Origin of the sequence: Paenibacillus sp. GYB006, assembly GCF_036577645.1 — a bacterium.
In the GTDB taxonomy this organism is placed as follows: Bacteria; Bacillota; Bacilli; order Paenibacillales; family Paenibacillaceae; genus Paenibacillus.
This window is the reverse complement of record NZ_JARBDA010000001.1, coordinates 57672-519044: the sequence shown is the minus strand read 5'-3', so window position 1 is coordinate 519044 and position 461373 is coordinate 57672. Positions and strand designations below refer to the sequence as shown.

Below are 461373 nucleotides of genomic sequence, written 5' to 3'. Positions count from 1 at the left end.
ATCCAGAAGTTATTATGTATTGTGGCCTTCCTCCTTTTATCCAACCTGTTTGCTTGTTTCGGTCTGTCTTCGGTAACGAATACGAACCATACGCAGCCGCTCATACAATTGATCAAGTGGTCCCGCTCCTGCAGGATCTTCCCCATACACTCGGTGTAATATGGGTTTTAAAAAGCTTGTTCCAAGCTCATCATAAGCATTCCAGATCAGCTCTTGCTCATCATCGGTCATCCATGTCAGTTCTTTTGCGATCAGCATCTCTGTATCATAGCCACTCTTTTCAAGTTCTTCCAGAAAATCAACTAGTTCTCTGCGGTTCAGACCTGTAGAAGCACTGAGATCATCAAGAGACTGACCATCTGCTATACCTGTTAGAACTGATTTCTTCAGATTGAATTTTTCCAGCTCCTGTTTATACTTTTGCTCTTTTTGCCTATAATTCCATGACTCATATTCTTCTTCCGTGAGCTCTGTAACTACCCAATTTAGTGGGAAACCATGTTCTCTCGTTTCTTTTGTGGTGATTTCCAGCAACTCCTGGCCATATTCGGCCAACTTATTCTCGCCTACACCAGGTAATTCCCGCAATTCTTCCAAAGTATGAGGCACAAAGGTGCTAATCATCCGAAGCAATCGATTACTCGCGATAAAATAAGGCGCTTTGCGCTCCGTTGATGCTTTCTTTCTCCGCCAGATACATAAAGCTTGATATAATTCTTCACGACTATAAAGTTCGCTATAACATTGCAGTTTCTGCGTATGCTGATTACGCTGTTTCACCTCTTCGGTTTCATGAAATATACCCTCAATAAGCGGCCTGTAGCCTTCACTCATCTTGATTGCCAGCTGAAAACGATAGATATGCATCATCTCATTCCAAGAACCGCCCTCATACCAAATATCGACCAGTTCTTCCCCCGAATTCATACTGCTCCAGCCAAGCTGCCACAAGTCTTCTTCTTCCCCTATCCATAATTGTGCATACTTTGCCCCGCTTTGCTCTGATGTTACAGATAATTGATTCATAAATACAATGTTCATTTTCTTGCCAGCCTCCTCTCAAAATCAGGCAGTACAAAAGTAACACGCAAAAAAGCACCTCTCTCACATATCCATGTGAGAGAGGTGCTTCCTCATGTAACTCCGCGCTGTTCTGTTACCAAATACTATACCATAAATGTAAATAATTTCAATGTTAATTTTATTGTTCTTCTAAAGCCAGCTTGGCAAGAGCGAGTGAACCGCAAATACCAGCATTGTCTCCGAGTTCCGGATACACGACATACTGATCGATGTGCTCGGTAATACTCGAATGTTGTACATATCCTCCTAAGAGTGTCTTCAATTGGCGTCTGATCTCAGGGAACAATTGCTCCTGCTTCATTACACCGCCGCCCATAATAATCTTTTGCGGTGAAAGAATAAGTACATAATTGACCAAAGCTTGAGCCAAATAATAAGCTTCCATCTCCCAAGCAGGATGATCGGTCGGTAATTCCACACCAGCTTTTCCCCAGCGTTTAAGGATCGCAGGCCCGGCTGCCATCCCTTCAAGACAATCACCATGAAATGGACAGAAGCCTTCAAAGGTATCATTCGGATGGCGTCTTACACTGATATGTCCCATTTCTGGATGAGATAGACCATGAACGAGTTGTCCTCCTACAACCGCTCCTGCTCCGATTCCTGTACCGACAGTGATGTAAATACAGCTGTCTAATCCCTTTGCAGCGCCCCAAGTATACTCACCAAGTGCAGCCCCATTTACATCCGTATCGAAATTCATAGGTACATCAAAATGTTCTTTTAGCTTGCCAATCATGTCATAACCGCCCCAAAACGGTTTAGGTGTTGTTGTAATATGTCCATATGTAGGACTATTCTTAATCGGATCGATTGGCCCGAAGGAGCCTACACCAAGTGCATCGAATTTCTTGCCTTCAAAAAAAGCAATCACTTGGGCCATCGTTTCTTCAGGGGTTGTCGTCGGAAAACTAACTCTTTCAAAAATTTCACCCTGTTCATTACCGATCCCGCATACAAACTTTGTTCCACCAGCTTCAATAGCACCTAATACTCGCACATTAACACCCTTTCGAATCATTCTAGTTGAGTTTTCGCTTTTCCATTCTTTTTGTCAGTGTGGATTTCCAGCTCGCTGATAGAGAATCCACAGAAAGAAGCTTATGTATCGCATGAAAATCATCTTTATTCTGATGCATAATGTAGTTTGCTTCCATTACACTTACACTGTTAGCTGCTCGCGAACACAGAATAAGTTCACTCTCAGCTGATACATATCCTTCTTCTAGTACTCGAAAATAGTACCCTGTAATCCCAGTCGTTTGAAACTTCAATGGAAGTTCCTTAGCATTGTGTTTCACACCTAGTTTAAAACAAGGTTCGCGCGGCTGACTCACTTGTACTGTTGCTTCTCCAAGCTTCCATATATCCCCAATACATGTGTCCTGCTCACTGCAGCCGGATACCGTAATATTCTCGCCAAACGCGCCTGGCTGCAAGTTTTGTCCCAAAAAAGCTTCGTACGAAGGGTAAGCAAGATAGTCGAATACACACACGGCCTTATCTACGCCTCCATGGTGTATCAGATCGGCCTGTTCATCACGAGCAAACCCTGTTTTTGATAAATATATACGATCTGAAACAGGATGTTTATCGATGGCTGAATAAAATTCTTGCCTGCCGCTTTTCATCCGTTTCTTGGTTCCAACGTTTAGAGATACGATCCGATATGAAACTGACTCTATATCATTCAATGGTAACGCCTCCACTTTTTCTAGATACCAAGATGTTCTATCATCGCTTTATAAGGTTAGTATCCGGCTTTATCTAATCATCCCCCGAAATCGGTTTTAGGTCAATGCCTAAATACACAAAAAAAGATACGGAAATCAATCTTCCGTATCTTTTATTCTATCTCTAACTAATCGCAACCCCGATCAGTGAGCACAAACTTTTCATTTCAAGTTCTTCAAATTTCGCAATAACCTGATGATGATCTAAACTTAGAACACAACTTTCAAGAGAACAAGCAACGGGAACTTCCAAATGGATCTCAGCCAGTTTGCGAGATAGATGTAACATCTCCATGTCATTCTCAATCTTCTTGCGAATAGAAGGACTAAGTTCATCCAGATGTTCAAGAATCCCTTCAATGGATTCATACTCTTGAACAAGCTTCATCGCTGTTTTTTCACCAATCCCCCGAACGCCTGGATAATTATCACTTGCATCCCCCATAAGCCCCTTCATATCAATGATTTGACGAGGACGCAGCCCCTTCTCCTCATATAAGGAATCAGGAGTGTATACTTTATAATTACCATGCCCTTTTTTCATTATAATCACACTGGTACGATCGTTCACAAGCTGAAGAAGATCGTGATCTCCAGACAGAATCATCACATTCATACCAAGATCTTCGCTATATAAACGACTTAACGTACCAATACAATCGTCAGCTTCATAACCTGGAGCACTAATGTTTGGAATACCGAGACTTTCCATTACTTCTTGAATCATTGTAAACTGAGGAATTAAATCTTCCGGCGCTTCCGGACGATTTCCCTTATATGCCGCATAATGCTCGCCTCGGAAAGTTCCTCCACCTAAATCCCAGCAACATACCACATGTGTCGGGTTAAACGTCTGAACTGCATCCCAGAAATAACGAATAAAGCCATAAACTGCATTTGTGGCCAGCCCATCCTTCGTACGACGAATATACCCGCCTGCAGCTGTAGCAAAATACGCGCGAAATAAGACGGCCATACCGTCGACGATCAGTACCGATTGTTGTTCTTTTGTTTCATTACTCACTTATGATAACGCTCCTGTTCTATTCCATACCTATATTTATAATACCTGTATTATAGCACAGGCTACACTAGGTTTGGGGATAAAACAATGGAAAGCATACCAAAGTCACGCTTCTAAAAAAGGAAGATCAGGTCAACCCCATGTTTCTTGAAATTGTTCTTCTTTGAAACCAACGGTTACCTTGCTTCCGTCCGTCACAATCGGGCGTTTAATCAGTCTGCCATTAGAGGACAACAGATTGAGTTGCTCTTCTCTACTCATTTCTTTCAACTTGTCCTTAAGATTCATTTCTTTATAAACTTCTCCACTTGTATTGAAAAACTTTTTCAGCTCCAGTCCACTGTTCTCAATAAGTGATGCTAATTCATCTACCGTAGGCGGTTTTTCAAAAATCGGAATTTGTGTTAGCTCATGTCCAGCTGCCTCCAGCCATTTTACTGCTTTACGGCAAGTGCCGCATTTCGCATATTGATATACGGTTAATTGACTCATATACTACGGTCCTCCTGAATTTATAGCTGTTTTGTTATTATCTTTGTTAACCTTGCAATTGTTCAAGTTGTGCTTTTAACTGTGCCATATCTGCTGGTAAAGCCGCAGTAAACGTCACTCTTTCCCCTGAAAGCGGGTGAGTTAAAGAAAGCTTGCTGGCATGTAAAGCCTGTCTATTTATCCATGTATCCGTTAGTATTGCCTGTTCTCGGTTAAATTCCACATGTGTAAGCTGATCGGCACCATAAAAGGTATCTCCGATTAGCGGACAACCGATCGAACTCATATGCACCCTGATTTGATGGGTTCGTCCACTCTCGAGCTTTATGTGCACCATGCTGCCATGTGGATAACGTTCCACTATATGATACAATGTGCGAGCTGGATAACCATCCGGTGTAACGATCCGGCGATGCGGCTCTAGTGGATCTCGGTCAATAGGTCCATCAATAATACCTTCTGCGGGTTCAGGATATCCATGCACAATCGCCGTATAATACTTATCTACCGTTCCCTGTATCATTTGCTCGGAAATATGCTGATGCACGTATGGATTCTTAGCTATACACAAAACTCCTGACGTGTCTTGATCCAGCCTGTGGACAGGTCTAAAACGCACCAGTTCACCTTTTTCCTGCCAGTAATGTACCACTCCATTGGCAAGTGTACCCGTATAGTGACCACTGGTTGGATGTACAATGAGTCCAGCAGGTTTATTCACAATGAGCAGGTGCTCATCTTCATATATGATGTCAAAAGGAATAGGCTCCGGTAAAATATCTTCCGAAGTCTCTTTTTCCATTCGAAGTTCGATTCGGTCTCCGCCCTTTACTTTCTCACTGATATAGACGCGCTGACCATTTAATTGAATTCCACATTCGGTCATTTTCACTCTGGACATTAACTTGCGGGAAACTCCTAATCTTTTTTGCAAAATCGTTTTTAGAAGCATCCCTTCATCTTCTGGAAGAACAACATATACAATTGGATCATAGTAAGACATCATTTGCTACGAAACACCTTTTTGCTGCGAAGATATTCTACATCAGGAACTCCGGAACGAACATTTGCCGTACGGGCGATAACAAAAAAGTAATCCGACAGACGATTCATATACAACCTGACGCTAGGATTAATTTCAGTGTGAGACCCAAGCGTTACGACCCGGCGTTCTGCTCTCCGGCTTACAGTACGGCACACATGAAGTGCGGAAGATAAGGCACATCCTCCCGGAATAATGAAACGTTCAATTTGTGGATTTTCAGCTTGATGAAGATCGATCCACTGCTCTAAACGTTCTGCCATATCACTAGACACTTTATAATTCCCTTCCTCCAATTTGACAAAAGCAAGATCAGATCCGCAATCGAATAACTCCTGCTGGATTATCTCCAGTTCTTCTTTCAAATCCGCAAACTTCTCTTCGTTCGTTATGAAACTAATGGCTTGACCGACAAAACTATTTAGTTCATCAATCGTGCCATAAGCCTCGACCCGGTCATCGTCTTTTGGTACTCTTGCTCCGATTACCGAAGTCTGGCCTTTATCACCTGATTTAGTATATATCTTCATTATTCCCTCCACTTAATATCTAATTTTGTTCCTGCTGATCTCGCTTGCAATGCCTGAAGTGAGCTGAAACACCTGGTCGCTTCTGACTGCAATCATACGATTCATCTCAGCCATTGAAGAAATGAATTGTTTTTCCTCCTCAGAAGGATGAAAACTCCCCTGCATTTCGTTAGTAATAATTAGAAGTAATCCCTGATAAGAAAAAACAACTTCCTTTAATTGCTCCAACCTTGCTATAATACGAGCTTGATCCGCACTATTCCAACAGTTTTTCCATTCACTAATCATCCAGCTGGTCAAACTATCAATAACAACAATTCGACGATCCGCACGGAACAAGTTAGATTCCCTGTTGATGTGATCAAGTGTATCCGGAAGTGACTGGCGAGAAGAGATATGTACTCTGCGCAGTTTGGACGGGGCTCTCATTTTTTCAGGCAAAGGTTTTGCATCTTCATCTGTAATATAAATGCCTTCCCGTGCAAGTGTTGAGGCATAGGATAGTGCAAACTGAGTTTTACCGCTGCTTACTCCCCCTGTTACCATAATGAGCATCCCTCGGCCCCCCTCCTACTGGTATATCACTTTGTCCGTTCATTATAAATTAATTTAATTCCGTCATAAACTTAAGAACTTCTTTTGCTAATGCGATATCAGATGTAGAGACCGGGATGGTTGCGAACAGATTTTTTGCTGGATAATTCAACTCTTGGAATATCTTCATTTCATCAAGTGGAATTCCAAACAAATGATCACCCGTCACCATATCTTTAGACATATCTCCATTTTCGTCAATCTCATATGTACCGCCCTCAAAAAAACCACGACTATAGGTTTCTGGGTTAAATGTATCTTCAAGTTCAATATGTGATCCTTGACTGCCATACGCTTTCATATCATTTTCGGGCATAATCATCAGATCATTCGCTTTTCCAACGTACTCAAGCAGAAGTTTTTGTTGATTATAGATCGGACTCGAAATGACTTCTATCTTTATTCTGTCCCCAAACTTTTCTTGTAACTTAGATTGAAGTTCCTCTTCAATACCGGCAATACTGCCTTGATCATCTGTCATAAAAATCTGGAACGCCGTATCTTCCTCTTTGCCGCATGCCGTAAGTATTACCATGAATAATAATGCAACTAGAGCCCATCTGCTTCTGTTAGCCACTTTAATGATTCCTCCTTTTTCCCTTATTTCACATCATATCACAATACTGCTTCACAAAAAAAGAAGACCCTCAAAAGGGTCTTCTCCTGTAAAATGAGCTCACGCTTTTATGCTTTCTTAGGATAGGTCTTCATATATTCATTGATCTTTAAATCAAGCAAGCTGCTGATTTCGATCACTATGTCTGAAGTAAAAGACTTCTCTTCTAAAAAGATTCTTTCCATCTTGCTGCGCAGGATATGGATTTCATCTTCCAAGGAAAGATTGCGTGATGATGCTTTCTCCGAGTTTATAAGCCAAGAGGTGCTGCTATCGCTATCCACAGCATATTGACCTCGGTATGTCGGCAAATCATAATCGGCACAAAACAAGGTAAATCCCTCCCTAGAAATCTATATCCTTACAGATTATAGCATAAAAACGAATAAACCCAAGTACCAATTGTTACAATTTACGGAAATTGTTGAATTGTTTACATTTTGGTTTTATTTATACCAGCTGCTCAGGAAATGATCGGATTATATTTTTATTTACCCACTTGTTCGAGTTTATAAACAAAATTTCCGATTCTTTCTAAAGCTTCGTTTAATTGAGCAAGAGAAGTCGCATATGAGCACCGTAAATAGCCTTCTCCACCAGAACCAAAAACCCCGCCTGGAACCGTTGCAACTTTGCCTTCCGTTAATAACCTGTGGGCAAACTCTTCTGAAGTAAGACCCGTTTTGCGTATACTTGGAAATGCATAGAATGCACCTTGAGGTTCATGGCAATCCAGTCCAATGTCCCGAAATCCTTGAACAATTAATCGGCGGCGCTGATTGTAGGACTCGACCATCCGATCCTTTTCCTCTATCCCATTACGCAAAGCTTCCAAAGCGGCAACTTGCCCCATAGACGGAGCACACATTACGGTATACTGGTGAATTTTAAGCATTGCTGAAATCAGATCAGAATTTCCGCACATGTAACCAATTCTCCAACCTGTCATTGCAAATGCTTTAGAGAACCCGCTTACCAGGATCGTTCTGTCTCTCATCCCAGGGATCGAAGGAAAACTTACATGCTTTTGATTATATGTAAGTTCCGCATAGATTTCATCCGAAATGACGATAAGATCATGCTTCTCTACAATCTCAGCAATTGGCAGCCAATCTTCGTAAGTCATGGTTGCTCCTGTCGGATTGCTTGGATAACAGAGAATAAGCACTTTGGATTTAGGCGTGATTTTTGCTTCAAGAGCTTCCGGTGTCAGCTTAAAATTATTTTCTGCTACCGTTTCTACACCTACGGGGACGCCGCCGCCAAGTGCAATAATAGGCGAATAGGCTACATAACAAGGCTCAGGAACCAAAATTTCATCGCCCGCCACAATCAGTGCACGTAATGCCAGGTCAATCGCTTCACTTCCGCCTACCGTAACGAGAATTTCATCTTCAGGATCGTATGGAGTATGAAATCCCCGTTCAAGGTAATCACTGATCGCTTCTCGAAGTTCAATCATACCAGCGTTCGACGTATAGCTCGTAAACCCGCGTTCAAGCGAGTAAACAGAAGCTTCACGCATATGCCACGGTGTAATAAAATCAGGCTCCCCTACACCAAGAGAAATAATCCCTTTGTTAGGACCAACGAGGTCAAAAAACTTACGGATCCCTGACGGTGGTATTTGCTGAGCCCCTGGGTTTAGATACGAACTCATTGATTTTGAACCGGGTTTATTATCTTTTTTATCTTGGTTAACTATCATCTCTCATACTTCCTTTTATGGCGAAATAGGGAGCCGTTTATCTTCTTGATGTGGCTCAAAAATGATGCCGTCTTGTTTATATTTTTTAAGAATAAAGTTTGTCTTGGTCGACAATACAGAATCGATCGTTGAAAGTCTTTCAGATACAAAATTAGCGACTTCACGTAAATTGCGTCCTTCAATCTCAACCAGGAGGTCATACGCTCCTGACATGAGGTACACAGATTTTACTTGTGGATACAAATAAATACGCTCTGCAATTCCTTCAAAACCACGACCACGTTCCGGACTAATTTGAACTTCAATTAAGGCAGTTACTTTCTCATCATCGACTTTTTCCCAGTTCACAACTGTCGCGTACTTCACGATAACATTGTCTTTCTCAAGTTCCGATACCGCTTTCTTGATTTCTTCTTCCGAAGTCCCAAGTAAAGTAGCAAGGAGTGCCGGGGTTCTTCTCGCGTCTTCTTTTAACAAATTAAGTACTTTTAATTTCAAATCATTAAGTTCTATCATGCATTTCCCTCCAGAGTACATCTTCAGTAACGGGTCCGTGTTACGGGCCATGCAGTACCTTTTCGTTAAGCAGATTAAATATAATATGACATGAAATGAATATTACTGCAAATAAAAAAAACAACACCTCTTTGTTTGCGAGGTGCTGATTTCTTTTAAACATCGTTCCTATCTTACGTGTGGGTTGGAGGAATATTCACTTGTATTTAATGGCGATCGAAAAGGCTGACCAATTGGTGAGCCGGGTACCGCATTGATATTTTTTTGTTGTACAAATTGATCGCATTCCTGTTTTGTTTGATTCGCTGTCTGTATTTGTTTATCAATATCCGATTGGAGTGCCTTACCTGGAGCTGGGTACATATTGTTTTGTTGCATAACGTTATAAAGTTCGCCCTGCAATTGTAAAGTACTGTTCGTTAAATCAGTAAACATTTGGCGAACGGTTGGGCAATTGGATTCCGTGGTAGCCGTTGTGTATTCACGTACCGTTCTTTTTAAATCGGCTAAGATTGTATACGCCAAATCTGCATCAGGCATAAATGAACCAGTGGAAGATGAATTCATCTTTTTTCTGCCTCCCTCTCAATATTTAAATGGTTTTTATCTGTTAGTTAGATGGTTGTGTGGGTGCGAGCGGCTGATGTTGCTGCAGAGCGCCAATAAGCTGATCCGCATGCTGCTTATGCATTTGAATGTGCTGACTTAAAACTTGCTTCAGTTCTGGATTTTGAATACTTGATGCGGTCGCTGCACACTGTTTGGTCAATAAATCTTCATTCGATAAACAATCGGCAATGTACTCGAGTTCTTTCCCGGTGATCGGCTGCATTGATCCATTTTGCATAAATCTTACCTCCTTTAGGTTATGACTCTTCATTCTCGTTTGATAGCTTGCCCGTATTCAAGACCTTTATGTACAGCTAGATACGAACGAGCTTACGAAGAAACAACCAACTGAGAACCGGAGAAAAACCGAGGATGACCATGAGCCATGTCATTGTTTTGCTTGAATCATGGATAGATAGGACTAAGATAAAGATAAGAACTCCTGCAATTCTCCCTGCGGTTAGACAAATTTCACGCAATACGACAAGTTCGACTCTTTTTGACACCATTTCATCACTTGTGCCCATGAGATCAAATACAGAAGAGATCATCGGCAAAATATAAAACGGCATAAATAATGCTGATCCTATACCAACGATGAGCAAGGTGCTGTAATTAACAGACCATAATAAAGGCAGCGTAAGCAAAGAAAGCAATACAGCCCCTATCAAAGATCCATAGTAACGATGAGATGGTTTGTACCATTTTCCAACAAAATGATAACTGACAAGAGCCACTAAAGATGTATACAGATAGAATTGTCCTAATTTTACTTCTTGAGTTGTAGCGATATATACCAAGAGGTTTACTAAAAATGAAAACACGCCTTCTCTGATCCCTTGGAAAGCAAGAGCAGGAGCTGCATGACGCCACGGACTCGCTGTATTCTTTAGTTGGCGAAAAGGTTCTATCCAGTAGTAAGTCCCTTCTGTCTTTCTTTTTTTCAAAAAGAAGCTGACAATAACGCCTACTCCATAAACAACCATCGAAATCATAAATATGATTCTGTATCCTTGATTCGCCTTTGATAGCGAAATGACAAGACCTGATGCCCAGGGACCCACAATCCCTACTAGTGAGCCGATAAGCCCAACCCATCCATTAAACAAGTCACGGTTATCTCGACTGGTCACTTCAAAATAAACCACATTAAATGAGATCCAGAACAAACCAAGCGAAGTTCCGAGTAATAACCCTAATGGCCAAATATACGATACGGCCTCCTGATCAAGCCAAAGTACAAGAAGATAGAATACAGCAGATAATAAAATGCCGACTCTGATGACATTCATTTTGTTATGTTCTTTCACCCACTTTCCAGCCAGCCAAAAAGTAAGGACAAGCGCTATTTGCTGACTGATGGTGAACCAACCAATCATGGTGAAATCCTGACGGCTTTTCCATAGAAACACATTAATAAAGGTGCCCGATAAGGCACTCGCAAGGACAAACAAACCATTTACAAACAGAAGCAGCTTGGATTGCCCGTCAAGCATTGCCTTTTTCACTTCGTTTCCCTCCTTACGCTCTGCTGCCTTTAGGAAGCAGGACTACCATAAGTATCAAAACTAATATGTCCTCTCTTGACAAAAAACTTGTCTCGGTTTAACAATTTCATAAAATTGGAAACACAAAAAGGAACACACACCTTGAAGCGGTATGTGTTCCCTTATATAAAGTGTTATTTATTTACTTTGACTTAAGCGTTTCACCATACGTAGTCTATCCTCGGAGGCTAGACTTTGTGTCGTATGAAAACATGAAGGACAAACATAAATATTCAAACCAAATGGCGCTTCAAGCGGAGGCATCACGGATTGAATTTTTGTGAAGCTGTCTCTTGTTACCGTCTGTACACCGGTATGAAGCAAAAATTCACGGCAGTTTGGACATTCAGGTGCTTCCTCTTGTAAATCGAGAATAGACTGCACAGCATCAGAATATTTAGCCAAATCAACCCCAGATTCTTCATATTGATCAAGTACTCTGGCAGTAGGAAGAAGCGTATCTGTTTCATCCTCCCATAGTTGATCATAATCTTCTTCGGTTACTTCCGCAGCCGCTCTTTCTTTCAAAAGTTCCTCTTCCTCTGTAAGCGTCACGTTAACCGTACGATATCCTTCAAGATTCACTTTAGGAAGATCTTCTTTTTGGTTGTTGGTTTGTAACTCATCTGCAGTGGTTTCAGGTTCTTCTTGGTCTGGAATGGCTGATAGAGGATTATTGCAATAAGGGCATTCTTCTTCCGGACCCAGCTCCTCATCCCATACGATTTCTGTTTGACACCATGGACATACTGTTGTTTCCATTTCATTCATCCTTTCATACTATCCCATTTCATCTTAGCCCATTACCCGTTCATCATATACACGATTCCTGCTGCAAAAAAAATGATGGCAGCAGCAAACAAAATCCGGGTTAAATTTTTCATGAGATCCTCCTGTACTTATAGAACCTTCTTATTTCAGTTCAACAACGGTCACACCGGAACCGCCTTCTCCATAATTTCCAAGACGATAACTTTTGACATTTTTATGTTTTCTTAAATAATCCTGAATTCCTGTACGGAGTACTCCTGTTCCTTTACCGTGAATTAAGTACACTTGTCCTAAGTTAGATAAAAATGCTTCGTCAATAAAACGATCCGCTTCAATCAGTGCTTCCTCAAGATTCGCTCCTCGCAAATCAAGTTCAGACCGCACATTATCATCACGAGTCCGTTTCACCGCGGTAACATGGCGCTGGACCTGAGTCGATGCTTTTTGCGACGTTTCGATCAGTTCCAGATCGGAGACAGCTATTTTCATTTTCATAATGCCTATTTGAACAAGTGCCTCTTTGCCAGACAATTCAACCACATGGCCTTTTTGATTCAGACTGCTAACCTTCACTTCATCACCAAGGCCAATTTTTTTAGTTCCAGCTGCTTTCTTCACTTTTTTCTTACGTTCTGCCGGTTCTGCTTCTTCCAGCCCTTTACGAGCAGCAATCAACTTGTGCTCTTTGACAGAAGCACCTTCTTCAAGTGCCATTTTTCTAAGGTCTTGAATGATCTTTTCCGATTCTTGACGCGCTTTGGCTACGATCTCACGAGCTTCTTGCTCCGCCTTCGTTAACCATTTTTCACGTTGATCTTCCAGTTTTTTAATTTCATGTTCATGCTGACTTCGAAGCTGTTCAAGTTCTGCACGAATTTGCTGAGCTTTATCATGTTCCTGCTCGGCTTTAAGCCGGTTATCTTCAAGGGATGCGATCATGTTCTCAACACGCTGATCTTCTTCTTTCACTTCACCGCGTGCATAGTCGAGAATGTCAGATTGCAGACCCAAACGTTCAGCAATAGCAAACGCATTACTACGCCCAGGTACACCGATCAATAAGCGGTACGTGGGACTTAGTGACGCGACATCAAACTCCATGCTCGCATTAATAATTCCTTTTCGTTCGTATGCATACGCTTTTAGTTCACTATAGTGAGTCGTTGCAATCATACGACAACCTGTAGAGTGAATATGCTCAAGAATGGAGATCGCAAGCGCAGACCCTTCAGCAGGATCTGTCCCTGCACCCAGCTCATCCAAAAGCACCAAACTTTTCGGTGTCATCTGGGATAGAATGCGAATAATATTCGTCATATGGCTTGAAAACGTACTGAGACTTTGTTCAATACTTTGCTCATCACCAATATCAGCATAGATCGCATCAAAAACACATAGCTGACTTCCATCTTCAGCAGGAACAAATAACCCTGACATCGCCATAAGGCTGAGTAGACCAACCGTTTTAAGGGTAACCGTCTTACCACCTGTATTCGGTCCTGTCACAATGATCGAACTATATGAATTCCCAAGTTCAAGATCCGTTGGTACAACTTTATCCAGTGGGATTAAAGGATGACGCCCTTTTTTGATCTTCATAAACCCACGATCATTCATGATGGGCAGTGTTGCTTTCATTTCGCGGGCAACCCGTGCTTTCGCAAAAATGAAATCAAGGGTCCCCAACAATTCGACATCATCAATGAGCCACTCGGATTGTTCACCTACAAGAGCTGTCAATTTCTGCAAGATCACTTCGATTTCGCGTTCTTCTGCTAAACGTGTCTCTCTCAGCTTGTTGTTCATGGCAACGATGGATTCCGGTTCTATAAACAGAGTAGCCCCCGAACCTGATTGATCATGAACAATACCACCGAAGTGGGCACGATACTCCGCTTTTACAGGGATAACGAACCGATCACCGCGTATCGTGATCAGCTGGTCTTGTAACATTTTGGAAACCGTAGATGAACGAATCATAGAATCCAGTTTTTCTCTAATCCGTGATTCACCTGACCGAAGTTCTCTTCGAATTTGTGATAATGCGGAACTTGCAGAATCCAGCACCTCTGCTGTTTCATTGATACAAGATTTAATGGCATCTTCCAGCGGTTTTTGTTCTGAAAGCTGCTCGCTTAAAAATGACAACTTGCTGATTTCAATCTCATCTTCCATGCTGTGAAGGATTCGTTTAATCCTGCGTGCCGTATGAACGGTATTATGGATAGCAAGCAACTCATGAGGGTTCAGTGTTCCTCCGATCCGAGCTCTTTTCACAGCCGATGTAATATCGGTCACTCCAGTAAAAGAAGGAATCCCTTTTAAACGATCTACAGCCACAGCTTGGTCTGTACCTGTAAGCAATGATTTCACTTCTTCAAGATCAGATACAGGCATCAGATTTTCCGCTTTATGTTTACCTATCTCGGTTTGTGTGTATAGAGATATTGTATTTAAAATTTTACGGTATTCTAACGTATGCAAAATTTTCGAATCCAATGTGACAACTCCTCTCAGGCTCTATATTTCATTATAACGAATGAGCAGGACTTGTGCCATTTGAGAAATCAAATCTACACATAATTTGTGTCGATTTGCTACATAATAGGTTATGCATACCCAAGAATACATCAAATCTAAGGAGGATATATGATATGTCAATTTTAGGGGCAATTGTTCGTTTTATTGTGGCAGCAATTGTATTGTTGCTGGTAAGTTGGATCGTTCCTGGTTTCTCTGTACACGGTTTTGGCAGTGCACTTCTGTTAGCACTGATCATCGCACTACTCGGATGGGTGGTCGAAAGTATTTTCGGCAAGAGAGTATCTCCCTTTGGTCGGGGGATCGTGGGATTCCTAGTTAGTGCGCTTGTCATCTGGTTATCCCAATATATTGTAAGTAACGTATCCGCAAGTATTCTCGGTGCTCTTCTAGCAGCACTTGTGATTGGGATCATTGATATTTTTGTCCCAACTCCATTCGATGCTGCAAAAAAACATAAATAAATGAACATAACAGCAAAAAGATCTTCTTCTTTATGAAGGAGATCTTTTTGCTGTTTTTATTGTTGATATTATTCAAAAATATGACGTATTTGGAATGTACACCCCTAGAAGATCTACGGTATCATAATGATGTATGTACCTAAAATATTTTTATGGGAGGTTCTCACTCTTGAAAAAAGCAATCGTACTACTTCTAAGTGCAATGTTATTATTCGTACTTGCTGCATGCGGTCAAGACTCGAAATCAGGTTCAGACAGCGGAATTACGGAACCAGATGTGGCAGCAAGTGAAGAAATTACTATTAAAGCAACAAATTACGAATTCGATCAACCTGAATATCGTGTAAAAAAAGGAGTTCCCGTTCGTATTGTTTATGAAAACGTTGAAGGAAACCATGGAATTATTGTACCAGGACTCGGCGTGCAACTCGACACCAAACAGAGTTCTACTGTGATTACTCCTGAGGAGGCCGGCGAATTTGAAGTTGCCTGCTCCATTTTTTGCGGAAAAGGTCACTCGACAATGGTATCTAAAATCATTGTAGAAGAATAGCAACACAAAAGACCCTCATCCAAGGCTTAATTAGCCTTGTACGAGGGTCTTTTTACTACCAATTTTTCTAATCAATCGAAGCTTAATTAGTTTTGATCCTGCTCAATCAGTTCTATCCATTCATTATACTCCGTTTGGAGTTTAGCATACTCTTCTTGCAATTTACGGTAGTCATTCGCCAAATCTTCTGATTTATCTTGATGCATTTCACGTTCAACCTCAAGGAGTCTCAACTGGTGAGCCGTTATTTCATAACGCTCCATAATTTCCTGAAGTTCGGTTTCAAGTGCTTTCTTATCGCTTTCGAGCGAAGAAGAACGAGAGATCGCTTCATTTTTCTCATAGGATAATTCAAGCAATCTATCATTACCAGCTGCAATCTGTTTCTGCCAGCTCTTCACTTCCTCCTCTAGATGCTTACGATTTGCTTCCCAATCAGCTTGTTGGTTCATGAGATATTGATATTCGCGCTGAAGCTCCTTATTCTCTTGATCCATTCGCTCCTGCTGATTTGTCCATTCTTGTTCTTTCTCAGCCCAATCTCTAAGTTGACTGCGAAGCTGTTTCTGCTCCTCTTCCAACTGTTTACGTTCCTGCTGAAGCTTGGACTCGGCTTCTGTAAGTTCTTCACATCTTAATTGCCATTCAATCGCTTCTTCTTCTACTTTATCGAGTTGAGACTGTCTGCTATTCACTTCTTCTTTGGCATCTTTCAGTTCAGCTTCAAGAATATTTAGATCTTTGCGAAGCCGCTGCAGCTCTTGTTCGTACTGCTCTGACATTTGAAGATGCTGCTGAGCCTCTTCGACGGAAGATTCAAATTTACCATTCAGTTCAGCATACTTACCGTCAAGAACAGACAACTGTTCTCTGAGATTCTCGGCCTGCTGTTGCGCTTTTTGTGCTTCATCTTGAGCCCTATTAAACTCTTGCTGTAAGTCACGAAGACGCGCTTCTGCAGACTCGAATTGCTCTGCACTTTCTAAGACGTCATTCTCCAGCTGACTAATATCCTTTTGTCTCTGTTCCGCAATTGTTCTCCAATTTTTCTCACTTTCCGTAAGTGTTGCAACTTCACTTTGTAATTTACGGGTTGCCGCATGAGCTTGTTCGAGTACTTTTTGCAATCGGCGCTGTTCCTCTTCTGCTTTGGCTCCCGCTTGTTTCATTTTATTCAATTCCTGCTGACTAGCCGCTTGTTGCTCCTGTAATTTGCGAATCAGCGCAGTACTCGCTGTTTCCCTTTCAGCCGCTTGTTGTACTTTTTGTTTCAGCTCTACTATTCTTTCCTGTGCTTTCAAACGATCTTGTTCTGCTGTATGGAGCTTTCTCTGCAGAGCAACACTGTTTTCTTTGGTTTCAGTAATCTGTTGTTCAAGTTCTTGTACTCGGCGTGTATATTTCGAAATGTTCTCTTCCGCAGCAACATTCAAAGATTCAAGTTTCTGGATTCGAGACTTCTCATCTTCTAATACAGCCGCCAATTGTTTGCGCCCTTCTTCTTCTTCAGATAGCTCCCTCATCGCTTCTTCAAGCTGTAAACTCGCTTCTTTTCGCTCGTTCTCCAAACTCTCCTGCAATTGAGTCAATTCTTGAAGAAGTTTCTGCTCTTTCTTATCATGCTCAGCCATAATTTGCTGTTTCGTGTTATTCAGTTCTGTTTTGTATAGCTCATACGCTTCTGTCTCGGCCTTCTCTGCTTCTTCCAACGCAAGACGCTCAGCCTCTTGTACCTTAGCTTCCATTTCCTTCTTCAATTCTTGAAGCTGTTCTTCCGATCTTTCCCGTTCTGCTTCCAGATCATCATTTGCTTGTTGAAGGCGCTGTTCCAGCTGTTCTGTACGCTCTAACGCATCCGCCTTAATAGATGAAATTATATTTGCATGCTTTTCTTCGGTTTCCGTAAGCATTTCCATAACTTCATTAATACTCTTCTCTGCTTCTGCCTGAGCCTCTGCTTTGATAGATTCGATATCAAGCGCATGCTGTTCTTGCCATTGTTCAAGCTTCGTTTGCAGCTGTGCTTCTGCAAGGCGAATCTGTTCGTCAGCCGCAGTGCGAGCTTCACGAATTTCGGTATCAGCCAGTTCCTGCATGGTTTGTAATTCTTCCGCAGCCTGCTGTTTATAATCCTGCAGTGCTTGATTTGCAGCCGCACGTTCCTGTTCCTTACGCTCCAATTTCTTTTCAAGGTCTTTTTTCAACTGTTGCCAATTATTCTCTAGTTCCTGCTCTTTACGCTGGTGTTGCTCCGTAAGGTTTTTGAGTTTGGTTTGGAGCTCTTTATCCCAGTTTTGTTTATCTGTTTGGAGCTGTTTCTCCCAATTTTCTTTGTTTGCCTTAAGTTGTTTTTCCCAGTTCTGTTGATCGGTCTGGAATTTAGTTTCAAGTGCTTTACGCTCTTGAGCCACTTTATTTAGTTCAGCAGAACGCTGATTCAGGAGTAAATTCAGCTCCTTCAGTTTCGCGTCTGCTTCTTCTTGAAGTTTCTTATGCTTAAGCTCTGCTTCAGCCAGCACTTCCTTACGCCGAGCCTCAAGTGCTACCGTATACTCTTTTTGTTTCTCCGATAACTGTTGCTGCCACTTTTTATCGTTCTGCTGCATACGAGTAGAGAGTTCCGTATTATTTTGCTTCGCCTGTTTTAATTCACCCTCCCGAAGTGAAACCTTCGCAAGAGCTTCTTCAAGCTGAGCTTTGAGTACCTTTTGCTCTTCGGCACGAACACTCTCAAGCTGCGCCAGTGCTTGCTGAGCAGATTGCTTTTCTTTCTCCATCTCTTTCGTAACGGTTTCAAACTGCTCTAATTTTTCTTTTTGTTGTTCATAAGTAATTTTGAGTTTATCCAGCTCACTAACGAGCTGAGTGCGCTCACCAGTGACCATCTTCAGTTCATTCTTTACTTGCTGAACCTGAAGAGACTCTTCTGCCATATGTACTGCAGTGAGTACTGCCAGTCTTGGAGTATCCAGTCTGGAATGATTTTTAGAAATGGTGTTCATTCTTTCATCGACCATACTGGCCACTTGTTTCATATATTCGGCACTGCTGCCGACCAATTTATAAGAAGTTCCGTAGATCTCTACGGTAACGCGTGTACGATCAGGTGTAGTCACAGTTGTGCCCTCCTTCAAGTCTGTATGTTGATTCTTAGATGATGTAACCCTATTTATTAGGTTATAAGTGTAAGTATAAAGATCCCTAAACAAAAAGTCACATCGAAGCCTTTATCTTTAAGGATTCGATGTGACTTAGAGCAATTCCTTCAATTAATTCCTCAAAAAATAAAGGAGAAACATGGAAACTTACACGCCAAGCTCGTCATATCCTTATTTTCGGAGTTCGGCTCCAAAGCGAGTAGAAAGATCTTCTACTACTTTACTATGAACGGCTGTAATTTCTTCTTCTGTCAGTGTATGTTCATGGTGACGGTAAGTCAGGGCAAGAGCAACACTTTTCTTGCCAAGACCTAGTTTTTCTCCGGTAAAGATATCGAATACCTGAACTGATTGTAACAGTTCTCCCGCGGATTCGCGAATAGACGTCAGCATTGCACCTGCTTCAACGCTCTCCTCAACCACAACTGCAATATCACGTTCAACAGCAGGGAAACGAGGAAGTTCACGATATACGAGTGCAGGTCTAGCATATTCATAGATTGCTTCAAGCGACAATTCTGCAACATACGTATCCGCCAGATCATAGCTGTTTTGAATTTCAGGATGAACCTGCCCCATTGTTCCGATCAGGATCGCATCTTTGCCTTCTACATTTAGATAAATGGAAGCAGAACGTCCCGGATGGAAGTCCTTCGGTTCATTTGCGATATAGGACACGTTTTTATCAAGACCGAGATAAGCAAAAATAGACTCAATAGCTCCTTTTAGATCAAAGAAGTCCACTTTTTGTACAGATGTATTCCATTGTTTTTCTACACGATTTCCACTAAGAAGCAGGGATAGCGCAGGAATCTCACGTGGCTGCTTCGTCAAGCTTTCTTCCTCTGTATAAAACACATTACCAATCTCAAAAAGTGCCAAACTGTCCTGTTTACGATTCCGGTTGTATTCAGCTGCGGAAAGCATCTGCGGCAAAATACTCGTTCTCAGCACACTTTGCTCTTCACTCATCGGCATAGCCAGTTTAACAGAGTGACTGCCTTTTGTAAGTTCCGAGAACAATGAACCGCGCACCGGATTTACGAATGAGTAACTGATCACTTCATGATAACCGCCATTCGAAAGAAGAGCGCGAAGCGCACGGCGAATCGTTTGATCCTTCGTGAAGGAACCTGGTGTAGTTGGACCTTCAATCACCGTCGTTGGAATAAGATCGTATCCATATAGTCTTGCTACTTCTTCGATTAGATCTACATCACGAGTAATATCACCACGGCGGGTAGGAACGGTTACTTTAAGTTCATCACTGGATGATACCTCATATGCAAAATGAAGACGATCGAAAATCGCTTTGATCTCTTCTGTTGTGAGTAGGGTTCCCAGATAATTATTCACTTTATCAGTAGATAAAGAAATCACAAACTCTTCTGTTTGAGCCGGTGCAGATTCTACAATCCCCGGATGTACCGTACCTGCTGCATACTGAGCGATCAGGGATGCTGCGCGATTCAGTGCCGGAATAACAGCATTCGGATCTACGTTTTTCTCAAAACGAAGACTGGATTCGGAGCGAAGCCCAAGATCACGAGATGTTTTCCGTACAGTAGTTCCATCAAATCTAGCTGATTCAAGCAAAAGGTTGACCGTATTACTCGTTACTTCGGAGTTTTCTCCGCCCATAACTCCTGCGATCGCAACTGGTTTTTCACCATCGGTAATAAGCAGCATCGTTTCTTTCAACTTGCGCTCTTGTCCGTCAAGTGTCACCATCTTTTCGCCTTCAGCTGCCGTACGTACAACAATGTTGCCGCCAGCAAGGCTATCTGCATCAAATGCATGTAAAGGCTGTCCATATTCAAGCATGACATAGTTCGTAATATCCACAATATTGTTAATTGGACGAATGCCAGCTGCCATAAGACGATTTTGCATCCACTGTGGAGAAGGAGCAATTTGGACACCTGTAATATAGCGAGCAGCATAGTGAGTGCACAATTCAGGGGCGTTCACCGTTACTGAAATATGCTCCGCTGCTGGAGAACCCGATTCTGTTAATTGCTCTTCCGGTTTTGGCAAAGTGATCTCTCTGCCTAAAATCGCGCTCACTTCATAAGCTGCACCGATCATTGATAATGCATCAGAACGGTTTGGTGTCAAATCCAGTTCAAGCACATGATCATTAAGACCGAGTACTTGTTCAATCGGCGTGCCTGGTTCAAGATCGGAAGGCAGAACAAGAATACCTTCTTGTTGTTCTTTTGGTAGCAATTTATCATTAAGGCCCAGCTCTTTCGCAGAACAAATCATCCCTTGGGATAATACGCCGCGCAGTTTTGCTTTTTTGATATCGAGACCGCCGGGAAGCTTGGCTCCGATCATAGCTACCGGTACTTTTTGACCTGCATCTACATTTTTCGCGCCGCATACAATTTGAAGTTCTTCTTCAAGACCTGCATCGACTTTACAGATATTAAGCTTATCCGCATCTGGATGCTTCTCTTTGCTCTTCACGTAGCCAACCACAACTTTCGTTACGCCTTGGTTACGGTTTTCCACTACATCAATTTCAATTCCCGCTCTTGTAATACGCTCAGCCAGATCTTCCGGAGCTACATTTTCAAGAGATATATAATCAGACAACCACTCTGTAGATACTCTCACGGACGTTCACTTCCTTCTATATAAATAGGTTTACCTTGTGATTTGTGATTTGAATATTCTATAATCTTGCAAACTGCTTCAAGAATGACATATCGCTGTTATAAAAATGACGGATATCATCTACACCATATTTCAGCATAGCGATACGCTCGACACCCATACCAAATGCAAAACCGCTGTATTCAGCCGGATCGTATCCGCCCATCTCCAGCACTTTTGGATGTACCATTCCTGCTCCGAGAATCTCAATCCAACCTGTTTGTTTGCAAAGTCTGCATCCTTCACCGCCGCATTTAATGCAAGTAACGTCAACTTCTACACTCGGCTCTGTAAAAGGGAAGAAACTTGGACGGAGTCTGATCTCAGTATGAGCACCAAACATTTCACGAACAAATTGTAAAAGGGTACCTTTCAGGTCACTCATACGGATGTTTTTGCCTACAACGATCCCCTCTACCTGATGGAACTGGAAGGAATGGGTCGCGTCGTCATCATCTCGGCGATATACTTTTCCTGGTACGATAACTTTTACTGGGGTTTCTCCTTGCATGGCTTGCATGGTACGAACCTGCACGGGAGAAGTATGTGTTCTCATGAGGATGTCATCTGTAATATAGAACGAATCCTGCATATCCCGGGCTGGGTGGTTCTTCGGCAGGTTAAGTGCTTCAAAGTTAAAATAATCGGTTTCGACTTCTGGTCCTTCCGCCACTTTGTAACCAAGCCCAACGAAGATATCTTCAAGATCCTGAATTACTTTTGTTAACGGATGAAGACCTCCTTCAGGCATACGGCGTCCTGGCAAGGAAATATCAATTTTCTCTTTAGAAAGGCGTCTCGCAGTCTCTTCTTTTTGGAAAGCCGTTTGTTTTTCCTCAATGACAGACTCAATCGCACCGCGCACTTCATTCGCCACTTGACCGATAACCGGACGTTCCTCTGCACTTAGGGCACCCATACCGCGTAAAATCTCAGTGAGTGCTCCTTTTTTACCTAAATATTTCACACGTATTTCACTTAGCGCCTTATCATCGGCTACGTTTGCAAGCTCAGCGAGAGCTTCAACTTGCAGTGCTTCCAATCTTTCTTTCATGTTGCGGTTACTCCCTTCGTAACTCTTTAGATTTTAATCAATAAAAAAGGCCTTTTCTCCCCCAAAAAAAGGGACGAAAAGACCGTGGTACCACCCTTGTTAGATTCATGTACGACTAAATAAATCTATGGTTTTATAATAAAACCGAGCTAGTCTGTACGAAAACAATCTCACTTTAGCACGTTTGTAACGGTCGTGAACCGGTATCCTCTACTGACCATGAAATAAGGCATTTACATAGGCACCCTATCTGCTGTTCAAGGAACTGCTCCGGAGCGAACTTCGACAGCCTGATTTCGTAGAAACGCTCTCAATCTAAGTGGCGCTTCCTCCCTGTACAAAAGCACTGTGTACTCTTCTCCATCCACGCATTTTGCTCATTAAAATCTCATATATAGATGAAACTAAAGTGTGTAATAATGCTTCGCTTCATTCCTTTAGTTTTCTATATTCATTGCTACATTATTATACGCAAATGACAAGTGCCAATCAAGTCCTCACCTCAAAAATAGGCACTACTTCTTCTCATATGCATCAAGCTGAGCACGTATTTGACGGATTTCCTCAAGAACAGACTCTTCCATATAGTAAGACTCTACATCCGCAGGCTGACCGTTACGATGATTTGAGGTGACTGATCCTGTCAGTAATTCATGCAAACGGTGCTGCAAATGCATACGCCGGTTATCTTCCTCACGCTCTGCTGGAACTTTATTTTTGCGGTCAAGATGGTCTTCATACTCTTCCACATTTCCATCATATATCTGGAGCTGACCTTGTTCATCTCCGCTCAGCTCAATCAGCTGATTAGCAATCTTTCTAACAAGTGTACGGTCATGAGATACAAATACAAGAGATCCTTCGTAGTGAAGCAGAGCTGTCTCGATCACTTCCCGTGTATCAATATCTAAATAGTTAGTCGGTTCATCCAGAACTAGTAAGTTTGCCCCACTAAAATATAGACGAATAAATGCCGCTCTGCATTTTTCTCCCATACTCAGATTCCCTATCTTCTTAAACGCATCATCTCTTGAAAACAAAAAATTACCGAGTACCGTGCGAGCTTCGGTCTGCGTCATGTAGGGATTAACGAGTAAACTGTCCAGTAATGTCATTTCTGTCTGAAGACCTTCCAGCTCCTGAGAAAAATATCCGATCTTTGTCTTCGGATGAAGGACGACATTACCCTTCTGTGGGGTCAAACTTCCCGTGATCAGCTTAAGCAGTGTTGTTTTTCCTGCTCCATTCGGACCCCGAAGGACTAGTCGCTTCCCGCGTTGGACCGAAAAAGTAGTTCCTGTGATGACAGGTTTTCCACTTTCTTCGTATCGATATTCTACATCTTGAAGCTGAACAAAAGTGCGGGCTTCGAACTCACCATCCTTTAGTTCCATACTGACTTTCGGTCCCAAGCGTGGTCGTTCCACACGCTCTCCTTCTAATCGTTCCAGCTGTTTCTGCTTGGCATGATATCTTGATATGTTTTTATTCGCTCTCGCCTTGTAATAGCTTGCAGCTGCTCTCGTTTCAGTCACATTACCTGCATTATTGTGAGATTTCACGAACCATTCTTGATATTTTCGAATGGATTCTTCTAGGGCTTTTTTTGCAAGTTCTTGTTTGCGGTACTTCGTTTCCTGCTCTTTGCGCTCACGCTTCTTCTGTTCCTTATAATCTTCATATCCTCCGGGATATTTACGGACACCGTCTTTGCTGAGTTCACAGATCCCCGTCGCTACATGATCTAGGAAAGTTCGGTCATGCGAGACAAATATAATAGTGCCCGGATAAGATAAAATCCAGTCTTCAAGCCAGATCAAACTTTCTTGATCCAGATGATTGGTTGGCTCATCCAGAATAAGAAGCCGGGGTTTGCTGGCTAATAAAGCGGCTAGACGCAGTCTAGTCTTTTGCCCACCGCTGAGTGATACATAAGGACGGTTCCATAACTCTGCTCCAATCCCCAGGTGAGTCATCATTTTCTCAAGTGCTATTTCTCTAGCATAGCCGCCGTGTGCTTCATATTGTTCCGTAATCTGTCCATACTGCTCCATTAATTCTGAGATCTTATCTTGATCGCCTGAGACAAGGTTTGCCTCGACTTTCTGCAATTTTAATTTCAAATCTCCCCAGGCACCGCTCTCCTTATACGCAACTTCTTGTACTGATTCCACCGCATCTGCTTTGAAATCTTGCCGCATAAATCCAATCTCTTCCGGTTCTAAGTGAATGGTAAGCGTCCCCTTTGATGCCTGTTCGCTTCCCGTCAAAATGTGCAGCAAGGTCGTTTTACCACATCCATTACGGCCAAATATAGCAATTCGCTCATGCTCGTTCACTTCCAGATTTACATGTTCAAACAGCCGTCTACCGTTCCATTCCTTACTGATTTCATGCATATGAATTAGTGTCGTCATATGAATATCTCCCTCTTTCTCTTCGCGCAAGCTAAAACACTGCAAGCAAGCAGCCTGCAGCGAAGACGAGAGCCTATAGAAATGAATGCACCTAAAGATGGGTGGTTGGTAAAATAAATCCAGGTCTTAATGTGCTACCTTACTCTGCCATAGTTAATGAACAGAACTTATTCAAGGTACAAAAAACTTATAAATAGCACAAAAAAACCACACCATTCCCATGACTGAATGTAGGCACACTTATCCTAGGGTCGTCAGCCGCAAACAGCTAACCTGCTTCACCATCGGTTTGCAGTTATCCGTAGGATTTCATGTGCTTTACTTCATGGGACGTGTGGTTACCTCTCATTCATCTTTAATTGTTAGTTAGTATAACACGGTATCATTAGTTTCTAAACCTGTAATTTTCTGTATTTCATAAATTTTGTTCGCGAAACCACTCTAGAAAAGCATCCGCGACTTCTCTTCCCGCAATGCCGTTTGGATGCGGGTCATATTCATTACTCATGAATTTAGGCTGAATCCGGTGTTCCTCTGTTGCCGGGCAGGATAAAACTTTGGCAATATCAAACACAACATCCGTTCCTTCTGGCGGACACGTCCGAATCGTTTCATTGACAGTTCGCCACACTCCTTCTCTTTCCTGTGTAAAATTAAACGGCGGCACCGTAAATAAGATCACCCGCACACCCCTGCGCTCTGGATTTTGCTTTATTTTTCGGATAATAATAGATAAGTCCGCAAGCAATTCATCCGCGCTTCGACTTCCAATATCAATATCATTCACACCGAGGACAATTGCTACTATACTGCCCTGTTTTGATTTAGCAAGCCAAGGGCCATCCGTTGCTGCATCATAGGCTCTTGCCCATCCGGAACCGATATTCCAAATACCATATTCAGGACCAAGACCATCAGCTATGCGAGAAACCCAGTACTCGTAGCCATCTTTTCGCGTTCTTACTCCCTGAGTTATGGAATCTCCCAAGAAAACAATCTCTTCCCTCACCTGTTTTTTATATCCTATAAAAGCTGGCAGAACAAGACGATTCTCGGATGCGGTAAACAAGACTCCTTGTTCTTCATCTGCCTTATTCCCCTCCGCTTCAAAAGCAGATACAAGTAGCCCCTCCGTATTGTATGGGAATGATCTACCTGCAAAAGCTGTAATCGTCCACGAGAATACTAAATCATGTCCTGCCGGAACATCTATATGTACCGAATCACTCCAGAACTTCTCTGCAGGAGTCACTTCTTTGCTTACTTCTCCATCAAAAGTCACCTTTATTGCGCTGCCAGGTATAATGCTGCCATCTCGTTTATGCCCGCTAACCGCTACATAAGCGCTTTCAATAACCCATACACCGCCAGGCATACTTCCTTTCGCATTGTTCCCTACATCCCAAGTCGAGTCTACCGCATTACTGTGCCAAAACTTCAAATCAAGCTGACCCGTTTCTCTCAGTCTTACGTACGTCCGGTAGGTACGTGTAGTTGCTGTTTCCTGCTCCATGATGAAATTAGTTGCCGTGGAGACTGCTGTTGCGGATCCATATTCATCTGCCATTTTCCACCCATCCCCTCCTCATTATGTAAAATCAAACTGTCCTCATCTATTATACTAAAGCTTTGGTTATATTCATTATAAATTAGATTCTCGAGAACAAAAAAAGCCTCTTGCCTAAGGCAAGAGGCTTTACTATGAAGCGGGTGATGGGAATCGAACCCACGCTATCAGCTTGGAAGGCTGAAGTTCTACCATTGAACTACACCCGCACAGTGACGATCGGGACGACACGATTTGAACATGCGACCCCCTGGTCCCAAACCAGGTGCTCTACCAAGCTGAGCTACGTCCCGTCAAATGAATGTGCGTCATTCATTAGTGACAAGAAATAATATATCATAACTCTACTTTCTCTGCAACCTTAAATTTATAACTACAATCCATTTTTCTCAGTCTCAGCACATGCGAATTCACGTAACAAAAGGTAAGTGCATGTGCTGGGTATCCTCTGAGAATAAATTTTAGGCAATAGCTTTTAAAAATCTAGATTCAAAATCAACGGATGCAAGTGGTCTGCTGAAAAAATAACCTTGCGCATCATTACAGTGCTGTTCTTGTAAAAATAAAAGTTGATCTTCGTTCTCTACCCCTTCCGCAGTCACTTTGAGCTGAAGATGCTTTGCCATAGAGGTAATCGTGGATACGATTGCTTTATTGTTACGATCCACCATCAGTTCCCGAACAAAGGACTGATCAATTTTAAGACGGTCGATAGGTAGATTTTTCAGATAATGAAGTGAACTGTATCCCGTACCAAAATCATCGATACTGATCTGCACTCCAAGCTTTTTAATACTTTCGAGTACTTTCATACCTTGTGTCATATCAAACATCGTACTTTCTGTTATTTCAAGTTCTAAGTAAGCAGGATCAAGGCCTGTGTCCTGCAAAACACGTTTAATTCGTTCTGCAAGCTGTACTTCCTGAAATTGTTGAATCGATAAATTTACGGATATCGTCAAAGGTTTGTATCCTTGATTTTGCCACATTCGGTTTTGATGACACGCTTCTCTAAGCACCCATTCTCCGAGCGGTACGATAAGTCCGCATTCTTCAGCAAGAGGAATAAAATCGATTGGTGATATACGTCCTCTCATCGGATGATTCCACCGAACAAGCGCTTCTACTCCAACCACTTCACCGGTAGCAAGATTCATCTGCGGCTGATACTCAAGATAGAATTCTTTACGTTCTAGACCTTTACGTATATCGTGTTCCATCTGTAAGCTCTCTTGAGCTTCTCTCTTCATAGATAAGGTATACCTATTAAAATCTTGTCCTTCATTTTTTGCAAAATATAAAGCCGTATTTGCATTACGAAGAAGTTCGTCCGGCTTAGCACCATCATAAGGATATATACTAACTCCTGCAGAAGGTGTAATGTATAGTTCTCGTTCTTTTATAAAAATAGGATCTTTTACACGCTCTAAAATTTCATAAACCCGATTATGTAACATTTCTACGCTTTCTATTCCGGTCATAACGATTGCATATCGATCTCCTCCAAGAGAAAAGACTTCTTTTCCCCCTTGATAGTCAAGCAAGCGTTCCCCTGTCTGTTTCAAAAGCTGGTCCCCAAGTATATAACCAAGGGAATCATTAATGATCTTAAATCGACTAATATTAATAACAAGCAAACCTAACAGTGCACCATCAGTCTCTGCTTTTTCAAGACATCCGCTCACATAGTGAAGCAAAGATCTCCGGTTACCAAGCCCAGTGGTCTCATCATAATGAGCCATATAGTCTAATTTTTTTCTGGTTACATTTTGCTCTTCTAATGGACTCTTAATATAGACGTTATAATAAATATTTTGAAAAATAATATACGAAATCAATTGAAACAACATCGAAAAAGTAAAGAATAAATCCTGAACATAAGTAACTCGAAGTATAAAACCTTGGCTTATAATACAAAAACAAACGCCTAGGATCAGCCGGAAATTAATTTCCTTACTGCGCTTCTTTCGCGAGAAAATAATACCTGCTAACGCGAACACAAAAAATAAAAGAAGCGATGCATGCACAACATAATGAGTTGAATTGATCGTTTGTGACCACGGATCAGAACTGCTGAAAACATATTCTGTTATACCGTTATTGTAAAGAATCAACATAAGAAAACTGATATACAAGGTCCCCATCGTAAAACTTACCCATCTTGGGAATGGCTTCTGCTTTGCAGGCAGCTTAAATCCGAGAAACAACATACACAGCACACAGATTAAGCGAGCCATAAAAATAATGACAAGTACATCTATGGAATCAACCAACCGTTCATTACCTATCGTAATTTCCCCGTAATAAAGAAATAACAAAAGTTCAAGCAGTCCTCCAGCAAAGAAGACGTAAGAAAAGTATTGTCCATTCCTGGTTTGGTCCCCTTTTGCCTGCATCCTGCTCTGATTATAAGCAGATAAACAAATAATCATAGAAACTAATGAAATTCCAAGACCTAATAGATGAAAAAATTGTTGATTTACAAGTGATGATAATGAACCTGGTATCCATGGAGTCAATAAACATAAGAACAAACCCGCTAACACCAATTTGATGGATTTGTGATATCCATTTATAAAGTTCATAACATTTTCTATGCCTCCATTCATCTATAACTAAAACCATTTTACTTGTTGTCCAAAAATTTAATCTAATATGACACATTTCAACATTATTCTTCCGCTTTATTGGACTATAATACCATTTTTACAAGGAATCGTGTATCTTTTTTTGTGAACAACGATGCATAACAACGTATTTTGTAGTTCTAAAGACATATAAATCAAGGATTGAACACAAAAAAACGCCCTATGTGAATATCACATAGAGCGTCTAATTATCAAGCAAATTTTTTGCTACTTTGTTGTCTATTCAAAATTAACTTCGGGTGTGGTGAGCTTGTCGTAGAATTCTACGACCTGATCTTTACTTTCCGAAGCACGAAGAGCCATTGCTGAACGGGGATGTTCATCAAGATGTCCTGTAACCATGTAAGGCAGGAGATAACCCCATTCTTCCTTTTCTCGCAAAGGCACAAGCCAGTTTTCCAGCACGCTTAGAACAGGACGCAGTTTGTACTTGGTTCCCTTCAAATGAGCAATAAGCAGTTCTGTCGGACAATTGCCGGCCGCACGCCCCATTCCATATACAGATGCATCAAGAAGTTCTACACCAAGTTCTGAAGCAATTAGTGTATTTGAAAAAGCTAGTTGCATATTGTTATGTGTATGTACACCGAGTCGTTTATTAGGAAGATGCTTTTTGAATTTCTCAACGAGATATTTAATGTCGTTATGATCCAAGCTGCCGTATGAGTCTACGATGTATACTACATCTACAACACTCTCATTAATCATTTCAAAAGCTTCTAAAAGTTCATTCTCCATAACGTTAGAAAGAGCCATGATATTCAGTGTTGTCTCGTAACCGCGGTCATGGAAAGTCTGTGCAAGCTCAAGACCTTTGTCCACATCCTTGATATAACAAGCTACACGAATTAAGTCCAGCATACTTTCACTACGAGGTAAAATATCGGCTTCGTCTACTCTGCCAATATCAACCAGAGCAGATAATTTCGTATTTCCTTTTTGCGGGATCACTTTACGCAGAAAATCATCATTCAAAAAGCGCCATGGTCCTGCTTTTTCTGCTCCTTTAAGTAACTTGGGAGAGTTTTTATACCCAATCTCCATGTACTCTACCCCTGCTTCATTCAGCCCTTCATAAAGTCCTTGGACAAACTCAACGCTGAAATCCCAATTGTTTACGAGACCGCCGTCTCGAATCGTGCAATCTACAATTTTGCTTGTGTTCGTCAATGTCTTCATGCATAAGCTCCTTTGGCATCTTTATCTATTTCTACCATGATACTTGAACGTAGAAGGAAAAGTAAAGGGAAGGTTTACCTATTGATTTGTCTTCCATTCCCTATCTATTTGTTGAATCGCTTCTTCACTTACATTTCTCTTTCCATACCTAACTTTGTTATATAAGGGGAATAGGTCATCAGGAGCTGCTCCCAAGTCATCCTTATGTTTTTTATTCGTTCTTTCTGTCTTCGCTGTCGTCTTTATCTTATCCAGCTCTTGTTTCACTTCAAAAGGAGTTAGATGAACTGGGATCTCAAGCCCCTGTCCTTTGACCCGGAGAATGTATTCTCGATAATAATACCGAATACGTTCCTTAGGATCGCTCGGCACGGATTCTCTTTGAAAGAAACGAAGCCAGTTCTTCTTCTTCGGTTTTTCTTCAATCGTTTCAATGATATCTATATATGCCGTTTTAGGCGGGACGCCAGGCATTGGGTTCTTTTTACGATGTTCTAGATACTCAGTGAACTTCAAAAATAATTTCCAAGCCTTATAAAGTATAAAACATAGCACTATGATAGCTGCCAAAAAGACAAATGTTCTCAGCAAAAATTCCCAAATAGGCGATGGTTCTTGCGGAATTTTCTCCTCATTAGGCAGAAAGGGAGGAAGAACCTCCGTAACTCCTGTAGAGTTAGGGATATTCTCCTGCGGAGTCTCACTGCTAAATAGATTTCTCACCCAAGCAGTAAACCAACTCCATACAGAGGCAGCTACTTCTGATAAGCGCTGAAATGCTCCGACAAATAAAACGATAGTGATGAAGATCAAGGTACGCAATTGATTAATCCTTGTAAAACTCCTTACGAGCGGCCTTTGCCCTTTTGGATCAAGAGTAACCTTGCGCATTTCCTGGCTATGACGATTCCAGAGCAGCAATATAAAACTAACCAGTCCGCTTACATAAACCCCCACACTGTATGGCGTAAGCGAAGGATACCTTCCGACAAAAAAACTGAGCACCACCAATGATATGAGACCAAATAACCGATATTTCCCTGATATAAAAATCGAATGCTCGATATGCTTCTGCAAATAAAATCCCCGATAGCCTACAGCTCCGCCAAGAACGACACCTGCTATGATGAAAAGTAGACGACTCTCCGCAGATCCTGCCATTAAAGCCGCAGTGGTAATTAACATTCCACCAAGTACAGCTGCAACAACAGCAAATGTTGAACTCTTCATATATAGCACTCTTCCGCCCAATACCCCGGCACTGATCGCAACAAAACCAATACAGAGCACATATATAGGTGAAATCCCTAGAACATAGACAGATAAAATAACAATAAGAGCATAGCTATAAATTAATTCGGCAGCGCCTTGTAGTATAGCTAGAACAGGAAAAGTATAGGTTTGTTTCTTATTCATTTCCCCCCTCCTTATCCTCTATGAACAGGACGGTGATCCGGTTACCTGCGTTTCGCAGTCTTGCTAACTGGGTTTCCATCGCTTGTGACACATAGGCGGTAATCAGTAAATAATCGAGCTTCCGTTCCTCATCTTCTTGCCGGTCAGCTTCATCCCGCAGCATTTGTTCCATTGGCATAAGACACTTCAATTGAACCTCAGCCATGGTTTGCATAATATATTCTGCATGAACAGAGCCATAATCCGCCTCAATCCGAACACTTGTATCTGCCTTTTCCGAATAAGCATTGTGTGCAAACCCCGCCTTCAGCCCTCTGCCTGCCGCATAACTGACTGCAGTTGCCGCATAAGACAAGCCTCGCTCCACCAGCTCTGGTCTTGTCACTACACTCCACATTTCTTCCGATTCTTGTATATTAAATAGGATCATCGTCTGTGGGTCAGAACTGAAGCCCTGTTTAAATACTTGAAGATCGCCTGTCCTTGCGGTAGCGCTCCAGTGAATACGATTCATTGGATCACTTTCCCCATAAGGACGAACCCCTACGATTAAAAAGGGATCTTCCACGATCCACCTGGATACTTCTAGTTCTCCTTGCCATACTTCGAAGTTCGACGGCATTTCATGATCCGAGAGGATTGCCGGATACACAGTCAATGCAATGGATACGGGCAACTTTTGACTTGTAGAGTAGATATTAAAGAGATCTCCCCCCGTCATCGTGACCGTCTCCATCTGATAAACACCCCGTTTCTGACATACCACAAAGTGTCTTCTTGAGATTTTAGTGAAGGGTCTCATCGTAAACACGCTTTGATGATTTTGATAAATGTTTCCTTTACTGATCCCCATTTCTTCTCCTGTTTGAAAAGAAAAGGAAGCAGGCATCATCGCTTCTAGACGCAGCCAAGGAATAGGCAGTCTTTTTTCATTAGCAATCTTTTCCGTCATAACTAACTGATCACCTGCATAACAGCGTTCTTTTTCAAATTCTCTCGAATACGTAACGCGCCTTAGCACAGGAATTCCAAATATCGCTTGCTCCACCAAAATCAGCAAAAGACCGACGACAATAAACCATAAGAGATCCATAAGCTAGCCTATACTGCTTTCTGAAGCCATGTTTTCACTCGGGACAGGGATTTGTTCAATGATACTTTGAAGCAGGGCAGCAGCCTTCCCTTCCTGTTGTCTTGATCTTTGGTGGAGCACAAGTCTATGAGATAAAACAGGCAGAGCGAGCGCTTTGATATCGTCAGGCAGAACGTAGTCCCTGTTTCTTATCGCAGCCCGAGCTTGGCTAGCTCTAAGCAGCGCCTGTGTTCCTCTCGGGCTTACACCAAGGGCAATATCAGGATGACGTCTTGTAGCCTCTGCGATAGCAATCATATACTGGAGGAGATCTTCCTCGACTTGAACGGACTTAAAGGATTGCTGGGCTGAAATCATATCCTCCTGTGTGATCACGGGGGTTATGGAAGTCTGGAAACCGCCTTCTATCGTCCGTTTCAAGATTTCAATGCCTTCGGCATGGGATGGATACCCCAAATTCATTTTCAACATGAATCGATCCATTTGCGCTTCTGGCAGCGGAAAAGTCCCCTGGTTATCGACTGGATTCTGCGTTGCTATGACAATAAAAGGTTTGGATAGTACATGAGTTTGTCCATCCACACTAATTTGCCTCTCTTCCATACACTCTAGCAAACTGGATTGTGTTCTCGGCGTTGCTCTATTAATCTCGTCCGCTAATACGATATTCGCAAATAATGGGCCTGGCCTAAACTCAAACTGTCCCTCTTTCTGGTTGTAGAAATGGATTCCCGTCAAGTCCGACGGCAATAAATCAGGAGTAAACTGAATCCGCCGAAATGAACATTCCATCGAAGCAGCTACCGTTTTAGCGAGCATCGTCTTACCTGTCCCCGGAACATCTTCCAATAAGATATGGCCCGAAGCGATCAGTGCGGTCAGTAACAAATCTACCGATTCTTCTTTGCCGATCATGTACTTCGCTATACTTGTTCTCAGTTCTTGGGCCATATTCGCAATTGCCTTGATTTCCGCCTCAACCACAGAAAAACCACCTTTGTATTTGTAATTAGGAAACGTTTTCATATATGTGTTTTATTTTATCACAACGCCAGAAAACATGCATTTTATGTAAAAAAAGAAGGTATATCCCCTGGTTTCTCCAAGACATATACCTAATCTATAATTACAAATCCTATTCTTATTCCACGCTTGTGATCCACTCCACAATGGTACGAACCATAACACCGGTGGCTCCTTTCGGATTTACACCTCGCTCTTTCGAAAGAAATGCCGTTCCAGCAATATCAAGATGAATCCAAGGCATCCCGTCAGCAAAGGTCCCTATAAACAAACCAGCGGTACTTGAAGCTGCATTTCGTCCTGTACTGTTTCGTAAGTCTGCTACATCACTTCTCAGCATCTCTTGGAATTCAGGATACGCAGGAAGCGGCCATACTTTTTCACCGGTTCGTCTCGAAGCCGAAATAAACCGACTCAAGAACGTCTCATCATTCGATACCGCACCAGTGGCAACATCTCCAAGAGCCGATAATACAGCTCCGGTTAACGTTGCTACATCGATAAGGCTAGTTGCACCTAATTCCTTCGCGTAGGTCATACCGTCAGCAAGTACAACTCTTCCTTCTGCATCTGTATTTAGAATTTCAACGGTTCTGCCGCTAAGAGTGGTAATGACATCACCTGGTTTGAATGCACTGCCAGAAGGCATATTCTCAGCAGTAGGAATAATTATAAGTGTGTTTAGTTTCGGACGAAGGATACATAATGTCTCAAGTGCGCCGAGCACGGTTGCCGCACCGCCCATATCACTGATCATTTCTTCCATACCGACACGTGGTTTCAAAGAAATGCCGCCTGTGTCAAAGGTAATTCCTTTACCTACAAGTCCTACAATGTCGCCATCCCATGTTTCTTTTCCTTGATACTTAATTACGATCATTTTTGGCGGATGTATGCTACCTTTCCCTACAGCGAGAATTCCGCCCATCCCTTTTTCCTCGAGTTCTCTTTCATCTAAAATGGAATACTCTAGTCCATGTTTCTCAGCTAGTTGTTTGGAGGCTACGGCAAGATCTTCAGGAACGAGCATATTCCCTGGAAGATTGGTTAAATCTCTGGCATAATTGGTCCCTGCCGCAAAAGCTTGCCCCCGCTCGATCCCTTTCTCCCATTCTTTTTGAAAATCAGGGTCTGTGATCTTTTCCTGATGAAAAGTAAGTTTACTTGGGCCTATATAAGCTTTTTGCTTCTGTTTATAGTTTTTTCTCCGATATGCACCTAAAATAAAACCTTCCGTTAAAGCGTGTGCTACTTTGGAAATATCAAGTGTATCGGAATAGGACACCAGCGAGGAAGGCATAGCAAATACCACTTCATCTGCGCTGACCTGCAGCGAAGCTTTGGCTGCTTTTGCAGCGAGATTACGGAGCTCATCCACACTCATGGGATGCTCCCCTGTTCCTACTAAAACAAGTGTAGCAGCGGCACTCCCCTGCTTTACAGGGATGGTGAACAGTTGATTCTCGGATCCATTAAAAAGTCCTCTTTCTTTTACCGAAATAATCGCTTGCTTCCATGATTCCGGAAAATGTCCCGTAATCCACTCGGCTTCTGATACCAAACATATGACGGCATGTGCCTCAAGTGATTCTACAGGAATCGCAGTTTTCCATGTGACTTCTAATGTGTTGTACGTCAATATCTTCATCTCCCAATCGGTATATCGTTCTGATTAAAGCAACTAAAGGTATTATGAAATTGATTCATTTATACACGTGTTCCCTACTACTCCATATATACCCTTCGTCATACCTACAAAAACAAAACAGGCCGGGAGCTGCTCTAGCTCCTGGCCTACTTTAATGAAGAGGATCTAAATCGCAAAAGATAATCTATACGAGAGGCAGGGAGATTTTAAACTCGGTCCCTTCTCCTACTTTACTATGTACAGCTATAGTCCCACCATGATTCTTAATGATACGATAGCTGACAGACAGTCCAAGTCCCGTCCCTGTCTCTTTCGTTGTAAAAAATGGATCAAATAATCGAACCAGTGTGTTGTTGTCCATCCCATGGCCATTATCTTTTATCGAGATGACTACCTGACTTTGCTCCTCATGCGTATCAATCTGAATGATGCCAGAATAGTCTTCTCCTACAGGATCCATAGCGTCCATCGCATTTTTCACTATGTTCAGCATGACTTGTTTAATCTGTTTTACATCAATAGAGACATAAAGGGGAGTCAGATCATTATTCAGCTGTATCTCACAGCCATTCATTAAACCTTCACTCTCTGTAAGCAGGACTATTTCTTTAAGTAAAGACTGGATAGGAATGACCGTTTTCTGAGGCGCTGAAGGTTTTGAAGAATTCAAGAATTCATAAATAATATCGTTAGCCCGGTCAATTTCTGTCAAAATAATTTTCGCATATTCGTCCTTGCCCAGCTGCAGCAAATGAGGACGAAGCAATTGAATAAACCCCCGAATAGCGGTAAGTGGGTTTCGAATTTCATGCGCTATTGAAGCGGATATTTGACCAAGCATTGCAAGTTTGTCATTTTGATAAGCGGTCTGTTCAATTTGTTTGAAATCCGATACGTCTTTAACACTCAGCAGAAAATTCCCATCCATCTGATCACCATAGGTAATCGTAATCAGCCAATGTTTCCCATACTCATCAAGCAGCTCATGATAGCGCTTACGATGAAAAATGGTCTCTCGATATATCCTGAGAATTTTCTTCTTTTTGAACCGGCTGATATAAGGATGTTGAACTAACCGAAGGACGTTACATCCAAGTAACTGATGCCTTGGAAGCTCCAGCAATTTTGCCATCTGCACATTAATAAAAGTTAGAAAACCTTCGCTATCAAACAACATGATTCCACTGTCCAAATGTTCCAAAATGTTCTCATAATTACTATTATCGAGATGCCTTAGTGGAAAAGCCTCATTGGCAGAAATCAAAGTGTCCTGAAACTCACTGATCATACTCAGGTTCCCCCTTTTTACTTAAATGGAACTTGCCGATCGGACTAGCAATGGTCGCAGAACAGTGAGACCGTCTACCTTGAAGTGTGGTGTCTTCCCATCAGAAGGGCATTGGGTTTGCCTTTCTTAAGACTTTCGTAGAGTAAGTATAGAGGTAGTCCAAATATTACGCATTCCTTTGTTTCTAAGTCATGTATCCAATAATGGGAAGATCTATTTTCCGATACGGAATAGTGATTATGTGAGCCAATGTTATTAAATTAGCTGATTCCGCTTTGAAAGAAGTCTATTTTATCATAGACAAGGTTACCAATCCTAGTCAATCAGAGATACTGTCGAATAAACAGAAATAATTGAGATAAACCCTTTTCGTTCAGGTATAAAGAATGACTTCTCAATAAAAAAACCTCTGCCCTAGGGCAAAGGTCGTCATTTACAGACATACTATGGTTGTCTTCCCGGTTGATTGTGCTTAAGTTTTGAGCGTTTTTTACTCATGACAGCAAGCCTGCGCTTTAATTCGCTCTCCCACTTCTCGTCTTTTATATTTTTGGCTATGGACAGCAAGTCAAGAGACGTATCGATTTGTCTTTGGACGACTTCGAGCGGATCTTCATTTTCACGGTTTACACAGTTCTCATAAATCGTATCTTCGTCTTCCATTACATAATCTTGAAAGTCAATCTCAGAAGCACCATCACCATGTGCATATTCAGCTAATATTTCATATTCATTCTCTACTTTGTAATGGACTTCTACCCGATGACATACTGGACAAAAGAGCAGGGGAACATTGTGGACCTGCGTACGGTAATGTTTTAATGTTCCCTTCGTTCCAATCATACTTGCTCCACAACAAAAACTCATTTGTTCACCCTCCTTGTAGAAACGCACCGGATGCATTATTTACATTATGTTCAATAGCGTATTCTTTTACCCTATTCGTTATGACAGTTCGTTTTCCTCTTTATAAGAAAAAAAGATTCCCTACCCCTTATAACACCTTTTTTCCTATTCTTAAACGCAATTTTTTGTAAAAAAAAGGTATCCGCGTTATTTGGTGAAAAAAGCCCTCACAACATAAAAATGCTGTAAGGGCTTGTCTATTATTTTTGAAAAATGCGGAAATTTATAGGTTACTGACCGGCTGAGGAAAAGAAAATGTATTCAAGATCCTTAGCCCACTTTACGAATAATATATAGATCCTATCACTCGTCTAACTCAAAGTCAAATTGGCAACTCATGAAGAGGATCGTGAGCAGCTACTCTCTTCTCCGTAATACATACGGAATCTAAAGAATATCTACTCTCCATCGTTACCTATTTAATAGGAAGAAACTAGTGTCGATTTCTCCATATTTTTCACGATTAAATCTCCCATCGCTGAAGTACTGATTGCTTGGCTCTTGTCTATTGCAATATCGCTTGTACGATGACCTTCATCCAGCACTTTAGCTACTGCTTTTTCGATGGCATCTGCTGCATCTTCATATCCAAAAGTCATCCGGAACATTAAAGCGACAGATAGGATCGTAGCAATAGGGTTCGCTGCTCCTTGTCCTGCAATATCAGGAGCGGAACCATGTACCGGTTCATACAATCCGAAGCTACCTTCTCCCAAAGATGCAGAAGATAGCATCCCAATCGAACCCGTCAACATCGCTGCTTCATCACTTAGAATATCTCCAAACATATTCTCGGTTACAATGACATCAAAGCTAGCAGGCCTGCGAAGAAGCTGCATTGCACAGTTATCAACGAGTACATGTTCTACTTCTACATCAGGATAGTCAGGAGCTACACGGTTTACCACTTCACGCCAAAGTCTCGATGTTTCCAGTACATTAGCCTTGTCTACAGATGCAAGTCTCTTTTTCCGCTTCTGTGCGATTTCAAAAGCCTGTCTAACAATACGTTCCACTTCAGTTACGTTATAAACACAGGTATCAACTGCTTCTTCCCCGTGCTCTCCTTGTCTGCGAAGTTTGTCACCGAAATAGATTCCTCCAGTCAGTTCTCTTACGACCATTAAGTCCGTTCCTTCGAGAACTTCCGGTTTCAAGGTAGACGCATCTTTCAAACAATCAAATACAACAGCCGGGCGTAAATTAGAAAATAAACCAAGTGCCTTGCGGATTCCCAGTAATCCTGTTTCTGGTCTAAGTTCTTTCGGGTTATTATCCCACTTAGGGCCACCCACTGCTCCAAGCAGAACTGCGTCTGCATTCTGACATACTTCGAGCGTTTCTTCCGGAAGCGGTGTTCCTTTTTGATCAATAGCGATCCCGCCGAATAAGGCATGAGTGGTTTCAAAAGTATAACCGAATATTTCCTCCGTCCGTTTCAATACTTTCTCTGCTTCCGCAACAACCTCAGGGCCGATCCCATCTCCTGCGATGACCGCAATCTTCTTCACATCTGACATAAACAACACGCTCCTTTTTTATGTAAAATCATAAACTTCTATTTTCTCGTCGTTGTAAACTTCTTATATACCTTTGTACCATAGATGTGGTGGATTTGACCAAGATATAGAATCTATTGCTTTAATAGGTTTAGACTATAACGGGTAAATCAATTTCGTAATTCATTCAAAGGATTGTAAGTAAATCAGTTGATCGAACTTGAATTAACCGTTTACAATAACATAGAAAGGTAAATTTGGTTCCTATGAGGAAGGGTGAGTGGACTATGCAATACAGTTACCTGGGTAAGTCTGGTTTAAAAGTAAGTAAACTATGTCTTGGTACAATGAACTTTGGTCCCGAAACAGATGAGAAAGAGGCATTCCGAATTATGGATGCAGCTCTTGATGCAGGAATCAATTTTTTTGATACAGCAAATGTATACGGTTGGGGTGAACATTCCGGCTTAACAGAAAAGATTATCGGCAGATGGTTTAAACAAGGCGGAGGCCGCCGTGAAAGAGTGGTACTCGCTACAAAAGTCTATGGTTCCATGCAGGATCAGACGGATGGTCCTAATGATGACGCAGGTTTATCTGCCTATAAAATTCGCCGTCACCTGGAAGGATCATTACAGCGTCTTCAAACGGATCATATTGAACTTTACCAAATGCACCACGTGGATCCCGTCATTTCATGGGAAGAACTTTGGGGAGCGTTTGAAGTCAGCATTGCACAGGGGAAAATCGGCTATGTCGGCTCTAGTAATTTTGCAGGTTGGCAAATTGCGGTTGCCCAAAGTGCTGCCAAACAGCGGCATTTCCTCGGACTCATTTCGGAACAGCATAAATATAGCCTCAATTGCCGGCTTCCGGAACTTGAAGTCCTTCCTGCTGCTCAAAATTTAGGACTTGGGATTATTCCTTGGAGTCCGCTGGATGGTGGATTGCTTGGCCGTAATGCCCTTAAAAAATTAGAAGGTACTCGAACCGGTAATAATGCAGCTTACATCGATCAGCACAGGGAGCAGTTGGAGCAATTTGCTGCACTCTGCCGTGAACTCGGTGAACCTCAGGATAACGTTGCTCTTGCTTGGCTGCTAGCAAATCCTGCAGTAACTGCTCCGATCATCGGACCTCGAACCATGGAGCAATTTGAAAGTACACTGGGTGCACTTGAGGTAAGCCTTGATGAATCTACGATGAAACGTCTAGATGAAATTTTCCCAGGACCTGGCGGACATGCACCTAATGCGTATGCTTGGTAGACCTATATAAACTGTGAATTGAATTAATTTCATAATATAAAAGTTACTCGAAAAGCCCTTTCTAGGAATCTTTACTCAGCTGAGGAAAGTTCCAAAAAGGGCTTTTTTTATCGAATCATCATGATTTTATAAATTTACATTAATACGCTCTGTATATGTTTTACGTTTCTCAACAAGATGATTGAGAGCATCTACATAAGCACGCGCGCTCGCCCCAAGTATGTCGGTACTTACTCCGCGTCCCTGCACCGTCATCTTATCCTGCCTTAGGACGACATGTACTTCACCTAAAGCATCTTTACCGTGAGTAACGGACTTAATGGAATAATCAGCAAGGATAACATCTTCTCCACTTGCTTTATCAATCGCATTATAGATCGCATCTACCGAACCATTTCCCTCTGCTTCTGATGTCACATATTTATCGTCTTCCAAGCAAAGACTGATTCTAGCAGTAGGTACAGAGGCATCTCCATAAGTGACATACATCTCCTGGAGTTTGAACACCTCTGGAATATCGACTAACTTTTCTTCTAAGAGAGCGATTAGATCATCATCCGTCACTTCTTTTTTCTTATCTGCAAGATCTTTAAATTGTGCAAACGCCTGGTTTACTTCATCCTCCTGAAGGATAAATCCAAGCTCAACCAATTTTTCACGGAAAGCATGCCGACCTGAATGTTTACCAAGTACAAGCTTGCTCTCTTTCAGTCCAATAGTTTCTGGTGTCATGATTTCATAGGTTGTTTTTTCTTTGAGCATGCCGTCCTGATGAATACCTGACTCATGAGCAAATGCGTTAGCACCGACGATCGCCTTATTACCAGGGACGACCATACCCGTTAATCTGCTGACGAGCCGGCTGGTCCGAGCAATCTCAGATAATTGAAGTGTTGTTTTAGCACCAAACAATTCTTGTCTTGTCTCTAAAGCCATCGCTATTTCTTCGATAGCTGTATTTCCGGCACGTTCCCCAATTCCGTTAACCGTACCTTCAATTTGATCTGCTCCATTCATAATCGCAGCCAGTGTATTGGCAGTCGCCATACCTAAATCATTATGACAATGAGCGCTGAGTTGCACCTTCTCAATATCCGGTACTTGCGCTTTTAATATTCTGAATAGATTACCGTATTCTTCTGGATACAAATAACCTACCGTATCCGGGATATTTACAACGGCTGCTCCCTCTTGGACTGCCATTGACGTCACTTCAACTAAGAAGTCATGTTCTGTACGACCGGCATCTTCGAGTGAAAATTCAATTTTGGAAAAATAACGTTTCGCATACCGAATTGCAGACCTTGCTGTATCAAGCACCTGTGCTTTGTCCATACGAAGTTTATGCTGACGATGTATTGGCGAAGTAGCTAGAAATAGGTGGATACACGGATCTTGTGCTCCTTGAAGCGCTTCCCGAACAGCTTCAATATCCTGTTCTCTAGAACGCGAAAGTCCAATAACGGTTGAGTTTTTTACCGCTCTAGCAATGGCATTTACTGCAGCAAGGTCGCCCGGGGAGGCTGCCGGAAAACCAGCCTCCATCCGGTCCACTCCCAATTTTTCAAGCTGATAAGCGATCTCCAGTTTCTCTCGCGTGTTCAGATTGACTCCAGGAGATTGCTCTCCGTCACGCAGCGTAGTATCAAAGATATGAATTTTGCGCACACTCAGCACCTCCAAAAAAGTTTGTGTTTAACCTCCTATAGCGGCTCACGCATAATCGCACGGCCGCTTAGGAAGAAATATTTCAATTCATTATTTTTCGGTTATGATGAAATCTTATTTATGAGTCCAGTGCATCATTTCACGCAATTGACTACCAACGACTTCAATCGGGTGATTTGCTTCATTACGGCGAGTAGCTGTCAAGAATGCACGGCCTGATTGGTTCTCAAGGATAAAGTCACGAGCAAATTTACCTTGTTGGATGTCAGTCAGAACGGCTTTCATTGCTGCTTTTGTATCTTCTGTTACAACACGAGGACCTGTAACATAGTCACCATACTCAGCTGTGTTGCTGATGGAATCGCGCATACTTGCAAGTCCGCCTTCATACATCAAATCCACAATTAGTTTCAGTTCGTGCAGACATTCGAAGTATGCCATTTCTGGTGCATAACCTGCTTCTGTCAGCGTTTCAAATCCCGCTTTTACGAGTGCACTTACACCACCGCACAATACAGCTTGTTCACCGAACAAATCTGTTTCGGTTTCTTCACGGAAAGAAGTTTCGATAACTCCAGCACGAGTACAGCCAATTCCTTTTGCATATGCAAGACCAATTTCTTTCGCTTTACCTGTTGCATCTTGTTCGATCGCGATCAAACCAGGTACACCAAAACCTTCTACATATGTACGACGAACCATATGTCCTGGAGATTTAGGAGCCACAAGCAATACATCGCTATCTTTAGGAGCAACGATTTGACCAAAATGAACGTTAAAACCGTGAGAGAACATGATTGTAGCGCCTTTTTTCAAGTTAGGCTCAATTTCATTTTTGTAAACGGAAGCTTGTGTTTCATCCGGCATCAAAATTTGAATGACATCAGCACGGCTTGTTGCCTCTGCTACGGAAAGTACTTCAAAACCATCATTTTGAGCGGTTTGGAATGATTTACCTTCGCGTAGACCGATTACTACATTTAGTCCACTGTCACGTAAGTTTTGTGCCTGAGCATGTCCCTGACTACCATATCCGATTACGGCGATGGTTTTACCTTTCAATACACTAAGTTCTGCATCCTGTTCATAGTACGTTGTAACTGCCATTGTTAAAGTCCTCCTTTGTATTGTAAAGAAACCCTGCATGAATGAGCGGGTGTTTCAAGGGACTATTCTCCCAGACTGCTCATCATCGTCTTTAGTTATGAAGTAGCAGCAATCCCCTCAAACCCCCGCCCATTCTTCAGGACTGTGATTTTCTGTCGCGGTGAATGACTAAACTATTACTTTAAAAAAGAGAATGAATGACAATTCCACGAATTAAATATTCATTCTAATAAGTTTTTATACATTACCTCTAATCATTGCGGTAACTCCGGTTCTGGATAATTCACGGATTCCGTAAGGCTTCAGAAGCTCAATCATTGCATCAATCTTATCTGTATCCCCTACAACCTGTACCATCAATGAGGTATTTCCGATATCCACGACTGAAGCGCGGAAAGTCTCAACGAGTCCCATTACTTCAGGTCGTTCTGAAGGATCTGCTTTTACTTTTATCAACGCAAGTTCGCGTCCTACCATTGGATTTGAACTAAGATTGACTACCTTAATTACATCAATCAATTTGTAGAGTTGCTTCTCAATTTGCTCGAGTAGTTTGTCGTCTCCAAGTGTTACAATGACCATTCGAGATAAACCTGCTTCTTCCGATTGACCTACTGTAATACTTTCGATGTTAAATCCACGGCGACCGAACAGACCTGATACCCGTTGAAGCACTCCTGGCTGATCGTTTACCAGCACGGCAATCGTATGTCTATTCATGATTTATGCATCTCCCATCAGCATTTGATCAATTGTCGAACCCTGCATTACCATCGGATATACATTTTCATCCCTATTAACTACAAATTCGACAAGTACAGGACCATCCGTATTCATTGCTTCTTCCCAAACTTGCTGAGCTTCCTCTTTGTTTGTTGCACGCAGGCCTTTTACTCCGTACGCTTCAGCCAATTTTACAAAATCAGGACTACCTGATAGATCAATATGGCTAAACCGATTATCGTAAATTAATTCCTGCCACTGTCTAACCATTCCAAGTACCTGATTGTTAATGACTACAATCTTAACCGGAATTTTGTTTATCGCGCAGATGGCAAGTTCTTGAGAACACATTTGCATTCCGCCATCTCCATTGATGGAAATAACCAGTCGATCTGGATGAGCCATCTGTGCACCAATCGCAGAAGGGAATCCAAATCCCATTGTACCAAGACCGCCAGAAGTAACCCATGAACGCGGTTGATTAAATTTATAATATTGCGCAGCCCACATCTGATGTTGACCTACATCTGTCGTTACAATTGCACTGCCGTTTGTGGTGTCATTCAACATTTCAATAACCCACTGTGGTTTTAAGACTTCATCTGAATCTTTGTAATGATAGAGACGATCGCCTTTCCATTCCTTGATCTGTCCCCGCCATGCATCTGCCTTATCTGCACGAGCTGCATCTTGATTAAGAATTTCTAGTACGGTTTTCACGTCACCCACAATAGGAATATCGGCAGCGACGTTTTTGCCAATCTCAGCTGGGTCAATATCAATGTGAACAATTTTTGCTTTAGGTGCAAAACCATCCAGCTTTCCCGTAACCCGATCATCAAATCTTGCACCGATACAGATTAGGAGGTCTGCTTGTTGGATGGCATGATTTGCTGTATATGTTCCGTGCATTCCGGGCATCCCCATCCACAATTCATGACCGCTTGGGAAGCCTCCGAGTCCAAGAAGTGTAGTTGTAATCGGAATTTCCGTTTGTTTAACAAATTCGTACAGTGCTTCATGTCCTCCCGAATATACAACCCCGCCTCCAGCTAGAATGACTGGACGTTCTGCTTCTTGAATGGCTTGATGCAGTTTATCAAGCTGAATCCGGTTTGGAATTACTTTTGGATTGTAAGCTCTCATCTGCACCGGTTCGGTATGCGGTTTAAAAAGGGTCTTCGCTGAAGATATATCTTTAGGAATATCAATGAGTACCGGCCCTTTTCTACCAGTGTTCGCAATGTGGAATGCTTCGTGAATCACGCGAGGCAAATCTTCAACATCACGTACCAGATAACTATGTTTCGTGATCGGCATGGTAATTCCCGTAATATCAGCTTCTTGGAATGCATCGGTACCAATCAGGCTTGAAGCGACATTTCCTGTGATGACAACAAGAGGTACTGAATCCATATACGCAGTTGCAATTCCAGTAACGAGGTTCGTAGCACCAGGACCTGAAGTAGCAATACATACCCCTACTTTTCCACTTACTCGTGCATAACCATCAGCTGCATGAATAGCACCTTGTTCATGACGTGTAAGAAGATGATTGAAATCTTCGAATCCATGCATCGCATCATAAATATAAAGTACAGCTCCGCCTGGATAACCAAACACACATTCAACACCTTCAAGGAGTAAGCTTCGTAGCAAGATATCCGAACCGGTAATGACTTCCGGCTTCATCCATTTCTCTCGTAGTTGATCTGTTGACCGCATTTCAGAATTATGTGCATTCACTCTAAGATCTCCCCCTTCTAAAGAACTGCATAGAACTTGCAAACTAGAAAACAAAAAAACCTTTCATCTCAAGCGGACACAATATGTGCCTCGCAAGGGACGAAAGGTTGTTTCTTCCGTGGTACCACCCAGTTTTGTCTGATTCCTCACAGAATCTGACCTTAGCAAGTAGAAGAATAGTAAGGTAAATAACCCCACCCCATCTTCTTACCTAACGTCTGTAACGTAGACTTACGATTTTCCCTAATAAGCAAATTGCCTTTCAGGAAAACAGCTCCGAGGTGAGCTCGTATATAAGGGATTATGGTGGAGCTTGCAGCATATTCCGTCCACTCTCTGAGCATAAGCGCCCTTACAACTTCGTCCTCATCATTGCCGATGAACTATAGCGGTTAAATGTTAGGAACATTATATGATTCATTTATGGAAATAGTCAACACTTTATTTTTCAAGAGTATTACAGTTTTTGGACAAACCTTGCTGTAACAACTGTTTTGCCCTGGAAAATAGCACCTGTCATCCCGACTATACATATACTATTTCAACAAGAACTTGCTCAATAAGGAGGTATTTTCTATGATTCGAAATCGAAGACCTAAACAGGATGACACTGCTATCATGGAACTCATTCAAACCCAATTGGTCCCTCTCTCTCACATGAGCAAACAGGACATCGATCAAGTCATAAAAGAAATCCCCTTCAGATTATCAAGGGGATTTTCTTTGGTATCCTCTTCGACATACGAATCGGATTTATTTGGCTTTATTCACTTTATGATGCATGGGAATCTGCTTTATATTGACATGATGGCAGTCTCACCGAAACAACAGAGAAAGAATCACGGCAGAGAACTGTTACTCAAAGCAGAACAGTTTGGAATCTCACGAGGTTGTAAAAAATCAAAAGTGATGGTGGATGAAGGCAACCATAAAGGAGTGCTTTTTTATAAGAAATCCGGTTATGAATTGATTCGTTATATGGACATTGGCCGTTGTTATGAGATGGGAAAAAATTTAGAAATCTATTGAAATGATACAAAATCAATTTCAAGAAATGGATTCACTAGTAGAAAAATTTATTCTTAAATCCATATCCTCCTCCAAAACCTGGGCCTGGTCCCGGTCCTGGACCTGGTCCAAATCCGTAACCACCACCTGGTTTGCCTCCGTAGCCATAACCGCCGCCAGGATATCCGCCGCCCTGGTAGCCTCCTCCATTATAACCTCCTTGATAACCTCCGCCGCCAAATGGACCGCCAAAGCCGCCGCCTGCAAAAGGTAATGTTCCGATTGCAAGAAGATCAAATAAGACTAAAGGGAGAATCGCCCGTGTACCTGCCTCTTTTCCGCCCACCGGTTCGAGTATAAGTTTATTACCCGTTATAGACACCAGCTTGCCCGCTACCTGTGTTCCATCTTTCCGAACAGCTACAATTTCCTGTCCAATCCATTTTTTCGCTTCATTTGCGCTCACAGATTTACTCATCTTTCTCCCTCCTTCTGAGTAGAATTCACTATTATACTATTCATAGATCAGAGATTTGCCTGTTCCTATGTCCTGCATGTACAAAAAAACCCGAAGGTGTACACATGAATGTGAACACCTTCGGGTTATCTGTCCATTCTCTAATCCCAAATTATCGTTTGCCTGGATCGTATGGTTGACCGAGTGCAGCAGGAGCAGAAGAGCGACCTACGGCAGCGACCAATACGACAATGGTAAGTACATACGGCAACATGAAAATAATTTCCTGGGGAATAGCCTGAGACCATTCGAATATTTGAATATAGTTACGAACGGCTTGAGACAATCCGAAGAACAAGGCAGCGCCAAATGCACCAATCGGATTCCACTTACCAAAGATCATCGCAGCAATTGCAATGTATCCTTGTCCGGAAATGGTATTGTGTGAGAATACTCCCGTTGTAGTAAGAGTCAGTGTTGCACCACCAATCGCTGCTAGTGCTCCACTAATCATAACTGCAACATATCTATATTTCGTTACGTTAATTCCCATTGTATCTGCGGCACTAGGGTGCTCCCCGACTGAACGAAGACGCAGTCCATAAGGTGTTTTATACAGGAAGTAGTAAGCAATAATAACGAACAATATAGCCAAGAACGTAGTCGGATAATGATTAATAAATACACTTCCAAAGAACGGAATTTCAGCTAACTTTATACCGAACAAAGTTGGATCCCATTTTTCAAAACCTAAAATAAGCGGAGTTTCTCCTGAACCATCAAAGAGTAATTTAACCATATACAGGGTACTTCCTGCAGCCAGGAAGTTAATAACGATACCACTGATAATCTGGTCTGCTTTAAATGTAATCGAAGCTACTGCGTGAATAAGAGATACAATCAGTCCGAATACGGCAGCAGCAATAAGACCGATCACCGCTGCGGATTCTCCCGACATGCCTGCATCTTGTGCATAGTGAGCCGTAACACCTGCTGCAAAAGCTCCGAAAATCATAAAACCTTCGATCCCGAGATTCGTTACCCCGGAACGCTCGGAAAAAATACCGCCTAGCGCAGCAAAAACAAGCGCAGTTGCGAAAACGAGTGTAGTATTAATCAGTTGTCCAGAAAGGGTTATGAAGTCCATGTTTACAACACCTTCTCTTTCTTGCGCTTGGAGTTAAAGGGTTTAAGCACCCAGCGCACAATCCCTTGTGCAGCTATAAAGAAGATGATCGAACCGATTACGATTCGGATCAATTCCGGTGGAACATCCGCAGCAAAGCTCATTCCGGAAGAACCATAGGTTAATCCACCAAATAAAATGGCTCCTAGTACAACACCAAGTGGATGATTCATACCAATCAGAGCAACGGCAATTCCGTCAAATCCGATACCTGGAGAACCTTGGAACACCGTTTGATATCCAAATACCCCTAGTACTTGGAACGCACCGCCAAGACCAGCAAATATCCCACTGATAAACATCGCTTTTACTACATTTCGGTTTACTCTCATCCCGGCATATTGTGCGGCATGATGGTTGAAACCAACGGCTCGCAGCTCAAAACCTTGTTTCGTCTTCCACATGAAAATATAGAAAAACAAGGCTGCGACAAGAGCAATTAACGTTCCCCAGTGAACACGTGAATTGTTCATCAGTTCAGACAACCAGCCGATCGCGATCGACGCACTAGGCTGAATTTGCTCTGAGCGATTCTCACCAGGCATAAGTAAGAACTGTCTGACTACAAGATTAGCCATATAAAGAGCAATCCAGTTCATCATAATACTGGTGATAACTTCGTTAACTCCGCGTATCGCTTTAAGAAAACCCGCTACAGAAGCCCAAAGTCCACCTGCAATCGCCCCAGCAATGAGAGCAAGCGGTGCATGAATGATTAAGGGTAAACTAGTAAATTTAATTCCGATAAACGTAGCTGCGGTCATACCTACGATATACTGACCTTCAGCCCCGATATTAAACAAACCTGCTCGTGAAGCAAAAGCGAAAGCGAGACCTGTCATTAGGAGCGGAGTCATCTCACGAATTGCCTCACCAAAGTTATAGGTACTTCCAAAAACTTTATCAATCAGTGCACCATAAGCGGTAATGGGATTATATCCACCAATCAGCATAACGAATGCACCCAAGATTAGACCCATAATAATAGCGACTACAGGATAGATAAATGAGTCCTTCGTAAACCATTTTAATACATTATTCACCCGCTGCACCTCTCTTCTTCATGCTGCCTGCCATCATAAGTCCGAGTTCTTGATCATTTGTTTCCTCTGGCAGGACTTCACCTACGATATGTCCTTCATAGATAACAGCGATCCGGTCTGATACATTCATAATTTCATCTAGTTCAAAAGAAATAAGAAGAACAGCTTTCCCTTGATCGCGCTGAGCAATGAGTTGTTTTTGTACAAATTCAATTGCACCAACGTCAAGTCCGCGTGTCGGCTGTGCAGCGATAAGCAGGTCCGGATTTTTATTCACTTCTCTCGCAATAATCGCTTTCTGCTGATTACCACCAGAGAGTGCACGAGATTTCGTATCAATGCTTGGTGTTCTAACATCAAATGCTTCTACCAATTTCACCGTATGCTTATCGATCTCTTTAAAATCCAAGAAACCTTTCTTTGAAAATGGTTCTTTGTAGTAAGATTCGAGTACCATATTTTCACTTACAGAGAAGTCAAGTACCAAACCATGTTTATGACGATCCTCCGGTATATGGCCTACACCTGACTCTGAAATTTTACGAGGAGTTTGATTCTTAATCTCTTTGCCGTTGAGCTTGATACTTCCTGAATCAACTTTACGCAGTCCAGTAATAGCCTCGATCAGTTCACTTTGACCATTACCGTCTACCCCGGCAATTCCGACAATTTCGCCAGCTCGCACTTTCAGATTCAATTGATCAAGAACAGCGATGTGATCTTGATTCTTGGATGTAAGATTTTGAATATCAAGAACTACTTCTTTAGGCTCGGCCTGTTTCTTATCTACCTTGAAAGTCACTTCACGTCCTACCATTTTAGCTGCTAGATCATTTGGAGAAGTTTCAGAAGTTTTAACCGTATCAATTACTTTCCCGCGGCGGATAATGGTAACCTTATCTGAAATCTCCATAATTTCTTTCAGTTTATGAGTAATCAGAATAATGGACTTTCCTTCAGCAACGAGCTTCTTCATAATCACAAGCAATTCCGTAATTTCCTGTGGTGTTAGCACTGCTGTTGGTTCGTCAAAGATGAGAATCTCTGCTCCTCGATACAGTGTTTTAAGAATTTCAACACGTTGCTGCATACCTACAGATATATCTTCAATCTTGGCGTTTGGATTTACTTGTAACCCATACATTTCTGATAAACGTGTAACCTCTGCTACTGCCTTTTTATAGTTAATACCCAGCCCTTTTCTTGGTTCAGAACCCAGTATAATATTCTCAGCTACAGTAAAAGGTTGCACCAGCTTAAAATGCTGATGGACCATTCCAATTCCCAGTTCAATTGCTTTGTTTGGACTATCAATTAATACAGGCTTGCCGTTCACTTCGATGCTGCCTTCATCAGGCTGATACAATCCAAATACAATATTCATTAACGTTGATTTACCCGCACCATTCTCCCCTAGCAGCGCATGGATTTCACCCTTGTGCAGCTGCAAACTTATGGAATCATTGGCGACAATACCTGGGAAGCGTTTTGTAATTTGCTTTAACTCTACAACAGGAGTTGCTGCACCCATGAGATCACCCTTATATAGAATTTATTAGTAATTATGGCCCTAGACGTGAGAACAAGGCTAGTTCTAATAACCAGCCTTGTCATTATGCTTATTTACATCGTATCTACTTTTACGTAAGAAACAGTAAAACTTGAACTACTCAGTTGCACTACTTAGTTATACTACTCAGTTGGAACAACAATTTCGCCGCTGATAATTTTTTCTTTATACTCGTCAACGAGTTTCAGAACATCTTCAGGAACGTTAGCTGTTGAAGTCTCAGCAATACCTACAGCGTTGTCGGCAAGGTCAAGCTCTTCAATTCCACCCTCGAAAGTACCGTTTACTAACTCAAGTGATACTTTTTTTACTGCTTCGTCTACTTTTTTGATCATGGACGTCAGTGTGATTTCATCACCAAACTCGATAGATTGGTCTTTATCTACACCGATTACCCACACATCTTGGCCGGATTTTTTACGGGAGAGACCTTCGTTAAACACCCCAGTACCTGTAGCACCAGCAGCGTGGAAAATAATATCTACTCCATCGTTGTAAAGTGTTGCTGCTGCCGTTTTTCCTTCGTCCGGTTTATCAAAGTTACCAGTGTACGTAGGAATAAACTTAGCATCAGGATTTACAGCTTTAACACCTTCTCTAAAACCAACTTCGAATCTCTTGATAAGCGGACTATTCATACCGCCGACAAAACCAACTTTATTTGTTTTTGTCATTTTACCAGCGATCACACCTACGAGGAAAGAACCTTGTTCTTCTGCAAAAGTAACAGATTTCACATTTGGTGCATCAACAACGCTGTCAATAATCGCTAGATTTGATTCTGGGTTTTGTTCAGCTACCGTTTTAATTGCATCGGCCAGTTGGAAGCCAATTCCCCAAGTAAGATTATAATTGTTTTGTACGAACTCGTTTAGGTTTGTGTTATAGTCACTATCCGATTTACTCTGCAAATATTTAACTTTTGCGCCTGATTCCGCTTCTACAGCTTGCAGAGCTTCCCAAGCAGATTGGTTAAAGGATTTGTCGTTTACACCGCCGACATCCGTTACCATACCGATTTGTACGTCAGATTTTGCTGCTCCTTCGTTACCATCGCTACCTTGCGAACTGCTACTGTTGTCATTACCGCAACCGGCAAGTGCAACTGATGCTGCAAGGATCATACTTAGAGACAAACTCAATACTTTCTTCATCTTGGAATTGTTCCCCCTTAAAATATTGCCTTCTTGATTCTTTCATTCGCTCTGCTACCTGCCACAATTCATCTTAAACAATCAATCTTAATCGAGGCCTCTTGTAATTCAAGCGAATGCGAAGTTCAAGTAGGACTGTCCTACTAGGTGTGATTATACAATCATCCTTTTTTAAAATCCAGCAGTTTCATCACTTAATTTTAAGTTTTTATAGCAAAAAAGTAATGTAAGCGTTTTTACTTTCGTGATTTAACACGTTAATGTAACTTGCATGTGACTTTCCTTGCCATATAAGTATCTTTATCATCCCTTTCACTTCCTTAAGTCCCAATTATTATTTGCACTATTTTAAGTAATATACAAAGAGAATGATTTAGCACATTATGTCAGAAGACCTAGTTCATTTATGCAAATGAACTTAAAGATGTCCATAAAAAAGCCGCCTATAACGGCGGCAACATATTATTAAATTATGCGTTCACTTTTTCTTTAGCTACAACAGCCAAAGAGTTGAATGCATTGATATCGTTCACTGCAAGATCAGCGAGCATTTTACGGTTCATGTCTACTCCAGCGAGTTTCAAACCGTGCATGAATTTGCTGTAAGACAATCCGTTCATGCGAGCTGCTGCATTGATACGAACGATCCACAATTTACGGAAGTTACGTTTTGTAGTACGACGGTCACGGTATGCATATACCATGGATTTCATTACTTGTTCATTAGCAGTTTTAAAGATACGGTGTTTAGAACCAAAATAACCTTTAGCAAGTTTCAATACTTTTTTATGACGACGACGAACAACGAATCCGCCCTTTACTCTTGCCATATTAGAAGACCTCCCAGAAAATATATATGTTTAGTAGTTATACTGCTTAGATGCAGTTGTTGGCATTACGCGACTATTTAAGGTTAGACAAACCTTGTTTCAAACGTTTAACATCTCCAGGTGCCATTACAGGGCTACCAGCAAGAACGCGTTTTGTACGTTTGGATTTGTGGGAAAGCAAGTGATTTCTGTATGCTTTATAACGTTTCACTTTACCAGTACCTGTAATTTTGAAACGACCCTTCAGACTGCTGTGAGTTTTCATTTTAGGCATTTTGTATTTCCTCCTCCAAGTTTAACTGGCTCAAGCTTTTGGAGCCAAAATCATAATCATGCTTCGACCTTCAAGTTTTGGTTGACGTTCGATGCTGCTGATCTCAGCAACTTCTGCTTTAACGCGCTCCAAAATCTTTTGACCGATATCCGCATGGGCAATCTCACGTCCGCGGAAGCGGACGGAGCACTTCACTTTGTCGCCGTCCTTCAAGAACTTAACTACATTGCGAAGTTTTGTTTGGTAGTCGTGTTCCTCAATGTTAGAACGGAACCATACTTCCTTAATGTCCACAATCTTTTGATTCTTGCGTGCTTCTTTTTCTTTCTTTTGTTGCTCATAACGGAACTTACCGTAGTCCATAATACGACATACCGGCGGTTTAGCCTGCGGCGCTACATTCACCAAGTCTAAGTTGAGATCTGCAGCCATCTGCAATGCTTCGCGAATTGGTGTTATTCCAATTTGCTCCCCTTCAGCTCCAACCAAACGAACTTCCTTCGACCGAATTTCATCGTTAATCATGTGTTCTTTACTAATAACTGTCCACCTCCATGTCGTTATCGATACCCATTCGAAAAAAAATAGGGATGCCGGTAGGCTACCGACATCCCTGAACAATCGACAATTCTTCATGAAAAATCAAGTTTCATAAATCATTGGGATCGTACCCGTCAGCTTCAGCCGATCAGGTGAGAAGTCGTACCTTCTTCTTATGATTCCGTAAACAATCACTTGATTAATATAACATAGCTCATTCAAACCGTCAAGCATAAAATATATATTTTTTTATCCTTGTTTGCTTTGTACTTCTTCCAAGCGAACAACACGAGTATGCTTCGTGTGGCTCCATTGTTTGTTATTCTGTGTAAAGAACGCGTACAGCGTAATTGGATACCAGGATAACAGGTAGATCGGGAACAAGATAAGTGATGTATACACTTTCTTGATTTTAACCTTCTCCAGTGCAAGAGACGCTAGGAACGTCACAACGTTTGCCAAAATAGCAGTAAACCCTACCCATATTGGCAAGTATCCATAAATATTTGTGATATTTGGACCTTTAAACAACGTAATATCGATCAAGCTGACCGCCGTCATCAGAAACGTCAGTAATACTACATACACGTTCGCACTGTAGACAGCAAGGTCAAATTTAACCAAACTGCCCTGCTTGATACTCTTCCATATCAGCGGGAAGAAATATCTTCTCGCTACGGTGAAGTGACCCTGCATCCAGCGTAGACGTTGTCTTGCAGAAGCTTTAAACGTAAGTGGCTTCTCATCAAATACCTTAGCGTCATAGTTGAACACAGGATATACATCACGTTCAACAGCACGCATCGTAAACTCAAGGTCTTCTACCAGGGATGTAGCTCCCCAGCCCATATCTTTAAGGAGTTTACTTTCAAAACACATTCCCGTACCGCCTAAAAAGTTAGCCATATTCAGGTTATGACGGGACAACTGCCACAAACGGTTAATATACCAGTATGAAATACCGTAAGCAGCTGTAATCCAGGAGTCTTCCGGATTCTTAGTATCGATATATCCTTGAATAACGCGAGCTCCGCGATTTAAATCATTATTCATTTCTTGAAGGAAATTCGTAGCTGCCAAATTATCTGCATCAAACATAACGATTGCATCGTATTGTTTTGGCATGCTCCAAAGTTCTTTGAGCATCCATTCAATCGCATATCCTTTACCGCGTTGTTCTGGATTCACTCTGACACAAGCATTCATTCCATGTGCCCTAACAATTTCAGCTGTATTGTCTGTACAGTTGTCACAGATCACAAACACATCATACAACTCTTTTGGATAATCTAACTTTTTCATATTCTCAAGCAAAGCTCCAATAACTTCTGCCTCATTGTGAGCAGCAACCAATACAGCAAATGACTTGTTCGGCGGAAACTGTTGTTTCTTTTTCTTTTTAATCAGACCGAACAGAGAAAAACTAAACTGATACACAGCAAGAAACGCCAAGATCACTTGGAACGTCACAAATATCGCATTAAACATTTGTTCTCTGCTACCCCCTCTTTAATATGAGCTTCTCTTTTTTTACGCACATCTTTTTTTGTAGTACATGACCCGTTCTTTGTTTCTTTTCTATATCTTCACCACTATTCTTAACTGCCTACTCGATTTTGTATGCTTTCTGAAGTTTTGTCAAAATCCTCAAATGACAGCATCTCGGCAATAAAGCGTTCTTTTGGGCTGATTTCGCTATAAGAACTACTTCAAGCCTTCATTCATAGCAGTTAAGTCTTATTTTCATCCGTTTACGCGTTTTTTATTTGATCTTTCCCTCCTCCATTTTTATTTATTTCTAAATGCAGGAATTAGATCTAAATATTAAACGCAAAAAGCAGGAAAAAGGTTTAAACAAACCTCTAAACTTTTTAAACCAGAATTGGTGGCTTGAATCATTTTATATTTTTTTCTTGAGTAAAGTCAAAAGCACTGTTTTTTTAAAGGGTGTAAATGGGTTATTATTGAAAGGGATATCATTTAAAAATGTGATAAACTAGGGTTAATACTCATTGTGGACGCAATTGATGCAGGGGGATGTTATATGAGCCGTTTTTTCGTAAGACTACAAGCATTCGAACAAAAAATTTTTATGTGGATTAACGGACGTCTTCATAACCGTTTCCTGAATTTTTGGCTTTACTACTTAACTCATTTGGGCGGGGCAACATTTACGATTGCAGCTTCTCTTCTCATAGCTACACTCGCACCCGATCCATGGAGACAAGCTGGTTATATGGCTTGTGCCTCCTTAGCGATTAGTCATATCCCTGTTGCAGCAGCAAAGAAGCTGTATCCTAGGATCAGACCTTATCTAGCGCTGCCTGGTACAAATACTTTTCGTAATCCCTTATCTGATCATTCTTTCCCGTCTGGTCATACTACCGCGATTTTTTCTGTCACGGTTCCTTTTATGATGATCGTACCCAGTGTAACATCCGTCCTACTGCCTTTAGCAAGCATTGTTGGTTTCTCAAGAATCTATCTTGGATTACATTATCCTTCTGACGTACTCGCTGGAGCAGTAATTGGGACTTCAGTTGCGCTCGGAACGGTTGCATTTTGGCCATAATGTTTAGTATCTTTGAATGACAGAAAACAAAGAGCAAGGAACAGGTGAGCTGAGAGTGACCAAAAAAAGAGTGTTGTTATTATCTGAAGGTTTCGGAGCCGGACATACTCAAGCAGCATACGCACTCTCGAGCAGTTTAAGGAGACTCTCATCTGATGTGCAGACGAAAGTGCTTGAATTAGGGAGTTTTCTCAACCCGCATGTTGCTCCCCTCATTATAAATGCTTACAAAAGAACGATTACAAAACAACCAAAGCTTGTTGCACTTATGTATCGAAAACAGTATAAAAAACCAATTAATCGTTTCGCAACGCTCGCATTACACAGGCTGTTCTATACCCATACAAGGAGCATTGTAAGACAGCTTAAACCTGATATCATTGTCTGCACTCATCCTATACCAAGTGCTGTCATCGCTCGTCTTAAGCGTCTGGGAGTTGATGTTCCGTTATGCACGGTTATAACGGACTACGACGTTCATGGAACTTGGATCAGCCCAGAAGTCGATCGTTATCTCGTTTCGACCACGGAAGTCCAGCTCAAGCTTATTAACCGTGGTGTTCCCAAAAATAAAATTCAGGTAACCGGCATTCCGGTCCATCCTAATTTTTGGGAACATCCAAGTCGGGAAGAGATCCGCCTCAAATTTGAGCTGAAAGACATGCCTACGGTTCTAGTCATGGATGGCGGCTGGGGACTTATGACTGATGAAATTGTCAATGAGTACCTTGCTCAGTGGCAACAAAAGGTACAATTGATCTATGTGTTGGGGAATAATGACAAAGCCAGGGCCCATATGGAGCAGAATCCGCTTTATCAAAAACCCAATATTCATATCATGGGATTCACCAGAGAAATCGACAAGCTTATGGAAGTAGCCGATGTTCTGGTGACGAAACCTGGCGGAATGACTTGTTCAGAAGGACTCGCTAAAGGGATTCCAATGTTGTTTCATAACCCCTTACCTGGTCAGGAAGAAGAAAATTGTCTATATTTCACAGAACAAGGACTTGGTGAACCCATCACTTCCTTAGAAGTTGTCGAAAAATGGATGAACCGTCTCCTTAGTGAATATGAGACGATTGTCGAAACAAGAGAGCGTCACTTAAAAGAGATTGAAAAGTTTCACCCGATGCAAAGTGCCAAAAGCATCATTGAGATGGTAGAAACAAGAAAGGTGCCTTTCTAAAAGGGCACCTTTCTTATTTTCCACTATTCAAATGTTATGAGGACAAGCAAGGAAACATTCCCATTTTTTAATTTTGTTCTTGTTCTTGTTTGCCTGTACTTTCTGTTAAACGATATTTCTTCAAACGCGTTGCATTATATTCAGCAAGGGCTTGTTCACCAATAATAACCTCTACGCGGTGAATGTTCATTCCTTTGCCCATAAATTTCTGTTCGTATTCTGTCATTACATGCTCTTCATTGATTCCATCACGGTGCAAGTTAAGAGAAATATTAGTCATTTGAAGACCATAATCAGCGAATGAGTTAAGCGAGAACTCAAATAGAGTCTCTGAGTCAGTCTTGAAGTGAATCTGCCCCAAACTGTTCAGCACCTCTTTATACTTATCAAGAAAACGCGGATGAGTCAGTCTTCTTCTTGCATGTTTTGATTTAGGCCACGGATCACTGAAGTTCAAGTAAATTCGTTCCACTTCACCTTTTTCAAAAACATCGAGAATATCTTCAATGTTTGCGAGTGCCAATTTAAGGTTTGGCGGAGTTTCGACACCTTCTGGCTCCCAAGCTGATCTAGCCTTATCACTTGCACGGCGAACAAGCTCATCATACATATCAATTCCGATATAATTGACTTCCTTGTTGCGATAACTCATCTGACTGATAAACTGTCCTTTACCCATACCGAATTCCACGTGAATTGGTCTATCGTTTCCAAACAATTCTGACCATTTCCCTTTATAATCAGCAGGATTCAGAATAACAAGGTCTTTTTGCTCTTCTAAATTTTCACGAATCCCTTTTCTGCCCCTTAAACGCATAATTCTCCTCCGTTATATAAAAAATTCATCGGCATTAATTGTGCCTAAATATCAGTGAAAAGTAAAGATAAAAGAAAAAGGAATCACACACTGTACCCAATAGGCACGGCATATAATTCCTTTTTCATTTATTTGGAATTGGGGTCCAACTACTTTAACAGTTCATAGTCTACCTTATCTTGGGTAGAAAAATCAAATGTCTTTTCGAAGGCTCTACGTATTTTCTTCTTGGCAATTGTTTCTACTTGTGGGTTGTTATTGAATCTTACTCCCGTAAGTGCTAGTGCTTCATCCGCTGTAAGCTCAACCGTTACTTTGTGCTGTCCTGCTTTTATTATCGAATTCATGTTATCACCTCATTATTAGTATGGCCGAGACGAGCAAAATGTATGAATTCTAGCGAAATTTGTAAGCAATAATGTTAAGGTCTGACCTAGTTATAATATAACATTACTGTGTAAGGTTTACAATAGGAAAGCGCTTATTTTTTTAATTTTGTCTGTGATCTTTTTCTGTATTCAATGGAGAAGAATTCCCTTTTTGCAAAGCTTTTTGATACAATGGTAAAGGTTATCGTTAACTCAATTATCAACCTTACTTTTTAATATACAGAAAGAACTTAGTCAAAAGGAGCACTAAAATGAATTTACCAACTTTCTCCCCTCTACTCTGGGGAGACAAACGATTCCACACATGGAACTATGAAATGCGGGAGCAGTTTGACAATAAGGTATTTAAAGTCATGCTCGATGCCGGTTTTACTTGTCCCAACCGAGACGGCTCGATCGCAAAAGGCGGCTGCACGTTCTGCAGCTCGAGAGGCTCTGGCGATTTTGCGGGATCAAGAAGAAACGATTTGGTAACGCAGTTTAATACCATCCGTGATCGCCAGCATCAAAAGTGGCCAAATGCAAAATATATTGGATATTTTCAGGCATACACAAACACTTATGCTCCTGTTGAAGAACTGCGAGAATATTTTGAAGTAATTTTAAAACAGCCTGGAGTAGTTGGATTATCGATCGCAACACGTCCGGACTGTTTACCAGATGACGTGGTTGAATATCTTGCTGAACTCAATGAACGGACCTATCTATGGATCGAAATGGGTCTGCAAACGATTCATGATTCAACTTCACAGTTAATTAATCGGGCACATGATACAAAATGCTATGTAGAAGCTGTTGAAAAGCTAAGAAAACACAATATCCGTGTTTGTACACACATTATTCATGGACTTCCTCAAGAAACTCATGAAATGATGCTTGAGACAACAAGGGCAGTAGCAAACATGGGGGTACAAGGAATCAAAATTCATCTTCTTCATCTTATGCGCAAGACTCCTATGGTAAAACAATACGAAGCAGGTCTTCTGCGTTTTTTGGAGCAAGACGAATATATAAAACTGATTGTAGATTCACTGGAAATTTTGCCGCCGGATATGATTGTTCACCGCCTAACCGGAGATGCTCCAAGAGATCTTTTGATTGGTCCAATGTGGTCCCTTAAAAAGTGGGAAGTATTAAATGGTATTGACGCCGAGCTAAAAGCTCGTAATACTTGGCAAGGGAAATACTGGAGGGGATATTAATTTATGGGTTTTCGATCCATTCTTAGCTGTGCCCACCTTTGGACAGCGGACAGGCTGCATTCTGGAGACACAGCCATTGATGCTACGGTAGGGACAGGAGCAGACACTTTATTTTTGGCACGAACCGTTGGACCAAAGGGGCATGTCTTTGGCTTTGATATCCAAGAACAAGCAATTGACCTTGCAAAAAATAGATTTGCGGGTGCCGCTGATCAAGATAAACTTGCACCCGTCACCTTTTTTAGACAAAGTCATGGGGATATGAGAAATTATATCCCTTCCCATTTCCATGGTCATATCGGAGCCGTCATGTTCAATCTTGGATATCTGCCGGCTGATCAAGCTGATCCTTCTGTAATCACGCTTACTGCAACTACGATCTCTGCTTTGGAAGTATCCCTTGATTTACTTAGACCCAAAGGAATCCTCACTGTCGTATTATATCCTGGACACAAAGGTGGCGATGAAGAAGCACATGCAGTTAGTGAGTGGGCTGCGAAACTTCCTATAGCTATTGGTCAAGCAGTTACATACAGACAGTTGCAGAGAGCCACTTCCCCCTATCTCATCGCTATTGAGAAAAAGTAACAGAATCTAATATGGGTAGAAGAAAGACTAAATTCATATCATAAGGAGAGAATAATCATGCATAAGCCTTACCCGTTGCAATTTCAGCCCGAGTTTAAAGAAAGAGTATGGGGCGGTCGCGCTTTAGAACAATTTGGTCTTACGATACCTGAGGGACATATTGGGGAAGGTTGGATGATTGCTGATCATCCAAATGGAACAACAAAAGTGCTTAACGGGGAATTAGCTGGTATTGGCCTTGACGAAATAAGAGAAACGTACGGACGAGATTGGCTTGGCAACAAAGGGGTTTCCGAACAAGGGGGCCGATTCCCTCTACTCATTAAGTTGCTTGATTGTAATGATGATCTATCCATTCAGGTTCATCCTACCGATGATTATGCTGGACTTCCAAAAGGAGAACTTGGCAAAACAGAAATGTGGTATGTGCTTGATGCAAAACCGGATGCTAAGATTATATATGGATTAAAAGACAATGTTACTCACGATCAGCTTCGTGACGCACTCGAAAATGGTACGGTTATGGATACCCTGCAGGAAGTACCTGTAGAAGCAGGAGACTCCTTCTTTATCCCAGCAGGTACAGTTCATGCCTTATGTGCTGGTGTGTTAGTTGCCGAAATTCAGCAAAACTCAGATACGACCTACCGGATTTTTGATTACAATCGCCCTGGTCTTGACGGCAAACCTCGTGAACTTCATATCGAAGATTCTTTAAACGTAACCGTATTCAAAAATACAGGGGCTACTTCGATGAAAACAAATCAGGCTGTTCCTGGTGAATGGCTTACACTTGCTTCTTGCCCATATTTTGTCGTCGAAAAGGGAATTGTAACGAGTTCTTGGAACCTGTCAACCAATGAAGATAGTTTTACCATTCTCGTTGTCTGTGAAGGCAGCGGCCAATTAATCTGGAATGATACGGAAGAACTTGATCTAAAAGCGGGACAATGTTATTTACTTCCTTCTAGCCTTGGAAGTTACAAACTTGAAGGAAATACAACCGTTTTACGCTCTTATCTCCCCTAATTTTTTTTCATTATTTTAGCGCCATTCACTTTGGAAGGAGGACTCACCATGCAGGAATATACGTTTCAAATGCTGGATAGCGATGAGGTCAATGTCTTTGTGTATCGGTGGGCTCCGGAAGATGAAATACCTATTAAAGGGATTGTTCAGATTGCACACGGGATGTCCGAAACAGCGAAGCGCTATAAAGAACTGGCTGAATGCTTGACTAAACACGGGTTCATCATCTATGCCAATGATCATCGTGGTCATGGTAAGACTGCTGTTGATCAAGGAATGTTAGGAGATGGCGGACCCAATGCCTTTAAGTGGATGGCGAAAGATATGGGCGAACTAGGAAAGTTCATACGCCAAGAGCATCCTCAGTTACCTATTTTTTTACTTGGACACAGTATGGGCTCCTTCCTTACCCAAAAAGTAATGTATGCCGGTCCACATTTATACGAAGGCTATATTTTATCTGGTTCGAATGGGAAAAGAAATTTGCTGAAGTTAGGACAGATTCTCGCTCAACTGCAAAGTCTTATTCAGGGACAACAACGTCGAAGTTTTTTTCTCAATGCAGTCGTATTCGGTGGGTTTAACCGCTCATTCCGCCCTGCTGCTACTCCTTTTGACTGGTTATCAAGGGATGAACAAGAAGTAAGGAAGTTTATAGATGATCCTTTATGCGGCTCGCTATGCACAGCTCGCTTTTACCAAGGTTTTTTCGAACTTCTTATGGAGATCCATCTTCCTCATCATCTGGCTGATATACCTAAAGATAAGCCCATCTACATCTTCTCAGGAGGAAATGATCCTGTGGGTATGCATGGCAAAGGAGTACTGAATCTAGTAGAAATGTATAAAGAACTGGGGATAAGAGATTTGGAATATCGGATTTACCCAGAAGGCAGGCATGAAATGCTGCATGAAATTAACCGCAGAGAAGTAGAAGAACATGTTGCCGATTGGCTCCTTCGTCATGTATCTCCTTCCGTATGATCTATAAATCACACCAAAAACCTTTCTTGAAATTGAACTTATCATTCAATGACAAGAGAGGTTTTTTGTCGTTATCTTTTTTTACCAATTCATACGCCCGCGAAGTGAAGTAATATGGGCAGTATGGTGAAGACTATGCCACGAATAATGACGTGCACACTCTCCAAGCGTTAAGGTCTTCTGGGAACCAGGGTGATAAAATGTACGCTGATAATCTTCAAGAGACAGCGAATGAAGCAGTGCAGTCCAGCGTGCATGAAGCCCTTCTATGATATGTAAGGAAGGTGTTACCGGCATTAAGCTTGCGTCAGGCAGTTCAGCCCATAACGTTTCTTCGTATGGTGTGATCGTGGGATTATTCTCTGTCAAAGCAAGTTTAAACCTAATAAAACTATTCATATGGCTGTCTGCCACATGATGAACAACCTGCCTAACAGACCATCCATCCGGGCGATAAGAAGTATCTAACTGTTCATCGGACAAATCTGCTACCGCCTCTTTTAGCTTCTGAGGTAACTCTTCCAGATTTTTAATCCATTCTTTGATGTTTTCCTCCGTTATGGGCTTATCTTCCTCTTGCCCAATCGGATATTGTAACTCTACAATATTCAGCATTTCCATTTCCTCCTACTAAAAGTGATATAAAAAGAAGAACAAGCCGCCACATAAGATGCGCGCACCTGTTCTTCTTATTTATTCAATATTCCGCCTTCTTATCCTTCAAGCAGCAGTGATTCTGGGTCCTCTAACAATTCCTTCACCGTTACTAGGAAGCGAACTGCTTCGCTGCCGTCAATAATACGGTGATCATAGGATAGAGCAATGTACATCATTGGGCGATTCTCCATACGTTCATCATCAATAGCTACTGGGCGGACCTGAATCTTATGCATACCCAAGATCCCCACTTGCGGAGCATTCAGGATCGGAGTAGATAAGAGTGAGCCAAATACTCCGCCATTTGTGATGGTAAATGTTCCACCTTGCAGTTCATTTAGAGACAATGTATTCGAACGCGCTTTAGATGCAAGTTCTCCAATATTGCGCTCAATCTCAGCAAAGCTCAAACGGTCAGCATCCCGGACAACCGGAACAACAAGTCCTTCTTTAGCAGATACAGCTATACCGATATCGTAATATTTTTTAAGAATAATATCGTCGCCATCAATCTCCGCGTTAACTGTTGGAAATTGTTTCAATGCACCTACAACTGCTTTCGTAAAGAATGACATAAAGCCAAGACCTACATCATGTTTTTCTTTGAATTTATCTTTACGACGTTTACGAACGTCCAAGATTGCAGTCATATCAACTTCGTTAAATGTAGTTAGCATAGCCGCAGTTTGCTGTGCCTCTACAAGACGCTTCGCAATGGTCGCGCGGCGGCGAGACATTCTCTGACGTTCTACTGGTTTGCTGAAGCTTGCTTGCTCTTTTGGAGCAGAAGGAGCACTTGCTGGCTTATTAGGTGTGGCAGCAGGAGCTGCTTGTACCGAACCATGAGTTTTCACATCTTCTTGGTAGATACGTCCAATAGGATCGCGGCTCTGTACTTGATCAAGATCAATACCACGTTCACGGGCAAGCTTGCGTGCAGATGGAGAAGCTTTAGGGCTTTCGCTCTCAGCAGCATCCTCCTTTTGCTTACTTTGTACAGGAGCTGGTTCTGGCGACGCTGCAGGAGCCGGAGCTTCCGGAGTCGGCGCTGAAGCTGCTGCAGATTCCTTGGCGCCTGCGCCTGCTTCAAGCAGCGCAATAGCTTCCCCGATTTGCACCGTATCTCCTTCTTGATGCAAGATACTGGTGATTACACCGCTCTCTTCCGCACTAATTTCGATATTTACCTTATCCGTTTCAACTTCTAGAAGTACATCTCCTTGATTTACAGAGTCTCCTTCTTTAACGACCCATCTGGATATTGTCCCTTCCGTGATGGATTCCCCCATAGCCGGTACTTTAATTTCGCTCACAGCAAGCTACCTCCCCAGTGGTATGTTTTTCTTCGAATTTTGTTTCAATACTTTAGCGAGAATTTGTTGTTGTTCTTGGATATGAACGTGCTGGAATCCCGTAGCTGGGCTCGAATGCTCGGTACGTCCCGCATACTCCACCTTAACACCTTCTGGTGCAAGACCGCGAAGTTTCGGTTCCATATAAGTCCAGGCTCCCATATTTTTAGGTTCTTCCTGAGTCCATACGAGTTCTTTCAGATTGCGGAATCTAGCTAGTATCCGTTTAATCTCCTGTTCAGGGAATGGATATAACTGTTCTACACGGATAATATGAAGCCAGGACCAGTCTTTTTCCTTATCCTTATCAATCGCCTCTTCTAGATCAATAGCTATTTTGCCGCTGCATAACAATACGCGTCCAACTCCCTCAGACTGTATACCAAGGTTAGGTTGTTCGAGTACTGCCTGGAAACTGCCTTCGCTAAGCAGCTTAGCTGGCGATGCTACTCTAGGGTTACGAATGAGGCTCTTCGGTGACATGAGTACGAGCGGCCTTGCATCTTCTGTTTCCGTCAAGGCAGCTTGGCGACGAAGTAAGTGGAAGTATTGCGCACTGCTTGAGAGATTGGCAACGATCCAGTTATCATCCGCACTCATCTGCAAGAAACGCTCTAATCTTGCACTTGTATGTTCAGGCCCCTGTCCTTCACTTGCGTGAGGTAAAAGCATAACCAAACTCGAATTCTGAGACCATTTTGAACGGCCAGAAGATATAAACTGATCAAAGACAACTTGAGCACAGTTCGCAAAGTCACCGAATTGTGCTTCCCAGATGACAAGCGTCTCTGGAGAAAAGACATTATATCCATACTCAAATCCAAGAACAGATTCTTCTGATAAAGGACTGTTATGAAGAGCAAACGACGCTTTAGCTTGCGGCAGACGGTGCAGCATGTTGTACTCTTTGCCTGTCTCCGTATCATGTAGAACCAGGTTACGATGGGCAAAGGTTGCACGCTGTGCATCTTGACCCGTCATTCGAATTGGTTTGCCATCCGCAAGGATGGAAGCAAAGGCCAATGTTTCAGCCAAACTCCAGTCTACCTTTTCTCCCTCATCCAGAGCATTCTGACGACGCTGTAGAATCCTCTGCAGCTTCGGATACACCTTGAATCCTTCCGGCCATTTCAGTAATTCCGAATTGATCTCACGAAGTTTGTCTAACGGTACCCCCGTCGGCATATTGGTCATACGTTCTGGTCGATCCAGACGTTTGCTGCCGGCATCCACTTTACCATGAACTTCTTCATGACTTACCGTTCCTTGTTTTACTTCCTCGTAAGCCTGTTTCAGGACACGCTGCGCTTCTGCGCGATACTCAGCCAGAAGATCGGATGAAATTCCCTTTTGGCTAAGATACTCAGCGTACAATTCAGTTACTAATGCATGTTTTTTAACTTTTGCATACACGGTAGGTTGTGTTGTTTCCGGATCATCGGTCTCGTTATGACCATAACGGCGATAACCAATCAGATCTATTAAAAAGTCTTTCTTATAACGATTACGGTACGCCGATGCAAGTCTCATCGCAGCAACACATGCTTCAGGATGATCCGCATTAACGTGGACAATCGGAATTTCATAACCTTTTGCCAAGTCGCTAGAATAAAGCGTAGACCGTGAGTCATCGCTGTTCGTTGTAAAACCTACTCGATTATTTACGATAACATGAAGTGTTCCGCCATTCTGGTAGCCTTTCAGCGCTTTGAAGTTCAAAGTTTCAGCTACGATACCCTCACCAGGGAAAGCAGCGTCACCATGCATTAGAATCGTTGCGGCTTTGGACACATCCTGTTTAGGATAACCAGACTCACTGCGATCTTCTTGAGCAGCACGAGCGAAACCTTGAACGACAGGGTTCACATACTCCAAGTGACTCGGATTATTCGCAAGAGTGATTTTGGCCTGAATGTTATCCGCTTTTTTAAGCGTGCGTGTGGCACCTAAATGATATTTTACGTCACCCGTCCATCCAAAGTTCACACCAGAAGATGATTCCGAAGGAACAAGATCCTTGTTGATCGCTTGATGGAACTTGGAGAAGATTTTGCCGTAAGGTTTTCCAAGAACATGTGCAAGAACATTGAGTCTTCCCCTATGAGCCATCCCCATTAAGATATGACTTGAACCTGCATCCATCATCGTATCAATAAAAGAGTCAAGCATAGGGACAAGCATGTCATTGCCTTCGATAGAAAACCATTTTTGTCCGACGAATGTCTTGTGCAAGAATTGTTCAAACTGTTCTACTTCTACCAAACGTTTTAAAAGTGCTTTTCGTTCTTCTTCCTTAAGTCCCTCTTGTAATTTGCCCGACTCGATATATTCATTAAGCCACTTTCGTTCTTCTTCGTCCTGAATATGCGTGAACTCAAAAGCGATCGGCCCTGTATACAATTCATTTAGACGTGTAACAGCGTCTAGAGCTGTTTTGGTAGTTTGGTCTGCATTCTCCCAAACAATAGAGGCCGGCAATGATCTTAGATCCTGCTCGCTAAGACCGAAATGCCCAGGAGATAGTAGATCTGTATCTGTATTTTCACTGATTCCAAGAGGATCAATATTCGCTTTTAAATGACCGAATCGTCGTATATTTTGTACTAATTCACCTATTGTAACCGCTTTCCTTAAAAGGTGGATATCAGCTACACCGGAAGCAACTGTACTCCCCGTCTCATTATTACTTGTTATTTCCTCTTCAGGAGGAGGTCCCCATTGCTCAAAAAGTAAACGGTATTCAGCATCTACCGAATCCGGATTAACTGTATAAATTTCGTACTGTTCTTGAACATAACCCATATTAGGTCCGTAATAAGCTTTCCAAGGGCTTTGCATATTGCCATCTTCGTTAGCCATAAATGTTCCCTCCGTCAATTATTTTGGATTGTTCCAGGACGGAATACCATATAAAAATCTAATCAATTAAAAACATATTATAATTCGTTAATATGAAGAGAATATGAATTAACTTCAGTAATGAATCGCTCTTTGGTCATCCTCATCTTTCATTACATTACTACATATTCCATGAATTACGGGCACTCACACTAGAAAGGTGAGTTTCTTTATTTCATATAGTAGATGTAAACTGATGCTCATGTTAGCCCAAGGCGGTCACCTCATTTAATTATTCTACCGATCCCAAGGGATGGTTGTAATTCCTAATTCTATTCTATAAACATTTGAAGCGAAGAGCATTTCCAATTTTAAAGGTAATTGATGCATTAATTAGATGAATCGTTTTTTACGTATCAATACACCAATTATTGATTCTACCAAATAACGAGTAAGAAGACAAAGATCATGAAAATCTTCTCTCATCAAAAGGAAGTTACTATACCTATAGTACCCCACTTTTCACGATTTGAATGGATTTTATACTTTTTAGCCAACTGTTAAAGTTGAGCTAACGTTTTTACGATTCGGAGTTTCTTCCCCCTGCGGAGTAGAATTATATTCTTGTTAACAAGAATAAATATAAAAACATTGGTTTCATTCCGCCACATTGTGGTAACCATAAGGCAAGAGTAATTTCATTAATCGATGGATTTGGTAAAGGAGGAATGATGCTTGGAACGTACAATTAAAATCGGAATCATTGGAAGCGGAGGTATTGCAAGAGCTCATGCAAATGCCTATAAACAACTTGACTATGTAGAGGTTGTAGCCGTTGCGGATATTATTCCAGGCAAAGCATCCTTATTCATAGAACAAACGAATCTGCCTATGGCAAAAGCTTATGATGATCATCTTGATCTGCTGGAACTGGACTTAGATGGTGTCAGCATCTGTACACCGAACTTCTCCCATTACAATATTACCATTGATGCACTGAATGCAGGAAAACATGTCATGGTAGAGAAACCGATGTCTGTAACACTTGATCAAGCTATTGAAATGGTTGAGGCCTCTAAACGCTCGGGAAAGATGCTTACTGTCGGATTTCAACCCAGATACGATCCAAATATGCAGGCCATTCGCAGCCTGATTCAAGATGGACAGCTTGGAAAGGTATACTTTGCCGAAGCAGGCGGTGGCCGAAGACGCGGTATGCCTGGTGGTACATTCATCAGAAAGGATCTTGCCGGAGCTGGGGCTATGGCGGACATTGGCTGCTATTCTCTAGATATGGTTCTCCATGCGCTAGGTTATCCTAAGCCGCTTACGGTATCTGCCTATACCTCCAATTATTTTGGCACAAATCCAAAATATCACCCAGAAGCAAATATGTTTAACGTAGAAGATTTTGGTGCAGCGATGGTGCGATTAGAAGGCGATATTTTGTTAAGCTACAAAATCTCCTGGGCTATGCATATGGATACACTCGGACCCACGATGTTTCTTGGAACCGATGCCGGTTTAAAAGTCACTCCTTCAGGAAGCGGTCCTTGGAGCGGAGGCTGGGAAGGCCGAATCGGCAGTATGACGCTGTATCACGACATTGCTGGTCATCATACAGAAAGTCCCCTTCCCATTCAACATCATCAGATCAATTTATTTCATGCAAAGATTTTTGACTATGCTAATGCAATTCAAAAACGGTTGCCAGCTCCCATACCGGGTGAGCAAATTTTATATAATCAGGCGATCATTGACGGCGTTCTCCGTTCCTCAGCCGCAAAAAAAGAAGTGACGATTGAAATTCCTGATTTATAGCATAGCAATCAAAAAAAACAAAAAGCCATCTATCCTGCAGGAGGATTACGATGGCTTTCTTCTCGCCGCTTCAACTCTTTGACCTGTTCTTCGAGACGTCTTATTCTTTTGATTAAACTATAAATAATAGGAGTATAAGCTGCACAAGTAATGACTAGAATCTCAATAATCATATGCTACACCTCCTTGGATAGACGCAGCATATCTACACAAGGTATACCCTTTTCTATAATAGGGTCAGGATAGTGTTTAATAAAAAAATCACGGTCAATTCCAGTGATTCGGAACCCTTCTCTTTGATAAAATCCCAGCTGATCCAGACTTGAATTGCCAGTACCGATCTCAATAGTCGAGGCTCCCTGATCCTTTGCATGATCAATTGCATAGCGCAGTAATGCTCTTCCTATGCCCTTCCCTTGATATTCCTCTTTCACTGCCAAATTTACAATCTCATAAGTTTGCGGCCTGGTATGCAGCAGCACCACAATTCCTATAATTTCTCCATGAGATACGGCAACGCTTATCTGTCCGCGGTGAATGTATTTGTCTATCACAGCTTTAGACGGATCAGCAAGGAGTAATAGGTCATACGGTACGGGATCTTCCTTCTCAATGGACCGGATTGTGTATTCCACATGTGTTCCCCCTTGATGCGGCAGAATTCAAAATTGTATTTTCCAGGTCACTACTTACAGACTGACCTTCACGAAATGCTCTACTACTGGAAAAGGATCATAGTAGTGATGAAGGATCTCTTTCCACTGCTGATAACCTTCCGAACCTCGAAATCCAATCGTGTGATCCTCCAGTGTTTCCCATTGAACTAACAGCAGATACTGATGATCTGTCTCCATGCATTTATACAATTCGTGATGAATATACCCTGTCATGCTTGATATAATCGTAGATGCCTTCGCAAAATCTTGTTCAAAAGCAGACTCATTCCCTTTTGTTACATACAGCATGGCACTTTCCAGAATCATCGTACATCGTTCCTCGCTATAAAGAATTAGACATATCTTCAAGTTGTTTCATATGATGGCGATCGTGCCAAATAAAATCTTCAACATAACTTTGTACAGTAAAAGGTCCGCCATCAAGTCCCCTATATTCTTTCGTCCAATCCTCAGCAGGTAGTTCATGAAGCGCGCGGATAATCTGCTCCCGGTAATGGAGCGTTTCTTGCACTAGCTCTTCTATACTAATTGTATGTGCATGTTCACGTGCCGCCTCATTAAATATATCAAAATCCAGATGCTGAATTTGCAGCTGTTTCTCTTCTCCAGAAATAATCAAAGATATGGCACCTTCCCAAAAATAACGATCCCAGCGCATCATATGACTAATCAGCTCACGAACCGTCCATTTCTCAGCTGCAACCGGGATATCCCAAAGCGTATTCTTCTCTATACTCCACTTGCGGAACCAGTCATGCCATTCGTGAAAAGACACAATCAAGGAATTTTTTTGCAGTGTATTCACTTCGCCTTCATCCCCTCGCCAGAAATAGATTGGAATAGATATCAATTCTAAATTCATTCGTCAAGATACAAGAAATCCCCTGCTTTTCCACAAAATAAAACTTATTTCAAACGTGAATTTTCAATGATTTTGATGATTTCTGATATCGCATCTTGTCGATTATAATCCAGCATCTTCGCTCTTATCTTTTCTTTATTCTCATCCAGCAAACGAATGGATTCCAGCAAGGTATCTTCAGTAAGATGTTCTTCCCATAAAATTTGAGCATATCCTGATGTTTCAAAGGCTTTTGCATTCAACAGCTGATCTCCGCGGCTTACTTTTTCAGATAATGGGATCAGCAGCATCGGTTTATGTAAGGTTAAGAATTCAAATATTGCATTCGAACCTGCCCTTGAAATCACCATATCCGCTAACGCAAGCACATCTGGGAGCTCATCCTGAAGATATTCAAATGCCTTGTAACCTTGTACCGAATCCATCTCTAGGTCCACTTGACCCTTCCCGCAGAGATGTACAATCTGATATTTCCCAGTAAGTTTGGTCGCTACAGTCCGCAACGTATCATTCATCTTCTTCGCACCGAGGCTGCCACCCATAAATAACAGTACCGGCTTCTCTTGCTCAAAACCAAGCCATCTTCTGGCCCGTTCCTTGTCGCCTTGCCGCAATTCTTCTCTAACAACAGCCCCTACATGAATTGCCTTATTTCCTTTTAGGTGTTTTGCCGCTTCTTCAAAGGTAGTGCATACCTTGGTAGCAAAAGGAAGGGCAATCCGGTTAGCGAGACCTGGGGTAAGATCCGATTCATGAATAACAACGGGGATTTTACGCATCCATGCCGCCATAACAACGGGAACAGATACAAATCCGCCTTTCGAAAATACAATAGAGGGTTTCACATCCCCAAGGTACTGGTAAGCTTCACCCACCCCTTTTAACACTCGAAAAGGATCTTTCAAATTCTTAACACTAAGGTACCGGCGTAGTTTCCCCGTCGCTATTGCTTTATAACTCACCTCTTCTAGAGACTGAACAAGTTCTTTTTCAATACCGTCTCTAGAACCTATATAATGTACCTTTTCACCCTTTTGCAGAAAATAAGGAATCAGTGCCAAATTCACCGTTACATGTCCGGCAGATCCTCCTCCGGTAAAAACAATCGTTCGTTGTTTCATTTATATCCTCCACTCCTGTCTCATTGCGTTCATACCTACTTTATTAGATAATAATAATTATGGATTGTTATGCTATATATTGTGTTGGAGGAAACTAAATAATGGATAAAAATACGACTAATCATGATCATCCGCTTCATCGCATGATTAACCGCAGAGAGACACGTTCTGTGAAATGGGATGGAATGGAATCCCTTTTTGGGGTAAAAGAAGCCATTCCGCTGTGGGTTGCAGATATGGACTTTACTGCACCGGAGCCGGTCCTGCGAGCGGTACGTGACGTAGCAGATCATGGAATACTCGGCTATGCCACACCCAATGCTTCATTTCAGCAATCCATTGCTGACTGGATGAAAAAACGCCATGGCTGGAATGTAAGCCCCGAGTGGCTTGTTTATACACCAGGTATCGTCCCCGCCCTTAATATGGCAGTAGAAGCCTTTACTGAACCTGGAGATCACATTATCATACAGCCTCCTGTTTACGGACCTTTTCACAAGTTAGCATCTAATCATGGACGAGAACTGGTGTTAAACCCTCTCCTTCATGATGAGCTCCATTATAAAATGGATCTCGCTCATTTGGAACAAGTTGCAAAACATGAAAAAGCTAAAATGCTCGTATTATGCAGCCCTCATAATCCGATTGGACGTGTATGGACCAAAGAAGAACTAAAATCCGTAATGGAGATTGCTGCTAGGCATGACCTAATTGTCATCTCCGATGAAATTCATGCAGATCTCGTATTCAAAGAAGGGCTGCATACGCCTTACGCGATGATATCTGAAGAAGCTAAAATGCACTCTATCATCTGTACTGCCGCAAGCAAAACATTCAATATCGCTGGATTACATACGTCAAATGTCGTGATCGCTAATGAAGAACTTCGCGTGAAGTTTAAAAAAATCATTGAAAAAAATGCGCTCTCTTCAATGAATATCTTCGGTATTGCGGCAACGGAAGCAGCATACCGTGAAGGTGAACCTTGGCTTTCAGAGACCCTGGAGTACATTCATGAAAATATGGTATATGTTACAGAATTTATTCATACGCATCTACCGGAATTAAGAGTGAAATTGCCTGACTCAACCTATTTGCTGTGGATTGATTTTCGCAATCTGCAAATACCTCATAAAGAACTCTATCAATTTCTGCTTCATGAAGCCGGTCTCGTCTTCAGCAGCGGCACTGACTTTGGTGAACATGGAGAAGGATTTATGCGCATGAACGTAGCATGTTCAAGACGCTTGCTGGAAGAAGCCATGAATAAGCTAAAGATTGCTTTACAGTCTCGATAAGAGGTCAACATTTACTCCATAATTTAGGGTGGGAATCCGTCTAACGGCGAGTTCCCACTCTTTTTTGTCTGTTTTTCTTTATTTCAGACATTTTGTTTCTTTTTATTTTTGTGCTGAATATATCATTTTTTACGACCATTACTATAACTACCCTCTTAAAACGTTAAGAAATAGCGCTATAAAACACTGTTAATTGAAGATCCTACATTAATAATAAATTAATTTAAATAAACGGCAATCTAAATCAAATAATATACATTAAAAATAAATATTGACAATGAAAGCGCTTATTCGGTAGTATTTTGTTTACAACACAGATGTTCACAGATATTTTGATAGTGTTTATTTCCGATTCATTATATGTACCTGAGGGGGAGGAATCAGAACCATGGGAATGAATAATCCCTTGGCTGTGAAACAGACGGTTCAAAGTAAAGGAGCCATGCATTTTTTCAAGAGAGAATGGCGCCGCAATAAGTACATTTATTTAATGCTTGTTCCCGTTTTAGCTTACTACTTTATTTTTTGTTATGGACCCATGTACGGGATCCTCCTATCATTCCAGAGCAGTTACAGCCCGGCAAAAGGAATTATGGGCGGAAACTGGATTGGTTTTGAGAACTTTACCATGTTCTTCGAAAGCTATAATTTCTGGAGACTGATGAGCAACACCTTAATTCTTAGTTTACTAAGTCTCGTTATCGGGTTTCCCGCACCGATCATTCTTGCTCTTCTGTTAAATGAAGTGCGAAACCGATATTTTAAAAGCGCCGTACAAACGGTCAGCTACCTGCCTCACTTTATTTCGGTAGTCGTTGTTGTAGGTATGTTGAAAACCTTCTCATCGTTAGACGGTGGACTATTTAATATAATCCGAGAATTCTTCGGTTTTGAGGCGATGATGTTTTTTACCGATAAAGACATGTTTCGTCCTATGTATATTCTCTCTAATGTGTGGCAAGGTGCAGGATGGGCCTCCATTCTATTCCTCGCAGCACTCGCTGGCATTAACTCAGAGCAATATGAAGCTGCAAGGATGGACGGCGCAGGCAGATGGAATCAATTATTACATATTACATTGCCGGGTATCATGCCAACGGTTATCATCCTGCTTATTTTGCGGATGGGCAGTATTATGAACGCAGATTTCCAGAAGATTTTACTTATGCAAACCGCTGCTACGTATGAGACATCAGATGTTATTTCTACTTTTGTATATAGGCAAGGGATGCTTCTTGGCGATCAGGCATACTCCACCGCAATTGGTTTGTTCAACTCCGTCATTAATTTCGCCTTACTGCTTGGTGCCAATTACATTAGCAGAAAAGCAAATGAAACCAGTCTGTGGTAGAGAGGTGAACCCAACATGAAAAAATCCTTTGGCGAAAATGTATTTGACGTTATCAATATTTTTCTGCTGCTTCTCGTGATGTTACTTTGTGCTTATCCTATGCTCTACATATTTAACTCTTCTATATCTGATCCGCAGCAGCTCTTGGCAAGCCGATCGCTCATGCTGCTCCCAGAAGGATTTTCCATAGAAGCTTATACAAAAGTATTTCAGAATCCCAAGATTTACAGTGGTTATATGAACACTTTGTTTTATGTTATTGTCGGAACTGCACTTAACCTATTGATGACGACACTCGCTGCGTATGCTCTTTCAAGACCTGATTTATACGGACGCAGCTTCTTCATGAAATTGATTACCTTCACTATGTTTTTTGGCGGCGGGATGATTCCTACCTTCTTACTCATTCAGAATTTGGGTCTCCTGGATACGAGACTTGCTATGATTCTGCCGACAGCCATCAGCACTTTTAACTTTATCATCATGAGAACGAATTTTATGAGTATCCCGCTCCCCTTGATCGAGTCTGCTAAAATCGACGGGGCTCATGACTTCCGAATTCTGTTCCAGATCGTTGTTCCTTTATCCAAGCCGATCATCGCCGTAATGACTCTCTATTACGCTGTTGATCATTGGAACGATTTTATGGGTCCTCTCTTGTACTTGAGATCTCAGGATCTATATCCGATTCAAATCATTCTTCGAGATATTTTGCTTAGTAACAGTACCGAAGCAATGGGTTCTGCTAACGACACCGGATTTGCGATCGGAGAAAACATCAAGTACGCCACCATCATTGTTTCCACACTTCCGATTTTGCTGATATATCCTTTTATCCAACGTTATTTTGTTCAAGGTGCACTGATTGGAGCCATTAAAGAATAGAGCAAAGTACTTGCATCGTCTTTACATGTGAAGTGGTGCAAGTAACAGCTTTATCCTATAGATTGTTAAGGAGGGTTTATATGAAGAGGGTCATGTCTATAATGCTTGGTTTGGTAATGACAACAGGGCTTCTTGCAGGATGTAGTGGAACTAATGAGGCGGAGGAGCCGAAGCCAGCTGAGGGTGAGCAAGCAATTACCGAAATTTCTCTTCCCATTGTAGATGAAGCAATGACAATCAATTATTGGAGAGCGAATGACGGAAAAATCGCTTCAGGCAATGGATTCAGCGATGTAAAAGCGTATCAGGAAAAAGAAAAACGCACCGGGATTAAGGTGAATTTCACACATCCTCCACTCGGTCAACAAAAAGATCAATTCAATCTTTTAGTCACAGGTAACCAGCTTCCTGACATTATTTATTACAACTGGGCTGATGTATCAGGCGGACCGGAGAAACTGCTAGCGGATGGACGAATTATAAAACTTAATGAGTATATCGACCTTTATGCTCCGAACCTAAAGAAAATCATTGCTGAAGATGAAGAAGTTCGTAAACAAATTTCACTCGATGACGGTACGATCTTTATGTTCCCTTATCTACGTACAGATTCTGTAAAGCTTAATGGAACAACAGGCATGATTCTGCGTCAAGATTGGCTTGATAAGCTAAATCTGAAGGCGCCTACAAATATTGACGAGTGGTACACCGTACTAAAAGCATTCAGAGAACAGGATCCTAATGGCAACGGCAAAAAAGATGAACTTCCTTTTACAGCTAACTGGGGTCCAGGTAACATGAGTAAATTGAATGATTTTGCACCTGCCTTTGGCGTCCTTGCAGGTTTTCAGTTGAATGGAGAAACGATTGAATATGGTCCGATTCAACCAGGTTACGAAGAATTCTTAACTACCATGAGAAAGTGGTATGAAGAAGGTCTGATCGATCCAGAAGTCATGACCAATGACGGAAAAGCTTTTGATTACAAAATTACGAATAACCAAGCCGGTTCTTACTATGGCGGTGTATTTAGCGGTATGGCGAAATATCTTAATATGATGGCTGAAAAAGATCCAAACTTTAACCTTGTCGGCGCTCCTTGGGCGAAAGATCAGAATGGTGTATCTAGAAGTACTTTCCGTTTTGATACCAAAGTATTAAGTTATGGTGAAGCCATCACTACTTCTGCGGACAAAGACAAACTGAAAGCCATTGTCCAGTGGATGGATTATAACTACAGTCCGGAAGGACATGATCTCTTTAACTTCGGTATTGAGAATGAAAGTTACACTCGTAATGGCGACGCTATCGAATTTACAGATACGATTCTTAAAAACCCAGATGGACTGACCTATGACCAAGCACTTGCTAGTTATGCACTTTCTATTATGGATGGACCAATGAACCAAGATACGCGTTATCTTGACGCACTGATGACATTTGATCAGCAAAAAGATGCAAATAATGCATGGATGCAAGCAGATTATGCAATGGCTCTTCCTAATCTGCGTAAAACGGAAGATGAAGCAAGAAAAGAAGCCCAAATCATGGGTCAGGTTAACACCTATGTTGATGAAATGGTTACGAAATTTATTCTAGGTGATGAGCCTCTTACAAGTTACGAAACCTTTGTTGAGACCATTAAAGGAATGGGTATTGAAGAAGTAATTAAGATACATCAGGATGCTTACGCACGTTACCAAGCACGTTAATTTCAAATAAAAGAGAGTGCAGCGAAAGGGTAACCCCCTTAGCTCACTCTCTTTTTCTATTTTATGATGAATATGATTCTTCTTCGATTGACGTAAAAAAACGAATATATTCTTCTACTAGCTGTGATGTTAATTCAGCTGATTTTCTAGGATTTGATGTTTCCAGCCCATGACCTGCATCCAGCACTTGATGGACCTTCAGTTCGGAACAAGAAGCGAGCTTTGCTCTGCTCTCTTCACTAAATAAAGAATCCTTAGTCCCGTAAATCACCATACCTTTCGAATGCTGCATATACGTGAGTGTACTATCCAGCGGTGTTAGGTACAGGTGGCGGATCGAGTAATTTGTGAGATGTTTAGCCGTGTACCCAGCAAGCAAGGTCCCCAAACTTTTACTCACAAAGATGAGCTGCTTATACCCCTCACTCGCGCGTCTAACCATCTGTAATATTTCTTCTTCAAGGATGGAACGTTGTTCTCTCTCCAGTGCTACACGAGCACTTTGAAAGCCGTACTCCAAGATCAGGGCATCCATGCCCTGAGAGGTAGCGCTTTGAACAGCGTAGTACAGAACAGGCAGTTCACAAGAATAATTTTGCCCGGGAAAGAAAACCACGAGCGTATTGGAACCTTGTGTAATGTGTCTTAATCGAACATCATGTCCCCAAAAGGATTCTTCATAGATCAAATGATGTTCCAAGAACTGCACCTCTCCTCCTTGTATAATCTATACCATTATATATGATATCAGGAAAATATAGTGATTTAATTGGATAGATAAGAAAGTGCCGGTATTACCAAATCTTCGTAATAGCCCATATTAATCAAGCTGATATCGGACAACGTGATAATTGTATCGCCGTCTTCTGCACCCGAAATATTCCCCATATCAAATGAAATTCTAGTATTAGCATAGCTATCCTCTGTCGCATTAAATGTAAAGGTAAACAGTTGTTCCTCCGCAGTTAGATCAACCTTTTCCCCAAAGAATCCATGCCATTCATAGTTGGCTGATGCATCGACCCATCCGATGCCTAAGTTCATTTTTCTGGGCTTATCAGCTTTCGCCTTAAATGTAAGTTTGTATTTAAAATCTCGCTGGATGCCAAACCCTTCGTTAATGACCTGACGGTCCCAAGGGTTCTGCCCAGCCGTTCCAATTTTGGCTTGAAGCTGATGGTTACTAGCACTTATCTCAAGCTCCTTGGAATCCCCATCCACATGAGTAAACCAACCATCGGTTCCTTTGGAAAAGTCACCGTTTGAAATCAAGTTTACGTTAATAGGCTGTCCACCCTGATCGGCACTCGGATTCACCTCAATAAACGATACGTTATAGATGGATATAGTATGATTTCCGATTGATGACGGATAACCTAACCCAAATGCAAGTACAGCTGCGGGGTCCGAAGCACCATTCATCGTAAATGTATAAGCATATTGTTGCTTACTTTCGGTTAGCTCGATTTTTTCTTCCATATACTTCGTATAATCGCCTTCATTTTGTGAGACGACGGCTTGTACCGATTTCGGACTGGATGCAGATGCTTCGAATGCGAGCCTGTATGTTTTTCCTTCATCAAGCTTTATCTGTCGTTGCTGCAGCAAAACATCCCACCAATCCGTACTTGTGCCGGGTAAATGAATCAATACTCCTCCGCCTTCAACATCAGAAGTTATCAGATCATTAGGAATCTTCTCCCAATGCTCCTGTGATGCTGCAAGTTCTCCATTTTTCACCTTATTTTGTGATATATCTACCCAGCGTGTATTATAATCCTTACCTTCAAAATCTACATAATAATGTTTGCCAGTCGTTAAAGAAACAGATGGAAAGTAGACTGTATTGTATTTCTGCCATCCACCCGTATCCCCAAGAGCGTACACAGACTGTGCAACCGTAGTGCCCTGTTCGTCCTTGATACTGAAACGGACACTCGAATCATCTTCTGCACTAGCCATTCGGGCAGATATTACATAATCGTCGTCAGCAGCTACATCAATCTTGTATTGGAGTAGATCCCCTTCTTCCATATGACTGATATGCTGGCCGCCTTCATCTGAATTCTCAAGTTGTAAGCCCTGCATGGACCAGGCTTCCGTTGCAGGAATATGTGCGTAGCCATTAACGGAAATAGGATTTCCACGTTTTGTTAGACGGACATTGTCCACATAGACGGTACCTGTCGAGCTGCCGAGTAACAGTCTAAACTCAGAATTTGCAGTTGGCTCTCCATCTCCAATACTGATTTCTCCGGTATACGTCTTCATCTCCTGATCAAGCTGGATATTCTGACCTTGATGAATTTGTATGGAATGTCCCTCACCGCTAATCAGATCAATGTCCATACTGCGCGGCGCATCTGCTTTGGCTTCAAATGAAAAACCATAGGTGGTATTCGCCTCCAGCTTCAAATCTCCTTGATTCACCGCAACCTGCTCAGCCTCTCCATTCGTTTGCTTCACATTAACAACCAGTTGACGTTCCATAATCGGGAATTTCAAGAAGTTGTTCACGCTGATATCAGCTAAAGCATGTTCAGCAATCCTGCTTGACCAGAACCCAAGACGGTTCTTGCCTTGATCAAACGTTCCATTAAAGATGTAATTGCCATCAGGCAGCGGCTTCCGCTCTACAGTCAGCGGATCTGCTTCTCCTACCTCGCTCAGCCGAACATTAGAGATCAGAACGGTATGATTATCCAATCCTAAATTAAATTCAAATCTGGCATTATTGTCTGTTCCATCTCGCATGTCAAACGTATATTCGTATTTATTCCACTCTGTAGTAATCGTAAATGAGTGATCTCCCGAGTAATTCGTCCAACTTTTTTCAAATTGAGTCACCTTAGAAGAGATTGTACGGTTTGCTGACGCCTTCGCGTCGAACTCTATCTTGTATTTTTTATTTTTCTTCACATAGATCGGCATTTGTGTGAGCTGAATCGAATAGTTCTCAGTCCCTTTTTTATCAATGCTCACCTTCACTGCTTTTCCTTTTTCTTCATCCTCTACAACCTTGACATCTCCTGCTCCATCCGCATTTGTAATGAACTGCCATTGCTTTGGAACACCGCTCGCTTCCGTGCCTTCCAAGAAACGGTCATTGTATATCTGATTGCCATCCTCCTGCGGTTCACGCTGTGCTTCAGGCTCTATTGGATCTGTTGTCACATCAGGCCATTCGTCTAATTTGTCGTAAGAATATACGCGAACAAAATCAACATTCATCGCTTCTGAAGTAAAGTCATTATTCGGTGATCCCGGCCAATCTCCTCCAACCGCCAAATTCAGAATCAGGTAGAACGGACGATCAAAAGGAGCAGGAAACGTATAGTATTCCGGCTGACCCGAAGCCTTTGTCTGCCAATTGGTCACTTCATGATGCAGCTTGCCATCAACATAAAACCGTATCATTCCCGGCAGCCATTCCACTTGAAAATCATGATAATCATCAGCAAATGATTCTCCATTCGGGAGTGTGACGCTTCCCTGATCGTGTCCATGAGACCCATCAGGCTTCACACTGTCATAATGCAAGGTACTGTATATTTTGTTGTGGCTCTCTTCGCCGCCAATGAGCTCCATAATGTCGATCTCTCCAGAGGCAGGCCACCCTCCGTAATGGGCTTCATCTGTCGGCATCATCCAAAAAGCGGGCCACATGCCTTGTTCTTTAGGGAGCTTCGCACGTACAACGACTTTACCGTATGTAAAGTCGCCTTTACCCATAGAGATGAGTTTACCGGAAGTGAATTTTTGACCGCTTTTCTCTTCGCGTTTTGCTTCAATTTGAAGAACGCTTCGATTCTCATCTTTTACAATGCGGGTATTATCGGGACTGTAGTATTGCAATTCATTGTTATAGACTAGACCCGTGTCCTGGACTATCCACTTGGAAGCATCAATAGCAGGTCCGTTAAATTCGTCATTCCAGACAAGCTTCCAGTCTTCATCAGGAAGCGTCGTTGGTGGAATTGGTTTCTCATTTGACGGGCTTTCTGGTACCGATGGTGTTTGTCCTCCCGGAGAAGATGGAGTGGAAGCACTGGAATCCGTTGTTGAATTACCCAGCTGGGAGGGAACAGGCTGTGCCGATTCTCCTTTCATGGAAGTAAGGAAGCCTGGTTTTACCTTTTCGCCATTAACAACAACATCTGTTGCATCGACTTTCAGTTCGTTAATCTTGCCTTTAGAATTAATCTGTGTCTGATCTGCTTTCGTGAGGACCGTTAATGAATTGATCAAGCTATCTGAGGAGAGTTCCACACTAGCTTTTTGCATAACGATCATCTCTTGTATGTTACTGCCTTCTTTAATATTTACACTTACGGGCTCTCCTCTTTTGTCAATAACGATGCGATTCAGCGTGGAGTCGCTGATGTCTATTGAATGACTGCCGCCGCCTTTAACAATGACACTCCCCGTAACCGTTACCCCTTGAAGCACAATGGACCCATCCCCAATTCCTTCTGTAAGCAGTAAGTTTCCTTTTACGACTGTGTTTTTGAGTGTAATATCGGAAGACCGAACAATCAGATTCCCCTCTACGCTAGATTCATAACTTCCCTGAGAGGTTTTAATATCCGCGATCATCGCAGCTAGGAGACCTGCCGTCTCTGCACGTGAGATTGGAGATTTGGGATACAGCTTACCCTCATATCCTTTCATGATATGGTTACTCGTTAAGTAGGTAAGCGCTTTCTCAGCGTAGCTGGAAACATCCTTTGCATCATGAAACTTCAACAGTTCGCTTTCCTCTTCCATTCCGGTCGAAAGCTGAAAAGCACGATCCACCATTACGGCAGCTTCCTCACGAGTTATCGGTTGTTTAGGAGACAGACGATCCACATCGGTTCCTTGGATAATGCCTGACCCGTTTGCTCTCGTCAACGCATCATAATACCAATCCCCTGCGGTAACGTCTGCAAATGAAGAAGACTCTGTGCCGCCTGTAAATCCAAACACACGATCGAGTATCATAACAAACTCAGCTCTGTTAATCTCATGATTCGGCTTGAATGTACCATCCACATATCCTTGCAATAAATTCATATCTTGCATACGAAGTACTGCAGGCTGAGACCAATGTCCGTTCAGGTCTTTGTAGGGAACAGAGGCTTGCAGGCTTTTCGCCTGCAAGTCCCCCATTTTCACCTGCGCATCTGCACCTTCTGCTCCAGAAAATGTTGGAAAAAAGAGTGAAGCTGTTAAACACCCTGTAACAATACATGCCAATCCTTTTTTCATCCTATATCCTCCATTAGCCTAATTTTCATTGCTTAGCCTTTAACCGCCCCAATGACGATTCCTTTTACAAAAAAGCGTTGCAAAAACGGATATACAAGCAAGATTGGCAGCGCACCGATAAAGATTTGTGCTGCGCGTACGGTTCGCTGTGAGATATTCTCCAGCATGGAAGGGTCTACATTGATTTTACTGAGATCTTGCTGAACAATGATGGTTTGCAGCAAGGAAGCAAGTGGATAATCTTTAATATCAGACATGTAGATCATGCCGTCGAACCAAGAATTCCATTGAGCTACCATTGTGAACAAAGACAGGGTTGCGATAGCTGGAAGCGACAGTGGAACATAAACCAAAACGAGTGTTTTGATATGTCCTGCTCCATCCAAATAAGCGGCTTCCTCCAGTTCTTTTGGTAATCCGCGGAAAAAGTTCATCATGAGGATGACATTCCACACAGACAAGGCTCCTGGCAAAATGAGTGCCCAGATTGTATTCATCAAACCAAGCTTTTGTACAAGAATATAGCTTGGAATAAGTCCGCCGCTGAATAAAATGGTGAACACAAAAAACCAAGTGTACCATGAACGCCCTTTGAAACTGGTATCTTCCTTCGACAAGGGAAAAGCTGTCATCAGCATGATGACGATACCAATGATTGTAGCTAGTATGGTTCGATTGACAGATACCAAAAGGGAATTGATAAAGTTTGAATTTCCGAATGTTTTTACATAAGCGTCCGTCGTAAAACCAATTGGCCAGAATGTGACCATATTGGAGGAAGCCGGCGCCATACTGCTGAATGAAACGGCTAATATGTGAATGATTGGCAGAATACAGAGCAACGATAAAATACCAAGGAACGTGTAGTTGGCTATGCTGAATATTCGATATCCTTTTGTTTTATAATACAAGCTTCGTTTCTCCTCTCTAAAAAACTCTATAGTTGGCTAGTTTGTAAGCTAATCTGTACGATACTACAATCAAAATAGTTGCTACCACAGATTTGAATAATCCTACCGCTGTAGCAAAACTCATCTTCCCGTTCAAGATCCCCAGTCGATAAACAAAAGTATCAATAATATCTCCTTTGTCATACACAAGCGGATTGTACAGGTTGAAAACTTGGTCAAAACCAGCATTTAGAATGTTACCAATGGAAAGCGTCATAAGCACAATTGTGATCGGCATCAATGCTGGAACCGTAATGTGCAGCGTCTGTTTGAACCGGTTAGCCCCGTCCACTTCAGCCGCTTCATAAAGCGCCGGGTTAATCCCTGCGAGAGAGGCAAGAAAGACGATCGTTCCAAAACCAAATTCCTTCCAGACGTCGCTGACGATCAGCGTTACCCGAAACCATGTACCATCTCCAAGGAAAAAGATCGGTTCCCCTCCAAGTGCTACGATAAGCTGATTCACAATCCCTCCTTGCGGGGACAAGATGTCAAGTAAAATCCCGCCGAGTATGACCCACGAGAGGAAATGCGGTAGATAAACCAGCGTTTGGCTCACTCTTTTAAAACCAACCAGTCGTACTTCATTTAATAAAATGGCAAACAACAAAGGGGCAATCAGCCCTGCCACAATCTTAAAAAAGGCAATAAAGAGTGTATTCCAAACGACTTGACCAACGTCAGGATATAAAAACAGGTATCTGAAGTTGTCCCACCCTACCCATTCAGATCCTGAAAATCCAAGGTATGGTTTGTAATCTTGAAAAGCGATGACAATTCCGCCCATCGGTATGTACTGAAACACCAGCGCGAGTAATACGGCTGGAATGAGCATCATATGCAATGGCCAGTTCCGCTGCAAATTCCAGCGCTGTCTCACCCTGGTAGAACGCTGTTTATGCGTTGTTTTTAAAGTATGTTCCTTCACCCCTGCATCCCCCATGTTCTAATTTTTATGTTTTACAAGTTAACCCAAACTTGTATAGTAAAATTATAACAATGGGATTTTGCGATCTATATCCTAATATTGCAAGAATGATATGAATATTTTAACGAGATGAGGAGGCAGAGCTTTGCTGAACCGCTTAAATGTTTTTACTAAAATTGCATTGTTAGTTGTGATCCTGCTTATCCTGGTTTTGTTCCTCTATACCTACTCGAATAGAGAAAGCGTAAGAGTCATTGAACATGAAATTCAGAACAACACGAAGAATCAGCTGTCGACTTTTGCAGAATCCGTGGAGTCCAACATTTATCAGTTGTCCCTTTACGGGATGTCGATTGGGCAGGATTCCAGTATTCAGGAGTATCAACGCCCCGACTACAAAGATATTCCCTATGAGCGTACCAAAGCGGGAAGTGCCATTCTAGAGAAGATGAATCTGTATAATGCAGCAAGCAAATGGCATTCGACCATTACCTTGTACTTCCCCCGTATGGAAAAAGTGATATCAACTGACTATTATGCATACATACCTTACAGAGAAAATGAGTTTACAGAACCACTCTCGCAGTCCTGGACCTACAACGACAATCAATTTATCTGGCATACTACCGATCCGACGACAGCGATGAGCAATCCTAGTAAGGCCAAATTGATTACCAAAATTAGTTTTCCAGTTCACCATCTCAAATTGCTGCTCAATCAGAATAAGTTAAACAACAAAGGCGACCCTTTTATGTTTCATCCTGAATTCGGCTTAATTAGCAACAGCACGGAGAAAAGTACCCTGAAATCCATCCTGCCTTCACTGCAAAATGCACAACTGCAAGCTAGAGGCGGGTTCAGAACTACACTGGATGGAACCGAATACTACGTCTCCTATATTCAATCCAAGAGTCTCGGTTGGTACTATGTGGATTATGTGCCCATGCAGCAAATATTAAAGCCGATTACGATCAGTCGTAACCTGTTCTATGCCTCTATCGCAGTCTTAATCGTGATGAGTATCCTAGTTCTGTATACGCTCTTTCGCAGTGTTCAGGTCCCTCTTCTTCAACTGGTGAGAGGAACAAATCGCTTGTCCACCGGGGACTTTTCCGTGCGACTGAATCACACTGCACATAACGAATTTAGCCTCTTGTTCGCTAGGTTCAACATCATGGCGCAGCGTATTCAGGAGTTAATCGAAAATGTGTACGAGGAGAAACTACGAAGACGTGAAGCAACCCTGAAGCAGCTGCAATCCCAGATCAATCCACATTTTCTCTATAACTGCTTGTTCTATATCAAAAATATGGCGAGAATGAAAAATGAAAAAGCGGTGGTGGCCATGGCACTAAATTTGGGAGAATACTACCGTTACATAACAAGATCGGAAAATGACATGGCAACAATACGAGAAGAATTAGCAATGGTGAAAAATTATCTTGAAATCCAATCGCTTAGACTAGAACGTATGCATTTTACAATCGACGTTTCCCATGCTATTTTAGATAAAAGGGTACCCAGGTTGACCCTCCAGCCTATTATTGAGAACGCTGTCATTCACGGACTCGAGCCTAAAGCAGAGAACGGGGAAATCAGAATTTATGGGGACTGCAAAGATGATGTATATACGCTTACGGTGGAAGACAGTGGACTTGGCATGTCAGACAAACAGCTTGATCAAATGAAATATGATCTCCTTAAACCGCTGGATGAGAATATGGGCTGCGGCACGTGGAATGTTCATCAGCGTTTATCTTTTCTATACGGTGAAGGAGCAGGTCTGACCTATCATCATTCTTCACTCGGCGGGGTTAAAGTTGATATCATATGGCACGACAATACTAACAAGTAGGTGAACTACCCATGCTACAAATATTATTAGTGGATGATGAACGTTCAGTGGTCGAGACGCTGGCGGAGACCATTCCTTGGGAAAGCTGTGGGATTGGCACTGTCCATGAAGCATTATCGGGAAAATTGGCGCTTGAAATGATGGAAAACCATGACATCGATATTGTGATCAGCGATATTCGTATGCCTGAAATATCTGGCATTGCACTGATTACGGAGATTCATAAAAGATGGCCCCATGTACAAACTATTCTGCTGTCAGGTCATGCCGATTTTGAATATGCAAAGCAGGCGATGGCCCAAGAAAGCTTTGATTATCTACTCAAGCCTGTAAGTGACGAAGACCTGATTGAATCCGTCCAACGTCTCGTGAGTAGAATTCAGAATAAATGGGAAACCGCGGCTTCTTATCAAAGAGCACTCAACGCGTTTCAGGATAATCTGCCACTACTGCAATCTACGATGCTCCATGAGCTGCTCACTGGCAAAACCTATGATCAAAAGACACTGACAGATAAACTTGAGCTACTAGAACTTCCCTATACGATAGGAGAAGATTTAGCAATGTTGATTATTCGTATGGAAGAACATTTTTCCGAAATGGGCAGCAGCGATATTGCACTCATGGAATATGCCATCTGTAATATCATTAATGAAGTTGTGCAAGATTATTTTCATATCTGGCATACCCGAGATGTTCATGATTATATCGTTGTCCTGGTAAGTGTGAAGGATCCAAGCAAGATGTTCTCGAATAAACACGAGACTCCTCAGACGATGCTAGAACATTATGCTGCCCAGATTCAAACGAATGTTCAGGCGTACTTAAAGGGAGCGATCTCGATTTCCGTTTCCCATTGGGGAGAGTTTCCGAGTGAGATCGGTGAAATATATGAGAGATTAGTTATATCCATGCGTAAGTGGATGGGACAAGTCCAAGGATTGTTCGTTACCGCTTCCGACGAAAAAAATGTGCCCTCTCTTCATACGATCAGGTCGCTTTATAAACCGCCTACTTTAATAAGTCTGTTAGAAGCTGGACGTTTTCAAGATGCAGAACTGAAGATCGAGCAGATCTTTGAGGAGCTGCTGCATTCAAACGAATATCATGATATCGCAGAGTCAACGATTGAAGTGTATTACGCTTTAGCGGGTGCATTTACTTATATCATACATAAAAATGGGAAACAGCTCTCTTCCATTCTACCAGTGGAGTCCTATCGTTACTTTCAAGCTCCTAGCTATTCGACGACAAAGCAATTAATGGACTGGTCTATCCGAACGCTGCATTACATCCGTGATGACGCAGAACAAGAGCTGAAGGACAATCACAGCACGATTGTTCGCAGTGTACAAAGTTTTGTCGATCTCCATCTGGCTTCCGATGTGTCCCTGCCGGCAATTGCTGACCATGTACACCTGCATCCTGTCTATTTGTCCAAAGTCTATAAAGCAGAGACGGGAGAAGCACTTACAGCCTACGTCTACCGTTTAAGAATGGAGAAGGCAGCGTATTACTTACGAACTTCAACTGCCAAGATTTTTGAAATTTCAGAGCTCGTCGGTTACAACAATACCGCCTACTTTATTCGTGTATTCAAGAAATACTATGACGTTACTCCGCAGGAATATCGCGAAAGTCTGCCCGTTTAAAGATGAATCGAGATTAGATTAGATTCCACCCGTTACTTCTATTTTAACGAAATTGCTAAAAGGCATTGTCGGAGTTTTCCCGACAATGCCTTTTGCGATTTCAATCTTTTGATAAAATATTGCAGTTTATGTGTAGTCTAACTTCCGTGCAGTTCTTACTTTCCGCTCTGAACGGACTGATACCATTCGTTTACTTCTTGCGTCATCTGATCCCCGCCTGAAGACTTCCACTTCTCTACGAAGGAGTCAAAGGCATCAATTGAAGATTTACCATAAATGATTTGTGAGAATGTATCCTTCTCCATCTTGGTCAGAATATCATTATTCATCTGCATCGTCATCGTGGGCGCACCAGTAAACATCTGTTTAAGAGAGATATCCTTTTGATCCAGAACAAGTTTCGCTGCTTCCAGCATCGCTGTTGGAACACTTGCATCTAACTTTTTCTCAAATGGCGTTGATGGCGTCTCACCATTTGCCAGCTTCGCCAGTGTATTCATGCTAAGACTTGGAATCCGTGCCCCATCAAAGGCCACCGTGTATTTCTCAGGAGCATAACCTTCAGTCAGACTTGGATCCGTTGATGGTTTGCCGTCAACCATAACATAATCGTATCCTTCAGCAAATCCATATTCGAATTCACCGCCTGCTTGTGGGTTAGCAAAATTCTCAAACAGATAATTTTGATAGGTGAAAAATGCTTCTGGATTCTCCATGTCTTTATTAATTAGAACAACACCATTCTCATTCGGCGTACCACGTCTGCCCGCTTGGCCATCAGGACCAGAAGGAATAGGATATGCCTTAAATTCAGCATCTGGATCGTTTTTCTTCACGTCCTCCAGTGGCCAAGTTGGCATCCAGTGAGGTCCAACCACAATCCCTGCCTTGCCGGCAGTGAATTCTTCAGCAGCCTTCGTCTCGTCGTATACGCCTACTTCCTCTGGGATATACCCTTTGCTCATCCAACTTTGTAATGTTGCGAGTGCCTGTTTTGCTCCTGGTGTCACTGAACCGTATTCAAGTTTTCCATCCTCTGTAAGATTCCATTGGTTTGGCATCGTGCCATATGCTCCAAAGACCCATCCAGCATCCGACATCCAGGTGTTTACCCAGTTTTTGAATCCAATGGTCAATCCGAATGTATCCTTTTTACCATTCCCATCTGGGTCTTGATTTGTAAACGCATCCATAACAACTTCAAGATCAGCCAATGTCTCCGGACCTTTCAGATTAAGCTTTTTCAGCCAATCCTCCCGAATCCACATCACTGGGTCACCATTATAGGAATAATCGAGAATCGGGATACCAATCCGTTTGCCGTCTTGCATATATGGATACCAAACGGAAGGATCTTCGTTAATAGCATCTTTCCATGTATCGTTGGCATATTTATCAAATAACTCGCCTGCATCAACAAACATCCCGGATTCAATCAACTCACGCACCAAATTAAATTCACCACGATAAGAGATAATATCCGGCATTTGTGCATTAGAAGCAAGGGATAGACGAAGCTTCGTCTCGAATGCATTATTGGTAGATGGAGAAACCCATTCATTTTTCAGCTCAATGCCGAGCTTCTCCTTCGCCCATTTGGTATGAACATTGTTATCCTGATCCTCGCCTGTCTTAAACGTAACGTCTGGACCCCAAGGCCGTAGATAGCTAATTGTCACTGGCGGATCGTATTTCCCGTCTTTAAGCTCCAAAGGTGCAGATGGAGTGCTTGGTTCAGCTTCCTTGTTCCCCCCATTGCCGCATCCACTCAGTACCGCAGTTAGGGCCAGCATCCCTACCATTACCATACTGCCTATTCTTCTTTTTTTATTTGTGTCCAACATTGCTTCCCCCAGTCTATGTAATGTTGCTTACAGAGTTAATCATAATGAATGATAGATACATATGCCCATACTAATATTGCAACATTTATTGCATTAATTTAGGATATTTGAAATTGAATACATATATTGGATAAGTGATACTTGGTTGAACCCGGTTATGATGAAAAATCAAAAGCAGCCAGTGACGGCTGCCTTTATTACTTGCCTCTCTAGTTACTCGTATATCGAACCCAATCATATTCTGCAGACAATGGATTGGCACCGTTATAAGATCCTAACCATTCATCAACCCCTGTTCCGTTCCAAATATTCATCATAATTTTGCCAGGTGTTTTGGGGATATTGCTGGTTGCTGTATGTTTTAATACTCCATCCACATACCATTTGATATGTCCTGGCTGCCAGTCGAAAGCATACGTATGAAATCCTTGTGATGCATCAAACCCTAAATTGATAATCTTCTCATGATTACCAACCCCATTTGTATAATAATTAAACTGTACTTTTGTTGTATCTTTACCTAAGAATTCAATATCAATCTCATCCCATTGTGTTCCATGAGCAGGTCCGGTATAAGTGAAAAAAGAGGAGACGATCCCAGGATTCTTAGCGGGTTTCATACTGACTTCATAAAGCCCGTATCCGTAATTATTGGTGGAACGATACTCACCGCAATCAAACTTATTTTGAGCAGAACTGGTTAAACCAAGCTTGAGTTTACCATCACTTGTAAAATTAACATTGTTTGCTCGCCAAGTGCAGTTGAACATTCCACCGTTAGAGTACCCATCTGCCTTCTGCCATGTGTTTGAGTTGAAATAGCTTAACGGTTCCCAGAAAACATAACCTGCAAATGCGCTTACCGAGGAAAATAAAGAAATCATCATAACCACCACCAACGTGTACCAAGTCTTCCTTTTCATCCACACACACCTCCTGAGAAATTTCAAACACGTGTTAAAAACAACTTATAAAGCGCTTACATGTTTGTTGTTATCATTCTATATGGATTTGGATGAGTTAAAAATAACAAAATCTAAAGAAAAGATATTCATTTCTAAACATAGCGGCCTAAAATATAGCTCTTATCCTTCGCTTACGATAAGGAAATTACATTGCTAAAACAAAAAAAGCCGCGAATTCGCGACTTCTTCTGCCTGTAGGATCATATCCTCCTCTAATCCACACTTTCGATATTCATAATCAATCCTTCATTCTTATGATGATAAGTTATAAGTTCAAATACTCTTTAATGCCATCAACAATGCCCTGGGCAACACGGTTCTGAAAATCTTCTTTAAACATAGCGGCTTCCTCTGTCTTGTTAGAAAGGAAACCAATCTCCAGTAGTGCAGCCGGCATTTTTGTATTTCTTAATACCGATAAATTACCTGATTTCACTTTACGGTCTTTAAAACCCGTTGCACTAACCAAATGTTTATGAACAATCGTAGCTAAAGCTTTATCTTGATTTTTGTAATAAAACGTTTCTGTCCCGCTTGCTGATGAACCGGCAGAGTTGGCATGGATGGAGATGAACACATCCGCTCCGAGGTCATTCGCTACCTTCGCACGACCTGTTAAAGAAACAAATGTATCATCATCTCTGGTAAGAATTACATCAACGCCCGATTCTTTTTTAAGTAATGCCTCTACCTTCAAGATCAGACTGAGGTTTAAGTCTTTCTCTAATTTGCCTGTGACTCCTACTGCACCAGAATCATGATCTCCATGACCTGCATCTAAAACAATGACTTTGTTGCCGTTATTTTCGTCAGGGTTCGTCGTGTTCGGCGGTATGACAGGAGTTGTTCCCGGATTCTCGGTACTTGGTGTAGATGTTGAATCTGAATTTAAGTCGAGTACTAGTAAGCTTGTCCCTTCTTGCGTCACATGGTATCCAGAGGACTGTGTTAAATCGATAACAATACGGACGGTTGAAGGTTTATCACTGAACAGAGAGTATCTGACTTTAGATACAACCGGGTAATCAGTAACTTCTAAAGTACCTGCTCCCTGCTGATTCAGATCTTGTCCATACGTTGAACTAAATTTAGTATCAGGCAGATCAATTACAATTCGATCAGGTCCAGTCATCGTGAATACTTTAGGAGTAACTTTACCGCTTGTTGCGATCAGCAGACGATTCTCGCTGAAGCTGAGCCCGCTTATTTCAGTAAGACCACTGGGATTGGTTACCGTACTGCTCTCCCCTTCACTAGGGGTTGTAGGTGAACCCGCTGGAGGCTGACTACCTGCTCCAGATCCACTCTCATCCTCCAAATATACTGTCTTTGTCGTATTGTTCCATTTTACTTTCATTCCGAACTGCTCGCCTATAAAACGCAGCGGAACCAAAGTCGTTCCCTTTCTAAGGACGGGCGCATTGTCCAGCTTTACGGATTGATTATCAACCGTAGCATTTTTATTATTTACGACCATTTTAATGGTGGAGCCATTTTGTTCTATAGTAACGGTGCCTGTTTTTTGTTCCCACTTTACGCCATAGCCAAGTTCTTCTGCCACCATACGGATTGGAATCATGACAGATTTATTAATAATCTCGACTTTCGTATCCCCCGTCGTTCCAAGCTGTTTATCGTTAAGATAAATCTTAGCTTGTCCACCGTCTGCATGACTGAGCCCAGGAATCACCCATAACCCTACAAACAACAACATGAATAGAACAATTTTCTTCAAACCTTCACACATCCTTTTGGTCGTCTAGTAAACTCGCCGGCATCAACATTTTTTTACATTCACTACTATAATGAACGCAGAAATCTGGTAATAGTTGCGTCTTTAATGACCTTTTCTTTTCCAATCTGTCATAAAAATGAAACCTAAAACCCCTTATATATATCGGTTTCTTTACTCTTTTTCTAAATACTGCATTTCTTCTATGTTTCTGACCAATCATGAGATCCATGTTTCATATCGTTTGTATAACATATATCCAACAGAACCACCGATTACGTTCAATAATAGATCATCAATATCTCCGGTTCCCACTCGTAACAAAGTCTGCATACACTCAAGCAAAATGATAAAAGAACTAAAGAATAGAATGAACCTTCCATAGGACCAAGGACGAGACAGCGATGCAGGAATAAGAAAACCAAGCGGGATAAAAACGGCAATGTTTCCAATCAGGTTTATTGCTGAATCAATTACATGATCTAGACTCAGATTCCTCACATAAGCTGAAATCGTATGTAATGGGATTAGATTATAGCGATAGTTATCATGAACATAGCGATGAAATCCGGCAAACATAAAATATAGGAGCATTACTGAATATAGAAAAAGGATCACCCGAAATAAAGTTTGTTGCTTCAACTCTTACATTCCCTTCTTTCTACATAAGGCCGCTCAGAGGCATAAGACTGCTCCAGGTCGATCTTGTGTAACCAAGCTGCATTCCTGCTCGCTGCATATTCCGAAAACTCGAAGACAGATACGAGGCTTGTCCAACGATAAGATTACAACCCTCCAGAACTGCATCTCTCATTCTCCGCTCAATTAACAAGGTTTGAATCCCTCTATTTCGGTATGCCGGCAAGGTAGTTGCAAAGGTCAATGAAGCAGTACTTCCTTGAATATAAGCTGCCGCAGCGCCCACGGGTTCGTTATTATAATAAGCTACATAATACTTCCAACCTTTTCTTCCATGAAGAATACGGTTGTTATCTGCAACATGCTGTTTCCCTGAAATCGGTAATCCTGTTCCTAGACAATGAACCGTAGCATAATCATCAAATTGATGCGAGTTAATTTCTACAATTTGGATATTTTCCTTGTCGCTTGTCTTTTTCTCTAACGAAGAGCTAGTCTCTTTCTTACATTCTGTATATAACGTGGCATGAAAGGAGGATTGGAAAAATCCATGTGTAGTCAGAGATCTAAACAGTGTTGGCTCTGCTCTGAGAGGAGTAATCTCGATATGCGGATTTCGATTCCTGGAGCGATAAAACATCATTATTTCAGGCAAATATGACTCTTCCTCTGAGCCGATTCCTTTCACTGTATTAAACTGAGGCCAAGGCATCTCCCTGCTATAAAAAGCGACAGCTTCTCCAAAATACTGAGTCTCAATGCCCATTGGATTCCCCGGCCGTTCTTCCATTGCCCTCATACGATCAATCATGTATTCCATTTCAGAACGTTCAAGTCGCTGGGCAGTGCTTACTTCAAGTACTTTACCTTGCATGATCTGACACCTTCCCCGTCTTTTTGCTTTATTCGCCTTTTATCTATCATAGTCCAATACCTATATTTTGCCAATTCATTCCGCCTTTTTTATGCAGGAAATTATTCCAGTATCTTTTTGTCCTTCTTTTCTTATATTACAGAGGTAAATATGACATGAATGAGGTACAGAAAACATGGGCGATAATAACAATAATAAGAAACAAGCATCTGAAACAAAAGGTAATTTATCATGGTGGCAACTTTCTTTGCTTGGCGTTGCCGGTACCATCGGAACGGGGTATTTTTTAGGTTCTGCTCTTGCCATTCAGGTGGGTGGTCCATCCGTTTTATTTACTTTTGTACTGGCTGCTCTTGGTACATATTGTGTATTTAATGCACTCGCCGGTATGACAGCTGCTGCACCAGAGCAAGGGTCATTCCGATCCTATGCGAAGAAAGCTTATGGAAAATGGGCTGGATTCAGCAGTGGATGGGGGTATTTTTCTTCAGAATTACTGATTATGGGAAGTCAGCTCACTGCCTTGTCCCTATTTACGAGATTTTGGTTTCCGGCTATCCCAATGTGGGTATTCGCGTCAGTATATGCACTGCTTGGACTCCTGATCATCGTAATTGGTACGAAGTTGTTTGATCCGCTGCAGACTACAGCAGCCATTATCAAACTTTCAGCTATCCTTATGTTCATTGGTCTTGGAGCTGCTGGTTTATTCGGCTGGTTATCCGGCGGAATCAAACCTAATGCCCCGCTTCGTTTAAGCGAGATATTCCCTAACGGAATTACAGGTACATGGGCAGCGTTGCTCTTTTCTTTTTATGCCTTTGGGGGAGTGGAAGTCATGGGGCTTATGGCAATCCGTTTGAAGCAGCCAAAAGAAGCTCCAAAATCGGGCAGAATTATGATAACGGTACTTGCCGTAATCTATGTAACTTCCTTGTTTCTTGTTCTTACCTTGGCGCCTTGGCAGAGATATGGAACTAAAAAGAGTCCATTTATCCAGGCACTAGCCACTTATGAACTTCCTTTTATTCCTCACTTATTTAATGGCGTGCTGATTATTGCTGGTTTCTCGACAATGGTTGCATCCTTATATGCGGTAACGACGATGCTAGTTACCCTTGCCCAAGACAAAGACGCCCCTTCTCTTTTCGGCAGAAAAGTGAAGGAACGTTTTCCTATTTATGCGTATGGATTCAATGCTGTGCTGCTCGGTATTTCGATCCTCACAGCGTTACTCTTGCCTGATACCATCTATGAATCAATCACAACTGCGGCAGGACTCATGCTCCTGTACAATTGGTCCTTCATTCTAATTACCTCAGGCAAACTGCTTAAGCTGACCATTTTTGGACAAATCAAAAGATACGGAGGACTTACTCTTATTCTACTCGCTGTAACAGGAACACTCTTTCATAAGACGGGGAGACCTGGCTTTTGGATCAGCTTTCTGTTTATCGCATGCATTGGTCTCTTAACCCTGTATATGCAGAAAAAAGTATGGACTGCGGATAGGCCCAAACGAACAAAGCCCGACCGCAAGCTGATCCAAAAGTTAAAATCTAATAAATATCGCTTCCCGGGAAGGGTTAAAAAAATAAAGCCTTGACTGCCTGAACACCAAAATATAATCCAAATCCTAATAAGGATAGACCCGAAATTACAGAGATCGTCTTTAAAAGTGTGGGACTTAAATACCGGCGGAAGAAACTGGACATGGTGGCAACGGCTAGGTCCCACATAAAAATACCAAGTATGATGGCAGAACTAAAAATCACTACATGCATTACGCTTCCAGAGCTTGTCTCTTTCGCAAGAACGGAACCATAAATGCCGAGCCAGAATAGAATGGACATCGGATTAAAAAGCGATAACCAAAATCCTGACATCACTGATTTACCCAGAGGTTCTTTATGATCGATTTCCGTTTCCTTGATCTGACCGGTGCTAAGAATACTTTCTATTCCTGTGTACGAAAGCACAAAAAAACCAAACAACCATAAAAACGTTTGAATAAAGGGAGCATCTAGTAAATGGACGACTCCCAAATACACTAATAGCATGTACAATAGATCAGCAAGCACTGCGCCAAGTCCGAAAAACCAGGAATGAAAGAATCCACGTCTGATTCCAATGTTGAGCTGGGCAGCATTGAGCGGACCAATGGGTGCAGCAATGGAAACCCCAAGCAGTATGTAACCCAAAAAAGCACTTGTAATCATACAGCCTCCTCCTTCCTTGAATAAAAAGACAACCTATTGTTCATCTTATTCAAGAAGGAAGGCATGTACGACAACAAAGTGAATGAGAGAAAAATTAAGAGGGTAACTTAATCACGCACAACTCTATGTTTTAGATAATATTTAAGACCTGCTCTATCTACATTACTAAACTGCAGTGGATTCTGATCGATCATCGTACGAAGACTTTGCAACGTTTTCCATGTAGCTCCCTTTGTCTCGTCCCCTTGTTCTAACAGTTTACCTTCTGCCTTACAGATAAAATACATACCAATGGAATCAACCGGTCCCTTAAGGGTTTGGTATACACAAAAAGGCTCAACACATTCGACCTCGAAGTCTGGATTGATGCCTATCGTATCGATTCTTTTTGAAGCGCCTTCAATCCGAGTAATGGTGAGACCTGTTTCTTCTTGAACTTCTCTAATTAACGCTTTGTGTACGGATTCGAATAGTTCAATTCTTCCACCTGGAAGTTCAAGTGCTTCCTCTCCCGGCTTGTTACGGGTTTGAATGACGAGCTCGGTTCCTTGTTTTCCTTCTCTTTCAATAAAAGCTCTTGCATTAACATAGAACATGAACATCCTCCTCACAGGAAACTCCCAATCCTCTTTCCGATCTTAAGATCAATAATACCATATATATCCTTTTTTACGCATATTGGTTCCCCTATTATGTAATTATCATGTAATTTTTTTGTGTTGAAAATGAAGGCTGCAAGCATAGAAAAAAGGATGGTCCCATGGATCATCCTTTTTCACACCGCTTTGTCCTATATAAACCAAAACCTCACTACAATAACCCGGCATACTCCAAACCTTTACGAATTCCGCTTTCATCAACCGAACTGGTCACATATTTTGCATATGATTTAACCTCATCATTGGCATTCCCCATTGCGATACCCAGCCCTACATAGGACAACATTTCTACATCATTCAGTCCATCGCCAAAAGCAACCACTTCTTCTTTCGATATTCCCAAAACTTTGAGTACCGCCTCAATCCCTTTGGCCTTGGAACCTTCCGCAGGAATTACATCCACAGCATAAGGATGCCATCTAACAAACTGAAGATCCCCAAAACCAGCTTCCTCCGATGTATAGATATGTTCTTCGTGTTCTTGGCAATATAGCAGTGCCTGATAGATCGGCGCTTCTTTCCAATAGGAAGTACGATAACCCGGTACCTCGACACGAAGGGTCTCAAAAGACGTCGCAATAAAATCGTGCTGTTCCGTGTTAGAGAAGCTCGCCTCAGCACCTTGCATTACAATAGGATGATTGTGGCTGAGTGCCGTATTTTCCAGTCTTTCCATTGTTGATTTGGAAATGGGAGTCTTATGAACAGGTTGTCCTTTGTACACCACATATGATCCATTCAGACTGATAAACGAGTCCAGACCAAGCTCTGATAAATATTTTGTAATATAGTAAGGTGCTCTTCCCGTCGCTATAAAAACATCAATTCCACTAGCTTTCAGCTGATTCACCGCTTCAACTGCATCTGCAGGAATAACCTTCTCATCATTCACCAGGGTACCATCTATATCAAAAAACACTGCTTTATAATTAGTCATTCTTATGTTCCCTCCATGATCATCCATATTATGATTTCTCTATTTATTTACGTCCATAATCTGCTTTAATTTCTCCCCACAACTTCGTTTGCCATTTCACGATTTTGTTCTGGTACGTATGTGTTCTGAGCCATTCTTCAGCCCGCTCGACCAAATCCCAAACCTGACGGGTCGAGGCATCTTTTTTCAATGTAGTAGCCGCTTTCTTCTGTCTAACCCATTTCATCGCATTTACTGAGTCGCTATAAATGGTCTTGTTACTTCCTTGTTCTTGAAGATAGGCCAGCGCATGAACAATGGCAAGGAACTCGCCGATATTATTTGTACCATTCGGTATGGGACCTACACTGAACAATACTTCTCCTGTCTTCGTATCCACGCCTTTGTATTCCATAGGGCCTGGGTTTCCCCTAGTTCCTACATCAACCGAGATACTATTGTAGTCAACAGGTTCTATAGGTGCAGCATCAGCAGCTCCATACGTACGCTTGCTAGAACTCCCTGCAGATTTCTGAGCTCCTCCTTGCCCCCAATATCCTTTCCAGCCTGCCGTGTAGGCTTTCTCGGCCTCTGTTTTGGATTCAAATGCCTTGTATTTAGCGCCATTCACTCCGTTAACCTGCTGCTGGCATGCAGGCCAACTTGTATAAATACCCGGGCTTTTCCCTTCCCAAACTACATAATATTTTTGCTTAGCCATGTCCCCTGATTCCCTCCATACTTACCTTTTCACATTACTTTCTACAATACCTTTTCAGAAGAAAAGATGCAAAGTCATCTGTTATTTCAAGACATAAGAAAAGCCTGAGCGTAAGAACCCAGGCTTCATGAGATCAATCCTATTTTTTCATTCGTAAGACTCGGCATATGTACGGCTCCCTGCTCAAACTTATAAGGAACAGAGATGATCTCTACAATAACTAGCTGACGATATGCTTGACACCCTTTCCAACTTCCAACACATGAAGCTCGGGAACGACAAATTCCGGAACAACGTGATGCTGCCTAAGAACATCAAGATCAATCCATTTATATCTATATTCTTTATTTGTACCTGTAAACTCACCATCTTTATTGAAGATCGGATGTGGATATGGAAGTTCCAGAACGAAGAACATTCCCGTCTCATGAACCTGCATATTGGGACCCAGCGGTAAATCGACAATATTCTCAATCATCCATACTTGCTGCTCTTGAATTACAGGTACACCAAGCTGTTCATATATCATCTTAGCGATTGTATACTCAGGTGTATCATCTGCTTCTACACTTCCGCCTGGTAAAAACCAATACGGCTGGTTTTGTTCTCTTTGCAGAAGAACTTTGCCATTCTGAATAATTATTCCTCCTGTAGTTGTGTGATACTCGATGGATTCATGGTTGTAGGATATCATCATCACTATTCCTCCTTAAGTACAGTCCACTTACTCATTTTGGTTTTATTTTGTATACACTAGACTCTTACAATTACTTGTTGATCAGGAATAGCTTTCCCCAATCAGCTCTTACCATGTTCTTAAATGAAGCACAGAATCATAACATACCCGATGTTCGTCTTTTGCTTTTAATGACACAATTTGGTCAAAATATTAACATCGGATTATTTCTGCTTTCTGAGCTGCCGTAAGTCCTATCTGATGGGCATCCGATAGGAAGATATTTTCCATATTTCTCACAGGAAACCTCAGTTCATCCTTCTTATTTCACAGCGGATTTTGTCCGCTTTACTAACTCACACTTTCTATTCAGAATTCAGATAAAACAACGTTCAGTACTATAATAACAAGCTTTAAGAGGAAATAGTTTGATTTTTCGAAAAAATATTTATGAATTTCAATTTTACTGCTGACTTCCTAATTTTTGCTCCTAATTCGTAGTTTATATGGAATAAAAAAGAAGTTATGCGGGCTGCACAACTTCTTAATTCCCTTATATTGTAAACACATATATTTTGTTTATAAATGTCGAAATAGTTCGGTTATTCTGTAATTCTCTTTTATATTGTAAGCGGTTGTAGTTGTATTTCCATGTTTTATTCTAGCTCCTTTAACCTTCTCTCCACCATAACAAATACAAGGAGATGAACGGTCAGAAACACGCCTACCAAAATACCAAGTCCCTGAATACCTTGAACGAATTTGGCAACGATCAATCCAATGATTATAAAAAAGATCCCAACATAAATCATCCACATCGCACTATAACGATTCGCTTCTTCCCACATTCGTTGATTCTGAGTTGACCGATGGGTTCGATATCCAAACAAGCTGTTTATTCGCTTTGGAGGCTTCCATTTCATTACCACACCGATGATAACGGAAATGATCCCTACAAAACTGAACACGACCAGATTATCCAAATCCATGGCTGCCTCCTTCTAATACAACAATACAATCACCTTTCAGACTTCTTGCAGTATAGAACGCCCGCTTGACCGGTCTCCGCTTGTCCATGTCCATTCTTCATGGATGCGTATTTTTCCGCTCTCAAGTAATTCGGGAGTTGAAGTGCATATCCCTGTCATGATCTCATTCTTTTCATTAACATGATGATAACGCATATCCAGAACTCCATCATCCCCCATTGTCGCAATCAGGTGGCCTGCTATAATACCGCCTCCTGCATAATTAGCCCACACGAGGTTCCCGTCCTGAAAATAATGAAAAAGTGTCTCTCGATTGACCTCCCCATTGCCGGAATTCTCCCAAGACGTAAAGATTCGTCCATTGTAATCAATCTTGTTCATCACTGTCAGCCTCCCTATCCTACTTAAGAAATTGTTGACGTCATTCCTTTCCTACAGGATTCATATGAATATCTCGGGAACATATCAAAATATCTCCGCGTCGTGTCCATCCGAGACCCGTCCAGAATGATTGGCCACTCTCATTGGAACCCATCACCATAATATGGGCTCGCTCGATCCCTGCGTCTTGTAATCGGTCCAGACAAGACTGTACAAGGATTTTGGCAATCCCTTGTCCCCGGTATTCCGGCTTGACTGCCAAATGGTATAGATAGCCTCGTCTTCCGTCATGTCCTGCCAGTAGAGTCCCTATGATATCTTCACTCTGAACAGCTACATAACTGAAGCCTTCATTACGTTCCAAATAACTTTCTATGGCTTCCCTGGAATCTGCATTGCTGATACTCATTCCTTCCGTTCTTTTCCATAAAGCAATACACTGCTCATAATCGCGGGCATCCATCTTACGGTATTCCAAGTTCGTTACCTCCTGCCATTCATTTATGTTATGCTCTCTTCTATAACAAAGTTTCTTCCTTATAATGCACCATCTCATTCATTGCTGCCGGGAACAGAGGTTCACTTAAGGAGAGAATTGCTTTCGCATACGCTTGAATCTCCTGTTGGGCATCATGCATAAGCCGCTGATTTAAGAAATGACATACGGATTGCAGCGAAGCTGTCCAATACCAGCGAATATACATCCCGTAAGATGGGAGAAAAAGCCTTGCCTGTTCCGCGCATACCCCTGATTCTAGGGCTGCCTCATATTTTTTTATACCCAGTTCTACATACTCCAGTAACTCTTCACTTAGTTTCGCGCCCTGCTCTATTGGAAGCGCCTCTCCGCTCCCTTGTTTTGAATGTGCGGGTGCTCCTCTCCACTCCTGATGATTTGGAATATAAAACTCGGGTTCTTCTGTTATGTATCTGCGACTCGACTCATTCCACGCATCGAGGCTGTCTCCTGTACCTTCCATATGACTTGAGCCGACTATGTATTTCCACCACTGTCTAGCAACCATCAAGGGTGCGTAGATTTCATATTGCAGTATTACGTGGCGAAAAGGAGAAGTATGTCCTTCTCTTGCTAGAAACCGTATTAGTTTCATATCTCTCTCCGTGAGTTCCACTGACTCTTTGGCATAAGACACTCTTGCCGCATTCGCTATGGTTAGATCAGACCCCATATGATTTACTAGACGAACATAACCTTGATCAAGCACTTTTTCAAAAGACATATCAGCTGCACCCCTTTATTCTAATCCCATTATTTTACTGTATTTCCCAAAAATATGTCTAGCAGTTTCGTATCTTGATCAACTTGATTTTCATGTAAAAAAAGCACCTTCCTCGGAAAGGAAGATGCTTTCATTCTCATTCTTCATTCATATTATCTAAGCCATTTCGGTTCAAAAGGATAGGGACAGGTAGCGCTGGCTACCTTGGCTTTCAAAGGAATGAGACACCCACAGTATTTACAAGTGGTTCCGTATTTAAATCCATCACATGTACGGCAGATCGCTAAACGTTCTTTGTACAGCTCCTGAACAGCCAGTTCTGACATCCCTTGATCAGATGTAACAGTGGACTGTTCCATAACTGCAAGTTGTGATTCGCTGACATGCACACTTGCCGTACAACCTTTGCATTCGTTATCAGCTCTTGATGTCATCCTCTTCCCTTAGCCTCTCTTTGGCACAATCTTAATTACCGCTACGGAAGCAGCAGGCAGTGTGAAACTTACGTTTCCTTGCTCTACTGAGATTCCCTCAAGTTCTTTCGGTGCAACCTGAGTCGGGTTATCAAACGAGTTATGTGCATCCAGCTCATTAGATGAAACCAGCACTTGGCCGCTTACCGCTGCATCTACAATTCCTTGAAGATCAAGTTCTACGTTCAAGGAATCTGCATGGCTAAGATTACAAGCAGATACATGAATATGCCCTTCATGATCTACAGAAGAAGATAGGCTGAGCTGCGGAATTTCCTGATCACCCATTTTATAAGATGGACTTACATATTGAGACTCAAGCAAATGTGCATCCTGGTGAACTTTATACATATCAAAAACATGATATGTCGGTGTGAGTACCATATTAGCACCTTCCGTCAGAATCATTGCTTGCAAGACATTCACGATCTGTGCAATATTCGTCATCGTTACGCGATCGGAGTGTTCATGGAATAAGTTCAGGTTAATTCCCGCTACGAGCGCATCACGTACTGTATTTTGTTGATATAGAAATCCTGGATTTGTTCCTGGCTCTACTTCAAACCAAGTTCCCCATTCATCAATGATCAGTCCTACTTTTTTGTCTGGATCATATTTATCCATAATGGCCGAATGCTTTACAATCAGCTCTTCCATGTATAGAGTAGCTTTCAGTGTTGTGAACCATTCTTCACTTGTGAATCCAGTTGCACTGCCTTTTTTCTCCCATATACCTGTGCCTGTCGTGTAATAATGAAGACTAAGTCCGTTCATGAGATGATGAGCTTCCCGCATGAGGACTTCTGTCCAGTGATAATCCGCTGTATTAGGTCCGCAAGCAATTTTGTATACCGGCTCAGAACTGTAATTACGCACATAAGTGGAATATCTGCGATACAGATCAGCGTAATATTCAGGACGCATGTTCCCGCCGCAGCCCCAGCTCTCATTACCTACACCAAAATACTTCACGTTCCACGGTTCTTCTTGACCGTTCTGTGCACGAAGGCTTGCCATCGGCGACTGTCCGCCGTTATTCATGTACTCTACCCATTGCTGCATCTCATACACTGTACCGCTGCCGACATTACCACAAATATAAGGTTCTGCCCCAATCAGTTCACAGAGTCTCATAAATTCATGCGTACCGAAGTGGTTATTCTCTTCTACTCCGCCCCAGTGGGTGTTGAGCATACGCGGACGGTTCTCACGAGGTCCAATTCCATCTTCCCAGTGGTACTCGTCAGCAAAACAGCCGCCTGGCCAGCGCAGTACAGGTACTTTTAGTTGTTTCAATGCTTCTATTACATCATTTCGGATGCCGTCTGTATTTGGAATGGGTGAATCTTCGCCAACCCATATTCCTTCATAAACACAACGTCCTAAATGTTCAGAAAATTGTCCATAGATATTTTTATTGATTTGGCTTTTTCGTGTCTCCGTATGTACAAGAACTTTTACCATAATAATAACCTCCACCTTATTGAAATGAATGGTTCTTCGCGCGTTCCCTATTGTCATTGAATTAATTAAAATATAAATCCTACTTGCTACTTTTCCTAACAATTACATAATAAACCTAATAGGTTATCTTTGTAAACGCTTTTTTACACAAATAATGAAATAATATTTCAATTAATCCAAATAAAAAACATTGAATCTGAAATACGTATTTTATACATACCGATTCCGGAAGGAATCAATTGACAATATTTCCACCGTGCCTTTAAGTTAAAAACAAGCTTACTTGAATTCATTTCATAATACCTTCAGCCTCTTTAATGAGTAATGAAATTGATTTACATACTAAAATGTCGTCCCTCTATCTCACTTACGAAAGGTGTCCTTATTTTAATGAAGAAACTACTTCCTTTTCTCAAACCCTACTGGGCAGCGAGCTTACTCGCTCCTCTGCTTATGCTGCTCGAAGTTTCCATGGATTTGCTCCAGCCGAGACTCATGGCAAGTATCATAGATGAAGGGATAATGACAAATAATCTTGATCATATTCAGGAAACCGGACTTTTTATGATCGTTGTCGCGCTGATCGGTCTAGTGGGCGGAGCCGGCTGTACGATTTTTTCGAGCATTGCTGCACAGCATTTTGGAAAAGATCTGCGAATTCGATTATTTGAACAGATCCAATCTTTTTCTTTTCGCAATTTGGATGAACGAAAAACCGGCTCGCTCATTACTCGTCTAACGAATGATGTGGTACAGCTGCAAGCTTTTATTCAGATGGTTCTAAGAATCTTTGTCCGTACGCCGCTTCTGCTGATCGGAAGCTTAGCAATGGCAATTATGCTGAGTCCAAATCTAGCGTTCATCTTAGTGGTTTCCGTGCCCGTACTTTTCTTCATCCTCTATCTCTTAACCAAGCGGTCCTTTCCTTTATTTACGAAAATGCAAAGTAAGCTCGATCATGTAAACACCGTTCTTCAAGAAAACTTGTCTGGTGTTCGTGTCATCAAAGCTTTTGTCCGGAGAGATTATGAAGAGCAGCGATTCAACAAAACAAATGACGATTATACCCAGGCAGCGATTCGGGCTAATCGGCTGATGGCACTCAGTATGCCGCTGATGACGCTTGTACTAAATGTAAGTATCGTAGCGGTGCTCTGGTTCGGGGGATTGCAGTATTATCAAGGAAGTCTCGAAATAGGTAAACTGATCGCCTTCATTAACTATGTCACCCAGCTCCTAATGTCGATGCTGATGCTAAGTAACATGCTGGTTTTTGTATCGAGAGCGAAAGTATCTGCAGATCGGGTAAATGAAGTGCTGAGTACATATTCCGAGATTGAGAACCCGATTCATCCAAAACATATGTCCAGTGATAATGAAGGGTCTATCGAGTTCTCTAATGTTAGCTTCTCCTATCATAACCAGGAGGATGACCTCGTCCTCACAGATATCAGTTTCAAAGCAGAAGCGGGTCAAATGGTAGCCATTCTTGGAGCAACAGGTGCTGGAAAAACAACCCTGGTCCATCTCATTCCAAGACTTTACGAAGTATATAGCGGAGAAATATGGGTGGGGGGTGTCCCCATACAGGACTACGATCTGGAGGAGCTAAGAAGCAAGGTTGCCGTAGTGATGCAGCAAGCGATTCTGTTTAGCGGAACGATTCGGGATAATATCCGTTACGGTAATCCTTCAGCCAGTGAGGAACAAATCTTGGCGGCTGCAAAGGCGGCCGAAGCGGCTCCTTTTATCGAACAATTAGAAAAAGGGTATGACACGGTCCTTGGACAAAAAGGGGTGAACCTGTCTGGCGGGCAAAAACAACGGATTTCACTCGCGAGAGCACTCGTTACGGACCCTGCAATACTTATTCTGGACGACAGCACGAGTGCGGTTGATTTAAAGACAGAGGCTAACATACTAAAAGCGATGGAACAACAAAAAAGCAACGTGACCAAGATGATCATCGCACAGCGGATTTCTTCTGTAACAAAAGCAGATCTGATTCTTGTCCTAAACGATGGGATGATTGCAGCTCAAGGAACGCATGAAGAACTTTTGAAGACAAGTTCCGTTTATCAAGACATCTACCGTTCACAGCGCAAGGAGGATATATCCTATGTCTAATCAAATGCGTCCCCGAGTTCCTGTGCATCAAATGCCAAAAGTAAGAGCGAAACATACAGGTCCTACGATAAAACGGCTCTGGAATTACTTAAACAAACAGCGCGCAGCACTGCTCATGGTTTATATTTTCACCGTGCTAAGTTCACTCACTGCTCTACTAGGTCCCTACCTTATTGGGGTAACGATTGATGATTACATTATTCCGAGAGATTATATTGGGCTGATTCAAATCTGCTTGATCATGCTTGCTATTCATTTGTTCGGTGCGGTGGTTACCTGGGTGCAGGCCTATATTATGACCGCCCTCTCCCAGAAAACGGTGCTTCACCTGAGAAAAGATCTGTTTGCAAAATATCAAAAACTGCCGGTTTCATTCTTTGACAAGCGCAGCACTGGAGAACTGATGAGCCGTGCAACGAATGACATAGAGAATGTATCTAATACACTGAATCAGAGTGTTACTCAACTACTGAATAGTATCGTGACACTCATCGGTTCACTTGTAATTATGATTATTTTGGATATACCGCTCACCTTAGTAGCACTGATTAGCATCCCGCTCGCTCTTGTAGTAACCCGGAATATTGCTAAATACACAAAGAGATATTTCAAAGAACAACAGCAACATCTGGGGGATCTCAATGGAATGATTGAAGAAACCATCAGTGGACAAAAAGTGGTGAAACTATACCGTCAGGAAGAAAAAGAAACCCTTCGCTTCAGGGAAATTAGCGAGCGGCTAAATCAGATTGGAATTAAGGCGCAAATTATGTCTGGGATGATGGGACCATTCATGAATGTCATCAACAATCTCAGTTTTGCCCTGATTGCGGCTGTCGGAGGCTGGCTCGTATTCCAAGGTTCAACCCAGGTCGGTATTGTCGTCAGTTTCCTCAGTTACTCTCGTCAATTTGGGCGCCCTATCTCTGAACTAGCAAATCAATATAACCTGATTCAGTCTGCTGTCGCCGGTGCAGAGAGAGTATTTGAGATTATGGATATGAAGACGGAGCACGAAGGCGAACATGGAAAACCGATCACGAATATTCAAGGTGCTGTACGTTTCGATGATGTGTCTTTTCACTATCATGCGGATAAACCTATTTTGCAAAACATAAGCTTTGCTGCACGTCCAGGTGAAAAGATCGCTCTTGTTGGACCCACTGGAGCAGGTAAAACATCGGTCGTAAATCTATTAACCCGTTTCTACGATATTTTGGATGGAGCAATTACGATTGACGATGTAGACATTCGCCAAATCGACAAAGACCATCTTCGCAGGCTGATGGGTATGGTACTTCAGGATGCCCATGTTTTCTCTGGAACGATTCGGGAAAATATCCGCTTTGGCAAACTAGATGCTACGGACCAGGAAATAGAGCAAGCGGCTGTACTCGCGAATGCAGACACATTTATTAAACGACTCCCTCAGGGGTATGACACGATGCTTAGTACGGAAGGCAGCAACCTGAGTCATGGACAGCGGCAATTGTTAACGATCGCGAGAGCCATCCTTGCCGATCCGGCTATTCTTATACTGGATGAGGCGACAAGCAGTGTAGATACAAGAACCGAAATGCATATTCAAGAGGCAATGAAGCTACTTATGCAAGGGAGAACCAGCTTTGTTATCGCCCACCGGCTAAGTACGATTCAGGATGCAGATACCATTCTTTACCTTGAGCATGGACGTCTTGTAGAACAAGGGACACATGAGGAATTACTAGCAGCAAAAGGTTCTTATTATGAGTTGTACCACAGTCAGTTTCAACAAGTTGTATCCTAATAGACGATTGCTGATGCAAGTTTAAACTCCGAGGTCTTGTGGTAAATAGAGTTTTTGACTGAAAACCTATATTTGAATTACCCATGACTAAAGAGGTGCCATATCATTTGGATTTAAACAAGCAATCAATACCCAAAACAAGAACTTACATCGCACAGCATCTAAAAAAAGCTTTTCGTATCAATAAAGTCCCGGTTCCTTGGGGACCGGCTGTTATTGCGGGGCTTAGCACCGGCATTCCTCTGCTAACCGGTATCATCTTACATGAACCGGGGCTTGGAATGCTGGCAACAACGGGTGCTTTTGTGAATGTATATATGAGGGATGAAACCGCAAGACAGCGCTTTGTGAAACTGAGCTGTATTCTGTTAGGGCTTGCTTTAAGTATTATGCTGGGCACCCTTGCGGCTCCTTCTTTACTTGCAAGTGCAGCTGCCATTAGTTTTATTGGTGCGGCAGCTACTTTTTTGTGTGGAATAACAGGCGTCCTGCTTCCCGCAGGATATATGTTTGTTCTCGTATGCGGTATGGCGATCAGCCTTCCCGCAGATCCAGGATTATTCGCCTATCGGGGGCTGATTGTGCTCCTTGGCGGCATTCCTGCACTCCTATTATGTATGATTCCCCTAGTGTTTCATCGTTATGGACCTGAGAAAAGGATGCTGTCTTCCCTGTATCAGAAACTTGCAACTATGCTTGAGTCTTTGAATACGAGCGACTATCCGCTTCTTCGCTTGGAGACGGGGGAACTTCTTCAGCAAACGAAAAAGAAAATTTATAAAAGTATGGTATCCCGAAGAAAAGAGAATCGCTCCCTTCAGCAAATCTACGAGATTACAGAGGCTGCGGATCAGTTATTTTGGGCTATTGTGTCTATAGAAGATCAACAAATATCCGTTCCTGCTGTCTATCCACGTATGCTGAGAACGATATCCCGTACATTACCTAAACGATCTTCAACTTTGACTGTGGATCGGCAAGTTTTCGGCAAAATAAAGAAAGAAGATCATTTTGAATCTGGCTTACAGGAAGCATTTCTATACATGATGGAAGCCATTAAGAACCCTTCTCCCAAACTTGAAGTGTCCAATCGTTCGCTAAAAGAAGCGATTGGTACCAGGTGGAGTATTCGAGGTCTGTATCACTATACAACAATCTTCTCTGCCTCTATGAAAATGGGGGTGCTCGTTCTTGTTTCTTATGGAGTGGCGAGTATGATTCAGGCACCGCATCCTTCCTGGGTTCCGATCGGATGCGCTTCTGTCCTAATCGCCGCTACAGCAACGGCCAGTATATATCGCGGAATTCAGCTTATGATCGGTACATGCTTAGGAGGATTACTCGCATCCCTGCTGTTATTCTTAGAACCCACAAACCTTGTGATTGTACTGAGTGTTGCTCTCATGCAATTCATTATTAAAACGCTGGCTGTCAAAAACTATGCTCTTGCTGCGGTATTCATTACGCCGATCTCTCTTCTGCTCGTATCACTGGCACATCCGGTAGATTCACCGCTTGCCTTTGTAAATGTAAGAATTATAGACATCTTGCTTGGTTGTTCGCTTGGTTTAGCCGGGATGCTTGTACTGTCACCTCATTCTGCTTCAAAACGGCTGGATCGGACTTTTGCTGCCGCTTTGGATGCCCAAGCCAAGCTGCTCAAGACTTATGCAAAAAATCAACATAACCAAGAAATTAAGATCTTATCCAATATCGTACTTCGGTCGTTAAAAAGAACCAGTACCTTATATGATCAAGCTTTTAATGAAATTACACATCGTCCATACCATGTGGAAGAAGACTTTCCTATACTGATTCGCGTTCAAAAAGTGGGTTATCTTACAATTCACATAATTAGGAATGAGCAACTAAAAGAAAATAAAGAGAAACTACTTGCATGCAGCAAACTGCTGACAGACATGTCAGCTTATTTTAAAACAACACCTATTTCCTACAAAGGAAGAATAAAATTGAATCAGAATCTTGGCGTTTCTTCTTTAATAGAGGACAAGTCTATCCCGCTCTTCACTGCAGTCATGGATCTTTATCAGGAGATTCTGTCAGCAGAGACGAATATGAATCCAACCCATTGATGCACAAACCAATTGATGCACAAAAAAAATAATCCCACATCCTCCTTCCAGGATTGTGGGATTATTTACTTGTTAACTTTAGATTTCCACAGCGACACCAAAATGATCTGATACCACAGGACTAATGGTTCCATTCAGTACGACTTTTGAAGAATGGACAGGAACCTCTTGATTCGAAAAGACGTAATCAATTCGCAGCTTCTGCTTATTATCTTCCCATCCCGCAATCGCCTTAACAACCGTGAATCCATCGTCTTTCTGAGCAGCAAGCTCATAACAATCATGCCATCCACTCCCTGTCACCAGGGAATAACCTTCGTCCTCAATGTGAGCCGCATTGTTGAAGTCCCCCATGATAAAGGCAGGCAGAGAACCAACATACTTGTCCATCACAGCAAGAGAGTATTTCCACTGAGGCTCAAATGGTTCCTCTTCATCATGCCACCAATTATAATGACCATTCACGAACCAGGTATCCTTACCGGAGATTTCCGTTTTGATTCCCAGCAGTTTGCGTGTACGGAAATTGGCATAATCCCGCATATCCGACACGTAAGCACCGAACGCTTCCTTAATCGGCGTCTTGGACAGAATAGCCAGTCCTTCGTCGTATTTAGCAAATCCAACATGGATAGGTATATACGTCCAGTAGTATTCGGTGTGAAGCTGTTTACGAAGGACATAAGCATAATTATCTGCTTTGACGATCGTATTCTCTTCCGCTTCATGAAAATAGGTCATTTCCGAAGCAGGAAGTGCTTTTTCCTGCATGGATTGATTGACTTCCTGAAGTGCAATCACATCAAAATCGTGCTCGTTTATAAAATGAGCAAGCTGCTCTATTTTCTCAAGCTGATTTTCTTCGATCCATGCGTGTGTGTTGAGTGTTAATATTTTCAAAATTTCATCACCCTAGTCTGTCTTGAATATCGGATTTGAGTACATCCGCTTTCGGTCCATAGATCGCCTGAATTCCATTATCCTTCTTGATCAGCCCGAGTGCTCCAAGTTTCTTCCATTCCTCTTCATTACCCACGGCATCAACATTATTCACTGTAATCCGCAGACGAGTCATACATGCATCTACATCGACAATATTTTGCGGTCCACCGAGGATGGTAATGATTTTAGAAGGAAGATCTTCTCCTTCGGCATCTGCAGCTGATGTTTCAGAAGCCGATGCAGAACCCGCATCCTCATCTGCTGCTTTATCAGACTCATCATCCGTATAATTCCCAAGTCTGCCCGGTGTAGCCAATTTAAATTTACCAATCATAAAGTAAGAAATAAAATAGGATGCCCCAAAGAATACAGCTGTTGTAATGACAAAGTTAATAATATCTGCGACAAGGCCCGCATTAATCGATAACGGAATCCGTGTTAATAATTCAATCATACCGAAGGAATGCAGCCGCAGATGAATTAAATCTGCCATACCAAAAGCTAGACCCGTAATGACTGCGTACACACCATACAGAAGCGGTGCAGCAAACATGAACATAAACTCAAGCGGCTCTGTTACCCCTGTCAAAAATACAGCCAAGCCTGCGGACAGGAACATGGATTTATATTTGGAACGTTTGTCTTTATCTACACGGCGATACATGGCAAGCGCAATACCCATCAAAATACCGGCTCCTGCGATCATTTGTCCTACTTTAAAACGTGCAGGAGTAACCGTGGAAATAAGCTGTTGGTATGCTGCAGGATCTGTTCCTTGCAAGTTCGCAAGGTCACTTGCCCAAGCAAGCCAGAGTGGATCTTGTCCAGCTACCGTTCCACCCGCATTCGCTCCGGTTAGTACCGTGTAAATGCCTCCAAGCTCTGTGTAGTTTACTGGAATAGTAAGCATATGATGCAGACCGAAAGGTAAAAGTACCCGTTCTAGCGTACCATATAAGAACGGTGCCATAAACGGTGCTGTATCTCCCGAGGCAGCAAGCCATTTACCAAAGCCATTAATTCCCGTTTGTACAAAAGGCCATACGGCAGACATCACAACGGCAATAATAACAGACCATAAAATAACTACGAAAGGTACAAAACGTTTACCGTTAAAGAAAGCTAATGCTTCCGGCAGTTTACGATAATTATAATATTTATTAAAGACTACAGCTCCGAGGAAACCAGAGATGATACCGACAAAAACACCCATGTTCAGTGCTGGTGCTCCCAGTATGGAAGTAAAGTAGCCCGATACTAGAATTTCCTGACCAAATAAAGTCGTTGTCGTTGCTCCCTCTTGTGTGAGCATGTCACTGCTTACGCCAAGAATCGTTCCTGTCGTAATATTAATTAAGATAAAAGCGATTAGTGCAGCAAAAGCTCCACCTGCACGCTCTTTCGCCCAAGAACCACCAATAGCAACTGCAAATAGTATGTGAAGATTGTTGATTATTCCCCAACCGAGATTTTCCATAACCCCGCCTGCGGTCACTAGGAATGAAAGATCTCCCCCGAACATGGCGATTACTTTACCCAGTGAAATCATAATACCGGCTGCTGGCATAACCGCAACAACGACAAGCAGTGCTTTACCAAACTTTTGCCAGAACTCAAAAGACAATAATTTTTTCATAATGAGTACCTCATGTTCTATTATTTCGCAACCTTCGCTTCATCCATTATGATTCCCCATTTAGCATAATTGGAATTGATATCGCATTCAGAAATCCCTTACAAAAAAACGATTCTACAGTTGTAACACATAAGCTAATCCAGTGCGTTTTTCTTAAGCGTTTACACTTTGCTTTCTAGACTTGTTAGGGATTCAAACAGATTCGATTGCAACATTGTGCAATTCAGTGCAATCGGTTGCAAGATCATTATAAATAATATCGCTTTCATTTTGCAACCCTTTTTTAAAAATCTAATTTTGACGACGGGTTTACCGTTGTTCATTTGCCAAGGGGTGTGTATGATATAACAAAAGAATAGATGAAAGGAGCGTTATCGATGGCAGTAACAATAAAAGATATTGCAAAGCGTGCGAATGTGGCTACCTCCACCGTATCTCGCGTTATACAAGATAGTCCCAAAATCAGCGAAGCTACAAAGGCTAGGGTAAGGAAAGAAATGAAAGCGCTTGGATATGAACCTAATTTCTCTGCACAAAGCCTGGCTAACAAGATGACGCAATCGATCGGTATTATCATGCCAGATGCAGAAATTGCTATTTTTCAAAATCCATTCTTTCTGGAAAGTATTCGAGGAATCAGTGAGCTTGCGAATGAGAAAAATTTTACAATGGCCATTGTCACAGCAAGAACCGATGAAGAACTGCTCGATCGCGTTAAAATGATGACAAGAGCCAACCGGGTAGATGGCTTCATTGTCCTCTACTCCAAATCAGAAGACCCGGTAATCGATTATTTTCATAACGAAAAAATTCCTTATACCGTAATAGGTAAACCACAGCAATACGTAAATGAGACTACTCATGTAGATAATGACAATTTCCAAGCAGGCAAAGACGTAACACAATATCTAATAGAACTAGGCCACGAATACATTGCTTATGTGGGGGCTGATGTGAGTCGTACAGTTCATAAAGAAAGGGTCCGCGGGTACCAAAGAGCACTACAAGATTCGGGTCTCTTTACTGATGAGCAGTATATACTCGACCCATGCTTCACTAAGGAAGATTTAGATTTACTTTTTAAACTACCTAACCGGCCAACCGCCCTTATTGTCGGCGACGATATGTATGCTCTCCCACTGCAAACGATGCTGAGTCAGCTGGGATTTTCTCTGCCGGAAGCTTGCTCTCTTGTGAGTTTTAATAACCTGCGTTTTACTGAGATGCTGAATCCCCCGCTCACTTCGGTCGACATCGATATTTTTACTCTGGGATATCAAGCTGCTAAAAGTCTAATTGAGAAAATTTTAGATCCCAAAGAAATGACAAAACATATTATTGTCCCGCACCGAATTGTCGAGCGTGCTTCTTCTCAGCGCAGAACAATGGAAAATACGGCAGTCGAAGGAATTTCATAATTCTCTTGCTTATCACAGAAAAAGAATAATCACGCATTTGATTTTGCATCAAGCTGCTTTTCATAAAGTATCCTGAGAAGTCGAATACGAGATTGTTCTTTTTTGGGTTGACAGGGCAACCGGTTGCACTATATACTGAAAACGCAATCAAATGATAGCACTTTCATGATGCAACATCGTACGTTTTTTAAAGCAAATGATCAGGGTTATTCATACGATAGTGGATATGAATTTTGACAATATAAGAAAAGGCTTTCAAAGTGCGATGAGGTATCAAAGTTTCACCAGTGATTAACTAACACAGGAGCTGTGGAGACTCACACTCCTTCAAGGAGGATTATCATGTCATATAAACGTATTTTTGACACTCATGCATGGAAACTCACTACAAATACACTTCATAAGGAAGATCTGCGCCTTCAGGAAAGTATGACTTCCATTGGTAACGGATACATGGGAATGCGAGGGAATTTTGAAGAGACGTATTCCGGAGATCACCATCAAGGCACCTATATTTCTGGGGTTTGGTATCCTGACAAAACTAAGGTTGGCTGGTGGAAAAATGGCTACCCTGAATATTTTGGTAAGGTCATTAATGCCATGAATTTCATTGGAATACGCGTCCTAGTTAACGATCACGAAATCGACACTTATCAAGATAGAGTCACTGACTTCTATCAAGAACTCGATATGAAAGAAGGGATTCTACGCCGTTCCTTCACCGTAAATGAACAGGTGCGCATTGAAACAGAACGTTTTCTCAGTGCCTCCTTCCTTGAACTATGTCTAATTAAATATAACGTAACGAATCTGACAGATGAGAATATCAAAGTCACTCTGATTCCGTACTTGGACGGAAATACGAAAAATGAGGACGCTAACTATGAAGAAACATTTTGGGTTGAAGCGGATCGTAAAATAGGCGACCCTTACATCAGTCTTTCTGCTATGACAAAAGAAAATGCATTTGACATCGAGCGCTTTACCATTAATGCAACGATGGGCATTGTAACAGAACATGCTTTATCTATGACAACAGAAGAAGCAGGACTTTATGCAGCGGCTCATTATGAATATGAAATTCCTTCCGGCGCTTCTGCGGAAATTCAGAAATATGTTGTGGTTACCACTTCACGGGATATGGAGAAAGAAGATCTGATCCCTACAGCGGAACGTCTGATGGCAGATGCGATGAACAAAGGATACAACTTGCTTCAAGAAGAACATATCCAAGAGTGGGCTCGGCGCTGGGAGAAAGCGGATATTACTATTGAAGGTGATGTAGAAGCACAGCAAGGAATTCGCTTTAATATCTTCCAATTATTCTCGACTTACTATGGACACGATGAACGCCTGAATATTGGTCCTAAGGGCTTTACAGGTGAAAAATATGGCGGTGCAACTTACTGGGATACCGAAGCTTACGCTGTTCCAATGTATCTAGCGCTTGCTGACAAACGTGTAACTGAAAACTTGCTGCGCTATCGCTTCAATCAACTGGAAGGTGCGAAACATAATGCACGTCAGCAAGGTCTAAAAGGTGCACTCTACCCGATGGTTACCTTCACTGGTGTGGAGTGTCATAATGAATGGGAAATTACGTTTGAAGAGATTCACCGTAACGGAGCCATTGCTTACGCCATCTATAATTATACGAATTATACGGGAGACAAAACGTATCTCCAAAATGAAGGTATTGAAGTACTGACCGAAATCAGCAGATTCTGGGCTGACCGGGTTCATTTTTCGAAACGTCACAATAAATATATGATTCATGGGGTAACCGGACCTAATGAATATGAGAACAACGTAAATAACAACTGGTACACCAACACTATGGCAACTTGGGTTCTGAGATATACGATGGAATGTCTAGCAGATATCGATGAACAACGAAAAGAACAACTGAATATTTCTGCTGAGGAACTCGCTCACTGGCAGGATATTGTGGAACGGATGTACTTCCCTTACGACGAAGAACTGGGTGTTCATGTACAGCATGATACCTTCCTTGATAAGGATCTGCGTCCTGTATCCTCCTTGGATAAAGCGGATCTTCCGCTCAATCAGAAATGGTCATGGGATAAAATCTTGCGTTCTCCATTCATCAAACAAGCTGATGTTCTGCAAGGAATTTATTTCTTCAGCGATGAGTTCACAATGGAAGAAAAGAAACGGAATTTTGACTTCTATGAGCCAATGACGGTTCATGAATCTTCCCTCTCCCCTTCCATTCATGCAGTACTTGCTGCTGAACTGAAGATGGAAGAAAAAGCAGTTGAGATGTACAAACGTACGGCAAGACTTGATCTGGATAACTATAATAACGACACGGAAGATGGTCTTCATATTACTTCCATGACAGGCAGCTGGCTTGCTATTGTGCAAGGGTTTGCTGGCATGCGTACGCATGGAGAGACGCTGCGCTTCTCGCCATTCCTGCCAAAAGAATGGTCTAGCTACAGCTTCCACATCAATTATCGTGAGCGCCTGATTAACGTATGTGTAGATCAAAACGAAGTGAAGATCACACTTGTCTCCGGTGCGCCGCTGACGATGGAACTTTATGATAAAGAAGTGCTCATTACTGATGAAGAGCCACTCATTACAAAAACCACTTCCTAAGTGGAAAAGAAAAGGTGGAGAAAAAATGAAAGCCGTTATTTTCGACCTCGACGGGGTCATTACTGATACAGCAGAATATCATTATTTAGCATGGAAGAGTTTAGCTGATGAATTAAACCTTCTTTTCGATAAGGAATTTAACGAGAAATTAAAAGGGGTCAGCCGGATGGAATCCCTGGAACTCATCCTGTCCCTAGGTGACACTGCTTACTCCGATGAAGAGAAAAAAGCACTTGCTGAAAAGAAAAACGATCTCTATAAAGAGATGATCGCAAAAGTGACACCTGCGGACTTGCTTCCAGGAATTGAAGCGCTGCTAAAAGAGTTACAAGAAGCCGGTATAGGTATTGCTCTTGCTTCCGCAAGTAAGAATGCACCGTTCATTCTGGATCGTCTAGGAGTTACCCACTATTTCAATCATGTCGTTGATGTGAATTTAATTAAACAAGGGAAACCTGATCCAGAAATCTTCTTAACGGGTGCTGCTAAACTTGGCGTTCTGCCTGAAGACTGTGTCGGCATTGAAGATGCAGAAGCAGGAATCGAGTCCATTCTTTCCGCTGGTATGTATGCGGTTGGCGTAGGTACACCTGCTCAGATGCAAAAAGCGGATCTTATCGTCTCTTCCACAGCGGAGCTATCACTCTCTTTGTTGAAAGAGAATTTTAAGAAAAAAACAAACTAATTTGTTGTAGATAAAAAAGACGTGAGTGGAGTGATCGTTCATTGCGATCCATTCCCTCACGTCTTTTTATTTTTTATTCTGACTCTCTTCAGCACTATATAATTGGTTCACGTTCACAATTTATTCTTCCAAGTGACGGACAGGGATGCTATAGAGAACATATTGTCTCGTCCACTTTTCACTATCCACGATTGCAGATGTTTCCTCCTGGGAGCTTGCTCCTCCTTCCTTGCCAAAGAAATAACCTGCTCCCTCCTGGGTTTGATACGTCCATCCTTTATCCTTCATGAAAGAGATAACCGCCTCTGCACCATCACCTTGGCTGCCCTTAAATCCGTACCATTGCTTACCTTCCTCTTCTGTCAAATAGATCAGTTCTTTGGAAGAAGGTTCTAATGCTTGAACCGCTTCTTTTTTACTTATTGTAGAGAAAGGGGCAGCGGGATAATATGTTTTACTTGAATAAGCAAAAGGCAGGAGGACGATAATCAAAATAAACGGAAGAAGAAGTAGAATTCTAGTATAAACTTTGCGTTTTTTTACGTTCATCAGCAATCTTCCTCTCTATTATTCATTTAACAAGAAGTCCCATTATGCCTGTACAAATACCTCCTCTCTCTGTCACCAGAAATTCTTAAAGCGATAATATAATTCTTCTTCATAATAAAAGGCTTTAGCGAAGGGCAAGGTTTGTTTCATATAGATCTCTATCGCTTTTATGTCTTTCGCGGGAAAGACAAGCTGATTAAAATATCGAAGCAAAAAAGATTCGATAAAACCAAAAAACTCAGTACCCCACTTCTCAACATCCGAGGTGATATAGGTATTCCACTCAAAGTTCTTCACTTCAATAACCCCATAGGAATCGAAACCATCGAAATATTCATAATGATAATCACTCGAATCTTCGATAATACTTGCCTCCATCTCCTTAAGAATCGGAGATTGTTCCTGAGAAAGATCAAGAATCGTGCATCGACAAGTGAAGTCATGAGCACCTCGAAAAAACAAATGTGCTTCGTTTCGATTTCTCCCCGGTGATACATGTATGGAATGATCTTTATGATATCTTTCAGCAAATAATTCGGACCCTTCCTCCCCTTCTGTATACTCTATATTTTTCGTGTTCAAAGGAAAGTGGTATTTCTTTTTTTCACTAAATTGATATACTCTTGGGAAACTATCTATAAAAGAAAGATACCCAATTGCTTCAATTTTCTCGTCAGCCCATGATTCTACCTCTAACAGGCTCTCATAAGGGTCTCCTTCTAAATCCAACAGCTTAGCAAAAGCAGGTTCTGTTTTGTACCCTTTTCGTTTGAGTGAACGAACTTGCTTCCTAAAATCTTCATTATAAAGACGGAGTATACGGTCTTCGATCACCATATGACGATAGGCGTTCTGCTTAGTGACCGGAATGGACTGTCCAAATATCTCAACCTCAAACTGCTCAAGCCGGAAGTTCGCCTTCATTCTCCTGATGTCGTTCACTATTTTGTCCGTCAAGATAAAATCCTGAAAGTCTCCAAATTCACTTCGTAAAAGTCGTTCAAATGCCGAAAAATCATACACCTCACAAATAATATCGAGATCACTGCCTTCAATATCGATATCTATCGGAATCGTTCCTGTAAGGATAGGAGTGTATGGAGATAAAACCTCCATCACATGGTGTTTCTGCAGTGCCCGGTATGCTGCTTGTTGTACTTCGTTTCCACTAAGTAGATAGATCAAATCTTCGTACTGAATATGATTCACTTTTGTCTTTCTCCCTACAATTTTGTTATGGTTCGCTTTTGTGTTTCGTTACGCTTTTCATCCCATAGAGCATAAATTTCAAAGGTTCCGTCTTCAAAAAAATACGTCAGTCTTTCTCTAAACCAATCTTGCATCGGATAGTGTACCAGTTCATCAAGCGGGATCCACCGAAGTTCTCCTTCAGGAGGATTGTCCAGCAAATCTCCTTCAAATGTATCCGTTATATAGTTAAATACCATATACCGGTATCTCTCGTTTACATCAACAAACTCATCAAGACCTTTATATATTAAATTACTTACCGTAAGACCCGTTTCTTCCTTTACTTCGCGTATGGCCCCTTCGGTTAAACTCTCGGGAAAGTCCACTTTCCCTCCTGCAGCAATCCATCCTGGAAATCCGTTTTCACTTGGACGGTTCATTAATAAGATTCGATCTCCGCCACGTACTACGCACATCGTGTACAGTTTAACTTCGATATCATTTGATCCGCTTGTCATTATGTAGTTCGTCTCCTTGTGTAAAGTAAGTTATATAAGAAACTACCTGTGCTTTACATGTCTTTATACCTTCTCTAAGATTCAAGCATTTTCTTTAATTGCTTATTACGGTACTCAAGAAATTTTTTCATATATAATTGCAAAATAAAACGCTCCGCAAGCCTTCCTACCCATCCATAAGGAGCTTCAAAATAAAGCGTGTCCCTAAGCCGTGTTGAACTTGGACCAAGGACTTCAAACTCGTGAATGTGTGTCATGCTGCGGAACGCGCCTTGCTGCATTTGATCTGTAAACATGTAGGGCGGCTCAAAAGCTACCACTTTAGATGTAAGCTGCTGACGAACTAAAAAGTGAGTTGCCTCAAAGGTTACCATCTCACCGTACCCGATCAGCTGTCCATCTATACCTCCAGGGGATGAAATGACCTTCTCGTGAGTATGTTTCCATACCGTTCGGGTATGCAGATCCAAATCTCTCGCTGCATCAAAACAGCAACGTATCGGCCTATCAATCGTGATCTCGGTCTGAATACTAATCAGAGGTCATTCCCCCTTATTGAATGAATCCACCTGTTTATTTTGTATATCTCTCGTTGTTTTCAAAAAAACTCTTCACGAGATCTGAATCGCCATGTTCCTTATATACTGCTTTCAATGCAGCGGTCCAACTATTTTTAATAGAAGGATAATTTCCACTGATCATGCGCTCTCGATCTAAGTTATTTTCCAACGTCAGAAAAATCTCTTTTAGTTCTTTCACAGCTTCCACTTTAGCCTCATCATTATCCGAAAGAGCAATATATTTCAGTTTATAAGAGATATACGTTAAAAAACCTGTGATATCATTTGCACCAATGGGCTGGTCGTATGTGTAATTCCAATGGGTATTTGCAAGTGTGTATTCAGCGAGCTCAGCTCTATCCAAATCCTTAACAACATCCAGAAGTCCACTCTCAAACTGAGTCATCGAGATACTGCCTCTATCCAGTTCCTTCAACAGCCGATTTAGTTCACTGTAATTACTCATACCATTTGTTACTAATTCGCGATTCATTAATGACAGCACATAGCGATCCGTATTTTGATACTGAGCATACTTTTTCTTCGCTTGCATAGTTCCAAAGATCAGTAAAATGGAGGTAAGAATCAAAATTAGGTTCTTCCATTTATTATTCATGGTTTATTTATGTTCCTCTCTAAGATGTAATGTACTCGAATCTATTTATTCTACATGATTATTAACGTTACCAGTAGGTGCATTGTTTCAAAAAAAGAAAAGCGAATCGTTATCACAAAAAAACAGCCGCACTCAGCACTAGGCTAAACAGCGACTATTTATGTCTTCATTTTACATATGTTAAAGCACTACAACTCTTGGTCTATCCGATTGTTAGGATTGTTAGGATTCCTATGTTTACCGATGTAAATATCAAGCGCAGTAATCCCTCTCCGCGCCAGTTTCACGAATAACACAAAACAATAGATACCTATTCCTAGACAAACGATATACCAAATGACTAAAAATATAGATAAAATACTGAAAACACCTGTTCCTCCATCCATGAGCATGCACTCCTCCTCTATATAAAATAAAAAAGGACTTGCCTCTTTCCCTCAAGCCCTGATTAAACAACTTATTCCTAATTATACCATTATTATGTAATATTTTATATGTTTATGACTAATTAAATCCTCTTAATGGGCAATTACTTCTCTTCTTCATTGATACTTCCTTGATCAATAGCTTCAAACATCTTGGAGTAAGCAGACTGAATGTTTCTTTTACTCCGCCTGTCATTATAGACTCCAAACTGCCAGTATCCCATTTCATTTCCCTGCTGCGGAACGAGTGCAGTTGCATAGCTAAGATCAACCGATGTATCTGGCGCATCTTCATAACTAAGCTCTTCATAGAAGAAAGGGACGTAACTCCGCTCGGATTGTAAAAAGAACACGGGGATCTCTAATTCTTTGTATACTTTTGCAAACTCTGGTGCAGCAGCCTTTGATAAAAATTCTTTACTAATAAAAATAGCATCCAAATGGTTATTTTCTTCCTTCATCTGCTGAAGATTTATTTTATGAAAAGTAACCTGCTTCTCGCGTACCACGGGTGCTTCACCTACCATACCAATGCGGAGTTCCTTCCCATCATAAGGCTTGTTATGGCTTGAATTCGTAGTGTTAAGACTATAAGATACAATCACATACGCGAGTAGAGCAAAAAGGATAAACATTCCTGCTACTTTCATCGTCGATTTCAAGTGTTGTTACCCCCTTGGCTAAAGCTTTCTTATTTCTTGTTGCCACTTCTTTTCTTATCATGGCAAACTGAATCTGGTCCACAAATTCTCCTTTGATCTGAAACTTTTCTCGAAGTATGCCCTCCTGCTGCATCCCGACTTTTTTCATAACCCGTGCTGAACTTAGATTATCTACATTACATCTTCCTTCAATCCGGTTTATATTCATATGACTAATTCCATATTTAATTACTTCTTGTAACCCTTCAGTAGTGATACCCTTCCCCCAATATCTACAAGAAAGAGCATATCCGATTTCTGCACAGCTATGTATCTCGTCCAGATGAATAAATCCAATTCTTCCTATCAATCTTCGTTCCGGCTTATAAATAACAGCCCAACGATAGGCTATCTTTTCTACAAACGATCTCTGTACTTTCTCTAAAAACACTCGAGTGTCCTCGGTAGATTCATGCCGATCCCATAATGTCCGTTCCGATACCAGCGGGTCCGAAGAAAAACTAAAGTATTCTTCCAGGTCATCCATATCTAATCTTCTAAGTATCATTCGTTCCGTTTCAAAAACCGGTTCTTCTGTGAACAGCACCTCTTTATTCATTTTACCGACCCTCCTCTGCCTGTTAATTCCAATGTCACTATTAAACCCTATACTTTTCCTACGCCTGACAACACTATTACTGTCGGGTAACCAATAACCTTACCATCATGGATTTGATAATTAAGTCCCTTGATTCCCTCTTCCATCTCCTCTGCTGTCTGCTCGTTTCCATAATTAAATTTATCTTGCTCTACTTTGGTAATAATCCATTTTTCGTTACGCTTCTCCAATGTATACTTCTTAGTAGTTGCGCTGAATGGTTGATCTTTCAACTCTTTATTTTCAATCGTGTATATATTGACTTGATTAGACTGCTCCCCTTCATACACATCCGATATGCGCACCGTTGCACTAAGTTTTTCCATACCAATTCCATGAATTAAATTAAGCATATGTTCTTTATGTTTGTCGTACTCCTCTTGAGGCATATTCACCAAATCATCTCGGGTGTATGCTCTACTATCATATCCAAATATAATCTCACTACGGATAGATGCCCAGTATTCTTCACTTACAATTTCATCTATAGCTTTATGATATTGTCTATAGGATTTGTTAAAGTAAATAAGATCAAATTCACTCTCTTCAACTGTCTTCACATGTTCCACGATCTGCTGTTTCTCCGAACTTCCCATCGGCGAATTAGAGGTACACGCCACTAAAATGGTAGCAAACAATAGAAGCGACCCACACAAAAAACTTATAGATTTCATTCAAATCCCCTTTTTTTCCTGTACTTTAGTTTAACAAGAATAAGCAGAAAGCCGAAGTTTGGTGTTCGTGTCTGTTACCATAAATAAGCACGAGGTGACTGACATCTTCTTCTTATACGACATTGGTTCTCATATTCCTTGCTATCTAAATAACGGAACCAAGCTAAGTATATTGCGAATACTTCGTTACTACTCCGTTAAAGCGGTTAACCTAGCGTTTCAATCGGCAAAACACGTTCTACTATCCTTTGTTTTCTCTGCTCTTCCATTTAGATTTTCAACCTAAGCAGTCTACCAATATTTTCACTTGTACGTTCGACATTACGAGGGCCATCGGCAAGCAGTTTTTCAATCTCGTGAGCACCAGGAACAATACCAAAAATCGCATCGATCCCTTCTTCATAGAGAACCTCCACGCCTTCTCCAATGTAACCAGCGAGTGCAATAACAGGGATTCCCTTTTCTTTTGCAACTTTGGCCACGCCGTAAGGAGTCTTACCGAATTTGGTCTGAAAGTCCATTCCCCCTTCTCCTGTGAAGCAGTAATCCGCCCCAGCAAGTTTCTCGCGCAGCCCCGTGTATTGAATAATAATATCAATGCCTCTTTGAAGTGTGGATTTTGTGAAAATGAGTAATCCTGCACCCAATCCGCCTGCTGCACCCGCTCCAGGAACATCACCGATATCTTTGTTCAGCACGCTCTTCACTACTTCCGCATAATGGGCTAGATTGTTATCTAACTGAAGGACCATTTCAGGTGTAGCCCCTTTCTGTGGACCAAAGACATGCGACGCACCATTCTCACCGCACAGTGGATTGGTTACATCACAGGCAACGATGATTTCCACCTCCTGAAGTCTGGGATCAAGCTCTGCCACATCAATGGTGCAAAGCCGATCAAGACTACCTCCTCCGCGAGGAAGAGTTTCCCCTTTCTGATCAAGGAATTTGGCTCCGAGCGCTTCCGCCATACCTGTTCCGCCGTCATTGGTTGCACTGCCGCCTATACCGATAATAATTTTCTTTATACCTTGATCAAGGCATTCGCGGATTAGTTCTCCTGTTCCATAGGTGGTCGTAATCAGCGGATTTTTCGTATCTTTCGTTACATAGTGAATCCCGCTTGCTGAAGCCATTTCAATGGCAGCAGTTGTGCCGTCTCCCATAATTCCGAATTGAGCAGTTACTTGGTTCCCTAGAGGACCTGTCACTTCTTTTTCAAACATTCTCCCGCCTGTTGCATCTACCAAAGATTGGACTGTACCTTCGCCTCCATCTGCCATAGGAACATGCAGATAATTCGCTTCTGGAAAGGATTTGCGCAGTCCCTTTTCTATAGCAATACATACTTCTTTAGCTGTCATACTTTCTTTAAATGAATCCGGTGCAAGCACAAATGTTTGTTTTGCCATCTAAATCACCTCAACCTGTATTATAGGAAAAATCCATACATGAGCGTTGGTGCTGTCCCATATTAAGAATTGCTTCTTCATCAGAGACCATAACTCCTCTATTCGTTAACATGGAAGCTGCACAATAAGAAAACTTGATTGCTCAATTAAAAAACCGGTAAGTAATAGGTGAAAAACCTATCACTTACCGGTCACATAATATATAAGGAAGTACATCTCTACCCAATCATTTTAAGCTGCCCTTATATTGAAAGACATAAATTAGAAAGGCGAATATTAAAAATCCATATACAAACAGCATCTTTTTCATTGTGATTTATGCCACCTCCTCATACCCAACCTTATTTTACCACCACCTTTGATTAAACGCTTTCATAAAATAATATAGAGAACTTCATCTCCTAGCAAACACGATTAAGAGGATGACCCCCGATTGTTATCAGAAGCCATCCTCTTACTAGTTAAGCAATACTATTATCTTTCACAAGTAATCTGGTACATTAAACTTAAATAGATCAAGTTTTTGGAAATACATTATTATGAGCGAGAACTTGCTTGTCCACCCTTACGGCCAGCTTCTTCCCGGCTCATTTTACCATCATTATTAGAGTTGCTGCGGGCTTCTCCACCCTTTTCACCAATCTCTTGGTAAAACTCTTTACCATGATTTTTGGATGTAGCTTCTCCACCTTTTTCGCCAATCTCTTGGTAGAATTCCTTATCATGATTTTTTGCTGTTGCTTCTCCACCCATACGTCCTGCTTCCTCGCGGCTCATCTTATCATTTCGATTGTTATTTGCCATTTGAAATCACTCCTTATGTTGGATTTGTTTACAGAAAGTAATCTTACCTCCCGCATGTCTATTAATTAACCGTCTCATAAATTATTAAACTCTCCCGATATAATATTCTCATAGATTTCTATCCTATAACTTCTATTCCGTTCAATGATCTCGCAGTGTTTCTTCGTGGATCTCCTTGTTATGAGGGGCCAGTACGGCTTCAAAAGATTGGTATAGATCCATGAATTCAGGATCTTTGTTAATTAACTTATGACCTATCTCATATAACTCCTCTGAGGCATACGTTTGAACTTCAATGAATTTCCCCGGTTTTTCTTCACTTTCCATATAAAAAAGTTCATAGTTCACATACCGTTTATACAGCTTGTCAGCTCGCTCCATTATTTTTTCATATTCTGCAATTCGGGTAAGGTTCACATGATAGATATACATTTTTACAAACATAATCCTGCCTCCTGAACTTTTTTAGGATCACAGCTAAAAAAGATAAAAACCCGACTTAAGATATTAAAATCTTGAAGACCGGGTTTTTGATTCATTACAGATGCAAAGCGTTATGCATACAGGATATGAGACCATGGATAAAAAAAGAACACATCCGTTATTCATTATTTTATGTATTACTATGAAGAACCCTAAATATCTCGGCTCTCCTTTACTATAAAGTCTGGTTTTGTTACATACTCCATATACCTGACAGTCCCTTTGTATTCAAGGTACACTTCATACCGAGCACGGATCGCTCCCGATGTAATATAATCGAGAACCTTATCTTTCTTTACCCACTTCACTTCCGAAGTTTCATCCGAGGTGCGGAGTTCCCCGCCGACCGGCTTGCATATAAAATCAAACATGACCTTCGTCGGTACGTCTGTTATCCCATCATGCCACTTATTCATCCCTGTATTGGAATATACGCCGATTAGCTGCATGACCTGAGTAGAAATTCCGCTCTCTTCTTCCACTTCTCTTCGTAGACCATCCATGAGATTCTCTCCAACCTCTACTTGTCCACCAGGAAAAACCCAACCGCCATGAAATGTCTTAACCAGTAAGATTTGTTCGTTCTCATCTTCGACAATTCCGCCTGCGGCCACAATATGTGTTGGCATCTGCAATAGAAGTATCCCCCTTATAATGAGATGGTCTTTTCGTTTATGATAAAAACACTCACACGCCTGCTTCCCGCATACGTTCCAGAATACCCACAATTCGCAGCCCTGTAATATCCTCCACCCGGATTCCATACTTCTCCTGAATTTTTGCGATTTTCCGCTGGGCTTTTTCTTTTGTATCACAGAAATCATACAGCGTAGAATCATCCGATATGAACATGCCGTAATAATCCAATCCAAATATCTCTTTGAATAAAATAATACCTTCTGGCTCTAAATAGTTAATCTGATCGACTGAAGTAAACACCATTCCTGATTTACTTCCTGGTCTAGGCAGATCATTCCCTTTTGCCTGATAATCCATAAAATTCTCTTGCAACGCCTTAAATGCTTCTTGCTTCGTATGTCCTTTTCCGCTCATCCAGTACCAGTTCATAATTCGAGCTTCCCAAGGAAACTGTTCCTCTCCCGTGTCTTGTCCAGATATCTGTCTATATTCGGTAGGATAGTCGTGAATGGACCAGCTTTTCTTAAAATAGGACGATACTAACTTGGACGCCGTCTTCCACGAACTCATCAGAAATTGTTGTCTCATTGCACAAGCACTCCCTATCTATAAATATAAACGTAGCTATCACACACGGTTTATCGTGTTCCGTCCTTACTCGCTATTATGCTCCGTTACCCCTATTATAACAAGACAAACCATGTTTACGAACATTTAACCCATCAAAAGATATCTCGTTTTTGTTACAATACGTGAAGGCACACTTCTCTATAGCTATAAACTCAGGTTTATTTACATAAAACATTAAATCGCAGGAGGAATATTATACCATGTCGAATACAGAGAAATCTCCACTCAAAATCATCCGCCCCAAACTGCCTCATCAGCTAAATACACTAGATCTCTCCAGTGCAATGATAGACGACCGAACGGAATGGATCCAGTCGGTATGCGAAGAACAAGAAATATCCTATGTTACGGCTGAAAAGATCCTTTTTGATCAAATGCAGTTTAGCCATGTTACTTTTAGCCAAGTATCCTTTCCAAGTGCCGAACTAACGGATGTGGTATTCACTCACTGTGACTTATCGAATGTTGATTTTAATGAGGCAGTTCTTCACCGGGTACGATTTGAACATTGCAAAATTATCGGGATGGACCTCACAGCTGCCACTCTTCGGAACATCGTATTTCAAGACTGCGCAGGTGATTATGCTACGTTCCGGTTCAGTAACATGAAACAGGTGTCTTTCGAAAACTGTTCTTTACTGAAGTCAGACTTCTATCATTCGGAATTTACAAAGGTAGAATTTGATCGTTGTATGTTAAACGAGTCACAGTTCTCTGGAGCAAGCCTTAAGGGAATTGATCTCAGTAACAATGATTTTTTTAACTTGGGTGCCACGCTTGAAGATCTTCAAGGTTGTATTATTTCTCCAGCGCAGGCTATTCTATTCACTAAGATTTTTGGACTTGTTATTAAAGAATGAGCTTACGTATTAAATGTTTTAAAGTAATTAGTAACTACACTAAGGAAATTATCGGATGATATACTCTTCATTATAATAACGAGAGAATCATAAGGAGAATTTGTATGTTTGAAGCGATCGGAAAGTATAATACAGCTAAAATTTTCACATCACACCTGGAGGAAACGGCCTACGGCCAAGTGCTTGAACTATGTAATCAGAAAGCCTTTGAAGGGGCGAAAGTTCGTATCATGCCGGACTCCCATGCCGGAAAAGGTTGTGTTATCGGCTACACTCAACAATTAAAAGGTAGGGTCGTTCCTAATCTCATCGGCGTCGATATTGGATGTGGTATGGAGGTAACCTATCTTGGAAAAATAGAAATTGATTTTGCTCTACTTGATCATTTTATCAGGCACAAAGTTCCACATGGTCACTCCATCCATCAAAAGGTGATGCATAAACTGGAGAAACCTGCTCTCCAGGAACAGATCAAGCGGATCTCCAAGAAAACAGGTACAGACTATGAGAAACATCAGCGAAGCATTGGTTCTCTTGGCGGAGGCAACCATTTTATAGAGATTAATGTAGATTCGGAAGGTAACAAAATTCTGGTCATTCACTCGGGAAGCCGGAACTTGGGACTTCAAGTGGCAACTTACCATCAGAAAAAGGCAGAACGTTATTGCACAAGCCGGTTACAGGATCTTATGGAGCAGCGCGAAGAAGAAATTCGCTTATTACGTGCTTCTGGGGATACAGATGCTCTCCCAGCTGTTGTTCAAAAGTATGACGCGGAGCTGGAACTCTACAGAGTACCAAAACCGCTGATGTTTCTCGAAGGTGCAGGGGCTGATGAATATCTAGAGGATATGTATGCTGCACAAGAGTTTGCTTTGCTGAATCGTCAGGGCATGTCCAAAGCGATTGCTGAGTTTTTGCAGCTTGACTACAGGAACCTAGACAAATTCACTACCATTCATAACTATATTAATCCAGAAGATAAGATCATTCGAAAGGGTGCCATTTCAGCCAAAAAAGGTGAAAAAGTGATCATTCCAATCAATATGCGTGATGGTTCCATTATTGCGATTGGAAAAGGAAATCCGGATTGGAACTATTCTGCTCCCCATGGGGCCGGAAGACTCATGAGCCGCTCACGTGCGAAAGACCTCATTCATATGAATGATTTTAAGGATACAATGCGTGACGTGTGGACCTCTTCCGTGAGTACCAAAACGCTCGATGAAGCCCCTATGGCTTATAAACCAATTGAGGAGATTTTGGAGAATACGAAGGATGCGCTGGAGATTGTAGAGATTATTAAACCTTTATATAATTTTAAGGCGTAATTAAATGCCGGTAGACTGGACATTCATCAAAAAAATCCTTTGGACTAGAGTCCAAAGGATTTTTATTTATTTTTTTCAAGACCTTATTCAACATCATAATCCTTCACGAAGAAAAAGTCTATATTTTGGCAGGGAATTTATTTACAATGATGTTGCCGGCAAAAACTTAAATTGGAGTGTTGTTTAGTGAACTTTACATGCCATCTCGACCAGACTGATCTACAGGATTATCTGAAAAAAGTTTTTGGTACCGGTTATTTAGCTAGCAGTGTAACGAAAATGCATGGCGGTGCACAGAAAGTGGTCTATAAGATTAAGTGCAGTAATGGATTCATCTGCGTTTTGTATGTATGGGATTTATCCATGAATTATTTTAAAGAAGATATAGAAAACGATGATATTCATCAACATTCTTATGGGAGTCATCTCTTTGAATTAAATAACAAGTATTTGAAACAACATGGAATCAAGACCCCTGCTCTTTATGATCTAAATACAGAAAAAACGCGTTATCCATTTGATTATGCGCTTGTTGAATATGCGGACGGACAAACGGCAGAATCCTATTTTGATCATTCCGATTCACGAGTTCAGGATAAAGTGTTTGAACGGCTGGGGGATATGCTGGCTCGTATGCATGCTAACGAAAGGTATACTTTTGGAAAAGCGGATCAGAGTGAGATGGGTACCGAGAACTGCCATTACGAGCAAATGGAAAATGCCAAAGTACAGTTAACGTATGCTTCACAATATATGAAGGACATTCAGGTCAAACAAAACAAATTACTGGATATTTTGTGTGAACTTGAATCAAGAATCAAACCAAGAACGCAGTATGGATATATTCACGGGGAACTGGGTCCAAACCATGTGCTTGTGAATGACAAGCTGGAACCCTTTTTGATCGACATTGAGGGGGCAATGTTCTTTGATATCGAGCATGAACATAGTTTTTTAGAAATACGATTTGGGGATTTCTACCGATATCTAAAGAACGATAAGCTTGATCCTGATCGGATGTTATTCTACCGTTTCCACCATCATATATCCTTACTATCGGGTGGTTTGAAACTGCTTCATAGAGGATTTCCAGATGAGCAGTTTGCGAAGGATTTGGCTAATTACCATGCCGCGTGTGCATTACAATTTATAGAGGAGTACTATAAATGATAGCGTGACTATAACCATCTTCGTCCTAGCATGACGGCTGAAGAGAAGCTATCATAAGAAAGATTTTTGAGAAAACAGGAGAAACATTCTTAAATGAACAACGCTGATAAAGATAAATATCCTAGGTATTAGCACTAAAGCCTCTCGTCCTTTGAACGAGAGGCTTTTTGATTATAAATGCCAGAAGTCTTTTTTACTCTTGTCTACTAGAAAGAGATAATACCACTCTGGTGAACTTCCCTCTCATTAGGTAAGCTCCACCCGATCTCCGGCTGATCTCGGTGAAGAAATAACGAGAAACTCGGCATCTTCCTCCGTACGATTGAAGATTTGGTGCGGAGTTCCCGCGTGAACTTCCATTCCTTCCTGTTGTGAGAGGCTGTAGGTAACTCCATCCACCTCTAGTTCTACTGCACCAGAGAGAATGAAGAAAAATTGTCTTGCTTGCTCATGGTAATGTCTTGATTCACATGTACTGGGTGGCATCTTTTCATAGATGATGCTTAGACTCGGATCATTCACAAGCTTCCAGCCATCACAGCCTGCTCCCCAAATATAATGTTCCGCTGTTTCTTTATTTCTTATCATGATGTTATCACCTATCATTCCTCCAATAATTCTACAATCATGGATGCTAGATTCTCGTAGATCGGCTCCATTTCATTGGACTCATGATCATAGTAGTAGATCGTTTCGCTCATCTGATTATGATCACCCACAACATAGCACAGAAGATCACCTGTTCCATCTTCAGCGATCGCAATATAACGCTCTGGGAAATCACCCAAATCTATCAATTCGTTATTTCGGATAATATCATCGGATGTTTTAGCGAGCCGCTGGTTGTCTTTTATAGGATAGAGAATCCATTCATCAATTTCAGCTTGATTCACCAGCTGTACGAGCTCTTTATATTGCGCAGGAAATAAAGCTTGAAGTTTTGTCTCTGTGTAAGCAATATCCGAAAGGGACACTCCCGGTTTCCTAGTGAGGATACGTCCACGTAATTCACGCATTGTTTTATCACCTCAATTATTTAAAATAGGACAGGTTACGGATGATATAGTTACATCCTGATAACAGGGTTACGAAGGTAGCTGCAGCTAAAAGTGCCTGATCTACAGGGAAAGTCGTAAACAAACTGAACGGAAAGTTATGTAAAAGTACAGCCGTAATGGCGATTACCTGCAGGACCATTTTTATTTTACCAAACTGATCTGCCGCAAGAGCAATCCCTCTCCCAGAAGCAGCCATTCTTAAAGCGGTAATCGCGAATTCTCGGCCGATAATAATGACAGCCATCCATCCGGGAACCATGCCTGCTTCTGCCATCATAATTAGGGCAGCAGAGATAAGCAACTTATCTGCCAATGGGTCAAGCAGCTTACCCAAGTTCGTAATTTGATTATATTTTCGAGCCACATAACCATCAAGCTTATCTGTCCCCGCAGCAAGAACAAACAAGAATACAGTCAAGACATAGCTCATTGTAGTCCAGATCGGTGCTTGTTCCGAACTTGCGACATTGGAATAAAAATAAAAACAGAGCATAAACAAAGGAATCATTGTGATTCTAGCGATAGTAATCCGATTGGCGAGGTTCATTACTCTTGCCTCCTTTTTCACTGAGAGCTCCTACAAAAATACAAAACAAGACCAATTACCTTAATCAATATCTGCTATCTTCCAAGCTGCTTGCGCATCTTGTTTATCTTTTTTGAATACATATCCTCTAGAACTCTCTGCTTTGTCTATATGAATTTCTCTGATTCTGCACGCAGCTTGATAGATTTGCTTCTGTTCTTGAACAGCGATCTTATCTTCTATCACAAGTTCTTGAATCTGGTAATTTGGAATTTGAGATACCGGACGATCCTCTGTAAATAACGTAAGATATTCTTCTTCGTTACCTTCCCGCAAAAATTGGGCTCTCTGGTTGATTAATCTTACGATCTCAAGTTCATCTCCTGTATATTTACTCTCATCTAAGTACTGAGGAGATAGAGATGTAAGATGTTTGCTCTCTGTTTCCAAAGGATCCTGTACAAACGGTTCTTCCGCTTGCACTTTCGGCTGTGTAATGGACTTATAAAATGTATTCCCACATTCAACTAGAAGGATTATCATTCCTAGAAAAAGTAGATATTTCACCATCGGTACCTCCTTTTCATCAGTTTATCTTACAATTTATGGATAATCCACGTTTTTATTGTTCATTTATGAAAATACAAAAAGGCCCTTGCTAAAAGCAAGGGCTTATCGTATGTAGCTCAATCTACTTTATTTATATAATGTAATTAACCTAACCGCCAGTTACTGTTGTATAGTTACCAAAGTAATTCATTAAGAATGCGGCTATGATAAGAACCACTGCGATTATACCGATAATCGTCATATTTTTCTTGCGATTTGTCGGGCGCTCTCTATTATCTGCCATGTTTGCTCTCTCCCTTTATATTTCGTTGTTGTTAACTAATTAAACGTATAGAGGATTTTATAAACGATAGATTAAAATATCCCAAAATCCGTTTGATTCAGATATAATGGAAAATAATGAAATCTGGCTTTGTTTTCATCTATCTTTTGAAAGGAGTGCTCGGTATCAGAACCATTGTTATCAGTGATTTACATGGGTGTTATGACGAATTTAACGCCTTACTCCACAAAGTAAAATATCAGCCCGAGCAAGATCAGCTTATCCTTTTAGGAGATTACGTCGATCGTGGCCCACGCAGTAAAGAGGTCGTAGACCAAGTCATGACACTTCACCGTGATCATGGGGTCATTGTTCTCAAAGGCAATCATGATCAACTGTTTCTCGATGCTATTCTAAAGAATGAAGATGCACGGTGGATTAGAAATGGTGCTCGTCAAACGTTAGCCAGTTACTGTGATTTATCCTGCTCTCCTGAAGAGCTGAATCAGGAAACTTATGAACAAGCAAAAGCTTTTATTAAAACACATTTTTCCCACCATCTAGAATTCCTTACTTCTTTGCCTTTATATTATGAAAACGCTACCCATCTCTTTGTACACGCAGGCATCAATCCTTTTTATGCCAACTTTAAGGAGCAACCCGAAGATGATTTTATTTGGATTAGAGAGATGTTTCATGATCAGGCTACGAATCTCGACAAAATCGTTGTCTTCGGACATACGCCTACCGTCCATTTACACGAGCGGGCTGATATTTGGTTTCAGAAAGATAAAATCGGTATTGATGGAGCCTGTGCTTATGGAAAACAATTAAATGCATTAGAAATTAGAGAAGATGGCAGCTATCATGCTCATTCAATCCCTGCAGGGACCGTAGCGGTCAGCAGTGAAGCGACTACATAAATAAGGAATTGAAATTAGTATATAAGCTCTTGGAAATGAGTAACATGCGAAAATAGCCCTTCTTCTTCTCACCTTCTGTTATAAAGAATTCATATTCGGGTATTAATCTAATAATACAAGTGTACATAGAATTCAAATTCAGGAGGTGTCATATCAAATGGAAGAAACCAGATCATTTCCAAGAGAAGAAGGATTAGATAATACGCTAAACGTTCTCAAAGAAGGTTACTTATATATCACAAACCGCGCGATTGGATTTCAATCCAACCTGTTTGAGACACGGTTGCTTGGGGAAAAAGCGATCTGCATGCGCGGGGAAGAAGCTGCTCAGCTTTTTTATGACAATGAGAAATTTGTTAGAGAGGGTGCAGCTCCCAAGCGAGTATTGAAAACGCTTTTTGGTGAGAACGGAGTGCAAACCTTAGATGGAGAAGAACACCATCACCGGAAAGCGATGTTTATGTCCCTTATGTCTCGTGAAGGTCTTCAGAAAATAAGAGAGATTACGAGCAAACATTGGGGTCTTGCCGTGGGCCGCTGGGAAACCAAAAAAGAAATCGAAATCTATGAGGAATCACAGGAGCTTCTGTGCCGTATTGCCTGTGAATGGGCAGGTGTCCCTCTAGCAATCGATGAAGTGAAGGAAAAAAGTGAGTGGCTCGGTGCCATGATAGAAGCAACTGCTGCGATAGGCGTAGCGCATATGAAGGGTAAACGAGCACGTTCCAAAGCGGAGAAATGGATAACTAGTCTTGTGGAAGAAGTACGCGAAGGCAAGATACATCCAGCAGAAGATACAGCGCTCTACACCTTCTCTTGGCATCGTGACCTAACGGGAGAGCTGCTTGATCCGGAGACGGCATCCGTTGAAGTTCTTAATATCATTCGGCCCATTGTAGCAGTCTCCATCTATATTACTTTTACGGCCTTAGCTGTTATTCAGCAACCGGAAGAACGTGAAAAACTAGCCTCCGGCGATGAAACTTACTTACAAAACTTTGTTCAGGAAGTCCGACGTTTTTATCCATTCTTCCCTTTTAGCGGAGCAAGAGTGAAGGAAGATTTCACATGGCAAGGCTATGAATTTAAGAAGGGTGAACTTGCACTACTCGATCTGTATGGTACCAATCACCATCCTGATTTGTGGGATCAGCCGGAGCAGTTTAGACCGGATCGTTTTAAAGACTGGAGAGGAACCCCGTTTAATTTCATCCCGCAAGGCGGCGGTGATTACGATACAGGGCATCGCTGTGCTGGGGAGTTTATTACGATTGAGATTATGAAGGAAAGCCTCGACTACCTTGCTAATAAAATGAGTTATGAGATCCCAGAACAAGACTTCAGTTATAGCTTTAACGACATACCGTCACTGCCTCACAGCAACATTGTGCTTAAAAATGTAAGATCGAAGTAAGATTTGTTTAATTTAGCTGCAAGAATAGTGTCATTACAAAGGGGAATCAGAATTCATTCTGACTCCCCTTTTTTTTGATTTTTTACTGTGGTTATTTACTAATTCGAATCAGTGTCTTTTGGCAATAATTCTTCCGTTAAAAATTCTTTTACTCTGCTTAAATAGGGAGTTTCTAATACGATCCCTTCTGCATCCATGACCAAATACTTGGGAAAATCCTTAATACCAAGTACCTTGGCCCATCTCTTATAAGGTTCTATGTCTTGATTCCAAAATTGAATTTTATTAATGGTATCTAGAAAAATAGGATGAGAGTTATGAAAGATATTTAATTCATTTGTTTCCGTCATGGGCAAGCTATCTTGGTAAAAAAAATGGACAGCATACTTTTCTTGTCCGGAAGGTTCTAAATATTTCATAACATCTTGTCTACTTGGGCCCCCACAACCTGAGATAAAGAATATGCAGGTAATCGCGGATAGAATAAAGAAACTACGCTTTGAAAATAAGTTCATACATGTCCTCATTTCTAATACTCTCTAGTTATATGTAAAGCTCTAATTAACATCTCACGAAAGACGAGTTCCTACTTATTTTCAGAAGATGCCTCTTTTTCTGAATAATGATCTACCTTTACTTGTCTACGTATGCTCAGATCCACCACTTCTTTATGAATCTTTCCCATTTCGTCATCCCATATAATTTCAGCAAAAGTAGACTCATAGGTGCCCTCATCCTTATTTAACTCGTCATAAGAATACTCGTGAACGTTAGTACCGAGATTTTTTGCATTTTCTATAATATTAAGAGGGTTATCTACTGTTCTGCTACTGCTGACTAGATGATACTCTCGCGAAAAAACTCCCTCTCTCTTGTCCCTCATTCATTTCGTAAAAACTAATTTCAAAATTACGTGTTTGAGCCAAATCGCTTGGATCTCCTGTGTAAGTAAGCTCTGCATTACCTCTTAGGATTTGTCCATTGCTAATTAGGATCATATAGTCCTGGACTTCCCACCGTTCTCCAACGCCATTCATTAAATACAGTTCTGTCTTTTCTAGGGGAATAGACTGGGCTGAGGTAAGAATCTCTGATTCCTCCTTGTTTCCTGAGTTACCAGATAGGATAAGGAAGACACCGATCACTACAAGCAACACACCAGCGCCTATTTTTAGTTTGCGAGCCGCTTGTATCCTCATTCCTCTTGTTCCTTTCTAGACCTCCATACTGCACCGCCGCAAGGTGTAAACCCACATTCTTTATAAAAGGACTCATGCTGCTTGCTGTAATTGACAGTCACAATCGAAATTCCGCAATCTTCCGCTGCCTGTAGCAATGACTGAACAAGCGATTTCCCTAACCCTTGCCCTGCTCTTCTGGATCAACCATCACATCCTCCATGTATCCATGTTCAAAAGCTTCACCCGGTCCGGTAATATAACCAAAGGCGACCAATCTTCCTTGTTCATTTCGGGCAGTTGCCCATAGCAGGCAATGATCTAGTAGAGCAGGATAATCTTCCTCCCTTCTCCCCCAGCCCACTTTACCTCTGAGTTCAGGAACTTCGTGTCTTTTTAGTACTTCATTAATCTGAATCGGATACAAAACTGTCAACGCTATCACCTCGTCTCTACAGTCACAATTGACATCCCATAATAAATCAAACATAGACACTCTTTTAATATTTGTTATATAATCCCAATAAAATATTTACTAATATTAGCATCGTTGTATTCATGAATAGTAAAGGAGTTTTACCCATGATCATGATCGTCTTGCTTTGTATTGCCCTGTTATTCTGTGTCTTGCTCATTTTCCGAATGGGAAGCCAGAATTATTTGAAGTATTTTTCTTTACTCGTGTTTTTCACTTCTACAATCCTTTCTTTACAAGCCGGTCATTGGAGAGATCCACTTACCATCGTTCAAATCATCTCGATGCTTAGTTATTTCTACGCTGTGGCTGTCCAGAAGGAAAGTGAAAATTAAGAATAGGGGCAGAAGTTAATGAAGTTAACCAGTAAGAAAGAAGGAAGAGAATTACATTATGCGTAGCAGTTCCCCAATCTGATTGATGGTGTGCAGTGGTTTTGCCTTGTTCGCCTCACACCAAGGCTGGTTAACCCTCATCCAGATCGTATGCATTCCCAGCGTGTGCGCCCCCTCCACATCATTAATCGGGTGATCTCCAATAAATAAACATTCCTCAGGTTTTACGTTTAGCCGCTCTAATGCCACTTGGAAAATACGTGGGTCCGGTTTCTTGCATCCCGCCTCCTCGGATACTACAATCACATCAAAATATTCCCTTAACCCGAGATGATCAATTTTGCCATACTGGACCGCATTCCTGCCATTCGTAATGATCCCTGTCTTATACTTTTCTTTCGCGTAGGCAATGACTTCTTCTGCCTGTTCCATAAGGACAGCACTTATTACGTAGTTCTCAGCATAGTATTTCATCAGATCATCTACGAGCGGTTTATTTTGTTCATTGTTCCAAGGGAATTCGCTCAGCAGTTCTGCGAATAGCACAGGCTTATTTTTATATCCATCCTCATCACGCTCAATCATTTGCTCAAGCCATAGATCCGTTGATTCGATATGCGCAAAATATTGCTTCATAAACCCTTCTGCAAACTTTCGAAAGGTCGTCGTTCGATCCAGCAGCGTATTGTCTAGGTCAAAAATAACCGCTTTAATATGTTCCATCTGAGCATTCCCCCTACGAATTTTCACTTATGTATTGAGACCTTTCCTGACGTTACCCTTCCTTACGGTGTACTGAATTCACGCTCGAATAGTAACTGAATTTGACCTGTAAAAAGTTCGTTTGTTTCATAATAAACATCTTCTATGGATTGTGGGCTAAACCAAAGTTTTCTATCTTCACCTTCGTAGAATCCGATTACATACATCCCGCCGACACTTCCCTCCTGATTCTCTTCTGGAATGAGTACCACATCGTTTAAACCTCCAATCCATAGACGGATCTCAACCGGATCATCCAGCCATTTCGTTCTACCCGTTGTTCCATCAAGCAGTTCTACCCTGTCCACCTTTGTTATATCACCTGGGTAAATCTCGGATAATGTTGTCCTCTGAAGAGCAGGACGAGAAGAAGTACAGCCTTGTAAAAACACAGCACATAGGAAACATACGAATAGAAGTAGAAAACCACCTGATCTCCGCATTCTGTCCTTCCTTCTCACGCTCAACCCCCTACCTATTTGTCCTTTTAGCTGGAGACTTGCATTCAGCCATTCAAGGTGATCCTAAGCTTGCTCCTGCTGTTCATTTACCTCATTCTCCGATTTCAAAAATGGCTGATACATCATCAGCGCATGATTCTCTGTAATATACTGATCATCAATCAGTTCCTCCTGCTGATTCCATACTCGCCGGTATAGCAGGTTATGTCTCATATGTCCGCCCCAGTGTTCCTGGGTAATCCGATGCTCCTTCTCATACACTTCATAGGTCAGCTCCTGTGGAACTACGCTATTCCATGAACCGATTAGAAATTCATCTGTGATTTGTAGAGTAAGCTGGTACGGCCGGTCAGTAGGATTGGTAATTCTCAAATCGAGATAGTTATAGGCGCAGGTTGCTCCACTTCCGAATGGCTGACTTCGGCCTGAGTCAGGGAACACATCATAGCTATGTCGATGCCTCTCCGTTATCTGCAGAGGGGTATGTAAGGTAATCCAGTAGAGGAGATTAGACAACTGACACAAGCCGCCCCCAATTCCGGGTTTAAAGCCACCATAGAACAAAACCATTCCTTCCACATATCCCTTTCTGCGGTTAGGATTTCCGATTAGCTTCCAATAAGAAAATGTTTCCCCAGGCTGAATGATAATCCCATTCAAACGTTTCATTGCAATCTTCAAATTGATGATCTTGTTATGTTGCAGCCACATATCTACATCCTTTAACTTTCTCAACAGCGGAGTCTTATGGGATGCAACTTTATATGGCAATACGGTGCTGCTTTGTTTTTGAGCGAACCGAGTTCCTCCAAAATACCACTCTACATATCGTCTACTACGATAATATGCCGTTCCGAGCTTAATACGGAGTTTAGACCTTTTGATCGGCTTCATGGTATCTTCCCCCTATCCTTATTTTCTTTCAAAAAAAGTTCCGAGTAGCCCTACCGTTCTGATCTCATATACTAATTCGTTATGATCCATATCGTAATATTCCATATCTTTTATTGTGAAAAACAAAGCATTTCGGGTATGTCCTGTTTCATACATTCGTTCCCCATCTTTAACAAAAGTCTTTCCATCAAAATAATTGTATTCTTCGAGTGTAATTCCATATTCTCGCTCCAGCCAACTATGATACCTACCCTCAGTCGGGTTGAGCAGCACAAAGACTAACATGATCATACCGAGCGCAAGGAGCCACTTTTTCAGAGTACTCCGCTGGCGATTAGAACCATCTACCAAGTTAAAACTCCTCCCCATCACCTGTTGTTACGAGCTGTTAAGCTTATAAGTAAAGGACGGAGCATAGAACGGTTTTGTTACCTATCTGATAAAAAACCAACTGCTTTTTATAGTAGCAGTCGGTTTTGCAGTGGAATCTTTTGCTGATTATCTTCGTACAACCTCTGTACCGGCAATGAGATCATGAATGGAACGTTTATCTTTACGAAAAATGACAAAACATCCACTGACCATCTGAAGTATCCCTAATGTAACAGCGTATACTAGCGTTCCTACAAAGATTCGCAGAAACATGTTCCATACGGTTGGAGGCAATTCATCCTTTACTCTTCGAATCTTGATGCCACATATATACTTGCCTGCCGTAAAACCATTCCAAAATACAGGTAATAACAAGAAATATAGAATGATTACCACTTCTGTAGCTACATTTTCTACCGATCCAGTAATCAAATTCATTGGAATGGTAAGAAGTAGTGAATCTATGAAGAACGCTCCCAAGCGTCTCCAAAATCCCCCAGGATTACCTGCTGCCACACTCATGACACTCACTCTCCGCTCTATTTTGTTTTCTCTTTTATGATTAGCTCATATGTAATAACAACAATAGAGTGGGCGTAGTTACTTCTTCAATGATAAAAAACGTGATTTTCTCAGAGGCCTTCTCTACTCGCTGCACTTTCCTGCTTTATACGTACGAAGAACTTTGAACTGCTCCCCATCCCAGGAAGCCAGGAGTACATCCGCTGGTGCACCAACCTCAATTCCACGTGCTGAAGATAAGCCCATCATCGAAGAGGGAATTACAGAAGCCATATCCCAGGCACGTTCTAAACGGCAGATCCCGCTTCTAGTAAGATGTTCGATCCCTCTAGTCAGCAGCTGTGCAGAGCCAGCAAGCAGTTCGGGGGACTCGGCTAGATGGAGTCTACCTTCCGGAGTAAGGATCACTTTGCCCCCAACAGGTGTATCGTAATACCCTGGCGGCATTCCGCAAAGGGCAACGGCATCACTTACGAGCAGCGCCTGATCTCCTTTTACCTTCAGGGCTACTTTAAGCACTTCCTCTGGGAGATGAAACCCATCTGCAATGAGACAACATGATAACTCCTCTGCTGCGAGCTGTGCCCATAGGACATTCGGATGACGAGGAAGCTCTGCTTGTATACCATTACCAAAATGGGTTGACATCGATGCTCCAGCAGCAACCGCAGCCTTGATCTGAGAGGATGACGCAGAGGTATGACCAATGGAGACGGTAATTCCTGCAGCTACACATTGACAGATAAAAACCTCTGCATTCTCCCATTCTGGTGAGAGTGTAATTAGCTTAATTCTGCCTTCTGCGGCTTGTTGCCACTGCGTAAATTCCTCAAAGTCTGGCTTTCTGACCCACTTCAAAGCATGCGCTCCCCTTGCACCATCTTTCGGTGAGATATAAGGGCCTTCTACATGAATTCCGGATATCATGCTTGCCACTTCTAGATCTTCCGCGCAGGCTGCAGCTATAGTGCGAAGGGCTCGCTCAATATGTTCTGGACTCTCTGTAATTAGCGTTGGATAATAGGATGTCACGCCTTGCTGCCGCAGTAACCTTGTTACCGACTTTACCGTTTCCGGAGTTAGATGCCGATTATTGAAGTCGTAGCCTTGGAATCCATTGATCTGAAGATCAACGAGTCCCGGACCGATCAGAGGCAGTTCCTCCTTGATCTCACCAAAAGAATGGCTCCTCTCATTACATTTTTCATGTGTTATTGGTAAAACTTTGATTTCACTGATCTTTCCATCTTTACAGATGAGTTTGATTCTCTCCCCTGTCCTGTAGTGAATTCCTTCCACAGCAGCATCGTTATATTCACTCATAGGCCCAGATCAGTCCTTTCCAAGACCCAGCTCAGCATCATATGACGCCTCATCTAGGAACAAAATCGCTCCTTGATGCGTTCGCAGTATAGAAGCGGGGCAACTTGGTTCTATAGGTCCCGTTAAGGTTGCTGTAACGGCTGCCCGTTTGAGCGGGCCTGGAACCATACAGTAGATATATTTTCCGGATAATAACGCTGGAATAGTAAGGGTTAACGCATGGGTTGGAACTTGATCCAGACTCGCAAAACATCCATCATTCACCTGTTGTTCTCGGCATGCCTCATCCAGCTCTACACGTTTCATCCAGACGGGATCAGAAAAATCTGCAACTGGCGGATCGTTGAAAGCGATATGTCCATTTTCTCCAATCCCCATACAGACAATATCTATTGGAGAGGCAGTCAACAGTTTCGTATACCGATTGCACTCTTCCTCTGCATCCTTAGATGGATTAATATAATGAACATTCCCAAGCGGAACACGATCAAACAAACCACGCTTCAAAAATAGACCAAACCGCTGTGAAGCGGACTCTGGCAATCCTACATATTCATCCATATGAAAGGCATCAACCCGTTTCCAGTCGATTCCCTCCGCTTTTCCGAGGGCATCCAAAAACTCATTTTGAGACGGAGCTGCAGCAAAAATCATCCGGATTCGTTCCTGCTTTTGAAGCAGAGTTCTCATCTGATCTGCCACAAGAACAGCTGCAGTAAGTCCCATCTGTTTGCGGTCTGCATACACCTGTACCTTAAGGCTGTCACGAAAAAAAGTCATGCTTGATGTGGTTTGTTCCATCGTTCATTCCTCCTTTGGAATTGTCCCTATCTCAAACTCTGTTTTTATCGATCTATTTACTTTATGACTGCATAATTACGTAAATGACGAGGTTCTTTGTTTTCTCATTCGTGACCGGGATACGACTATCCTGTATAAAATCACAAAAAAAGACCAAAAGCTTTATATCGCTCTTGGCCCTTCTTTATTAAGATATTTTCTTATGAGTATATTGTTCGAGTTGATGTACAAATGCCTGCTCTTGTTCATCATCCGCAAAAGCACGTTTAGGAATATTGATCGCCTGAACACTATTGACGAAAATATAAATATAATCCTTATCTGATTTAATAGCTTCGATCTCTTTCCAGGAATACTCTAGATTATTATATTCGGTGGTTTCGTACATGCCTTCCCCATTAAGTTCAATAGCATGTTTACCGACTGTTCCAGCGTTTGTTTTTACAAGTCTCATGACCTTGCGTTTGATCGAGAAAATCATATAAAACGCAGATAATGCACTCACTAGGATTCCGATAATAATAGAATATGCCCAAGAATAGTCTAGCACGAAACGAAGCATTGCAATGATAATGATCGGCAGGCTGATGAATGTGAGCATCAGCAGGTTTCGGTATTTCGGAATATGGAACATGACAAACTTGTTCATATTCCAGTAATCCTCTTTTGTTAAATCAATCGTAATTTTCATGAATACGGTGTATCCCTCTCTTTTCCTATAAAAATATTCGTCGATCCTGTTCATATCATACGGTACATTGCAGACCTAAACCACCGTTTTATTCTAATTCATTGCTAGAGCATATCTCACAAATAAAAAGATCACCCAAAAGGAACAAAGACTAACGATTACGGTGTAAAGAATAACCCGGTAAGTATCAAGCCTGCCATGCCTCACAGTAAGCCTCAGGTCATCATCCCAACTGGTATAACCCTTTCTAGTTAATCTTCTGTATCCAATCACACCCGCAATCAGCTGCAAGATTCCAATACCCATCCCCATGCCCCGGTACCATACCATACGTGCACGGACAAAAGCTTCATATCTGCCGATTGGACTTCCATCTGCGTGAACAACTTGAATATGAAGCAGTTTCTTGCCTGGTGTTGTTTTAAAAATATTCATATAGCATCCTTCAAGCACAATCCACACGACAAGCATCAAAAAATCGACGGTCGCAGAACTGTATTCCATTAGCCGTATAAGACTTGGTTCATCGATCACTGCCCATAGAGATAAAAAAAGAGCAGCGTGAACCACATAATCAAACATTCTAGCAAAATATCTTCTCCACGGAATCGGTGTTGTTACATCCATCGTGCAAAATCCTCCTGTATGTTTATTCTTGCTGTATGTATCATTCTTGAAGTGTGTATTATCGCGTTGTGACCTGTACTCTACTTTTCTTTACTTTTCTCTTCTTTGCTCAAGTAATTCTTTAATATCCCTAAGCTCTTGCAGCATTTCCTCGTTGTATTTACTTTGTTTTGAATTATCCATTCCGAACTTCACACATAATACGCCGATCAAAAATGAAAGAACTGATGTGATAACAAACAATAATATTTCACTCCTTTTACTTATAATACGGAAGTTTACGCTGCTCATTTACCATAAAGCATCTTCATTAACGAATCGCCTACATCCCTTTTTGAACTTGCTGGACCATAGACATATCCATCATCAAGTTGATAACGGCTATTGAGTTCACTTGAACTCAGCCAAACCTGATCTAATTCTTTGGAAATATGGATTACACCAAGCGTACGCTGATTTCCACTCTCATCATAATAAGGAATCATATACACGTACTGATTTCCGTCCAAATCGGCAGTAAAGTGATATGACAACTCTTCGTCCACTCTAATCTCTCCTGAAATCCGGTGCTTACCCGATAATCTTTTGTATTTTTCCCCATCCAGTATTACCCTTGTCTTTTTCTCAAATGTTGTATCTGGAGAATAGATCACTGCCTCTATATTGTGATGGAAAGGCAAATCCCGATGATAATAAAGTGTAGCAACAATACAACTAATTACAGCTGCACTGATCCATAAATAAATCCTTTTCTTTTTATGACTTATCATTATCACTGCTTCATCTCCGGTTCCAGTTCAAATACTCGCTCTACATAAGCAAGCAAAATCGCCTCATTGGAATGACCATCTTCTGATAAAATCGTGTATAACCAAGAATATAAAACCATAATCGCAGGTAACAGGCTTACACTAAGGAAAAACATTTCAGAAATAAACGGAGGGCCCATGATTAAATTTATACATGAAAAAAGAAACATCGTGTATATAAGAGCAAAAGGATCTGTCCATCCTTTATATAGACGAAAACGAACGTGAGTTTTTCCATCTTTTACAGAAATCCGGCCTACCGCCTTATTACGAACGATTCTTCTCCTATTGTGTTCCCCATCGTTATACGAAATGCTAAAAATGCCGAATTTCGTCCATCCACGAAAGGATTCGTTATAAAAATCAAAGCGAATAAAATCAATATTTTCTTTTATAAAGGACAGGCATTCTTTTCGGGGGAGCTTTGTTATATACCTTCTCTTCTTCATTAATGAATTCTCCCCATTCATTTCAATTGGCGATAGGTTTATTTTCCATTTATTATATCGTTTTATGATTCCACATCTATAATTAATATTCAACCTTTTTATGTATTAACCAGTTATATACTGTAAAATAGAATCTTGTCTTGAATAAGAGTTAATGAAGTCTAGTAGATGGAGCGATGGTAATGTACAACATGATCCTACAAATTTTGTTCTTATTTATCCCGTTTTTGATTTTATTCGCAATGGGAATTGAAGTTTATTTCAAAAATCCTCCCAGTACATTAAATCGCCTAAGTATGTTATTACTGTTTTCACTCAGTTTATTTTTTCTTGGAGGATTCTGGGCAAAAACATTGCCAATTGCATCTGGATTATACGTAACGATGTATGTGAAATACATCAGCGCTTTTGTAACGATGACACTCGGGCTCTATCTCTATAGCTTGGTTAGTAAAATACGAATAAAACCGTTATTCCGACATTTGATTTGTTTAGTCCCATCGATTGGTATCATTCCCATTTTAACGAATCCCCCTGAAGCTATTGTGTTAAGTACACAAAGTGTATTTTGGCGTTCTGAACAGTTGGATTTCTACATGGTGATCATGATCATGGGGATTGCAGGGTATAATTTTTTGATGTTGTTTCTCTTTTTATGGATTGGCAATCGGCAGCGAAGGGATAAGAACTGGTCACAAAAAGAATACCTTCGTATGCATAGAATCAAACGAGGGCTCGTCCTCAGTCTATTGTGGGCTGCCTTTTGGGCAGTGTTTTCCTTATTTAAAAATTCATTTGGCCCTGAGACTCTTTTTAGAGTACTCCCTTATGAAATAATGCCCGCGTATTGTATATTGATCTGGGCTTATTATATTCGTTCTGCCATGATTCACTATGACTTTCTCGCTTCACCTAATCGTCGGTTCGAAGTTCTGTTTTCTTTATCAAGACAAGGGATTGCACTTGTAAACGACTTAGGATTCGCTGTAGAAATAAATGACTCTTTTCGGAAATCGCTTGGAATTTCAAATACAATTCCAGAAGAAGGAATTGATCTAATCTCTCTGATTCCTGAAGAAGAGCAACAAATGATCAAAGAATTATATAAAGAAAAATTTGGCACGATGACACCGATTCATATGGAACAGAAAATCAATACTTTTGTACACGAAACAAAGATCGTGGAAATTGACACCGCCTATTTGGAAATTGATGATCAGATTTTTTGCTATCTGGTTACACGTGACATCACTACAACAAAGAATGCAGAGGCAAAACTGCAAAAACTGGCTTATGAGGATAATTTAACAGGACTCGGAAATCGGCTTCATTTTATAGAAAATTTAGAGCAGGCACTTCAAAATTCTAATTTAGAAGATCAGCAGACAGCTGTCATTATGATAGACCTCGATCAGTTTAAATGGATCAATGATACGCTTGGCCATTCAGCTGGAGATTTTTTATTACAGCATGTTGCAGGCCAAATTCGCGAGAGTATGCCCTCCTCTGCAGTCGTTTCCCGGCTAGGTGGAGATGAGTTCGCTATAACCGTGCCTGTGAGCTATAGTGAGGAGGCCATTCGTTATGCTAATGAACTTTTATCTTCTCTACAGCAGCCCGTTCATATCTTTGGAAAACCATACACCGTTACGGCATCAATTGGAATCAGTATAGCGCCTGAGCATGGCAGAACCATTGAAGCATTGTATAGCAGTGCAGACACTGCTATGTACGCTGCAAAACAAGCAGGACGTAACCAATATTATTCCTATACTCCTAACTTAAAAGCCATGGCCGAACGTAATTTAACAATCGTGAATGGACTCAGCACCGCTCTTGCCAAAAATGAATTCACACTATATTATCAGCCGCAGATCGATACTCGTACAAATCGTATTGTTGGATTAGAGGCTTTAATTCGATGGAATTCACCAGAACTAGGATTCGTGTCCCCCGCTCAATTCATACCGATCGCCGAGGATACAGGAATGATAAAATCCATGGGTGATTGGGTTCTGAATGCCGCCTTTAAACAAACGAAGCAGTTGGTGGATGAGGGGTATGCTGATATCTTGGTTTCTGTTAATTTATCTGCGCATCAGCTCAGAGAACCTTTATTTGCAGAACGAATTGCAGAGCTACTGCAGCAACATGATCTTTCTCCGCGAAATGTATGTCTTGAAATCACGGAAAGAACGGCGATATTCGATTCGAAAAAATCACTAGAAATCTGTCGTGCTCTGGTGGAGCTGGGTGTATCACTGTCCATTGATGATTTCGGTACGGGATTCTCTTCCCTAAGTATGTTGAATCGTTTTCCATTCACGTATATCAAAATTGACCGTTCTCTCATTCAAGACATTGCAATGAACGTGAATGAAGCAAAGGTTGTACAGACAATTATTGAATTAGCAGATCGACTTGGTATGAAAGTTATCGCTGAGGGTGTAGAAACGGAGCAACAATTATTCTTGCTCTGTAAACTAGGATGTCATGAAGTTCAAGGCTATCTTAGAGGGCGCCCTATGCCAACAGAACAACTTAAGGTTTTTTTAGCAGATGATAAGCATTAAAAGAAGGGATCCCATTCATTGGGTATCCCTTTTGTTTTTATGATAAAGATTCCAAATGAACTTCACTTAAATTCGGATATATGTAATCTGGTTTATAGTGATCCGGCAGCTTTCTACCAAGCCTATTGATCCAGATTGCTTTGATGCCAAGGCGCTGGGCTCCCTCAATGTCACTTGTAAGAGAATCCCCTATATGAATCACTTCATCCGCTGTACATCCACTTCTGCGTAGTCCCTCTTCAAATAATTCACTTCTTGGCTTGTAAGATCTCACATCTTCACTCGTAATTACGTCTGTTACCGAAATCCCATGATAGTTCATGGCAGCCGTAATATCATCCCGATCAATATTAGATAGAATGTAAATAGGGGTTCCTACGAGCGATTCCAGAAAAGGAATCGTATCTTCGTATAATGGAGGCTGAATCCAGTTATTAAACTGAGTTTGAATGATATCTTCTGCTATACAAGATGAATTAAAGTTACGAACCGTATCTGCTAAAGACTGAATACCGATCTCCCTTTGCCTGAGAAACGAATCGCCATAACTTTCTCGCGATAGGTGAAAAAACGTAGTAGACCAGTGCTTTCCAATATGATTTACTTCTACATCATCCGAGCTGGAGCGTTTTACTTCATCATAAATAAGAGGCAGAATATCATCGTCTTCATGTACTAATGTGCCATAGAAATCGAGAAATACCGCTTTGAATTTCATCTATTAGCCCCCTGATCGGAAAATTATTTATCGCAAGGCAGAGAAAAATATTCTATAATTGGATAAAAAAGATGAGGTGAAGTTAATGAGGCTTGAGGATTATGCTCCAGTGATCGTTATTGCTGAGTTGTTTTTTCTGCTGGCTGCCTGTATCTGCTTTCCTTTTTGGCTGTATGCAAAGAAAGAAAAGAACGTGAAATTATTTCGTAATTTAATGATCTTATTTGTTGTTCTTCTACTTATCGGCGCTCCTTTGTACTACCAGGTGTACGATCAGATTATATCAATAGAGACAATCTCTGATTAAGCGACCTGTTCGAACTCCTCCGTATCGACTTTTCCTCCCAAGAACCCACCTGTCTTATATTTCATCGTTTTGTATTCCCATTATTCCATCTTCGTTTTCCCTCTCATTTTTGCTGAACTGCAATTAGATTCTTACCTATAACATTAGGAGAAATCGGATTCTTCTGAATTCCTGTTTCTCTTGCCCAAACAGACAGCTGTCCCATGTGGTGTATTTGGTGTGCTATGATATGACGCATTACTTCGCCCCAAGCATCACGGTCAACACTACCATCAGGCCTATGATCGTAAAATGCTCGGGACTCCATTGAATTGTCCCATGCAGCAACGAATGCTTCCACTTCAGGTTTGAATCGCTGATCAAGCTCTCTTACCTTCTGAAGCGAAGCATAATCATCAAAATTCTCCTGATCATCCGGTTTACCTTGCAGTCTTCGAATCCAGCTCCACTCTACATCTACGATATGAAAAAGCGTCTGTAAAATGCTTCCGACTCCTCCGGTTCGTGGTCGCAATAATTCCTCTTCCGGCAGATCCTTACACCACTCGTACCACTGTTCTCTTACAATCCAGTTATATCTGAAAAAAGTTTGCATTCCCTGCCCCTTTCAGATTTCTTTATTGTTTTCTGGCTTCCGTCTCTAAAGCTGTATGTACTCTTTACCAGTTCGTATACCGCGGCTCGGCAGAGGACAATTTATCAGCAACCATATTTCCTTCCTTATCAAAACCTCTTATGTTCCAACTTACGTCGGTGTAATCGTCCATGACAAACAGCGCATAACCATCCTTCACTTCCTCAACTAGATACTGATCTGGATGGGCTTCGATGTCCTTCATACTGAACTCATAGGGCTCATTCAAGTAACTTATCCTCTTGTGATTTCCAAGTGATACGGAGGTAATATTAGAGTCGCGATTTACTTTAACGCCGACAACATAGCTGTCATCTTCTTCTACATCATTTTCAAACCCTACCGCCTGAAAAGGCATGTCTCGATCAGGGGATTCTTTTACTGCATGACCACCAAATTCATAAAATAAACCTAATTTTTTTCTGAGTTTAACAGCTCCGAACGTATTATTCATGGTGTCTTCATAGATTGCGGCTTTACCATAGACTGTATCCTGAGAAATAATAATCTTATGATTCCCAGGAATCGCACCTGATGCAGTTAGGTGCCAGTTCTGTGTGAAGCTGCTCAAAACTTGTAATCCAAGTAAAACACAAATGATAATAGCGATTTTTTTCTTGTTCATATCCTTATGTACGCCCCCTGATGTCATGTTTCGTGAATATAGTAAAGCACGATTATACTATATCCTGTAATATTATACCTTCTGATCCTTTACCAACATGAAGCCTCCTCATAAAAAAGAACATGAATCGAATATCGGTTTCATGTTCTTTATGGTTCTTAAGATCGGATCACAAACGGATAGAATTCTGTTCAAGTTTTAGTATTTTATAATAATCTTCGACACTATCTTCTGCCCCATTCATGATTCTTCTGTAAACTCTGTTCAGTCCCTCTTTGTTGTATCAGAAACATGTTTTCTGTATATCTATCCCAAACTTTACAGTCCCAGTTGATCAAGAATTTTTTTCCATTGTCCTACTTTCGAGAAAATTATTAATTGCTACTGCTAGGCTCCTCTTTCTTCTCTGTGAGATAGTTCCTCCATAAATGAATGAGCTTTCTCTTTACATAATAGTAAGTCTTCCTTAGCTCATCTTTTAAAGCTCCCCATACCATGAGCATAAATCCAAGCCCCATACATCCTATTGCATAAAACATGGGAGTATTTCCTTCGGTTATTTCAAGTGCTGACCCGATTCTTCCTGGGGGAGTCGTAAAACTGCCTAAAGTAAGACCAAGTTCAAGTGCAGGAAGATAAATACCTAGATAAAGAATGATTCCACCAAGAAATAAAATACCTCCTGCTACAATCTTTTTCATTGTGATTCTCCTCCACTCATAGGTAAGATAGACCATAAGCTCACCCTTGAATCGTCCGTTTTTCTAACGCTTCCCAAGCTTTGAGAAGTTCTTTAGCTTCGTCCGCCGTTTTCTTAATAAAGTCACGAACCCTGTCTTCTGTAAAATAAACCAGCTCAATTCCCGGTTCATTCTTCGGATCCTTTAGCCACTCCAGCTTCATATCACGATACTTTTCTACTTCTTCCACACTCACAAAAGGGGCCACCTCAAACCCAGTAGCTGCCTCTAATTGAGTCAGGATGACATCGATCCAGTAGCTGCTCCGTAAAAGATCATACTCCAGCTGACTTACTTCTTCATTGTAAATCTTCCGAATCTCCACCGGGTCCTTCTGAACCTTGCGCTCAAAGTCAGCATAGAGTGTTGCCGTCCATCGTTCATCTGTAAAGATATGTATGAAATACCCTGCTATGTATGCTTTCCACGCCGGATCTTCACTTAGATCGATATACTCCAGGTATTTACTAGTAAGTAGCACGGGATCAGCCAGGCGATCGTTCCTGACAAAGTGAGACCGCATTTTCTCTTTCCGTGTTGCACCTTCCCTTGCGTGAATTGCATCCGGTGCAATACTTCCCAGTAAAAAAGCAGGTGATACTTGACCTTCATACATTCTATTCGCTACTGCAAAATGGATCATTGGCCAAGGCATATCCTTAATTCCCCTCTCAAATAAGAAACTGTTACACCAAAGGTGCGGTCTTTGCTATATACCGCTCGAGTGCCATTTTTACCCCATCCAAATCTAAAACCAGCTTTCTATTTCATAGAATCTGTCCCCTTATTCCTTCTACAAATGGTGTCACTTCCAGTTCATTAAATTCTTCCTTATAGAACCACTTTGCTCCAAGAGAATCATGGCCATCTCCACTTACCTTCAAGATGTAATTCTCATTATTAATACTAACTTTGTAAATGATCCCGATATGATGCATTTCCTCTAGCTGATCTTTTCTAAACGGATGAATAAGAGTATAGGACGGAGCACTATGAATAACCGCATTTATCTCTTCAATCCCTGTCTCTTCTAGAAACTCTCTCTTCAGCGTAAACAGAGGCTCTTCGCCAAACTCAATGGATCCACCAGGAAGATCCCATTTCCCCTTATGCGGACCTCTCGATTTTTGAACGAGCAAGATCCGATTATCTTTGACGAGAATGCCATATACGCCGAGGTGGGTATATTGATCCATCATTTACACCTTCTTCTCTAGGATTAAAAACGAGTCTGATCTCCACAGATTAACGGAGTTTAAGAAGAAAAATTTATAAACTCTGTATCAAAGTTCACAAATTGTTCACTTACTAAGAAATTTTTATGTCACTATACTAGAGCTTATCTGCAAAACGAAAGGAAGAAAAAAATTGCCTAGTAACAAAAAAGAAGGAATTATTTTTGGATTAATGATGTGTTTTGGAATGGTATGTGTCATGTTCTTTTACAACATGTATTTGAATGGTTTGTTAACCACATTACCTTTTTCTGGTATTTTATCACAATTTGCTTTAACATTTGTAATTGCTTTTTTAGTAGAGTCTTTTATTGTTGGACCTATTGCTCGAAAAGCCGCGTTTTCCTTGCCATTTGATAAATCCAAGTCGTTGTATGTCATTCTGGCTACATCTACTTGTATGGTTATAGGTATGGTGCTCTGCATGTCGGTATACGGTCTTATTACATCCATGATTATGAATGGCATCGAAGGTTCGATCCTCGCAAACTATGGACGGACGGTTCTCAAAAACGTCATTGTTGCCTACCCTGTTCAATTACTAGTGATTGGTCCTTTGGTAAGGTTCCTATTTGTGAAATTCGTTAAGGATGAGCCCGTAGTCAACTTAAGTACATCGAACAGCTCATTGTGAATATAGTTCTCTTTCTAGGATTGTAGATTGTAACTTTATTTCTACAGAAATAAACCCGATGAGTATGAGACTCATCGGGTTTATTTTATTTGCTTTATTTTCGTTCGTTGTACCAAGATTAGCGTCTTGGACGGTTAACTGCAGTATCATTTACAGTACCACGGTTAAGTCCATCACGTGCAGTCGTAGCATCAACATCTGCATTCACTGCCGGTTCACCCTCACGGGAAATACGAGCTTCTTCACGTTTTACCGTATCTTGAACTTGTTCCGTATTTTGAACAGTTTCTTTGTGAACTTCAACTTCGCCTGTTACTACGTTACGTTTATTAACTTCTACTTGCTCTTCACTTACGGGAATACGAATACTTTCATCTTTTCCGATAGGTTCGTTTGTTGTGTTGTCATGAACAGCTCTGCGTTCAATTACGACTTCTTCATGACTTACAGGAACATCAATGGTTTTCTGTTCTTCGACAACTTCTTTGTGAACTTCTACTTCGCCAACTTTAGCCTTATTTTTAGATACATCCAGTTGTTCTTCACGAAGACGCATTGTCTTTTCATCTTCACCTGAATCAAAGCGGCCATTGCCCACATTCTCAGGTGTAACTTGGCGGTCAGCTGTTCTACGATCAACATTTGCAGCTGCCGTATTCGGAGTAGATGTTACGGAAGAATTACGTACTCCTTGATTTTTATTAAAAAGGTGTGCATTTGTCGCATTATTATTACGGAAGATATCATGCACACTTGATTTAGTGTCTGCTTTGTCCTCAACGAGCACCAAAATTTGTCCTTCTTTTACGTTAGACTCATATTCTTTCGCTTCGTCTTCTGGAATACCCAGACCAATCAAACCGCCAACCAGTCCGCCGGCACCCGCTCCAACAGCAGTACCTGTCAGTGTTACTGCGATTGGACCTGCTACCATGATTGGACCAAATACAGGAATAGCCATGATTCCAAGTCCTGCTAATAGACCAGCGATACCGCCAACCAGTCCGCCTGCTGTTGCACCTGTTGCAACACCTTCAGGAGCTTTCGTTCCTGTCTCGTCACTAATTGCCTTCATATCTTTTCGATCTTTTGCAATTACTGAAATTTCGTCAGTGCTGTAACCTTTCGCTTTTAGCTGCTCAATAGCTCGGCTTGCTTCTTCTTCTGTTCTAAATGAACCTACGATTCTTTCATTTGCGTGTACCTTGTCCGTTTTCTTTACATCTTCCAAATGGTTTGTGTTTTTGTTTAACATAATAAATTCCTCCTTGAGATTCTCTCATTTTAGTTTTAGTGATTCGTATTTTTTAATTTTTGATTTCTTAGTGATGCTTGCTTGTTCTAGATTTAAACCCCTAAAAATAATTTAAAACATTTTACTTGACATTTATTAAATTACGTTTTGTATGATTTGATGATTTTCGCTCTTTTCCACTTCATACTAAAAGCAAACAAAAAGGTTGATTTCACAGAGAAACTCTCCGCAAAATCAACCTCTATTCAAATCTATTTATATATCCATTCTTTTTCTAATCATTCTAATCTGGCCTCTATGATTGATCTCATCTTCAAATACATGAAACCACATAAAATAATAATTGGCTTGTTGCTGAGCCCAAAACTCTTCTTCTGTATAGAGCCATTCATCTGTTACTGTTTTAAATAATTCATAAGTTCGTTGCCTTACTGCTTGTAGCTGATCGGTATAATAGCTTAGTTCATTCCCTTTAATCTTATTACGCCCTTCTTCACCAAGGCTCAAAGCTGGACCCCAGATCGCGGTTTCTTCCTCATTCAATCCTCTTTTCTCAAATGTCCCCACCTGGTAAGCATATTCCACTGCTGCAAAATGTGATAAGAGCGCACCTATCGAGTTACTTTTGGAGTCCACTAAAAAATCTAATTGTTGTACAGATAAATCTTTTACTTCTTCCAAAGTGGTAAATCTCGCATAGTTCATCATCGATAATAAACGGCTGATTTGAGGGGAGTACCCAGGAATATCGGTAATAAGAAAGATCTGCTTCATGTCTATCATGTTAATGACCTCCATGTATTTAGGTGATGTCATACCAGAAAATTTGATAGTCGAATGAAAGTGACATTCCCATCTTTTTCGCAAGGCGCACCGAACCCATATTCTCTGGCATACAATCCCAATATGGCTTTACTCCCTTACGTTTGCACTCTTCTATGAATGCGTAAGCAACTGCTGTGCCAACATGTTGATTCCTATATTCTGCTAGTGTCTCTATATCTACCGAATGGGTGTCGCCATCTACAAAAGCAGAAAAACATACACTTATCACATTATGATTAAGTTCTGCCATATATCCAAAACCGTGTTGTAAGAAGTCCTCTTTCGATTCCCAGAACCTAGCTATCTTCTGTTCCAGGAATGGTTTATTTTCAAATCCTCTAGATTCAAGTAAATCTCTATCTATTCTATGAATCATCGTATTCTGCACATAATTACTACTTTGTTTTTCATCGTTTTCAGTCATTTCAAACACATATTGATTATCATTTAATAGGCTTCGTTTTCTAAATATCATTTGCAGTGTTTCTGCCCAACGATCATTTTCCACACTTATTTCCACGGCATCAATATTCAGCTTTTTGAGTCTAGGTTCAATTTCATTGATCATGTAAGTTTCTAAATACGTCAAGAAAGATTCACTCTGAGGGTCTCCAACCATATGAAATCCGGACTGACCTTGGATCCAAATCATAGCGGCGGTAACATCCGTCCCATGATCTACGTAAACCGAACCGGGATTCATCCCGTTCACCACTGCCCTAACTTCAATATTTCTACACTGATCCGTGATAGGTTGTACCTTGTAAAACTCTTGTTTATCTAGTTTCGTTATCATATGAGCACCAGCCATTCTAATGAGTACTTTGTTTAAGTAACTTATTTAAGTTTTCAGAAAAGCTGTCCCAATCGCCACTATAACCGATGTTCATTCCCCAGCCTGCTTTGAGGAGATTGCTTGCTAGTACTTCTAGTTTTTTTCTATCTGCAGAACTTAGAACTGTGTTAGGAACACCTGTATAATCGGGATATTTTGATACATAGTTATAAAGAATAGAAAGCTCTCTTTCTTGTTCTTTTGTTAATCTTCCTAAGGTTTGACCTATTTTCATGAACGAATTTAATTCTTCTTTGATATCTTCCATTTTCTCTAAAACAACGTTATCATCTTGCCAATTTTGATCCATTTGATAACGAATTGCGCTCTCTAGTTCCAACAAATCTGTTTGAACTTGAAAAGTATGGCTTGAAATTGCATCGTCGATTCTATTATTATTCGTTATCAACATCATGATTAGTATCATGTTCAACAACAAAGATATCATCACGATGAATGTAATGTATTTAACTTTTTGTGTATTGATTTGATTACTCCTCCCTAGATCGTAGAAGTTCCAGGAGATGTCCAGTAACTTATATTGTTTCTCTTTATATTGGTTCTCGTTATCTTATTCAATCAAATATCACTTCACTATTCGCTTGTAAGCCTTTATCAAACATGAGTTGGACCTGTCCGTATGTATTTCTCTCCTCCGAAAGCTGTGGTAGATTGGACCGATCAAAGAATTTCACTTCACTTGTTTCCATTCCTTCCATCGCACTACCGCCCATGATTTCGCATAATATAAATATTTTGTACACATGGTAAGGAGAAGGTGCATGGTAATGCTTATTTTTATCCAATACAGCAAGTAACCGCCGAGGTACGACATCAAATCCCGATTCTTCTTTTACTTCTTTCACTACAATTTCGCGTGGAGATAACCCGATATCTGCCCATCCCCCAGGAAGTGCCCACGCACCATCCGCCTTTTCTTTAACGAGGAGTATTTTATCGTCCTGAAAAATAACACCCCTGACATCTACCTTTGGAGTGGCATACCCGGTTTCATTAGCGAACAAATCGGTAATCTGATCTGAATCGACTTTCGTATATGTGTTTACTATTTCTACACTTAAGCTTCTCAGCTGCTCGTATCTCTCAATATCATAAATATCTTTACCATATGCGAGACCAATCTGACTGATTGCCTGGATCTGTTTTGCCCATGTAAGCCATTTTACTTCTTCCATTCATTTACACTCCCTGCGTTATCGATTTCTTCTAACATATAAGTAGCAAACTCAAGCAAGATCTCGTCATCCTGCTTAATCGTATCAACTTTACCTTGATATGCAGCAAGACAGTCATGTATGACATCTGCATATTTCATGGGTACAACCTCGGCGGCCCACTCTCCGCCTTCCTTTTTGGAAGATACAATCTCTTCTTTGAGAAAGAATAGTGCTCTGCATAAATTCAAGACATAGTACACCGGATTTTCGGTAATCCCTTCGGTCACATCCTTTACATCGGATTGAATCGATGCTATAAAATACGACTTATCAATCGCTGTAAAAACATCTCTAATGGATTTTCCATAGAGTACGATCCCCCGATGAAAGATAACTACGAAATGAGCTGCTAAATCCGTATCCTCATAGCCGCCGCATAGATAATCCGGATCTGATTTATATTTTTCCTTATGTGCTAATGAATAATGAAATTCAAACGGAGTAGGATATACGAATTCATCTGTATATTTTTTGAGCACTACACTTAACTCTATGCCTTTTGTCAGATGCAGCTCTTCCTCAAACCGAATAAGTCCGGCTGCTATTCTCTTATATGTATCTCTGGATTGTTTCGACTTAACGACCACTAAGATGTCTATATCGCTATGTTCTGGGTGGAAACATCCCATTGCCATTGAACCATGCAAGTATATGCCAGTAAGAGCATCTTGCAATTCTTTCTGAAAAAGATGAACAACGCCGTCTAAATTAATGGGTCTATGCATTTCATTCTCCTTTGTAAGGGGTTATCTCCTGCTACACTTCAGCGTAAGTAACGATCTTTCCAGGCTCTATCTTCTGATCAATCCTATGTAACAAGTGCTCTCCAAGATCCCTGGTTGATATCAATTGTCCCGTTTCGTGAGCTGCATTAAAAAACGGAGCCATCCCAAAATCAGTCTCATTTTTCCCTCTAGCCACCCTTTGTAGTTCGGTGTCGACCATACCTGGATCAACCGCTATAATTTCAATAGGATTTTCTCGTTTATTTTGCTCTGCTCCCACACACCTGGTAAACATGTTTAGTCCTGCTTTTGCTGTACAGTACACACTCATATCGGGTGCTGGATATGTCCCTGAACCTGAAGATATATTGATAATTTTTCTTCTCAACTGTAGACTTTCGGTTTGCTGAATAAAACAAGAAGTCAAAACCATAGGAGCAATTAAACTAATTTGCAGATTTTTATTTATTTCTTCCTGCGTGCATTTTTCAATTGATTTGAGTGGTTCAAGCATAGCCGCATTGTTAATCAGGCATAACATGTCTGTATCGTTCGTATTAATTGACTTCAGAATTCCATCTAGCATATGCTGAGCACCCATTGTATTACTTAAGTCGAACTTAAGATGCGAGTAATTCTTATACTTACATAAGACATCTGAACTTCCTCTAGATATACCATGAACATGACTGCCTCTTTCAAGCAGCATCATAGCCAGTTGCTCGCCGATCCCTCTTGATGTACCCGTAATAATAAAGTGCTTCTCAGCCATAGAACTTGCCCCCTATTTTTCATACAGTACTATTCTCTTGAATATCCTCAGTTTGACTTCTTCCAGGTGTTATTTACCATAATTATACATATTGTGCGCGAGTAGCGATAGGTTTAAGTCATTTTCTCCCGTGAACTGATAAGGAGACTCCAAAATAACTCAAAAAAGAGCAGCTACATTCAGCATGTAACTGCTCTACTTTTATGCTTCTGGAAAAAGATCGGGTACCGATAGATAACGCTCGCCTGTATCTGGGAGTAGTACGACAATTTTTTTGTTTTTATTTTCTGGTCTATTTGCGACTTGTAGTGCGGCGAACGTCGCTGCTCCAGATGAAATACCTATTAGCAACCCTTCGCTTCTCGCTAACTGTCGTGTTGTTTCATAAGCATCTTCGTTTTTCACTTGAATAATCTCATCAACGACCGAATGATGAAAATTACCGGGCACAAATCCAGCACCGATCCCTTGAATTTTGTGTAATCCCTTATTCCCACCGGAGAGAACTGGCGAATCAAATGGCTCAACGGCAATAATCTGCACCTCAGGTTTTCTACCCTTTAGCACCTCGCCTACCCCAGAAATGGTTCCGCCTGTTCCCACACCACTAATAAAAATATCCACTTCCCCATCCGTATCTCTCCAAATTTCTTCTGCTGTTGTCTTTCGGTGGATCTCAGGATTAGCAGGATTCTTAAATTGCTGCGGAATATATGAATTAGGAATGGTATCGGCAATTTCTTCGGCCTTTTTGATTGCTCCAGCCATTCCTTCTTAAGCAGGAGTGAGAACTAATTCTGCACCCAAGGCAGATAACAATTTTCTGCGTTCCATACTGAAACTTTCGGGAAGCGTAATCACTAACTTATATCCTAATGCTGCAGCTGCAAAAGCAAGCCCCACTCCCGTATTTCCACTAGTCGGTTCTATAATCACGGTATCTTTGTTAATATCGCCCTTCTCTTCTGCATCTCGAATCATCGCAAGTCCAATTCGGTCTTTCACACTGCCTGCAGGGTTAAAGTATTCTAATTTAGCAATAAGGTTCGTCTCTAGATGATGATTCAAAGAAAAGTTAGCAAGTTCTAATAACGGTGTATTACCAATTAAATCAGTAAGATTCTTTGCTATTTTTGCCACTGAGGTTCCTCCGTTCAATTTTCAAGTAAACCAAGATAGTTTATTCTGTAAACTCAATAAGAAAAGGATGCTTCTCTTGATCTAACGCAAGATGAACTCTCTCTTTGAAATTCCCCCAGGTGATGAACTGATCTGCTTCTTCTAGTGAAAAATAACCAACTTCGTCACTCTCTATACTTGTCGTAAGTTCTCCACCAATCGGTTTGCCGGTGAAAATATGATTACATACGCCTCGTGTTATATTTTGATAGGTACCACAAAAATTAATCAATTCAATATCAATTCCTGTTTCTTCTTTCACTTCACGAATGGCTGCCTGACGTATAGACTCTCCTTCTTCTACACAACCCTGAGGCATCTCCCAACCTCTGTGACCTTTCATCAGTAAAATCTTATTACTCTCGTTTAATACGATGACACTTGCCGAAACGATGAACTTCATCTGATCATCCTTCCCGTCCTTTTATGATTCTCTATTAACAGTTTCCTTGATCTCTCTTATGTCTTTTATTAATAAATCAAGTCTCGCATTTAATCCTTCGTCTCTTTCCATTTTTCTCTTCATCCTTACTTCCATAGTGACAACACTCGTTGTAATAATAAATAGTAATAGTACAATAAGGATCGTTCCTATCATGCTACCTTCACTTCTTTCCGATTAAACTTGTTGTAGTTTACTTATAAAAATAAGTCATATGCTCTTCATCGTATGCCTCGCCCATATACTCCAAAGCATTCTTTTCAACACCATAGGATTCGAACCCTAATTTCTTATAGAGTTCTACTGCGGATCTATTTACCGTTATCACACTGAGATTGATTTGCTTCAACTCTTCTAAATCTTTTCCCCGGTTCAATACTTCTACCATGAGGCTCTTGCCGATCCCTTTTCCTCGATATTCGGGTGATACATAAACTCCCCATACCATTCCTTTATGTTTAAACTTCATTCCTTGTCCTTTTCTGAAACCTGCGATACCTACAATTTGATTGTCTCCTGTAAAAGTTCCTAAAATATACTCGTCATGTTCATTTTTAATCTTTTTCACAACTTCACTGATTGGCGTACCAACAGAATCTTCGTAAGAAGTTCCGAATGCCTCAGGACTTACTCTTAATGATTCTAGTCTTATTTTCCAAAACTGTTCTGCTTGTTCTTCTGTTATATTCTTGATGCAAATCTCTTGTTTGATCAGTTTTTTAGTTAAATAAAGGGTAAGATCATCATCGATTGTGGCAACATCTCCGTATTCAAGATACCTCTGACCATTATGTATTCCTCTGCCATCGGGGATATAACCCCGTCTTGCATATAGAATTTGAGCATTTCCGTAATCCGTAAATAACCCTACCCCAATTCCGGAAAAATCAGATCGTTCTTTAATGATCTCCTCTGCTCTATCCATCAATTTAGAGCCAATGCCTAATCGGCGATACTTCATTAATACATTAAAATCATTAATTTCAGGAATCCCTATTTCTCGAAATGAAGGATAATACGAATCCCATAACACATTGACATATCCGGCAAAATCACCATCCACTTCAGCAACAATCGATACGCGTTCACTACGTTGCTGTTCGTCCAAATATCTAACATATAAATCTGCAGGCTTTTCCCAGCCTTGTTGTTTAAAAGCATTCGAAATGATCACAGGATCATTTTCATTAAGCTCTCGCAAACAGATATTCATACTCTCTTCCTCCATGCATCAATGTTTACAATGAACTCAGCGGTTTATTAAATATATATAAAATTGAAACTAAGAGGTGTCGTATCATGGCTAAATCAAGCGCAAATAAAGTATCTTCTAAGAAATTGTCTAAGAAAGCATCGCATGTTTTGCAAAGTAACTCTGCTAGTAAAACCTCAAAATCTTTAGCAGGGTCTGTACTCGCTCAATCAGGATCCGACAGTAAATGATTTTCTCTCCTCCAATATAGTTTGGAGGTTTTTTATTGTAGCTAATTTTTCTGAATTTTTGACAGCTCTGAGTAATGAATAAATAAATTTTTAACTGATTAGTTGTTTATTGCTATGGAGGTTAAATCAAAAAAGTTCTCATATGCCGTCAAGTATACATCTGCTCCAGGAGCGCTGTTCTGAAATAGACAGGTCTTTATTCCAATAGACTTCGCCGGGGCGATATCAATCTCGCGATCCCCAATCACTAGATCAATCTTATATTTATGATGTAAATAAATGTACGATGCAGGATCAGGTTTTCTCGGATATCCATCATCTATAGCAACAATTTCGGTAAAGTAATCTTCAAAGTCATAATATTTCAAAATATGTTCCACATCTTTACGAGGTTTATGCGTCATGATTACATTTAGATCAGCAAACTTTACTACGTCCTCCACGAACGGAAATGGTGGAGTATCTGCTGGGTGTACTGCCTTCTCCATGGCAAATAGCCTTTTCACCTGTTCTTCTGATAAATCGTAATACTGAACAGCATGGGTAAATGAAATTTTCAGGTGATTATATATATCTTGCTTAGATACTGTATGGCTGAGAATCTCATAAAGAATTTCAGTATAAGCTGGGTATGTATTAAACAAGGTACCATCAAAATCCCACAGGATATTCATAGTATGAACTCCTTTCTTCACTGTAATTGAAAGCTTTGATATTCAGCTGATTAGTCATATATCGTAAAAGATGACATATCAAAAAAGTGATTCAATACCCCAACTGCTTTTATGTCATACTCCTTATTTGATTGAGAAAAAGTTTCTCTTACCTGCAAATATATCCTCGCATTTTTAATTTCTTTTGTATCACGATTAATCGCTCTAGCTCCCATCTTGCATCCCGATTCCAAACCACTATGATCACAGATAATGCCTTGTTTACTTGAAAGCCATTCATTGTAATCCACTTCATCTGGAGCAGTTATAATTAAGAGGCTAATTATGAATCCAACGAATCCTAGAATCCAATTGAACTTACGATTCACACGATTCATTCTCTTCCTCCCTTCATACAGTTTCAGCGATAACCTCTATACTTCTTGACTCATCTGTAAAAACCCTCTATCTAATCATTAAAATGCAATTTTGCCATTCCATCTACATTAAACAGTAATATAAAAAACCGCCTTCCTATGGAAGACGGCCTCATTGTTAACAAGCTGATAACAGCTTTACTATTATTTTATTAGACAATCCCGTGAGCGAGCATAGCGTCTGCTACTTTAAGGAAACCTGCAATATTCGCTCCAGCAACAAGGTTGCCTGAACATCCATATTGGTCTGCTGCTTCAACGCTGCTGCTATAAATGTTACGCATGATCTCTTGCAGTCTGGTATCCACTTCTTCAAATGACCAGGACAACCGCATGCTGTTCTGTGACATTTCAAGTGCTGATACGGCTACACCGCCTGCATTAGCTGCTTTTGCCGGTCCAAACAAAACACCATGCTCATGGAAAATATCAATCGCAGCCAGCGTAGAAGGCATGTTAGCTCCTTCACCGATTGCTTTCACTCCATTTCTAACTAGCAAAATAGCAGAATGTTCATCAATCTCATTTTGAGTTGCACAAGGAAGTGCGATGTCACAAGGGATAGACCAGATTCCTTCACAGCCTTCTGTATAAGTGGCATGAGGATGCTCTTTTACATACTCGCTGATCCGTAGACGTTCTACTTCTTTTAGATATTTCACTGTCTCTAGATTAATACCTTCTGGATCGTATACATATCCGCCGGAGTCACTGCAAGCAACAACCTTCGCACCAAGTTCTTGAGCTTTTTGAATGGCATAGATCGATACATTACCGGAACCGGATACAACAACCGTACTGTCTTCGAAGCTAAGATCTTTCGATTTCAACATCTCGTCAACAAAGTACACACATCCAAATCCAGTTGCTTCCTTACGTGCAAGACTACCGCCGTACTGTAGTCCTTTACCCGTCAAGACACCGGATTCATGACTACTTGTAAGTCGTTTATATTGTCCGAACATATAACCAATTTCTCTTGCGCCTACGCCGATGTCCCCCGCTGGAACGTCCGCATCTGAACCAATGTACTTATATAGTTCAGTCATAAAGCTTTGTGTAAAGCGCATAACTTCCATATCCGATTTTCCTTTTGGATCAAAATCAGAACCGCCTTTACCGCCGCCGATCGGCAGACCCGTCAATGCATTTTTAAAGATTTGTTCGAAGCCTAGGAACTTCACAATCCCTGCGTACACGGAAGGATGGAACCGCAGTCCACCTTTATAAGGACCGATTGCACTGTTAAACTGTACACGGAATCCGCGGTTTACTTGTACCTTACCTTGATCGTCAACCCAAGGTACTTTGAAAGTAATAACACGTTCAGGTTCAACCAGCTGTTCAAGCAAGCTGTTTTCCCGGTACTTCGGATGAGCAGCGATAACGGGAATAAGAGAATCGAGAATTTCTTTTACCGCTTGATGGAATTCAAACTCCTGTGGATTTCTTGCAACAACCGACTCATAAACGGAATGAACATACTCTGTAGCAATAAGCATGTTTTGTTCTGTATTTTCTCTCGTTATCATGGACACTTTTTCGATGCACTCCTTTGTTGTATTAAAGTCTGTAGGCTTCTCTTTGTCAAAACGCATAAAAGTTTGTAGTTAAATATACAGGATAACAAAATAAAATACGAGATAAAAATCCATAAAATGTTTTTTATAACGCTATTAAAATGTTCTATTGTACTAATAATTTTATGTTTTTACCGCTGAATTACTGCTCATTTACTACTTTTCATACAGATTAGCGCTCCATCCATCTCCATTTATTGTTCTTATATAGTTAAATCCATAATCTTGATAATACACATTAAGTCTGCTGTTGTCTGCCATACAATCCAACCTTACAAAAGTCTTACCCCGGCTTTTAATCTGCTGTTCCGCTTTTTCTAAGAGAATATTTCCGATTCCCATTCCCTTATAATCTCTATTCACTGCAAATCGGTGGATATAACCTGATTGTAGATTATCGAGCTCTTTCCATATAAAAGGGTCTGACCAAGTAATAATATAAGTCCCCACTACCTCCGAATTCAGCTCAGCAATGTAAACGTCAGAACCATTTGTTAGAAATTCTATAACCTGATCCACATTAAAAAACTCCGGACGCCACTGATATATTCCTTTAGAATTAAGCCACTTAGCCGAATTTTGCCACAGGTTTAGAATGATGGGCGCTTCTGATAATGAAGCTGACCTAATAACAATTGATGAGTTTGAAGAATTTGAGGTTTCTGATGTTTCTGATGTTTCCATTGCTTCTCCCCCTCATCACAAATCAGGATTATATTTCAATTCTATTGGAGAGTTTCTTTGTAAAGCGTTCGCTTGCGTATACAGCAGCACCGATCATGCCGGCTTTTCCGCCTAACTGAGCTTCCTGTATCTTACATGCCTCGTTGGATAACTTTAATGCATGCTTAGCAGTTGTCTCCCGAACCACATCTAGCAATCGATCTCCTGCAGCAGACATGCCCCCGCCGACAATGATGATCTCTGGATTATATAGATTAATGACATTGGAAAGGCCAAACCCTAAGATTCTGCCCGTTTCATGCATCACTTCCATTGCTACTTTATCTCCTAAATCATACGCATCAGAAATCATTTTAGCCGTGATTTGGCTTTGATCTTGTTGGACCCATTCTTGAATGATACTTTTATGACCGTCACTGAGCCGTTCAATAAAAGTGTTGACCATCCCGACAGCCGAAACATATCTACCCAAGCAGCCTGAACTGCCACACTTGCAAGGGCGACCTTCTCTGTACATATTCATATGGCCTATTTCCCCAGCACTCGAGGTCTTTCCATACAACACATTGCCAGCACTGACGATTCCTGATCCCAGTCCTGTTCCTAAGGTAATTAACACAACATTATCAAATCCAATACCTGATCCAAATCGCCATTCACCGTAGAGATTTACACGAACATCATTGTCAATAAAAGTGGGAATTCCAAAGGTATTCTCCATCTCATTAACAACATGGATATTTTCCCAACCAGGAAAATTAGGGGAGAAGATCGAGAGCCCTTCATCCGGATTCAAGAGACCGGGGATGCCCATTCCCATACATCTTATGTCAGATTGCGACAAATTAGAGGTTTGGAACATTTCAATTATGGTTTCTTTCATTCTATTTAGTACATGGGTTGGACCTTTGATTGCTTCCGTTTGAACGTTTTTTTCAACTACCGTTTTAAATTCTTTATTAAAAATAGCTGCCTTGATGTTCGTACCACCAAGATCGATTCCTATCGTATACTGACTCATGTGTTAGCTCCAATCTCTAATATTCATAGGTGTGATAGCGTTTTCTAAAACTTCATAGTTGTCTATTCTTCCACTTCAAATATAGAATCCACGATGATGGGAAGATTATCTCTTACCGATACAGCCCCTAATACGGATCTTGCGTGAACTCCTTTATCTCCAAAGACCTCATACATGAGATCGGATGTTCCATTTAACACTTTATGGTGCTCTTCAAAGCTGGGTTCTGCATTCACAAAACCTTGAATCTTCACAACACGCTTTACTTTGTCTAAACTACCTAGAGCATCTTTTAATACAGCTAAAATCTCAATTCCTGTTGTTCTAGCGAACTCATATCCTTCCTCCGTTGTGTATGTAGAGCCGAGTTTACCTCTCGGATGACCAGATGGTCCTTTACCAGAGACAAACATGATTCCATTAACAATAACATAATTTGTATACTGAGCAGCAGGGTTACTTGAAGATGGCAAAGTTATATTCATTTCTTTTAATTTCGTTTCAATGGATTGTATCATATTCATCTCTCCTCAGATTTGTGCCTATACGCGCTTCTAGTATCTCCATGATCCTCGATACCGTAAGTTCCACAAATTGATCAACTTCACTTAACGTCAGATATACAAATTCATGATCGTTTGGTGCTGTGTTTTCTAAATAAAACGCTGTAATCCTCCTAATCTGCTCACTCACTTGCCCATTAGGGAAAATATCTAAATAATCCGGAAAATCGATAATATTTTGAAATGTAGTCCAAAAGATATGATCTTTGTTGTTATTCAAATACTGAAAATCGATGCCATACCAATCCCCTTTAATTAAACTCCAATATTCAGGTGTTTCTAGTATATTTTGATATAATGGTTCTTTCTTTTTAGCTTGATAACTTTTGTTCCACTCCTGATCGGTCACTAAATGAAGATAATAGCCCAGATAAAAAGATAGCTTTTTCGTATGGATATCTTTCTCGTTATGAAGAAGGTACTGATTATAAAATAAGTCTGCGTCTATTTTTCTATCGATTTGAAAATGAGTTGTTTCCTTTGGAGGAATAAATCCTGCTCCCTCACGATAAATTCCACAATCTGGGCCAATATTCCCTACTAGAAATTCTTCTTTACTTACAACTAATCCCAAGTCTATTAATCTCTCAGCAATCCTAAAATGAGTAACCCAAGTAGCCATGGTTATGCCTCCATCATCTTATTTGTTCCCCGCTTATTACCGAATCGGATAAATAAATTCAATAGGGTCCTTCTTTAATTCTTCTTCAAAAAAGTAGTTATGATCCGCTCCTACCGTACATAAAATTCTTTTGTTCGGATATTTCTCGCAGGTATTTCTCACTCTCTCAACCATAATCTGATTACGAATATGCCATCTAAGTTGATATGATCTTTCATTAAGATTCTTTAGCCATGCATATTTCTGTTTCGTTATCACGTCAAATTCTTTGGAGTTAAATGGAATCTCTCCATACAGGGACGTTTGCAACTGCTCTGTAAACCAATCTTTCTCCATTAATTCATAGACATTCTTTTGATCTTCGGGGAAATCTACAAAAGGGCTAAAATTATTCCATACATCTAGTTCAAACCAATCAATCGGAACAAATTCGATTCGTTTTTCTTCACATAAAGGAAAGATCAGATCCCAGTATTCACTTGCCGGCTCTCCCCAATATCCCTTATCCGTGTTATCTTCTAGGTATCTCTTCCAACTAAGCGGATGGACTTCTCCGCAGATCAAATCCGGAGCAAATTCTAATATTGCCTCTTTGTAAAGCGGTAATGTACAATGATATTTCTGTCTCAACTCTTCATCATGAATCATTCCAAGTAATCCTACAATAGCCATCCGTTTTAGCTCCCCTCTCTCTTTCAAAATTCCTTATTTTGTATTTTAAACCATATGAAAGAATTTATCTTTACCTAATTTGCTTCCTATTGTAGAAATAAAAAAGCAGCTCCGCGAAAATCTAGTTCTCGCTTCACTGCTTACGATATTGAATTAAATTGTGCCTTCTCTAGTTATATCGAAGTTGATTTATAGCTTTCATTTAGGCAAAGCTTCGCAATGTAGAAAATCTGTCCCATATGCTCGGAATAATGAGCTGCGCACTGATGCAAAATGTCTATATTTGTTCGTTCCTTATTCCTGACTAATTGTGTTTGCTCTAACTCCCTATCTGTCAGTTTACTCACGATATCAATTAAAAAGTTAAAATTCCCTTCTACTATGGCAGTTAACTCGGCTTTTGAAATAGATACAGCTGAGAATTCAGCTTCTCGATCTCGGACTATATTTTGGTGCAATATTCCCTTGGCGATTCTTTCTTTTATATTCCCTTCGATATGAAGTACTAAATTAGCAATACGATGACTCTGCTCATTCGGCTTCCAATTCAATTGTTCCTCGCTGAGCTGTTCCATGACAAGGAGAATCCTTCTCTGTATCTCCTGAAATTTCTTAACAAGCCATTCTCGATTGAACTGATAGATCATATAACACCTTCTTTTCTTTATTAGATATTATGTAGAGGGAATGCCTTTAATCTTCCATTATATAATGCATTTCTTTTAGGTAGTTCTCTATATCTTTTGTTGTTTTTTCAAAATACAGATTCTCATGCCTTCCATAATTGAAAAATCCATGCTCCATACCCTCATAGGTCAAAAACCGTATATCATTTCCGGCTTCCTTCATCTGGTGAATGAATTCTTTATTCTCTTCATATAGAACATCGCCAGTTCCACACATCCACAGGGTCCGCGGTAAACAACGATTGATATGATGCTTAGGCGAGATCGTTTGCGACATAGGCACCAAGTCAGGAAAGAGCCGAGTTGTAATATCAACGGCATCCATACCCGCCGCAAAAATAATAAGCTCGCTCACGTTATAATCGGTTGTATTATTCATTTCATCATCGATCTCTGGGAACATGAAAGCCGAAACAGTAATATATCCGCCCGCCGATGCACCGCACACAATAATGCGATTCGGATCTATTCCTAACTCTAGGTGATGATCCTTGACCCACCGAATGCTAGACTTCACATCACAGATCGCTTGTACAGGTGTGAAATCATCATCCGATCCATTCCGATAATCAACGCAAATACTTACAATCCCTTTACTTGAAAAATGTTTAGCTTGATGCTGAAATTGATCTGGAGTTATTGGATTTTTCTTAAAACTCCCACCATTAAAAAATAATAGAGCCGGTCTATTTTCTCCTTCTGATTCCGGTTTGCTAATGTACAAATGTAAGTCCCGATGTGCCTTTTTATAGACTCTTTTCTCTACAGGAATATCAAAAGTAAAATGTTTCATTATTCCACCACCTCAGCTTCATACGCCAACATAAAAACTTACTACTCTTCAGTTGATTTCCCTATCTTCATTGTTGTTTCTTGCCAACTGCAATCCATCTTCGGTCAATATCCTCAAACACAAATTCCTTATTGTTATAGTCTGTCGTGGTTAGCGGCCTTACTATCGTAACGCCTAACTCACCGAGATCCTTCTCCATTTGCTCTTGGTCATCTGTTATAAAATAAGCATCATAACCATACCCATGAATTTCTCGATTCGGAACGATGTTTTCAATATTTGATTGGGTTAAAACAATTTCAATCCGATCCTTATATAAACAAATATGAGGTTCATCTGATTCAAGATAACGTACTTCCCGAAAACCAATGCTTACATAAAATGCTGCTGTTTTGTCCATATCCGTGCTTGGAAACATTTGAAGACAGTTCGTAAAACCTTGATGAGACATGTTTTTCACCCTTTTTTATACTTTATGATAGTCGTATGTTTGTTCTCTGATTATTTCTTTCTTTTCATTACAAACGCTTTATCTGCTTTTTCAAATCCTAATCGAGGGTAATACTCTACTGCTCCTGGTGCAGAAAGAAGTACCAAAGAACACTCCTCTCCAATTTGAGCTTGTACACGATGAACCAGTTCTGTTCCAATTCCATCCTTTTGGTAGGCTGAATCTACTGCTAAATCAGATAAATAACAGCAATACGAATAGTCCGTTATCGCTCTTGCAACTCCGATCATTTTCCCATTAGTCCATGCCGTAATTAATATATCCGCGTTATCTATCATCCTTTGTATTCTTTCGTAGTTTTCATAAGGTCGTTTAATTCCGGAATTTTTAAAAACTTGTGCAACATCACTCGCATTCTGCACTTTTTCCTCTGAGTAAATAATCATGTAATCACCTCCTTCCTTTTTCAAAAAATTCACTAAAACCTATTCTGTGTACTTTAAAGTTTTTAATATATCGATAAATTGCGGTAAGACCGTTTTACTTTCGTCCTCAAAATAGGAAAGACGTATAACGAGCTCTGTACCTTCGATATTCACACGGAAGAAATCTTCGTATTTTATTTTTATTTGGTCTGCACCATCATGTATTTGAGACCCCATATACTCTTGATATACTTCAAGTTCTTCTCTCATCACTAACGGATCTAGACTTAGTTGATCTGGACTGAATATACTGATTAATGAAGAATGGGGACCTTCAAATTCATTACCGTCATGGAACTTCTTCTCGTTAATAAAATCAGGAACATAGAATCCAACGGGAAGAAAATCATGCTTGATAAACTTGGTCATGTATTTTTCTCCCGATATTTCAATCTCTTTTTCAGCAATACCATCGTATTTGCTTACATCCGCAAACAAATTTATTTTGGCATCATCTAATTCAGTTGTAGGAGGATTAGTTGGGCCCTGATTGTTGGTAGAGGAAGGAATCTCCTCTTCCTTTGAGAGTGGTTCTTGATTCGTACACCCGGATAACACAAATAACAAGACGATGGCTGTAATCGATATGATGGTTTTCATATTCGCACATCCTTTTTAACTTGAAATTCGTACTCCCTTGTTATACGAAGCCCAATAAACATATACCCATTCTAAAAAGGGAGTTTACAACTATTTTATTTGATAAAGATTTATGTTCTGATTGTGTGTTTATTACACGAACTTGTTGTAATTTCCTTCTTTTTGCTTTATTCAATCATCATAGTTATAAAGGTTGAAATTCTAATATTACTGATATCTGAGATAAAGTTATTAAATCATGTAAAAAAAAGACAACCCGTCATAATTAAACTGAACCCCGAATGATAGACACTTAAAAAAAGTGACTCCATCGGGGTTCAGTTCGGACAGGCTTGCGGCTTCTCTTTTATTTTCCCGAAATTTATAATGATTCTGAAATAACTTATATAGAGTACAAATCTTCCCCATAAAATCATCTTATGTATCAACATCGTCGTGTAATTCATGCATTCCTCACTCTAATTTCTTGGTACAATGTGCTTTAAGTTAGATAACACAACTCCTTTTTCCTCACCCTCTTCAGTCAACCGAGAGTCAAATTGCATAATTTCATTATGAGCAAAGTACACATATTCCACATAAGGTTCATCCTTAAAGATTACGAGTGTGTAAAAAGAAGGTAACTTCTTTCCCCAAACCCCTTTTACAGATTCTATTTCTTCTCTGCTGTATTTCTCTTCTTCCAATAGATAATTAGTTACTCTATCCGCATATTTGTATTTGTTTACCTGCACGTATATGACAGGCGTTATGACAATTGTAATGATGATAATCACCATAAAAATAAGTAACACTCGTCTTTTTATAATCTTAACCATATCCTTTATTTTATATTGTCTATAGTTCCTAGCTGCTATGTTTATGATTAATCAAAGGTTAATTACATTTTCAAACTTTGCCCCATAGTTTCCTTTGCCTATATGAGGTTCAATGGCCCACCTGTTTCCTTTTAGTAACGTACTGCTGTTGTCAGGACTTATGAAAATCCGGTTTGCCTGGTTGTCCTCGTCTTCAATGGAATGTCCAATATTCCCATTTGGGTCTAGTAATTGGTAACCCATTGACTTTATTAGACTGTCACAGTAGGCAAATAATTCTCCGATGGTATTACATCTTTTTGCGTAATCAAAGGTCTGTTCGAAAATAAACTTTGCGTCTGCTGCAAGACGGGAATATGCTTCATTTTCACCAATCACGATGGTTTCTGAATAATCTCCCCAATAACCGTTTACCTTCGGGCTAAAATCGATCAGTACTATGTCATCCTTCAATAAATAAACATCATCAGAGGGTAGATGGTTCGCCCGGGTGCAATATCTCGAATTCGTATTGAAATTGACAAGCATGGGGTACCATACATCTTCCGCTCCTAGGGAATGCATTGTTTTTTCACAAATATCTGCAAATTGCTTTTCGGAAATACCTGGTTTGAGATATTCTTTAGAGATTTTACACGCTTGTATTGCTAATTCTTGTGCATTCATAGGATACTCCTTCGTAATGTAATATTATTGATATCTCTTTATCACATCATCATCCCAGATCTGAACCTCAATATATCGTTCCGGTCCTTTATCGCCATGTTCATTCCAATCCTGCGGCATTCCATACTTGTCTATTACTTTTATAATCTCCTGCTTTGTATAGACTTGTCTGCGATAGGGTTTATCATCCTGAACTCGCATGGTTGGGAAAAGATCTCCATATGTAAAACTAATTGATGGCTCTGTGAAATCATCCCAATCTAGTACAATCCAATCCGGATTGGTGTACCATGTTTTAAGCCAATCACACGCTCCTAATGTCATGTAATGAGGGAATGAGTTTTTTGGCTTACCGCCTTTAGCAATAAATTGTTCTCTTGCAAGCATTTCAAGTTCTCTTCTAATCTCGATATAATCAAGAGACCTTTGACTCGCAAATGTTTTTCCTTCTTTATTAATTTGTTTAGAAATATCTACCGCTTTTTGCAGAGGTAAACTTGAAAGGTTCCTAAATGGTCCAGTTTTTCTATCAAAATAATGATACAAAAAGTAGTTCATATATGTTTTCCTTTGCATTTTTATTTCACTTTTCCAATTAACTCTCCTGAATTCATATCCAACGCCTCAATCACTTTATTTCCAAACTCTCTTATATCCTCCAAATAGTTATAACCACTCTTGTTGTGTACTTGATTGTACATCCGTACCGCTACTGCACGATATTTAGGAATAACCAGACAAGCACACCCGGTTATGCCAAGAATTTGATATGCCTCATCAGGTACATTACTGCCTATTTGATTTAAGGGTGAATTGCTTCTTTGCAGCCACCAAATGAAGCCTTGTCTTGGTAAATGAGATGGCAATGTCTCTGGTGTATGAGTATTTGTAATTCTATCAAAAATAGATTCCGGGAAGACCTGTTCACCCTGGATTTTCCCTTTGTTAAGATGCAGATTCCCCCACAATGCTAATTCCCTAGCACTGACAAATAAATTACTCTGCTCCCCTGCAGGACTGTCATTCGGTCCAACACAATTATCCTTGTGATGATAGTAATTATAGATTAATCGTTCTTCATACTCAGTTCGCCAGCCCGTCTCAACTAGTCCCGCTGGTTCTAATAATGTATGTTGAATATAGTCGGCTAGTGATGTACCTGTTACACATTGAACTAACTCGATTAGAAGGTTAATACCAGTATTCGTATAAGCCCAGTCTGTACCAGAAAAAAAAGAGCTCACTACCTTCCCTTCACTACTATCCAGACCATGCGTATGAGTTAAACAATGCCGTATCGTTATTCCCTTTATCAGATCTGGAACTTCATTTATGTAATGTTCAATTGCATCATCTATGCTATGAATCATTCCAGATTCGATAAGCAAGCTGATCACAAATCCGAGGTAGGTCTTTCTAACAGAAGCCACATTAAATTGGGACTCTGCATCAACCATTCTAGATGAAGCAAACGAGTCATGCCGTCCTGAATACCACTCATTAACTACTATGTCGTTTTGAATAATATATGTCGCAGCAGCTGTAGCATTAATCTGCCGCTGGATCTCAGATACATATTGATTTAGTGTACTAAATTGTATGGAAATCACCTCTCATCATTAGTCTAATACTCCATCTGTCCTGATCTTATTTAATAACCTTCGGGCTTCGCCAGGGCTATTGATAATGATGATTTTTTTATCTACATGTTCCTCTAGCTTTTTTAATATATTCGGCCTCTTATCTTTCCTGAAATTCCAGCCATACTTAATAAACGGCCAGTCAATCGACTCCGGACAACCTTCATTTAAATCAGGCCTTGTCTTGCCATGATATTGTACTCTGCGTTTGATTACTCGGTATGTCGTGATCACAGGTGATATATCGAAAAATATAATAACGTCCGCTGCTTGTAACCGTATATCCAGTGTTCTTCCATAGTGTCCATCTATAATCCACTGATCTTTCGCAACTAATTGCCGGTTAAAATCATCCCATTCAGCCCTCGGAGTTTCGATCCAACCTGGCTTCCAGTAGTAGAGATCTAAATGATACACAGGCAAACTCAATATTTCCCCAAGTTCTCGTGAAAATGTTGACTTACCCGAACCGCTTGAACCAATGACCATAATTTTCATTGTTTTATTTTCCTTCTTTATCTATTAGATATTCTTCAAGAGGTTGATTCCTCTGGTTCATTCATTTCATTCATTAAATGTTCTATTGAGGCAAAACGATCAATCGTATAATTCTGACCATCAAAAGTAAGTGTAGTAATCGAACATTCAGATACTAAACTGCTTTGTTCCGCGATGAACTGGGGATGAAAATGATGGAGCACTTCCTCTGAAAATGTATTCACAGTATAATCAGTAATCAATCCTCCATGGGTAACAATGATAATATTACTTCCAGATGGATATTGTTCTGCTAGACTCGTTAATAAGGAGGACATTCTTTTAGAAGCGGATTTCACAGAATCACCTATAGGAGGAATATAGTCTGGTTCCCGAGTACATTTATCCCACATCTGAATAAATTCCTCAAATGTCTGTTCCGGTAGATCTCCCCAGTTCGCACGCTCCCGTAAACGGTCATCTACGATGATCTCTACGTTTGTTTTAGCTGCAATATACTCTGCCGTTTCTATAGCTCTTCGAAGCGGACTAGAGATGATTGCATGGATCGGTATCCTACTAACATGCTCAGCAGTAGATTGTGCTTGAATGATACCTTGTGGAGTGATTGGAACATCACCTATGGCTTTCTCCTTTATTCCATGCCTTACTAGAAAAAATGTAGTTCCCATCTACCTCACCTCATGTCATTGTTAAATGTTTACCTATTAAGCCAAGTTTCTAAGGACGGAATTAGATCTTTGTAGGCTCAAGCTGAATATGATAGGATTCATTTACTATACGTTCTCCTCCGCTAGTCCATACGACACTTCGAATTCTCCGACATAGACGCCTGTCCCTGACACATATACGTCCATACTCTGTTCACCACGGTTAACCGTTACCCATATACTTCCCTCACGTCCCACTTCTTGTCCTTGCTCAACCAGAAAATTCACCTCAGAAATATCATGGTTTAGATAAGTTAGATAATAAGCGCCCATAACTCCAGAAGCTGTTCCCGTTACAGCATCCTCAATGGTTCCTGAATAGGGAGAGGAAAAATGTCTTGCATGCATAAAAGCATTCTGATCTACCGTTTCCAAGCTGAACGGATGAATGGATGCTTTTGAATTTTGGGTAAGAATCTCAGGGAACATAGAATTAGTGGGCTTCATTTTAGAGAAACTATGTACATTTTTGATAGGTAGTAACAGGGTCCATGTTCCCGTACTTCCATACAGAATCGGCATTGTGGCATCAATTTCTTCTTCGGTGATCCCGATACTTTCAGCAAGCTTTGATACAGACCCTTGGAATCCTGTAAACTGAGGTTGATCTTGCTTCATTGTAATAAAGAGCTCACCATTTCTTGTTTCAAAAAAGATAGGCAATACTCCAACATTCGTTTCAATTTCTAACTCATTTCGATCCGCGTGAAGAACCCCTAAAGTCTTTAAACAATACATAGCAGCAATAGTTGCATGTCCACATAAATTGATCTCGTGTCCCGGGGTGAAATATCTCAATTTTACATCAGCCTTCTCGGATCTCAGCACAAATACCGTCTCATTAAAACCTACGGATTGTGCTATGAATTGCATTGATTCCTCATCTAAATCATCTGCATCCAGTACAATCCCTGCTGGATTACCTTTATTAGGTTTAGAAGAAAAAGCATCATAATGCAGCACTTTTCTGAGTCTCATGCGCCCGTACCTCCTAATTTTGAAAGGATTCACTAAGTTTCCCCCTTACAAAAGGTTTGGTAAGTAATAATTATATGATCTATACATATTGTTAGTTTTAATCTTACTTCCTTCAACTAATCCATTTTTTGTTTGCCAAGCATTTAGTATGATTGCTTTGCTTAGTTCAATAATCTCTTTAGATTTCTCTATTTCACTTATGTCCCAGTATTTAATATCAGCGATTTCATTTTCATCTTTTTTTAGGGTTCCTGATACAAGCATGAGTTCAAATACTACATATACATTTGTTTGCATCCCTTCATTTTGGTGCTGCGTTCCAGAACGAAGACAAACTACTCTTGCAGTTTTCGTATTTAATCCTGTTTCTTCTTTAAACTCTCTAATTGCTGCTTCTTCAATGGATTCACCGGATTCAAGGAAGCCACCTGGTAACATCCACATACCTTGATTAGCACCATATTTGATTTTCACCAATAAGACTGAATCATCTTTAAACAATACGCCTCCACATGAAATACTGCTATTGTTCATACGAATCCTCCCCGAGTCCTAATAGTCCATTTATATGTACAATCCATTTTCCGTTCTGATCTGCAATATAGGTGTTCCATAACCTTTCTTGTGCGGGTTTCAGGTTTTTTTCTTGATCGTCTATATACCATACTTGTCCATTTGGGTTCAGTTTCTTATGAAGAAGCTCGTATATTTTAGGATCAGGTTTACACAGTCTAACTTCACTTGAGATGGTCAGACTCTTTATATAAGGCAGCATGGGTTTAAATAGCGGCTCGATCCATTCTGCCCGGTGATTGCTAAGGATATGAATGTCAGTGAGCTTACTCCACATTGGAATATAATTAAAAGCGGGTAAATACCCGAGATGTTTGAATAATATCCGTTTTGCTTCTTCGTTTTCTATCGAAGGGCACTGTATCTTGAGCCATTGCCAAAAGTCATCTTCACTTATCTTTCCAGACCATAAAGATTCACGAATTTCCTTTTTATATTGGGCTCGTAAATGTTCATGCGGGATATCCGCTTTTTCCGCAATCTCATACCAGAACGTCGGAGAAAGATTGGTGATAAGTACTCCGGCTGCATCAAGAATCAGTTGATATGGGTGGCTCATCCTATTCTATTCCCCTCTTTTATATTTCTCCGGAAGCAATTCACTAACTTTTACTTTTATGTACTGATTTTCTTTCTTTAAAATTACATTTATCTCCGGTCCATAATCACTTATTAATTCTCTACAGATCCCGCAAGGAGAAACGACTTCTATTTCTTGTACTTCTTCAGTTAGATCCGGATGCCTTACTGCTACAATCGTATCAAAATCGCATTCCCCCTCTGAAATTGCTTTTCCTAATACAACAGCTTCAGCACATACGGACACTCTTCCGATATAGGCCTCTAAATGAACGGCTGAATAAGTCTTACCGGTTTTCGTTCTTATTGCTGCTCCCACATGGTGTTTTCCCTCTTTATATAATTCTTTTATCGTTTTTTTCGCAGCATCAATCAGCTGTATGTCTTCATTCGTTAATGAACTCATAGATTACACTCCTATTCTAAATACCGCATTCCATTATTTTTCCAGCAAAAAGCAATTCTTATATAATTCAAGTACTCCTCTGGGGTTGAACATCAAATTCGTTTAATATAAACCGCGGAACGTCGAATACAGGGTCACCGCTGACCCCTTTAGTGCCTGTTCATGATAAATCTACCTCCGCTCCATTCGAGTTCATCGCTCTTCTTTCTCGTTTAAAATCTCCATCATCGTCGCTTTGGCTTTCTCATCTAATATATAATGTCCGGTATCCTCATGATCAGTAAGTAGATTTGATCCATCAGATATCCACATAGACAATTCCCTTTTTTCCCCGTTCTTTAATGTTAGTTCTGCCGCATAGTCCGCTGGACGTATATCAAGCTGTCCTTTATCAAATATCCCGCTGCTTATTGCATTCAGATAACGAACCATTTCTTCTTGTGGTAGGGTTATGACAGTGCCGTCTCCCATCTGTAGATCAACTCCGCTAACGTCTTCTATGCTGATCGAGTGTTTATTTCCCCAAGTCATATTTGCAACATCTTGATTCTGACAACCTGTCAGCAATATTGCGAGAAAAATAAAAACCATGAATATTTTTTTCATAGTCAGCTCTACTTTCTAACACTTTCGTGCTTTATAGGATCGAGATAAATCCAGCGTTCATATAATTCATCCACCTCATAAAATGGGCCGTTTTGCTAAATAAGAGAATTTGTGTTCGATGTGTTACTATATTAAAGAAACATTCAATTTCGAAAGTACCTCTTAGAACCAATTCAAGTCGCCAGAAAAAATACAAATATATTGATGAAATGAAGGGATCTTATATGCTATTAGCTCTATTAATCTTCTGTATTCTGTTCTCCATCTTATTTATTGTGAAAAGTGAAGATGGACGATACTTATCAAAACTCTCTTTACTTGTTTTCGCTCTGTCCATAGTAATCAATATCTTACTTATCAACGATGCTGTATTTATTGGAACACAAAATGATACTGAGTTTTTATATCTTTTTGAGATCCACCTGAATGACGTATTTACGTATGTTAGAGCGATTACTTATGTTTCTATTATTTCTTTAGTATGTTATTTTGGATTTCATGCGGCGAATAAATGAAGTCTCAATAACTTGACTACAGAATTTCCCGATTCCATCCATACTCTAATCTTGAAGCAGTTTCTACAGCTCGCTCTTCACCTAATAATTTGGAGACCACATGCAAAGAAGCATCCATTCCAGCCGTAACGCCTGCGGACATCACGATCTTGCCATTGTCTACATACCTAACATCTCTCAAGATTTCACAATCCTTAGGTGCCACTTGTACTAACAAGTCCATAGCCCGCTGATTCGTTGTTACTTTAAGTCCACTTAATAAATTCGCCTTTGCTAGCAATAGGGCACCTGTACATATGGATAATACAATTTCTGAATTTTCCGAGGTACGTCTAATCCACGATGTCAGTTCTAAATTGTTCATTTCAGTCCTAGCCCCTATACCTCCAGGAACAACTAGAATATCGGGCTTCGGACAATCACTAAAGTTATATTTAGGAGCAACGGTAAAAGAACTTATCGTATTTACTAACTCCGACTTCTCGCTGACTGTATACGTATAAAAGTCTTTTCCCCAATCGCTTGCGGTGGCAAATACATCAAATGCTCCGCAAAAATCTAAGCCATCGACATGTTCATACAGCAGTACGGCTACATTCCTTTTTCTTGTCACCAAGATCAGCTCCTAAATATATGAATTATCAAATCATGAACCAGGCTTGATCGCTCTCCAAATGAATTTATGTTCTCTAACGCCAATTCTTCCGTTAATGATATTTTCATTTAATTTCTTCTCAATGTATAACTCATAATTTCTCTCATCGTTTCTTCAGGAGTATGATTTTTCGTATAAATAATATATTTCGCTAACTTCTCATTGGAGTCATGCTCTACAAAATGTCGATTAAAATCAAGTTCAGAGCGTTCACATAGAATCTGTGCAGACTCTTCTCTATTTCTCGAAGGGATTAATAGAAAAACAAAAGGTTCGTTATGCAGCGCTCGATCTACTTTCTGAAATAAAGCTTCCTCTTCATAAACAGAATGCCCTGCACCAAAATCAATAATATGATCTGTATATTCTTCAAGAACCCGAACAACCAAGTGAGCTTCAAACGGCTTCCAATATTTATACTTCTCCCAAAAACCATACTTTTCTTGCAATTCTAAAGCATGATTGTGATCATAATTTAATTCTTCGTAATATTTGTATCTTATGTCATCAAGCGAACATCTCGGCATTCCTGTCTTTTGAGATAACAACTCAGCAACCGTTGATTTCCCCGCACAAATTGGTCCAATTAAAATAATATTCGCCATTCGTTTTTCTCCCATGCAAATTACTATTTTCCCTCTTAAAATATATATTCGTCCCTTAACAATCCGTAGCACACAATGTCTTCATACTCGCCCCACTTTTTAACATGCTGTCTTAATAATCCTTCATATTTCATACCAATCTTTTGCATAACTTTACCTGATGCAGGATTTCTCGCTAAATGACGAGCATAGATTCGGTTCAGTTTCATTTCTTCAAATGCATAATGCACGATCCCTTTTGCAGCTTCTGTACAATATCCATTACTCTTATACTTTCTTCCAATCCAATAGGCGAGTTCTCCATGATCAAAATTCTTATTGCATCCAATCGTTATCGCGCCAATCAAATAAGATTCCTCTTTATGTACAATAGCTAAAGTAAGTGATCTTTCTTCATTAAAATGTTCAGTATGTGTATCGATCCAAGCCTTTGCCATCCCATCCTCATAAGGATGCGGGATATATAGTGTCGTCTCAGCAATATACTTATCGCCTGCTAATTCTTGGACCTGCTCGGCATCCTCTTGACGAAATGGTCGCAAGGAAAGTCTTTTTAATGGAATCGTCGGTAATTCTTTCATAGAACATCCTCCTTCATACCTGAATGGAAAACACCACTTTGTTATTCCATAAATATACATATATTTACATCACGATTCTACCCTCTACAGTTAAAATATAAAATAAATGGATAAATGGTCTTTATGTCTACTTCCACTTTTTTCATTCACAAAAAATACATAATTCATGTGATTTTACTCACTCTATGTAATTTAAAAGTCTATATTATTAAATATATAAAGAAGTCAATTATTAACAAGCTACACGCAATTGGAAATGAAAATGCTCTCTTTTTTTAAATATTTATGTGAAAAAAGTCACATACTTAATTTACCTCGCTTACTATAAAAATAACTTTGCAGGATATCAGTGGAATCGATGAGGAGGAACTAACTATGACACAAAAACAAAAGCTTGTTGTTGTTGGTAACGGAATGGCTGGCATGAACACAATTGAACAGCTTCTTAAACTTACAGATCAATACAGCATTACAGTAATTGGTGCTGAGCCCCACCCTAACTATAATCGTATCATGCTTTCTTATGTATTAGAGGGAAGCAAGACGATTGATGATATTGTAATTAATGATCGTGCATGGTATGAATCGGCCGGGATTCACCTGGTTACAGGTAAACGCGGTACGAAAATTAATACAGAACAAAAAACAGTTCAAATGGATGATGGATCGGCAGTTGACTATGATCGCCTGATTATCGCGACAGGTTCGAATCCATTTATTCTCCCTATTCCGGGTTCTGATCTCGAAGGTGTCATTGGCTTCCGCGATATTGAAGACTGTGAGACGATGATTGCAGCAGCATCGAAGTATAAAAAAGCTGCTGTCATCGGCGGTGGATTGTTAGGCCTGGAAGCAGCGAAAGGACTTGTTCAGCTAGGCATGGATGTAACTGTTGTTCATCTGCCTGATTATCTCATGGAACGTCAACTTGATGTAACTGCAGCTAAAATGCTGGAAAAAGAACTGGAAAGCCAAGGTATTAAATTCGCATTAGGTAAACAGACCTCTGCTTTAAAAGGGGATACTCGCGTTACCGGCCTTACTTTTACAGATGGTACTGAGCTCGAAGCGGAGTTAGTCGTTATGTCTGTTGGTATTCGTCCAAATACGGAACTTGCAAACAATAGTGGAATCGAAGTAAATCGCGGTATTGTTGTTGATGATTACATGCAGACTTCTGTACCTGATGTATTCGCAGTTGGTGAATGTACGGAACACCGCGGCACATGCTACGGTCTCGTAGCACCATTATTTGAGCAAGGTGCGGTACTTGCGAAGTCCCTTGCGGGCGTGGAAACAAAGCCATACGAAGGATCGATCTGCTCCACGAAGCTTAAAATTTCGGGCGTTGATGTATTCTCAACCGGTACTTTTATGGAAGAAAAACAACATACAACCATTACAATGCATGACGGATGGAAAGGTACGTATAAAAAGATTGTAATGCAGGACAACGTAATCGTTGGTGCTGTACTATTTGGGGACATTGATGACTCTTCCCGACTTGAGCGGTTCGTTAAAAAAGGCGAACTTATGACGGAAGAATTGTATGCAGAATTAACAGGAACAGGCGGATGCTGCGGCGGTGGTGCCAAAGCGAACGTAGCAGCTGAACTAACTGATGAAGATATCGTCTGCGGCTGTAATGGTGTAACGAAAAAAATGATTGTCGATGCCGTTACTATTGACGGTCTAACTACTCTTGATCAAGTGAAAATGAAAACAGGCGCATCCCGCTCTTGCGGCGGATGTAAACCGCTGGTAGAACAAGTAATGCAGCTTGTCCTAGGAAATGGATTTGATGCAGAAGTTAAAGAAGGTATTTGCGGTTGCACAACGATGTCGAGAGATGAAATTGTTGAGGCAATTAAACAGCAAAATCTTCATACCGTGGCAGAAGTAACGAAAGCTCTGGAATGGAGTCAACCAGAAGGATGCTCGAAGTGCCGCCCTGCTCTGAACTACTATCTCGGTATGCTGTGGCCAACCACTTATCAAGATGAACCTGCTTCTCGCTTTGTTAATGAGCGTATGAACGCGAATATTCAGAAAGACGGAACTTATACCGTTGTTCCTCGGATGTATGGCGGTATGACAACACCACAGGATTTGAAAAAGATTGCCGATATATCGATTAAATATAATCTGCCTCTTGTGAAAATGACAGGCGGTCAACGGATCGGCATGATGGGTGTAAAAAAAGAAGATCTGCCTAAAGTGTGGGAAGAGCTGAATATGCCATCTGGTTATGCTTATGCGAAATCCCTGCGTACCGTTAAGACTTGTGTCGGCTCTGCTTATTGCCGTTTTGGTACACAGGATTCCCTCCATATCGGTGAACTGATTGAACGTAAATTTGAACGTATCGACTTCCCTGCCAAAGTTAAATTTGCAGTGAACGGTTGTCCACGTAACTGTGCAGAATCTTGTACAAAAGATATTGGTATCGTCGGTAATGACGGCGGCTGGGAAATTTATGTAGGCGGTAACGGCGGTATTAAAGCAAGACTTGCTGATCTGCTATGCAAAGTAAAAACAGATGAAGAACTAATCGAAATCAGTGCTGCTGTACTTCAGTTCTACAGAGAAACAGCTAAATATTTAGAGCGTACTTCGGATTGGGTAGAACGTGTGGGACTTGATCTCATTCAACGTAACACGGTAACAGACGTAGAACAACGGAAACAGCTTGCTGAGCGAATGGATATTGCACTAAGCCGTACGGAAGATCCATGGCAAAAAGTATTGAAAGATCAAAAACTGAAAGAAACCTTATTTGAAAAAGTAGTCGTTGCGAAATCTTAAGTATACAATGCATAAAGGAGTGTTCATAGATGTCTAATACGATCACCGAAAAGTCAGTTTATATCGGGACGACAGATGAATTTTTAGAACGTGTAGGAAGAACGGTTGTGATTGAGGACCTCAAACTCGCTATATTTAAAACTGCTGAACAGATCTATGCACTGGAAGATCGCAATCCTCATCCCAAAGGCGGGCCTTTGAACGAAGGGATTGTCTCTGGACCCTATGTGTATGACCCTTTGTATGATTGGAAAATTGATATGCGGGATGGATGCGTTCAAGCACCGGACGAAGGTCAAGTTCGCACGTTCCCCGTTTTTGTAGAAGAAAATAAAATATATGTTACAATAAGTTAAAATCTGGTGATATAAACACTATTAACTAATCGTTATTCGTAACCATTCATAAGGCAGGGGAAGACGATGTTCCAATCAACGATCGAACTGGTTAATCAGTCAGTAGAAGCGAAAAAGAAGCTTATGCAAACAAGTTTGTTACGTTACTTCATTGCTGCCATGCTTGCAGGGGCTTATATTGGAATTGGTATTATGCTTATTTTCACAGTAGGCGGTTCATTCAAAGCCGCAGGCTCTCCAGCCGTTCAGCTCGTCATGGGGATGTCTTTCGGCATTGCACTCACACTTGTCATCTTTGCAGGTTCTGAATTATTTACCGGTAACAATATGCTCTTCACAGTAAGCAGTTTATCGAAGCAAACCTCTTGGGCTTTTACATTTAAGAATTGGGCAATCGTCTTCTTCGGCAACTTGCTTGGCGCTGTCGTACTTTGCCTTCTGATCTATGGATCTGGTGTGTTCGGAAAAATCCCGCCAGATCACCTGCTCTTTACAGCCGCTGCAGGAAAAATGACCATGCCTATTGACCAATTGTTTTTCCGTGGCATTTTATGTAACTGGCTCGTATGTTTGGCTATATGGACATCGATGAGAACGAAAGAAGACACAGCTAAACTTATTCTCATCTGGTGGATGCTGTACGCATTTATTGCGGCAGGATTCGAGCATAGTGTAGCCAATATGTCACTCATGACCATTGCTCTTATGCTGCCTGGGCATCCAGAAACGATTACATTTGCAGGATGGCTGCATAATATAATTCCTGTTACTCTTGGGAATATCGTTGGCGGCTCCGTTTTTGTAGGTATGGCCTACTGGTTTATGAGTTCGGCAAAATCGAAAAAACAATAAAAAAGATAACCCCTTTGTGATTCACTTCGGCACGGTCCATCCGGCCTGAAGTGCAGCGCACAAAGGGGCTTTTTTTATAACAAAGATTCAGCAATAGATATGACCCAATCCCGGTCACTACCTTCCGTTCCTATCTCATATTGCAGCGCCTTACCACGTGAGTCCATTTCAATCCAGATCAATTGTTGTTTCTCATCATCTCCAATGTACACAGCCTCATTCCCTCGTATCTGTACATTTTCATATGTATAGTCCTCTAGATCGGATAATTGAATTCGGCTTTTTGTAGTTCCAAATATTCGGAACTCAAAATCCCGCCCCCCCTTGTTATAAGTGACACTTAAACCGACTAATGTATGATTTGGCCTCAGATCTCGCAACACTACGTGCTTGCCCGTTCTTCTGCTTTCCTCTTATCAAATCTATTTCTTGGTTCGGTGAACTACCCACCACTTACGCTACGCTTAGAAGTGGGGGCTTCTTGGGAAGTAGAACCTTTTGATAGCATTCTATATGAACCAAGCTAACAAGGTCGTTCCGACCTCTAAAATATAGACCATCTTACATAGCTAATTTGACCAAATTGAGAGAAGCGTTATAATCTCGGTCATGTTGTGTGTGACAAGAAGGACATGTCCATTCGCGCAAGTTGAGATTTTTCACGTCTGCATGTTTGTACCCACAACTTGAACATAATTGGCTGCTTGCATAGTTTTTGGGAGCGATGATGACATCTCGACCTTTCCACATTGCTTTGTACTCAATCATGGTTCTGAATTGCGACCAGGATACTTCACTAATGGCTTTCGCCAATTTGCGATTTTTTTGCATATTCTTCACTTTTAGGTCTTCCATCACAATGACTTGGTTTTCGTTCGTAATGACATGACTAATACAGTGAAGATAATGGGCACGTTGATTGGCGATTTTCTCATGAAGTCTCCCTACTTTCAATCGCATTTTTTGGCGATTGAAAGACCCTTTCTTTTTGCGAGAAAGGGAACGTTGCAAAAAAGCCAATCGTTTTTCCGCTTTACGAAACCATTTTGGATTTTCGTATCGTTGCCCGTTTGATAAGATGGCGAACTCTTTCAACCCCACATCAATGCCCACTTGTGTGTCCAGTTTCGGAAATAATTGCTCGTTTTCTTCCACCAAAACGGATACGAAATACTTATTTGTTGGGGTTTTCGAAACGGTAGCCGATTTAATAGTACCAAAAAATGGACGGTGTTGCTTGATTTTGATAAGTGATTTGAGTCTCGGTAATTTCAACTTCCCATTTTCAATTGAGATGGTACCTTTTTGGTTATTGGTTGTGTAGCTGTGATAGTTTTCTTTTTTACTTTTGAATTTTGGGAATCCGACGGATTTATCCCGAAAGAAATGAGCATATGCCTTGTTTAGATTCATTTGGGCGTTAGCTAAAGCTAAACTATCCACTTCTTTTAACCATTCAAATTCTTTCTTATATTGAGCGGGTGTGGGATATTTAATCGTTTTATCTTCTTTTTCATGCAATTCTTTATATGAAGATATTCTGTCCGCTAACATTTTGTTGTAGACAAAACGAACGCAACCGAATGTTTTCGCAAAGAATAGACGCTGTTCGCTGTTTGGATAGATACGATACTTATACGCTTTTAGCACGCCCTGCACCTCGCTTTTCTCCTTGATTTTCAATATATTTTTTGATGACATCCAGTGTTGCACCGCCCGTGGTCAGCAGACAAAAACTTCTCGACCAGAACATTTCTTTCCATAGCTTCTTTTTTACTTGTGGGAAGTCCCGTTTTATCAGTCGAGAACTTGCACTTTTGTACGCATTAATGAATTTGGTTAATTCTGTATTCGGATGCGCCTTGAATAAAACGTGTACATGGTCACTATCATGATTCCATTCCATCAATGTTACGTTGTAGTTTTCAGAAAGACGTAAAAATATGTCTTTTGCGTATGTTGAAAGTGCATCAGCAAACACCATTTTTCTATATTTAACCACTAAAACCAAATAGCACTACAATAAGAAGACTGAATGGTTATTACTATCTAATTTCATTTATACACCAGCCTTTCACACTTATAAGACTGATTCTATCATTACATCATTACATACCGAAATCAAAAACAAACCCCTTTTGGCTTTGCCAAACCGAATTCCATCTCCCACCTAGACATGGGGCTATTCGCCCTTTCACATGTTTTGAGGAAGGAGAATTCTTTCGAAAAGAATGTTAAATTATCAAATCCATAGTACACCTGAATATTCTCAAGTTCCGCATCCATAGGAAATGAGAGTTCCCACGGAGAGGCTTTTTCTCTTAAAGCAAGTAAGACCTGCATTCCATTCTACTGCTTTATAATTCTTTTGTTGGCTAATCTTTTTTTCACCAGCATCTGCGATATAAATTCCCTTACCCATACCAGGCTTTAGTTCCTTAATAATGGCCTCCATCACGTTGTTCCTGTTAAGCGAGTCGATGTCTAGTATTCCTAGTACATTTCCTTTCTCATCTTTCATTTCCACGGAAGACCCTCCCTCTCCACAGCATATTTGATGTATAAATTTGTTGTTAGATGAAGTTATTTTGAGTATAAGGTAATATTGTTATTTATTCTTGAATTCTGCTTTTGACAAAATCCTTTTGTCGCCTAGGAAAGCAACAATAACATTGAAGATGAAGAGCAAATAAGACATAACTGCGAGATTAATTCCTACGAAATAAAGTACCCCGACGGTAACCATACACAGTAAATAACATACCGTGGGAACGAGCTTTTGCTTAAGAAGTGCCATGCGTTCCATACTTTGATCAGTCGGGTTCTTGTAGGCTTGCTTTATTCTAGCTCTTGCTTGTCCCAATAGATATGCGTAGTATACAACAACTATAGATATTAATGTAACTAAGACTATTCGAACGTAAGTTTCTACCATGATCTCGTTTGAATTATCAATCATACCCTCCCTTCTGCCCCTTAGTACAGCGTATTATTAATAAGAATTAAGTATCTGAACTAAGGAACCCATGTCACATGATATATAAGTAATGATACCTTATTAAGTTATACTAGCAGGATATTTCCAATAAGCTTCATTAACTCCCCATAGGTTTACAATAAGCAATTTATAGCTCTGCTCAAAGCAGTGTTCCAAGGTTTTGATTCAATTAGTTTAATTTCATTTCTCTTACAGGTATCTGCTATCCAGTTTCCATATGAAATACTTACTTCGGCTCTGTCATGTTGTAATTCGCCACCTTCTCTTGCTAAATAGTTCTGCACGATTTGATTTTTATCTGATTCATGTATAAATATTGATTTCACCTGCGAGTTATCGAAAGATAATGTAAATTCGGGAAGGATAAAATCGCCTTCAATAATGATAGGTAATTTATCCTCAATATGCCTGTTTGCAAGCTCTCTTAATACTGGAACCATCTCTTTGCTGACATCAATCAGCCAGTCTACCGTCCCGTCAACTCCAACATATTTCCCATCTTTAACAGAATCCCAATAATAACTACAGGAAAATGCTCCTTTGTTGTAACTGTTTTTACAGATAGATGAACATCATCTACTTCCAAGACATTCACCCCGTAAAATCTAGCAATCTCATAAGCAATACTTGATTTACCACTTCCCGATGCTCCACCAATAAATAAAACTGTCCAATTTCTATCCTTATTCATTTCTAACCTCATTTATATGTTCATCAGTAATGTTAATGGTTATGTAGTTGTTCCATATTATTTTACCTATCTCCTTCTTTTCTCATATCAAATTTCAAAACGGCATACAGAGAGAGCATGAATCAAAGGTGAAGTACTTTATGAGACCAAAGCTGATAAAGCTTAGAAGGTTGATTAAAGCAAACGGGAAACGATAGCACCATGACAACAGGTTGCCGGAGCTTCGGCAGCCTGTTCGACTACCGGGCAGGATTACGTACTAACCGTGTTTCTCCGCCAATATGAGAAAAAACATCGAGAAACCAATTGTTCTCCATGCTACAATGAACGCCATGGAGGTGCACATCCATAGACTATAAGCAAAGAATTCAATCCGCACTTAATTATATCGAATCGCATGTACAGGAAGACATTCCGTGTGAGTCACTTGTAGCGTTAGCCGGCTTCTCTAAGTCACATTTTTTGCGTGTGTTTGAGGCGTACACCGGCTTCACCGTCATGTCATATGTACGCGGTCGCAAATTAGATCTTGCTGCCGAACGATTAAGGAATAGCAATGATAAAATAACGGAGATCGCATATGACTACGGCTTCGAATCCCATGATGTATTCGGAAGAGCTTTCAAACGCGTGTATGGAATAACACCAGAAAACTATCGGAGGGGACGGTTTCTTTTGCCTACATTCCACGCTGTTAATCTCGCACTGCAGCAACAGGGAGCTGAAGCCTTGATAAAAACCAAGCCACATACGATGATCGTAACAAAACCAGCGATGAAACTAATTGGGATAGAATGCCGATTTGAAGATGGTGTATCTTCGCCCGATCTGTGGAAACAATATTTCGAAGAATGGCAACAAACTTTCGGCAATATTGCACATTTGCGGGTTGAGTCAGAAAAAGAAATTGATTATGCACTGACTGTAGATCGAGACGAAAGCGGGTACACCTATTTTATCGGGATCGAAGTGACAAGCGTAGACCATGTACCGTCAGGGACCATAGCACGTCTCATCCCTAAAACGAAATATGCCATGTTCACAGCGATTGGACCCGTTGAGGAGTCGATAGGACGAACGTATGACCATATTTTCAAGGAATGGTTTCCAAGCTCGTCCTTTCAAACAGCTCCCGGTCCGATCATGGAACACTATGATATGCGTTGTGCTACCCATCTCGGCATACCACCTGAAAAGCATGAAATGGATATTTACATCCCAATCGAACCCGTCAAAACAGAAACAAAAGAAATTATTGAACTTCAACCTTACCGAGCAGCATATTACAAGGCTGTGGGCACGAAGGGAAGGAAGTGGCACCAAATAAAGAAAGAAGCATTTGACGTCATGATCGCTTGGACATTATCGCAAGGTATTGATCAATCTAATCTGCGAATTCGAGCGCATAACAACGGAGGTGCTCCGGAGGAGGATTTCTATTACGAGGTTTATATGGACGTTACAGGGATAGATATCTCAATAACAGAGGATTCACTTATCAGCCTGATAGATTTTGAAGGCGGATTGTATGTCGTCACTCCCACACTTCATCGTATGTTGGAGCCGACAGGAGAAGCATTTTGCAAATGGTTTGACCAGCAGGAGAAATATAAAATGACGGGTGAATGGTTCGAGGAATTCTTTATTCATGGCGGAAAAGTTACTTTGGACACACTCATCAGAATACATTTTGAAGCGAAGAGATTGTTGGTTACTGAGGGGAAACTGTAGCTCAATAAAAACAAGAAGGAGCCGATCATATTGATCGGCTCGTGAGCAGCAGCTAGTGTCGGGTGACAAAAACATAGTAACAATAGAAGCCGCTGATTAAGCGGCTTTTTAAATTTATGTTATCAAGTTCTTGTTTAAAACCCAATGACAATAACTTGATAACATTCCCGACAGATGACAAGAACATTGTTACATTCCCGATATGTTTCATTGAGGGCGTCTAATAAAGATAATTAGACGCCCTTTCATTACTCTATTCCTGCTTTGTATTCCTTCTATATATTAGGAGGATATCAATGAGTAACTTACAAAATATGAGTAAAAACATCTTTACTATAGAATGCAAAGATATATTTTTGAGGGAGTATATGATTGAAGATCTAAATGAATTACAGAACATTACCTGGCAACCCCATTTCAATGAATTTTTGATTGATTGGAACGTATCCAGAGAACAGCGGGAAGAATGGATAACGAATTATGAAATACCAGATAACAAACGGTTTCTAAATGCTGTATCAAAAGATGGAGATATAGGGCAACTCCGTTTACGAATGGGTATAATATCCAAAGGGACTGGTAAGTTTATCGGCGTGTGCGGTACAGGAATATTGGATAGAGTGCCATCACCCAATAGAGAGATCTTTTTTGGGATTTCAAAAGACCATACAAACAAGGGTTACACGACCCAAGCCGCAAAAGGATTAATTAAGTATTTCTTTGAAAATACCAATGTCCAGGATGTCATTGCTATAGCTCAGATACGTAACGTTCCATCGAATAAAGTGATACAAAAATGTGGTTTTGAATTTCAAAACAATATTGAGATTGAGAATAGGAAGTACAATTATTACCAACTTAGAAAGAGATAGTTGCGCTAACGGTAAAACGTTAGTTCAAGAAAAATAAAGAGGCAGCCGGTCATAAAGACCGACTGTTCTTCATTCAATTAACGGGTTGTATAGAGAGAGTATAAAAGCTGTAGTTAATTGATGCGCTCTGCTGTTTGCACTTCGGTACCATCATAAATTTTTACTAATTCCTTGCCGTCTTCCGTTGTAAAATCAACATTTACTGATAATCCTCTTAAGAAGAAGTTTTCCTCTGTTTTAGCGTGTAATTCGAGTTTCATTGAACCAGGCATCTTGATAAAAAGTCTATTGTTTTCTAATAAAACATGAATGATTAAATCAGGATGTTCTGTTAGTACATAATCGCCGACAAGACGTTTTAAAACATCTTCTGGGAGAAGTTGGGCACGTTCTAAAGGAGGTTTTTCCTCAGCAAGTTTATAAGGCTCATTGAAAGTAGCTTGCTCAATTGCATGTAAGACTTGTTGTTCAAAGTCGAAATCTTGTTCTTTATTTCTTAGTGCGATAATGACAATATCATGATCGATGAAGCGTCTAAGGCTTGTCGCATAACCTGGCCAACCGCCACTATGCCAAATTATTTGACCTTTTTCCTCATCATCCTCCAAAATCCAACCAAAACCATATTTAAATGGTGACTCAGTTTTTGTCATTGCTGGTTTATAAGCTTCTTTTAGTAAATCATCATTGATTAAATTACCTGCGCTTAGAGCACGCTCATAAAGATATAGATCCCTAACAGTTGATTGAATACCACCGTCACCAAGCATTCCATCTAAATAGGTAACCATTTTTGACTCCTCAAAATCATCTGCCAAAATATGCTCACCTGCATATACATCGTAGACATAACCGTATGCATAATCATCAATTTCGATATTCTCTTTTCTAACGCCAATGGCTTGAGTACGAGCCATATTAAGTGGTTTAAAAATGTTCGCTTGTAAAAAATCAGCAAAATCCATGTCAGTTACGCATTCGATGATTAATGCAAGTAAAATATAACCAGTATTGCTATATTCAACACGCTCATTTGGTGCAAATAGACGCTCAGGTTTGTATTTGATTAAATACTTGATTAAGTCATCATTATCAGCGATTTTCTTTTTATCCCAGTTCAACTCAAATAGATCTAAATAATCAGGAAGTCCGCTCGTGTGATTAAGTAAGTGTCTAATTGTAATTCCTTCATAAGGAAGATTAGGTATCCATTTCTCCACAGAATCATCAAGACTTAGCTTACCTTCCTGGATGAGTAGTAAAATTGCGGTTGCTGTAATTGGCTTTGAAACAGATGCAAGGTTGAAAACAGATCGTGATGTTAATGGACGATTTGTTGACAGTTCAGCATCACCGAAAGCTCCTTCATATAAAATCTCGCCTTTTTTAGCGACAAGAACCGTCCCATTTAATAATTCTCTTTCCTTAATATCATTGAATAAACTTTCTAAGTTAGCCTTTGTGTTAGACATGATTAGTTTCCTTCCAATCTTGTTTTTCACATTTATTTTCTACAATCTTACTTAGCTTTGTGAGAATTCTTTTGAGTTCTTCCATTTCACTCAATTCCATTTGCGAGTAAAAACGATTAATAATTTCTCGATTTATTTTTTCTTCCTTTTCAAAATATTTGGTTCCTTTATCTGCTAGTTGCACAAGTATTTCGCGTCTATTTTTTGGATTAATTGTCCGCACTAAATAATTTTCATCTTCGAGCTTATTAACAATCTGTCCAACAGCACTCGATGTTATTTTCATTAGTCGAGCAATTTCTCCAATAGAAATTTTTTCGTGATCTTTAACAATATTCATTAGAATTGTTTGATTATTAGAAAGATCATCATCGAGTAAAGATTGATACTCTTTTATGATTATTTTATTCATTGTATAATGCATCTCGTTTATTTCGGTAACGAGTTCAAATAATTTATCTCCCTTACTTTTTTTCATATATTAAATCCCCTTCACTATCAATATAACTTAAATATAAAGTATACTTTAATATAAATCAATTTTAACTTATATAAGTTAATCCATTTTCCTTGTTCCAGATCTAAAGTCAATGACTATAACAGTTATTTACTGTTTCGGGTTCCCTTTACTACAGGTACATATTTACGTTTGTGTGTTAAACTAACAGAAAAACGTTAGTAGAAAACAGCAGGGAGCAGCTTGCCATTTGGCAACTGCTCCCTTTTATTAGGACAGCCTATGTGTTTCTTGTATTTCAACTAAATTCTAGATGTAAATTTCTGCATTGTGATTGGAGGTTATTATCCTATATAGTTAATGCTTCAAACCTGCCTAACGAAACCAAAAATCACAACATTCAGGATTGTCGGACACATACGAACGTTTAAGTTTCTCAAAATCCTTGGTATATTTCTTATGCCTAATTAGCTATATGAGGAGGTGGAATTTATGAGAGAAAAACTAAATTTTTGGTCTTTCTTCCTTTCAATAATTTGTTTAGTTTCGTATTTGACAATGCCATATTGGATCGAAATCTATAGACTTATCCATAAAATATCCGTCCCAGACGCCTTTAATATTGTTTACATCCTTTCATTAACTACTTTAATCCTTGGAATAATAGGACTAACAGGTGAAAAAAATTTAAAGTCTGTTTCAAGAGGAATAGTAACTATCTTAATCACATTCAGCATAACAGGATTTCTGAGCTTCTTGATGTGGATACAACAATCTTTCTTATTTTAATGAAGTAATTACTTCTTAAAGGCATTATACTGAAAAATCACATAAAATTGGAGGCAACTGTTTGAAGATTAACCTTAGCGTAATTAGTTATGTAGCTTATCTATTAGTTATATCGACCACATCTTTCTTATTTTACTGGGTATTCAAGATATGGATAGAAATGGGAAGATTCACAGCAGCAGATGCCCCACCAGGTGACATTGGTGCAACAGAAAAAGTATTTTATAGTTTCGTTATACCGATTGGGTACTTTGTTATCATGACCTTACTTTCATTTGTTTTTCGTCGCTACTTAATAAAATATTCAGTTAATCTGAAAACAATATTTATACTCGCAATAAATGTACTCATTACTGTCTACTTAATAACACAATTCACAATCTTTTCTTTTAGTTAATTTCTATAGGAGCCGAATGATTGTTTTATTAGGATAACTCATTAAGCTAATGAAAAACGATAGTTGAACACAGCACGGAGCAACTTGCCAGTTAGCAACTGCTCCCTTTTATTATGCAAACCGGCAATTATACATACCCACTTGGAAGCCACATTCATTGTATCTATGATTACGTTATACTCACTTTTATCAAGCATTATCCGTTTTTATAAGTAATAGATAATGATAAATTAATTCAATTCACTAATATTATAAGGATGATGCCATGACTGGTAGCATCTTTTATTTAATAGTCCTATGTTTAATAGCTTTTCCAGTACTGTATCCAAATTGTCTGATTTCATCTTCGTCATTTATCTCATAAAGATAAGTACTATCCGGTTCATTTGAGAATACCACTGAAATTCGATATCCAGTTGCTGCTTTATCTTTATTCTTTGGTTCACGTTTTGAAGTAACATGTAAGATATCACTCTCTGAATATCCTTTTTCTTCAACTAAGTAATCTTTAACCTTTTCCTCAGTATAAGCAACAATCTCTGGATCATTCTTCGGTGGAGTTTGAATATAAATTATGAAACCAATTACAAGAATTACAAGCCCTAGAACAACTCCACCACCAATCAACATTATTTTCTTTAAAATTTTCTTCAAAAAAATTCTCCTCCATCTAAAATCAATTAATATATATTAACAAAGCATTTCTAATAAAAGTAGAATAAAACTAGCAATAAATAGAATATTATTACATAAAAAAGATAGAAAGTTATTTATATCAGAAGGATAGCCCGTTAACTGTGTTTTTTGCGAATTATTGCAAAATAATATTGTGCTAATATGAATTTACAGAAGTTGACTATAATGGACTAAACAATAATCTTATCTTCGTTCAACTTACGGAGAAAACGATAGTTTAAGAAGAACAAGTAAGCAACCGATCAACAGCCCAGTTGCTTTTTTTAAGCTATTGTACAGTTTTGCATAATATCATAAACCATTCTCTTGGAACATTCCTCCATTTACAAACGTCAATAACTGTTGAAAAGGGAGGGATTATTATGAAAAAAATTATAATTTCACTGATAGCAATGAGTTTTATTTTAGCAGGATGCTTTTCTATTCAAACGGAAAAACCACCAGTGATTGAGAAAGATAAAGAGAAGTTTGTGACCGAGAACGAAAATAATCTTACTTTGGATAAAGTGACAACCGCTCTAAAATCTGAGGGAATTGAAATGTTTATAAAGGAGCAAAAAGATGATTGGGTTTTGAATAACGTTAAGTCCAATAGGTTTTTTGTGGTTCGACCAAATGTAAAAGAAGTTTATAAAGAATACATTTCAATTTACGTTTATAATTCAGAGACTGCTCGAGAAGAAGGACTAAACGATTTCAATACTCAGAAGGAAAAATATGATATGAAAATACCAAACATTTTCGAATACAAAAATGTTCTTATCCTGTATTGGCATCATGAAAACGTAGACAATGCGAAGGATGCGAAATTTAATAAACATATTGAAATGGCAATTCAAAAGATTTAAATTTAGGATTTCGACTTGAACTAACGTAGAGACGTTACAAAAATAGCATGCGGCAGTTGCTCCATTTTCCAACAATAGAATCCCATGATCCCGTTATTATGGTATAAAAAATAGACCGCCATCACTCGGGGAACGGTCTATTTCTCGTCTAATTCTCGCGATTATTACACTTACACTCTTTTTCTCGATGATAATGAATGTCCTCTTCAATACACTAACCACGAGATGATAATAAATTGTAATGCTCCAATCACCTCCAGAATTCCTGCTTTCATTGGCTTCATTGATTTTCCAGAGAACAGATACGTACGCACGAGTGGGAAAATAAACGGTAAGATCATCCAAGGTTGCCCTAATATAAATGGAATGATCAGAATCAATATATGATAGATTTTCGCTGCTTTTTCCCAAGCTGAATTGCCTCTTTCCCGAAATATCGTTTTCACAAAAAGCGCTGTTCCCATGAAGTAAATTAAGTTATAGAGTACAATAGTCAGCATCTCTGCATCCCAAGTGCCGCCGCCATACAAGTAAGATGCAGCTCCTCCTAAGGAAAAGATCACAATGGCACAGAAATCATTCAAAATAGCTCTTTCCGCCTTCTGTTTGACATGCCATATGTTCACACTTAATAAGATCAGGAATGGGATTCCAAAATAAAACAATTGAGGTTTGTCAATAAGAGGATATAGGAGTGCTGCTATAGCAATTACACCATAAATGACGGCGTATTTTAATAAATGCGTCCTCTGTTTTTTTCTTTTTATCGCCTGTAATAAAGGATACGAAGCTAAGTATAAGAACAACCACGCTATAAATAAAAGTATGTGGCTAAAGCGGGGTGTCCCTGCCATCACTCCAAATAAGAACGGAACACTGATCATAGCCCATCCCCCATGTTCATGAGGAATGACCATTTTATTTTGTTTCTTCATCGGTATGATTCTCCCCCTCTCTGTTTATTTAATCTGTTTTTTTCATTCTCGTCAGGAGCAGAAGCAGAAACGAAATAAGAATGATAGAGATCGTCCAGAGCCAGGCCATCGTCATATTACCAGATTCCACTGCTACAAAAATGGCCGTTGGGACCGTTTGTGTCTTGCCCGGAATATTTCCGGCAATCATCAGGGTTGCACCGAACTCCCCAAGACTGCGTGCGAAGCTAAGAATATAAGCGGTCATTACCGAAGGAAGAGTTATAGGTAAGGTAACATAACGGAATAATTGCCATTCACTTGCACCACTAGACCGTGCTGCATCCATAAGATTCGTATCAATTGCAGCAAACCCGTTCTTCATCGTCTGGTACACAAGCGGAAAAGATACGACTACGGAAGCAATAACTGCAGCTCCCCAGGAAAAAATAATCGAAGTAGAAAATATACTTTCTACAACCTGTCCAACCCAGCTGTTTCTACCGAGAAATACAAGCAGCAAAAAACCGATCACGGTCGGAGGTAATACAAGTGGAAGCATGAATAACGTCTCGACGATCACTTTCCCTGGGAATCTTGAAATAGACATACGCCAAGCGAAAAAAATACCAGAGCAGGTACTAAGGACACTTGATATCGCAGCGACTTGTAATGAGAGGCGTATCGGACTCCATAGCTGCACAAAGTCTATATCCATGTTTACTCACCAGGAGCCGAGAAACCATACTTTTTGAAAATAGACATTGCTTCCTCCGATTGCAAATAAGTGTAGAATTCCATAACCTCTTGTTTATTTGCTGAAGAATGAATTACGCCTACAGGGTATTCAATGGGAGTATAGAATGAGGGATTCACCGTATAGGCAATTCTTACTTTATCTGAAGAGAGAGCATCTGTCTTGTATACAAAACCTGCCTCTACATTTTTCGTCTCTACATATTGCAGAACCTGACGCACATCTTTCGCTTGAATCATCTTGGACTCTACATCTTCCCATACGTTTCCATGCTGAAGCGCTTCTTTCGCATACTTACCTGCTGGCACGGTTTCAGGAATCCCAATGGCGATACTGCTAACTTCCGTTTTTAGCAAATCGTTCACATCTCGAATCGTTGTTTTGTCATCCGCTGCGGTAATCACAGTAAGTTCATTCGTGAGCAAGGTAGTCTGCTCGTCCTCTGCAATCATTCCTTGCTGGACAAGAGCTTCTATATAAGATTTGGATGCAGAAATAAACAGATCAACTGGGGCCCCACGCTCAATCTGCTGCTGCAATGCTCCCGATCCACCGAAGTTAAAATAGATCGTAACATTGGAGTTTTCCGCTCTATAGTTATCTTGAATTTCTTGCAGAGCATCGGTTAGACTCGCTGCGGCAGAAACCGTAATCTCTATTTCTTTACCATCTGTCTGCTTCTCAGCCTGTTGATTCCCACATCCCAATAATAGCAGAAAAATTGTGAAAAAAAGAACGACATATTTCATATTTTTCTTAGAAAAAACCCCCATACTTCCCCCTCCTAACCACCAATTTGTGACATTCTACGGTGGGTAGGCGTATGAGTTGTTTCTTTTCCACCCTGTAGGAACTTGTACATTTCATGATGTTCGGGCTTCGTACCAATCGCCTCTAGAAACATTTGCCGCAGTGCTTCGTCATCCCCGATTACATTTCGGACTTGGAACTGTTCAGTCCATGCTAGACATGGCTTAATATACCCATCAGCGGTAAGACGCAGACGGTTGCAAGACTGACAGAAATGTTCACTAACCGGATGAATCAAACCAAAACTGCCGACGGCACCTTTCAGTCGATAATTCTGTGCGGGTCCATTCCCCTTTACATTGTCTACACTTTCATAATCCCATTCCTGTTGAGTGCATACTTCTTTCACTGTGCTGAGTGGCAAGTAGAGACTTTTCCACTGTTCATCACTGTGTCCGATGGGCATATATTCGATGAAACGCACATGGATATCCCGATCTTTCGTCAGGGAAATAAAATCAGCGATTTCATCATCATTAATCCCCTTCATGAGTAGTACATTCAGCTTGATGGGAGTCAGTCCCACTTTGAGACAGGTATCAATGCTGTCCAGCACCTTTTGAACGTTGCCTCCGCGTGTAATCATTTTAAACCGATCTGGGCGTAAGGAGTCCAAACTTATATTCACACGTGTCAGGCCTGCTTCTTTTAACTTCGCTGCACGAGGTCCGAGAAAAATCCCATTCGTTGTAAGAGCAATATCTTCAATCCCGGGAATATGGGAAATCATATCGACTAGTTTCTCCAGTTCTTTTCGGACAAGGGGTTCTCCTCCTGTCAGTCTGATTTTGGATATTCCCATTCCTGCAACAACCCGCACGACGTCAGCGATTTCATCATAAGTAAGTATCTTATCGGAAGGTTCAAATTCCATTCCTTCTTCCGGCATACAGTAAACACAGCGCAAATTACAGCGATCTGTCACTGATATTCGTAAGTATTCATGTTTTCGGCCAAACGAATCTACGAGACGAGGTACTTTCATCCGCTCATCAACTCCTTTCTTATAAAATAGGGTGGTTTGTTACCATATTACTTATGCATTATCCATTTCTTCTTTGGATAGATCATGAAGTAAAGGACGGCCTTCTGGATAAGTGACTTGGTTTAGCTGATCTCCAACCCACTCTGAACCATCTTCGCCGTATTCTTTTTTCCAGATCGGTACAATCTGTTTAATCCGTTCAATGATATATTCATTCGCTTCATAAGCCGCTTTTCGGTGGGGAGAAGAGACCGCAATCGCAACGGCAACATCAGAAATTTCAAGCCTGCCTATACGATGGGTGATAGCTACACATGTATCTGCCCAGCGTTCGCGTACTTCCTCACCAATACGTTCTAATTGTTTAACTGCCATAGAGGGATAAGCTTCATATTCCAGAAATAAGGTACGTTTACCAAAGGTAAGTTCCCGTACTGTACCTAAAAACAGGGTAATTGCTCCTGCTTCCCTGCGTTTTACTTTGCTAATCACTTCTTCTGCTTCAATCGGTTGATCGGTGATCACGAATAATGAACTGTCCACTTTCGGCCTCCTTTCTTTCCGTAATTCTCATGTATTTTGACGATAGTAGTCACCGCTTTTTCCGCCTTGCTTGCGCGCTAGATAAGTAGGTCCGAGAATCATCCCTTTATCTATTGCTTTACACATATCATATATCGTTAATCCTACGGTTTGTGCTGCTGTTAAAGCTTCCATCTCAACACCAGTTACGCCGGTTGTCTTCACTGTCACTTCAAAAGATAGGATCTCTTCGCTCACGAATTCAAAGGTAATATCAATACCTGTCAGCGGGATGGGATGACACATGGGAATGATATCGGATGTCTTTTTTGCTGCCATGATACCGGCAATTTGAGCTACAGCAAGGACATCGCCCTTTTCCATAGAACCTTCCTTAATTCTTCTTAAGGTTTCCGGCTGCATTTGGATCTGACTTCTCACAACAGCGATCCGTTTCGTTTCTTTTTTATCCGTAACATCAACCATATGAGCCCGGCCTTGTTCATTAAAATGGGTTAGTTTCTCATTACTCATCGTCATCCTCCTTACCCGCCGCTAACGGGCGGAAGCAAAGCCACCGTATCATTAGGACCAATCTGATCTTGGTCATCTGCGAATTGTTCGTTTACTGCGATCATCACATGATCAAGTAATAACTCGGGGTAACGTCTTTTCATCTCTAATCGAAAGTCAGCAACTGTGGTCGAACCCAGATCTAAGTCCAATTCATGAGTTCCTAATTGCTCACTTAAATGCGCAAAACATAATATTTTCATAAAGAACCACCTTCTTTAACATAAAGTCACATCACATATCGCTGATACAATTTCTTAGCTTCTACAGGATCCGAAGTACCATGAATGAGTGCCCGTCCATCTCGAAAAATAACAAGCCTGAAATTCCCTTCTTCAATCTGAATAAGATGTGGGGTCACTCTAACGCCAGTATCTTGCCCCATTGCACGCTTAGCAACACCTTCTAAATCAAGTAATTCTTCTCTCGGATAACGGACCCATACAGAGGTTCGGCCGCATAATACCTCCGTTTTTATCTCTGTATCATACCTCAGGTAAGGATAAGTCGGCTTGGCTCCACAGGTTTGACAGGTGTGATGCCCTGCATCATCATGAATCCGGATTGCCTGTGACATATTCGTCCACAGATCAAATACCATAAAACGATCAGACATCAACCTTTTGTTCCCGGTCAGCCATTTGAGTGCTTCGGCAGATTGCGTAGAAACCACCCTTTGTACGGCAGGTGCAATAATCCCCTCGATGTCACAAGAAGCAGAACCAAAAGGCATGCGCTTCAGTAAGCAATGAAGACAAGGTGTCTTTCCAGGGATAAAGTTATACACCGCACCAAAACTACCGGAGCAAGCTCCATAAATCCAGGGGATTTGATAGCGATAGGATATATCATTAATCATATAGCGGATAGGAAAATGGTCCGTCGCATCCAGAATTAAATCAATGTTGTGATTCTCCAGAATGTTCTGAAGGTCCCGTGCCGAACAATCCATTACATACGGGTTTACACGAATATCTGAGTTAATCTGCTGTAATCGATTCGCTGCTGCAATCGCTTTAGGAAGCTGCTCGCTTACATCTTGTTCCGCATATAAAGATTGACGCTGCAGATTGCTCCATTCCACCACATCACGATCAATGATCGAAATCGTACCTACTCCTGATCGAGCAAGTATTTCCGCATTCCCTGAACCAAGCGCACCGGCACCGATGATGAGTACATGCGCATCAGAGAGAAGCTGCTGCCCCTGTAAACCAATCGGCTGAAAATTCTCCTGTCTGCTATAGCGACCCTGATTCACACGATCTCCTCCTTCCTCTATCCCCTGTTTAGAAAAAAGCGGCATGGATTCCGCTAAGCGGACCATGCCCTTTTCAATACATCCGAATCATATGATATCTATATATAATACTTAGAAAACCCTATTAACCCCGTTTGCGATACACTACATAGCTGCGTCTCAAATATTTGATAGGCATACTGAGCATATGCACAAGTCTTGTAAAAGGGAAAACGGCAAATAACGATAGTCCTAGAACAACATGAATTTGGAAAATGAGAGGCACCTCGCTCATGAGTGAAGCATCCGGTCTAAAGATGAGCACCCCTCTAAGCCATGGACCAATGGTCTCCCGGTAATCAAACTCTCCGCTGCCTGCCATATTGAAGAGAGTAGCACTCATGCCAACAACGACAATGAGGGTAAGGAGAATAATGGATAACATATCTCCAAAGCTGCTGGTTCTCCGAATACGAACGTCAGATAGACGGCGAACAACAAGAATAATACAACCGATCAGCGTTATGATTCCTGCAATGGTCCCAATCGAAAGTGCCATTAAATGATAAAGATGATCTGAAACTCCGAGTGCTGAAAGCCAAGATTTAGGGATAAGAATACCACCTACATGACCAAAGAAGACAAGGATAATTCCAATGTGGAACAAGTTACTTCCAAGGCGCAGCTTCTTTTTCTCTAAGAGCTCACTCGATTTCGCTGTCCAGCCAAACTGATCTGTTTGATAGCGATAATAAAGACCCACCAAAAACAAGATGAGTATGATATAGGGATAAATCACCCAGAAAAATTGACTTCCCCAAGTCATGAGGTTCCCTCCTTAACTTGTCCATATCCGGCGGCGGCCCACATCGGACCGCAGCCTTGTGCAGAAGGTATGCTTCCGCATGCAGCCGGAGCTGATATTTCGATTAACCCTTCCGTGATACCCGAATCATCAAGTATCCACAGTATGGCATCCATAACATATCGATAAGGACTATTTTGCTTATCTAGTGCTGATTTCAGCTGTTCGAGGGCTTTACGGAAAGAGACTAAAAGCCCTATGCCTCTGTCCATTTGTGCAACAGCCACATATTCAAGCACCAGCGGCAGAAAATCAGGTAATTCATCCGTATCCATGATCATGTCCTCTTCTTCATAAAGCTGCTTCAAACGCAGCAAGGCAGGACCACGTTCCCGATCTTCACCCAGTTGTCCATAAGTTAGATACAAATTTGATTTCTTATTAAAATCAAAGGTCTTAACATAGGCGGATGTAATTGCCTCTGCATCCATACCAGCAAAGGAGGCAATACAGTCTCCAGCTAAAGTTTGCAGTGTATCTCTCACATCTTCGTTCTCTTCCTGAATCAAATGGCACCAATCAACATACATGTCATCTGACGTTTCTTGCCATGTTGCATCCGGGTATTGCAATAGCTGTGAGAAGAGCATCCAGCTTGAACGCAGCGTTATCTCTTTCATATCCGATCACTCCTTTTCGATTCGATGGAAACGTAAGACTCAACCGCCACAAGGTCCAGGTCCGCCCGTCATATTCGTGAACCCGCAGCCTCCTTGTTCGGAATAGAGATCTGCGAACTCCTCTCGGTGCGCGGAAGGAATGACAAATCGATCTTCATATTTTGCAATTGCAAGTAAACGGTACATTTCTTCTGTATCTTTTTCCGTCATACCGAATTGTTTCAGTATGTCAAGATCAGGTGTTTTGTTTAAGTTACGAGAACGCATATGTGAACGCATAACTGCCATCTTTTTCAGCACGTTGGTAACCACATCTGTATCTCCAGCAGTCAATAAGTTTGCCAGATACTGAACAGGAATACGCATGTCATCAATAGCCGGGAAAATATCTTCTGGTGTTGCAGATGCGCCTTTACCTTCCACCATGTTCGTAATTGGGCTGAGCGGCGGTACATACCATACCATTGGCAATGTCCGGTATTCTGGATGAAGCGGAAGTGCAATCTTCCAGTCGACTACCATTTTGTAGATCGGTGAACGCTGTGCATGCTCAATCCAGTCTTCTGGAATATTCGCAGCTCTCGCTGCAGCAATGACTTCAGGATCGTTCGGATCCAGGAATACATTAAGCTGTGATTCATAAAGATCTTTCTCGTTTGTAACGGATGCAGCTGCTTCCACTTTATCCGCATCATAGAGCATAACGCCCAGGTAACGAATTCTTCCTACGCAAGTTTCAGAGCAAATCGTAGGCAATCCTTGCTCAAGCCGCGGGAAGCAAAGTGTACATTTCTCCGCTTTGTTTGTTTGCCAGTTGAAGTACACTTTCTTATATGGACAGCTTGATACACAGAATCTCCAGGAACGGCAAGCATTCTGATCAACCAGAACGATTCCGTCTTCTTCCCGTTTGTACATCGCTCCGGAAGGACAGCTGGATACGCAGGCTGGGTTAATGCAGTGCTCACAAATACGCGGCAAGTACATCATAAATACCTGTTCAAACTCCATACGAACGGATTCTTCAATCCCCTTCATATTCGGATCTTCATAGCCTGACTCATGTACGCCGGCTAGATCATCTTCCCAGTTTGGTCCCCACTCAAGGTTCATATATTCACCAGTGATCTGCGATTTTGGACGTGCTACTGGCTGGTGTTTAAGCTCAGGACTCTGCTGAAGTTTCTCATAATCATAGTCCCATGGCTCGTAGTAATCATCGATTGTTGGTTGATCTGGGTTATGGAAAATATTTTTCAGGCGATTCGCACGGCTGCCTGAACGAAGTTCAAGCTTGCCGTCTTTTTTCAGTTCCCAACCGCCTTTATATTTATCTTGGTTCTCCCATTGTTTTGGATATCCAATACCTGGCTTTGTCTCTACATTGTTAAACCACATGTATTCGGCACCTTTACGGTTTGTCCATGTGTTCTTACAAGTGACCGAGCAGGTATGACATCCAATACATTTATCTAAGTTCATGACCATTCCGATTTGCGCTTTAATCTTCAAGCCAGTTCACCTCCTCAAGTTTGCGGATCACAACATACAGATCCCGTTGGTTTCCTGTAGGGCCATAGTAGTTAAATCCGTAGCTCAGTTGGGCATAGCCGCCAATCATGTGCGTTGGTTTCACGTGAATCCGTGTTGGACTGTTGTGTGTACCACCGCGTGTCGTCGTCACATCCGTTGCAGGCACGTTAATTGTGCGGTCCTGCGCATGGTGCATGTAAGCCATTCCGCGAGGCATACGGTGCGTGACAACGGCACGAGCAACGACCGCACCATTTTGGTTGAAGCACTCAATCCAGTCGTTATCTTTAATATCTGCGTCTGCTGCATCGTCCTTATTGATCCAAATTGTTGGTCCACCTCGGAACAAGGTGAGCATCGGCAGAGAATCAAAATACATACTGTGAATAGACCATTTACTATGCGGTGTCATGAAGTTCAGTACAATTTCTTTCCCTTTCGTCGCTGGACGTTTTTTATTGGTATGGAAAGGTGCATGTTTCATCGTTGGTTTATAAATCGCCATGTTTTCACCAAACTCCGTCAACATTTCATGATCGAGGAAGTAATGCTGACGTCCTGTAAGCGTACGGTAAGGAATCAGGCGCTCTACATTCGTTGTAAATGGTGAATAACGACGACCATGTTGTTCAGAACCACTGAAAGCAGGTGAAGTGATTACGGTTTTTGGCTGTGTTGTAATTTCATTAAAAGTAAACCGTTCTTCCATCCGGTCTTCCGCCAGATCTTTCAGTTTAAGTGCTGTTTTTTGCTCGAGTGATTCCCAAGCTCTAACCGCCATTTTACCGTTACTTGTCGTGGACAAGGACAAGATGGCTTCCGCCATATGCCGGTCTGTTACGAGTTTCGGACATCCTTCGCTAATACCAGGTTCGTCCACTACGCCATTCACTTTTTTCATCAGTTCATATTCTTCTGCTGCAGACCAGTTAATCCCCTTAATACCATAAGGTTTATCTTTGATGTTAGGTCCAAGTGCCGTCATTTTCTTATACACAGAAGCATAATCCCGTTCTACTACCACAAATTTCGGCATTGTTTTTCCAGGAATTGCGTCGATCTCACCTTTGCTCCAATCCAAAATTCGGCCGAAAGGTTGAGACAATTCATCTGGTGTATCATGCTGAAGCGGAACAGCTACAAGATCACGTTGCGGTTCTGTGAACTGGCTTTCTGCCATTTCAGAGAATGTTTTGGCAATCGTCTTGAATGTTTCCCAGTCAGACTTGGATTCCCATAGCGGCGCTACAGCCGGATTAAATGGATGGATGAACGGATGCATATCTGTAGAAGATAGATCGCTCTTCTCATACCAAGTCGCTGCAGGAAGTACGATATCGGAATAAACAGCTGTTCCGGACATACGGAAATCGATGTCTACCATTAAGTCGAGTTTGCCTTCCGCTGCGTTGTCATGCCATTTGATTTCCTTCGGACGAATCGTCTCTGAATCATCATTCAGCAGTCCGTTGTGTGCACCAAGTAAATATTTCAGGAAGTACTCATGACCTTTACCAGAACTTGAGATCAGGTTCGCACGCCATACAAACATTACTTTTGGATGGTTTACTTCAGCATCTGGATCTTCAATTGCAAACTGCATTTTACGATCTTTCAGCTGCTGTGCAACATAACTTGCTACACCTTCCGGTGTATTGTGACCTTGCTCGGATGCTTCTTTCGCAACTTCAATCGAGTTTCTATTAAATTGCGGATACGAAGGCAGCCATCCTAGACGAGCAGCCATGACGTTGTAATCCGCATAGTGAGAATAACGTGCTCCATCTACCAAGGCAGACGTATGTCCATCTACTGGATTTGATTCAAATCTCCACTGATTCGTAGCAAAATAGAAGAAAGATGTACCATTTTGCTGGCGCGGCGGCATCGTCCAGTCACGTGCAAACGCAACATTAGCCCAGCCTTCTGCAGGACGAAGTTTTTCTTGTCCAACATAGTGCGCCCAGCCGCCTCCATTCACACCTTGGCAGCCTGTCATTAATACAAGGTTCAGTACACTGCGGTAGATGGTATCGGAGTTGTACCAGTGGTTAATACCAGCACCCACGATAATCATGGAACGACCTTTACTATCTACTGCATTCTGAGCAAATTCACGCGCAATTTGAATCACAGATTCACGATCTACGCCTGTAATCTGTTCTTGCCATGCAGGTGAATATACTGTGTTCGCATCATCGTAATTGCTTCCGTTTACGGCATCAACACCGTAGTGGGCAAGCATAAGATCAAATACACTAGTTACCCGGTACGTTTCCCCATTTGGAGTCGTGATGGTACGGTATGGAATGTTACGAGTAACGACGGTATTCCCTTCATCGTCAAAGTAAGGGAACTTAATGGTCAGTTGACCGTCAGCTGATGTACCGAGTCCAAGCTGTGGAGAAATTTCTTCTCCAGTAAGGGTATCCACCATTTCGAGGTTCCATTTTCCTTCTTCTCCCCAGCGTGAACCGATGGTTCCGTTCGGGATTCGAAGCTCGCCTGAATTCTCATCGATCAGTACGGTTTTCCACTCCGCATTATTTGTGTCCACACCAAGATCTTTGGCAGTGAGGAAGCGATTTGCCGTAAAGGCGCCCTCTTTCTCATCCAACAAGACGAGGAATGGGAAATCTGTATATTTTTTAGAATATTCATTGAAATAAGGTGTGCTTTGTTTCACATAGAACTCATTTAAAATAACGTGGCCCATCGCCATCGCTAGTGCTCCGTCCGTTCCTTGTTTTGCTGGGAGCCACTTATCTGCAAATCTTACAAATTCCGCGTAGTCCGGACTAATGGATACCACTTTCGTTCCTCGGTACCGTGCTTCTGTCATGAAGTGAGCATCCGGTGTTCTCGTCATAGGCAGGTTTGAACCCCATACTAGCAAGTAGCTGGAATTGTACCAGTCACTACTTTCTGGAACATCCGTTTGATCACCCCAAATTTGCGGTGATGCCGGAGGCAGATCCGCATACCAGTCATAGAAACTAAGCAGCGGAGATCCCACAAGAGAAAGGAAACGAGATCCTGCTGCATAACTTACCATGGACATCGCAGGGATTGGAGAAAATCCAATGATGCGGTCTGGTCCGTTTTGCTTTATCGTGTGCAGCATGGAAGCAGAAATGATCTCGGATACTTCATCCCAGGTTGCGCGGACCATTCCACCTTTACCCCGTGCTGATTTATATGTTAATTTTTTGTCCTTATCTGCAACAATCGAGTTCCATGCTTTCACAGGATCTTGATGCTCACGTTTCGCTTCTCTCCATAGTTCAAGCAATTTACCGCGAATGTATGGATATTTCACACGCAGTGGACTATAGAGATACCAGGAAAAGCTTGCTCCACGCGGACAACCGCGAGGTTCAAATTCCGGCATATCCGGCCCAGTCGTAGGATAATCAGTTTGTTGTGTTTCCCAAGTAACAATGCCGTCTTTAACAAAAATTTTCCAGCTGCAAGAACCTGTACAGTTGACGCCATGGGTTGAACGTACAACTTTGTCATGCTGCCAACGATTGCGATACATTTCTTCAGAAGAACGGTCGGCAACAGTAACTTCACTCCATCCTTCCGAGTTCTTTTCGCGCTTACGGAAAAATTTTAATCTTTGTAATAGAGGATTGCTTTTATTCATCTTTCCAGCTCCTTGCGCATTTTGATACTTCTATTGTATACGCAAGGTTAGGGTGAATAAGAGGGGGGAACTCCCCCATTCCAAGGTAGGGATTCCCCGATGTTCATGTACTGAATGCGAGGGTGGACTCATTTCTGTGATAAAAGAGATAATGCGAGGGAAATAGAGTGCTGAAGGACAGTCGTTTCGTTATTCATGAAAATGATCGGAATCTCTGCGTAGCCGTTTTCTCGCTGCCACTGAATTCCTTCTAAGGCCAGCGAAGCCTGCCAGCTAAGGAATAGCTTGATATTAGAAGCTTGTCTCAGCAAATCTTCCATATCGTTTTGATCACGAAGCAGTGCGATTTTTGGATAAGGAGCTGTTTTGAAGCCTTCCGCAAGCAAAAGGTCGACTCTTCCCTTCATTTGCTCCGCAATTTGATCTAAAGATGTCTCCGATTCTCGCATCATGCGAGTCGCTGTCTTCGATGTAAGTACGGTTTCTATCGCTCCGCTGGCTAGATGTTTGGAACTATCCGTTCCCGCGTCGTCTAGCTCAAATGTATGTGCATCACGCTTAGCTGAACCAACACGAACTCCTTTTTCCGTTAGCGCTGCAATTAGCTTGCAGCATAAGGTAGTTTTGCCGCTATTCTTATAGCCGATCACCTGCAGTACAGGCAGGCTGCCTATGCTTCGCACCTCTTCTTGTTTTATTCCTGATAACACAGCAGCACCTCCCTATTCTTGATTACGTCTTACATCATCATATCATCATGTTCTGGCAGATATCCTTTCTGTTAGCTCATGAGTTCATACTCCAAACAAGGACATAGGGAACTCCCCCATACCAGAGAACGGCTGTAATGCGGAAATGGCTGTGAAGCGCCTAAGCTCCACAGCCAATGTCCTACAGAATATTTTTGCATGAACGGCGCCTGTACATAAAGGTATTCACTATTTACGGCGGTTCATGCTTGTATCCCTTTATTTTTGCTTTGTATTTCGATCTACTTTAAGCGAAGCATTCTGAACTTCATTTGGATCCACTTCACTAAATACACCTACATAATAATTGATTTCTCCGACATCATTTTGAATGCCGTTAATCGTTAAATACTGCAGATATAGATTTCCGTTCTTTTTCTTGTTCCAAATGTTGCCTGACCAGGAATGCTTCTCTCCCAGCTGCTTCCACATCACATCATAAAATGGACCTTCATGTTTACCTGATTTCAAAAATCCAGGTGTTTTTCCGATCGATTCTTCAGCAGTGTAACCCGTAATCTCTGTAAAGGCCGGGTTAATTGTCTGAATGATTCCTTTTGAGTTCGTCACAAGTACAGCTTGCGACGTAGTGTTTACGATTTTCTCAGCAAGTTTCATACGATCTTGCCAGTACATATACAGTACGAGAAGGATACTGCACAAGGAAACCATCGCCAAGGCCATGAATCCGATCGCGTAGTGACCTGTAATTGCAAACAGGGAGGAGAGCATTAGCGGCGGGAAGAAACCACCCAGTCCCCCTAGGGCTGAAATCAGACCATTTGCAATCCCTGATTGTTTTGCAAAATAAAGCGGAACTAATTTGAAAATCGTACCGTTACCAATCCCTGCACATAGTCCAATGAGCAAGCATCCTACTGTAAAGATCGAAATTCCTGGAGAGAACGCAAGAACAACACCGCCAATGGTTAAACCGGCGAATACGAACAATAAGATTTTGAATGGATTGAATTTGTCACCAAGCCATCCTCCTGTTGTACGCATAAATGTTGCGAGTGTAATGAATCCAGCTGCGCGCAGTCCAGCATCCACCTTACTGATTCCAAAATTATTCACGAGATGATTCGGCAAGAATACAGTGAAGGCAACGAAAGCACCAAAGGTAATAAAGTAGAAGAAGCATAATAACCATAGCTTTTCATTCTTATATACACCTTTAACTTGGTCTTTCAAGGAAGTATTCATTTTAGATTCTTTTCGATCACCAAGGAAGAAGTTCGCAAGAATAAAGACAGCAAGTAAAATCATATAAATTTGCACCGTAGTACGCCATCCAAATTGCTCTGCAAGCACCGGTGCGAAGAACGTACTAAGTGCGGACCCTAAGTTACCAAGTCCATAAATTCCGTTAACAAGACCATGTTTTTCTTTTGGATAGTATTTAGGCAGTGAAGTAACACCGACGGAGAATGTTGCACCCGAGATCCCCAGGAACAAACCTCCAATAATTAAATCAATGAAACTATCTGCTCGGCTAATGTAAAATACCGGGATCAGCAATACAAGGAAGCTGACCAAGAACATATTGCGAGCACCGTATTTGTTGGTCCAAAAACCAAATGGGATTCGCAAGATCGAACCAAGTACGACAGGTACTGCGGTAACGAGAGACAATTGTCCCGCCGTTAATGGAATTCCGTCCTTAATAAATACAATTAATGATGATAAAATACCCCAAACCGCAAAACCTAAGACCAAACTTAAGGTTTGTAAGGGAAGTATTGCTTTAGGTGGTTTCATGACCTATCCTCCTCATAGACTCTAACTACTATGATTTCATTATCCTTATTGGGAGGACGAAAAAGAATTGGGGAATTCCCTCAATTGTTCTCTAGGAAATCCCCCTTCATGTACCTATTTAAGTTAGCCTATACTTCCCAGTGAATCTCATCCATTAGTTGGCGGGTAGGAATGGCGAATCGTACGGACTGACGATCCTGTGCTACGGATACTTCAAGATCCGACTTCAGTGATTTTAGAAGTTCTCTCAAGGCATGAAAAGACTCATGGGTATGAGAGCAGGCTCCCTTCCCTTCATACACGACAAGTGTATACCCTATGGCATCCTGCTCCAGCGTGATTTTGGCACTAGATAATCCGCTGAAATAATCATGTACCAGAAGATCTAAGACTTTTGCAATTTCTTGCTGACGATGACTTGAAAGACGTGTAAGCCGCTGATCCAGCAGTTCACACTGAACCCCTTCTTTATGCAATTTTCGTAGTTGCTGTAGCAGTGGTCCTGTCAGATCTACTACTTGTTCTGCTTCTTCTGGCTCGGCTAAGGAGACAAACGCGGCGGTATGATCATAGAGAGCAGCAAGCGCTGCTGCACTTTGTTCTACTCGTTCGATTTCTTGTGGGCTGAATACCCGTTCTTCTCGTTGACCTACCAGTAATACTCCATAGGATAACTTTTGTTCAGGCCGTGATGAGTCCACAGAGACCCCCATACCCGAACGTATTGACTCAATAAGGAAAATCGGGTATTCCAGCATTTCATCCTGAACTTCTTCTGGAAAATAGGTGACGATATAAGGGGCTTTTGACTTCAGCGCTTTTCCAGCCATCCCTTTTCCCATACGAACCATAATTTTTTTATAGCGTTCTGTGTTCGCCCCGAGCGCCATTTTCCAATGAATATCTCGATAATTCTCATCAGCAAGTGCTACTGCGATAAAGTCCAGTTTCAAATCCGATTTAAGCTGCTCTAATTCCGTTTGTATTTGTTTTTGGATCGTTACATGGTGGCTAGAAGGTTCAGTCAAATTCGAGCAACCCCCTTTTAAAGGCGAATTCCATCAACTCACGACGATTACTTAGTTTCAGTTTTTCCATGATGTTTCCTTTATGATTCTCCACCGTTTTCACACTGATGGTAAGGAGTTCCGCGACTTCTTTATTGGTATATCCTTTGGCGACTAGCGTAAATATTTCTTTTTCTCGCTCTGTTAACGTTTCAAATCGGTCTACAGCATCTTCTGCATTTCCGTGCAGATAAGCTTGTATCACTTTTTTCGTATCCGCTGGTTGTAAATAGACCATCCCTTGCTGCACTTGCTTGATCGCAGTTACGAGTTCTGTTATGGGAGCCGATTTTAATACATATCCGGATGCTCCTGACTTCAGTGCCCTGAACAAATACTGTTCATCGTTATGCATAGTTAGAATGATCACCTTTACCTCTGGCATTGATTGCAAAAGCTCACTAGTCGTATACAGTCCATCTCGTCCATTCGGCATACTTAGATCCATGAGCACAATATCAGGTTTTAGCTCAAGCGCTTTTTTTATACACGATCTTCCATCCGACGCTTCACCTACCACTGTAATTCCAGGCTTTGTATCCAGCACAGCCCGAATCCCACTACGAACTACCGCATGGTCATCCACTATAAGTACTTTTATATCCATATATATTCTATAATCCTCTCTTCTTAAAAGGGTATTGATTCGTCAATGGGCACTTTCACTTCAATTACAGTTCCTTCACTCGGACTCGATTTAATATCAAATTCACCTTGGAGAATATTCACTCGCTCTTCCATACTGTAAAGACCAACCCCTTGACGAAGTTCAGATGTCACCGTAAATCCTACGCCGTAATCGCGGATTAGCAGCTCCGCTAGTCTGGGTTCAACTTTCAGTTTTACTTCGACTACTTCTGTACGCGAATATTTAGCTGCATTCGTGAGAGCTTCTTGTACAATTCGGTAAAATGCAATTTCATGAGCTGATGGTAACAACTCACTATCCCCTTCAATGGTGAGCAACACTTGAATGCCAAATTTCTGACCATACAGCCGGACATAATTACGGAGTGCAGCCACAAGTCCCATATCATCAAGTGCAGAAGGTCTAAGCTCGACGGATAAATCGCGGATATCTTCAATTGTGTCTCGAATTGACTCCTGCAGAGCATCTAATGGCTCATCGACCACAGACTTTTTCTCATCTTCTAATAAAGATTTCATCACTTCTGTCTGAATGAGAATGCTATACAGGGACTGACCAATCCCATCATGCAGCTCGCGGGAGATTCGTTTTCGCTCATTTTCTTGTGCTGACAAGATAGAGTGAGTAATCATCTTCGCAATTTTGTTTTGTTCTTTTTGCCTTTCTTTTTCCACTTCCTGAAACCGTATGATATTCAGTGGTCCATACATCGGATCTTTATAATGCGAAACACTCGCATTCATGGATCTCGTTATTCCCTTTGTCGTCGTCAATTGAACTTCCACATATTGTGTTCCCGGTTCTGTGATAAAGCATTTATGATAGGAACATAGCTTATTCAGTCCCGCATAATTGGAACAATGATTACAAAAATTAACCGTGACAGGATCCTGATCCATTTTAAGAAGTTCTTTCGCTGTCGGATTCATGCGGATGATATTCAGTTCACTGTCCGTTACCAGAATTCCATCAGGACTATGCTGAAATACATTCGTGAACAATTCCTGTTCAGAACGCAGCTTATGGCTTTGCCAATAGATCATGAAGAAGAATAACGTCGTAATGACGAGCACAAATAAAAAAATAGGCAGATCTTCTACCCACCTTCGTTCTACTTCCTGCTCAATGGCACGAATAGTAAGGACTATAATTAACGTCATACTCAACGTGAGAATGCCGTTTTTCACCATGAATTTCATAAAAGCTCTCGTCTTCTGAGCCGGTGTAGACATCAAAGACAATCACCCCTTCTTTGTTTCTTTGTTGCTTACTTCAAATTCTAACACTCAGAATCCCATCACAATTGTGACTAATATCACATTATAGGAAGGTATACATATAACAAAAGCAGACAATTAATAAAGCTGTCCTATTGTAGAATAAAAAAAGAACCTCATCTACATTAGATAAGATTCCTTTCGTACCCATATTTTATTTAAAAAGTGTTAATGTAAAATGTAACCGTTCAGGTCATCTTTCATTAGGCGATTCGATATACGGAGTGCCTCTGCTCGATCTGAAGCGGGAACGGAGATCATAAGTCCATCGTCTCCACTCCAATTCCCCCCTTGATTACCTTCTACTAAATCCAAATAATCGATCACCGTAAATGTTGCCTCACGAAAGGAACGATTCACAAAGATGGTTGCATACAAGAAATGATGGATTTTTTCATCTTCCATATATGGATAGAGCATAATCCCACTAAGGTCTTTACCGAGGTGAATCTCTAGTTGTCTTTGATTCTCCGGAACAGGTATTTCTTCGCCTTCAATTGAGATCGTTCCAACGAATCTTTTATTTCCTGTAAGGCTTGTATATACATTGCCATTCATATCTATGGCTACAGACTTCTCATCTCCGATATGTTCCGCACCTAGTCTATACTTCATTCCTTGTGCATGTAAGTGAATGGTCTTAGGGTATATGGATATCACTATAAAAGTGATCAAAGCTATACCAATAATAAGGATGGATAAGCCTATTTTTTTGTTCAATCCCATTCTCCTTATTCCTCTTTTTCCGGCGGACATTATAAAGCGGAGTCAATATGGTTCCTCATGAGTGTACTATATTCTTCCAAGTGATCTTCATTGATATCACTCATCTCATTTCTTGTACCTTCATACACTTCGACTGCATGTATTACAATGTACGTTAGATGGTCCGGTATCTTTGGAAGTGCCCATAAACCAGCCTCTCGTTTTGAGAATATTTCGTTTGTCTCTAAATATGACCACACTCTGCAAAGTGTAAGAATTCCATAAATCGGGTTGGACCTTAAAACAGATGCAGCGTAATCTATCCCACTACATATTGAAGAACGAAAGTCCGCTTCAGGTACTTCAGGAAAAACTTCATAGATGAGCTTCCCATAAATACATATCCCTTTCTTCCTTACTAATGTAAGGTGACATGCTAAATCCGAATCTGTCGGTGTCTCAGCCCAGAATTTTTTATCTTCTTCAGCCACTCGTTCTTCATATTTACTTCTCCAATATTCACTGCTATGTAATTCATACGAGAACAATTATATCTATATCACTGCTTTTGGGATTGAAACTATGAAGTGATAGTGAACCATGAATATACGTTCCTATTATTTTTGATCCTAAATAGTGAATGAGAGATGAATTAAGCTTGTATACCTGATCACGTACCTCTTGTGGACAATTATCCCAACCATACATATTCATGATTTAGTTCTCCTCTGTCATTATTTGTCCCTGGAACTACATGTGTCATATTAGTTCCGATAGCAGGATCATTATTTAGCGTTTAGATATTAAATCCCTTAATTTGTTGGCATTATCCACTGATATTTCATATCCCTGAGTTGTATTCTCTTGATCTACTAGTAATCCCTTTACGGTTCGACGTGATCCTAAAGAGAGATGATAATTTTTAGTTACATCGTTTGAGTAGAAAATAGTCATATTATATTCTGCAATGTACTCCAGTTCTCCCAAATTCTCTACTGCCGTATTTATTGCCTCTTCAAATATCTTAATTGATTCCTCATCATTAAAAGATTGGTTTTCACATTTCACTTCTGATATTGGAGTGTTGCATTCTAGCTCTATAGAGGTACTCGATTCCTTCGGCTCGGACTTCGTACAGCCTGTAATAAACATGAGAACTATTGTGATAGCTACTACACATTTAATATTAATTAGATTCACACCTTTCCGTATTCAGGTGAGTAATACAGTTATATAACTTACAATCCCAACGAGGCTCCGCTTTATTTAGAATGGTCACCGATGTGTTGTGTAAATGTTCTGATGTATCAAAGTGCGGAATGAATTTTTTTAATGATAGACCGATCAGTGCTCCGTGACTTACAATCAATACTTTTTTATCAGGGTGCCTTTCTGAAAGATCCATAAAACATTTCACACCTCTTGAAATAATGTCATCATTCGATTCCATCCCAAGATCTAATTTGGACCAGCCGTATCCCCACTTATTCACTCGATCTTGTTCCGTTGTTCCCTCGATCAGTCCGCAGTTCATTTCTCTTAATCGCTCATCAATCTTCACATCGATATTTTTAATTCTCCCGATGATTTCTGCTGTTTCAAGGGCTCTAGATAAGTCACTCGAATAAATATAATCCCAGTCCTCATTCTTCAATCTTTGTGCTAGTAATTCAGCTTGCTTTTGTCCTACCGCATTTAGTGGTATATCTGCTAGGCCCTGTGCCCTATATTCATTATTCCAATCTGTAATTCCGTGTCTTATCAGTCCGATGATGGTCATATCTATCCCTCTTTCAATCAAAATTTGTAATTTATCAATTCTTCTATATGTATCTTCCGGTAGTATAAACTGGATTGATGAATCTTTAATTATAAAATTTCAAAAAACCCTTGTTATACGAAGTTAAGAGTGGTGGAATAGATCCTCATTTTCTATAAGAAGATATTGTAGACAAGGAAATCCCATTTTTTAAATAAGAACCTTGAAATTCAAGGTTCTTATTATAACTAATATAAAATCATTCCAGATAGGAATACAACTTAACTTTGTTATACATCATGTCAGTTACGGTTTTGTTTTTATTCGGTTTTTTCACCCCAATATTTTTCTATAAAAGCAGCTTCCTCTTCTGGCGTCATGATCCCTTTCGCTTTACCAATATTGCCATTCTCTAATTTCCAAAAATAATTATGATCTTTATCAATCTCCGAAAAATCTCCTGCTTGCCATTTCTTCGCGATCTTGAGCATGTTGTCGTATAAATCCCAACCGTTTCCTTTGGTTTCGATGACTTTAATAATCTGTTCGATCCGTTCAGGAGTCATTTGAATCGAGTTCCATTTATCTGATGCAACCACTTTTTGATGTGTCATATCATGCATCACCCGAACCACGCTGGATTTCATAACATATACATCATCTTTTAATGCAAGAGCCATTGCTAAATCAATTTCTTCATCTGTGTCGGTCGTTTTTATTTCTCCTATCACGCTTAATGACTCGCCGGGTTTCAATGTCTTTTTGACGGCTCCGACATCTTCTTTTATGGATTGGACCGTATTGTAATTAACAATATAATAAACAGCTAGGGTAGCTGTTAGCACTATGAATACAGAAATTATGGAAATAATAATCTTTTTCTTGGTAGACATTTAAAATCCCCTCCATTGCTCGCTTTTGTCCAAATCAAAGTCTATGTCTCACCTACAGTAGCTATGGATCGTGAAAATAAATTGACGTTAATTCCTTATTTCGTAATTCCTCCTATAATTTAAATGATTTTCTAACGACATTAATACAGACGTTTTCAACTAAAGAATGTTTCACGAAAACAAAAAAAAGCCCCGGTTTCCCAGGGAATCCAAAGCCTATGAAGGCTATCTAATCCATACTTATTCAGCTATCTTACGAATTTCTATGTACAGTCCCATAGGAAATTTTCATATTCGGTGCATAGGTCAACCAAGACTCAAGACTAAATTTTTCAAAAAAGGTTTTCTCCGCTTCATACTGTTCTTTGGCTTCCATTTCGCTTAATTCTCTAGATATTAAATGGTTGATCACTTCTGAGACCGGACGAGGCTCTTGTCCCAAACCTTCTTCTCTCAAGGAACGATACAGCGTATTTTTACGTTCAGGGTCCATATTTTGATCAAGAAAGTTAACCTTATCGCTAACTCGACAGTCTACGTCCCTGAGGCCCAACTGACTTAGCATGATCGGTAATTGGATACCTATATTTCCGTTCTTACCCGTACGTTTATGATCTCTCTCATATAATTTCTGTAGAACACCTAAACGAATCACATTACTTTGCTCGGTTCCATCTAGGTAACAATTTGCCATATTACCAATCCAGTGTGGTTCAAAACAAATAACCATTCCATGATCCTGGACGCTATCAACCATCTTTTGTAGAATTCTTTTTGGATCTGTCATATGTAACAAAAATGCGTGACTGATGGCTATATCATACTTTGGTTCCAATTCAGCATCATCGATATCAAGCACGATAAATTCCGTATCATAAGAAAGCTTCGAAAATATTTCTTTGGCTTGATTAATCAATTCTTTCCCCTGATCAATACCAGTGTATGTAGATCCATCCGTCCGGTAGTAACGGAAGAAGTTTTAGCCCTAAATATCCGAAGCCACATCCATAATCTACGATATTCACAGGTTTGTTTATCTTCCAAACGCTTTCTACTAAAAATTTTAAGTAATCATCATTGTAATATAACCCTCGGGTGTTTCTTAGATATTCGATTTGGTTGTCCCAGTAATATTCAGACATATTAAATCCTCCTAATAACTATTTTTCTATACATCCCTTTCAGCATGACAGGTTTATCTTCTTCTATTAACAAATTTTCATTATTTTTTAGATACAACTCTTCAAAATTCAATCCAATATCTGTGCCTAACACTCGAATTAATGGTCTAATCACCTTTTTGGCTAACGAGAGTTTATGGTTACTGGGGCTAAACTTATCGAAAATAACGATTCTTCCTTCTTGTTTTACAACTCTCCTCATTTCTTGAAAACACTTGTCAGCATCAGGTACTACGGAAAGGATGAGACTTCCAACCACATAGTCAAATGACATATCGTCAAATTCCATATTTTGAGCGTCCATTTCTAAAAACATAATGGAAGAATTTTTAAATTTTGCGCTTGCTTTTCCCAACATATCAGGTGAATAATCAATAGCCGTTATATCTAAATCAATATGGTTCAATAACTCTAAATCAGCTCCTGTACCTACACCAACAAAAAGGACCCTTTGTGAGTTCTCAAAGGGCATCTCAAGAAATATATCTTTTCGCGCACGGAGAAAAATTTTTGAATTAAAAATTTTATCATAGATTGGGGACCAAATTTTATAAATTATTTTATTCCAAACATTATTCATGATTTGGCTCTCCTAAGTAAATTGACTTTGTAACTCATTCAGGCGTTTAATAGTTCTCGTATGGCTTTTATTTTCATTTTTTCTATTAAGCCAGATGCCTCTCATCTTTATTTTCTCACATGGTATGATATCGGAATCCATATTGTCCCCCACGTAATAACAATCTGCAGGGTTCTCCTCAGCAAGGCGACAGGCATACTCAAAAATTTCTGTATTCGGTTTGGATATACCGATATCACCGGCTGCCACGATAACCTGAAAATAATCCATGATCCCGATCTTCTCTAGTTTTTGTCTCTGCTGAGCGGAATCCCCATTCGTAATAATCCCTAGCCGATGGTTACTCAGCGCTGCTAGTGTAGGTATAACATCATCAAACGCCTTCCAGTTCTCTTCAAAACGATTCAAATAAATCTGGAAGTACTCCTGAGCATGAACATCACTTATTTGTAATCCTGATCTATGAAAAAGTTCTTGGATTCTTTCTATTTTCTGCTGTTCAAAGGTAAGCTCTCCGCGTAAGAATCGATCAAAATGTGTCTTGCCCACCTCACACCACAATTGATAAAAGTCATCCGCATGTTGATTAGACTGTTCAATACATTGCGTAAAAAAATTGTTCACAGCAAGATATTCCGCTGCTTTAAAATCGAATAACGTTTCGTCTAAATCAAAGAATATCATCAATGCCTACTCCGCTCCCTTGAACCTGGATATAGTTTTCAAAGATTGGGTTTAGGATTTATCTAGAACTTCCCTATGCATGAAAACTCTGTTATAAGAGACTATTAGATTGTTTAAATAATTAATATTGCTTAAATATTGGAAATAAAATATATTACTTATAATCTAATAAAAGAAAAGCGATGTGAATTATGTATCTAGTATTCTTTATACATTTTATTGTTAGTTCAGCTATTACTTGGATCGCAGTGAAGATATCTAATTTTATTACTGATGTGTTTAGGGTTGATGCCAGTTCGCAGCCTCCGGGAGACATCACTTTCAATGATCAGTTATCTCTTTTTACTACTTCTGCTGTAGGAATCGTAATCACTTTTTTAATAGTCAATCTTCTAACCGTTGGGATGCTTAAACTAATTCAAGAAATAAAAATATTCAAGAAAATCAAACGATACCTTTTGAGTGCTCACCTATTCTTATTCGTTATTTTCTTGATCTTTATTTATAATCATATTTTTAACTATAGTGCATTCTAGAATGCGATCTTGATTTCAATAAAAAAAGAAAAGGCGTGTATTTATTTTATGAACAGAAAAGTTTTGTTAACCATAGGAGGAGTCCTTGGTTTAGCGATTATTATTAGCGTAAGCTTACTTATAGGAAGTGAAACTTCTAAGCCCGTTACCTTTGACGGAACGAGTCCAATCACTCTACATTTAAAAGAAAATTACAATCCCGAAAAAATACCGCCCCTTTTCGATGGTCCAAACAATCTAAAAACAGCTGAAAATTTCGGCTTTGATGATTTCGATGATTTAAGTAGTACTAACAGCACAATATCTATTGATCAAGAAATTAAGCCCGATGGAGATTATCTTGTTGGCGAGGGTGGCACTGGTGAACTCCTTATTAAAGGAACAAAATATAATTTCACGATAGATAGCTCATTGATTTCACATGTTGAACTAAAAAATGGTCAAAACCTTTTAACCGGTAGTTTTGAAACAAAAATAAAAGATAAAGAAGGCAGGCCGATTCCTGCTACTATTAGTTTTACGAATATCGTTGAGACTGAGGAACAATTCTTTTATGTAACTTTAGGATCACTGGTATTACCTTTTGGCGACGATCGTTTTGGAACTGAAGAAATTTACAAGATTATAAGGGAGTTAGGCAATGTTGAGGAGGAATCATTCTAGTTGTTAAATCCCCAAACCCTCACTGGCTAAAGTAAACGACATCAAAAAAGTCATTAAACTCAGCCAGTGTAGGATTGTTGCCTGATTCGCTTTCTATAAATCCCTCTTACTCAAAGTTAACCTCATTCTAGTTTCCTTTTTTACGACGGAAAAGCGAAATTCCTCCGAAACCACTTATGACAGCGATGTAAAAGCCAAAATCATACCACCAACCTGAGTTATATACTTCATATAATCTGATGTTATCGCTGAATAAACCGAGTATTAATGAGATCGGAGCGATCCATCCATGCCATACTCCACTAAAAAATCCCGCAAGATCTTGAGCATTATTCGCTCCATCCCCAGGCACACATCCCGTTAGAAGAGATATGATGCTAAATAACATCGCCATAATTAGATAATGTCTTATTTTCATATTCATCACCTTTCTCCTGATTATTATATTCTACCCTCAATCTATGTAAGTGTTATATAGTCTATGATGTTTTGGTCTTTAAATACAGGTTTCGTATTGTTAATTGCGTCTCTTATTCTTTCCAATGTAAAATTAGTAATCGGTCTAGGGAGATTATCGATATCAAAAAATCCATACTCATTTATTTCTTTCCCATCTACCTTACATTCACCAAAATACTCTCTTGTTCTAAAAACATATATATAACCATTTCGATGAGACATATAATACATACCTGATAGTTCGATCTCTCCCGCTTCTACATTAATTTCTTCCTTAAGTTCTCTTCTCGCAGCGTCCCAAACCGATTCATTGTCTTCGACTATTCCACCCGGCAACGACCAGTGTTTCTTCTTATAAGTTTGATGGACTAATAAAATTCTGTTCTGTTCATCAATAATTGCTATTCCTGACGCATCATGTGTTCTAGGCATAAGTCCCCCCAAATAAGTAGTTTAATATAGATAGCTTTTATACTTGGCTAGAGCATTTCCTACCGGGATTTATCCATAATTATACATATTTATCCCTTGGGACGATAGCCATTTGAGCAAGCACCACGTTAGATTGTAGTAATCTCATACACTACTATTTAATAATGAATTGTATATCAAAAATTTCTACTTACACTTTTTCAATGACTGTGATATGATTTCCAAGGCTAATCAGAATGGTGATCCCACTGTTTGGCCTATTTCACATGTATATTTACTGGAGGCAACTATGACATCACATGCAAAACAATCAGTACAAATCGTTACAGCAGATCCAAGCGGAATTGGCCTATTTGGCTTAGCAATCGTAACGCTTGTCGCTTCTTCACAGAAGCTTGGTCTGACAACAGGACTCAGTTACGTGATTCCTTGGGCTATTTTCCTTGGTGCAATCGCCCAGATCTTCGCAGCTGTTCAAGACGCAAAGCATAATAATACATTTGGGATGACGGCATTCGGTGCCTATGGCTTCTTCTGGCTCGGAGTAGCGAGCAGCTGGTTAATGAAGATGGGCGCATTTGGTCCGATTTTGGCCGCTGACATAGATGGGAAACAGCTCGGCTTCGCCTTTCTAGGTTATTTAATATTCACACTATTCATGACGATCGGTGCTATGGAAACCAATAAGGTACTGTTCATTATATTTGTGTTAATTGATTTTCTTTTCTTAGGATTAACACTCGACGCATTTGGAGTTGCACCTCATGTATTCCATACCATTGCAGCCTATGCAGAAATGGGTATTGCTATCGTTTCCCTATATGGTTGTGGCGCATCTGTTCTTAACGCACATTTTGGACGCCGTTTCCTTCCGATTGGTGCGCCATTCGGCATTTTTAAATAAATTGCTGTCTAGGTAACTAGATAATACAAAAAGCCCTGATAGATCAATCTATTGATCTTATCAGGGCTTTTTTTCACCTCTATTCCCAAACGGAAGAAGCTTACTTTCTGCAATAATATACTATATGGCATTTCACATTAGATGTAGGATATGAGAAGATCTTGAAGGGAGCATTCTCGTGGATATTACATCTTTTTTGATTTACTGTATAATTGCTACTTTTACCCCTGGACCTACGAATATCGTCATATTGTCCATCGTACATAATTTCGGGGCAAAAAAGGCGATAAAATATACGTACGGTGCAACGATTGGCTTTGGTTTATTACTTGTTATTTCTGCACTGTTGAATACGATTATGATAACGATCATTCCGAAAATATTAATTGTGATGCAGATCATCGGGAGTATTTATATGTTCTATCTCGCTTATCAAATTTACAAAACGGATACATCAAACCCAACAGTAAACCAAACGACTACCTTCCTATCAGGCTTCCTTATGCAGTTCTTAAATCCAAAGGTGGTACTCTTTACACTCACTGTATTTCCAAGCTTTATTATGCCGTACTATAGCGCTATCCCTGCTTTGACGATCAGTATTATAACGATAACTTTGATTGGATTTTCAGCTTTTACAACCTGGGTTCTTTTTGGTGCAATCTTTAAGGAGTTATTACAGAAGTATAATAAGACTGTTAATGTGATGATGGCTTTATTTTTAGCTTATGCTGCTATCATGATCTGGATGTAGCATGGAGAGGTGTTCCGAATGGACAAATTTATCTATAAAAGGTCGGCAGGCATTACGGCATTATCAGCAAGTATGAGTGAATTTAAATATAAAAAGCACGCCCACAAGGAGTACGCAATAGGGGTAACACTGCGTGGTATTCAGCATTATAACTTGGATGGAAATCTACAATTATCTTATCAAAATGGAATTATGCTGTTCAATCCAGAACAGGCACATGACGGAATGGCACATGATAAGTCAGGCCTTGATTATGTCATGCTGTATATTGAACCCCAATTGCTTTTAGAGGTAATGAAGAAAAAGGATATCGTACGCTTTTCAACTCCTATTATGTATGATCGTAAACTTGAACAACGAATATTACATCTTTCTCAAGCCATTTTGAGCGAAAAAGATGAAGCGTTATGCAGTGAATTGCTCTTATCCCTCACGGATAATCTTGCTCAAACCGATCTTTCTACAGACGACAAGAAAGATAACACATTAATTCGAAAAGCAAAAGATTTGCTTCATGCTAACTTAGAACAAGTACTTAAGCTTGATGAGATATGTAAAGAACTCGATTTATCGAAATTTCAGTTTATCCGATTATTTAAGGCCCATACTGGGATTTCACCGTACCAATACTTTCTTAACTGCAAAATCGAATGTGCAAAACAGTTAATTGAAAAAAATAAAGATATTTATTCGGCAGTAGCTGCCTGCGGTTTTGTTGATTTGACCCATCTCAATAAACACTTTAAAAGAGTATATGGAACAACAGCATTTGAATATATGGCACATCTAAATTAAGGCAAATTCAAGACTTCTTTTATATAACCGTTTTGTTATCGAAAGGAGTGATGTGATATGAAGAAGATCCTTACTGTGGTGGTTGTTACGGAGAAAATACGTTTATAGTCACAGAGGAATTCCTCTGTGATTTAAAAACTCTGGAGGAATTTATGTGGTTATTGAATTAAAACCAGTATCAAGTGACAACTGGTACGATTGTACCAAGTTAAATGTAAAGCAAGAACAAATCAGTGTTTTTCCTGCTCCTATTGTGTATTGGATTGCAGAATCTAAATATGTTGATGATTATGAGCTGCGAGGAGTATATTCGGAGGCGTTACTAGTCGGATTTATTGTCTTTTGTAAAAACCCCGACGAGGATGGTAACCACTGGGTACCTGCACTTATGATTGATGAGAATCATCAAGGAAATGGTTATGCCAATGCAGCAATGAAAAAGTTGATTGATCTTCTGGGGCAAAATGGCTGCAAAAAATTAATGATCGGACATAGACCCGATAACTTTATTGCTGGGAACCTTTATGAATCCTTAGGGTTCCAAAGGGCTAGCGAAGAAATAATTGACGGTGAAATCATTCGTTTTCTACAGCTTAATCAATCGGTTCCTATAGTAAATAATTTTGGCTGTCAGTAAATTACTGAAACCTTTATTGCGATAGCGAGGAACGATAACAAAAGACAGTAGCCGATTTCGGCTACTGTCTTCAACTAATGTGCTCTAAAACTGACTATTCATTTTCGCTAACGATACGTTTGATTTCTTCTTTAAATGAAATTAAATCTTGTCCAGCTACCATCGCTTTGGTTTTCTCTTGTTGATTTACAGAGAATACTTGATCGCCTTGAATTTCATATTTTCCCTGATACTCGCCAGCCACATAATAGAGAGGTCCGATCTCAGCCTTCTGTCCTGCCTTTAAAAATAATATGTATCTTTCATCTGGCTCCATAAGTGGGTTATCTCGCTGAATAGTAAGATTACCCGTTCTTTCCCTTGCCTCTTCCACACCAACTTGTTTTATAATAATCTCCTTCTCTTCACCATTGCCTTTTATCAGGTCTATAATTGCAGCATTATACAACGTAGAATCTTTTTCCACATCTTCGCTATGGATATCTTTTATCTTAACTTCAGCAATTACTACTGAGGCTGCTTCGAGTTCTTCTAAGCTTTCATACGAATATGCCAAGCTGCCTGAAGCACCTCCATAAATAGCCTGAGAATTAGGATCGCTTCTTGTTATGGATATTTGTTCAGTTGCCGAAACATTTTTTTCTCGAGGAGGGGAAGAACATCCTGCAAGAAATACAACCGTTGCGATCGAACCAACAATTACCTTCACATTTTTCAATTTTATCTCCTCACTTTCTTTTTAATAGAAAGCATTAATGCCGTTTAAATCATCCGTTTGGGGTATAAAAGTAATATGTTGTGTGCTTTGAACAGTTAGGTAGTATCGATTGTTGTAATGAAGGGATTTAGCTTCTCTCATTCTAAACAGTTCATCCTTGAGAAAAGTTGTCATATTTCAAAAAACCAGCTACCGCTAGCTTCTTCCGTAAATCAAACATATGTAAATCAAACATATTGATCTCATCAGGGCAGTCAACATGAAAAAAGCACCCTTAACGGATGCTTTAACTTATCTGATACCCAATAACATTGTAACGTGAAAATACATGTATCCAAATACTAAACTTGCTATGATCATGTAAACTGTCTGATATCGCGAACTCTTAAAACTATTGATAAGACTCCACATAAATATGACGCCTACTAGAAAATACACTATGTTTAAATCCAATTTGACCCTCCATTTATTTCATTTCACTATTTCACATTGAGTTCGTCAACAATCCCCAGTGAAAACTCATTATTCCTATTCATTTTTTTACTATGACAACCAAGGGCTTCAGCCTTGAAGCGTCAATACTTTGTTAGGCGCTGTTGGCTGTTGATTAACAATCAATGCTACGTAAGTTTGTTAACGACTTCTTCTAATTTCATACCTCTTGAACCTTTAAATAAAATAACATCGTTTTCTTCTATTACATTATCTATGTGATCGGCAAGTTCCTCTGAACTTATAAAATGTTTTACATGTGTAGATGGGAAACTTTCATAGAGCTGATTAGAGATATTTTCGCTCAAAGTTCCTATTGTAAAAACGTAATCGACTAAACCATATTGGATTACCTGACCCATTTCTTTGTGGTATTGGGCTTCATTAATTCCAAGCTCAAGCATATCTCCCAGCACTACAAGCTTTCTTTTATATCCAGTCAGTTCAGTCATGGTTTGTATCGCTGCTTTCATAGAAACAGGACTTGCATTCCATGCGTCATTAATAATGGTGTATCCTAGTTTCGTTTTTATTTGTTGCATTCTCATTTCTGTGATAACTATTTTTTGAAGACCTGACTTTATATTTTTTATTGATATTTTTAGTTCCTTAGCTGCTGCTATAGAAGCAATCGCGTTAAAAACATTATGTTTACCGAGCATGGGTATAACATATTCCTCACGATCATTTAATATAAAATGAACACCCTCATCTGATTGTTCTTCTTTAACCGGATAATAATGGTTATTTGAGAATTCACCAAAACGAATGATTTTTAAGGATTCTGGTATTTTCATTTTTGTTAGCTCGTCACTTAATAATGGCTCATCCCCATTGTAAATGAACGTCCCTTCTTGATTTAATCCTGTAAGAATTTCTAGTTTAGCTTTAGCAATCGCTTCTTTAGAACCCATCGTTGAAATATGAGAGATGCCAATCATCGTGATTATAGCAATATCGGGACGAGCAATTTCTGATAACAACTTAATCTCTCCTGGGTTACTCATTCCCATTTCCAAAATAGCGACCTCTGTATCTTCTTCTAGTTCAAGCAGGGTTAAAGGCAAACCATACTCTCCATTATAATTTCCTAACGTTTTCTGTGTTTTATATGTGGTTGATACGATAGAAAATATCATGTCTTTTGTGGTTGTTTTGCCGTTGCTTCCTGTTACCCCAATAATCTTACTATTTAATTGATTTCTATATGTTCTTGCCAGACTTTGCAGCGCCTTTAACGTGTTCTCAACAAAAATAATAGGAACTCCTTTTGGAGGATTAGGCTGATCCATTTGCCAAAGTGAAGCAGCTGCACCCTTATCAAAGGCTTCCTGAACATAATTGTGTCCATTATCTATTCGCATAATTGGTATGAACAAATTTCCAGCACTAAGCGTTCTGGTATCTATAGAAACTCCCGAGATCAGGTATGAATTGTATGCTTGATTTAATCCATGGCCTTTTACCATTTCACAAATATCACTTAATGAACGCTTTATCATTTAATCCCCCTCAATGAAATGTTATACTTTCATCCACATATTTATGTTTTTAATATAAATCCCATTCACTAAACTTGTCAGAGTACCCAATGAACACTTCCAGTTCATCAGGTATATATTTACGATCCATATAATAAGCTGTTAATCTCGCATGACCTTCAAGTACAACTACTTTCGAAGTAGCATTCATCGCAACAAATATTAGCTTTGGGAACACTTTTCCATTCTTGATTACTGCAGAAATATCATGAAATCCTTGATTATTTAATCCAAATACTTCAACATTTTCGATAATATTCTTTGAAGCGTGAATAGGAAGTCTCGTACCACTTGATAATTCATTCCAATAACTATAATTGATATACATCACTTCACTTAGATCTTGCTTCTGAAAAGCGGCTTTATACCATGTAACTTCTCCTGGAAAATTTTCAAACAAATCGGTATTGCGGCAGAGTAAAACTCTCCAAACAGAAACTCCGCAATTACTAAATCTTCTTGAACTTGACCAATTAATCTCACGGATTTAGCCTCCATAAACTTAGATTGCACAGCATTTATTCTCTGCATTACTCATTAATCAGTTCTTGAAGTCTTAATAAAATATCAGTAACATGTCCTTTTAGTATCACATCAATAAAAAGACCTTCATTAAACCGATCCCCTCGAATATAACTAGTCATTAATTTCCTAAGGGTTTCTAAATCTGCATTCCTAATTTTATCTTTTACATTATTATTCACATTTTTAAATTCATCATTTTCAGTAATCCACTGAACCCAATCAAAAACGAGTAGAAATTCGGTATCATATAGTTCTTTTCTAAATTGACTTACTTCTGGGCTTTCTATCCTCCAACCCTTGCTCTCAGTAAAAAAGACACTACGGTCATTCTGAAAGAACTCAAGATAGTTTGTTAATCTCTTTATTTGTAATACATCCATTTTCGAACTACCTGCTCCATTCTATAAATAAAATTTGTTTTACTAATGAGGGCGTACATCACAGCATTAAACAACGAAAACAGTGGAGATTTTAAACGGGATTGCTTATCCAAACATTATTGTTTAAACTTAACACCGAATAGATAATTTAACACTATTTGGAAAGTATTAGGAGTGAATTATGGAAAAATTCAAGAAAGAATTTATCCTTAATACTTTTATCATATCGATGGTTCTGGCTTTGATTTCGGGCTGGATTGGAGCAAAAATAGTTGTAAACCATTCGGTATTAAGCAATAGAGACGATTGGGCTGTGCCCTTTTTTGTTCTTTTCCTTATCTTATATGCCTTTAATCTTGCGATGAGTATCGTTAACTATGTAATTGCGATAATGGTTAACAACTTCATTTTACGTTTGCTCATATTTAATATCTTAGGTTTAATCATCGCTGTCATCGCTTGGGTTTCCAAAGGTGGGAGTGTTTATTTAGCAACTTTCATTTATTCAACTTTTATTGTTTTTTCTATTGTGGCTTTAGTCATCAACCAATCAAGTGGTAACCCTCAAAAGTAACAAGCAGCATATAAAAGGAGTTCTAGAGAATTTCTAGAACTCCTTTTTGTGAATTGCTTATTTACTGATCATGATTTTACGTATCTGTATCAATCCACTTGTTCGGAAATTTTGCCATACGATGTCATGTAAATAGAAGTTATGTTTGCACCGCACCTTTATTTTTTGCTCTTCTTTGATGCAATCCAGAAGACGAGTATCACAATGGGAATAAAGATAAACCATGGAATGTTGATCGTGCTTTGTGTGATTAACGCGAGAAGCATCAATCCGATGACACCAATAATAAGCCAGAGACACCCTCTACCAAACGTTTCCACGCGTGTAATTCCTCCCCTCTAATAATGGGATTGCAATTTCTAGATCAACTACAATAACTGTATGTCATTAATGAGGTTCACATACCAAGAATACAGGGAGCTTTATGGACTTGGTTATTATCAATATTCTCCTCGCATCAACTATCAAAATAGATGGTTGGAGGTTTCATTTCAGATGGATTGCTATGATTTGTTGAATAACTTCTGCTGTATGATCGGGGTCCTTAATGACAAATATATAATTTGCTTCATCTATACTGGGCTGTATTTCTGGCGATTGTTCTTGTCTCTCCAATACTTCCAAAAAACTTGATGCACTTCTAAAAATAGCTTTGCTTCTTCCAGTTTGTGTAACACGATCTTTTAGTAGACCTGAAGGTAAATCAAAGTAAACAATCATACTTTTAAATCCTTTCTCATGAAAATATTGGAGTAGGTTTGCTCTCCCCGATTTATTCAAATTGGAGTTACTTAAAATGATGTGGAAAGTGCTTTGCTCTATAGCATAGTTCACAATGGTATCAGTTACAGAGAATTTTAAAGTGTTTGGACCCTCTATAGGACGAAGTTTCTTGTAATGCTGATTAATAAATTCAGCATGATTATCCTGATCAATGACAATGGATTGTTGTAATACAGATTCTAATTCTTTGGCAAAGGTGGTTTTGCCGCTATGCGTTTTTCCAACCGTCATGACTACCAAGCGATCCATAAGTTTCCCCTTCCCCCTATTTCTATTATGGTTTCTTTTTTATCATCTTCGAAGCGGAAGCATAAATAAATCTTCCCTCAAAATAAAAAAACGTCATAAATCTCATTAAGAAATTCATGACGTTCAATAAAATATTTATGTAAATCTTTATTCATCCCAATCCCAATCTTGATTATAGAATACAAGAGCCCCAGTCGGTACACCAGGAGATGGAAAAAGACGAAAATCACGATCGTTTGCTTCCCTCGAATATAAGAATATAGAATTCGAAGAATCAGCATAATAATTTTCATGATATCTACCTTTTTGAAAATGATGCTGCTGTATATCTTTCTTCTCGAGATCAGTAGATAGGATTGCACTATAACACTCACGTTGTTCATTACTAGCAATCACTTTAAAGAAAATCCTTTGATTTAAATATAATGGATTTGTTACATCCTTATCATGGTTGTATTCCTTAATTCCCTCTATTATTGTTGATAATTCACCACACCGAAGTTTAAAGTCACGGAATTTCAAAAGAGATTTAGCATCTTTCAAAAAGATTGAAATTTTACCGTTTTCAACATCAAGCAGCTTTATTCCATTCAAGTTGCTGTACAAAATAGTTCGATCATCAAGCCAACAGTATGATCTGCAGGATACTTTGAAATGTTCAGATTCATTTGTGGTCATATTATAAAGACAAATTCGTTGTGAGTCAGACTTCCACCGCAAATATGCTAATTTTTCTTTCGAGGGACTTATGGATAAATGAATTGGTGCGTAAGAAACTCTACTAAATTTATGGATAGGCTCAATTTGACTTGTCGAAATAGTAATCCGAGAGATATACTTCCCCGTATTTATTAATAAATGGTCATGGCTCAACCAGACAAGATCTGTTCCATTTATTCCTTCAATTATCGTATTACCATCCTCGGAGTTACCAAGCCCTATGATCTCTAGGACACTTTCCCCATTAAGCAATATTCCTGAAATAGCAACTTTTATTTCATCTTCATCTAAAGCAAGTCCATCAATTTGACTAAATTTACTTACATCGAATGTCTGCAAAACAGTACCATTGCTAATGATTATTTTTTTATCCGCAGTTATCTTATATTGAAACATAAGTGACCTCTCTCTTTGTTTTGCTATGCGAGGATTTTCGATAACGTTCAGGTATTCACGAATTCCCCAGGAAGTTGTCACTGAATCTACTACATGCCAAAATCCTCTTCTTATCATCTACTTAATAACCATGGATTCCCAGCCATCGTAATCTCCATTACATTCTTCTGCTAAATCAATAAGGCTGTCCGTAACTTCATTTATTGAATGGAAGTCGACATCATCATGACGATATATCTGAGAATAGATTTCTTCATCATTAGAAGGATTGGAACTGATATTGAAACTGAGAAGTTTAACCTTAGCTTCAAAGCGATCTTTATCTTCAGTGGATTGAAAATAGATCCAGTGATCTACCCTTCTCGGTTCTTCTAATTTATCTCCTGATTCTCGTAACTGTTCGACAACATTCCTATTCCCCATATGTTGTTTTTGATATTTGTTGGGATAAAGGAAATCAAAATAAAAATCCCAAGGATTTTCTTCTTCCATATTATGAACCTCAATCTCATAACCATGTTCAAGGAAATACTTTTCTGCTACTTTTTCTAGCTCATACTGTTTAGAAAAATAATAAACTACATCTCGTAAACCATCGGTAGTTATCCTGCCAACATTAAACCCAACATCTATAATCTCATTATTGATTCTTTCTTCTAGATCATTGATCAATTCAGCCTCATCATTAGTAGGAATGCCGCTTTCTCCTGGATTCTTGATTGGTATTCTTAATACCTTTGGATACGGATACTCAGATTTATCAATCTCCTTCCAGATATCCATATCCAACACAATTGATGAAAATTTATCTTCAATCTCACAAAAATAGATGTCCCAATGATCAGACATATAGAATTATACCTCCTTAGGGAATTCCGCCTAACGTTCTTGTATTCACGTTGTCCCAACCCTAACTTCCGACTAGCGATAGTTAGGATTAGAATGTGTCTGCTAAACCCCTCACTAAATTCATCAAGCAGACCAAGACTCCGCAAGAAGCCGATGTTTGAATAGTATGTAATGAGAACTCATTGACCTTTTCAAGTTACCCCCAAAACAATCCATTATGCCCTTCATCCACGATCTTTAACTGTGTTTCAAAATCTTCTTTTGGTTCTATGTCATCTATAAAATGCCATTTCCCTTTACTGTCTTGCCAATATATTTTCCATTCCTTTTCATCTAATCTAAACTGAGCTATAGGCATCTGCACCCATTGATCACTTTTGTAGCCTTGTCTTTCTTCAATTAATGTCACATGTTTTCCTCTGATCTTATAACTGATTTTAATCTGGCTTTTCACATGTTCTGGTACTGCATTTTCAGTGTACTTGTCCATGATCTTCTGAATTCGTTTCTTCGTAAAATCATCCATGTATTCTGTCTCTCCTGCCTTAATCCGTTTTGCTTTGATTATATCACGATGATGTCTCATAACGTTCTTGTATTTACGAGCCTAAAGGGCAGGCAACAAAATTTCCGGGTTATCAAACTTAGCAAGTTGGATGTGAAGCCTCTCCGAAAAATCTCGCCATCTTACATTCTCAAAAAGTAAAAGCGAGGAAAGCAAATCGCTCCCTCGCCTTTGATATTCTATTTTCATTATTTATTAGTTTGCTGTGTTACGGCTTAAAATAGCCGCTGTCTGTGCCCGTGTGATATTCGTATCTGGCTTGAAGGTACCGTCCGGATAACCGTTCACAATCCCTTGCTTAACCGCCCAAGCTGTAGCAGCAGCATAGTATTTCGTGCTTGTTACATCTGGGAAGCCAGAATCCGCCGTGATATCCGGTGAACCGGCCATGCGGTAAAGAACAGTAACCATCATTCCGCGGGTCATATCTTCATTAGGTCGGAATGTACCGTCCTTGTATCCTTCCACAATTCCCTGTTCAGCAGCCCAAGCAACAGCTTTAGCATAGTACTTATCGCTAGACACGTCGGAGAATGCAGCATCTCCTGTAACGTCTGGAGAACCAGCCATACGATACAAGATCGTAGCCATCATTCCGCGAGTCAGGTTCATATTAGGACCAAAAGTAGTACTCGACATACCGTTCATCAAGCCCTTATTTACTACATTAGTGATATCGTCAGCGTACCATGCATCCGCAGCCACATCAGTAAACATAGAACTAGCTTTAAAATCAGAAACGCCAGAAAAAGCATTCACTTTATCCGTCATGTAAAATACAGTGGATGCCTGACCTGTGGAACTCTCGCCGTTTGCTCCTGGCATTTCGCCATCAGGCGGCAGTGCAGGTCTTTCACTATCATCAGGTATTTCAGGTCTTTCACCATCTGGCATTTCACCATTACCAGGCGCTTCGCCATCAGGTAGTTCAGGTCTTTGACCATCCTCAGGAAGTGCAGGTCTTTGACTATCGTCCGGAATTTCAGGTCTTTCACCGCCTGGACCTCCCATGCCCACATCGGTACCAGTGTACTGCTGCTTCGTCGCCTCTGCAGAGAAGCCTGTTACCGTGGAAACATCGTACAGACCGTCTACTTCTTTACCGTTAACATCACCGCCAACATAAATGTTGTACGACTGACCTACCTGAAATTCAGGACTACTGATCACAGCACCCTGGTAGCCTCGGTAGTTTTCACCTGAGGACTCGTCCTTTTCAGGGTCATAAGCAAATACGACTTTTCCTTCTAAGTCAGTAACAATAATCGCTTCCTCGGCATTTTGAGAAGAAGCAAACTGAAGGTTCATTGTCACTTGCTCAGAATCACTTTCAGCCCAGTCCATAGTGGAACCAGTCGCAACTACATAACCGCCATTAATATAGCTACCTTTGTCGGCATCTAGACCCGAGTCTGATTGAGGCTTAGCTAGGGAAATCACTGTTCCGCCGTTAATGACTAGATATCCGTTAGAATCAATTCCGTCACCTTCAGATCCCAAACCTGCCACAACATGCAGACTTCCGCCGTTGATCGTAGTAACAGAGACACCATCTTCATTCGTATTGATACCATCGTCCTGAGACTGAATGTTGATCTTACCGCCATTGATGGTTAGATGCATCTCTGTATCCATACCTTCGTTGTCGGCAGTTAAGTTTAACACGCCTGTGCCCAGCTTCTCACCATTCACATTCATTGACTGAACGGAATAGAACGCACCGTCATACTTATATTTTTTCTTCTTCTGATCATTGTCTTTGTAAATACGTGCTACATGAGAACCGCTAATATTATTAACAGAGCCGTCAGCCAGAATTACATTCGCACCCGCATCCGTTGTATCCTGAGTGGCAGAAGCTGTGTATTCTTTGGTCTCTCCGTTATCGTAAGCGACCCAAGCCTGATCACTCTCATATACATTGTAGAAAATGACAGCCGGAGCAATGGTACAGTTGATATCTGCACCGTCGAGAATCAAGTTTACAACAGCCGTAGGGTCTGTTCTGCGATCTTCGCCAAGGTCAACTACAATCTGACCGTATGACAGCTTACCGGAAATTCGATAAGTGCCCTCTTTCGTAATCGTTACAGCAGTGTGAAGTGCAGCTTCCTCCTCGGAATGCTTTTCATCTTCAGTTCCTTCCCCATAGGGATTTCCACTTTCATACGTATCCTGGTCGTGGTAATAAATAATCTCCCCACCGACGTAAACAGGTGATTTCGAATCCTTCGATGCAGCCTCACCGTCTACAGTAATACTATCGTCGCTGAGGACAATATCAACCACATCCGTTTCATCTACAGTTGTTTCCGCAGCCATAGCCGGACTCACCCATAGAACCGCCAGCATAACCATTGCTAGTGTTAGCGACAACATTCGTCGCAGGCGAAAACGATTCCTCATAGCAAAATCTCCTTTTTCTCCGCAGCCAGTAAAAAACCGACCACCTATTATGTATACTTTTTGGCGGGAATAAAGGTCCGCCGTAAGTAACATTGATTAGTTTAGTAGATAAACATTAAATAGTTCTTAATAAAAACTTAATAAAAAGTAAGATGTTTTTGTTATTCATAACACTCTATCCGGCTTCGAAAGCAAAATAAATAGGAGTAACATTTGTCTATTTACCAAAATTAGTATATTTTTAAACTAATTCCTTTTTGCTGAACAAAGGGATGATCTCCTAACTAAAAGGCGGGGTTATTTTTGAAGAAAAGATTTAAATATATTGGGATAGCTCTATTAGCAGTGACACTTATTTCCGCGACTGCTGTTATCTACTCTAATAATCAAGAAACTGCCGCTGAGTCTTATAACCAGGTTACCAACTTATCTGCTAATTCTCTCAAATTACAAGATATTGATAAGTTAGACGAGTATGTCGAGCTGATCGTAGTAGGTTATGCTACGGAAGATTTTTTTGATAGAGAGCATAAAGTAAAGGTATATGCAGACAGTTACCTACAGGATTTCTCCACTAGAACTAATATTAAAATCGATAAAATAATAAAAAAGCCAGCTGACTTTCCAGGAGACCAGAAAGAGTTGACTATAATTGAACCTGTAGGTCTTCATAAAGAAGAAAAGCTTACAACGGGAAATTATATAGAGTTGAAGAAAGATGAGCCAAGTGTGATTTTTTTGATGAAGAATAGTTTCGGTGATTACTCTTTAGTCAATGATAACTTAGGTAAAATCTTGTTGACTGATGAGGAACCGAATGCCCCTTTGCAAGCTCTAACAAAATCGGAACTGTCAGAATACAATACATTCCGTAACTCGGTATTAGAGAAATATGGCTTGAACGAACAACAATAAATAAAGGGAACTGCACAGAATCAAACTGTGATCGTTCCCTTTTCACGTTTTCTTAGAGAAGAGTACGTTATTGAGCACTTTCAGATTCAATTGACTACAGTTTAAACAGACTGTACAATAATTTAGTCTAATTAGACTATAGTAGTAAAGTAAAGGAGTCAAGACTAAAATGATAAAGTCTTTCTTAATGTTAGGTCAGTCGAATATGGCGGGCCGTGGATTTCTGCATGAAGTCGATCCGATCTATAATGAAAAAATAAAAATGCTGCGTAATGGACAGTGGCAGATGATGACAGAGCCAATTAATTATGACCGTCCGGTTTCGGGTGTAAGCCTTGCGGCGTCTTTTGCTGATGCCTGGTCGAAAGCCAATCCCGAGGAAGAAATCGGTTTGATTCCTTGTGCGGAAGGTGGCAGCTCGCTAAATGACTGGCATCCAGATAGCATCCTTTTTCAGCATGCTTTGTCCCAAGCCCGCTTCGCCCAATGTTCCAGTCAAATCTGCGGAATCCTATGGCATCAGGGTGAGAGCGACAGTTATCATTCGCTGCATGAAACTTATTACGAGAAGTTAACCCATATCATGAACACCCTAAGAAACGAATTGAATCTTGATGAGGTACCGCTAATCATTGGTGGACTTGGTGATTTCCTTGGGAAAAGCGGTTTTGGGCAGCACGCGACAGAATATCAACAGGTCAATGAACAATTGCAGCGCTTCGCCACCGAACAGCAAAACTGCTATTTTGTAACAGCGGCAGGTTTGACCGCAAATCCTGACGGTATTCATTTGGACGCCGTTTCGCAGCGGAAATTCGGATATCGTTATTACGAGGCTTTTTCAAAAAAGTGTCATGTCCTGGAACCCATCCCGGGAGAAGAGCAATCGCTGAATGTGAAGCGTGATTATTCAAAAACTGAACAGATTTACCTTCATAGCATGGATTTAGCTTCGGGTAAAATTACGTACGCAGAATTCGAGGCCCAAATGGCGAAAGTGATGCAGCCATGATCCCCTTACTCATTCTTGGCTTGCTCATCCAAAATCCCGGCGCTCACGGATACGAACTACTGGCCTTAATGGAAAAACGTCATTACAAGTACATTGTAAACTTCACAAAAGGCTCGTTTTATTACAATCTGCAACAGCTTGAAGAAAAAGGTTGGATCGAACAGATTCAGCAGAAACCTTCAACCAGTGGGCATGAAACTCGGAACTTTAAAATCACCAAATCAGGAATGGCTGAATTCGAAAAGTTAATGGTCAAATATGGCACCAAATCAGAATATGTGAACCTGCAATTTTATGGGGCACTACTGTTTGCAGATGAATATGACAAAAACAAATTGCTCGAACTTGTCCAATCGCAGATTGACCAGACTAAAGCTCGAATCGCCCTTCTTGATGAATATCTATTAAGCACACCAGAGCTTCCCGGCACAATCAATTACTTCCGTCGCATGAACGAAAACTCACGTTCCCATCACTTAGTTAACTTAGAGTGGTTTGAACAATTGAAAGCAGACATAGAAGGACCTGTTGCATAATAAAGATGCTGCTCTTCACGCAAACCATCCCTGCCTAAAGCGACCAACGTGAACAAACGTCAATCGTATAGAAACCAAGTGAAATTTATTGTGAATTTGTAAGTTATAGAGTGCTTTTTCACTCCATCGGCGGTCATTCTTGGGGTGATTCTTTCTCTTATTGTTATTACATGATAAAAATAGGAATATAAATAATCGGGATCTCGTCTTTTATTTCCATGGCTTCACTCCTTTAGAAGGGAAGCCATGCCCACCCAAGAATCAATTGTAGTTATATTTTACCTTTATAGCATCTACAAGCATTCTTATTATGAATTTGAGATAGTATTTTTTATTATTAGAGGTTTTATTATTAATTAGAACCCTCTCATATATTGCTCAGGTATTTAGGATTGTCAACATTAAATCAGGCAACCTTTTTAAAAGATCTTGGCGATATTGAACAGGCGTTATATATCCTAATGTCCCATGAATACGATGTAGTTGAACCAATTAACATAATCGTACAATTCCAGTTCAAGATAACGGAGACTTTAGAAATTCATCTGGTTTTTAAACTCGTTTCCGCGGTCCGTATAGAACCCGAAGTCCGTAAGGCTGAATGCGTGAATTTTGTATTAGCGGATTTCAATGTCATCCTCAAATGAGCCCCAAAGTGCATAGGACAAAATGATGTACGCATAAGCATCCTTAAAGACTTATAAATGGAGGGGTTGCTTATGTCTAGAACAGAGATAATATCGATTCCTCTAGATCAAATACATCCCGATTTCCAGATTAAAATAACAAACGAGTACGTAAAGCGTATGAAAAAGAGTCAGACTGATTGGCTCAATTATGATTTACTACTAGCTGTTGAAAAAAAGCCGAATCAAGAAGGATATAGATTAGTTGGAGGATTTGATCGCTACTACTATCTAAAATACAACAGTAACCAATCTGCTGCTCCATGTTTACTTGAGGAACCCACTGAAGACGAGATGCTTAACTTGAAAATATTACGACGTTTATTTAACAAGGGTGAAACTGTAAAGGAAAACAAAGTTATTGTATTACGACAACTACAATTACTAATGACTCCAATTAGCAAGATAGTGAGTAAGACTGGATTTAGCCGATCACAACTAGAGAATGAGTACGTATATAACGCTATCATCCCCCTAGAATACCGAACCAAAGATGCCTCAAAAAAGACTCTTAATTGGATTGCTAACTTAGAAAGTCCTCCCTTTAATAAAGAAATAATCAACTTCTTGTATAAGAGAGCCAACGAAAAAGATTCAACAAAAAGACTCACGCTACAGAGTATGGAACTATTAAAAAAACTATTTAAAAATGAACCCTTATTCTTTACCCTTGCCGTATCTGAACAGGAAAGAATACTATCCCGAGCGATAAACTTCAAAGGCAACTTTCTTCAACTTTTAATAAAAGACATCCATGAGCTACTGGATAGATGAATTAGTATATTGCATTGATTTACGATAACGTTCCCTGTGTTCACGAATCCGAAAGATTTAAGGTGCGCAGCACGGGTGGCTTCGCCACTTAGCCTTGCAGGGTTGATTTCCTGATTCGCTCCCTAGCTTCATAACTACTAGCAATCCGAGGACCGAATGGTCCGGTGCGTGAAAATGATGTTAGGTGAGGTTGTCGTTTCCTTGAATATACCCAGTCCACATATCTCCTGTATAAATAAAATATGATCTCTCAATCTTCCCATCTATTATTACTTCATTTATTCTATAAGCTTTTTTTCGTATTTCATTAATTTCTTCTATTATCTCTAAGTCACTTTCCCAAACATAATAACCATTGACACATCTATCCCATTTGAATTGATCTAAATTGGGATGTTTTGGACTAAAAGGAGATTCTTTCGATTCTTTATTATGTTCAAATAGATTTTGATAGTACTCAATTTCACTTCCAATGGCTGCAACTACTTGTGAGTCCATAAATTCAGGGTCAGCCAACCATATCTTTAAATAATACGGTTCCTTCAATTCTTTTAATTTGTCTTCCCAAGCAAGATAGATTTCAATTAATTGATTAAACACCTGTTTTCTGAATTTATAGGATGGATTTTTTCTACCCCATGTCTTTGAATTAATCTGATACAGATTATAAAACGGTTTAATCCATATCTTCACATATTCTTTTTCATGTTTTAATAAGGATTCAATATCAAGTTGTTTATGATATTCTGTCCATGAAGAAAGTCTTCGCGCTTTCTTCTTCATTCCTCTTATTTTCTTCTTTATTGATGTTGGCTTCATGAATAACCCCTTAAATAATAATCTCTTCGGCAATTTCACCTAACGTTTTGTATTCACGAACCCTCACTGGCTTAAGCGTGAAGCGCGGGTCCGGCGGACTTAGCCAGTGCAGGGCTGTCACCTGATCCAACTTCTCTGTTATCCCTCCTGGTGACCGAGGGCGAATGCCCGATGCGTGAATATGGTGTTATGTGATGGGAATGCCTTCTCTGAGTCAACTGAAAAATTCTCTTATGTATGTCTTTGTAATGTCTCTTCTATATTCTTCATCTATTAAATGTATTTGGTCATTATTGATCCATTGGTATTTGAATAGAGTTTCTTGGTCTTCCCCATCTCCTGAACCAATAAATTCCCATTTATGAGGTAGGTCTCCATTAGTCATTAGAAGAAAATCATGTCGTTCGACAATTGAATCTATAAATACTTTATAATATTGTTGTACTCCGAGTTCCCTAACCAATATTAGATTCGTTAATCCAGATTCCTCCAATATCTCTCTATACAATGCCTCTTCAATAGTTTCATTTGGATCAATATTTCCTCCAGGTAATCTAAATAAAACTCCCGGAACATTAGAGTAAACTAATAATTTCTTTCTTCCTATTTGATCTGATTGTAAAATAAAACCGACCGATTTTTTCTTAACTAGTTTATCATGCTTCATAGAAATACTTCCTATTAATATAGTTTTTAACATATTGCTTGCCTTTCACATAACGTTCCTGTATTCACGACCCAGCGCATGCTGGGTGTCCGACGCATGTCGAACCCAGGACGAATGTCCGCAGAGTGAACATTATGTTATCAGATGGTCTTGCCTTCCTACAAATTGATTCCCCCAATTATATTTTAAAATTTTATTTCTCTATTATATGACATTAATCAAAAAATGTAGTTATCAAAGCGCCTAGCAATCCTCCTGAAACCGCTGCTATTACTGTAGCTGACATAACGTATACATTCAATTTTTGGTTTTCATAAAGTTTAATGAGTTCTGTCACTTGCTTAGTAGGAAAGTTTATCCGTTCATCGATTTCTCGATCTATATACAAAATAAAATGAGTAATATTCCTTTTGCTTTTCTGAATATACGATTTATATATAATTTGATCTTTTTCAAAATAGCTAATGTTAATAAATAACTCATTTATAATCTTGTTAGTTTTGAAAAAGTTTTTGAATTGTTTCCTATCTTTCTTTATCTCTACTAATGTATCAAGATTTCTTTCAATCATACTCCATTTTCTATGTGTCACAGAATCAGAATGTTTCAGTTCGTAAAAAAATCCAAATTCACTGAGGGTTTCAAGCAATATTTCTTCTAAAGCTTTTGCCGCGTTAATATATTTATTATACGAAATAACTACTTGGTCATATCCTTTTGCTTCAACAATTGAAATTGAAAACGGCCTCTCAATTTGATCATCTTTCTCTATAAAGAAATCTGCGTGGAAGGGGCTGGGCCCAAGTACTTGAAAATCAATAAATGATTTCGTTTTAGAAAGTTCTTTTCTTAAAAATTCTCGGACAAGAATTACCGCAGAGGATGGAAAAACATCATTATCCAAAGGATCTAATAATTGTATGATTGCCACAGGAAAATAGTAAGTGTAATTAATTAAAACCCTAAATCTCTCTGTTTTAAACAAGCTTTGCGTTTCGCCTAAATCTTCTTGAATTCTTTTAGGAATAAAAATATCAAATGAAATTTTTAAATCTTCTATGTATGGTTCAAGAGCACCACCATTTGATATACCTCTATTATTAGGAGAAATGAAAATATCTTCAGTGAGATCATAATCTTCTTCATAAAATTCAATATCTATTTCACTTATACTAGATATTGATTCAAGCATTTTTTGAAGCTCATTAAAATATTTTCCCATAGTTGTATTAGTTCCAGTCTTTAAGCCAAAATGAAAGCATCCTACTCCAAATGCAATTTTAGAATCCACTTATTTATCTCCCATCTCCATTTAAAATATAGAATTTCTTTTAAATAATTAATTCTATTAAGTATCATTTTGATTGTCTGCAAGACTTTCTGATAACGTTTGGCATTCCTGACGTTCAAGCAGCTTAAGTGACCGTAGGAACGGGTCGTCAGACTTAGTGTCGCCTGATTACGCTTCTCTAGAATCCCCTTGGCGACCGAGGAGCGATAGCGAGAAAGCAAGAATGTTTTGTTAGGCGAAGGATCAACTTCTTAGAACTGCTTCCAAAATTTCTTCACATCTTTTCTCGTTATTTTTTTATTTCCAAACAGATTTCTAACTCTTTTTCCCTCAGACTCATCATAAAAGTAGTAGATTATTTCATCTATTTTTTGGTTGTTCAGGATCTCTCTGAATATGTGGTTATCATTGTTAGGCGAAAGACCCAATATTGTGATTGAACCTTCAATATCAGAAAACTTTTGAAGAGCATCATATTCTGAAAAAGACATTTCCGGATTCTCAAGTTTCACCATAATTGATTCATACATATTCCTAACAATTTGATTATCTGATTCTTTCCACTCTTCAATTTCAGACATAAGTTCGGGTTTTGTTTGCACACCATCCACAAATTTTGAAATTGCTACATTCGCTGACTTTCGCATATTAATAATAAAATCTTTTGTTTCTCCTGAGTAAGTTGTCAATGCATTAGAATACAAATGATCATATCCCGACACAATTATCGCACTATTCAGTGGTCTATCACTAAGCTGATTTCTTAAACTATCTGGGTTATAAACATCATCTAAAATATGAAATGCTCCATGTAAATAAAGAACTTCCCTATCACTAAAAACCTCAATATTATTATCATAATTTGTTGTAAATATATTATTATATTCTTGAAAATAACCTCTTAATCCAAGAGGATAATTTTTATGAATCATATTTATTTTACCTGAGTTGTATATAGAATCTAATAGAGATACTCTTAATGCTTCCCTAGTATTATATTTCTCTGGATTTACAACACCATTTTTAATACAGACTAAGTTATGTATAAAAAAATAATCTTCAAATCCAAGAGAATGGAATGTTGTGTACCAGTTTCTATTTTTGTATCTTTGTTTAAAATCTGAAAGTGCCATGTTTTCATTTTCAGTCACGACATAAAGATCATATACTCCATCAAGAATATTATTCAATTGACTAAATAAATATTTAATCCATTGCTCAAGTTCCATTGGATATATTTCCTTCGGAAAAGTTTCTTCTTTAATATTGTTCACTACTCTTTGCAGAATGTTAGAATTTAAGTAATCACTTCCACCAAATTGTATCGTAATCCCATTACCAATTAGTATGTTTTTCATTTAAAATCCGCCTTTCGTGTGTGATCTCACAATTGTCGTTGTGTTACTTGTTACTGATCTTTCGCCTAATGTTTTTGAATCTACGAACCCGAAAGGCATAAAGCAGCGTAGCAACTGGGGATTGGCCTTGCAAGGATGTCTGCCTGATTCTAATTCCCTGGTAGACGAAGGAGCATGCAACGCGGCGTAGATATAGTGTTAAGCGTTGTTCTTTATTGACTTCTATCTATGGTGTTATTCCCCTTTAATTATTTCAACTATTTCATCAACATCATAACCTCTTAATATTTCGTTCTGAATTCTATATAATAGCGTATGATATTCATATTGACCATCTATTATTAATCTCTTAAGTTTGTTAAAAACACTAAAGAAATCATCTGGTGATATTGGCAAGTTTACAATTAAATCAAACATTTCAATAATTCTTTCTTTTGAGAAATTATTACTATTTATAAGTACTTCAAATGAATATAATGAATAGAATAGTTTCATTGCATTACTTAAGTTTGTTTGATTAACAACTCTTATAAGTTCTATTACTTCGATTGAATCCTCAAAATAATCAATATTTATCCGTCTATATGAAAGAAACCTAATACATTCAGATCGATCTAATACGCTTAACAATTTTGTATTTGTAGTTTGATTTGCTATATGGTTTAATTTTGATTTCGTATTATCAAAAGGTAAATGTGGATATTTGAGAGCCGCTTCAATTAATATCTCTTCATTCTGTGCTGCTAATCTAATTGAAGATACCGAAAACACAATTATATTGAAAATAACATAAAAAGAAATAAATACAATGAAGTATCCTTTATTCCAATCAGTTGAAAACACTGTGAAAAGACCTAAAACAAAAGATAATGTTGTTTCAGAATAACTTTTTGATTTTGCATATACTCCTATTGATACTAACGTGATAATCAAACAAAGAACAAAAATCATTGAAGTTTTACTACTTTTAAATGCTTCAATTCCTAAATATATAACATAAATCAGAACAAGAAAAAGCCACTTGTTCTTTCTAAACAGCTCTGTTACTACATTAATAAATGCTAACCACACATTATTAAATGATTTTGTTATTCTCATTGCTACCTCCCTATTTTTCATAGCTGTATTTCACGGTACTCTCGCTTAACGTATTCGTATTCACGACGCGAGCCGGCCTTAGATAGCTCCTATCTAAGGCCGGCTCGTGTGTCATCTGAGTTAACTTCCATGATTATACATCGGACGATTAAGGGGCATAAGCACCTCAGCGTGAATATATTGTTATGTGATTCAGTTGCGATCATTGAAATTACTCACAGATTAGTCTTGTATGTATTTCTTCTTATAAAGGGCGTTAACGACTTCCATCTGGTAATTGTGTGACATTCCACTACCATTACTAACTCTGTACCATAGTTTTTTAGTATCTTCTAATAGTTCAGGTTGTTCCTTTATTATTTCAGTCGCCTTTATCGCATAATTCTTATTTTTCGAATTTCTTCTTGTATTATATATTCCTTTTGGAATTCCTTGAATATATCCCTCTTCACATAATCCTAAAAAGGCATTCTTTGGACAGCCCTTTTTATGTCCCCATGATCCCTCGCCGAACAGTTCTGAAGTAGCAATGTCCCATGCTTTTACTGGTGAATCAGTAACACCTTGATAAACTAACTCGACCGCTTTTATAGCTGCCAGGTCATACTTACTCAATATACACGCCTCCTTGAGTTGCTTTCAAAAAAACTTCTTTATCTCTGAACTACGTAATCGTCACAATCATCATATTCTCACGAACCTCAACAGCTATTAAATTATAGCTCAATTTTAATATATTGTAATTTATTTTTCTCTAAAATCCTCCTTCATTCGTCCCAGCGGACTTGGGATCCTTTTAGATTTTTCTCTAGCTTAGATGAGGGAGTGTGACCAAGCAATTCTTGAATGTACCCGAGATTCATCCCCCTTCAGTAAGTGTGTGGTGAAGGAATAACTAATAGAAAGATGCTACTTTCTTTTGTTTACAAGACTCTATTAAAGCTTACACAAACATTTTCTATAATAATCTCTCTCTTAAATGTTTCCCTTTGATCTTGCTGACACTTTGTACCAACTCACGTTTTTGGTATACTGAACTCTATTATCTTTAAGCTAAACCAACTACGACATATCGAAAGAGGTAGAACCTATGGAAAAAGCTACTTTTGCAGGAGGATGCTTCTGGTGTATGGTCACTCCCTTTGAGGAGCTGCCCGGCATTCATGGCATTGTATCAGGATACATGGGAGGATCGGTACCGAATCCGACCTATGAAGAAGTGAAAAAAGGAAGCACGGGACACTATGAGGTTGTACAAATCACGTTTGATCCAGATGTTTTTCCTTATGAAAAACTGCTTGAACTCTACTGGCCGCAAATTGATCCAACTGATCCAGACGGTCAATTCCACGACCGGGGCAGTCAGTACAGAACCGCCATTTTCTATCATAACGAGCGGCAGCAGGAGCTTGCCCTCCAATCGAAAAAGGAAGTAGCAGACAGCGGACGATTTGATAAGCCGATTGTAACGGAGATTTTACCTGCGGAAACGTTCTATCCTGCCGAGGATTATCATCAGAACTATCACAAGAAGAATCAGAAGCACTATAAGGAAGACCGCGAGAAATCAGGTCGAGACGAATATATATCAGAACATTGGGAGAACTAAGATTTATAGTAAAATCCTCATATTAAGAAATGGTTAGAGTACATTAGTAAATATGTAATGCAAAAGAGCCTTTCTCACACTCCATTCGGAGGGCACTGCTTACTGTTTTTGAAACAGGGAGCAGCCCGAGAAATAAGGCTCTTTTGTTATGAGTACTTTCTCTTTTATTATGAGTCTCTTCTCTTTTGTTATGAATACACCTTCTCTTGTTATGCATTCCCCTCTTGTAAGACATGTCCTCACAACCCGAATAAATATAATTAATATCAAATGGTACCCAGCTGGCTTGCAAGCAGCATTTGGGAATCTATTTTGAAGCAGGCACCTTTCATATTACATATGAAAAGGCGACAAATCCTTTGTTTATAAATGAGATTAAATGGTTAATAATCCATCTGATGTATGATACCTTTGGTTCATTACAAGGATAAGAAGTTTGATGAAACGGTACTATATAAGAGTAAGGAGTGAGTCTTATGCCTTTTCCTAATCACCATTTAACTCCGAATGACGAAGAGGTTGCCAAGAGAAAAGTAGAAGAAAAAGAACAAGAAATTTCCAATCATTACTCGGTAGGAAGCAATCTGCTAATGTCATTCATGGTTGCTGCCATTGTTCTCGCCGTGATAATTGGGATCTACTACTGGCGTATGCATTAACGACAGATACCTGCTTTTGGTCGCTTTCAAATTGATTCCTTCTAATCGGTGATCGAATCTCTCCCTGCCTAATCAGTGAACTCCCACGTTCCCTCTAAAAAGCCAGGCAGATGACTCACTCTCTATCTATCTCTATGTATCTCTATGCATCTGTTCTATTCTCTTATTCCCCCATACTCTCATAGCTCATTCTAACCCGATGTGCCAGCTGGTACATCTCTGCGATATCATATCTACCTATCCCCTCAAACCTACGTACGGCCTCATCAATATCAACGAGTTCTACCAAGGATACTTGTTCCCCATCTGCTGGATTCAGAGGTTTGCTTACTAACTTCACCTCTCCATATCCGAGCAGTCTTACAAAATGCGGATGCGGAATATGTGCGCGATAAGGAGCCTCCAACGTTGATGTACACTGAAAATGACCAAATGGGTGGTAGCTGATGAGTTCTGCGCCGATCTCCTCCATTAATTCTCTTCGTAGTCCATCCATGTACGCCTCTTTCGGCTCGAGTGTTCCGCCAATCAGTTCCCACCTGCCATCTTCTAGCTGCATGACTACATACTGATCTCCCACAACGGGAATGATGCTGATGTTACTGATTAGCTCTTCATTTTGAACTCCATCCAGGCAAAATTTCGCCGTAACGGTTCCCCAACATATTACACCTGATAGTGTGGCAAGCTGCTGTAATTCATCTTGGTACTGTGCATGGTTATATGTATGCATCCTTTATGTCCCCCTAGTCTTATGATCTCTTCCCTATTATATGTCATTATCTAACTCCACCTTCTGCTGTCAAAGTTGCCCTTCCGAACACATACCGTTATCCTAAATATCAGCCCTCTTTTTCATTAGAGGAAATTTCTCAAATATATGAATTTGATTATAATAGATAAACACTACACTCCCATAGGAGATTAATAATGAACTTAAAATATATGCTTGATGAAACAGAGTGGCAAATGCTCATTCAAAGGATTCGGGAAAGCTTCAATGATATTACGATAAAACGTGGATTTGAACAGTATAAACAAGAGCTTGCCCATCTTATGAAAATATCCAATCCCGAACATATAGAAGGCTTTGTTGAAGGCAAGGACGAGGAGCGGTACCAAGTTACGCTCAATCTAGATACTTTATCCGAGAGTCATTGTACCTGTTCCGTTCCATCCTATTGTAAACATATGGTTGCTGTACTTCTTGCTTACGTGAATCAATATGGACGATCTGTTCATGCGATTGTAAATAGCCATTCAGTAGCGACGCTTACCCAGCAAGATAGACCGGCCCATCTTACGAGTCCTGCTAAAACAACTAATCAACAACCTGCAAATGCAGGACCAACTACAGAACAAAATGCAGAACTAAATGTAGCACTAGATGTAGAACCAAAGAATAGTCTTCGCAAAAGAAACACCGCTGAACAGTTACAACTGCAGGAGCTAGCAAATAAGTTACCTTCCATGCCCATCCAAGATTGGCATGCTTTTTTCAAGCTGTGCACCTCCTCCGTAGGAACGGACAGCCCGAACGTTCAATATGCACAGGAAGCTCTAGCTTCCATTTATAAACAGCAACCTGAGCTTTCACCTGTCTTGGACCAGATGTATAAGCTCCATGCACAATTGTTTGTGCTTGATAAACTGGTAAGGCCCCTGAAAAACTCAAAAATACACCGAAATGTGTTCATCGGTTTTCACACACAGGTTGCCGCAGATGATGTACAGAAAGAAATAACACGGATATTGACTGAGCCGTTTAGGATCGGAGACGAACTGGAGCTTTGGTCTCGTGTGTCAGAAACTTCTGACTACTTACGGAGCCGTATGCTGGTGGAATCCAATAATCTCCGTTATTTTTCCGCGACTTATGATCTGCTCTGGTTACACTGGATTCATCCTAACCTTAAAGACAAATCAATGTACGAAGAGGAACTAGAACAGTTAAGATCGGCGGAAAATGAGCTTAAAACCTCGCTTGCCAAGCTGCCCTGGTTGTTAGCTCAAAGCCAAATCCACTTCTTTTTAGATCAGGATGAACCTGCTTTAGACCTGCTTCGGCAAGCTAATGACAAAGGAGTTATTCCTCCTGAGCGCTTCTTTCTCTTTCTGCAGATACTATCTAAAAAAGAGCAGTGGTCACGGCTGCAAGACTGGCTTCTCGCCATCGGTCCGATGATGCTGAGCAGACCTCGGGAGCAGCATATTCAGGCGTATGTGAACCTGTGGGAACAGGTTATTCAGCATTCCTCAAGTTCCGATTCTGAGCAGCATTTGTGGGACAGCCTCGTCCGCATGCTTCCTTATTCAAGGAAGATATATGAAGAAACCCTGCTCGCTCATAGCAAATGGCAGCAGTGGATGGATTTTCAGTTAAGCAGCGGTACAGAGCCTCTGGATTTCCGTGTCACCGTTCTAAAACCGATAGAGAAAAATGCACCCGAACTGCTATTGCCCTTCTATCATCAAGCGGTTGAAAGATATATTCTGCTTAAAAATAGAGATGGCTATAAAGCAGCCGTGAAACTACTAAAACGATTATCTAAACTGTATCTAAAAATGAAACAAGAAACACGCTGGGAAGAGTTCATCACTGCTTTTGCTAACCGTCATAGTCGTCTGCGTGCGCTGCAAGAGGAGCTTCGAAAGGGGAAACTGATACCATGAGTCAATACACAGAAACCATTACCGTCCATATCAGTCTCAGCACCTATGGAGATGCTCTGATTTACGGTTTGACCGCAGCAAACAGATACGTATCCGGAATGGAATTAAAACATCGCCTATTTGCCTGGCACGAGCCATCGATGTATGGTACGGAGCTGGAAATTAAACAGATTGAAGAGGTTGAACTCATTATTCTCCCCGCAGAGCATGTTCTCCCCTTCTTGGCCGAACGCAGGCTGCTGCAGCATATCGAATGGCAGTGGGATGAAGAAGCAGCGCAGTGGATTGAGTTTGCCTCCATTTTGAATGTATGTATTGAAGAAAGACAATATATTCCTAGCTTTACTGCCTTCCGGCAAGGAAAACTCGCCTGGACCTGGGACACAAAAACATTAACTACAGCAGCTACCGCTGCATTAAAGCAATTAAAAGATAATCATCCAAGCGATTATGCCGGATTAAACGCAGCTTTCTCGTCTGCCGTGTTTTATCGCTATTATGGAACCGAAGTTACTGCTTCCGATCTACGCACAGAGTATCCATTACTCTTCACCAAAGATCGTGCAGTGGCTGGTATAAATGAACAAGCCTGGCTCGTTTCGATTGGCTGGAGAGCTGATGCTGCTCCCTTCCGTCTCTTATTACAGTTACTCGAACCAGACGATGATGATCCGTCATGGCGACTTAAGCTTGTATTACAAGATAAAATCGATCCCGTGATTCTTATTCCTGTGCGCCTTGCTGAAGATGGACATGTATCTGGCGGGTGGCCGGATTCTTGGTCAAGTCACATTATTGAACGCTCATCTGGATGGTTAGAGCATTTACGTGCAAGTCTGCCTAAGGAACAATGGGCCGAACATAGCGGAGATGTCCTTAGTAAACCGCTGTCCGATGAGGCCGCTTGGAAATTCCTAACGGTAGACAGCCGTCGTTTATTAGAAGCAGGCTGGCAGGTACTCCTTCCTGCTTGGTGGGAAGCGGCTAGTCGCAGACGTCCTAAGCTTCGGGCCAAGGTTCGAGCAGATGAAGGGGATAGCGAAGGACAAGCAGGCAAAGGGAAGTCATTTTTCGGACTAAATTCCATCATTCAATTCGATTGGCGTATTGCCATTGGAGATGCTCAGTTCACCGAAGCGGAGTTTGCTGAACTTGTGGCTCGCAATGAGCGATTAGTGCAGTTTCGAGGACAATGGATTCCGCTTGACCCGGCTCTCTTAGCACAGATTTCCCAAGCAATGGCAGGGGTAGACAGCTCGCAGGGGTTATCTTTTCAAGATATATTACATCTGCATCTACTCGAGAACAGTCAAGTTTCCTATAGCGGACGTGCCCCAAAAAAAGCAGATCAAGAGGATGATGAGGACAATGAGCGCATTCAGATTGGTGTCGAGCTCAATGAACATCTGACAAGGCTTATCAACCAATTAGGGCGCCAATCCGAGTGGCCGAAGCTCAGCGTTCCAAATAATCTACAAGCGGAACTGCGAACGTATCAATATGATGGTTTTTCGTGGCTTGTCTTCCTGCGTAATTATGGTCTAGGAGCTTGTCTGGCAGATGACATGGGCCTCGGTAAAACGCTGCAGTTTATCACTTATTTATTGCATCTAAAAGAGACCAACGCAGCTGCAGATCCCGTAAATCCTTCCCTTCTGATATGTCCTACTTCGGTACTCGGCAACTGGCAGAAGGAAATTAGCCGTTTCGCTCCGTCTCTTCGGGTCAAGCTCCATTATGGAAGTAATCGCGCGAGCGGTGATGATTTTCAGGCGCTTCTCGGGCAAGCGGACGTCATTATTACCTCCTTTGCCACAGCAACGCTTGATCAAGAATTACTGAGTACAGTTACGTGGGAATCGCTCTGTTTGGACGAAGCTCAAAATATCAAAAATGCACAAACGAAACAATCCACGGCTGTCCGCAGCTTCCAAGCGAAACATCGGATCGCGCTTACGGGAACGCCTATAGAAAACCGGCTCTCGGAACTTTGGTCTCTCTATGATTTTATAAACCCAGGTTATCTGGGAACTGCACGAGCATTTAGTGCTCGGTTCATTCAGCCGATTGAGAAAGACCAAGATGAGCAAAAGACGATTCAACTACAGAAACTCGTCAAGCCGTTTATGCTCCGCCGGAAAAAGAAGGATCCTGCGATTCAGCTTGATCTACCTGATAAGAATGAGATGAAAACCTATATTAAACTTACTGCCGAGCAGAGCGCTCTCTATGACCAGGCCGTTAACGACTTAATGAACAAAATGAAAGAGCTGGAGGGAATCGAAAGAAAAGGAGCCATACTTTCAACCCTTACCCATTTGAAGCGGCTCTGCGATCATCCAGTATTGTTAACAAAAGAGTCTATCCCTGGTATTCAGGACGATCCGGACAGTCCGTTTAACACGGACATGTTAATCAGCCGTTCGTCCAAACTTGAACGCTTGCTTGAGATGGTCAGAGAGCTTCGTGAAGAAGGCGAACGTTGCCTTATTTTCACACAGTATATCGGTATGGGAGAGATTCTGAAGCAGACGCTTCAGCAGGAACTGCAGGAGCCTGTACTTTATCTAAATGGGAGTACTTCCAAAATGGCTCGCGACCGGATGATTGAACAGTTTCAATCCCAGTCCCTGCCGCCTGCTGAACAACCAAACGTATTTATCCTTTCGATTAAAGCGGGAGGCGTAGGGCTTAACCTGACAGCAGCCAATCATGTGTTCCACTTTGACCGCTGGTGGAATCCAGCCGTAGAGAATCAAGCAACCGATCGTGCTTACCGTATGGGTCAGACCAAGGACGTACAGGTACACAAGTTCATCGCGCTGGGTACGCTTGAGGAGCACATTGATGAGATGCTGGAGAGCAAACAGCAGCTAAGCGACAATGTCATATCCAGTACGGAGAGCTGGATTACCGAGCTGTCGACCGAGGCGCTTAAAGATCTGTTCACGTTACGGCGTGATATCACCGGTTAACTTCAGCCCTTATTTAGCCCTTATAAAGCAGCTTCAAGTAGCTTTCAGTGTATACCAAAGTACACCCGCACCTAGTAGAGTTAACCATAACGATTTTGAACATCAAAGAAGAGGTCCCTGTTTAGAAGTACAGGCGGCCTCTTCTTTGTTTGCTCTTGTTTGTTTGCTCTTGTTTGTTTGCTCTTGTTTATTTGCTCTTCTTTTTAGCGTTACGCTTGGAGAACGGACAAACTGTACCACCTCAGGTGGTTAGATCCAGCCCAATAAGAGGTAATACGGCACCGGCTTCAGACAAGAAAACAAGGTCATTAATACGTGCGTTACAACAAAAAACCACTATCCTAATAAAAAAGGCAGTGGTCCCAAGTTTGTAAATTAAAACAGGGCATATTATCGCTCATTCAACTCTTTTACTTCATCGATACTTGGATGATCATTTTGATCAAAATTCCGCTCAGCTGCTTCCCTTTGGGCGAGCAAGTTCTTTTGTTCTCGGGTATCTTTCTTACGATTTAATTTCCGCAGGATTACCTTTTGATTATCGTACATAAGAACAAGAAGGGTCATGATGAAAGCTAAGTCTATCAGTAGTAAACCATCAAAATTTACAAACTGAAATAAAACACCATTAATAATTATGATTCCAATAAAAACAAGAAAACCTTTCAAAAATACACCTCTCTGACTGAATTGGCAGCAAATAAACAATTAAATGTTTCATTCATTTAAATACTTCATATCTTTTTATTATCTATGGCAGGACACCACTAAAAAATCCCTAACCATACAAACGACAACAACAACATTCATTCTATGGTCAGGGATTATTTACATTTCGTCATTATACCTGATCGATATCAATATCGATATCTATTTCCTACATCATTTCATCATTAGATCAACTTCGCTTCCGCTCCCAGCGGCAAGGTAAAATAAACCGGCTTCTGATCTTCATTCTGCTGATAGATTGTAACGAGAAGCGTCTGCCCTTTTGCATCGTCTGGCGTTACACCAGCGAGTAGACGTTCCAAGTGGAACGGCAGCACTTCCAGAACCGCATGTTTCTGAAGATCTCGTTCACTCAGTGAAAGACTGGCAAATTCAGGCGATACATCTTCTGGATGCTCCGCGAGACGTTTGATATACGACGCCCAGTCGCTTTTCTCCATCGTGAAATCCCACCAGATTTTACGAGGCTTATACTTGTGACCAAGGAAATAATCAAGCTTCATCAGGCCCAGGATGAGATCCATCTGTTTGGTCCCCCGCTGCTCCAGGAACGAACGAAGCCGGGTAAATAGATCTTCTAACTGATGACCGATCTTCTGCCATCCTTGCCCTTCCCAGTAGTCGCCAAAAGCTTGGAAGAAGTCAAACGGAGACGGGAATTCCTGCTCCATTAGGTATTTCAGCGTATGGTCCATGCGGTGTGCATTCCAGTACTTCTCAAGCACATCCTCAAGACGTTTAAGCCTTACAATATCGCTAAAAGGAAGCACATCGCTGCCCAAAATTTCATACGGTGCTTGATCCATGTACGTGTAGTTGTATTTGTCTGCGTCAAGACGAAGACCCGTTCCGCGCAGCATTTTAAGGAAACCAAGCTGAAGCTCTTCTGGTCCGAGTGCAAATACATCGTTAAACGTTTTACGGAATGTATCGTAATCTTCGAGCGGCAGACCGGCAATGAGGTCCAAATGCTGATCAATTTTTCCGCTGGCTTTAATTTTGCTTACCGTCCGGCTAAGCTTCGTAAAGTTCTGACGGCGTTTTACAAGTTCATTCGTCGGGTCATTCGTGGACTGAACCCCGATCTCAAAACGAAACACCCCAGGAGGTGCATTCTCCGCCAGATAGTCCAGCACTTCTGGACGCATGATGTCTGCTGTAATTTCGAACTGGAACACGCAGCCCCCGTGATTTTGAATCAGGAACTCAAACATTTCGAGTGCATAATCCCGCTTAATATTAAACGTCCGATCTACGAATTTGATCAGTTTCGCACCATTTTCGATCAGATACAGAATGTCTGCTTTCGTTCGTTCAATATCGAAGTACCTCACTCCAACTTCAATACTCGATAGACAGAACTGACAGTTAAACGGACACCCGCGGCTTGTCTCAAAATAAACCACTCGTTTCCCAAGATCCGGAATATCTTCAGGAAAACGATACGGAGATGGCAGTTCGTTCAGGTCGGCTTTCGGCCGGCCAGGCATCACGATAACCTCTTCCCCTTTACGGTAAGCGAGTCCATATACAAAGTGGTATTTCTGCTTCCCTTCAATCTCCTGCAAAAGCTGGTGGAATGTCTCTTCTCCTTCACCGACCACGATAAAATCAACGTTCGGAAGCTGATTCATCCAGTGTTCCACGTCATAGGATACCTCAGGTCCGCCAAGGATGATTTTCACCTCAGGCATGACCCTTTTCAGAATATTAATCACTTTGATCGTCTCTTCAATGTTCCAGATATAACAAGAGAATCCAATCACATCGGCTCCGCGCTGATACAGATCAGACACGATGTTCATCACCGGGTCTTTGATCGTATATTCCGCAAGCTCAATATCAAAATCTTTTTCGCTATAAGCCTTCAAGCAACGAATTGCAAGAGAAGTATGAATGTACTTCGCATTCAGCGTCGATAAAATTACTTTCATATGCGCACAACCTTTACCGTAGTGGAATTACTCATCATAGTGCCCTGTATTTATCACTTATCTTCTATTGCCATTAGAATTCAAAAGGATCATAAGCTGGTACTTCTACTTCACTACTTCCTTGGTTCAAGAAGAAATCGAGAAAAGGTTGTCCGTATTTCCGGTACTTCACTTCTCCGACCCCTTTAATCTTCAGCATGTCACGTTCGCTCTGCGGACATACCACACTCATCTCTCGAAGCGTTGCATCATTAAAAATAATATAGGACGGTACATGCTCGCGCTCTGCCATTTCACGGCGAATCAGTCTCAGCTGTTCGAATATCGTCTCATTCACCGCAGATGGAGACATATCCCGTTTACTTGTTCTAGAAGATCTGCTGCTTCTTGAAGAAGCCGCGCTTACTCTCGCCACTCGCTGCATTACTTCGCGCTGTCCTTTCAGTACTTCGACCGCAAGCGGCTGAAGTCTCAGCACGGGGTACTGTCCTTCCGACAAAGCAAGATAACCTTCGGAGGCGAGTACGTTAATGATTTCGGAGATTTCTTTTTCCGAGCGATTCGACATCACTCCATACGTAGGCAAACTGTCAAAACCATATTCCAGCACTTTTTTGTTTCTCGAACCTTTGAGTACCATCGACACAAGAGACACGCCAAAACGCTCTCTCATCCGGTGAATACAGGAGAAGATTTTCTGGGCATCAACGGTCATATCAATGAGTTCCCGGTCATCCGTACAAGAACTGCAAATCCCGCAGCCCGTATCGTCATGTTCCTCTCCAAAATAGTCCAGCTGCGCACTGCGCAGACACTTCGTCGTATAACAATAGTCAATCATCTGCTGAAGCTTACGATAATCGTTGCGCTTGCGCTCAGGATCTGCATCCCCCTGCTCCAGCAGGAACTTCTGAGTCATGATATCTTGTGCGCTGAACAGCAGGATACACTGACTCGGTTCGCCGTCCCGACCTGCACGTCCTGCCTCCTGAACGTAGGCTTCCATATTTTTCGGCATATTATAATGGATCACATATCTCACGTTACTTTTATCGATACCCATCCCAAATGCATTCGTTGCCACAATCACTCTTAGATCATCGAACAAGAAAGCTTCCTGGCTTGCGGCACGTTCTTCATCTGTCATTCCTGCATGATAACGCCCTGCCGCTATTCCGGCCTCTTGCAAACGGCTGTACAGATCATCTACATCCTTACGGGTCGCAGCATAGATAATCCCCGCTTCGTCCGCATGTTCACGGGCATAGTCCATTACATATTCTTTTTTGTTCTCCCCGCGCAGGACCTGCATGGCGAGATTATCTCGTCCAAGTCCTGTGACAAACGTCTCCGGATTACGTAAACGCAGCAGTCTTAGAATATCTTCCATTACTGCCGGGGTTGCTGTTGCGGTAAAAGCGGCTACAATCGGGCGCTCTGGCAAGTATTCTACAAAAGGAGCTACCGATAGATAACTCGTCCGAAAATCATGACCCCACTGAGATACACAGTGAGCCTCATCCACTGCTACACAAGAAATCTGAAGCTGTGCCATCTCATCACGGAACCAGTCCAGCTCAAGCCGCTCCGGTGCAACATAGAGCATCTTCAGTTCACCGCTGCGAGCAGCTCTGATCCGGTCATTCACTTCACGTCCGCTCAGCGTACTATTGATATATGCAGCAGGAATGCCCATGGCAAGCAGCGCATCGACCTGATCCTTCATTAGGGAGATCAGCGGAGACACGACCAAAGTCAGACCCGAATACAGCAAGGCCGGGATCTGGTAACAGATCGACTTCCCGCCGCCCGTCGGCATAATGCCAAGCGTGTCATTATGTTGAAGCAGGCTTTCTACAATCTTTTTCTGACCCTCCCGAAAATCAGGATATCCAAAATAAGTTTGCAGCATTTCCTGCGCTTCTGTCATTGTTTTTGTCTGAATACTCATCTTTCAAAAACTCCTCACCTTCTCCTGTATTTTCAGGAAAAGAAAACTTCATCTTATCCATTCGTACTTTCTTCCGTTCATTCTATTAAGTGTACCGAATAATACATACTAACATCAAGGGATTGAATAGAGAATAAACAATCGATTTAACAAGATAAAGCACTGCAAATGCACAGATCCTGGAAGTTTCTCAGATTTCATCGAGGTTTTACAAAATTACAAATATTAATATTCCGCTGATCAAGATGAAGTTTTATTTTTACATTCCAGTGTTATTCTTCAATTAATCAATACACAATTACAATCTTTTCCTAAGTGATGAAGAGGAGGAAATATAAACATGCTACATAAGAAAACGAAAAAAATGGTGCCCGCCATTCTCGGGATCACGCTTGCGGCTTCGACGCTTCTTTCTGCAGGACAAGCACATGCTGTAGACACGGTGAATGCAATCAGTGTAGAGACGAAGAAAATTAAGAACATTATTTTTCTGATTGGTGATGGGATGGGGACTCCTTACACAACAGCTTACCGCTATATGAAAGATAACCCTTCAACTCCTGTTATGGAGAAAACCGAGTTCGATCCATACCTCGTTGGCGCACAAATGACGTATCCTGAAGATGAGCACCAGAATGTAACGGACTCTGCATCTGCAGCAACGGCGATGTCAGCTGGAGTCAAAACGTATAACGCAGCCATTGCGGTAGATAACGATCATACCGAAGTAAAAACCGTGCTCGAACAAGCCAAAGAAAACGGAAAATCAACAGGCCTTGTCGCTACTTCCGAGATTACACATGCGACCCCTGCTGCCTTCGGTGCGCATGATATTAGCCGTAAAAACATGGATGCCATCGCAGATGACTACTTCGATCAGCTTGTGAATGGAAAACATAAAGTGGATGTCTTGCTTGGCGGCGGGAAATCAAATTTCGTGAGAGAAGATCGTGATTTGACCAAAGAATTTCAAAATGCGGGATTCAGCTATGTTACGGATCGCAGTGCCTTACTGAAAGATAACAACAACCAAATCCTAGGTTTGTTCGCAGATGGCGGCCTCGATAAAACAATCGACCGTACCAGTGCAACTCCTTCTCTGGCAGAGATGACAGATACAGCGATTGATCGCCTGAGTACGAACGAGAACGGCTTCTTCCTCATGATCGAAGGCAGCCAGATTGACTGGGCAGGTCATGATAATGATATCGTGGGTTCCATGAGTGAGATGGAAGACTTCGCGAAGGCTTTCCAAGCCGCCATTGATTTTGCAAAAGAAGATGGTGAAACGCTTGTCGTAGCTACAGCAGATCACTCTACTGGTGGACTTACGCTTGGAAAAGACGGCGAATACAATTTCCTCGCAGCACCGATCAAAGCAGCGAAACGCACACCTGACTTTATGGCAGCAGAGATCGCTGCAGGAAGTTCTGTGGAAGATACGCTTAAGAAATACATTGATCTTGAACTGACTTCAGAAGAGATCAAGTCTGTACAAGACGCAGCGACAGAAAAAAAGGTAACCGATATTGATAATGCCATTGAAGCCATCTTTGATAACCGTTCTTTTACCGGCTGGACAACAGGCGGTCATACAGGAGATGATGTTCCTGTGTACGCATATGGACCAGGCAAAGATCGGTTTGCAGGACTGATCGATAACACAGACAACGCCCGCATTATTTTCGATATCTTGAGTAAGCATAAGTAATAGGCAGAAATGAAATGTAATAAAATTAAAAAAAGACTGCAGATAGACTAGTTTAAGCTAGTTTTCCTGCAGTCTGGGTACTTCTTTTTGCGTTCATATACGAACGATAAGGGAGTACCTTTTTATTTTTATTTTATTGGATAAGAGATTTATCCAGATTGATTATAGATTCCTTCAAACTCTTGGTTAATCCATCCAGTCCGGTTCTTCAAATTCTGGGAAGTTCTGATCAAGCAGCTTCTTGTATTCTGCAGATTGAACGACTTCTTTAAGCGTACGGGCAAAGGTAGCATTCTGATCTGCTGCACGTACAACGAGTCGATTGATCAGATTCTCAGGAATATCCTCCGTATCCAGCTCATCTTTATCCGTAAATCCGGCTTCTGCTGCCATCGTAACAGGCATCAAAGCGAGTTCTGTACTCTCATCCGTTACCGCTTGTCCCAATTCATTTACTGGCATGGTTTTTAGCGTAACGTTCTTCGGATTGTCCGTTACCGCAGTCTCGATTGACATGTCCGTGTAAGAAGCGCCGGTACGAATCCCAATCACACCTTCATCTTCCAGCATTAATAATGCGCGAGTCAGCAAAATCGGCTCTTCTGGAAGGAAGATTGTACTGTTCTTCGCAATAGCATCTTCGTCAGTAACCGATTTGGAATAAAGCGCAAGCGGCTCTGTCGGCACGGCAATAATGGACGTTACAGCATTATCACTGTTATTGGTAAATGTATTTAGAAAAGCATCAATCGAACCATTCGTCAGTTCCGTTAAGGATTCATCCGGGTCACTGATCTCTACCACTTCCAATTTGGAACCTTGTTTTTCAACGAGATCTTTCATCGTCTTTTCTACCATTTCCTTACTGGAACCGGCAGGTACCCCGACTTTTATTACTTGAGGTTCATCTTGGTCTTTCAAACCTTCTCCATTATTGTCTACCGTTGTTGTACTGCATCCTGCGAGTAATACGCTGACTAAAGTCATTCCTGCCATCCATTTAAACCACATTTTTTTCGTCTTCATGTTGTGTATTCTCCCTCTATAGATGTTTTTCTATTCTATATACAAGTAGCTTACCATGGAAGATCTAACGAATGCGAATTGCTAACGGGCTGTGTTCGTGCATTTCCACCCTCTACGTGGTATATTAACCAAGACAATCGGAATTAAACCGGACAATCTTTTTACCCAATCAGGAGGCCATAAGGCATGCGAAAAAAACAAGCACCGCATCTTAGCACAGAGGATGGTTACAGTACTCGTCCCCAGGCGCAAAGTCATGCGAAATCACATAAAAAATCGAAAGGGAGCACCTTCTCCGCTCCTCGCCCAAATAGCAAAAAAACAGGATCTTCCGTAGATTCACCTAAGGCTTATGTTGTAGAAGAAAGCAGTGAGCTGCTTGCTTACTTGCTTACTCATCTCTCTAAGAGTCGTAATGCGATCAAATCCATGCTGGCGAGAGGACAAATTCTCGTTAACGGCAAAGTGGTAACAGCATACAATTACGCGCTTAAACCTGGAATGACGATTTCCATTATCAGCGAGAAAAAAGAAGAAGCTCCTCCCCTTCTGGGACTGAGTATTCTGTATGAAGATAACGACATTATTGTCGTTCATAAAGATTCCGGACTATTGTCCGTTGCCTCCGATAAGGAGCAAGAAGTAACGGCTTATCGTCAGTTAATGACGCATGTACGTGTAGAACATCCAAGCAATCGTATTTTCATCGTTCACCGTCTAGACCGGGATACATCAGGTGTGATGCTGTTTGCGAAGCGTGAAGAGATTCAAAAAGCACTCCAAGATACTTGGCGTGATACCGTAGAAGAACGTACTTACATTGCCCTTGTTGAAGGAAAAGTAAAACAAAGCCAAGGTACTATCACATCCTACTTAAAAGAGAGTAAAACGCTCAAAATGTACTCTTCGCCTTACCCTAATAACGGCCAAAAAGCCATCACCCATTTCAAAACGCTGGAAGCGGAAAGTGAGTACTCCTTACTGGAAGTTCAGCTCGAAACCGGACGCAAGAATCAGATTCGTGTTCATATGGAGGAATTGGGACATCCGGTGGCCGGAGATAAGAAATATGGTGCGCGCAGCCGCGGCATCGGCAGACTTGGGCTACATGCGAAAGTGCTCGCTTTCACTCATCCGGGAACAGGCGAACTGATGCGTTTTGAGAGTCCTGTACCAAAAGGATTCCTTAGACCTTTCCAGAAGAATCAGCCAAAATAAACGTTAAAAACTCGGGCTTCGCTTCATGCGAAATCCCGAGTTTTTATTTTTTCTAAGAAACTTCATCTAAATATGAAGCCTATCAAAATTCTTGGTATCCTTTTCTTATTTCTGATTCGGTATCTTTCTTTTCATATCATAGCTGCTTCGCAAGCTTCTGAGCGGTTGCAAGCATCTCGGCAATTACCACTTCGTTTGGGACCCTTTCCCGATCGTTATATCTTGAAGGAGTGAGATAGCCAATCTCGACCATAAATCCATTTTTGTAAAACATAATTTCATCCGCCGCCGTTGTCAATACAATGACGTCACCCATCTCATTCTCTACATAAGAACTGTACGCATACGAGCTGTCTGTCGTCTGAATGAAGTGGTAAAACGTTGTTCCTGCTTCGTCTGTACTCACATCCACCCGGTTCAGCAAATAATCCTGATCTCCGTCATGGTGTGGAATATACGATTGAAAAGGATCTTCCTTTACTTCCATCATGTTAATCTTATAAAACAAATCTCCGTAATGGCCATAGTCATCTGCTTGTCCATAATAGTTCAGTTGAACCTGATAACTAGGGGATTCTTTACTGCCGTACTGCACAAGAAATGCTTCTTCTTTCTCCACCTCAAAAGGCATGTCCTTGCTGCTAAACTGAATTTGGCGCCCTGGGCGCAGTATAGCATACTTCTCCAGCAGGAGATCTGGGCTGACAGGTTTATAGAATATCGCATGTTCTGTATCACCTAGCTCATAGTGGTGGAACCTAGTACTGTGATTGATGGTGTCCCTATGTATTTTCGACTTCGTTAGCCCAGGAATTGGTTCCTCACAACCACTTAGAAGCAAACTCATAGACAGCAGAAGCAAGAACATCCAGTGATGGCTAGGCCGCCTTTTTATCATCGTCTTTGTATATCGCATGCCTTACCTCGATTCGGACGAATTTTTCGTAAGCTCCATGAATAAAAATAAAGGAATCCGAAGTCTGCGCTCATAGGTCTCTTCATGGATAAATCGTTCCCGTACCGGCTTAGACTCTCGAAGATTAGATACCTTAAATCCTGCCCTGCAAGCTGTCTGAAAATAATCTTCTACCGTACGATGATATTTCATTACCGGTCCGCCCATCCATTCCTGCGTACGATAACCTGGCACAAAATATTGATCCACGACCCAGTTAGTGCGAATGCCGGAGGGCTCAAGTGTAGAGGTGATAACCGGGTGCTCGATGGAGAAAATAAATCTTCCTCCCGGCTTAAGAATCTCATAGAGCTTGGTGAACAGAGGGGCTAAATCCTCAAGATAATGAAGAACTAGACGGGATATGACCAGATCATAGGAACCTGCATCTTTTTCGGCTATAGCTGCGTCCGCTTCTGCCCTGTTTTCTGCTGCAACCCAGTCCTCAATTGTGGTGAATATCGCATTCCCCCGATCTGCTACCTCTTCTAATGATTGAACAGCAAGACCATACATATTCTGTGATCCTTCCATTCCGGTATACTTCCCAGCTCCTGCATCTAGCAGCTTCCGTCCAAACTGGGCATCACCGCATCCAATATCCAGTACCGAGAAGCCTTTCACTTCGCCCGTCATCTCCCAAATGATCGGTTCCTCCAGCGTATCGTTCGCATTCTCCGGCATGCCTCTCCGGGCTGTATAATTTGCAAACTGTTCCTTACGGTCATAAAACTGCGAACCACGATATTCCATCGATATTTCCGCCTCTCTCAGGGTGTTCTTATTCTCCGCCGGACTTCTTTCAATTCACTTTACTTTTATACACTTTCATTCTCTTAAACTACTTTACCATATAAACCCAGTTCGGATAACTTCAATATAAATCGTCAAAAAACGCTTTAAGCTACCCACGATATGGTTAAAGTACATAAAGGTACCTACAGATACCAAGTCACCCTAGGGACAGGAGGCATCATTATGACACTCACTCCAGAACAAAGAATCGAGCTGCACGGTTTCAACAACTTGACGAAATCACTCAGCTTTAATATGTATGATGTGTGTTATACCCGGACCAAAGAAGAACGCGAAGCCTATATTGAATATATTGATGAACAGTATAACGCGGATCGATTAACTCAAATCTTAACAAATGTAGCTCATATTATTGGAGCCCATGTACTGAATGTGGCCAAGCAGGACTATATTCCCCAAGGAGCCAGCGTAACACTGCTTGTATCAGAAGGACCTGTGGATGGTGCAGGAGAGGAATCTTTTGAGGAGTCACCGGGGCCGCTTCCTGATCATGTGGTCATGCATTTGGATAAAAGCCATATCACCGTGCATACGTATCCGGAATTCCATCCTCATGAGGGGATCAGTACGTTCCGGGCCGATATCGATGTATCTACTTGCGGGGAGATTTCACCGCTGAAGGCACTGAACTATTTAATCCATTCTTTTGATACGGATATTATGACGATCGATTACCGGGTCCGCGGCTTTACGCGGGATATTAACGGCAAGAAATTATTTATTGACCATGATATTAGTTCCATTCAGAACTATATTCCTGAGAGTGTACAGCAACAATTTGATATGATTGATATCAATGTATATCAGCATCATATTTTCCATACCAAATGTAAATTGAAAGAATTTGACCTGAATAACTATCTGTTTGGATATACAAAGGATACACTCAGCGAAGAAGAACAGAAGGACATCTCGGAGCAGCTCAAACTTGAGATGGATGAGATCTATTACGGAATGAATATGGATGCAGGATCGATTGACGAAGATGCGGAAGAAGATTTTGTATATCAACGGGCTCCGGAATCAAACTAACTTCTCGATCATCATTAATCATCAAAAAAGGGATTACGTTTATATAAACGCGATCCCTTTCTTTACGTATTCAGCTATTTCTGACGTAGAAACTTCACCGTGAATCGCGCTGCTTCCAGCACTTCACTCACAAAATCCTTGTTTTCCTTTTCCCATTCATTCGGGTCATCCAGCGCAATTTCTTCAATAAACTCTTCCAGCAGATCAGACAGTTCCCTGCGGGAAGGTCCTTTCCCCTGACTTTTACCTCGCAGGCAACTTACGGAAGATCGAATCATTTTACAACTGTCTTTGATGTAGCTGTATTCGTCCTTGTCCCATGCCTTCGGATTATCCATATCGAGAAAAACAATCCATTTCTCAAGTAAACTTGCTGCCTGATTTGTGTTCATGCTTGTCATTTTATATCTCCATTCATTTCTTAATCATCGGTACTTTATTGAATCTAGTATAACGATAACGGCTTAGACTTAAACTGACAAGCTTTATATGGAAGATATTTATATGAATACCCGCTATAATGTACATAGACGAACTTGATATTAAAGGAGTGTACCATCCCCTTGGAAACAACGACTAACCCCAACTGGTTTCATGGCAGCAAGGTTCGCCTCGCAGCCGCGATCCAGCAAGATGCTCAGACCTTAGCCGCTTATACAGAGGACTACGATTATATGCGTAACCTAGATACCGATTATGCCGTTCCGCAAACCGTAGCAGAAGCGGGCCCCAAAAGCGCAAAGATAGAGAACGGTGTAGAATTCATGTTGCGCACCATTGATGAAGATCGTCTGATCGGATTTGTGGCCCTGCACAGCATTGAATGGAATAACCAGGCTGCGAAACTTGCCATCGGCATCGGTAAAGCGAAAGATCGGGGAAAAGGTTATGGCAGCGATGCACTGCAGATTATCTTGCGCTACGCTTTCCACGAATTGAACTTAAACCGCGTTGGTCTTGAAGTGATCTCTTATAACGAAGTAGCTTATCATGCATATAAAAAGGCAGGTTTTATAGAGGAAGGCAGAAAGCGCGCTGCCGTGCTTCGCGGAGGCAAAGCCTATGACCTTATTCTGATGAGCATGCTGCGTGATGAATGGGAATCTAAGATACAAGCATAAAATTCAAACAAAAAGACCTGGAATCTTCCCTTTGCAAGTATACCTTACACGTATACGTACAATGGAAATCAACCCAGGTCTTTTTCATATCCATCTATAATTAGCGACTATTGTTTCGCTAGAACATCTTGATACTCAGGATGTTTGCTGATTGTACTTTCTGCAAAAGGACAAGTAGGTACGATGCGCAGATTATTTTCTCTTGCATGTTCTACGATTCTCTTCACCAAGGCTGCGCCAACTCCCTTTCCTTGCAGCTCATCAGATACAGAGGTATGATCTACGTCGATCACTTCATAACCTTCTGAATCCTTACCGCGAGGGATAAAGCCAATGCTGGCTGCCTTTTCTCCATTTTGATCCACATAGAATTCGTTTTCTCCAGGTAAAATATCATACATAGTCTAAGCTCCTCTCTATGGGACAATATCCCGTTACTCTTTTATACACTTTCCGCCGCTTCTTGAAGCATGATTCAAAGATTCGTCACGGAACTCTGTGTAAAGGTAGCTTGTCATTATTCATCCTGGATTATTTTATAATTTGATTGCTCTTATACGAAGACGTTTGTAATCGATGTTCCAAGTTCCCTCATGATATAGAGCCGCCCTTATTCGCTCAGCGATCTCATCATAAGCTTTGTTTAAGAACTCAGGTGATACATCTGTGAAGAAGGGGCTTGCAAATCCATTCAGCCAGTGCCTGAGTCCCGCCTCTCCGTCTTGCATCGGGGTAGGTCTATCGAAATGCAGTGCATACGTGACCCGAAAGCCGTGTTTTTCAAGAAGAACGCTGTACTCTCCGATACTCGGAAAATACCAAGGGCTCCGTGTTCCCGCATCGATCCCCTGCTCCATCAGCACTTCGCTGATAGCCTGAACCACGGTTCCTACATTATGTTGTCCTCCGAACTCAGCCACAAATCTGCCTCCAGGACGCAGTGCATCATGAACACACTGGACCACATCTTCCGCATTCTTCATCCAGTGCAGGGCAGCGTTGGAGAATACCGCATCCAAAGGCTCTTGTACCGTAAAACACTCTGCATTTCCTTCTACAAAATTCAGATTAGGATATTTAATCCGCGCTTTCTCCAGCATCGAAGGGGAGAGATCCATCCCCGTTACGAGCGCTTTGCTTAAAGCAATCCCCTGTGTTAGATCCCCCGTTCCACAACCAAGATCGAGAATACGTTCCCCCTCTGCGGGTTCAAGTAAATCGATCACTCCCCTGCCCATCTCGGATACAAAAGAAAGTTTCTCATCGTAATGTTCAGATGCCCATGACTGTCCCTTACTTGTTCGTTGTCCCATCCTGACCTCATCTCCCTAATATAGAAGAACCTACAGCCATTATGGCACAGCAAATTACATGAAATTAAATACCTGTTTCCTATGAAATTAATAGTTAATAGCTATATCTCCTTCATAAGGGACACCAGCACCTTGAAAATCATAACCCTCCATTTACGAATCTACATTCTACATTCCGTTAGGATAGACAACTACTTTCAAACTGCCGCTCTTGTTATGAATGGCCCTTTCCAAGGCTTCTTGTGTCTGTTCAAGTGGATATCGGTCGGTTATGAGCGTACTTGCAGGGATATCTCCTTTTGCAAGGAAACGAATGCCGTCCGGGTAGGTGTTGGCATAACGAAATACCCCGTAAATATCAATCTCGTTATCTGCAATAAATGGTACGTTCAGCGGGATTTCATCTTGTGCAGGCAGTCCTACAATCACGAGCTTTCCGCCGCGCCGAAGAGAAGCAAGCGCCGATTGCAATGCCCGGGGGCTGCCCGCGGTCTCCCAAGCTGCATCCACGCCTATACCCTCTGTGATCTCACGAATTCTAGCATCCGTATCTTCCTTTGCTGCATGGATCGCTTCCGTTGCTCCCATTCTTATCGCAGCATCCAAACGAATCTGTTCCAGATCAGAGACGATAATTCGGCTTGCTCCATATGATTTGGCAGCAGCCACTGCCATTAGCCCGACCGGGCCCATTCCCATAATGGCAACGGTGGAACCTGGGCTGAGTTTACAGCGTGAGGCAGCATGGATACCGACCGAGAATGGCTCCACCAGTGAAGCTTCTTCATAAGAAAGCTCATCTGGAATTTGGAACACAAAGTCTTCACGAATAGCGAGATATTGTACAAAAGCACCGTCTACCGGAGGTGTTGCTAAAAACTGAACCTCAGGACACAAGTTATATCTGCCTTCCTTGCAGTAACGGCAGCGGCCACACGTCACACCAGGTTCAATAGCTACACGGTCCCCAGCTTGTACACGGGTCACGTTCTCCCCTGTTCTCGCGATGATTCCCGCACATTCATGACCAAGAATGATTGGTTTTTCTACAACATAACGCCCAATTCTCCCATGTTCATAGTAGTGGAGATCCGAGCCGCATACGCCAACCGCCATGATTTTAACCAATACTTCATCTGGGCCAAGCTCAGGAACAGGAAGTTCCCTAATCTCTATATTTCCGGGCGTATTCATAACAGCTGCTTTCATAACTGATCCTATATCCTGCTCTACGCTTCGGTTTATTTCTATTTCCTTACTTATTCGAGATAATTGCATACTTCATCGCTCCTCTGTCTATTTTTTCTGCCTGCAATTAGATAAATGGATATAAATTGGAATTGCTTCTTTCATACTACCATACAAGTATGGTAGTATGATGAAGAAATGAGAAGTTTTTACTTGATACATATGTATTTTATCATGCACTTGAAGAAAGGTGGCTGCTTCGGAATGAAAATGGTATTCCGTTATTTTGGTCTCGGCAATGATACCGTATCGCTTGAGCAAATCAGACAAATCCCTGGTGTAGAAGGTATTGTATGGGCCCTGCATGACATCCCCGTTGGTGAAGAATGGCCTATGGAACGGATCGAGGAAATCAAATCTCAGGCTGATGAGTTCGGTCTTCATTTAGAGGTTGTTGAAAGCGTAAACATCCATGAGGATATTAAACTTGGACTTCCTTCTCGTGACCTTTACATTGAGAATTACAAGAAAACGATCGTACAGCTCGCTCAAGTTGGTGTGAAAGTTATATGTTATAACTTCATGCCCGTTTTTGACTGGTTGCGAACTGATTTGTTCAAAGCAGGACCTGACGGTTCCACTGCTCTATTCTATGAAAAAGCAAGAATTGAAGGACTAGATCCCTTTGATCTTGTAGGACAGATTACGCAAGATACGACGCTCACCATGCCTGGATGGGAACCGGAACGGCTTGCCCATTTAACAGACCTGTTCGAAGCTTACCGGAACGTAACGGAAGAAGATTTATGGAATCACCTTTCCTATTTTCTTGAGGAGATTATACCGGTAGCAGAGGCCCATGGGATTCGAATGGCAATTCATCCAGATGATCCGCCTTGGCCTATCTTTGGTTTGCCGCGCCTCATTACGAGCCAGTCTAATATAAGACGTTTTCTCTCCCTTTATGACAGCCCCGCCAACAGTATTACGCTGTGCAGCGGTTCACTTGGAGCGAATCCCGCGAATGACATTGTGTCTATGATTTACGAGTTTAAAGAGCGCATCGCTTTTGCTCATATTCGGAATATCAGAGTATTTGATAATGGTGACTTTATCGAAACTTCTCACCGTACAATAGACGGTACAGTAGATATTACGGGCATTGTCCAGGCCTATCACGACATCGGTTTTACCGGATACGCTCGTCCAGACCATGGAAGACAAATCTGGAAGGAACAATGCCGGCCCGGATATGGACTTTACGATCGTGCGCTCGGTATTATGTACTTATGGGGTCTATGGGACGCCTACAACCGAGTACAAGAGAACCAATCTTCCAAAAAAGAGGTGAGCAAGGTATGAGTACGATGCATCCGCAACCCCATCACACTGCCCTCCAAGATAAAGTTGTTGTCATTACCGGAGGTTCAGGTGTATTATGCCGTGTCATGGCTGAGGAATTAGCAAGACAAGGAGCAAAAATAGCAATTCTGAACCGGACTGCCGAAAAAGGAGTAGAAGTCGCTCAGTCTATTACGGAATCCGGCGGGACAGCAATCTCCATCGCTTGTGATGTAACGAATGAAGCGAGTGTAGTAGAAGCCGCAGAACAAGTGGCTTCACAGCTCGGTCTTTGCGACATTCTCATTAATGGTGCCGGTGGAAACCGCCCTACAGCCATTACTACGAATGAGATTTTCAAGCAGGAAGACGTAAACCAGCAAGATACGGTTTCTTTTTTTGATATGAAAGTAGAAGGATTTCGAGGTGTGTTTGATCTCAATATCGTTGGTACGCTGATCCCTAGCCAAGTTTTCACCAAACAAATGCTAGGCAAAGAAGGAACAAGTATTATTAATATCTCTTCCATGAGTGCCTACTCCCCTATGACAAAAGTTCCTGCGTACAGTGCTGCCAAAGCGGCAATCAGCAATTTCACGGAATGGCTCGCCGTTCATCTTGCCGAAGCAGGCATTCGTGTGAATGCTATCGCGCCCGGATTCTATCTTACTGAACAGAACGAAAAACTGTTACTTAACGAAGACGGAAGCCTTACTGAACGCTCCAACAAAATCATCTCCCATACGCCGATGCGAAGATTTGGTAAACCCGAAGATTTACTCGGTACTCTGCTCTGGCTTGCCGATCCGAATGCAGCTGGCTTTGTGACAGGAACCGTGATTCCGGTAGACGGTGGTTTTAATGCATATTCAGGTGTGTAATCATTCCTTTAAACTTTCATAAAACAAAAAGAGAGACCCGGGAAAATTTCCAATTCCGAGATCTCTCTTTTTCTATTTTATATGCCGCTTATTTTCCTATTGACTCATTTTCGTAATACGGAACAAGCTCATCCGGATCATTCGTTCTCAGCTTAATTTCATCATTCTCAAAGAGTAAGATTTGGGGATCTGTTTTTAATTCAAATAACGTTTTGTAGTCATATCGCTCATCTTGTTCAACATTTATAAACGAAACATGTAAAATGGGCTCATCCTTTTTAAGATTATTATTGATGTAATCTATATTTTTTTGTAATGATTCTCTATAAGAGTCTTCCCACGGTTTGCTTGTGAAAACGATAACGGAAACACCATTTTCTTGATCTTTTAAAATATGATTTGCTGCCTCTTCTGGATTAACTTTCGTGCATCCTGTCACAAAGATCATCATTATGCATAAAAGCAGAATTTTCTTCATGAGCTTAGCTCCTATAATTTAGATTCGTTTCATTCAACGCCTTTTAAAAATATGTGAGAAAAGCGCTTCATAAGCTCCATCCTCTTGTTCTTATCGATCTTTGGATTATAAGTAATAATTCCACTGACTGTGGCAGCTGCAATCTGAGCAGCATATTCAACATCTTGAATATGCCATTCATTTTCTCTATTTCCAGCACTAAAAATATCTAAGTATATCTCCACATATCGCTGTTCAAATTCTTTTATTTTTTCCTCAATATGTTTTGATTCATGTTCTCTAGATTGAAATTCCGTAATAGCTGTTTGCAAAGGATAGTAGGCATCCGTTGTAATCGATAATTCATTAAATAGATAAAACTTTTCTCTATTGCTCTGACACTTTTTCTCTTCCTCGTGCCATTCTGCAAACCACTTTTCATCTTCCATATTTATAATTTCCAAAAAGAGATTTTCTTTTGTTTTAAAATGATAATATAAATTTCCTTTACTGCTGCCAGCATATTTCACAATATCCCCAGTTGTAGTAGCATTATAACCATTTTTAATAAATAGCTCTTTTGCCACCTGTAGTATCTTTTCTCTCAAATTTTCCACTCCTACTGTGAAGAGATTAACATTGTTATTCATTATAGCACAAACAAAAACAATTCGTTTCTAGGGCTTATCCTACTGTTTATCCGTTTAAATTTAAAATAAACCACGCAAATTTCCACTTGAATAAACTACTTTTATTAGATATACTCCTTTCATAGACCGTACGGTCGGTTTGTAAAAATGATGATGAAAAGGAGAGCAATCAGATGGCTTCATTTTTTTCAAAAACGTCAGATATGATGACAACAAAGCAGAGGTGGACTGCTTTAATCGTTCTTGCAGCTAGCTTATTCGTTGTTATGATGGATATGACGATTCTTATTATGGCTTTACCTGACCTTGTGAGAGATTTAAATCCCACTTCTACTCAGCAGTTATGGATTGTTGATATCTATTCACTCATTTTAGCGGGTTTTATTATTCCTATGACGGCTCTAGCCGATAAATGGGGACGTAAAAAAGCTTTAATAACTGGTTTTGCTCTATTCGGCTTAGTATCTTTACTCATATTTTTTGCCGAAAGTGCATCATATGTAATCGCTATTCGATTTCTTCTCGGAATTGCTGGGGCTCTAATCATGCCAACGACACTTTCTATGATTCGTGTAATCTTTGAAAATCCTAAAGAAAGAGCAACAGCACTGGCTGTATGGTCGATTGTTTCTTCTGTGGGTGCTGTATTTGGCCCAATTATCGGAGGAGCTTTACTTGAAAAGTTTTCATGGCATTCAGCCTTTTTAATTAATGTTCCATTCGCTTTAATGGCTATCGTAGCTGGTCTATTCTTATTACCTGAATCACGCGTATCAAAATCACAAGCTCATCGCTGGGATATACCGTCTACTTTTTTATCCGTCGGAGGTATCATTGCACTTGTTTGGAGTATTAAAGAATTTTCAAAACAAGGGATTTCTGAATTCATACCATGGATTATTATTGTAGTTGCCATCGTTATGCTCATATTGTTTGTGAGACGTAATTTAACAAGTACGGATCCAATGCTTGATGTAAGGCTATTTAATAGTCGTCCTTTCGCAGCTGGAACGATTGCGGCACTAATGACTATGTTTGCAATGGCTTCTGTCCTCTTTTTAGTTGCCCAATGGTTACAAGTGGTTGAAGGACTTTCACCATTTAAAGCAGGATTCTATCTGTTACCAATGGCAGCAGGAGCCATGGTTTTCGCTCCAATCGCTCCGGGATTAGCCGCACGTCTAGGTGCAAAAATTGTACTACCCATTGGAATTGCGATTGCAGCTATTGGTATGTTCATTATGTATTTCTTCGGACATCCGTTAACATATCCAACCTTAGCTGTAGCACTAATATTAGTCGGAGCTGGTACTGCTTCGTTAGCGGTTGCTTCTGCTCTCATCATGTTAGAAACGCCAACAGAAAAAGCAGGAAATGCTGCTGCAATTGAAGAATCCATGTATGATCTTGGCAACGTATTTGGTGTAGCTGTTCTTGGGAGTCTTGCATCACAGTTTTATCGCTCCTATTTAGATATTGAAGCATTTTCATCTCATGGAATTGTTGATGAATTAGCTCATATCGCTAACGAATCCGTAGTAGGTGCTGTTGAAGTCGCTAAGATAACGGGCTTTACTAAGCTTGCTACGGAAGCTACTGCTGCGTTTAACGACTCTTTTGTAATAACAGCCCTATTAGGTGGAATTATAATGATGATCGTAGCAGTCATTCTCTTCATTCTAATTCCCAAATCACTTGATATTACGAAGAAAGATCATCATTAACAGATATCTCTTATGCAAAATTAGATATTTCACTGTCAAATACTTGTCTGCGATATCCAGTCCAAAATGATCATGTATCAAGAACACCCAATGGTTATTACTTGCAACTTGTAAACTATAAAGTTGTTTAATGATGTTATAAAAATATAAGAGCCTTGCTACAATTTTGTGTGTAGTAAGGCTCTTTAAAGTTGTTTAAATTTCTATATATGACGGTAAAAACATTTGAATCACCAGGGCACTCACCCATCATGAAGTTCGAACATAGGCTGTTGTAAAAAAGATGGAGGATCCTCTATATGATGATACATCCTAATCCATACTTCTACGCACCCACACAATGCTATCGCGCAGGTCTTCAGCCCTGCAGTCAAGCCGTATTTTCTCCGTATGCCACCTATACTTACGTTCTTCAAAACGCTCGTAACAAGCGTGCTCCATATGAGCATGAATCTCCGATCGTTACAGGTGACTTTACCGGGGATGGTACCGTAGATACAGCAAAGCTTGCTTGGAATAAAAGTGCACCTGACAGCGAATATGTAACGGATATTACTCTCGTGATTCGTAATGGCAGTACGGGAGCAGAAGCTTCTTTTCCTCTCCCGGAAAAGTCCGGTTACAGCCCTACTCTCTTTGCTGGAGATTTTACAGGGGATGGAATACCGGATCTATTTATCTCCATTCAATCCGGAGGTTCGGGGGCGATGACATATAACTTCCTCTATACTTATAAAGAGGCAGTGCTCCGTACTCTTTTTGATACCAATCCATATAACGAAGAGCAGAAATATACCGTAGAGTATCTTGATTATTACCGGGTGCGAGTAACGAGCTTAAATAACCGGCAATCGTATCTTATTGATATCTCCTCCCGCGGAAGTGACTACTTATCGGATATTTATAACGAGAATGGCAAGCTGAAGCAGCCTCTGCAAGGCGACGTCTTGCCCGTAAGCGGGGTATATCCAGTGGATTTTAATCAGAATGGAGTTTACGAACTTCTTATCTTCCAAGGAATTATGGGGCAGTATAATGCAGATCGGTTCGGATATGTTCAGAATGTTCTTACTTATAAAGATGGCGGGTGGAATGTTATGAACCAGTGGGTGGCTGTATATGGCACAGATCTCGTGGTACCTAAGCTATAAACGTCTCTTTAGAATATAATGAAGAGGACTCTCGTCCGATGTGCTCGGATAAGAGTCCTCTTTTTATCATGTGTATCTTCTGTGTTACCCTTTAACAAGCTCTTTTTGTTGTAGAGAAATAGGACCATCTGCAACAGGTGTACCAAAATTAGGCGTACCGTCTTCGTTCCAAGTGATAATTTGTGCTCTTGCATGACGATTTCCATCATACAGCGGGTCACCAATCGTCTCTTTGTAAGTTCTTGAATGGTAGATCACAATATCCGTCTCTCCATCTGGAGACGTAGTGAAGCTATTGTGGCCAGGGCCATATTGTCCATTCGCCTCACTCGTTTCAAAGACAGGTTCCTTATTCTTGATCCAAGAAGCTGGATCGAGCAGGTCTGCATCTTCAGAAGCAGTGAGAAGACCCATCTTGTAGTTATGATCTGTAGCGCTGGCTGAATAGCTGATAAATATTTTACCATTCTTCTTCAGTACAGCTGCGCCCTCATTCACTAGAAACCCAATGACTTCCCAGTCGTATTCCGGTGTAGTAATCATGGTTTGCTTGCCTTTAAGCGTCCATGGATTTTCCATTTCAGATATGTAGAGGTTAGAATTCCCTTTAATATTAGGATCTTGTTGTGCCCATACGTAGTATAGTTTACCTCGATGTTCGAAAGTCGTAGCATCCAGTGCGAAGCTATCCCACTCGGTCATAACCTGCCCCTTCTCTACCCATGTTCCTTCAAGTGGATTTGGAGATTCGTTCTCAAGAACGTACATCCGGTGACGGAAAGAGTGATCCACTTCTCCTTCTCTCGCTTGACCTGCTGCAAAATAGATATACCATTTTCCATCAATATAATGGATTTCGGGTGCCCAAATATTTTTGCTCATCGGTCCTGCTTCATATTTTCTCCATGCGACAACAGGTTCTGCTCCTGCTAGCTCCGCTAGTGTTCTTGCACGTCGTACTTCAATTCGGTCATAGGAAGGAACGGAACCTGTAAAATAGTAATAACCATCCTCGTGCAAGTATACCCAAGGATCTGCACGCTGGGCCACGACTGGGTTGTTCCACTGCATAGGATTCTGTTGTAAACTCATAGTTTATATCTCTCCTCGTAAATATTGTGTATACCATCTTATAAGGTTATTTCTTGAGATATAAGGAAGCGGACACGAATCACAGAGTTCTCTTCCCCATATCTTAAAAAAGCCTTCTCCCTTAACTGCTGTAAACGTATACATTGGTCTCGTGGAGAAGGCACCTTACAAGCGCTCAGGTAGGCCTAGCACTACTAGTTCCTATAAAAATATAACAATGTATAAATCACTTTGTTTGTTTTTATAATGTAACAAATATTAGAAGACTGTTCAACGTTTTTTTAAATCATTTTAAATAAATATAAACACAAGCATAAAAAACAGTGAATTTTAGTATTTCGGCCATCCATTCGAGTCCCAGTTCAGATCACTAATCAGCAGTTTAGGATTCCCATTGTCTTCTGCATCGTAAGCATGCCTTGCGATGATGTTCGTGCCGTAAATGTCTTGTCCGCCTGGACCTTTCCATTTATCGTTTCCCGTATCAAGGATCGTTCCACCGCCATTCAGCATATCGACACCATTCTTATCAACAAATGGACCGGTAATATTCTTGGAACGACCGTATACAATCTTGTACGTACTATTCACACCCTGGCAACAGCTGTCGATGGAAGCAAAAAGATAATAATATCCGTTTCGGTATACCATACTCGGTCCCTCAATCGCTCCGGAGTTCGAAGGTCTTGCTGCAATGGATGTGATGCTGCCTGTTGGCTTCATCGTATTCTTGTCAATCTTCGTCAGCTTAATTCCACTCCAGTAAGAACCGAACACCAGCCAAGGGTCACCGGAAGCATCGATAACCAAGTTCGGATCAATTGCGTTATAATTGTTAGAGGTTGTTGTTCTAAGGACAAGTCCATCATCTCTCCACTGCCCTGCACCTATGCTTGATGCAGAAGCTAGTCCGATTGCTGACTGATTAGAACCAAAGGAAGAAATGGAATAGTAGAGCCATACTCTGCCGTTGTACTCCTGAATATCTGGAGCCCATACGTCATTCGTAGTCTGTTTCGGGACATAGGTTTTCCACCACGAAGGCGGAGTTAAGAAAATCTGCGGAACCCGGTACCACTGAGTTCCATTATCCGATTTCAACACTTGAATCCCTTGACCTGTAGAAAAAGTATACCAACTGTTTCCTTCCTTGATGATACTAGGATCATGAACACCCGTATCTCCTGTTACATTCCAGAATGCAGCAAAACCCGTTGAGCTCAGACCAAATAGCGAACCTGCGAGTAGACCTGCAACTAACCATTTCTTGCCTTTTTTCATAATTACACCACCTTCATATGATTGGACTAACCTATTTTACTTTCCATTTATATAAAATAGTTTAGGCTTCCCAGATTATAAAAGCGTTTTCATTTTTTGACAAGGGCATTTTTTCCTTATTTTTATTTTTAAAATAATGGTTGTTCCCAGCTTTTTCATCGATTAGAATATGGTGAAGTAAGCCGCTTTGTAACGATCTATCCCTTTGGGGATAACGCTCTTCCGTTATTTCTTTTATGTAGCAAACTATTGTATGATTACTACTATATTGATTTTCGTCTCTTTAAAGTTATTTCAACTAAACTCGCAATGAAATGTGTGACCGCAGATGCCGTCTTTTTCATTGCCGGGAAAGGATTTTATCATGATCTATATAAAAGATTTAATGTCTGGAGTCCCCATCTTCAAAGCGCTTAGTTCGGAAGTTCGAATTCAAATTATAGAAATGTTGTCTCATCATCAAAGCCTCAACCTTAACGATATCGCGAATCGGCTTCAGCTTACGAATGGAGCAGTGACGATGCATATCAAAAAGCTTGAGGAGAGCGGCCTTATTAATATCAACACGGCCGTAGGTAAACACGGAATTCAAAAGATCTGTTATTTGAATGAAGATAAGCTAATGGTGGACCTTCGAAGTCAAGAAGTTCATAACCGCTATGAGGTAGAGGTTAAAGTTGGACATTTCAGCAATTACTATGCTGTTCCTACCTGCGGCCTAGCTACAAAAGACAGCATTGTTGGTGATTTCGATGAACCTCGTTATTTCGCTGATCCGATGCGAATTGATGCTGAACTCATCTGGCTGTCAGAAGGATTTTTGGAATACCGGATTCCCAACTACTTGAAATCAAATGAAACCTTCAGCGAAATTCAATTCTCCATGGAGCTGAGCTCCGAGGCACCGGGTTTTAATAATAACTATCCTTCTGATATTTACTTCTATGTGAATGGTATCGAGATCGGCTGCTGGACAAGTCCTGGCGATTTTGGTGATACAAAGGGTACATTTAACCCAGATTGGTGGCCGCCGCATCTGAACCAATATGGCATGCTGAAGCTGATTCGAATTAATGAAGAAGGAAGTTTTATAGATGGCTGCCGCATATCTGATGTTACACTCAGTCATATTGGTCTTCATTACAAGAGCGATATTCTTCTTCGAATTGCCGTAACAGAAGGAAACACGAACAAACGAGGACTCACTCTCTATGGTAAAAATTTTGGGAACTATAGTCAGGATATTCTCGCTCGTGTACTGTATAATATTGATCATTCATAACTCATAAATTATTGATCATTTATCATTCGTAAATTCCATGAATGCACGTATATAGCGCCTGCTTTCTTCACGATACCCCACCATCGGTATTGCAAAGAATACAGGCGTTTTGGCAGTTTTCGGTTTCTTATGGAAAATGAAAAAATTATGATACAATGTGTAATTAAACCTACATAAAGAAAGCGAGAGAACGATTTTGGACAAAGTGGAACCATCGATAACGACAGACATGAACGATATAACGACTAAAATTATCGAGGTGTGTTTGCTTTCCGGAAAAATTATGCTTCAAAGTGGGGCTGAAACCTACCGAGTCGAGGATACGATGATGCGAATTGCTTCCGCATACGGAATGCCACATTCAAATAGTTATGTAACTCCGACAGGAATTCTTTTCTCTACGGATTCACTCAGTCCTGCCAAAATCATTCGAATTTCAGAACGCACGACCGATCTTCACAAGGTGTCAGCTGTCAACAACGTTTCCAGAATGATTGGAAATCAAGAGCTAAATCCTTCCGAAGCTTATCATAAATTAAAAGATATCGAATGTTCTTCTGTTCAATTTAGTGTCCCGATGCGAACGGCTGCTGCTGCACTAGCAAGTGGCTGCTTCACGATTATGTTTCAAGGACAATGGGTTGATTTTTTACCTGCCATTTTGTGCGGAGGAGCAGGATATGCTGCCGTAAGTTTATTTCAGCGGCTTGTACAAGTTCGCTTTTTTGCAGAGTTCGTTGCCTCCTTTATTATTGGACTGTTATCCCTGTTTCTCGTCTATATCGGAGCGGGTAAAGAGCTAGACAAGATCATTATTGGCTCTGTCATGCCGCTTGTTCCGGGTCTTGCTATTACCAATGCAATTCGGGATCTGATGGCAGGCCATCTCGTATCGGGATTGTCCAAAGGGGCAGATGCCTTTTTAACCGCCTTTGCTATTGGGGCAGGGGTTGCGGTGGTATTTACCTTAATGTAAACCAAGGCGTTATTGTTCATATTATTTTATTAATCTGTGATGAAAAGAAAGCTGAGGTATTCAGGTGTTATGCTAATTCCGATCATCGAACAGGGGCTTACCAGTTTTATTGCCTCTCTCCTATTCGGCCTGATTTTTAACGCGCCCAGAAATATGCTCATTCCATGCGGAACGGTTGGCATGCTGAGCTGGCTTATTTATTTTGTAATCGAGCCGGGATACCAAGCCGTTTCCGCTACACTTGCCGCAACGGTAGTCATTGGTGTTATGAGCCAGTTTTTTGCTCGAAAATACAAACAACCTGTCATTATCTTTAGCGTAGCGGGTATTATTCCTCTCGTCCCCGGCGGTCTTTCTTATAATGCCATGCGTTATTTTGTACAGAATGATTATTCTACAGCAGTAGAACACGCAGCAAAAGCCCTGATTCTTGCAGGAACCATTGCTGTTGGACTGGTTTTGTCTGAAGTGCTTAACCAAGCCTTCCGAAGAAAAGTAAAGTCATAACAAAAAAACTCGCCTTTCTCAATTGAAAGAGCGAGTTTTCTTATTTAAGCATCCAATTTCTTGCCAAGGATGGCAAGATCGCGTTTTTTTCCATCAAGCACAGCGACTTCGGGATAGTATCCCCATTGTTCAAACCCAAACTTTTGCAATAACCGCAGGCTGGGTTCATTATGTCCGAATACAAATCCGAGCAAGGTCGTCACCTGAAGACGTGAACAATCTTGAATGATTTTTTCCATGAGCCTGCTTCCTGCACCGGTTCCCCGGTAAGCTTCACTCACATAAACACTGACTTCCACTGTACCATCATAGGCTGGTCTTCCATAGAAGGAACTCAGACTTACCCAACCTGCAATCTGGCCGTCCACCCTCATGACCCATAGGGGGCGCTTATCGGGCGTATGTTCTTCAAACCACGGAATGCGGCTCTCTACCGTAACGGGTTCCAAATCTGCTGTCACCATACGCCCCGCAATCGTAGAGTTATAAATCGCAACAATATCAGGTAGATCATCCCGCTGTGCATAACTAAATTCAATCATTGGTTCCTTCAAGTGTTGTCTCCCCCAGGTCTAGTATCTTACACCTTATCATCTCATCCTTTGGATAATAATTCCTAGATTATCAGAATCACCTGTGAGTGATCCATACGAAAATCGGCTTGATTCCATTAGGTACCAACCCTAGTTAATCGCTTCACTCTATCTCAATAGGTAGTCCCGTCTGCCTTGCACTCCAGTTCCATAAAAAAGCGGCTGTATCTTTATCCAGAGCATTCGGTTTTAGTTCCTGAATTTCTTGTTCATAAAAATATTCTCCTGTGATCCCTTTTACTTCAGGATGAACCGCCAGATAAATCGCTGTTCTTGCCCCCTCCTCTGGTGTAAGGAATGAAGGGATTTTTCGCACCATCGCCATAATGGCTGTTCCAAATCCAGTTGTACGATTAATTCCTATATTCGTTCCAACCGCTCCAGGATGCAATGCATTTACGGTTATATTCGTCCCTTGAAGGCGCTCAGCAAGCTCTCTCGTAAACAATATGTTTGCGAGCTTCGATTGTGAATAACTTTTAATCACATGATAACGCTTCTTCAAATTGGGGTCCTCCCGGTGAATCTTCCCTGCTTTATAAGCGCCTGAAGAAACGTTAATAATCCGGGCTTCTGCGGCTGCCTTAAGAGAAGGAATCAATAGTCGGGTTAATAAATAATGTCCTAGATGATTCACGCCGAGTGTCATTTCAAATCCATCCGAAGTCTCTTCTCTTCTTAAACAGATAACACCTGCATTATTAATAAGAACATCGAGTTTTGGGTGGGTGGCTGTAAACTCCGAGACAAAACTTCTTATACTATGTAAAGATCCTAGATCCAGCTTCATGAGTTCGATCTGTTTTGACCCTGTGGCCGTGATCGCTTCTTTTAGAGCTATACGTCCTCTTTCCTCATTTCTGCAGGCCATCACAACATGGTATCCCTGTAACGCGAGTTCCATAGAAGTGGCTAGTCCCATTCCTGAATTCGCACCGGTGACTATTGCTATTTTTGTATTCATTCCATTCATCCTTTCGGGTGGAAACAGACATGCCTTACTATTATCATACAAGAAACGAACCACAAAAGAAAACAAGTGATCAAGCAATACAATTCATGTAACAAGAGGTCTATGATAGAATTACAAGGAATCGATTTATTTATTTTTCTCTCTTTTGGGATTTTTGTAGAGAAGCTTTATAATAGATATTGATACTGAAAGAAAAGGCGGTAACGAATAATGACAAAACAACCTATCTCATTACTGAATCAAGCGATAACCACTCATGCACTAGACGGCGTTCTCATTACCGATCCAAAACATGTATACTACCTGACTGGATTTGCAAGCGACCCTCATGAACGTTTCCTTGGTCTTGTTCTGGTACAAGGGGAAGAGCCCACTTTAATTGTACCGAGCCTTGATGAAGAAGCAGCTTCAGCGGCTTCTACTGTAAAGAATATCGTCACTCATCAAGATACAGATAACCCTTATCATATCTTAAAAAAACACCTTCCTCGTACGATGAACAGTTTTGGAATTGAGAAAGATCATCTATCTTTGTCCAGATATGAAGAACTTGTTCAATATGCGGAAGCCAAAAATTTTGTGGATATCGGTCCTCTTCTTCGTGAACTGCGTGTTCGTAAAGCACCTCACGAAGTAGAAAGAATGAAAGTTGCAGCGAATATGATTGAAGAAGTGCTTCGCAGAGGACTCACTCACGTGAAAGAAGGCGTGACCGAGGTTGAACTTGTTGCTGAAATGGAATATCAAATGAAGAAACTCGGCGCTTCCGGTCCTTCTTTTGATACGATGGTTCTCAGCGGACCAAACACTGCACTCCCTCATGGTGTACCCGGCACTCGTAAACTTGCTTACGGTGACCTGCTGATGTTTGATATGGGCGTATATGTCAATGGTTATGCTTCTGATATTACCCGTACCTTTGCTTTTGGAGAATTATCTCCTGAACTTACTAAGGTATATAACACGGTACTAGGAGCTAATCTAAAAGGAATTGAAAGTGTAAAACCAGGTGCAACTTTAGCTTCGGTAGATTTGGCTGCTAGACAAGTAACAATTGATGCCGGTTACGGGGATCGATTCCTCCACCGTCTTGGACATGGTCTTGGTATTGATGTACATGAATATCCTTCTGTCCATGGTGCGAATCAGGAATTGTTAACCGAAGGAATGGCCTTTACGATCGAACCAGGTATTTATATCCCAGGTCTCGGCGGTGTCCGGATTGAAGATGAGGTTATTGTGACTGCAGATGGTGTAGAACTGTTAACAAGCTTCCCGAAAGAACTGCAGATTCTCGGCTAATCTGTAAATATACACTAAGCTAGACTCAGCTGTTATATATAGAAAATGAAAAAGGTGCCCCTTTTTACGAGTATCATGCTCATAAAAAGAGGCACCTTTTCAGGTTTATTTTACTAGAAACAGCTTACCCTTCGTGTGCTGAATCCAAATCAAAGTTCGCTTTATCGAAAATTTCTTGATCGTTTTCTTTCAGCATCTTACTGGATATAAGACCCGCTGTCATCGAACCGTTGACATTAAGTGCCGTACGTCCCATATCAATCAGTGGCTCTACCGAAATCAAAAGACCGGCAAGACCGACAGGAAGGTTCATCGTGGAAAGCACGATAAGAGAAGCAAAAGTAGCTCCGCCGCCGACACCGGCAACACCGAAGGAACTAATCATAACAACGAGTACTAGTGTAACGTAGAACTGCCAATCCATTGTTACTCCAACGGTAGGAGCAATCATTACAGCCAGCATGGCGGGATAAATCCCTGCGCATCCGTTCTGACCAATGGTTGCACCAAACGAAGCTGACAAGTTAGCGATCCCTTGGGAAACTCCAAGCTTCTTCGTTTGTGTTTCAATATTGAGTGGAATGGATGCTGCACTCGAACGAGAAGTAAAGGCAAAAACTAAAGTCGAAATAACTTTTTTAGCATAAGCAATCGGATTAAAGCCGAATACAGTAACGAGAATCAAATGAACAATAAACATTAGAGCAAGCGCTACATAGGATGCGATTACGAATTCCCCGAGCTTTAGAATCTCCTGGGCATCCGTTGTTGCCGTGACCTTGGTTATCAGCGCCAAGATTCCGTATGGTGTCAGTCTTAATACCAACGTAACAATTCGCATAACAACCGCGTATAACGAATTAACAAGTTTACGGAATGTATCTGCTTGTTCTGGTTTCTTACGATCCAGTCCAAGAACTGCTGCGCCTACAAAAGCAGAGAAAATAACAACTGCAATGGTTGAAGTACGGCGTTCACCCGTCATATCAGCAAAAGGATTAGTAGGAATGAATTCCAGTACCTGCTGAGGAATGGTCAAATCTTGAACATCACCAAGCTGCTGTTCGAGGCGATCTGCTCTCGCTTGTTCTGCTTCACCACTTTCGATTTGAATAGCCTCAAGACCAAACATCTGAGTAACTCCAATACCGATCGTTGCTGCGATTGCTGTCGTGATCAGGAGTGTTCCGATGATAGAACCACTCATTTTCCCGATGTTCTGATTGCCTTTCAGATTCATGATCGCCGAAATAATCGATACCATAATCAGCGGAGTAACAATCATCTGCAAGAGCCCTACATAACCAGACCCAATAATACTAAACCAGTCAACACTCGTTTTCACTACACCTGTTGTAGCCCCATATATAACTTGAAGCAGAATTCCGAATACCAGACCTAGTCCGAGACCGGTGAATACTCGCTTCGTAAAAGAAACATGTTTCTTTTGCATGCGATACAGGATGCCGACAAGAACCAACATCACTGCCACGTTGATAATAATCTGCAACGTTTCCATGATAACTATTTCCCTCCACATCATCTAATGAACTCTAACGTTCAGACTCGGTTATTGCTTCTGTCATATATCACCTATATATACCCCATTAATCCAATAGGGAAAACAAATAAAAGAATGGCATCTGCATAATCTAGGTCTTTGCGTCTAGGTTGACTTTTAATAATAATCCATACTATATCATAAAACCAATTAAACAGGTAGACTTTTATTAAAATAGAACATAAACGGCTCAACAACAGCGCAATTTCACGTTTTTTCTCGAATCATTCCTATTAATTCTAGGTTAATCAGGCGGCATAAAATCCAGGATATACCATATTATTAATTTTACAAAACCATCTATTCCTTGACTATTTCACCCGAATCTAGGGCTTAAGGATGGTCAACGATAAAAAAGCCGCGCTTCCCAGAGAGATATACTTCTGGATCATCGCCGCTCTTTTCATCGTTCTCTCCAAACTTTAGTCTTTGCTTCAGAAACTCATGTTATGTCATGTGTTTTTTTGGGCAATCCTGCTATTTCATATATTTGATCCAGATCAAGGTGGTTACGGACAATCTCCGCTACCCGGTCAAACTCTTGTGTCTTGTATACAGCCGCTTGAAAAGTTTCACTAATGGGTGGAAGTCCTTTCTGTAAGCGGAGTCCATCAAGCCATGTACGCCTGAATTCATCATTATCAAAGAGACCATGCAGATAGGTTCCCCACACTTTTCCATCTGCGGCTCCGCACCCTTCCAAGTGTACCTTCTTTATTCCTTCTGCAGAAGGATCTGCCTCTGCTTCTTTTGTTTCTGTATTCAGAACAAATAACGGTCTGTAGTCTTCACTTCGTAACCTAGCTGACTCATCAATTTCTGTGATTCCCATATGGATTTCATATGCGTCTACCGTAAGTCCTGTTTCCTTGTTCTTATCCACTCGGAGTGGACACTCCTTCGCAGCCGTACCTTTCACTCGAACCGTTCTTTTCTCCTTAGCGAAGGTAGTGATAAGCGGCAGTAGTCCGAGTCCTTCTGCATGCTTTGTTTCACTCTCAACAGCATTAGGATCAAACAATCTCTCCCCCAGCATCTGGTATCCGCCGCAAATCCCCACAAGCTGAACCTCTCGTTCGTGCCATTTCCCTTTAATCGCACGGTCTAATCCTCTTTCTCTAAGAAAGGTCAGATCGCTGATGGTATCCTTTGTACCCGGCAGTATAATAACATCAGGCTGACCAAGGTCATCGGCATTACTGACATAGCGCACAACCACATCAGGCTCCCAGCCCAGTGCATCAAAATCAGTAAAATTAGAAATTCGGGGATACCGAATGACGACGATATCCATTTCTTTCTCTTTTTGTCTGCGATACTGCAGTTCATCGAGCACAACTGAATCCTCAGCTTCAATACGCAGTTCTGGAATATACGGCAGCACCCCGAGCACAGGAATTCCGGTCCGCTTCGTAAGCCAATCCAGCCCTGGTTGCAACAGCGCAAGATCTCCGCGGAACTTGTTAATAATAAAGCCTTTTACCCTTGCCCGCTCGTGCGGTTCAAGCAACTCCAGTGTCCCTACTAGCGAAGCAAATACACCACCGCGGTCAATATCCGATATCAACAGAACAGGTGCATCTGTCCAGCCTGCCAAATTCATATTCACAATATCTCTGTCTTTCAGGTTTATCTCCGCAGGACTTCCTGCCCCCTCCATCAGCACAATATCATATTGTTCCCGCAGACGATCAAGGGCATCAAGGACAATGGTTTTCGCTTGCGGTAAAAAGTGATTTCTATAGTCCATCGCGCTCATCTGCATCTTCGGTACCCCATGGACGACAATCTGAGAATGCATATCTTTAATCGGCTTAATCAAGATTGGATTCATATCGGTTGTCGCTGGCAAACCGCAAGCTTCTGCTTGTACTCCCTGCGCTCTTCCAATTTCCTTCCCATCCAGGGTGACATAAGAATTAAGCGCCATATTTTGCGATTTATAAGGAGCTGGTTGATATCCATCTTGTAAAAAAAGGCGGCACAGCGCCGTTGTCACAATGCTCTTTCCAACATCCGATGCGGTCCCTTGAAGCATTAGAACAGCGGCTCTATTCTGTGTTTTCTTTTTATCTTGTTCCTTATCAGTGTTCCCGGGATATGTACTTTTATTTTCCATGAGCGTGTCCCCTTTCTCTTATCACCAGTCACCAATATTACGGCTTAGGGCGCCATTTCTCATCTTAGTGCATAACTGTGGATAGAATAACCAGGATAAGCAGCCCTACTGCTTCAAGTCCCTCATTAAGCGCTCCATAAATATCTCCTGTTAGCCCCCCAAGGCGATTGCTTATTCGATCCGCAGCCCATTTCCCACAAGCCCATATACATAGAGGAATGACAAAAAAGGCAGACAGCACAACACCCATATTCAGACTCCATGTAAACTGCGGCCCATCTACAGCGTACGCAGCAAGTAAAAATACACCGCAGGAGATCGTAGAGAGAAATAAAGTTACCGCTCCCACTTTATAAAGCAGTTCATTCTGAACCCCTGCAAACATTCCTGCCAGACCTTCTCCTGCTCTAGCCCGTTTATATTTCACCATGGCATACACCATAAAGGAACGACTCCATAGGAAAGGCAAAACCGCTGCCCCCATAAGAAAAGGTTGTCCCATTAAGCTGTATAGAAGCGTTGCTTTCAGCATCAGCAGCAGAACACAGGCAATTACACCCATAGCTCCCACCCTGCTGTCCTTCATAATCTCAAGCATTCGTTCTCTGCTTCGGTAACTGAGAAGGGCATCAGCAGAGTCCATCCAGCCGTCTAAGTGAAGCCCGCCTGTGAGCCAAACCCAGATCGTGAGAACAAGCACTGCCGACGGAGCCGGAGGCAATAAGAATCCACTGAGCCAAGCTGCCATAAAGACACAAGCCCCAATACATAAGCCAACAACCGGATAGAACAGAGTGCTTCTTGTCATTAATTCTGGAGTGAATTCAAGCTGAGTTTTCACTGGAAATCGCGATAAAAACTGAAAAGCGGCCGCAGCCGCTTTTGTATTTTCTCTCATACTTTATACTCCTTGCTCTTCAGTTCAATGGCAATACCAGCCGTTACAAGGAATACTTCCTTGCTGATTGCTGCCATACGCTGATTCAGAATTCCGGCATAATCCCGGTAGATCCGGCCCAATCGATATTCAGGAACAATCCCGTCTCCGACTTCATTGGTTACTAGAATCATAAGACCTGGATAAGCAGCAACACTGCGGACAAGACGGTCGATCTCCTCCATTATTGCGTCAGGTCCTTCCTGTTCCTTGGCAATGAGCACGTTAGAGAGCCATAAGGTAAGACAGTCGAGTAATATCGTGGGTACAGGCAGCGTTGCTTCCATTAACCCGTTCAGCGTTTCAGCTACCTCTAGCGGTTCTTCAATCGTATGCCATAGATATGCCCCATCTTCCCGCTGACTGCGATGTGCAGCAATTCGGTCGGTCATCTCTTGATCATAAGCTTGTGCAGTCGCCATGTAGATCGCTTCTGAAGACCGGCTCATGCACAGTTTCTCGGCAAATGTACTTTTGCCGCTGCGTGCACCGCCCGTTACGAGAATGATCATAATTCGGCCTCTGCCTTCTCATTACCTCCAGAAATACCCGCACTGCTAAATGTAGCCATCTCAGCCATAATTCTTCCTGCCGCTTCAATCAGATGAAGGCATAGAACGCCGCCCGTTCCCTCACCGAGTCTCATTCCAACCTGAAGCATCGGAGAGAGGTCTAAAGTTTGCAGGAGTGCTGCATGTCCTCTTTCTTCCGAAGTATGAGAAGCAATCATATAATTTCGGCATGCCGGTGCAATACGGCTCGCTACCAACGCGGCAGCGGTAGAAATATACCCATCAATGACAACCGGACACTTCAAAGCAGCGGAGCCAATAATCACACCTGCGAGGCCCGCAATATCTAGTCCACCCACTTTAGCAAGCACGTCGATTGGATCATTCGGATCCGGCTGGTTAAGCTGTATTGCCCGGGCAATCACATTTGCTTTATGCTGAACACCTGCTTGATCAAGACCCGTCCCTTTGCCTGTCGCCTCCTGCACGCTGACTCCCGTAAGCACACTGGTAACTGCTGCACTTGGTGTTGTATTGCCAATTCCCATCTCTCCGGTAACGAATAACTGCGTTCCTTTTCTTACGGATTCTTGAACAACGTGGATCCCTGTAAGAATCGCTTGAAGTGCCTCTTCTCTGCTCATGGCAGGACCCTTCGCCATATTTGCCGTTCCTTTGCGAACAGAACGAGATACAAGTTCGGGGTGAGCAGGCTCACCATTCACACCAATATCCACACATATCACTTCAGCACCTGCATGACGAGCGAGCACATTTACGGCTGCCCCACCAGCAAGAAAATTGTGAACCATTTGCTGCGTTACCTCAGCTGGGAAACTGCTGACTCCCTCTTCCACGACCCCATGGTCTGATGCCATAACAATAACTGCCTTTTTAGAAAAACTAGGCTGTTTCTTTCCTGTAATCCCTGCTAAACGGATCGTGAGCTCTTCTAACTTACCTAGACTCCCCGGGGGTTTCGTTAAGTCATCCAAATGATTCGCTGCCGCCTTCTGTGCTGCCTCATCTAATGCGGTAATCTGCTGAACCCATGCTTTCAGTTGCTGTTCTCTCTCCATGATATCTCCATCCTTATCCGCTGCTGTTGTACAGCTTGTATATATCGATTATAACGAAAAGTGAGTAAATACTTCAAAAGAAATCATGCAATTTTCATATTGAATTAAAAAATAAGACAAGTTGTTCTCTTTGGCTGAAAAAAAGAGGACCTGATTTATGGATATCAGGTCCTCTTCTATGTTGTTCTGATATTTAAAATCATCTCACTCTTGCTGTTTACGCAGTAAAAACTGAGGAATGTGATGATCTGGATGTTGAACCATCACAGGTTGGATATCAAACAGTCCTCTGATGTTCTCCTCCGTAAGCACTTCAGCCGGAGAGCCCTGAAGGAAAAGCTTCCCCTCTTTTAGTGCACATAAGTAATTACAATAAAGAGAAGCTAAATTCAAATCATGCAATACGGCAATAATCGTAATCCCTGTACTTTGCTGCCATTCTGCCAGCAGATCCATGAACTGCAGCTGATAACGAACATCAAGAAAAGTGGTCGGTTCGTCCAGCAGCAGGATTTCAGGTTCTTGCACCATCACTTTGGCAAGGGCTACCCGCTGTCTTTGTCCTCCGCTAAGTTCATAAAGTCTGCGGTCTGCAAGAGAAGTAAGATCCAGCTTCTTCAGGACTTGCTCTATCTTTTCTTCTCCAGATCCCTGATCTCTTCCCAGCCAGTCTTGATAGGGATATCTCCCCATGGCCACAACGTCCCTGACGGAGTAACCAATCTCAGGTAATCCGTCTTGCTGAAGAACAGCAATAATTCGCGAGAGCTCTTTACGGCTGTAATCTTGAACTGGTTTACCTTTTATATGGATCGTGCCTTGGTTTGGTGACAGGATACCGGATAGTAAATGAAGCAAAGTAGACTTTCCGCTCCCGTTCGGCCCTACAATCCCCCACCAGTCACCTTCCTCAGCGGTGAAATGAATGTGATCCAGTGCAATGAACTGACTGTACTCTTTTCGGAGTGCCCTAGCTTCCACCACAGGAACTGTAGACGAGATTTCAGACTGATGATCGAAATTTTCTGTCATCCGCTGATGCCTCCTCGCCGTTTTTTATTCCGATGTAATAAGTAAGCAAAGAACGGAGCTCCTACAAAAGCAGTCAGTACACCAAGCGGAATCTCCGTAGGAGCGAGTAATGTCCGCGCACCCATATCCGCCCAGGCCAGAAAGATACCTCCGCCTACAGCAGATAGAGGAATAATGAGACGGTAATCCGGTCCGACAAGGAGCCTGATGATATGAGGGACAACAAGCCCCACAAAACCAATCACACCCGCAACAGATACGGCCGCAGCCGTTAACAGCGTAGATACCAAGAGTACAGATACTTTGAGTAAGTCCACTCTGACCCCAAGGTGTGCTGCTTGTCTTTCTCCTAGGGCCAACAAATTAAGTGATCTGCCTCTGCTCCATAGATAGATTAACCCAAGCCCTACATAAGGGAAAAGGATGGCCGTGTAAGACCATCCCCGCAAACTAAGGCTTCCCATCGTCCAGAACAAAATTTGATTCACCGTATCCTTTGACATGGCGGTCAGAAAAGAAACAACGGCTCCTAAAAAAGCATTCATCACAACACCGGACAAAATCAAATTGTTTGTCGGTATTTTTCCGCCTTCTCTAGCCAGCATCAAAACACCCCATAGTGTAATGACACCTGTTGTAAAAGCAACGAGCGGCAGCATCCATTCGCCAAGCCAAGCATACTCTAGACCCAAATAAATGATGAGTGCTGCTCCAACAGAAGCACCCGCCGATACCCCAAGCGTATAAGGATCTGCCAGTGGGTTACGAAGTACACCCTGAAATCCTGCGCCAGCAACAGCCAGCGCTGCACCAACCAGGATACCAAGCAGCACTCGCGGTAAACGTACCTTCATAATGATCTGTTCAGACGATGTATTCCATACGGGTTCAATGAACCCATCCATCCCCGGAATATGATTCATAAGAATCCCTGCGATATGACGAATCGGAAGATGTACTGACCCGATCGCAAGACATAGCAGCAGGGTCAGTACAAGCAGGATGATTCCTATCAATCCATATCCTGCTAGTTTCTTTTTCATTGGAACAGATCCGGGTAGACTGCTTTCGCTACTTCTTTCAATCCTTCCGTTACACGTGGACCTGGGCGGCTAAGCAGATTAGCATTAATCGAGATCACTTGTTCATTCTTAATTGCCGTAATCTCATTCCAGCCATCCCTAGCTTTAATGATCTCATCGAGTGTTTTGTCATTGTCTACCACATCGCTTGCGTACAGAATGACATCTGGGTTTACAGCAATGATATTTTCCTCACTGATTTCATACCAGCCTTCTGCATCTCCAGCCACATTCACTCCGCCTGCAAGGGTAATGACTTCATCCATAAATTCACCTTTACCTACAGTCCAGCCTGGAGAAAATTCGACATATACTTGTTTTTTCTGATCATCCGAAAGGGATGCTACTTTATCTTGTACTTCTTTCACATCTGCTTTCATTTTTGCGATGACCTCTTGCGCTTGTTCTTGATGATTTGTAATTTGTCCGTATACTTCAATATTTTTCATAACATCTTCGATTGTTTTGGGATCTGTTTTGAAAATAACGATACCGAGATCACGCAGTTTCTGCACTGCTGCCTCATCCATCGAAATACCTGTGAAGACAATATCCGGCTCAGCAGCGATGATTGCTTCTGCATTAGGTGTATACAGGCTGCCCATCTTCGGCTTGTCCTTTACCTGCTCTGGATAATCGTCATAGTCGGATACCCCAACGATTTGCTCGTCCAGTCCGATCGCATAAAGCGATTCTGTCTCTGCTGGAGATACAGACACGATCTTTTCAGGTGCCTTTTCAAAAGTAAACGACTCTCCCGTGGCATCCGTGATTGTCAGAGGATATACCGTCTCGAGACTAGCCTCTTCTTGGTTATCTGTTGCTGCGGTACCTTGATCTGTTGTCTGACCTGCTCCTTGTCCTTCTGTTGCTGTCCCGTTACCACATGCCGCCAGCATAATTGCAAGCATGAGTGACATTAAAATTGATAAAAAACGTCCATTCATTTTTTTCATTCTTCTCTCCCTCTCTTTATAAGTGAAGCCAACGATCTTATCAGGTATGAACACCAAACAACCCTGCTCCTATCATAAGAACAAGGTTACGTCTCGCAGCTGCTCCCTCTAATAGAAAGGCACAACAAATATGCAAAACGTATCCTTTCCTCGAAGGATTACACGTTTACCAAAGGCAAGGCAGGTCTCCTGACTATCCAAGTTTAAAGTAACAGCTTGCTCCCTTCCCATTTTCGCTATAGACGAAAACAGTGGATTAATAGCAGCTGTCCCTGGTATACAGTGGCGGGACCGTGCCGGATTTGCACCGGCTTCCCTTTTAACCAAAAGAATGTAGTGCCTTTATTCTTCTGGACCTTGCTCAGTATGATCGACTTTTCATATGTATTCACATGAAGTCTTTATGTACTTAGATGTTCATTTCAATTCGTATCAGGTCTTCACATCTTTTGCCATTATAGGGGAAAGCGGAATTTTCGACAACCAATCTTTCCCTTTATATTCCAAAAAAATCTATTTTAAGTGTAAGAGAATCAATTTCATAATACCTTTAGTAGCTTCAATCAGGACGATAGATAGATCAAAACGCTTCTATTTGTCTATATATCGTTTTAATGAGTTATGAAATTGATTCAAAAATCCAGTTTCTGTGCCGAAAGTTCTCCGCCTGACAAAGTAAATCGAAGCACGAGACATTCCCCTGGGCGAGGCATAAACGTATTAAATTCTGTTTCAGCAAGCCATGTGGCAGCCCATTGCCTGATCACTCCGCCATGAGTTACCACAAGCATCTTAGGTACTTCGTTATGATCTCCCCTATCCTGATGGGTACTCCGTCTAGTCTCATATAAATAAGGTCTGATTCGTTCTTCCACAAACTCCACTATTCTTTCGGAAAAGTGGGAAAACGTCTCTGCTCCCGGCGGAGTCACACCGAGAGGATCATCAATCCACTGACGATAATTCGGATCATACTGCAGCATCTCATACGTCTGTCCTTCATATTCTCCAAAGTGATACTCCCTGAGCCTTGCGTCCAGCACGGCTGTATGAGCCCGTTCGGGGACAATCATATCCAGTGTCTCTATGCATCGGACAAGATCACTTCCATAGATTTGATCAAACTGAATTTGTCCAAGGGATGCGCGGAGTCCCGCAAGATCCTCCTTCGCTTCAGGAAGCAGCGGAATATCGGTGTGTCCCAAATATCTTTTTTGCTGATTCCAAAGTGTTCGTCCATGCCGGACTAAATAAACATCGACAGAAGACATATTTTCATGAGACGTATTCACCACAGCCAACCGACTCCTGTAATCGACATCAGCCATAATAAAACCACCAGGATGACTACGAATAGACTTGATGATATATACATCATCGCAATCGTTGTCCGAATATGGCTCGCTTCCATCTCATGGTATGGAACCCCCATATAAGCACGGAACGAACGAACACCATGGTAGACGTTATATCCTCCAAGCCGGATCCCAAGTGCACCGGCAACTGCGGATTCCGGATACCCGCCGTTTGGACTTGGGTGCTTGCGGGCATCCCGCTTCACTGTGCGCACACTATTTTTCACATGAAGACCTAATACCCCAGCGGAAGCAAATAGCAGAAGAGCTGTGATCCGCGCTGGGATGAAGTTTGCAATATCATCCAGTCTGGCAGAGGCCATACCCAGCGATTTATATTTTTCGTTTTTATAGCCGACCATGGAGTCAAGTGTGTTTACCGCGCGATAAGCCATCGCAAGAGGTGCTCCGCCTAGGAAAGCGAAAAACAGCGGTGATATAATCGCATCTACAATATTTTCGGCTACCGTTTCAACGGTTCCCCTTACTACTTCAGAGGATTCTAACTGTTTTGTGTCTCGGCCTACAATCATACCGAGTGCAACTCTTGCTTCCGGCAATTTGCCGGCCCTAAGATGTTTATATACTTCTATACCTGCATCTCGTAGTCCCTTCGTCGCGATCGTTGTCGCAATCAGCAGAATTTCACCCGCTATAGCAAGCGCAGGATGGATAAAGAATAGGAACTTTAACAGCGCCCAAGTCAGAACAAACGCACCAGTAACAATCAATATGGGAAAAAGAAACCCTGCATAACGCAGTCCTCGCTGCGTTGTCACTTTTTTGCGAATCATTTTCTCAAGGCCGCTAATTGCCTTCCCCATAGCAATAACCGGATGAGGAATCCACCGCGGGTCACCGATGATGAGGTCAAGCGTATAAGCAGCTAGAATAATCCAAGCTCCCATCATGATCATTGCCTCCTCTCTGCTGTATAACCTGAAGCACATAAACTCTCGGTAACGGACTGATAGACGATCCGTCCAATACGATCGCCGAGTCTAGTTGCCGTACCCGCATAAGCATGCGTTAGACTCGCCTCTGTTCCATCCGCAGCAAGTCCGCTGGCTCCAATAACGATGGCGTCGGTTGTGGTTCCCGTAGCAGATCGTCCATTCTCTGCATCTCTTACACCTAAATCCTGGAGAGCGGCAACTTTGGCTTCAACTGCCGTTTGCACTGCGTTCACAAGCGCATATGGTGTTAATTTACCGGCAATGAACAGCATGATATTAATCGTGCCCGGCGTATAGCCAGCATTAAATACCGTCCGCGGAGAACCTGCTCTTGCTCCATTCGATACTCCTGCGGTGGTACAGCATAATAAAACCGCTCCATCGGTCTCGTCTTCCAGAATAGAAGCATGTTCTAATTTCACTGCGGTTAACAAACCTGCCGTCTGATGAGCTGGATGCCCCCATTTTTCAAGCAGTTCTTGAATGTCTCTCACAGGGTCACTTGAATCATAATGACGATCCACGTATATATTTACAGCACGGTCGAGACGAGTCATCCCCCCTCCATGAATGCTGCTGGAGATCGTATCCAGCATATGAGGAGACTCTAGAAGCAGATGCCGTTCATATCGGGAAATGGTTAACCCTGGCCATTGCCTGGATGAATACACGATCGGTAAATCTTTTGATTCAGAATCTGTATGTAAGAATGGCGTCGCCATTACTTTGCTCCCTCCATGACTTGCCCAAATGTTTCTAAAAACTGTGTATTTTGCTCCGTACCCTTAACCGCAATACGAAAAGCGTGCTCAGTTAGCCCTGAGTACATCGCACAGCTGCGAATCAGAATCCCTTGTCGTCCCATTGCTTCCTGCAGGGAACCCGCAGTCCATGGGGCTCTTGCCTCAGCCAGCAGATAATTCGCTTCTCCTGGATACACAGTAAACCCATATTTTCTAAGACCCTCTGCAAGCCTTTTTCTCTCTGCTGTAATCAGCGATATCGTATTCTGTTCGTAGGAAGAGCCTGCCTGAAGACAAGCTTCCCCTGCAAGCAGGGCAAGACCATTCACGCTCCAGGTTACTTGCTTCTGCGTCATAGAACGAATAAGGTCAGGACTTGCGAGCGCATAACCAAGCCGCAGTCCAGGAATAGCATAAAATTTCGTCATTGAACGAATGATGATGACTTCTGGATATTTTTCTAAGGAAGGTGCGATTGAATTACGCTCTTCCTCCGGAATAAAGTCAATAAAGGCTTCATCGATAACCAGCTTTGTTTTGGTTAGTTGCGCCTTATTCGCCAGCGTCACAAGGTCCGACAGCGAATACTGAACCCCATTTGGATTATTTGGCTGACCAATAAATAGAACCTGCACCCTCTCCATCAGTGCTGCAATGTCGTTTACATCTGCTCGGTATCCATTCTCCTGCAGGCCATACACAGAATCGACTTTGGCACCAAACTGCAGAGCAAGTGAGCGATATTCAGAGAAACCCGGCTCAATCGTTCCAACTGTCTTCGGTGACAATGCCATAAGTAAAAGAGCCATACATTCCGCCGCGCCATTTCCAATAAGAATGTACTCTTCTTCAAGCTTTACTTGTGCAGATAATCTCCGTTTCAGCGCCCGGTGTCCCGGATCGGGGTAACGAACTATTGCTTTCCAGCCCTGTTTCAATGCTTCTATTACTTCCTCCGGTGGTCCAAGGGGATTAATATTTGCACTATAATCAAGAAAATCAGCAGCCTTCTTTCCGTACTTAAGCGCTGCCGTTTCTACGTCCCCGCCATGTCCATAGATTTCAATCAAAGGCATGTCCTTCCTTTCTTTGCTGCATCATAGCATCACGTACCCATTATGATGGCAGAATTTAGACAGCGTCAATGGGATTTCCCTTTTGTATCGTTTGCGTTATTGGTTTACAATAAGAGGTGAGTCTCTTTGTTTTCATCAGAATTGTTCGGGGCATGCCCCGCTTATGATTCTTGCTTACATATTTTATAAGGTATCGGAGGAAATCACCATGTTGTTTATTGACAATCAAGGCATTACAGATCCCCGGATTAACCTCGCTATCGAGGAATATGCCCTTAAACACTTGTCTTTGGACGAGAGTTACTTGCTGTTTTATATCAACGCTCCCTCTATTATCATTGGGAAACATCAGAACACTATTGAAGAAATTAACCAGGAGTATGTACAGCAGAATGGAATCACTGTTGTGCGCAGACTTTCTGGCGGCGGTGCCGTATACCATGATTTAGGCAATCTTAACTTCAGCTTTATTACAAAAGATGACGGTAATTCATTCCACAACTTCCGTAAGTTCACCCAGCCTGTTGTTGAAGCACTCCACCAACTGGGAGTAAACGCAGAACTTACGGGACGTAATGATCTTCAAGTCGGTGAACAAAAAATTTCAGGTAATGCCCAGTTTGCAACTCGCGGCCGGATGTTCAGCCATGGTACGCTCATGTTCGATCTGAACCTCGAGGATGTACAAGCTTCATTAAAAGTGAATCCCGAGAAGTTCAAATCGAAGAGCACCAAATCCGTACGCAGCCGTGTAACGAATATTCGCTCTTTAATGGATAAAGACATGACTATTGTGGAATTCCGCGAAGAACTTCTTCGTCATATCTTTGGCATGGAAGCCAGTGAAGTTCCTCAGTATCATCTGACAGAAGAAGATTGGAAGAAGATCCATGAAATTTCCAAAGAACGTTATCAGAACTGGGATTGGAACTATGGACAGTCACCGGAAAGTAACGTAAAACACTCGAAGAAATTCCCGGTCGGTATTATCGATCTTCGTATGAATATCAAAGAAGGCCGAATCGAAGATATTAAAATCTATGGTGATTTCTTTGGTGTAGGAGATGTCGCTGATATTGAGAACTTGCTTCGCGGCAAACGTTATGAGGATGCGGAAGTTAGAGAAGCACTCAAAGACGTTGATGTGAAACATTATTTTGGCAATCTTGAGATCGAAGACTTTATCGGTCTTGTCTTTCTTGAAGAGTAGCATTACCCTTTAAAGTTATAACGCACTAATCATAGAACAAGATATAGAGGAGAGAAACCATGACTTACAAACTAATCGCGATTGATATTGATGACACTTTGATTAACGACGACAAAGAAGTAACCCCTGCAACACAAAGTGCACTCGAAGCAGCTGTAGCCAAAGATGTAGTCGTAACCCTTGCAACCGGACGTGCTTATGCTTCTGCTCAAGCGATTGCTAGACAAACTGGACTCAACGTTCCCATCATTACGTATCAAGGTGCACTCATCAAGAACCTGATGGATGAAGAAGTTCTTTATGAACGTTATGTTCCCCAAGATGCAGCTCGCAAGCTTTACGAGTTCTGCCTTGAACGGAATCTGCACCTCCAGACTTATATTGACGACAAGCTGTACTCCCGTGAAGAGAATGAGAAACTGATCGACTACTGCAAGCTGAACAAGACTCCTTATTATATTGAACCTGATTTCATGAAAATGATTGAGCAGCCTGCACCGAAACTGCTCATTATCGATACACCGGAACTGTTGGACGAAATCGCACCACAGCTTCGTGAGCTGCTCGGCAGTGAGGTCCATATTACCAAATCCAAACCGCATTTCCTTGAAATCATGCATCATGAAGGTACCAAAGGCCATGCGCTGACTTTCCTTTCGAACCATTTCGGAGTGGATCTTAAAGATACCATTGCCGTGGGTGATTCCTGGAATGACCATGAAATGCTCGAAGCTGCCGGTCTAGGTGTAGCTATGGGTAATGCCATTCCTGCACTGAAGGAAATTGCAGACTATGTTACATTCAGTAACAATGAAGACGGAATCAAGCATGTCATTGAGAAATTTGTTCTGAACGCGTAAGATCTCCTAACCTAAATTAACCCTGGAACCGATTTTGGTTCCGGGGTTATTTGTGGTATGAACAGATATAGAGCGCCCCTCCACTTGTAAAAATATACCTTTCAAGTATAGTAAAGGAATACGTTGTTTACCAGTTAATACGCAAAGTCAGGGGGCTATCTACTTGGAATCAGGACTGCTTATTGGACTTGTTATCGTCGTGTCTGCGCTTTTGATGTACTCCTTCTTCTATACGATCAAGAAAGGTTATTCAAAAAAGTGGGATGAAGAAGACTCCTAATTCATACCACCATACATACTTACATACATTCGTTCATACCAAAAAAGGGCATAAGATAAGGATTAAAGTTTCATCCTCCATTCTTAAGCCCTTCCTTTTATTTTTCCGTTAATTTTTCTTTAATCCGATGAAACTCCGACTTAATCCGTTCTTTCATTTCCTCTGCCTTTTCTTGTATGTCTTCAACTCGCTCTTTTCTTTTACGTTCTTCCTCCTCCTGAGCTAATTGCTGCTCCATCTCCCTTGCTTTATTCATTTCATGTTCCATCATCGATACTTCTTTTCGGTACACAAATGTAGGATCATACTGCTGAAGAAAGTAATTAAAAGCGACCTCATTGTTTTCTTTTATATTGGCAACAAAAGCAGTTTCCCCGTTATATAATTCAGCCACTGTTCGCTCAATCAGGCTAAATCCTTCCTTGTGACGGTTTACGACTTTGCTCGCCCCAATCATCGAACCAATACTTCCGCCAAGCAGAATACCGATCGGGCCGCCCAAAATTCCAATCATGGAACCAATCAGGCTGCTTTTTAACGCCGAAGTGTCTGCTTCACTTGGTGAGCTAAACCCATCTTTGAAAACAATTTTCCCATTTTCCTTCTGAATGACGGCTGCATCCAATATTTTATATTGCTCATGACTTTTTGATTTGGATTCAGATAGAACTTGGTAAGCCTTGCTGTCATCATTGAACACGGCAACGACAATATTATTTTCTTCCACTAGATGTAACCCTCTCTTCTATGTATTTCTTCGCTTACTGTAAATTAACTCAAATCCTCTAATTTTATTCGTGATGCAAAAAAACAGCGGATTCGATCAGCTGCCTATTTATGGAGTTGGTTTTATCAGCTTTCTCTATTTAGTAGCTTATTGTTAATCTTTTCTATACTATTTTCATAAAGGTAATTTAGATATTAGGAGAGATTTAAATGGATATCGGTTATGCCGCCAATGAGCATATCAAAATAAATCATATAGTGAATGATTTCGAATTTGGAATAGATGAGGAGATTCAATATGTAATCACTCTTTCCAGTCCTGGAGCAGGAAGATTTAGAATCAAACCATTAGCAGAATGGATCAACAACTTAGAAGAGTTTCCTGTCTATTATTGTTTAATCTCAGATAAGGGATTTCATCATATGTTTTTAGAAATGTGCACACTGCCTTATGAAGTTACAGAAATCGAAAATTCTAGACGCAAACAATTGTACTACGTTGTAAAGGCAAATAATAAGGAAGAATTATGTTCAATTGCAGAATTGATTGAGTTATTTTCTATGTCTGTGGATGATTTAAGTATTTTGAGCACAAAAATAAATCCTTGCCGGGTTGGACAAGTTGGGGATAAGGGCGAGTTTGATATTATTATTCTTGGTGATATACAAGATGCCAGCGTTTTTCACATTGGCCATGATGGAGATTCAATCTATCTCCTATCGAACGATAAAAAATTCTCAACACTTGAAGAAGCTATATCAAAAATGCCTGAAGCTATGCTAAATAAGATTGAAGTAATTGAGTATGGTGGGGATTAAATCTGAAGCATAGGATTTGATAACTTTTTGATTTCCCGATCGTTTCAAGAAGGCTTGAGTGTCCTCTTTTCTGATACCAATTTAATCCATATAATGTATAGCAAGAGGTGTTGTACATTTGAGAAAAACATTAGAAAAAAGGTTGGCTTATTTATATAAAGGGGAATTGTTTTCTATAATCACTTTTGTACCTGTTAGTTATCTGGTAAATTACGCATTCCCCAACCTACAATTGTATTCCCTATATTCATTTTGGATATCTTTTATACTCTTAGAAATTCTTTTATTACAAGGAACATTTTATTGGTATGTAAAATGTAAAAGACTAAGAAATGAGAATAATGCTATAACTCCGACTAAAGTTGTTCGACTGTTACATTATTTAAAAATGCTCAATATAGTTATGATGATGACCGCAATTGTTGTATTTTTCTTTGATTTCATTAAATGGTATCCATCTTTACCTCTAGACGGATTAACAATCGCCTTCTTCATATATATTTTTGCCATTTTAGAGTTTATAAACTACTTTTACATTCAACTCTCCTATGATAATATCTCTGACATTAAAAGTTTGATAAGAGTCAGAAAACTGAAGTATTCCTGTATGAATAAGGAATTCTCACTAAACATACTAACTAAAAATAAGGAACCACGATCCGCGTGGTTCCTTTCCTCTATAGTGAGATCATTTGGTTATTTTATGCTCGCTGTCTCCTTAAGAAGCTTATGAAGTCCGCCTTTACCATGCGGGATGCACATCGGAGTACCAAATAAAGGATCAGGAATAATATGACACTTCAGATCAAAAACCTTTTCCATAAGTTCTGAATCGATCACGGCTGCTGGATGCCCTCCCGCTTCTATGCCTCCGTTCTTGATCGCTACGATATGATCTGCATAACGGCAAGCAAGGTTGATATCATGAAGCACCATTACAATTGTACGCTGCTCTGATCGATTCAAATCATACAGCAGATCCAGCACTTCAATCTGGTGGGTCAGATCCAGGTAGGTCGTTGGCTCATCTAGCAGAAAGACCGGTGTTTCTTGCGCCAGCGTCATCGCAATCCATGCCCGCTGTCTTTGGCCGCCAGACAAGGAATCTACAGTGCGATCCTTGAGTTCCTTCATTCTCGTAGAGATCAGAGCTTTATCTACTGCCTGTTCATCTTCCGGTGACCACTGCTTTAGCCAGTTCTGGTAAGGATATCTCCCTTGCTTCACTAGTTGAAGCACCGAAAGACCTTCTGGGGCAACAGGTCCTTGGGGCAATATAGCGAGCTTGCGGGCAATATCTTTTGTCTTCATCCCTGCGATTTGTTCGCCATCAAGAATGACGGACCCTTGCTGTGGCTTCAGTAGTCTTGCAAGGGAACGCAGCAACGTCGATTTCCCGCAACCGTTACTCCCGATGAACACAGTTATTTTTCCTTTTGGAATGGATAAATCCATATTTTCAAAAATGTAAGCATCTCCGTACGAAAGCCCCAGCTTCTCGGCGCGCAAGATATCCATCGGCATTCATTCCTTTTCAGATTACTAGTATATAGAGTCAATGATTGCGACTTTTATATAGCTGATACATAAAGAACGGAGCACCAATGGCTGCTGTAAATACGCCTGCCGGAACATCTGCAGGGAGAAATGCAGTTCGCGCCACTAGATCCGCTATTAATAAAATCAAGGCTCCGAGAAGTGCACTTACTGGCACGACACTTCCAAAGGAAGGTCCCACTAGCTTCCTCGCCATATGCGGTGCCATCAGCCCAATAAATGCAATGGCACCGCCAATTGCTATTGCCGATCCTGCTAGTGCCACACTGAGCACGATGAGCAGCAGCCGATGTTTTTGCACATGTGCCCCTGCACTTACCGCTACTTCGTCTCCGAGTGCTTGAATGTTAACTTTTCTCGCTTGAAGCCAGGTTAATGGTAGAAGGATGACGACCCAAGGAAGCAGAATATACACATCCGAATCCCACGAGGCTCCGTAAATACTTCCCGTCATGAACGTAATGGACCGCTCTGCCAGCTGCATCGGACCTGCAATGATAAACATGTAAGAGATCGATTTAAGCGCAGCTGCAAGGCCTGTACCGACAAGTACAAGACGCAAAGGCGTTACTCCGCCTCTCCAAGCCAGAACATATAACAGTCCGGTTACTAGAATAGCGCCCAGGATCGCGGCAAGCGGCATATATTTTATCGAAATCGTACCTGATGTGAAAAATATGAAAAGTACAGCTCCTAGTGAGGCGCCGTCTGTGATTCCCGTTACGTCTGGTGATGCTAATGGATTTCGAATTACTCCTTGCAGCACCGCTCCTGCAACCGCAAGAGAAGATCCAACCAATACGGCAGTCAGAATACGCGGCAGTCTCAGTTTTTCTACAATGATTTCTACGGTTGGATCTGCCTGACCAAATAGAGAACTGATCACTTGCGATGGAGAAATGTACTGACTTCCTATTCCCGTTGAGATTACCATGGCAGCAGCACAGAGAATGAACAGAACGAGCGTAACCCACAAGGTCCTTTTTTCAATTAAAAATGAAAGTTTGCCGTTAGACGTTTGAAATGACTTGTATTTGCTCATGCTCCTTGGCGTCCTCCCTTTCTTGCAATATAGACAAAGAACGGAACGCCGATGATCGCCGTCATAACGCCAACCGGCACCTCTTTGGGCATCGCAATGTAGCGGGACAGCACATCTGCGGAAACAAGGAGTACAGCCCCCCATACGAAACTATATGGTAAGATCCAGCGATAATCATTTGGAAGAAAAAACTTCATAATATGCGGAATGATAATACCTATAAATGCAATAGGACCCGCAGCAGCAACCGATGCACCCGCTAGTAAAATAATAGAGGCGGCAGAGAGAATTTTAATCATAGCCGTCTTTTGTCCGAGTCCTGCCGCAATATCGTCCCCCATGGACAATACGTTAAGATGCCTTGACAGCAGGAGTGCAATCAATAGTCCAATTCCCATGTAAGGGACGACAGCCGTGAGCTGATCAAGTTCCCTGCCAGCAACGGATCCGACAAGCCATATCAGTACCTGATCAAACATCTTACCGTCTGACAACATCAAACCTTGAGTCAGAGAATGGAAAAATGCAGTCATGGAAGCACCGGCTAATGTGATTTTCACAGGTGTCATTCCGTCCCGGCCCATACTTCCAAGAAAAAACACAACCCCGCCGCTAACTGCTGCTCCCAAAAGAGCAATCCAAGTTGTTTGCTGAAGACCAGATACACCTAACCAGCCTGTAGCCACAACAACGAAAAAAGCGGCACCTGCATTCACACCTAAGGTACTCGGAGAAGCGATTGGATTACGAGTGAGAACCTGCATGACAGCTCCGGCAACAGCTAGACTCCCGCCAACTGCTGCAGCGATCAGCGCACGAGGAATCCTTGCTGTCTGGATAATTAAGTGTTCGGTACTTCCATTTGGTTCCGTCACCGCCTGCCAAATAACGGACAGAGGAATGCGGGTAACACCAAAAATAACACTACTCATCATGGCAAGAATAAGTAGTCCAATAGATAAGGCCAGCCCCAAGATGCGCATCATTAATCCCCTACTCATTTTGTATATATCATTTTATTCATAAAATTCCATCTAATAGTTCACTCCGCAATTTTAGTAGAAGAAAGAAAGAACTGTCAATCTTTTTGATTATCATTCTCATTTAATGCTTGACAATGGTAGAAACTGGTTATATATTCATGGTTGTTAACTGATAATCATTATCAATATATTATTTCAGGGGGAACTGGTTACATGGGGGCTTTAAACGTACATACAAAGAAACATCGCTTACGCTTATTCGGGGCGGCAATGCTTATGCTAATTCTCGTTCTAGCTGGTTGTGGAAGCCAGACGACAGAAGGTGGATCAGGTAATGAACCTACACAGCCTGCATCTAGCAATACAACAAGCGAAGGAACAACAAATACGGTTACATACACGGTAAAACATGCAATGGATGAAACAGAAATTAAAGGAACACCGCAAAAAGTCGTTATTCTAACCAACGAAGGAACAGAGGCATTGCTTGCTCTAGGAGTTACACCCGTTGGGGCGGTTAAATCATGGACAGGAGATCCTTGGTACGCACATATTAAAGATCAGATGGAAGGTGTAACGGTAGTCGGAGATGAGAGTCAACCGAACCTTGAACTCATTGCAGGTTTGCAGCCTGACCTGATTATCGGTAATAAAATGCGCCAGGAGAAAGTCTATGATCAGTTAAAAGCGATTGCCCCAACTGTTATGGCTGAGGATCTTCGCGGGGACTGGGAGATCAACTTCAAACTTTATGCAGAGGCACTGAATAAAACCGAAGAAGGCGCAGCAAAAATCACCGAATTCAATGATCGCATTGCGGATTTCAAATCTAAAGCAGGCGATAAAGTGAATGAAACGGTATCTGTGGTTCGTTTTATGGCTGGCAAAACCCGAATTTATCATACCGATACTTTCACAGGTAACATCTTTGCAAAAATAGGACTAGCGCGGACAGAGCTTACCCAAAATGCAACTGAATTCGTAGATGAGATTACGAAGGAACGTTTACCGGAAGCGGATGCCGATCGTCTTTTCTACTTCACCTATGACACAGGCGACGGCAAAGGTAATGATACCGAAACGGAAATGATACAAGACCCACTTTGGCAGAACCTAAGTGCCGTCAAGAATGGCCGTGCGTATAAAGTAGACGATGCCGTATGGAATACAGCCGGAGGTATTCTAGCCGCAAACTTACTCCTTGATGAACTCTACGGATTTTATGAGATTGCAGAATAACAGAATACGGAGCTCATGGGTACAGTTCGAAGAACTGTGCTCTTTTTTATGAATGAACCATGTCCATTATTTGTAAAAAACTGGACTTTAGTCTAGTGTACTTCACTTTCTCTAGACCGGTTACATCCACTCCTCTTTTTGCTATGATACCTGTAGTTGTAGTTGAAATTTATAGAAAGGAGTGATCCATTTGAGATTAAGGAAACAAAATCTGGTCGCCCCGTTGCTCATTTTGATCGGTATTTTTCTGCTTATGAACTCCGGTAAGGATATCGGAACCGGCTCTATTTTTGCCTACTTCTGGCCGACCTTCTTCCTTATCCCGCTGGGTGTATTTTTCCACTGGATGTACTTCTCATTGATCGGCCGCGGCATCGGGCTTCTCGTTCCAGGAGGTATCCTTCTCACCGCTGGACTGACTTGTCAGATCGCCATTGTTACAGACAGCTGGATTACCATGTGGCCTGGATTTATCCTGGCGCCAGCCGTAGGATTATTCGAACTTTACTGGTTCGGTACCAGAAACAAATACCTACTGATTCCCATCAATATTTTGGCTGTCCTATCCTTTATTTTCTTCATTGCGTTCTCTATTGGTTCCATGCTTAGTCAGTTCTCCATCATCCAACCCATCCTTGCTCTTCTGCTTATCGTTGCTGGAGCTTACGTTCTCTTCCGGCCAAAAAAACATACTTACTAATGAAATAATGTACACATAATGCGATACTACATAATTTAACTACGTAAATTAACTACATAATTTGGATCAATATAAACCTCTCTCCTTTCTTATGAGAAGAGGTTTTGTTGTGTGTATGAAAAAAAGACAGAGGGTTTCCTCTGTCTTACTTGATTTATTTTGCAACCATCTTATCTACAAGCCCATAAAGAGAGAAACCTTATTGTAACGAATGCGTTAGCCCGGTATGAGCAAGCGTAATACCTGGGCTTAACGTATAATCTTTACGAAGATCAACGTCATGAGACATATGAGTAAAAATCGTTTGTTTTGGCCGCACCTTGGCAATGAGTTCTTGTGCCTCCACCATGTCGTATACCGACCGAGTTTCAAAGGCAGCTTCCTCATGATAAAAACTTGTACCCAGCACAAGCAGATCAAGACCATACAGCCGTTTTTGTTCTTCTTCGCTCAGATCAATAGAATCAGAACAATACACCCATATGTATCCATCTTTCTCAAGACGATATGCATAGGAGTAACCGTTTTTCCCATGATTTACTTTCCAGGCCCGAATGTGGAATCCCGCAAGCACAAGACCATTCTCCAGATCAACCGGTTTCATCTCCATGTGGTTTTGAAGCCAAGGAAACTGTGCCTGAATCGCATTCAGCACTTCTTGCGGTGCGTACAGCTCACCCTTCTCTCCAAGCCACCGGCAGGCATCAGCCCACTCAGGAAGTCCGCCAATATGATCAAAATGAGGATGTGTCACTAGCATCGTGTGCAGTTTACGTTTCTTCAGTATTTCCATCTGGTGCCGAAAATCTGGCCCTCCATCGATGAGAAACTCCCCCTGATCACTCTCTACAAACACCGAAGAGCGATACCGGCGATTCACCCCGGTTGTTCTTGCTTCCTCACACACTTTACAATCACAATATACCCTCGGCACACCCATAGCATCACCCGTACCAAGAAAGGTCAGCTTATTATATTGTGTCATGGATCATTCTCCTTTCTTGCGTCCCGCGTTCATTATTGCCCGCGAATGCCCAGCGTAAGCTGTTTGCGCCCGTCTGCTGTTTGCCGAATCTCTTTTATCTCCCAATTAAATGCAAGAGTGTTCTCTAGTTTTTCTACTTGTGGCTCGGACAAGACCAGACCTTCGATCCGTCCTTCTCCTAAGGTGAAATCTTTGTCTGGATCAAGCTGAAATGTCGCCACAATCCAGTTTTTGAGACCATTATTCGTATTAAATGTAATGCGGTACCCTTCCTTTATTGCTTTCTCTATATCTTCGCCATGTTCTTTCGCATAAGAGAAAAAAGACTCATATGTATAATGCGGGCGCTCGGCGGCTTTTAACAGTTCCGTATTCTCCGCTTGTACTGCTTCTACGATCTCCTCATTCGTGAGCCCGCTTCTTCTAGCATTCTCTAGTAATATAGCGGTGTACTGCGACAGTTTCACTTCCTGGTTCATGTGGTAACACTCCTCTTCGCATGGTAATGTAATACTCCTGATTAAAGCATCTAAAGGTATTATGAAATTGTTTCTATTGTAGACCTTTTTTCATACCTTGTTCAAGATCAACCGATGTCTGCAAAAGAAAAAACGACCTCCACTGGTCGTTTTCTCTACTTTATTTAATAAAATAAATTTTGGATAAATCACGGAAGAGAACAATCGGCTGAGCGATCGCATCTTCTAGCCCACCATAACCTTTACTTACAGCGATGACACTTTTCGTATAAGCAATCGGCAAAACCTGAAGTTCTTTTGCAATCTTCTGTTGAATCTGTACATATAACTTCTGGCGAGCAGCTGAATCCACTTCTACTGAAGCGCGTTCCCAAAGTGTATCCAGATCTTCGTTCTCAGCGTGTGATTCATTATATACCCCACTACTCTTATAGAGAGACTCATAACTAACAGGATCTGGACCCAAGATATACCCGGCAAGCGAAAGTTCAAAATCGGTATTGTTTTGATCCAATTTCCGTTTTTCATACACGGATGCTTCCATCGGTTTTAGCTCGACCTTGATTCCAACCTTTTTTAGTTTCTGCTGGATGTAAAGAGCCTGATTCATTTGCGTTTTGCTGGATTTCACATAAGCAAGGCGGATTTCTAAATTTGAAACATCTGCTTGTTCCAGTAATTCCTTAGATTTCTCAGGATCATAATCATAGGTCCTTACTTCAGAAGTATGATACAACGTATCAGGTGTAAATATAGAAGAAGCGGGATCTGCGAACCTGCTCGACAGATGCGAGATTCGAATCATTTCTTCTTTGTCCAAAGCATAGGCGATCGCTTCCCGGACTTCTTTCTTTTTCATCTCCGGTGTATTCATATTAAATACCATGTACTCCAGGCGTCCATCTGCATAAGTTACAAGGTTATATTCCCCTGATTCACTCAGCGCCTCATATTCCTCGTTATTAATCAGCGACATCTGCACAGCACCCTCGCGGAGTGCCTGATCCGCTGTATCCGGGTCCATGATTTGATACGAAATCGTATCCAAGTAGGCTGCTCCGTCATAATAGTCTTCAAAACGCTCCAATGTTAGATGCTCACCTGGTGCATACTCCTTATACTTAAAAGGGCCCGACCCAATAGGGTGATCGTTTTTAGAACTATGGGCGATATCTTTCTCCCCTTGATAGATGTGCTTCGGGATCGGATAAAGATACAGTAATGCGCCTTCGAATGAAGGAGTTGCTTTTGGAAGTACAAATTTGACAGTTAGCTCATCGATCTTTACTACCTTCACAGGTTGTCCATCAAAAACATACTGGCTTCGGAAGGGACTATTCTGAGTTTCATCTATGATTTGATTGACTGTAAACACAATATCATCGGCAGTAATGGCTTTTCCATCATGCCATGTAAGTCCTTCTCTCAGCTTGATAAAATAAGTTTTATAGTCTTTTGAAGCATATGCACGCTCTGCTAAGGCGTAAACTTTCTTTCCATTTTCCATATAAAATAGCGGTGCATAGAGCGACTGGTTCACGGTAAGTGTAATCCGATCTGTCGCATATAAGGGATTCATTACCTTCGGATCATCTTGTACGGCGATGTTGATACTGCCACCCCGTACAGGTGAGCTTACCTCGCCTGTTATTTCATTGCCAGCATCCCCAACTTTAGTCTGATCTTCTTGCGTGTCACATGCAGTCAGCAGTAACCCTAAGATGAGAAGAAGCGGCAACATATTTCGAAACCAATTTGAATATTTCATTCTCGTTGTTATCCTCCTGATGCATAAATAGCATTTAGGTATCCTCGCTAATAATATGAATGTAGTATAAACAAGGTTCATCTAAAAAGCAAAACTAATAAAACGCATAATAAAAACCCTGCACGTCAGTTAACGTTCAGGGTAAAAGTAAATTTCCCTATATAGATACTGGCATTGGATCACTCTTCAGGTGATTCTCAACCATCCAATTCTCATGATCATTAAAAAGATAGGCCCTGTGAACAAGGACACGCACCTCTTGACCTACAGATAGCGTCTCTTTCTCTAATGAACGATACGTAATTAACTTGTTATTCCCGACCATGACTTCAACAAGCCATTCGCTGCCGCGGAAGTGCAAGGCACGAACCTTCCCCTTCTCGGTAGCCGAGAGCAAAGTAAACTCATGTTCTGAGCCTACCTCAATATATTCGGGGCGAATCAGAGCCTTCGCTTCAACAGCAGAACCTGTTAACTTGTCAAATCCCTTCAGTTCCCGTGCATGCTCAACAATCGTCGATTCACCAATAAAAGAGGCTACAAACGGGGTTTCCGGCTGTTTATATATATCCCATGGAGTGCCTTTTTGTTCGAGCGCTCCCCCATTTATAATCATGATTTCATCAGCGACTTCAATCGCTTCATCCTGATCGTGCGTAACGAAGATTGAGGTTATACCTACCCGCTCTATGAGTTCCCGCAACCATGATCTCAGCTCGTGCCGAATCTTAGCATCAATCGCAGCAAAAGGTTCATCCAGCAGCAGAAGCTGAGGTTCTGGAGCCAGTGCCCTTGCAAATGCAACCCGCTGTCTTTGTCCTCCAGATAACTGGTGAGGGTATCTTTTCTCAAAGCCGCTGAGGCCTGTCAGTTCAACAAGTTCCATGACCCGATTTTGTATCTGCGTTTTGGACTGCTTCTTCACCTTAAGTCCAAACGCGATATTATCAAATACGGTCATATGTTTAAATAACGCATAGTTTTGAAAGACGAATCCGATTCCTCGTTCTTGGGGCGGAAGATGGTTAACTAGCTGTCCATGCAAGCGAATCTCACCCGCATCGGGATTTTCAAGCCCTGCCAAGATACGTAGTATGGAAGTTTTGCCTCCTCCACTTGGACCGAGTAAACCAATGAGGTGACCTTTTTTTATATCAAAAGAAACATCTTTAACTGCATGAAAACTGCCAAAATGTTTGTTTAGACCACGGACTTCCACATGCATGACGCCATCCCCCATCACATATTTCCTATTATTTAGGTAGGAATTACTTTATTTGATACTTTACCAAATATAGGGGGATTTCGTCAATCATTTCTCGTCCGATGATCAGATCACACTTTCGCAGATCACCGTTATGATATTGTAACGTTATGATAGTTTACCGCTTTGAAGTATGTAAGCGTAACGTGGTGTTGAGGTATACCATATGAAGGGGGTTACAGACGACTGCACATGATGTTTACATGCGAAGCTGCTTCAGCCCTGACTTCTTCAAATGGCAAGCGGTCTTGGATGTAATAAGAGATGAATCCGTGAATGGATAAAAATAAACTGTGGGGTAGTTGGATCCGTTCTTCGTTTGTGTAGTTTTTGTGGTTCATATGATGACGGATAATGGCGGCGAATAATTCATAACAACGATTCTGTTCTGCCCGGCAATAAGCAAGCAGCTCTTCGTCTCGAATCATAAACATAATTTCATATTGATAGGGATTTTGCAGACCAAAGCGTATAAATTCCATCATGACATGCTCTGGTTTCGTAAGTCCATCTTTAGAACTTCTAGCCATGGCCTGCAGGAGCAGCTGCCCCAAATGGTTAAAATCTTCGACTACAATGGCATAAAACAATTCTGCTTTTTCCTTGAAATGATAATATAAAGAGCCGTGACTGTATCCTAGATGCTGTCCAATACTACGCATTGAAATAGATCGATATCCTTTTGTAACGAATAAATGCCTGGCCGCTTCCAGAATCCGTTCTCTCGACAATTCCTGCTCCACTGCTCTTCTAGCCATATCTTATTCTCCTTCAATAAAATAAAGCTGCTGTCCATCCGTGATCACAGATTGACCTTGTGTTAGATCTGTCATAAACTCGATGAATCGCTCTGCTTCTCGATCTACCGGCAGACATGTCAGCTTGACTTTGTCAGTAAATGTAGTCTCTCCCATGCGAACCTGCCTGTTTCTCAGCTCATTTTCCACTTTTCCTAGCCAAGTGTAATCCAGTTCTACGAAAACTTCGCGGTGAAGCACTTTCGTTATCGCTTCTCCGGCCTCAATCGCAGCGACTGCTCCATCCGTATAAGCACGAATCAGTCCCCCGGCACCCAGCATAATACCGCCAAAATATCTCGTTACCACGATAGCGACATTTTTTAGTCCCTGATTTTTGATCACCTCCAAAATAGGTTTCCCTGCGGTCCCGCTTGGCTCTCCATCATCAGATTGCTTCTGAATCTCATCCCGTTCACCAATCATATATGCTGAACAATTATGCGTGGCGTTCCAATGTTTTTTCTTAATATCTTCAATAAATTGGATCGCTTCTTCTTCATTTTGTACAGGCATAACGTAACCAATAAATCGAGATTTCTTAATTACAATTTCCTTGTTCCCCGCTGCTCGAACGGTTCTGTACTGCTCAATCATTGCTCTCTTACCTTTCTATATGTGAAGAAAACACCTGTAGGTGTTCTATTCTTAGATGTAATAGGGTTTATATTTGTAAGAAAGCAGTCCATCCAAATGCGGGTGAACTGCTTCTTATGATCAAACAACCTGTGGCAGCTTGATTGTATTACTATATTTATGAAACAGATAACTTCTGATCTTTAATAGATCATTCCATTATTATTCAGTAAGTCTTGCTTCAAGTTTTGCTTTTTCTTCTTCATAACCTGGTTTGCCAAGAAGAGCAAACATGTTCTTTTTGTAAGCTTCTACACCCGGTTGGTCAAACGGATTTACTCCCATCAGGTATCCGCTGATTCCGCATGCTTTTTCAAAGAAGTATACCAGATATCCGAAAGAATATGGAGACATATCTGGAACATTTACAATAAGATTTGGTACTTGACCGTCTGTATGTGCCAGCAGTGTACCTTGGAATGCTTTTTTGTTAACGAAATCCATTGTTTTTCCTTCAAGGAAGTTCAGACCATCTAGGTCGTCTGGATCTGCTTCAATGGAGATGTGGCTTGGTACTTCTTCCACTTGGATAACCGTTTCGAAAATGTTACGGCTACCTTCTTGAATGAATTGTCCCATGGAGTGAAGGTCTGTGGAGAAATCAACGGAAGCAGGATAGATTCCTTTGAAGTCTTTTCCTTCGCTTTCGCCAAACAATTGTTTCCACCATTCAGATACAAAGTGCAAGGATGGCTCGTAGTTTACAAGAATTTCGGTTCCTTTGCCTTTGCGATACAGCGCGTTACGTACTGCAGCGTACTGATAACTTTGGTTTTCTGCAACGTTCGGGTTAGCAAATTCTTTGGAAGCATCAGCCGCACCTTGCATCATTTCTTCAATGTTAATACCTGCTGTAGCGATTGGCAGAAGTCCTACTGCTGTCAGTACGGAATAACGACCACCTACGTCATCAGGAATAATGAAGGACTCATAACCTTCTTCAGTTGCGAGTTTTTTCAGTGCACCACGTGCTTTGTCTGTTGTTGCGTAAATACGTTTACGCGCTTCTTCTTTACCATATTTTTTCTCCAGTGCAGCACGGAAGATACGGAAAGCAATCGCTGGTTCTGTTGTTGTACCGGATTTGGAGATTACATTGACAGAGAAGTCTTTACCTTCAACCAGCTCAAGCAAATGATTTACATATGTAGAGCTAATGTTATTACCTGCAAAATAGATTTCTGGAGTTTTACGTTTTTCTTTTGGCAGCTCATTGTAGAAAGAATGAGTCAACATTTCAATCGCTGCACGCGCACCAAGGTAAGAACCGCCGATCCCGATTACGATCAATACTTCGGAGTCGCTTTGGATTTTTGCTGCTGCTTTTTGAATGCGGGAGAACTCTTCTTTATCATAGTTCGTTGGAAGATCGATCCAACCCAGGTAGTCGGAACCTGCGCCTGTACCATTATGAAGCTGCTCATGAGCAAGACGAATTGGCTCTGCCAAATAATCCACTTCATGTTGACCTACAAATTCAAGAGCTTTACTGTAATCAAAAGTTACTTTTTTAGCCATGATTATAAAACCTCCACTATTTTTAAATTAGCGAGAATTAGTTCTCACTTGAAAGCTTGTCTTATGGCTGTCCGGTTTATACGTTATTGTTAACTACCGCGCCTTCACTTATGAAATAGAATACTTTAATTTCGATAACGTGACAAGCTTGGTGAATTGCTGACCGAATCATTTTACACTTTATTCTCTTCAAGTTTAAGCCTTTTGGCTTGCCTCTGTCTCCATGATATGATGAAGACCTAATGAACGTTTGATTAAACAATGAAAGGTGAGAATGATTCATGAAAAAGATTGCTGTACTTGGACTTGGCACAATGGGTGGACCCATGGCTTCTAACCTTCTAAAAAAAGGATATGAAGTCACCGTATATAACCGAACTGCTGAAAAATGCAGCCCGTTCGTAGCCGAAGGTGCTGTAGCAGCCAAAACGCCGAAAGAAGCAGCACACGGTCAGTCTCTCGTAATAACTATGGTAAGTAATGATGCATCCATCAATGATATTTATTATGGCGAGAATGGTATTTTTGCAGGTGTCATCGATGGGACTACGATTATGGACTGCAGTACCATTTCCCCTGACCTTGCAAAAAAACTCGCAGCTGATGCTACGGCTCTTGATTGTTCTTTTCTGGATGCACCTGTTACAGGCAGCAAACCAGCAGCCATTGATGGTTCATTAGTATTTATGGTCGGCGGTGATGCCGTAACCATCGAAAGTCAGATGGATGTATTCGAAACGCTCGGAAAAAAAGTAATTCCTATGGGCGAAAACGGAAATGGTGCCGTAGCGAAACTTGCCCATAATACGATCGTTGGAATTAACAATGTAGCACTAGCGGAAGGATTTGCGATTGCCTCAAAATCGGGCATCCCGGCTGATGCATTCCTGGATCTCGTCCAGTTAGGTTCTGCCGGCAGTAAAGCAGCTGAACTGAAAGGCCGCAAAATCATTGACCATGACTTTACGAATCAGTTCTCCCTCGCTCTTATGCTCAAAGATTTAAAACTTGCGTCATCTCTAACAGACAATACTGGCGTGCCTGCCCCTATGCTGAATCTGGCAAAAAGCATGTTCCAGTCTGGTGCCGCTAAAGGATACGGTGAGGAAGACTTATCAGCTGTCGTAAAAATCTACGAAGCCTATATAGAACAGCAAATTAACGGCAAACCGCTTGCATAGATATCAAGATAGGATGAAAAAGGGTAAAGCGCCATTTGGCTGCTTCACCCTTTTTTGTTTTCATATGGATACAATAGAACTACAGAAGCGCTTTAACGCGGCTTACTACGTTTTCTACTGTGAAGCCATATTCTTTAATTACAGTGTCGCCAGGCGCAGATGCACCGAACGTAGAAATGCCGAGAATATCACCAGCATCACCCACATATTTTTCCCAGCCCATTGGATGAGCCATTTCTACTGCAAGACGAGCTTTAACGTCTGGAAGGAGTACGGAATCTTTGTATGCTTTATCTTGTTTTTCGAACAGATCCCAGCTTGGCATACTGATAACACGTACGTGAATACCTTCTTCAGCAAGAGCCTCTTGTGCTTTTACTGCCAGTTGAACTTCAGAACCTGTTGCGATAATTTGAGCGGTTGCTTTACCATTCTTCGCATCAGATACTACATAAGCACCACGTTTGATTCCTTCACGAGCGCCTTCTACTGTACCCGGAAGAATCGGCAAGTTTTGACGAGTAAGCACAAGTGCTACCGGATTCGAAGTGTTCTCTACTGCATAAGCCCATGCTGCAGAAGTTTCATTTGCATCCGCTGGACGAATAACAGTAAGACCTGGAATGATACGCAAGGAAGCGAGTTGTTCAATCGGTTCATGCGTAGGACCATCTTCACCTACTGCAATACTGTCATGAGTCAGTACATAAGTTACTGGCAGTTTCATGATAGCGGACAGACGAACTGCTGGACGCAGGTAATCGGTAAATACGAAGAATGTACCGCCGAATACTTTCACACCGCTGTGCAGCGCCATACCGTTCATTGCAGCAGCCATACCGAATTCACGAACACCAAAGTAGATGTTACGGCCGGAATAATCCGCTGGAGTGAACTGAGCAAGATCGTTCAAGTGAGTCATTGTTGAACTTTCAAGGTCAGCAGATCCACCAGTGAGGTTAGGTACATTGTGAGCAAGACCGTTCAGTGCATTACCAGAAGCTACGCGAGTAGATACTGCTTTGTCTTCCACACTGTACTTCGGCAAGTCGCGATCCCAACCTTCAGGAAGTCCGCCGCTGATTGCTGTTTCGAACTGAGCAGCAAGTTCAGGGTATGCTTTTTTGTATTCTGCAAATTTAGCTTCCCAAGCTTTGTTTGCTTCTACACCACGTTCTTTCACTTTTGCAAAATGAGCACGTACTTCGTCTGGAACGAAGAAATCTTCTTCATATACCCATTTGTAATATTCTTTAGTGAGTTTTGTTTCGTCAGGACCTAGTGGGGAACCGTGAGTACCGCCATGGCCGCCTTTACCTTGTTTGTTCGGGCTGCCGTAACCGATCACTGTTTTCACTTCGATCAGGGTTGGACGATCTGATACTGCTTGTGCTTCTTTGATCGCTTTTTCGATTGCAGGAAGATCATTACCATCTTCTACGCGAAGCACTTGCCATCCGTATCCTTCAAAACGTTTTTGAACACTTTCGGAGAAAGAAAGGTTCAGTTTACCATCAAGGGAAATATCGTTGGAATCATAAAGAACCACGAGTTTACCCAGTTTCAAGTGAGATGCCAGGGATGCTGCTTCGTGAGAAACACCTTCCATAAGGTCACCGTCACCGCAAATTGCGTAAGTATAGTGGTCTACCACATCGAAATTATCTTTATTGTAAGTAGCTCCGAGCTGAGCTTCAGCCATTGCCATACCTACTGCCATTGCAATCCCTTGTCCAAGTGGACCTGTCGTTGCATCCACACCAGCAGTGTGACCGAACTCAGGGTGTCCTGGAGTCAGGCTTCCCCATTGACGGAATTGTTTAATCTCTTCCATTGGAAGATCATATCCACTCAGGTGTAGTAAGCTGTAAAGCAGCATAGATCCATGCCCTGCGGACAATACGAAACGGTCACGGTTAATCCAAGTTGGATTTTCCGGATTATGGTTCATCGTTTTGGCAAACAATTGATAGCCCATTGGTGCAGAGCCCATCGGCATACCCGGGTGTCCGGATTTTGCTTTCTCAATTGCATCGATTGCCAAGGTACGAACAGTAGTAATAGACAAATTATCGATTGTTGAATTTTCATCTTTGTTAATGCTTTGGTCTTTAGTTTGTTGATCAGTCATGTTTCATCCTCCTCATAATCTCTAAAAAAAGATGTCAGGATAAGCAAACGGACTTACGCTCAGGGATTGGTACCCGCTAAAAGAAAAAAACTTTTTTATGCAAGTTAATCCGCTTGAATGTTTCAATTTGACTTATTCAATAGTATTGTAACACCTCATACATCATTTTTCCATAGCCTTCTTGTTCGTTACATAAAAATTCATATAAGGCATCCACCCAAGTATCTCCTTGGCAAGGAAAAGCATACCTAATCAAAAAGCGGAATACTTGTACAAAAAAAGCGATGATTACACGCAAAAAGCCATCCCTATTATATACTCTTAGACTGGTCTGGGCCCTTTAAAACATCAAAAATTTTCCAGTGGGATTGTTTTAGTTTGGTTTATTGTACCGATTTAAATAAAAAAACTGTCCCCTAATAAGTTAGGGAACAGTTTTTTTGCATGTCAAAATATAAGAAATTATCGTTTATTATTCCTATTAGTTAAAGACTACGGTCTTGTTCTCGTGAACAAGAATTCGGTCTTCCACATGCCATTTTACAGCACGTGCAAGTACAACACGTTCGATTGTACGTCCAATTCTCTTCAGCTCAGGAACATCATCCCGATGACTTACACGCTCCACGTCCTGCTCAATAATCGGACCGCCGTCCAGTTCTTCCGTCACATAGTGAGCAGTTGCTCCTATTAGTTTTACGCCGCGGCCATAAGCTTGAGCATAAGGCTTACCGCCCACAAAGGCCGGCAAGAAGGAGTGATGGATATTAATAATACGATTCCGGTAATGTTCGATAAACGTTGGCGATATAATCTGCATATAGCGAGCCAGGATAATCACATCAATGTCTTCACCAATCACTTCAAGCTGGCGCTGCTCAGCCTCTTTCTTCGTATCTGGTGTAACAGGAATATGATGATACGGAATACCAAAGGATTCAACATATTCTCTCATATCCGGATGGTTACTTACGACAAGGCCGATCTCTGCATCGAGGTCTCCCGCTTGCCACTGCCACAAAAGCTCAACAAGACAGTGATCTTCTTTGGATACAAAAATAGCAAGTTTCTTACGTCTTGAGACATCGGAGATATACCACTCCATCTGAAATTGTTCCGCTATAGCACCAAAGTCCGCTTCCAGCTGAGGTAAGCGACTAGACAGCTGTGGAAGATCAAACTCCACCCGCATGAAGAACATGCCTCCATCTGGATTCATGGAGTACTGATCGGATTGAATGATATTTGCCCCGTGCTCGAAAAGAAACTTAGAAACTGCCGCAACAATACCCGGACCGTCTGGACAAGAAATCAGCATGCGGGCACGATCGATATGTGCAGGTCTACCTTGTGTGTGTTTTGTGTGAATATCCATTGGTCAATTTTCTCCCCCTTGATTTAGATCAATAACCTAAGCTTTCACCAATGCTTCTTTGCCAGCAAGCCATCCAATCAAGCGATGATTCAATTGCTCCTCTGTAAGTTCAGGGAACAACGCTGCATTTACAACCATATCATACAAGCGCTCGAGCGGTTCGCGAGGATCCGCCTTTTTTGCTTTTGCATCATTTTTGAGGAGTGTCCATGTGTCCAGCACAAAACGGCGGGATTCAATATCTTCCCCTGTAAAGAAATGATGGAGTCTCTCCACATCTTCAAGGAAACCTTCTCCAAAACGTCCTGCCACATCTCCGCGCAACAAAGCAATCTCTGCCTCGTACATAGGACGTTGTTTTTTGGCATCTTTCCCGATCCATGGGGTCTCAAGTATAAACGGGCGACCTTTGAGCAGTTCATGATGGACAACGCGGTTAATGGTATCAAAACCAATCCAACCTGCACCAATCGGCGTATGTCTATCTTTTTTTGCTCCTGATGGATTTTTACTATCATTAATATGCACGACTCCGATTCGGTCAAGGCCCACCGTGCGATCAAACTGTTCTAGAACACCGTCCAGATCGCCTACGATATCATAACCAGCATCATGAATATGGCAAGTATCCATACAAATGGTCAGACGTTCATTACGTTCAACCTTATCAATAATACGAGCCAGTTCTTCAAAAGAACGACCTACCTCTGTTCCTTTGCCTGCCATTGTTTCCAGTGCGATATTCACATCTGTTTCTTGGACTCCATTTAATACTTCATTAAGTCCCTCTGCAATACGCTGAATACCATAGTCGGCATCTTTATCCGTAAAAGCACCGGGATGAAGCACAATATTCTTCACGCCGATCGCATGCGTACGGCGAATTTCTTCCTGTAGAAAACTTACTGCCAGTTCATAAGTGTGGTCTTTGTAAGAACCTAGATTGATGATATAAGGTGCATGCACCACAATCTCTTCAAATCCACCTTCTTGCATTGCTTTTTTACCTTCTTCAAGGTACATAGATTCCATTGGTTTACGGCGCGTATTTTGCGGAGCACCTGTATATATCATAAACGAAGAAGAACCGTACGATGCCGCTTCTTCTGTTGCTGTCAGTAGACCCTTGCCCGAAAAGGATACGTGGGAACCGATTTTAAGCATCTTTTATCCCCCTAATTTTAAGAATGTAAAGTTTATTGTAACTTGATTATGAAAGCCAAGCAATACGATCCTCGTATGTAACATATATCTCTCATCATACCTTCATCTTTGTCTGTGCATTCCATAGGAAACATCAGAATAGGAGTGAGAATCTTATTCGTTAACTATCGAAATATATTCATATCTGCGTTATAATTCAATAAAAGGACAAATTTAGAAAATTGATTCACTCCTCAGATAAGTACATAACCATTGAATGACATGATACATTGGGTAACGATCCATAGCTAAATTGAACCTTCTTAAATTTATCGTCCTGATGAAAGCAGCGAAAGATATGATGAAAATGATTCTTCTAACAATTCATTTACAGCATCGTTTCATTTTAAACGCGTGATGTCCACATTTGAATTATAAGTTCTTTATAAGTTCTTTTCATGTAGACACATAATTCTATTTAACTCTATCCTTGAGGTGATTGAAATGGATGTAATCCTGATGAATAGTAAGCTTAGTGCGGCTATGCCTAGCAACTGGTTTATGAACTCTATTGCGTTTTGGACCTTTCTTCTATTAGGAAGTATGGTAATCGGCGGTTTTTTTATGTTTCGTAAATTCTTAAAAACACTTCCTAAAGCCGATGGTAAATCCAAACTGGATTGGCAGAATCACTGGGTGGAAGCAAGCCGTCATCTCTGGACAGACGAAGCAAAAAGTTTTTTAGATGAGCTGGTTCAGCCTGTACCTGGCCCTTTTCGAGATATTGCCAAGCATTCCATCGCTGCCGAGATTGGTAAAATCGCTCTTCAGAACCAGGCGAAAGAAGTAACGAGAGATCACTGTATTAAAGGATATATTGTGGCTACACCAAAAAGAGACAACCGCTTCCTCGTTACCTTCCTAGACAAGAAGCAGATTGACTATAAGCCTTATAAACATCTAATGAACAAATAGACAAACTCGCTCTTGAGTCGATAATATCTAAATTCCATTTCATACCCGTTCCTCAGATCAGATTCAAGACGACTATTACATTGCGAGAGATCACCCACGCCCACATAAAAATGATTATGCCGCAAAGTATCGTTTCTTTATCGATACATTAAAACAAAAAAAAGCCGCAAAACGCGGCTTCGAAACTTCAGGCAAACTAGCTTAAACTAGTTTGCCTGCCGTCTTTTTTTTAGAGAATCTATCTTGCTACAGATTTGATAGAGAGAATAGAGATCCCTCCGATGATCGAGAGTGAAAATGACATAATAAAGATGGATGAAAAACCGATTTGGGAAATCATGAATGCAGCAATCACTGGGGCTATCGCTTGTGTCACGGTATTTCCCAAATTGTAAATTCCTAAGAACAGACCTACTCGATCCTTATCCGGAATTACTCTTAAGTTTAGAAGATTGTCCAAAGAGTTCCATATGCCCATTCCCAAACCAGCCATAAAACCATAAATCATAATACCTAGATCATTTTGTAAAAAGAAAATGCTGAGTGCTCCAATTCCCAAGAAAATCGTAGATAAGCCAACTGGTAATTTTAATATTTTTAACTTATCTGAAATTGGTCCAGCAATAAATCCCATAGCGATACCAAATACCAGCATGATAATATTAATTAGTTGGATAGACTGTTGTGTATCAGAGGTACCTTTGTGTAAAAAATCGGTCATTATAAATAACAAGTAACCTGTAATTGCAAAGTTCCCAATCCCTTGACATATTTTACCAATTAAAGCTAGATAGTAATCACGACCAACCGACCACGTTGGAAACACGGACAGGAATTCCTTGATTGAAAACGCTTGCTTGTTTGGTGACTTGGAGACATCTACTGTCTCATCCAAGTTAGACGATTCACGCACAATAAATGCAGCGATTAAAGTACCAATGAACGTAATAATACCAAAAATAACAAAACCTAAACGATATTGCCCTAAAAAGACTGCACCTAAAATGGTAAATCCATTGTTACCTAGTGCCATACCAAGTCCGCCATAAGCAGATGATGCTGTTCCCTTGCCTTCTTCCGGTGCTAAATCTAACCAAGCAACCATGGGTGCTACAATAAAGTTGAGTGCAACTTGTCCCAGCATCCAGCTTAGTAATAATAACGGAATGGTAGTGGTCATTGAGGCGAGAATCATTGCGAGCATAAATACGAATGATCCTCCGATCAGCCAAGGTGTACGTCTTCCAAACCGAGACCTTGTACGGTCAGACAAGTATCCAGCTACCATGTTAGAAATGGCCGCGACAACCATCCCTAATGCTGAGAATAAAGCTACAATGTTAATTTTATTTTCGGGATCTAGTTGCTGAATCATTGCAGGTAAAAATAAACTTGCTGTTACAATATAAGGTCCTAGCCACGTAGCTGGTCCGATAATTAATCCTGGTACTAAACGTTTAAGCGGTATCGTTCTCATGTGAAATTTCCTCTCTGAAGTCTAGTAATTCTTGACCATGTAATAATCAAAATCTGCAAATGAATCGTGCTGGTGAGAATCAACTGAACCAATAAAATTAAATAGCCCTGTAAATCCGCCGATCTCTCCTGGTTCCCCGTTCACACCTTCATCAGATAAATAAGAAACATCAATTTGATCTTCAAATACTTGCCATTCCCTATCCTCATTCAAGCGATAGAAGATACCCGCTATTCCTGAATTGTATATAAGCTTCAACTCAGCCGTATTTTGAGGTACTAGGGTTTTATGATGAACAAACTCGATGCGCTTTCCTAACTTTGCTTGAAGTAAACTTAATACTGTCCCGCCTAATGTTTCTGAATACGTTAAGTGAGCATAAATCCAGTTGTTAGAATCATAGTAAAGCCCCATACCCGCAGTTTCTGAATAATGATCCGGCCTAAATTCAAGTTTTGTCTTAAATTCATAATGAAATGATGTGGCACGGGTTGCCATAATGGCTGGATTCATTTGTGAAAATAACGAGTTCTCGCCGTGAATCCGCAAATACCCTGGACGTTCCACCGTATTCACCCAATGCACTTCCTGATTGCGATAAGGAGTCATAAAATGGTTGTTATATTTTTCACTAGTAAAATCATCAAATACATCATGAGTTACCCTGTTTCCTGGACTAACTCCCTTCATCCCCATAACTTCCATCTTGGCTACATTAGTTCCATCACACATTTCCAACCAGCCATCTTCAGTCCAGTTCATTTTTTGTAAAGAAGTTTCACGTCCTAATGGATTTAAAAGCGTTCCTTCAATTGGGCGGGACATGAGATGAGCAATATACCACTCACCCGTATGGGTTTGAACTAAAGAACCATGGCCTGCTTTTTGCATAATGGAATGTGGATTATACATTTCAAAATGTCCGGCATCCGGATCACCGAGTGAAAATAGATGCTGCGGTGAAGATGTGATAATCGGCTCTTTTGATGGATGGGGCTCATACGGACCAAATATATTTTTTGAGCGCCCTATCTCAACACCGTGTGCGTATCCTGTTCCTCCAGCAGCAATTAGAAGATAGTAATATTCCTTATGCTTATATATTTGTGGTGCTTCAGCACAACCTCGGCTAGTAAACCCTTGTGTAACTCGATGCCATTTGCCTTTGATCTGACCTTTATCTAGGTCAAACTCTGCAATCACAATATGCCCGGGTGCTTGGTAACCTTGTCGTGTTTCCCACTCCAAAATGGATACATAATGTTTTCCATCCTCATCATGAAAAAGAGCTGGATCAAAACCTATGGATGTTATGTAGATAGGTTCTGACCAAGGACCATTGATATCTTCTGCCCACATAGCATATGAATCCGCATTAAATTCACGGCCAGCCATGTTTACCATGTGAGAAAATGCTAACCAGAATTTTTTAGTAGACGAATCATAGGATAAGTGCGGCGCCCAAATGCCGGCAGGTGTATTCGTACCGCGTAAATTGACTTCACCATTTCGTAGTACGAAACTTGTGAGTTCCCAATTGGATAAATCTTTTGACTGGAAAATTTGTACCCCTGGGTTCCAGTGAAATGTTGAAGTAGCTATATAATAGACTTCCCCAACCCGAATAATGGAGGGATCTGGTGCCATTCCAGGAATAACGGGATTTTGAATCATTGTCATATATCTTTTGCTCCTTTCGTCACTTAATTATGGTTATGATCGATTGCCTTTCTTATAAAGCACTTACCTTTTGTGACTAATACATTTACCCTTTTTCTAGAAAGTAAAATTATTATGAAACAGCTCATTGATACCGCTTTCTTTTTTGACTATAATAAACTTGCATTTGCTAATTATCGATAATTTAACTGTATACCACGTCAACAACGAAAGCGTTTCCTGTTGCTTGTCTACATTATAATAACAATGAATATATAAATACGATTGCATAATTAAAGAAGAATTTACCCATATCAAAGGCAGGTTTAATACAATGACAAACTGCAATAATTGTTTATTAGGCAGCAAAACACAAATACTTCCCCGTATTGATTGGAATATTCGTTTTTTTGGCGCTCATAAACAGACGGTTTATTCAAACTGGTCAATGACTAAGGAATACCACCATGCTTTTGAAATATTAATTGTTTTAGATGGCACGCAAGAAACGCTTTTTGAGAATGAACAATATTTAATAGAAAAAGAGGATATCCTCCTTATTCCGCCTGGATTTGAACATATTAATAAATGTCATACTTCCGAGTCTATGACCTATTTTTGTGCTCATTTTGATATTGACGAACCTTCTTTACGCATGAAATTGATGAAAAACTGTGATTGGGTTTATAATTCTTCCCATCCCTATCACAGCAGATTAAAAAAATGTCTTCACAAATGGATTGATATTTTAGAAGATCCTAATATTTCTTTTGCTAAAGCAAAATTAAGAGCACAAGTTATTCTTTTTGAATTATTGGAAGTGTTAGTAGATATTCAGCCCTTAAACGACAACCGAACAACCCAGACCATGACTACAGCGAAATATGCCAAAGAAATTGCAGAAGCTATAAAGTGGAATTTTAAGAAAAAAGCCGGGGAGAAAAGCGAACATACCGATTTCAGTATCCACATTCAACCCATTATTGCTTCTTTGGGAATCAGCCCAAACTATGGGTTAGAAGTCTTCCAAAAAGTTTATCGTATGTCTCCAAGAAAGTATTTATCTGATCTGAAATTACAAGAAGCAAAAATCTTATTACAACAACCCGAGTTATCATTGAAGGAGATTGCTCATCGTTTAGGTTATAACAACCTCTCTCACTTTAGCAGGCAATTTAAACGATGGACCGGAATCAACCCTTCAGAATATCGAAAGAAAACGAACATCTAAAGAAATCAAAGTACCTAAGCCGATGCATAAAAACATGAGTCTATTTATTCTAATTGTATGGCAAAGTGGAATTTATACGGACGGAATGTAGTGCAAAGAAGAGTGTGAATGATTTACAATTGTGTAATAAGCAAATAGGAATATGAAATAGGACGATACATTTCATAGGATGGTCAAAAGAGAGGGGCGAGTTTATTACATGAAGCTTGCGATTTGCGGAGGCACGGGATTTATCGGGAGTCATCTTTCTGAGTATTGGATAAAGCAGGGACATGAGATTACCATTATTACAAGAAAAGCAAGAGCCAACCAGCCAGATGGCATGAAACTTGTGACTTGGGATGAACTAAGTAGCAATCCCCATCTGCTTGAATCACTGGATGCTGTCGTTAATCTATCTGGTGAATCGCTCAATCAGCGGTGGACAAAGGATACAAAGTCAAAAATAAAGCAATCTCGCCTGGATTCGGTTCACCGATTAGGAGATATTCTGGATCAGCTCACGAACAAACCGCAAGCAGTCATTCAATCCTCAGCTGTAGGAATCTATGGTACCTCTCGAAAGAATACCTTCAATGAATATTCTGAGGTAGAAAGCATCGATTTTCTATCTGACGTCTGCGTACAGTGGGAAGATGCAGCCCGGCAAAGGTTTAATAATACCAGGCTAGTCCTTGTGAGAACAGGCGTAGTTCTGGGCAGTAAAGGAGCCTACCCTCTCATGCAGTTACCTTATAAATTTGGGGTAGGCGGGCCTATTGGGGATGGAGAACAGTGGGTTTCATGGATACATATAAATGACATGGTGAAGCTGATAGTTTACGCTGTGCGAAATCCTGATATGAGCGGCCCTGTGAATGCGACTTCTCCGTACCCTGTTACAAATAGAGATTTTGGAAAGACCATTGGAAAAGTTCTGCATCGTCCTCACTGGTTTCCAGCGCCTTCTTTTATGCTTAAAGCACTGCTTGGCGAAATGTCCATTCTCATTCTGGAAGGTCAGAAAGCAGTGCCTGACAAAGCCCAGGAATGTGGCTTCCAATTTGATTACCCCCGCCTGGACGACGCAATTCATCAGTTAAAAAATAGTTAGACGTAATGGAAAGTATATTTTGATTCTGCAATGATAAAGAAATCGCCTTCTTCTAGGGGATATTCTTTATAAGGAATCATCGGCTGATCAAGCAGAAGTGTACCGTTCATGGAATTCAAATCTTTAATATAATATTGATCTTTAGACTTACTGATTTCTACATGTGCCCGGGATGTCCCCTTCCCTTCTTCTACGTATTGAGACACTTCCTGTGAACGGCCAATAATAAAACTTGCTGTACCTAACTCCATTTGTTCAGGTGCAGCTTGGGGAGCTTGCCTTTCTAATATTCCTTTTTTTAGGGTCACCACAGCTGACTGACTAGCGAAACTTGAAACTGGCTCTAAATCAGTAAGAAGTACTGTAGCCTGGACATGAGATGAATTTAGCATTTGCGTGCTATGACGCAAAGAATCATAGTAACGATCCGTCGTCTCATGCTCCTCATTGTCTAGTGTCTTAGGTACGGTAAAAGAGAAGTTAGAGTCTTGCGTTGCTTGTTTAAAGGGATTGCTGAGGGTTTCACTATCAGATTCCTCTAGCTTAGATGGTGAGTTCCAACGCCACGGTTCCGCATCTTCTTTGTTTTTATTTCCACCACCGAAAATCCCCCTCTTCCCAGGAAAATCAGTCTCATCTTTCTGCTGAAATAAGGAGAAGGGTGAAGGTTTCTCATCATTTAAGAATTCGTTGTTGGAGTAATCATTTTCTTGTTTTTTCGCACTGTGTAAAGAGATTTTACCTAGCCCAACGGACTTTCCTGTAGATAGAACATAAGCAGCTGCAGCTAGTATTATGGTAATAACCAAACACATCACAAGCCGAGTAGTCGTTGGTTCATCCATATAAAGAAATCTCCATAACACAGAGGCGAGAAGCATCCCACCCAGCCAGTAATAAATAGGCTTTTCAGGTTTTTTAGTCTCTTTCTCTTCTCCTTCTTCAGAGTAATGTCCACTCGATTCAAAGGTATCTTTCATAGAAAAAATAGGGTGCGGAATAGAACCCAGAGCTAGTTCGGGTCTTTTCTCACTCGCCAATTCAGATGAAGAACGGCGGAGTGGGTTAAGTGGAACAGACGAACTTAAGCTCTCGCTTGAGTGATTGGACAACACTGGTATCTGTTTGGGTATGGGTGGAGGTGTAGGTCTAGAAAGTCTCTGTAAATCAGGAATTACATCACCCAGTTTGTCTATGAGGGGCCGTGATTCCCCTTGAAAAGGATGTTCCCTAGGGAACGAAGAAGATACACCATGTGCGCTATTTGTCCTTGCTGAAGACTTACTTCCTACACCTGTCTCAGACATAAGTAGTTCATTCAACAATCCCTGCAAACCGTCAAGCTGAAAATCTCCGTCATTGCATAACTGCAAAATTCTTTGAATCCCCGTTCCTTCGAGCGCTTTGACATAAGGCATCATTCTGCTCACCATCTGACTTATTTGAAAAGGAATGGATTCTACTTCCTTTTCTAGTGAAGCCGGTATATAACATAAATACACTTTTGCTCCCTCAAGAGTATCGGTTGTAAATATATAATCCTCGTGTAATACATACCTTTGTTCATCAAGCATATACTGCGGACAAGTAAGTAATGTCTGAGTAATCTGCAGCAGTAATTGAAATAGACCTGTTAAAGACAATTTCTCATGTCGTGCTGTCTGGGAAAGCATTTTTTTGCCTGTTATATCATAGTGAAACGTAATTTCTTGATTGATCTCTTTCATAGACATTGGTAGATGACCCGAAATAACATTGGACATCACCATTTGCAGCTGCACCTCACTCAGTTCACTGCGAACAAATCCGCCGGTTTTATCAATCGTCATCATTGCTTTACCGTTATGTATAAAATCTCGTTTCAAGCTAATCATAACGTCTCTCCTTTAGACACATCACTGTTTTATTCTCCATGTATAATAAGACCATATTTTATAATAAATAAATCCCGCATGCGCTTATAAACCCCGGCAACACAGCAATCATAAACGGAAACCGAAGTCCTTCCTTCAGAGGGCTGTAACTATGCACTGAACTGATTAATCCGATACCTGGAATTACCCGGCCAAAAATATATAGAATGAGCTTACCCAATCGTTGAACCAGTTGTTTTTTCCATAATAAAATAATCAAACCAATAACGCCTGCAATGAGAATGGAGTACACCATTGCTTGAACCGTAAACAAGACCCCGGTCCAAGCCCCAATTCCGCCAAAGATTTTCACATCACCCGCCCCTACAGCTCCAGCAAGATAAAGCACAAACATAATTCCAAATCCAGTACCAAATCCGCTGATACTCGCAAGCAAACCTTGAAAACCACCTATACATAAATGCACGATCAGCCCGCTAATGATAGCGGACAAAGATAACAGGTTAGGAATTCGCATGGATCTAACATCTGTAATAAATGCGGCTACCACAAAAATTCCACATCCGTAATAAACAAGTTCCATCACATTCACTTCCTTCACGTCTTTGAAGCAACCTCAAACATCACTTCTAACCTAGCTCCATCACTTGTTTCAATGACAAAAGGCCACCTTCCCGGTGTCGTTCTTGTGCCGACAAACCACGTCCACTCCACATCACCATTCTCATCGGCCGTAGCCCATCCTACATGTTTGGCCGTGCTTTCTCCTGTTTTATAAAATACCGACAAATTTGCCGAAGCACCCGGAGTAATCTTCGCCCTGATGGTAGCCTGTCTCGCAATATAGGCAGGTTCCGGTTTGGATAACAGAGCTACATTTCCCTTCGCAGCGGTGGTTCCGTCTCCTTCTGAGGCTCCCTCGTTTGTAGCTCCAATCCAGATCCGCTCTTTGCTGCTGGCCTGAATTCGAATGCTTTTCTTTGTAAAAGGAACTTTGAGCGGCATCTCATAAGTTAGCTCGATCCCGAAGTAAGGGTTTGTTTTTTCTTTCAGGTTCGGTAAGTCGATGCCGTTAACGTGAATCCGGTCATATTCAAGTACAGTATTCTCGATTACCGGAGAGAGTAGCGGCTTAATTACCGGGTCTAGTACGGCTTCCGAAACTGAACTTTGCAGATGCTGCAGTGGTGCTTCTCCGCTAGCTGCTGCCATAGAAGCCCACTCACCAATCGGTTCGGGCAGAGCAGAAGCATATTTGGCAACTAAATCAGTCAAAGACAGTTCAGGGATCGGAAAAACCCCTCCCTCCCCCGTTCCAGGAATCTCGATACCATTTAATCCTGAATCTATTGAGCCTGCCGCATCAACTGCAAGCACTACAGGATACATATGTGCAGAGATTTTTTTCGCTGTTTCTGAGGCAGCGGTTTGCAGGGCCGTTACAAATAACGTCATCTGGACAAAATAAATAAGAAAGACGATAAAAAAGAGAAAGATCGGCATGACAAGAGAAGCATCGAGTACTATACTCCCTTTGTCTGACCTCAGACTGCCGCTTATCTTTCTACTTCTTCTATTCCGTTTCTTCTGGATTTTCATAGTTTTATTAGCCCCTATTAATATGAACTGGATAATCTAGTAGGAGTAATCCGACTGAATCGTGATATAAACACTACCATTCTCTACACGATCAGCACTTCCTGATATAGTCCCTAACATTTTGGTTATTCCAGGTAAAAACCATAATTTCATCTTCATTCCTGTCTGTCCTGATGCATAGGTATATGACTTCAACAGATCTATATCCGTGTTCAAACGAATCAACGCCATCATTCGGGACATCTTTTTCTCGTTATTACTGTGCGCAAGCAAGAAAAAGCGTAAATGATCACGGTAGGTTACCGATATCTGCTTGGCATATTTGGACAATTCTACTTTTCCGTCATCAGCAAGAGAATTCATATCAGCAAGTGCATGCTCGAGTCCATACAGAATCGCTTTTGAAAGAATAAGCAGTGGATTACCAAGCTTACTGCTCTCAACAAGCCCCTCCATCGTCCTAATCGCAAGCCTTATTGTAAACACTTCGCCATAGGCGGCTGTAATATTCCCATAAGGATTATGAAACCCATAAATGATATACTCCAGTTCCTGACTTTCTGGGAGAAAAAACGATTCCGGTTCAAGCGTACTCGTGTTCGTCTTGCTGCCTGATAACATCGAAAGATCAACGGATGAAAAATAATGCATTGCATATTCATTCTGAAACAGCTCATCACCCAAAACATCAATAAACCCGGACATACCTCCAAACATTTGATCCATGTTCGTCATTGCATCTCCACCCGCATCATAGGGGTCGTCAGACATTTCTGAGCTAACCGATTCTTCACTACTCGTCTTGTTAAAGGATATACTTTCATTAAAATAGGTTTTCAGTTCATTAAACTGTTTTGAACTTTCTTCTAGACCCGCCGTAGCCACTAATAACTTGATTTTATTTTGAGCTTCATTCAGTTTTTGCTGTGACTGCTTGTCCACCTTTGCTCTTTCTTTATCAGCTGCTCTATAATCGTCAATCTGCTGGGCAGACTGATCTATTACATTACTGCTGCTAGATTTTACGTAGCGGTCCATGTATTGCTGAATTTCCTTATTCGCGGAAAGAACTGCATTTCTTTTTTGATAGGAATCACCGTCTGTTAGGTTGCGAAGTGAACTTTCAGCAGCCATTACTTTTTGCTGTGCATATGTATAGTCTGTTAATTGTTGATTCTGGCTATTAGTAAAAGCGGCAAACTCCGTATCTTTCCGCACTAGTTCTTCTGTCTTCTTACGTAATTCGGCCCCATTTACATTTCCAGATGATGATACTCCCTTGCCTGGTGTGTTTGCTTGACCCACTTTGTCATATGCCTGATTAGCGGCTCTCGCCTCACCATCTTTAATGACCTGTTTCATTTGCTCATTCAGTTGTTTCGCTTCTTCAATCAGATCATTTGCCTCTTCAATCTTCTGCTTGTGTGTGCTTGCTGCTTCTGTTCTCGCTTTTCCGAGGCGAAACAATACTCCTGTGAGGTCCATTCGATACTCGCTTAGCTCCGTACCATATATTCTAAGGAGAGGCTCTCTTGCTTCATCTTCCGTATATTTAGAGTAATAATCAGAGTACCTTGATGCTCCATCCGCTAACGAGCGAATGTTTCCACCCATTGGGCTATCACTGAAGTAGCTGCTTGGAGGATCCATAACCAGCTTTGCAACCATCTCTGCCGTTTTCGCAGCTTCTCTTCTCTTTTTAATCGCCTGCTCAAGCGATTTTTCACGCTTGTCATATAGTTTCTGTAACTTCCGCAGAACGTCTACACTATGAGCCGCTTGCTTTAGATCCTCTGAGAGCGGTTTAAATCTAGTTACCGCATCATATAAAAAATCAATCGGTGCTTTATATTTCATCTCTTCCTGAATCTGTTGATTAAAGTGATCATACCTGCCCAGTTCACGTTCAAATACAAGACCTGAACTATCCAGTTGCATAGGAATAATGGCGAGTCCATCTCGATGAGGAATGGGCTTTGTACTATCATTGAGCACTTTAGACATGATGAAATCTCCTTGTTCACCGCTGTGAGCAAACAACCCATATCTTTGCTGGAGTTCCGGCATGTAGGAGGACATTACAGAACGAACAGCAGCATGAGATAACCTCTCTGTCTGAACTTTCATAGCTCCAATTCTTGCATAATCTATAAATACAGCAACAAACATGAAGATGACCGCAAGCACCATGGCCAGAAAAATAGTTACTGCTCCAGACTCCGATTCCCCTTTCTTAAACAATTCGTTCCTCCCCCACATCCTACAGTTATTTCCCCGTCAGCTTTCCGAGAATTTGTGCAATTTCTGATGGATCACCGGGTGTTCCTATCCCCGAAAATCGTGCTCCATAATATCGAATCAGCTCTATATTGCGGATGAACTCATCGGGCTCAACCACTGTTGCTTTCCCTGAATGATGAATTTCACGATCTCGATGAAGTAAGAAACCCACCATGGGTAAAGATACAAATTGATCTATTTTCGTTGTTATCTGCCGATTCATGAATTTATTCTCATACTCCATCGTCCCGCTGTACATTGATGGAAGCGATGCAGCTGTCTGACTCATTTTTTGTGATGTAAGCGTGCCTTCTAATACCTCACTTGGAACAGATATAGAGGAAGCTGATTCTGCTCCAAACGTACCAAAAAGCGAACCAAGCATATGATCATCAGCCAATCTCCAGTACAACCTATCATATTCATCCTCAGGAAATGCTCCTGTCTTCGGTTCCTTATGGCTGTTCTCCCAGCTATAAGCTGAGCGCTCCGAAGATGCAGAAGCATACTGTGATAACATTGATTTTTGGTACAGCAACACGCAAAAGAACATTAATAAACATAGCGTAAACAAAATGACAGGAAACACGAGAGAAGCTTCTAGGGTGAAGCTCCCATCGTCGTTTTTTAATTTATAATATCTATTTGAAAAATTGCTCACTTTTTGTGTTCACCTGATCTAGTAATTTGTTGACGATCGCAGTAATTTGATTTTTAAAAATAAGACCAATCACAATAATGACCCCAATAATTAAAATCATCTCCAGCGTACCGAGACCATCCTCTTCCTTCCAAAAACGAATCATTTTGTTTTTAACTGTTGTTATCATTTATATTTCCTCCTATAAATTCATCGTCATAAACGAAGGTGCACCTACCATGATTACAATAACTAAAAAAATAACTACCATTGGGAACACGAGCTTAGATGAAGCCTGCTCTCCTTTGGTACGGCTGAGTGATTTCCTCTTCTCCCACAATACTCGCGACAACTCCCTTAAAGAGAGTACAAAATCATTGCCTCCCCGCCGAAAGTTAAGCAACACGGTCGTTGTAAAAATAGATACTTCCTGAACGCCGCAACGTTTACTAAACTGCTCAAAGGCTTGTTGAAATGAAAACCCACTGTTCCATTCTGCAATCATTTGTCTGAGTTCTATGTACAAAGGATGGTCAGAACTCTGTTTACGCTCCGTACAATGAATAATTGCCTTCTGGACGGTCTCCCCTGCGCTAACAAGCAAGACCACTTTGTTAAGGAATTCTGGCAGTTCCATTAAAATATCCTGTTCACGCAGCTTCACCTTTTCATGAAGGTCCTTCAGCTGTGCAAAGGGGATGATAATGGCAAGCATGAATCCTATGGCAATTCCCATTAGTTGTCCTTCTAACCCTAGTGTCAATACGGACCCACCAATTAGAGCCAACCAGCTGTATACCAACATCTCCGCAAGAAACAACATCATTTTCTCATGACCATATTTAGGACCATAGGCTCTCTGAATCGAATGCTGCACACGGTAAACAAACATCGGAAACTTCCTTGTGAAATCCAATCGTTCAATCAGGCCAATAAATGGAGCATGCAGTTTACGAAATCGCAGTCCGGTCATCTCCACCTGATCCAGCTTCTGATACCTTGTTTTAGCTGTACGATTGGCAAGAATCCACCACAAGGCAAGCAAAGCAACCATCAAACTACAAAGGATCATCATTATTCCTCACCCCTTACACCCGAATATTCATAATACGATTCACCCACAAGAAACAAGCAAACAAAACGACAATGGATACACTTGAAATGAGATATCCGGCTGGGCTATATAAAGGTGTAAGGAAGTCTGGAGACGTGACACTCAGTACTAACAGAAACACAAAGGGAGAAGCAAACATCGCCTTGGACTCAAACTTTTTCTGAGAGATGGTTACTGCAATTTCTTGCTGAATATCTAATTTTTCTCCTATGACCGAAGAAGTTCTTCTTACGACTTCAACCAGATCACCGCCTGTGCGTTTACAAGTAACAAATACATCGGCGAAGTTCGTAATATCCTCCATATGAGCACGATTTGCAAAATCTAATAAAGCTTCCTCAATCGGCTGACCATATTCCATTCGTGTACAGATGATCGTAAACTCTCGAATCAGATCATGATCCGCCTGCGGATCAAGCATTCGAAGATCCAGTACAGCTTCCCTAAATGCATTTTCCACGGACTTTCCGGCGGCAAGAGAGGAAGATAGGGAATATAGTGCTTGCTTAAAGTGAAGACTGAGAGCCGATCGTCTCTTCTCAAGCAGGTATTGATTATAGTATTTAGGGATAAAGAATGCTGCTAAGGCTAATATGCTGCTCATAATTAAGTGATGATAGAACAAGTAGCCGATACTAAAAAAAAGAATGGCGCTGACAATCATACATACTATTTTTTGCCGAGAACTTAAATAATGTACGGAATAGTCAGATAGTTTACCGCTAGACTCTGCCGGTGCGTGGTTCGTGTTCTGAATAATCCTCCTGCTCAAATCCACTTTCATCCCCCTCTTACCTATCTTCATTAAATGGATAACGGATACCGGCAGCCCGCAATTTGTCCACATGTACAAGCGAAGAGGAGTTCGGAACAAGTTCACCTACAATGCGCCCTTCTGCTTCCCCACGTTCCTGAAACTGATATAGACGATTCAGCCTCACCTCCCCATCTTCCATTCCAACCACTTCACTGATCTCGGTAACCCGTCGCGAACGATCTCTGAGTCTTGATAAATGAACAAATATATCGATAGCTGAACTGATCTGCTGTCTAACGACAACAATGGGCAGGTCAGCCCCGCTCAGCACCATCGTTTCTAAACGACTCACCATATCGACAATGCTGTTCGCATGTCCCGTTGATAATGATCCATCATGCCCGGTGTTCATCGCCTGCAGCATGTCCAGCGCTTCACTCCCCCGTACCTCGCCTACAATAATTCGATTGGGCCTCATCCGAAGAGAAGATCGAATGAGATCACGGATTGATATTTCCCCTCTGCCTTCCGTATTGGCATTACGCGTCTCGAGCGATACAAGATTCGGTACAGTAACAATCTGCAGCTCTGCTGAATCCTCGATCGTAATGATCCGCTCACTGCTAGGAACATATTGAGACAAAGCATTCAGGAAAGTGGTTTTCCCCGATCCAGTTCCACCGCTAATAAAAATGTTGTATTTGCTCTTTACGAGCTTTTGCAACAGCTGTGCTGCCTCTTCGGTTAGAGCACCCATACGAACTAGATCTTCCATACTCATCGGTTTCTCTGGGAACTTACGGATCGTCATTGTGGGACCCTTCAGAGCAATAGGCGGTAAAACAATATTCACCCGTGACCCATCTTTCAATCTCGCATCCACGATCGGAGAAGACTCATTAACGATGCGGTTTACCCCCGAGACAATCGACTGAATAATATCTTCGAGCCGGTCCGCAGATTCAAATGCGATGGGCAGCTTTTTAACTTCACCATGTTCTTCAATAAAAATCTCGTGATGACTATTAATCATAATCTCCGTAATATTCGGGTTATCTACAAGCGGCTGAAGAACATCAAGCCCTCGAAAGGAATCGTATAATCGTCTAATTAAGGTCTGCTTTTCTCCGGAAGTCAGATGTACCAGATCGGGATGATAAAGCACCCTGCGCTCGATGTGCTCCATGAGTTCCGAATCCCCCGCAGATGAAGTCACATCAAGACCCGAACGCACCGTCTTTCTTAATTCCTTGAACCATGCTTCATTCATGCTGTATTCTCCCTGTACAGAGCCCCAATCGTTTCACATAGCTTATTCATTTCCTTCTGATATATCGGTGAGCTCAGCAGTAAATCAGGTTCCCGCATCTGTTTCCAGGAGGGGATATAAGGCAGATAATGTTCTGCAATCATCCCTTCGTCCGGAAGCTCGTTTACCATATTCCCCATATAACGATTAATCACGTACCATGTTTTTCGCATCCTATTCTCGTACTGTTCTGGATCGAGCTGCCTATGAAACTTCATCCATTCCTTGCATTTATTCATCGTATGAATATCATCAGACAGCAGCCATACCAGCAACTGAGAATCCTCCATCACCGCTTCCGAACGCAAGTCCCACACTGAATCATGATCTGCAATAACAAAATGGTATTGACCTGACTCCGTAATTAGACGAATCAATTCACTCGTATCCGATTTACTCATCTGAAGCAGTTCTTTGCGATTCTTTGCCGGAATAAAACAATCTGCTTGAATACGTTCATTCCGAACTGTATATGGCTTTAGATCGATCCTATCGTTCTTCTCTCCATGAAAACTGTTATTTGATATCTTATTAGCTCTTAGCTGATACAATAATTGACTAAATAAATCCCCGCCTGATTCGAATTGCCTTTCTATTGATGATGTTGATGATGTATGTAAAAATGGCTCTGTACTATCAATCGTTTCTAGATTCAGATAAAATACCGAATAACCCGACCGGCCGAGCTGTTTAGCTAGATTGAGAGCAACGGTTGTCTTTCCGCAGCCCCCGGAAGCCGAGGTGACCCCAATCACCCATGTTTGTTCACCGGTGAATCTACCTCTTTCTCGCCTGCTCGAACTTAGCAACACTTCTTCCCATTTCGCTAAGATGGCGGGCAAAGGCTGATACTTCCTAATTTTCGTTTGATTTTCTTCAGAAACAAGTTGCTCTGTAAATAGAAGAACAGGTACTTTATCCGCAAAAGGACTGGAGTTCCATTTTTCAATAAATGGTTCTTCCGCTACTACTAAGTCCGGCGCAGAGGTTGAACTTAGTTCCTCTATGTATCTAGACATTGCCTCCGGCTGTGAAAAAGCAGTCACCTGAAATACGGCTGAATACGAACTCCCCTGAATAAAATCTAGCAGCGCCTCAACATATTCCAAACTGCTGCTTGCTAGCAGCACTCTATTCATCAATCATCATACCTTTCCCCTTCCACAGCAAAAAAGCACCGCCCATTACCGTAAGGTTTCCCTCGCGATATATGGACGGTGCTTCCGTCACGTGCTGATTAAGTTAACGCTAGATTAGCATAATTTTCCACAAGCATCAAGAGCAAATTTCCATTTCTTTGTATCTCTTTTATAAAAAGCAAAGAATGCAATTCAAGTTTAGCAAACGTCCGTTCCCTTTCTTTTACGAATATAGTACACTTAGAATGGTCCACGCATACATACTATACATCTTAGAATGGAGTGTTTTTCATGTCTTTTTTGAGACGGTGGATGATTCCACTAGTCCTGAGTATTACTGTTCTTACAGCGGGCTGCGGTGAGATTCAGTTAGGAGATTCGATCACTGATACGAATACAGGCAGTACATCAAATACAGGTACTTCTACCGGTACATCAAGTAAAAATAATTCGCCAGATCAATCAAGCACGGATTATAAATATCCAAGAGTTCCCGTTACCCTCGATCGTGCTGTGGACGGAGATACCCTGAAAGTGATGTACGAAGGCAAGAGCCAATCTGTCCGCCTGCTGCTCGTAGACACACCAGAAACATCCCATCCAAAGCTCGGTGTACAACCACTTGGTCAAGAAGCAAAGCAATATACAAAGCAAGTGCTAGAAAAGGCCAAGAAAATCGAACTTGAATTTGATATCGGTCCCAATCGTGATAAATACTCTCGTCTGCTCGCTTACGTGTATGTGGATGGAGTAATGCTCCAGGAATCGCTGCTTAAGAAAGGTTATGCAAGGGTTGCTTATATCTATCCGCCGAACGTTCGTTATGTGGATGAGTTTGAAGCCATTCAGAACAAAAGCAAAAAGCAATCGCTAGGTATATGGAAATATGAGAACTATGCACAAGAGGATGGATTTCATCCTACTGAATATCAGGAAGACAGCAGTACTACTTCAAACAGCACGACTAGCGGAACTGCATCTTCTAATGGAAATAGTACTTCTTCTACTCCGCCTAACAATAGCTGTACCATTAAAGGGAATATCAATGCTAAGGGAGAGAAAATTTACCACACCACTGCATCTCGTAACTACAAATCAACCCAACCAGAGGCTTGGTTTTGTACAGAAGCAGAAGCGGTAGCTGCTGGTTATAGAGCTCCTAAAAATTAAAATAAGGCAGCCAAATCGTGAACTGCCTTCACTTGTTAGATCTCACTAACAGATGGAGGTACAGTTACGACTACTGGCTGCCTTATTTTATTTATCATCCTATTTATAAAAATCGTTTGCGGATCTCGGGAGTAGGTAACATACAAGCATTATCTTCATCTTTGCCAAACCAGCGGTAACGATTACGGGCCACCACATTATATACCCGGTCTCGAACCGCAGCCGGAATCATCAAGAATACGGAAGCAAGCTTATAAGGGAACCCCAGCTTTTTCGCAATATGCAGTGCGCCCGTGGAACGAGTGTAATACTCCCCTTGTTCTATAAAAACAAACGTATCCATAGAATGAAGAGATAATCCACCATGTTCAAGCAGTTTCTGACCGATCTCAGATTGAAGTGAAGCAAAGTGAAAGTCCCCCTTGTCATCCCGCTTAATAATCCATTTCGTGAGTCCTTGACATAAATGACAAACCCCGTCAATAAGCACTATATTAAGATTCATGTATGGTTTCATATCACAATGAGATTCATTCTTCATGGTTCCACCCCTTAGTTCAACTTAACCACTCTGGACTATAAGAATATAGAAAAAAAGCGCCGTGATCTCACGGACGCTCATCATAACAAGCTATTCCTACTTGATAGCTTGTTCGATCAATTGGTCATTCATGATTTGCTCATGAATATCACCTGCAAATTTTTCCATACATTTACAGATGAAATCTTTACGGCAAATCGGGCATGGAGTCTTCTGAAGACGGCTAATGCTAGTCATGTGCCATTCTGGTTTGTTAGAATAAAATGCACGACAAAGCGTTCCATCCTTAAGCTTCATTGTAAATTCGTAAAGTCCCGCTTCTTCATTGCGGCTAGCAGTTGTTAAGTCAACAATCTGGGGTCTATAAGACATGTAATCACCTGTGATTTCAAATTTATTCATGCCACGTACATATTAGTACTTAGTCATATTAAAGAATTTTAACCCTGATGTCAAATCAATATACCCCTGTATGGAAACAATATTTGATTGGATCGTAAAGTCACTTACAAAAGAGGAGACCTTGGCGTACCCACCAAGGTCTCTTTTATATCTCTCGCAAGAGATCGTCTATTCAAACATGATTTTTATTAGTTCACTTAAATGACGTTAAGTTCAACTGGGATGTTACCACGTGTAGCTTTGGAATAAGGACAGAAATCGTGTGCTTTCTTAGCCAAATCTTCTGCCTGCGCACGGTCTATACCTGGGATCTTCACATCGAGACGAACGGCAAGTTGGAATCCGTCATCTTTCGGATCCTTCCCAATCATTACATTGCTTGTGATTTCTACATCACTAATTTTCACGCCTTCTTTACGAGCAATATTGCTCAGTGCGCTTTCGTAACATGCACCATAACCTGCTGCAAATAGTTGTTCTGGGTTCGTAGCGTTCCCGCCTGCACCGCCCAATTCTTTTGGAGTAGATAAGTCGTGGCGAAGTACACCATCTGATGTTTCAAAAGATCCATCTCTTCCTCCGCGTACGGTTGCGCTTGCTGTATACAATGCTTCCATCTTAATCGCTCCTTATCCTAGTAAATTTAGTGTTATTAACATCTTGTTTCCTATCTTGTTATGTTAGGATGTGATGTTCGTGCATATTTATTTTTAAACTTCTCACAGAAAATAAAACAAATTGAATAAAGTTAACTACTTTCTGAGAGTCGAGGACAACTAGTTGTATTCCTTCTATATATAGAGATCTTCTATAGATGTTCGCCGTATAGATAGATCTACTATAGATGTTCGTCGTAAGAAGAACTATGGGTGCTATTCATCTTTATCTGTACATCTAAGGAAGTTAAACTCTCTAATTGTTTGTTGTTTTTGGTTTAATATCCTAATATTGACTTAATTACACGCCTGTAATACCATATTTTCGGAAAAATAACCCTGTAATCTGAAATGTTCCGTCCATGTAATAAGTTACTGATGCTCCCTTGACCTAAATAGGCAGGAAAGGAAGGTTGTCATGACGATTGATCTAACGGGATTTGTCCAACAAGTGAAGAAAAACAAGCTACATGTCTGCTCTGTTCGAATTCTACAAGGCGGGAAGCCCGCTGGCGCCTGGGATTTAACAAAAGATGAGCGTCGCTTGCAGCATTCGGTTAGTAAATCTTTTACCAGTATGGCGGTGGGTCTTGCACTAGAAGAAGGAAAGCTGTCACTCCATACAAAACTCAGTGAATTCTTCTCTTACTCTACGACTCATAAATCTATGCACCCTAGAATCCCTTCCCCTGGAGAAATCACATTATATGAACTGCTGACGATGTCAACAGGACATGATAACCCTCCATTGTGGGCCCAAGAGCGTAATTCTCTCATAGAAAAAGACTGGGCGAAGCATTATCTCTCCTTACCTTTAGACCGTGCACCGGGAGAACAATTTACATACAGCAGCGGAGATACTTTTATGATATCTGCTCTTGTGCAAGCGGCAGTGGGTGAAACGGTTCGGGATTATTTGGTTCCTCGGCTATTTACTCCGCTCGGGATTTACGACGTGAAGTGGGATAGTTCACGGCTTGGCGTTACACTTGGTTGTACTGGACTTAGAATCAGCACTGAAGAATTGGTACGGTTCGGTCAGCTGCTATTGAACAAAGGAAAATGGAATGATGAACAATTAATCCCAGAGTCTTGGATCACTTATGCTACCCGCAAACATATAAACACCCCTGCTGAAGGAGACTGGGGAGTCGGATACGGCTGTCAGTTCTGGATGTGTACTCACGAGGCATATCGTGCAGATGGAGCTTTCGGTCAGCTGCTTGTCATCATACCTGATAAAGAAGCGGTGATCGCGATCAATAGCGAGGAAAATAATATTCAAGGAATTATGGATGTCATGTGGTCTGAAGTTTATCCACAATTAGGATGAAGATTCACCCTAATTCCATATCTATAGAAGATACTTTAGCAAGCAAAGTTAGCATTCCTATCCTTTGCTTGTTTTTTTTGTGGATCAAAACGCTTCTATTTGTCTATGTATCGTTACAAATTTATCGTTTTAATGAGTTATTCAATTGATTTTAGTTTATATGTATAAATGAACACATCCCGCATTTTTCATTTATTTCACCCGCGCATAAATGTTGCACTAGACAAATAAAATTGAAGTAGTACAATATATTTTGTAAACACAAGATATATTTTCTGAAAAAAATCAGATTTTCATTTGTAATTTTCATTTCCAATAGAAACAGGTGACATCTTATGAGTTTTTCTAAAAAACAAAAACAAAATTCAATGTATTCTTTATCGGGAGGAGAAACTGGAGGTGGAAGTTATACGGGTTCTCTTACGGTGCCTACAGACGCATCCTGGTTTCGTAAGCTACTCGCTTTTACCGGACCCGGCTTCCTTGTTGCGGTTGGTTACATGGACCCAGGGAACTGGGCAACAGATATCGCCGGTGGATCCCAGTTCGGGTATCGCCTGCTGTTTGTCATCGTCCTGTCTAATCTCATGGCCGTTGTACTCCAGACGCTTTCAGGCAAGCTGGGACTTGTTACAGGTAAAGACCTTGCTGAGGCATGTCGTGACCGTTTTAATCCCGCCGTTGTTGTTGTGCTTTGGGTTCTCGCAGAACTAGCCATTGCAGCTACGGATCTTGCAGAAGTCATTGGTTCAGCCATTGCACTTAATTTGTTGTTTGGCATCCCCATTCTGTATGGGGTTATTATTACAGCAGTCGATGTTCTGCTGATTCTACTCCTTCAGAATAAAGGAGTTCGGACTTTAGAAAGTATCGTCATCGTCTTAATGGGTACCATCGCGATTTGTTTTGGGATTGATTTGTTTATGGCGCATCCCAGCAGTTCCGGTATCATGCAAGGTCTCGTTCCCGATGCCGAAGTGCTGCGTAATCCTGAAATGCTCTATATAGCAATCGGTATCCTCGGCGCAACAGTAATGCCGCATAATCTATATCTTCATTCTTCTATCGTGAAGTCACGCAAGATTGAAAATACAGTTAAAGCCAAAAAAGAAGCGATCCATTATACGACGATTGACTCGACGATCGCCCTGACCATTGCCATGTTTATCAATGGCGCGATCCTCGTGGTCTCCGCAGCAGCGTTTCACCAAGCAGGCATGTTTAATGTAGCAGATATAACAGATGCATATCATCTGCTTACCCCGCTTCTCGGAACAACGGTAGCCAGTATTTTATTCGGGATTGCACTGCTCGCTTCAGGGCAAAACTCAACCCTTACCGGTACACTGTCCGGTCAGATTGTAATGGAGGGTTTCCTTAATATCAGATTGCCTGCATGGCTAAGACGACTTGCGACCCGGCTGATTGCCATTATCCCTGCTGTCATTGTTACGGCGATTGCAGGTGAGAAAGGTACCACCGATCTGCTGATTCTGAGCCAAGTCATTTTATCACTGCAGCTTCCTTTTGCCGTCATTCCGCTTGTCATGTTTACAAGCAGTAAAAAAATGATGGGTGAATTCGTCAACAAAAAATGGCTAAGCATCTTATCTTGGACCATTGCAGGAATCATTGTCATCTTAAATATATGTCTGCTCGCATTAACCCTTTTCTGAGTATAAAAAAAAGTCTGCATCGTAGTAATTCTACTGTGCAGACTATTTTTTTCGCTCTTTTTCAAGCCAAGATTATAAGAGCAGTGCTATTAATTCATCCAAACTGGATATGGTACAATCCGGCGTATCACCTGCACCTGTAGAGGGTTGATATCTTCCATACCCTTGTAAAATACGGATGGTTTTCATTCCAAGTAATTTAGCAGGAACAATATCATTATCAATCCGATCCCCAATCATAACTGCTTCCGAAGGAGCGCATCCTGCTTTTTGCAAAGCATATTCATACAGTCTCACGTCCGGTTTAGCTAATCCTTGTTCTGCAGAACAAGCGATAACATCAACATAAGAACTAAAACCATATTGATGAAGCCGTTCAGCCGTACCTGGACTCTGATTCGCAATAACCCCAATTCGGTAATATTCACCGAGCTGAGCAAGAATTTTTTTAGCTTCTGGGTAAGGAGTCTCCAGTTCTTTACGGAATTTCAGCCTAGGCCGAATATAAGCCTTGTCCTCTTCCTTCTCAATCAACTGAGAGATTGCATACTGCATGGGAGAATCAATAAAATTAGAGTAACTTTCAATAAACTTCTCCCTCACATCCTGAATCGTAATGGAATAACCTCGATCTGCAGCACGCTCAACAAACTGATTCATAATATGGTCCACCGGTATCCATTCATCGACAAGCGTGTCCCCTACATCAAAAAAAAGCCACTTTACGTCAGACCACATTCCCATCTATTGTCTCAACCTTTCAAGTTACAATGATCTTCCATATAAAAAAGACCCATGATGATCATGAGTCTCACACTACGTGTATCTTATTTGACCATTATAGCAATGCAAGATTTGTTCCGCAATCATAGTAAGAATACCTACCCTACTACATCAATAGATGTAAAACCACTTCTACATTTATCATTTCATGGCGAAAAACATTCTAATTAACAGCAGCTCGTTCTTCGTTCAACAAGAATCCGACTTCACCCTTGATGGTGAAAATGATATGATTCGCTCCCATCCCCCGGTATACACCCCGAGGATGATTCTGTTGAGTAATGATCGTTATCGGTTTTTGTGTCCATGGTCTGCATATTTGCAGAAAGCGACAGGTTAAATTCATGCTGTTCTCAAACAAAAATATCCGTCCTACTGTTGCATCGGGCAACGCCCATTTATGAGCAAACGCAGTATCCATACGGATAATATGCTGCACTCCAAGCCTTCTAACCTTTTTTTCTTCCTGTGCGCTATTCGTGAGAACGGCAAAGGACAGCTTTTTGTACATTAGTAACCGAATAAAATTTCGAGCTGCTTCATTAGGTGCAGTAACCAAAATGATTTCATTATTCATTGTGTAAGCCTCCCTATGATTGAAAAGACAACAAAAAAAGAACACCATGTACATCTGAAGGCATGCCGGCGCTCTCCCACCCGAATAGGAATATAAGGAATTACGAAAATTCCCGATTACCCTCTCGGGTGCTCACGGTTCTGCTGCCTCTCCCTATATACGCTTACGAGGTTAGCTGCCGGATTCGGACAAGAGAGAGTTGCCCTATTCCCGGCCTGACGACCCGGAAATTCACCCCTTGGAATAAACAATCTTTCGACTGTTCATTCCCGTTTGGTTCCCCCGTTTTTATAAAAGATCCACCCGAAAATAAATAGATGAATCTAAAAATTCAGCGTAGAAAACAATAAAAAACCACAGAGGGTTAGCGCCCCTGCGGTCGATAAACGATCACAAGATTCATCATTCCTCTCTCAAGTTATTAGCTTACGAGGTTAGCTGTCGGATTCGGACGATGAGAGTCGCCCTTCCTTACACATCGAATGGCACTGTCATTCGACGAATAAAGATTCACCCCAACAAAGTTCCTAGAACCAACTTTTACACCGATCCAAGCAGCCCTGCTATCATTGGTTCCCCCGTTTTTCGTTTGAATACATCAAGACGAAAATTCAGCAAGCATAGTAATGAGAATTTCTATTGTTTTATAAAATGTAACTCGTCTTTCTTTGTGCTCAAGATTTACGATATGAATCATACACCCGAAGCAGAACGGTGTAAAGGTATTCTAGAGCTCACTTCAGTCAATATTACGCCATATCCCCCTAAATTCACCCAAAAAACGAAACAATAAGGCTTCCATATCCTCTAATCTCTTTGTATCTCAGTATTACATATATTTTGTTTAAACCTTAAGAAGACAAGATATATACTTGCCTCACATTGTTCAACCCCCTTTATTAATTGTTTAAAATTTAATTGTAGAAAATATTGTAAACCCCTTATCTATTCTCTTATAATAAGAAGAAAAAGACGAGGCGGTGGGTCAATCTATGTCCATTTATGATTTCAATGTTAATACCCTGAAAGGGCAGGAACTTCATATGTCAGCTTATAAAGGTAAGGTTATGCTTATCGTTAATACCGCCAGCAAATGCGGATTATCACCGCAGTTCAAAGGATTACAAGAACTCTATGATAAATTTAATCAGCAGTCTTTTGAAGTACTCGGTTTTCCAAGTAATCAATTCGCGAGTCAAGAACCAGGGACAAGTGATGATATCGCTGAATTTTGCCAGATGAATTACGGTGTCAGTTTCCCTATGTTTGAGAAAGTAAATGTGAACGGAGAAGATGCTCATCCCCTCTTCAAATATCTAACGACCACGGCACCTGGTATTCTAGGATCGAAAGCGATCAAATGGAACTTCACTAAATTTCTTGTGGATCAAGAAGGACACATTGTAAAAAGATACAGTCCGCAGACGACCCCGGACAAAATTGAAGCTGATATCACAAAGCTCTTATCACGTTAAGGGATAAGAGCACAAAAAAAAGAGACCTTGAAGTTATAACTTCAGGTCTCTTTCTGTCTGATGCGGTCGAGAGGACTCGAACCTCCACGGGTATACACCCACTACCCCCTCAAGGTAGCGTGTCTGCCATTCCACCACGACCGCGTATCTTGTTCATCAGCAACGTTTTCGTGCCAACAAAATATATTATACACATAAACCTATATCATGTAAAGACAAAAACCAAAAAAAATTTAATTTCCTTTTTTTTACATGACAAAAACATAAAACAAGGAATCAAACACTCATTTTACGTTAAGTTGACGTTAATTTACATAACGTATAATTATAAATATAGAGATTTATGTTGACTTTACCAGTTTTTATATGTAAGAATAGGTATCAAATAGAACGGAAATTTCACAAACATAACATTGATATAACATAATAATCAATCTCCGCTTTTTATAAATTCCATCATCACCATAATTCAGGGAGGCGAACGGAATGAACCGAGGAAATAAGCTGCTCGATTATGTAAAATTGCTTGATTCCTCACTTCAGGTAGGAGGGTTTTCTCACTCTTTCGGACTTAAGTCAAAGATTGAGAGAGGAATGGTCTGTACTACGCAGGATCTGGATACGTTTATGCGTCACGAACTTTACCCTAATCTCATCAGAATCGAAGGTCTGGCCATCAAAGGAACATACAGCGCTGCTGCTAAGCAAGATTACCGGAGAATAGCACTTATCGATAAGACGCTTCATGTTCAACACTCTCCTGCAGAACAGCGGAATTCACCAAGAGCATCGGGAAAACGACTTATCAAGTTAGCCAAAGCATTGCATCCATGGATGGACTTTTCTCCACTTGAAACAGCCGCCGAACAGTACGGCACTGTCATCTCTTTGCCTGTCGTACATGCTTGGATTAATTACGAGATTGGCGTCCCCCTCTTAAACGCCGTATCTAGCTATCTCCACGCTGCCAAGAACGTGTGCTTCCTTCACGCAAGACAACTCCTTTCTTTGAAACCAAACGAACTTGAACAACTATATAGAACATTAGGAGAACATTTAGATCAGGAATGGAACAAAATAGATCTGTCTGACACCTCTGTATTTCACCCCTCCCGTTTCACCATCCAACCCTTTCTTCCTAACTTTCCTTTTCCTGAAGAAGGCACTAAGGCATCCAGAACTCCATCAAAACTCTCCTCGTATTAAACACCCTCTTCCTCCCCTTAAAACACGCCGATTATCCATTTCGGCGTGTTTTTCATCATCTATCGACGATATTGTCGGAAAAGAAAGACGTATGTAAGTTATTCATCATTGTTAGATGACGTAACAACGTATATAATATAACTATACTTTTATAGAAATACAAAGAAGACAAATCCTTCTTTATTCATTTTTTAAGAACGAAATATTTAATAGGGAGAGACGGCCATTGTCTGAAGCAAACCCGCTTACACTCGAAGATTCCTACGATCAATTTCGTTCTGCGACTGTAATAATTAATGAAGAAGGACTCATTTCTTCATACAATCAAACATGGCTCACCAAAATTTCTGAGCTTCTTCCCTATCCTGCAGAGAGCTATTTAAAGATGAATTATTACAGGGTCCTTAGTGAAATTCCAGGAACCTGCATACACAATATACAGCTCATTATTCTTCATCTGCAAAAAGTATTGGAACGACATACAACCGGTTATGCCTGCGAAATAAGTACCCTTACAGATCAAGGGTATACATGGTTTCAGTTAGAAGCTTCCCCATACAAAACTTCTCTTCAGCCCGATTTTGTCGGTCTCGTCATTTCGTATTATGACATCACTCCTTTTAAAACACTGGAAACCCATCTCAGCCACGCTTCCTCCCAGATCAAAACCCTTCGGGGTATGCTGCCCATTTGCGCTGTATGTAAACGAATTCGAGACGAAGAGGATGAATGGAATCCTGTCGAGAGTTTTGTAGAAAAAAATACACACGCCGAGTTTACACATGATATTTGTCCTGATTGTATAAGAAGAGTGTACCCCCAGTATTCTCATTTTCTAGACGAAGCCTAAATAAGCAGCTCTTCTTTGTTCGAATGATCAAAGAAGAGCTGCTTAGAGAAGCGCAGGATAGAGTACCTAATTAACGTTTATTCGTTAAACTGTCAGATAATGTTCGAAGCTGGCAAGCTCAAGTTCTTCCGGCTTCCCATGCATGGCAATAGCGCCTTTATCCATCACATAGATATAATCCGCCACACTTCGAACGAATTCTTCGCTTTGTTCCACAAGTAAAATTGCTGTATTCCCCTGATTCTTAATCTGAATGATAACATCACGGATGTCATCTACAATAGACGGCTGAATCCCTTCTGTCGGTTCATCAAGCAATAATAATCGCGGCCTTGTAGCAAGCGCCCTGGCGAAGGCAAGTTGCTGCTGTTGACCACCGCTCAGATCGCCGCCCTGTCTATTCATCATCGTCTTCAGCACAGGAAACATTTCGAGCACATCTGCTGGAATTACTTTCGTTCCCTTAGGAGCCGTTTCAAGTCCAAGCAACAGATTTTCTCTGACACTCATCTGCGGAAAGACATCTCTTCCCTGAGGGACATAGCCAATTCCAACCCGAGCACGTTTGGCCGAATCCCACTTTGTCACTTCTTTTCCATCCCAATGAATACTGCCTTTACGAACCTTTAATATACCCATTAGTGTTCGCAGCAGTGTTGATTTCCCTACCCCGTTGCGACCCATTAAACACACAACCTGGCCTGGTTTTATATCGAGGCGCACCTGACGAAGCACCACACTTTCCCCGTACCCGGATTCAACCCCCTTCAACAACAGCATCATTCTTCCTCCTTTTGCCCAAATACACTTCGGCAACTACTGGATTCTGCTGAACCTCTTCCATCGTCCCTTCGGTGAGCAGTGTTCCTTCATGCATTACAGTGACCTTCTGCGCATACTGTCTAACAAATTCCATATCATGTTCCACCACAACTACAGATCGCTCTTTTGCAATTTCTGTCAACAGCACCCCCGTCTTATTTGTCTCTTCATCTGTCATTCCTGCAACAGGTTCATCGAGTAACAACACCTCAGGGTTTTGAAGTAAAAGCATTCCAATCTCAAGCCACTGCTTTTCTCCATGGGACAAAGAGCCCGCCTTAAGATTCAAGCGATGTCCTAGACCAATCTGTTCTACTACTTCTTTCATTCCCTTCGACAGGCAACCCCCTCGCCGTTTACGCAGCGCGGAAAACACATTTTTGTTAGGATTCTGTGCGATCTCTAAATTCTCACGCACAGTCAACCCTCCAAATACAGAAGGCGCTTGAAACTTACGGCCAATACCGAGTCTTGCGACCTGATGTTCTCTCTTAGAAATAAGATCCGTACCATCCGGAAGAAGAACCTGGCCTGATACAGGTTTGGTTTTTCCGCAGATCACATCAAGCATGGTTGTTTTTCCCGCTCCATTTGGACCGATTAAGAAATGAAGTTCTCGCTGTTTTAAGGATAAATTCATATTACGTACTGCTACAAATCCAAAGAAAGAAACCGTGATATCTTGAACCGTGAGCACGATCTTTTCGTTAGGAAGTTGCTTGCTTATGCTTACGTTTACGGACGGACTGACCATCTAGCGCACCTCCTTTTCGGACCCACATGCCAGTTACACTGTGATATACACCAACAAGGCCTTTAGGCATGAATAATACGATAGCTACAAATAGACCACCCATAACGAAAAGCCATCCTTCTGGATACGCTTCGCTAATTCCTGTTTTTGCAGCGTTCAGCACTACAGCCCCGATCATAGCTCCAACCAGCGTTCCCCGGCCGCCAAGCGCAACCCATAACACCATTTCAATGGAGGGAACAATCCCCATCATCGAAGGAGAGATGATGCCAACCTGAAGAACAAACAGCATCCCCGCAAGTCCAGCAAGCGCACCGGACAAGGTAAACGCCATTGTTTTGTACCATGCAGGATCATATCCGAGAAATCGAACTCGATTCTCACCATCTCTGGCGGCTTCGAGCACTTGACCAAACCTGCTGCGCACCACTCTTTTGCAGAGCACATAAGACAAGACTAGAATCAGAAGCGTTACATAATAAAGGATAATGGTCGTTGATGGACGATGAAGCTCCATCCCAAAAATGTGATGGTATCCGGTTAACCCATTGGTTCCTCCTGTCCATTCCTGCTTCCCTACAAACAGCGTTACCATGATCATGACTAGCGCCTGCGTTAATATGGTGAAATATACACCGGTAATCCGGTTTCGAAAGGTGAACAATCCAAGCAAGAAAGCGAGTAATCCGGGCAATAAGATTCCAAGTAGAAACGCAGCAGGGAAAGATCGAAAAATCGCCCAAAACCAGGGAAGTTCCGTCACACTATTCCATACCATGAAATCAGGCAGTGCCGACCCGCTGGCTTGTAATTTTAGATACATCGCCATGGCATATGCGCCAAGCCCAAAAAATACTCCGTGTCCTAGACTTAGCACTCCTCCATACCCCCAGATCAGATCAAGGCCAATGGCAAGAATCGCTAAAGCAAGAAATTTCGCAAGTAAGCTTAACCGAAATTCCGTGGAGACGAGCGGCGCCAGACTCATCAGAATCAGCACTACTCCCCAGGCAATTCGCTGCCCCCGTGTTCCCAGTCTATTTATAAACGGCATCCTAAGTCCCCCTCTAGTCTAAACTCCGTGAACGTAGTGCCACGAGCCCTCTCGGTTTCCATTGAAGGAAAGCAACGATGCATGCAAATACAAGCACTTTACCGATGGATGCACCTGTGTACGTCTCGAATAAGGTATTGAAGACCCCTATTCCAAGGGCCCCCGTCACGGTACCGATCAATTTCCCTACACCGCCTAGAACAACAACCATGAATGCATCTACGATGTAATAGGTTCCAATCGATGGTCCGATGGGGCCAAGCAAAGTAAGTGCGCATCCTGCCACTCCCGCAATACCGGAACCAATAGCAAAGGTAAGTCCATCAACGCGCCGAGTAGAGATTCCAAGACAGCCTGCCATATTTCGATTCTGCATAACAGCACGCATCCGGCGTCCTGCTGCTGTTTTATAAATATAGATATACATGCTGAAGAGCACGACAGCGACCAGCAGAATAATGAACAAACGTGTGTAAGGAAGCGTGATCCCTTCCGTAACCGCCACTCCTCCTTTAAGCCAGGAAGGACTGGTCACCCCGACATTCGGGGCACCAAAAATCGTCCTTGCCAGTTGTTGCAGAATCATTCCTACTCCCCAGGTTGCAAGCAAACTATCCAAGGGTCTTCCGTATAAGTGGCGGATAAGAAGCACTTCAAGCATCCAGCCGACCCCCGCCGCAAGAAGGAATGCAGCAGGAAGCGCGACAAGATAGTACGTATTAAACCAAGAAGAGGGCATGTAGGAGACAAATAAATTTTGTGTTACATAAGTGGCATAAGCACCGACCATAATCATCTCGCCATGCGCCATATTGATAATGTTCATCAGTCCAAAGGTTACGGCGAGGCCGAGTGCAATCAGAAGCAGAATGGAACTTACACTCAAGCCATTAAAAGCTTGCAGCAAAAACATATCCATCGATTATGCCGCCTCCCTTCCAATCTATCTATAGTAGAAACAAGTTATTTAGCGCCAAGTGATTTTCCCCATTCATAGGTTTCCAGATACGGATCAGGCTTCACAGGCTCACCCGAGTTCCAGAGTTCTTTGAACTGTCCATTGGACTGAACTTCGCCTATACGTACCGTTTTGTATATATGCTGGTTCTCTCCATCAATGGTCACTTTGCCGCTTGGCGCATTAAACTCAATACCTTTAGCTGCTTCTTTCACTTTAGCCACATCAACAGATCCTGCTTTTTCAACTGCTGCTTTCCATAAATAAACGGCAGTATATCCGGCTTCAATAGGATCAGCAGTCACCCGGTCAGCTCCATATTTCGCTTTATAAGCAGCCGTAAATTTAGTGTTCTCCGGTGTGTCCGTTGTTTGGTAATAGTTCCAAGCTGCTAAATGACCTGCGAGTACATCCGCACCAATACCGCGAATCTCTTCTTCCGCTACACTGACAGACAAGGTCGTTAGATCCTCTGATGTGATCCCTGCGTCTTTTAGTTGTTTGAAGAAGGCAACGTTGCTATCTCCATTCAGCGTGTTATAAACAACATCTGGTTTTGCGGCTTTGATCTTGTTGATAATTGTGCTGTAATCCGTATGACCAAGGGGAGTATATTCTTCTCCGACCACTTCTCCCCCTTCTGCCTCAAGCTGTGCCTGAATGACTTTGTTCGCTGTTTTAGGGAAGACGTAATCCGAACCCAGCAGGAAGAATTTTTTGCCACGATTCTCAAGCAGCCAGCTTACAGATGGAACAATCTGTTGATTGGTTGTAGCTCCGGTATAGAAAATGTTCGGGGAGGATTCAAGTCCTTCGTATTGTACGGGATAGAATAACAGTCCATTATTTTGTTCAAAAACAGGCAGCATGGCTTTTCGACTTGCCGATGTCCAGCCGCCAAACACCGCAGCCACTTGATCTTGCTGCAGAAGTTTCCCAGCTTTTTCTGCAAAAGTTGGCCAATCCGAAGCACCATCTTCCATAACGGGTTCGATTTGTTTTCCGAGCACCCCGCCCGCCCTATTTATTTCTTCAATCGCCAGCATTTCCGAATCTTTAACCGATACTTCACTAATAGACATCGTTCCGCTGAGAGAATGCAGAATGCCCACTTTAATCGTGTCACCATCTGAAGCACTTACCGTACCACTGCCTTCCGCAGCAGACGATTGCCTAGCCGGACCTTCTCCTCCAGATACACAACCAGATAACATAATCACACCTGTTAACACCACAGGAAACCATTTACCGAACTTTCGCATCAACATGAACCCCATCCCCTTTAATCAGTTAGCCCAAACCGAACATTTATTTCCTGTTTTTCCATCAATGTTTGGTATCTCACATTATAGAGGGATGAAATCTTTAGTGTCAATATACCTTACATATTTTTATTCTATGCCTAGTTATATGGTGCATAACAACAAAAATAAAGAACTGAATTGACAATTTGTCTAATATTATGTGAGTATAATTTACATGAAAAACAGAATACACGGTGAAAGGTTGAGTTCACGTGCACTGGTCAGAAGAAGAAAAGGATACATCACTCGTCGTTTGCGAAAAAGAAGCTACATTCCCTAATGGAACGAAACCCGTTCCATTCCCAGACCTATTCGCTAAGCAAGTTAACTACGAAATCACTGCTGCTTAAAAAATATAAAAACAAATCAGACAGACCATGATCTATAAGATCATGGTCTGTTATGTGATAGCTATTTTAAATACCCTTATGTAATCCGTTATTTTCTGTTACCCTTCTCAGAAGATTTGCTGGCGTAAAGATCCACTTGTTTTCTTTTGCGATACTGTGTGAATGCGATATACTCTCTGATGAATGCCTGCTCTTCCGTAGTTAACCCCTCTACGTTTACATTCAAATCATGAGTATCCATATGATAGACAGCTTTCTGCTCCCTAATCTCTTCATTAAGCTTGCCAAGCATGATCCAATCCAAACTCACCCCAAAAAAAGCAGCAATCTCAATTAGTTTCGTTGTACTCGGAGTTGATTTCCCCCGTTTCCAATCCCCTAAATTACCTGTGCTTATTTTTAATTCCTCACAAAACGCTTTTTTGGTCATGCCTCTATCCATAATTAGATGCTCAATTCGTTCGTAAATCGAATGCATATAAGACCGCCTTCCATGAAGTCATACTAATCTGAAAGTCCAGCAATCTGTAGACTAGCAACTCATATAACCCAGGTTTTAATTCCATATTATAACACACAACATGAGCGTTCTCCGTCCGATATTTGTACTTACTGTGGGCGTTCTATATAGTTATATCTGTCACTGGTGATTACGATAAAAATACGTTATTCTTGATATGATGGCCTCTATTTATGAAGGAGTGAACAAATGAGTAAAATTAAAATTGTGACGGACTCTACACTGGATCTCGACCTTTCCGTCATTCAAAGATACGGTATTGAAGTGGTACCTCTTTCTTTTACCATTAAAGACGAAACCTATCTTGACCAAATAGATATTACACCTGAAGAATTCATTCAAAAAATGATCCAAAGCGATGAGCTGCCTAAGAGTTCTCAGCCGGCTGCCGGCGAATTTTTAGAAAGATATAACCGGTTTCATGAAGAAGGATACGAGATCATATCCATTCATATGACCGGAGGCATGAGCGGCACTGTACGTTCAGCGCAAATGGCTGCCGACATGTCAGATGCCAAAGTAACTGTCATCGATTCCGAATTTACATCCAAAGCACTCGCTTATCAAGTAATCGAAGCCGCTATAATGGCGGAGCAAGGCAAAACAACTGAAGAAATCATAAGTAAAGTAGAAGAGGTCAGGAAAAATACGAAACTGTTTGTCGCGGTAGATACACTTGATAACTTGGTAAAAGGCGGACGCATCGGTAAAGGAAAAGCACTGATCGGCTCTCTCCTGCATATCAAGCCTGTTGCTTCTCTTATTGATGGTAACTATACTCCCGTCGTAAATCTTAGAAGCCAAGCCCAGATCGCAAGATATCTGGCCAAGCAGTTTGCTGAAGATGTGAAAGGAAAAACAATTCACAAAGTGGGAATCGCACATGCCGAAAACCTTAAACTCGCTTCTCAGCTGAAAGATTTAATTCATGAGCTTACTGGTTATGAAGATGTAGAGATCAGTTATACCTCACCTATCATCAGTACACATACAGGTGTCGGTGCAATTGGGTTTATGTATTATTTTGAATAAACTTTATTCCATTGAATCAATTTCATAATACCTTTCGTCGCTTTAATCAGTTATGAAATTGATTCCATTATAATTTAATACTCTCCTTTCTAATCTCAAAAGGACTTTTCTTGGCCCGTATTCTCAATCGGTTCCGGAAACAGTCCTTTTACTATTTTTACGCCCAGATCACTCTTTCTGGGAAAAGAAAAAAAGAAGAGCCTTGTGCTAATGCACAAGGCTCTTCTTTGATATGATGCGGTCGAGAGGACTCGAACCTCCACGGGTATACACCCACTACCCCCTCAAGGTAGCGTGTCTGCCATTCCACCACGACCGCATATAAGATTATAACTGGTGAGCCATGAAGGGCTCGAACCTTCGACACCCTGATTAAAAGTCAGGTGCTCTACCAACTGAGCTAATGGCTCTTGATGAGAAGTTCCATGATGTTATATGCCATAACACGTATTGGTTTCTTCATAAATCATTAAGAGAAAAAGTGACCCGTAGGGGATTCGAACCCCTGTTACCTCCGTGAAAGGGAGGTGTCTTAACCCCTTGACCAACGGGCCTTAGTAACATTCTGTGCTCTTCAGCGACAAGATAGAGTATAACATAATATAAATAGCCATGACAACCCCTTTTTAAAATTTTTTTATCAGAAAAATAAAAACTTATGTTTCCTTATTAAAATGGCATAACAGCCTTTTATATTAAGGTGTTTTGTTTTAAATATTGCAATTTGACTTACGAAACATTAAAATTACTTATATTGATGCATATTGTTAGGAGGTTTCCAAATTGTATCAGGAAGAACGGATGAAACTTATTATGGATCACCTTGCTAACGCAGGACGAATTTCTATTGAAGAGATTTGTCATCAGTTCGATGTATCTAGAGATACAGCGAGACGTGATCTCATTAAGCTCGAAGAACAAGACCTTATTGTCCGTACTCGCGGAGGCGCGCTTCTCCCCTCCCCGATTCAGGAGTTCAAAAATTATAAAGACCGACTTGTCACTGTCTCAGACGAAAAGAAAAAGATCGGGAAACTTGCTGCCGCTCTGGTTCGCAAAGGTGACCGTATCATTCTTGACTCTTCTACCACGGTTCAAGCCTGTGCTGAATTTTTACATGCCGAACATTGCACCGTGATTACGAACTCCATCAACTCAGCTGATTTGCTGTCCGAAAAGGACTCGGTCCATATCCGACTTCTGGGTGGCATTCTGCATAAAGAACACCGCTATGTATACGGAGCTTCTGTAATCGAAGCCTTATCTAATTATTATGTTGAGAAATCATTTATTGGAGTCGGCGGAATTACTACGGACGGACTTAGTGCAGATGATGAGGAAGGAAAAGTAAAACGTAAGATGATGGAACAAGCCGAAATGGTCATCGTCCTTGCGGATCATTCCAAATTTGGCCGGAATTATTTCTACCGATTTGCAGACTGGTCCCTAGTTGATGTCATTATCACAGACCAACTTCCGAGCTCAACCATGATGGATTTCTTTGAACAACATCAGGTGGAAGTTTTGGTGCCGGATTCTAGTGAAGAACAGGAGGAATTATCATGATTAAACTTATTGCGATTGATTTAGATGGAACACTGCTGAATACCGAAAGTCAGATTAGTTCGGAGAATGCGGATGCGATCCGTTTTGCCCAAAATAATGGGGTCCATGTAGTTATCGCTACAGGAAGGGCCCATGCTGATGTAAGAGCCATCTGTAAAAAGGCTGGACTTGTTACACCCGTTATTGCGGCTAATGGAGCTACCACCCATGATGAAAATGAAAATAAAATCGAATCCATTCCTATGGATCGAAAAATCGCATTTAGCATACTTGAATGGCTGGAAGCGAATGAATTTTATTATGAAGTACTCACCGATCAAGCCATCTATTCTCCCAATCAGGGACATCAACTCATGTCTATCGAGATTGACCGGGCCCTTAGTGCGAACCCGGAAGAAAGTATGGATCGTTTACTAAGGCTCGCAGAGAAACAATATGAACAAACGGGAATCGTGCGTATTCCAAGTTACCGTAACATTCCGGAGAGTGCCGAAATTTACAATATCCTTTCTCTTTCATTTGACCCCGAGAAACTGGAGCAAGGCCGAGCTCAGTTCCGAAACGACGAGAATGTAGCCATGGTCATTTCTGCAGACCATAATTTTGAAGTAGAACATCCGGAAGCATCCAAAGGAAATGCGCTAAGTAAACTGGCATCCCGTCTTGGAGTATCTATGGAAGATACAATGGCGATCGGGGACAGCTTTAACGATGTGTCGATGTTATCCATGGCCCATCATTCTGTTGCTATGGGTAATGCAAATCCGAAGATCAAGGAACTTGCTAAAGAAGTTACCTTAAAAAATACAGAACATGGCGTCGCCTACGCCATTGAACGGAAATTAAAAAACCTACCGGTGAACAATCGGTAGATGTAACAAAAAGAGCGCATGGAATCCGAATTCCATGCGCTCTTATTTTATAATTCACGTTTTTTTATAATTCACGTCTATTTTATAAAGTTCTTTTCGTATCGCCTCATTCTAAAAAAACACGAAATTACCCATATTTGAATTCTAGAATATAGATCTTTAATTCTAGAATTCAAATATGTAACTCTCGAATACTAATATTCAATTTCAGAATGTAGACAACAAAAAAAAGCCCTCACGGGCTTTTCTATTGTTCTTCGAACGGAGAGAGAGGGATTCGAACCCTCGCACCGCTTACGCAGTCTAACCCCTTAGCAGAGGGTCCCCTTATAGCCACTTGGGTATCTCTCCAAAGAATGGCTCCCCGAACAGGGCTCGAACCTGTGACAACTCGATTAACAGTCGAGTGCTCTACCAACTGAGCTATCAGGGAACATTAACTATATATAATTTATCAAAACTTTAAAGAAGAGTCAAGCTTCAAATTTCCTTGACTCTTAAATCCGCTGTAAACCACGATTTATAGCTCAGCAGCGACAACGTAATCGCCGTAATTGCCGCAGAACTTGTAAAAGCAAACACAATAAGTATTTGATACTTTACCGCTTCTACTGGGTCTGCACCAGCTATAATCATCCCGGTCATCATACCGGGAAGCTGAACAATCCCTACCGTCTTCATACTATCTATGGTAGGAATCATACTTGATTTTACCGCTTTTTTCAATTGAGATTGTAATGCCTGCTTGGCTGTTGCCCCCAGCGCGAGCAAAGTTTCAATCTCTGGTCTTGACGAATGCACTTCTTCCTTCATTCGGTTTAAGAATAACCCAGCTACCACCATCGCATTCCCGATGGTCATCCCGCTGATGGGAATAATGTAACGCGGAGACACTTCAACAATCCCTAGACCAAGTACGAGTGCCATCATCAGCAGCTCCGTGAGTGCAATCGATACAAAGATCCGCCAGACAATCCCTGTGATCCCCTTCGCTCGTTTCGATGCATTATAAGAAGCCACGAGGATCATAATCAAAATAATGAGTAGCAGGAGCAAAGGATTTTTAGTGTTAAAAATATACTGCAAAACATATCCGACAAGCAAAAGCTGTATAGCAGAGCGAATGGTTCCGATGGCAATTTCTTTTTCTAGACCAACCTTTTGCCATACAGAAGCAAGCATTGTAATCATGACAAAGATCAGAGTGAAACTAAGTGCTACAATTGACATTTATGTGTTCCTTCCTTCCCCGCTGCATTCAAAAACCGGACAACCTCATCATCTGCCGGATATTCAAAAAATTCAGTAGAACCTTGGTCATGAAGTAATGTTCCTTGGGCCATAAACCATATCCGGTTTGAAACCTGCCTAGCTTGCTCCAGATCGTGAGTAACCCAGATCATCGCAGTTTGGTGAGTGTCCGCCCAATCATGAAGAAGTTCTTCTACTCTTTTCTTACTTCCTTGATCCAGCGAAGCCGTAATCTCATCAAGAAGGAGAACCTCAGGTTGCATCAGTAAAGATCGCACAAGCGAAATACGCTGTTTCTCCCCACCAGACAAACTTTTTGCATCTTGAGTAAGATCCAGGGTAAACAGACCCACCTTCTCTAGCAAAAGATGAGCCAGTTCCTCATCATATGTTTTCTGATGCAGTGAGCTATAAAGCCGGAGGTTATCATCTACTGTTCCTTCAATCATCACAGCCTGCTGCGCTACATAACCTATGTGTGTCCTCCACTCTCTCGGGTCAACTTGTTCATATGAAACGCCGCTGTACTCCAAGACACCATCGTCATGCTTGTCTAGTCTCGATAGAATGCGGAGCAAAGTGCTCTTTCCTTGACCAGATACACCAATCAGTGCAATTCGATCATTTGGGTAAACGTTTGTTGTCACCTGCTCAAATAACCAAGGTCGATCTAGACCTGCGTACTTTTTCCTCATATTTTCTACACGTAAAATAGGTTGCAATGAAATACTCTCCTTCATCTATGAAACTTAGGGAGCGGCTATCTCCGACATGACAAGCGGACCGCTGCATCTGCCGCACCGATACTTTCTAACATCTACCTTCCGCTTACGCTGATACGTTTGCCCGCACTTCTGGCAGACGAGTTTATATTTATAGGGCAGGGTTCTCCGGCCTTTTCCGTCCGGCAAGGACTGACAAAAACGACTTCCCCCTACTTTTGCTAAAAGCTGTTTAAATTCAGGGTCGCGATGACGATAGCCCCTCCCTCGTATATGTAGATGATAATGGCATAGTTCATGCTTGATAATCTTCTCGACTTCTTCTTTGCCGTAAGCCTTAAGCTGATGAGGATTAATCTCGATCTGGTGGCTGCGGAGCATGTATCTGCCTCCCGTCGTGGTTAGCCTGCTGTTAAACGATGCTTCATGCTGAAATGGAACGCCAAAACTTTCAAGTGAGATGCGCTCAATCCATGTCTGCAGTTCTTCGTTCGTCATGGAATTCATATATGCTCAGCTCTCTTTCTTTCGTTGTTTCTACTTGATTGTAAGTATACCTTGGGATACACTGTCAAGGAACCATTGACCGAACTAAAGGGGAGAAATGCACGTATGTCGAAAATGCGATACGTTATTCTGCAACACGCCGATCAGTTAGAATTTGTGGAAATGCCTTCCGATTATGCTTATCAGCTCAGCGCACTGAATCTTCGGCTGAATAAAGAAATCGATAAGCTTACCGCCGATATTGTTCCTACCCTTCCTAGAGCCATCGCTGAATGTGATCAGCTGGACTTGCTGGAAGAACGCTATGTGATTACACAAGGTCTTGCCTATATTAACGATCTAGAGAAATCCTTTGCAGCTGTAAAAGAAGAACACTATCCACTGATCGCCCTGCTAACCGAGATTCGTGCCCTTCAGGCACAGCTCGAACAATGGTATGAAGAAGAAGAACTTACTCTACATCATCCACTATAAAAAAACACACAAATAACCGTTCTACATCCCTTGTAGAACGGTTATTTTCATGTGAACTGGCACAATTCGGGCTCTCTCCCCATATGCTAACGTACAGAAATGAACCTATGGAGGAGGGACTTCCCTATGCCCCAATGGCTTAGTAACCAACTCATGCGTGCTTTCCATAAGAAAGATCGAAGGCAGATTCGGCTGCTGAACGAATGCTGGTTCTTCTATCGTAATCGCCCAGGCGCTCATCATGGGATGGCTAATGAGCCTGATCTATAAACAGCTGCCAGCCGGTGAATCAGAAAGTGTATTCTCATCATCGGCTTTTGCTGTCCTTACGAATGATTACTGATTGTTTTGATTTGGGTCCTTCATCGTGAGAGCGACGCGGCCCTTTTTCAAATCTACACTAAGCACCCATACCGTTACATTATCTCCTACGGATACCACATCCATTGGATGCTTTACAAAACCGTTGCTAAGCTGCGAGATATGAACGAGTCCATCACTTTTCACGCCAATATCTACAAAAGCACCGAAGTCAATTACATTACGAACGGTACCTTGCAGTTCCATTCCCGGTTCCAGATCTTCAATCTTCAGTACATCGGTCCGGAAAATAGGAAGCGGCAACTCTTCACGCGGGTCACGACCCGGACGCTGTAAGTTCTCAAGAATATCGCGCAGTGTCGGCAGACCGACTTCTACTCTGTCAGCAAGTTCTTGTGCGCTTTGTTCTTCCAAGATCCGTGTCAGTTCTTCGGTTCCCAGTTTATCCAGGTCCACTTTGAGTTCTGCAAAGACCCGGTCAACTACAGAATAAGATTCCGGGTGAATCGCTGTTTTATCCAGCGGGTTATCACCTTCTGAAATACGCATAAACCCAGCACATTGTTCAAACGTCTTCGCGCCTAGACGCGGTACTTTTTGCAGTTCTTTACGAGAAGAAAATCTACCGTTCTCTTCACGGTATTTCACAATGTTTTTAGCAATCGTGGAGTTTATTCCCGCTACATAAGACAACAGCGAAGGAGAAGCTGTATTCACATCAACGCCAACATGGTTAACGGCAGATTCTACAACGGCTTTCAGACTTTCCTCCAGATGTTTTTGAGATACATCATGTTGGTATTGACCTACACCAATGGCTTTTGGATCAATCTTCACAAGTTCAGCCAGTGGATCTTGAACCCGGCGGGCAATGGAAGCAGCACTGCGCTCTGCTACGTCCAGATCAGGGAATTCTTCCTGTGCAATTTTGGAAGCAGAGTATACACTCGCTCCTGCCTCATTCACGATCAAATAAGCAAGATTTGGATCTCCGATCTCCTGCATGACTTCCGCTACAAATTGCTCGGTTTCACGAGAAGCTGTCCCGTTTCCAATAACAATCAATTCGATATCATATTTGCTGATCAGCTCTTTAAACTTAGCTAATGCTTCCTGCTTCTTATTATTCGGCGGTGTCGGATACGTTACAGCTACCTCAAGCAGTTTTCCTGTTTCGTCTACAACCGCAAGTTTACAGCCAGTTCGGTAAGCAGGATCGACGCCAAGTACACGTTTATTCGGAATCGGCGGTTGCAAAAGCAAGCTGCGCAGATTACCAGAGAAGATAGAGATGGCCTGTGCTTCGCCTTTTTCCGTAAGCTCTGTACGAACTTCTCTTTCAATAGAAGGAGCGATTAGACGCTTATAAGCATCCATAATTACATTTTCAAGGATGTCACTGACAACCGATGATGGTTTTAGTATCTGACGGCCAATATAGTTATGAACCGGTTCTGCATTAACATCGAGTCCCACTTTCAGTATGCCTTCACGTTCTCCACGGTTAATCGCAAGAATTCGATGCGGCGGCATTTTTTTAGCGAGTTCACGGTAGTCATAGTAATTCTCATATACGGATTCCACATCGATATCCTTCGCTTCTGAAGTCAGCATACCGTGATCCAGTGTATATCTTCTTACCCACGAACGAATGGATGCATCATCAGCGATATTCTCAGCTAAAATATCCTTCGCTCCTTGCAGTGCCGTATCTGCACTATCTACTCCAAGCTCTTCGTTCACATAACGAGCGGCTTCTTCCATTACATTTCCTTGTTTCGGCTGATTCCAGATCCACTCGGACAATGGCTCAAGCCCTTTTTCTTTCGCTACACTCGCACGGGTTTTACGTTTTTGACGATAAGGACGGTACAAATCTTCTACTTCTTGAAGTTTGACTGCTTGTTTGATTGATTTAGCTAGTTCCTCCGTCAGTTTGCCCTGCTCTTCAATAATGCGAATGACTTCCACTTTGCGATCTTCCAGATTACGAAGGTAGACCGTTCTTTCTTCAATCAGACGCAGCTCATTCTCGTCCAGCTCACCTGTCATTTCTTTACGGTACCTTGCGATAAAAGGAATGGTATTCCCTTCGTTTAACAAGGATACAGTTGTTCTTACCTGCTTTAATGAGAGCGAAAGTTCTTTAGCGACTTGATTAACAATACGCTCTTCCTGTTCTTTCTTCAGTTTCTCATCGTTTACTTCAACTGCGGATAGCTCTGACAAAAAAATCCCTCTTTCTTCTATGGATTACCCGCTCATTATTCCGCTGCATGATGAACGCATCTCGCATATTTAGCCGCTACGTACACAAATGAATTCCATGACCGCTGTTGTAATTGGAGTTTTTTTAATCATATTAATCTGTGGTATAACTCCAATCACAAAGGCGGACGCTTCGCTTCTTAGAACTCATTTGTTACTCCGCTGCTTTCTGCCTTTATGCAAAGTGCACTCTGCAGTGACAAACTGCGCTAACGAAAATAGCCGCTACGTACACAAATGATTCCATGACCGCTGTTGTGATTGGAGTTTTTAATCCTATTAACTCAGTGGTACAACTCCAATCACAAAGGCGGACGCTTCGCTTCTCGAAATTCATTTGTTACTCCGCTACTGCTAGCTCTGTAGCACTGCATTTATAACATCACGCAAAAGAATAAGAGACGTCCAATTTTCTTTTTTTAATAAAAAACATTTTTAAATAAAAAGCACATATTTTTTAGGTTAGTTCGAAGTTGCTGGTATAATACCTGCACTTCGATTTCTATTTATTTTTGAATACGCCCCGGAAAAGTATATCGTACACGAAATCTGTCTGTCCCATCCAGCATTTCTCGGGTCCCTATATAATATCACCGCTTAGGCGGGATGTATCTTATTATCACAGAACTTCGGCTTAATTTCCACTTTTGAAGCGCCAATTTACTGTATTTACGGCAAAAAAAGACTGCAGCAGCAGTACCCTAAGGCAGCTTTTGCAGTCTTTCTTGTAAAACAATGACAAAAACGAACTATACGCGTCTGAAACGGTACATCTCGCTATGATAATCTCCCACTTTATTTCCTACGGAAATACCGGCATACATCAGGGCATCCCCGCTGTATACACCTTCTCCATCTACTGCTGCATAGTCACGTTCAGGATCAAGTCCTTTCAGCTTCAGACGCTGCAGCGGAGCATTCGGTTCGGACAGTACACGGAAGTAGAATACGACCACATCTTCACCATCGGGTGAGACAAACATCCATGCCGCTTCGTTTCCTTCAAATGGGTTCAATAGGCGATAGAATACTCCGAATTGTACGGTCTTACGAATCTCTTTGTATAAGGCAACCTGTTCCTGCACTGTTTTCTTATCGTTCTCATCAAATAACGTCAGATCCAGTTCGTATCCAAAATTACCGGACATCGCCACATGACCACGGGTCTCAAGAGAGGTATTCCGGCCAACCTGATGGTTTGGAACTGCTGAAATATGAGAACCCATGGAGCTAATCGGATAAACAAGACTTGTACCATATTGAATCTTCATACGTGATACAGCATCGGTATTATCGCTTGTCCATGTTTGCGGCATGTAGTACAGCATTCCTGGGTCAAATCTGCCTCCGCCACCAGAACAGCTTTCAAACAAAATGTGCGGGAACTTCGAAGTAATTCGCTCCATCACATCATACAAACCGAGCATATAGCGGTGAGCTGTTTCTTTCTGTCTTTCTGGCGGCAATAAAGCGGAACCGACTTCCGTCATGTTTCGATTCATATCCCATTTTACGTACGTGATCGGAGCACTTGCCAAAATATCCGATACCATACGAACGATTTCGTCTTGTACATCTTTACGGGACATATCAAGAACGAGCTGCTGTCTACCTTCTGTACGGCGACGATTTGGAATATGCAAGCACCAATCCGGATGATTACGGTAAAGCTCACTATCTGGTGATACCATCTCCGGTTCAAACCACAGGCCAAACTGCATACCGGACTCCGTTACACGCTGAACCAGATTATCCAACCCTTCAGGCAGTTTATTTTTATCAACAAACCAATCCCCTAATGAAGAGTTGTCACTATCCCGATGTCCAAACCAGCCATCATCAAGCACGAACAATTCAATACCAAGTTCTTTCCCTGCGCGAGCAATGTTCTCAATTTTGTCTGCGGTAAAGTTAAAATAAGTTGCTTCCCAGTTATTAACGAGAATCGGACGTTCCTGATCGCGGTACTGTCCTCTTGCCAGACGCTCCCGGTATAATTTGTGATACGTTTGAGACATTTTGCCAAGGCCTTTGTCAGAGTAAACCATAACTACTTCCGGTGTCTGGAAAGCCTCGCCTGGCTCAAGAATCCAGCCAAATTCAAATGGATTAATACCAAGGGACAAACGTGTCGTTTGGAACTGGTCCACTTCTGCTTGTGCTATAAAATTACCACTGTATACAAGACTGAATCCATAGACTTCACCTGTATCTTCTGTTGCATTCGGACTTAAGAGCGCTGCAAACGGATTTTGCTGATGACTGCTGGAACCTCTGCGACTTTCTACACTTTGATTGCCAAAGGTAAGCGGTTTGCGGACAATATTCCGTTCTCTAATCCAAGCTCCTGAAAGCTGCAGCCACTCGTAGTTCGCATGAGGGAAATCAATACTTGCACTTAAAGCACGTACAATTTCGTTTGTAGCATCCCCTATATTGATAATTCGTGCGGAGCGTGTGATCGCATCATACTCATGAAATGCGGTATAAGTCAGCTCTAATTGGATTCCTGCTACGGAATCTTCAAGTTCCACAATGAGGGTATCCGCTTCGGTATCCTGCTCCGTATACGTCGCTGGCAGTCCCGATAATGCAGGTTTACCGCTTACAATTCGGTGATCTTTGTACAAAAATTCAGTTACCGTCGAACCGTTCGGCTGACGAAGCTGAAAAGCCGGAGAGCGGAAATCGCTCGTGCCATATACCGGATACTCCTGAGGCAAGGTATCAAAAGAGATCGTCCGGTCTTCCGGGACCGGATTCGGGCTGAACGAACAACGCTCCTCACGAACATGAATCCATGCGAAATCGTTATCGCGTAATCTTTTACCATAATATATTTGAGTCAAATGACCTGTAGGCAATGCCTGAAATACATAACTAGCACTCTTGGTTTGCAGGTGGAAAATACGTTTATCTTCGTTATAAAAAATCGCCATGTTGTGATCCACTCCCATGTCTTTTTAATAGCGCTTTCAAAAATCAAATGTAAAAATAGTTAACCCTCTTCACAGTATAGAATTGGTTGATTTTAAATGCAATGTACTATCTTCGTCTTCTGATTGCATCTTCATCTAAAATAAATACAAAAACGTTAAAAGATACACAGATGAGATATCTGAACATAGCAAAAAGAGCGAACAGTACTGCAATACTGTTCGCTCCTTATGCTCACCTAAAAATCAATTAAACCTAGGCTGATCTGTAACGATTCATTAACAAGCTTCATCGTCTCGTCATCCAGATGCGTAATCTTATCTGTAAGACGCTGCTTATCAATGGTCCGTATCTGCTCCAGAAGAACAACAGAATCCCGGTCAAAACCATGCGCTTCGGCATCAATTTCTACGTGGGTCGGCAATTTTGCCTTCTGAATCTGTGCCGTAATGGCAGCTACGATGCAGGTTGGGCTAAAACGATTGCCGATATCATTCTGGATCACAAGCACCGGTCTGACTCCCCCTTGCTCGGAACCAACAACGGGTGAAAGATCCGCAAAAAATACGTCGCCGCGTTTTACGATCAATGTTTACACCCCGCTCACTAAGCGGCCCAGAGTGCTGTCTGCATCATCCTCCGCGTGAAAGGCTTCGGAAGCCATGGTCAAATTAATTTTGGCCATTTCCATGTAGCCGCGCTGCATGGTTTCTCTGATGTAACGCTTCTTGCGCTCCATCAAATACAGCTTCATAGCCTGCCTAATAAATTCACTGCGGTTCGAATTTTCCATTGCTACGATCCCATCAACTTCCTGCAAAAGATGATCTGGCAAACTGATCATAATCCGTTTGGTGTTCTGTACATTGGTCAAGTCTCTTCCACCCCCACACAAAACCTACGCCACTGTATACCAGTATAACGTTATTTCAGGAAATTTATACAAGAGGATATATATGCCCCGCGTATATCAAGTATGCATTACTCATTATAAACGGAATGAACGAATACGTACATCATCCATTTTTATAAATATCTACACAATTCGCGGGTTTTAGACGATATCCTCTTTCTTCACAGAAATTTCACGAAACTTAGGATAACAGGGCGTTAACGTGAGCGATGACTTTTCCATCCCGGATATAAATACGCGGGACACGATTTGCAATCATGCACAGAACTTCGTAGTTAATCGTATCAATCTTCGATGCCAGCTCGTCGGCAGTAATGATACTGCCCATTTGCTGACCGATGAGAACAACCTCTTCACCAGCTTTAATATCTTCTTTATCCGTTAACGTTTGCAAAGACACCATACACTGATCCATACAAATGGTACCAACGACCGGGACGCGGTGGCCGCGTATTAGAACGTCTGTTTTACCGGTTAGCATCCGGGAATAGCCATCTGCATAACCGATTGGAAGGGTTCCAATCCTTTCTTCATTTGAAGAATAATACTTGGTTCCGTAACTAATGCCCCAATGTTCTGGAACATTTTTTACATAAACAATCTTTGTCTTTAGTGAAAGCACTGGGAGTAATTGCACGCTCTGCTTATCCACTTCATCCGATGGATATAGACCGTACAGGCTAATTCCTACCCGCACCATATTCAGCGAAAGAGACGGAGTATCAATAGCAGCAGCGCTGTTACCCGTATGTATGATCGGGATCTTGTAACCTGAATCCCGCAGCGCGCTAATCACATCCATGAACCGTTGATATTGCATCAGTGTATAGTCTTTATTTTCTTCATCCGCTTTGGCAAAATGGGTATATGCCCCTTCGAGTTCTACATAGGAAAGACATGACAGGCGGCTTGCTGCCTGCTTTGCGTCTTCTGCTGTAATTACTCCAAGACGCCCCATCCCGCTGTCAATCTTAAGATGCACTTTCAGCTTGCGTATGTCTTCGGAAGGATCAAGGTTTTCGATACTTGTGATCACTTCCTCACTAAATACCGTTACCGTAATATAGTGTTGATATGCAATCTCGATCCCTTCCGGTGGTGTATATCCCAGTATAAGTATCGGTGTTTTTATCCCTGCATTACGCAGTTCTAGGGCTTCGTCAAGAAAAGCAACGTTGAGATAGTCTACTCCTATCCTTTCGAGTTCTTTCGACGTCTCTACAGCACCATGACCGTAAGCATTCGCCTTAACACAAGCACTGAATAACACATCTTTTGGCAAATTCTCACGAAATACATTTACATTATGTCTTAAATGATCCAAGTTAATTTCAGCTTGGGTCGGGCGATACTGTCCTTCCACCCTAAGTCACCTTCCCTGATTTTAATTCCTACCTAACAATAAACTAATGGTATGCGAGAGAAACACGACTGTCAAATCCCTATAACTAAGGGATTTGATTACTCTAAGGAATAGAAAAATACATTTACTGTTATATTCGCCGCCAAACCCCATTTTGCCTACAATCTGCGGATAAAAAAGAGGCGAACAGCCGTGTAATTTACGAAGAAATACTTCGTAAATATTCGGTATCCGCCTGTCTCACCTATTATTTACCCGATTGGTCCTGCATAGAAGCGGCGATTTGTACCATTTCTGCTACAGGTAAGTTATCGCTTGTAATACGGTATTCCATTCCTTCATCAAACCATGTTAATGTCTGAGGTAATTCTGTGGTCATCATACCAATGGTGAAGCCTAAATCTACAGGTGTTGTGGCAGCATAAGAAGAGGCTCTGTCTTGAGGTCTTGCTTCAATAATGGTGTAATTATATGTTCCTTCGAACCGTAACATGACTGCATAATCATCTTCTGTTTCCATAATGGTCGGCTCGCCTTTCATGTTTACCCCGTTCGGAAGATAAGTAGGTTCAATCACGCCAAAGTCTCCAAGATCACTTGATGCTCCTTCTTCCGTAGTCGCATGATCATCCGGACTTACTTCTCCTCCGACCTCGTCACCTGGCTGCCCTAATTCAGGCTGATCGGAAACGTCCACTCCAGGATCCTGCTCTTGTGGAGCAGATACTTCTGGTGTATTCACATCTTCATTAATCGTAGGGGTGCTGCCTGCTTCAGGAGCCTGTGTCTCTCCATTTCCAGCCGACATGTTCCTCTGCATATCAAATGAATCTTTTTCAAACTTCGTACCAAATTCAAATGTATCAAATTTCACATCAACGACAACGTTAGCATTGGCATCCGATACGGCAACGTGCTTTGGTGAATAATTCTCTTTGTCCAGCCAAATCTTCTGACGAACAAGCGAATGAGTATTGTAATTCGCAGCTACGTCAAACACATAACTGTCTTCTTCGTCTGCGAATTGACGGGCATTATCGCCAATAATACTGCGGACAAGGGTCTCATATAAATAGACTTGACCCTGATCATCCGGCCAGTTGCTTTGGAACCGGAAACTTTTATTCAGGCTCGGTGTTAGAACAAATACGCCATCATCATTACGAAGCACAATTTGTGTGATGTTTTTCTTCGCGTTCGTTAATGCAATACGATAATAAGAAGGTTTTTGATGCGATACTTCTACTTTGTACTCCTGCGGTGTTTCTCCAGAATAAAGTGTCATTACACCCGAACCTTTGTAACTTTCTAGCTCTCCTACGACCTCATTCAGATCTTTTACTACTGACTCTGCATCCTTTGGTCCACAAGCCGTAAGCAGACCTGAAAAGCACAGTACCATGGCAATTATCCATGATATCCGGCGCATGACATCATCCCCTTTAACACTGTTTTCAACTGATTGATACATGTTTATGAGGGACTTGTTCGATTTATGCAGACTGGCCTGACAAGCTGGATAAACAATATTCAAATTGGAATGAACCACACAAAAAAAGCCTCAACCTTCTGCGGTAGAAAGTGAGACTTATCATGATTACATTCACTTATCCAATTCTTCTTTAGGAACAAGCTGAAAAATTTCTTCTGATTCCATGGCATCGATTAAACGGTTCAGCCACTTGTAGTAAGATACGGCTTCTTCCATCTTTTTCTTATCTCTAGAAAGAATTTCGTAAAGTTTTTCATCTTCATGATGCTCTTTTAAAAGCCTATTCAGTTCTTCGATTGCTTTTCTAAACGTAAGAAGATTACTTTCTGCTGCTTGTCTCCATTTAATGGTGAAGTAATCCATAAAGGTCTGATGCCAGTCATACTCCACTTCGTACTGATCCTTACGAGAGCCCTTACTCCATACCTTATTCACCATTTGAAGATCAAGAAGATTACGTACACTCGTACTCATACTGGTCTTACTCATTTCCATTTCTCTTCCCATATCATCAAGCGTCATGGGTTGATTTGCGAAAAAGAGAAGTCCATATAAATGGCCCGCAGAAGAAGTGAGTCCGTACAATTCCATATTTTTACCCACGGTTTGAATGACACGCTTACGAATATTCATTATCTTTAATTGTTGTTCTTCATTTAATTGGTCCAAGCTCATGCTTGTAACCTCCCATTCTACCCTTAATCCTACTGTATAAAAATGTTCTGTCCAAATGAATAACTGAAATATTCACGGCCCAGGTCCAAATCACCAAATCATAAAAGAATTACATTAAGGACAATCTAAAAATCAAATTGCTAAATCGATGACTTTGATCACAATTTTTGTTAAATGTCATGATCTATTTTAAGAAAAGCAATATCAAAAGTAAAGATGCCTCCTACGTAGCAATTCCTCAATAAAGGAAGAATAGGCAAGAAAATATGCTTATTTTGCTAAAATTCAATTCGTACAGTTTTTACTGTACAAACTAAACATACGGAATGTACAATTGAAAGTATAGAGCCAATTTGTTACAATGGCAAAGGCAAATGTTTAAATTAAGTGAAATAAAGCTTATATCGTTATAGAAAAAGGGGTGTAAAGATAAGCATGACCATACTAGAAGTAAAAAATGTAAGTAAGCTGTTTGGTCCTAATGCTCAAGAGGGTGTTAAGCTTCTTGAACAAGGTTGGGATAAAAAGCGCTTGGCTAAAGAGAAAAATATTACGGTCGGCGTAAATCAAGTCAGTATGGAAATCAAACAGGGAGAAATCTTTGTAATTATGGGTCTCTCTGGTAGTGGTAAATCCACGCTTGTACGAATGCTGAACCGCTTGATCGAACCTACTTCGGGAGAAATCCTCGTTCACGGGAAAGATCTTCGTAAAATGAATAAAGAGCAGCTGCGCAAAGTTCGCAGAGAAACCATCAGTATGGTATTTCAAAGCTTTGCTCTTCTGCCTCACCGCACGGTACTCGATAACGTCGAATATGGTTTGGAGATTCAAAAGGTAGATAAAGCGAAACGCAGAGAAAAAGCAAAAGAAGCTCTTGAGCTGGTTGGGCTTAAAGGCTGGGAAGATAAACTTCCAAGCGAACTCAGCGGCGGGATGCAGCAGCGTGTAGGTCTTGCACGTGCCCTTGCTAACGATCCAGAAGTACTGCTTATGGACGAAGCTTTTAGCGCACTTGATCCACTGATTCGCCGTGACATGCAAGATGAGCTGGTAGAGCTGCAAGATCGTATGCAAAAAACGATTATCTTTATTACGCATGACCTGGACGAAGCTCTTCGTATTGGGGACCGAATTGCGCTGATGAAAGACGGTTCTGTTGAACAAATTGGCACACCGGAAGAAATTATGATCCAGCCTGCTAACTCATTTGTTGCTCGTTTCGTCGAGGATGTGGACTTATCTAAAGTACTCACTGCTTCTCACGTTATGTTGCGACCAGAGACCATTACACTCGATCGCGGCCCTCGGGTAGCACTTGAGCTGATGCGTGAACGCGGTATATCTAATCTGTTTGTCATCGACCGTACTAAAAAACTGCTCGGTGTTATAACAGCGGAAGATGCTGTTCGGGCCTTTAAAGACGGAAAAACATTACAAGATATTCTCATTACCGACGGACCTCAAGTACCGCCTGAAACGATGATGAATGATCTGTTTGAAATTACAAGCTCTGCCAAAGTTCCTGTAGCCGTAGTAGGCGACAATGGAAGAATCGTAGGCGTTATCGTAAGAGGCGCACTGCTCGGAGCCCTTGGCGGCGAAGTTACAACGAAGGAGGAACCATCTCATGCCGAAGTTACCCATAGCTGAGTGGACAGATGCCGCAGTTAATTGGCTAAATGACTCACTCTCCGGATTCTTCGGCGTCATTTCGACTATTATCGAAAGTGTCGTCGGATTTTTCTCGGGGCTGTTTATGCTGCCCCACCCTTTTCTTTTTATTATCATTTTTGGTGTACTTGCTTATCTCCTTGGAAAATGGAAACTTACCGCATTCACGGTAATTGGCTTCCTGCTCATCTATAACCTAGGTTACTGGACGCAATCCATGGATACACTGGGACTCGTCGTAACGTCAGGGATTGTATCCGTCGTGATCGGTGTACCCCTTGGTATTCTGTCGGCGTATAGCCGCAGCGTGGAAAGAGTAGTTACTCCGATCCTCGATCTAATGCAGACAATGCCTGCGTTCGTATACCTGCTTCCAGCCGTTACTTTCTTTAGTTTGGGTGTTGTACCGGGTGTTATTGCATCCGTTATATTCTCAATCCCGCCAACCATTCGTATGACGCATCTTGGTATCCGCCAAGTGTCTACGGAACTTGTCGAAGCGGCTGACGCTTTTGGTTCAACTTCGGCTCAAAAGCTATTTAAAGTACAGCTTCCGCTAGCCATGCCAACACTAATGAGTGGTGTTAACCAAACCATTATGTTGTCATTATCCATGGTCGTTATCGCGTCAATGATTGGGGCACAAGGTATTGGTGCTGAAGTATACCGTGCAGTTGGACAACTTCAGATTGGTAAAGGATTTGAAGCAGGGCTCGTCGTTGTTGTACTCGCGATTGTGCTCGACCGTTTCTCGCAGAATCTGGTAGGTAAGCCAGGGAAGAAGAAAAGCACCCGCTTTACATCAAAGCAGCGGATCTGGATGATCTCGGCCGCTACAGCTATTGTACTTATCGCTGGTTTTTCTCAGTATTTTGTAGGTAATAATGCTGCTGATGGTGCTGGCAACGCAGTTGGCCAAGAAGTAAATTATCAGATTGTGGGTATTGACCCTGGTGCTGGTATCATGACTTCTACGAAACAAGCACTGGAAGATTATGATCTGACAGATTGGACACTTGTGGAAGGTTCCAGCTCTGCGATGACAGCGATGCTGGAGAAAGCACTGAAGAATGAAGACCCTATTATCATAACGGGCTGGACTCCACACTGGATGTTCAACAAATATGATCTGAAATTCCTTGAAGATCCACTTAAATCCTATGGAGAAGCGGAAGAAATTCGTACGATTGTCCGTAAAGGACTTAAAGAAGATCATCCGACAGCCTACGAGTTCTTGGATCGCTTCAACTGGACGGCTGAAGAGATGGCTGAAATGATGATTGCTATTCAGGACGGCGCAGATCCACAGCAAGCAGCAAAAGAATGGGCGGAAGCTCATAAAGACAAAGTCGCTGAGTGGACAGAAGGTCTTCGGTCTTCGAATGGTGAGACTTTGAAACTTAGCTATGTATCTTGGGACTCTGAAATCGCAAGTACAAATCTCGCGGAATATGTCCTCGAGAATGAGCTAGGTTACAATGTAACTTCACTTCAAGTAGAAATGGGCCCTATGTGGACTGGTGTCGCAGCAGGCGATGTGGATGCTACCCTTGCAGCATGGATGCCTGTCACTTCCGCAGCATACTACGATCGTTACATTGACAAAGTCGAAGATGTTGGTGTGAATATGGAAGGTGCAAGAACAGGACTTACTGTTCCAGCTTACATGGATATTGACTCCATTGAAGATCTGAAATAATCTGTTCTATTCATAAAAGAGTTTTTCAACAAAAAACCGTAACCCTGCTCTGCTGGGTTACGGTTTTTTATGATTTTACCTCGCTTCGGCATCCGTCCGTGACCCTAGTTTTTTCTTCCAATACTGCGCGTCTGTTTAACCACCTGATGTCCATATACGGAGAAAGAACCGGCCAGAATCCCCTGCACGACTGAATCCGCCGACCATCCCAGCATCCAGATCGTAAGGAGTACAGCAACAATAACAACGACATATACAATGGTCCAATCCGGTATAGCCGGGGTTGATTTAAGAATAAATCCCACGACCCAGCAAGCGGCTACTACCCCAACTAGACGCGGGTCAATAAGCTCCCAGATCACACTCCATTCCACCTCTCCCACTCTCCTCTTTTCTGCATTTTCAGATATAAGGTTATGTATGCAGAATAGTGGACGAACAGTACATGCAGTAGTAATGTTTACACATAAAAAAGCCATCCCTTCATCCGAAGATAAAGGAATGGCTGAGAACTAGGCAGAAACTTAACCGAAGAATTTAATGCGTTCATCCAGCGGTTTGAATTCTTTGTCGCCAGCTGGTTGTGCAATACCACCAAACGGCATTTGAGCGCGAAGTTTCCAAGATTCAGGAACGTTCCACTCGTTAGCAATTCTTTCGTCAACCAGTGGGTTATAGTGTTGCAGAGAAGCGCCGATTCCTTCTGTAGCAAGACCAGTCCATACTGCAAATTGGTGCATACCAGCTGTTTGTTCAGACCAGATAGGGAAGTTATCTGCATAAGCAGGGAATGCTTCTTGTAAGCCGCCTACAACAGCTTGATCTTCAAAGAACAATACGGTACCATAAGCACCTTTAAACATATCCATTTTCTGCTGTGTTCCGGAGAAGTCTGCATCGCCCATAACTGCTTTCAGTACTTCTGTTGTCATGTCCCACAGTTTTTCATGCTCGCCTTTGAAAAGAACAACAACGCGAGTGGTTTGAGAGTTGAATGCGGATGGTACGTGTTTTACTGCATGCTCCACGATTTCTTTAATACGATCGTCGGACACCTTTACTTCTTTGTTAAGTGCATATACGGAACGGCGTGTTTCTACTGCTTCAAAAAAATTCATAATAAATTTCCTCCTATTAATTGAATATAATGTATTTATATTTTTCAAAGGATACCTTTATTATTTCATCGGCTCGTTAGAGATCGACCAAAATAATAAAGGTGCCTTTATTATTTCATCGGCTCATTTCGAGTTTGACCGAAATAATAAAGGTTACTGCAAAGTTTTATCAACTCTATTCGAGATTGACCAAATTCTTTGCAGGTACCTGCAAAATTTATATCGATTCTCCAACGATAGAATTTTGCAGGTTACCTTTAATATTTCATCAACTCATTTCGAGTTTGACCGAAATAATAAAGATTACTCCTTATTGAAAACTTTATCGCTACGCATCGTGTCGATCGGGCGAACATCTTGCTCAATCTGCTCACGATGTGGTTCCAAGAATGGCGGCAGAGACAATTTCTCTCCCAGCGTTTCATAAGGTTCATCCCCCATAAAACCAGGGCCATCTGTTGCAAACTCAAACAAAATTTGCGGAGTGACTCTTGCATACAAGGATTCAAAGAAGTGACGATCTACATAACCTGAAGTAGTAAAGCCGAAGCTTTCCATACGAGATGTCCACTCATCAAGTACAGCTCGGTTCTCAACCCGGAATGCAGCATGGTGAACCGTACCGTAACCTTGACGAGCTGGCGGGAGTTCCGTGTTGTCTTCAACGACAACCTGTGCTCCGTTTCCGCCCTCTCCTCCTTCAAACAAATGAAGATTTCCTTCCTGTGCAATTTCTTTGAACAAAAGCACTCTCTCCATCAATTCTTTGAAATAATCAAACTGAGAGAAGCGAACAAAGATAGGACCGAGGCCTGTAATCGCATATTCTAGTGGGATCGGACCTTTTTGCCATGGCGTTCCGGATGGAACCCCTTTGTTCAACTCATCTGAGATCAATTGATATTGCTGATCATCAAAGTCGACAAAAGACAATGTTTTCTTCCCAAATAGCTCTTGTATGCCAGAATGACTTACTCCTAGACGATCAAAACGCTCTTTCCAATAATCAATCGCTTTGTCCGTAGGAACACGGAAAGAAGATTTGTAGATCTCATCATTACCATGGGTCCCTTTCGGAATACCAGGAAAATCAAAAAATGTCATATCCGTACCTGCACTGCCTTTATCATCCGCAAAGAACAAATGATAAGTCTGAATATCATCTTGGTTTACCGTTTTTTTCACAAGTCTCATACCGAGGACATAAGTGAAAAACTCATAATTTTTTTCAGCGTTGCTCGTAATTGCGGTTACGTGGTGAATTCCTTTTAAATGGTTCATTATTTATCCCTGCCTTCTAAATTACCTTTAATTAAAGTATTACAAATTTAAGATATGTAGTTAAAAATCAAATCCCATATGTTCGACGAAGTAATAACGAATGGCTTCTTTATTTTCTAATGAAAATGAGCTGCATTCCATATCTCTAACATTCAGGGATTCTATTCATTCATGCCTTTTGGCAATTCATAGCTTGATGTTTGTAACTTACTTTTTCTCAATCGCTTAACTAAAGTTTATTACTAATCAAGATGAAAGTCAACCTTTTTCGCAAAATAGATCGGGATCATTCCCCTTCTATATGGATCTTTATTTTCTCCCTTCTTATCATTACACCAATCTGAGTCACTTCATTCACTTCCCCATGAATTTGTTTCTATTGATATTTCTTTCATATCACAGCTAATTGATATATTCATAGATTCTCGATGGATTCTCTTCATTTTTAATAGATTCGTCTAGCACACTTCTTCCTCTAGTAGCATTTAATATAGAATACTAGAAGAAAAGAGGTGATTAAATGACTAGTATAAAAGCTACTAGACAACCTGACCTTGTATTAATTACTTGGGCAAGTAACCCTCTATTCCCAGGCTCTCCAAAGAAAATCGTTTCCGTACGTGTCATTGGGAGTACTAAACCTTGTAAACATGGTTTAAAACACAATGCATGGATTGGTACCTCATTAGCTTGTATGTTAGATAAGCATGTCGGCTTCAAGATCATCTTCAAAAAAAGAACATCGGCAATCAGCGGGGTCGTGTTATTGCAACGCTACTAATTTAAGTATATTTGGTAAGAAAGAGAGTAGAGATTTCTTCTGCTCTCTTTTATATGAAACTAGCATTTGTTTTATATTCTCTGAAAAATAAAATGGAAAAAGAAATGTACCCTAAGCAACTTGAACAAAAAGGTCCTGAACAGTGATCGATCACTGTTCAGGACCTTTTACTTTATACCACATCTCTAACTCATTTATATCTCACTTCTAACTCATCTTACCTACTACTTTAACTCTAAGTCTGGTTGCATTCTCTGGATGATAGGCCAGCGGTGTCTCTTCCACTTCAACCAGTTCAATTGTAGCAGGATCAGCCCCTGCGAGTACCGCCTGGTTCACAGCCTTTTCCTTCGCATCTTCAAGCGACTCCTCACGCGGCTCACGAGAGTAAATATAGATTTGTTCGTACTGTCCACTGATTTGGGCGATGGATGCACCAATGGCGTTGGCAACGCCCCCGTTCTCCGTTTTAATGATGCTGGATACACCGGGAATCTGATCCGGGATAATCACACTGCCGCCGCCTACAAGTACAATCTGTACATCTTCGGACGAAGTTTTCATCTTATCGATCGCTTTTTCAATGATTGAAGAAATTTCAACTTGGACTTGTTTTGCAAAATCCTCATCAATGTGACGAACTAAACTCTTATCGCCGAGATCCGCGAGTCCAAGACGAACCGCAATATCAGTAGTAGTTAAGGTATTTCCGCCAAAGACAAGTGCTTCTTCACTAATTCGATAACCCACACTATCAGGTCCAACCGTAATCTTGCCATTATCCGTACGAACGATACTTCCGCCGCCAAGCCCTACAGAGATAATATCCGGCATTCTAAAGTTCGTCCGAATATCCCCTACTTCAACCGCTACTGAGGATTCCCTTGGGAATCCATCTTGCAAGACACCGATATCCGAGGTCGTTCCACCGACATCAATGACCATCGTATCTTTAATATTGGCTAAATAGGAAGCTCCCCGGATACTATTTGTTGGTCCGCATGCAATAGTGAGAATAGGAAAATGTTTAGCGTAATCAATCGACATGAGCGTTCCGTCATTTTGACATAAGTACACTTCTGCCCCTTCAATTCCCTCTTCTTCAAGCGCATGAACAAATCCTGTCGTCGTCACCTCAATCACTTTGCACAAGGCTGCATTTAGTATGGTAGCATTCTCACGTTCAATCAGGCCGACAGATCCGATCAAAGAAGAGCAAGATACGGGATAAGCTTCGCCGTACTCCTCCCAGATCCACTCCCGAACTTTCAGTTCCTGATCATTCTTAATAGAGGAAAAAACGCCAATAATCGCAATCGATTCTACTTTATCTCGCCACTCGTTTAAAAGAGCTTTAACTTCCTGTTCATCCAGCTCACTCAATAATTGTCCATCATATTCATAACCGCCATGAAGTAAAGCGTAGCTACCTGACAGCTTCTCCACCATATCTTTCGGCCAAGCCGTATACGGAGGAACGGAAGCAGTAGCCGGAAATCCTAAACGAATGACGCCGACTTTAGCTAATTTTTTGCGTTCCACGATCGCATTCGTACACTGTGTTGTTCCAAGCATCGCATGCGTAATCTTGGTTTTATCAATGCCTGCACCTTGTAACACGTTCCGCAGCGAGGTTTCTATCCCTGTTTTAATATCAAGAGTAGTTGGAGATTTCACACTATGAACCAGATGATTATGCTCATCCAAAATAATAGCATCTGTATTCGTACCGCCTACATCGATTCCAATTCTATACATGTGCAGCCACCGCCTTACTCACCAGTTCCTCAATGGGAACATAATCATAGTCATATCCGAAATATCTCGGTCCTGCTGTTTCAATTCCTTTTTCTGTTCTCCATTTCGGATGCGCTGGCAGCCCGATAACACGTACACGTTTTCCATATTTCAAACTTTCTGTCGTAACCGGCAATAACGTTTCATAGTCAACCAGACAGATTAAATCAGGGGTAATGGCTACGACCTGACCATTCTTCTCGGCAAGTAGATTTTCATTTTGAAAATGAACCTTCATCTGCTCCTCTTTATGAGCTTCGATCCCTTCCAGATTCATTCTTCCTAAGTTAAAACCACCTTTAGTTTCTCTGATGACGTCGGTAATCTTCCCTTGGAATAGTTCATAACCTGAGGTCAGTTGTAACAGCTGCTCAAGCTTATCTTTGGGATCTCTATTCTTTGATGAAATAATCTCGCCAATTCTTTCAGACAAAGTCACAATATGATGGACACCGCTGTTTTTAAGCTGCGCACCTGTCGTTGGATAGAGGCTTACGAGAGCACTAGCCCCCATCTCGACTGTCGCTGTCCGTGCTAACCTTTCGGTCCATTTATTGTCGATCGTCTCGAAAATACCGACATTTCCTTTTTCATCGGTGATCGCCATCGGTGTAGCTGAAATACCGTCGAGGTTAAACGTCACCATCTGAAGTTCAGGGAATGCCCTGCCCATGCCGTCGCAATCAATCAGCGGTAAGCCGAGCTGCGCCGCAACAACGATAGGAATCATGGAATTGACTCCCCCTGCTTCCATTGGGTACGTTCCTGTTATTTTTTCTCTGCCTACATATTTAGCGAGCTTCTGAAACACCTTAACGAACTCATCGCCTTTTGGAAATTTTTCAACGAGCACGGAAGGTGCACCCATCATCGCAGCAGGAATGAAAAAGTCTTCATCCTCAATTTCATCTACAGAATATAACCTTACGGGTCCGTGTTTCTCGATCGCCGAAAGAGCCATAAGTTTACCGATATAAGGGTCTCCCCCTCCACCTGTTCCTAAAAATGCAGCACCTACCGCAATATGTTCAATCGCGCTTTTATCTAAATATCTCATCTATTTCCCTCCAGTATGGCAGTTTTTGAAGCTGTAAATCGGTAGCCGACTACATATATAACAAATGAAATGATGATACCAAGCAGAGGCTGGTTCGATACCTCAGGCAAACTTGGGAAAAAGGAAAATACGACAGGAATACAAGCAATGATCGAACCAACAAGCCAGGACACTACGCCCAGCATATTAACCCCTTCTGTTTCTTGCCAGCTATTTTTATCCCCTTTGTTCATCACCCAATAGGATGCAATCATGACCCCCGCTACAGGCGGAACCATCGCTGAAAATACCGACATCACCGGTGTGAAAAAATTCAAAATGCCGATGACTGCAAGGATTGTCCCAATTAGTCCAGCAACCCCAACTGTCCATTTTTCTTTATCTTTGGAGACTGAAAATACATTCGTCAGGGCAAATCCCCCAGAGATGGCATTAATCATATTTGTTTTCCATGCGGCTAGAATTAACACCACACCCCCGATAAACGGAGTCGTAATATTCAAAAAGACAGCCGTAACATCACTTGTTTGATAAGCAATCGTTAAAACAGCACCTACACTGATCATGAGTACACCAGATGGGATGATTCCAAAAATGGCCGCTTTTAACACGTCAGAACGCTTCCGTGAAAACTGCGAATAGTCGCCTGCAATTACGGCTCCAAGTGCAAATGAACCGATCGTTACAGCAAGTCCATCCATGAATTTCATTTGTCCTTCAGGCTCATAGTTACTAATGAGCTGCCAAGAGTCCCCTGTGAATGCTTGAACCAATCCCATAATGCAGATTACAACGAGTAAAGGAACGGCAATATAACTAAGTACACGAAGCACTTTGATTCCATACATTGCGGAAATAACCATCACGATACCACTGATTAAAGAGGCTGCTGGAACAGGAATGCTCATTCCAAACTCTCCTAGCAAATTGGCCAGCGCTGCCCCGCATACATTGGCCTGAATCCCAAACCAACCGAGACAGGCAATCGTGAGAATAATAGATAAAATGGTCCTAGAACCTTTTTTACCAAACACTTGTCCTGCGACTTGAACTGTTGTCTTTCCTAAATCCGTACTTTGGATCCCTTGAAGGATCATAATGGCAACAATAATGGCGTAACCAATGAATGCAATCAGCAGGGTTTTCGGTAAGCTCATTCCCGATATGAGCGTATTTCCTACCAAAATACCAGGTATGCTGATCATCGCCCCTGCCCACACCATTGCCAGAGTGAACCAAGATTGCTGTTCTCCATCCTTTCTCATGTAACCTCTCCCCTAACTCGTAAATGATTTTTCTTATTATAGAAGGAACGATGACAGAACGTCTTTTTCAAAAATAAAAAAAAGATCCGTAATTTTTGTCTTTTTCGACAAAAGTTACGGACCATGCTAGCTATGGATTAATCGGTAGATCATACAAGCGATATACACATCATAAAATTCCGAATGTACCGTTACATCATAACCGATGAGTTCGCTGATCTTTTTCATGCGATATTTTACTGTGTTTTTATGAACGAACAGCCGTTTTCCGCAGTCATCAAAACTCCCTTTTGAATCAAGCAGAAAGGTCAAGAGAGTCCTCAGCGAGTCAGGATCACCTAGAATGGGTTCGATGACAGACATCCACTCTTCAATCACTTCTTCTCCTTGTACACTGAGATCCACAGCCCGCTTTATTGTACGCATCTCTGCTGCCGTATATAATTTACGCTCTTCATAGATGAGGTGGACTTTCTGGCCCACACTGTTTACAAGCTGATACATACGCCGCACGTCCTGCGTGTTTCTCATTCGGGGGGCGTACACCATTTTAGATATATTGGAGGCGAAATGCGCCGTGTCCATGTACTCCGCAGCAATTTCATACTCACTGTAATTGTAAGAGCAGTTTCCCAAGAGGACGATAATACAATGATCGATGATTTGAATGACCGCTGTCTTATAATATTTGAATAAATGCTCTTCAAGTTCTTCGCGAATTTGTTTCTCTGCGGACAGATCCTGGATATACACTAACCACAGCATTTGAATCGCAGAGACATCAATATGGAGGAGATGAGCCAGTCTCCGCATTTTTTCACTCTCATCATTAATAATTGCTTTGACCAAGGCATACTCGCTGACCTCATTATGCTTGTCTCCCCACAAATTCATCGCTACCTGCACAACTTCACTTGTTTTCTCGATGGTCTTTGCGGGTAATTTCGAATTCTCTTTAATCAGAAAAAGATACAGCAACTCTCCATTTTTTTGATGGATACTTTTCCCTTCTACAAAACAGGCAGGATGAAGCTCTGCTTGTCCCTTTACTCCATTCATCAAATAAGGGGCATATTCCTCAATAATTTGGGATACATCCAGCGTTGAATTACGGGGCCACATCACTTGATTTACAATTTCCATATGTGTATTCGTCAACACGATATTCGCTTTCAGCCGATCCGATAAAAATTTCAGTGTAATTTCTACGCTCTGAGAGTGTTCTGGCAAAAGTGATACTTTTTCTAATGATTCATTTACAAAATTATCATTGATGGTTTGATTCTGCAGTACAATTGCTTCCATCACTTCATAGATCACTTCGTTATAACGCAGCGTATAGTCATTTTCCGGCATGCAAATGATAATGAAATTTTTAGACTCTGCTAATTGCAGCACCTCTTCGGCCACTTCCGGAATAATGATTCCTACATAATATAGAATCAGTCCCACTTCACCCAAATCGTGGAGATACTGAATGGTCTCACACTGTTTTTCCACACTATCTCGAATGGAGAAAAAAGAGCTGATGACAATCTCTTCCGCATAATATTCTTCTTGAATGGCGTTTACGATTTGAGAGGAATAATCAGCGTTGGCAACTTCAAGCACGGATAAGGAAGAAACCGTACGCTGAAGATTATTTTTGCCAGTCAGCACCTTGGCTCCTCGAAAGGAAGGCAATTGCAGCATATCTTTAACGGTTATCCCCATGTAGATCACCACTTCTTCTCTGTTTTTCTTCGTTGTCTGACGAATATATTTTTACTATTTTATTTCATCTAGGTCTGTTGTGCTATGGAGTCTGCATCCATCCTACCCAGAAAAAGAAAGAAGCACCTAAAAAGTTCATAGAACTAATCTGGCGCTTCTCCTCGGTTGCTTATAATGAATGAAATATTTATATATATAAAATGGTTTCTTGTACAAATATACAAGCTAGCACTAGCTGTTACCTTCCTAGCTACTACCTTCCTATTTGTCTAACCACCGATGTGTGACATTTCGATTTTTGAATTTTTCCTTTTATTCATCGTCTCTTCATTTCGTTCATCGGAATAGCGGTCATCTCTATTTTCCCATACCTTTGAAATAAACTGGGTAATAGCTTCATCATCTTCCCCAGACCGTAACAAGTCTCTTACGTTCGTTCCCTCTGTTGCAAATAAACAAGTATATAATTTTCCTTCGGCAGAGATACGAGCACGTGAACAAGTTCCGCAGAAGGAGTCAGTGACAGAAGAAATCACGCCGATTTCACCCTGACCATCTTCATATTGATAACGCGTAGCTACTTCCCCTATATAATTAGGCTCGGTAGGTTTCAAAGGAGAGAACTCGTTAATCCGGTCAATGATTTCTTTTTTTGACACAACATCATCCAGCCGCCAACCATTCGAATTCCCAACATCCATATATTCAATAAACCTAAGGATATGCTGTTTCTCTTTAAAAAATCTCGCCATAGGTACGATATCTTGATCATTTTTTCCTTTTTGAACAACCATATTGATCTTTACTTGTAGTCCTGCCTCTGCTGCTTTTTCTATTCCTTCTAATACCGTTGATACTTTTCCCCGATGACCATTCATCTCAAAAAAGCGATCTTCATCTAATGAATCCAGACTAACCGAGACTCGTGCTAATCCTGCTTTTGCTAAATCATGTGCATATTTTTTTAGTAAAGTGCCATTGGTTGTTAAGGCAATCTCCTCTACCCCAGCGATGTGATGAATCCGTTCTATTAACTTAGGCAGATCTTGACGCAATAAAGGTTCCCCGCCCGTAATACGTACTTTTCTCACTCCTAATGAGACGAAAATTCGGACTAATCTTTCGATTTCTTCAAAACGGAGTATTTTATCAGACGGTAAAAAAGCAAAATCTGGACCAAATACCTCGGCAGGCATACAATACTGACAACGAAAATTACATCGGTCTGTCACTGAAATTCGTAAATCTCTTAGAGGTCTATGTAGTTGGTCTTGTAGATTTGAAATTGTAATCTCCTTCTTTCATTTTGTAAGAGTTTATTCATTTACAGGTCCGTTTTTGCATCATGCTCAGGTAAAAGAATACGCTCTTTGTGTGTATAAATATTAAGTGAATTCTGACGAATAAAACCTACGGTCGTAATACCGAGTTCTTCTGCCAATTGCAGAGCAAGTTCGGTTGGAGCTGATTTGGACAAGACAATTTCACATCCAATTTTGGATACTTTAAGTAAAATTTCCGATGAAATTCGTCCGCTAAATACGATGATTTTATCTTTCATACTAATGTTGTTTCGCAGGCAATATCCATATATTTTATCAAGTGCATTATGGCGTCCAATATCCATTCGACTGAGTATAATCCCATTCACATCACATAGCGATGCGTTATGCACACCACCCGTTTTTTTGAAAATTTCAGCTGAATCTTGCATATCTCGCATTAACCGAAAACAATCCTCTATTGTAACTCGCACATGTATATCTTCTACTTTTTTAGATACAAGGGCATCATTAGCAAAAACGAAACCTTGGCGGCTCATCCCACAACAAGAGGTAATGTATCTTTTATTTTGAATTTTTTGAGAGTAAGGATTGATGCTCTTGGTTTTGACATGCACAAAACCTTCTTTTTCTTGATACCACACTTCTTCAATATCTTTGGAACTCCGAATGATCCGCTCAGAAGCTAAATATCCAACAACCATATCTTCTACATACTCGGGTGTGCAAACCATTGTAACAAATTCCTCTTGATTAATCTTAACAGTGACCGCATGTTCTGTAACCACGAGATCTTCTATTTCTTGGATTTGTTTATCTGCAACATGTATAACCTTTCTTGTTACGGCATTTTCCATAAGGCATCCTCTTATTCACTAATATTATTTTCAAAAACAAATACAGAAATAGCAAAATCCTCTTCAATTTTGATATCTGAAAATAAATGGAGCAATTTCGAACCTACGAGTTCTTCCATGCCTTCTGGAGGCGATTCACTGTACAAATCCTGGATCATACTTGTACGTGCTGCATGAACCATTTTTAATCCTTCAGGAGTACTCGCAATAAATTTTTCGGTAGGTGTGATATTTCCATAGAGTGTGGAAACTGCCATATTCTCGACGAAAACCGTATGAATACGATCTGGTCCTTTTCCAAATTTATCTTTGCGTAGTTTTCGAATCATGTCATTAAATTCATGTATTTTTTTTGACATTTTAACGAATCTCCCATCATAGCAAACTTTTGTTTATTATCATATTTTCATAAGGATAACCCTTATCATTTTGTATGAAATCAGCAGCTTATGCAGTTAAAATAGTACTAGTAAAGGTTTCTCTTGTCCATTTATCTTATCAAATACAATGCATATTTTTTTACTTAATTCCGTTTTCAGAATACAATTGATAATGACTCTCATTAATTAATTTTATTGATATTATTGATCATTTTAATTGAAAAGAGCTATAATAAATGATATACGAATGGTGTTTACGTATTTTGATTCATATATGGTTTTAAATGTAGAATGTAGTTGGACTGCTTGCCATAATGGATTTTAATATTTGAATTCTATTTGTATACTAAAAATTTTAAATGAAGTAGATTGGATTTATAGCACGGCCTGCTATGAATTTTATCCACCATGAACATTTAGCATGTATAGAGCATGCTGTTTCATGGTGGATTTTTTATTTTCCAAACCTAATTTTCACACTGACCCTCGTAATAACCGTTTCATTAAATCTAATCATCAACTCGTTATTTTATTCATTATTCATCCTAAATAGGATTCTGTGAACATATAAGTCTCTTAGAGCAAAAGGAGGAAATCACCTTGACCAAAATTAACATTAATGGCGTACCGTATGATGCAGCAGAAGGAGCAACCATCCTGGATACCATTAATCAAAATGGCATACCCCATCCGCAAATCTGCCATGTACCTTCTGTTGATCCCATCCAAACTTGTGATACATGTATCGTTGAAGTCAATGGCGAACTTGTTCGTTCTTGTTCCACAAAAGCTGTAGACGGTATGAACGTTCAGTTGAATTCCGAAAAGGCGAAAGCTGCGCAAACTGAAGCTATGGACCGTATACTCGAAAACCATTTGCTGTACTGCACCGTATGTGACAATAACAACGGGAACTGTAAATTACATAACACGGCAGAACTCATGGAAATTGAACATCAAAAATATCCCTATAAACCAAAAGTTGAACCACATGAAGTTGATATGTCACATCCATTTTATCGATACGATCCCAACCAATGTATCGCATGCGGGCAATGTGTAGAAGTATGCCAAAGCCTGCAAGTGAACGAAACGTTATCCATTGACTGGGAAGCCGAAAGACCGCGAGTTATCTGGGATGAAGGCGTTGCGATCAACGATTCTTCCTGTGTAAGCTGCGGACAATGTGTTACCGTTTGTCCATGTAATGCGCTTATGGAAAAAACCATGCTTGGCGAAGCCGGTTTTATGACTGGACTTAAACAAGATATGCTTGATCCGATGATTGATTTGATTAAGGAAGTTGAACCTGGATACAGCGGTATCTTTGCTGTTTCTGAGATCGAAGCTGCCATGCGCAGCAAACGTACGAAAAAAACAAAGACCGTGTGTACTTTCTGTGGTGTAGGCTGTTCGTTTGAAGTATGGACCAAAGATCGCAAAATCCTAAAAGTCCAACCATCAGATGGTCCTGTAAATGCAATATCTACTTGTGTCAAAGGGAAATTCGGCTGGGACTTCGTAAACTCCGAAGAACGGATTACGAAACCACTAATTCGCAAAAATAATGAATTTGTTGAGGCATCATGGGATGAAGCGCTGGACCTGATCGCATCTAGACTTGGCGGTATTCAAAAAGAATACGGTACAGGTTCTGTCGGATTTATCTCCTCTTCCAAAATTACAAATGAAGAAAACTACTTGATTCAAAAAATGGCTCGTCAATTGTTTGAAACCAACGATGTCGATAACTGTTCACGCTATTGCCAGTCTCCTGCTACCGACGGCTTACTACGCACAGTTGGTATGGGCGGTGACGCAGGAACGATTAAGGATATTGCGAAAGCGGGTCTTGTCATCATTGTGGGGGCAAACCCTGCAGAAGGTCACCCTGTATTAGCGACTCGCGTCAAACGTGCTCATAAATTACACGGTCAAAAATTAATTGTTTCCGATATTCGTAAACATGAGATGGCGGAGCGTTCCGATATTTTCATGCGTCCAAAACAAGGTACAGATCAAGTATGGATTATGGCGGTTACCAAATACATCATTGATCAAGGGTGGCATGATGAAGCCTTTATTCAAGAAAACGTAAATTTCTATGATGATTTTAAAGCCGTACTTGATAAATACACCCTGGAATATGCGGAACAACAGACAGGGATTTCAAAAGAAACGCTGATTCAAGTTGCCGAAATGATTCGTGATGCAGACGGTACCTGTGTGCTTTGGGGTATGGGGGTTACGCAAAATACGGGCGGTTCCTATACATCCGCAGCAATTTCCAATCTACTTCTTGCTACGGGTAACTATCGTCGTCCTGGTGCAGGCGCCTACCCTCTTCGCGGTCATAACAATGTGCAAGGTGCTTGTGACATGGGTACACTTCCGAATCTACTGCCAGGTTATCAAAAAGTAACGAACGATGCAGAACGCGAAAAATTTGAAAAAGCATATGGCGTAAAAATCAAACCAGAACCAGGTCGTACAAACATGCAAATGTTAGATGCGATTATGGAAGGTAAGATGAAAGCTATGTATTTAGTGGGCGAAGATATGGCTCTAGTCGACTGTGATGCAAACCACGTAGATAAAGTTCTTTCACAACTCGACTTTTTTGTTGTACAAGACATCTTCCTATCACGTACAGCACAATACGCAGATGTGATTCTGCCCGCAGCGCCATCGCTTGAAAAAGAAGGTACTTTCACCAATACAGAACGCCGTGTACAGCGTCTCTATCAAGTACTGCCGACGCTTGGTGAATCAAAAGCCGATTGGGAGATTCTTCAGGCCGTTGCTCGCCGCTTAGGTGCAGATTGGAATTACAGCCATCCAAGTGAAATTTTTGATGAAATGGCAAGCCTGTCTCCGATCTTTGCTGAAGCGAACTATGATGTACTAGCAAATTGGGGCAGCTTCTGCTGGGGAAGTCTGGATGGAAAAGATACACCATTACTCTATGAAGATGGGTTTAATTTCCCTGATAAAAAAGCACGTTTCGCTTTACATGATTGGGTGCAGCCTGTCGATTATGAAGCACAATATGACTGCCTAATTAACAATGGCCGTATGCTTGAACACTTCCATGAAGGAAACATGACGAATAAATCCAAAGGGATTCAGTCGAAAGTACCTGAGATTTTTGTGGAAGTCTCACCTGAGCTCGCCAAAGAACGCGGCATTGAAGATGGAGCCCTGCTTCGTCTCGTATCACCGTACGGCGCATTAAAACTTAATGCCCTAATAACCGATCGGGTACAAGGAAAGGAATTATTCCTACCAATGAACTCGGTCAGCAAAGATTCAGCAATCAATTTCTTAACCGGACCGGCTGCAGATATCAATACATCTACACCGGCTTACAAACAAACAAAAGTACGCGTGGAAATACTGAAGCCAAAAGGGAAAAATCCGCTGCCTAGAACAAATCCGCGTTATAAAAAACGTCATCCGCAAAATGGCGTTGAAGTTGAGCGTAAATGGAACCGTCCTGGATACGTACACTTAACAACGACTAACGAAGGGAAGTGACCCACATGGCTGCGCCAATTACAACGATAAAAAAACAACAAGTGACAGAAGAACAACGGAAGGAAGAAAAGTTAGAGAATTTAAAACAGCTTCTTTCTGAAAATGAAGACATGGTGAATCAGGTCTTTTCGATCATGGCCGATTTGAATGAGATGGGAGCTCTAGAAGCGGCGGGAAAACTACTAGAAGCAAAAGAAGATGTCGCAAAAATTGCCCTTGGTCAAATGACTCGTAAACCTGTTACAAATATCATCAATAACTTAATGGGTGCTGCCGGAGCGCTGTCTGAAGTCGAACCGGAAACAACAGCGAAGCTGATTAACAGCTTAACTACAGGCCTAGATGAAGCAAACAAGGCTATTGAATCAGATGAAAAGATTAGTGCCTTCAAACTTTTAAAACTATTAAATGATCCAGATGTCAATCGCTCTTTAAATTTTGGAATTCACTTTTTAAAAGGGCTTGGCAAAGGCTTAAAATAAGAAGGTGGTTTCTTACATGCTGACAAACGAACAAATTTTACAAACACTAAAGAACATTAATGACCCGGAACTTCATCAAAGTATCGTTGACCTTAATATGGTTCGAAATATAAAGGTTGACGGTACGCATGTCTCGCTGGACGTTATACTAACCATTCAAGGTTGCCCGCTAAAAGCAAAGATACAGCAGGATATTGAACAGGCACTAAAAGAAATCGGCGCATCCAGCGTTTCTATTACGTTTGGTTCCATGACAGATGAAGAACGCCGGAATATAACCTCTTCATTAAAATCACAAAATGCTACGGAACAAGGTATGCCGAAGATGCTTCTGCCTGAGTCTGGGGTTACCTTCATTGCGGTGACAAGCGGTAAAGGCGGTGTCGGTAAGTCTACGGTTACGATTAACTTAGCCGCAGCACTTGCCCGGCTTGGAAAACGTGTGGGGATTTTAGATGCAGATATCTATGGATTTAGTATCCCTGCCATGATGAAGATCGACCAAATGCCAACCATGATTGACCAAACCGCGATTCCTGTTATAAGTCATGGGGTAAAAGTGATGTCGATGGGCTTCTTTGCAAAAGATAACCAGCCCGTCATGTGGCGCGGCCCGATGCTGAACAAATGGATTCGTAATTTTCTTACGAACACCCATTGGGGTGAGCTTGATTATCTTTTGCTCGATTTACCTCCCGGTACAGGAGATGTCGCCATTGATGTGGCAGCTATGATTCCGCAAGCGCAAGAGATCATCGTGACCACTCCTCACTATGCTGCTTCTCATGTCGCTTCTCGTGCGGGAGTCATGGCGCAGCATACCAAACATTCGATTCTTGGTGTGATTGAAAACATGGCCTACTTTGAATCGAACGGTGAAAAGAACTATCTCTTCGGTCAAGGCGGTGCAGAAAAATTAGCAGAGGAGCTTCATTCCCATATCATTGCTCAAGTGCCTTTTGCCCAGCCTGAGGAAAATACAGGTTCTTCCGTTTATGACGAGGATTCTGTGATCGGTGAAGTATTTACCCATCTTGCAGAGGAACTTATTTATCAATAGTAAAAGAAAGCTATAAACCCCTGGCTCATTAATGAGCCAGGGGTTTCGTTTTATATGAATGTTAATCTCTTTTGTCATAAGCCTCATCAATAAATAGCAAGGCGTTGCCAGGTAACGATAAAATCAATTTCATTGTAAACTATTTAAATAACCATATCAAAAAGTTGGATGCTGGACAAATTTACAATGTATCCCAAATAAGATGCGGGTAAGCCGTGTGATGCACCCGATCGAAAAACAAGGAGGATTTTCATTGATGTCAAAACGGTTTCGCAAAATGCTCGCGTTCCTCTGTTGCCTGGTAATGACGACGTCGCTAATGCCTGTCAGCTTTGCCGCCGAAAATGACAACATCGAGAACGCAGAAGCGAATGAGACACCGACTGCTCTTTTCGGAACTCCCGAACTCGGGTCAGACGACCCATTGTGGGCACAAACAAAGGAGTATCCCATCAACAAAAGCACTGTGCCTGGCGATTCTAGCCCTCATGCCACGGGCACAGCCCGAATCCTCTGGGATAACGACTACCTGTATTCCCGCGTAGTTGTAGAGGATAGCAATGTGTATCAGGGATCTGGTGCGAATCATACATACGACAGCCTTGAGTTTTACGTCGGCCCAGGGTCCAGCGGTTCAAATCAATGGCGTGTCAGTTCGACGGGTGTCTTTTCAGGACAGTCTGATACTAACAGAGCTGCGTGGACCCAAATTACGGATACAGGATATATCGTGGAAATGAGAATTCCAAAAAGAACCTTAACACTTCAGCCAGGCAAGCTTACTTTTGAGGTTTATATCAATAACTCGACTGAAATTGGCGGGGATCGCTATGAAGTTGTTTCCGCTTTCGGTGATCCAGACACGGGTTTTGGTAGTGATGCTGCATTTAAAGACAGTCTGGAGCTCATTGAGGCCAGTGAAGTGGATGAGAGATACTCCATCACCCTCTTGACGGATACGGGCGGACAAATAACGCCGAACGCACCCGGCAATGTTCTAAGAGTTTTCTCTGGCGAAGAGAAAACATTCACGCTCATTCCAAATAACGGAAAAGTTGTAGACATCGTAACAGTAAATGGTGAGCCTGTAACTATATCCAGCGATAATACTTTTTCTGTAACAAATATTGAGACAGATCTTAACATTCATGTGACATTTAAAGATGATTCAGCCGCAGATCAGCTTCCTTTTATCGTATGGAATGACAACTTTGCTAGAGGCGAATACACCACTGCTGTCATCATTGACTTAGGGGAAGGGAAAGAAGCAGTAGGCTCCGCACTTCGTCCCGACCTGTTTACCATATCAGCCAGGGACACAACCTTTAGCGGTGACTCAGTGGTTTTTGAAGGAACACGCAAAATCGCAAGAGTATACGCCAACAACGAACCAAAAGTGCGCGGCTATCTTGGAAAAGCACAAAATTCACCGGATTATCAGGAAGGATTGGAAAGCGGCCGTTACATCGTGGCTGAGCTTGAGTTTTATACAGAAGTCGGCGGGAATACAACGCTGGATGGAAGTAACTCAACAAAGCAAAATTACAACATTGTTCAAAAGGACACTATTGAGTTAACTGAAGGCGATTCGCTTAATTACACTGTCTTCAAACAAGAAAAGGTTGTAAATCCGATCCTTGACAAGTTTACAACACATACAAATAATTCGGTCAATTATGCACTCTATCTTCATAAGAATAACGATGGTGAAGAGCTGAAAGGAATGCCGCTGTATGTCTATACCCACGGCTTTTCTCGCGGCGGCACACAAGCACATATCGACCAAAAAGCATCCATGAAATCCGCTAACGGTTCAGTTGCTCTAATGAAGAAAATGGAGAAGGATCCTGACAAATATGCCAGTCATATTCTGAATATTTCCTATAGTGACGGTTCCGCTCCGCAAGTAGGCAATATTAAGGCGATTATCGACGACATGATTGCCAGCGGGTTAGTCGATCCGAACCGTATTTACGCGTCTGGCTTCTCCATGGGCGGCGGGGTTACGAGCAACTTAATTAATACCTTCCCTGGCTTTTTCGCAGCAGCTGCACCTTTGGGAATTTCATCTGGATGGCCGGTAGCGAGCAAAAACGAAGCTCACAAAGATCTGGCCTACTGGTTATTTGTTAACACTTATGATTCTGGAGCAAATAACGTTGATAACATTTCCAAAGATATTTCAGATTTAACTAATACAAGAGCTTCTCGTTTTGATAGCAATGAGGCTCTTACCTGGCCATACAATCAATATGATCAACCAAGCCAAAGACCAAATCCAGAAAGCGACCCTCCACTGCTTCGCTATATAGCACACGAAGTAGAAGCAGCTGTTCTTTACAACGAGATTACTATGGAAAATCCGTTTACTAAGAAAACTTGGAGCATGGCTCCAATAGCACAGTCCCCTAATTTGCCATCTTGGGATAATGACTACACAGACGTCTTTGATTGGATGTACTCACAGAGTAAACAAATGGTACTGCCTGATGCTCCGACCGCATCATATGGAACTCCTGAGCTTGGATCGAACGACCCACTGTGGTCCAAAACAACGGAGTATCCTATTAATAAAAGTACGGTTCCTGGCGATTCTAGACCTCACGCCACAGGCACAGCCAGAATCCTTTGGGACAATGACTACCTGTATTCCCGCGTAGTTGTACAGGATAGTAATGTATATCAGGGACCAGGCGGGGATCATACGTACGACAGCTTAGAGTTCTATGTCGGCCCAGGATCCAGCGGTTCAAATCAATGGCGTGTCAGTTCGACGGGCATTTATTCAGGACAGTCCGATACGGACAGAGCTGCGTGGACCCAAATTACGGAAACTGGATACATCGTAGAGATGAGAATTCCAAAAAGAGACCTGATCTTAGAGCCAGGCAAGTTTACCTTCGATATTTACATTAATAACTCGAGTGAAAAAGGCGCGGATCGCTATGAAGTCGTTTCCGCTTTTGGAGATCCGGACACGGGTTATGGCAGCGATGCTGCATTTAGAGACAGCTTGAGGCTTATTGAGGCCGATGAAGTGGATACTAGATTCTCCATCTCCATCCAGGCGGATACGGGCGGCAAAATAACGCCAAACGCACCCGGCAATGTTCTGAGAATGGAAAAAGGCGAAGATATTACTTTTACGATTACCCCTAATCAAGGCAATGTTGTTGATACTGTTACGGTTGATGGCAAAGCTGTGAATATATCCAGCAATAATACTTTCTCTTTAACCAATATTAGTGCTGATCATGAGATTCGTGTCACGTTCAAAGATGATCCAGCCGCTGATCAACTTCCTTTTATCGTATGGAATGACAACTTTGCTAGCGGTGAGTACACAACTGCCGTCATTATTGACTTAGGCGAAGGAAAAGAAGCATTAGGTTCCAAACTTCAAGCAGACTTGTTTAACGTATTGGCAAAGAACACAACCTTGGTCGGTGACCAGTTGGTCTTTGAAGGAACACGCAAAATTTCAAGAGTATATGCCAACAACGAACCGAAAGTACGCGGTTATGTTGGGAAAGTAAGCAATTCGCCGGATTATCAAGCCGGACTGGAAAGCGGCCGTTACATCGTAGTTGAGCTTGAATTTTATACAGAGGCCGGCGGTAGAACAACCCTGGATGGAAGCAGTAACTCGACAAAGCAAAGTTACAGCATTGTTCAAAAAGGCGATATCGTACTGACAAAAGGCGGTTCGCTTAATAACGCTGTCTTTAAACAGACAAATGTTGTGAATCCAATCCTCGACAAGTTTACAACACATACGAAGGATTCATTCAATTACGCCCTCTACCTTCACGAGGATGGAAAAGGCGAAGTGGTGCAAGGAATGCCGCTATATGTGTATACCCACGGGATGTCGCGAGGCGGCACACAGTCAAAAATCGATCAAAAAGCGTCTATGAAATCTGCTAACGGTTCGGTTGCCCTGATGAAGAATATGGAGAAAGATCCTAGTAAATACGCTAGCCATATTCTGAATATTTCGTATAATGGGACTTCCACTCCTAAAACAGACGATGTTAAGAAAGTGATTGACGACTTAGTGGCAGAAGGATTAGTAGATCCTAACCGTATTTACGTTGCGGGCTTTTCATGGGGCGGCGCATATACGAACACCTTAATTAACACTTATCCTGGATTCTTCGCAGCAGGTGCACCTATGGCCCCGGTATTCGGCTCACCGGAAGCAAGCGTAAATGAAGCTCATAAAGATCTGGCCTATTGGATATTTGTAAACACTCATAACGTAGGAGGATACCAGACTAACCTCAATAACTTCATAAATAACAATATGCCGAAAATGACGAACGCAAGGGCTTCTCGTTTTGAGAGCAATGAGGCTCTTACTTGGCCATATAACCAATTTGATCAGCCAAATCAAAGACCAAATACGAATAACAACCCTCCTCTGCCCGACTATATAGCACACGAAGTAGAAGCGGCGGTTCTTTACAACCAGATTACAATGGGAAATTGGAGCATAGCTCCAACAGCACAGTCTTCTAACTTGTCATCTTGGAACAATGACTACACAGACGTTTTTGATTGGATGTTCTCACAAAGAAAACCAGGTGTGCCTGATACTCCAAGCAGTTTCACAGCGACGGCGGGCGACAAACAGGTTACACTGAAATGGACTGCTCCAGCGAACGACGGCGGCAGCACGATCTTAAGTTATAAAGTCTGGTATAGTGACAAGACACCAATCACCGTGGATAAGTCGACGTACGAGTACACTTTTACGGGTCTGACCAACAATCAAGAATACACCTTCAAGATCGTAGCAGTAAGTTCCAAAGGCGACAGTGCGGAGAAAAGTGTGACAGCGAAGCCGAAACAGACTCCAACTCAAAATCCAAATCCGTCACCATCACCTACACCGACTCCAACTCCAACACCTTCGAATCCGAATGTGCCTAAACCTTCAGGAGACAACACCAGCAATACCGGCACAGTGACAGACACGGGATCTTCTAAGCCGACCTACACAGTAAACACACCGAAAGATAAGCCTGCGGTCACGGACAAAAATGGCATCACTACCCTCCCTGGCGGTGGTGAAATTGTGACCAAGGAAGGTACGAAGATTGAGGTGCCAAAAGGCACAACAATAGACTCGAACGGTAAGATCGTGGTAGGATCTGCTGGCGCGAGTGTTAGCTTAGAAAACGGCGTATCGTTGAATATTCAAAAGGGTACGGAGCTTGTACTCGATGATGATACTGCACTGGGCTTTATCGTCGTATCGGGTAACCCTTTCAATGATGTAAACGATGACAACTGGTTCTACAGCCATGTAAACTTCGCCTACACATTTAATCTTTTCAACGGAACGACGTCCACGACGTTCTCACCGGAAACTGCTATGACACGTGCGATGTTTGTGCAGGCACTAGCCAACCTTGAGAACGTAAACCGCTCCTCTGACGGCACAAGTTCCCGCTTTAATGACGTGCCGAAGGATCAGTGGTACACCGCGGCAGTCGAGTGGGCAGCCGAAAACGGCATAGTTAACGGTATAAGTACAGACCAGTTTAAACCCAATTCAACAGTATCACGTGAGCAGATACTGGTGATCCTGTACAACTATATGAAGTACAAAGGCTTTGAGATACCGAAAAGCCAAACTATGTCCTTCGCGGACGAGAGTGAGATCAGCTCATGGGCGCTCGAGGCTGTTCAGGCACTGCAGGGCATCGGCATTGTATCAGGTAAGCCGGGCAACCTCTTTGACCACAACGCCAACGCAACCCGCGCCGAGGTAGCTACCATCTTTACAAGATTCGTGGAATATCTCGCTAAGTAAAAACGTAAGCAGAAAAATACAGACCCCTCCGTCTATGACGAGGATTCTGTAATCGGTGAAGTATTTACTCATCTTGCAGAGGAACTTATTTATTAATCAAGTGTAAGACCCCTGGCTCTTTAATGAGTCAGGGGTCTTATGCTTTATTTAAATGCTAGATAATTTCATAGCCTTTAGCACACTTTTAGCAAGGTTATTGTCTTGTAGAGCTTCATCATCAAGAATCTCTACACTCTTTATGCCGGGATACGCTCCATTCTTCATCTTTTTTGTAGCAGTAACTTTAAAATAAGGATCGTCATCAAAATGATGATTCACCATAACTAGTTTTTTATCACTTTTTGCCTTTTTCCAACTTTTTATTCCTAGATGCTTTGCTAAAGGATCCACTTTATCTTCTTTTTCCAAAGTTATAGTATTTGATTTATTTAACGCTTCAAGTAACGTTTTTTGTAAGATCTCTTCACTACAATTCCATTCCAATTCGGTAAACTCTCCGTACTCTGTTAAAAAACCGTTTAGTAGAATTTGATTAGATATTATAAACTGTTTCTCGTTATTACTGTAAAGTTGTGCTGATTTCAAAAACATGAATATAAACTCCTTATCATTGTTAATTCGCCTTAATAGTTCGAAAGATGAAAGTATAACTCAACAATAAATTTATAAGTTTCTAATCAATAAAAAGAAAGAGGCATCTCAATAGTTTAGAGAACTATTGAGATGCCTCAATTAAAATGTGGCTACTTCGATGTATTGAAGCAACAAGGTTTAAACCTTGTTATTACATCATGCCGCCCATTCCACCCATGCCGCCCATGTCTGGACCTGCAGGAGCTGCTGGTTCTGGTTTGTCAGCAATAACTGCTTCCGTAGTCAGGAACATAGCTGCGATAGATGCAGCATGTTGCAATGCGGAACGAGTTACTTTCGCAGGGTCAACGATACCTGCGTCGATCATGTTCACCCATTGACCATTAGCAGCGTTAAATCCTACGCCAACTTCTTCGCGTTTCAGACGGTCCACGATTACGGAACCTTCTTCACCAGCGTTAGCAGCGATTGTACGGATTGGAGCTTCCAGTGCGCGAAGTACGATGTTCACACCCGTTTGCTCGTCTCCTTCAAGTTTCTCACCTACTGCAGCTACAGCGCCATATACGTTCACTAGAGCTGTACCACCACCGGATACGATACCTTCTTCTACTGCTGCACGAGTTGCGTTCAGTGCATCTTCGATACGAAGTTTACGTTCTTTCAGCTCAGTTTCAGATGCTGCACCTACTTTGATAACAGCTACGCCGCCAGCAAGTTTAGCAAGACGCTCTTGCAATTTCTCTTTGTCGAACTCGGAAGTTGTTTCTTCGAGTTGGGAACGAATTTGTTTTACGCGAGCATCGATATCTTCTTTGCTTCCAGCACCGTCAACGATGATTGTGTTTTCTTTTGTTACACGTACTTGACGAGCAGTACCGAGTTGATCGATTGTAGCGGATTTCAGATCAAGTCCGAGTTCCTCAGTGATCACTTGGCCGCCAGTCAGAGCAGCGATATCTTGCAGCATTGCTTTACGACGGTCACCAAATCCAGGAGCTTTAACCGCTACTGCATTGAATGTTCCGCGCAGTTTGTTCACGATCAGCATTGCTTGCGCTTCGCCTTCGATATCTTCAGCGATCAACAGAAGCGGTTTGCTTTGTTGAACGATTTTTTCAAGAACAGGCAAGATTTCTTGCGTGTTAGTAATTTTTTTATCAGTGATCAGAATGTATGGGTTGTCAAGGACAGCTTCCATTTTATCTGTATCTGTAATCATGTATGGAGAAATGTATCCGCGGTCAAATTGCATACCTTCAACCACTTCAAGTTCAGTTTCGAATCCACGGGATTCTTCAACAGTGATAACACCGTCGTTACCCACTTTTTCCATTGCTTCAGCGATCAATTCGCCTACTTCTTCGTCAGCTGCGGAAATAGCAGCAACTTGTGCGATGGATTGTTTGTTCTCAACGGGTTTGGAGATTTTGTGAAGTTCTTCAACAGCAGCACGAACCGCTTTGTCGATCCCTTTACGGATACCGATTGGGCTTGCACCTGCAGTTACGTTTTTCAAACCTTCCGTAATGAGGGCTTGAGCAAGAACTGTAGCTGTTGTTGTACCGTCACCAGCAACATCGTTCGTTTTTGTAGCTACTTCTTTAACGAGTTGAGCACCCATGTTCTCGAATGCATCTTCAAGTTCGATTTCTTTTGCAATAGTCACACCATCATTCGTGATGAGGGGGCTGCCAAATTTTTTCTCAAGAACCACGTTACGTCCTTTAGGTCCGAGTGTAACTTTTACTGCGTTTGCCAAAGCGTCCACACCACGAAGCATGGAACGACGTGCGTCTTCACTGAATTTAATATCTTTAGCCATAGTGATAAAACCTCCTAATATATTATGAAATCAACGATTCAATTCATATATTCAAGCTCTTCACGAATGAAGATTAACCCAAGATTGCGTGAATGTCGCTTTCCTTCATAATCAAATATTCTTTACCTTCGTATTTAAGCTCTGTTCCAGCGTATTTGGAGAAAATAACGCGGTCTCCTTCTTTTACTTCCAAAGGAACACGAACGCCATCTTTTAAGCTTCCAGCGCCAACAGCGATAACTTTACCCTCTTGCGGTTTTTCTTTAGCAGAGTCCGGAAGTACAATCCCGAAAGCTGTTGTCTCTTCTTGTTCGATCGGTTCTACCAATACGCGTTCACCTAAAGGTCTGATCATGAAAAATAGCCTCCTTAAATAAGTAAGTTACATATCTTACGGTTGTTGCACTCTTCTATATTAGCACTCGACAGTCGTCAGTGCTAACAACCAATTTCATGATACTGAAATTAGAAGATGATTTCAAGTCCTTTTCAGGATTTTTAGCAGATCTTTTCAGTTATTCATGAAGCCATCTTCCATTCTCTCCAATCCTGTAAAAATTATGCTCCATCCTATATCTTCTCCCCTGCATCAACCTTCACATATCTCGATTCGTATTCCTCAGTCTCTTCGAGCTGCTTCCGGTAAACAACAGACGACAGAAAGACACTGAACTCGTAAAGCAGAATCAAAGGAATTGTAACCAAAATATCGGAAATAAAATCAGGCGGGGTTACAAATACAGCAATAAATACAAGTGCAAAATAGGAGATCCGGCGCATTTTACGTAAACGCAGTGGATTGAGAATCCGCAGTTTCGTCAGAAACATAACCACAACAGGCAATTCAAATAACAGTGATACAGGCAGGATTAGATTAAACATAAACGTAAAATATTGTGCCATCCCATACGTTTCGACAAGACCAAGATTCTGATTAATACTGCTTGTAAAAGAGGTAGCCATCGGCAGCAATATTTTGTAGGAAAAAGCAATTCCTAATAAGAACAACAAAAAGACAAAAGGAATATAACGTACAGTCGCTTTTTGCTCACTCTGCGTCAGACCTGGACTCACAAATTTCCAAATCTGATAGGCAGTAAAAGGCAACGTAATAACGAGGGAAAAAATCAGGGCAATCTTCATATACATCCCAAGTCCATCCCATAGCGTGAGGGCATGCAGTTCAATACCCGGAAGAGGCCCATATGCTGTCAAATATTGATAGATCGGGTCACTGATAAATAGACCGCCAATCAGTCCGAGCAGAAGAACGACCAGTACAGCGACAAGACGTCTTCGCAGTTCCCCCAAATGACTCACCAGCGTCATGCCTTCTTCATGTTCAGACATCGTAACACTCCCTCTCTCTGCTCATCAGCTAGAAGAAAAAACAAAACCCTTCTTACAAAGAAGGGATCCTAATTTTGCTTGAAACAAGCACTTAGCAAGGCACCCTGACTTAAAGCGCGCATGCATAAGATATATAGATTACTCTGGCAGGCGCTTATCCTCTGTTTTCTGAACCGTCGCTGCTTCAGCTGACTTTACTTCACTTGCTGAAGATCCCTTACGGGATGAAGATTCATCTGACATGATCTCTTGAGCACCATTCTTAAATTCACGGAACGTTCTACCGACAGCTCGTCCCAGTTCAGGAAGCTTGTTAGGTCCGAATAACAACAAGGCAACAATGACAAGCAAGATAAAACCCGTTCCTCCGATATTTGGCATGTATACCCCTCCTTCTTGTTGTACTATACATATGGATTACCATCCATAATCATCCATCTACATGAAATCATACCACAAATGTAATCACATACATAGCCGTATTTACAAGAAAAAGGAAGGAATACACAACCATCATGTTTACTGTCTAAATTGTCCTGTAACCATCAAAAGTGCCTCAGGGAGCTGGTCCATTATAGCTGCGAGATTCTCGTGCACACCCTTAGGAGTTCCCGGTAAATTTACAATTAGTGTTCTTCCGCGAATACCGCAGATTCCTCTAAAGAGCATAGCTCCCCGGTTCTTCTGCAGCACCGTCATCCGCATGGCCTCTGCCATACCTGGTACTTCACGGTCAATGACTCTGCGCGTAGCTTCTGGTGTAACATCTCGAATCGCAAGCTCAGTCCCGCCTGTGGTAAGAACAAGATCCGCATGAAAATAATCCGTCATTTCGATCAACGCAGCAATGATCTCGTCTGGTTCATCAGGCACAATGCGGTATTCAATAATTTCACCGCCCAGTTCTTCTTCGACAAGTTCACGGATGACCTGCGCACTCGTGTCTTCCCGCTCTCCTCTCGCTCCCTTATCACTTGCTGTAAGGATCGCTGTTTTCCACAACATAAGATCACCCATCCCTCTATTTGAATTTATAGTCCCCACTTTTACCGCCTGTTTTGGAACTCAGCAGTGTTGGACCTATTATCATATCTTTCTGCATCGCCTTACACATATCGTAAATGGTGAGTGCAGTTGCCGATGCAGCTGTTAGAGCCTCCATCTCCACTCCTGTTTTTCCTTCTGTCTTAACGGACACTTCAATATACAGTTCGCGTTCTCCGTTATCTGCAAAAGTAATGTTAACACCCGTAAGCGGCAGCGGGTGACACATCGGAATCCAATCGGAAGTACGCTTGGCAGCCTGAATTCCGGCCACTTGTGCAACGGCCAGTACATCCCCTTTTCCTACCGTACCTGCCTTAATCGCCTGAAGCGTTGCTTCATTCATTGTGATCTTTGACTGTGCGACCGCGGTACGAACCGTAACCTCTTTACCCGAGATATCCACCATTCTCGCACGTCCCTGCTCATTAAAATGAGTCAGTTGCTGTCTTTCATTCTGTCCGCTTTGTGATTTCGCATCCATGTTCCATCACGTTCCTTTTATTTGAGTATGTAAAACACCCTTCTCTGTAAAAAGAAGGTTCAGTCTAAAATCCTGCGGTTCCATAGGAATATCATTTGGTGGAAGCAGCTGTCCCGGAAGGACAAGCCCTGCATATAGGGGTAAGGTTACATTTTGGCCTTCGATCTGCTTTTTCTGAACTTCCATATACATCTTTTCGGCAAAGCGGTCGTAATACCCTCCACCGTATCCAATTCTTCCTCCACTAAGGTCATAGGCAAGTCCTGGAACAATGACAAGATCCATCTCCGGCCATCTCTCTACAGGATAAACCGGGGTATGATCTGTCGGCTCAGGAATATTCCAGGTTCCCGGCTCCACGTCTGTCATCTGCCTGATTTCTCGAAGCTCCATAAGCCTCGAATCTTTTCTTACCTTGGGCACGAGGACCGTGTCTCCTTGGGCCAGCGCCTTCGTCAATAGCATAAAAGTATCGGCTTCACTACCAAAAGTCATATATAGAAAAAGAGTTAGATTCTTCTGCCCAAGCTTGCTGCGCAAAAGGTCCATCTCCTGAGTGGCATACTTACATATCTGCCTTGATGCTTCTGAACGCTGATCAGGCGGCAGTGCTTCGCGCACCGCAAGCATTCTTCTTCGAAGTTGCTTTTTTAACTGGAGCTTGTCCAGATGTACTTCCATCCACTATCCCTCCGTTTTATCCGTCGTGCGAATAGTGGTTATTCACAACCTGTTTACTAGCATTCATCACCACTTGCTGACGATCACTAATGGGAATCACAATTCGGCTTTTTCTAACTTTAAGTTTATCACCTATTTCATGAAAAGACTATAAGCGAGACAAAGTTCAAACCTTTTTATCAAGGGCGGACGGGTAACTTCGGTTATAACTTGTTCTAAGCGGTGCAAAGCCTCTCTTTTTCATGTAAACTAGGACTAGTTTATTGCTTTCTAGACAGGAGGAAATATCATGCTTTTTCAAGCATCTGGAATTATAAAACGATATGGCATAGACAGCATTCTTGAAGGTGTCAGCCTGCAGATATTAGAACGTGAACGGATTGGGCTTGTAGGGGTCAATGGTGCAGGAAAATCTACTCTACTGAAAATTTTGGCGGGTGAAATGTCCTATGACGGCGGTCAGATCTTCAAAGCCAAAGAAACAACCATTGGGTACCTCGCCCAAAACAGCGGACTGGAATCGGATGGAACCATCTGGGAAGAGATGCTGAAAGTTTTTGCTCACCTTACGGAAGCTGAAGCGGAACTGAGACTGATGGAACAGCGAATTGCTGATCCAAAAGAAATGAATGATGAGAAAAAATATGCCGATCTGCTGGAGCGTTACGCCGTACGTCAAGACTGGTTCAAAGATCATGGCGGCTATGAGATTGAAACACGGATTCGAAGTGTCCTCCACGGGATGGGATTCGGTGAATTTCCTGTGGATACGAAAATTTCTACTCTCAGCGGTGGACAAAAGACAAGACTTGCTCTAGCCCGAATTCTCCTTCAAGCTCCTGATGTGCTTATGCTGGATGAGCCGACGAACCATCTAGATATTGAAACACTGACTTGGCTCGAGGATTATCTTCGCGGATATTCAGGCGCCATCTTAGTCGTCTCTCACGACCGGTATTTCCTTGATCGGCTTGTTACTGGAATTGTGGAAATTGAGCGGCATCGTTCCCGCAAGTATACGGGGAATTACAGCCGTTATATGGAGATCAAAGCAGCAGAATACGAAGCTCAGATGAAACAATATGAGAAACAGCAAGATGAAATCTCCAAGATGGAAGAATTTATTCAGCGAAACATTGTGCGTGCTTCCACTACCAAACGCGCCCAAAGCCGGCGCAAAGCACTGGATAAAATGGAAGTCATGGATCGGCCACAAGGCGATCTGAAACGGGCCCATTTTTCTTTTGATATTGCTTATATGTCTGGAAAAGAAGTACTGCATGTACGGGACTTATCTGTCGCTTTTGATAAAGAAAGCCAGCCCCTCTTCGAACATGCCGATATGGATCTGCGCAGAGGAGAAACGGTTGCTCTCATTGGACCGAATGGAATCGGAAAATCCACACTGCTGAAATGCCTGACAGGACAGATGACCCCTCGCTCAGGTCAGATCGATTGGGGTACCAAGATTAAACTTGGATACTATGATCAGGAACAGACGAATCTCAATGATAAAAACACGGTACTCGAAGAATTGTGGAGTGAATATCCACATATGGAAGAAGCACGTATTCGTACTGTACTTGGTAACTTCCTCTTCAGCGGAGATGATGTACAGAAGCGAATCAGTGCACTGAGCGGCGGGGAAAAAGCCCGTGTATCGTTAGCGAAGCTCATGCTGCAAGAATCCAATGTACTCATACTCGATGAGCCGACGAACCATTTGGACTTATTCAGCAAAGAAGTACTTGAATCCGCACTGATCGATTACGAAGGAACCCTGCTCTTCATTTCACATGACCGCTATTTCCTTAACAAAATGGCAGAACGCATTGTCGAACTGCATCCAAAAGGAACACAGCATTTCCTAGGAAATTATGATGACTATGTGGCGAAGAAACAGGAACTTGAAGAAATCGAGCAGGAACGTAAAGAACTAAAGGCAGCAACAACGAAACAGAGTACACCATCTTCTTCCACTGCTGAAAAATCTGGAGCTGATCTCTTCCAAGCGGAGAAGCAGGCAAAGCGGGAGGAGCGGAACAGACAGCGCAAGTTGGAGAGTCTTGAAGAACAAATTGCGGATATCGAAAGTAAGATTGAAGAAGAGCAAGCAGAAATGGCGAAGCCGGAGATCTATCAAGATTACATGAAACTACAAGAAATTCAGCAGTCCATCGAAACTTGGAAGAACAAGCTCAGCGAAGTCTATGCAGAGTGGGAAGAACTCGCGGAATAGCAAAAAATAAATCTTTAAATTGACATATTTACAGTATGAAGAATTAATTAACAATTTTATCCACAGAAAAAGTGGATAACAAATCCAATTTAACAGCCCTTTGGGCTGTTTTTTTGGCTTTATAAAGCCATTTTCATAGAAAACCCAATTTTATCCACTATTCTATCCACATTATCCACAATTTACCTTACATATGAATGTTAAGATTTTTCGTTATTTTCATTTATTTGCGAAAACGTAATATTGCTCGATTTTTTGGGTTTATCCCCATTTCCTTCCGGATATGTGGATAACTTTGTTAACAACTTGACAGATTTACCTTTTTATAGTTAATCGCTTTGATCCTGCTTATTGGTTTCCACATAAAAAGAAAAGTCGATCATCTATAGAAGATGTCGACTTTTTGATCTTTTTGATCTTTATCTTATTTTTACTGTTTTATCTTACTATTTGATGGTCTCATACTCTTATTAATCTCAACTCTTCGCCTTTACTATCTTACTCTACAGACCAGTTCTCCAAAGATAAGCCTGGTTCTGCTTGCATCTTCAGATCGGAAAACATGCCGCGTTCCCATTTCAGGTAGGCTGCTGCTCCAATCATCGCCGCATTGTCAGTACAGTATTCCATCGGCGGAATGAGAAGCTTGATGTTTTCTTTGGCACAGCGTTCTTCGAGCGCCTTGCGCAGACCTTTATTGGCAGCAACCCCTCCGCTTAGCAGAAGTTGCTTGGAACCATAGGCGCGAACCGCACGAACGGCTTTCTCGACAAGCACTTCAACGACCGATTCCTGAAAACCGCGCGCCACACTGCTGCGATCAAGGGTCTCACCTTTCATCGATGCCTGATTAACAATATTCAGCACGGCAGACTTCAGACCACTGAAGCTGAAATCATAAGAATCCGGTTCAAGCCATACCCGAGGAAGCGGCGTTACCGTCTTCGCCTCATGAGCCATCCGGTCCACATGCGGTCCGCCCGGATAAGGACAACCGAGTGCCCGTGCGACTTTGTCATAAGCTTCACCTACTGCATCATCCCGCGTACGTCCAATCACTTCAAACTTTCCCTCCGAAGGGATATGAGTAAGCTCTGTATGTCCCCCCGATACAACCAGTGCCATCGCCGGATATTCAATCTCTTCCACCAGACGGTTTGCATAGATATGACCGGCAATATGATGGGTTCCAATCAGCGGCTTATCAAGAGCCATCGCCAGTGTTTTGGCAGCAACGATACCAACAAGCAAAGCACCTACAAGACCAGGTCCCTGCGTAACGGCAATCGCGGATAGTTCCTTTGGCTGGATACCCGATGCTTCAATAGCCTGCTCCATAATGAGCGTAATGACCTCAACATGCTTGCGTGAAGCAACTTCCGGTACAACCCCGCCAAAAGCTTTATGTGTCTCAATCTGACTTGCAATCAGGTTCACCAATACTTCGCGTCCATTTTTAATTACAGAAACGGACGTTTCATCACAGCTTGTCTCCACAGCGAGAATATAACTTGTATTTTGTAAGGACGATTGTGTCATGAATCTCTTAGACTTCCTTCCTCTGTTCCTTCCGTACCCAGATGCACGCTTGCGGGTAAATCAGCCCACATAATCATTGCATCTTCATTATTATCTGAATAATATCCTTTGCGGAGTCCGGAAGGTCTGAATCCTTTTTTCTCATATAAACCTTGTGCCACCGTATTCGAGACTCTGACCTCCAGTGTCATTCGTGTCATTCCGAGATAGGCTGCAGTCTTCATCAGTTCCGTAAGCAGCTTCTCTCCGAGCTTTCTGCCACGGTACGCTTCCAGTACGGCGATATTCGTAATATGGGCTTCATCAATGATCGTCCACATTCCTGCATATCCAATCGGTTTACCGTCTAGTTCCATAATCATGTATTTCGCAAAATGGTTATGTGTAAGTTCATTCACGAACGCACTTTCCGTCCATGGTAATGTAAAACAATCCTGTTCAATCTTGAGGACATCCGGTATATCTTGCATCGTCATCATCCGGAAAACGAGCTGTCCTTTCTCTTCTCTACGATCCATAGAGTTCTACGACTCCCTTCATTTACGTAGAAGATTCGCTTCCGCTTCGGCAAGCTGCGTGTAATTCGGCAGTAAGGTATGAATATCTTCCTGCTCCCCTTGAAGCAATTTCGCTGCTCCGAGCTTGCCAACATAACGCCCTTCCATCTCATAAGATCGAAGATGAATCTGTACTTCAGGCTGCATCGTCTGAAGTTTCTCAAGCGTCTGCCGGTGAGGCTCTACGTCTCCTACAAAAAGTATTCCCTCCGGTGCATCCGAAGAAGGAAGTTCACTCAGCAGCGATGCAATCGCATCTACCCAGCTATCAACCAGCCTTATGGCATCAGGCTCCATTCGGTGCAATTCAGAACCTACCCCTTCTCCTTCGAATAACGCAGTATAGGCTTGACCTCTCCGTGCATCCATCAGCGGTACAACCCAGTAGCGGCTGCCAGACTTCTCCAGAGACCCTTGAGGATTTTCCACCAAACTAGTATCGTTCACATAAGTATGAAGTCCGCCTAAAGCAAGCGCTGCAAGACTAGATACAGCGGCTACAGATACGCCCCAAGCCCACGCTAATGTTTTGGCCGCCGTAACTGCGATGCGGACCCCTGTATAAGAACCCGGTCCAATGCCGACAGCGATGCCAGCTATATCTTCTTTTGTTATTTGATTATTCTCCATCAGATCCTTCAAAGCCTGCACCACATGCACGGCATGATTACGATCTGCTCTTGTATTACTTTCAGCTACTAGTGACTCTTCTGACATCACCGCTGCGGCAAGCACAGCTGTCGATGTATCAAGCACCAAAAACCGCTGACGCGGCTGATGTTCTTCGTTCATCCCTTATCGACTCCACTTCTGCTTAATTCCTGACACCATGCAGCATAAGGTGCTCCGTAACCATCTAAACGAATCACTCGTTCTTCCGCTCCCGTTACTTCCATCTGAATATGCAGATGAGCTTCCGGCAATAGTTCCGGGATAATGCTGGACCATTCTACCAGACTTACACCATCTCCGTAGAAATATTCATCAAGACCTAGTCCTTCGGCTTCATCTAGAGAAATGCGGTACACATCCATATGATATAGTGCAAGTCTTCCCTTATATTCTTTAATCAGTGTAAACGTAGGGCTGTTCACAACCCCTTCTACACCGAGATGTCTTGCAAAGCTTTGAGAAAATGCTGTCTTTCCCGCACCCAAATCTCCATCAAGTGCAATGACGGTTCCAGGAGCCGCTAACTTCGCAAGGACAGCCGCCAGTTTGTCTGTATCTTGTACACCTTTAGAGTGAAACACCCATTCCTGATGTTCTTGTACCAATGTGCCAACCTTCTTTCGGTCCATTATCCTTCTTAAGGATAACAAAATACTTCATCTCATTATATAGTTCCACACTATCACTCGCAAGGCGAAAGACAAGTCAAAGAACCCGAAGGAACTTACCTCTCCCCCGAGTTCTCCTAACCTTCTGCTCTTTATGGCATTCTCATGTAATTATAAATGTTAACCTTCTACAAGTCGCTCTACATTCACGGTATGCGTATCGAGCGGATTATTTCCGATTTGTACTGTTGCCATTTTATTATCTAGATCTACATGCTCGATCCATACCGGTTTTTCTCCATCTAATTTCACGGCATAATTTTCTTTCGCTTCAAAGATCGCTTTTGCGCGTGCTGCTTCCATTCTTATTTCTCCCCTTTCTTCTCATCCACTTGAAATTCACTTTCACCAAATAGAGCATCACTCGTACTGTCCCCAATATATCCGTTATCCCGTGTAACTTCGCCGCCGCCAAGCCCTTCATTCACCATTCGATCAACATCAAATGCGGTATTCTCGAATGTTTCCTCTACTTCATCTTCAGGAGCAGTAACAGCTTCCCAGTTCACCAAGTCGACAGCAATCATATCCGGTCCTCCAAACTCAGCAGGAAGATCCCATCCATCTTTCCCATCTCTTCCTTCATGCGAATCCGAATCATCCCATGTCATCTTATAGCTTCCCCCTTTAGTAATGATTTATGTACTATGCCCGCTATAAAAGAAGATCATGCGTCAGAAATCAGGATAGATCCGGCTTTTTTTGACCATAATAGCAGTAAAACAGGATTGATAAATGATGTAATGATGTAGAAGGAGGAGGAGAAATCATGCATACCGTCTGGAAGGGAGCCATCAGCTTCGGACTCGTTCATGTTCCTGTCAAAATGTTCTCGGCTACAGAAGATAAAGATATCTCGATGCGTTACATTCATAACGTGTGCGGAAGTCCGCTTGCCTATATCCGTAAATGTCCTTCGTGTGATATTGAAGTGAAATGGGAGGAAATCACAAAAGGATACGAATACGAGAAAGGCAAATTCGTCCTTTTTGAAAAAGAGGAACTCGAGCAATTATCAGATCAAGCTAATAAAAATATTACCATTCTTGATTTTGTAAATTTAACCGATATTGACCCTATTTATTTTCAGAAAACATATTATCTGTCCCCCGATCAAGCGGGTGCTAATGCCTATCAGCTCTTGATGTCAGCAATGAGGGATACAGGGAAGATTGGTATTGCTAAAATCTCGATTCGCTCGAAAAGCAGTCTCGCTGCCATTCGTGTATTAGATGAATGTCTTGCGATCGAAACAATTTTTTATCCTGACGAAATCCGCCCCATCTCTCAGGTTCCGAATCTTCCGGAGAACACTCTAGTGAATGATAAGGAGCTCACGATGGCTAAGATGCTGATTGACCAGCTGTCTACCCCTTTTGAGCCTGAAAAATATACGGATGACTATCGCTTGCGCCTGCTTGATGCAATTCAGCATAAAGTGGCGGGAGAAGAATTCAAAGTAGCTCCTGCTAAACCAGAGACCAACGTTGTTGATCTAATGGCCGCTCTTCAGGCAAGCATTGAAGCTACGCAGCCGATACCAACTGACCCAGGGAAACCGCCAGCCAAGAAACGGACGCGGAAAACGGCAGCTGCAGCTAAATCAGAAGAAACGACTCCTGTCATTACGCCAAAACCAAAAAAACGCAAAACTGCCAAAACGAAAGAATCCGGAGCGTAATAAAAATAGAATCTATCGATCATAAATTCTTCTTATTGACGTAAATCGGTTAACACTTTATACTTACTTACACAAAGTAATTAAGTATATTATTTTTAGTTAATCTAAATGATTTACTTACATAAGGGGGATTTATCATATGACTTATTCTATTCATCCAAATACCGTGCTCGGTGAAGTAAAACTTCGTGTAAGCGACTTGGAACGGTCCATTCTTTTTTATGAACAAGTGGTTGGTCTCACCTTGTTATCCCGTACCGGAGAACATGGTGCAAGCTTTACAGCGAAGGGCGGATCTGCACCGCTTCTTATTCTGGAAGAGATTCCGAATGCGAAAAAGGTTGCACCAAGAAGCCATGCAGGACTATACCATTTTGCCATTCTACTGCCTGATCGTACTTCCCTCGGCATTGCACTACGACATCTTGCAGAATCGGGTATTGAGATAGGTCAAGGCGATCATACGGTCAGTGAAGCATTATACATTAATGATCCGGATGGACACGGTATTGAGATTTATGCCGATCGTCCAAGAAGCACTTGGACGAAAGATGAACATAATAACTACATCATGGGAACAGATTCTGTTGATGTACAAGGCCTGCTGCAACTTGCGGGAGTTACACCTTTTACAGGTCTGCCTGCAGGAACGATCATTGGGCATGTACATTTTCATATCTCTGATCTAGAAGAAGCACGTCATTTCTATAATCATCTGCTCGGTTTTGATATTGTGGTAGACGCTTCCCGCTATATGCATGCCCTCTTCGCATCCGCAGGCGGATACCATCACCACATTGGTCTTAATGTATGGGCAGGCAAAGGTGCACCGAAAGTTCCTTCGGATGCTGTTGGAATTGATTATTTTACAATTATCTTTGAGAATCAGGCCGTGTATGAAGAAGCTCTCGTAAGACTTGAGCAGAACGGAGTCTCTGTCAGCCGCAAAGCGGAGGAAGCTAGAGTAATGGATCCCTTCGGTATCCAGATCCGCATCACTCACGCCTGATCTCTCTTACACATAAGGAGAAGCGATATATGAAGCTTACACCCGTCATTCCTTTTGAACCCGTTCGAACCGAACAGTTTCCTTCAGGACATCCCTGGATTGCTCAGGTAAAATGGGACGGTGTTCGAATGCTCACTTACTATGATGGTGAGGAAGTACGCCTCGTGAACCGCAAGCGAAACGATCGAACAATACAATACCCGGAACTCGGTCAGGCGGATGTATATTCATCCGCTTCTTCTTTTATTTTGGATGGAGAACTCATCGCGTTTACGGACGGTAAACCCTCTTTTCATGAGATCATGCGGCGGGACAGTCTTCGGAGCGAGCGAAGTATACGGCAAGGATTACGAAGTGTACCTGTTACCTATATGGTATTTGATCTTCTCTATCTGAATGGAGAATGGATTACTCATCTCCCGCTGTCTGAACGCCAGGAACGGCTAAACCAGATCATTAAACCTCAGTCTCTTGTTCAACTCGTGCAGAATTTCCCGGACGGAAATGCTCTCTTTGAAGCGACCAAAGCGCAGCAGCTAGAAGGGGTTGTGGTCAAAGATCTGACGAGTGCCTATGCGCTGGGCGGAAAAGATAACCGCTGGCAGAAGCGCAAGAAAAACGGTGACCTGTATGCGGTGATTGGCGGCGTTACGCTCCGTGACAATATCGTCAACTCTCTGCTTGTCGGATTATACCGTGAGGATGGAGTACTTTCATACATTGGTCATGCCGGAACCGGAAGATTCACAGCTCAGGAGTGGCGGGATCTTACAGAACGCATCCAGCCCCTTCTCACCCGCGAAATGCCTTTTGATCATTTGCCAGGCCGATATCAAGGGGCTCTGTGGATCCGTCCTGAGATCGTCGTTCGCATCACCTATCTTGAATGGACACCTGGGGGGACGATGCGTCATCCAACTATCGAAAGCTTTGCCCCTCATATCCAGCCAAAGGACTGTACTTTATCACAGAAGGAGGAAAATTCGTAATGGCTAGAACGGTAAAAGGAAGTATTCAGATTCATGGCCAGACCCTGACTATTACGAATCCCGACAAACCGCTGTGGCCAGAGGCTGGTGTAACAAAGGCGATTTATTTACAGAAACTAGCCGAGCTTTCGCCTTACCTTCTGACTTACTGTAGGAATCGGCTATTAACCACAATCCGTTATCCGCATGGGGTACATGGTGAATTCTTTTATCAGAAAAACGCTCCCGAACCGCTGCCGCCCTTTGTTCAGACAGCTGTACATGAGAAGATCAATTACGTTGTGCTGAACGGCCTGCCAGAACTACTATGGCTTGGCAATCTGGCTGCGCTGGAATTTCACCCCTCTCTTCATGCGGTAGGAAGCAGTCTGCCATGTGAATGGATGATTGACCTTGACCCTACGCTTCAAGAAGAACCAAGAATTATGGAAGCCGCGCATATTGTAAGCCAGGTACTCTCTTCACTCGGGGTTCAGTCCGTTCCCAAAACATCCGGTGCAACCGGTGTTCAAATCATTGTTCCGATCAGCAAAGGGATTACATTTGAACAACTTCGAATGCTCGGCCATTTTGTCGGCAGGTATGTATGTGAGAAACATCCGAAGCTGTTCACCCTAGAGCGACTCAAAAAAGATCGCGGTGACAAAATTTATTTTGACTATTTACAGCATTATGGAGGGAAAACACTTGCTGCCCCCTACACGCCGCGAGCAAGAGAACAGGCAACCGTCTCTACCCCTCTCTTATGGGAAGAAGTAGCACGTGATGTATCGCCCAAAGATTTCACGTTACTAAACATCGGAGCGCGCCTCGCCGAAAAAGGGGATCTGATCGCAGCCCTCCCTGCTCAGCCACTAGAACCTCTCCTCGCTCATTTGGCCAAGACTTGAGATCCTATGTAATGTTCTTATTCTACTAAAAACAAACAGCCCAGCGTTCCTATAAACTTAGGAACAGCCGGGCTGTTATTTATTGAATCCATCTCATACACATGGAAACTGTGAAATGGATTCATATATTAATGAATTCCTTTTTTCTTAAAGCGTCCACCTTTTACATCGTGAATGTTACCGATCGCAAGAAATGCATGCGGGTCCCAATCTTCAACAATACTCTTCAGTTTGGCTTCTTCTAGTCGGGTAATTACTACAAAGATTACTTTCTTCTCTTCTCCGCTAAAACCGCCCTCACCATCGAGGTATGTAACGCCGCGTCCCAATCTGTCGGTAAGTGCTTCACCGATATCTCGGAACTTGTCGCTAATGATCCATACCGATTTGGATTGATCCATACCTTCGATCGTGATGTCGATCATCTTCATCGCAATATAGTAGGCAATGATGGAATACAGTGCATTCGGCCATCCGAATACAAATCCGGCCATAACGAAGATGAATAAGTTAATGAACAGAACAATCTGTCCAACGGAGAAGGGGGATTTTTCACTAAGGAGAATAGCAACGATCTCGGTACCGTCCAGCGATCCGCCAGAACGAATAACAAGACCTACACCAATTCCCAGGATAACACCGCCAAATACAGCACCAAGCAGCGGTTCATTCGGCGTAAGCGCACTTACGTGGTGCAGCAATTGTGTGCCGATCGACATCACTACAATGCCGAAGAAGGTACAAATCGCAAATGTCTTGCCGATCTGCTTATAGCCGATGAAGAGAAAAGGCAGGTTAAGTACGGTGAGCAGGATACCCAGCGGCATACCGGTTATTTTGGATAACATGATCGATATCCCCGTAATCCCCCCGTCAATAACGCCATTTGGAACAAGAAAAATTTCAAGACCTACTGCCATTAATGTAGCTCCCACAATGATTAAAAATGCTCGTTGCAGAAGCTTCAGACTTAGCGGAGAACTGCTTGCCTTCGTCTGTTTACTTTGACTTGGCACCATTTCTTTGGTTGTCATCTCTGACATAGAACTCCCCCTTTTCTTTTCACTTTTTCTATGCCATAAGACATACTGGATACCTCTATTATAACATATCAAAGTTACAAAAGTCACAAAAACGACAGCTAAACAGAGATAAACGATTAGAAACTTGTTTTTCTTTTAGAAATCCGGTAAATACAATCAAAGCAGCGGAGATAGTAACCTACATACGACTTCAGCGCACTTGGAGGCCCGAGAACGTTGCTTGAACTCACCCAATTCAATTCGTTTACTATTCTGTAAATCTTGTTCAAAATCAGCTGTCAGCTGGTCTAACGCACTACGAGAATACATCACTGCTGTCAGTTCAAAATTGCTGTAGAAGCTGCGCATATCGAGGTTTGCTGATCCTACCGCTGCGAGTAATTGATCCACGATCACCACTTTGGCATGAACAAACCCTTTCTGATAACGGTAGAACGTAACCCCCGCTTCCATTAACTCTTCAAGATGAGACAGTGATGCAAGCAGCACAATCTTGTAATCCGCTCTCCCGGGAATAAGCACCCTTACATCCACCCCGCTTCGAGCTGCTGTTTTGATTGCCGTCATCAGCGCTACATCCGGAATAAAATAAGGGGTTGTAATATACACTTTTGAGTTTGCCGTTGCAATGGCATTAAAACACATCTCTTGGATGGGATGCCTAGTCTCATCAGGACCGCTCGCAATCACTTGTATCTGCTCCGTCCCCTTACAATGATGCTCAGGAAATAAAACGGGAACTAATGAAGAGCATAGGGTCTGTCCGCTCACGAGCCTCCAATCTTTAATAAAAGCCATCTGCAAATAGTACACAGCATCTCCGTGCATACGCATATGAGTGTCACGCCAGAATCCCAATTTGAGCGATTCGCCTTTGTACTCATCACCGATATTCATCCCGCCCGTATAGCCAATCTTGCCATCAATCACTACGATTTTTCGATGATTTCGATAATTTATTTTCCTAAGTTTTAAAGCGTGTAGCGGCGGTAAAAAGAAATGAACTTCTACCCCTGCATCCTTCATCCGCTGTATGAAGGGTTTCGACAGACTTTTGCTTCCGAACCCATCACATATGATTCTCACTTGGACCCCTTCCTTCGATTTCTTGATCAGCAGATCTTGAAATATCGTGCCCATAATATCATGCCGAATAATATAGAATTCGAGATGGATATGTTTCTTAGCCTCTTTGATATCTTGAAATAAAACCGTAAATAACGGATCTCCTTCCGCATAATAATCCGTATGATTGCAGTTCGTGATTGAACTATTAGGAATTTCTGATAATAGATTGTATAGGCGCATGTTATGTGCAAACTCTTTGTTCTCCATGCCCTCTATGGAGGTAACCTGATTTACTTTCCCAGAAATCTGTGAATGCATCTCATTCCATACCATCCGCTCTTCTCTTGTCATAGACGCACTCTTGCCATAAGGTCTTCCTGCAACCCTATACAACCATATACCAATCAGAGGCAGACAGAACGATATGAAGATCCACACAGCGGCTTTCTCTGGACGCTTATACTCCAGCAATAACAGCAGCATCGTCTGAACCAAATACAGCAGGATAAGAAAAAGGATAACCGTCCCTATCATCGCTAAGCTCCTCCTCTGATCTGATAAAACCGACTGAATACAGTCATCTATACAGTTTGACAATCTTTAGTGTATTTCATGCACCCATCTGTATAGAATTCTCTTTTCGGCCACCTGTGATCGGTTTCGGAACCCAATAAAATGTTTCAATAATATATATATAAGTCTATACATATCGTGTTGGAAAGTTATTTTTCTTAAGAACACTGATTTGGCTTTATGTCAAGTTGGTCATAAGAGGGAAGATGCGATATAATATTCGTTAAACTTTTATATACTTTAAAATCATGAAGGAGAAGAGATGTGAAATGGACGAAGGTAGTAGGTACGCGTTAAATTTAGTAATGGTGGCAGTGCTCATTGGATTCTCTGCTTTTTTTGTAGCCATTGAGTTTGCCATAGTACGTGTAAGAACAAGTCGGCTGGATCAATTAATTGCGGAGGGCAATAAGAAAGCAGCCGCAGTAAGGCAAGTGGTTGCCAATCTGGATGGTTATCTGTCTGCTTGTCAGTTGGGGATTACCATCACTTCACTCGGACTAGGATGGCTCGGTGAACCAACGATTGAGAAAATTCTGCATCCGCTGCTCGTAGAAAGCTGGGGAATACCCGAATCCGTAGGATCGGTGATATCCTTCGTACTTGCTTTCATGCTGATTACTTACTTACATGTTGTTGTAGGGGAACTGGCCCCTAAGACCGTCTCGATTCGCAAAGCTGAAACCGTGGCGATGTGGACTGCGGGACCCATTATCTGGTTTAACAAAGTGATGTACCCATTTATTTTCATCTTAAATAGCTCTGCTAACCAGCTTGTTAAATTATTTGGTGTAAAACCGGCTTCGGAACAAGAAGAAGCTCACTCGGAAGAGGAACTGCAGATCATCATTAATGAGAGTTTCGAAAGCGGCATGATCAACCAAAGTGAGTTTGGATATGTAAGCCGAATCTTTGCTTTTGATGAGATGTTAGCCAAAGAAATTATGGTTCCACGTACGGATATGGTATGTCTATACGCCAGTAAGTCGGTCGAAGAGAATCTCGCAATCATTAAAGAAGAACAGTATACTCGTTTTCCTGTCGTTAATGAGAACAAGGATGATATTATCGGGATCATTCATACGAAACAATTTTTCCTGGACTATTACGGCAACGATTCTAATAAGATTGATATTCAAAGTTTGATTCACCCGATTCCGGCAGTACATGAAACCACACCGGTCAAAGACCTGCTGAAAAAAATGCAGCAAGAAGGCAATCATATTGTGATCTTGGTCGATGAATACGGGGGTACATCAGGTATGGTTACGATTGAAGATGTGCTGGAGCAGATTGTTGGTGAAATAAGAGATGAATTTGACGCCGATGAGGTAGAAGAAATCCAAATCATGGATGAGAATCATATCCTTTTTGACGGCAAAGTGTCACTCTCGAAAGTAAACGATCTCTTCTCCGCTGCGCTTGATACGGACGAATGGGATACCATTGGAGGATGGCTGTACAGTCATCAGCCAGAAATGGAAGTACAAGAAGAGTTTGAATTTGAAGGACTTACGTTCACTCTTATTGAAAAAGAGAAGAATCGCTTCCTCAAAGTTGCGATTACAACGAAGGTTCCTATTGCCAGTACACTGAATGAACAAACCGTTATGGCTGAGTAATCCTTTTGTTATATAGAATAAGGCCCGCTTCCTCTGTAGTGAGGATGCGGGCCTTATTTTGCTTTATTTTCAAGCATATTATAAAGGTCGATATTCTTCCGTTTCCGCTATACTTTTTCCCAGCGATCTTTAAAGAACACGTTATATACACGGCCTACAATGATCTTTACCGTCATGTAGACGGGGATCGCCAGCAGCATACCGATTAGGCCTCCGATATCTCCACCCACGAGTACAACAACAATCGTCGTGATTGGATGGATATCCAGTGTCTTATTCATAATGTATGGTGCCAGTAGGTTATCCTGAATTTGCTGTGCAACAAGGATGATAACCAGCGCCCAGAATGCCATCATAGGTTCCTCTGTGAAGGCAATAATCACAATCGGAATTGAAGATACAATCGCTCCAATGAATGGAATGAAATTCATAATTATGGAGACGACGGTAAGAAGTAACGCATACGGTAAACCAATAATAAGAAAACCAATGTACATGAGTACACCTAATGCAATGTTCGCAATGACACGGCCTACAATAAATCCACTGAGTGAGTTATCAATATCATTCAGCAAGTCTGTACCTTCATCCCGAAAACGTCTTGGCAGGAAGCTGACAATGTTCTCCCCAAATTTACCGCCCTCTTTAAGCATAAAGAACAGCATAATCGGTGAGACAAAAAGTACGACCACAAAGGAGGAGAAGAAGGAAACGAGACCCGACAAATAGTTGGCGGCCACCGTAAATCCCTGATTGATAATATCGGTCACCTTAGTTAGTATATTCGTACCTTCCGGGAAAAACTGGGCAAGAACGCCGCTCTGTTCTAATTCCTTCACTTGCTTTCCAAGCATATTGAGCAGATCAGGTGCACTCTCGATGAATGCGAGGAACTGCGCCCGAAGAGACGGCCATACGCCTAGAATAAACCCAACCAGAATAAGAGCGATTGCCAGAAAAATAATTAGAACGGCAATCGTACGATTGAGTTTCCGCTTCGTCATGATTTCTACTAACGGCCGAAGCAGATAATAGAAAAATGCAGCCAGCATCAGCGGAACAAGTATAATACTGACGAACGAGATGATCGGGTCAAAAATAAAGTTTACTTTTGAACCCAGGTAAATCACAAGAAAGACCAGAATAATTCCGATCAGAAATCGGAAAAATCGGTTTGTTTGAGTCAATGCCAGACCCTCCATCCACATAAATTTTGTCTACGATATGCAGCGAAGCTTCTGTATGGATATCTTTAAGCGTAACTACGATTCGGTCATGCTGCTTTACGCAGCCACATCTCTTTTATTAAATACGTACCAGGAGATTCCCATAAAGAGGACATAATACACGGCAAGAATCATCATCGAGAAACCAAGACTCATGCCTCCCTGGCCATCCCCATACACATACAGATACTGACTAAGATCCATATTCGTAAATAGTATGTACTTCGCCCATCCATAACGTTCAGGATTAAAGATCATTCCGAAGATTCCCTGAGTAAATAGGATAAATAGAGACAAACCAATCGCAAGCGCACCCGAACGAAATACGGTTGATACCATAAAAGCAATCGCAATCGTAATAAATAGATCTACATATTCAAATACCCAACTAATCACTGCATAACTCGCGGGAGTCATATTTTCAGGTATCATTCCCACATCTGCTGTAGAAGATAGGAGCAGATACGATGTACCAAGAGCAAGCAGAATCATAGTAAGTGTACTGAGTATGCTGAATAGCAGAACAGAAAGATACTTGGAGAAAAGAATTTTACTCCTCGTCCAAGGACGGATCAGCAAGAGCTTAATCGTTCCCCAAGAGAACTCCCCTGCTACGGAATCTGCTGCGATCACGACGGAAAAGATCGTATTCAGGAAGCTGACAAACGTAACAGAGAGCATCGCTCCCTCCCAGAAGGAAGTCGTCTCTCCTCCCCCGTTGCCGGAAAAGAGATAGGGAATGATGATCGACATAAAGGCCAAAATGCCCAGCATGACCCATGTCCGCATACGCCGGTATATCTTCATATTCTCATTATGGACAAGCATCATAAAATTACTCAATCGATTCACCTCCCGTAAGGGCTAGGAACCGATCTTCTAGAGAATTCCTTCTAGCACGAATTCCATATACCTGTATACCACGCTGCACTAGAAGAGCATTCAGCGCTGCAGCCTCATCTCTTGTTCCAGACAGATATAACATCCCTTGTTCTACTCTTCCTTCACCCTTAAGGAGCTTGTACGCCATATCCACGTCACTCACCTCAAAGACATATTCCGTAGCCGTTTGTACTCCTTCTTCTTTTACGCTTCTCACATCGATGAGGTTTCCATTTTGTATGACAGCCACCGTATCACACATCAGCTCCATCTCAGATAACAGGTGACTGGATACGAAGACGGTCGTTCCTTCTTCATCACATAGTTTGCGGAGATAATCCCGCAGTTCACGAATTCCCTGAGGGTCCAGTCCATTCGTCGGCTCATCTAGAATAAGTAGCTTGGGACGATGCAATATTGCCTGTGCCACGCCAAGTCGCTGCCGCATTCCTAGAGAGTAATTCTTCACCTTATCATGGATACGCTGCGTAAGTCCGACGAGTTCAATCGCTTCCTGAATTCGTTCTTTGGTTACACCTGGTGACATAAGGGCAAAATGTAACAGGTTCTGGTACCCGGTCATAAACTTGTACATTTCCGGGTTCTCAACGATCGCCCCTACCTCGCGAATCGCATCTTCAAATTCATGTTTTATACTATGCCCCGCAATATGTATATCGCCTTCACTAATCGAAATCAGTCCAACCATCATACGGATCGTCGTCGTTTTTCCCGCGCCATTGGGTCCTAAAAAACCAAAGACCTGGCCTGGATGGATATCCAGAGTCAGGTCTCGTACTAGATAGCGGGAAGAAATGACTTTGCTGACCCCTTGCATTCGAACAACCGGTTCTTGATGCACGGACAAGTTCACTCCTTATTTATCAAATATCGTACAGATTCGTACCGAAACTTAAGCTCAGAAGCTAGTGTACCATACAACCTGTACCACATTCGAGAGGTGAAGCACTCTTCTGAGAAGAATACATGGAAGGAAGATGATGACTTTCCTGCTGCACAGCCTGCTCCTGATCTTGCAGATGATGGTGAATTTCACGGCAGTGACCACAATATCCTAGCGGCATTTCATTTCGATAGAATCCCGTCCGGAAGATAAGATCGGCAGTAATGCGATCTGAGTCAAAAGTACTTACAGACTCATTCTCGACCCACATAATTTTCTTGCAGGCCACACAATAAAAACGGCGAGTACCTATCACTAAAAATCCCCTCCCATTCAAGTAACGTGTAACACATTCTTGAACTACAAAAATCGATCTAATTCGATACATTTTGTATCTCGAACATAATGGAGTCCTATATCTTTGTCAAGAATAATCACTCCATATTACAAATATAACCTGTATTTTAGGGGTTAAATCGCATTTTTTCTGAAAAAAAGGGTAAATCACATCATATTTACGAAAACGAGTCATTTTTCACATTCACACGATCACGGACAAATGATACAATTTGTATTGTAGAAATATGGTTGTTTTTAGGAGGAATGATGATGAAAAGAACAGTGAAAAAATGGAGGAGGAATGCATCGAGGCACATCAGCCTCGTACCTGTACTGGTTATTGTAGGCGCACCCATCCTGACCTACTTTATTGTACGCTTGCTGCTTGTACGTTAGGACAACTTTGCTTAGAAATCTCGAAAAAAGCAGAATAAAAAGTAAAAAAAGCCCCTCTATTGCACAGGATTTCTTTGTGCATAGAGGGGCTCTTCATATGTATACAACATTAGAAATCTTCCGATTTCTGAAATGACCATAGTACCCGCCAATCGCCTGACTCTTCAGTAGCATATACGGGCTGGACGATCTTGAAATTACCGAAGGAAGAATGATAGATCTGTGTTACTGTTATGAGGTAAACTTCCTTCAAGGCTTCTGTTCCTTCAACCAATTGTACATCAAATTTCCGCTCTGGTTCGCTCCGTTCATACTGGAAGGTGTTCGTACCGAAATGCTGCATGAACACATGTGCCCGGGTCTGAACATAGTCGGGTTTCTTATATCGTTCCTTCATAAGCGAATGAAATAGTTCCCATGAACTTCCAAAGTCCCCTTCTTGCTCATAATCATAGAATTGTTCAACGATCTTAACCGCTTCTTCTTCATTCGTTGATTTAACCATCCCACGTACACTCAAGAACAAAAGAATAATCAAGCCCACCACCAAGGCGGCAGTGAGCAATTTGATAAGTCCACTCCCTCGGCGTCTGCGCAGCATGATGCTCCCTCCCTCTTGTCCTTTGTATCTTTCTCAGGTTATGAGCGAGGAGGAATCTTTAGACCTGCGTTTGCGTGAGATCCTTTCAATCAGGATCATGAGAAGTAGAGCGATGCATCCACCGGTGAAGTCTAGGAGAACGTCATAGGGGGATGACGTACGATCCACTGAAAATTTCTGCAAGGTCTCATCAATACTTGCCACAATAACAACAAAAACGAGCGGGATAATATAGCTGTATAGACTTCTCCCCCACTTTTTCCGAATCAGATAATGGGCTAGTAGTGTGAGTACAGCATATACAAATACATGGGCACTTTTACGAAAGGTAAATTCAATGAACCCATAGGGATTCGACTGAAGATCGTAGTTATTTCCCCCATAATGAACCTTAACATTAGGTAAAGGGATATCTATATTAATCTGATTTGCGATTTTAATAAGAAGAGGGCGAATGGTCTGTTGTTGATAAGATCGAGTGGACATAAACAAGATGAATACTGCCCATACAAGAAGGATACCAATAAGCAAATAAATCCATTGCTTCTTTTTTCGACTCGCCCTTTTTCTCTCTAGTCTACTCAAGGAGTATCAACCCTTTGCAAATGTTCCTTCATTAAGTTCTGTGCTCGTTCCCGTTCTTGCTCGTCTACAATGTAATAGTAGATTCCGTTAATACGCTGACCGTGACCTTGTATTTCTATCGTTTCGATATTTTTCAGATCTGAACGGTAGTCCTTAATAAATTGCTTCATCTCGTCAAATGTAATATCGGTCTTCACATTATTTCCTACTTCACCTAAGATATTTTGGATCTTGGCTACGCTAGAAACCTGGAGTGCATTATTCATCAGTTCTTGAATAATTTCACGTTGTCTTGCGTTACGTCCGAGGTCGCCACGAGGATCGTCATATCTCATACGGGAAAATAAAAGTGCCTCTTCTCCCGTTAATTGTATCGGACCTTTATTAAATAATTCGCCATCAATAGTAAATTCAAATGGATTATCTACTTTCACACCACCCAATAAGTCTATTATTGATGTGAATCCTTCCATATTCACTTTTACATAGTAATCAATTGGAGAACCCAGAAAATTTTCAACTGTTTGTACAGACATGTTTACACCACCAAAAGCATAGGCGTGATTAATTTTGTCTTCTGTTCCTCTTCCTATGATTTCTGTACGAGTATCTCTAGGAATATTAAACATCAGAATAGAATGTTTAGCAGGGTTCACGGTAAGAACAACCATCGTATCCGAGCGTCCAACATCATTCGCTCTCTCATCGACTCCTAATAGTAGTACGGAAAAGGGCTCTTGATCTGCTATTTTCTCAGATACGGCATCTGTATCTGTTTGTTGTCCACCATCTATATTAGTTACCGCAGGAATAGGATCTCTAGGTTCATAGATACTTTCCGCAGTCGATTCAATGGATTTGTATAAATAAACACCGTATCCAACACCAAGAACTATAAATAACGAAGCTATGCTAAGTGTGACCTTCGCCCATCTTTTCATCTATAATATTCCCCGATCTGTTATAGGGTAGTTTTGGAACCTAAAAAAAGAAGCTATGTCCATTAGGACATAGCTTCTGTATAAGTATTAGCTGTATGAGGACGACCCACTGAATAATAAGTGAACGATGCATCCTTTACTTTTTCTGGATCATAAACGTTTCTTCCATCAATTAATACTGGATGAGCCATGGTTGATGCTAAATCAAACAAATCAATCTCTGCGAATTCAGACCATTCAGTCAAGAGACATAGAGCATCACTATCTTTTGCTGCCTCGAGTGCAGTTTCGCACCAAGAAATAGATTCATGATTAAGTTCTTTTTGAAAGTTAGCAGTAGCAATTGGATCGTATGCTTTCACATTAGCTCCCAACTTAATTAACTCCTGAATAATACTGTGTGCAGGAGCGTCTCGAATATCGTCTGTATTTGGTTTAAAAGCCAACCCCCAAATTGCAATGTTCTTATTTTTAAGAGATCCTAGTGCCATTTCAAGTTTTCTAATAATATTAAAGCGTTGATCCTTATTAACTTCAACGACTGATTTTAACAATCTAAATTCATAATCCACATTCTCCGCGATTTGAATTAATGCTTCTGTATCTTTAGGGAAGCAAGAACCCCCATAACCGATACCAGCTTGAAGGAACGAACTTCCTATCCGTTGATCATATCCCATTCCTTCTGCTACTCTAGTTACATCAGCGCCTACTTTCTCGCAAATATTAGCAATTTCGTTTATAAATGAAATTTTTGTTGCCAAGAATGCATTAGATGCGTATTTAATCATTTCTGCTGATCGAAGATCAGTTGTAATGATATTAGTAGTTAACGGCAAGTGTAGTTCTACAAGAGTTCGTTGTGTTTCATAATCATTAGAACCGATTACAATGCGGTTTGGATTGAGGGTATCATAAATTGCTGAACCTTCTCTAAGAAATTCAGGTAATGAAGCAACCGAGAATGGATAATGACTGTTTGACTTAATAATACTAGCTACATATTCATTTGTACCCACAGGAACAGTACTCTTTGTCGCTATAATTTTGTACCCATCCATTGCTTTCGCTACATCTATTGCTGCTTGTTTTATATAGCTTAGATCAGCTTCTCCACTTGGCAGAGGCGGTGTCCCTACAGCTAATATAACTAGATCAGAACTCTGCACTGCACTAGTTACATCAAAAGTAAAAGACAGCCTTCCGGCTGCCTTGTTTTTTATGATTAACTCATCAAGTCCTGGTTCGTAGATTGGAACTTCACCCTTTTCCAACATCTCTACCTTTAATGGATTATTATCTACACAAATAACTTCGTTACCTATCTCAGAAAAACATACTCCTGAAACCAATCCAACATAACCTGTACCTATGACAGCAATTTTCATTATAAATTTCCTCCTTATTTTATACAGAACTTAATGATTTCGGACCAATCAGTACTAAGCCTAATAATGTCTTCTTCTATCAGATTTGATCCCATTTGTACTTCAATGATCTCAAGATCTGAAATTGCCTTTACACTATGCATTGTTTTAGGAGGAATTCTTATTAAATCACCTTTTTTCAAAGTTTGAATTGAATTATTTAACACTAACTCTCCCTCTCCAGATACAATAGTCCATAGTTCCTCACGGAATATATGATACTGATAGCTAAGGTTATTTCCGGCTGTTATACATATTTTCTTAGTTAGAATTTGATCTTTCTCTTTATTTTGAGAATAATCAACAACCTGATAATATCCCCATCTTCTTTCTTCAAACATTGGTCTGGATGTATCCGACTTTAAAATCTCTTTGATCCGTGGACTTTCATCCTTATCACTCACCAAAATTCCGTCAGGACTTACGGCTACTACAATGTTAGAAAGGCCTAACACTGTTACAGGAAGATTCAGTTCGTTAATAAGATGAGAATTAATAGAATCTTCAGAGATGTAGCCTTTACCAACAATAGGGTTAGTCATTTCATCCGTTAATGTATTCCAAGTTCCTAGGTCTTTCCAGTACCCATGATATGGGCTAACTACAATATTCTTAGCATTCTCGACTACTTTATAATCAAAGCTAGTGGAAGGCATTTGTCCATATTGACTCAACATAGTTTCATACTGGATAGGTAAACCCAATTCAATAAGCAAATCAATTAAATAGTTTAGTTTAAATGCAAAAACCCCACAATTCCAAAGAGCGCCTTGAGAAATCATTGACACTGCTTCAGAATGATGAGGTTTTTCAACGAATGTATTAACATTTGTATAGAATTGATTGTTATCAATTTGTTCTGGAATAATATACCCGTATTTCTCAGAAGCATAAGTTGGCTTAACACCAATAAGCGCGATATCTGCTCCTGAATCATTTAATACTTGATCAAGATTTTTGACATTTTCAAAAAATTGGTCTTCTACATATGGATCAACCGGTAAAATTACAATTGTTTCATCTAGACTCACACTTGACATACTATATAAGTAAGATGCTGCTAAAGATATTGCAGGGAATGTATCCCTTCTTTCAGGCTCAACTACTAATCTTATTTCATTTTCCAATTGATTATTTAGAATCTCAACCTGACTCTGACTTGTCGAAATATAAGAATCATCTGATAAACCGTTTTTTTTCAGCTGTTCCCATACTCTCTGTACCATAGATACTTTTTCATCTTGACCATCCATATCTAATATTCTAAGAAACTGTTTAGATCTTGCGTCATTAGATAGTGGCCAAAGTCTTTTCCCTGATCCACCAGATAGCAATATTAATTTCATATTACACCTCTTTTCTCAGGACGCTCAACCATCAAGTCTTCTCTATATTCAGTTTGTATTTCATTTAAATTAGATTCAGTACTACTGTTAAACAGATAGCTTTGTACTAATTGGTTAAATTCCTCACGAAAACGTTCATTAGAAAATTTCAATGCGTGTTCTCTGCAGTTCTGAGGGAGAATTCCATTCATGATACTTTCAAATCTTTCAACCGCATCTATTAAGGATTCTGTAGTCTGTTCATAAAAAAATAACCCAGTAAGTTCCTTTTCTATCTCCGGATTTCCTATAACCGTCTCAAGAGCTCCACCTTTACCAAAAGCAATAACTGGTGTACCGCATGCCTGAGCCTCTACTGGAGTAATTCCAAAGTCTTCTTCCGCTGCAAATACAAATGCCTTGGCATTCTGCATGTATTTTCTTAAATCTTCAGTAGATTGATAACCTAATAATTTCACATTGCTTGATTGAAAGGATTTAACTTTTTCCATATCAGGTCCATCACCAATTACGTAAAGCGTTTTGTCTGGCATTTTTGAGAATGCTTCAACTATTAGGTCCACTTTTTTATATGGTACTAATCGAGAAGCGGTAAGATAATAATCTTGTTTAATCTCTTGATATTGAAACATAGAAACGTCTACTGGAGGATATATCGTTATTGCATTTTTGTTATAGACTTTTTGAATTCTTTTTCTAATAAAGTTCGAGTTGGATACCATGAGATCTACACCTGCTGAAGTCCTATAATCCCATAAACGAATGTAATGAAGTATTGCCCTTGTTATATGAGATTTGAACCCTCTATTCAATCCAGATTCTCTCAAATATTGATGTTGCAAATCCCATGCGTATCTAATCGGAGTATGAATATAAGATATATGAAATTGATCAGGTCCTGTTATAACTCCTTTGGCGACCGCATGTGAAGATGAAATAATTAAATCATAAGAAGAAAGATCGAATTGTTCTATCGCAATCGGCATTAGCGGAAGATAGTTTCTATATTTCTTTTTGGCAAAAGGCATTTTTTGAATAAAAGAGGTAGTAACTTTAACCCCATTTAGAAAAGTTCGATCATTTTCTTTTAAAAAATCAACTAAAGTAAATAAATCGGCATCAGGATAAATTTCAAGAATTTGTTCTACAACTTTCTCAGCCCCGGTATACGTTGTCAGCCAATCATGCACTATGGCAACTTTCAACTCTTCTCACTCTCCAATTGACGTGACTTTTTTTGTTTTTTTTAATCTGTTCAATAATACTGGCATAACTGCATTTCTTAAACTTTTAATAGATAAAATGTATAACAACCAATAAATAAAAAACACCAATGCTGAAAGCAATAAATATATAATTGAATTTCCGTTTATCAGTATAGCAATAGGAATATACAGTAATGAACCAGCACCTACTACGAGTATGTTTTGTACCGTGAATTTTAGAATTCCTAAATTATATGAAGCTAAAAGGAGATATATCAAGCCATATAGCGATGATCCTAAGCCCAGCGTCAAGGGTCCAAGAAACTTATATAAAAATACATTAATTAGAATATTAGTAAATACTGAAGCGGCCATAATTTTGACGACTACCTTATTTTTCATTTGCGCATTTAAAACTTTTTGTAAGATATACGCTGTAATTGTTGCCCATAACCCGATTGAAATACCAATAAAGATATTTCGAGTTAATTGCACTGATTCACTGTTAAATGCACCTCTAGCATAGAACAATGAAATTATTCCTTCACTATTAACAATAAAAAAAAGAGATAACGGTATAGTTATCATCATAATTATAGGTATTATTTTATGTAGCAGATTCTCCACGCGTTCAGGAGATGCATTACTTAACTCAGAAAGAAATATGGTACCTATAGGTACTGCAATAAGTAACAAGCCCGTTTCGGAGATAAATTTAGCATAATCCAAAGAAGCAACCACCCCAACTCCTAATAACGAAGCTATAACCTTCTCAATAATAATATTACCTTGAAGTAAGAATGGAAATAAAAGTAATGGTTTAAGAAGCTTCCAAAAATCGCGGATAATTATTTTAATTTCTTTTAAATCTAATGAAGGAAGCTTGATTAGTCGTTTTCGATTCAGATTATAAAGACCATGAAAAAACAAATAAACATATGCCCCAGTAAACCCCCAGGCTAGATACTCTACATTACTTAAATAGAAAGAAAATAATGAGCTGATAATAAGACCGATACTCTGCACAGAAGCTCTGATAGAACTCATAATATATATCTTATTGCATATCTCAAAATATGAAATAACAGAATTCATTAAATAAAACGGAATACCTAGTGACATTATTCGCACAAAATTTATTGTTAATTTCAATGTTTCTTCATTAAATCCTGGAGCTAATATCGCAACCCATATTTTTGCAGTAAAGAATAAAATAATAGCTAAGAATATTGATACGCTTCCTATCAAAGAAAACATAAACCAAGTAAAGTTAATTGCACGTTGTTCATTATCTAACTTGTATTTATTATACAAGGGGACGAATACAGCATTTAAACTCTCAGCAGTAAAGAAGTTGACAGGTATTAACGTTGCACTTTGAGATATTCTTAATGCTGCTGCAGGAGACGATGTACCATAAAGAGCAGCGATAATCATCTCTCGAAGAGCACCTATTATTTTCCCTATTAAATTGCCACTAAATAATATGCTAAATGCTTTTAGCATCATAAATTCCTATCTTTCCATTTGTATTTTGGAAATTGACTTGTTCAATCCTATCTAACATATTGTCTATTCTTGCCTCCCAATCGTGTGATTTGGCCTCTGAAACTCGGGTGTTTATCAGCTCATTAAAATTCTCATTATTTTTCTCCTTTAAAGCACGACTAATATAATCAGAGAATTCAGTCGAATTCCTTGCGACGTAACAAAGGTCATAATACTCTTGCAATGCATGGAGTGAAGTCATAACCACAGGTTTACCTGCAGCTAAATATTCAAAGAACTTCATAGGGAACATATTTTTAGTATATTCATTAAGGTTATTAGGTAATAAGCATACATCAAAATACTGTAAATACCTTGGAAGTTCTTCATAAGGCTTCGGTCCAATTAAATATACATTTTTCAATTGTTTAATTTGACTTACGTTTGTTTTAGGATCTCCTTCACCGACTTGACCAATAAACACGAAATTTTTATCAGGGTTAGATTGAGCTATTTCAAATATAAGTTGATAATCTAGTTTATAACCACTGATTGCACCAATAAAACCAATAATCGCCCCCTGTAATTCACCTAATTCCCTAGGAACTTCATACTTCTTTGTTCTCGCTTGAGAAAAATGATCAAAATCCGCAACGTTAGCGCTGTAATAAGTTGTTGGATTTATACTTCTTCTCTTGTCATATAAACTTTGAGAAGTAGCAAACACAATATCAACATTTTTTACCAACTTATATTCTTCTTCTCTTATAACTTCTTCGGGCATGCCTGGTTGTACAGATACTTCATCTACACAATGATATACAGAAGTAACCTCTCCTTTGTTTAAGAGAGGGTGGCTGATCGGATTATATGTCCAAAGAATATAGTTAGTAAAATTCAATTTTTTAGCATAATACTTTATAAAACATTTAGAAATCATGAAGTTTATTTTTCGAACCAATGAACTTTTTTGGTAAGGAATAACTATAGGTGACCATACCCATAGATTGTCATCTTTTTGTTGAAGCCCCTTAAACATCCCTTTAAATCTTCTAATAATTCTTTTCAAATCTTTGCTATTTCCGCTAGGGGCTCTTAATCCCATTGAATTTAAGTAGAGAACTTTATATCCCCGATCAGCCAACCTTTTGGCAATATGTTGTTTATTGGTCCAAAACGGATTGTCCCAATCCGCAGTTGAAATTATAATGAATTCATTCTGCATGGCCTTCTCCTTATTTATAGAGATTTAAGAAAACAAAAAATATTAGACTTTTGGAATTGTATGATCAATCCATACACAAACTATTCCTACTCTAAGTTTCCCTTGTCTTTCTCCTCATCATTTCATATACCTTTGATATATTTCCTCTAATTTTTTTGTTTGTTTTTTAATGTCAAAGCTATGTTCCATAAACTTTCTTCCGTTTCTCCCCATATCCATCCTCAAGCGATCGCTTACAACTAGATTTCTCAGCTTTGAGCTCAATTCATCAACATTCTTTTCTTCAACTAGATATCCAGTTTCGCCATCTTTCACTGCATCTATAATACCTCCACTTTTTGTTGCAACAACAGGTAATCCTGTAGCAGAAGCCTCTAATATTACCATTCCAAGCCCTTCTTGGTCACCGTCTGCTGCAGTTATACTTGGTAATGAAAATATATGACTTCTTCCTAAGTGTTCTATAACCGTTCCGTGAGATAAGTTACCCAAGAATTCTATTTTATTACCCGAAGGATAAGATTTAGCTAATTCAATTAATTCGTTCATTAGAGGACCATCACCAATAATTCTTAATCTAATATTATTAAATTCTTCATAGATGTTATTAAATGCCTGTATTAAATATCCAATTCCTTTCTTTTCAGTTAACCTGCCTACAGTAGTAATTATTATTTCATTATTATTAATTTCAGTTTCATCTCTGTAAACTATCTTTTCAAGGTCAATACCAATATAATGAACCATTATTTTTTCACTGGGAAATCCTCGTTCTATTAACTTAGTCTTAATATGGTTCGATACAGCTAAAAACAATGTCGCGTTTTCAGCAAGCTTCTTATAATTGAAGAAATAAACAAGGTAAGAAAATGGATACATTTTAAATTTTGGAAGACGCGTAATATCATAACCATGAAATGTTACCAATAAAGGTATATTGCATTTGTTACATGCATTTAAAGCATAAACCGCATCTACACCAAAATGGGCATGAATAACACTAAGATTCTTTTTCTTAATTATTTTTGATATTTTATAATCAGATGTTATATTTAAAGTGAACAAGAGTTTCTGAAGAAACTTAATTCCTTTCGGCCTTTTTTCATTTACAACTGTATTAATACTCCACTCACTAAAATCGAAAAGATTTGAATTAGTAACCTCTCTAGTAATTATTTCTACATTAGAATTAGAATAATGAATTATTTGTTCACTGATAAATGTTTCTGAATACGGTAAAAATGTATTTCTAAGCACTCCTAATTTCACTTGTTAATTCCACCTCTGCCTCTTCGTTATATAACAATAATCCCATCACGAAAAAAAATAATGTTGAAATACTATAATTATGGAGGAAAAAATTATCAAACATACCTTGTACTACAACAAATAAAATACATCCAAGACCACAGAGATAAAACACATTTTTTCCATTATTGTTCATATATTTTTTATAGATTGTGAGTATTGCATTTATAAAGAAGAATGTAAATAATATTAAACAAACAATTCCTCCCCATGTCCAAACAATAACGAAAATATTATGAGGAGGGAAAGTTGGGTCAGTACCCACTCTTAATGCATAGCTTGGAAACTCAGCTTCCCAACCACCAATTCCTAAACCTAGAAATGCATGTTCTTTAATTTTTTCAAATGTGAAATTCCAAATTAGAACTCGTGGATCATTTTCGACTACATCCACATTTATTCTACTTGTCAAATTCTCAATAATTGTCTTGGGGGTAACAAAGAATACAATTACAATGATTGATGAAAGTATCGAAACAAGTTTTATTAAAGTTCTAACAGAAAATTTCAAGATAAGAAATACTAATACTACAATTAATAATGCAAGTAACCCTGCTCTTGATTGAGTCGCTAGTATCGCGCCAATAAATATGAGGGAACTTAAAATGTATCTAAACCTCCAATTATCAATCATTTGAGCGAATGAAATACAAAAAAGAAAACCAAAATATACTGAAGCTACATTTGCATTGATGAAAAAGGTTCCAGCCTTATATGGATCTAAAATATTGTTAAATATCTCACCATTATTCAACATCCTCAGTGTTGATGGATCTATAAATAAAAGTGCTATTCTAGAGCTCAAAAACTCTAATTCCATTTCCGGATATACTAGAAAAAAAATATTTAAGACTGCTACAGGTAAACTTATAATTAAAATGCTATTTAAAACTCTAGATACAGACAAATTCTTACTTCTATAATAGAAACCGAGGCATAATGAAACTAAACCAATAAAGCTAAAGAATACAAGTTTTATTCCTAAAAATCGATTTGGGGAATATATAATAGCAACAGTCATTGCAAAAAGCAAAAAAAAGTAAATTTTCATTGAAGTGTGCTTAGTATAGTAGACAAATAATTTTCCATTAAAATACTCATTGGCAAATAAAATTAATGAAACCAAAACCATTAAAGTTATGGAAAAATTTAAGGGAAGATATAACTGATAAATAAGTATAATAGGAATAACAATATACCAAAGAGAATTATTAATAGATATGACCAAGGTTAACCCTAATAATAATACCAAGAAGACAACTATATAGCTTAATGGAAGCGAAGTAGCTGCTATCGCAACAGTTATTATAAATAAACTCAATATTCCAGTTCTAAGTTTATTATTTATTGTGAATTGCATGGTTTTCCTTTCTTAACAGTAATAAAATAAAGTCCTGCTCCTATGGAAGAGGACTTTATTCTTATATAACGCTACTCTGAAACTAGTATTAATTGTTTATAGTTATTGATTGTTAAACTTAAACCTTCCTCTAGATGTATAACAGGATTCCAATTTAAAAGATTTCTTGCCTTACTGATATCTGGTCTTCTAACTTTCGGGTCATCTTTAGGAAGCGGAAAAAAAACAATTTTACTATCAGACTGTGTCAATTGCTTAATCATATAAGCTACATCCAACACACTATATTCCACTGGGTTACCAATATTAATAATTTTTCCATTAGCTTCATCATATTTCATCATTAATTGCAAACCCCGAATATTATCATCTACATAACAAAAGGATCTAGTTTGAGAACCATCACCATAAACAGTAATATCCTCTCCTGCTAAAGCTTGAGTCACAAAATTAGAAATAACCCTTCCGTCATCATTACGTAAGCCTGCAGAGTAGGTATTGAAAATTCTAGCAACTTTCACTGCAACACCATAACGTTCATAAAATTCATAGCAAATAACTTCACCAAGCCGTTTTGCTTCATCGTAGCATGCTCTCGGTCCCCAAGTATTTACATTCCCACGATAGGATTCAGGCTGAGGATGTACTTCTGGATCACCGTAAGCTTCACTAGTACTGGTATAAAGAAATTTAGCTTCTTTATCTCTTGCTAACTCCAAGAGATTAAAAGTACCTTGTGTATTTACCTTCATTGTTTCAAATGGATTTGCTTGATAAAATTTCGGTGATGCCTGTGATGCCAAATGATATATCTCTTTCACTTTTTCTTGGTATAAATCAGTAATAGCTTCTTTATTGGATACATCTGCTAGAAGGAAATTAAATCTTGGATGATTCAAGACTTCTGATAGGTTGGACATTAACCCACTTGAAAGGTTATCTATTCCTATAACCTCTTCACCTTGTTGTATTAATTGTTTCACTAAGTAAGAGCCAAGAAACCCAGCTGCTCCCGACACAATTACTTTTCTCATTAATTCACATCCCCTAGTAATATAAATTAAAATGTATTACTTTTAACTAGAATTTTTAGTGTTCTAAATATAATCATGAGATCCGATTTCATTGAAACATTTTCAATGTATCCAAAATCGTATTGCAGATTGTGATGAATCGGTTGTTTTCGAGCATTACTAACTTGCCAACTGCCTGTAATGCCTGGTTTTACAACTAATCGCTTGAATTCCAAATCACTGTATACTTCTTCGACTACATTTCTCAATTCAGGCCGAGGACCAATAAAACTCATATCCCCTTTTAGAATATTTAATAATTGAGGCAATTCATCCATACTTGTTTTTCTAAGAAACTTACCAACCCGAGTAATACGAGGATCTTCACTACTCGTTGGCGATAAAGCGTATTTAGGGGCATCTGTATACATTGTTCGAAATTTATATATTCTAAAAATTTTCTTTCCCTTACCATAGCGCTCTTGTTTAAATATAACAGGGCCCTTGGAGTCAAGTTTAATCATGACAGATACTAGAAGCATTAAGGGACTCAAACAAATTAAACATATAATAGAAACAAAATAATCAATGAATGGTTTAGTAAATAAACTATATAGGTTTTTGCCACTAGCTTCCGGAGTATATATCAAGCTTTCATTTTCTTTTTGAAAACCTGCCGATATTTCATTGAGTTGATTATCACTCATAGACTTTCTCCACCAGCTACCAATAATTTTCTAGACACCTCTTCACGATTTAAGATATCTGTTAGTCCAGAAAGCACTGATTTTCTCAATTTCTCATCTCGTAATGCAAAATCAATGGTTGTTAGAATAAAACCAAGTTTTTCTCCTACATCATATCGTGTTCCTTCAAAGTTATAGGCATATGAACCGTACTCAGAATTGAGTTTTTGGATAGCATCTGTTAATTGGATTTCACCGCCAGCTCCAATTTCTTGTTCTTCTAGATAATTAAATATTTCGGGCGTTAAAATATATCTTCCCATAATTGCAAGATTCGATGGTGCTGTGCCAATCGGTGGTTTCTCTATTAATGAATTGATCGATGTTAGTCGTCCATCAGTAAATAATGGATCAATGATACCATACCGATCCGTCTCATTATTACACACGTTTTTCACACCTAATATAGATTTTCCAAACTTTCCATATTGATCTATCAACTGACGTGTACATGGGGTTTCAGACACAACAATATCATCGCCTAACAAAACAGCAAACGGTTCATTGCCGATAAAATTCCGTGCACACCATACGGCATGCCCGAGTCCCTTTGGTTCTTTCTGTCTTATGTAATGGATTTCTACGTTGGAAGGTTTACGAACTGCTTCAAGAAGATCAAATTTCCCTTTTGACATTAATGTCTGTTCCAATTCAAATGCATTGTCAAAATGATCTTCAATTGCTCTTTTTCCTTTACCCGTAACAATAATAATGTCTTCAATTCCTGATGCAATTGCTTCTTCGATGATGTACTGAATGGTCGGCTTATCAACAATTGGCAACATTTCTTTTGGCATTGCCTTTGTCGCTGGGAGAAATCTTGTTCCAAGGCCTGCTGCAGGTATAATAGCTTTCCTTACTTTTTTCATACATCATCACCTTATCCTTCTTCATTATTATGATTTCAGTATTACAATTTGAAAGCACGAGTTGTACCGTTTAGCTGAAACTATGAATGTAAGCGGTACAATTCTTACTTTCAATTTCATAAATGGGCATTTAACCCCCCCTCACATCACACCCTTGACGATTAACGTCTAAGGTTACGAACCCACAGTGTGACCGAGTACCTACAGTGATAAAGGTTCAGTAGGCATTACCTGAAAACAAGAAGGTTAACGAGTTACCGTTCACCATAGTAATAGTAGTTAGATGATTGATTCTTATCGAGCTGCAAATTATTGAGTACAACCCCAAGGATCCGGGCATTTACATGTTCCAGTTGTGCCTTCGCTTTCTTAACGAGATCCTTCTTCACTTTGCCGGAATTCACTACAAGAATGACTCCGTCACATAAGGAACTAATGATCATTGCGTCTGTAACCGCAAGTACCGGCGGTGTATCAAAAAGTAAGATATCGTAACGTTCACCGAGTTCTTCGAGTAAACTGATCATCTTACGTGATCCGAGCATCTCGGATGGGTTCGGTGGTACCGGTCCAGAGGATAGAACATCGAGATTATCAATCGAAGTCTTTTGCAATACCTCACCCACTGGGTATCTCCCTGCCAGTACACTCGACAAACCTGCATGATTAGATATGGCAAACACTTGATGTAACGATGGTTTTCGTAGATCGGTGTCGATAATTAGAACTTTTTTGCCTTCTTGCGCATATGTAACGGCTAAATTACTGACAGTCGTAGTCTTTCCTTCCCCTGCCTGTGCCGAGGCAACCATCAGTATTTTGATCTGATCATCAATCGCAGAGAACTGAACATTGGTTCTGAGCGTACGATACGCTTCCGAGATCGGAGCTTTTGGATTCAATGCTGTGACCAGCTGCTGGCGATCATTGGTTGATCGTGGCATAAGAGCTTTCACCTACCTGTTGTTGAGTTGTTATTGAAGGTTGCGAGGATTTCACATCATCCTTCTTGATTCTTGCAATGACGGCAAGCACGGGTAAGCCGAGTTCTCTCTCAAGTTCTGCTTCACTCTTATAAGTGTCATCCAGATATTCAAGCAAGAATACAAGACCCACAGCTAGCATCAGACCAACGACAAAACTAATTAATATGCTCATGACTAGATTAATATTGATGGGAGCAGCATTTGCTTCAAGTGGAGCCTCGCTTAGGATGGTTACATTATCCACGTTCATAATCGAAGGAATTTGTCTCTCAAACATTTTTGCAACTGCATTGACGGTCTTCGCTGCTTGCTCATATGAAGTATCCTGTACACTTAGATTCATAACCTGTGAATCGTTCGCAGAAGATACGGAAATCATCGATGCAAGCTGCTGAGAAGTTAATCCTAAATCTGGATAGGCAGCAACCACTTTGTCGAGAATCGCTGAGGATTTAATTACCTCGGTATAGGAACTGATAACCATGACGTTAGTCTGAATTAAACTATAATCTAACATCGCTGTTCCTTGACGATCATAGGTCTGATTGACGATAAGCTTTGCTTCCGCGTTATAAAGCGGGGTAGTCATAAAGGTCTTCAGTCCTGCCCCTAGGCAGGCTACAATCACAATCGCAGCAATGAGCCATAACCTCTTACGGATGATATTTAGATATTCTTTCAGTTCCAATTTCAATTCCTCCCTAATTTGTTAGCTCTCCTGCTGCTACCATAATAGTAATCGGCGCCTTACATGAGCCGGTTCTGCGAGCTCTACCATTCGATCATCCCAGACTCTGCGGGCATTGATCTGGAGCTGTTCCACCATTGCTGTACCAAAGCGTTCTTCCAATCGTTCATAAGCAGCTGCTAACGCAAAATTTCGATGTTTCAGGTCATGGGCATCTGATGAAATGAAATGTAACCCATTTTGTTTGCAAAAATGAAAACACCACTTCTGAACTTTTCGACCGAAAAGTCCAATGATGGATTGGGCAGTGATCTGACATAGTGCACCTTCTGTCATGAATTCCCGAAGTTTCTCTGGTTCTCTGAGCAACACAGCATTCCGCTCTGGATGAGCAAGAATCGGAATAATATTTCGTATTCTAAGTTCATATAGCAAATCTCCAAAATAAGCGGGTATCTCGTGATACGGAAGTTCCAAAAGTATGTACTTACTTGATGCCAGTGTCAGTAACTCCTCATTCATCCATAGTTCCATGAGCCTTGGATGCAGGCGAATTTCTTGACCAGCACGTACCTGAAGCGGAATATCTTGCTCTTGCAACAGGTGTTCAAATCGCTTCGTTGCTTCCTCAACTTCTTGCCGGGGGTTATCATAACTTTCATTCAAGTGATGCGGTGTAGCTATGATCTTCGTTATGCCTGACTCAACAGCAGCCTCGGCAAGCAAGAGTGCTTCTTCTGTAGAAGCAGGTCCATCATCAAGACCCGGTAGAATGTGACTGTGAATTTCAATCATATGACGAACACCTTCAATCTTATGTCCCCCTCAAGCCAATTATGTTGCACACTAAGATATTGGGGTCAAACAACTAATGCAGTAACTATTGAAATATAGTAAAATGGCGATATGTATCTAGATAAACAGGTCTATTTTGTTGTAAATCTTGTCTTGAATTAAGGTCCACTCTTCCATCCGATCTAACGGACGTAATTCATACAGATGCGGCATACGGTGAATCATCCAGTTCAGTTGTCCGTTTATGTATAGTCTGTGTTTCTCTGGATTATGTAGGAATCCATGATATAACGTAAAACTCTCAAATTCTTGCTTCCATTTCAACGTACATAATGAGTGCATATTACCACCATGTCCATCCTCGACATCCAGTCCAATCTCAAGATCAGGGGTAACGGGGATATACAGGTCACTTATGAAGGTTATCGATTGCTGGCCCATTCCCATTACAATGATGGGTCTTGATTTACTATGAATGACTCGATCTTGATACTTATGGATATACATAAAAGCTTTGGAATCGCTGTCTTTGACCTGGTTCATTAGATTCATTCCCTTTGCGAGCATATTTCGAGGTATGAATGACACAATTGGGGTCAAGGCTAGAAAAGTGTGACAAAATGATACATTTTGTAACCTTGCTGTATCAAATTTACGATACATTGCGTATCGTGTCAAGCCATAATTAGCTAACTTTGTATTATTAGTCTATTAATTCAAGTGAAATTTGGAGCATTTATTAGAAACCAGGAGGAAAGATATAGATGGATTACGGACACCGCATTGCGGAACTCAGGGAAAAAAGAGGCCTGACTCAAGAGGAATTATCCAATATGCTTGATATTACAAGAGCCTCCCTCTCACATTATGAAAAAAACCGCAGAAAACCGGATTTTGAAACACTCACAAGACTTGCTGATACTTTTCATGTGTCGGTAGATTACTTACTTGGACGGACGAATAATCCAGACATGGTACTTGATGAAGAGGTGCGAGGTTTTGTTGATTCCTTAGAATTGTCAGATCGTGAAGTACTCGGTAAATTCGAACTTATGATTGATGGAAAGCCCTTGTCAGAGGAAGAGGCGAAGCGATTCATTGCATTTGTAAGAATGGAACGAGATATGAAATAACTTGCTTCTGATGAATAAAGGTATATAAAGAATAGCTGCAAAACATTGCTGACCCCAGCGATATTTCGCAGCTATTCTTTTTGTGTATGGTTTCTCTTTTGTAGTTGACTAGAATCCGCTCTTAACGGACTCTTATGAATCTTTCTCAGGAAGCACGAGGGATTCCCAATGATTTGGATCAATACCGCATTGTTTAAGTACATCCATGATATCCACTTGTTTGCGCGGGTTGTCCTGCTCTAAGTTCTGATCATTGTTCCCACTTGGATACTCCATGTTCATGCCGACAACCACTCCATTTATTTAGATTTATAAAGTATATGTATTTTTTATTGATCTGCAACACTAGACCTATTATACGTAAATAAGCCTATATTTGTTGTCGTCTCATGGCAGAATCTAAGGGGATTTTGCTTCTATTTTTGTCGAAAACATAAAAAGACCTTAAAACCAACCTAACAAGAGGTCCTAGTTTTAAGGTCTTTTTCTAAATCTGTCTGTAATGAAGATTACCTTATTAAAATAATGTTGAATTACTGTCCTGCTCTTGTTAATTCACGCATGTTTGCTTCAAAAGCAGCAAGTAGTGCATCGTCTCCAGTAAGTCCATTCGCTTGTACTTTATCAATCTGTTCCAGCATACGTTTGAAGTCTTTTGGAATGACTCGAACAAAATATCCAATCTCCTGTTTCCAGTAATCTAGAATGTGCTGTCCTACTGTACTTCCCGTATATTCTACGTGACGGCTTATCATACCATGCAGAACCGCAGCTTCGGACGTATCTTCGATTCGCTCCAGAAGGACCATCTCGAGGTTACAACGGTTTAGGAACGTACCGTCTGAGTCGTAGACGTAAGCAATACCGCCTGACATCCCTGCTCCGAAGTTACGACCTGTATCCCCAAGGATAACTACACGGCCCCCGGTCATATACTCACAGCCGTGATCTCCTACTCCTTCAACCACTACATGGGCACCTGAGTTACGAACCGCAAAACGTTCCCCTGCAATGCCGCGAATATATGCTTCACCACTTGTTGAACCATAAAGTGCGGTATTCCCGATAATGATATTCTCTTCCGCAAGGAAAGTAGACTGAGGCGAAGGCTTTACAATCAGCTTACCGCCAGACAGACCTTTCCCTACGTAGTCATTACAATCGCCTTCGACCGTAAGCGTCATTCCTTTCGGTACAAAGGCACCGAAACTTTGACCTGCCGATCCAATAAACGTGAACTTAATCGTATCTTCCGGAAGACCTGCAGCGCCATATTTACGTGTCACTTCACTGCCAAGGATGGTTCCGACTGCACGGTTCACATTCGTAATACCGAGCACACCTTCTACTAATTGGCCAGACTCCAGTGCTGGAGCAGCCATCGGAAGAAGTTTCTGTATATCCAGGGTCTCTTCTAGACCATGATTCTGTCTTTGGGTACGTACACGGTTCGTTCCTTCGGCTTGTTCTGGCACATGGAGGAGCAGCGAAAGATCAATCCCGCTCTTCTTCCAGTGACCATCAGCATGTTCCGCATCCAGACAATCCGTACGGCCTACCATCTCTTCAATGGTACGGAAACCAAGCTCCGCCATAATCTCTCTTGTATCTTCCGCAACAAAACGCATAAAGTTCACGACGTGTGCTGGATCACCCATATAGTTCTTACGAAGTTCCGGATTCTGAGTAGCCACCCCTACCGGGCAGGTATCCATCTGGCAGACACGCATCATAATACAGCCCAGTGCAACTAGTGGAGCTGTAGAGAATCCATACTCTTCCGCACCAAGTAAGGCTGCCACAGCTAAGTCACGACCGTTCAGCATCTTACCATCTGTCTCCAGAACAACACGGTCACGCAGATTATTGATCATCAGGGTCTGATGCGTCTCTGCGAGTCCCAGCTCCCAAGGCATACCGGCATGACGAATGGAACCTTGCGGGGAAGCTCCTGTTCCTCCATCATATCCGCTGACCAGAATAATATCCGCACGTCCTTTAGCCACGCCCGCTGCGATGGTACCTACTCCTGCTTCAGATACTAGTTTTACGTTAATATCCGCACGAGGGTTCGCATTCTTCAGGTCATAGATCAGTTCTGCTAAATCTTCAATCGAGTAAATATCATGATGCGGCGGAGGCGAAATAAGACCTACGCCCGGCGTTGAGCCGCGAACTTCAGCTACCCATGGATATACTTTACGTCCTGGAAGCTGACCGCCTTCTCCTGGTTTCGCTCCTTGTGCCATTTTGATCTGGATCTCATCGGCATTTACCAAATAATTCGATGTTACCCCAAAACGTCCAGAAGCCACCTGCTTAATCGCACTACGGCGAGAATCGCCATTACTGTCTTTTACAAAACGAGCGGGATCTTCTCCACCTTCTCCCGTATTACTCTTACCGCCAACCCGGTTCATTGCGATCGCTAGATCCTCATGAGCTTCTTTACTAATGGAACCAAAAGACATAGCTCCTGTCTTAAATCGTCTCATAATGGATTCAGCTGACTCCACTTCCTCAAGAGGAACTTTTGGACCCGCCGGTTTTAATTTCAATAGCGAACGAATGGTAAGTCTCTTCTCGTTCTCGCCTTGAACAAGCTTTGCATATTTCTTATAAAGCGCATAATCTCCCGTTCTAACCGCGTGCTGGAGCGTATGAATCGTCTGCGGTGTAAATAGATGGTCTTCTCCATCGCTCCGCCACTGATATTCTCCTCCTGAATCCAGCACTTTATCGTTACCGTCTTTATCTGTAAATGCGCGTTCATGATGCACTAGGGTCTCTGCTGTCACTTCTTCTAAGCCAATACCGCCGATGCGGGAAGGTGTCCAAGTGAAGTAATCATCGACAAAATCACTCCTCAGTCCTACAGCCTCAAAAATCTGTGCACCTCGGTAGGATTGAATCGTAGAAATTCCCATCTTGGATAAGATCTTCACTACGCCTTTTGTCGCTGCTTTAATGTAATTCTTCACTGCTTTCTCATGCGTAATCCCGCGCAGCATACCTTGCTGAATCATAACATCCATGGTTTCGAATGCTAAATATGGATTCACAGCACTCACACCATAACCTAACAAGACCGCATAATGATGGACATCACGGGGTTCACCGGATTCCAGCAATATGCTGACTTTTGTGCGGGTTTTTTGACGAATCAAATGATGGTGAAGTCCCGAGACAGCGAGTAACGCAGGAATGGCCGCATTCTCAGCATCTACACCGCGATCTGAGAGAATCAGAATATTATGCCCCTTCTCAATGACACGATCTGCTGCTTCAAAAAGAACATCCATCGCCTTCTTCATTCCCTCTGCACCTTCTTTAGCAGGGAAGAAGATCGGGATCGTCATTGAACGGAAACCAGGTCTACGTATATGACGGAGTTTTGCAAACTCCTCATTAGAGAGAATAGGTGAAGATACACGAATCTGTCTTGCACTTTCTGGTTCCGGCAGCAGTAAGTTACGTTCGGGACCAATCGTAGTCAGTGTCGAAGTGACGATCTCTTCGCGCAAAGCATCAATCGGCGGATTTGTAACCTGCGCAAACATCTGTTTAAAATAGTTATAAAGCCGCTGAGGGCGATCCGATAATATCGCCAGGGGTGCGTCGTACCCCATCGAACCGGTTGCTTCCATTCCTGTAGAAGCCATCGGCTCCAGAACTTTACGCAGCTCTTCAAAAGTGTATCCGAATGCCAGCTGAAGCTGGTTGATATTCTCATGTTTTGGTTCCGGGGGTTCCGGCGCATCAGGCAGCTCATGAAGATCGATGAGATGCTCATCAAGCCATTCTTTATAGGGTTGTTCGGATGCAATCTGCGATTTTACTTCATCGTCCGAAATAATACGCCCTTCCTTTGTATCCACGAGAAGCATACGGCCTGGGCGTAATCTGTCCTTGTACAGGATATTCTCTGGTGCAATATCAAGGACTCCAACTTCCGAAGACAACACGATACGGTCATCTTTCGTTACATAATACCGTGCAGGACGCAGCCCGTTACGGTCTAATATGGCTCCAATCTGGATTCCATCTGTAAATGCCATTGCAGCCGGTCCATCCCATGGTTCCATTAAGGTACTGTGATATTCATAGAAAGCCTTCTTATCTTCATCCATACCAGCATCGTTATTCCAAGGTTCAGGCACCATCATCATGGCGACATGCGGCAGGGAACGTCCGCTTAAGTACAGAAATTCAAGCGTGTTATCAAACATCGCTGTATCTGATCCGTCTGGATTGATGACAGGTTTTACTTTGGACAGGTCCTCTCCGAACAGTTCGCTCTCAAACAAGGACTGACGTGCATGCATCCAGTTAACGTTACCACGCATCGTATTGATCTCACCGTTGTGGATCATGAAACGATACGGATGTGCTCGCTCCCAGCTTGGAAATGTATTGGTACTGAACCGAGAGTGCAGCAGTGCCATTGCTGATTCTACCCGTTCATCTTGCAGATCAAGATAGAACTGACCCACCTGCTCTGTGGTCAGCATGCCTTTATATACGATCTTACGACAAGACATACTTGGAATATAAAATGCTTCTGCACCTCTTACCTGGTCAGCGTACCGAATCTGCTGCTCTGCGCGGCGGCGAATAATATACAGCTTCCGTTCTAGTTCGAGTCCACTCAGCTTCTCCTCGTTCGTACCAATAAACACCTGACATACATAAGGCTTCGCAGCAAGCGCTGATCTGCCTAACATACCATCGTATGTGGGGACTTCACGGACACCTAGATACTGCTGTCCCTCGTCTTCTACAATCTTGCGGAGGATATTCAAATGCTCCTCGCGAATTTCTTCGTTACGTGAGGTGAAAATCATCCCTACACCATAATGATCTGGCTCTGGAAGCTCATATCCAAGTCGCTGTGCTTCTTCTGCAAAAAACCGATGAGGGATCTGAATTAAAATTCCGGCGCCGTCACCTGAATTCGGCTCACTCCCTTGTCCTCCGCGATGCTCCATGTTACTCAGCATCGTCAAAGCTTGACTAACAATATCGTGAGAGGCAGCCCCTTTAATATTAGCTACAAACCCCATACCACAAGCGTCTTTCTCGAACTGCGGGTCATAAAGCCCCTGTTTTGGAGGTAATCCAGTCTGTCTCATGGAACGCAACCTTTCTATGATCATGAATTTTAGGAACATCCGTGATAAGCGAAAAATGACGAAGGGACAAAGGGAATGAGGAAGGGGAATAAATAGTCCGTACTTGACGATCAAAGGTCGTATAGTTCTCTCATTTTAACATCGAGTGTAAACTCGGTGCAATTTAAAATTTCTATGGTCGTCATAAGGAAAAATTTGCGTTTATACCGCTATATACCGATGTTTTTCCCGGTATTTGTTTGGATATTTTATTCCTGCTCATTCCCTATTTACTCTTTATATTGTTCTTAATTATTTGCCATAACGGTGTTATATTTGAATGGACCATTACTCTGAAAATTTGTACAATCTTTCAGAAAATAGAAAGCCCCGCCTTCTTATGGAAGGCGGGGCTTTTGTGTGACAAGATACACTTTCAAACAAGTCTATCTATGATAGGCTGTATTATGGGTGCATTCATTATTTTTTTGATATTGCTTAATCATGCGGTCAGTGCTTCACCACTGTGCGTATGATTTTGATCTTCTGATTGATCATTGCTTTTTTTAGAACCGCTCCATAAGAAGTATCCGAGTGTTAATAACATGCCCACTACAGCATAAACACCTAGGGTTTCGGCTTGTTTCCACATTAGATCATAGTTTCCGCTCATTACTACAGCACGATAACCAACAACGCTGTGGTACATCGGCAACAAATGACTAATTGGACTCATCCAGCTTGGAAGCGTTTCAAGCGGGAATGTACCACCACTTGTAGCAAGTTGAAGTACGAGTAGAACGATCGCAAGATAACGTCCCACTAGATCCAGCCAAGTTACGAGTGCCTGAACAATCATCATGGAAGCAATACCTGTAATAATCGAGAACAGATAGAAATAAGGAACACTCTGTACTTCAAGGTGTAATCCATAGATCATGAACGTAGCGATTGCAATAGCTTGAATAATGCTCATTCCTGTAAAAGCAAAGAATCGGCTCACAAAGCGTGCCCAAGGCGTTGCACCTGGTACACTTGTTTCACGCATGTTCATCACGATGGTTGAAATCAATGCACCTACAAATAAACCGATCGACATAAAGTAAGGTGTGAGTCCTGTTCCGTAATTTGAAACCGTTCTTGACTCATCTTCTACCGTTTGAACCGGCTCCGCGAACATATCAACAAAGCTGTCGTCTTTGCCTTTCATCTCTGCAGTCTCATCAGCCGCATCGTTAAGCTTGTCTGCCAGTTCTTCTGATCCATCTTTTAACTCTGTCAGTCCTTCATGAAGTTCGCCAGCACCATCCGTAAGTTTCACAGAACCGTCTGCAAGAGTATCAACCCCGCCGGTAAGTTCACCTACACCGCCAGCCAGCGTACTTGTTCCCGATTTAAGATCAGCTGCACCTGAGCTAAGTGTCTCACTGCCCGTCGCTGCCTCACTTAATTTTTCTCCGAACAAGTTCATATTACTAGCAAGTTCTCCCTGGCCGCTGTATAACTGATCTGCGCCTGCGAGAAGCTGATCTTGACCTGCTGCAAGCGTATTTGCACCTTCTGCTAATTGTTTCTGAGCATCAGCAAGCTGCTGTGCTCCGCTTAATAACTGTCCGTGTCCGTCATTCAGAGACTGTGCTCCGCTAAGTAATTGCTGCTGAGCAGCGAGAAGTTCGTCCGCACCCGAAGATAACTGTGAATTCCCCTCATTTAGAGACTGTGCTCCACTTAGCAGTTTACTTTGTCCTTCACTAAGTTCACTACTTCCTGCTGCAACAGCCTGACTCGCTGCAAGCAGCTTTTGTACCTCAGGAAGTGCAGCAAGTTCTGGACTCTGTTCAGTCAGCTGTTTAATCCCGTCCGCTACGCCTTGTGCACCCTCAGCTATTTGCTTGCTAGCTGCTTGAGATGCAGTGAGACCACCTACAAGTTGCTCACTTCCTCCAGCTGCACTTTTTAGTCCCTCTGAAAGTTTGCTGGCACCTGCTTCGGTAGAAGTCAGTCCGGCTACTAGTTTTTCACTTCCTGCTGATGCATCCTCAAGACCCGATACTAATGAGTCCGCACCTTCCGATGCAGCAGAAAGACCCGTACTAAGCTTGCCTGCACCTTCACGAGAACTTACAATACCGTCTTTCAACTTACCCGCACCATCCTGAAGCTGTCCGATTCCGCCAGCCAGCTGGCCTTCTGCATCAACGAGCTGAGATAGTCCAGAGGAAAGGTCACTGGCACCTGAGCTTAATTGACCTGCTCCATCATCCAAGGTTTTGACCCCGTCTGCAAGTGGAGCAATACCTTCTTTTAGTTCCAGCGTTCCGTCTGTCAGTTTCTGAAGATTTTCTTGAAGAGTCAGCGCTCCATCATTCAATTCGCCGGCACCGTCATTAATTTTGGTTGCGCCATCTCCTGCTTCTTCGAATCCATCCGCTACTTCAGTGAATTTATCAAGCAGCGTTTCTGTATAGGATTCGGTTACCGCAGCAGATATCTTCTTGCTGATTTCCTTCATTGCCGTGTCACCAATCTGAGCTCCAATAAAGTTATAGCTCGCATTCGGTTCATAGACGAGTTCAGAAGGATTCGGTTCATCATCCATTAATGTCGTTGCTTTTTGCGAAAAATCTTCTGGAATGGTAATCATCATATAATACTCGTTATTATCCATTCCTTGTCTTGCCTCATCGAGATCAACAAACTGCCAATTGAAATCTTGCCCTTCTTTCAGCTCATCGATGAGATCTTCCCCGATCTGAAGCTGCTTGCCTTCAAATTCAGCACCCTGATCCTGATTCACCACCGCTATAGGCAGTGTGTCCAGCTTGCCGTAAGGATCCCAAAAGGCGGTAAGATATACGCCTGTATACAGAATAGGAATCAGCATCACTGCGATGAGCGGAATAAGAACTTTGGGGTTCTTCAGTGCTCGCCATACATCTTGAAAAAATACGGATAATGTCTTCATTTACTTCTTTCTCTCCCTTTACGCTATCTCACTTCGAACTTTCTAGTTGTCATTTCATTTCATAAGCGCAGTATGAAAAATGAAAGCGCGAACTTCATGACCGTTTTCCCCAAATAGTCATATGAGATGAAAAAAAATAACCTTTCTCCTATGCTTTTTCAAAGATACAACCTAATTACTGCATTATTTATATAATCCTCTACCTGAGCAATGAAACATTTTTTTGTTTTATCGCATACTTTCTACTTTGTCTCAGGGAAGTTTTTTTAAAAGCCGGCTATTTCTATCTATCTAACTACTATATATCGCAGCCGGCTTTCCGTAAGTATTTTTATACTGGAAGATCTGGCACTAGTCCATGCACCAAAAACAACTCAATATACTGCTTAATTTCTTCTTTGCTGAGAGGATCATTCCCATGACTCCAATCCGAAGTAAGTGCAATGTAGATCTTAAACATAATGAAAGACGCTACTTTTGGATCACAAGGTTTTATCTCTCCCTTTTCTTGCGCTAAGCGAAGTTCTTTCTCGAGATAACCTGTGATTACACCTTCTACCTTGGCATTGCCCGTTTTTGCCTGCAGTGTTCCAAACTCCCTCACTTCTTGAGAAAGCTTAATGAGCAGATCATGCTGCTCTCTGAACTCAAGTAAGGAATCTAATATTCGAAACAAGTTATTAAAAAACGTCTGCTCATGATCTAATTCTCTCTCTGCCACATTTTTCATTTCTATAATGACTTCATGCAAAATCTCATCGAACAATTCTTCCTTATTGGTAAAAAAGGTGTAGATTGTTCCCTTACCTACATTCGCAATCTTCGCCACCTGATCCATCGTCGTTGCTTTATAACCAAACAAAGCAAAGGACTTCGCTGCTGCTTTGAGTATTTGTTTGCGACGATCTATCGGAGCCATTGCCTCTCCTCCTCTAACTTCTATTTGACTAAAAATCCAATTCAGTCATTCGGTCAAAAATCACTTTACCACTTTTCTGTTCTATTGGCAAGAAAAAATTACATAATCAAAAAAAAGAAAGAGCAGCTCACCATCCGGCTTACCCAGCAAGATCATAAGCAGCTCTTTCTTATCTATTTAATCAATTTCACAACTCATAAAAATGGTGAAATTGATTCAGTAAGAACTAAATTTCTGTACTAGCCCCCGGCTCTAAAGCCACTCCTACTATCCCTTTGGACTCTAGAAGCTCAGTAAACGAATTTGCATCCTGTTTAATAAACGGGAAGGTGTTGTAATGAACTGGAATGACCTTTTTTGCTCTCAGCCATTCAGCGGCGATTGCAGCATCCTCAGGACCCATTGTCAGCACATCACCGATTGGCAGGATCGCTGTATCAATATCGTTCATTTCACCGATGATTTTCATATCACCGAAAAGTGCTGTATCTCCTGCATGGTAGATCGTTTTGTCACCCATCGTTAACAGGATTCCCGCAGGCTGTCCCATATATACGGATGTCCCGTTCACTTCAAGAGAGGAACTATGGAAGGCGAGCGTATACTTCACTTTGAATCCATCAAACTGGCAGCTCCCGCCAATATTCATATGCTGTACTTGTACTCCTTGACTCTGGCAATACTCTGCTAATTCATAGACCGCTACAACGGGGCAATCATTCTGTTTTGCGATCGTGAGTGTATCACCGAAGTGATCCGAGTGACCATGTGTTAGCAGCACTGCATCTACTTTGACGTCTTCAGCAGCTATTTTAGCGGTCGGATTCCCTGTTAAAAAAGGATCAATAATAACGCGTTTGCCTGCTTCTTCAACAAGGATACATGAGTGTCCATAATATGTGATTTTCATAGAGTGATACGCCTCCTAGTCAGTAGAAATGAACATTTCTTAAAGGAACTATCTTTCTAGTATATCACTTTTGGAGCTTATTTATAAAATGTATGATTTCCGATTCTTTTAACTTTTATTTGTGAATGATGTACTGTTAAGTCGTCAGCTAGGGTAATAGATAAGAAGTAGAGTGTTTCGTCAGGCACTTCTTTCCGTCCGTTGAGTGCTTCATTGACAGCACGAATGGTGTCCTCGTTCGGCGTCACACGGTCCATTCGGCCGTTCGCCACGGGACTAAATTGATACTTTTGATAGATAACGCCTTTAATGGTATCGGGATAATTGGCTGACCGTAGCCGGTTTAAGACAACGTTAGCTACTGCAACTTTGCCTTCGTACGGTTCACCTTCTGCTTCTGCCATGACAATTTTTTGTAGCATAAGCAGCTCTTTATCCGAGACGTTGTAGTTCCAGGTGGCCTTGTCTTTTTCCTCCTGGGTTAGTAATTCCGTCTTGGTAAAGTATAGAGTTTTTGGGGGAGTAGTTTGTTTTTCTTTTTCTTTTGCTAACGCAATTGCTTTTTGTTGTTCACGTAGTTTTCTTTGTGCTTCTTTTTTGGCTTCGAGAGCCTTACGTTCTGCTTCTTTCTCATTCTGGGCATTCGTTTCTGCCGAAAGAGCAGCTGTTTTGAGCAAGACATGGTCTTCCGAAGAAGAAGGTCCTGATTCTTGTGTCAGCTGTGCCGTTGTTACAGTGGTTACTCCTGTTAAATCCGTCACAGAAGTAAGCATAGCGACTCCATCCCGATCAGAGTACATCCTGCTGTTATGATTTACTGCTATTTGATTCATAGGAGTTCCGGATTCCGTACTATCCTGAGTTGTACTTTCCCCATATACTTCAACAGCCTTCGTAATCAGGCTTGCCCCCAATATAAACACAAGCAGCACATACATGAGCGGTGCTAACCAGCGAGTCTCTCTATTTGTATTCATAATAACCTCCTGTTATATCGGCACAATTCTACTTAACTGTAACCAAAAATGCAAGGTTTGAATACATAGAGTAAACTATTTTATGCGTCAGATATCCCTGTAAGCCCCTCAAGTGAGGGTAATGTTAAACTCAAAATTTCGTTGATACATCAGGATTTTTAACACACGAACACCTGCTCTGCATCATAAAATAAAAAATTTTGAATAATTTTTGTGAATTTTTTTAACTCTATTAATTCCTTTAATATATTTGGATTGATTGTATATTTTTAGGATAATAAACAATTAACCCATTTTGAAGCGAAGTTAAGAGAATAGAGACAATCAAAAATCAAATTTCTCGATTATTTTATACATCGGTTTTTGACCAAGTATCGTCTGAAATAATACAAAGTCTTTGACAAGCCACGGTTCAATTTTTTTCTGTGTTGACAATTCCTCTAAGTTCCAATTTTGCTTCTTAGAATCATCAAATTTGCGAGCAATTGTAATATGGGGTCGATAAGGACGATCCTCAGGAATATATCCTAACGGAGCAGTTGCATCTAGAATATGCTGGAAAAGCACAGCGAGCTCATCAATCTCTCCTTCAACTCCTCTCCATAAAACCCTAGGACGTAATGGCGAACCAAAAACACCTGCATCTCCAACACTTAGAGGAAACTGTTGCATCTTAACAGCAGCTTCTCGAAGAGCTTCACAAAGCGCGTTAATGGAGCCTCTTTCCGTATCCCCTAAAAATTGAAGTGTAATATGGTAATCTTCTTTATGTGTAAAATTACGGAAGGGAAGTTTATCTTTGTTATCGATTGTCCAGTGCTGTATTTCTTCTTTCACATGATCTGGTAGAGAAACAGCTGTGAAGATACGTACTTTATCTTGTGTTGTTTGCGTCATTCGAAGCTTCCTTTCTATTTTCAATTTTATCTCTATATCTTTACCTAGTATTAACCAAATTATAATATTAATATCCTAGTACTAGTACCAGGTACTAAATTATTATAAAAGGTTTAAATTCCCATATTGTATGTTTACTCCCAAAAATACAAAGAGGAATTGAATAAGGTAACAAGCATAAGTTACTTGTCACTTAATCCATAAAATATGGTAACAAAAACAAATTTTTATTACTCCTGTTTTCTGGGTAAATAACCTATAATTAGATGTCAATTTTCCGCTTAATCAACGTTAAAATTTTTTTATTTCTATAATAATAGGTTTCTATATAAGAGTACAGCTGTTCTAATACAACAATAAAGATGGGTTTCTTCTATTATAAGTGTTAGGAAATAGATGGTATACATGACGGGGTACTCTCCCCTGCTTCAATTGCTCGTCTGCCCAATCATCTGCTACACTGTAACTATACATAAAACGAGGAGGATCTACGCGAATGAGCAAAATTGTAAGTTTAATTTCTTTTACAGAGACAGAGCAAAAGCGTATCCAGGATATAGCACCTCATTATACGATAACTACAGGCAAAGCAAAGGAGCTTGATCCCTCCGTCCTGCGAGAAGCAGAGATCTTGGTGGGTTGGCCAAAAAGTAAACCAGATGAATTATTACATCCAGACAGCAAATTAAAATGGGTACAGACTTGGTCTGCCGGCGTAGACTATCTTCCTCAAGAAACTTTTGAAGAACGAAATATACTGCTCACTAATACAAGCGGAATTCATGCGATTCCGATCTCGGAAATGATTCTTGGTATGATGCTGTCTTTATCCCGTAATCTTAAAAGAGCCGCAGTTCATCAGGCTAACGGCACATGGGATGCAAGTGAAGATAACATGAGCGAACTTCATGGAAAAACGATGGTCATCGTTGGCGTAGGTGAGATTGGGAAGGCCACAGCTAAACTTGCCGAAGCTTTTGGCATGAACGTAATTGGTGTTCGCAGATCGGGTAAAGAAGTAGAGCATGTCAGCAAAATGGTCTCCATGGAACGTTTTGAAGAAGTACTGACTGACGGAGATTATGTGGTTAACATTCTTCCGCTTACCGATGATACCCGCCATCTATTTAATGAACAGGCTTTTGCAGCGATGAAAAAAGAAGCATGCTTCATCAATGTTGGCCGCGGCGCAACCGTAGATACTTCTGCACTGCTGAAAGCTTTACAAGAAAAACAGATCGCATCTGCTGCACTCGATGTATTTGAAGAAGAACCCTTGCCGAGCGATCATCCCTTATGGTCGATGGATAATGTACTGATTACACCTCATATTGCCGGAAGCACTCCTTATTATAAGGAGCGTGCTTTTGAAATATTTATAGAGAACTTGAAAGCTTATGTGAAGAACGAGACTCTTCCACGTAATCTAGTCGATTACAGTCGTTCTTATTAGAATTATAAAAACCCGCTCAAGACATATATCTTGAAGCGGGTTTCTTCTTATTTTTAACTAAAGAGCTTTATTCTCTAAGGTGATTCCCGGTTTGCCTCTTACAGTACCAGATTTCCCGAACAAAAGAACCTTTTGATGTGGTTACGTGGTCCTCGATTCGCCATCCCGTCTGCCGGAGCTGCTCTGCAATCGGCTGTGTACTTACAATGACTGCTTCTCCGGCCAGTTTTCCAAGGTGATTCAGCAGTTGCAGCTGTTCTTCTACCGGCAACACGGAACACACATTATATGGTAGATCCAATATAGCGCGATCGGCCTTTTCTGCGAGATGCGTCATATCTCCAAGCGTAACAAGAGTATCATCATAACCATAATGACGAAGATTCTTACGAGCCCCTTGTACGGCAAGCGGGTTGATATCATTACCGCGGATGGATATTCCCATGGATAAAGCTTCAATTAGGACATTTCCCATCCCGCAGCAAGGATCAATCATCGTTACCCCTGTGGCTTCAGGCGCTGCTATATTAACGAGCGCTCTGGCAACCCTGGAACTGAGGCCAGTGGAATAATTATGCGGCTTATTTTTGTGATTCAGCCACACACTCTCTGCTTCATGACATCGTCCAAGCATCCATCCTGATTCCAAGTGAATGAGACCCAGTGTAACATCTGGTTTTTTCATTCTCGCTGTACCTTTAATCCGGCTCCCTACCGAACGTTCAAGTGTTCTTTGCTCGTCATAGGTGTAAGGAATCCCTTCTTTCAGATACAACACTTTAAAAGTGGAACCCTCTTCAAGTTCTATGGATTCGGCAAGCACTAACAATTCATCTAGGCCAGGAGCCGAGAATAATACATCTACTCTCATGTTAAGAAAGGGACTCCGCGAAGGATCGATGCAGTGATTCGTTATATAAAATGAATGGTCCAAAGCCTCCTGCATTCCAAGCAGTCGTTTCAGCTCTAAATGGCAAAGAGCCTGTTCACTTTCGTGACAGGCAAAGGTATATAAAAAAGTATCGCTCGTTCTATTTTTATTGTGAATGATCATGAGTAACCGTAAATCCCTTCTCATCTCGTATTGTTCATACTCGCTTCTATTATACCCGAAGCTGAGAGATGGAAGCGAGCAGTTCCTCTGACAACGTTCTGAGCTTCCCAATTCGATCGGCTACCACTTCAAGCGATCCAACTTGTTGCTCTGCCGATGCAGACACTTCTTCTACACCCGCTGCTGACTGCTGTGAAATCGCAGAAATCTGCTGGCTGAAATCGTTCATTTCGCCGCTTAGTTGTTGCATCCCTCCAAGACCCGATGTCACCTCATTAATGACAGCCACCATTTCAACGACCGAAGACGTAATCTGTTCAAATGCATCATTTACTTCTTCCATTTGGTGGGTTCCTCGCGTCGTTTCCTGCACTCCGCTTTCGAGGGACTCCACAACCGATCTCGTACCTTGCTGAATTTGAGCAGTCAGTTCACTAATCTGACTAACCGTATGCTGAACGGCATCTGATAATGATCTTACTTCTTCCGCGACAACAGCAAATCCGCGTCCATGCTCCCCTGCTCTCGCTGCTTCAATCGATGCATTCAAAGACAACAGATTGGTTTGTCTTGCAATTTCGCGGATCACATGAACAAGTTCGTATATACTCTCGTTGCTCTTATCCAGTTGGTTCACTTGATTCATAGAGGAGGATACTCGGTCCGCAATTTGGTTCATCTGTTCAATTGACTTCTGCATAATTTCTTTTCCGCGAGTTCCTCGTTCAAGAACACGTTCAGACATGCCTTTAAGCTGCTCACCTTTCGAAGCATGATCCTGGATATGCTCATTCAGTACCTCAACCGTTCTAGCGGCGGAAGTAGCGGTTTCTGCCTGACTTTCGGTTGCTTTTGCGGATTCCTCCATCGAGATTGCAATTTGCTGGCTTCCGAGTTTCACTTCTTCGGATGTAACTGCCAGATCGCTGCTATGCGATTCTACTAGCTTGGATGAGGCGCTGATCTGTCTCACGATCTCAACCAGATTTGCCTTCATTTGATTAACTCCTCTACCGAGCGATGTGAGTTCATCTTCTTTCTTCCGGTAAATATCTTCTATAGTTAAGTCTCCATCCGCGATGGATTGTACATTCTTCTCAATATCCTTAATTGGTTTCACCAGCGCACGAATTAATGCAAAATTACTGACAAGTGTTGCAATTAGGATTAAGCTGATACCAAGAATCAAGACCCCTACAGCTCTAAACGAACTTTTTTCTAGCATACTGGTCGATTGATCTGCCTCTTGTTGATTCAGTTCAGCCAAGGATGTTAATTGGACCAGCATCTTCCGGTAGGAACTCTCTGATTTGAGCAATACTTCATAAGCCAAATCGTGATCATTCAAATCTACTTTCTCAATGGCTTTCGTATTCACTTTACTATAGGCATTCCATTCCGCTGTAAAAGCATCATATTGATTTTGAATTTCCTCATTAGTAATATTTGCTTCATATGCTGTTTTCGACTCGCTAAGATAGCGAATGGTCTGTAATCGTTCCTCTCCGATCGCCTTTCTCTTTCCCTCATCATCCGCTGCTAAGTAATAATCATAACTCAGCTTCTGAATATGCTCGGAAGCAAATGTGATATTATTAATTTGGTTCATGGCAGGCATTACTTTTTGAGTAATGTCCTTCGCATTTGTTTCCATAGATTTGGTCTGTAATATGGAAACAGATCCAACCACGATCACATAGATGAGCAGCATCACCATTACAAACGTAATTCGCCGCCCTATTGTTTTCCTCTTAAACAATGGTTCTCCCCCTACCGAAAGCCTCTAACACACTTCTCTCTATGAGTTTCTCTGTGATAAAGCTTCATGATTGATTAACTTCTTTCTAATATGTCGGTAAGTGAAAGTGAAAATGTGAGTTACTCACTATATATCTAGCCTAAATAATCACCTTTTTCACTTATTTTGGGTATGTGTCATGAAACAAAGCAGTCATTTATCATAAACTACCTTAAAATGCGAAATACAAAGGAACGAAACCAGTCATGAAAAAAAATGAAAAGTCGGCATCTTCTTTGCATAAAAAAACAGCTGTACCTAGAAGGAAACGTACTGTCACCAAAAAGCGAAAACCAGCGAATTTAACTACCGCTTCTAAAGTTCTCTCTTTTCCGCAAAAGATTTCTAATCCAGGTGTACAGGTGAACCAACCTCTTCCTGAGAATCGGAGCTCGGCTGCTCCCTTTACTCCCTCTAATAAACCATCTCTTTCTATTCGAGATGCTAAGAAACTTCGACTTCTATTACTCTGGGAAAACGAAGCAGGATTACCTTCAACAGAGATCCTGTTTAGGCAATCTTTACGTATGCTTTTTAAAGAGGTACTCCCGCTGAAGGTGGAAGATAACTTAGTCAATGTAATAGCACTATATCAACCTGATGTACTCCTTGTCGTTGGAAATCGAGCCGATCTTCCTATTGCCAGTCAGGTATCTAACCTTAAAGACCTTAAGACAGTCCTTTGGTTATTAGATGATGTAAATGATCCTCTTCCCCACTTAAATACGTCTCCTGATTCTCTAGTCTGGAATTATGTTATTACACAAAATCCGAAGTACATCCACAGATATCAAAAGATGACGAACTCAAAGGTGGTCTATATCCCCTTCGGTTCTGATCCGGAGCTATTCGCTCCTGAAAAAGCACCTGCACATGTACAGTCCGATCTACTCCTTCTTGGAGATTACGAACCTCGTTTAGATCCCTATCTTGAAGCGATTCATGGAAGCAGCCCGGATGGACGCATACTCGCCATAGGTCATAACTGGGGAGACATTCCTGGTGTAGAACCTTGGATCCCCGAGACAAGTCATGATCTAAAGCAGCTCTATAATGGAGCAGATATCATCATAAGTTTTGGCGAGAATGACCGAAGACGATTGGATATAGCGTCGTGCGGAGGCTTTTTGCTTGCGGAACATGATGTAAACCAGGATAACTATATGAAAACGGGAGAAGACTTTGTTTCTTTTCATCGTCCTGAAGAACTTGGCTCGCATGTGATGTACTATAGAGAACATCCAGAGGAGAAGAGAAAAATTAGCTCCAGAGCTCTGGTACGAAGCGAATATGACTATTCCTTTTTTCATCTGATGATGGATTTTACGAATACCCTTCTTGAGGGCAAGTGATTTATGTATTCCGAAAGGGGCCTTTACCTCTTTATATGAACGTCTTAGATAGAGGAAAGGAGATGAGTTCCATATGAAACTGATTGCTTATTTTCTTCCTCAGTTTCATCAGATTGATGAAAACGATGCCTGGTGGGGAGAGGGATTCACCGAATGGACCAATACGCGAAAAAACAAACCATTATATAAGAAACATGCTCAGCCGAAAGAACCGCTAAAAGATTTGTATTATAACTTAATGGATGCTTCGATTCGAAAATGGCAGGCGGATGCGGCTAGATCTCACGGCATTTACGGGTTTTGCTACTACCATTACTGGTTTAAAGGAAAGCGTCTGCTTGAAAAGCCGTTCCAGTCTGTTCTGAAATCAGGGGAACCGGATTTTCCTTTCTGTCTATCCTGGGCTAATGAACCTTGGACACGAAAATGGGATGGCGGAAATAATGAAATCCTCATGCCCCAAGACTATGGCGATGAAAACGACTGGGCAGAGCATTTTGATGAACTCCTGACTGCATTTCAAGATCCGAGATATATCCGGGTTCAGAATAAACCTCTATTTGTTATCTATCGCCCGGGCGCGATTCCCCGCTGTGAAGAAATGCTTCGGTTTTGGAATCAACTTGCCCTAAGAAGTGGGCTCGAAGGTATCTATTTTGCAAGAACATTAGGAGGATTCGAGATCCCCCCGCAGTCTGGTTTTGAAGCAAGTATTGAATTTGAACCGCATTATACGTTTGCTCATGGATATAATGCAAATCTTTGGAGTTATATTAGCACCAAGGATGGAGATCATCTCGTATTTGACTATGACGGAGTATGGGAAATGATACTGAACCGATCTCCGCACCGAAGCGGTGAAACGATTTTCCCAGGTGCCTATGTCAATTGGGATAACACCCCTCGAATTGGAGCCCGTGGACAAAGCTGTATCGGGTCTACTCCCGAGAAATTCAGCTATTATTTAACGAAACAGATGAACCGAGCTGCTTCTATATATCAATCTGAGTTTCTATTTATCAATGCTTGGAATGAATGGGCGGAGGGGACTTATCTGGAACCAGATAAAAAACATCATTTTTCCTATTTGGAGGCCGTTCAAGAAGCCGTTACACGTCATGAAAAGTACATGGAGGCAAACGCAAATCATGCAAAAAAGAGGTAATATACCAAACCTTTCCGCTTAATTCTTTAAACCCGATGAATACCGATGGTTGGTGTACCCGAAGACAAATCAATAAATAGAACATAGTTGTTCCCGTCTGTCCCTTTCAGTACCAAACCAGGCTGACCGCTGTTCGTTACATCATAGAAATTAACACCACTTGGAGCGGCGCTGACGGGCGGCACGGCGGGAACCCCTAAAGACATGAGTTTGGATCCAGCTACCACATTCTCGTTCGCACTGAGGCTTTGTCCTGCACCCAAATGTTGCAAAACGGTTGCACTACCATTTACCTGCAGATGTCCGGCAATGGTTTGGCTGCCATTCACATTAAGGCTCTGCTGAATCGTTTGGTTCTGGGAGTTTACATCTTGTAAAGTTGTCCCTCCAAGGACCTGCAGATGTCTATTAATTGCTGCGTCCCCCGTTACACTGATATTATCAAATGTCGCCATACTCTTCACTCCCTTCCTTATTACTCTATTCTATGTAATAAAAAGAGATTTGCTCTATAGCAAAAGTACAATTATCTATCTTTTAAATTAAAGATCAATAATATAGGAAGAGAGTGAAAATCTATTACCCTTTGCTCATTTCTTCCCCTAACAATCCATAGGATAATAAACGTTGTTCATAGGATGCCACACGGGTAGAGATTAGGATCTCGTTACAACCTGTTTCATGAGCAAGTGCGAGCAGTTCTTCTTTGACCTTTTTTGGATTTCCGATAATGACGGGATAAGGTGGCACCTCTACAATCCCGCCCGTCGCTTTCCGGTGTAAGATGAGCGCTTCCTCTTTCCAAGAGAGGGCTTCATCTGCAGAAGGAGCACAGATCACATTGACCGCAATACTCGCTTTTGGTTTCGTAAGATTCTCGGAAGGGATAAACTGCTCCCTATATTTTTGCAGCATCTCGGCAGCATCCTGCTCACTCATAAACTGACCGAATACATAACCCGTTCCAAACTGGGCGGCATACTCCGCGCTTTTCACATTGGTCCCTAACAGCCACAGAGTAGGAGGAATCTCCGGTACTGGCTTAGCCACAATCGGCTCCCCATCAAAACTATATCTGCCGTGAAGCAAATCTTGAAGCTGTTTAATGAGTTCAGGATATTTGGCTACTTTCTCTAAATAATTGCCGGCAAGAGCCATCGATAAATGTGCCGATCCCCCTGGAGCGCGTCCGATTCCCAGCTCAACACGTCCGGGATAGAGTGAAGCCAGCATATGATAATTTTCTGCTACCCGAATCGGATGATGATAAGGAAGCAGTACGGCTCCTGATCCAAGTTTGATTCGATTGGTTTTTGCTCCGATGTGAGATAGTAATACTTCTGGACTCGCGGATTCTGTACCTGGAAGATTATGATGTTCTGAGGTCCAGTATCTTGTATATCCCCACTCTTCTCCTTTGATCGCAAGATGGACAGACTGGCGGATTGCCTCTTCGGCAGATACATCCATTAATTTGGGAACGAGATCTAAAATTCCTAATTCTAATGATGGTGAACCCAATTGGTTCATATATTCTCAACTCCCTGATTATCATAATTCTGCTTATCATCCTGCCTAAAACAAAATAACAATTAATTAATTTAGTATAGCAACCTCATTTCTACAAAATCAAATTTCACCTATAAGAAGCGAAACGACTGAGCATCAAAAAAAGCCGTCTGCCTCACCACGATATGGTGAGACAAAACGGCCAGGATCATTTTTTATAAGGAAGGGACTTGAATTTCGTTCCGTGCTTCTCCAGCAGCTGCTACCATGTTGCGAAGAGCTGCTACGGTTTCTTCTTTTCCTCTTGTTTTTAGACCACAATCCGGGTTAATCCAGAACAGTTCCGGATCAAGCACATCCAGCGCCGATACGACAACCTCTTTCATCTCTTCTACGGAAGGGACACGAGGACTGTGAATATCGTAAACGCCAAGACCAATTCCTTTGTCATACGTCTGTGTTTTAAAGTTCTCAATTAATTCCCCGTGGCTGCGGGAAGTTTCCAGAGAAATAACATCCGCGTCCATCGCCTCGATTGAATCAATAACATCATGGAACTCGCAATAACACATATGCGTATGAATTTGCGTTGTATCGTTAACGGATGAAGTCGATAATTTAAATGCTTTTACGGAATCCGTCAGGTAAGATTCATGATCCGCTTTCTTCAGCGGAAGTCCTTCACGAAGTGCCGGCTCATCCACTTGAATCATCTCAATGCCAGCGGACTCGAGTGCTTCAACTTCTTCACGAAGTGCAAGTCCAATCTGATAAGCAACTTCACTGCGCGGAATGTCTGTACGAACAAACGACCAATTCAGAATCGTCACTGGACCCGTTAACATCCCTTTTACCGGTTTTTTCGTAAGGGACTGAGCGTATACTGTTTCTCTCAGTGTCATTGGCTCTTGGTATACCACATCTCCAAAAATAATCGGCGGCTTCACACAGCGTGAACCATAAGACTGAACCCAGCCTCCTGCAGTAAAGGCAAATCCACCCAATTTTTCTCCGAAAAACTCAACCATGTCTGTCCGTTCAAATTCACCATGAACCAGCACATCAAGGCCCAGTTCTTCTTGAATGTCGATCCATTCCTTCGTCTGCTCATCTACAAAAGCTTCATACTGCTGGTTGTCCAGTTGTCCATTTCTCCATTGTCTTCTCGCCTTACGAACTTCAGCAGTTTGCGGGAAACTTCCGATTGTCGTTGTAGGGAGAATAGGAAGATTAAATCTCTTTTGCTGAGCAGCATGTCTTGTTGAAAAATCAGATTTTCTCACGAATGAAGATTCATCCAGATTATTTACGGCTTCTCTTACCGTACCGTTACTGCGGAATACGGATGTGTTCAGTTCAGTGAGTGCCTTGCGGTTCTCAGCCAAAGCTTCTTGAATGACATTCTCATCTTCTGCCGCCCATTTCACCAGCAGCTGAATTTCATCCAATTTCTCTTCTGCAAAAGCTAACGAATTACGCAAAACAGGTAGCAGCGCATCTTCTTTTGCAAGAGATACCGGTGTATGAAGCAAACTGCTGGATGGTTGAATGATCAATCGATCTGGGGATACAGTCTTACTGAGCTCTTTTATCACCTGAATGCGCTCCGTCAGATCACTTCTCCATATATTACGACCATCAATCAGACCTGCAGCAAGAACTTTATCCTCTGGGAATCCATACTCACGAATATGTACAAGATTCGCTTCCCCACCGTGAACAAGATCCAGACCAATGCCTTGAACAGGCAGACTTACCACTTTCTCATAATCCCCTACTGCTTCGAAATACGTCTGTAAAATGATCTTAAGCTCAGGCGTTACCTTGTTCAGTTCTTCATAAATACGCCCAATTTGTTTCCAATCTTCTGCTGGAATATCAGTAACGAGGCTAGGCTCATCGATTTGTACCCATTCTACTCCCGCTTGCTGCAGTTCAGAAAGCACTTCACAATACAGCGGAAGGAAACGTTCTACAAGGGAAGGAAGTTCAGTCTCCGCATACCCTTTTGATAATTTAAGAAAAGTATAAAGTCCAAGAAGAACTGGTTTTCCTTCAATGCCGAGTTCCTGTTTTGCTTCCAAATAAGCATGAAGTGGACGATTCACTGTTAGTGAAGGATTCGCATCAGCGAGTTCAGGAACGATATAGTGATAATTGGTATTGAACCATTTTGTCATCTCGGAAGCGGCTGCCTGATCGTTACCGCGAGCCATTGCGTAATAAGTATCCAAAGATACCTCTCCACCTTCGTACCCATAACGCTTTGGAACAATGCCAAACATTGTACTTGTATCAAGGACATGATCATAAAGTGAGAAATCGCCTACTGGAATCAGATCGATTCCTTTCTCTTGTTGAAGTCGCAAATGTCCAAGACGAATTCCTTTTAATTCTGCAAGAAAATCAGATTCACTTACTTTCCCTGCCCAAAAAGATTCGAGTGCTTTCTTCCATTCACGATTGGCACCAATTCTCGGATACCCTAGATTACTACTGATCCATTGACTCATTTCCTTACCTCCGTATAGGTATAATATGAATAACTTGGTTCATCTTCGGTTGGGTTACGAATGGCAAAAAGAGACGTCTTCACCTAGAGAACGGTTCCGTCTTTATTTACGAAATGCAGAACTCGGATGTCTACATTTGTAACGTAAAACGTTGCTGTTTCCTTACTTACCTAGGGTAAAGACGCCCCTTGTTCTTGATCAGACAGGTAGCCATCTTAACACCTTCCTATCTCCCGTAGGTACAGCAGTGTTGTCAAAACAGGCAGGTCTCCTGGCTCCAGAGGAAGATCCATAAGCTATGCGCCTTCCCAGTTCACCTCATGAACCAGTGGCATATGGCAAGCTACATCTCTGTTACAGTGGCGGGACCGCGCCGGTATCTCACCGGTCTTCCCTATTAAGTACGGCTGCATCTAGCACCGTACACCTGTTTCCGTTATATTTAGTTCGTCCCTCTATTTTTCATAAATGGAGGTTGTATCCAATATACACCAAGTATATCTCTATGAATAGTGCTTTTTAATATTATTTAATCAAGATCATAGATTGAGCCAACTTTTAGACCATATAATTCATTGTATATTTTCTCAGCGAAGGCATCCGTCATCCCCGCGATATAGTCTATAATCATGTGTTCCCACGTCCATATTGGATTAGGGCGAGCCTGGTCTTTTTCATACCTTTGCAGCCAATCCGAAGGAATGATCGATTTTGAAGTCGCGGGATCGTTAAATGCATACCATAAACGCCGGAGAATCCATTCACTTCTTTTTTGCAGACGCTGAACTCTAAGATCTTTGATCATCGTTACCCATGCGAAACTTTTGAGCACACTCACTGTACGGAGCAGATCAAGATCCTCTTTCCCTTCCTTGACAAAAGTAACCTTTTTCCAGTCTCCGGTATCAATAATCCCCAAGGAACTGACAAACAAACTCACCCAATACGCTTTTACTTCCCGGCGGGTACGAGAAAAATCATGGTCACAGCCAGGGATCTTCTCTTCCCAAATGCGGAGAAAACTATTCAGTACCTCTTCTACCTTTGGTTCAATGGCTTCTTTCGTCCACCCCAACCAGAATGCATCATCGAGCGTCATGATCTTATCAACAATAAGCCGTTTAATGTGCGGGTCATGCAAAAAGTGTTCGTGAACTTCGATTTTCCCTGCCTTAATGCCATCTTCTAAATCATGAGCTGAGTAAGCAATATCATCACAGAGGTCCATAAGCTGGGCTTCTAGTGTCTTTTGCCCTTTCGGAATTTTCCACTCGCTGCGAATATCGCTGATGTATTGCCACTCATGTTGGTACATCCCCTTCTTGTTCTCTGTGCCGGGATAAGGGTATTTATTCACTCCGAGAAGCACCGCATCCGACAGATTTAGTCCATCTATGTTTTCTCGCTTTTCAAGGAACATCATGAGCCTAAAATTGTGTGCATTTCCTTCAAAATGTTCATACTTTCTGCGCATGGCTTCGGTTACTTTTTGCACTTGGTTTGGTGATGCCTTGCCTGTTTTATTTACATCCACAATGGACTGCGTTTTCTCCTGAACCAGGTTCGTCAAAATGTTATCGAGAACTTCTTCTCCTTTATGCCCAAAGGGCGGATGGCCAAAATCATGAGCAATGGAAGCACATTCTACGACTTCAGGGTCAATAACGAGCCCTGGGTTATCTGCCCTGCCAAGCTCCGCATCGGGATATTTTCGCAGCAGACTTCGGGCCGCTTCCCTTGCAATCTGCGCCACCTCAAGTGAATGAGTAAGCCTTGTGCGATAATAGTCACCTGTGCCTGCACCGAACACCTGGGATTTCCCCTGTAACCGGCGAAACGTCGGTGAATGAATTAAGCGGGAATAGTCTCTTTCGTAAGTAGCCCGCGAACCTTCGAGTTTATCTATTTCTGCATATTGTCTGTGTTCACGTAATTTGTCCATATGATTTCCTCCGTTATTTCAGGGCATCCAATCCACTGGTTTATCTTTTCTTTTTACCCACTCTACTGAAATCATTTGCACTCGTCTATCCCTTGTGGAAGATTTTCATAGATATTTTTAATTTTTCAGTTTTATCACTAAAAACCACATTTTATTTCTCGAAAAAAATCATGTTTCTTCTATTATATAAGTTTAACTTATAAGTGAGTTATCTTCGCGGCTAGCAACTTGAAAAGAGCTGTCCTATGGCAGCATTACTACAGAGCTCACTTCTATATTGAAAAAAGCACCCGTCTCAAAAAATGGACGCGCGCTCTTATTTATTATATCTGTATGTTCATGAGAGTTTTTATACCGTATTTAAAAATTATAATTTATCCCAGTCTTCCCATGGAATCACCCCAAGTTCTGGCTTCGCTTCTCCAGGAAGCATGGACAACCACTCGATTAAATGACCATCCGGGTCTTCTGCAAACATAGAGACAGCAGGCATCCATCCAAAAACGTAGGGTCTGCCGGTTTTGTCACCGACAAAATTATCGAGAAGCACTCCTTTTTGAGCGAGCGTGTCTATTGTCTCTGTAAATTCAGACAGTGGTACTTCAAAAGCGAAATGCTGCCTGGATATTTCATGCGGTTCCTTCTTCCATAAACCAAGCATGGCATTTCCTTTTCCGCCAATCCAGTAAAACCGGGCACCCCGGCTATCAGTATGGGCGAGTTCTAGTCCAACCTGATCTTCATAAAATGCAGCAGAGCGTGCCAGATCCACTACATCTAGATGTGTTTCAAACAATCCTCTAATCATTTGTAATTCCTCCTCCCATGAAAATAAAAGCTTTACGTTAATTCGTACGCAAAACAGACCATACTATATCTATTCTACTTCATATCTTTTATGGTGTAACCTTCCATCTGTTCAAGGAAATGATTAAAAAAATGAACTATTCTTCATAGTTATTTGGTAAAATGTGCATGAGATAAAAATTGGGAGGGTTGAAACTTATATGTTTAAATGGAAAAAGACATTATCGACGATTGCCGTTTCCGCATTATTTTTCAGTTCAGTGAGTTTCGCTAATGCAGCGGTAGAATTAGCAGGCACGGCTTCCACTTCTGAGCAAAAAGGAACTCACATCACCATCCTACATACAAATGATACACATGCAAGAGCCGTAGAAGATTCTCCGAACATGGGATATGCCAAAGTTGCAGGAATTGCGGATAAGTACCGTAAGGATAACCCAAACACTCTTTTTCTGGATGGCGGTGACGCAATTCACGGAACAACCTTCGCTACACTTGTCAACGGGGAAAGTATCGTGAAAGTCATGAATGAAATGGGTTATGATGCCATCGTTCCCGGTAACCATGAATTCAATTATGGCTGGGAGCATCTAGTGAAACTAAGTAAAGATTTGAACTTTCCTATGATTAGTGCCAATGTGAAGAAAAAGAACAGCACAGGCCTTTTTGATCCATATATCATTAAAGAAGTGGACGGAGTGAAACTCGGCATTATCGCCCTTACTACACCGGAAACTGCTTATAAAACAAATCCGAAAAACGTAGAAGGTATTCAGTTCACGGATCCATCGGATGAAATGCAAAAATATGTTGATGAACTTCGTAACAAAGTAGATGTTATCGTCGCACTGGCTCATACCGGGCAGGATGATTCGGATACAGATAATACGTTTGATGTGGTAAAAGAAGTCGATGGTATTGATGTTTATATAGACGGTCATAGCCACACAACGCTCGAAGATGGAATTGTGGCGGATAATGGGACATTAATTGCCAGTGCCGGTGAATACACTAAATATGTTGGTGTCGTGGATCTATGGGTTGACGGCGGTGACGTAGTTAAAAAAGAAGCCTCCCTCATTGACGAAAAAGAAGCGGCAGGAATTGCTCCTAATGAAAAAGTAGCAGCTCTAGTTGATTCCATCACTAAAGAACAAGCACCGATCTTGGACGAAGTGGTAGCAAACATCGCAACCGATCTGGAAGGTGCTCGTGAGAAAGTACGTACAGGAGAAACCAATCTAGGAGACCTCATTGCAGATGCCATTCGTGATGTATCGGGTGCGGATGTGGCCTTAACAAACGGCGGCGGTATTCGTGCTTCCATTGAAAAAGGTGAGGTGACCAAAGGTGAAGTCATTACCGTTCTTCCTTTTGGTAACCAAATTGTCACTCTGAACGTCAGAGGCGAAGACCTCATCGCAGCCCTGGAAAATGGGGTGAAAAGTTATCCGGAAGCAAGCGGCGGATTCCCGCAAATCTCCGGCTTTACTTTTAAAATCGACCCTTCAAAAGAAGCTGGAAGTCGAGTTCATTCCGTGATGGTTGGCGGAAAAGCAATTGATCCGAAAGCAGTTTATTCCCTGGCAACCAATGACTTCACTTCCATCGGCGGCGATGAGTACGATATGTTCAAGAAATATAGCCAAGCAGGAATGTACGGCTCTCTGGATGAAGCATTAATTACTCATTTGCAAAAGTTAGGTAAAGGAACGGTTACGACAGATGGTCGGATCTCGGAAGGGACAGCTCCGGTTATTGCTCCGCCAGCAGAAGAAAAACCAGCACCTGAGATTCCTGTTACACCCGAAAAACCTAGTAAGCCTTCTAAACC

General features: G+C 41.3%; 445 protein-coding genes, 8 tRNA genes, 5 pseudogenes and 4 riboswitches (1 of these 462 cut by a window edge). Of the genes and pseudogenes, 108 read left to right on the top strand and 350 right to left on the bottom strand.

The features are described from left to right. Positions 1 to 36: 36 nt before the first annotated feature. From PV403_RS02580 to PV403_RS02500, 17 genes are all read right to left on the bottom strand, one after another. Positions 37 to 1041, bottom strand: a complete 1005-nt coding sequence (locus PV403_RS02580) for an HRDC domain-containing protein (protein WP_332083511.1) — start codon at positions 1039 to 1041, stop codon at positions 37 to 39. Between the two features lie 160 nt (positions 1042 to 1201). Continuing rightward, positions 1202 to 2083, bottom strand: coding sequence for an ROK family protein (locus PV403_RS02575; protein WP_332083510.1), 882 nt, complete (start codon positions 2081 to 2083; stop codon positions 1202 to 1204). A 22-nt stretch (positions 2084 to 2105) separates the two neighbouring features. Next, positions 2106 to 2777 carry an MOSC domain-containing protein gene (locus PV403_RS02570; protein ID WP_332083509.1) on the bottom strand — a complete coding sequence of 224 codons (672 nt, stop codon included), beginning with the start codon at positions 2775 to 2777 and terminating at the stop codon, positions 2106 to 2108. Between the two features lie 163 nt (positions 2778 to 2940). Further along, on the bottom strand, positions 2941 to 3840 hold the full coding sequence (locus tag PV403_RS02565; protein WP_332083508.1) for a 5'-3' exonuclease: 900 nt from the start codon (positions 3838 to 3840) through the stop codon (positions 2941 to 2943). Positions 3841 to 3972: 132 nt separating this feature from the next. Further along, positions 3973 to 4332 (bottom strand): arsenate reductase family protein, encoded by a 360-nt coding sequence (locus tag PV403_RS02560; protein ID WP_332083507.1) that lies wholly within the window; start codon positions 4330 to 4332, stop codon positions 3973 to 3975. 46 nt (positions 4333 to 4378) lie between these two features. Then, positions 4379 to 5338 (bottom strand): RluA family pseudouridine synthase, encoded by a 960-nt coding sequence (locus tag PV403_RS02555; protein ID WP_332083506.1) that lies wholly within the window; start codon positions 5336 to 5338, stop codon positions 4379 to 4381. Continuing rightward, complete coding sequence (locus PV403_RS02550; RefSeq protein ID WP_332083505.1) at positions 5335 to 5904, bottom strand: cob(I)yrinic acid a,c-diamide adenosyltransferase; 570 nt, start codon at positions 5902 to 5904, stop codon at positions 5335 to 5337. The genes PV403_RS02555 and PV403_RS02550 overlap by 4 nt, the downstream gene beginning before the upstream one ends. Before the next feature lie 12 nt (positions 5905 to 5916). Then, complete coding sequence (locus PV403_RS02545; RefSeq protein ID WP_332083504.1) at positions 5917 to 6459, bottom strand: bifunctional adenosylcobinamide kinase/adenosylcobinamide-phosphate guanylyltransferase; 543 nt, start codon at positions 6457 to 6459, stop codon at positions 5917 to 5919. A 49-nt stretch (positions 6460 to 6508) separates the two neighbouring features. Then, positions 6509 to 7075: a hypothetical protein gene (locus tag PV403_RS02540; protein ID WP_332083503.1), complete on the bottom strand. Its 567-nt coding sequence runs from the start codon at positions 7073 to 7075 to the stop codon at positions 6509 to 6511. A 107-nt stretch (positions 7076 to 7182) separates the two neighbouring features. Beyond that, positions 7183 to 7368 carry an aspartyl-phosphate phosphatase Spo0E family protein gene (locus PV403_RS02535; RefSeq protein ID WP_374705797.1) on the bottom strand — a complete coding sequence of 62 codons (186 nt, stop codon included), beginning with the start codon at positions 7366 to 7368 and terminating at the stop codon, positions 7183 to 7185. A gap of 233 nt (positions 7369 to 7601) precedes the next feature. Beyond that, the gene (locus PV403_RS02530; RefSeq protein ID WP_332083502.1) at positions 7602 to 8822 is read right to left on the bottom strand and encodes an aminotransferase class I/II-fold pyridoxal phosphate-dependent enzyme; all 1221 of its coding nucleotides are present in this window, start codon (positions 8820 to 8822) and stop codon (positions 7602 to 7604) included. Positions 8823 to 8837: 15 nt separating this feature from the next. Further along, positions 8838 to 9338: an Lrp/AsnC family transcriptional regulator gene (locus PV403_RS02525; RefSeq protein WP_160032851.1), complete on the bottom strand. Its 501-nt coding sequence runs from the start codon at positions 9336 to 9338 to the stop codon at positions 8838 to 8840. A 168-nt stretch (positions 9339 to 9506) separates the two neighbouring features. After that, a complete protein-coding gene (locus PV403_RS02520; protein ID WP_332083500.1) occupies positions 9507 to 9905 on the bottom strand; it encodes a spore coat protein in 399 nt (132 codons plus the stop codon). Between the two features lie 43 nt (positions 9906 to 9948). Then, positions 9949 to 10185 carry a spore coat protein gene (locus tag PV403_RS02515; RefSeq protein WP_332083499.1) on the bottom strand — a complete coding sequence of 79 codons (237 nt, stop codon included), beginning with the start codon at positions 10183 to 10185 and terminating at the stop codon, positions 9949 to 9951. Positions 10186 to 10261: 76 nt separating this feature from the next. Then, the gene (locus tag PV403_RS02510) at positions 10262 to 11455 is read right to left on the bottom strand and encodes an MFS transporter (RefSeq protein ID WP_332083498.1); all 1194 of its coding nucleotides are present in this window, start codon (positions 11453 to 11455) and stop codon (positions 10262 to 10264) included. Between the two features lie 177 nt (positions 11456 to 11632). Next, on the bottom strand, positions 11633 to 12256 hold the full coding sequence (locus PV403_RS02505; protein ID WP_213532013.1) for a hypothetical protein: 624 nt from the start codon (positions 12254 to 12256) through the stop codon (positions 11633 to 11635). A gap of 150 nt (positions 12257 to 12406) precedes the next feature. Next, entirely contained in the window at positions 12407 to 14764 is a 2358-nt protein-coding gene (locus PV403_RS02500; RefSeq protein WP_332083497.1) for an endonuclease MutS2, read from the bottom strand. A gap of 155 nt (positions 14765 to 14919) precedes the next feature. Between PV403_RS02500 and PV403_RS02495 the strand changes: the two genes are divergently transcribed. After that, on the top strand, positions 14920 to 15270 hold the full coding sequence (locus PV403_RS02495; protein ID WP_213532011.1) for a phage holin family protein: 351 nt from the start codon (positions 14920 to 14922) through the stop codon (positions 15268 to 15270). A 169-nt stretch (positions 15271 to 15439) separates the two neighbouring features. Further along, positions 15440 to 15823: a cytochrome C oxidase subunit II gene (locus tag PV403_RS02490; RefSeq protein ID WP_213532010.1), complete on the top strand. Its 384-nt coding sequence runs from the start codon at positions 15440 to 15442 to the stop codon at positions 15821 to 15823. An 86-nt stretch (positions 15824 to 15909) separates the two neighbouring features. Here the strand turns inward: PV403_RS02490 and PV403_RS02485 are convergent, their stop codons facing one another. The 16 genes from PV403_RS02485 to leuB form a co-directional block, all read right to left on the bottom strand. Next, the gene (locus PV403_RS02485) at positions 15910 to 18939 is read right to left on the bottom strand and encodes a cell division protein ZapA (RefSeq protein ID WP_332083496.1); all 3030 of its coding nucleotides are present in this window, start codon (positions 18937 to 18939) and stop codon (positions 15910 to 15912) included. A gap of 213 nt (positions 18940 to 19152) precedes the next feature. Next, positions 19153 to 21603 (bottom strand): phenylalanine--tRNA ligase subunit beta, encoded by a 2451-nt coding sequence (pheT, locus tag PV403_RS02480; RefSeq protein ID WP_332083495.1) that lies wholly within the window; start codon positions 21601 to 21603, stop codon positions 19153 to 19155. A gap of 58 nt (positions 21604 to 21661) precedes the next feature. Then, on the bottom strand, positions 21662 to 22696 hold the full coding sequence (gene pheS / locus PV403_RS02475; protein WP_213532007.1) for a phenylalanine--tRNA ligase subunit alpha: 1035 nt from the start codon (positions 22694 to 22696) through the stop codon (positions 21662 to 21664). A gap of 515 nt (positions 22697 to 23211) precedes the next feature. Beyond that, positions 23212 to 25113, bottom strand: coding sequence for a ribosomal protection-like ABC-F family protein (abc-f, locus tag PV403_RS02470; protein ID WP_332083494.1), 1902 nt, complete (start codon positions 25111 to 25113; stop codon positions 23212 to 23214). A 415-nt stretch (positions 25114 to 25528) separates the two neighbouring features. Continuing rightward, entirely contained in the window at positions 25529 to 26680 is a 1152-nt protein-coding gene (locus tag PV403_RS02465) for an SGNH/GDSL hydrolase family protein (protein WP_332083493.1), read from the bottom strand. Between the two features lie 138 nt (positions 26681 to 26818). Continuing rightward, positions 26819 to 26889 (bottom strand) — tRNA-Gly (locus PV403_RS02460). Between the two features lie 10 nt (positions 26890 to 26899). Next, a tRNA-Pro gene (locus PV403_RS02455) sits at positions 26900 to 26973 on the bottom strand. Positions 26974 to 27141: 168 nt separating this feature from the next. Then, entirely contained in the window at positions 27142 to 29265 is a 2124-nt protein-coding gene (locus PV403_RS02450) for a putative bifunctional diguanylate cyclase/phosphodiesterase (RefSeq protein WP_332083492.1), read from the bottom strand. 282 nt (positions 29266 to 29547) lie between these two features. Beyond that, the gene (locus PV403_RS02445) at positions 29548 to 30507 is read right to left on the bottom strand and encodes an aldolase catalytic domain-containing protein (protein ID WP_191797775.1); all 960 of its coding nucleotides are present in this window, start codon (positions 30505 to 30507) and stop codon (positions 29548 to 29550) included. A 78-nt stretch (positions 30508 to 30585) separates the two neighbouring features. Beyond that, a complete protein-coding gene (locus PV403_RS02440; RefSeq protein ID WP_332083490.1) occupies positions 30586 to 31923 on the bottom strand; it encodes a hypothetical protein in 1338 nt (445 codons plus the stop codon). Then, entirely contained in the window at positions 31916 to 33016 is a 1101-nt protein-coding gene (locus PV403_RS02435) for a DUF58 domain-containing protein (protein ID WP_332083489.1), read from the bottom strand. Before PV403_RS02435 ends, PV403_RS02440 begins: the two co-directional genes overlap by 8 nt. Positions 33017 to 33019: 3 nt before the next feature. After that, positions 33020 to 33967 carry an AAA family ATPase gene (locus tag PV403_RS02430; RefSeq protein ID WP_332083788.1) on the bottom strand — a complete coding sequence of 316 codons (948 nt, stop codon included), beginning with the start codon at positions 33965 to 33967 and terminating at the stop codon, positions 33020 to 33022. Between the two features lie 190 nt (positions 33968 to 34157). After that, a complete protein-coding gene (locus PV403_RS02425; RefSeq protein WP_332083488.1) occupies positions 34158 to 35678 on the bottom strand; it encodes a leucyl aminopeptidase in 1521 nt (506 codons plus the stop codon). Between the two features lie 193 nt (positions 35679 to 35871). Further along, positions 35872 to 36975 (bottom strand): ATP-binding protein, encoded by a 1104-nt coding sequence (locus PV403_RS02420; protein WP_332083487.1) that lies wholly within the window; start codon positions 36973 to 36975, stop codon positions 35872 to 35874. 444 nt (positions 36976 to 37419) lie between these two features. Further along, on the bottom strand, positions 37420 to 37842 hold the full coding sequence (locus tag PV403_RS02415) for a hypothetical protein (protein WP_160032835.1): 423 nt from the start codon (positions 37840 to 37842) through the stop codon (positions 37420 to 37422). Positions 37843 to 38300: 458 nt separating this feature from the next. Then, positions 38301 to 39401, bottom strand: a complete 1101-nt coding sequence (gene leuB, locus PV403_RS02410) for a 3-isopropylmalate dehydrogenase (RefSeq protein WP_332083486.1) — start codon at positions 39399 to 39401, stop codon at positions 38301 to 38303. A 266-nt stretch (positions 39402 to 39667) separates the two neighbouring features. On the opposite strand from leuB, the gene PV403_RS02405 reads away from it, so the two are divergent. Beyond that, positions 39668 to 40648, top strand: coding sequence for an aldo/keto reductase (locus PV403_RS02405; RefSeq protein ID WP_332083485.1), 981 nt, complete (start codon positions 39668 to 39670; stop codon positions 40646 to 40648). A gap of 126 nt (positions 40649 to 40774) precedes the next feature. Here PV403_RS02405 and PV403_RS02400 read toward each other — a convergent pair whose 3' ends face one another. The 4 genes from PV403_RS02400 to ilvB form a co-directional block, all read right to left on the bottom strand. Then, complete coding sequence (locus tag PV403_RS02400; RefSeq protein WP_332083484.1) at positions 40775 to 42316, bottom strand: 2-isopropylmalate synthase; 1542 nt, start codon at positions 42314 to 42316, stop codon at positions 40775 to 40777. 114 nt (positions 42317 to 42430) lie between these two features. Further along, the gene (ilvC, locus tag PV403_RS02395) at positions 42431 to 43423 is read right to left on the bottom strand and encodes a ketol-acid reductoisomerase (protein WP_213531995.1); all 993 of its coding nucleotides are present in this window, start codon (positions 43421 to 43423) and stop codon (positions 42431 to 42433) included. A gap of 237 nt (positions 43424 to 43660) precedes the next feature. Continuing rightward, entirely contained in the window at positions 43661 to 44143 is a 483-nt protein-coding gene (gene ilvN, locus PV403_RS02390) for an acetolactate synthase small subunit (RefSeq protein ID WP_201450698.1), read from the bottom strand. Between the two features lie 3 nt (positions 44144 to 44146). Then, on the bottom strand, positions 44147 to 45871 hold the full coding sequence (gene ilvB / locus PV403_RS02385; RefSeq protein ID WP_374705796.1) for a biosynthetic-type acetolactate synthase large subunit: 1725 nt from the start codon (positions 45869 to 45871) through the stop codon (positions 44147 to 44149). 597 nt (positions 45872 to 46468) lie between these two features. Here ilvB and PV403_RS02380 point away from each other — a divergent pair. Then, the gene (locus PV403_RS02380; protein WP_332083483.1) at positions 46469 to 46921 is read left to right on the top strand and encodes a GNAT family N-acetyltransferase; all 453 of its coding nucleotides are present in this window, start codon (positions 46469 to 46471) and stop codon (positions 46919 to 46921) included. A 34-nt stretch (positions 46922 to 46955) separates the two neighbouring features. On the opposite strand, the gene PV403_RS02375 is transcribed toward PV403_RS02380, so the two are convergent. The 9 genes from PV403_RS02375 to PV403_RS02335 form a co-directional block, all read right to left on the bottom strand. Continuing rightward, the gene (locus tag PV403_RS02375) at positions 46956 to 47378 is read right to left on the bottom strand and encodes a hypothetical protein (protein WP_213531992.1); all 423 of its coding nucleotides are present in this window, start codon (positions 47376 to 47378) and stop codon (positions 46956 to 46958) included. A gap of 151 nt (positions 47379 to 47529) precedes the next feature. Continuing rightward, positions 47530 to 48504, bottom strand: coding sequence for an ABC transporter permease (locus tag PV403_RS02370; protein ID WP_332083482.1), 975 nt, complete (start codon positions 48502 to 48504; stop codon positions 47530 to 47532). Between the two features lie 2 nt (positions 48505 to 48506). Continuing rightward, on the bottom strand, positions 48507 to 49586 hold the full coding sequence (locus tag PV403_RS02365) for an ABC transporter permease (protein WP_332083481.1): 1080 nt from the start codon (positions 49584 to 49586) through the stop codon (positions 48507 to 48509). Beyond that, positions 49579 to 51117: an ABC transporter ATP-binding protein gene (locus PV403_RS02360; protein WP_285747363.1), complete on the bottom strand. Its 1539-nt coding sequence runs from the start codon at positions 51115 to 51117 to the stop codon at positions 49579 to 49581. Before PV403_RS02360 ends, PV403_RS02365 begins: the two co-directional genes overlap by 8 nt. Positions 51118 to 51278: 161 nt before the next feature. Then, the gene (locus PV403_RS02355) at positions 51279 to 52310 is read right to left on the bottom strand and encodes a BMP family lipoprotein (protein ID WP_213531988.1); all 1032 of its coding nucleotides are present in this window, start codon (positions 52308 to 52310) and stop codon (positions 51279 to 51281) included. Positions 52311 to 52780: 470 nt separating this feature from the next. Beyond that, the gene (rplT, locus tag PV403_RS02350; RefSeq protein ID WP_160032823.1) at positions 52781 to 53140 is read right to left on the bottom strand and encodes a 50S ribosomal protein L20; all 360 of its coding nucleotides are present in this window, start codon (positions 53138 to 53140) and stop codon (positions 52781 to 52783) included. A 73-nt stretch (positions 53141 to 53213) separates the two neighbouring features. Then, positions 53214 to 53414 (bottom strand): 50S ribosomal protein L35, encoded by a 201-nt coding sequence (gene rpmI, locus PV403_RS02345; protein ID WP_213531987.1) that lies wholly within the window; start codon positions 53412 to 53414, stop codon positions 53214 to 53216. Between the two features lie 30 nt (positions 53415 to 53444). Next, positions 53445 to 53939, bottom strand: a complete 495-nt coding sequence (infC, locus tag PV403_RS02340; RefSeq protein ID WP_160032821.1) for a translation initiation factor IF-3 — start codon at positions 53937 to 53939, stop codon at positions 53445 to 53447. Positions 53940 to 54203: 264 nt separating this feature from the next. Next, positions 54204 to 55442, bottom strand: a complete 1239-nt coding sequence (locus PV403_RS02335) for a glycosyltransferase family 2 protein (protein ID WP_213531986.1) — start codon at positions 55440 to 55442, stop codon at positions 54204 to 54206. Between the two features lie 556 nt (positions 55443 to 55998). Here PV403_RS02335 and PV403_RS02330 point away from each other — a divergent pair. Beyond that, on the top strand, positions 55999 to 56526 hold the full coding sequence (locus PV403_RS02330) for a phosphatase PAP2 family protein (protein ID WP_213531985.1): 528 nt from the start codon (positions 55999 to 56001) through the stop codon (positions 56524 to 56526). A gap of 55 nt (positions 56527 to 56581) precedes the next feature. Further along, positions 56582 to 57715 carry an MGDG synthase family glycosyltransferase gene (locus PV403_RS02325; RefSeq protein ID WP_332083480.1) on the top strand — a complete coding sequence of 378 codons (1134 nt, stop codon included), beginning with the start codon at positions 56582 to 56584 and terminating at the stop codon, positions 57713 to 57715. A gap of 67 nt (positions 57716 to 57782) precedes the next feature. Here PV403_RS02325 and trmB read toward each other — a convergent pair whose 3' ends face one another. Beyond that, positions 57783 to 58532, bottom strand: a complete 750-nt coding sequence (gene trmB / locus PV403_RS02320) for a tRNA (guanosine(46)-N7)-methyltransferase TrmB (protein ID WP_213531983.1) — start codon at positions 58530 to 58532, stop codon at positions 57783 to 57785. A 149-nt stretch (positions 58533 to 58681) separates the two neighbouring features. Next, the gene (locus tag PV403_RS02315) at positions 58682 to 58879 is read right to left on the bottom strand and encodes a hypothetical protein (protein WP_160032816.1); all 198 of its coding nucleotides are present in this window, start codon (positions 58877 to 58879) and stop codon (positions 58682 to 58684) included. A 293-nt stretch (positions 58880 to 59172) separates the two neighbouring features. Here PV403_RS02315 and PV403_RS02310 point away from each other — a divergent pair, with 293 nt between their 5' ends. The 4 genes from PV403_RS02310 to PV403_RS02295 are packed head-to-tail and all read left to right on the top strand — an operon-like array spanning position 59173 to position 62724. Further along, entirely contained in the window at positions 59173 to 60123 is a 951-nt protein-coding gene (locus PV403_RS02310; protein WP_332083479.1) for a TIGR01212 family radical SAM protein, read from the top strand. A gap of 3 nt (positions 60124 to 60126) precedes the next feature. Continuing rightward, positions 60127 to 60711: a class I SAM-dependent methyltransferase gene (locus PV403_RS02305; RefSeq protein WP_332083478.1), complete on the top strand. Its 585-nt coding sequence runs from the start codon at positions 60127 to 60129 to the stop codon at positions 60709 to 60711. A gap of 57 nt (positions 60712 to 60768) precedes the next feature. Next, the gene (locus tag PV403_RS02300; protein ID WP_332083477.1) at positions 60769 to 61740 is read left to right on the top strand and encodes a type I phosphomannose isomerase catalytic subunit; all 972 of its coding nucleotides are present in this window, start codon (positions 60769 to 60771) and stop codon (positions 61738 to 61740) included. Positions 61741 to 61788: 48 nt separating this feature from the next. Then, the gene (locus PV403_RS02295) at positions 61789 to 62724 is read left to right on the top strand and encodes an alpha/beta hydrolase (protein WP_332083476.1); all 936 of its coding nucleotides are present in this window, start codon (positions 61789 to 61791) and stop codon (positions 62722 to 62724) included. Between the two features lie 81 nt (positions 62725 to 62805). Here PV403_RS02295 and PV403_RS02290 read toward each other — a convergent pair whose 3' ends face one another. The 3 genes from PV403_RS02290 to PV403_RS02280 form a co-directional block, all read right to left on the bottom strand. Continuing rightward, positions 62806 to 63330: a YfiT family bacillithiol transferase gene (locus tag PV403_RS02290; protein ID WP_332083787.1), complete on the bottom strand. Its 525-nt coding sequence runs from the start codon at positions 63328 to 63330 to the stop codon at positions 62806 to 62808. Positions 63331 to 63437: 107 nt separating this feature from the next. Next, positions 63438 to 64694, bottom strand: coding sequence for a 2-oxoglutarate dehydrogenase complex dihydrolipoyllysine-residue succinyltransferase (gene odhB / locus PV403_RS02285; protein ID WP_213531978.1), 1257 nt, complete (start codon positions 64692 to 64694; stop codon positions 63438 to 63440). Between the two features lie 6 nt (positions 64695 to 64700). After that, the gene (locus PV403_RS02280) at positions 64701 to 67592 is read right to left on the bottom strand and encodes a 2-oxoglutarate dehydrogenase E1 component (protein WP_332083475.1); all 2892 of its coding nucleotides are present in this window, start codon (positions 67590 to 67592) and stop codon (positions 64701 to 64703) included. Between the two features lie 714 nt (positions 67593 to 68306). Here PV403_RS02280 and PV403_RS02275 point away from each other — a divergent pair. Beyond that, entirely contained in the window at positions 68307 to 69392 is a 1086-nt protein-coding gene (locus PV403_RS02275; protein ID WP_213531976.1) for a Gfo/Idh/MocA family protein, read from the top strand. Positions 69393 to 69421: 29 nt separating this feature from the next. Here the strand turns inward: PV403_RS02275 and PV403_RS02270 are convergent, their stop codons facing one another. From PV403_RS02270 to PV403_RS02250, 5 genes are all read right to left on the bottom strand, one after another. Further along, on the bottom strand, positions 69422 to 69565 hold the full coding sequence (locus tag PV403_RS02270; RefSeq protein WP_332083473.1) for a hypothetical protein: 144 nt from the start codon (positions 69563 to 69565) through the stop codon (positions 69422 to 69424). A gap of 3 nt (positions 69566 to 69568) precedes the next feature. Beyond that, entirely contained in the window at positions 69569 to 70027 is a 459-nt protein-coding gene (locus tag PV403_RS02265; RefSeq protein WP_332083472.1) for a GNAT family N-acetyltransferase, read from the bottom strand. 54 nt (positions 70028 to 70081) lie between these two features. Further along, a complete protein-coding gene (locus PV403_RS02260; RefSeq protein WP_332083471.1) occupies positions 70082 to 70375 on the bottom strand; it encodes an antibiotic biosynthesis monooxygenase family protein in 294 nt (97 codons plus the stop codon). A gap of 16 nt (positions 70376 to 70391) precedes the next feature. Further along, entirely contained in the window at positions 70392 to 70874 is a 483-nt protein-coding gene (locus PV403_RS02255) for a DinB family protein (protein WP_332083470.1), read from the bottom strand. Between the two features lie 101 nt (positions 70875 to 70975). Further along, positions 70976 to 72052, bottom strand: a complete 1077-nt coding sequence (locus PV403_RS02250; RefSeq protein ID WP_332083469.1) for an undecaprenyldiphospho-muramoylpentapeptide beta-N-acetylglucosaminyltransferase — start codon at positions 72050 to 72052, stop codon at positions 70976 to 70978. 101 nt (positions 72053 to 72153) lie between these two features. Here PV403_RS02250 and PV403_RS02245 point away from each other — a divergent pair, with 101 nt between their 5' ends. From PV403_RS02245 to PV403_RS02230, 4 genes are all read left to right on the top strand, one after another. Next, positions 72154 to 73350, top strand: a complete 1197-nt coding sequence (locus PV403_RS02245) for a MalY/PatB family protein (protein WP_332083468.1) — start codon at positions 72154 to 72156, stop codon at positions 73348 to 73350. A 394-nt stretch (positions 73351 to 73744) separates the two neighbouring features. After that, positions 73745 to 74701, top strand: a complete 957-nt coding sequence (locus PV403_RS02240) for an ABC transporter permease (protein WP_213532232.1) — start codon at positions 73745 to 73747, stop codon at positions 74699 to 74701. Positions 74702 to 74716: 15 nt separating this feature from the next. Next, entirely contained in the window at positions 74717 to 75586 is an 870-nt protein-coding gene (locus PV403_RS02235) for a carbohydrate ABC transporter permease (protein WP_160032066.1), read from the top strand. 80 nt (positions 75587 to 75666) lie between these two features. Next, positions 75667 to 77298: an extracellular solute-binding protein gene (locus PV403_RS02230; protein ID WP_213531970.1), complete on the top strand. Its 1632-nt coding sequence runs from the start codon at positions 75667 to 75669 to the stop codon at positions 77296 to 77298. Between the two features lie 61 nt (positions 77299 to 77359). Here PV403_RS02230 and PV403_RS02225 read toward each other — a convergent pair whose 3' ends face one another. From PV403_RS02225 to PV403_RS02210, 4 genes are all read right to left on the bottom strand, one after another. After that, the gene (locus PV403_RS02225) at positions 77360 to 77998 is read right to left on the bottom strand and encodes a hypothetical protein (protein WP_332083465.1); all 639 of its coding nucleotides are present in this window, start codon (positions 77996 to 77998) and stop codon (positions 77360 to 77362) included. Between the two features lie 65 nt (positions 77999 to 78063). Continuing rightward, a complete protein-coding gene (locus tag PV403_RS02220; RefSeq protein ID WP_332083464.1) occupies positions 78064 to 82548 on the bottom strand; it encodes a carbohydrate binding domain-containing protein in 4485 nt (1494 codons plus the stop codon). 32 nt (positions 82549 to 82580) lie between these two features. Continuing rightward, a complete protein-coding gene (locus PV403_RS02215) occupies positions 82581 to 83459 on the bottom strand; it encodes a carbohydrate ABC transporter permease (protein WP_213531967.1) in 879 nt (292 codons plus the stop codon). Between the two features lie 16 nt (positions 83460 to 83475). Further along, complete coding sequence (locus tag PV403_RS02210; RefSeq protein ID WP_332083786.1) at positions 83476 to 84336, bottom strand: ABC transporter permease; 861 nt, start codon at positions 84334 to 84336, stop codon at positions 83476 to 83478. A 235-nt stretch (positions 84337 to 84571) separates the two neighbouring features. Here PV403_RS02210 and PV403_RS02205 point away from each other — a divergent pair, with 235 nt between their 5' ends. Beyond that, positions 84572 to 86281: a sensor histidine kinase gene (locus PV403_RS02205; protein ID WP_332083463.1), complete on the top strand. Its 1710-nt coding sequence runs from the start codon at positions 84572 to 84574 to the stop codon at positions 86279 to 86281. A gap of 11 nt (positions 86282 to 86292) precedes the next feature. Next, positions 86293 to 87933: a response regulator transcription factor gene (locus PV403_RS02200; protein ID WP_332083462.1), complete on the top strand. Its 1641-nt coding sequence runs from the start codon at positions 86293 to 86295 to the stop codon at positions 87931 to 87933. 155 nt (positions 87934 to 88088) lie between these two features. Here PV403_RS02200 and PV403_RS02195 read toward each other — a convergent pair whose 3' ends face one another. From PV403_RS02195 to PV403_RS02175, 5 genes are all read right to left on the bottom strand, one after another. Then, entirely contained in the window at positions 88089 to 89777 is a 1689-nt protein-coding gene (locus PV403_RS02195) for an extracellular solute-binding protein (RefSeq protein ID WP_442951728.1), read from the bottom strand. A 209-nt stretch (positions 89778 to 89986) separates the two neighbouring features. Next, positions 89987 to 90700 carry a beta-glucanase gene (bglS, locus tag PV403_RS02190; protein ID WP_213531963.1) on the bottom strand — a complete coding sequence of 238 codons (714 nt, stop codon included), beginning with the start codon at positions 90698 to 90700 and terminating at the stop codon, positions 89987 to 89989. Between the two features lie 307 nt (positions 90701 to 91007). Then, positions 91008 to 92477, bottom strand: a complete 1470-nt coding sequence (locus PV403_RS02185; RefSeq protein ID WP_332083460.1) for an N-acetylmuramoyl-L-alanine amidase family protein — start codon at positions 92475 to 92477, stop codon at positions 91008 to 91010. Positions 92478 to 92693: 216 nt separating this feature from the next. After that, positions 92694 to 93116: a VanZ family protein gene (locus tag PV403_RS02180; protein ID WP_332083459.1), complete on the bottom strand. Its 423-nt coding sequence runs from the start codon at positions 93114 to 93116 to the stop codon at positions 92694 to 92696. A gap of 19 nt (positions 93117 to 93135) precedes the next feature. Beyond that, complete coding sequence (locus PV403_RS02175; RefSeq protein WP_332083458.1) at positions 93136 to 93987, bottom strand: GNAT family N-acetyltransferase; 852 nt, start codon at positions 93985 to 93987, stop codon at positions 93136 to 93138. Positions 93988 to 94162: 175 nt separating this feature from the next. Between PV403_RS02175 and PV403_RS02170 the strand changes: the two genes are divergently transcribed. Beyond that, positions 94163 to 95593 carry an amino acid permease gene (locus PV403_RS02170; protein WP_332083457.1) on the top strand — a complete coding sequence of 477 codons (1431 nt, stop codon included), beginning with the start codon at positions 94163 to 94165 and terminating at the stop codon, positions 95591 to 95593. Here PV403_RS02170 and PV403_RS02165 read toward each other — a convergent pair. From PV403_RS02165 to PV403_RS02115, 11 genes are all read right to left on the bottom strand, one after another. Next, the gene (locus tag PV403_RS02165) at positions 95574 to 96206 is read right to left on the bottom strand and encodes a LysE family transporter (RefSeq protein WP_213531958.1); all 633 of its coding nucleotides are present in this window, start codon (positions 96204 to 96206) and stop codon (positions 95574 to 95576) included. The two genes, PV403_RS02170 and PV403_RS02165, sit on opposite strands and share 20 nt — an antisense overlap. Before the next feature lie 107 nt (positions 96207 to 96313). After that, positions 96314 to 96802: an NUDIX domain-containing protein gene (locus PV403_RS02160; RefSeq protein WP_213531957.1), complete on the bottom strand. Its 489-nt coding sequence runs from the start codon at positions 96800 to 96802 to the stop codon at positions 96314 to 96316. 214 nt (positions 96803 to 97016) lie between these two features. Then, positions 97017 to 97802, bottom strand: coding sequence for a Cof-type HAD-IIB family hydrolase (locus PV403_RS02155; protein ID WP_213531956.1), 786 nt, complete (start codon positions 97800 to 97802; stop codon positions 97017 to 97019). A 43-nt stretch (positions 97803 to 97845) separates the two neighbouring features. Continuing rightward, positions 97846 to 98502, bottom strand: a complete 657-nt coding sequence (gene rnhA, locus PV403_RS02150) for a ribonuclease H (RefSeq protein ID WP_213531955.1) — start codon at positions 98500 to 98502, stop codon at positions 97846 to 97848. A gap of 220 nt (positions 98503 to 98722) precedes the next feature. Then, a complete protein-coding gene (locus PV403_RS02145; RefSeq protein ID WP_332083455.1) occupies positions 98723 to 99199 on the bottom strand; it encodes an NUDIX domain-containing protein in 477 nt (158 codons plus the stop codon). Between the two features lie 635 nt (positions 99200 to 99834). Then, a complete protein-coding gene (locus PV403_RS02140) occupies positions 99835 to 100167 on the bottom strand; it encodes an SdpI family protein (protein WP_191797666.1) in 333 nt (110 codons plus the stop codon). Between the two features lie 36 nt (positions 100168 to 100203). Beyond that, entirely contained in the window at positions 100204 to 100548 is a 345-nt protein-coding gene (locus PV403_RS02135; protein WP_332083454.1) for a n-acetylglutamate synthase, read from the bottom strand. Positions 100549 to 100588: 40 nt separating this feature from the next. After that, entirely contained in the window at positions 100589 to 101026 is a 438-nt protein-coding gene (locus PV403_RS02130; protein ID WP_332083453.1) for a GNAT family N-acetyltransferase, read from the bottom strand. Between the two features lie 40 nt (positions 101027 to 101066). Then, positions 101067 to 101789: an FAD-dependent thymidylate synthase gene (gene thyX, locus PV403_RS02125; protein WP_332083452.1), complete on the bottom strand. Its 723-nt coding sequence runs from the start codon at positions 101787 to 101789 to the stop codon at positions 101067 to 101069. A gap of 152 nt (positions 101790 to 101941) precedes the next feature. Continuing rightward, a complete protein-coding gene (locus PV403_RS02120; protein ID WP_332083451.1) occupies positions 101942 to 102223 on the bottom strand; it encodes a DUF6171 family protein in 282 nt (93 codons plus the stop codon). A gap of 9 nt (positions 102224 to 102232) precedes the next feature. Next, complete coding sequence (locus PV403_RS02115; protein ID WP_332083450.1) at positions 102233 to 103726, bottom strand: alpha-N-arabinofuranosidase; 1494 nt, start codon at positions 103724 to 103726, stop codon at positions 102233 to 102235. Positions 103727 to 104116: 390 nt separating this feature from the next. Between PV403_RS02115 and PV403_RS02110 the strand changes: the two genes are divergently transcribed. The 3 genes from PV403_RS02110 to PV403_RS02100 all read left to right on the top strand — a co-directional run bounded on the left by PV403_RS02110 (position 104117) and on the right by PV403_RS02100 (position 109732). Further along, a complete protein-coding gene (locus tag PV403_RS02110) occupies positions 104117 to 105853 on the top strand; it encodes an ABC transporter ATP-binding protein (RefSeq protein WP_332083449.1) in 1737 nt (578 codons plus the stop codon). Continuing rightward, entirely contained in the window at positions 105846 to 107639 is a 1794-nt protein-coding gene (locus PV403_RS02105; protein ID WP_332083448.1) for an ABC transporter ATP-binding protein, read from the top strand. Before PV403_RS02110 ends, PV403_RS02105 begins: the two co-directional genes overlap by 8 nt. A 107-nt stretch (positions 107640 to 107746) precedes the next feature. After that, positions 107747 to 109732 carry an FUSC family protein gene (locus PV403_RS02100; protein WP_332083447.1) on the top strand — a complete coding sequence of 662 codons (1986 nt, stop codon included), beginning with the start codon at positions 107747 to 107749 and terminating at the stop codon, positions 109730 to 109732. Between the two features lie 78 nt (positions 109733 to 109810). On the opposite strand, the gene PV403_RS02095 is transcribed toward PV403_RS02100, so the two are convergent. Both PV403_RS02095 and PV403_RS02090 read right to left on the bottom strand, forming a co-directional pair. Beyond that, positions 109811 to 110632: an endonuclease/exonuclease/phosphatase family protein gene (locus PV403_RS02095; RefSeq protein WP_332083446.1), complete on the bottom strand. Its 822-nt coding sequence runs from the start codon at positions 110630 to 110632 to the stop codon at positions 109811 to 109813. Between the two features lie 7 nt (positions 110633 to 110639). Beyond that, complete coding sequence (locus PV403_RS02090) at positions 110640 to 112310, bottom strand: PTS transporter subunit IIBC (RefSeq protein WP_332083445.1); 1671 nt, start codon at positions 112308 to 112310, stop codon at positions 110640 to 110642. Between the two features lie 377 nt (positions 112311 to 112687). Between PV403_RS02090 and PV403_RS02085 the strand changes: the two genes are divergently transcribed. The 3 genes from PV403_RS02085 to pgmB all read left to right on the top strand — a co-directional run bounded on the left by PV403_RS02085 (position 112688) and on the right by pgmB (position 117038). After that, positions 112688 to 113728 carry a LacI family DNA-binding transcriptional regulator gene (locus PV403_RS02085; protein WP_332083444.1) on the top strand — a complete coding sequence of 347 codons (1041 nt, stop codon included), beginning with the start codon at positions 112688 to 112690 and terminating at the stop codon, positions 113726 to 113728. 342 nt (positions 113729 to 114070) lie between these two features. Then, positions 114071 to 116353, top strand: coding sequence for a glycoside hydrolase family 65 protein (locus PV403_RS02080; protein WP_332083443.1), 2283 nt, complete (start codon positions 114071 to 114073; stop codon positions 116351 to 116353). Positions 116354 to 116378: 25 nt separating this feature from the next. Then, positions 116379 to 117038, top strand: coding sequence for a beta-phosphoglucomutase (gene pgmB / locus PV403_RS02075; protein ID WP_332083442.1), 660 nt, complete (start codon positions 116379 to 116381; stop codon positions 117036 to 117038). A 120-nt stretch (positions 117039 to 117158) separates the two neighbouring features. On the opposite strand, the gene PV403_RS02070 is transcribed toward pgmB, so the two are convergent. The 14 genes and pseudogenes from PV403_RS02070 to PV403_RS02000 all read right to left on the bottom strand — a co-directional run bounded on the left by PV403_RS02070 (position 117159) and on the right by PV403_RS02000 (position 126796). After that, a complete protein-coding gene (locus tag PV403_RS02070; protein ID WP_332083441.1) occupies positions 117159 to 117587 on the bottom strand; it encodes a hypothetical protein in 429 nt (142 codons plus the stop codon). A 72-nt stretch (positions 117588 to 117659) separates the two neighbouring features. Then, positions 117660 to 118796 carry a DUF4269 domain-containing protein gene (locus tag PV403_RS02065; protein WP_332083440.1) on the bottom strand — a complete coding sequence of 379 codons (1137 nt, stop codon included), beginning with the start codon at positions 118794 to 118796 and terminating at the stop codon, positions 117660 to 117662. A 14-nt stretch (positions 118797 to 118810) separates the two neighbouring features. Beyond that, entirely contained in the window at positions 118811 to 119296 is a 486-nt protein-coding gene (locus tag PV403_RS02060; protein WP_332083439.1) for an 8-oxo-dGTP diphosphatase, read from the bottom strand. A gap of 74 nt (positions 119297 to 119370) precedes the next feature. Next, on the bottom strand, positions 119371 to 119766 hold the full coding sequence (locus tag PV403_RS02055) for an SRPBCC family protein (protein ID WP_332083438.1): 396 nt from the start codon (positions 119764 to 119766) through the stop codon (positions 119371 to 119373). A gap of 103 nt (positions 119767 to 119869) precedes the next feature. Further along, positions 119870 to 120472 carry a hypothetical protein gene (locus PV403_RS02050; protein ID WP_332083437.1) on the bottom strand — a complete coding sequence of 201 codons (603 nt, stop codon included), beginning with the start codon at positions 120470 to 120472 and terminating at the stop codon, positions 119870 to 119872. A 188-nt stretch (positions 120473 to 120660) separates the two neighbouring features. Continuing rightward, positions 120661 to 120864, bottom strand: a complete 204-nt coding sequence (locus PV403_RS02045; RefSeq protein WP_332083436.1) for a hypothetical protein — start codon at positions 120862 to 120864, stop codon at positions 120661 to 120663. Between the two features lie 137 nt (positions 120865 to 121001). Then, positions 121002 to 121559, bottom strand: a complete 558-nt coding sequence (locus PV403_RS02040; protein WP_332083435.1) for a hypothetical protein — start codon at positions 121557 to 121559, stop codon at positions 121002 to 121004. Continuing rightward, positions 121486 to 122157 (bottom strand): GNAT family N-acetyltransferase, encoded by a 672-nt coding sequence (locus PV403_RS02035; RefSeq protein WP_332083434.1) that lies wholly within the window; start codon positions 122155 to 122157, stop codon positions 121486 to 121488. The genes PV403_RS02040 and PV403_RS02035 overlap by 74 nt, the downstream gene beginning before the upstream one ends. A gap of 47 nt (positions 122158 to 122204) precedes the next feature. Further along, complete coding sequence (locus PV403_RS02030; protein WP_332083433.1) at positions 122205 to 122870, bottom strand: hypothetical protein; 666 nt, start codon at positions 122868 to 122870, stop codon at positions 122205 to 122207. Between the two features lie 269 nt (positions 122871 to 123139). After that, positions 123140 to 124282 carry a glycerate kinase family protein gene (locus tag PV403_RS02020; protein WP_332083432.1) on the bottom strand — a complete coding sequence of 381 codons (1143 nt, stop codon included), beginning with the start codon at positions 124280 to 124282 and terminating at the stop codon, positions 123140 to 123142. Positions 124283 to 124822: 540 nt separating this feature from the next. Then, positions 124823 to 125086: pseudogene (locus PV403_RS02015) on the bottom strand (KGG domain-containing protein); the annotation flags it as partial. 141 nt (positions 125087 to 125227) lie between these two features. Continuing rightward, entirely contained in the window at positions 125228 to 125530 is a 303-nt protein-coding gene (locus tag PV403_RS02010) for a hypothetical protein (RefSeq protein ID WP_332083431.1), read from the bottom strand. Between the two features lie 191 nt (positions 125531 to 125721). Further along, positions 125722 to 126204 (bottom strand): NUDIX hydrolase, encoded by a 483-nt coding sequence (locus PV403_RS02005; protein WP_442951727.1) that lies wholly within the window; start codon positions 126202 to 126204, stop codon positions 125722 to 125724. A 52-nt stretch (positions 126205 to 126256) separates the two neighbouring features. Further along, a complete protein-coding gene (locus tag PV403_RS02000; protein WP_213531910.1) occupies positions 126257 to 126796 on the bottom strand; it encodes a hypothetical protein in 540 nt (179 codons plus the stop codon). Positions 126797 to 127038: 242 nt separating this feature from the next. Between PV403_RS02000 and PV403_RS01995 the strand changes: the two genes are divergently transcribed. The 3 genes from PV403_RS01995 (at position 127039) to PV403_RS01985 (ending at position 130199) form a co-directional block, all read left to right on the top strand. After that, positions 127039 to 127698, top strand: coding sequence for a pentapeptide repeat-containing protein (locus PV403_RS01995; protein WP_332083430.1), 660 nt, complete (start codon positions 127039 to 127041; stop codon positions 127696 to 127698). A gap of 104 nt (positions 127699 to 127802) precedes the next feature. Beyond that, entirely contained in the window at positions 127803 to 129029 is a 1227-nt protein-coding gene (locus PV403_RS01990) for an RtcB family protein (protein ID WP_332083429.1), read from the top strand. A 231-nt stretch (positions 129030 to 129260) separates the two neighbouring features. Continuing rightward, positions 129261 to 130199, top strand: coding sequence for an aminoglycoside phosphotransferase family protein (locus PV403_RS01985; protein WP_332083784.1), 939 nt, complete (start codon positions 129261 to 129263; stop codon positions 130197 to 130199). Between the two features lie 246 nt (positions 130200 to 130445). Here the strand turns inward: PV403_RS01985 and PV403_RS01980 are convergent, their stop codons facing one another. From PV403_RS01980 to PV403_RS01960, 5 genes are all read right to left on the bottom strand, one after another. Continuing rightward, positions 130446 to 130787 (bottom strand): cupin domain-containing protein, encoded by a 342-nt coding sequence (locus PV403_RS01980; protein ID WP_332083428.1) that lies wholly within the window; start codon positions 130785 to 130787, stop codon positions 130446 to 130448. Between the two features lie 14 nt (positions 130788 to 130801). Further along, on the bottom strand, positions 130802 to 131215 hold the full coding sequence (locus PV403_RS01975; protein ID WP_332083427.1) for an SMI1/KNR4 family protein: 414 nt from the start codon (positions 131213 to 131215) through the stop codon (positions 130802 to 130804). A gap of 16 nt (positions 131216 to 131231) precedes the next feature. Next, positions 131232 to 131804, bottom strand: a complete 573-nt coding sequence (gene pgsA / locus PV403_RS01970; RefSeq protein WP_332083426.1) for a CDP-diacylglycerol--glycerol-3-phosphate 3-phosphatidyltransferase — start codon at positions 131802 to 131804, stop codon at positions 131232 to 131234. A gap of 60 nt (positions 131805 to 131864) precedes the next feature. Next, positions 131865 to 132353, bottom strand: coding sequence for a hypothetical protein (locus PV403_RS01965; protein WP_332083425.1), 489 nt, complete (start codon positions 132351 to 132353; stop codon positions 131865 to 131867). A 148-nt stretch (positions 132354 to 132501) separates the two neighbouring features. Beyond that, entirely contained in the window at positions 132502 to 132636 is a 135-nt protein-coding gene (locus tag PV403_RS01960) for a hypothetical protein (protein WP_283771253.1), read from the bottom strand. Positions 132637 to 132752: 116 nt separating this feature from the next. Between PV403_RS01960 and PV403_RS01955 the strand changes: the two genes are divergently transcribed. After that, positions 132753 to 133538 (top strand): metallophosphoesterase family protein, encoded by a 786-nt coding sequence (locus tag PV403_RS01955; protein WP_332083424.1) that lies wholly within the window; start codon positions 132753 to 132755, stop codon positions 133536 to 133538. 157 nt (positions 133539 to 133695) lie between these two features. After that, on the top strand, positions 133696 to 134952 hold the full coding sequence (locus PV403_RS01950) for a cytochrome P450 (protein ID WP_332083423.1): 1257 nt from the start codon (positions 133696 to 133698) through the stop codon (positions 134950 to 134952). A 98-nt stretch (positions 134953 to 135050) separates the two neighbouring features. Here the strand turns inward: PV403_RS01950 and PV403_RS01945 are convergent, their stop codons facing one another. The 3 genes and pseudogenes from PV403_RS01945 to PV403_RS01935 all read right to left on the bottom strand — a co-directional run bounded on the left by PV403_RS01945 (position 135051) and on the right by PV403_RS01935 (position 136620). Next, a complete protein-coding gene (locus PV403_RS01945) occupies positions 135051 to 135467 on the bottom strand; it encodes a hypothetical protein (RefSeq protein WP_332083422.1) in 417 nt (138 codons plus the stop codon). A 312-nt stretch (positions 135468 to 135779) separates the two neighbouring features. Then, a complete protein-coding gene (locus tag PV403_RS01940) occupies positions 135780 to 136151 on the bottom strand; it encodes a hypothetical protein (RefSeq protein ID WP_213531892.1) in 372 nt (123 codons plus the stop codon). After that, positions 136148 to 136620 (bottom strand): annotated as a pseudogene (locus tag PV403_RS01935) (GNAT family N-acetyltransferase). Before PV403_RS01935 ends, PV403_RS01940 begins: the two are co-directional and overlap by 4 nt. Positions 136621 to 136712: 92 nt before the next feature. Here PV403_RS01935 and PV403_RS01930 point away from each other — a divergent pair. Further along, on the top strand, positions 136713 to 136940 hold the full coding sequence (locus PV403_RS01930; RefSeq protein ID WP_213531888.1) for a hypothetical protein: 228 nt from the start codon (positions 136713 to 136715) through the stop codon (positions 136938 to 136940). 51 nt (positions 136941 to 136991) lie between these two features. Here the strand turns inward: PV403_RS01930 and PV403_RS01925 are convergent, their stop codons facing one another. The 12 genes from PV403_RS01925 to PV403_RS01870 all read right to left on the bottom strand — a co-directional run bounded on the left by PV403_RS01925 (position 136992) and on the right by PV403_RS01870 (position 144651). Further along, positions 136992 to 137663 (bottom strand): HAD family hydrolase, encoded by a 672-nt coding sequence (locus PV403_RS01925; RefSeq protein WP_332083421.1) that lies wholly within the window; start codon positions 137661 to 137663, stop codon positions 136992 to 136994. Between the two features lie 62 nt (positions 137664 to 137725). Beyond that, complete coding sequence (locus tag PV403_RS01920) at positions 137726 to 138145, bottom strand: hypothetical protein (protein WP_332083420.1); 420 nt, start codon at positions 138143 to 138145, stop codon at positions 137726 to 137728. 81 nt (positions 138146 to 138226) lie between these two features. After that, positions 138227 to 139057: a VanW family protein gene (locus PV403_RS01915; RefSeq protein ID WP_191797578.1), complete on the bottom strand. Its 831-nt coding sequence runs from the start codon at positions 139055 to 139057 to the stop codon at positions 138227 to 138229. Between the two features lie 18 nt (positions 139058 to 139075). Continuing rightward, positions 139076 to 139408 (bottom strand): hypothetical protein, encoded by a 333-nt coding sequence (locus tag PV403_RS01910; RefSeq protein ID WP_332083419.1) that lies wholly within the window; start codon positions 139406 to 139408, stop codon positions 139076 to 139078. 147 nt (positions 139409 to 139555) lie between these two features. Further along, on the bottom strand, positions 139556 to 139951 hold the full coding sequence (locus PV403_RS01905) for an RDD family protein (RefSeq protein WP_332083418.1): 396 nt from the start codon (positions 139949 to 139951) through the stop codon (positions 139556 to 139558). Positions 139952 to 140074: 123 nt separating this feature from the next. Further along, entirely contained in the window at positions 140075 to 141274 is a 1200-nt protein-coding gene (locus tag PV403_RS01900) for an N-acetylglucosamine-6-phosphate deacetylase (protein WP_332083417.1), read from the bottom strand. 9 nt (positions 141275 to 141283) lie between these two features. After that, positions 141284 to 142075, bottom strand: a complete 792-nt coding sequence (locus PV403_RS01895) for a glucosamine-6-phosphate deaminase (RefSeq protein ID WP_332083416.1) — start codon at positions 142073 to 142075, stop codon at positions 141284 to 141286. Positions 142076 to 142262: 187 nt separating this feature from the next. Beyond that, a complete protein-coding gene (locus tag PV403_RS01890) occupies positions 142263 to 142766 on the bottom strand; it encodes a YcxB family protein (RefSeq protein ID WP_213531873.1) in 504 nt (167 codons plus the stop codon). 93 nt (positions 142767 to 142859) lie between these two features. Beyond that, positions 142860 to 143393 carry an RDD family protein gene (locus PV403_RS01885; protein WP_213531871.1) on the bottom strand — a complete coding sequence of 178 codons (534 nt, stop codon included), beginning with the start codon at positions 143391 to 143393 and terminating at the stop codon, positions 142860 to 142862. A 90-nt stretch (positions 143394 to 143483) separates the two neighbouring features. Next, positions 143484 to 143636 carry a hypothetical protein gene (locus PV403_RS01880; RefSeq protein ID WP_332083415.1) on the bottom strand — a complete coding sequence of 51 codons (153 nt, stop codon included), beginning with the start codon at positions 143634 to 143636 and terminating at the stop codon, positions 143484 to 143486. Between the two features lie 44 nt (positions 143637 to 143680). Further along, positions 143681 to 144163 carry a hypothetical protein gene (locus PV403_RS01875; protein WP_332083414.1) on the bottom strand — a complete coding sequence of 161 codons (483 nt, stop codon included), beginning with the start codon at positions 144161 to 144163 and terminating at the stop codon, positions 143681 to 143683. Between the two features lie 2 nt (positions 144164 to 144165). After that, positions 144166 to 144651: a hypothetical protein gene (locus tag PV403_RS01870; RefSeq protein WP_213531865.1), complete on the bottom strand. Its 486-nt coding sequence runs from the start codon at positions 144649 to 144651 to the stop codon at positions 144166 to 144168. Positions 144652 to 144833: 182 nt separating this feature from the next. Between PV403_RS01870 and PV403_RS01865 the strand changes: the two genes are divergently transcribed. Continuing rightward, a complete protein-coding gene (locus PV403_RS01865) occupies positions 144834 to 147224 on the top strand; it encodes a putative bifunctional diguanylate cyclase/phosphodiesterase (RefSeq protein ID WP_332083413.1) in 2391 nt (796 codons plus the stop codon). A 37-nt stretch (positions 147225 to 147261) separates the two neighbouring features. On the opposite strand, the gene PV403_RS01860 is transcribed toward PV403_RS01865, so the two are convergent. Further along, positions 147262 to 147942 carry an HAD family hydrolase gene (locus tag PV403_RS01860; RefSeq protein ID WP_213531861.1) on the bottom strand — a complete coding sequence of 227 codons (681 nt, stop codon included), beginning with the start codon at positions 147940 to 147942 and terminating at the stop codon, positions 147262 to 147264. Between the two features lie 85 nt (positions 147943 to 148027). Between PV403_RS01860 and PV403_RS01855 the strand changes: the two genes are divergently transcribed. Continuing rightward, on the top strand, positions 148028 to 148249 hold the full coding sequence (locus tag PV403_RS01855) for a hypothetical protein (protein ID WP_332083412.1): 222 nt from the start codon (positions 148028 to 148030) through the stop codon (positions 148247 to 148249). A 103-nt stretch (positions 148250 to 148352) separates the two neighbouring features. Here the strand turns inward: PV403_RS01855 and PV403_RS01850 are convergent, their stop codons facing one another. The 5 genes from PV403_RS01850 to PV403_RS01830 all read right to left on the bottom strand — a co-directional run bounded on the left by PV403_RS01850 (position 148353) and on the right by PV403_RS01830 (position 151444). Further along, positions 148353 to 148844, bottom strand: a complete 492-nt coding sequence (locus tag PV403_RS01850; RefSeq protein ID WP_213531857.1) for a DinB family protein — start codon at positions 148842 to 148844, stop codon at positions 148353 to 148355. A gap of 64 nt (positions 148845 to 148908) precedes the next feature. Continuing rightward, complete coding sequence (locus tag PV403_RS01845; RefSeq protein WP_213531855.1) at positions 148909 to 149508, bottom strand: hypothetical protein; 600 nt, start codon at positions 149506 to 149508, stop codon at positions 148909 to 148911. Positions 149509 to 149882: 374 nt separating this feature from the next. Beyond that, positions 149883 to 150209: a hypothetical protein gene (locus PV403_RS01840; protein ID WP_213531853.1), complete on the bottom strand. Its 327-nt coding sequence runs from the start codon at positions 150207 to 150209 to the stop codon at positions 149883 to 149885. A 40-nt stretch (positions 150210 to 150249) separates the two neighbouring features. Further along, complete coding sequence (locus tag PV403_RS01835; protein WP_213531851.1) at positions 150250 to 150903, bottom strand: zinc dependent phospholipase C family protein; 654 nt, start codon at positions 150901 to 150903, stop codon at positions 150250 to 150252. Positions 150904 to 151015: 112 nt separating this feature from the next. Next, positions 151016 to 151444 (bottom strand): NUDIX hydrolase, encoded by a 429-nt coding sequence (locus PV403_RS01830; RefSeq protein ID WP_332083411.1) that lies wholly within the window; start codon positions 151442 to 151444, stop codon positions 151016 to 151018. Positions 151445 to 151616: 172 nt separating this feature from the next. Between PV403_RS01830 and PV403_RS01825 the strand changes: the two genes are divergently transcribed. Next, positions 151617 to 152117: a DUF2798 domain-containing protein gene (locus tag PV403_RS01825; RefSeq protein WP_213531847.1), complete on the top strand. Its 501-nt coding sequence runs from the start codon at positions 151617 to 151619 to the stop codon at positions 152115 to 152117. A gap of 118 nt (positions 152118 to 152235) precedes the next feature. Here the strand turns inward: PV403_RS01825 and PV403_RS01820 are convergent, their stop codons facing one another. The 10 genes and pseudogenes from PV403_RS01820 to PV403_RS01775 form a co-directional block, all read right to left on the bottom strand. Then, complete coding sequence (locus PV403_RS01820; RefSeq protein ID WP_213531845.1) at positions 152236 to 153372, bottom strand: YsnF/AvaK domain-containing protein; 1137 nt, start codon at positions 153370 to 153372, stop codon at positions 152236 to 152238. A gap of 255 nt (positions 153373 to 153627) precedes the next feature. Beyond that, positions 153628 to 154146: a DinB family protein gene (locus PV403_RS01815; RefSeq protein WP_374705795.1), complete on the bottom strand. Its 519-nt coding sequence runs from the start codon at positions 154144 to 154146 to the stop codon at positions 153628 to 153630. A gap of 28 nt (positions 154147 to 154174) precedes the next feature. Next, positions 154175 to 154993, bottom strand: a complete 819-nt coding sequence (locus PV403_RS01810) for a GNAT family N-acetyltransferase (RefSeq protein ID WP_213531841.1) — start codon at positions 154991 to 154993, stop codon at positions 154175 to 154177. A 16-nt stretch (positions 154994 to 155009) separates the two neighbouring features. Next, positions 155010 to 155447 (bottom strand): hypothetical protein, encoded by a 438-nt coding sequence (locus tag PV403_RS01805; RefSeq protein ID WP_213531839.1) that lies wholly within the window; start codon positions 155445 to 155447, stop codon positions 155010 to 155012. A 160-nt stretch (positions 155448 to 155607) separates the two neighbouring features. After that, entirely contained in the window at positions 155608 to 156228 is a 621-nt protein-coding gene (locus PV403_RS01800) for an NUDIX hydrolase (protein WP_213531837.1), read from the bottom strand. Then, complete coding sequence (locus tag PV403_RS01795; RefSeq protein ID WP_213531836.1) at positions 156216 to 156995, bottom strand: aminoglycoside adenylyltransferase domain-containing protein; 780 nt, start codon at positions 156993 to 156995, stop codon at positions 156216 to 156218. Before PV403_RS01795 ends, PV403_RS01800 begins: the two co-directional genes overlap by 13 nt. Positions 156996 to 157026: 31 nt before the next feature. Then, positions 157027 to 157767 carry an SDR family NAD(P)-dependent oxidoreductase gene (locus PV403_RS01790; RefSeq protein WP_213531834.1) on the bottom strand — a complete coding sequence of 247 codons (741 nt, stop codon included), beginning with the start codon at positions 157765 to 157767 and terminating at the stop codon, positions 157027 to 157029. 201 nt (positions 157768 to 157968) lie between these two features. Then, positions 157969 to 158907: pseudogene (gene cysK, locus PV403_RS01785) on the bottom strand (cysteine synthase A). Positions 158908 to 158947: 40 nt separating this feature from the next. Further along, positions 158948 to 159349 (bottom strand): NUDIX hydrolase, encoded by a 402-nt coding sequence (locus PV403_RS01780; RefSeq protein ID WP_332083410.1) that lies wholly within the window; start codon positions 159347 to 159349, stop codon positions 158948 to 158950. Positions 159350 to 159581: 232 nt separating this feature from the next. Continuing rightward, complete coding sequence (locus tag PV403_RS01775) at positions 159582 to 160601, bottom strand: GNAT family N-acetyltransferase (protein WP_332083409.1); 1020 nt, start codon at positions 160599 to 160601, stop codon at positions 159582 to 159584. Positions 160602 to 160687: 86 nt separating this feature from the next. On the opposite strand from PV403_RS01775, the gene PV403_RS01770 reads away from it, so the two are divergent. After that, the gene (locus PV403_RS01770; RefSeq protein WP_201450690.1) at positions 160688 to 160831 is read left to right on the top strand and encodes a hypothetical protein; all 144 of its coding nucleotides are present in this window, start codon (positions 160688 to 160690) and stop codon (positions 160829 to 160831) included. Between the two features lie 98 nt (positions 160832 to 160929). Here the strand turns inward: PV403_RS01770 and PV403_RS01765 are convergent, their stop codons facing one another. The 24 genes from PV403_RS01765 to PV403_RS01650 form a co-directional block, all read right to left on the bottom strand. Then, positions 160930 to 161505, bottom strand: coding sequence for an HAD-IA family hydrolase (locus PV403_RS01765; RefSeq protein ID WP_332083408.1), 576 nt, complete (start codon positions 161503 to 161505; stop codon positions 160930 to 160932). Between the two features lie 50 nt (positions 161506 to 161555). After that, positions 161556 to 161882: a hypothetical protein gene (locus PV403_RS01760; protein WP_332083407.1), complete on the bottom strand. Its 327-nt coding sequence runs from the start codon at positions 161880 to 161882 to the stop codon at positions 161556 to 161558. Positions 161883 to 162073: 191 nt separating this feature from the next. Continuing rightward, the gene (gene gdhA / locus PV403_RS01755) at positions 162074 to 163453 is read right to left on the bottom strand and encodes an NADP-specific glutamate dehydrogenase (RefSeq protein WP_332083783.1); all 1380 of its coding nucleotides are present in this window, start codon (positions 163451 to 163453) and stop codon (positions 162074 to 162076) included. 204 nt (positions 163454 to 163657) lie between these two features. Next, positions 163658 to 164185 (bottom strand): GNAT family N-acetyltransferase, encoded by a 528-nt coding sequence (locus tag PV403_RS01750; RefSeq protein WP_332083406.1) that lies wholly within the window; start codon positions 164183 to 164185, stop codon positions 163658 to 163660. A gap of 28 nt (positions 164186 to 164213) precedes the next feature. Beyond that, on the bottom strand, positions 164214 to 165206 hold the full coding sequence (locus tag PV403_RS01745; protein WP_332083405.1) for an ROK family protein: 993 nt from the start codon (positions 165204 to 165206) through the stop codon (positions 164214 to 164216). A gap of 62 nt (positions 165207 to 165268) precedes the next feature. Next, on the bottom strand, positions 165269 to 165724 hold the full coding sequence (locus PV403_RS01740) for a RidA family protein (protein ID WP_332083404.1): 456 nt from the start codon (positions 165722 to 165724) through the stop codon (positions 165269 to 165271). Next, positions 165708 to 166391 carry a zinc dependent phospholipase C family protein gene (locus PV403_RS01735; protein WP_332083403.1) on the bottom strand — a complete coding sequence of 228 codons (684 nt, stop codon included), beginning with the start codon at positions 166389 to 166391 and terminating at the stop codon, positions 165708 to 165710. Before PV403_RS01735 ends, PV403_RS01740 begins: the two co-directional genes overlap by 17 nt. Positions 166392 to 166427: 36 nt before the next feature. Then, the gene (locus tag PV403_RS01730; protein WP_332083402.1) at positions 166428 to 167063 is read right to left on the bottom strand and encodes a hypothetical protein; all 636 of its coding nucleotides are present in this window, start codon (positions 167061 to 167063) and stop codon (positions 166428 to 166430) included. 173 nt (positions 167064 to 167236) lie between these two features. Further along, positions 167237 to 167710 carry a DinB family protein gene (locus PV403_RS01725; RefSeq protein ID WP_332083401.1) on the bottom strand — a complete coding sequence of 158 codons (474 nt, stop codon included), beginning with the start codon at positions 167708 to 167710 and terminating at the stop codon, positions 167237 to 167239. Positions 167711 to 167756: 46 nt separating this feature from the next. Continuing rightward, the gene (locus tag PV403_RS01720) at positions 167757 to 168542 is read right to left on the bottom strand and encodes an alpha/beta hydrolase (RefSeq protein WP_332083400.1); all 786 of its coding nucleotides are present in this window, start codon (positions 168540 to 168542) and stop codon (positions 167757 to 167759) included. Between the two features lie 67 nt (positions 168543 to 168609). Beyond that, a complete protein-coding gene (locus tag PV403_RS01715; RefSeq protein ID WP_332083399.1) occupies positions 168610 to 168993 on the bottom strand; it encodes a VOC family protein in 384 nt (127 codons plus the stop codon). Between the two features lie 50 nt (positions 168994 to 169043). Further along, complete coding sequence (locus PV403_RS01710) at positions 169044 to 169439, bottom strand: GNAT family N-acetyltransferase (RefSeq protein WP_332083398.1); 396 nt, start codon at positions 169437 to 169439, stop codon at positions 169044 to 169046. Between the two features lie 39 nt (positions 169440 to 169478). Then, positions 169479 to 170078: a hypothetical protein gene (locus PV403_RS01705; protein ID WP_332083397.1), complete on the bottom strand. Its 600-nt coding sequence runs from the start codon at positions 170076 to 170078 to the stop codon at positions 169479 to 169481. A 458-nt stretch (positions 170079 to 170536) separates the two neighbouring features. Next, complete coding sequence (locus PV403_RS01700) at positions 170537 to 170857, bottom strand: DUF3139 domain-containing protein (RefSeq protein ID WP_332083396.1); 321 nt, start codon at positions 170855 to 170857, stop codon at positions 170537 to 170539. 90 nt (positions 170858 to 170947) lie between these two features. After that, complete coding sequence (locus PV403_RS01695) at positions 170948 to 171562, bottom strand: M24 family metallopeptidase (RefSeq protein WP_332083395.1); 615 nt, start codon at positions 171560 to 171562, stop codon at positions 170948 to 170950. 24 nt (positions 171563 to 171586) lie between these two features. Beyond that, positions 171587 to 172120 carry a hypothetical protein gene (locus PV403_RS01690; protein ID WP_332083394.1) on the bottom strand — a complete coding sequence of 178 codons (534 nt, stop codon included), beginning with the start codon at positions 172118 to 172120 and terminating at the stop codon, positions 171587 to 171589. A 20-nt stretch (positions 172121 to 172140) separates the two neighbouring features. Further along, entirely contained in the window at positions 172141 to 173172 is a 1032-nt protein-coding gene (locus PV403_RS01685; protein WP_332083393.1) for a serine hydrolase domain-containing protein, read from the bottom strand. 9 nt (positions 173173 to 173181) lie between these two features. After that, entirely contained in the window at positions 173182 to 173700 is a 519-nt protein-coding gene (locus PV403_RS01680) for a DNA topology modulation protein (RefSeq protein WP_332083392.1), read from the bottom strand. A gap of 35 nt (positions 173701 to 173735) precedes the next feature. Further along, a complete protein-coding gene (locus tag PV403_RS01675) occupies positions 173736 to 174371 on the bottom strand; it encodes a histidine phosphatase family protein (protein ID WP_332083391.1) in 636 nt (211 codons plus the stop codon). Between the two features lie 105 nt (positions 174372 to 174476). Next, the gene (locus tag PV403_RS01670; RefSeq protein ID WP_332083390.1) at positions 174477 to 175388 is read right to left on the bottom strand and encodes a PhzF family phenazine biosynthesis isomerase; all 912 of its coding nucleotides are present in this window, start codon (positions 175386 to 175388) and stop codon (positions 174477 to 174479) included. A gap of 45 nt (positions 175389 to 175433) precedes the next feature. Continuing rightward, a complete protein-coding gene (locus PV403_RS01665; RefSeq protein ID WP_213533265.1) occupies positions 175434 to 175922 on the bottom strand; it encodes an NUDIX domain-containing protein in 489 nt (162 codons plus the stop codon). Beyond that, entirely contained in the window at positions 175912 to 176520 is a 609-nt protein-coding gene (locus PV403_RS01660) for an HAD family hydrolase (protein WP_332083389.1), read from the bottom strand. Before PV403_RS01660 ends, PV403_RS01665 begins: the two co-directional genes overlap by 11 nt. Positions 176521 to 176526: 6 nt before the next feature. After that, positions 176527 to 176946 (bottom strand): cytidine deaminase, encoded by a 420-nt coding sequence (locus tag PV403_RS01655; RefSeq protein WP_213533269.1) that lies wholly within the window; start codon positions 176944 to 176946, stop codon positions 176527 to 176529. 192 nt (positions 176947 to 177138) lie between these two features. Next, positions 177139 to 177552, bottom strand: a complete 414-nt coding sequence (locus tag PV403_RS01650) for a hypothetical protein (protein ID WP_213533271.1) — start codon at positions 177550 to 177552, stop codon at positions 177139 to 177141. Positions 177553 to 177776: 224 nt separating this feature from the next. Here PV403_RS01650 and PV403_RS01645 point away from each other — a divergent pair, with 224 nt between their 5' ends. Continuing rightward, the gene (locus PV403_RS01645; RefSeq protein ID WP_213533273.1) at positions 177777 to 178067 is read left to right on the top strand and encodes a hypothetical protein; all 291 of its coding nucleotides are present in this window, start codon (positions 177777 to 177779) and stop codon (positions 178065 to 178067) included. 16 nt (positions 178068 to 178083) lie between these two features. Here PV403_RS01645 and PV403_RS01640 read toward each other — a convergent pair whose 3' ends face one another. From PV403_RS01640 to PV403_RS01630, 3 genes are all read right to left on the bottom strand, one after another. Beyond that, entirely contained in the window at positions 178084 to 178680 is a 597-nt protein-coding gene (locus PV403_RS01640; protein ID WP_332083388.1) for a DJ-1/PfpI family protein, read from the bottom strand. Between the two features lie 110 nt (positions 178681 to 178790). Then, positions 178791 to 179327: a shikimate kinase gene (locus PV403_RS01635; RefSeq protein ID WP_332083387.1), complete on the bottom strand. Its 537-nt coding sequence runs from the start codon at positions 179325 to 179327 to the stop codon at positions 178791 to 178793. A gap of 35 nt (positions 179328 to 179362) precedes the next feature. Next, complete coding sequence (locus tag PV403_RS01630) at positions 179363 to 179908, bottom strand: GNAT family N-acetyltransferase (protein ID WP_332083386.1); 546 nt, start codon at positions 179906 to 179908, stop codon at positions 179363 to 179365. 375 nt (positions 179909 to 180283) lie between these two features. Between PV403_RS01630 and nirB the strand changes: the two genes are divergently transcribed. The 3 genes from nirB to PV403_RS01615 all read left to right on the top strand — a co-directional run bounded on the left by nirB (position 180284) and on the right by PV403_RS01615 (position 183921). Beyond that, positions 180284 to 182713, top strand: a complete 2430-nt coding sequence (gene nirB, locus PV403_RS01625; RefSeq protein WP_213533281.1) for a nitrite reductase large subunit NirB — start codon at positions 180284 to 180286, stop codon at positions 182711 to 182713. A gap of 29 nt (positions 182714 to 182742) precedes the next feature. Continuing rightward, positions 182743 to 183069 carry a nitrite reductase small subunit NirD gene (nirD, locus tag PV403_RS01620; RefSeq protein WP_213533283.1) on the top strand — a complete coding sequence of 109 codons (327 nt, stop codon included), beginning with the start codon at positions 182743 to 182745 and terminating at the stop codon, positions 183067 to 183069. A gap of 66 nt (positions 183070 to 183135) precedes the next feature. Next, positions 183136 to 183921 carry a formate/nitrite transporter family protein gene (locus tag PV403_RS01615; RefSeq protein WP_213533285.1) on the top strand — a complete coding sequence of 262 codons (786 nt, stop codon included), beginning with the start codon at positions 183136 to 183138 and terminating at the stop codon, positions 183919 to 183921. A 74-nt stretch (positions 183922 to 183995) separates the two neighbouring features. On the opposite strand, the gene PV403_RS01610 is transcribed toward PV403_RS01615, so the two are convergent. The 7 genes from PV403_RS01610 to PV403_RS01580 form a co-directional block, all read right to left on the bottom strand. Continuing rightward, positions 183996 to 184304: a hypothetical protein gene (locus tag PV403_RS01610; RefSeq protein WP_332083385.1), complete on the bottom strand. Its 309-nt coding sequence runs from the start codon at positions 184302 to 184304 to the stop codon at positions 183996 to 183998. A 178-nt stretch (positions 184305 to 184482) separates the two neighbouring features. Further along, complete coding sequence (gene tnpB / locus PV403_RS01605; protein ID WP_213533535.1) at positions 184483 to 185571, bottom strand: IS200/IS605 family element RNA-guided endonuclease TnpB; 1089 nt, start codon at positions 185569 to 185571, stop codon at positions 184483 to 184485. Continuing rightward, a complete protein-coding gene (tnpA, locus tag PV403_RS01600) occupies positions 185555 to 185932 on the bottom strand; it encodes an IS200/IS605 family transposase (protein WP_249717327.1) in 378 nt (125 codons plus the stop codon). Before tnpA ends, tnpB begins: the two co-directional genes overlap by 17 nt. A gap of 258 nt (positions 185933 to 186190) precedes the next feature. Further along, positions 186191 to 186448: a hypothetical protein gene (locus PV403_RS01595; RefSeq protein WP_213533289.1), complete on the bottom strand. Its 258-nt coding sequence runs from the start codon at positions 186446 to 186448 to the stop codon at positions 186191 to 186193. A gap of 81 nt (positions 186449 to 186529) precedes the next feature. Next, positions 186530 to 186880 carry a hypothetical protein gene (locus tag PV403_RS01590; RefSeq protein WP_213533291.1) on the bottom strand — a complete coding sequence of 117 codons (351 nt, stop codon included), beginning with the start codon at positions 186878 to 186880 and terminating at the stop codon, positions 186530 to 186532. A 152-nt stretch (positions 186881 to 187032) separates the two neighbouring features. Then, positions 187033 to 187359 carry a hypothetical protein gene (locus PV403_RS01585; protein WP_213533293.1) on the bottom strand — a complete coding sequence of 109 codons (327 nt, stop codon included), beginning with the start codon at positions 187357 to 187359 and terminating at the stop codon, positions 187033 to 187035. A gap of 26 nt (positions 187360 to 187385) precedes the next feature. After that, on the bottom strand, positions 187386 to 187610 hold the full coding sequence (locus PV403_RS01580; RefSeq protein ID WP_213533295.1) for a hypothetical protein: 225 nt from the start codon (positions 187608 to 187610) through the stop codon (positions 187386 to 187388). A 348-nt stretch (positions 187611 to 187958) separates the two neighbouring features. Here PV403_RS01580 and PV403_RS01575 point away from each other — a divergent pair, with 348 nt between their 5' ends. Beyond that, entirely contained in the window at positions 187959 to 189341 is a 1383-nt protein-coding gene (locus PV403_RS01575) for an AraC family transcriptional regulator (protein ID WP_332083782.1), read from the top strand. Positions 189342 to 189637: 296 nt separating this feature from the next. Continuing rightward, the gene (locus tag PV403_RS01570) at positions 189638 to 190213 is read left to right on the top strand and encodes a GNAT family N-acetyltransferase (RefSeq protein ID WP_213533299.1); all 576 of its coding nucleotides are present in this window, start codon (positions 189638 to 189640) and stop codon (positions 190211 to 190213) included. 113 nt (positions 190214 to 190326) lie between these two features. On the opposite strand, the gene PV403_RS01565 is transcribed toward PV403_RS01570, so the two are convergent. From PV403_RS01565 to PV403_RS01555, 3 genes are all read right to left on the bottom strand, one after another. Further along, the gene (locus tag PV403_RS01565) at positions 190327 to 191685 is read right to left on the bottom strand and encodes a serine hydrolase domain-containing protein (RefSeq protein WP_213533301.1); all 1359 of its coding nucleotides are present in this window, start codon (positions 191683 to 191685) and stop codon (positions 190327 to 190329) included. Then, positions 191678 to 192163, bottom strand: a complete 486-nt coding sequence (locus tag PV403_RS01560; protein ID WP_213533303.1) for a MarR family winged helix-turn-helix transcriptional regulator — start codon at positions 192161 to 192163, stop codon at positions 191678 to 191680. The genes PV403_RS01565 and PV403_RS01560 overlap by 8 nt, the downstream gene beginning before the upstream one ends. A gap of 1447 nt (positions 192164 to 193610) precedes the next feature. Next, the gene (locus PV403_RS01555) at positions 193611 to 193982 is read right to left on the bottom strand and encodes a DUF3139 domain-containing protein (RefSeq protein WP_213533305.1); all 372 of its coding nucleotides are present in this window, start codon (positions 193980 to 193982) and stop codon (positions 193611 to 193613) included. 404 nt (positions 193983 to 194386) lie between these two features. On the opposite strand from PV403_RS01555, the gene PV403_RS01550 reads away from it, so the two are divergent. Beyond that, positions 194387 to 194872 carry a hypothetical protein gene (locus tag PV403_RS01550; protein ID WP_213533307.1) on the top strand — a complete coding sequence of 162 codons (486 nt, stop codon included), beginning with the start codon at positions 194387 to 194389 and terminating at the stop codon, positions 194870 to 194872. 206 nt (positions 194873 to 195078) lie between these two features. Here the strand turns inward: PV403_RS01550 and PV403_RS01545 are convergent, their stop codons facing one another. From PV403_RS01545 to PV403_RS01430, 24 genes and pseudogenes are all read right to left on the bottom strand, one after another. After that, entirely contained in the window at positions 195079 to 195807 is a 729-nt protein-coding gene (locus tag PV403_RS01545; RefSeq protein WP_332083384.1) for a YwiC-like family protein, read from the bottom strand. Positions 195808 to 195835: 28 nt separating this feature from the next. Beyond that, entirely contained in the window at positions 195836 to 196504 is a 669-nt protein-coding gene (gene modB, locus PV403_RS01540; RefSeq protein ID WP_332083383.1) for a molybdate ABC transporter permease subunit, read from the bottom strand. 2 nt (positions 196505 to 196506) lie between these two features. Continuing rightward, entirely contained in the window at positions 196507 to 197316 is an 810-nt protein-coding gene (modA, locus tag PV403_RS01535) for a molybdate ABC transporter substrate-binding protein (RefSeq protein WP_332083382.1), read from the bottom strand. Positions 197317 to 197327: 11 nt separating this feature from the next. Further along, the gene (gene moaA, locus PV403_RS01530; protein WP_332083381.1) at positions 197328 to 198338 is read right to left on the bottom strand and encodes a GTP 3',8-cyclase MoaA; all 1011 of its coding nucleotides are present in this window, start codon (positions 198336 to 198338) and stop codon (positions 197328 to 197330) included. A gap of 51 nt (positions 198339 to 198389) precedes the next feature. Next, positions 198390 to 198881, bottom strand: coding sequence for a molybdenum cofactor biosynthesis protein MoaE (locus PV403_RS01525; RefSeq protein ID WP_332083380.1), 492 nt, complete (start codon positions 198879 to 198881; stop codon positions 198390 to 198392). Between the two features lie 27 nt (positions 198882 to 198908). Continuing rightward, on the bottom strand, positions 198909 to 199394 hold the full coding sequence (gene moaC / locus PV403_RS01520; protein WP_332083379.1) for a cyclic pyranopterin monophosphate synthase MoaC: 486 nt from the start codon (positions 199392 to 199394) through the stop codon (positions 198909 to 198911). An 11-nt stretch (positions 199395 to 199405) separates the two neighbouring features. After that, positions 199406 to 199636, bottom strand: a complete 231-nt coding sequence (moaD, locus tag PV403_RS01515; RefSeq protein WP_191797455.1) for a molybdopterin converting factor subunit 1 — start codon at positions 199634 to 199636, stop codon at positions 199406 to 199408. 26 nt (positions 199637 to 199662) lie between these two features. Beyond that, positions 199663 to 200694: a ThiF family adenylyltransferase gene (locus tag PV403_RS01510; protein WP_332083378.1), complete on the bottom strand. Its 1032-nt coding sequence runs from the start codon at positions 200692 to 200694 to the stop codon at positions 199663 to 199665. A gap of 124 nt (positions 200695 to 200818) precedes the next feature. Beyond that, positions 200819 to 201499, bottom strand: coding sequence for a respiratory nitrate reductase subunit gamma (gene narI, locus PV403_RS01505; protein WP_332083377.1), 681 nt, complete (start codon positions 201497 to 201499; stop codon positions 200819 to 200821). Next, the gene (gene narJ / locus PV403_RS01500) at positions 201496 to 202158 is read right to left on the bottom strand and encodes a nitrate reductase molybdenum cofactor assembly chaperone (RefSeq protein WP_191797449.1); all 663 of its coding nucleotides are present in this window, start codon (positions 202156 to 202158) and stop codon (positions 201496 to 201498) included. Before narJ ends, narI begins: the two co-directional genes overlap by 4 nt. Positions 202159 to 202197: 39 nt before the next feature. Beyond that, positions 202198 to 203670, bottom strand: coding sequence for a nitrate reductase subunit beta (gene narH, locus PV403_RS01495; protein WP_332083376.1), 1473 nt, complete (start codon positions 203668 to 203670; stop codon positions 202198 to 202200). Beyond that, positions 203660 to 207340 carry a nitrate reductase subunit alpha gene (locus PV403_RS01490; RefSeq protein ID WP_332083375.1) on the bottom strand — a complete coding sequence of 1227 codons (3681 nt, stop codon included), beginning with the start codon at positions 207338 to 207340 and terminating at the stop codon, positions 203660 to 203662. Before PV403_RS01490 ends, narH begins: the two co-directional genes overlap by 11 nt. A gap of 128 nt (positions 207341 to 207468) precedes the next feature. Then, a complete protein-coding gene (gene mobB / locus PV403_RS01485; RefSeq protein WP_332083374.1) occupies positions 207469 to 208050 on the bottom strand; it encodes a molybdopterin-guanine dinucleotide biosynthesis protein B in 582 nt (193 codons plus the stop codon). 258 nt (positions 208051 to 208308) lie between these two features. Continuing rightward, positions 208309 to 209850 carry a nitrate/nitrite transporter gene (locus tag PV403_RS01480; RefSeq protein WP_332083373.1) on the bottom strand — a complete coding sequence of 514 codons (1542 nt, stop codon included), beginning with the start codon at positions 209848 to 209850 and terminating at the stop codon, positions 208309 to 208311. A 128-nt stretch (positions 209851 to 209978) separates the two neighbouring features. Continuing rightward, positions 209979 to 210878, bottom strand: a complete 900-nt coding sequence (locus PV403_RS01475; protein WP_332083372.1) for a hypothetical protein — start codon at positions 210876 to 210878, stop codon at positions 209979 to 209981. Continuing rightward, a complete protein-coding gene (locus PV403_RS01470; protein WP_191797438.1) occupies positions 210871 to 211524 on the bottom strand; it encodes a response regulator in 654 nt (217 codons plus the stop codon). Before PV403_RS01470 ends, PV403_RS01475 begins: the two co-directional genes overlap by 8 nt. Before the next feature lie 23 nt (positions 211525 to 211547). Then, entirely contained in the window at positions 211548 to 212798 is a 1251-nt protein-coding gene (locus tag PV403_RS01465; RefSeq protein ID WP_332083781.1) for a sensor histidine kinase, read from the bottom strand. A gap of 213 nt (positions 212799 to 213011) precedes the next feature. Next, the gene (locus PV403_RS01460; RefSeq protein WP_332083371.1) at positions 213012 to 213563 is read right to left on the bottom strand and encodes a hypothetical protein; all 552 of its coding nucleotides are present in this window, start codon (positions 213561 to 213563) and stop codon (positions 213012 to 213014) included. A gap of 35 nt (positions 213564 to 213598) precedes the next feature. Next, positions 213599 to 214039 carry a DUF4111 domain-containing protein gene (locus tag PV403_RS01455; RefSeq protein ID WP_332083370.1) on the bottom strand — a complete coding sequence of 147 codons (441 nt, stop codon included), beginning with the start codon at positions 214037 to 214039 and terminating at the stop codon, positions 213599 to 213601. 695 nt (positions 214040 to 214734) lie between these two features. Beyond that, on the bottom strand, positions 214735 to 215328 hold the full coding sequence (locus PV403_RS01450; RefSeq protein ID WP_332083369.1) for a histidine phosphatase family protein: 594 nt from the start codon (positions 215326 to 215328) through the stop codon (positions 214735 to 214737). A 299-nt stretch (positions 215329 to 215627) separates the two neighbouring features. Further along, positions 215628 to 216200 (bottom strand): DUF6241 domain-containing protein, encoded by a 573-nt coding sequence (locus PV403_RS01445; RefSeq protein WP_332083368.1) that lies wholly within the window; start codon positions 216198 to 216200, stop codon positions 215628 to 215630. Positions 216201 to 216453: 253 nt separating this feature from the next. Beyond that, positions 216454 to 217342, bottom strand: a pseudogene (locus tag PV403_RS01440) (class I SAM-dependent methyltransferase). 1 nt (position 217343) lies between these two features. After that, positions 217344 to 217961, bottom strand: a complete 618-nt coding sequence (locus PV403_RS01435; protein WP_332083367.1) for a class I SAM-dependent methyltransferase — start codon at positions 217959 to 217961, stop codon at positions 217344 to 217346. Between the two features lie 12 nt (positions 217962 to 217973). Beyond that, positions 217974 to 218645 (bottom strand): HAD family hydrolase, encoded by a 672-nt coding sequence (locus PV403_RS01430; protein WP_332083780.1) that lies wholly within the window; start codon positions 218643 to 218645, stop codon positions 217974 to 217976. Between the two features lie 584 nt (positions 218646 to 219229). Between PV403_RS01430 and PV403_RS01425 the strand changes: the two genes are divergently transcribed. Further along, a complete protein-coding gene (locus tag PV403_RS01425) occupies positions 219230 to 219844 on the top strand; it encodes a hypothetical protein (RefSeq protein ID WP_332083366.1) in 615 nt (204 codons plus the stop codon). Between the two features lie 127 nt (positions 219845 to 219971). Here PV403_RS01425 and PV403_RS01420 read toward each other — a convergent pair whose 3' ends face one another. Together PV403_RS01420 and PV403_RS01415 are read right to left on the bottom strand one after the other, a co-directional pair. Further along, positions 219972 to 220268, bottom strand: a complete 297-nt coding sequence (locus PV403_RS01420; protein WP_332083365.1) for a hypothetical protein — start codon at positions 220266 to 220268, stop codon at positions 219972 to 219974. A gap of 35 nt (positions 220269 to 220303) precedes the next feature. Beyond that, positions 220304 to 220735: an NUDIX domain-containing protein gene (locus tag PV403_RS01415; protein ID WP_332083364.1), complete on the bottom strand. Its 432-nt coding sequence runs from the start codon at positions 220733 to 220735 to the stop codon at positions 220304 to 220306. A 289-nt stretch (positions 220736 to 221024) separates the two neighbouring features. On the opposite strand from PV403_RS01415, the gene PV403_RS01410 reads away from it, so the two are divergent. The 4 genes from PV403_RS01410 (at position 221025) to PV403_RS01395 (ending at position 223825) form a co-directional block, all read left to right on the top strand. Next, positions 221025 to 221639 (top strand): acetate uptake transporter, encoded by a 615-nt coding sequence (locus PV403_RS01410; protein ID WP_191797411.1) that lies wholly within the window; start codon positions 221025 to 221027, stop codon positions 221637 to 221639. 178 nt (positions 221640 to 221817) lie between these two features. Further along, entirely contained in the window at positions 221818 to 222393 is a 576-nt protein-coding gene (locus PV403_RS01405) for a LysE family translocator (RefSeq protein WP_332083363.1), read from the top strand. An 18-nt stretch (positions 222394 to 222411) separates the two neighbouring features. Beyond that, positions 222412 to 223188: an AraC family transcriptional regulator gene (locus tag PV403_RS01400; protein ID WP_332083362.1), complete on the top strand. Its 777-nt coding sequence runs from the start codon at positions 222412 to 222414 to the stop codon at positions 223186 to 223188. Positions 223189 to 223342: 154 nt separating this feature from the next. Then, on the top strand, positions 223343 to 223825 hold the full coding sequence (locus PV403_RS01395) for a GNAT family N-acetyltransferase (protein ID WP_332083361.1): 483 nt from the start codon (positions 223343 to 223345) through the stop codon (positions 223823 to 223825). 94 nt (positions 223826 to 223919) lie between these two features. Here the strand turns inward: PV403_RS01395 and PV403_RS01390 are convergent, their stop codons facing one another. The 4 genes from PV403_RS01390 to PV403_RS01375 form a co-directional block, all read right to left on the bottom strand. After that, positions 223920 to 224543 (bottom strand): hypothetical protein, encoded by a 624-nt coding sequence (locus PV403_RS01390; protein WP_332083360.1) that lies wholly within the window; start codon positions 224541 to 224543, stop codon positions 223920 to 223922. Positions 224544 to 225163: 620 nt separating this feature from the next. Next, positions 225164 to 226537 carry a UDP-N-acetylmuramoyl-tripeptide--D-alanyl-D-alanine ligase gene (locus PV403_RS01385; protein ID WP_332083359.1) on the bottom strand — a complete coding sequence of 458 codons (1374 nt, stop codon included), beginning with the start codon at positions 226535 to 226537 and terminating at the stop codon, positions 225164 to 225166. A gap of 49 nt (positions 226538 to 226586) precedes the next feature. Further along, complete coding sequence (locus tag PV403_RS01380; protein ID WP_332083358.1) at positions 226587 to 226976, bottom strand: hypothetical protein; 390 nt, start codon at positions 226974 to 226976, stop codon at positions 226587 to 226589. A 130-nt stretch (positions 226977 to 227106) separates the two neighbouring features. Next, a complete protein-coding gene (locus PV403_RS01375) occupies positions 227107 to 227481 on the bottom strand; it encodes a DUF6508 domain-containing protein (RefSeq protein WP_332083357.1) in 375 nt (124 codons plus the stop codon). Between the two features lie 181 nt (positions 227482 to 227662). Here PV403_RS01375 and PV403_RS01370 point away from each other — a divergent pair, with 181 nt between their 5' ends. Further along, on the top strand, positions 227663 to 228055 hold the full coding sequence (locus tag PV403_RS01370) for a hypothetical protein (RefSeq protein ID WP_332083356.1): 393 nt from the start codon (positions 227663 to 227665) through the stop codon (positions 228053 to 228055). Positions 228056 to 228213: 158 nt separating this feature from the next. On the opposite strand, the gene PV403_RS01365 is transcribed toward PV403_RS01370, so the two are convergent. From PV403_RS01365 to PV403_RS01340, 6 genes are all read right to left on the bottom strand, one after another. Continuing rightward, positions 228214 to 228375 (bottom strand): hypothetical protein, encoded by a 162-nt coding sequence (locus PV403_RS01365; protein ID WP_191797393.1) that lies wholly within the window; start codon positions 228373 to 228375, stop codon positions 228214 to 228216. A gap of 166 nt (positions 228376 to 228541) precedes the next feature. Next, the gene (locus PV403_RS01360; RefSeq protein ID WP_332083355.1) at positions 228542 to 229087 is read right to left on the bottom strand and encodes an ATP-binding protein; all 546 of its coding nucleotides are present in this window, start codon (positions 229085 to 229087) and stop codon (positions 228542 to 228544) included. A gap of 147 nt (positions 229088 to 229234) precedes the next feature. After that, entirely contained in the window at positions 229235 to 230203 is a 969-nt protein-coding gene (locus PV403_RS01355; RefSeq protein WP_332083354.1) for a hypothetical protein, read from the bottom strand. A gap of 117 nt (positions 230204 to 230320) precedes the next feature. Further along, complete coding sequence (locus PV403_RS01350; protein WP_332083353.1) at positions 230321 to 231052, bottom strand: DUF695 domain-containing protein; 732 nt, start codon at positions 231050 to 231052, stop codon at positions 230321 to 230323. Between the two features lie 196 nt (positions 231053 to 231248). Continuing rightward, positions 231249 to 231578, bottom strand: a complete 330-nt coding sequence (locus tag PV403_RS01345) for a DUF3024 domain-containing protein (protein WP_332083352.1) — start codon at positions 231576 to 231578, stop codon at positions 231249 to 231251. Between the two features lie 234 nt (positions 231579 to 231812). Further along, entirely contained in the window at positions 231813 to 234023 is a 2211-nt protein-coding gene (locus PV403_RS01340; RefSeq protein WP_332083351.1) for an S-layer homology domain-containing protein, read from the bottom strand. A gap of 303 nt (positions 234024 to 234326) precedes the next feature. On the opposite strand from PV403_RS01340, the gene PV403_RS01335 reads away from it, so the two are divergent. From PV403_RS01335 to PV403_RS01320, 4 genes are all read left to right on the top strand, one after another. Then, positions 234327 to 234938, top strand: a complete 612-nt coding sequence (locus tag PV403_RS01335; RefSeq protein ID WP_332083350.1) for a hypothetical protein — start codon at positions 234327 to 234329, stop codon at positions 234936 to 234938. 169 nt (positions 234939 to 235107) lie between these two features. Continuing rightward, positions 235108 to 235950, top strand: coding sequence for a sialate O-acetylesterase (locus PV403_RS01330; RefSeq protein ID WP_332083349.1), 843 nt, complete (start codon positions 235108 to 235110; stop codon positions 235948 to 235950). Continuing rightward, positions 235947 to 236486, top strand: coding sequence for a PadR family transcriptional regulator (locus tag PV403_RS01325; RefSeq protein ID WP_332083348.1), 540 nt, complete (start codon positions 235947 to 235949; stop codon positions 236484 to 236486). The genes PV403_RS01330 and PV403_RS01325 overlap by 4 nt, the downstream gene beginning before the upstream one ends. Before the next feature lie 719 nt (positions 236487 to 237205). Further along, complete coding sequence (locus PV403_RS01320) at positions 237206 to 237946, top strand: hypothetical protein (RefSeq protein ID WP_332083347.1); 741 nt, start codon at positions 237206 to 237208, stop codon at positions 237944 to 237946. Between the two features lie 180 nt (positions 237947 to 238126). Here PV403_RS01320 and PV403_RS01315 read toward each other — a convergent pair whose 3' ends face one another. The 6 genes from PV403_RS01315 to PV403_RS01290 all read right to left on the bottom strand — a co-directional run bounded on the left by PV403_RS01315 (position 238127) and on the right by PV403_RS01290 (position 243794). Next, positions 238127 to 238765 carry a hypothetical protein gene (locus tag PV403_RS01315; protein ID WP_332083346.1) on the bottom strand — a complete coding sequence of 213 codons (639 nt, stop codon included), beginning with the start codon at positions 238763 to 238765 and terminating at the stop codon, positions 238127 to 238129. A gap of 214 nt (positions 238766 to 238979) precedes the next feature. Further along, a complete protein-coding gene (locus PV403_RS01310; protein WP_332083345.1) occupies positions 238980 to 239432 on the bottom strand; it encodes an NUDIX domain-containing protein in 453 nt (150 codons plus the stop codon). A gap of 214 nt (positions 239433 to 239646) precedes the next feature. Further along, positions 239647 to 240723, bottom strand: coding sequence for a hypothetical protein (locus PV403_RS01305; RefSeq protein WP_332083344.1), 1077 nt, complete (start codon positions 240721 to 240723; stop codon positions 239647 to 239649). Between the two features lie 251 nt (positions 240724 to 240974). Then, positions 240975 to 242081, bottom strand: coding sequence for a hypothetical protein (locus tag PV403_RS01300; protein ID WP_332083343.1), 1107 nt, complete (start codon positions 242079 to 242081; stop codon positions 240975 to 240977). Between the two features lie 234 nt (positions 242082 to 242315). After that, on the bottom strand, positions 242316 to 243179 hold the full coding sequence (locus tag PV403_RS01295) for a hypothetical protein (protein WP_332083342.1): 864 nt from the start codon (positions 243177 to 243179) through the stop codon (positions 242316 to 242318). Positions 243180 to 243401: 222 nt separating this feature from the next. Beyond that, positions 243402 to 243794, bottom strand: coding sequence for a DUF6979 family protein (locus PV403_RS01290; protein WP_332083341.1), 393 nt, complete (start codon positions 243792 to 243794; stop codon positions 243402 to 243404). A 475-nt stretch (positions 243795 to 244269) separates the two neighbouring features. On the opposite strand from PV403_RS01290, the gene msrA reads away from it, so the two are divergent. Continuing rightward, on the top strand, positions 244270 to 244788 hold the full coding sequence (gene msrA / locus PV403_RS01285; RefSeq protein ID WP_332083340.1) for a peptide-methionine (S)-S-oxide reductase MsrA: 519 nt from the start codon (positions 244270 to 244272) through the stop codon (positions 244786 to 244788). 476 nt (positions 244789 to 245264) lie between these two features. Then, positions 245265 to 245447: a hypothetical protein gene (locus tag PV403_RS01280; protein ID WP_332083339.1), complete on the top strand. Its 183-nt coding sequence runs from the start codon at positions 245265 to 245267 to the stop codon at positions 245445 to 245447. A 163-nt stretch (positions 245448 to 245610) separates the two neighbouring features. Here the strand turns inward: PV403_RS01280 and PV403_RS01275 are convergent, their stop codons facing one another. Next, a complete protein-coding gene (locus PV403_RS01275; RefSeq protein WP_332083338.1) occupies positions 245611 to 246180 on the bottom strand; it encodes an NUDIX hydrolase in 570 nt (189 codons plus the stop codon). A gap of 197 nt (positions 246181 to 246377) precedes the next feature. Here PV403_RS01275 and PV403_RS01270 point away from each other — a divergent pair, with 197 nt between their 5' ends. Together PV403_RS01270 and PV403_RS01265 are read left to right on the top strand one after the other, a co-directional pair. After that, positions 246378 to 248120: an SWIM zinc finger family protein gene (locus tag PV403_RS01270; RefSeq protein ID WP_332083337.1), complete on the top strand. Its 1743-nt coding sequence runs from the start codon at positions 246378 to 246380 to the stop codon at positions 248118 to 248120. Continuing rightward, positions 248117 to 251095: a DEAD/DEAH box helicase gene (locus tag PV403_RS01265; protein ID WP_332083336.1), complete on the top strand. Its 2979-nt coding sequence runs from the start codon at positions 248117 to 248119 to the stop codon at positions 251093 to 251095. The genes PV403_RS01270 and PV403_RS01265 overlap by 4 nt, the downstream gene beginning before the upstream one ends. Positions 251096 to 251485: 390 nt before the next feature. Here the strand turns inward: PV403_RS01265 and PV403_RS01260 are convergent, their stop codons facing one another. The 3 genes from PV403_RS01260 to recQ all read right to left on the bottom strand — a co-directional run bounded on the left by PV403_RS01260 (position 251486) and on the right by recQ (position 255709). After that, positions 251486 to 251764: a hypothetical protein gene (locus tag PV403_RS01260; RefSeq protein ID WP_332083335.1), complete on the bottom strand. Its 279-nt coding sequence runs from the start codon at positions 251762 to 251764 to the stop codon at positions 251486 to 251488. A 224-nt stretch (positions 251765 to 251988) separates the two neighbouring features. Next, positions 251989 to 253758: a B12-binding domain-containing radical SAM protein gene (locus tag PV403_RS01255; RefSeq protein ID WP_332083334.1), complete on the bottom strand. Its 1770-nt coding sequence runs from the start codon at positions 253756 to 253758 to the stop codon at positions 251989 to 251991. Between the two features lie 73 nt (positions 253759 to 253831). Beyond that, positions 253832 to 255709, bottom strand: coding sequence for a DNA helicase RecQ (gene recQ / locus PV403_RS01250; RefSeq protein ID WP_332083333.1), 1878 nt, complete (start codon positions 255707 to 255709; stop codon positions 253832 to 253834). Positions 255710 to 256049: 340 nt separating this feature from the next. Here recQ and PV403_RS01245 point away from each other — a divergent pair, with 340 nt between their 5' ends. Further along, on the top strand, positions 256050 to 257420 hold the full coding sequence (locus PV403_RS01245; protein ID WP_332083332.1) for an alkaline phosphatase: 1371 nt from the start codon (positions 256050 to 256052) through the stop codon (positions 257418 to 257420). Positions 257421 to 257606: 186 nt separating this feature from the next. Here the strand turns inward: PV403_RS01245 and PV403_RS01240 are convergent, their stop codons facing one another. Next, positions 257607 to 258446, bottom strand: coding sequence for a MetQ/NlpA family ABC transporter substrate-binding protein (locus PV403_RS01240; RefSeq protein WP_332083331.1), 840 nt, complete (start codon positions 258444 to 258446; stop codon positions 257607 to 257609). A 186-nt stretch (positions 258447 to 258632) separates the two neighbouring features. Between PV403_RS01240 and PV403_RS01235 the strand changes: the two genes are divergently transcribed. Continuing rightward, positions 258633 to 259664, top strand: coding sequence for an RluA family pseudouridine synthase (locus tag PV403_RS01235; RefSeq protein ID WP_332083330.1), 1032 nt, complete (start codon positions 258633 to 258635; stop codon positions 259662 to 259664). Between the two features lie 136 nt (positions 259665 to 259800). On the opposite strand, the gene PV403_RS01230 is transcribed toward PV403_RS01235, so the two are convergent. Together PV403_RS01230 and PV403_RS01225 are read right to left on the bottom strand one after the other, a co-directional pair. Next, positions 259801 to 260580, bottom strand: coding sequence for a hypothetical protein (locus tag PV403_RS01230; RefSeq protein WP_332083329.1), 780 nt, complete (start codon positions 260578 to 260580; stop codon positions 259801 to 259803). Between the two features lie 3 nt (positions 260581 to 260583). After that, positions 260584 to 261372 (bottom strand): class I SAM-dependent DNA methyltransferase, encoded by a 789-nt coding sequence (locus PV403_RS01225; RefSeq protein ID WP_332083328.1) that lies wholly within the window; start codon positions 261370 to 261372, stop codon positions 260584 to 260586. 225 nt (positions 261373 to 261597) lie between these two features. Between PV403_RS01225 and speD the strand changes: the two genes are divergently transcribed. Continuing rightward, entirely contained in the window at positions 261598 to 262467 is an 870-nt protein-coding gene (speD, locus tag PV403_RS01220) for an adenosylmethionine decarboxylase (RefSeq protein ID WP_213533397.1), read from the top strand. Between the two features lie 74 nt (positions 262468 to 262541). Here the strand turns inward: speD and PV403_RS01215 are convergent, their stop codons facing one another. Then, the gene (locus PV403_RS01215) at positions 262542 to 262868 is read right to left on the bottom strand and encodes a hypothetical protein (RefSeq protein ID WP_332083327.1); all 327 of its coding nucleotides are present in this window, start codon (positions 262866 to 262868) and stop codon (positions 262542 to 262544) included. 162 nt (positions 262869 to 263030) lie between these two features. Between PV403_RS01215 and PV403_RS01210 the strand changes: the two genes are divergently transcribed. Further along, a complete protein-coding gene (locus tag PV403_RS01210; protein ID WP_332083326.1) occupies positions 263031 to 263588 on the top strand; it encodes a GNAT family N-acetyltransferase in 558 nt (185 codons plus the stop codon). A gap of 107 nt (positions 263589 to 263695) precedes the next feature. On the opposite strand, the gene PV403_RS01205 is transcribed toward PV403_RS01210, so the two are convergent. The 3 genes from PV403_RS01205 to PV403_RS01195 form a co-directional block, all read right to left on the bottom strand. Then, complete coding sequence (locus PV403_RS01205; protein WP_213533403.1) at positions 263696 to 263989, bottom strand: GNAT family N-acetyltransferase; 294 nt, start codon at positions 263987 to 263989, stop codon at positions 263696 to 263698. A gap of 135 nt (positions 263990 to 264124) precedes the next feature. Next, complete coding sequence (locus PV403_RS01200) at positions 264125 to 264901, bottom strand: methyltransferase domain-containing protein (protein WP_332083325.1); 777 nt, start codon at positions 264899 to 264901, stop codon at positions 264125 to 264127. A 168-nt stretch (positions 264902 to 265069) separates the two neighbouring features. Next, positions 265070 to 266110, bottom strand: a complete 1041-nt coding sequence (locus PV403_RS01195; RefSeq protein ID WP_332083779.1) for an NAD(P)-dependent alcohol dehydrogenase — start codon at positions 266108 to 266110, stop codon at positions 265070 to 265072. Between the two features lie 243 nt (positions 266111 to 266353). On the opposite strand from PV403_RS01195, the gene uxuA reads away from it, so the two are divergent. Then, a complete protein-coding gene (gene uxuA / locus PV403_RS01190; protein ID WP_213533405.1) occupies positions 266354 to 267451 on the top strand; it encodes a mannonate dehydratase in 1098 nt (365 codons plus the stop codon). Positions 267452 to 267456: 5 nt separating this feature from the next. Continuing rightward, positions 267457 to 268311, top strand: a complete 855-nt coding sequence (locus tag PV403_RS01185; protein WP_213533545.1) for an SDR family oxidoreductase — start codon at positions 267457 to 267459, stop codon at positions 268309 to 268311. 88 nt (positions 268312 to 268399) lie between these two features. On the opposite strand, the gene PV403_RS01180 is transcribed toward PV403_RS01185, so the two are convergent. Together PV403_RS01180 and PV403_RS01175 are read right to left on the bottom strand one after the other, a co-directional pair. After that, positions 268400 to 268789 carry a hypothetical protein gene (locus PV403_RS01180; protein WP_213533407.1) on the bottom strand — a complete coding sequence of 130 codons (390 nt, stop codon included), beginning with the start codon at positions 268787 to 268789 and terminating at the stop codon, positions 268400 to 268402. A 29-nt stretch (positions 268790 to 268818) separates the two neighbouring features. Next, on the bottom strand, positions 268819 to 269376 hold the full coding sequence (locus tag PV403_RS01175) for a TetR/AcrR family transcriptional regulator (RefSeq protein ID WP_306433094.1): 558 nt from the start codon (positions 269374 to 269376) through the stop codon (positions 268819 to 268821). A gap of 215 nt (positions 269377 to 269591) precedes the next feature. Here PV403_RS01175 and qac point away from each other — a divergent pair, with 215 nt between their 5' ends. Beyond that, positions 269592 to 271142 (top strand): QacA/B family quaternary ammonium compound efflux MFS transporter, encoded by a 1551-nt coding sequence (qac, locus tag PV403_RS01170; RefSeq protein ID WP_213533411.1) that lies wholly within the window; start codon positions 269592 to 269594, stop codon positions 271140 to 271142. Positions 271143 to 271441: 299 nt separating this feature from the next. Beyond that, positions 271442 to 272293 carry an FG-GAP repeat domain-containing protein gene (locus tag PV403_RS01165; protein WP_213533413.1) on the top strand — a complete coding sequence of 284 codons (852 nt, stop codon included), beginning with the start codon at positions 271442 to 271444 and terminating at the stop codon, positions 272291 to 272293. 84 nt (positions 272294 to 272377) lie between these two features. Here the strand turns inward: PV403_RS01165 and PV403_RS01160 are convergent, their stop codons facing one another. Both PV403_RS01160 and PV403_RS01155 read right to left on the bottom strand, forming a co-directional pair. Further along, positions 272378 to 273385, bottom strand: coding sequence for a glycoside hydrolase family 43 protein (locus PV403_RS01160; RefSeq protein WP_213533415.1), 1008 nt, complete (start codon positions 273383 to 273385; stop codon positions 272378 to 272380). A gap of 330 nt (positions 273386 to 273715) precedes the next feature. After that, positions 273716 to 274666, bottom strand: coding sequence for a glycoside hydrolase family 43 protein (locus tag PV403_RS01155; protein WP_213533417.1), 951 nt, complete (start codon positions 274664 to 274666; stop codon positions 273716 to 273718). Between the two features lie 364 nt (positions 274667 to 275030). Here PV403_RS01155 and PV403_RS01150 point away from each other — a divergent pair, with 364 nt between their 5' ends. From PV403_RS01150 to PV403_RS01140, 3 genes are all read left to right on the top strand, one after another. After that, positions 275031 to 275948 carry an ArsR/SmtB family transcription factor gene (locus PV403_RS01150; protein WP_191797318.1) on the top strand — a complete coding sequence of 306 codons (918 nt, stop codon included), beginning with the start codon at positions 275031 to 275033 and terminating at the stop codon, positions 275946 to 275948. Between the two features lie 229 nt (positions 275949 to 276177). After that, the gene (locus PV403_RS01145; RefSeq protein WP_213533547.1) at positions 276178 to 276924 is read left to right on the top strand and encodes a threonine/serine exporter family protein; all 747 of its coding nucleotides are present in this window, start codon (positions 276178 to 276180) and stop codon (positions 276922 to 276924) included. A 69-nt stretch (positions 276925 to 276993) separates the two neighbouring features. Further along, on the top strand, positions 276994 to 277431 hold the full coding sequence (locus tag PV403_RS01140) for a threonine/serine exporter family protein (RefSeq protein ID WP_332083324.1): 438 nt from the start codon (positions 276994 to 276996) through the stop codon (positions 277429 to 277431). A 44-nt stretch (positions 277432 to 277475) separates the two neighbouring features. On the opposite strand, the gene PV403_RS01135 is transcribed toward PV403_RS01140, so the two are convergent. Together PV403_RS01135 and PV403_RS01130 are read right to left on the bottom strand one after the other, a co-directional pair. Then, a complete protein-coding gene (locus PV403_RS01135; protein WP_213533551.1) occupies positions 277476 to 277973 on the bottom strand; it encodes a GNAT family N-acetyltransferase in 498 nt (165 codons plus the stop codon). 154 nt (positions 277974 to 278127) lie between these two features. After that, positions 278128 to 278988, bottom strand: coding sequence for an SDR family oxidoreductase (locus PV403_RS01130; RefSeq protein ID WP_213533419.1), 861 nt, complete (start codon positions 278986 to 278988; stop codon positions 278128 to 278130). A gap of 219 nt (positions 278989 to 279207) precedes the next feature. Here PV403_RS01130 and PV403_RS01125 point away from each other — a divergent pair, with 219 nt between their 5' ends. Next, positions 279208 to 280299 (top strand): M24 family metallopeptidase, encoded by a 1092-nt coding sequence (locus PV403_RS01125; RefSeq protein WP_213533421.1) that lies wholly within the window; start codon positions 279208 to 279210, stop codon positions 280297 to 280299. Positions 280300 to 280423: 124 nt separating this feature from the next. Here PV403_RS01125 and PV403_RS01120 read toward each other — a convergent pair whose 3' ends face one another. From PV403_RS01120 to cobD, 12 genes are all read right to left on the bottom strand, one after another. Further along, a complete protein-coding gene (locus PV403_RS01120) occupies positions 280424 to 281818 on the bottom strand; it encodes an L-cystine transporter (RefSeq protein WP_332083323.1) in 1395 nt (464 codons plus the stop codon). A 484-nt stretch (positions 281819 to 282302) separates the two neighbouring features. Continuing rightward, entirely contained in the window at positions 282303 to 283898 is a 1596-nt protein-coding gene (locus PV403_RS01115) for a cobyric acid synthase (RefSeq protein WP_332083778.1), read from the bottom strand. A 145-nt stretch (positions 283899 to 284043) separates the two neighbouring features. After that, positions 284044 to 284877: an adenosylcobinamide-GDP ribazoletransferase gene (gene cobS, locus PV403_RS01110; RefSeq protein ID WP_332083322.1), complete on the bottom strand. Its 834-nt coding sequence runs from the start codon at positions 284875 to 284877 to the stop codon at positions 284044 to 284046. Beyond that, entirely contained in the window at positions 284874 to 285428 is a 555-nt protein-coding gene (cobU, locus tag PV403_RS01105; protein WP_213533427.1) for a bifunctional adenosylcobinamide kinase/adenosylcobinamide-phosphate guanylyltransferase, read from the bottom strand. The genes cobS and cobU overlap by 4 nt, the downstream gene beginning before the upstream one ends. After that, positions 285425 to 286507, bottom strand: coding sequence for a nicotinate-nucleotide--dimethylbenzimidazole phosphoribosyltransferase (cobT, locus tag PV403_RS01100; protein ID WP_213533429.1), 1083 nt, complete (start codon positions 286505 to 286507; stop codon positions 285425 to 285427). The genes cobU and cobT overlap by 4 nt, the downstream gene beginning before the upstream one ends. 204 nt (positions 286508 to 286711) lie before the next feature. Beyond that, the gene (locus tag PV403_RS01095) at positions 286712 to 287539 is read right to left on the bottom strand and encodes an ABC transporter ATP-binding protein (protein ID WP_213533431.1); all 828 of its coding nucleotides are present in this window, start codon (positions 287537 to 287539) and stop codon (positions 286712 to 286714) included. Next, positions 287536 to 288582, bottom strand: coding sequence for a FecCD family ABC transporter permease (locus tag PV403_RS01090; protein ID WP_213533433.1), 1047 nt, complete (start codon positions 288580 to 288582; stop codon positions 287536 to 287538). The genes PV403_RS01095 and PV403_RS01090 overlap by 4 nt, the downstream gene beginning before the upstream one ends. Beyond that, positions 288579 to 289577 carry an ABC transporter substrate-binding protein gene (locus tag PV403_RS01085; RefSeq protein WP_374705816.1) on the bottom strand — a complete coding sequence of 333 codons (999 nt, stop codon included), beginning with the start codon at positions 289575 to 289577 and terminating at the stop codon, positions 288579 to 288581. Before PV403_RS01085 ends, PV403_RS01090 begins: the two co-directional genes overlap by 4 nt. 162 nt (positions 289578 to 289739) lie before the next feature. Then, positions 289740 to 289952: riboswitch (cobalamin riboswitch) on the bottom strand. A gap of 257 nt (positions 289953 to 290209) precedes the next feature. Then, positions 290210 to 290872: a histidine phosphatase family protein gene (locus PV403_RS01080; protein ID WP_213533435.1), complete on the bottom strand. Its 663-nt coding sequence runs from the start codon at positions 290870 to 290872 to the stop codon at positions 290210 to 290212. After that, a complete protein-coding gene (gene cbiB / locus PV403_RS01075; RefSeq protein WP_213533437.1) occupies positions 290866 to 291843 on the bottom strand; it encodes an adenosylcobinamide-phosphate synthase CbiB in 978 nt (325 codons plus the stop codon). Before cbiB ends, PV403_RS01080 begins: the two co-directional genes overlap by 7 nt. A 2-nt stretch (positions 291844 to 291845) precedes the next feature. Continuing rightward, a complete protein-coding gene (locus PV403_RS01070) occupies positions 291846 to 292610 on the bottom strand; it encodes an adenosylcobinamide amidohydrolase (RefSeq protein WP_213533439.1) in 765 nt (254 codons plus the stop codon). After that, positions 292610 to 293701 carry a threonine-phosphate decarboxylase CobD gene (gene cobD / locus PV403_RS01065; protein WP_213533556.1) on the bottom strand — a complete coding sequence of 364 codons (1092 nt, stop codon included), beginning with the start codon at positions 293699 to 293701 and terminating at the stop codon, positions 292610 to 292612. The genes PV403_RS01070 and cobD overlap by 1 nt, the downstream gene beginning before the upstream one ends. Before the next feature lie 214 nt (positions 293702 to 293915). Between cobD and PV403_RS01060 the strand changes: the two genes are divergently transcribed. Next, positions 293916 to 294917 carry a lipoate--protein ligase gene (locus tag PV403_RS01060; protein ID WP_213533441.1) on the top strand — a complete coding sequence of 334 codons (1002 nt, stop codon included), beginning with the start codon at positions 293916 to 293918 and terminating at the stop codon, positions 294915 to 294917. 59 nt (positions 294918 to 294976) lie between these two features. Beyond that, positions 294977 to 295777: a Cof-type HAD-IIB family hydrolase gene (locus PV403_RS01055; RefSeq protein ID WP_213533443.1), complete on the top strand. Its 801-nt coding sequence runs from the start codon at positions 294977 to 294979 to the stop codon at positions 295775 to 295777. Between the two features lie 377 nt (positions 295778 to 296154). Here the strand turns inward: PV403_RS01055 and PV403_RS01050 are convergent, their stop codons facing one another. Beyond that, entirely contained in the window at positions 296155 to 296784 is a 630-nt protein-coding gene (locus PV403_RS01050; protein ID WP_213533445.1) for a hypothetical protein, read from the bottom strand. Between the two features lie 209 nt (positions 296785 to 296993). Here PV403_RS01050 and PV403_RS01045 point away from each other — a divergent pair, with 209 nt between their 5' ends. Beyond that, positions 296994 to 297602 carry a hypothetical protein gene (locus PV403_RS01045; protein WP_213533446.1) on the top strand — a complete coding sequence of 203 codons (609 nt, stop codon included), beginning with the start codon at positions 296994 to 296996 and terminating at the stop codon, positions 297600 to 297602. 118 nt (positions 297603 to 297720) lie between these two features. Continuing rightward, a pseudogene (locus PV403_RS01040) lies at positions 297721 to 298224 on the top strand (general stress protein); the annotation flags it as partial. Between the two features lie 74 nt (positions 298225 to 298298). Here the strand turns inward: PV403_RS01040 and PV403_RS01035 are convergent. From PV403_RS01035 to PV403_RS01025, 3 genes are read right to left on the bottom strand one after another with little or no spacing between them, the layout of a single operon-like run. Then, positions 298299 to 299120, bottom strand: a complete 822-nt coding sequence (locus tag PV403_RS01035; RefSeq protein WP_332083321.1) for an ABC transporter ATP-binding protein — start codon at positions 299118 to 299120, stop codon at positions 298299 to 298301. 37 nt (positions 299121 to 299157) lie between these two features. Further along, positions 299158 to 300201 carry a FecCD family ABC transporter permease gene (locus PV403_RS01030; protein ID WP_332083320.1) on the bottom strand — a complete coding sequence of 348 codons (1044 nt, stop codon included), beginning with the start codon at positions 300199 to 300201 and terminating at the stop codon, positions 299158 to 299160. After that, complete coding sequence (locus tag PV403_RS01025) at positions 300198 to 301184, bottom strand: FecCD family ABC transporter permease (protein ID WP_332083777.1); 987 nt, start codon at positions 301182 to 301184, stop codon at positions 300198 to 300200. Before PV403_RS01025 ends, PV403_RS01030 begins: the two co-directional genes overlap by 4 nt. Positions 301185 to 301397: 213 nt before the next feature. On the opposite strand from PV403_RS01025, the gene PV403_RS01020 reads away from it, so the two are divergent. Then, the gene (locus PV403_RS01020; protein ID WP_213533452.1) at positions 301398 to 302423 is read left to right on the top strand and encodes an ABC transporter substrate-binding protein; all 1026 of its coding nucleotides are present in this window, start codon (positions 301398 to 301400) and stop codon (positions 302421 to 302423) included. A 190-nt stretch (positions 302424 to 302613) separates the two neighbouring features. Continuing rightward, the gene (locus PV403_RS01015) at positions 302614 to 303123 is read left to right on the top strand and encodes a hypothetical protein (protein WP_249717354.1); all 510 of its coding nucleotides are present in this window, start codon (positions 302614 to 302616) and stop codon (positions 303121 to 303123) included. A gap of 199 nt (positions 303124 to 303322) precedes the next feature. On the opposite strand, the gene PV403_RS01010 is transcribed toward PV403_RS01015, so the two are convergent. The 7 genes from PV403_RS01010 to PV403_RS00980 all read right to left on the bottom strand — a co-directional run bounded on the left by PV403_RS01010 (position 303323) and on the right by PV403_RS00980 (position 310570). Continuing rightward, the gene (locus tag PV403_RS01010; RefSeq protein WP_213533454.1) at positions 303323 to 304108 is read right to left on the bottom strand and encodes an MBL fold metallo-hydrolase; all 786 of its coding nucleotides are present in this window, start codon (positions 304106 to 304108) and stop codon (positions 303323 to 303325) included. A gap of 32 nt (positions 304109 to 304140) precedes the next feature. Beyond that, positions 304141 to 304587 (bottom strand): hypothetical protein, encoded by a 447-nt coding sequence (locus tag PV403_RS01005; RefSeq protein ID WP_332083319.1) that lies wholly within the window; start codon positions 304585 to 304587, stop codon positions 304141 to 304143. Between the two features lie 160 nt (positions 304588 to 304747). Continuing rightward, a complete protein-coding gene (locus PV403_RS01000; protein ID WP_332083318.1) occupies positions 304748 to 306355 on the bottom strand; it encodes an ABC transporter substrate-binding protein in 1608 nt (535 codons plus the stop codon). Between the two features lie 157 nt (positions 306356 to 306512). Next, positions 306513 to 307580: a sulfate/molybdate ABC transporter ATP-binding protein gene (locus tag PV403_RS00995; protein ID WP_332083317.1), complete on the bottom strand. Its 1068-nt coding sequence runs from the start codon at positions 307578 to 307580 to the stop codon at positions 306513 to 306515. A gap of 215 nt (positions 307581 to 307795) precedes the next feature. Next, positions 307796 to 308377, bottom strand: coding sequence for a TetR/AcrR family transcriptional regulator (locus PV403_RS00990; protein WP_332083316.1), 582 nt, complete (start codon positions 308375 to 308377; stop codon positions 307796 to 307798). 3 nt (positions 308378 to 308380) lie between these two features. Next, positions 308381 to 309013, bottom strand: coding sequence for a YigZ family protein (locus tag PV403_RS00985; RefSeq protein ID WP_332083315.1), 633 nt, complete (start codon positions 309011 to 309013; stop codon positions 308381 to 308383). A gap of 201 nt (positions 309014 to 309214) precedes the next feature. Continuing rightward, the gene (locus PV403_RS00980) at positions 309215 to 310570 is read right to left on the bottom strand and encodes a glucose-6-phosphate isomerase (RefSeq protein ID WP_160032245.1); all 1356 of its coding nucleotides are present in this window, start codon (positions 310568 to 310570) and stop codon (positions 309215 to 309217) included. A 281-nt stretch (positions 310571 to 310851) separates the two neighbouring features. On the opposite strand from PV403_RS00980, the gene PV403_RS00975 reads away from it, so the two are divergent. Then, the gene (locus PV403_RS00975; RefSeq protein WP_213533462.1) at positions 310852 to 311751 is read left to right on the top strand and encodes an NAD(P)-dependent oxidoreductase; all 900 of its coding nucleotides are present in this window, start codon (positions 310852 to 310854) and stop codon (positions 311749 to 311751) included. A gap of 79 nt (positions 311752 to 311830) precedes the next feature. On the opposite strand, the gene tkt is transcribed toward PV403_RS00975, so the two are convergent. The 3 genes from tkt to PV403_RS00960 form a co-directional block, all read right to left on the bottom strand. After that, positions 311831 to 313882, bottom strand: coding sequence for a transketolase (gene tkt, locus PV403_RS00970; RefSeq protein WP_213533464.1), 2052 nt, complete (start codon positions 313880 to 313882; stop codon positions 311831 to 311833). Positions 313883 to 314363: 481 nt separating this feature from the next. Beyond that, the gene (gene purU, locus PV403_RS00965) at positions 314364 to 315257 is read right to left on the bottom strand and encodes a formyltetrahydrofolate deformylase (protein ID WP_213533466.1); all 894 of its coding nucleotides are present in this window, start codon (positions 315255 to 315257) and stop codon (positions 314364 to 314366) included. A gap of 36 nt (positions 315258 to 315293) precedes the next feature. Continuing rightward, positions 315294 to 316421: a deoxyribonuclease IV gene (locus PV403_RS00960; protein WP_213533468.1), complete on the bottom strand. Its 1128-nt coding sequence runs from the start codon at positions 316419 to 316421 to the stop codon at positions 315294 to 315296. Positions 316422 to 316919: 498 nt separating this feature from the next. Here PV403_RS00960 and PV403_RS00955 point away from each other — a divergent pair, with 498 nt between their 5' ends. Then, positions 316920 to 317375, top strand: a complete 456-nt coding sequence (locus PV403_RS00955) for a DUF2621 domain-containing protein (RefSeq protein ID WP_283771287.1) — start codon at positions 316920 to 316922, stop codon at positions 317373 to 317375. Positions 317376 to 317613: 238 nt separating this feature from the next. Here the strand turns inward: PV403_RS00955 and PV403_RS00950 are convergent, their stop codons facing one another. Beyond that, entirely contained in the window at positions 317614 to 318852 is a 1239-nt protein-coding gene (locus PV403_RS00950; RefSeq protein WP_213533470.1) for an MFS transporter, read from the bottom strand. 21 nt (positions 318853 to 318873) lie between these two features. Next, complete coding sequence (locus PV403_RS00945) at positions 318874 to 320532, bottom strand: family 43 glycosylhydrolase (protein WP_213533471.1); 1659 nt, start codon at positions 320530 to 320532, stop codon at positions 318874 to 318876. A gap of 313 nt (positions 320533 to 320845) precedes the next feature. Here PV403_RS00945 and PV403_RS00940 point away from each other — a divergent pair, with 313 nt between their 5' ends. Together PV403_RS00940 and PV403_RS00935 are read left to right on the top strand one after the other, a co-directional pair. Next, a complete protein-coding gene (locus PV403_RS00940) occupies positions 320846 to 321742 on the top strand; it encodes an AraC family transcriptional regulator (RefSeq protein ID WP_213533473.1) in 897 nt (298 codons plus the stop codon). A 199-nt stretch (positions 321743 to 321941) separates the two neighbouring features. Continuing rightward, positions 321942 to 322835 (top strand): TIGR01777 family oxidoreductase, encoded by an 894-nt coding sequence (locus tag PV403_RS00935; protein ID WP_332083313.1) that lies wholly within the window; start codon positions 321942 to 321944, stop codon positions 322833 to 322835. Here PV403_RS00935 and PV403_RS00930 read toward each other — a convergent pair. The 10 genes from PV403_RS00930 to PV403_RS00885 are packed head-to-tail and all read right to left on the bottom strand — an operon-like array spanning position 322832 to position 333547. Beyond that, complete coding sequence (locus tag PV403_RS00930) at positions 322832 to 324709, bottom strand: DUF6382 domain-containing protein (RefSeq protein ID WP_332083312.1); 1878 nt, start codon at positions 324707 to 324709, stop codon at positions 322832 to 322834. The genes PV403_RS00935 and PV403_RS00930 overlap by 4 nt on opposite strands. A 58-nt stretch (positions 324710 to 324767) precedes the next feature. After that, entirely contained in the window at positions 324768 to 325310 is a 543-nt protein-coding gene (locus tag PV403_RS00925) for an A24 family peptidase (RefSeq protein ID WP_249717357.1), read from the bottom strand. Continuing rightward, positions 325307 to 326308, bottom strand: a complete 1002-nt coding sequence (locus PV403_RS00920) for a TadE/TadG family type IV pilus assembly protein (protein WP_332083311.1) — start codon at positions 326306 to 326308, stop codon at positions 325307 to 325309. Before PV403_RS00920 ends, PV403_RS00925 begins: the two co-directional genes overlap by 4 nt. A 36-nt stretch (positions 326309 to 326344) precedes the next feature. Then, positions 326345 to 328549, bottom strand: a complete 2205-nt coding sequence (locus PV403_RS00915) for a hypothetical protein (protein ID WP_213533481.1) — start codon at positions 328547 to 328549, stop codon at positions 326345 to 326347. A 25-nt stretch (positions 328550 to 328574) separates the two neighbouring features. Then, positions 328575 to 329249: a TadE family protein gene (locus PV403_RS00910; protein WP_332083310.1), complete on the bottom strand. Its 675-nt coding sequence runs from the start codon at positions 329247 to 329249 to the stop codon at positions 328575 to 328577. After that, complete coding sequence (locus tag PV403_RS00905; RefSeq protein ID WP_332083309.1) at positions 329230 to 329418, bottom strand: Flp1 family type IVb pilin; 189 nt, start codon at positions 329416 to 329418, stop codon at positions 329230 to 329232. The genes PV403_RS00910 and PV403_RS00905 overlap by 20 nt, the downstream gene beginning before the upstream one ends. A 12-nt stretch (positions 329419 to 329430) precedes the next feature. Continuing rightward, positions 329431 to 330303: a type II secretion system F family protein gene (locus tag PV403_RS00900; protein ID WP_442951726.1), complete on the bottom strand. Its 873-nt coding sequence runs from the start codon at positions 330301 to 330303 to the stop codon at positions 329431 to 329433. A gap of 13 nt (positions 330304 to 330316) precedes the next feature. After that, the gene (locus PV403_RS00895; RefSeq protein ID WP_249717359.1) at positions 330317 to 331126 is read right to left on the bottom strand and encodes a type II secretion system F family protein; all 810 of its coding nucleotides are present in this window, start codon (positions 331124 to 331126) and stop codon (positions 330317 to 330319) included. Positions 331127 to 331133: 7 nt separating this feature from the next. Further along, positions 331134 to 332369, bottom strand: coding sequence for a CpaF family protein (locus tag PV403_RS00890; protein ID WP_213533487.1), 1236 nt, complete (start codon positions 332367 to 332369; stop codon positions 331134 to 331136). Next, entirely contained in the window at positions 332366 to 333547 is a 1182-nt protein-coding gene (locus PV403_RS00885; RefSeq protein ID WP_249717370.1) for a nucleotide-binding protein, read from the bottom strand. Before PV403_RS00885 ends, PV403_RS00890 begins: the two co-directional genes overlap by 4 nt. Before the next feature lie 291 nt (positions 333548 to 333838). Between PV403_RS00885 and PV403_RS00880 the strand changes: the two genes are divergently transcribed. Next, a complete protein-coding gene (locus PV403_RS00880; protein ID WP_249717362.1) occupies positions 333839 to 334717 on the top strand; it encodes a thermonuclease family protein in 879 nt (292 codons plus the stop codon). A gap of 103 nt (positions 334718 to 334820) precedes the next feature. Here the strand turns inward: PV403_RS00880 and PV403_RS00875 are convergent, their stop codons facing one another. The 3 genes from PV403_RS00875 to PV403_RS00865 form a co-directional block, all read right to left on the bottom strand. Beyond that, the gene (locus PV403_RS00875) at positions 334821 to 335258 is read right to left on the bottom strand and encodes a thiol-disulfide oxidoreductase DCC family protein (RefSeq protein WP_213533490.1); all 438 of its coding nucleotides are present in this window, start codon (positions 335256 to 335258) and stop codon (positions 334821 to 334823) included. A 96-nt stretch (positions 335259 to 335354) separates the two neighbouring features. Beyond that, entirely contained in the window at positions 335355 to 335630 is a 276-nt protein-coding gene (locus PV403_RS00870) for a hypothetical protein (RefSeq protein WP_201450687.1), read from the bottom strand. Positions 335631 to 335857: 227 nt separating this feature from the next. Beyond that, a complete protein-coding gene (locus PV403_RS00865) occupies positions 335858 to 336277 on the bottom strand; it encodes an organic hydroperoxide resistance protein (protein ID WP_213533492.1) in 420 nt (139 codons plus the stop codon). 457 nt (positions 336278 to 336734) lie between these two features. On the opposite strand from PV403_RS00865, the gene PV403_RS00860 reads away from it, so the two are divergent. Beyond that, positions 336735 to 337649, top strand: coding sequence for a serine hydrolase domain-containing protein (locus PV403_RS00860; RefSeq protein ID WP_213533494.1), 915 nt, complete (start codon positions 336735 to 336737; stop codon positions 337647 to 337649). Positions 337650 to 338017: 368 nt separating this feature from the next. Next, a complete protein-coding gene (locus PV403_RS00855) occupies positions 338018 to 339325 on the top strand; it encodes an Nramp family divalent metal transporter (RefSeq protein ID WP_213533578.1) in 1308 nt (435 codons plus the stop codon). A gap of 72 nt (positions 339326 to 339397) precedes the next feature. Here the strand turns inward: PV403_RS00855 and PV403_RS00850 are convergent, their stop codons facing one another. Together PV403_RS00850 and PV403_RS00845 are read right to left on the bottom strand one after the other, a co-directional pair. Further along, complete coding sequence (locus PV403_RS00850) at positions 339398 to 340069, bottom strand: HAD family hydrolase (protein WP_332083308.1); 672 nt, start codon at positions 340067 to 340069, stop codon at positions 339398 to 339400. A 202-nt stretch (positions 340070 to 340271) separates the two neighbouring features. Beyond that, positions 340272 to 340685 (bottom strand): hypothetical protein, encoded by a 414-nt coding sequence (locus PV403_RS00845; RefSeq protein WP_332083307.1) that lies wholly within the window; start codon positions 340683 to 340685, stop codon positions 340272 to 340274. A gap of 144 nt (positions 340686 to 340829) precedes the next feature. After that, positions 340830 to 341000, bottom strand: a riboswitch (cyclic di-AMP (ydaO/yuaA leader). A 92-nt stretch (positions 341001 to 341092) separates the two neighbouring features. Further along, a riboswitch (cyclic di-AMP (ydaO/yuaA leader) is annotated at positions 341093 to 341312 on the bottom strand. A 365-nt stretch (positions 341313 to 341677) separates the two neighbouring features. On the opposite strand from PV403_RS00845, the gene PV403_RS00840 reads away from it, so the two are divergent. After that, positions 341678 to 342160: a glutathione peroxidase gene (locus tag PV403_RS00840; RefSeq protein ID WP_332083306.1), complete on the top strand. Its 483-nt coding sequence runs from the start codon at positions 341678 to 341680 to the stop codon at positions 342158 to 342160. A gap of 61 nt (positions 342161 to 342221) precedes the next feature. Here PV403_RS00840 and PV403_RS00835 read toward each other — a convergent pair. Next, positions 342222 to 342304, bottom strand: a tRNA-Leu gene (locus PV403_RS00835). A 342-nt stretch (positions 342305 to 342646) separates the two neighbouring features. On the opposite strand from PV403_RS00835, the gene PV403_RS00830 reads away from it, so the two are divergent. Together PV403_RS00830 and PV403_RS00825 are read left to right on the top strand one after the other, a co-directional pair. Next, the gene (locus PV403_RS00830) at positions 342647 to 343366 is read left to right on the top strand and encodes an urease accessory protein UreF (protein ID WP_332083305.1); all 720 of its coding nucleotides are present in this window, start codon (positions 342647 to 342649) and stop codon (positions 343364 to 343366) included. A 226-nt stretch (positions 343367 to 343592) separates the two neighbouring features. Then, a complete protein-coding gene (locus PV403_RS00825) occupies positions 343593 to 344216 on the top strand; it encodes a hypothetical protein (protein ID WP_213533504.1) in 624 nt (207 codons plus the stop codon). A gap of 84 nt (positions 344217 to 344300) precedes the next feature. Here PV403_RS00825 and urtE read toward each other — a convergent pair whose 3' ends face one another. Genes urtE through urtA form a run of 5 tightly spaced genes read right to left on the bottom strand, consistent with a single transcriptional unit; the run spans position 344301 to position 349072 of the window. Beyond that, entirely contained in the window at positions 344301 to 344996 is a 696-nt protein-coding gene (gene urtE, locus PV403_RS00820; protein WP_332083304.1) for an urea ABC transporter ATP-binding subunit UrtE, read from the bottom strand. Then, entirely contained in the window at positions 344974 to 345792 is an 819-nt protein-coding gene (gene urtD, locus PV403_RS00815; RefSeq protein WP_332083303.1) for an urea ABC transporter ATP-binding protein UrtD, read from the bottom strand. The genes urtE and urtD overlap by 23 nt, the downstream gene beginning before the upstream one ends. Further along, a complete protein-coding gene (gene urtC / locus PV403_RS00810) occupies positions 345746 to 346846 on the bottom strand; it encodes an urea ABC transporter permease subunit UrtC (protein ID WP_332083302.1) in 1101 nt (366 codons plus the stop codon). Before urtC ends, urtD begins: the two co-directional genes overlap by 47 nt. Before the next feature lie 13 nt (positions 346847 to 346859). Further along, a complete protein-coding gene (gene urtB / locus PV403_RS00805) occupies positions 346860 to 347765 on the bottom strand; it encodes an urea ABC transporter permease subunit UrtB (protein WP_213533512.1) in 906 nt (301 codons plus the stop codon). Positions 347766 to 347809: 44 nt separating this feature from the next. Next, on the bottom strand, positions 347810 to 349072 hold the full coding sequence (urtA, locus tag PV403_RS00800) for an urea ABC transporter substrate-binding protein (protein WP_442951725.1): 1263 nt from the start codon (positions 349070 to 349072) through the stop codon (positions 347810 to 347812). A 248-nt stretch (positions 349073 to 349320) separates the two neighbouring features. Between urtA and PV403_RS00795 the strand changes: the two genes are divergently transcribed. Next, entirely contained in the window at positions 349321 to 349458 is a 138-nt protein-coding gene (locus PV403_RS00795; protein ID WP_332083301.1) for a hypothetical protein, read from the top strand. A gap of 88 nt (positions 349459 to 349546) precedes the next feature. On the opposite strand, the gene PV403_RS00790 is transcribed toward PV403_RS00795, so the two are convergent. After that, positions 349547 to 349936, bottom strand: a complete 390-nt coding sequence (locus PV403_RS00790) for a helix-turn-helix domain-containing protein (protein WP_332083300.1) — start codon at positions 349934 to 349936, stop codon at positions 349547 to 349549. 231 nt (positions 349937 to 350167) lie between these two features. Between PV403_RS00790 and PV403_RS00785 the strand changes: the two genes are divergently transcribed. After that, positions 350168 to 351010: a DegV family protein gene (locus PV403_RS00785; RefSeq protein WP_332083299.1), complete on the top strand. Its 843-nt coding sequence runs from the start codon at positions 350168 to 350170 to the stop codon at positions 351008 to 351010. Positions 351011 to 351246: 236 nt separating this feature from the next. Here PV403_RS00785 and PV403_RS00780 read toward each other — a convergent pair. The 3 genes from PV403_RS00780 to PV403_RS00770 all read right to left on the bottom strand — a co-directional run bounded on the left by PV403_RS00780 (position 351247) and on the right by PV403_RS00770 (position 351564). Then, positions 351247 to 351329 (bottom strand) — tRNA-Leu (locus PV403_RS00780). Between the two features lie 15 nt (positions 351330 to 351344). Then, positions 351345 to 351420: transfer RNA gene (locus tag PV403_RS00775), tRNA-Lys, on the bottom strand. A gap of 72 nt (positions 351421 to 351492) precedes the next feature. Further along, positions 351493 to 351564 (bottom strand) — tRNA-Glu (locus PV403_RS00770). Positions 351565 to 351793: 229 nt separating this feature from the next. Between PV403_RS00770 and PV403_RS00765 the strand changes: the two genes are divergently transcribed. Then, positions 351794 to 352576, top strand: coding sequence for a DeoR/GlpR family DNA-binding transcription regulator (locus PV403_RS00765; protein ID WP_213533519.1), 783 nt, complete (start codon positions 351794 to 351796; stop codon positions 352574 to 352576). Then, positions 352576 to 353448: a Cof-type HAD-IIB family hydrolase gene (locus PV403_RS00760; protein ID WP_332083774.1), complete on the top strand. Its 873-nt coding sequence runs from the start codon at positions 352576 to 352578 to the stop codon at positions 353446 to 353448. The genes PV403_RS00765 and PV403_RS00760 overlap by 1 nt, the downstream gene beginning before the upstream one ends. Positions 353449 to 353710: 262 nt before the next feature. On the opposite strand, the gene PV403_RS00755 is transcribed toward PV403_RS00760, so the two are convergent. The 5 genes from PV403_RS00755 to PV403_RS00735 all read right to left on the bottom strand — a co-directional run bounded on the left by PV403_RS00755 (position 353711) and on the right by PV403_RS00735 (position 355919). Then, positions 353711 to 353799, bottom strand: a tRNA-Ser gene (locus tag PV403_RS00755). A gap of 6 nt (positions 353800 to 353805) precedes the next feature. Continuing rightward, a tRNA-Asn gene (locus PV403_RS00750) sits at positions 353806 to 353881 on the bottom strand. A 47-nt stretch (positions 353882 to 353928) separates the two neighbouring features. Beyond that, a complete protein-coding gene (locus tag PV403_RS00745; protein WP_213533521.1) occupies positions 353929 to 354678 on the bottom strand; it encodes an ABC transporter permease in 750 nt (249 codons plus the stop codon). Then, positions 354666 to 355421: an ABC transporter ATP-binding protein gene (locus tag PV403_RS00740; RefSeq protein ID WP_332083298.1), complete on the bottom strand. Its 756-nt coding sequence runs from the start codon at positions 355419 to 355421 to the stop codon at positions 354666 to 354668. Before PV403_RS00740 ends, PV403_RS00745 begins: the two co-directional genes overlap by 13 nt. Positions 355422 to 355448: 27 nt before the next feature. Beyond that, on the bottom strand, positions 355449 to 355919 hold the full coding sequence (locus tag PV403_RS00735; protein WP_332083773.1) for a SprT family protein: 471 nt from the start codon (positions 355917 to 355919) through the stop codon (positions 355449 to 355451). Positions 355920 to 356033: 114 nt separating this feature from the next. Here PV403_RS00735 and PV403_RS00730 point away from each other — a divergent pair, with 114 nt between their 5' ends. Both PV403_RS00730 and cmpA read left to right on the top strand, forming a co-directional pair. Next, positions 356034 to 356402 carry a hydrolase/acyltransferase gene (locus tag PV403_RS00730; protein ID WP_213533527.1) on the top strand — a complete coding sequence of 123 codons (369 nt, stop codon included), beginning with the start codon at positions 356034 to 356036 and terminating at the stop codon, positions 356400 to 356402. Between the two features lie 126 nt (positions 356403 to 356528). Beyond that, entirely contained in the window at positions 356529 to 356672 is a 144-nt protein-coding gene (cmpA, locus tag PV403_RS00725; RefSeq protein WP_191797197.1) for a cortex morphogenetic protein CmpA, read from the top strand. Between the two features lie 66 nt (positions 356673 to 356738). On the opposite strand, the gene PV403_RS00720 is transcribed toward cmpA, so the two are convergent. The 7 genes from PV403_RS00720 to PV403_RS00690 all read right to left on the bottom strand — a co-directional run bounded on the left by PV403_RS00720 (position 356739) and on the right by PV403_RS00690 (position 366371). Then, entirely contained in the window at positions 356739 to 358952 is a 2214-nt protein-coding gene (locus PV403_RS00720; protein WP_332083297.1) for a Tex family protein, read from the bottom strand. Between the two features lie 788 nt (positions 358953 to 359740). Further along, entirely contained in the window at positions 359741 to 361930 is a 2190-nt protein-coding gene (locus PV403_RS00715; protein ID WP_332083296.1) for an alpha-galactosidase, read from the bottom strand. A 236-nt stretch (positions 361931 to 362166) separates the two neighbouring features. Continuing rightward, positions 362167 to 362517, bottom strand: a complete 351-nt coding sequence (locus PV403_RS00710; RefSeq protein ID WP_160032284.1) for a type II toxin-antitoxin system PemK/MazF family toxin — start codon at positions 362515 to 362517, stop codon at positions 362167 to 362169. 3 nt (positions 362518 to 362520) lie between these two features. Further along, complete coding sequence (locus PV403_RS00705) at positions 362521 to 362802, bottom strand: CopG family ribbon-helix-helix protein (RefSeq protein WP_160032285.1); 282 nt, start codon at positions 362800 to 362802, stop codon at positions 362521 to 362523. A gap of 220 nt (positions 362803 to 363022) precedes the next feature. Next, the gene (gene alr, locus PV403_RS00700; RefSeq protein ID WP_332083295.1) at positions 363023 to 364204 is read right to left on the bottom strand and encodes an alanine racemase; all 1182 of its coding nucleotides are present in this window, start codon (positions 364202 to 364204) and stop codon (positions 363023 to 363025) included. Positions 364205 to 364451: 247 nt separating this feature from the next. Then, a complete protein-coding gene (locus PV403_RS00695; RefSeq protein ID WP_213532956.1) occupies positions 364452 to 365633 on the bottom strand; it encodes a LolA family protein in 1182 nt (393 codons plus the stop codon). Between the two features lie 174 nt (positions 365634 to 365807). Then, positions 365808 to 366371: a GbsR/MarR family transcriptional regulator gene (locus tag PV403_RS00690; protein WP_213532945.1), complete on the bottom strand. Its 564-nt coding sequence runs from the start codon at positions 366369 to 366371 to the stop codon at positions 365808 to 365810. A 435-nt stretch (positions 366372 to 366806) separates the two neighbouring features. On the opposite strand from PV403_RS00690, the gene PV403_RS00685 reads away from it, so the two are divergent. Both PV403_RS00685 and PV403_RS00680 read left to right on the top strand, forming a co-directional pair. Beyond that, positions 366807 to 368024: a quaternary amine ABC transporter ATP-binding protein gene (locus PV403_RS00685; RefSeq protein WP_213532944.1), complete on the top strand. Its 1218-nt coding sequence runs from the start codon at positions 366807 to 366809 to the stop codon at positions 368022 to 368024. After that, positions 368002 to 369744 carry a glycine betaine ABC transporter substrate-binding protein gene (locus PV403_RS00680; protein ID WP_332083294.1) on the top strand — a complete coding sequence of 581 codons (1743 nt, stop codon included), beginning with the start codon at positions 368002 to 368004 and terminating at the stop codon, positions 369742 to 369744. The genes PV403_RS00685 and PV403_RS00680 overlap by 23 nt, the downstream gene beginning before the upstream one ends. 104 nt (positions 369745 to 369848) lie before the next feature. On the opposite strand, the gene PV403_RS00675 is transcribed toward PV403_RS00680, so the two are convergent. The 3 genes from PV403_RS00675 to PV403_RS00665 all read right to left on the bottom strand — a co-directional run bounded on the left by PV403_RS00675 (position 369849) and on the right by PV403_RS00665 (position 372143). Further along, positions 369849 to 370118, bottom strand: coding sequence for a phage holin family protein (locus PV403_RS00675; RefSeq protein WP_213532942.1), 270 nt, complete (start codon positions 370116 to 370118; stop codon positions 369849 to 369851). 150 nt (positions 370119 to 370268) lie between these two features. After that, positions 370269 to 370862, bottom strand: a complete 594-nt coding sequence (locus PV403_RS00670) for a nitroreductase family protein (RefSeq protein ID WP_213532941.1) — start codon at positions 370860 to 370862, stop codon at positions 370269 to 370271. 303 nt (positions 370863 to 371165) lie between these two features. After that, a complete protein-coding gene (locus PV403_RS00665) occupies positions 371166 to 372143 on the bottom strand; it encodes a ring-cleaving dioxygenase (RefSeq protein WP_213532940.1) in 978 nt (325 codons plus the stop codon). 520 nt (positions 372144 to 372663) lie between these two features. Here PV403_RS00665 and PV403_RS00660 point away from each other — a divergent pair. Then, positions 372664 to 372924 carry a hypothetical protein gene (locus tag PV403_RS00660; protein WP_213532939.1) on the top strand — a complete coding sequence of 87 codons (261 nt, stop codon included), beginning with the start codon at positions 372664 to 372666 and terminating at the stop codon, positions 372922 to 372924. 207 nt (positions 372925 to 373131) lie between these two features. Here PV403_RS00660 and PV403_RS00655 read toward each other — a convergent pair whose 3' ends face one another. The 7 genes from PV403_RS00655 to PV403_RS00625 all read right to left on the bottom strand — a co-directional run bounded on the left by PV403_RS00655 (position 373132) and on the right by PV403_RS00625 (position 381255). Continuing rightward, positions 373132 to 374682 carry a hydantoinase/oxoprolinase N-terminal domain-containing protein gene (locus PV403_RS00655; protein ID WP_213532938.1) on the bottom strand — a complete coding sequence of 517 codons (1551 nt, stop codon included), beginning with the start codon at positions 374680 to 374682 and terminating at the stop codon, positions 373132 to 373134. After that, complete coding sequence (locus tag PV403_RS00650; RefSeq protein WP_213532937.1) at positions 374675 to 375778, bottom strand: DUF917 domain-containing protein; 1104 nt, start codon at positions 375776 to 375778, stop codon at positions 374675 to 374677. The genes PV403_RS00655 and PV403_RS00650 overlap by 8 nt, the downstream gene beginning before the upstream one ends. Then, on the bottom strand, positions 375775 to 377043 hold the full coding sequence (locus tag PV403_RS00645) for a cytosine permease (RefSeq protein ID WP_213532936.1): 1269 nt from the start codon (positions 377041 to 377043) through the stop codon (positions 375775 to 375777). Before PV403_RS00645 ends, PV403_RS00650 begins: the two co-directional genes overlap by 4 nt. 126 nt (positions 377044 to 377169) lie before the next feature. Continuing rightward, positions 377170 to 378756 (bottom strand): PucR family transcriptional regulator, encoded by a 1587-nt coding sequence (locus PV403_RS00640; RefSeq protein ID WP_332083293.1) that lies wholly within the window; start codon positions 378754 to 378756, stop codon positions 377170 to 377172. A 269-nt stretch (positions 378757 to 379025) separates the two neighbouring features. After that, positions 379026 to 380042, bottom strand: coding sequence for a GTP 3',8-cyclase MoaA (gene moaA, locus PV403_RS00635; RefSeq protein ID WP_332083772.1), 1017 nt, complete (start codon positions 380040 to 380042; stop codon positions 379026 to 379028). A gap of 38 nt (positions 380043 to 380080) precedes the next feature. Beyond that, entirely contained in the window at positions 380081 to 380896 is an 816-nt protein-coding gene (gene fdhD, locus PV403_RS00630) for a formate dehydrogenase accessory sulfurtransferase FdhD (protein WP_332083292.1), read from the bottom strand. An 11-nt stretch (positions 380897 to 380907) separates the two neighbouring features. Beyond that, the gene (locus tag PV403_RS00625; protein ID WP_213532933.1) at positions 380908 to 381255 is read right to left on the bottom strand and encodes a DUF2294 domain-containing protein; all 348 of its coding nucleotides are present in this window, start codon (positions 381253 to 381255) and stop codon (positions 380908 to 380910) included. A 621-nt stretch (positions 381256 to 381876) separates the two neighbouring features. On the opposite strand from PV403_RS00625, the gene fdhF reads away from it, so the two are divergent. From fdhF to PV403_RS00605, 4 genes are all read left to right on the top strand, one after another. After that, on the top strand, positions 381877 to 384813 hold the full coding sequence (fdhF, locus tag PV403_RS00620) for a formate dehydrogenase subunit alpha (RefSeq protein WP_332083291.1): 2937 nt from the start codon (positions 381877 to 381879) through the stop codon (positions 384811 to 384813). Between the two features lie 5 nt (positions 384814 to 384818). After that, on the top strand, positions 384819 to 385295 hold the full coding sequence (locus PV403_RS00615; RefSeq protein WP_213532931.1) for a DUF1641 domain-containing protein: 477 nt from the start codon (positions 384819 to 384821) through the stop codon (positions 385293 to 385295). A gap of 16 nt (positions 385296 to 385311) precedes the next feature. Continuing rightward, complete coding sequence (locus PV403_RS00610) at positions 385312 to 386355, top strand: P-loop NTPase (protein ID WP_332083290.1); 1044 nt, start codon at positions 385312 to 385314, stop codon at positions 386353 to 386355. Between the two features lie 256 nt (positions 386356 to 386611). Continuing rightward, positions 386612 to 392176 (top strand): sugar-binding protein, encoded by a 5565-nt coding sequence (locus PV403_RS00605; RefSeq protein ID WP_332083289.1) that lies wholly within the window; start codon positions 386612 to 386614, stop codon positions 392174 to 392176. Positions 392177 to 392323: 147 nt separating this feature from the next. Here the strand turns inward: PV403_RS00605 and PV403_RS00600 are convergent, their stop codons facing one another. The 8 genes from PV403_RS00600 to PV403_RS00565 form a co-directional block, all read right to left on the bottom strand. Further along, a complete protein-coding gene (locus PV403_RS00600) occupies positions 392324 to 392767 on the bottom strand; it encodes a hypothetical protein (protein WP_332083288.1) in 444 nt (147 codons plus the stop codon). Between the two features lie 193 nt (positions 392768 to 392960). Then, positions 392961 to 394595, bottom strand: a complete 1635-nt coding sequence (gene groL / locus PV403_RS00595; protein WP_160032304.1) for a chaperonin GroEL — start codon at positions 394593 to 394595, stop codon at positions 392961 to 392963. Between the two features lie 73 nt (positions 394596 to 394668). Then, complete coding sequence (gene groES / locus PV403_RS00590; protein ID WP_191797156.1) at positions 394669 to 394950, bottom strand: co-chaperone GroES; 282 nt, start codon at positions 394948 to 394950, stop codon at positions 394669 to 394671. Between the two features lie 215 nt (positions 394951 to 395165). Continuing rightward, a complete protein-coding gene (gene tatC, locus PV403_RS00585; protein ID WP_332083287.1) occupies positions 395166 to 395945 on the bottom strand; it encodes a twin-arginine translocase subunit TatC in 780 nt (259 codons plus the stop codon). 138 nt (positions 395946 to 396083) lie between these two features. Further along, positions 396084 to 396326, bottom strand: coding sequence for a twin-arginine translocase TatA/TatE family subunit (gene tatA / locus PV403_RS00580; RefSeq protein ID WP_332083286.1), 243 nt, complete (start codon positions 396324 to 396326; stop codon positions 396084 to 396086). 138 nt (positions 396327 to 396464) lie between these two features. Next, positions 396465 to 396950, bottom strand: a complete 486-nt coding sequence (locus PV403_RS00575) for a MogA/MoaB family molybdenum cofactor biosynthesis protein (RefSeq protein WP_160032308.1) — start codon at positions 396948 to 396950, stop codon at positions 396465 to 396467. A 16-nt stretch (positions 396951 to 396966) separates the two neighbouring features. Then, positions 396967 to 397473 (bottom strand): cyclic pyranopterin monophosphate synthase MoaC, encoded by a 507-nt coding sequence (moaC, locus tag PV403_RS00570; RefSeq protein ID WP_332083285.1) that lies wholly within the window; start codon positions 397471 to 397473, stop codon positions 396967 to 396969. 6 nt (positions 397474 to 397479) lie between these two features. Next, a complete protein-coding gene (locus tag PV403_RS00565) occupies positions 397480 to 398154 on the bottom strand; it encodes a 5-formyltetrahydrofolate cyclo-ligase (RefSeq protein ID WP_332083284.1) in 675 nt (224 codons plus the stop codon). Between the two features lie 289 nt (positions 398155 to 398443). On the opposite strand from PV403_RS00565, the gene PV403_RS00560 reads away from it, so the two are divergent. After that, entirely contained in the window at positions 398444 to 400393 is a 1950-nt protein-coding gene (locus tag PV403_RS00560; RefSeq protein WP_332083283.1) for an ABC-F family ATP-binding cassette domain-containing protein, read from the top strand. Between the two features lie 498 nt (positions 400394 to 400891). Here PV403_RS00560 and tsaD read toward each other — a convergent pair whose 3' ends face one another. From tsaD to PV403_RS00530, 6 genes are all read right to left on the bottom strand, one after another. Next, the gene (tsaD, locus tag PV403_RS00555; protein ID WP_332083282.1) at positions 400892 to 401932 is read right to left on the bottom strand and encodes a tRNA (adenosine(37)-N6)-threonylcarbamoyltransferase complex transferase subunit TsaD; all 1041 of its coding nucleotides are present in this window, start codon (positions 401930 to 401932) and stop codon (positions 400892 to 400894) included. Then, positions 401929 to 402450, bottom strand: a complete 522-nt coding sequence (rimI, locus tag PV403_RS00550) for a ribosomal protein S18-alanine N-acetyltransferase (protein ID WP_332083281.1) — start codon at positions 402448 to 402450, stop codon at positions 401929 to 401931. The genes tsaD and rimI overlap by 4 nt, the downstream gene beginning before the upstream one ends. An 18-nt stretch (positions 402451 to 402468) precedes the next feature. Then, positions 402469 to 403281, bottom strand: coding sequence for a tRNA (adenosine(37)-N6)-threonylcarbamoyltransferase complex dimerization subunit type 1 TsaB (tsaB, locus tag PV403_RS00545; RefSeq protein ID WP_332083280.1), 813 nt, complete (start codon positions 403279 to 403281; stop codon positions 402469 to 402471). Continuing rightward, the gene (tsaE, locus tag PV403_RS00540; protein ID WP_374705809.1) at positions 403278 to 403766 is read right to left on the bottom strand and encodes a tRNA (adenosine(37)-N6)-threonylcarbamoyltransferase complex ATPase subunit type 1 TsaE; all 489 of its coding nucleotides are present in this window, start codon (positions 403764 to 403766) and stop codon (positions 403278 to 403280) included. The genes tsaB and tsaE overlap by 4 nt, the downstream gene beginning before the upstream one ends. A gap of 183 nt (positions 403767 to 403949) precedes the next feature. Further along, entirely contained in the window at positions 403950 to 404132 is a 183-nt protein-coding gene (locus tag PV403_RS00535) for an H-type small acid-soluble spore protein (protein WP_332083279.1), read from the bottom strand. Between the two features lie 2 nt (positions 404133 to 404134). Next, positions 404135 to 404440 (bottom strand): hypothetical protein, encoded by a 306-nt coding sequence (locus tag PV403_RS00530; RefSeq protein WP_332083278.1) that lies wholly within the window; start codon positions 404438 to 404440, stop codon positions 404135 to 404137. A 158-nt stretch (positions 404441 to 404598) separates the two neighbouring features. On the opposite strand from PV403_RS00530, the gene ku reads away from it, so the two are divergent. The 4 genes from ku (at position 404599) to ligD (ending at position 408398) form a co-directional block, all read left to right on the top strand. Beyond that, positions 404599 to 405510, top strand: coding sequence for a non-homologous end joining protein Ku (gene ku, locus PV403_RS00525; protein ID WP_213532914.1), 912 nt, complete (start codon positions 404599 to 404601; stop codon positions 405508 to 405510). A 139-nt stretch (positions 405511 to 405649) separates the two neighbouring features. Continuing rightward, entirely contained in the window at positions 405650 to 406519 is an 870-nt protein-coding gene (locus PV403_RS00520; protein ID WP_332083277.1) for a VOC family protein, read from the top strand. 29 nt (positions 406520 to 406548) lie between these two features. Next, positions 406549 to 407508, top strand: coding sequence for an ATP-dependent DNA ligase (locus PV403_RS00515; protein WP_213532912.1), 960 nt, complete (start codon positions 406549 to 406551; stop codon positions 407506 to 407508). Further along, entirely contained in the window at positions 407508 to 408398 is an 891-nt protein-coding gene (gene ligD, locus PV403_RS00510) for a non-homologous end-joining DNA ligase (protein ID WP_332083276.1), read from the top strand. Before PV403_RS00515 ends, ligD begins: the two co-directional genes overlap by 1 nt. 128 nt (positions 408399 to 408526) lie before the next feature. Here ligD and PV403_RS00505 read toward each other — a convergent pair whose 3' ends face one another. Beyond that, positions 408527 to 409417 (bottom strand): YitT family protein, encoded by an 891-nt coding sequence (locus PV403_RS00505; RefSeq protein ID WP_249717256.1) that lies wholly within the window; start codon positions 409415 to 409417, stop codon positions 408527 to 408529. Positions 409418 to 409597: 180 nt separating this feature from the next. Continuing rightward, the gene (gene cls / locus PV403_RS00500; RefSeq protein WP_213532909.1) at positions 409598 to 411043 is read right to left on the bottom strand and encodes a cardiolipin synthase; all 1446 of its coding nucleotides are present in this window, start codon (positions 411041 to 411043) and stop codon (positions 409598 to 409600) included. 308 nt (positions 411044 to 411351) lie between these two features. Here cls and PV403_RS00495 point away from each other — a divergent pair, with 308 nt between their 5' ends. Further along, a complete protein-coding gene (locus PV403_RS00495) occupies positions 411352 to 412704 on the top strand; it encodes a hemolysin family protein (protein ID WP_332083275.1) in 1353 nt (450 codons plus the stop codon). A 107-nt stretch (positions 412705 to 412811) separates the two neighbouring features. Here the strand turns inward: PV403_RS00495 and PV403_RS00490 are convergent, their stop codons facing one another. The 4 genes from PV403_RS00490 to PV403_RS00475 all read right to left on the bottom strand — a co-directional run bounded on the left by PV403_RS00490 (position 412812) and on the right by PV403_RS00475 (position 416032). After that, positions 412812 to 413891, bottom strand: a complete 1080-nt coding sequence (locus PV403_RS00490) for an AI-2E family transporter (protein ID WP_332083274.1) — start codon at positions 413889 to 413891, stop codon at positions 412812 to 412814. A 96-nt stretch (positions 413892 to 413987) separates the two neighbouring features. Further along, entirely contained in the window at positions 413988 to 414773 is a 786-nt protein-coding gene (locus tag PV403_RS00485) for an ABC transporter permease (RefSeq protein ID WP_332083273.1), read from the bottom strand. Further along, positions 414766 to 415650, bottom strand: a complete 885-nt coding sequence (locus PV403_RS00480) for an ABC transporter ATP-binding protein (protein ID WP_332083771.1) — start codon at positions 415648 to 415650, stop codon at positions 414766 to 414768. The genes PV403_RS00485 and PV403_RS00480 overlap by 8 nt, the downstream gene beginning before the upstream one ends. An 88-nt stretch (positions 415651 to 415738) precedes the next feature. Further along, on the bottom strand, positions 415739 to 416032 hold the full coding sequence (locus PV403_RS00475) for a hypothetical protein (protein ID WP_332083272.1): 294 nt from the start codon (positions 416030 to 416032) through the stop codon (positions 415739 to 415741). Positions 416033 to 416325: 293 nt separating this feature from the next. Between PV403_RS00475 and PV403_RS00470 the strand changes: the two genes are divergently transcribed. Continuing rightward, positions 416326 to 416451, top strand: a complete 126-nt coding sequence (locus PV403_RS00470) for a hypothetical protein (RefSeq protein ID WP_332083271.1) — start codon at positions 416326 to 416328, stop codon at positions 416449 to 416451. A gap of 109 nt (positions 416452 to 416560) precedes the next feature. On the opposite strand, the gene PV403_RS00465 is transcribed toward PV403_RS00470, so the two are convergent. From PV403_RS00465 to PV403_RS00385, 17 genes are all read right to left on the bottom strand, one after another. Beyond that, positions 416561 to 417052: a hypothetical protein gene (locus PV403_RS00465; RefSeq protein ID WP_332083270.1), complete on the bottom strand. Its 492-nt coding sequence runs from the start codon at positions 417050 to 417052 to the stop codon at positions 416561 to 416563. Positions 417053 to 417085: 33 nt separating this feature from the next. Further along, the gene (locus PV403_RS00460) at positions 417086 to 417637 is read right to left on the bottom strand and encodes a VanZ family protein (protein WP_332083269.1); all 552 of its coding nucleotides are present in this window, start codon (positions 417635 to 417637) and stop codon (positions 417086 to 417088) included. Next, positions 417634 to 418578 (bottom strand): LCP family glycopolymer transferase, encoded by a 945-nt coding sequence (locus PV403_RS00455; RefSeq protein ID WP_332083268.1) that lies wholly within the window; start codon positions 418576 to 418578, stop codon positions 417634 to 417636. Before PV403_RS00455 ends, PV403_RS00460 begins: the two co-directional genes overlap by 4 nt. A 62-nt stretch (positions 418579 to 418640) precedes the next feature. Beyond that, positions 418641 to 419966 (bottom strand): UDP-glucose dehydrogenase family protein, encoded by a 1326-nt coding sequence (locus PV403_RS00450; RefSeq protein ID WP_213532901.1) that lies wholly within the window; start codon positions 419964 to 419966, stop codon positions 418641 to 418643. A gap of 14 nt (positions 419967 to 419980) precedes the next feature. After that, complete coding sequence (locus tag PV403_RS00445) at positions 419981 to 421351, bottom strand: sugar phosphate nucleotidyltransferase (RefSeq protein WP_332083267.1); 1371 nt, start codon at positions 421349 to 421351, stop codon at positions 419981 to 419983. Beyond that, the gene (locus PV403_RS00440; protein WP_332083266.1) at positions 421348 to 422556 is read right to left on the bottom strand and encodes a glycosyltransferase family 4 protein; all 1209 of its coding nucleotides are present in this window, start codon (positions 422554 to 422556) and stop codon (positions 421348 to 421350) included. Before PV403_RS00440 ends, PV403_RS00445 begins: the two co-directional genes overlap by 4 nt. A 6-nt stretch (positions 422557 to 422562) precedes the next feature. Next, positions 422563 to 424065 (bottom strand): murein biosynthesis integral membrane protein MurJ, encoded by a 1503-nt coding sequence (gene murJ, locus PV403_RS00435; protein WP_332083265.1) that lies wholly within the window; start codon positions 424063 to 424065, stop codon positions 422563 to 422565. Continuing rightward, positions 424046 to 425269 (bottom strand): glycosyltransferase, encoded by a 1224-nt coding sequence (locus tag PV403_RS00430; protein WP_332083264.1) that lies wholly within the window; start codon positions 425267 to 425269, stop codon positions 424046 to 424048. Before PV403_RS00430 ends, murJ begins: the two co-directional genes overlap by 20 nt. A 117-nt stretch (positions 425270 to 425386) precedes the next feature. Further along, complete coding sequence (locus PV403_RS00425; RefSeq protein WP_332083263.1) at positions 425387 to 426538, bottom strand: glycosyltransferase; 1152 nt, start codon at positions 426536 to 426538, stop codon at positions 425387 to 425389. Continuing rightward, complete coding sequence (locus PV403_RS00420) at positions 426519 to 427937, bottom strand: O-antigen ligase family protein (RefSeq protein ID WP_332083262.1); 1419 nt, start codon at positions 427935 to 427937, stop codon at positions 426519 to 426521. Before PV403_RS00420 ends, PV403_RS00425 begins: the two co-directional genes overlap by 20 nt. Before the next feature lie 71 nt (positions 427938 to 428008). Beyond that, the gene (locus PV403_RS00415) at positions 428009 to 428971 is read right to left on the bottom strand and encodes a UDP-glucuronic acid decarboxylase family protein (protein ID WP_332083261.1); all 963 of its coding nucleotides are present in this window, start codon (positions 428969 to 428971) and stop codon (positions 428009 to 428011) included. A 26-nt stretch (positions 428972 to 428997) separates the two neighbouring features. Continuing rightward, positions 428998 to 429657 carry a sugar transferase gene (locus PV403_RS00410; RefSeq protein WP_332083260.1) on the bottom strand — a complete coding sequence of 220 codons (660 nt, stop codon included), beginning with the start codon at positions 429655 to 429657 and terminating at the stop codon, positions 428998 to 429000. Continuing rightward, a complete protein-coding gene (gene galU / locus PV403_RS00405; RefSeq protein ID WP_332083259.1) occupies positions 429654 to 430565 on the bottom strand; it encodes a UTP--glucose-1-phosphate uridylyltransferase GalU in 912 nt (303 codons plus the stop codon). The genes PV403_RS00410 and galU overlap by 4 nt, the downstream gene beginning before the upstream one ends. Before the next feature lie 254 nt (positions 430566 to 430819). Beyond that, the gene (locus PV403_RS00400) at positions 430820 to 431509 is read right to left on the bottom strand and encodes a CpsD/CapB family tyrosine-protein kinase (RefSeq protein WP_332083258.1); all 690 of its coding nucleotides are present in this window, start codon (positions 431507 to 431509) and stop codon (positions 430820 to 430822) included. Continuing rightward, positions 431490 to 432239: a YveK family protein gene (locus PV403_RS00395; protein WP_332083257.1), complete on the bottom strand. Its 750-nt coding sequence runs from the start codon at positions 432237 to 432239 to the stop codon at positions 431490 to 431492. Before PV403_RS00395 ends, PV403_RS00400 begins: the two co-directional genes overlap by 20 nt. Positions 432240 to 432275: 36 nt before the next feature. Then, positions 432276 to 433034 (bottom strand): tyrosine-protein phosphatase, encoded by a 759-nt coding sequence (locus PV403_RS00390; protein ID WP_332083256.1) that lies wholly within the window; start codon positions 433032 to 433034, stop codon positions 432276 to 432278. A gap of 117 nt (positions 433035 to 433151) precedes the next feature. After that, complete coding sequence (locus tag PV403_RS00385; protein ID WP_213532886.1) at positions 433152 to 433577, bottom strand: hypothetical protein; 426 nt, start codon at positions 433575 to 433577, stop codon at positions 433152 to 433154. Positions 433578 to 433798: 221 nt separating this feature from the next. Between PV403_RS00385 and PV403_RS00380 the strand changes: the two genes are divergently transcribed. Continuing rightward, positions 433799 to 434167, top strand: coding sequence for a helix-turn-helix domain-containing protein (locus PV403_RS00380; RefSeq protein ID WP_213532885.1), 369 nt, complete (start codon positions 433799 to 433801; stop codon positions 434165 to 434167). 132 nt (positions 434168 to 434299) lie between these two features. Here the strand turns inward: PV403_RS00380 and PV403_RS00375 are convergent, their stop codons facing one another. The 7 genes from PV403_RS00375 to thpR form a co-directional block, all read right to left on the bottom strand. After that, the gene (locus tag PV403_RS00375; RefSeq protein ID WP_213532884.1) at positions 434300 to 434449 is read right to left on the bottom strand and encodes a hypothetical protein; all 150 of its coding nucleotides are present in this window, start codon (positions 434447 to 434449) and stop codon (positions 434300 to 434302) included. Positions 434450 to 434700: 251 nt separating this feature from the next. Next, on the bottom strand, positions 434701 to 439299 hold the full coding sequence (gene gltB / locus PV403_RS00370) for a glutamate synthase large subunit (RefSeq protein ID WP_332083255.1): 4599 nt from the start codon (positions 439297 to 439299) through the stop codon (positions 434701 to 434703). 481 nt (positions 439300 to 439780) lie between these two features. Beyond that, positions 439781 to 442243, bottom strand: a complete 2463-nt coding sequence (locus tag PV403_RS00365) for a YhgE/Pip domain-containing protein (protein WP_332083254.1) — start codon at positions 442241 to 442243, stop codon at positions 439781 to 439783. A 331-nt stretch (positions 442244 to 442574) separates the two neighbouring features. After that, positions 442575 to 443162 (bottom strand): TetR/AcrR family transcriptional regulator, encoded by a 588-nt coding sequence (locus tag PV403_RS00360; protein WP_285746711.1) that lies wholly within the window; start codon positions 443160 to 443162, stop codon positions 442575 to 442577. Positions 443163 to 443388: 226 nt separating this feature from the next. Then, positions 443389 to 444072, bottom strand: coding sequence for a metal-dependent hydrolase (locus PV403_RS00355; RefSeq protein ID WP_332083253.1), 684 nt, complete (start codon positions 444070 to 444072; stop codon positions 443389 to 443391). A 77-nt stretch (positions 444073 to 444149) separates the two neighbouring features. After that, the gene (locus tag PV403_RS00350) at positions 444150 to 445049 is read right to left on the bottom strand and encodes a cell wall hydrolase (RefSeq protein ID WP_332083252.1); all 900 of its coding nucleotides are present in this window, start codon (positions 445047 to 445049) and stop codon (positions 444150 to 444152) included. 324 nt (positions 445050 to 445373) lie between these two features. Beyond that, positions 445374 to 445946 (bottom strand): RNA 2',3'-cyclic phosphodiesterase, encoded by a 573-nt coding sequence (gene thpR, locus PV403_RS00345; protein WP_332083251.1) that lies wholly within the window; start codon positions 445944 to 445946, stop codon positions 445374 to 445376. Positions 445947 to 446442: 496 nt separating this feature from the next. On the opposite strand from thpR, the gene PV403_RS00340 reads away from it, so the two are divergent. Beyond that, the gene (locus PV403_RS00340; protein WP_332083250.1) at positions 446443 to 447399 is read left to right on the top strand and encodes a D-2-hydroxyacid dehydrogenase; all 957 of its coding nucleotides are present in this window, start codon (positions 446443 to 446445) and stop codon (positions 447397 to 447399) included. A gap of 67 nt (positions 447400 to 447466) precedes the next feature. Here PV403_RS00340 and PV403_RS00335 read toward each other — a convergent pair whose 3' ends face one another. Together PV403_RS00335 and PV403_RS00330 are read right to left on the bottom strand one after the other, a co-directional pair. Next, the gene (locus PV403_RS00335; RefSeq protein WP_332083249.1) at positions 447467 to 448453 is read right to left on the bottom strand and encodes a TRM11 family SAM-dependent methyltransferase; all 987 of its coding nucleotides are present in this window, start codon (positions 448451 to 448453) and stop codon (positions 447467 to 447469) included. Positions 448454 to 448502: 49 nt separating this feature from the next. Beyond that, entirely contained in the window at positions 448503 to 450212 is a 1710-nt protein-coding gene (locus PV403_RS00330) for a methyl-accepting chemotaxis protein (protein WP_332083248.1), read from the bottom strand. Positions 450213 to 450457: 245 nt separating this feature from the next. Between PV403_RS00330 and PV403_RS00325 the strand changes: the two genes are divergently transcribed. Both PV403_RS00325 and PV403_RS00320 read left to right on the top strand, forming a co-directional pair. Beyond that, positions 450458 to 451603, top strand: a complete 1146-nt coding sequence (locus PV403_RS00325) for a glycosyltransferase family protein (protein WP_332083247.1) — start codon at positions 450458 to 450460, stop codon at positions 451601 to 451603. 73 nt (positions 451604 to 451676) lie between these two features. After that, positions 451677 to 452768: a glycosyltransferase WbsX family protein gene (locus PV403_RS00320; RefSeq protein ID WP_213532873.1), complete on the top strand. Its 1092-nt coding sequence runs from the start codon at positions 451677 to 451679 to the stop codon at positions 452766 to 452768. A 26-nt stretch (positions 452769 to 452794) separates the two neighbouring features. On the opposite strand, the gene PV403_RS00315 is transcribed toward PV403_RS00320, so the two are convergent. From PV403_RS00315 to PV403_RS00295, 5 genes are all read right to left on the bottom strand, one after another. Beyond that, positions 452795 to 453223 carry a hypothetical protein gene (locus PV403_RS00315; protein ID WP_332083246.1) on the bottom strand — a complete coding sequence of 143 codons (429 nt, stop codon included), beginning with the start codon at positions 453221 to 453223 and terminating at the stop codon, positions 452795 to 452797. Between the two features lie 124 nt (positions 453224 to 453347). Further along, positions 453348 to 454298 (bottom strand): MsnO8 family LLM class oxidoreductase, encoded by a 951-nt coding sequence (locus PV403_RS00310; protein WP_332083245.1) that lies wholly within the window; start codon positions 454296 to 454298, stop codon positions 453348 to 453350. A 194-nt stretch (positions 454299 to 454492) separates the two neighbouring features. Continuing rightward, positions 454493 to 456790 carry a 5-methyltetrahydropteroyltriglutamate--homocysteine S-methyltransferase gene (gene metE / locus PV403_RS00305; RefSeq protein ID WP_332083244.1) on the bottom strand — a complete coding sequence of 766 codons (2298 nt, stop codon included), beginning with the start codon at positions 456788 to 456790 and terminating at the stop codon, positions 454493 to 454495. A 244-nt stretch (positions 456791 to 457034) separates the two neighbouring features. Beyond that, positions 457035 to 457236: riboswitch (cobalamin riboswitch) on the bottom strand. A gap of 83 nt (positions 457237 to 457319) precedes the next feature. Beyond that, a complete protein-coding gene (locus PV403_RS00300) occupies positions 457320 to 458732 on the bottom strand; it encodes a deoxyguanosinetriphosphate triphosphohydrolase family protein (RefSeq protein ID WP_213532869.1) in 1413 nt (470 codons plus the stop codon). A 367-nt stretch (positions 458733 to 459099) separates the two neighbouring features. Then, a complete protein-coding gene (locus tag PV403_RS00295; RefSeq protein ID WP_332083243.1) occupies positions 459100 to 459540 on the bottom strand; it encodes a VOC family protein in 441 nt (146 codons plus the stop codon). A gap of 199 nt (positions 459541 to 459739) precedes the next feature. Between PV403_RS00295 and PV403_RS00290 the strand changes: the two genes are divergently transcribed. Beyond that, positions 459740 to 461373: the 5' portion of a 5'-nucleotidase C-terminal domain-containing protein gene (locus PV403_RS00290; protein ID WP_332083242.1), read on the top strand. It continues 166 nt past the right edge of the window; only the first 1634 of its 1800 coding nucleotides appear in the window; it begins with the start codon at positions 459740 to 459742; the stop codon falls past the right edge of the window.

Bases quoted from the DNA above. Each gene is read 5' to 3' on its own strand.
- PV403_RS02580 (WP_332083511.1), bottom strand. From the start codon at position 1,041: ATGAACATTGTATTTATGAATCAATTATCTGTAACATCAGAGCAAAGC.
- PV403_RS02560 (WP_332083507.1), bottom strand. From the start codon at position 4,332: ATGAGTCAATTAACCGTATATCAATATGCGAAATGCGGCACTTGCCGT.
- PV403_RS02555 (WP_332083506.1), bottom strand. From the start codon at position 5,338: ATGATGTCTTACTATGATCCAATTGTATATGTTGTTCTTCCAGAAGAT.
- PV403_RS02550 (WP_332083505.1), bottom strand. From the start codon at position 5,904: ATGAAGATATATACTAAATCAGGTGATAAAGGCCAGACTTCGGTAATC.
- PV403_RS02545 (WP_332083504.1), bottom strand. From the start codon at position 6,459: ATGCTCATTATGGTAACAGGGGGAGTAAGCAGCGGTAAAACTCAGTTT.
- PV403_RS02530 (WP_332083502.1), bottom strand. From the start codon at position 8,822: ATGATAGTTAACCAAGATAAAAAAGATAATAAACCCGGTTCAAAATCA.
- PV403_RS02525 (WP_160032851.1), bottom strand. From the start codon at position 9,338: ATGATAGAACTTAATGATTTGAAATTAAAAGTACTTAATTTGTTAAAA.
- PV403_RS02520 (WP_332083500.1), bottom strand. From the start codon at position 9,905: ATGAATTCATCTTCCACTGGTTCATTTATGCCTGATGCAGATTTGGCG.
- PV403_RS02515 (WP_332083499.1), bottom strand. From the start codon at position 10,185: ATGCAAAATGGATCAATGCAGCCGATCACCGGGAAAGAACTCGAGTAC.
- PV403_RS02505 (WP_213532013.1), bottom strand. From the start codon at position 12,256: ATGGAAACAACAGTATGTCCATGGTGTCAAACAGAAATCGTATGGGAT.
- PV403_RS02495 (WP_213532011.1), top strand. From the start codon at position 14,920: ATGTCAATTTTAGGGGCAATTGTTCGTTTTATTGTGGCAGCAATTGTA.
- pheS (WP_213532007.1), bottom strand. From the start codon at position 22,696: ATGAAAGAAAGATTGGAAGCACTGCAAGTTGAAGCTCTCGCTGAGCTT.
- abc-f (WP_332083494.1), bottom strand. From the start codon at position 25,113: ATGACGACACTAATTCATATGCATGAAATCAGTAAGGAATGGAACGGT.
- PV403_RS02465 (WP_332083493.1), bottom strand. From the start codon at position 26,680: ATGGCAGATGAATATGGATCCGCAACAGCAGTCTCCACGGCAACTAAT.
- PV403_RS02450 (WP_332083492.1), bottom strand. From the start codon at position 29,265: ATGAACTTTATAAATGGATATCACAAATCCATCAAATTGGTGTTAGCG.
- PV403_RS02445 (WP_191797775.1), bottom strand. From the start codon at position 30,507: ATGAAGACATTGACGAACACAAGCAAAATTGTAGATTGCACGATTCGA.
- PV403_RS02440 (WP_332083490.1), bottom strand. From the start codon at position 31,923: ATGAATAAGAAACAAACCTATACTTTTCCTGTTCTAGCTATACTACAA.
- PV403_RS02435 (WP_332083489.1), bottom strand. From the start codon at position 33,016: ATGGATCTCTTATGGTTTATTGTCGTCGGTCTTTTGCTGATTTTGGTG.
- PV403_RS02430 (WP_332083788.1), bottom strand. From the start codon at position 33,967: ATGGCCCAAGAACTGAGAACAAGTATAGCGAAGTACATGATCGGCAAA.
- PV403_RS02420 (WP_332083487.1), bottom strand. From the start codon at position 36,975: ATGATCAGTGAGTTTCAGGACACTTTGATTTCTGCCAATGAGGCTTTT.
- PV403_RS02415 (WP_160032835.1), bottom strand. From the start codon at position 37,842: ATGAGTTTTTGTTGTGGAGCAAGTATGATTGGAACGAAGGGAACATTA.
- leuB (WP_332083486.1), bottom strand. From the start codon at position 39,401: ATGTCAGATGTGAAGAAGATTGCGGTCATCGCAGGAGATGGGATCGGC.
- PV403_RS02405 (WP_332083485.1), top strand. From the start codon at position 39,668: ATGCAATACAGTTACCTGGGTAAGTCTGGTTTAAAAGTAAGTAAACTA.
- ilvC (WP_213531995.1), bottom strand. From the start codon at position 43,423: ATGGCAGTTACAACGTACTATGAACAGGATGCAGAACTTAGTGTATTG.
- ilvN (WP_201450698.1), bottom strand. From the start codon at position 44,143: ATGAATAGACATACGATTGCCGTGCTGGTAAACGATCAGCCAGGAGTG.
- ilvB (WP_374705796.1), bottom strand. From the start codon at position 45,871: ATGCGGTCAACAGATCAACTACGAGAGAAATGGATGAAGCCGGAAGTC.
- PV403_RS02380 (WP_332083483.1), top strand. From the start codon at position 46,469: ATGATTCGAAATCGAAGACCTAAACAGGATGACACTGCTATCATGGAA.
- PV403_RS02375 (WP_213531992.1), bottom strand. From the start codon at position 47,378: ATGAGTAAATCTGTGAGCGCAAATGAAGCGAAAAAATGGATTGGACAG.
- PV403_RS02370 (WP_332083482.1), bottom strand. From the start codon at position 48,504: ATGGACTTCATAACCCTTTCTGGACAACTGATTAATACTACACTCGTT.
- PV403_RS02360 (WP_285747363.1), bottom strand. From the start codon at position 51,117: ATGGGTGCAGCAACTCCTGTTGTAGAGTTAAAGCAAATTACAAAACGC.
- PV403_RS02355 (WP_213531988.1), bottom strand. From the start codon at position 52,310: ATGAAGAAAGTATTGAGTTTGTCTCTAAGTATGATCCTTGCAGCATCA.
- rplT (WP_160032823.1), bottom strand. From the start codon at position 53,140: ATGGCAAGAGTAAAGGGCGGATTCGTTGTTCGTCGTCGTCATAAAAAA.
- rpmI (WP_213531987.1), bottom strand. From the start codon at position 53,414: ATGCCTAAAATGAAAACTCACAGCAGTCTGAAGGGTCGTTTCAAAATT.
- infC (WP_160032821.1), bottom strand. From the start codon at position 53,939: ATGATTAACGATGAAATTCGGTCGAAGGAAGTTCGTTTGGTTGGAGCT.
- PV403_RS02335 (WP_213531986.1), bottom strand. From the start codon at position 55,442: ATGTTTAATGCGATATTTGTGACGTTCCAAGTGATCTTGGCGTTTCTT.
- PV403_RS02330 (WP_213531985.1), top strand. From the start codon at position 55,999: ATGAGCCGTTTTTTCGTAAGACTACAAGCATTCGAACAAAAAATTTTT.
- trmB (WP_213531983.1), bottom strand. From the start codon at position 58,532: ATGCGTTTAAGGGGCAGAAAAGGGATTCGTGAAAATTTAGAAGAGCAA.
- PV403_RS02315 (WP_160032816.1), bottom strand. From the start codon at position 58,879: ATGAATTCGATAATAAAAGCAGGACAGCACAAAGTAACGGTTGAGCTT.
- PV403_RS02310 (WP_332083479.1), top strand. From the start codon at position 59,173: ATGAATTTACCAACTTTCTCCCCTCTACTCTGGGGAGACAAACGATTC.
- PV403_RS02305 (WP_332083478.1), top strand. From the start codon at position 60,127: ATGGGTTTTCGATCCATTCTTAGCTGTGCCCACCTTTGGACAGCGGAC.
- PV403_RS02300 (WP_332083477.1), top strand. From the start codon at position 60,769: ATGCATAAGCCTTACCCGTTGCAATTTCAGCCCGAGTTTAAAGAAAGA.
- PV403_RS02295 (WP_332083476.1), top strand. From the start codon at position 61,789: ATGCAGGAATATACGTTTCAAATGCTGGATAGCGATGAGGTCAATGTC.
- PV403_RS02280 (WP_332083475.1), bottom strand. From the start codon at position 67,592: ATGGCTAACGAAGATGGCAATATGCAAAGCCCTTGGAAAGCTTATTAC.
- PV403_RS02270 (WP_332083473.1), bottom strand. From the start codon at position 69,565: ATGATTATTGAGATTCTAGTCATTACTTGTGCAGCTTATACTCCTATT.
- PV403_RS02260 (WP_332083471.1), bottom strand. From the start codon at position 70,375: ATGATTCTGGAAAGTGCCATGCTGTATGTAACAAAAGGGAATGAGTCT.
- PV403_RS02250 (WP_332083469.1), bottom strand. From the start codon at position 72,052: ATGAAACAACGAACGATTGTTTTTACCGGAGGAGGATCTGCCGGACAT.
- PV403_RS02245 (WP_332083468.1), top strand. From the start codon at position 72,154: ATGGATAAAAATACGACTAATCATGATCATCCGCTTCATCGCATGATT.
- PV403_RS02240 (WP_213532232.1), top strand. From the start codon at position 73,745: ATGAATAATCCCTTGGCTGTGAAACAGACGGTTCAAAGTAAAGGAGCC.
- PV403_RS02235 (WP_160032066.1), top strand. From the start codon at position 74,717: ATGAAAAAATCCTTTGGCGAAAATGTATTTGACGTTATCAATATTTTT.
- PV403_RS02230 (WP_213531970.1), top strand. From the start codon at position 75,667: ATGAAGAGGGTCATGTCTATAATGCTTGGTTTGGTAATGACAACAGGG.
- PV403_RS02220 (WP_332083464.1), bottom strand. From the start codon at position 82,548: ATGAAAAAAGGATTGGCATGTATTGTTACAGGGTGTTTAACAGCTTCA.
- PV403_RS02210 (WP_332083786.1), bottom strand. From the start codon at position 84,336: ATGATGCTCATTCCAGCCGTATTACTCGCGCTGGTGTTTCAGTACATA.
- PV403_RS02200 (WP_332083462.1), top strand. From the start codon at position 86,293: ATGCTACAAATATTATTAGTGGATGATGAACGTTCAGTGGTCGAGACG.
- PV403_RS02195 (WP_442951728.1), bottom strand. From the start codon at position 89,777: ATGTTGGACACAAATAAAAAAAGAAGAATAGGCAGTATGGTAATGGTA.
- bglS (WP_213531963.1), bottom strand. From the start codon at position 90,700: ATGAAAAGGAAGACTTGGTACACGTTGGTGGTGGTTATGATGATTTCT.
- PV403_RS02175 (WP_332083458.1), bottom strand. From the start codon at position 93,987: ATGCAAGGTAAAGTACTTGAAGTAAGCACTGCCCAGCGACTTGAACGT.
- PV403_RS02170 (WP_332083457.1), top strand. From the start codon at position 94,163: ATGGGCGATAATAACAATAATAAGAAACAAGCATCTGAAACAAAAGGT.
- PV403_RS02165 (WP_213531958.1), bottom strand. From the start codon at position 96,206: ATGATTACAAGTGCTTTTTTGGGTTACATACTGCTTGGGGTTTCCATT.
- PV403_RS02160 (WP_213531957.1), bottom strand. From the start codon at position 96,802: ATGTTCTATGTTAATGCAAGAGCTTTTATTGAAAGAGAAGGAAAACAA.
- PV403_RS02155 (WP_213531956.1), bottom strand. From the start codon at position 97,802: ATGACTAATTATAAAGCAGTGTTTTTTGATATAGATGGTACCCTGGTG.
- rnhA (WP_213531955.1), bottom strand. From the start codon at position 98,502: ATGGCTAAGCAAAAATATTATGTAGTTTGGGAAGGGAAAAGCCCGGGT.
- PV403_RS02145 (WP_332083455.1), bottom strand. From the start codon at position 99,199: ATGATGATATCCTACAACCATGAATCCATCGAGTATCACACAACTACA.
- PV403_RS02140 (WP_191797666.1), bottom strand. From the start codon at position 100,167: ATGGATTTGGATAATCTGGTCGTGTTCAGTTTTGTAGGGATCATTTCC.
- PV403_RS02135 (WP_332083454.1), bottom strand. From the start codon at position 100,548: ATGAACAAGATTGATTACAATGGACGAATCTTTACGTCTTGGGAGAAT.
- thyX (WP_332083452.1), bottom strand. From the start codon at position 101,789: ATGTCTTTTGAAAAAGTGCTTGATCAAGGTTATGTTCGTCTAGTAAAT.
- PV403_RS02120 (WP_332083451.1), bottom strand. From the start codon at position 102,223: ATGACATCAAGAGCTGATAACGAATGCAAAGGTTGTACGGCAAGTGTG.
- PV403_RS02115 (WP_332083450.1), bottom strand. From the start codon at position 103,726: ATGGTAAAAGTTCTTGTACATACGGAGACACGAAAAAGCCAAATCAAT.
- PV403_RS02110 (WP_332083449.1), top strand. From the start codon at position 104,117: ATGAAGAAACTACTTCCTTTTCTCAAACCCTACTGGGCAGCGAGCTTA.
- PV403_RS02105 (WP_332083448.1), top strand. From the start codon at position 105,846: ATGTCTAATCAAATGCGTCCCCGAGTTCCTGTGCATCAAATGCCAAAA.
- PV403_RS02090 (WP_332083445.1), bottom strand. From the start codon at position 112,310: ATGAAAAAATTATTGTCTTTTGAGTTCTGGCAAAAGTTTGGTAAAGCA.
- PV403_RS02085 (WP_332083444.1), top strand. From the start codon at position 112,688: ATGGCAGTAACAATAAAAGATATTGCAAAGCGTGCGAATGTGGCTACC.
- PV403_RS02080 (WP_332083443.1), top strand. From the start codon at position 114,071: ATGTCATATAAACGTATTTTTGACACTCATGCATGGAAACTCACTACA.
- pgmB (WP_332083442.1), top strand. From the start codon at position 116,379: ATGAAAGCCGTTATTTTCGACCTCGACGGGGTCATTACTGATACAGCA.
- PV403_RS02070 (WP_332083441.1), bottom strand. From the start codon at position 117,587: ATGAACGTAAAAAAACGCAAAGTTTATACTAGAATTCTACTTCTTCTT.
- PV403_RS02060 (WP_332083439.1), bottom strand. From the start codon at position 119,296: ATGACAAGCGGATCAAATGATATCGAAGTTAAACTGTACACGATGTGC.
- PV403_RS02050 (WP_332083437.1), bottom strand. From the start codon at position 120,472: ATGAATAATAAATGGAAGAACCTAATTTTGATTCTTACCTCCATTTTA.
- PV403_RS02045 (WP_332083436.1), bottom strand. From the start codon at position 120,864: ATGCTCATGGATGGAGGAACAGGTGTTTTCAGTATTTTATCTATATTT.
- PV403_RS02035 (WP_332083434.1), bottom strand. From the start codon at position 122,157: ATGAATAAAGAGGTGCTGTTCACAGAAGAACCGGTTTTTGAAACGGAA.
- PV403_RS02030 (WP_332083433.1), bottom strand. From the start codon at position 122,870: ATGAAATCTATAAGTTTTTTGTGTGGGTCGCTTCTATTGTTTGCTACC.
- PV403_RS02020 (WP_332083432.1), bottom strand. From the start codon at position 124,282: ATGGCAAAACAAACATTTGTGCTTGCACCGGATTCATTTAAAGAAAGT.
- PV403_RS02010 (WP_332083431.1), bottom strand. From the start codon at position 125,530: ATGTTTGTAAAAATGTATATCTATCATGTGAACCTTACCCGAATTGCA.
- PV403_RS02000 (WP_213531910.1), bottom strand. From the start codon at position 126,796: ATGAGACAACAATTTCTGATGAGTTCGTGGAAGACGGCGTCCAAGTTA.
- PV403_RS01995 (WP_332083430.1), top strand. From the start codon at position 127,039: ATGTCGAATACAGAGAAATCTCCACTCAAAATCATCCGCCCCAAACTG.
- PV403_RS01990 (WP_332083429.1), top strand. From the start codon at position 127,803: ATGTTTGAAGCGATCGGAAAGTATAATACAGCTAAAATTTTCACATCA.
- PV403_RS01980 (WP_332083428.1), bottom strand. From the start codon at position 130,787: ATGATAAGAAATAAAGAAACAGCGGAACATTATATTTGGGGAGCAGGC.
- PV403_RS01975 (WP_332083427.1), bottom strand. From the start codon at position 131,215: ATGCGTGAATTACGTGGACGTATCCTCACTAGGAAACCGGGAGTGTCC.
- pgsA (WP_332083426.1), bottom strand. From the start codon at position 131,804: ATGAACCTCGCCAATCGGATTACTATCGCTAGAATCACAATGATTCCT.
- PV403_RS01965 (WP_332083425.1), bottom strand. From the start codon at position 132,353: ATGGTGAAATATCTACTTTTTCTAGGAATGATAATCCTTCTAGTTGAA.
- PV403_RS01960 (WP_283771253.1), bottom strand. From the start codon at position 132,636: ATGGCAGATAATAGAGAGCGCCCGACAAATCGCAAGAAAAATATGACG.
- PV403_RS01955 (WP_332083424.1), top strand. From the start codon at position 132,753: ATGAAATCTGGCTTTGTTTTCATCTATCTTTTGAAAGGAGTGCTCGGT.
- PV403_RS01950 (WP_332083423.1), top strand. From the start codon at position 133,696: ATGGAAGAAACCAGATCATTTCCAAGAGAAGAAGGATTAGATAATACG.
- PV403_RS01945 (WP_332083422.1), bottom strand. From the start codon at position 135,467: ATGAACTTATTTTCAAAGCGTAGTTTCTTTATTCTATCCGCGATTACC.
- PV403_RS01940 (WP_213531892.1), bottom strand. From the start codon at position 136,151: ATGAGGATACAAGCGGCTCGCAAACTAAAAATAGGCGCTGGTGTGTTG.
- PV403_RS01930 (WP_213531888.1), top strand. From the start codon at position 136,713: ATGATCATGATCGTCTTGCTTTGTATTGCCCTGTTATTCTGTGTCTTG.
- PV403_RS01925 (WP_332083421.1), bottom strand. From the start codon at position 137,663: ATGGAACATATTAAAGCGGTTATTTTTGACCTAGACAATACGCTGCTG.
- PV403_RS01920 (WP_332083420.1), bottom strand. From the start codon at position 138,145: ATGCGGAGATCAGGTGGTTTTCTACTTCTATTCGTATGTTTCCTATGT.
- PV403_RS01915 (WP_191797578.1), bottom strand. From the start codon at position 139,057: ATGAAGCCGATCAAAAGGTCTAAACTCCGTATTAAGCTCGGAACGGCA.
- PV403_RS01905 (WP_332083418.1), bottom strand. From the start codon at position 139,951: ATGAGTGTGGCAGCAGGTAATCCTGGGGGATTTTGGAGACGCTTGGGA.
- PV403_RS01900 (WP_332083417.1), bottom strand. From the start codon at position 141,274: ATGAGTGAATATAACGATGCTGCTGTGGAAGGAATTCACTACAGGACA.
- PV403_RS01895 (WP_332083416.1), bottom strand. From the start codon at position 142,075: ATGGAACAAACCACATCAAGCATGACTTTTTTTCGTGACAGCCTTAAG.
- PV403_RS01890 (WP_213531873.1), bottom strand. From the start codon at position 142,766: ATGAAAATTACGATTGATTTAACAAAAGAGGATTACTGGAATATGAAC.
- PV403_RS01885 (WP_213531871.1), bottom strand. From the start codon at position 143,393: ATGGATGTAACAACACCGATTCCGTGGAGAAGATATTTTGCTAGAATG.
- PV403_RS01875 (WP_332083414.1), bottom strand. From the start codon at position 144,163: ATGATAAGTCATAAAAAGAAAAGGATTTATTTATGGATCAGTGCAGCT.
- PV403_RS01870 (WP_213531865.1), bottom strand. From the start codon at position 144,651: ATGAAGAAGAGAAGGTATATAACAAAGCTCCCCCGAAAAGAATGCCTG.
- PV403_RS01865 (WP_332083413.1), top strand. From the start codon at position 144,834: ATGTACAACATGATCCTACAAATTTTGTTCTTATTTATCCCGTTTTTG.
- PV403_RS01860 (WP_213531861.1), bottom strand. From the start codon at position 147,942: ATGAAATTCAAAGCGGTATTTCTCGATTTCTATGGCACATTAGTACAT.
- PV403_RS01855 (WP_332083412.1), top strand. From the start codon at position 148,028: ATGAGGCTTGAGGATTATGCTCCAGTGATCGTTATTGCTGAGTTGTTT.
- PV403_RS01850 (WP_213531857.1), bottom strand. From the start codon at position 148,844: ATGCAAACTTTTTTCAGATATAACTGGATTGTAAGAGAACAGTGGTAC.
- PV403_RS01845 (WP_213531855.1), bottom strand. From the start codon at position 149,508: ATGAACAAGAAAAAAATCGCTATTATCATTTGTGTTTTACTTGGATTA.
- PV403_RS01840 (WP_213531853.1), bottom strand. From the start codon at position 150,209: ATGAAAAAGATTGTAGCAGGAGGTATTTTATTTCTTGGTGGAATCATT.
- PV403_RS01835 (WP_213531851.1), bottom strand. From the start codon at position 150,903: ATGCCTTGGCCAATGATCCATTTTGCAGTAGCGAATAGAATGTATGAA.
- PV403_RS01830 (WP_332083411.1), bottom strand. From the start codon at position 151,444: ATGGATCAATATACCCACCTCGGCGTATATGGCATTCTCGTCAAAGAT.
- PV403_RS01820 (WP_213531845.1), bottom strand. From the start codon at position 153,372: ATGTTAAACAAAAACACAAACCATTTGGAAGATGTAAAGAAAACGGAC.
- PV403_RS01815 (WP_374705795.1), bottom strand. From the start codon at position 154,146: ATGAAGCAGATCTTTCTTATTACCGATATTCCTGGGTACTCCCCTCAA.
- PV403_RS01810 (WP_213531841.1), bottom strand. From the start codon at position 154,993: ATGATAACGAAACTAGATAAACAAGAGTTTTACAAGGTACAACCTATC.
- PV403_RS01805 (WP_213531839.1), bottom strand. From the start codon at position 155,447: ATGATGTTGATAACGAATAATAATAGAATCGACGATGCAATTTCAAGC.
- PV403_RS01800 (WP_213531837.1), bottom strand. From the start codon at position 156,228: ATGGAAGAAGTAAAATGGCTTACATGGGCAAAACAGATCCAGGCAATC.
- PV403_RS01795 (WP_213531836.1), bottom strand. From the start codon at position 156,995: ATGCATAGACCCATTAATTTAGACGGCGTTGTTCATCTTTTTCAGAAA.
- PV403_RS01790 (WP_213531834.1), bottom strand. From the start codon at position 157,767: ATGGCTGAGAAGCACTTTATTATTACGGGTACATCAAGAGGGATCGGC.
- PV403_RS01780 (WP_332083410.1), bottom strand. From the start codon at position 159,349: ATGAAGTTCATCGTTTCGGCAAGTGTCATCGTATTAAACGAGAGTAAT.
- PV403_RS01775 (WP_332083409.1), bottom strand. From the start codon at position 160,601: ATGAATATCTGTTTGCGAGAGCTTAATGAAAATGATCCTGTGATCATT.
- PV403_RS01770 (WP_201450690.1), top strand. From the start codon at position 160,688: ATGGCTAAATCAAGCGCAAATAAAGTATCTTCTAAGAAATTGTCTAAG.
- PV403_RS01765 (WP_332083408.1), bottom strand. From the start codon at position 161,505: ATGAATATCCTGTGGGATTTTGATGGTACCTTGTTTAATACATACCCA.
- PV403_RS01760 (WP_332083407.1), bottom strand. From the start codon at position 161,882: ATGAATCGTGTGAATCGTAAGTTCAATTGGATTCTAGGATTCGTTGGA.
- gdhA (WP_332083783.1), bottom strand. From the start codon at position 163,453: ATGATAACGAGAGAAAATACAGAACAAAACATGCTTATTGCTACAGAG.
- PV403_RS01750 (WP_332083406.1), bottom strand. From the start codon at position 164,185: ATGGAAACATCAGAAACATCAGAAACCTCAAATTCTTCAAACTCATCA.
- PV403_RS01745 (WP_332083405.1), bottom strand. From the start codon at position 165,206: ATGAGTCAGTATACGATAGGAATCGATCTTGGTGGTACGAACATCAAG.
- PV403_RS01740 (WP_332083404.1), bottom strand. From the start codon at position 165,724: ATGATACAATCCATTGAAACGAAATTAAAAGAAATGAATATAACTTTG.
- PV403_RS01735 (WP_332083403.1), bottom strand. From the start codon at position 166,391: ATGGCTACTTGGGTTACTCATTTTAGGATTGCTGAGAGATTAATAGAC.
- PV403_RS01730 (WP_332083402.1), bottom strand. From the start codon at position 167,063: ATGGCTATTGTAGGATTACTTGGAATGATTCATGATGAAGAGTTGAGA.
- PV403_RS01725 (WP_332083401.1), bottom strand. From the start codon at position 167,710: ATGATCTATCAGTTCAATCGAGAATGGCTTGTTAAGAAATTTCAGGAG.
- PV403_RS01720 (WP_332083400.1), bottom strand. From the start codon at position 168,542: ATGAAACATTTTACTTTTGATATTCCTGTAGAGAAAAGAGTCTATAAA.
- PV403_RS01715 (WP_332083399.1), bottom strand. From the start codon at position 168,993: ATGTCTCATCAAGGTTTTACGAACTGTCTTCAAATGTTTCCAAGCACG.
- PV403_RS01710 (WP_332083398.1), bottom strand. From the start codon at position 169,439: ATGATTATTTACTCAGAGGAAAAAGTGCAGAATGCGAGTGATGTTGCA.
- PV403_RS01705 (WP_332083397.1), bottom strand. From the start codon at position 170,078: ATGAAAACCATCATATCGATTACAGCCATCGTCTTGTTATTTGTGTTA.
- PV403_RS01700 (WP_332083396.1), bottom strand. From the start codon at position 170,857: ATGGTGATTATCATCATTACAATTGTCATAACGCCTGTCATATACGTG.
- PV403_RS01695 (WP_332083395.1), bottom strand. From the start codon at position 171,562: ATGAATGCACAAGAATTAGCAATACAAGCGTGTAAAATCTCTAAAGAA.
- PV403_RS01690 (WP_332083394.1), bottom strand. From the start codon at position 172,120: ATGAACTACTTTTTGTATCATTATTTTGATAGAAAAACTGGACCATTT.
- PV403_RS01680 (WP_332083392.1), bottom strand. From the start codon at position 173,700: ATGAAAATTATGGTCATTGGTTCAAGCGGTTCGGGTAAGTCAACATTT.
- PV403_RS01675 (WP_332083391.1), bottom strand. From the start codon at position 174,371: ATGGGAACTACATTTTTTCTAGTAAGGCATGGAATAAAGGAGAAAGCC.
- PV403_RS01670 (WP_332083390.1), bottom strand. From the start codon at position 175,388: ATGAGACTCAGAAAAGTGCTGCATTATGATGCTTTTTCTTCTAAACCT.
- PV403_RS01665 (WP_213533265.1), bottom strand. From the start codon at position 175,922: ATGAACAATAGCAGTATTTCATGTGGAGGCGTATTGTTTAAAGATGAT.
- PV403_RS01660 (WP_332083389.1), bottom strand. From the start codon at position 176,520: ATGAGCCACCCATATCAACTGATTCTTGATGCAGCCGGAGTACTTATC.
- PV403_RS01655 (WP_213533269.1), bottom strand. From the start codon at position 176,946: ATGAGTTCATTAACGAATGAAGACATACAGCTGATTGATGCTGCGAAA.
- PV403_RS01650 (WP_213533271.1), bottom strand. From the start codon at position 177,552: ATGAAAAAAATATTCATGGTTTTTATTTTTCTCGCAATATTGCTGACA.
- PV403_RS01645 (WP_213533273.1), top strand. From the start codon at position 177,777: ATGCTATTAGCTCTATTAATCTTCTGTATTCTGTTCTCCATCTTATTT.
- PV403_RS01635 (WP_332083387.1), bottom strand. From the start codon at position 179,327: ATGGCGAATATTATTTTAATTGGACCAATTTGTGCGGGGAAATCAACG.
- PV403_RS01630 (WP_332083386.1), bottom strand. From the start codon at position 179,908: ATGAAAGAATTACCGACGATTCCATTAAAAAGACTTTCCTTGCGACCA.
- nirB (WP_213533281.1), top strand. From the start codon at position 180,284: ATGACACAAAAACAAAAGCTTGTTGTTGTTGGTAACGGAATGGCTGGC.
- nirD (WP_213533283.1), top strand. From the start codon at position 182,743: ATGTCTAATACGATCACCGAAAAGTCAGTTTATATCGGGACGACAGAT.
- PV403_RS01615 (WP_213533285.1), top strand. From the start codon at position 183,136: ATGTTCCAATCAACGATCGAACTGGTTAATCAGTCAGTAGAAGCGAAA.
- PV403_RS01590 (WP_213533291.1), bottom strand. From the start codon at position 186,880: ATGATTGATAATTCAAACGAGATCATGGTAGAAACTTACGTTCGAATA.
- PV403_RS01585 (WP_213533293.1), bottom strand. From the start codon at position 187,359: ATGGTTCCAGTATTAAGAGAGCTTGCAAACAGGCATATTGAGGATAAA.
- PV403_RS01580 (WP_213533295.1), bottom strand. From the start codon at position 187,610: ATGAATAAGGATAGAAATTGGACAGTTTTATTTATTGGTGGAGCATCG.
- PV403_RS01570 (WP_213533299.1), top strand. From the start codon at position 189,638: ATGAGTAACTTACAAAATATGAGTAAAAACATCTTTACTATAGAATGC.
- PV403_RS01565 (WP_213533301.1), bottom strand. From the start codon at position 191,685: ATGTCTAACACAAAGGCTAACTTAGAAAGTTTATTCAATGATATTAAG.
- PV403_RS01560 (WP_213533303.1), bottom strand. From the start codon at position 192,163: ATGAAAAAAAGTAAGGGAGATAAATTATTTGAACTCGTTACCGAAATA.
- PV403_RS01550 (WP_213533307.1), top strand. From the start codon at position 194,387: ATGAAAAAAATTATAATTTCACTGATAGCAATGAGTTTTATTTTAGCA.
- PV403_RS01545 (WP_332083384.1), bottom strand. From the start codon at position 195,807: ATGAAGAAACAAAATAAAATGGTCATTCCTCATGAACATGGGGGATGG.
- modB (WP_332083383.1), bottom strand. From the start codon at position 196,504: ATGGATATAGACTTTGTGCAGCTATGGAGTCCGATACGCCTCTCATTA.
- modA (WP_332083382.1), bottom strand. From the start codon at position 197,316: ATGGGGGTTTTTTCTAAGAAAAATATGAAATATGTCGTTCTTTTTTTC.
- moaA (WP_332083381.1), bottom strand. From the start codon at position 198,338: ATGAAAGTACCTCGTCTCGTAGATTCGTTTGGCCGAAAACATGAATAC.
- moaC (WP_332083379.1), bottom strand. From the start codon at position 199,394: ATGAGTAATGAGAAACTAACCCATTTTAATGAACAAGGCCGGGCTCAT.
- moaD (WP_191797455.1), bottom strand. From the start codon at position 199,636: ATGAAAATATTATGTTTTGCGCATTTAAGTGAGCAATTAGGAACTCAT.
- narI (WP_332083377.1), bottom strand. From the start codon at position 201,499: ATGACTTGGGGAAGTCAATTTTTCTGGGTGATTTATCCCTATATCATA.
- narJ (WP_191797449.1), bottom strand. From the start codon at position 202,158: ATGAAAGAGATAACGCTGCGTTCAAGCTGGATGCTCTTCTCACAGCTA.
- PV403_RS01490 (WP_332083375.1), bottom strand. From the start codon at position 207,340: ATGAATAAAAGCAATCCTCTATTACAAAGATTAAAATTTTTCCGTAAG.
- PV403_RS01480 (WP_332083373.1), bottom strand. From the start codon at position 209,850: ATGAAACCACCTAAAGCAATACTTCCCTTACAAACCTTAAGTTTGGTC.
- PV403_RS01470 (WP_191797438.1), bottom strand. From the start codon at position 211,524: ATGGATATAAAAGTACTTATAGTGGATGACCATGCGGTAGTTCGTAGT.
- PV403_RS01465 (WP_332083781.1), bottom strand. From the start codon at position 212,798: ATGTCTACACCGGCTCAGAAGACGAGAGCTTTTATGAAATTCATGGTG.
- PV403_RS01450 (WP_332083369.1), bottom strand. From the start codon at position 215,328: ATGACCATCATCGGACTGATAAGACACGGAATTACAGATTGGAATAAT.
- PV403_RS01445 (WP_332083368.1), bottom strand. From the start codon at position 216,200: ATGTCTACCAAGAAAAAGATTATTATTTCCATAATTTCTGTATTCATA.
- PV403_RS01435 (WP_332083367.1), bottom strand. From the start codon at position 217,961: ATGAATAATGTTTGGAATAAAATAATTTATAAAATTTGGTCCCCAATC.
- PV403_RS01430 (WP_332083780.1), bottom strand. From the start codon at position 218,645: ATGATATTCTTTGATTTAGACGAAACGTTATTCGATTTTAAAGCAGCG.
- PV403_RS01425 (WP_332083366.1), top strand. From the start codon at position 219,230: ATGAACAGAAAAGTTTTGTTAACCATAGGAGGAGTCCTTGGTTTAGCG.
- PV403_RS01420 (WP_332083365.1), bottom strand. From the start codon at position 220,268: ATGAATATGAAAATAAGACATTATCTAATTATGGCGATGTTATTTAGC.
- PV403_RS01415 (WP_332083364.1), bottom strand. From the start codon at position 220,735: ATGCCTAGAACACATGATGCGTCAGGAATAGCAATTATTGATGAACAG.
- PV403_RS01410 (WP_191797411.1), top strand. From the start codon at position 221,025: ATGACATCACATGCAAAACAATCAGTACAAATCGTTACAGCAGATCCA.
- PV403_RS01400 (WP_332083362.1), top strand. From the start codon at position 222,412: ATGGACAAATTTATCTATAAAAGGTCGGCAGGCATTACGGCATTATCA.
- PV403_RS01385 (WP_332083359.1), bottom strand. From the start codon at position 226,537: ATGATAAAGCGTTCATTAAGTGATATTTGTGAAATGGTAAAAGGCCAT.
- PV403_RS01375 (WP_332083357.1), bottom strand. From the start codon at position 227,481: ATGGATGTATTACAAATAAAGAGATTAACAAACTATCTTGAGTTCTTT.
- PV403_RS01370 (WP_332083356.1), top strand. From the start codon at position 227,663: ATGGAAAAATTCAAGAAAGAATTTATCCTTAATACTTTTATCATATCG.
- PV403_RS01360 (WP_332083355.1), bottom strand. From the start codon at position 229,087: ATGGATCGCTTGGTAGTCATGACGGTTGGAAAAACGCATAGCGGCAAA.
- PV403_RS01355 (WP_332083354.1), bottom strand. From the start codon at position 230,203: ATGTTTCAATATAAGATAACTGCGGATAAAAAAATAATCATTAGCAAT.
- PV403_RS01350 (WP_332083353.1), bottom strand. From the start codon at position 231,052: ATGTCTGATCATTGGGACATCTATTTTTGTGAGATTGAAGATAAATTT.
- PV403_RS01345 (WP_332083352.1), bottom strand. From the start codon at position 231,578: ATGGATGATTTTACGAAGAAACGAATTCAGAAGATCATGGACAAGTAC.
- PV403_RS01340 (WP_332083351.1), bottom strand. From the start codon at position 234,023: ATGAGGAATCGTTTTCGCCTGCGACGAATGTTGTCGCTAACACTAGCA.
- PV403_RS01330 (WP_332083349.1), top strand. From the start codon at position 235,108: ATGATAAAGTCTTTCTTAATGTTAGGTCAGTCGAATATGGCGGGCCGT.
- PV403_RS01325 (WP_332083348.1), top strand. From the start codon at position 235,947: ATGATCCCCTTACTCATTCTTGGCTTGCTCATCCAAAATCCCGGCGCT.
- PV403_RS01320 (WP_332083347.1), top strand. From the start codon at position 237,206: ATGTCTAGAACAGAGATAATATCGATTCCTCTAGATCAAATACATCCC.
- PV403_RS01315 (WP_332083346.1), bottom strand. From the start codon at position 238,765: ATGAAGCCAACATCAATAAAGAAGAAAATAAGAGGAATGAAGAAGAAA.
- PV403_RS01310 (WP_332083345.1), bottom strand. From the start codon at position 239,432: ATGAAGCATGATAAACTAGTTAAGAAAAAATCGGTCGGTTTTATTTTA.
- PV403_RS01300 (WP_332083343.1), bottom strand. From the start codon at position 242,081: ATGAAAAACATACTAATTGGTAATGGGATTACGATACAATTTGGTGGA.
- PV403_RS01295 (WP_332083342.1), bottom strand. From the start codon at position 243,179: ATGAGAATAACAAAATCATTTAATAATGTGTGGTTAGCATTTATTAAT.
- msrA (WP_332083340.1), top strand. From the start codon at position 244,270: ATGGAAAAAGCTACTTTTGCAGGAGGATGCTTCTGGTGTATGGTCACT.
- PV403_RS01280 (WP_332083339.1), top strand. From the start codon at position 245,265: ATGCCTTTTCCTAATCACCATTTAACTCCGAATGACGAAGAGGTTGCC.
- PV403_RS01275 (WP_332083338.1), bottom strand. From the start codon at position 246,180: ATGCATACATATAACCATGCACAGTACCAAGATGAATTACAGCAGCTT.
- PV403_RS01270 (WP_332083337.1), top strand. From the start codon at position 246,378: ATGAACTTAAAATATATGCTTGATGAAACAGAGTGGCAAATGCTCATT.
- PV403_RS01265 (WP_332083336.1), top strand. From the start codon at position 248,117: ATGAGTCAATACACAGAAACCATTACCGTCCATATCAGTCTCAGCACC.
- PV403_RS01255 (WP_332083334.1), bottom strand. From the start codon at position 253,758: ATGAAAGTAATTTTATCGACGCTGAATGCGAAGTACATTCATACTTCT.
- recQ (WP_332083333.1), bottom strand. From the start codon at position 255,709: ATGAGTATTCAGACAAAAACAATGACAGAAGCGCAGGAAATGCTGCAA.
- PV403_RS01245 (WP_332083332.1), top strand. From the start codon at position 256,050: ATGCTACATAAGAAAACGAAAAAAATGGTGCCCGCCATTCTCGGGATC.
- PV403_RS01240 (WP_332083331.1), bottom strand. From the start codon at position 258,446: ATGAAGACGAAAAAAATGTGGTTTAAATGGATGGCAGGAATGACTTTA.
- PV403_RS01235 (WP_332083330.1), top strand. From the start codon at position 258,633: ATGCGAAAAAAACAAGCACCGCATCTTAGCACAGAGGATGGTTACAGT.
- PV403_RS01230 (WP_332083329.1), bottom strand. From the start codon at position 260,580: ATGCGATATACAAAGACGATGATAAAAAGGCGGCCTAGCCATCACTGG.
- PV403_RS01225 (WP_332083328.1), bottom strand. From the start codon at position 261,372: ATGGAATATCGTGGTTCGCAGTTTTATGACCGTAAGGAACAGTTTGCA.
- speD (WP_213533397.1), top strand. From the start codon at position 261,598: ATGACACTCACTCCAGAACAAAGAATCGAGCTGCACGGTTTCAACAAC.
- PV403_RS01215 (WP_332083327.1), bottom strand. From the start codon at position 262,868: ATGACAAGCATGAACACAAATCAGGCAGCAAGTTTACTTGAGAAATGG.
- PV403_RS01205 (WP_213533403.1), bottom strand. From the start codon at position 263,989: ATGTATGATATTTTACCTGGAGAAAACGAATTCTATGTGGATCAAAAT.
- PV403_RS01200 (WP_332083325.1), bottom strand. From the start codon at position 264,901: ATGGGACAACGAACAAGTAAGGGACAGTCATGGGCATCTGAACATTAC.
- PV403_RS01195 (WP_332083779.1), bottom strand. From the start codon at position 266,110: ATGAAAGCAGCTGTTATGAATACGCCCGGAAATATAGAGATTAGGGAA.
- uxuA (WP_213533405.1), top strand. From the start codon at position 266,354: ATGAAAATGGTATTCCGTTATTTTGGTCTCGGCAATGATACCGTATCG.
- PV403_RS01185 (WP_213533545.1), top strand. From the start codon at position 267,457: ATGCATCCGCAACCCCATCACACTGCCCTCCAAGATAAAGTTGTTGTC.
- PV403_RS01180 (WP_213533407.1), bottom strand. From the start codon at position 268,789: ATGAAGAAAATTCTGCTTTTATGCATAATGATGATCTTTGTGACAGGA.
- qac (WP_213533411.1), top strand. From the start codon at position 269,592: ATGGCTTCATTTTTTTCAAAAACGTCAGATATGATGACAACAAAGCAG.
- PV403_RS01165 (WP_213533413.1), top strand. From the start codon at position 271,442: ATGATGATACATCCTAATCCATACTTCTACGCACCCACACAATGCTAT.
- PV403_RS01160 (WP_213533415.1), bottom strand. From the start codon at position 273,385: ATGAGTTTACAACAGAATCCTATGCAGTGGAACAACCCAGTCGTGGCC.
- PV403_RS01155 (WP_213533417.1), bottom strand. From the start codon at position 274,666: ATGAAAAAAGGCAAGAAATGGTTAGTTGCAGGTCTACTCGCAGGTTCG.
- PV403_RS01150 (WP_191797318.1), top strand. From the start codon at position 275,031: ATGATCTATATAAAAGATTTAATGTCTGGAGTCCCCATCTTCAAAGCG.
- PV403_RS01145 (WP_213533547.1), top strand. From the start codon at position 276,178: ATGAACGATATAACGACTAAAATTATCGAGGTGTGTTTGCTTTCCGGA.
- PV403_RS01140 (WP_332083324.1), top strand. From the start codon at position 276,994: ATGCTAATTCCGATCATCGAACAGGGGCTTACCAGTTTTATTGCCTCT.
- PV403_RS01135 (WP_213533551.1), bottom strand. From the start codon at position 277,973: ATGATTGAATTTAGTTATGCACAGCGGGATGATCTACCTGATATTGTT.
- PV403_RS01130 (WP_213533419.1), bottom strand. From the start codon at position 278,988: ATGAATACAAAAATAGCAATAGTCACCGGTGCGAATTCAGGAATGGGA.
- PV403_RS01125 (WP_213533421.1), top strand. From the start codon at position 279,208: ATGACAAAACAACCTATCTCATTACTGAATCAAGCGATAACCACTCAT.
- PV403_RS01120 (WP_332083323.1), bottom strand. From the start codon at position 281,818: ATGGAAACGTTGCAGATTATTATCAACGTGGCAGTGATGTTGGTTCTT.
- PV403_RS01115 (WP_332083778.1), bottom strand. From the start codon at position 283,898: ATGCTTCAAGGGACCGCATCGGATGTTGGAAAGAGCATTGTGACAACG.
- cobS (WP_332083322.1), bottom strand. From the start codon at position 284,877: ATGAGAGAAAATACAAAAGCGGCTGCGGCCGCTTTTCAGTTTTTATCG.
- cobU (WP_213533427.1), bottom strand. From the start codon at position 285,428: ATGATCATTCTCGTAACGGGCGGTGCACGCAGCGGCAAAAGTACATTT.
- cobT (WP_213533429.1), bottom strand. From the start codon at position 286,507: ATGGAGAGAGAACAGCAACTGAAAGCATGGGTTCAGCAGATTACCGCA.
- PV403_RS01095 (WP_213533431.1), bottom strand. From the start codon at position 287,539: ATGACAGAAAATTTCGATCATCAGTCTGAAATCTCGTCTACAGTTCCT.
- PV403_RS01090 (WP_213533433.1), bottom strand. From the start codon at position 288,582: ATGAAAAAGAAACTAGCAGGATATGGATTGATAGGAATCATCCTGCTT.
- PV403_RS01085 (WP_374705816.1), bottom strand. From the start codon at position 289,577: ATGAAAAAAATGAATGGACGTTTTTTATCAATTTTAATGTCACTCATG.
- cbiB (WP_213533437.1), bottom strand. From the start codon at position 291,843: ATGATGGGAGCTTGGATTATTCTAGCTGCTTATACGCTTGACCTCATC.
- PV403_RS01070 (WP_213533439.1), bottom strand. From the start codon at position 292,610: ATGGCGACGCCATTCTTACATACAGATTCTGAATCAAAAGATTTACCG.
- PV403_RS01060 (WP_213533441.1), top strand. From the start codon at position 293,916: ATGTTGTTTATTGACAATCAAGGCATTACAGATCCCCGGATTAACCTC.
- PV403_RS01055 (WP_213533443.1), top strand. From the start codon at position 294,977: ATGACTTACAAACTAATCGCGATTGATATTGATGACACTTTGATTAAC.
- PV403_RS01045 (WP_213533446.1), top strand. From the start codon at position 296,994: ATGGATATCGGTTATGCCGCCAATGAGCATATCAAAATAAATCATATA.
- PV403_RS01035 (WP_332083321.1), bottom strand. From the start codon at position 299,120: ATGGATATCTTGCGCGCCGAGAAGCTGGGGCTTTCGTACGGAGATGCT.
- PV403_RS01030 (WP_332083320.1), bottom strand. From the start codon at position 300,201: ATGAGCAAATACAAGTCATTTCAAACGTCTAACGGCAAACTTTCATTT.
- PV403_RS01025 (WP_332083777.1), bottom strand. From the start codon at position 301,184: ATGCGCATCTTGGGGCTGGCCTTATCTATTGGACTACTTATTCTTGCC.
- PV403_RS01020 (WP_213533452.1), top strand. From the start codon at position 301,398: ATGGGGGCTTTAAACGTACATACAAAGAAACATCGCTTACGCTTATTC.
- PV403_RS01010 (WP_213533454.1), bottom strand. From the start codon at position 304,108: ATGACACAATATAATAAGCTGACCTTTCTTGGTACGGGTGATGCTATG.
- PV403_RS01005 (WP_332083319.1), bottom strand. From the start codon at position 304,587: ATGAACCAGGAAGTGAAACTGTCGCAGTACACCGCTATATTACTAGAG.
- PV403_RS01000 (WP_332083318.1), bottom strand. From the start codon at position 306,355: ATGAAATATTCAAATTGGTTTCGAAATATGTTGCCGCTTCTTCTCATC.
- PV403_RS00995 (WP_332083317.1), bottom strand. From the start codon at position 307,580: ATGCATGTGGAAGTCCGTGGTCTAAACAAACATTTTGGCAGTTTTCAT.
- PV403_RS00990 (WP_332083316.1), bottom strand. From the start codon at position 308,377: ATGGCTAGAAGAGCAGTGGAGCAGGAATTGTCGAGAGAACGGATTCTG.
- PV403_RS00985 (WP_332083315.1), bottom strand. From the start codon at position 309,013: ATGATTGAGCAGTACAGAACCGTTCGAGCAGCGGGGAACAAGGAAATT.
- PV403_RS00980 (WP_160032245.1), bottom strand. From the start codon at position 310,570: ATGGCTAAAAAAGTAACTTTTGATTACAGTAAAGCTCTTGAATTTGTA.
- PV403_RS00975 (WP_213533462.1), top strand. From the start codon at position 310,852: ATGAAAAAGATTGCTGTACTTGGACTTGGCACAATGGGTGGACCCATG.
- tkt (WP_213533464.1), bottom strand. From the start codon at position 313,882: ATGACTGATCAACAAACTAAAGACCAAAGCATTAACAAAGATGAAAAT.
- purU (WP_213533466.1), bottom strand. From the start codon at position 315,257: ATGGATATTCACACAAAACACACACAAGGTAGACCTGCACATATCGAT.
- PV403_RS00960 (WP_213533468.1), bottom strand. From the start codon at position 316,421: ATGCTTAAAATCGGTTCCCACGTATCCTTTTCGGGCAAGGGTCTACTG.
- PV403_RS00955 (WP_283771287.1), top strand. From the start codon at position 316,920: ATGAATAGTAAGCTTAGTGCGGCTATGCCTAGCAACTGGTTTATGAAC.
- PV403_RS00950 (WP_213533470.1), bottom strand. From the start codon at position 318,852: ATGAGAACGATACCGCTTAAACGTTTAGTACCAGGATTAATTATCGGA.
- PV403_RS00945 (WP_213533471.1), bottom strand. From the start codon at position 320,532: ATGACAATGATTCAAAATCCCGTTATTCCTGGAATGGCACCAGATCCC.
- PV403_RS00940 (WP_213533473.1), top strand. From the start codon at position 320,846: ATGACAAACTGCAATAATTGTTTATTAGGCAGCAAAACACAAATACTT.
- PV403_RS00935 (WP_332083313.1), top strand. From the start codon at position 321,942: ATGAAGCTTGCGATTTGCGGAGGCACGGGATTTATCGGGAGTCATCTT.
- PV403_RS00930 (WP_332083312.1), bottom strand. From the start codon at position 324,709: ATGATTAGCTTGAAACGAGATTTTATACATAACGGTAAAGCAATGATG.
- PV403_RS00920 (WP_332083311.1), bottom strand. From the start codon at position 326,308: ATGAAAATCCAGAAGAAACGGAATAGAAGAAGTAGAAAGATAAGCGGC.
- PV403_RS00905 (WP_332083309.1), bottom strand. From the start codon at position 329,418: ATGATAACAACAGTTAAAAACAAAATGATTCGTTTTTGGAAGGAAGAG.
- PV403_RS00900 (WP_442951726.1), bottom strand. From the start codon at position 330,303: ATGATGATCCTTTGTAGTTTGATGGTTGCTTTGCTTGCCTTGTGGTGG.
- PV403_RS00895 (WP_249717359.1), bottom strand. From the start codon at position 331,126: ATGAAAGTGGATTTGAGCAGGAGGATTATTCAGAACACGAACCACGCA.
- PV403_RS00890 (WP_213533487.1), bottom strand. From the start codon at position 332,369: ATGAATGAAGCATGGTTCAAGGAATTAAGAAAGACGGTGCGTTCGGGT.
- PV403_RS00885 (WP_249717370.1), bottom strand. From the start codon at position 333,547: ATGAATAGAGTGCTGCTAGCAAGCAGCAGTTTGGAATATGTTGAGGCG.
- PV403_RS00880 (WP_249717362.1), top strand. From the start codon at position 333,839: ATGTCTTTTTTGAGACGGTGGATGATTCCACTAGTCCTGAGTATTACT.
- PV403_RS00875 (WP_213533490.1), bottom strand. From the start codon at position 335,258: ATGAAGAATGAATCTCATTGTGATATGAAACCATACATGAATCTTAAT.
- PV403_RS00870 (WP_201450687.1), bottom strand. From the start codon at position 335,630: ATGTCTTATAGACCCCAGATTGTTGACTTAACAACTGCTAGCCGCAAT.
- PV403_RS00865 (WP_213533492.1), bottom strand. From the start codon at position 336,277: ATGGAAGCATTGTATACAGCAAGCGCAACCGTACGCGGAGGAAGAGAT.
- PV403_RS00860 (WP_213533494.1), top strand. From the start codon at position 336,735: ATGACGATTGATCTAACGGGATTTGTCCAACAAGTGAAGAAAAACAAG.
- PV403_RS00855 (WP_213533578.1), top strand. From the start codon at position 338,018: ATGTATTCTTTATCGGGAGGAGAAACTGGAGGTGGAAGTTATACGGGT.
- PV403_RS00850 (WP_332083308.1), bottom strand. From the start codon at position 340,069: ATGGGAATGTGGTCTGACGTAAAGTGGCTTTTTTTTGATGTAGGGGAC.
- PV403_RS00845 (WP_332083307.1), bottom strand. From the start codon at position 340,685: ATGAATAATGAAATCATTTTGGTTACTGCACCTAATGAAGCAGCTCGA.
- PV403_RS00840 (WP_332083306.1), top strand. From the start codon at position 341,678: ATGTCCATTTATGATTTCAATGTTAATACCCTGAAAGGGCAGGAACTT.
- PV403_RS00830 (WP_332083305.1), top strand. From the start codon at position 342,647: ATGAACCGAGGAAATAAGCTGCTCGATTATGTAAAATTGCTTGATTCC.
- urtE (WP_332083304.1), bottom strand. From the start codon at position 344,996: ATGCTGTTGTTGAAGGGGGTTGAATCCGGGTACGGGGAAAGTGTGGTG.
- urtD (WP_332083303.1), bottom strand. From the start codon at position 345,792: ATGGTCAGTCCGTCCGTAAACGTAAGCATAAGCAAGCAACTTCCTAAC.
- urtC (WP_332083302.1), bottom strand. From the start codon at position 346,846: ATGCCGTTTATAAATAGACTGGGAACACGGGGGCAGCGAATTGCCTGG.
- urtB (WP_213533512.1), bottom strand. From the start codon at position 347,765: ATGGATATGTTTTTGCTGCAAGCTTTTAATGGCTTGAGTGTAAGTTCC.
- urtA (WP_442951725.1), bottom strand. From the start codon at position 349,072: ATGTTGATGCGAAAGTTCGGTAAATGGTTTCCTGTGGTGTTAACAGGT.
- PV403_RS00790 (WP_332083300.1), bottom strand. From the start codon at position 349,936: ATGCATTCGATTTACGAACGAATTGAGCATCTAATTATGGATAGAGGC.
- PV403_RS00785 (WP_332083299.1), top strand. From the start codon at position 350,168: ATGAGTAAAATTAAAATTGTGACGGACTCTACACTGGATCTCGACCTT.
- PV403_RS00745 (WP_213533521.1), bottom strand. From the start codon at position 354,678: ATGTCAATTGTAGCACTTAGTTTCACTCTGATCTTTGTCATGATTACA.
- PV403_RS00735 (WP_332083773.1), bottom strand. From the start codon at position 355,919: ATGACGAACGAAGAACTGCAGACATGGATTGAGCGCATCTCACTTGAA.
- PV403_RS00730 (WP_213533527.1), top strand. From the start codon at position 356,034: ATGTCGAAAATGCGATACGTTATTCTGCAACACGCCGATCAGTTAGAA.
- cmpA (WP_191797197.1), top strand. From the start codon at position 356,529: ATGCCCCAATGGCTTAGTAACCAACTCATGCGTGCTTTCCATAAGAAA.
- PV403_RS00715 (WP_332083296.1), bottom strand. From the start codon at position 361,930: ATGGCGATTTTTTATAACGAAGATAAACGTATTTTCCACCTGCAAACC.
- PV403_RS00695 (WP_213532956.1), bottom strand. From the start codon at position 365,633: ATGCGCCGGATATCATGGATAATTGCCATGGTACTGTGCTTTTCAGGT.
- PV403_RS00690 (WP_213532945.1), bottom strand. From the start codon at position 366,371: ATGAGCTTGGACCAATTAAATGAAGAACAACAATTAAAGATAATGAAT.
- PV403_RS00685 (WP_213532944.1), top strand. From the start codon at position 366,807: ATGACCATACTAGAAGTAAAAAATGTAAGTAAGCTGTTTGGTCCTAAT.
- PV403_RS00680 (WP_332083294.1), top strand. From the start codon at position 368,002: ATGCCGAAGTTACCCATAGCTGAGTGGACAGATGCCGCAGTTAATTGG.
- PV403_RS00670 (WP_213532941.1), bottom strand. From the start codon at position 370,862: ATGAATTTTTTTGAAGCAGTAGAAACACGCCGTTCCGTATATGCACTT.
- PV403_RS00665 (WP_213532940.1), bottom strand. From the start codon at position 372,143: ATGAACCATTTAAAAGGAATTCACCACGTAACCGCAATTACGAGCAAC.
- PV403_RS00660 (WP_213532939.1), top strand. From the start codon at position 372,664: ATGACTAGTATAAAAGCTACTAGACAACCTGACCTTGTATTAATTACT.
- PV403_RS00655 (WP_213532938.1), bottom strand. From the start codon at position 374,682: ATGTATAGAATTGGAATCGATGTAGGCGGTACGAATACAGATGCTATT.
- PV403_RS00650 (WP_213532937.1), bottom strand. From the start codon at position 375,778: ATGAGATATTTAGATAAAAGCGCGATTGAACATATTGCGGTAGGTGCT.
- PV403_RS00645 (WP_213532936.1), bottom strand. From the start codon at position 377,043: ATGAGAAAGGATGGAGAACAGCAATCTTGGTTCACTCTGGCAATGGTG.
- PV403_RS00640 (WP_332083293.1), bottom strand. From the start codon at position 378,756: ATGGGGATAACCGTTAAAGATATGCTGCAATTGCCTTCCTTTCGAGGA.
- fdhD (WP_332083292.1), bottom strand. From the start codon at position 380,896: ATGGAAAATGCCGTAACAAGAAAGGTTATACATGTTGCAGATAAACAA.
- PV403_RS00625 (WP_213532933.1), bottom strand. From the start codon at position 381,255: ATGTCAAAAAAAATACATGAATTTAATGACATGATTCGAAAACTACGC.
- PV403_RS00615 (WP_213532931.1), top strand. From the start codon at position 384,819: ATGGCTGCGCCAATTACAACGATAAAAAAACAACAAGTGACAGAAGAA.
- PV403_RS00610 (WP_332083290.1), top strand. From the start codon at position 385,312: ATGCTGACAAACGAACAAATTTTACAAACACTAAAGAACATTAATGAC.
- PV403_RS00605 (WP_332083289.1), top strand. From the start codon at position 386,612: ATGTCAAAACGGTTTCGCAAAATGCTCGCGTTCCTCTGTTGCCTGGTA.
- PV403_RS00600 (WP_332083288.1), bottom strand. From the start codon at position 392,767: ATGTTTTTGAAATCAGCACAACTTTACAGTAATAACGAGAAACAGTTT.
- groL (WP_160032304.1), bottom strand. From the start codon at position 394,595: ATGGCTAAAGATATTAAATTCAGTGAAGACGCACGTCGTTCCATGCTT.
- groES (WP_191797156.1), bottom strand. From the start codon at position 394,950: ATGATCAGACCTTTAGGTGAACGCGTATTGGTAGAACCGATCGAACAA.
- tatC (WP_332083287.1), bottom strand. From the start codon at position 395,945: ATGTCTGAACATGAAGAAGGCATGACGCTGGTGAGTCATTTGGGGGAA.
- tatA (WP_332083286.1), bottom strand. From the start codon at position 396,326: ATGCCAAATATCGGAGGAACGGGTTTTATCTTGCTTGTCATTGTTGCC.
- PV403_RS00575 (WP_160032308.1), bottom strand. From the start codon at position 396,950: ATGTTGTGGAAAACAGCGATCCTTACAGCAAGTGATAAGGGAGCGAGA.
- moaC (WP_332083285.1), bottom strand. From the start codon at position 397,473: ATGGATGCGAAATCACAAAGCGGACAGAATGAAAGACAGCAACTGACT.
- PV403_RS00565 (WP_332083284.1), bottom strand. From the start codon at position 398,154: ATGGAAGTACATCTGGACAAGCTCCAGTTAAAAAAGCAACTTCGAAGA.
- PV403_RS00560 (WP_332083283.1), top strand. From the start codon at position 398,444: ATGCTTTTTCAAGCATCTGGAATTATAAAACGATATGGCATAGACAGC.
- tsaD (WP_332083282.1), bottom strand. From the start codon at position 401,932: ATGACACAATCGTCCTTACAAAATACAAGTTATATTCTCGCTGTGGAG.
- rimI (WP_332083281.1), bottom strand. From the start codon at position 402,450: ATGGATCGTAGAGAAGAGAAAGGACAGCTCGTTTTCCGGATGATGACG.
- tsaB (WP_332083280.1), bottom strand. From the start codon at position 403,281: ATGAACGAAGAACATCAGCCGCGTCAGCGGTTTTTGGTGCTTGATACA.
- PV403_RS00535 (WP_332083279.1), bottom strand. From the start codon at position 404,132: ATGGAAGCAGCACGCGCAAAAGCGATCTTTGAAGCGAAAGAAAATTAT.
- PV403_RS00530 (WP_332083278.1), bottom strand. From the start codon at position 404,440: ATGACATGGGATGATTCGGATTCGCATGAAGGAAGAGATGGGAAAGAT.
- ku (WP_213532914.1), top strand. From the start codon at position 404,599: ATGCATACCGTCTGGAAGGGAGCCATCAGCTTCGGACTCGTTCATGTT.
- PV403_RS00520 (WP_332083277.1), top strand. From the start codon at position 405,650: ATGACTTATTCTATTCATCCAAATACCGTGCTCGGTGAAGTAAAACTT.
- PV403_RS00515 (WP_213532912.1), top strand. From the start codon at position 406,549: ATGAAGCTTACACCCGTCATTCCTTTTGAACCCGTTCGAACCGAACAG.
- ligD (WP_332083276.1), top strand. From the start codon at position 407,508: ATGGCTAGAACGGTAAAAGGAAGTATTCAGATTCATGGCCAGACCCTG.
- PV403_RS00505 (WP_249717256.1), bottom strand. From the start codon at position 409,417: ATGGTGCCAAGTCAAAGTAAACAGACGAAGGCAAGCAGTTCTCCGCTA.
- cls (WP_213532909.1), bottom strand. From the start codon at position 411,043: ATGATAGGGACGGTTATCCTTTTTCTTATCCTGCTGTATTTGGTTCAG.
- PV403_RS00495 (WP_332083275.1), top strand. From the start codon at position 411,352: ATGGACGAAGGTAGTAGGTACGCGTTAAATTTAGTAATGGTGGCAGTG.
- PV403_RS00480 (WP_332083771.1), bottom strand. From the start codon at position 415,650: ATGCAAGGGGTCAGCAAAGTCATTTCTTCCCGCTATCTAGTACGAGAC.
- PV403_RS00470 (WP_332083271.1), top strand. From the start codon at position 416,326: ATGAAAAGAACAGTGAAAAAATGGAGGAGGAATGCATCGAGGCACATC.
- PV403_RS00465 (WP_332083270.1), bottom strand. From the start codon at position 417,052: ATGCTGCGCAGACGCCGAGGGAGTGGACTTATCAAATTGCTCACTGCC.
- PV403_RS00455 (WP_332083268.1), bottom strand. From the start codon at position 418,578: ATGAAAAGATGGGCGAAGGTCACACTTAGCATAGCTTCGTTATTTATA.
- PV403_RS00450 (WP_213532901.1), bottom strand. From the start codon at position 419,966: ATGAAAATTGCTGTCATAGGTACAGGTTATGTTGGATTGGTTTCAGGA.
- PV403_RS00445 (WP_332083267.1), bottom strand. From the start codon at position 421,351: ATGAAATTAATATTGCTATCTGGTGGATCAGGGAAAAGACTTTGGCCA.
- murJ (WP_332083265.1), bottom strand. From the start codon at position 424,065: ATGATGCTAAAAGCATTTAGCATATTATTTAGTGGCAATTTAATAGGG.
- PV403_RS00430 (WP_332083264.1), bottom strand. From the start codon at position 425,269: ATGCAGAATGAATTCATTATAATTTCAACTGCGGATTGGGACAATCCG.
- PV403_RS00420 (WP_332083262.1), bottom strand. From the start codon at position 427,937: ATGCAATTCACAATAAATAATAAACTTAGAACTGGAATATTGAGTTTA.
- PV403_RS00415 (WP_332083261.1), bottom strand. From the start codon at position 428,971: ATGAGAAAAGTAATTGTGTCGGGAGCAGCTGGGTTTCTTGGCTCTTAC.
- PV403_RS00410 (WP_332083260.1), bottom strand. From the start codon at position 429,657: ATGAGTGATAATCAACTCAATGAAATATCGGCAGGTTTTCAAAAAGAA.
- galU (WP_332083259.1), bottom strand. From the start codon at position 430,565: ATGAAAAAAGTAAGGAAAGCTATTATACCTGCAGCAGGCCTTGGAACA.
- PV403_RS00400 (WP_332083258.1), bottom strand. From the start codon at position 431,509: ATGCCACGATCAACCAATGATCGCCAGCAGCTGGTCACAGCATTGAAT.
- PV403_RS00390 (WP_332083256.1), bottom strand. From the start codon at position 433,034: ATGATTGAAATTCACAGTCACATTCTACCGGGTCTTGATGATGGACCT.
- PV403_RS00385 (WP_213532886.1), bottom strand. From the start codon at position 433,577: ATGAACCAGGTCAAAGACAGCGATTCCAAAGCTTTTATGTATATCCAT.
- PV403_RS00380 (WP_213532885.1), top strand. From the start codon at position 433,799: ATGGATTACGGACACCGCATTGCGGAACTCAGGGAAAAAAGAGGCCTG.
- PV403_RS00375 (WP_213532884.1), bottom strand. From the start codon at position 434,449: ATGAACATGGAGTATCCAAGTGGGAACAATGATCAGAACTTAGAGCAG.
- gltB (WP_332083255.1), bottom strand. From the start codon at position 439,299: ATGAGACAGACTGGATTACCTCCAAAACAGGGGCTTTATGACCCGCAG.
- PV403_RS00365 (WP_332083254.1), bottom strand. From the start codon at position 442,243: ATGAAGACATTATCCGTATTTTTTCAAGATGTATGGCGAGCACTGAAG.
- PV403_RS00360 (WP_285746711.1), bottom strand. From the start codon at position 443,162: ATGGCTCCGATAGATCGTCGCAAACAAATACTCAAAGCAGCAGCGAAG.
- PV403_RS00355 (WP_332083253.1), bottom strand. From the start codon at position 444,072: ATGAAAATCACATATTATGGACACTCATGTATCCTTGTTGAAGAAGCA.
- PV403_RS00350 (WP_332083252.1), bottom strand. From the start codon at position 445,049: ATGAATACAAATAGAGAGACTCGCTGGTTAGCACCGCTCATGTATGTG.
- thpR (WP_332083251.1), bottom strand. From the start codon at position 445,946: ATGACGCAAACAACACAAGATAAAGTACGTATCTTCACAGCTGTTTCT.
- PV403_RS00340 (WP_332083250.1), top strand. From the start codon at position 446,443: ATGAGCAAAATTGTAAGTTTAATTTCTTTTACAGAGACAGAGCAAAAG.
- PV403_RS00335 (WP_332083249.1), bottom strand. From the start codon at position 448,453: ATGATCATTCACAATAAAAATAGAACGAGCGATACTTTTTTATATACC.
- PV403_RS00325 (WP_332083247.1), top strand. From the start codon at position 450,458: ATGAAAAAAAATGAAAAGTCGGCATCTTCTTTGCATAAAAAAACAGCT.
- PV403_RS00320 (WP_213532873.1), top strand. From the start codon at position 451,677: ATGAAACTGATTGCTTATTTTCTTCCTCAGTTTCATCAGATTGATGAA.
- PV403_RS00315 (WP_332083246.1), bottom strand. From the start codon at position 453,223: ATGGCGACATTTGATAATATCAGTGTAACGGGGGACGCAGCAATTAAT.
- PV403_RS00310 (WP_332083245.1), bottom strand. From the start codon at position 454,298: ATGAACCAATTGGGTTCACCATCATTAGAATTAGGAATTTTAGATCTC.
- metE (WP_332083244.1), bottom strand. From the start codon at position 456,790: ATGAGTCAATGGATCAGTAGTAATCTAGGGTATCCGAGAATTGGTGCC.
- PV403_RS00300 (WP_213532869.1), bottom strand. From the start codon at position 458,732: ATGGACAAATTACGTGAACACAGACAATATGCAGAAATAGATAAACTC.
- PV403_RS00295 (WP_332083243.1), bottom strand. From the start codon at position 459,540: ATGATTAGAGGATTGTTTGAAACACATCTAGATGTAGTGGATCTGGCA.